The organism is Pseudomonas sp. WT-JTC, from assembly GCF_056711565.1.
This window is the reverse complement of the sequence record NZ_CM160042.1, coordinates 1,322,545-1,778,017: the sequence shown is the minus strand read 5'-3', so window position 1 is coordinate 1,778,017 and position 455,473 is coordinate 1,322,545. Positions and strand designations below refer to the sequence as shown.

Annotated in this window: 430 protein-coding genes, 4 tRNA genes, 6 pseudogenes and 1 riboswitch (2 of these 441 running past the window's edge); of the genes and pseudogenes, 182 read left to right on the top strand and 258 right to left on the bottom strand. The window is 59.3% G+C overall.

Annotated elements, in window-relative coordinates:
• From sucD to sdhC, 9 genes are all read right to left on the bottom strand, one after another.
• Positions 1 to 90 carry the 5' end (the start) of a succinate--CoA ligase subunit alpha gene (gene sucD, locus AC06G5_RS07995; protein ID WP_003223019.1) on the bottom strand. The gene continues 792 nt to the left of window position 1, outside the view, so the window shows 90 of its 882 coding nt (coding positions 1-90); the start codon lies at positions 88 to 90; its stop codon lies off the left edge, out of view.
• Positions 90 to 1,256 carry an ADP-forming succinate--CoA ligase subunit beta gene (sucC, locus tag AC06G5_RS07990; RefSeq protein ID WP_003223015.1) on the bottom strand — a complete coding sequence of 389 codons (1,167 nt, stop codon included), beginning with the start codon at positions 1,254 to 1,256 and terminating at the stop codon, positions 90 to 92. The genes sucD and sucC overlap by 1 nt, the downstream gene beginning before the upstream one ends.
• A gap of 196 nt (positions 1,257 to 1,452) precedes the next feature.
• Positions 1,453 to 2,889 carry a dihydrolipoyl dehydrogenase gene (gene lpdA / locus AC06G5_RS07985; RefSeq protein WP_077047447.1) on the bottom strand — a complete coding sequence of 479 codons (1,437 nt, stop codon included), beginning with the start codon at positions 2,887 to 2,889 and terminating at the stop codon, positions 1,453 to 1,455.
• A gap of 98 nt (positions 2,890 to 2,987) precedes the next feature.
• Entirely contained in the window at positions 2,988 to 4,208 is a 1,221-nt protein-coding gene (gene odhB / locus AC06G5_RS07980; protein WP_007977514.1) for a 2-oxoglutarate dehydrogenase complex dihydrolipoyllysine-residue succinyltransferase, read from the bottom strand.
• Positions 4,209 to 4,250: 42 nt separating this feature from the next.
• Positions 4,251 to 7,082, bottom strand: a complete 2,832-nt coding sequence (locus AC06G5_RS07975) for a 2-oxoglutarate dehydrogenase E1 component (RefSeq protein WP_413425349.1) — start codon at positions 7,080 to 7,082, stop codon at positions 4,251 to 4,253.
• 261 nt (positions 7,083 to 7,343) lie between these two features.
• Positions 7,344 to 8,048, bottom strand: a complete 705-nt coding sequence (locus tag AC06G5_RS07970; protein WP_003223007.1) for a succinate dehydrogenase iron-sulfur subunit — start codon at positions 8,046 to 8,048, stop codon at positions 7,344 to 7,346.
• An 11-nt stretch (positions 8,049 to 8,059) separates the two neighbouring features.
• Positions 8,060 to 9,832 carry a succinate dehydrogenase flavoprotein subunit gene (gene sdhA / locus AC06G5_RS07965; protein ID WP_413425351.1) on the bottom strand — a complete coding sequence of 591 codons (1,773 nt, stop codon included), beginning with the start codon at positions 9,830 to 9,832 and terminating at the stop codon, positions 8,060 to 8,062.
• Between the two features lie 3 nt (positions 9,833 to 9,835).
• Entirely contained in the window at positions 9,836 to 10,204 is a 369-nt protein-coding gene (sdhD, locus tag AC06G5_RS07960; RefSeq protein WP_008017858.1) for a succinate dehydrogenase, hydrophobic membrane anchor protein, read from the bottom strand.
• On the bottom strand, positions 10,198 to 10,572 hold the full coding sequence (sdhC, locus tag AC06G5_RS07955; protein ID WP_043302324.1) for a succinate dehydrogenase, cytochrome b556 subunit: 375 nt from the start codon (positions 10,570 to 10,572) through the stop codon (positions 10,198 to 10,200). The genes sdhD and sdhC overlap by 7 nt, the downstream gene beginning before the upstream one ends.
• A gap of 364 nt (positions 10,573 to 10,936) precedes the next feature.
• Here sdhC and gltA point away from each other — a divergent pair, with 364 nt between their 5' ends.
• Complete coding sequence (gltA, locus tag AC06G5_RS07950) at positions 10,937 to 12,226, top strand: citrate synthase (protein WP_007977501.1); 1,290 nt, start codon at positions 10,937 to 10,939, stop codon at positions 12,224 to 12,226.
• Positions 12,227 to 13,167: 941 nt separating this feature from the next.
• Here gltA and AC06G5_RS07945 read toward each other — a convergent pair.
• The 3 genes from AC06G5_RS07945 to AC06G5_RS07935 form a co-directional block, all read right to left on the bottom strand.
• Positions 13,168 to 14,826, bottom strand: coding sequence for a cation acetate symporter (locus AC06G5_RS07945; RefSeq protein ID WP_322614313.1), 1,659 nt, complete (start codon positions 14,824 to 14,826; stop codon positions 13,168 to 13,170).
• Complete coding sequence (locus AC06G5_RS07940; RefSeq protein ID WP_057398424.1) at positions 14,823 to 15,134, bottom strand: DUF485 domain-containing protein; 312 nt, start codon at positions 15,132 to 15,134, stop codon at positions 14,823 to 14,825. Before AC06G5_RS07940 ends, AC06G5_RS07945 begins: the two co-directional genes overlap by 4 nt.
• A gap of 252 nt (positions 15,135 to 15,386) precedes the next feature.
• On the bottom strand, positions 15,387 to 16,238 hold the full coding sequence (locus AC06G5_RS07935; RefSeq protein WP_413428622.1) for a glycine betaine ABC transporter substrate-binding protein: 852 nt from the start codon (positions 16,236 to 16,238) through the stop codon (positions 15,387 to 15,389).
• A 287-nt stretch (positions 16,239 to 16,525) separates the two neighbouring features.
• Here AC06G5_RS07935 and AC06G5_RS07930 point away from each other — a divergent pair, with 287 nt between their 5' ends.
• A complete protein-coding gene (locus AC06G5_RS07930; protein ID WP_413428621.1) occupies positions 16,526 to 18,121 on the top strand; it encodes a glycoside hydrolase family 17 protein in 1,596 nt (531 codons plus the stop codon).
• A gap of 125 nt (positions 18,122 to 18,246) precedes the next feature.
• Here AC06G5_RS07930 and AC06G5_RS07925 read toward each other — a convergent pair whose 3' ends face one another.
• A complete protein-coding gene (locus tag AC06G5_RS07925) occupies positions 18,247 to 18,615 on the bottom strand; it encodes a hypothetical protein (RefSeq protein WP_413705420.1) in 369 nt (122 codons plus the stop codon).
• Between the two features lie 225 nt (positions 18,616 to 18,840).
• Between AC06G5_RS07925 and AC06G5_RS07920 the strand changes: the two genes are divergently transcribed.
• On the top strand, positions 18,841 to 20,139 hold the full coding sequence (locus AC06G5_RS07920) for a serine/threonine protein kinase (protein WP_413428619.1): 1,299 nt from the start codon (positions 18,841 to 18,843) through the stop codon (positions 20,137 to 20,139).
• Positions 20,132 to 20,920: an MlaA family lipoprotein gene (locus AC06G5_RS07915; RefSeq protein ID WP_413428618.1), complete on the top strand. Its 789-nt coding sequence runs from the start codon at positions 20,132 to 20,134 to the stop codon at positions 20,918 to 20,920. Before AC06G5_RS07920 ends, AC06G5_RS07915 begins: the two co-directional genes overlap by 8 nt.
• A gap of 139 nt (positions 20,921 to 21,059) precedes the next feature.
• Here AC06G5_RS07915 and AC06G5_RS07910 read toward each other — a convergent pair whose 3' ends face one another.
• Complete coding sequence (locus AC06G5_RS07910; RefSeq protein WP_413428617.1) at positions 21,060 to 21,974, bottom strand: DUF808 domain-containing protein; 915 nt, start codon at positions 21,972 to 21,974, stop codon at positions 21,060 to 21,062.
• Between the two features lie 134 nt (positions 21,975 to 22,108).
• On the opposite strand from AC06G5_RS07910, the gene AC06G5_RS07905 reads away from it, so the two are divergent.
• Positions 22,109 to 22,717, top strand: a complete 609-nt coding sequence (locus tag AC06G5_RS07905) for a TetR/AcrR family transcriptional regulator (RefSeq protein ID WP_322614320.1) — start codon at positions 22,109 to 22,111, stop codon at positions 22,715 to 22,717.
• Between the two features lie 111 nt (positions 22,718 to 22,828).
• Here the strand turns inward: AC06G5_RS07905 and AC06G5_RS07900 are convergent, their stop codons facing one another.
• Together AC06G5_RS07900 and AC06G5_RS07895 are read right to left on the bottom strand one after the other, a co-directional pair.
• Positions 22,829 to 23,287: an REP-associated tyrosine transposase gene (locus AC06G5_RS07900; protein WP_480459865.1), complete on the bottom strand. Its 459-nt coding sequence runs from the start codon at positions 23,285 to 23,287 to the stop codon at positions 22,829 to 22,831.
• A 196-nt stretch (positions 23,288 to 23,483) separates the two neighbouring features.
• Positions 23,484 to 23,924 carry a GlcG/HbpS family heme-binding protein gene (locus AC06G5_RS07895; protein WP_103394780.1) on the bottom strand — a complete coding sequence of 147 codons (441 nt, stop codon included), beginning with the start codon at positions 23,922 to 23,924 and terminating at the stop codon, positions 23,484 to 23,486.
• 268 nt (positions 23,925 to 24,192) lie between these two features.
• Between AC06G5_RS07895 and gcl the strand changes: the two genes are divergently transcribed.
• The 8 genes from gcl (at position 24,193) to AC06G5_RS07855 (ending at position 33,882) form a co-directional block, all read left to right on the top strand.
• Positions 24,193 to 25,968 (top strand): glyoxylate carboligase, encoded by a 1,776-nt coding sequence (gene gcl / locus AC06G5_RS07890; protein WP_413705423.1) that lies wholly within the window; start codon positions 24,193 to 24,195, stop codon positions 25,966 to 25,968.
• A 137-nt stretch (positions 25,969 to 26,105) separates the two neighbouring features.
• The gene (gene hyi, locus AC06G5_RS07885; protein ID WP_057398407.1) at positions 26,106 to 26,888 is read left to right on the top strand and encodes a hydroxypyruvate isomerase; all 783 of its coding nucleotides are present in this window, start codon (positions 26,106 to 26,108) and stop codon (positions 26,886 to 26,888) included.
• Between the two features lie 145 nt (positions 26,889 to 27,033).
• Positions 27,034 to 27,927 carry a 2-hydroxy-3-oxopropionate reductase gene (locus AC06G5_RS07880; protein ID WP_413705424.1) on the top strand — a complete coding sequence of 298 codons (894 nt, stop codon included), beginning with the start codon at positions 27,034 to 27,036 and terminating at the stop codon, positions 27,925 to 27,927.
• Between the two features lie 157 nt (positions 27,928 to 28,084).
• Entirely contained in the window at positions 28,085 to 29,365 is a 1,281-nt protein-coding gene (locus tag AC06G5_RS07875; RefSeq protein WP_480459225.1) for a glycerate kinase type-2 family protein, read from the top strand.
• Positions 29,355 to 30,770 carry a pyruvate kinase gene (pyk, locus tag AC06G5_RS07870; RefSeq protein ID WP_413705426.1) on the top strand — a complete coding sequence of 472 codons (1,416 nt, stop codon included), beginning with the start codon at positions 29,355 to 29,357 and terminating at the stop codon, positions 30,768 to 30,770. Before AC06G5_RS07875 ends, pyk begins: the two co-directional genes overlap by 11 nt.
• Positions 30,771 to 30,901: 131 nt before the next feature.
• Positions 30,902 to 31,816 carry an urea transporter gene (locus AC06G5_RS07865; RefSeq protein ID WP_480459224.1) on the top strand — a complete coding sequence of 305 codons (915 nt, stop codon included), beginning with the start codon at positions 30,902 to 30,904 and terminating at the stop codon, positions 31,814 to 31,816.
• Between the two features lie 21 nt (positions 31,817 to 31,837).
• On the top strand, positions 31,838 to 32,662 hold the full coding sequence (locus AC06G5_RS07860; protein WP_413428524.1) for an ion transporter: 825 nt from the start codon (positions 31,838 to 31,840) through the stop codon (positions 32,660 to 32,662).
• A gap of 221 nt (positions 32,663 to 32,883) precedes the next feature.
• A complete protein-coding gene (locus AC06G5_RS07855; protein WP_413428523.1) occupies positions 32,884 to 33,882 on the top strand; it encodes a sulfate ABC transporter substrate-binding protein in 999 nt (332 codons plus the stop codon).
• A gap of 129 nt (positions 33,883 to 34,011) precedes the next feature.
• Here the strand turns inward: AC06G5_RS07855 and AC06G5_RS07850 are convergent, their stop codons facing one another.
• A complete protein-coding gene (locus tag AC06G5_RS07850) occupies positions 34,012 to 34,455 on the bottom strand; it encodes a hypothetical protein (protein ID WP_413705428.1) in 444 nt (147 codons plus the stop codon).
• A 106-nt stretch (positions 34,456 to 34,561) separates the two neighbouring features.
• Positions 34,562 to 35,191, bottom strand: a complete 630-nt coding sequence (locus AC06G5_RS07845; RefSeq protein WP_413705429.1) for a hypothetical protein — start codon at positions 35,189 to 35,191, stop codon at positions 34,562 to 34,564.
• 235 nt (positions 35,192 to 35,426) lie between these two features.
• Here AC06G5_RS07845 and AC06G5_RS07840 point away from each other — a divergent pair, with 235 nt between their 5' ends.
• Complete coding sequence (locus AC06G5_RS07840; RefSeq protein WP_480459223.1) at positions 35,427 to 36,632, top strand: MFS transporter; 1,206 nt, start codon at positions 35,427 to 35,429, stop codon at positions 36,630 to 36,632.
• A 117-nt stretch (positions 36,633 to 36,749) separates the two neighbouring features.
• Here AC06G5_RS07840 and phnN read toward each other — a convergent pair whose 3' ends face one another.
• From phnN to ccmA, 11 genes are all read right to left on the bottom strand, one after another.
• Positions 36,750 to 37,301, bottom strand: coding sequence for a phosphonate metabolism protein/1,5-bisphosphokinase (PRPP-forming) PhnN (gene phnN, locus AC06G5_RS07835; RefSeq protein ID WP_480459222.1), 552 nt, complete (start codon positions 37,299 to 37,301; stop codon positions 36,750 to 36,752).
• A 1,206-nt stretch (positions 37,302 to 38,507) separates the two neighbouring features.
• The gene (locus AC06G5_RS07830; protein WP_008020322.1) at positions 38,508 to 38,915 is read right to left on the bottom strand and encodes a hypothetical protein; all 408 of its coding nucleotides are present in this window, start codon (positions 38,913 to 38,915) and stop codon (positions 38,508 to 38,510) included.
• A gap of 15 nt (positions 38,916 to 38,930) precedes the next feature.
• Complete coding sequence (ccmI, locus tag AC06G5_RS07825; protein WP_480459221.1) at positions 38,931 to 40,133, bottom strand: c-type cytochrome biogenesis protein CcmI; 1,203 nt, start codon at positions 40,131 to 40,133, stop codon at positions 38,931 to 38,933.
• Positions 40,126 to 40,599: a cytochrome c-type biogenesis protein gene (locus tag AC06G5_RS07820; protein WP_413428165.1), complete on the bottom strand. Its 474-nt coding sequence runs from the start codon at positions 40,597 to 40,599 to the stop codon at positions 40,126 to 40,128. The genes ccmI and AC06G5_RS07820 overlap by 8 nt, the downstream gene beginning before the upstream one ends.
• Positions 40,596 to 41,132 (bottom strand): DsbE family thiol:disulfide interchange protein, encoded by a 537-nt coding sequence (locus AC06G5_RS07815; RefSeq protein ID WP_480459220.1) that lies wholly within the window; start codon positions 41,130 to 41,132, stop codon positions 40,596 to 40,598. The genes AC06G5_RS07820 and AC06G5_RS07815 overlap by 4 nt, the downstream gene beginning before the upstream one ends.
• Positions 41,129 to 43,117, bottom strand: a complete 1,989-nt coding sequence (locus AC06G5_RS07810) for a heme lyase CcmF/NrfE family subunit (protein WP_480459219.1) — start codon at positions 43,115 to 43,117, stop codon at positions 41,129 to 41,131. Before AC06G5_RS07810 ends, AC06G5_RS07815 begins: the two co-directional genes overlap by 4 nt.
• Before the next feature lie 3 nt (positions 43,118 to 43,120).
• The gene (gene ccmE / locus AC06G5_RS07805; protein ID WP_008020317.1) at positions 43,121 to 43,576 is read right to left on the bottom strand and encodes a cytochrome c maturation protein CcmE; all 456 of its coding nucleotides are present in this window, start codon (positions 43,574 to 43,576) and stop codon (positions 43,121 to 43,123) included.
• The gene (ccmD, locus tag AC06G5_RS07800; RefSeq protein WP_007980758.1) at positions 43,573 to 43,749 is read right to left on the bottom strand and encodes a heme exporter protein CcmD; all 177 of its coding nucleotides are present in this window, start codon (positions 43,747 to 43,749) and stop codon (positions 43,573 to 43,575) included. The genes ccmE and ccmD overlap by 4 nt, the downstream gene beginning before the upstream one ends.
• Positions 43,746 to 44,501 (bottom strand): heme ABC transporter permease, encoded by a 756-nt coding sequence (locus AC06G5_RS07795; protein WP_007980756.1) that lies wholly within the window; start codon positions 44,499 to 44,501, stop codon positions 43,746 to 43,748. The genes ccmD and AC06G5_RS07795 overlap by 4 nt, the downstream gene beginning before the upstream one ends.
• A 73-nt stretch (positions 44,502 to 44,574) precedes the next feature.
• Positions 44,575 to 45,243: a heme exporter protein CcmB gene (gene ccmB, locus AC06G5_RS07790; protein WP_007980754.1), complete on the bottom strand. Its 669-nt coding sequence runs from the start codon at positions 45,241 to 45,243 to the stop codon at positions 44,575 to 44,577.
• Positions 45,240 to 45,875, bottom strand: coding sequence for a cytochrome c biogenesis heme-transporting ATPase CcmA (gene ccmA / locus AC06G5_RS07785; protein ID WP_480459218.1), 636 nt, complete (start codon positions 45,873 to 45,875; stop codon positions 45,240 to 45,242). The genes ccmB and ccmA overlap by 4 nt, the downstream gene beginning before the upstream one ends.
• Before the next feature lie 199 nt (positions 45,876 to 46,074).
• On the opposite strand from ccmA, the gene fliK reads away from it, so the two are divergent.
• The gene (fliK, locus tag AC06G5_RS07780) at positions 46,075 to 47,652 is read left to right on the top strand and encodes a flagellar hook-length control protein FliK (protein ID WP_480459217.1); all 1,578 of its coding nucleotides are present in this window, start codon (positions 46,075 to 46,077) and stop codon (positions 47,650 to 47,652) included.
• On the top strand, positions 47,649 to 47,978 hold the full coding sequence (locus tag AC06G5_RS07775; RefSeq protein WP_413428160.1) for an EscU/YscU/HrcU family type III secretion system export apparatus switch protein: 330 nt from the start codon (positions 47,649 to 47,651) through the stop codon (positions 47,976 to 47,978). Before fliK ends, AC06G5_RS07775 begins: the two co-directional genes overlap by 4 nt.
• 286 nt (positions 47,979 to 48,264) lie before the next feature.
• Here AC06G5_RS07775 and AC06G5_RS07770 read toward each other — a convergent pair whose 3' ends face one another.
• The 66 genes from AC06G5_RS07770 to AC06G5_RS07445 form a co-directional block, all read right to left on the bottom strand.
• The gene (locus AC06G5_RS07770; RefSeq protein WP_480459216.1) at positions 48,265 to 48,786 is read right to left on the bottom strand and encodes a hypothetical protein; all 522 of its coding nucleotides are present in this window, start codon (positions 48,784 to 48,786) and stop codon (positions 48,265 to 48,267) included.
• Between the two features lie 445 nt (positions 48,787 to 49,231).
• Positions 49,232 to 49,624 (bottom strand): DUF2802 domain-containing protein, encoded by a 393-nt coding sequence (locus tag AC06G5_RS07765; protein WP_413428158.1) that lies wholly within the window; start codon positions 49,622 to 49,624, stop codon positions 49,232 to 49,234.
• Entirely contained in the window at positions 49,625 to 50,110 is a 486-nt protein-coding gene (locus tag AC06G5_RS07760) for a chemotaxis protein CheW (RefSeq protein ID WP_007980742.1), read from the bottom strand.
• Positions 50,111 to 50,183: 73 nt separating this feature from the next.
• Positions 50,184 to 51,125 carry a CheW domain-containing protein gene (locus tag AC06G5_RS07755; protein WP_413428157.1) on the bottom strand — a complete coding sequence of 314 codons (942 nt, stop codon included), beginning with the start codon at positions 51,123 to 51,125 and terminating at the stop codon, positions 50,184 to 50,186.
• 126 nt (positions 51,126 to 51,251) lie between these two features.
• The gene (locus tag AC06G5_RS07750; RefSeq protein ID WP_008000390.1) at positions 51,252 to 52,040 is read right to left on the bottom strand and encodes a ParA family protein; all 789 of its coding nucleotides are present in this window, start codon (positions 52,038 to 52,040) and stop codon (positions 51,252 to 51,254) included.
• Between the two features lie 43 nt (positions 52,041 to 52,083).
• The gene (gene motD / locus AC06G5_RS07745; RefSeq protein ID WP_085716991.1) at positions 52,084 to 52,974 is read right to left on the bottom strand and encodes a flagellar motor protein MotD; all 891 of its coding nucleotides are present in this window, start codon (positions 52,972 to 52,974) and stop codon (positions 52,084 to 52,086) included.
• Between the two features lie 15 nt (positions 52,975 to 52,989).
• Complete coding sequence (locus tag AC06G5_RS07740) at positions 52,990 to 53,730, bottom strand: flagellar motor protein (protein WP_085716992.1); 741 nt, start codon at positions 53,728 to 53,730, stop codon at positions 52,990 to 52,992.
• Positions 53,730 to 54,860, bottom strand: a complete 1,131-nt coding sequence (locus AC06G5_RS07735) for a protein-glutamate methylesterase/protein-glutamine glutaminase (protein ID WP_413428154.1) — start codon at positions 54,858 to 54,860, stop codon at positions 53,730 to 53,732. The genes AC06G5_RS07740 and AC06G5_RS07735 overlap by 1 nt, the downstream gene beginning before the upstream one ends.
• A 48-nt stretch (positions 54,861 to 54,908) precedes the next feature.
• Positions 54,909 to 57,170 carry a chemotaxis protein CheA gene (locus AC06G5_RS07730; protein WP_480459215.1) on the bottom strand — a complete coding sequence of 754 codons (2,262 nt, stop codon included), beginning with the start codon at positions 57,168 to 57,170 and terminating at the stop codon, positions 54,909 to 54,911.
• Between the two features lie 51 nt (positions 57,171 to 57,221).
• Positions 57,222 to 58,010, bottom strand: a complete 789-nt coding sequence (locus tag AC06G5_RS07725; RefSeq protein WP_413425175.1) for a protein phosphatase CheZ — start codon at positions 58,008 to 58,010, stop codon at positions 57,222 to 57,224.
• A 21-nt stretch (positions 58,011 to 58,031) separates the two neighbouring features.
• Positions 58,032 to 58,403, bottom strand: coding sequence for a chemotaxis response regulator CheY (locus AC06G5_RS07720; RefSeq protein WP_003183998.1), 372 nt, complete (start codon positions 58,401 to 58,403; stop codon positions 58,032 to 58,034).
• Between the two features lie 167 nt (positions 58,404 to 58,570).
• Positions 58,571 to 59,311, bottom strand: coding sequence for an RNA polymerase sigma factor FliA (fliA, locus tag AC06G5_RS07715; protein ID WP_007894214.1), 741 nt, complete (start codon positions 59,309 to 59,311; stop codon positions 58,571 to 58,573).
• The gene (fleN, locus tag AC06G5_RS07710; RefSeq protein ID WP_008001746.1) at positions 59,308 to 60,138 is read right to left on the bottom strand and encodes a flagellar synthesis regulator FleN; all 831 of its coding nucleotides are present in this window, start codon (positions 60,136 to 60,138) and stop codon (positions 59,308 to 59,310) included. Before fleN ends, fliA begins: the two co-directional genes overlap by 4 nt.
• A gap of 116 nt (positions 60,139 to 60,254) precedes the next feature.
• The gene (gene flhF, locus AC06G5_RS07705) at positions 60,255 to 61,583 is read right to left on the bottom strand and encodes a flagellar biosynthesis GTPase FlhF (RefSeq protein ID WP_413425172.1); all 1,329 of its coding nucleotides are present in this window, start codon (positions 61,581 to 61,583) and stop codon (positions 60,255 to 60,257) included.
• Positions 61,584 to 61,594: 11 nt separating this feature from the next.
• On the bottom strand, positions 61,595 to 63,724 hold the full coding sequence (gene flhA, locus AC06G5_RS07700; protein WP_413425170.1) for a flagellar biosynthesis protein FlhA: 2,130 nt from the start codon (positions 63,722 to 63,724) through the stop codon (positions 61,595 to 61,597).
• Between the two features lie 211 nt (positions 63,725 to 63,935).
• Positions 63,936 to 65,075 (bottom strand): flagellar biosynthesis protein FlhB, encoded by a 1,140-nt coding sequence (gene flhB, locus AC06G5_RS07695; RefSeq protein ID WP_480459214.1) that lies wholly within the window; start codon positions 65,073 to 65,075, stop codon positions 63,936 to 63,938.
• A gap of 3 nt (positions 65,076 to 65,078) precedes the next feature.
• Positions 65,079 to 65,861: a flagellar biosynthetic protein FliR gene (gene fliR / locus AC06G5_RS07690; RefSeq protein WP_413705436.1), complete on the bottom strand. Its 783-nt coding sequence runs from the start codon at positions 65,859 to 65,861 to the stop codon at positions 65,079 to 65,081.
• 3 nt (positions 65,862 to 65,864) lie between these two features.
• A complete protein-coding gene (gene fliQ / locus AC06G5_RS07685) occupies positions 65,865 to 66,134 on the bottom strand; it encodes a flagellar biosynthesis protein FliQ (protein ID WP_413425164.1) in 270 nt (89 codons plus the stop codon).
• Positions 66,131 to 66,889 (bottom strand): flagellar type III secretion system pore protein FliP, encoded by a 759-nt coding sequence (gene fliP / locus AC06G5_RS07680; protein WP_413425162.1) that lies wholly within the window; start codon positions 66,887 to 66,889, stop codon positions 66,131 to 66,133. The genes fliQ and fliP overlap by 4 nt, the downstream gene beginning before the upstream one ends.
• Complete coding sequence (fliO, locus tag AC06G5_RS07675; RefSeq protein WP_413425183.1) at positions 66,889 to 67,302, bottom strand: flagellar biosynthetic protein FliO; 414 nt, start codon at positions 67,300 to 67,302, stop codon at positions 66,889 to 66,891. Before fliO ends, fliP begins: the two co-directional genes overlap by 1 nt.
• Before the next feature lie 30 nt (positions 67,303 to 67,332).
• Positions 67,333 to 67,779, bottom strand: a complete 447-nt coding sequence (gene fliN / locus AC06G5_RS07670) for a flagellar motor switch protein FliN (protein ID WP_057398370.1) — start codon at positions 67,777 to 67,779, stop codon at positions 67,333 to 67,335.
• A gap of 66 nt (positions 67,780 to 67,845) precedes the next feature.
• Positions 67,846 to 68,814, bottom strand: coding sequence for a flagellar motor switch protein FliM (fliM, locus tag AC06G5_RS07665; RefSeq protein WP_007983373.1), 969 nt, complete (start codon positions 68,812 to 68,814; stop codon positions 67,846 to 67,848).
• Positions 68,815 to 68,823: 9 nt separating this feature from the next.
• Entirely contained in the window at positions 68,824 to 69,327 is a 504-nt protein-coding gene (gene fliL, locus AC06G5_RS07660) for a flagellar basal body-associated protein FliL (protein WP_413425160.1), read from the bottom strand.
• Between the two features lie 229 nt (positions 69,328 to 69,556).
• The gene (locus AC06G5_RS07655; protein WP_480459213.1) at positions 69,557 to 70,933 is read right to left on the bottom strand and encodes a flagellar hook-length control protein FliK; all 1,377 of its coding nucleotides are present in this window, start codon (positions 70,931 to 70,933) and stop codon (positions 69,557 to 69,559) included.
• 83 nt (positions 70,934 to 71,016) lie between these two features.
• The gene (locus AC06G5_RS07650) at positions 71,017 to 71,385 is read right to left on the bottom strand and encodes an Hpt domain-containing protein (protein WP_413425156.1); all 369 of its coding nucleotides are present in this window, start codon (positions 71,383 to 71,385) and stop codon (positions 71,017 to 71,019) included.
• A 30-nt stretch (positions 71,386 to 71,415) separates the two neighbouring features.
• The gene (locus tag AC06G5_RS07645) at positions 71,416 to 73,122 is read right to left on the bottom strand and encodes an ATP-binding SpoIIE family protein phosphatase (protein WP_413425154.1); all 1,707 of its coding nucleotides are present in this window, start codon (positions 73,120 to 73,122) and stop codon (positions 71,416 to 71,418) included.
• Between the two features lie 5 nt (positions 73,123 to 73,127).
• On the bottom strand, positions 73,128 to 73,427 hold the full coding sequence (locus AC06G5_RS07640) for an STAS domain-containing protein (RefSeq protein ID WP_085717005.1): 300 nt from the start codon (positions 73,425 to 73,427) through the stop codon (positions 73,128 to 73,130).
• 199 nt (positions 73,428 to 73,626) lie between these two features.
• Positions 73,627 to 74,076 carry a flagellar export protein FliJ gene (fliJ, locus tag AC06G5_RS07635; RefSeq protein ID WP_413425152.1) on the bottom strand — a complete coding sequence of 150 codons (450 nt, stop codon included), beginning with the start codon at positions 74,074 to 74,076 and terminating at the stop codon, positions 73,627 to 73,629.
• A gap of 6 nt (positions 74,077 to 74,082) precedes the next feature.
• A complete protein-coding gene (gene fliI / locus AC06G5_RS07630; protein ID WP_413425150.1) occupies positions 74,083 to 75,441 on the bottom strand; it encodes a flagellar protein export ATPase FliI in 1,359 nt (452 codons plus the stop codon).
• The gene (gene fliH / locus AC06G5_RS07625) at positions 75,431 to 76,216 is read right to left on the bottom strand and encodes a flagellar assembly protein FliH (protein WP_413425148.1); all 786 of its coding nucleotides are present in this window, start codon (positions 76,214 to 76,216) and stop codon (positions 75,431 to 75,433) included. Before fliH ends, fliI begins: the two co-directional genes overlap by 11 nt.
• A gap of 4 nt (positions 76,217 to 76,220) precedes the next feature.
• The gene (fliG, locus tag AC06G5_RS07620; protein WP_007983391.1) at positions 76,221 to 77,240 is read right to left on the bottom strand and encodes a flagellar motor switch protein FliG; all 1,020 of its coding nucleotides are present in this window, start codon (positions 77,238 to 77,240) and stop codon (positions 76,221 to 76,223) included.
• Positions 77,233 to 79,020 (bottom strand): flagellar basal-body MS-ring/collar protein FliF, encoded by a 1,788-nt coding sequence (gene fliF, locus AC06G5_RS07615; protein WP_413425145.1) that lies wholly within the window; start codon positions 79,018 to 79,020, stop codon positions 77,233 to 77,235. The genes fliG and fliF overlap by 8 nt, the downstream gene beginning before the upstream one ends.
• Before the next feature lie 16 nt (positions 79,021 to 79,036).
• Positions 79,037 to 79,363 carry a flagellar hook-basal body complex protein FliE gene (gene fliE, locus AC06G5_RS07610; RefSeq protein ID WP_008021337.1) on the bottom strand — a complete coding sequence of 109 codons (327 nt, stop codon included), beginning with the start codon at positions 79,361 to 79,363 and terminating at the stop codon, positions 79,037 to 79,039.
• Between the two features lie 258 nt (positions 79,364 to 79,621).
• Complete coding sequence (locus tag AC06G5_RS07605) at positions 79,622 to 81,007, bottom strand: sigma-54-dependent transcriptional regulator (protein ID WP_413425143.1); 1,386 nt, start codon at positions 81,005 to 81,007, stop codon at positions 79,622 to 79,624.
• A 5-nt stretch (positions 81,008 to 81,012) separates the two neighbouring features.
• On the bottom strand, positions 81,013 to 82,206 hold the full coding sequence (locus AC06G5_RS07600) for a sensor histidine kinase (RefSeq protein WP_413425181.1): 1,194 nt from the start codon (positions 82,204 to 82,206) through the stop codon (positions 81,013 to 81,015).
• Between the two features lie 128 nt (positions 82,207 to 82,334).
• On the bottom strand, positions 82,335 to 83,810 hold the full coding sequence (locus tag AC06G5_RS07595) for a sigma-54 dependent transcriptional regulator (protein ID WP_480459212.1): 1,476 nt from the start codon (positions 83,808 to 83,810) through the stop codon (positions 82,335 to 82,337).
• 172 nt (positions 83,811 to 83,982) lie between these two features.
• A complete protein-coding gene (fliT, locus tag AC06G5_RS07590) occupies positions 83,983 to 84,279 on the bottom strand; it encodes a flagellar protein FliT (protein WP_015096255.1) in 297 nt (98 codons plus the stop codon).
• A gap of 10 nt (positions 84,280 to 84,289) precedes the next feature.
• A complete protein-coding gene (gene fliS / locus AC06G5_RS07585; protein WP_413425140.1) occupies positions 84,290 to 84,685 on the bottom strand; it encodes a flagellar export chaperone FliS in 396 nt (131 codons plus the stop codon).
• A 129-nt stretch (positions 84,686 to 84,814) separates the two neighbouring features.
• Positions 84,815 to 86,251 (bottom strand): flagellar filament capping protein FliD, encoded by a 1,437-nt coding sequence (gene fliD / locus AC06G5_RS07580; protein ID WP_413425138.1) that lies wholly within the window; start codon positions 86,249 to 86,251, stop codon positions 84,815 to 84,817.
• Positions 86,252 to 86,333: 82 nt separating this feature from the next.
• A complete protein-coding gene (locus tag AC06G5_RS07575) occupies positions 86,334 to 86,687 on the bottom strand; it encodes a flagellar protein FlaG (RefSeq protein ID WP_413425136.1) in 354 nt (117 codons plus the stop codon).
• A 72-nt stretch (positions 86,688 to 86,759) separates the two neighbouring features.
• Complete coding sequence (locus AC06G5_RS07570; protein WP_111280493.1) at positions 86,760 to 87,611, bottom strand: flagellin domain-containing protein; 852 nt, start codon at positions 87,609 to 87,611, stop codon at positions 86,760 to 86,762.
• 242 nt (positions 87,612 to 87,853) lie between these two features.
• Positions 87,854 to 88,120: a hypothetical protein gene (locus AC06G5_RS07565; protein WP_413425134.1), complete on the bottom strand. Its 267-nt coding sequence runs from the start codon at positions 88,118 to 88,120 to the stop codon at positions 87,854 to 87,856.
• On the bottom strand, positions 88,117 to 89,409 hold the full coding sequence (locus AC06G5_RS07560; RefSeq protein WP_413425132.1) for a motility associated factor glycosyltransferase family protein: 1,293 nt from the start codon (positions 89,407 to 89,409) through the stop codon (positions 88,117 to 88,119). The genes AC06G5_RS07565 and AC06G5_RS07560 overlap by 4 nt, the downstream gene beginning before the upstream one ends.
• 91 nt (positions 89,410 to 89,500) lie before the next feature.
• Positions 89,501 to 90,427, bottom strand: coding sequence for a ketoacyl-ACP synthase III (locus AC06G5_RS07555; protein WP_413425130.1), 927 nt, complete (start codon positions 90,425 to 90,427; stop codon positions 89,501 to 89,503).
• Positions 90,428 to 90,653: 226 nt separating this feature from the next.
• Entirely contained in the window at positions 90,654 to 91,706 is a 1,053-nt protein-coding gene (pseI, locus tag AC06G5_RS07550; protein WP_480459211.1) for a pseudaminic acid synthase, read from the bottom strand.
• The gene (gene pseG / locus AC06G5_RS07545; RefSeq protein ID WP_480459210.1) at positions 91,699 to 93,204 is read right to left on the bottom strand and encodes a UDP-2,4-diacetamido-2,4,6-trideoxy-beta-L-altropyranose hydrolase; all 1,506 of its coding nucleotides are present in this window, start codon (positions 93,202 to 93,204) and stop codon (positions 91,699 to 91,701) included. The genes pseI and pseG overlap by 8 nt, the downstream gene beginning before the upstream one ends.
• On the bottom strand, positions 93,201 to 93,908 hold the full coding sequence (gene pseF, locus AC06G5_RS07540; RefSeq protein WP_413425124.1) for a pseudaminic acid cytidylyltransferase: 708 nt from the start codon (positions 93,906 to 93,908) through the stop codon (positions 93,201 to 93,203). Before pseF ends, pseG begins: the two co-directional genes overlap by 4 nt.
• On the bottom strand, positions 93,905 to 94,525 hold the full coding sequence (locus tag AC06G5_RS07535; protein ID WP_111280481.1) for a pseudaminic acid biosynthesis-associated methylase: 621 nt from the start codon (positions 94,523 to 94,525) through the stop codon (positions 93,905 to 93,907). The genes pseF and AC06G5_RS07535 overlap by 4 nt, the downstream gene beginning before the upstream one ends.
• The gene (gene pseC, locus AC06G5_RS07530) at positions 94,525 to 95,715 is read right to left on the bottom strand and encodes a UDP-4-amino-4,6-dideoxy-N-acetyl-beta-L-altrosamine transaminase (protein WP_413425121.1); all 1,191 of its coding nucleotides are present in this window, start codon (positions 95,713 to 95,715) and stop codon (positions 94,525 to 94,527) included. The genes AC06G5_RS07535 and pseC overlap by 1 nt, the downstream gene beginning before the upstream one ends.
• 134 nt (positions 95,716 to 95,849) lie before the next feature.
• Positions 95,850 to 98,774, bottom strand: coding sequence for a TIGR00180 family glycosyltransferase (locus tag AC06G5_RS07525; protein WP_413425119.1), 2,925 nt, complete (start codon positions 98,772 to 98,774; stop codon positions 95,850 to 95,852).
• A 52-nt stretch (positions 98,775 to 98,826) separates the two neighbouring features.
• A complete protein-coding gene (locus tag AC06G5_RS07520; protein WP_015096269.1) occupies positions 98,827 to 99,555 on the bottom strand; it encodes a cephalosporin hydroxylase family protein in 729 nt (242 codons plus the stop codon).
• 30 nt (positions 99,556 to 99,585) lie between these two features.
• Positions 99,586 to 100,251 (bottom strand): NeuD/PglB/VioB family sugar acetyltransferase, encoded by a 666-nt coding sequence (locus AC06G5_RS07515; protein ID WP_413425117.1) that lies wholly within the window; start codon positions 100,249 to 100,251, stop codon positions 99,586 to 99,588.
• A complete protein-coding gene (locus AC06G5_RS07510) occupies positions 100,248 to 101,369 on the bottom strand; it encodes a DegT/DnrJ/EryC1/StrS family aminotransferase (RefSeq protein WP_413425115.1) in 1,122 nt (373 codons plus the stop codon). Before AC06G5_RS07510 ends, AC06G5_RS07515 begins: the two co-directional genes overlap by 4 nt.
• On the bottom strand, positions 101,366 to 102,592 hold the full coding sequence (locus AC06G5_RS07505; protein ID WP_413425113.1) for a methyltransferase domain-containing protein: 1,227 nt from the start codon (positions 102,590 to 102,592) through the stop codon (positions 101,366 to 101,368). Before AC06G5_RS07505 ends, AC06G5_RS07510 begins: the two co-directional genes overlap by 4 nt.
• Positions 102,589 to 103,149, bottom strand: coding sequence for a dTDP-4-dehydrorhamnose 3,5-epimerase family protein (locus tag AC06G5_RS07500; protein ID WP_413425111.1), 561 nt, complete (start codon positions 103,147 to 103,149; stop codon positions 102,589 to 102,591). Before AC06G5_RS07500 ends, AC06G5_RS07505 begins: the two co-directional genes overlap by 4 nt.
• Positions 103,146 to 104,228: a CDP-glucose 4,6-dehydratase gene (gene rfbG, locus AC06G5_RS07495; RefSeq protein WP_480459209.1), complete on the bottom strand. Its 1,083-nt coding sequence runs from the start codon at positions 104,226 to 104,228 to the stop codon at positions 103,146 to 103,148. Before rfbG ends, AC06G5_RS07500 begins: the two co-directional genes overlap by 4 nt.
• Entirely contained in the window at positions 104,210 to 104,983 is a 774-nt protein-coding gene (rfbF, locus tag AC06G5_RS07490) for a glucose-1-phosphate cytidylyltransferase (protein ID WP_413425107.1), read from the bottom strand. Before rfbF ends, rfbG begins: the two co-directional genes overlap by 19 nt.
• 442 nt (positions 104,984 to 105,425) lie before the next feature.
• Positions 105,426 to 109,019 (bottom strand): glycosyltransferase, encoded by a 3,594-nt coding sequence (locus AC06G5_RS07485; RefSeq protein ID WP_413705444.1) that lies wholly within the window; start codon positions 109,017 to 109,019, stop codon positions 105,426 to 105,428.
• A gap of 115 nt (positions 109,020 to 109,134) precedes the next feature.
• Complete coding sequence (locus AC06G5_RS07480) at positions 109,135 to 110,706, bottom strand: flagellar hook-associated protein 3 (RefSeq protein ID WP_413425103.1); 1,572 nt, start codon at positions 110,704 to 110,706, stop codon at positions 109,135 to 109,137.
• Between the two features lie 13 nt (positions 110,707 to 110,719).
• On the bottom strand, positions 110,720 to 112,765 hold the full coding sequence (gene flgK, locus AC06G5_RS07475) for a flagellar hook-associated protein FlgK (RefSeq protein ID WP_413705445.1): 2,046 nt from the start codon (positions 112,763 to 112,765) through the stop codon (positions 110,720 to 110,722).
• 23 nt (positions 112,766 to 112,788) lie between these two features.
• Positions 112,789 to 114,075: a flagellar assembly peptidoglycan hydrolase FlgJ gene (gene flgJ / locus AC06G5_RS07470; RefSeq protein WP_413425099.1), complete on the bottom strand. Its 1,287-nt coding sequence runs from the start codon at positions 114,073 to 114,075 to the stop codon at positions 112,789 to 112,791.
• 11 nt (positions 114,076 to 114,086) lie between these two features.
• Positions 114,087 to 115,196 (bottom strand): flagellar basal body P-ring protein FlgI, encoded by a 1,110-nt coding sequence (locus AC06G5_RS07465; RefSeq protein ID WP_413425179.1) that lies wholly within the window; start codon positions 115,194 to 115,196, stop codon positions 114,087 to 114,089.
• A gap of 18 nt (positions 115,197 to 115,214) precedes the next feature.
• Positions 115,215 to 115,910: a flagellar basal body L-ring protein FlgH gene (gene flgH, locus AC06G5_RS07460; RefSeq protein WP_413425097.1), complete on the bottom strand. Its 696-nt coding sequence runs from the start codon at positions 115,908 to 115,910 to the stop codon at positions 115,215 to 115,217.
• A 52-nt stretch (positions 115,911 to 115,962) separates the two neighbouring features.
• Positions 115,963 to 116,748: a flagellar basal-body rod protein FlgG gene (gene flgG, locus AC06G5_RS07455; protein WP_015096282.1), complete on the bottom strand. Its 786-nt coding sequence runs from the start codon at positions 116,746 to 116,748 to the stop codon at positions 115,963 to 115,965.
• Positions 116,749 to 116,793: 45 nt separating this feature from the next.
• Positions 116,794 to 117,534 (bottom strand): flagellar basal body rod protein FlgF, encoded by a 741-nt coding sequence (locus AC06G5_RS07450; RefSeq protein WP_008021361.1) that lies wholly within the window; start codon positions 117,532 to 117,534, stop codon positions 116,794 to 116,796.
• A gap of 340 nt (positions 117,535 to 117,874) precedes the next feature.
• The gene (locus AC06G5_RS07445) at positions 117,875 to 119,434 is read right to left on the bottom strand and encodes a sigma-54-dependent transcriptional regulator (RefSeq protein WP_057398327.1); all 1,560 of its coding nucleotides are present in this window, start codon (positions 119,432 to 119,434) and stop codon (positions 117,875 to 117,877) included.
• Between the two features lie 394 nt (positions 119,435 to 119,828).
• Between AC06G5_RS07445 and phhA the strand changes: the two genes are divergently transcribed.
• The 6 genes from phhA to AC06G5_RS07415 all read left to right on the top strand — a co-directional run bounded on the left by phhA (position 119,829) and on the right by AC06G5_RS07415 (position 124,220).
• Positions 119,829 to 120,614 carry a phenylalanine 4-monooxygenase gene (gene phhA, locus AC06G5_RS07440; protein WP_413425093.1) on the top strand — a complete coding sequence of 262 codons (786 nt, stop codon included), beginning with the start codon at positions 119,829 to 119,831 and terminating at the stop codon, positions 120,612 to 120,614.
• A 105-nt stretch (positions 120,615 to 120,719) separates the two neighbouring features.
• Positions 120,720 to 121,076: a 4a-hydroxytetrahydrobiopterin dehydratase gene (locus tag AC06G5_RS07435; RefSeq protein ID WP_007975310.1), complete on the top strand. Its 357-nt coding sequence runs from the start codon at positions 120,720 to 120,722 to the stop codon at positions 121,074 to 121,076.
• The gene (locus AC06G5_RS07430) at positions 121,076 to 122,269 is read left to right on the top strand and encodes an amino acid aminotransferase (RefSeq protein WP_413705447.1); all 1,194 of its coding nucleotides are present in this window, start codon (positions 121,076 to 121,078) and stop codon (positions 122,267 to 122,269) included. Before AC06G5_RS07435 ends, AC06G5_RS07430 begins: the two co-directional genes overlap by 1 nt.
• A gap of 263 nt (positions 122,270 to 122,532) precedes the next feature.
• On the top strand, positions 122,533 to 122,664 hold the full coding sequence (locus AC06G5_RS07425; protein WP_008021369.1) for a hypothetical protein: 132 nt from the start codon (positions 122,533 to 122,535) through the stop codon (positions 122,662 to 122,664).
• Positions 122,665 to 122,735: 71 nt separating this feature from the next.
• Positions 122,736 to 122,921 (top strand): hypothetical protein, encoded by a 186-nt coding sequence (locus AC06G5_RS07420; RefSeq protein WP_413427323.1) that lies wholly within the window; start codon positions 122,736 to 122,738, stop codon positions 122,919 to 122,921.
• A 99-nt stretch (positions 122,922 to 123,020) separates the two neighbouring features.
• Complete coding sequence (locus tag AC06G5_RS07415; RefSeq protein ID WP_413427322.1) at positions 123,021 to 124,220, top strand: MFS transporter; 1,200 nt, start codon at positions 123,021 to 123,023, stop codon at positions 124,218 to 124,220.
• Here AC06G5_RS07415 and arfB read toward each other — a convergent pair.
• The 7 genes from arfB to AC06G5_RS07380 form a co-directional block, all read right to left on the bottom strand.
• On the bottom strand, positions 124,217 to 124,630 hold the full coding sequence (arfB, locus tag AC06G5_RS07410; RefSeq protein ID WP_008021374.1) for an alternative ribosome rescue aminoacyl-tRNA hydrolase ArfB: 414 nt from the start codon (positions 124,628 to 124,630) through the stop codon (positions 124,217 to 124,219). The two genes, AC06G5_RS07415 and arfB, sit on opposite strands and share 4 nt — an antisense overlap.
• Positions 124,631 to 124,857: 227 nt before the next feature.
• Positions 124,858 to 126,279: an amino acid permease gene (locus AC06G5_RS07405; RefSeq protein WP_413427321.1), complete on the bottom strand. Its 1,422-nt coding sequence runs from the start codon at positions 126,277 to 126,279 to the stop codon at positions 124,858 to 124,860.
• Positions 126,280 to 127,056: 777 nt separating this feature from the next.
• Entirely contained in the window at positions 127,057 to 128,268 is a 1,212-nt protein-coding gene (gene rluB / locus AC06G5_RS07400) for a 23S rRNA pseudouridine(2605) synthase RluB (protein WP_413427320.1), read from the bottom strand.
• 292 nt (positions 128,269 to 128,560) lie between these two features.
• A complete protein-coding gene (scpB, locus tag AC06G5_RS07395) occupies positions 128,561 to 129,562 on the bottom strand; it encodes an SMC-Scp complex subunit ScpB (protein WP_480459208.1) in 1,002 nt (333 codons plus the stop codon).
• An 11-nt stretch (positions 129,563 to 129,573) separates the two neighbouring features.
• Positions 129,574 to 130,332, bottom strand: a complete 759-nt coding sequence (locus tag AC06G5_RS07390; protein ID WP_480459864.1) for a segregation and condensation protein A — start codon at positions 130,330 to 130,332, stop codon at positions 129,574 to 129,576.
• A 60-nt stretch (positions 130,333 to 130,392) separates the two neighbouring features.
• Positions 130,393 to 131,022: an L-threonylcarbamoyladenylate synthase gene (locus AC06G5_RS07385; protein WP_033047950.1), complete on the bottom strand. Its 630-nt coding sequence runs from the start codon at positions 131,020 to 131,022 to the stop codon at positions 130,393 to 130,395.
• A 13-nt stretch (positions 131,023 to 131,035) separates the two neighbouring features.
• Positions 131,036 to 131,899, bottom strand: a complete 864-nt coding sequence (locus AC06G5_RS07380) for a PHP domain-containing protein (RefSeq protein ID WP_413427318.1) — start codon at positions 131,897 to 131,899, stop codon at positions 131,036 to 131,038.
• Between the two features lie 87 nt (positions 131,900 to 131,986).
• Here AC06G5_RS07380 and AC06G5_RS07375 point away from each other — a divergent pair, with 87 nt between their 5' ends.
• The 6 genes from AC06G5_RS07375 to AC06G5_RS07350 all read left to right on the top strand — a co-directional run bounded on the left by AC06G5_RS07375 (position 131,987) and on the right by AC06G5_RS07350 (position 136,297).
• The gene (locus tag AC06G5_RS07375; protein WP_413427317.1) at positions 131,987 to 132,583 is read left to right on the top strand and encodes a septation protein A; all 597 of its coding nucleotides are present in this window, start codon (positions 131,987 to 131,989) and stop codon (positions 132,581 to 132,583) included.
• Position 132,584: 1 nt separating this feature from the next.
• Positions 132,585 to 132,884 carry a YciI family protein gene (locus AC06G5_RS07370; RefSeq protein ID WP_008021382.1) on the top strand — a complete coding sequence of 100 codons (300 nt, stop codon included), beginning with the start codon at positions 132,585 to 132,587 and terminating at the stop codon, positions 132,882 to 132,884.
• 110 nt (positions 132,885 to 132,994) lie between these two features.
• On the top strand, positions 132,995 to 133,408 hold the full coding sequence (locus tag AC06G5_RS07365) for an SH3 domain-containing protein (protein ID WP_413427316.1): 414 nt from the start codon (positions 132,995 to 132,997) through the stop codon (positions 133,406 to 133,408).
• A gap of 7 nt (positions 133,409 to 133,415) precedes the next feature.
• Positions 133,416 to 134,093 carry a response regulator transcription factor gene (locus tag AC06G5_RS07360; protein WP_007984138.1) on the top strand — a complete coding sequence of 226 codons (678 nt, stop codon included), beginning with the start codon at positions 133,416 to 133,418 and terminating at the stop codon, positions 134,091 to 134,093.
• A gap of 235 nt (positions 134,094 to 134,328) precedes the next feature.
• A complete protein-coding gene (locus AC06G5_RS07355) occupies positions 134,329 to 134,778 on the top strand; it encodes a Spy/CpxP family protein refolding chaperone (protein WP_480459207.1) in 450 nt (149 codons plus the stop codon).
• A gap of 175 nt (positions 134,779 to 134,953) precedes the next feature.
• Complete coding sequence (locus AC06G5_RS07350) at positions 134,954 to 136,297, top strand: sensor histidine kinase (RefSeq protein WP_413705451.1); 1,344 nt, start codon at positions 134,954 to 134,956, stop codon at positions 136,295 to 136,297.
• Between the two features lie 30 nt (positions 136,298 to 136,327).
• Here the strand turns inward: AC06G5_RS07350 and AC06G5_RS07345 are convergent, their stop codons facing one another.
• The gene (locus tag AC06G5_RS07345; protein ID WP_413427313.1) at positions 136,328 to 136,894 is read right to left on the bottom strand and encodes an NAD(P)H nitroreductase; all 567 of its coding nucleotides are present in this window, start codon (positions 136,892 to 136,894) and stop codon (positions 136,328 to 136,330) included.
• A 121-nt stretch (positions 136,895 to 137,015) separates the two neighbouring features.
• Here AC06G5_RS07345 and AC06G5_RS07340 point away from each other — a divergent pair, with 121 nt between their 5' ends.
• Positions 137,016 to 138,470 carry a TrkH family potassium uptake protein gene (locus tag AC06G5_RS07340; RefSeq protein ID WP_480459206.1) on the top strand — a complete coding sequence of 485 codons (1,455 nt, stop codon included), beginning with the start codon at positions 137,016 to 137,018 and terminating at the stop codon, positions 138,468 to 138,470.
• On the opposite strand, the gene AC06G5_RS07335 is transcribed toward AC06G5_RS07340, so the two are convergent.
• Positions 138,427 to 139,488: an AraC family transcriptional regulator gene (locus AC06G5_RS07335; RefSeq protein ID WP_413427311.1), complete on the bottom strand. Its 1,062-nt coding sequence runs from the start codon at positions 139,486 to 139,488 to the stop codon at positions 138,427 to 138,429. The two genes, AC06G5_RS07340 and AC06G5_RS07335, sit on opposite strands and share 44 nt — an antisense overlap.
• A gap of 160 nt (positions 139,489 to 139,648) precedes the next feature.
• Here AC06G5_RS07335 and AC06G5_RS07330 point away from each other — a divergent pair, with 160 nt between their 5' ends.
• Entirely contained in the window at positions 139,649 to 139,960 is a 312-nt protein-coding gene (locus AC06G5_RS07330; RefSeq protein ID WP_413427310.1) for an Mpo1-like protein, read from the top strand.
• 27 nt (positions 139,961 to 139,987) lie between these two features.
• On the top strand, positions 139,988 to 140,578 hold the full coding sequence (locus tag AC06G5_RS07325) for an HD domain-containing protein (RefSeq protein WP_480459205.1): 591 nt from the start codon (positions 139,988 to 139,990) through the stop codon (positions 140,576 to 140,578).
• Between the two features lie 146 nt (positions 140,579 to 140,724).
• Here the strand turns inward: AC06G5_RS07325 and AC06G5_RS07320 are convergent, their stop codons facing one another.
• Entirely contained in the window at positions 140,725 to 141,540 is an 816-nt protein-coding gene (locus tag AC06G5_RS07320; protein ID WP_413427308.1) for a UDP-2,3-diacylglucosamine diphosphatase, read from the bottom strand.
• Positions 141,541 to 141,674: 134 nt separating this feature from the next.
• Between AC06G5_RS07320 and AC06G5_RS07315 the strand changes: the two genes are divergently transcribed.
• Both AC06G5_RS07315 and AC06G5_RS07310 read left to right on the top strand, forming a co-directional pair.
• Positions 141,675 to 142,439: a helix-turn-helix transcriptional regulator gene (locus tag AC06G5_RS07315; RefSeq protein WP_057398306.1), complete on the top strand. Its 765-nt coding sequence runs from the start codon at positions 141,675 to 141,677 to the stop codon at positions 142,437 to 142,439.
• Positions 142,440 to 142,510: 71 nt separating this feature from the next.
• Positions 142,511 to 143,404, top strand: a complete 894-nt coding sequence (locus tag AC06G5_RS07310; RefSeq protein WP_413427307.1) for a DMT family transporter — start codon at positions 142,511 to 142,513, stop codon at positions 143,402 to 143,404.
• On the opposite strand, the gene AC06G5_RS07305 is transcribed toward AC06G5_RS07310, so the two are convergent.
• The 4 genes from AC06G5_RS07305 to recQ all read right to left on the bottom strand — a co-directional run bounded on the left by AC06G5_RS07305 (position 143,398) and on the right by recQ (position 147,732).
• A complete protein-coding gene (locus AC06G5_RS07305) occupies positions 143,398 to 143,685 on the bottom strand; it encodes an Rdx family protein (protein WP_085719083.1) in 288 nt (95 codons plus the stop codon). The two genes, AC06G5_RS07310 and AC06G5_RS07305, sit on opposite strands and share 7 nt — an antisense overlap.
• Positions 143,686 to 143,718: 33 nt before the next feature.
• Positions 143,719 to 144,924, bottom strand: coding sequence for a type IV pilus assembly protein FimV (locus AC06G5_RS07300; protein WP_413427306.1), 1,206 nt, complete (start codon positions 144,922 to 144,924; stop codon positions 143,719 to 143,721).
• A gap of 127 nt (positions 144,925 to 145,051) precedes the next feature.
• The gene (locus AC06G5_RS07295) at positions 145,052 to 145,486 is read right to left on the bottom strand and encodes a MarR family transcriptional regulator (protein WP_413705452.1); all 435 of its coding nucleotides are present in this window, start codon (positions 145,484 to 145,486) and stop codon (positions 145,052 to 145,054) included.
• Between the two features lie 119 nt (positions 145,487 to 145,605).
• Positions 145,606 to 147,732, bottom strand: coding sequence for a DNA helicase RecQ (gene recQ / locus AC06G5_RS07290; RefSeq protein WP_413427304.1), 2,127 nt, complete (start codon positions 147,730 to 147,732; stop codon positions 145,606 to 145,608).
• Between the two features lie 276 nt (positions 147,733 to 148,008).
• On the opposite strand from recQ, the gene AC06G5_RS07285 reads away from it, so the two are divergent.
• The 5 genes from AC06G5_RS07285 (at position 148,009) to AC06G5_RS07265 (ending at position 153,123) form a co-directional block, all read left to right on the top strand.
• A complete protein-coding gene (locus AC06G5_RS07285; RefSeq protein ID WP_008023664.1) occupies positions 148,009 to 148,596 on the top strand; it encodes a UPF0149 family protein in 588 nt (195 codons plus the stop codon).
• Between the two features lie 10 nt (positions 148,597 to 148,606).
• Positions 148,607 to 149,002: a YbaN family protein gene (locus AC06G5_RS07280; protein ID WP_413427303.1), complete on the top strand. Its 396-nt coding sequence runs from the start codon at positions 148,607 to 148,609 to the stop codon at positions 149,000 to 149,002.
• 100 nt (positions 149,003 to 149,102) lie between these two features.
• The gene (gene lapG, locus AC06G5_RS07275) at positions 149,103 to 149,810 is read left to right on the top strand and encodes a cysteine protease LapG (RefSeq protein WP_413427302.1); all 708 of its coding nucleotides are present in this window, start codon (positions 149,103 to 149,105) and stop codon (positions 149,808 to 149,810) included.
• A gap of 22 nt (positions 149,811 to 149,832) precedes the next feature.
• Positions 149,833 to 151,803, top strand: a complete 1,971-nt coding sequence (gene lapD / locus AC06G5_RS07270) for a cyclic di-GMP receptor LapD (RefSeq protein ID WP_480459204.1) — start codon at positions 149,833 to 149,835, stop codon at positions 151,801 to 151,803.
• 105 nt (positions 151,804 to 151,908) lie between these two features.
• On the top strand, positions 151,909 to 153,123 hold the full coding sequence (locus AC06G5_RS07265; protein WP_480459203.1) for a carboxypeptidase regulatory-like domain-containing protein: 1,215 nt from the start codon (positions 151,909 to 151,911) through the stop codon (positions 153,121 to 153,123).
• A 101-nt stretch (positions 153,124 to 153,224) separates the two neighbouring features.
• On the opposite strand, the gene AC06G5_RS07260 is transcribed toward AC06G5_RS07265, so the two are convergent.
• The gene (locus AC06G5_RS07260; protein WP_480459202.1) at positions 153,225 to 163,409 is read right to left on the bottom strand and encodes a retention module-containing protein; all 10,185 of its coding nucleotides are present in this window, start codon (positions 163,407 to 163,409) and stop codon (positions 153,225 to 153,227) included.
• A gap of 118 nt (positions 163,410 to 163,527) precedes the next feature.
• On the opposite strand from AC06G5_RS07260, the gene AC06G5_RS07255 reads away from it, so the two are divergent.
• Genes AC06G5_RS07255 through AC06G5_RS07240 form a run of 4 tightly spaced genes read left to right on the top strand, consistent with a single transcriptional unit; the run spans position 163,528 to position 168,896 of the window.
• Positions 163,528 to 163,941: a hypothetical protein gene (locus AC06G5_RS07255; RefSeq protein WP_413427284.1), complete on the top strand. Its 414-nt coding sequence runs from the start codon at positions 163,528 to 163,530 to the stop codon at positions 163,939 to 163,941.
• Positions 163,942 to 163,996: 55 nt separating this feature from the next.
• The gene (locus AC06G5_RS07250) at positions 163,997 to 165,355 is read left to right on the top strand and encodes a TolC family outer membrane protein (protein WP_413427285.1); all 1,359 of its coding nucleotides are present in this window, start codon (positions 163,997 to 163,999) and stop codon (positions 165,353 to 165,355) included.
• 16 nt (positions 165,356 to 165,371) lie between these two features.
• Entirely contained in the window at positions 165,372 to 167,531 is a 2,160-nt protein-coding gene (locus AC06G5_RS07245; RefSeq protein WP_480459201.1) for a type I secretion system permease/ATPase, read from the top strand.
• 9 nt (positions 167,532 to 167,540) lie between these two features.
• Entirely contained in the window at positions 167,541 to 168,896 is a 1,356-nt protein-coding gene (locus tag AC06G5_RS07240) for an HlyD family type I secretion periplasmic adaptor subunit (protein ID WP_413427287.1), read from the top strand.
• Positions 168,897 to 169,043: 147 nt separating this feature from the next.
• Here the strand turns inward: AC06G5_RS07240 and AC06G5_RS07235 are convergent, their stop codons facing one another.
• Both AC06G5_RS07235 and AC06G5_RS07230 read right to left on the bottom strand, forming a co-directional pair.
• On the bottom strand, positions 169,044 to 169,640 hold the full coding sequence (locus AC06G5_RS07235; RefSeq protein WP_413427288.1) for a tRNA-uridine aminocarboxypropyltransferase: 597 nt from the start codon (positions 169,638 to 169,640) through the stop codon (positions 169,044 to 169,046).
• Positions 169,641 to 169,644: 4 nt separating this feature from the next.
• A complete protein-coding gene (locus AC06G5_RS07230; protein ID WP_007972518.1) occupies positions 169,645 to 170,538 on the bottom strand; it encodes a LysR family transcriptional regulator in 894 nt (297 codons plus the stop codon).
• A 369-nt stretch (positions 170,539 to 170,907) separates the two neighbouring features.
• Here AC06G5_RS07230 and speB point away from each other — a divergent pair, with 369 nt between their 5' ends.
• The 6 genes from speB (at position 170,908) to AC06G5_RS07200 (ending at position 176,522) form a co-directional block, all read left to right on the top strand.
• Positions 170,908 to 171,858 carry an agmatinase gene (gene speB, locus AC06G5_RS07225; protein WP_413427289.1) on the top strand — a complete coding sequence of 317 codons (951 nt, stop codon included), beginning with the start codon at positions 170,908 to 170,910 and terminating at the stop codon, positions 171,856 to 171,858.
• Positions 171,859 to 171,867: 9 nt separating this feature from the next.
• Positions 171,868 to 172,290, top strand: coding sequence for a YybH family protein (locus tag AC06G5_RS07220; RefSeq protein ID WP_103394650.1), 423 nt, complete (start codon positions 171,868 to 171,870; stop codon positions 172,288 to 172,290).
• 55 nt (positions 172,291 to 172,345) lie between these two features.
• Positions 172,346 to 173,857, top strand: coding sequence for a purine-cytosine permease family protein (locus AC06G5_RS07215; protein WP_413427290.1), 1,512 nt, complete (start codon positions 172,346 to 172,348; stop codon positions 173,855 to 173,857).
• 156 nt (positions 173,858 to 174,013) lie between these two features.
• Positions 174,014 to 175,393, top strand: coding sequence for a sodium:solute symporter family protein (locus tag AC06G5_RS07210; RefSeq protein ID WP_413427291.1), 1,380 nt, complete (start codon positions 174,014 to 174,016; stop codon positions 175,391 to 175,393).
• Between the two features lie 85 nt (positions 175,394 to 175,478).
• Positions 175,479 to 176,204, top strand: a complete 726-nt coding sequence (locus AC06G5_RS07205) for an MBL fold metallo-hydrolase (RefSeq protein ID WP_480459200.1) — start codon at positions 175,479 to 175,481, stop codon at positions 176,202 to 176,204.
• Between the two features lie 66 nt (positions 176,205 to 176,270).
• Positions 176,271 to 176,522: an acyl carrier protein gene (locus AC06G5_RS07200; RefSeq protein WP_480459199.1), complete on the top strand. Its 252-nt coding sequence runs from the start codon at positions 176,271 to 176,273 to the stop codon at positions 176,520 to 176,522.
• 116 nt (positions 176,523 to 176,638) lie between these two features.
• On the opposite strand, the gene AC06G5_RS07195 is transcribed toward AC06G5_RS07200, so the two are convergent.
• Positions 176,639 to 176,767 carry a PA1414 family protein gene (locus AC06G5_RS07195; protein ID WP_007914492.1) on the bottom strand — a complete coding sequence of 43 codons (129 nt, stop codon included), beginning with the start codon at positions 176,765 to 176,767 and terminating at the stop codon, positions 176,639 to 176,641.
• Between the two features lie 135 nt (positions 176,768 to 176,902).
• The gene (ptrR, locus tag AC06G5_RS07190; RefSeq protein WP_413427294.1) at positions 176,903 to 177,796 is read right to left on the bottom strand and encodes a putrescine utilization regulator PtrR; all 894 of its coding nucleotides are present in this window, start codon (positions 177,794 to 177,796) and stop codon (positions 176,903 to 176,905) included.
• A gap of 104 nt (positions 177,797 to 177,900) precedes the next feature.
• Here ptrR and AC06G5_RS07185 point away from each other — a divergent pair, with 104 nt between their 5' ends.
• Positions 177,901 to 179,082, top strand: coding sequence for an MFS transporter (locus tag AC06G5_RS07185; protein WP_480459198.1), 1,182 nt, complete (start codon positions 177,901 to 177,903; stop codon positions 179,080 to 179,082).
• Here the strand turns inward: AC06G5_RS07185 and AC06G5_RS07180 are convergent.
• Entirely contained in the window at positions 179,027 to 179,959 is a 933-nt protein-coding gene (locus AC06G5_RS07180) for a DMT family transporter (RefSeq protein ID WP_429373053.1), read from the bottom strand. The genes AC06G5_RS07185 and AC06G5_RS07180 overlap by 56 nt on opposite strands.
• A gap of 195 nt (positions 179,960 to 180,154) precedes the next feature.
• Positions 180,155 to 180,991, bottom strand: coding sequence for a CvfB family protein (locus tag AC06G5_RS07175; RefSeq protein ID WP_095944601.1), 837 nt, complete (start codon positions 180,989 to 180,991; stop codon positions 180,155 to 180,157).
• A gap of 351 nt (positions 180,992 to 181,342) precedes the next feature.
• Here AC06G5_RS07175 and AC06G5_RS07170 point away from each other — a divergent pair, with 351 nt between their 5' ends.
• From AC06G5_RS07170 to AC06G5_RS07160, 3 genes are all read left to right on the top strand, one after another.
• Complete coding sequence (locus tag AC06G5_RS07170) at positions 181,343 to 181,531, top strand: hypothetical protein (protein WP_015096330.1); 189 nt, start codon at positions 181,343 to 181,345, stop codon at positions 181,529 to 181,531.
• Between the two features lie 198 nt (positions 181,532 to 181,729).
• On the top strand, positions 181,730 to 182,599 hold the full coding sequence (locus tag AC06G5_RS07165; protein WP_413427297.1) for a DUF6279 family lipoprotein: 870 nt from the start codon (positions 181,730 to 181,732) through the stop codon (positions 182,597 to 182,599).
• 150 nt (positions 182,600 to 182,749) lie between these two features.
• Complete coding sequence (locus tag AC06G5_RS07160; protein WP_413427298.1) at positions 182,750 to 183,484, top strand: DUF899 domain-containing protein; 735 nt, start codon at positions 182,750 to 182,752, stop codon at positions 183,482 to 183,484.
• Positions 183,485 to 183,543: 59 nt separating this feature from the next.
• Here AC06G5_RS07160 and AC06G5_RS07155 read toward each other — a convergent pair whose 3' ends face one another.
• Positions 183,544 to 184,884: a DEAD/DEAH box helicase gene (locus AC06G5_RS07155; RefSeq protein ID WP_008018231.1), complete on the bottom strand. Its 1,341-nt coding sequence runs from the start codon at positions 184,882 to 184,884 to the stop codon at positions 183,544 to 183,546.
• 191 nt (positions 184,885 to 185,075) lie between these two features.
• Here AC06G5_RS07155 and AC06G5_RS07150 point away from each other — a divergent pair.
• Positions 185,076 to 185,780, top strand: a pseudogene (locus AC06G5_RS07150) (mechanosensitive ion channel domain-containing protein); the annotation flags it as partial.
• Positions 185,781 to 186,171: 391 nt separating this feature from the next.
• On the opposite strand, the gene AC06G5_RS07145 reads toward AC06G5_RS07150, so the two are convergent.
• The 5 genes from AC06G5_RS07145 to AC06G5_RS07125 form a co-directional block, all read right to left on the bottom strand.
• On the bottom strand, positions 186,172 to 186,579 hold the full coding sequence (locus AC06G5_RS07145) for a hypothetical protein (protein WP_480459197.1): 408 nt from the start codon (positions 186,577 to 186,579) through the stop codon (positions 186,172 to 186,174).
• Positions 186,580 to 186,609: 30 nt separating this feature from the next.
• On the bottom strand, positions 186,610 to 188,610 hold the full coding sequence (locus tag AC06G5_RS07140) for a site-specific integrase (protein WP_480459196.1): 2,001 nt from the start codon (positions 188,608 to 188,610) through the stop codon (positions 186,610 to 186,612).
• Positions 188,607 to 190,496 carry a hypothetical protein gene (locus AC06G5_RS07135; RefSeq protein ID WP_480459195.1) on the bottom strand — a complete coding sequence of 630 codons (1,890 nt, stop codon included), beginning with the start codon at positions 190,494 to 190,496 and terminating at the stop codon, positions 188,607 to 188,609. Before AC06G5_RS07135 ends, AC06G5_RS07140 begins: the two co-directional genes overlap by 4 nt.
• Positions 190,462 to 191,913, bottom strand: coding sequence for a site-specific integrase (locus AC06G5_RS07130; protein ID WP_480459194.1), 1,452 nt, complete (start codon positions 191,911 to 191,913; stop codon positions 190,462 to 190,464). The genes AC06G5_RS07135 and AC06G5_RS07130 overlap by 35 nt, the downstream gene beginning before the upstream one ends.
• Before the next feature lie 1,172 nt (positions 191,914 to 193,085).
• The gene (locus AC06G5_RS07125) at positions 193,086 to 193,535 is read right to left on the bottom strand and encodes an antitoxin Xre-like helix-turn-helix domain-containing protein (protein WP_480459193.1); all 450 of its coding nucleotides are present in this window, start codon (positions 193,533 to 193,535) and stop codon (positions 193,086 to 193,088) included.
• Positions 193,536 to 193,627: 92 nt separating this feature from the next.
• Here AC06G5_RS07125 and AC06G5_RS07120 point away from each other — a divergent pair.
• Positions 193,628 to 193,828 (top strand): annotated as a pseudogene (locus AC06G5_RS07120) (NAD+ synthase); the annotation flags it as partial.
• Between the two features lie 76 nt (positions 193,829 to 193,904).
• Here the strand turns inward: AC06G5_RS07120 and AC06G5_RS07115 are convergent.
• The 6 genes from AC06G5_RS07115 to AC06G5_RS07090 form a co-directional block, all read right to left on the bottom strand.
• On the bottom strand, positions 193,905 to 195,599 hold the full coding sequence (locus tag AC06G5_RS07115; protein ID WP_480459192.1) for a DUF2326 domain-containing protein: 1,695 nt from the start codon (positions 195,597 to 195,599) through the stop codon (positions 193,905 to 193,907).
• Positions 195,590 to 195,763, bottom strand: a complete 174-nt coding sequence (locus AC06G5_RS07110) for an ABC-three component system middle component 6 (RefSeq protein ID WP_480459861.1) — start codon at positions 195,761 to 195,763, stop codon at positions 195,590 to 195,592. Before AC06G5_RS07110 ends, AC06G5_RS07115 begins: the two co-directional genes overlap by 10 nt.
• A gap of 59 nt (positions 195,764 to 195,822) precedes the next feature.
• Positions 195,823 to 196,413 (bottom strand): hypothetical protein, encoded by a 591-nt coding sequence (locus AC06G5_RS07105; protein ID WP_480459191.1) that lies wholly within the window; start codon positions 196,411 to 196,413, stop codon positions 195,823 to 195,825.
• Positions 196,410 to 196,706 carry a hypothetical protein gene (locus AC06G5_RS07100; protein ID WP_480459190.1) on the bottom strand — a complete coding sequence of 99 codons (297 nt, stop codon included), beginning with the start codon at positions 196,704 to 196,706 and terminating at the stop codon, positions 196,410 to 196,412. The genes AC06G5_RS07105 and AC06G5_RS07100 overlap by 4 nt, the downstream gene beginning before the upstream one ends.
• 320 nt (positions 196,707 to 197,026) lie before the next feature.
• The gene (locus tag AC06G5_RS07095) at positions 197,027 to 197,572 is read right to left on the bottom strand and encodes a hypothetical protein (protein ID WP_480459189.1); all 546 of its coding nucleotides are present in this window, start codon (positions 197,570 to 197,572) and stop codon (positions 197,027 to 197,029) included.
• Positions 197,573 to 197,584: 12 nt separating this feature from the next.
• On the bottom strand, positions 197,585 to 197,842 hold the full coding sequence (locus AC06G5_RS07090) for a hypothetical protein (protein WP_480459188.1): 258 nt from the start codon (positions 197,840 to 197,842) through the stop codon (positions 197,585 to 197,587).
• Positions 197,843 to 198,342: 500 nt separating this feature from the next.
• Here AC06G5_RS07090 and AC06G5_RS07085 point away from each other — a divergent pair, with 500 nt between their 5' ends.
• From AC06G5_RS07085 to AC06G5_RS07075, 3 genes are all read left to right on the top strand, one after another.
• On the top strand, positions 198,343 to 199,443 hold the full coding sequence (locus AC06G5_RS07085) for a DUF3800 domain-containing protein (RefSeq protein ID WP_480459187.1): 1,101 nt from the start codon (positions 198,343 to 198,345) through the stop codon (positions 199,441 to 199,443).
• Between the two features lie 298 nt (positions 199,444 to 199,741).
• Positions 199,742 to 201,283, top strand: coding sequence for an AAA family ATPase (locus tag AC06G5_RS07080; RefSeq protein WP_480459186.1), 1,542 nt, complete (start codon positions 199,742 to 199,744; stop codon positions 201,281 to 201,283).
• 190 nt (positions 201,284 to 201,473) lie between these two features.
• On the top strand, positions 201,474 to 202,022 hold the full coding sequence (locus AC06G5_RS07075; RefSeq protein WP_480459185.1) for a hypothetical protein: 549 nt from the start codon (positions 201,474 to 201,476) through the stop codon (positions 202,020 to 202,022).
• Positions 202,023 to 202,072: 50 nt separating this feature from the next.
• On the opposite strand, the gene AC06G5_RS07070 is transcribed toward AC06G5_RS07075, so the two are convergent.
• Positions 202,073 to 202,912, bottom strand: coding sequence for a hypothetical protein (locus AC06G5_RS07070; RefSeq protein ID WP_480459184.1), 840 nt, complete (start codon positions 202,910 to 202,912; stop codon positions 202,073 to 202,075).
• A gap of 378 nt (positions 202,913 to 203,290) precedes the next feature.
• On the opposite strand from AC06G5_RS07070, the gene AC06G5_RS07065 reads away from it, so the two are divergent.
• Positions 203,291 to 203,710: a hypothetical protein gene (locus AC06G5_RS07065; RefSeq protein ID WP_480459183.1), complete on the top strand. Its 420-nt coding sequence runs from the start codon at positions 203,291 to 203,293 to the stop codon at positions 203,708 to 203,710.
• Between the two features lie 421 nt (positions 203,711 to 204,131).
• On the opposite strand, the gene map is transcribed toward AC06G5_RS07065, so the two are convergent.
• The 3 genes from map to AC06G5_RS07050 all read right to left on the bottom strand — a co-directional run bounded on the left by map (position 204,132) and on the right by AC06G5_RS07050 (position 205,980).
• The gene (gene map, locus AC06G5_RS07060) at positions 204,132 to 204,926 is read right to left on the bottom strand and encodes a type I methionyl aminopeptidase (protein ID WP_480459182.1); all 795 of its coding nucleotides are present in this window, start codon (positions 204,924 to 204,926) and stop codon (positions 204,132 to 204,134) included.
• Complete coding sequence (locus AC06G5_RS07055; protein ID WP_480459181.1) at positions 204,926 to 205,189, bottom strand: ParD-like family protein; 264 nt, start codon at positions 205,187 to 205,189, stop codon at positions 204,926 to 204,928. The genes map and AC06G5_RS07055 overlap by 1 nt, the downstream gene beginning before the upstream one ends.
• Positions 205,190 to 205,380: 191 nt before the next feature.
• Positions 205,381 to 205,980, bottom strand: a complete 600-nt coding sequence (locus tag AC06G5_RS07050) for a TetR/AcrR family transcriptional regulator (protein ID WP_480459180.1) — start codon at positions 205,978 to 205,980, stop codon at positions 205,381 to 205,383.
• Between the two features lie 167 nt (positions 205,981 to 206,147).
• On the opposite strand from AC06G5_RS07050, the gene AC06G5_RS07045 reads away from it, so the two are divergent.
• From AC06G5_RS07045 to AC06G5_RS07030, 4 genes are all read left to right on the top strand, one after another.
• Positions 206,148 to 207,248 carry an alkene reductase gene (locus AC06G5_RS07045; protein ID WP_480459179.1) on the top strand — a complete coding sequence of 367 codons (1,101 nt, stop codon included), beginning with the start codon at positions 206,148 to 206,150 and terminating at the stop codon, positions 207,246 to 207,248.
• A 74-nt stretch (positions 207,249 to 207,322) separates the two neighbouring features.
• Positions 207,323 to 208,111, top strand: a complete 789-nt coding sequence (locus tag AC06G5_RS07040) for an SDR family NAD(P)-dependent oxidoreductase (RefSeq protein WP_480459178.1) — start codon at positions 207,323 to 207,325, stop codon at positions 208,109 to 208,111.
• 103 nt (positions 208,112 to 208,214) lie between these two features.
• Positions 208,215 to 209,084, top strand: a complete 870-nt coding sequence (locus AC06G5_RS07035) for an alpha/beta fold hydrolase (protein ID WP_480459177.1) — start codon at positions 208,215 to 208,217, stop codon at positions 209,082 to 209,084.
• Between the two features lie 75 nt (positions 209,085 to 209,159).
• Positions 209,160 to 210,158 carry an NADP-dependent oxidoreductase gene (locus AC06G5_RS07030; protein ID WP_480459176.1) on the top strand — a complete coding sequence of 333 codons (999 nt, stop codon included), beginning with the start codon at positions 209,160 to 209,162 and terminating at the stop codon, positions 210,156 to 210,158.
• A 386-nt stretch (positions 210,159 to 210,544) separates the two neighbouring features.
• Here the strand turns inward: AC06G5_RS07030 and AC06G5_RS07025 are convergent, their stop codons facing one another.
• From AC06G5_RS07025 to AC06G5_RS07010, 4 genes and pseudogenes are all read right to left on the bottom strand, one after another.
• A complete protein-coding gene (locus tag AC06G5_RS07025) occupies positions 210,545 to 211,408 on the bottom strand; it encodes a methyl-accepting chemotaxis protein (protein WP_480459859.1) in 864 nt (287 codons plus the stop codon).
• 21 nt (positions 211,409 to 211,429) lie between these two features.
• Positions 211,430 to 211,573, bottom strand: a pseudogene (locus tag AC06G5_RS07020) (HAMP domain-containing protein); the annotation flags it as partial.
• A 647-nt stretch (positions 211,574 to 212,220) separates the two neighbouring features.
• A complete protein-coding gene (locus tag AC06G5_RS07015) occupies positions 212,221 to 214,305 on the bottom strand; it encodes a 3-hydroxyacyl-CoA dehydrogenase NAD-binding domain-containing protein (RefSeq protein ID WP_480459175.1) in 2,085 nt (694 codons plus the stop codon).
• Between the two features lie 77 nt (positions 214,306 to 214,382).
• Positions 214,383 to 215,534, bottom strand: a complete 1,152-nt coding sequence (locus tag AC06G5_RS07010) for an OmpP1/FadL family transporter (protein WP_480459174.1) — start codon at positions 215,532 to 215,534, stop codon at positions 214,383 to 214,385.
• Positions 215,535 to 215,976: 442 nt separating this feature from the next.
• Here AC06G5_RS07010 and AC06G5_RS07005 point away from each other — a divergent pair, with 442 nt between their 5' ends.
• The 10 genes from AC06G5_RS07005 (at position 215,977) to AC06G5_RS06960 (ending at position 225,962) form a co-directional block, all read left to right on the top strand.
• On the top strand, positions 215,977 to 216,939 hold the full coding sequence (locus AC06G5_RS07005; RefSeq protein WP_480459173.1) for a helix-turn-helix transcriptional regulator: 963 nt from the start codon (positions 215,977 to 215,979) through the stop codon (positions 216,937 to 216,939).
• 602 nt (positions 216,940 to 217,541) lie between these two features.
• Positions 217,542 to 217,994 (top strand): nuclear transport factor 2 family protein, encoded by a 453-nt coding sequence (locus AC06G5_RS07000; protein WP_480459172.1) that lies wholly within the window; start codon positions 217,542 to 217,544, stop codon positions 217,992 to 217,994.
• A gap of 20 nt (positions 217,995 to 218,014) precedes the next feature.
• Positions 218,015 to 219,028 carry a DODA-type extradiol aromatic ring-opening family dioxygenase gene (locus AC06G5_RS06995; protein WP_480459171.1) on the top strand — a complete coding sequence of 338 codons (1,014 nt, stop codon included), beginning with the start codon at positions 218,015 to 218,017 and terminating at the stop codon, positions 219,026 to 219,028.
• An 84-nt stretch (positions 219,029 to 219,112) separates the two neighbouring features.
• Positions 219,113 to 220,039 carry a 3,5-dioxohexanoate:acetyl-CoA acetone transferase gene (gene kce / locus AC06G5_RS06990; protein WP_480459170.1) on the top strand — a complete coding sequence of 309 codons (927 nt, stop codon included), beginning with the start codon at positions 219,113 to 219,115 and terminating at the stop codon, positions 220,037 to 220,039.
• 42 nt (positions 220,040 to 220,081) lie between these two features.
• The gene (locus tag AC06G5_RS06985) at positions 220,082 to 221,413 is read left to right on the top strand and encodes a glycine cleavage T C-terminal barrel domain-containing protein (RefSeq protein ID WP_480459169.1); all 1,332 of its coding nucleotides are present in this window, start codon (positions 220,082 to 220,084) and stop codon (positions 221,411 to 221,413) included.
• A 66-nt stretch (positions 221,414 to 221,479) separates the two neighbouring features.
• The gene (gene purU, locus AC06G5_RS06980; RefSeq protein ID WP_480459168.1) at positions 221,480 to 222,364 is read left to right on the top strand and encodes a formyltetrahydrofolate deformylase; all 885 of its coding nucleotides are present in this window, start codon (positions 221,480 to 221,482) and stop codon (positions 222,362 to 222,364) included.
• A 112-nt stretch (positions 222,365 to 222,476) separates the two neighbouring features.
• Positions 222,477 to 223,373, top strand: a complete 897-nt coding sequence (gene folD / locus AC06G5_RS06975) for a bifunctional methylenetetrahydrofolate dehydrogenase/methenyltetrahydrofolate cyclohydrolase FolD (RefSeq protein WP_480459167.1) — start codon at positions 222,477 to 222,479, stop codon at positions 223,371 to 223,373.
• Between the two features lie 66 nt (positions 223,374 to 223,439).
• Positions 223,440 to 224,141: an alpha/beta fold hydrolase gene (locus AC06G5_RS06970; RefSeq protein ID WP_480459166.1), complete on the top strand. Its 702-nt coding sequence runs from the start codon at positions 223,440 to 223,442 to the stop codon at positions 224,139 to 224,141.
• A gap of 106 nt (positions 224,142 to 224,247) precedes the next feature.
• Entirely contained in the window at positions 224,248 to 225,030 is a 783-nt protein-coding gene (locus AC06G5_RS06965) for an HpcH/HpaI aldolase family protein (protein ID WP_480459165.1), read from the top strand.
• Positions 225,031 to 225,050: 20 nt separating this feature from the next.
• Entirely contained in the window at positions 225,051 to 225,962 is a 912-nt protein-coding gene (locus tag AC06G5_RS06960; RefSeq protein ID WP_480459164.1) for a cupin domain-containing protein, read from the top strand.
• Between the two features lie 156 nt (positions 225,963 to 226,118).
• On the opposite strand, the gene AC06G5_RS06955 is transcribed toward AC06G5_RS06960, so the two are convergent.
• Entirely contained in the window at positions 226,119 to 226,484 is a 366-nt protein-coding gene (locus AC06G5_RS06955; protein WP_480459161.1) for a histone-like nucleoid-structuring protein, MvaT/MvaU family, read from the bottom strand.
• Positions 226,485 to 226,753: 269 nt separating this feature from the next.
• Positions 226,754 to 227,269 carry a hypothetical protein gene (locus AC06G5_RS06950; protein ID WP_480459159.1) on the bottom strand — a complete coding sequence of 172 codons (516 nt, stop codon included), beginning with the start codon at positions 227,267 to 227,269 and terminating at the stop codon, positions 226,754 to 226,756.
• A gap of 206 nt (positions 227,270 to 227,475) precedes the next feature.
• Between AC06G5_RS06950 and AC06G5_RS06945 the strand changes: the two genes are divergently transcribed.
• Positions 227,476 to 228,405, top strand: a complete 930-nt coding sequence (locus tag AC06G5_RS06945) for a hypothetical protein (protein WP_480459157.1) — start codon at positions 227,476 to 227,478, stop codon at positions 228,403 to 228,405.
• Between the two features lie 247 nt (positions 228,406 to 228,652).
• Here the strand turns inward: AC06G5_RS06945 and AC06G5_RS06940 are convergent, their stop codons facing one another.
• From AC06G5_RS06940 to AC06G5_RS06915, 6 genes are all read right to left on the bottom strand, one after another.
• On the bottom strand, positions 228,653 to 229,255 hold the full coding sequence (locus AC06G5_RS06940; RefSeq protein ID WP_480459155.1) for a DUF262 domain-containing protein: 603 nt from the start codon (positions 229,253 to 229,255) through the stop codon (positions 228,653 to 228,655).
• 22 nt (positions 229,256 to 229,277) lie between these two features.
• Positions 229,278 to 229,571 carry a hypothetical protein gene (locus AC06G5_RS06935; RefSeq protein ID WP_480459154.1) on the bottom strand — a complete coding sequence of 98 codons (294 nt, stop codon included), beginning with the start codon at positions 229,569 to 229,571 and terminating at the stop codon, positions 229,278 to 229,280.
• 154 nt (positions 229,572 to 229,725) lie between these two features.
• Positions 229,726 to 229,965: an MbcA/ParS/Xre antitoxin family protein gene (locus tag AC06G5_RS06930; protein WP_480459858.1), complete on the bottom strand. Its 240-nt coding sequence runs from the start codon at positions 229,963 to 229,965 to the stop codon at positions 229,726 to 229,728.
• A gap of 648 nt (positions 229,966 to 230,613) precedes the next feature.
• A complete protein-coding gene (locus AC06G5_RS06925; protein ID WP_480459152.1) occupies positions 230,614 to 230,958 on the bottom strand; it encodes a hypothetical protein in 345 nt (114 codons plus the stop codon).
• A 9-nt stretch (positions 230,959 to 230,967) separates the two neighbouring features.
• The gene (locus tag AC06G5_RS06920; RefSeq protein WP_480459150.1) at positions 230,968 to 231,435 is read right to left on the bottom strand and encodes a hypothetical protein; all 468 of its coding nucleotides are present in this window, start codon (positions 231,433 to 231,435) and stop codon (positions 230,968 to 230,970) included.
• A gap of 42 nt (positions 231,436 to 231,477) precedes the next feature.
• Positions 231,478 to 231,810, bottom strand: coding sequence for a DUF6957 family protein (locus AC06G5_RS06915; protein ID WP_480459857.1), 333 nt, complete (start codon positions 231,808 to 231,810; stop codon positions 231,478 to 231,480).
• 220 nt (positions 231,811 to 232,030) lie between these two features.
• On the opposite strand from AC06G5_RS06915, the gene AC06G5_RS06910 reads away from it, so the two are divergent.
• A complete protein-coding gene (locus AC06G5_RS06910; protein ID WP_480459148.1) occupies positions 232,031 to 232,480 on the top strand; it encodes a helix-turn-helix domain-containing protein in 450 nt (149 codons plus the stop codon).
• A 690-nt stretch (positions 232,481 to 233,170) separates the two neighbouring features.
• A pseudogene (locus AC06G5_RS06905) lies at positions 233,171 to 233,776 on the top strand (mechanosensitive ion channel family protein); the annotation flags it as partial.
• Between the two features lie 135 nt (positions 233,777 to 233,911).
• Here AC06G5_RS06905 and AC06G5_RS06900 read toward each other — a convergent pair.
• A complete protein-coding gene (locus tag AC06G5_RS06900) occupies positions 233,912 to 234,556 on the bottom strand; it encodes a hydrolase (protein WP_008018228.1) in 645 nt (214 codons plus the stop codon).
• 159 nt (positions 234,557 to 234,715) lie between these two features.
• On the opposite strand from AC06G5_RS06900, the gene AC06G5_RS06895 reads away from it, so the two are divergent.
• The gene (locus tag AC06G5_RS06895; protein WP_480459146.1) at positions 234,716 to 235,603 is read left to right on the top strand and encodes a LysR family transcriptional regulator; all 888 of its coding nucleotides are present in this window, start codon (positions 234,716 to 234,718) and stop codon (positions 235,601 to 235,603) included.
• A 61-nt stretch (positions 235,604 to 235,664) separates the two neighbouring features.
• Here the strand turns inward: AC06G5_RS06895 and AC06G5_RS06890 are convergent, their stop codons facing one another.
• From AC06G5_RS06890 to AC06G5_RS06875, 4 genes are all read right to left on the bottom strand, one after another.
• Positions 235,665 to 237,125, bottom strand: coding sequence for a S41 family peptidase (locus tag AC06G5_RS06890; RefSeq protein WP_480459856.1), 1,461 nt, complete (start codon positions 237,123 to 237,125; stop codon positions 235,665 to 235,667).
• A 143-nt stretch (positions 237,126 to 237,268) separates the two neighbouring features.
• Positions 237,269 to 238,135, bottom strand: coding sequence for a carboxylate/amino acid/amine transporter (locus tag AC06G5_RS06885; RefSeq protein WP_413423813.1), 867 nt, complete (start codon positions 238,133 to 238,135; stop codon positions 237,269 to 237,271).
• Positions 238,136 to 238,479: 344 nt separating this feature from the next.
• Positions 238,480 to 239,079: an FMN-dependent NADH-azoreductase gene (locus AC06G5_RS06880; protein ID WP_413423815.1), complete on the bottom strand. Its 600-nt coding sequence runs from the start codon at positions 239,077 to 239,079 to the stop codon at positions 238,480 to 238,482.
• Positions 239,080 to 239,322: 243 nt separating this feature from the next.
• Positions 239,323 to 239,637, bottom strand: coding sequence for a 3-phosphoglycerate kinase (locus AC06G5_RS06875; RefSeq protein ID WP_413703395.1), 315 nt, complete (start codon positions 239,635 to 239,637; stop codon positions 239,323 to 239,325).
• Positions 239,638 to 239,686: 49 nt separating this feature from the next.
• On the opposite strand from AC06G5_RS06875, the gene AC06G5_RS06870 reads away from it, so the two are divergent.
• The 5 genes from AC06G5_RS06870 (at position 239,687) to aqpZ (ending at position 244,919) form a co-directional block, all read left to right on the top strand.
• Positions 239,687 to 240,610, top strand: a complete 924-nt coding sequence (locus tag AC06G5_RS06870; RefSeq protein WP_413423817.1) for a PA3225 family LysR-type transcriptional regulator — start codon at positions 239,687 to 239,689, stop codon at positions 240,608 to 240,610.
• A 14-nt stretch (positions 240,611 to 240,624) separates the two neighbouring features.
• A complete protein-coding gene (locus AC06G5_RS06865; protein ID WP_008018222.1) occupies positions 240,625 to 241,428 on the top strand; it encodes an alpha/beta fold hydrolase in 804 nt (267 codons plus the stop codon).
• A 3-nt stretch (positions 241,429 to 241,431) separates the two neighbouring features.
• On the top strand, positions 241,432 to 241,995 hold the full coding sequence (locus tag AC06G5_RS06860; RefSeq protein WP_413423821.1) for a peptidylprolyl isomerase: 564 nt from the start codon (positions 241,432 to 241,434) through the stop codon (positions 241,993 to 241,995).
• Positions 241,996 to 242,089: 94 nt separating this feature from the next.
• A complete protein-coding gene (locus AC06G5_RS06855; protein ID WP_413423823.1) occupies positions 242,090 to 243,922 on the top strand; it encodes an ABC transporter ATP-binding protein in 1,833 nt (610 codons plus the stop codon).
• Between the two features lie 298 nt (positions 243,923 to 244,220).
• Positions 244,221 to 244,919 (top strand): aquaporin Z, encoded by a 699-nt coding sequence (gene aqpZ / locus AC06G5_RS06850; RefSeq protein ID WP_057400663.1) that lies wholly within the window; start codon positions 244,221 to 244,223, stop codon positions 244,917 to 244,919.
• A gap of 18 nt (positions 244,920 to 244,937) precedes the next feature.
• On the opposite strand, the gene AC06G5_RS06845 is transcribed toward aqpZ, so the two are convergent.
• Positions 244,938 to 246,062 (bottom strand): GNAT family N-acetyltransferase, encoded by a 1,125-nt coding sequence (locus AC06G5_RS06845; RefSeq protein ID WP_413703396.1) that lies wholly within the window; start codon positions 246,060 to 246,062, stop codon positions 244,938 to 244,940.
• Positions 246,063 to 246,341: 279 nt separating this feature from the next.
• Here AC06G5_RS06845 and AC06G5_RS06840 point away from each other — a divergent pair, with 279 nt between their 5' ends.
• Positions 246,342 to 247,673, top strand: a complete 1,332-nt coding sequence (locus AC06G5_RS06840; protein ID WP_413703397.1) for a putative porin — start codon at positions 246,342 to 246,344, stop codon at positions 247,671 to 247,673.
• A gap of 177 nt (positions 247,674 to 247,850) precedes the next feature.
• Here the strand turns inward: AC06G5_RS06840 and AC06G5_RS06835 are convergent, their stop codons facing one another.
• From AC06G5_RS06835 to aceK, 3 genes are all read right to left on the bottom strand, one after another.
• Positions 247,851 to 248,972: a beta-ketoacyl-ACP synthase III gene (locus tag AC06G5_RS06835; protein WP_413703398.1), complete on the bottom strand. Its 1,122-nt coding sequence runs from the start codon at positions 248,970 to 248,972 to the stop codon at positions 247,851 to 247,853.
• A 322-nt stretch (positions 248,973 to 249,294) separates the two neighbouring features.
• On the bottom strand, positions 249,295 to 253,206 hold the full coding sequence (gene hrpA, locus AC06G5_RS06830; protein ID WP_480459142.1) for an ATP-dependent RNA helicase HrpA: 3,912 nt from the start codon (positions 253,204 to 253,206) through the stop codon (positions 249,295 to 249,297).
• 224 nt (positions 253,207 to 253,430) lie between these two features.
• Entirely contained in the window at positions 253,431 to 255,143 is a 1,713-nt protein-coding gene (aceK, locus tag AC06G5_RS06825; RefSeq protein WP_413423835.1) for a bifunctional isocitrate dehydrogenase kinase/phosphatase, read from the bottom strand.
• 181 nt (positions 255,144 to 255,324) lie between these two features.
• Here aceK and AC06G5_RS06820 point away from each other — a divergent pair, with 181 nt between their 5' ends.
• A complete protein-coding gene (locus AC06G5_RS06820) occupies positions 255,325 to 256,233 on the top strand; it encodes a DMT family transporter (RefSeq protein WP_413423836.1) in 909 nt (302 codons plus the stop codon).
• A 157-nt stretch (positions 256,234 to 256,390) separates the two neighbouring features.
• Here AC06G5_RS06820 and AC06G5_RS06815 read toward each other — a convergent pair whose 3' ends face one another.
• The 6 genes from AC06G5_RS06815 to AC06G5_RS06790 form a co-directional block, all read right to left on the bottom strand.
• Positions 256,391 to 257,254, bottom strand: coding sequence for a DMT family transporter (locus tag AC06G5_RS06815; RefSeq protein ID WP_413423838.1), 864 nt, complete (start codon positions 257,252 to 257,254; stop codon positions 256,391 to 256,393).
• Between the two features lie 96 nt (positions 257,255 to 257,350).
• A complete protein-coding gene (locus tag AC06G5_RS06810; RefSeq protein WP_162842363.1) occupies positions 257,351 to 257,515 on the bottom strand; it encodes a hypothetical protein in 165 nt (54 codons plus the stop codon).
• Between the two features lie 227 nt (positions 257,516 to 257,742).
• The gene (locus AC06G5_RS06805; protein WP_413423840.1) at positions 257,743 to 258,681 is read right to left on the bottom strand and encodes an aspartyl/asparaginyl beta-hydroxylase domain-containing protein; all 939 of its coding nucleotides are present in this window, start codon (positions 258,679 to 258,681) and stop codon (positions 257,743 to 257,745) included.
• 193 nt (positions 258,682 to 258,874) lie between these two features.
• Positions 258,875 to 259,849 carry a cysteine synthase A gene (cysK, locus tag AC06G5_RS06800; RefSeq protein WP_413423842.1) on the bottom strand — a complete coding sequence of 325 codons (975 nt, stop codon included), beginning with the start codon at positions 259,847 to 259,849 and terminating at the stop codon, positions 258,875 to 258,877.
• Positions 259,850 to 259,976: 127 nt separating this feature from the next.
• Entirely contained in the window at positions 259,977 to 260,477 is a 501-nt protein-coding gene (locus AC06G5_RS06795) for a DUF2442 domain-containing protein (RefSeq protein ID WP_413703400.1), read from the bottom strand.
• Entirely contained in the window at positions 260,465 to 260,695 is a 231-nt protein-coding gene (locus tag AC06G5_RS06790) for a DUF4160 domain-containing protein (protein WP_413423930.1), read from the bottom strand. Before AC06G5_RS06790 ends, AC06G5_RS06795 begins: the two co-directional genes overlap by 13 nt.
• A 205-nt stretch (positions 260,696 to 260,900) precedes the next feature.
• On the opposite strand from AC06G5_RS06790, the gene AC06G5_RS06785 reads away from it, so the two are divergent.
• Together AC06G5_RS06785 and AC06G5_RS06780 are read left to right on the top strand one after the other, a co-directional pair.
• Positions 260,901 to 261,746: an AAA family ATPase gene (locus tag AC06G5_RS06785; protein WP_008015962.1), complete on the top strand. Its 846-nt coding sequence runs from the start codon at positions 260,901 to 260,903 to the stop codon at positions 261,744 to 261,746.
• Between the two features lie 12 nt (positions 261,747 to 261,758).
• Positions 261,759 to 262,937 carry a vWA domain-containing protein gene (locus AC06G5_RS06780; protein ID WP_413423846.1) on the top strand — a complete coding sequence of 393 codons (1,179 nt, stop codon included), beginning with the start codon at positions 261,759 to 261,761 and terminating at the stop codon, positions 262,935 to 262,937.
• Between the two features lie 116 nt (positions 262,938 to 263,053).
• Here the strand turns inward: AC06G5_RS06780 and AC06G5_RS06775 are convergent, their stop codons facing one another.
• The 4 genes from AC06G5_RS06775 to AC06G5_RS06760 form a co-directional block, all read right to left on the bottom strand.
• On the bottom strand, positions 263,054 to 263,980 hold the full coding sequence (locus AC06G5_RS06775) for a 5-oxoprolinase subunit C family protein (RefSeq protein WP_413703401.1): 927 nt from the start codon (positions 263,978 to 263,980) through the stop codon (positions 263,054 to 263,056).
• Positions 263,977 to 264,681, bottom strand: a complete 705-nt coding sequence (gene pxpB / locus AC06G5_RS06770) for a 5-oxoprolinase subunit PxpB (protein WP_413703402.1) — start codon at positions 264,679 to 264,681, stop codon at positions 263,977 to 263,979. Before pxpB ends, AC06G5_RS06775 begins: the two co-directional genes overlap by 4 nt.
• Complete coding sequence (locus AC06G5_RS06765) at positions 264,678 to 265,430, bottom strand: 5-oxoprolinase subunit PxpA (RefSeq protein ID WP_413423852.1); 753 nt, start codon at positions 265,428 to 265,430, stop codon at positions 264,678 to 264,680. The genes pxpB and AC06G5_RS06765 overlap by 4 nt, the downstream gene beginning before the upstream one ends.
• Positions 265,431 to 265,503: 73 nt before the next feature.
• Positions 265,504 to 266,790: an MFS transporter gene (locus AC06G5_RS06760; RefSeq protein ID WP_057715993.1), complete on the bottom strand. Its 1,287-nt coding sequence runs from the start codon at positions 266,788 to 266,790 to the stop codon at positions 265,504 to 265,506.
• Between the two features lie 147 nt (positions 266,791 to 266,937).
• Here AC06G5_RS06760 and AC06G5_RS06755 point away from each other — a divergent pair, with 147 nt between their 5' ends.
• The 4 genes and pseudogenes from AC06G5_RS06755 to AC06G5_RS06740 all read left to right on the top strand — a co-directional run bounded on the left by AC06G5_RS06755 (position 266,938) and on the right by AC06G5_RS06740 (position 270,492).
• Positions 266,938 to 267,867 (top strand): LysR family transcriptional regulator, encoded by a 930-nt coding sequence (locus AC06G5_RS06755; RefSeq protein WP_413423855.1) that lies wholly within the window; start codon positions 266,938 to 266,940, stop codon positions 267,865 to 267,867.
• Positions 267,868 to 267,977: 110 nt separating this feature from the next.
• Positions 267,978 to 268,178, top strand: a complete 201-nt coding sequence (locus tag AC06G5_RS06750) for a hypothetical protein (protein WP_413705531.1) — start codon at positions 267,978 to 267,980, stop codon at positions 268,176 to 268,178.
• Positions 268,127 to 268,365: pseudogene (locus tag AC06G5_RS06745) on the top strand (MFS transporter); the annotation flags it as partial. The gene AC06G5_RS06750 and the pseudogene AC06G5_RS06745, both read left to right, overlap by 52 nt.
• Positions 268,366 to 268,380: 15 nt before the next feature.
• The gene (locus AC06G5_RS06740; protein WP_413703403.1) at positions 268,381 to 270,492 is read left to right on the top strand and encodes a TonB-dependent receptor; all 2,112 of its coding nucleotides are present in this window, start codon (positions 268,381 to 268,383) and stop codon (positions 270,490 to 270,492) included.
• Positions 270,493 to 270,536: 44 nt separating this feature from the next.
• Here AC06G5_RS06740 and AC06G5_RS06735 read toward each other — a convergent pair whose 3' ends face one another.
• Genes AC06G5_RS06735 through AC06G5_RS06725 form a run of 3 tightly spaced genes read right to left on the bottom strand, consistent with a single transcriptional unit; the run spans position 270,537 to position 272,397 of the window.
• Positions 270,537 to 271,079, bottom strand: a complete 543-nt coding sequence (locus AC06G5_RS06735) for a DUF2937 family protein (RefSeq protein WP_413703404.1) — start codon at positions 271,077 to 271,079, stop codon at positions 270,537 to 270,539.
• Positions 271,080 to 271,090: 11 nt separating this feature from the next.
• Entirely contained in the window at positions 271,091 to 271,867 is a 777-nt protein-coding gene (locus AC06G5_RS06730; protein WP_413423860.1) for a class II glutamine amidotransferase, read from the bottom strand.
• 32 nt (positions 271,868 to 271,899) lie between these two features.
• Complete coding sequence (locus tag AC06G5_RS06725) at positions 271,900 to 272,397, bottom strand: MFS transporter (protein ID WP_413423862.1); 498 nt, start codon at positions 272,395 to 272,397, stop codon at positions 271,900 to 271,902.
• Between the two features lie 214 nt (positions 272,398 to 272,611).
• Here AC06G5_RS06725 and AC06G5_RS06720 point away from each other — a divergent pair, with 214 nt between their 5' ends.
• Both AC06G5_RS06720 and AC06G5_RS06715 read left to right on the top strand, forming a co-directional pair.
• Entirely contained in the window at positions 272,612 to 274,666 is a 2,055-nt protein-coding gene (locus AC06G5_RS06720; protein WP_413703405.1) for a S9 family peptidase, read from the top strand.
• A gap of 232 nt (positions 274,667 to 274,898) precedes the next feature.
• Complete coding sequence (locus AC06G5_RS06715; RefSeq protein ID WP_413423865.1) at positions 274,899 to 275,372, top strand: cyclic nucleotide-binding domain-containing protein; 474 nt, start codon at positions 274,899 to 274,901, stop codon at positions 275,370 to 275,372.
• Here the strand turns inward: AC06G5_RS06715 and AC06G5_RS06710 are convergent.
• Positions 275,369 to 275,659, bottom strand: a complete 291-nt coding sequence (locus tag AC06G5_RS06710) for a hypothetical protein (RefSeq protein WP_413423867.1) — start codon at positions 275,657 to 275,659, stop codon at positions 275,369 to 275,371. The genes AC06G5_RS06715 and AC06G5_RS06710 overlap by 4 nt on opposite strands.
• 95 nt (positions 275,660 to 275,754) lie before the next feature.
• Between AC06G5_RS06710 and AC06G5_RS06705 the strand changes: the two genes are divergently transcribed.
• The 4 genes from AC06G5_RS06705 to AC06G5_RS06690 all read left to right on the top strand — a co-directional run bounded on the left by AC06G5_RS06705 (position 275,755) and on the right by AC06G5_RS06690 (position 277,974).
• The gene (locus AC06G5_RS06705) at positions 275,755 to 276,441 is read left to right on the top strand and encodes a spermidine synthase (protein WP_413703406.1); all 687 of its coding nucleotides are present in this window, start codon (positions 275,755 to 275,757) and stop codon (positions 276,439 to 276,441) included.
• Between the two features lie 49 nt (positions 276,442 to 276,490).
• Positions 276,491 to 276,862 carry a YajD family HNH nuclease gene (locus AC06G5_RS06700; RefSeq protein ID WP_007898702.1) on the top strand — a complete coding sequence of 124 codons (372 nt, stop codon included), beginning with the start codon at positions 276,491 to 276,493 and terminating at the stop codon, positions 276,860 to 276,862.
• A 198-nt stretch (positions 276,863 to 277,060) separates the two neighbouring features.
• Positions 277,061 to 277,531, top strand: a complete 471-nt coding sequence (locus AC06G5_RS06695; protein ID WP_007911337.1) for an RNA methyltransferase — start codon at positions 277,061 to 277,063, stop codon at positions 277,529 to 277,531.
• Between the two features lie 80 nt (positions 277,532 to 277,611).
• Complete coding sequence (locus tag AC06G5_RS06690; protein ID WP_413423871.1) at positions 277,612 to 277,974, top strand: YgaP family membrane protein; 363 nt, start codon at positions 277,612 to 277,614, stop codon at positions 277,972 to 277,974.
• A gap of 116 nt (positions 277,975 to 278,090) precedes the next feature.
• Here AC06G5_RS06690 and AC06G5_RS06685 read toward each other — a convergent pair whose 3' ends face one another.
• Together AC06G5_RS06685 and AC06G5_RS06680 are read right to left on the bottom strand one after the other, a co-directional pair.
• Positions 278,091 to 279,320 (bottom strand): hypothetical protein, encoded by a 1,230-nt coding sequence (locus tag AC06G5_RS06685; RefSeq protein ID WP_413423873.1) that lies wholly within the window; start codon positions 279,318 to 279,320, stop codon positions 278,091 to 278,093.
• A gap of 35 nt (positions 279,321 to 279,355) precedes the next feature.
• Positions 279,356 to 279,805, bottom strand: a complete 450-nt coding sequence (locus AC06G5_RS06680; RefSeq protein WP_008015986.1) for a YcgN family cysteine cluster protein — start codon at positions 279,803 to 279,805, stop codon at positions 279,356 to 279,358.
• Positions 279,806 to 279,969: 164 nt separating this feature from the next.
• Here AC06G5_RS06680 and AC06G5_RS06675 point away from each other — a divergent pair, with 164 nt between their 5' ends.
• Positions 279,970 to 280,563 carry a nitroreductase family protein gene (locus tag AC06G5_RS06675; RefSeq protein ID WP_007984791.1) on the top strand — a complete coding sequence of 198 codons (594 nt, stop codon included), beginning with the start codon at positions 279,970 to 279,972 and terminating at the stop codon, positions 280,561 to 280,563.
• Positions 280,564 to 280,687: 124 nt separating this feature from the next.
• On the opposite strand, the gene AC06G5_RS06670 is transcribed toward AC06G5_RS06675, so the two are convergent.
• The 6 genes from AC06G5_RS06670 to AC06G5_RS06645 form a co-directional block, all read right to left on the bottom strand.
• Positions 280,688 to 281,620 (bottom strand): D-2-hydroxyacid dehydrogenase, encoded by a 933-nt coding sequence (locus tag AC06G5_RS06670; RefSeq protein WP_413423876.1) that lies wholly within the window; start codon positions 281,618 to 281,620, stop codon positions 280,688 to 280,690.
• 119 nt (positions 281,621 to 281,739) lie between these two features.
• Positions 281,740 to 282,033 carry a YcgL domain-containing protein gene (locus AC06G5_RS06665; protein WP_008015991.1) on the bottom strand — a complete coding sequence of 98 codons (294 nt, stop codon included), beginning with the start codon at positions 282,031 to 282,033 and terminating at the stop codon, positions 281,740 to 281,742.
• A complete protein-coding gene (rnd, locus tag AC06G5_RS06660; RefSeq protein ID WP_413423878.1) occupies positions 282,030 to 283,163 on the bottom strand; it encodes a ribonuclease D in 1,134 nt (377 codons plus the stop codon). The genes AC06G5_RS06665 and rnd overlap by 4 nt, the downstream gene beginning before the upstream one ends.
• 123 nt (positions 283,164 to 283,286) lie before the next feature.
• Positions 283,287 to 283,937, bottom strand: coding sequence for a class I SAM-dependent methyltransferase (locus tag AC06G5_RS06655; RefSeq protein ID WP_413423880.1), 651 nt, complete (start codon positions 283,935 to 283,937; stop codon positions 283,287 to 283,289).
• A gap of 72 nt (positions 283,938 to 284,009) precedes the next feature.
• Complete coding sequence (locus AC06G5_RS06650) at positions 284,010 to 285,659, bottom strand: phosphoethanolamine transferase (RefSeq protein WP_413423882.1); 1,650 nt, start codon at positions 285,657 to 285,659, stop codon at positions 284,010 to 284,012.
• Positions 285,660 to 285,838: 179 nt separating this feature from the next.
• Positions 285,839 to 287,221 carry a glutamine synthetase family protein gene (locus tag AC06G5_RS06645; protein ID WP_413423884.1) on the bottom strand — a complete coding sequence of 461 codons (1,383 nt, stop codon included), beginning with the start codon at positions 287,219 to 287,221 and terminating at the stop codon, positions 285,839 to 285,841.
• 509 nt (positions 287,222 to 287,730) lie between these two features.
• Here AC06G5_RS06645 and AC06G5_RS06640 point away from each other — a divergent pair.
• The 3 genes from AC06G5_RS06640 to AC06G5_RS06630 all read left to right on the top strand — a co-directional run bounded on the left by AC06G5_RS06640 (position 287,731) and on the right by AC06G5_RS06630 (position 290,899).
• Complete coding sequence (locus AC06G5_RS06640; RefSeq protein ID WP_413423886.1) at positions 287,731 to 288,915, top strand: cyanate transporter; 1,185 nt, start codon at positions 287,731 to 287,733, stop codon at positions 288,913 to 288,915.
• Between the two features lie 13 nt (positions 288,916 to 288,928).
• On the top strand, positions 288,929 to 289,846 hold the full coding sequence (locus AC06G5_RS06635) for a DMT family transporter (protein WP_413423888.1): 918 nt from the start codon (positions 288,929 to 288,931) through the stop codon (positions 289,844 to 289,846).
• 114 nt (positions 289,847 to 289,960) lie between these two features.
• Positions 289,961 to 290,899: a LysR family transcriptional regulator gene (locus tag AC06G5_RS06630; protein ID WP_480459129.1), complete on the top strand. Its 939-nt coding sequence runs from the start codon at positions 289,961 to 289,963 to the stop codon at positions 290,897 to 290,899.
• A gap of 3 nt (positions 290,900 to 290,902) precedes the next feature.
• On the opposite strand, the gene AC06G5_RS06625 is transcribed toward AC06G5_RS06630, so the two are convergent.
• The 7 genes from AC06G5_RS06625 to dapA form a co-directional block, all read right to left on the bottom strand.
• Entirely contained in the window at positions 290,903 to 291,268 is a 366-nt protein-coding gene (locus AC06G5_RS06625; protein WP_413703408.1) for a 5-carboxymethyl-2-hydroxymuconate Delta-isomerase, read from the bottom strand.
• Between the two features lie 58 nt (positions 291,269 to 291,326).
• Complete coding sequence (locus tag AC06G5_RS06620; RefSeq protein WP_008016001.1) at positions 291,327 to 292,253, bottom strand: LysR substrate-binding domain-containing protein; 927 nt, start codon at positions 292,251 to 292,253, stop codon at positions 291,327 to 291,329.
• A gap of 339 nt (positions 292,254 to 292,592) precedes the next feature.
• Positions 292,593 to 292,682, bottom strand: a tRNA-Ser gene (locus AC06G5_RS06615).
• An 83-nt stretch (positions 292,683 to 292,765) separates the two neighbouring features.
• Positions 292,766 to 293,479 carry a phosphoribosylaminoimidazolesuccinocarboxamide synthase gene (purC, locus tag AC06G5_RS06610; RefSeq protein WP_007944067.1) on the bottom strand — a complete coding sequence of 238 codons (714 nt, stop codon included), beginning with the start codon at positions 293,477 to 293,479 and terminating at the stop codon, positions 292,766 to 292,768.
• A 28-nt stretch (positions 293,480 to 293,507) separates the two neighbouring features.
• The gene (locus AC06G5_RS06605) at positions 293,508 to 294,266 is read right to left on the bottom strand and encodes an MBL fold metallo-hydrolase (protein WP_085715396.1); all 759 of its coding nucleotides are present in this window, start codon (positions 294,264 to 294,266) and stop codon (positions 293,508 to 293,510) included.
• Between the two features lie 4 nt (positions 294,267 to 294,270).
• Positions 294,271 to 295,386, bottom strand: a complete 1,116-nt coding sequence (bamC, locus tag AC06G5_RS06600) for an outer membrane protein assembly factor BamC (RefSeq protein ID WP_413423897.1) — start codon at positions 295,384 to 295,386, stop codon at positions 294,271 to 294,273.
• 17 nt (positions 295,387 to 295,403) lie between these two features.
• Positions 295,404 to 296,282 (bottom strand): 4-hydroxy-tetrahydrodipicolinate synthase, encoded by an 879-nt coding sequence (gene dapA, locus AC06G5_RS06595; RefSeq protein WP_413423899.1) that lies wholly within the window; start codon positions 296,280 to 296,282, stop codon positions 295,404 to 295,406.
• Between the two features lie 330 nt (positions 296,283 to 296,612).
• Here dapA and AC06G5_RS06590 point away from each other — a divergent pair, with 330 nt between their 5' ends.
• The gene (locus AC06G5_RS06590; RefSeq protein ID WP_413423901.1) at positions 296,613 to 297,173 is read left to right on the top strand and encodes a glycine cleavage system transcriptional repressor; all 561 of its coding nucleotides are present in this window, start codon (positions 296,613 to 296,615) and stop codon (positions 297,171 to 297,173) included.
• 10 nt (positions 297,174 to 297,183) lie between these two features.
• The gene (locus AC06G5_RS06585; RefSeq protein WP_110658539.1) at positions 297,184 to 297,657 is read left to right on the top strand and encodes a peroxiredoxin; all 474 of its coding nucleotides are present in this window, start codon (positions 297,184 to 297,186) and stop codon (positions 297,655 to 297,657) included.
• A gap of 144 nt (positions 297,658 to 297,801) precedes the next feature.
• On the opposite strand, the gene AC06G5_RS06580 is transcribed toward AC06G5_RS06585, so the two are convergent.
• Positions 297,802 to 298,872 (bottom strand): AI-2E family transporter, encoded by a 1,071-nt coding sequence (locus AC06G5_RS06580; RefSeq protein ID WP_480459125.1) that lies wholly within the window; start codon positions 298,870 to 298,872, stop codon positions 297,802 to 297,804.
• 31 nt (positions 298,873 to 298,903) lie between these two features.
• A complete protein-coding gene (locus AC06G5_RS06575) occupies positions 298,904 to 299,143 on the bottom strand; it encodes a sulfurtransferase TusA family protein (RefSeq protein ID WP_057400713.1) in 240 nt (79 codons plus the stop codon).
• 98 nt (positions 299,144 to 299,241) lie between these two features.
• Here AC06G5_RS06575 and AC06G5_RS06570 point away from each other — a divergent pair, with 98 nt between their 5' ends.
• Positions 299,242 to 300,675: a M48 family metalloprotease gene (locus AC06G5_RS06570; protein ID WP_413703409.1), complete on the top strand. Its 1,434-nt coding sequence runs from the start codon at positions 299,242 to 299,244 to the stop codon at positions 300,673 to 300,675.
• A 77-nt stretch (positions 300,676 to 300,752) separates the two neighbouring features.
• Here AC06G5_RS06570 and AC06G5_RS06565 read toward each other — a convergent pair whose 3' ends face one another.
• The 4 genes from AC06G5_RS06565 to rpoE form a co-directional block, all read right to left on the bottom strand.
• Positions 300,753 to 302,177 (bottom strand): DegQ family serine endoprotease, encoded by a 1,425-nt coding sequence (locus AC06G5_RS06565; protein ID WP_413423908.1) that lies wholly within the window; start codon positions 302,175 to 302,177, stop codon positions 300,753 to 300,755.
• 178 nt (positions 302,178 to 302,355) lie between these two features.
• Positions 302,356 to 303,315, bottom strand: coding sequence for a MucB/RseB C-terminal domain-containing protein (locus AC06G5_RS06560; RefSeq protein ID WP_413423910.1), 960 nt, complete (start codon positions 303,313 to 303,315; stop codon positions 302,356 to 302,358).
• A gap of 8 nt (positions 303,316 to 303,323) precedes the next feature.
• A complete protein-coding gene (locus AC06G5_RS06555; protein WP_413423912.1) occupies positions 303,324 to 303,911 on the bottom strand; it encodes a sigma-E factor negative regulatory protein in 588 nt (195 codons plus the stop codon).
• 31 nt (positions 303,912 to 303,942) lie between these two features.
• Entirely contained in the window at positions 303,943 to 304,524 is a 582-nt protein-coding gene (gene rpoE, locus AC06G5_RS06550) for an RNA polymerase sigma factor RpoE/AlgU (RefSeq protein ID WP_003172477.1), read from the bottom strand.
• A 557-nt stretch (positions 304,525 to 305,081) separates the two neighbouring features.
• Here rpoE and nadB point away from each other — a divergent pair.
• Positions 305,082 to 306,698: an L-aspartate oxidase gene (nadB, locus tag AC06G5_RS06545; RefSeq protein WP_413423914.1), complete on the top strand. Its 1,617-nt coding sequence runs from the start codon at positions 305,082 to 305,084 to the stop codon at positions 306,696 to 306,698.
• Here the strand turns inward: nadB and AC06G5_RS06540 are convergent.
• Together AC06G5_RS06540 and AC06G5_RS06535 are read right to left on the bottom strand one after the other, a co-directional pair.
• Complete coding sequence (locus AC06G5_RS06540; RefSeq protein ID WP_413423916.1) at positions 306,667 to 307,119, bottom strand: protein YgfX; 453 nt, start codon at positions 307,117 to 307,119, stop codon at positions 306,667 to 306,669. The genes nadB and AC06G5_RS06540 overlap by 32 nt on opposite strands.
• Complete coding sequence (locus AC06G5_RS06535; protein WP_007979797.1) at positions 307,103 to 307,357, bottom strand: FAD assembly factor SdhE; 255 nt, start codon at positions 307,355 to 307,357, stop codon at positions 307,103 to 307,105. The genes AC06G5_RS06540 and AC06G5_RS06535 overlap by 17 nt, the downstream gene beginning before the upstream one ends.
• 148 nt (positions 307,358 to 307,505) lie before the next feature.
• On the opposite strand from AC06G5_RS06535, the gene ygfZ reads away from it, so the two are divergent.
• Positions 307,506 to 308,447 (top strand): CAF17-like 4Fe-4S cluster assembly/insertion protein YgfZ, encoded by a 942-nt coding sequence (gene ygfZ, locus AC06G5_RS06530; protein WP_413423918.1) that lies wholly within the window; start codon positions 307,506 to 307,508, stop codon positions 308,445 to 308,447.
• Between the two features lie 34 nt (positions 308,448 to 308,481).
• Complete coding sequence (locus AC06G5_RS06525) at positions 308,482 to 309,303, top strand: HDOD domain-containing protein (RefSeq protein WP_413703410.1); 822 nt, start codon at positions 308,482 to 308,484, stop codon at positions 309,301 to 309,303.
• Positions 309,304 to 309,419: 116 nt separating this feature from the next.
• Here AC06G5_RS06525 and AC06G5_RS06520 read toward each other — a convergent pair whose 3' ends face one another.
• Together AC06G5_RS06520 and AC06G5_RS06515 are read right to left on the bottom strand one after the other, a co-directional pair.
• Positions 309,420 to 310,808: a sensor histidine kinase gene (locus AC06G5_RS06520; protein WP_413423922.1), complete on the bottom strand. Its 1,389-nt coding sequence runs from the start codon at positions 310,806 to 310,808 to the stop codon at positions 309,420 to 309,422.
• Positions 310,801 to 311,472, bottom strand: a complete 672-nt coding sequence (locus tag AC06G5_RS06515; RefSeq protein ID WP_057400723.1) for a response regulator — start codon at positions 311,470 to 311,472, stop codon at positions 310,801 to 310,803. The genes AC06G5_RS06520 and AC06G5_RS06515 overlap by 8 nt, the downstream gene beginning before the upstream one ends.
• A 237-nt stretch (positions 311,473 to 311,709) precedes the next feature.
• On the opposite strand from AC06G5_RS06515, the gene AC06G5_RS06510 reads away from it, so the two are divergent.
• Genes AC06G5_RS06510 through AC06G5_RS06490 form a run of 5 tightly spaced genes read left to right on the top strand, consistent with a single transcriptional unit; the run spans position 311,710 to position 317,085 of the window.
• Complete coding sequence (locus AC06G5_RS06510) at positions 311,710 to 313,002, top strand: OprD family porin (protein ID WP_413423924.1); 1,293 nt, start codon at positions 311,710 to 311,712, stop codon at positions 313,000 to 313,002.
• Between the two features lie 39 nt (positions 313,003 to 313,041).
• Positions 313,042 to 314,019: a Bug family tripartite tricarboxylate transporter substrate binding protein gene (locus AC06G5_RS06505; protein WP_085715411.1), complete on the top strand. Its 978-nt coding sequence runs from the start codon at positions 313,042 to 313,044 to the stop codon at positions 314,017 to 314,019.
• A 58-nt stretch (positions 314,020 to 314,077) separates the two neighbouring features.
• On the top strand, positions 314,078 to 314,536 hold the full coding sequence (locus AC06G5_RS06500; protein ID WP_160108656.1) for a tripartite tricarboxylate transporter TctB family protein: 459 nt from the start codon (positions 314,078 to 314,080) through the stop codon (positions 314,534 to 314,536).
• Position 314,537: 1 nt separating this feature from the next.
• Positions 314,538 to 316,052 carry a tripartite tricarboxylate transporter permease gene (locus AC06G5_RS06495; RefSeq protein ID WP_413427580.1) on the top strand — a complete coding sequence of 505 codons (1,515 nt, stop codon included), beginning with the start codon at positions 314,538 to 314,540 and terminating at the stop codon, positions 316,050 to 316,052.
• Complete coding sequence (locus AC06G5_RS06490; protein WP_413427581.1) at positions 316,045 to 317,085, top strand: AbrB family transcriptional regulator; 1,041 nt, start codon at positions 316,045 to 316,047, stop codon at positions 317,083 to 317,085. Before AC06G5_RS06495 ends, AC06G5_RS06490 begins: the two co-directional genes overlap by 8 nt.
• Positions 317,086 to 317,181: 96 nt before the next feature.
• Here the strand turns inward: AC06G5_RS06490 and ung are convergent, their stop codons facing one another.
• Complete coding sequence (gene ung, locus AC06G5_RS06485) at positions 317,182 to 317,874, bottom strand: uracil-DNA glycosylase (protein ID WP_413427582.1); 693 nt, start codon at positions 317,872 to 317,874, stop codon at positions 317,182 to 317,184.
• A 132-nt stretch (positions 317,875 to 318,006) separates the two neighbouring features.
• On the opposite strand from ung, the gene AC06G5_RS06480 reads away from it, so the two are divergent.
• Positions 318,007 to 319,119: an enoyl-CoA hydratase/isomerase family protein gene (locus AC06G5_RS06480; RefSeq protein ID WP_413427583.1), complete on the top strand. Its 1,113-nt coding sequence runs from the start codon at positions 318,007 to 318,009 to the stop codon at positions 319,117 to 319,119.
• A gap of 57 nt (positions 319,120 to 319,176) precedes the next feature.
• Here the strand turns inward: AC06G5_RS06480 and AC06G5_RS06475 are convergent, their stop codons facing one another.
• Positions 319,177 to 319,605: a hypothetical protein gene (locus AC06G5_RS06475; RefSeq protein ID WP_413427584.1), complete on the bottom strand. Its 429-nt coding sequence runs from the start codon at positions 319,603 to 319,605 to the stop codon at positions 319,177 to 319,179.
• A 168-nt stretch (positions 319,606 to 319,773) separates the two neighbouring features.
• Positions 319,774 to 320,031: a hypothetical protein gene (locus tag AC06G5_RS06470; protein WP_413427585.1), complete on the bottom strand. Its 258-nt coding sequence runs from the start codon at positions 320,029 to 320,031 to the stop codon at positions 319,774 to 319,776.
• A gap of 283 nt (positions 320,032 to 320,314) precedes the next feature.
• Positions 320,315 to 320,415, top strand: a riboswitch (guanidine-I (ykkC/yxkD leader).
• A gap of 60 nt (positions 320,416 to 320,475) precedes the next feature.
• Between AC06G5_RS06470 and AC06G5_RS06465 the strand changes: the two genes are divergently transcribed.
• From AC06G5_RS06465 to AC06G5_RS06390, 16 genes and pseudogenes are all read left to right on the top strand, one after another.
• On the top strand, positions 320,476 to 321,543 hold the full coding sequence (locus AC06G5_RS06465) for a putative urea ABC transporter substrate-binding protein (RefSeq protein WP_413427586.1): 1,068 nt from the start codon (positions 320,476 to 320,478) through the stop codon (positions 321,541 to 321,543).
• Between the two features lie 15 nt (positions 321,544 to 321,558).
• Complete coding sequence (locus AC06G5_RS06460) at positions 321,559 to 322,374, top strand: ABC transporter permease (RefSeq protein ID WP_413703411.1); 816 nt, start codon at positions 321,559 to 321,561, stop codon at positions 322,372 to 322,374.
• A complete protein-coding gene (locus AC06G5_RS06455) occupies positions 322,371 to 323,159 on the top strand; it encodes an ABC transporter ATP-binding protein (protein WP_413427588.1) in 789 nt (262 codons plus the stop codon). Before AC06G5_RS06460 ends, AC06G5_RS06455 begins: the two co-directional genes overlap by 4 nt.
• Positions 323,160 to 323,172: 13 nt before the next feature.
• Positions 323,173 to 323,898, top strand: coding sequence for an urea amidolyase associated protein UAAP1 (locus tag AC06G5_RS06450; protein WP_413427589.1), 726 nt, complete (start codon positions 323,173 to 323,175; stop codon positions 323,896 to 323,898).
• Between the two features lie 11 nt (positions 323,899 to 323,909).
• Complete coding sequence (locus AC06G5_RS06445; protein ID WP_413427590.1) at positions 323,910 to 324,551, top strand: urea amidolyase associated protein UAAP2; 642 nt, start codon at positions 323,910 to 323,912, stop codon at positions 324,549 to 324,551.
• Between the two features lie 292 nt (positions 324,552 to 324,843).
• The gene (gene uca, locus AC06G5_RS06440) at positions 324,844 to 328,488 is read left to right on the top strand and encodes an urea carboxylase (protein WP_480459117.1); all 3,645 of its coding nucleotides are present in this window, start codon (positions 324,844 to 324,846) and stop codon (positions 328,486 to 328,488) included.
• A 25-nt stretch (positions 328,489 to 328,513) separates the two neighbouring features.
• Positions 328,514 to 330,292 carry an allophanate hydrolase gene (atzF, locus tag AC06G5_RS06435; RefSeq protein WP_480459115.1) on the top strand — a complete coding sequence of 593 codons (1,779 nt, stop codon included), beginning with the start codon at positions 328,514 to 328,516 and terminating at the stop codon, positions 330,290 to 330,292.
• 157 nt (positions 330,293 to 330,449) lie between these two features.
• Complete coding sequence (locus AC06G5_RS06430; RefSeq protein WP_413427593.1) at positions 330,450 to 331,943, top strand: sensor domain-containing diguanylate cyclase; 1,494 nt, start codon at positions 330,450 to 330,452, stop codon at positions 331,941 to 331,943.
• Positions 331,930 to 332,148: a cysteine-rich CWC family protein gene (locus AC06G5_RS06425; protein WP_413427594.1), complete on the top strand. Its 219-nt coding sequence runs from the start codon at positions 331,930 to 331,932 to the stop codon at positions 332,146 to 332,148. The genes AC06G5_RS06430 and AC06G5_RS06425 overlap by 14 nt, the downstream gene beginning before the upstream one ends.
• 33 nt (positions 332,149 to 332,181) lie before the next feature.
• Positions 332,182 to 332,874 (top strand): pseudouridine synthase, encoded by a 693-nt coding sequence (locus AC06G5_RS06420; protein ID WP_413703415.1) that lies wholly within the window; start codon positions 332,182 to 332,184, stop codon positions 332,872 to 332,874.
• Between the two features lie 313 nt (positions 332,875 to 333,187).
• Complete coding sequence (locus AC06G5_RS06415) at positions 333,188 to 334,072, top strand: alpha/beta fold hydrolase (protein WP_413703416.1); 885 nt, start codon at positions 333,188 to 333,190, stop codon at positions 334,070 to 334,072.
• A 181-nt stretch (positions 334,073 to 334,253) separates the two neighbouring features.
• Positions 334,254 to 334,327, top strand: a tRNA-Gly gene (locus AC06G5_RS06410).
• 320 nt (positions 334,328 to 334,647) lie between these two features.
• Complete coding sequence (locus AC06G5_RS06405) at positions 334,648 to 336,168, top strand: Fic family protein (RefSeq protein WP_413703452.1); 1,521 nt, start codon at positions 334,648 to 334,650, stop codon at positions 336,166 to 336,168.
• A gap of 390 nt (positions 336,169 to 336,558) precedes the next feature.
• Complete coding sequence (locus AC06G5_RS06400) at positions 336,559 to 336,828, top strand: short-chain dehydrogenase (protein WP_102699017.1); 270 nt, start codon at positions 336,559 to 336,561, stop codon at positions 336,826 to 336,828.
• Between the two features lie 77 nt (positions 336,829 to 336,905).
• Positions 336,906 to 337,160 (top strand): annotated as a pseudogene (locus AC06G5_RS06395) (type II toxin-antitoxin system HicB family antitoxin); the annotation flags it as partial.
• 28 nt (positions 337,161 to 337,188) lie between these two features.
• Positions 337,189 to 337,917, top strand: a complete 729-nt coding sequence (locus AC06G5_RS06390; protein WP_480459110.1) for a class I SAM-dependent methyltransferase — start codon at positions 337,189 to 337,191, stop codon at positions 337,915 to 337,917.
• A 304-nt stretch (positions 337,918 to 338,221) separates the two neighbouring features.
• On the opposite strand, the gene tam is transcribed toward AC06G5_RS06390, so the two are convergent.
• The 5 genes from tam to AC06G5_RS06365 form a co-directional block, all read right to left on the bottom strand.
• A complete protein-coding gene (gene tam / locus AC06G5_RS06385) occupies positions 338,222 to 338,992 on the bottom strand; it encodes a trans-aconitate 2-methyltransferase (protein WP_413703454.1) in 771 nt (256 codons plus the stop codon).
• 131 nt (positions 338,993 to 339,123) lie between these two features.
• Positions 339,124 to 339,627 carry a DUF4142 domain-containing protein gene (locus AC06G5_RS06380; protein ID WP_413427599.1) on the bottom strand — a complete coding sequence of 168 codons (504 nt, stop codon included), beginning with the start codon at positions 339,625 to 339,627 and terminating at the stop codon, positions 339,124 to 339,126.
• Positions 339,628 to 339,700: 73 nt separating this feature from the next.
• Positions 339,701 to 339,859 (bottom strand): stress protein, encoded by a 159-nt coding sequence (locus AC06G5_RS06375; protein WP_413427600.1) that lies wholly within the window; start codon positions 339,857 to 339,859, stop codon positions 339,701 to 339,703.
• A 117-nt stretch (positions 339,860 to 339,976) separates the two neighbouring features.
• A complete protein-coding gene (locus tag AC06G5_RS06370; RefSeq protein ID WP_413427601.1) occupies positions 339,977 to 341,323 on the bottom strand; it encodes a sensor domain-containing protein in 1,347 nt (448 codons plus the stop codon).
• Between the two features lie 79 nt (positions 341,324 to 341,402).
• Positions 341,403 to 342,041: a LysE family translocator gene (locus AC06G5_RS06365; RefSeq protein WP_480459108.1), complete on the bottom strand. Its 639-nt coding sequence runs from the start codon at positions 342,039 to 342,041 to the stop codon at positions 341,403 to 341,405.
• A 158-nt stretch (positions 342,042 to 342,199) separates the two neighbouring features.
• On the opposite strand from AC06G5_RS06365, the gene AC06G5_RS06360 reads away from it, so the two are divergent.
• Together AC06G5_RS06360 and AC06G5_RS06355 are read left to right on the top strand one after the other, a co-directional pair.
• A complete protein-coding gene (locus tag AC06G5_RS06360; protein ID WP_413427603.1) occupies positions 342,200 to 342,439 on the top strand; it encodes a CopG family ribbon-helix-helix protein in 240 nt (79 codons plus the stop codon).
• Positions 342,429 to 342,713 (top strand): type II toxin-antitoxin system RelE/ParE family toxin, encoded by a 285-nt coding sequence (locus AC06G5_RS06355; protein WP_413427604.1) that lies wholly within the window; start codon positions 342,429 to 342,431, stop codon positions 342,711 to 342,713. The genes AC06G5_RS06360 and AC06G5_RS06355 overlap by 11 nt, the downstream gene beginning before the upstream one ends.
• 19 nt (positions 342,714 to 342,732) lie before the next feature.
• Here AC06G5_RS06355 and AC06G5_RS06350 read toward each other — a convergent pair whose 3' ends face one another.
• Positions 342,733 to 343,641: a LysR family transcriptional regulator gene (locus tag AC06G5_RS06350; RefSeq protein ID WP_413703458.1), complete on the bottom strand. Its 909-nt coding sequence runs from the start codon at positions 343,639 to 343,641 to the stop codon at positions 342,733 to 342,735.
• Between the two features lie 77 nt (positions 343,642 to 343,718).
• Between AC06G5_RS06350 and AC06G5_RS06345 the strand changes: the two genes are divergently transcribed.
• The gene (locus tag AC06G5_RS06345) at positions 343,719 to 344,207 is read left to right on the top strand and encodes a DMT family transporter (RefSeq protein WP_480459105.1); all 489 of its coding nucleotides are present in this window, start codon (positions 343,719 to 343,721) and stop codon (positions 344,205 to 344,207) included.
• A gap of 118 nt (positions 344,208 to 344,325) precedes the next feature.
• Here AC06G5_RS06345 and AC06G5_RS06340 read toward each other — a convergent pair whose 3' ends face one another.
• The 4 genes from AC06G5_RS06340 to AC06G5_RS06325 all read right to left on the bottom strand — a co-directional run bounded on the left by AC06G5_RS06340 (position 344,326) and on the right by AC06G5_RS06325 (position 349,116).
• Complete coding sequence (locus tag AC06G5_RS06340) at positions 344,326 to 345,657, bottom strand: MFS transporter (protein ID WP_413428903.1); 1,332 nt, start codon at positions 345,655 to 345,657, stop codon at positions 344,326 to 344,328.
• A 181-nt stretch (positions 345,658 to 345,838) separates the two neighbouring features.
• Complete coding sequence (locus AC06G5_RS06335; RefSeq protein ID WP_413703459.1) at positions 345,839 to 346,765, bottom strand: hydroxymethylglutaryl-CoA lyase; 927 nt, start codon at positions 346,763 to 346,765, stop codon at positions 345,839 to 345,841.
• Entirely contained in the window at positions 346,762 to 347,955 is a 1,194-nt protein-coding gene (locus AC06G5_RS06330) for a CaiB/BaiF CoA transferase family protein (protein WP_413428464.1), read from the bottom strand. The genes AC06G5_RS06335 and AC06G5_RS06330 overlap by 4 nt, the downstream gene beginning before the upstream one ends.
• Before the next feature lie 252 nt (positions 347,956 to 348,207).
• Positions 348,208 to 349,116, bottom strand: coding sequence for a LysR family transcriptional regulator (locus tag AC06G5_RS06325; RefSeq protein WP_413428463.1), 909 nt, complete (start codon positions 349,114 to 349,116; stop codon positions 348,208 to 348,210).
• A 132-nt stretch (positions 349,117 to 349,248) separates the two neighbouring features.
• On the opposite strand from AC06G5_RS06325, the gene AC06G5_RS06320 reads away from it, so the two are divergent.
• Complete coding sequence (locus tag AC06G5_RS06320; protein WP_413428462.1) at positions 349,249 to 350,268, top strand: DUF4917 family protein; 1,020 nt, start codon at positions 349,249 to 349,251, stop codon at positions 350,266 to 350,268.
• Between the two features lie 98 nt (positions 350,269 to 350,366).
• Here AC06G5_RS06320 and AC06G5_RS06315 read toward each other — a convergent pair whose 3' ends face one another.
• Complete coding sequence (locus tag AC06G5_RS06315) at positions 350,367 to 350,909, bottom strand: helix-turn-helix domain-containing protein (protein ID WP_413428461.1); 543 nt, start codon at positions 350,907 to 350,909, stop codon at positions 350,367 to 350,369.
• A gap of 159 nt (positions 350,910 to 351,068) precedes the next feature.
• Here AC06G5_RS06315 and AC06G5_RS06310 point away from each other — a divergent pair, with 159 nt between their 5' ends.
• Positions 351,069 to 351,851 carry an aldolase gene (locus AC06G5_RS06310; protein WP_480459102.1) on the top strand — a complete coding sequence of 261 codons (783 nt, stop codon included), beginning with the start codon at positions 351,069 to 351,071 and terminating at the stop codon, positions 351,849 to 351,851.
• 26 nt (positions 351,852 to 351,877) lie between these two features.
• On the top strand, positions 351,878 to 352,765 hold the full coding sequence (locus AC06G5_RS06305; protein ID WP_480459100.1) for a dihydrodipicolinate synthase family protein: 888 nt from the start codon (positions 351,878 to 351,880) through the stop codon (positions 352,763 to 352,765).
• Positions 352,766 to 352,897: 132 nt separating this feature from the next.
• On the opposite strand, the gene AC06G5_RS06300 is transcribed toward AC06G5_RS06305, so the two are convergent.
• The 3 genes from AC06G5_RS06300 to AC06G5_RS06290 all read right to left on the bottom strand — a co-directional run bounded on the left by AC06G5_RS06300 (position 352,898) and on the right by AC06G5_RS06290 (position 354,317).
• Positions 352,898 to 353,242, bottom strand: a complete 345-nt coding sequence (locus AC06G5_RS06300; RefSeq protein ID WP_413428459.1) for a YegP family protein — start codon at positions 353,240 to 353,242, stop codon at positions 352,898 to 352,900.
• A 173-nt stretch (positions 353,243 to 353,415) separates the two neighbouring features.
• Positions 353,416 to 353,721: a ribbon-helix-helix domain-containing protein gene (locus AC06G5_RS06295; protein WP_413428467.1), complete on the bottom strand. Its 306-nt coding sequence runs from the start codon at positions 353,719 to 353,721 to the stop codon at positions 353,416 to 353,418.
• Between the two features lie 14 nt (positions 353,722 to 353,735).
• The gene (locus AC06G5_RS06290) at positions 353,736 to 354,317 is read right to left on the bottom strand and encodes a DJ-1/PfpI family protein (protein WP_413428458.1); all 582 of its coding nucleotides are present in this window, start codon (positions 354,315 to 354,317) and stop codon (positions 353,736 to 353,738) included.
• Positions 354,318 to 354,547: 230 nt separating this feature from the next.
• Here AC06G5_RS06290 and AC06G5_RS06285 point away from each other — a divergent pair, with 230 nt between their 5' ends.
• Complete coding sequence (locus AC06G5_RS06285; protein WP_413703461.1) at positions 354,548 to 355,462, top strand: DMT family transporter; 915 nt, start codon at positions 354,548 to 354,550, stop codon at positions 355,460 to 355,462.
• Here the strand turns inward: AC06G5_RS06285 and AC06G5_RS06280 are convergent.
• The 3 genes from AC06G5_RS06280 to AC06G5_RS06270 form a co-directional block, all read right to left on the bottom strand.
• On the bottom strand, positions 355,452 to 356,678 hold the full coding sequence (locus AC06G5_RS06280) for a class I SAM-dependent methyltransferase (protein WP_413703462.1): 1,227 nt from the start codon (positions 356,676 to 356,678) through the stop codon (positions 355,452 to 355,454). The genes AC06G5_RS06285 and AC06G5_RS06280 overlap by 11 nt on opposite strands.
• A 132-nt stretch (positions 356,679 to 356,810) precedes the next feature.
• Positions 356,811 to 357,173 (bottom strand): hypothetical protein, encoded by a 363-nt coding sequence (locus AC06G5_RS06275; RefSeq protein WP_413428455.1) that lies wholly within the window; start codon positions 357,171 to 357,173, stop codon positions 356,811 to 356,813.
• A 2-nt stretch (positions 357,174 to 357,175) separates the two neighbouring features.
• Positions 357,176 to 357,454, bottom strand: a complete 279-nt coding sequence (locus AC06G5_RS06270) for an Ogr/Delta-like zinc finger protein (protein ID WP_413428454.1) — start codon at positions 357,452 to 357,454, stop codon at positions 357,176 to 357,178.
• A 300-nt stretch (positions 357,455 to 357,754) separates the two neighbouring features.
• On the opposite strand from AC06G5_RS06270, the gene AC06G5_RS06265 reads away from it, so the two are divergent.
• The gene (locus AC06G5_RS06265) at positions 357,755 to 358,180 is read left to right on the top strand and encodes a helix-turn-helix domain-containing protein (protein WP_413428453.1); all 426 of its coding nucleotides are present in this window, start codon (positions 357,755 to 357,757) and stop codon (positions 358,178 to 358,180) included.
• Positions 358,181 to 358,290: 110 nt separating this feature from the next.
• Here AC06G5_RS06265 and AC06G5_RS06260 read toward each other — a convergent pair whose 3' ends face one another.
• From AC06G5_RS06260 to AC06G5_RS06240, 5 genes are all read right to left on the bottom strand, one after another.
• Positions 358,291 to 358,647: a putative holin gene (locus AC06G5_RS06260; protein WP_413428452.1), complete on the bottom strand. Its 357-nt coding sequence runs from the start codon at positions 358,645 to 358,647 to the stop codon at positions 358,291 to 358,293.
• The gene (locus AC06G5_RS06255) at positions 358,634 to 358,936 is read right to left on the bottom strand and encodes a helix-turn-helix domain-containing protein (RefSeq protein WP_413428451.1); all 303 of its coding nucleotides are present in this window, start codon (positions 358,934 to 358,936) and stop codon (positions 358,634 to 358,636) included. Before AC06G5_RS06255 ends, AC06G5_RS06260 begins: the two co-directional genes overlap by 14 nt.
• A gap of 130 nt (positions 358,937 to 359,066) precedes the next feature.
• Entirely contained in the window at positions 359,067 to 359,684 is a 618-nt protein-coding gene (locus AC06G5_RS06250; protein ID WP_413428466.1) for a TPM domain-containing protein, read from the bottom strand.
• A 28-nt stretch (positions 359,685 to 359,712) separates the two neighbouring features.
• A complete protein-coding gene (locus tag AC06G5_RS06245; RefSeq protein WP_480459096.1) occupies positions 359,713 to 360,468 on the bottom strand; it encodes a TPM domain-containing protein in 756 nt (251 codons plus the stop codon).
• Between the two features lie 37 nt (positions 360,469 to 360,505).
• On the bottom strand, positions 360,506 to 361,111 hold the full coding sequence (locus tag AC06G5_RS06240) for a LemA family protein (RefSeq protein WP_008019429.1): 606 nt from the start codon (positions 361,109 to 361,111) through the stop codon (positions 360,506 to 360,508).
• Positions 361,112 to 361,373: 262 nt separating this feature from the next.
• Between AC06G5_RS06240 and bglX the strand changes: the two genes are divergently transcribed.
• On the top strand, positions 361,374 to 363,665 hold the full coding sequence (gene bglX / locus AC06G5_RS06235; protein ID WP_413428717.1) for a beta-glucosidase BglX: 2,292 nt from the start codon (positions 361,374 to 361,376) through the stop codon (positions 363,663 to 363,665).
• 143 nt (positions 363,666 to 363,808) lie between these two features.
• Here bglX and AC06G5_RS06230 read toward each other — a convergent pair whose 3' ends face one another.
• The 5 genes from AC06G5_RS06230 to AC06G5_RS06210 form a co-directional block, all read right to left on the bottom strand.
• Positions 363,809 to 364,966: a phospholipase D-like domain-containing protein gene (locus AC06G5_RS06230; RefSeq protein WP_413428718.1), complete on the bottom strand. Its 1,158-nt coding sequence runs from the start codon at positions 364,964 to 364,966 to the stop codon at positions 363,809 to 363,811.
• A gap of 1 nt (position 364,967) precedes the next feature.
• The gene (locus AC06G5_RS06225) at positions 364,968 to 365,558 is read right to left on the bottom strand and encodes a YceI family protein (protein WP_413428719.1); all 591 of its coding nucleotides are present in this window, start codon (positions 365,556 to 365,558) and stop codon (positions 364,968 to 364,970) included.
• A gap of 129 nt (positions 365,559 to 365,687) precedes the next feature.
• A complete protein-coding gene (locus AC06G5_RS06220) occupies positions 365,688 to 366,011 on the bottom strand; it encodes an amidase (protein WP_413428720.1) in 324 nt (107 codons plus the stop codon).
• Entirely contained in the window at positions 366,008 to 367,102 is a 1,095-nt protein-coding gene (locus tag AC06G5_RS06215; RefSeq protein ID WP_480459095.1) for a serine hydrolase domain-containing protein, read from the bottom strand. The genes AC06G5_RS06220 and AC06G5_RS06215 overlap by 4 nt, the downstream gene beginning before the upstream one ends.
• A gap of 180 nt (positions 367,103 to 367,282) precedes the next feature.
• On the bottom strand, positions 367,283 to 368,170 hold the full coding sequence (locus AC06G5_RS06210; protein WP_480459094.1) for an acyl-CoA dehydrogenase middle domain-containing protein: 888 nt from the start codon (positions 368,168 to 368,170) through the stop codon (positions 367,283 to 367,285).
• Between the two features lie 155 nt (positions 368,171 to 368,325).
• Between AC06G5_RS06210 and olsB the strand changes: the two genes are divergently transcribed.
• Positions 368,326 to 369,081, top strand: a complete 756-nt coding sequence (gene olsB / locus AC06G5_RS06205) for an L-ornithine N(alpha)-acyltransferase (RefSeq protein WP_057716074.1) — start codon at positions 368,326 to 368,328, stop codon at positions 369,079 to 369,081.
• Positions 369,081 to 369,872, top strand: coding sequence for a lysophospholipid acyltransferase family protein (locus AC06G5_RS06200; RefSeq protein WP_413428488.1), 792 nt, complete (start codon positions 369,081 to 369,083; stop codon positions 369,870 to 369,872). The genes olsB and AC06G5_RS06200 overlap by 1 nt, the downstream gene beginning before the upstream one ends.
• 122 nt (positions 369,873 to 369,994) lie before the next feature.
• On the opposite strand, the gene AC06G5_RS06195 is transcribed toward AC06G5_RS06200, so the two are convergent.
• Entirely contained in the window at positions 369,995 to 370,573 is a 579-nt protein-coding gene (locus AC06G5_RS06195) for an acyl carrier protein phosphodiesterase (protein WP_008019442.1), read from the bottom strand.
• Between the two features lie 170 nt (positions 370,574 to 370,743).
• On the opposite strand from AC06G5_RS06195, the gene AC06G5_RS06190 reads away from it, so the two are divergent.
• The 3 genes from AC06G5_RS06190 to AC06G5_RS06180 are packed head-to-tail and all read left to right on the top strand — an operon-like array spanning position 370,744 to position 373,330.
• The gene (locus tag AC06G5_RS06190; RefSeq protein ID WP_007983055.1) at positions 370,744 to 371,046 is read left to right on the top strand and encodes an ArsR/SmtB family transcription factor; all 303 of its coding nucleotides are present in this window, start codon (positions 370,744 to 370,746) and stop codon (positions 371,044 to 371,046) included.
• Positions 371,047 to 371,083: 37 nt separating this feature from the next.
• Positions 371,084 to 372,250 (top strand): MFS transporter, encoded by a 1,167-nt coding sequence (locus AC06G5_RS06185; protein ID WP_413428486.1) that lies wholly within the window; start codon positions 371,084 to 371,086, stop codon positions 372,248 to 372,250.
• Between the two features lie 30 nt (positions 372,251 to 372,280).
• Positions 372,281 to 373,330, top strand: a complete 1,050-nt coding sequence (locus AC06G5_RS06180; protein WP_480459092.1) for an alkene reductase — start codon at positions 372,281 to 372,283, stop codon at positions 373,328 to 373,330.
• Between the two features lie 269 nt (positions 373,331 to 373,599).
• Here the strand turns inward: AC06G5_RS06180 and emhR are convergent, their stop codons facing one another.
• Entirely contained in the window at positions 373,600 to 374,232 is a 633-nt protein-coding gene (gene emhR / locus AC06G5_RS06175) for an efflux system transcriptional repressor EmhR (protein ID WP_413428483.1), read from the bottom strand.
• 277 nt (positions 374,233 to 374,509) lie between these two features.
• Here emhR and AC06G5_RS06170 point away from each other — a divergent pair, with 277 nt between their 5' ends.
• The 4 genes from AC06G5_RS06170 to AC06G5_RS06155 all read left to right on the top strand — a co-directional run bounded on the left by AC06G5_RS06170 (position 374,510) and on the right by AC06G5_RS06155 (position 381,981).
• Positions 374,510 to 375,667, top strand: coding sequence for an efflux RND transporter periplasmic adaptor subunit (locus tag AC06G5_RS06170; protein WP_413428482.1), 1,158 nt, complete (start codon positions 374,510 to 374,512; stop codon positions 375,665 to 375,667).
• A gap of 3 nt (positions 375,668 to 375,670) precedes the next feature.
• Entirely contained in the window at positions 375,671 to 378,832 is a 3,162-nt protein-coding gene (gene emhB / locus AC06G5_RS06165) for an efflux RND transporter permease subunit EmhB (protein ID WP_413428481.1), read from the top strand.
• Complete coding sequence (emhC, locus tag AC06G5_RS06160) at positions 378,832 to 380,292, top strand: efflux RND transporter outer membrane subunit EmhC (RefSeq protein ID WP_413428480.1); 1,461 nt, start codon at positions 378,832 to 378,834, stop codon at positions 380,290 to 380,292. The genes emhB and emhC overlap by 1 nt, the downstream gene beginning before the upstream one ends.
• 429 nt (positions 380,293 to 380,721) lie before the next feature.
• Entirely contained in the window at positions 380,722 to 381,981 is a 1,260-nt protein-coding gene (locus AC06G5_RS06155; protein WP_413703467.1) for an OprD family porin, read from the top strand.
• 137 nt (positions 381,982 to 382,118) lie between these two features.
• On the opposite strand, the gene pcaC is transcribed toward AC06G5_RS06155, so the two are convergent.
• The 11 genes from pcaC to pcaR form a co-directional block, all read right to left on the bottom strand.
• Positions 382,119 to 382,511, bottom strand: a complete 393-nt coding sequence (gene pcaC, locus AC06G5_RS06150) for a 4-carboxymuconolactone decarboxylase (protein ID WP_008016493.1) — start codon at positions 382,509 to 382,511, stop codon at positions 382,119 to 382,121.
• 10 nt (positions 382,512 to 382,521) lie between these two features.
• The gene (gene pcaD, locus AC06G5_RS06145; protein WP_413428897.1) at positions 382,522 to 383,313 is read right to left on the bottom strand and encodes a 3-oxoadipate enol-lactonase; all 792 of its coding nucleotides are present in this window, start codon (positions 383,311 to 383,313) and stop codon (positions 382,522 to 382,524) included.
• A gap of 11 nt (positions 383,314 to 383,324) precedes the next feature.
• Positions 383,325 to 384,689 (bottom strand): 3-carboxy-cis,cis-muconate cycloisomerase, encoded by a 1,365-nt coding sequence (locus AC06G5_RS06140; RefSeq protein WP_480459089.1) that lies wholly within the window; start codon positions 384,687 to 384,689, stop codon positions 383,325 to 383,327.
• Positions 384,690 to 384,734: 45 nt separating this feature from the next.
• The gene (locus tag AC06G5_RS06135) at positions 384,735 to 386,039 is read right to left on the bottom strand and encodes an MFS family transporter (protein WP_413424460.1); all 1,305 of its coding nucleotides are present in this window, start codon (positions 386,037 to 386,039) and stop codon (positions 384,735 to 384,737) included.
• A 203-nt stretch (positions 386,040 to 386,242) separates the two neighbouring features.
• A complete protein-coding gene (gene pcaG, locus AC06G5_RS06130; protein WP_057400792.1) occupies positions 386,243 to 386,809 on the bottom strand; it encodes a protocatechuate 3,4-dioxygenase subunit alpha in 567 nt (188 codons plus the stop codon).
• A gap of 1 nt (position 386,810) precedes the next feature.
• Positions 386,811 to 387,515, bottom strand: a complete 705-nt coding sequence (gene pcaH / locus AC06G5_RS06125; protein ID WP_108216752.1) for a protocatechuate 3,4-dioxygenase subunit beta — start codon at positions 387,513 to 387,515, stop codon at positions 386,811 to 386,813.
• A gap of 37 nt (positions 387,516 to 387,552) precedes the next feature.
• Complete coding sequence (pcaF, locus tag AC06G5_RS06120) at positions 387,553 to 388,758, bottom strand: 3-oxoadipyl-CoA thiolase (RefSeq protein ID WP_413424463.1); 1,206 nt, start codon at positions 388,756 to 388,758, stop codon at positions 387,553 to 387,555.
• Complete coding sequence (locus AC06G5_RS06115; protein ID WP_057400795.1) at positions 388,755 to 389,534, bottom strand: CoA-transferase subunit beta; 780 nt, start codon at positions 389,532 to 389,534, stop codon at positions 388,755 to 388,757. The genes pcaF and AC06G5_RS06115 overlap by 4 nt, the downstream gene beginning before the upstream one ends.
• Entirely contained in the window at positions 389,534 to 390,391 is an 858-nt protein-coding gene (locus AC06G5_RS06110; protein WP_008016482.1) for a CoA transferase subunit A, read from the bottom strand. The genes AC06G5_RS06115 and AC06G5_RS06110 overlap by 1 nt, the downstream gene beginning before the upstream one ends.
• A gap of 283 nt (positions 390,392 to 390,674) precedes the next feature.
• Complete coding sequence (pcaK, locus tag AC06G5_RS06105; RefSeq protein ID WP_480459087.1) at positions 390,675 to 392,021, bottom strand: 4-hydroxybenzoate transporter PcaK; 1,347 nt, start codon at positions 392,019 to 392,021, stop codon at positions 390,675 to 390,677.
• A 124-nt stretch (positions 392,022 to 392,145) separates the two neighbouring features.
• A complete protein-coding gene (gene pcaR, locus AC06G5_RS06100) occupies positions 392,146 to 392,988 on the bottom strand; it encodes a pca regulon transcriptional regulator PcaR (RefSeq protein ID WP_008016479.1) in 843 nt (280 codons plus the stop codon).
• A gap of 689 nt (positions 392,989 to 393,677) precedes the next feature.
• On the opposite strand from pcaR, the gene AC06G5_RS06095 reads away from it, so the two are divergent.
• Complete coding sequence (locus AC06G5_RS06095; protein ID WP_007986337.1) at positions 393,678 to 393,878, top strand: hypothetical protein; 201 nt, start codon at positions 393,678 to 393,680, stop codon at positions 393,876 to 393,878.
• Positions 393,879 to 394,254: 376 nt separating this feature from the next.
• Positions 394,255 to 395,730, top strand: a complete 1,476-nt coding sequence (locus AC06G5_RS06090; protein ID WP_413424468.1) for an inorganic phosphate transporter — start codon at positions 394,255 to 394,257, stop codon at positions 395,728 to 395,730.
• A gap of 275 nt (positions 395,731 to 396,005) precedes the next feature.
• Here AC06G5_RS06090 and ccoM read toward each other — a convergent pair whose 3' ends face one another.
• The 3 genes from ccoM to AC06G5_RS06075 all read right to left on the bottom strand — a co-directional run bounded on the left by ccoM (position 396,006) and on the right by AC06G5_RS06075 (position 396,865).
• Positions 396,006 to 396,116, bottom strand: coding sequence for a cytochrome c oxidase subunit CcoM (gene ccoM, locus AC06G5_RS06085; protein WP_008016477.1), 111 nt, complete (start codon positions 396,114 to 396,116; stop codon positions 396,006 to 396,008).
• 145 nt (positions 396,117 to 396,261) lie between these two features.
• Positions 396,262 to 396,423 carry a hypothetical protein gene (locus AC06G5_RS06080; RefSeq protein ID WP_008016476.1) on the bottom strand — a complete coding sequence of 54 codons (162 nt, stop codon included), beginning with the start codon at positions 396,421 to 396,423 and terminating at the stop codon, positions 396,262 to 396,264.
• Between the two features lie 100 nt (positions 396,424 to 396,523).
• Complete coding sequence (locus AC06G5_RS06075; RefSeq protein WP_413424471.1) at positions 396,524 to 396,865, bottom strand: aspartate-semialdehyde dehydrogenase; 342 nt, start codon at positions 396,863 to 396,865, stop codon at positions 396,524 to 396,526.
• 217 nt (positions 396,866 to 397,082) lie between these two features.
• Between AC06G5_RS06075 and rapA the strand changes: the two genes are divergently transcribed.
• The gene (gene rapA, locus AC06G5_RS06070) at positions 397,083 to 399,929 is read left to right on the top strand and encodes an RNA polymerase-associated protein RapA (protein WP_413424473.1); all 2,847 of its coding nucleotides are present in this window, start codon (positions 397,083 to 397,085) and stop codon (positions 399,927 to 399,929) included.
• Between the two features lie 196 nt (positions 399,930 to 400,125).
• On the opposite strand, the gene AC06G5_RS06065 is transcribed toward rapA, so the two are convergent.
• On the bottom strand, positions 400,126 to 401,475 hold the full coding sequence (locus AC06G5_RS06065) for a spinster family MFS transporter (RefSeq protein ID WP_413424475.1): 1,350 nt from the start codon (positions 401,473 to 401,475) through the stop codon (positions 400,126 to 400,128).
• Between the two features lie 268 nt (positions 401,476 to 401,743).
• Between AC06G5_RS06065 and AC06G5_RS06060 the strand changes: the two genes are divergently transcribed.
• The gene (locus tag AC06G5_RS06060) at positions 401,744 to 402,109 is read left to right on the top strand and encodes a YkgJ family cysteine cluster protein (RefSeq protein ID WP_008016472.1); all 366 of its coding nucleotides are present in this window, start codon (positions 401,744 to 401,746) and stop codon (positions 402,107 to 402,109) included.
• A 147-nt stretch (positions 402,110 to 402,256) separates the two neighbouring features.
• Entirely contained in the window at positions 402,257 to 404,473 is a 2,217-nt protein-coding gene (locus tag AC06G5_RS06055) for a putative bifunctional diguanylate cyclase/phosphodiesterase (protein WP_480459083.1), read from the top strand.
• Here AC06G5_RS06055 and AC06G5_RS06050 read toward each other — a convergent pair.
• Positions 404,430 to 405,326 carry an NAD(P)-dependent oxidoreductase gene (locus tag AC06G5_RS06050; protein WP_413424479.1) on the bottom strand — a complete coding sequence of 299 codons (897 nt, stop codon included), beginning with the start codon at positions 405,324 to 405,326 and terminating at the stop codon, positions 404,430 to 404,432. The two genes, AC06G5_RS06055 and AC06G5_RS06050, sit on opposite strands and share 44 nt — an antisense overlap.
• 196 nt (positions 405,327 to 405,522) lie before the next feature.
• Between AC06G5_RS06050 and AC06G5_RS06045 the strand changes: the two genes are divergently transcribed.
• A complete protein-coding gene (locus tag AC06G5_RS06045) occupies positions 405,523 to 407,721 on the top strand; it encodes a hypothetical protein (protein WP_413703472.1) in 2,199 nt (732 codons plus the stop codon).
• A 298-nt stretch (positions 407,722 to 408,019) separates the two neighbouring features.
• On the opposite strand, the gene AC06G5_RS06040 is transcribed toward AC06G5_RS06045, so the two are convergent.
• Complete coding sequence (locus AC06G5_RS06040; protein WP_111281502.1) at positions 408,020 to 408,325, bottom strand: DUF2288 domain-containing protein; 306 nt, start codon at positions 408,323 to 408,325, stop codon at positions 408,020 to 408,022.
• A gap of 351 nt (positions 408,326 to 408,676) precedes the next feature.
• On the opposite strand from AC06G5_RS06040, the gene AC06G5_RS06035 reads away from it, so the two are divergent.
• The 5 genes from AC06G5_RS06035 (at position 408,677) to AC06G5_RS06015 (ending at position 413,674) form a co-directional block, all read left to right on the top strand.
• On the top strand, positions 408,677 to 409,804 hold the full coding sequence (locus AC06G5_RS06035; protein WP_413424484.1) for a branched-chain amino acid ABC transporter substrate-binding protein: 1,128 nt from the start codon (positions 408,677 to 408,679) through the stop codon (positions 409,802 to 409,804).
• 227 nt (positions 409,805 to 410,031) lie between these two features.
• Entirely contained in the window at positions 410,032 to 410,955 is a 924-nt protein-coding gene (livH, locus tag AC06G5_RS06030; protein ID WP_046043982.1) for a high-affinity branched-chain amino acid ABC transporter permease LivH, read from the top strand.
• Positions 410,952 to 412,208 (top strand): high-affinity branched-chain amino acid ABC transporter permease LivM, encoded by a 1,257-nt coding sequence (locus AC06G5_RS06025; protein ID WP_413424486.1) that lies wholly within the window; start codon positions 410,952 to 410,954, stop codon positions 412,206 to 412,208. Before livH ends, AC06G5_RS06025 begins: the two co-directional genes overlap by 4 nt.
• The gene (livG, locus tag AC06G5_RS06020) at positions 412,205 to 412,972 is read left to right on the top strand and encodes a high-affinity branched-chain amino acid ABC transporter ATP-binding protein LivG (RefSeq protein WP_413424488.1); all 768 of its coding nucleotides are present in this window, start codon (positions 412,205 to 412,207) and stop codon (positions 412,970 to 412,972) included. Before AC06G5_RS06025 ends, livG begins: the two co-directional genes overlap by 4 nt.
• A complete protein-coding gene (locus tag AC06G5_RS06015; RefSeq protein ID WP_413424490.1) occupies positions 412,973 to 413,674 on the top strand; it encodes an ABC transporter ATP-binding protein in 702 nt (233 codons plus the stop codon). It begins immediately after the preceding gene.
• Between the two features lie 217 nt (positions 413,675 to 413,891).
• On the opposite strand, the gene AC06G5_RS06010 is transcribed toward AC06G5_RS06015, so the two are convergent.
• A complete protein-coding gene (locus AC06G5_RS06010; protein ID WP_008052920.1) occupies positions 413,892 to 414,800 on the bottom strand; it encodes a LysR family transcriptional regulator in 909 nt (302 codons plus the stop codon).
• 107 nt (positions 414,801 to 414,907) lie between these two features.
• On the opposite strand from AC06G5_RS06010, the gene AC06G5_RS06005 reads away from it, so the two are divergent.
• From AC06G5_RS06005 to AC06G5_RS05995, 3 genes are all read left to right on the top strand, one after another.
• Positions 414,908 to 415,507, top strand: coding sequence for a short chain dehydrogenase (locus AC06G5_RS06005; RefSeq protein WP_413703473.1), 600 nt, complete (start codon positions 414,908 to 414,910; stop codon positions 415,505 to 415,507).
• A gap of 267 nt (positions 415,508 to 415,774) precedes the next feature.
• A complete protein-coding gene (locus AC06G5_RS06000) occupies positions 415,775 to 416,443 on the top strand; it encodes a COG3650 family protein (protein ID WP_480459079.1) in 669 nt (222 codons plus the stop codon).
• Between the two features lie 107 nt (positions 416,444 to 416,550).
• On the top strand, positions 416,551 to 418,164 hold the full coding sequence (locus AC06G5_RS05995; RefSeq protein ID WP_413424497.1) for an NAD(P)/FAD-dependent oxidoreductase: 1,614 nt from the start codon (positions 416,551 to 416,553) through the stop codon (positions 418,162 to 418,164).
• A gap of 117 nt (positions 418,165 to 418,281) precedes the next feature.
• Here AC06G5_RS05995 and AC06G5_RS05990 read toward each other — a convergent pair whose 3' ends face one another.
• A complete protein-coding gene (locus AC06G5_RS05990) occupies positions 418,282 to 419,379 on the bottom strand; it encodes a PLP-dependent cysteine synthase family protein (RefSeq protein ID WP_413424554.1) in 1,098 nt (365 codons plus the stop codon).
• 247 nt (positions 419,380 to 419,626) lie between these two features.
• On the opposite strand from AC06G5_RS05990, the gene nhaA reads away from it, so the two are divergent.
• Entirely contained in the window at positions 419,627 to 420,814 is a 1,188-nt protein-coding gene (gene nhaA / locus AC06G5_RS05985; protein ID WP_057400905.1) for a Na+/H+ antiporter NhaA, read from the top strand.
• Between the two features lie 104 nt (positions 420,815 to 420,918).
• Here nhaA and AC06G5_RS05980 read toward each other — a convergent pair whose 3' ends face one another.
• Positions 420,919 to 421,383 carry an outer membrane lipoprotein gene (locus AC06G5_RS05980; RefSeq protein ID WP_008016451.1) on the bottom strand — a complete coding sequence of 155 codons (465 nt, stop codon included), beginning with the start codon at positions 421,381 to 421,383 and terminating at the stop codon, positions 420,919 to 420,921.
• A gap of 166 nt (positions 421,384 to 421,549) precedes the next feature.
• Here AC06G5_RS05980 and AC06G5_RS05975 point away from each other — a divergent pair, with 166 nt between their 5' ends.
• Positions 421,550 to 421,786 (top strand): hypothetical protein, encoded by a 237-nt coding sequence (locus AC06G5_RS05975; protein ID WP_413424501.1) that lies wholly within the window; start codon positions 421,550 to 421,552, stop codon positions 421,784 to 421,786.
• Positions 421,787 to 421,791: 5 nt separating this feature from the next.
• Here AC06G5_RS05975 and pdxH read toward each other — a convergent pair whose 3' ends face one another.
• The 5 genes from pdxH to dinG all read right to left on the bottom strand — a co-directional run bounded on the left by pdxH (position 421,792) and on the right by dinG (position 429,491).
• Positions 421,792 to 422,439 (bottom strand): pyridoxamine 5'-phosphate oxidase, encoded by a 648-nt coding sequence (gene pdxH / locus AC06G5_RS05970; protein WP_413424503.1) that lies wholly within the window; start codon positions 422,437 to 422,439, stop codon positions 421,792 to 421,794.
• A 24-nt stretch (positions 422,440 to 422,463) separates the two neighbouring features.
• Positions 422,464 to 423,471, bottom strand: coding sequence for an OmpA family protein (locus AC06G5_RS05965; RefSeq protein ID WP_413424505.1), 1,008 nt, complete (start codon positions 423,469 to 423,471; stop codon positions 422,464 to 422,466).
• Between the two features lie 112 nt (positions 423,472 to 423,583).
• Positions 423,584 to 424,729: a serine hydrolase domain-containing protein gene (locus AC06G5_RS05960; protein WP_413424507.1), complete on the bottom strand. Its 1,146-nt coding sequence runs from the start codon at positions 424,727 to 424,729 to the stop codon at positions 423,584 to 423,586.
• A gap of 118 nt (positions 424,730 to 424,847) precedes the next feature.
• The gene (locus tag AC06G5_RS05955) at positions 424,848 to 427,250 is read right to left on the bottom strand and encodes a beta-galactosidase (RefSeq protein WP_413424509.1); all 2,403 of its coding nucleotides are present in this window, start codon (positions 427,248 to 427,250) and stop codon (positions 424,848 to 424,850) included.
• 96 nt (positions 427,251 to 427,346) lie between these two features.
• Positions 427,347 to 429,491 (bottom strand): ATP-dependent DNA helicase DinG, encoded by a 2,145-nt coding sequence (dinG, locus tag AC06G5_RS05950; RefSeq protein ID WP_413424511.1) that lies wholly within the window; start codon positions 429,489 to 429,491, stop codon positions 427,347 to 427,349.
• Between the two features lie 99 nt (positions 429,492 to 429,590).
• On the opposite strand from dinG, the gene AC06G5_RS05945 reads away from it, so the two are divergent.
• A complete protein-coding gene (locus AC06G5_RS05945) occupies positions 429,591 to 430,055 on the top strand; it encodes a CopD family protein (RefSeq protein ID WP_413424513.1) in 465 nt (154 codons plus the stop codon).
• Between the two features lie 118 nt (positions 430,056 to 430,173).
• Here AC06G5_RS05945 and AC06G5_RS05940 read toward each other — a convergent pair whose 3' ends face one another.
• The 4 genes from AC06G5_RS05940 to AC06G5_RS05925 all read right to left on the bottom strand — a co-directional run bounded on the left by AC06G5_RS05940 (position 430,174) and on the right by AC06G5_RS05925 (position 432,846).
• Positions 430,174 to 430,932: a collagen-like protein gene (locus AC06G5_RS05940; RefSeq protein ID WP_480459074.1), complete on the bottom strand. Its 759-nt coding sequence runs from the start codon at positions 430,930 to 430,932 to the stop codon at positions 430,174 to 430,176.
• A complete protein-coding gene (locus AC06G5_RS05935) occupies positions 430,925 to 431,203 on the bottom strand; it encodes a DUF1145 domain-containing protein (protein WP_085715597.1) in 279 nt (92 codons plus the stop codon). Before AC06G5_RS05935 ends, AC06G5_RS05940 begins: the two co-directional genes overlap by 8 nt.
• 148 nt (positions 431,204 to 431,351) lie before the next feature.
• Positions 431,352 to 432,065 (bottom strand): PA1041 family peptidoglycan-binding anchor lipoprotein, encoded by a 714-nt coding sequence (locus AC06G5_RS05930; RefSeq protein WP_413424517.1) that lies wholly within the window; start codon positions 432,063 to 432,065, stop codon positions 431,352 to 431,354.
• A gap of 91 nt (positions 432,066 to 432,156) precedes the next feature.
• Positions 432,157 to 432,846: a PA1041 family peptidoglycan-binding anchor lipoprotein gene (locus AC06G5_RS05925; RefSeq protein ID WP_085715599.1), complete on the bottom strand. Its 690-nt coding sequence runs from the start codon at positions 432,844 to 432,846 to the stop codon at positions 432,157 to 432,159.
• 189 nt (positions 432,847 to 433,035) lie between these two features.
• On the opposite strand from AC06G5_RS05925, the gene AC06G5_RS05920 reads away from it, so the two are divergent.
• The 4 genes from AC06G5_RS05920 (at position 433,036) to AC06G5_RS05905 (ending at position 434,799) form a co-directional block, all read left to right on the top strand.
• Entirely contained in the window at positions 433,036 to 433,533 is a 498-nt protein-coding gene (locus AC06G5_RS05920) for a DUF6231 family protein (RefSeq protein WP_413424519.1), read from the top strand.
• Between the two features lie 4 nt (positions 433,534 to 433,537).
• Positions 433,538 to 434,014 (top strand): YchJ family protein, encoded by a 477-nt coding sequence (locus AC06G5_RS05915; RefSeq protein ID WP_413424521.1) that lies wholly within the window; start codon positions 433,538 to 433,540, stop codon positions 434,012 to 434,014.
• Between the two features lie 87 nt (positions 434,015 to 434,101).
• Positions 434,102 to 434,596 carry an LEA/WHy family protein gene (locus tag AC06G5_RS05910; RefSeq protein ID WP_413703476.1) on the top strand — a complete coding sequence of 165 codons (495 nt, stop codon included), beginning with the start codon at positions 434,102 to 434,104 and terminating at the stop codon, positions 434,594 to 434,596.
• Entirely contained in the window at positions 434,593 to 434,799 is a 207-nt protein-coding gene (locus tag AC06G5_RS05905; protein ID WP_008056806.1) for an SEC-C metal-binding domain-containing protein, read from the top strand. Before AC06G5_RS05910 ends, AC06G5_RS05905 begins: the two co-directional genes overlap by 4 nt.
• A 149-nt stretch (positions 434,800 to 434,948) precedes the next feature.
• Here the strand turns inward: AC06G5_RS05905 and AC06G5_RS05900 are convergent, their stop codons facing one another.
• Entirely contained in the window at positions 434,949 to 435,506 is a 558-nt protein-coding gene (locus tag AC06G5_RS05900) for a cysteine hydrolase family protein (protein ID WP_413703477.1), read from the bottom strand.
• Between the two features lie 194 nt (positions 435,507 to 435,700).
• Between AC06G5_RS05900 and AC06G5_RS05895 the strand changes: the two genes are divergently transcribed.
• The 8 genes from AC06G5_RS05895 to AC06G5_RS05860 all read left to right on the top strand — a co-directional run bounded on the left by AC06G5_RS05895 (position 435,701) and on the right by AC06G5_RS05860 (position 445,472).
• The gene (locus AC06G5_RS05895; RefSeq protein ID WP_480459071.1) at positions 435,701 to 438,151 is read left to right on the top strand and encodes a penicillin acylase family protein; all 2,451 of its coding nucleotides are present in this window, start codon (positions 435,701 to 435,703) and stop codon (positions 438,149 to 438,151) included.
• Between the two features lie 209 nt (positions 438,152 to 438,360).
• Positions 438,361 to 439,395, top strand: a complete 1,035-nt coding sequence (locus AC06G5_RS05890; protein WP_480459070.1) for a ligase-associated DNA damage response exonuclease — start codon at positions 438,361 to 438,363, stop codon at positions 439,393 to 439,395.
• Positions 439,392 to 441,062 carry an ATP-dependent DNA ligase gene (locus AC06G5_RS05885; protein ID WP_413424531.1) on the top strand — a complete coding sequence of 557 codons (1,671 nt, stop codon included), beginning with the start codon at positions 439,392 to 439,394 and terminating at the stop codon, positions 441,060 to 441,062. Before AC06G5_RS05890 ends, AC06G5_RS05885 begins: the two co-directional genes overlap by 4 nt.
• Positions 441,063 to 441,288: 226 nt before the next feature.
• On the top strand, positions 441,289 to 442,071 hold the full coding sequence (locus tag AC06G5_RS05880) for a transporter substrate-binding domain-containing protein (protein WP_413424533.1): 783 nt from the start codon (positions 441,289 to 441,291) through the stop codon (positions 442,069 to 442,071).
• A 56-nt stretch (positions 442,072 to 442,127) separates the two neighbouring features.
• A complete protein-coding gene (locus AC06G5_RS05875) occupies positions 442,128 to 442,856 on the top strand; it encodes an ABC transporter permease (protein WP_413424535.1) in 729 nt (242 codons plus the stop codon).
• Positions 442,853 to 443,563: an ABC transporter permease gene (locus AC06G5_RS05870; protein ID WP_413424537.1), complete on the top strand. Its 711-nt coding sequence runs from the start codon at positions 442,853 to 442,855 to the stop codon at positions 443,561 to 443,563. Before AC06G5_RS05875 ends, AC06G5_RS05870 begins: the two co-directional genes overlap by 4 nt.
• Positions 443,564 to 443,575: 12 nt before the next feature.
• Positions 443,576 to 444,694 carry a succinylglutamate desuccinylase/aspartoacylase family protein gene (locus AC06G5_RS05865; RefSeq protein WP_413424539.1) on the top strand — a complete coding sequence of 373 codons (1,119 nt, stop codon included), beginning with the start codon at positions 443,576 to 443,578 and terminating at the stop codon, positions 444,692 to 444,694.
• A gap of 13 nt (positions 444,695 to 444,707) precedes the next feature.
• Positions 444,708 to 445,472, top strand: a complete 765-nt coding sequence (locus AC06G5_RS05860; RefSeq protein ID WP_413424541.1) for an ABC transporter ATP-binding protein — start codon at positions 444,708 to 444,710, stop codon at positions 445,470 to 445,472.
• 71 nt (positions 445,473 to 445,543) lie between these two features.
• On the opposite strand, the gene AC06G5_RS05855 is transcribed toward AC06G5_RS05860, so the two are convergent.
• Together AC06G5_RS05855 and dcd are read right to left on the bottom strand one after the other, a co-directional pair.
• Entirely contained in the window at positions 445,544 to 445,753 is a 210-nt protein-coding gene (locus tag AC06G5_RS05855; RefSeq protein WP_043302162.1) for a hypothetical protein, read from the bottom strand.
• 107 nt (positions 445,754 to 445,860) lie between these two features.
• The gene (gene dcd, locus AC06G5_RS05850) at positions 445,861 to 446,427 is read right to left on the bottom strand and encodes a dCTP deaminase (RefSeq protein WP_007940589.1); all 567 of its coding nucleotides are present in this window, start codon (positions 446,425 to 446,427) and stop codon (positions 445,861 to 445,863) included.
• A gap of 353 nt (positions 446,428 to 446,780) precedes the next feature.
• On the opposite strand from dcd, the gene AC06G5_RS05845 reads away from it, so the two are divergent.
• Complete coding sequence (locus AC06G5_RS05845; protein WP_002554837.1) at positions 446,781 to 446,990, top strand: cold-shock protein; 210 nt, start codon at positions 446,781 to 446,783, stop codon at positions 446,988 to 446,990.
• 98 nt (positions 446,991 to 447,088) lie between these two features.
• On the opposite strand, the gene AC06G5_RS05840 is transcribed toward AC06G5_RS05845, so the two are convergent.
• A complete protein-coding gene (locus AC06G5_RS05840) occupies positions 447,089 to 448,096 on the bottom strand; it encodes a DUF481 domain-containing protein (protein WP_413424544.1) in 1,008 nt (335 codons plus the stop codon).
• 154 nt (positions 448,097 to 448,250) lie between these two features.
• On the opposite strand from AC06G5_RS05840, the gene AC06G5_RS05835 reads away from it, so the two are divergent.
• The 4 genes from AC06G5_RS05835 (at position 448,251) to AC06G5_RS05820 (ending at position 453,049) form a co-directional block, all read left to right on the top strand.
• Positions 448,251 to 448,613 carry an MGMT family protein gene (locus AC06G5_RS05835; protein ID WP_256356894.1) on the top strand — a complete coding sequence of 121 codons (363 nt, stop codon included), beginning with the start codon at positions 448,251 to 448,253 and terminating at the stop codon, positions 448,611 to 448,613.
• A gap of 44 nt (positions 448,614 to 448,657) precedes the next feature.
• Entirely contained in the window at positions 448,658 to 450,217 is a 1,560-nt protein-coding gene (locus AC06G5_RS05830) for an AmpG family muropeptide MFS transporter (RefSeq protein ID WP_480459069.1), read from the top strand.
• Positions 450,218 to 450,360: 143 nt separating this feature from the next.
• Complete coding sequence (locus tag AC06G5_RS05825; protein ID WP_413424548.1) at positions 450,361 to 452,076, top strand: proline--tRNA ligase; 1,716 nt, start codon at positions 450,361 to 450,363, stop codon at positions 452,074 to 452,076.
• A gap of 19 nt (positions 452,077 to 452,095) precedes the next feature.
• Positions 452,096 to 453,049 carry a hypothetical protein gene (locus AC06G5_RS05820; RefSeq protein WP_413424550.1) on the top strand — a complete coding sequence of 318 codons (954 nt, stop codon included), beginning with the start codon at positions 452,096 to 452,098 and terminating at the stop codon, positions 453,047 to 453,049.
• 125 nt (positions 453,050 to 453,174) lie between these two features.
• Here the strand turns inward: AC06G5_RS05820 and dinB are convergent, their stop codons facing one another.
• Positions 453,175 to 454,236, bottom strand: coding sequence for a DNA polymerase IV (dinB, locus tag AC06G5_RS05815; RefSeq protein WP_480459068.1), 1,062 nt, complete (start codon positions 454,234 to 454,236; stop codon positions 453,175 to 453,177).
• A gap of 301 nt (positions 454,237 to 454,537) precedes the next feature.
• On the opposite strand from dinB, the gene AC06G5_RS05810 reads away from it, so the two are divergent.
• The 3 genes from AC06G5_RS05810 to mprF all read left to right on the top strand — a co-directional run.
• Positions 454,538 to 454,614: transfer RNA gene (locus AC06G5_RS05810), tRNA-Met, on the top strand.
• A 231-nt stretch (positions 454,615 to 454,845) separates the two neighbouring features.
• Positions 454,846 to 454,922, top strand: a tRNA-Met gene (locus AC06G5_RS05805).
• A gap of 278 nt (positions 454,923 to 455,200) precedes the next feature.
• A protein-coding gene (gene mprF / locus AC06G5_RS05800) for a bifunctional lysylphosphatidylglycerol flippase/synthetase MprF (protein ID WP_480459067.1) crosses the window boundary here: on the top strand, positions 455,201 to 455,473 show its 5' end (the start). Its footprint extends 2,370 nt past the window's final position; only the first 273 of its 2,643 coding nucleotides appear in the window; the start codon lies at positions 455,201 to 455,203; its stop codon lies off the right edge, out of view.

Below are 455,473 nucleotides of genomic sequence, written 5' to 3'. Positions count from 1 at the left end.
CTCGATGGCTTGCTGGGTGTGGAAACTACCTTGCGAACCGGTAATACCCTGGCAGATAACTTTGGTGTCTTTATTGATCAGGACGCTCATTATTTGCCCTCCGCAGCTTTGACAACTTGTTGAGCAGCGTCGGTCAGGCTGGTAGCAGCGATGATGTTCAAACCGCTTTCTGCCAGTACTTTAGCGCCCAGCTCAGCGTTGTTGCCTTCAAGGCGAACAACAACCGGGATTTTCACGCCGACTTCTTTCACTGCACCGATGATGCCTTCGGCAATCATGTCGCAACGAACGATGCCGCCGAAGATGTTGACCAGTACTGCAGCGACGTTAGTGTCGGACAGGATGATCTTGAACGCTTCGGTAACGCGTTCTTTGGTAGCGCCGCCGCCCACGTCGAGGAAGTTGGCTGGCTTGCCGCCATGCAGGTTGACGATGTCCATGGTACCCATGGCCAGGCCAGCACCGTTGACCATGCAACCGATGTTGCCTTCCAGCGCTACGTAGTTCAGTTCGAACTTGGCAGCGTGCGCTTCGCGCGGATCGTCTTGCGACGGATCGTGGAAAGTCTTCAGCTTAGGCTGACGGTACATGGCGTTGGCGTCGATGTTGATCTTGGCGTCCAGGCAGTGCAGATCGCCGTCAGCCTTGATCACCAGCGGGTTCACTTCCAGCAGGGCCAGATCGTGATCCTGGAACAGTTTGGCCAGACCTACGAAGATCTTGGCGAACTGGGCAACTTGCTTGCCTTCCAGACCCAGCTGGAATGCCAGCTCGCGACCCTGGAATGGCTGAGCGCCAACCAGTGGGTCGATAGTGGCTTTCAGAATTTTTTCTGGAGTGTCGTGAGCGATTTTCTCGATGTCCACGCCACCTTCGGTGGAAGCCATGAACACGATACGACGGCTCGAACGGTCAACGACAGCGCCCAGGTACAGCTCTTTAGCGATATCAGTGCACGATTCAACCAGGATCTTGGTGACTGGCTGACCGTTGGCGTCAGTCTGGTAAGTCACCAGACGCTTGCCCAGCCACTGCTGTGCGAAGGCTTTGGCGTCTTCTTTGTTGCGAACCAGCTTGACGCCGCCCGCTTTACCGCGACCACCGGCGTGGACCTGGGCTTTGACAACCCACTCGCTGCCGCCGATTTTGTCGCAAGCTTCTGCTGCTGCTTCCGGGGTGTCTACCGCGTAACCGGTGGAAACTGGCAGGCCGTATTCAGCGAACAGCTGCTTACCCTGATACTCGTGAAGATTCATGCTTATTACCGTCTTCGTTAGGTACTGCGCATTCGGTGCTGCACTCATTCAAGTGCCGCACCACCTGTGACTGCTGCTTGCATAGCCTTTCCGGATACCCGGTGCAGCTATGCAAGACTGCGTCCAGCGGATATTCCGCGGTGAGTCTTGCATGCAAGGCTCACGACGGGCCATTCCGCCGTGGTTTCTTATTGTCTTAACGCTTCTTGCGGTTGGCGATGTGGATGGCGCCGCCATTCACTGCCAAAGCAGCTTCGTGCAAGGCTTCAGACAGGGTCGGATGGGAGAAAACCATCATGCCCAGGTCTTCAGCGCTGGTGCCGAACTCCATACCGATCGCGCCCTGCTGAACCAGTTCTGCAGCGCTTGGGCCAATCACGTGGACGCCCAGAACGCGGTCTGTCTTGGCATCTGCGATGACCTTGACGAAACCACCGGTGTCGTTGGCAGCCATGGCACGGCCAGAGGCTGCGAACGGGAAGGTGCCGACGTTAACTTCAACGCCTTCAGCTTTCAAGGCCTGCTCGGTTTTACCAACCCATGCGATTTCCGGGTGAGTATAAATAACCGAAGGAATAAGATCATAGTTCATCTGGGCCTTGTGGCCCTTGATGCGCTCGACGACCATGATGCCCTCTTCCGAGGCCTTGTGCGCCAGCATCATGCCGCGAACCACGTCGCCGATGGCGTAGACGCCCGGTACGGTGGTGGCGCAGTGATCGTCAACGTGCACGAAACCGCGCTCGTCCAGGGTCACGCCGCAGTCGGCAGCCAGCAGATCAGTGGTCACCGGACGGCGACCAACGGCTACGATCAGCTTGTCGAACGTGATGTTCTGTTCGCCGTTGGCATCGGTGTAGTTCACAACGACTTCGTCGCCGTTCACTTTGGAACCGGTTACGCGAGCGCCCAGCTTGATGTCCAGACCCTGCTTGGTCAGGGTTTTCAGCGCTTCCTTGGAAACAGCGGTGTCCGCTGCCATCAGGAAGGTGTCCAGGGCTTCCAGGACAGTCACTTCTGCACCCAGACGCGACCAGACCGAACCCAGTTCCAGACCGATCACGCCAGCGCCGATCACGCCCAGACGCTTGGGTACCGATTGGAATTCCAGGGCGCCGGTGGAGTCGACGATCACATTCTGGTCAACCGGAGCTGGCGGAATGTCGATCGGACGCGAACCTGGAGCCAGGATGACGTTTTCGGCTTCGATGACTTCAACCGAGCCGTCTGGCTTGGTGACTTCGACTTTCTTGCCGGCCAGCAGCTTGCCATGACCCTGGATGGAGGTCACACCGTTGGCTTTGAACAGGGTCGCAACGCCAGAGGTCAGGCCTTTGACGATGTTGGCTTTACGGCCGACCATCGCGGGCACGTCCATGGTCACGCCAGCGTGATTGATACCGTGGATCGCGAAACCGTCCTGGGCCTCGTGGAATTTCCACGAGCTGTCCAGCAGGGCCTTGGATGGAATGCAGCCGACGTTCAGGCAAGTACCGCCCAGAGCCAGTTTGCCTTCCTTGTCGGTGTACTTCTCGATGCAGGCAGTGGAGAGACCCAACTGCGCGGCCTTGATGGCAGCGACGTAACCGCCAGGGCCCGCACCAATCACTACTACGTCAAATTTCTGCGACATTCAAAAAATCCTCTTTAGCGAAAAGCTTCAAGCCGCGAGCGACAAGCCAGGCTGCGGGTTTTCCGACAGCCTGGGCTTGCAGCTCATGGCTGCTTCTATCAGATATCCAGCAACAGACGAGCCGGATCTTCCAGCAGGTTCTTGATGGTCACCAGGAAGGTCACAGCTTCTTTGCCATCGATCAGACGGTGATCGTAGGACAGTGCCAGGTACATCATCGGACGGATAACGACCTGACCGTTGATGGCCATAGGACGCTGGATGATGTTGTGCATGCCCAGGATGGCTGCTTGTGGCGGGTTGACGATCGGGGTCGACATCATCGAACCGAAAGTACCGCCGTTGGTGATGGTGAAAGTACCACCGGTCATTTCGTCCATCGACAGTTTGCCGTCGCGGGCTTTCTTGCCGAAGGTGGCGATGCCGCCTTCGATTTCAGCCAGGCTCATCAGTTCGGCGTTACGCAGGACCGGTACAACCAGGCCGCGATCGCTGGAAACTGCAACGCCGACGTCAGCGTAGCCGTGGTAAACGATGTCGCCGCCGTCGATCGAGGCGTTGACAGCCGGGAAGCGTTTCAGCGCTTCGGTGGCTGCTTTCACGAAGAACGACATGAAGCCCAGGCGTACGCCATTGTGGGACTTCTCGAACAGATCCTTGTACTTCGAACGCAGCGCCATGACTTCGGTCATGTCGACTTCGTTGAAAGTGGTCAGCATCGCCATGTTCGACTGAGCTTCAACCAGACGCTTGGCCACGGTGGCGCGAACGCGGGTCATCGGTACGCGCTTCTCGATGCGGTCGCCAGCGGCGAACACAGGAGCAGCGGCAGCCGGAGCGGCAGCCTTGGCAGGTGCTGCAGCAGGAGCGGCTTTCTTGGCTTCGACAGCGGCAACCACGTCTTCCTTGGTTACACGACCGTCTTTGCCGGTGCCTTTGACGGACGCCAGGTTGATGCCGTTTTCTTCGGCCAGCTTGCGAGCGGCTGGAGCTGCGATAGCGTCTTCGTCAGCGCCGGCAGCTGGAGCTGCGGCAGCAGCGGCCGGAGCAGCAGCGGCAGCCGGAGCGGCAGCAGCAGCGCCGCCTTCAACGATGGAGCCGAGGACTTCGTCGGACAGAACGGTGTCGCCTTCGTTCTTGACGATTGCGCCCAGCACGCCGTCAGCGGTAGCCAGCACTTCCAGCACGACTTTGTCGGTTTCGATGTCGACGATCAGTTCGTCGCGCTTGACCGCGTCGCCCGGTTGTTTGTGCCAGGTGGCAACGGTGCCATCGGCAACCGATTCCGGGAAAGTGGGGGCTTTGATCTCGATAGCCATTATCTGTGGTTCCTTAAATTCGGTTTCAGGTGCGCGAAGGCGTTAAACAGTAAAGGCGTCTTGCAGCAGTTGTTCCTGCTGCTCGGCGTGCATCGATGCGTAACCGCATGCAGGTGCAGCAGAAGCCTCACGGCCCGCGTACTCGAGTACGAGAGACTTGTTGAGGTTGGCGACGCTGCGACGCAAGTGGTGTTGGCTGCAGTACCAGGCACCCTGGTTCATCGGCTCTTCCTGGCACCAGACGGCATGCTTGGCGTTGGTGTAAGGAGCCAGGACTTCTTTCAAGTCGTCCTCAGGGAACGGGTACAGCTGCTCGATACGCACGATGGCGATGTCGTCACGGCCTTCGGCACGGCGTTTTTCCAGCAGGTCGTAGTAGACCTTGCCGCTACACAGAACAACGCGCTCGACCTTTTTCGGGTCCAGGGCATCGATTTCCGGAATAACGGTCTGGAACGAACCTTCGGCCAGATCTTCCAGCGTCGAGATGGCCAGCTTGTGGCGCAGCAGCGACTTCGGAGTCAGGACTACCAGTGGCTTGCGCAGCGGGCGAATCACCTGACGGCGCAGCAAGTGGTAGATCTGAGCCGGCGTCGTCGGCATGCACACCTGAATGTTGTGCTCGGCGCACAGCTGCAGGTAACGCTCCAGACGAGCCGAGGAGTGCTCCGGACCCTGACCTTCATAACCGTGCGGCAGCAGCATGGTCAGACCGCACAGACGGCCCCACTTGTGCTCGCCACTGGTGATGAACTGGTCGATAACTACCTGGGCGCCGTTGGCGAAGTCGCCGAACTGGGCTTCCCAGATAACCAGGGCATTCGGCGTGGTGGTCGAGTAACCGTACTCGAACGCCAATACCGCTTCTTCGGACAGGAACGAGTCGTACAGGTCAAAACGCGGCTGACCGTCGTACAGGTTCTGCAGCGGGATGTAGGTACCCGCGTCTTTCTGGTTGTGCAGGACAGCATGGCGGTGCGAGAACGTACCGCGGCCGATGTCCTGGCCAGTCATGCGGATCGGGTGACCTTCGAACGCCAGGGTCGCGTACGCCATGGTTTCGGCGTAACCCCAGTTGATCGGCAGGCCGCCGGCTTGCATCTTCTGGCGGTCTTCGTAGATCTTGGCAACCTGGCGCTGAACCACGAAGCCTTCCGGGATCTCCAGCAGCTTGGCGGACAGCTCCTGCAAGGTCTTGAGGTCGAAGCGAGTGTCGTGACGCGCGGTCCAGGCGTGGCCCAGATATGGACGCCAGTCCACGAACAACTCTTTGTTCGGCTCCTTGACCAGGCTTTTCACCACGTGCAGACCGTTGTCCAGCGCGTTGCGGTATTCGTCGACTTTCGCCTGAACACGCTCTGCGTCCAGCACACCGCCCTGGGTCAGACGATCGGCATACAGCTCACGGGTGGTGCGCTGCTTGGTGATCTGCTGATACATCAGAGGCTGGGTGCCGCTTGGCTCGTCGGCCTCGTTGTGGCCGCGACGACGGTAGCAGACCAGGTCGATCACCACGTCACGCTTGAATTGCATGCGGTAGTCGATGGCCAGCTGGGTCACGAACAATACGGCTTCCGGATCATCACCATTCACATGGAGGATCGGCGCCTGGATCATTTTCGCAACGTCGGTCGCGTACTCGGTGGAACGCGAGTCCAGCGGGTTGCTGATGGTGAAACCGACCTGGTTGTTGATCACGATGTGCACGGTACCGCCGGTCTTGAAACCGCGGGTCTGCGACATCTGGAAGGTTTCCATGACCACGCCCTGACCTGCGAATGCAGCGTCACCGTGGATGGAGATCGGCAGAACCTTCTCGCCGGTCGGGTCGTTACGACGATCCTGACGGGCGCGAACCGAACCCTCGACCACCGGGGATACGATTTCCAGGTGGGACGGGTTGAACGCCATGGCCAGGTGAACTTCACCGCCGGTGGTCATCACGTTGGACGAGAAGCCCTGGTGGTATTTCACGTCACCGGAACCCAGCTCGACCTTCTTCTTGCCTTCGAACTCGTCGAACAGCTCGCGCGGGTTCTTGCCGAAGGTGTTGACCAGCACGTTCAGACGGCCACGGTGGGCCATGCCGATGACGATTTCCTTGGTGCCGTAGGAACCGGAACGCTGGATCAGCTCGTCGAGCATCGGAATCAGGCTCTCGCCGCCTTCCAGACCGAAACGCTTGGTGCCCGGGTATTTGGTGCCCAGGTATTTTTCCAGGCCTTCGCCGGCGGTCACGCGCTCGAGCAGGTGGCTCTTGATGTCGGCGGAGTACGTCGGACGACCGCGCACGCTTTCCAGACGCTGCTGGAACCACTGGCGCTGCTCGGAATCGGTGATATGCGTGAATTCAGCGCCGATGGTGCGGCAATATGTCTGCTGCAACGCTTCGTGAATTTCGCGTAGGCTCGCTTCCTCTTTGCCGATGAACAGGTCGCCGGCACGGAAGGTCGTATCAAGATCGGCATTGGTCAAGCCGTAATGATTGATCGACAGGTCTGCAGGTGCAGGACGCTGCCACAGCCCCAGCGGGTCAAGCTGGGCTGCCTGGTGGCCACGCATACGGTAGGCCTGGATCAATCGCAGCACTTCAACTTGCTTCTTCTCGTGCTCACTGCTCACGCTGCCGGCGGAAACCGGTTGGGCGCGGCGCTGGTTCTTTGCCAGCAAGACGAAATGATCGCGAATTGTGGAGTGCGAAACATCGGTGGCAGAGTTGCCGTCGGCAGGCAACTTCTGGAAGTAGGTGCGCCACTCTTCTGGCACAGCGTTAGGGTCGTGCAGGTAGAGCTCGTAAAGCTCTTCCACATAGGCAGCGTTACTACCGGATAGGTAGGCACTGTTCCACATGCGCTGCATCACGCTTTCTTGCATGCTTGGTCACCCTCGGTTAGGGGAACACCATCGGTGTCGACACCGAGCAAACTTGCAGAAGTCCGAATGCAGCGACCAAAACAAGCCACTAGGATCACACTGATAGTCCGGGTACCAGCCCGGATGCCCCTGCTTGTCTCATTTCTTCAAAATAAGAGCCGCAGCCTTTTAAGCTGCTGCTCAGGTTAAAACTACGGCGCCGGTTGAAGCCTGCGCCGCAGCATCTACGGGTACAGCGGTTCTACGGGTACAGCAGCTGAATCACACGCCGCTCGAGAGCAACATGTTACGGATGTGACCGATGGCCTTAGTCGGGTTCAGGCCTTTCGGACATACGTTGACGCAGTTCATGATCCCGCGGCAGCGGAATACGCTGAACGGGTCATCCAGCGAAGCCAGACGCTCGGACGTCTTGGTGTCACGGCTGTCTGCCAGGAAGCGGTACGCTTGCAGCAGGGCAGCTGGGCCCAGGAATTTGTCCGGGTTCCACCAGAAGGACGGGCAGGAAGTCGAGCAGCAAGCGCACAGGATGCACTCGTACAGACCGTCCAGCTTTTCACGCTCTTCAGGGGACTGCAGACGCTCGATGGCCGGAGCCGGCGTGTCGTTCTGCAGGTATGGCTTAACCTTCTCGTATTGCTTGTAGAAGATGCTCATATCGACGACCAGGTCACGGATAACCGGCAAACCTGGCAGAGGACGAACGATCAACTTGTTACCTTTTACGACAGCAGACAGCGGCGTGATGCACGCCAGACCGTTTTTGCCGTTGATGTTCATGCCGTCGGAACCGCAAACACCTTCACGGCAAGAGCGACGATAGGAGAAACCTTCGTCCTGCTCTTTGATCAGGGCCAGCACATCCAGCACCATCAGGTCCTTACCACCGGTATCGACCTGGAATTCCTGCATGAACGGCGCTGCGTCCTGATCAGGGTTGTAGCGATAAACACTGACTTGCAACATGGCGGTCACCCTTAATAAGTCCGGACTTTAGGTTCGAAAGTCGGAACAGTCTTCGGCGAGAAGTTCACGGCACGCTTGGTGACGCGCTTGTCACCCGGGAAGTACAGGGTGTGGCACAGCCAGTTTTCGTCGTCACGGTCTTCGAAGTCTTCACGGGCGTGAGCACCACGGGACTCCTTGCGAACTTCAGCGGCGATAGCGGTAGCTTCGGCCACTTCCAGCAGGTTTTGCAGTTCCAGCGCTTCGATACGTGCAGTGTTGAACGCCTGCGACTTATCGTTGATCTTCACGTTGGCGATACGGGTACGCAGCTCAGCCAGCTGAGCGATACCTTTCTGCATGTATTCGCCGGTACGGAATACACCGAAGTAGTTCTGCATGCAGCTTTGCAGCTCGCGACGCAGGGTAGCGACGTCTTCGCCGTCGGTACGGTTGTTCAGTGCGTTCAGGCGCGACAGGGCCGCTTCGATATCGGCTTCGGTGGCGTCATCGTATTCGATGCCGTCGGTCAGAGCCTTCTCCAGGTGCAGGCCGGCAGCGCGGCCGAATACCACCAGGTCGAGCAACGAGTTGCCGCCCAGACGGTTGGCGCCGTGTACCGATACGCAAGCCACTTCACCTACCGCGAACAGACCAGGAATGATCTTGTCCACGCCTTCGGCGTCCTGGGTGATCGCCTGGCCATGAATGTTGGTGGCAACGCCGCCCATCATATAGTGGCAAGTCGGAACAACCGGAACCGGAGCGACAACCGGGTCAACGTGCGCGAAAGTCTTCGACAGTTCGCAGATGCCTGGCAGACGGCTGTGCAGCACTTCCTCGCCCAGGTGGTCGAGCTTGAGCATCACGTGGTCGCCGTTCGGACCGCAACCGTTACCGGCGATGATCTCTTTAACCATCGAACGGGCAACAACGTCACGACCAGCAAGGTCCTTGGCGTTCGGAGCATAACGCTCCATGAAACGCTCGCCGTGCTTGTTGATCAGGTATCCACCTTCACCACGGCAACCTTCTGTAACCAATACACCAGCGCCGGCGATGCCGGTCGGGTGGAACTGCCACATTTCAATGTCTTGTACCGGCACACCGGCACGCAGCGCCATGCCAACGCCGTCACCGGTGTTGATCAGGGCGTTGGTGGTCGAAGCGTAGATACGGCCTGCACCGCCGGTCGCCAGCACGGTGGCTTTCGCGCGGATGTAGGTGGTTTCACCGGTTTCGATGCAGATCGCGATCACACCGACGAACTCGCCTTCGCCGTTCTTCACCAGATCGACAGCGTAGTACTCGTTCAGGAACACGGTACCGGCTTTCAGGTTGCCCTGATAAAGGGTGTGCAGCAGCGCGTGACCGGTACGGTCGGAAGCGGCGCAAGTACGGGCAGCCTGCCCGCCTTTACCGTAATCCTTCGACTGACCGCCGAATGGACGCTGGTAGATACGACCTTGCTCGGTACGCGAGAAAGGCATGCCCATGTGGTCCAGCTCGTAAACGGCAGCCGGGCCTTCCTGACACATGTATTCGATAGCGTCCTGGTCACCGATGTAGTCGGAACCCTTGACGGTATCGTACATGTGCCAGCGCCAGTCATCGTTCGGGTCGGCAGACGCGATTGCGCAGGTGATGCCGCCTTGAGCGGACACAGTGTGCGAGCGGGTCGGGAAAACCTTGGTGATCACGGCAGTCTTGTGACCGCCCTGTGCCAGTTGCAGCGCTGCGCGCATGCCGGCACCGCCACCACCAATAATGATGGCGTCGAAAGAAATCGTTGGAATGTTAGCCATGACTCAGATACCCCAGAGAATCTGCACACCCCAGACGAAGTAAGCGAACATCGCAACGCCGCATACTGCCTGGAAAAGGAAACGCACAGCCGTCGCGGACTTGCCCAGCGCCATTGGCGTCAGGTAGTCGGTCGCGATGGTCCACATGCCGACCCAGGCGTGAGCGCCGAGGGCAACAAGGGCCAGGAGGCTGAAGATACGCATCCCGTTATGGGCGAACAGTTCATGCCACTGGGCGTACTCGAGGCCAGGATGGGCCACGATGTATCCGATCAGGAAGATGAAGTAAGCCGCGAGAACGACCGCAGAAACGCGCTGCGCCATCCAGTCATAGAGGCCCGAACGCGACAGGTTCGTGACGTTAGTTACCATATCCAAACTCCTGCCAGAACGATTACCACCACGGAAACGGCGATAACGATTTTCGAGCCCAGCTTGCCGCCTTCCAGCGTCTCACCGATGCCCATGTCCATGATCAAATGGCGCACACCGGCTACCAGGTGATACAGCAGAGCGGACAGGATGCCCCAAATCACTAGCTTGGCTAGCGGACTGGTCAGACACGCTTTCACCTGACCGAAGCCTTCCTCGGAGCTCAGCGACTTGTCCCATGCGTAAAGCATGATGGCAAGGCACACGAAGAGGATGACACCGGAAATACGGTGAAGAATGGACGTGTAAGCAGTGACTGGGAGTTTGATGGTCCTTAGGTCTAGGTTTACAGGTCGTTGGCTTTTCACGGCTTTTTTTTCACACTGAAGAGCCCCTAACAATCAGGGCAAAGTTGTTGGGGAGTGCACTGGTCAGGTAACCACCACCCAGGGATGCGACCCCCAATGAAAGCAAGCCCAAAAGCCCTTGGCGGTCGGTGGCCGAGTATAGACAGTTAGGCTACTAATGACAACGCAAACACCTAACCCAAACAGCGGATTGCGCAACTGACATAAAAGGCGTAAATGGCAGTCAATTTCGAGGAAAAAGTCCGGTTAAAGCCTTCTGGAGCAAGACTTTAGGCAAATTGACATTCGAATTTATCTCACTATAGTGGTGCGGGCCCTGCGTGGGGGGTCTGTCTGATGATTTCAAGCATAAATAGGAGGCCACATGGCTGACAAAAAAGCGCAGTTGATCATCGAGGGCGCAGCCCCCGTCGAGCTGCCCATTTTAACCGGCACCGTTGGTCCCGATGTTATCGATGTTCGGGGCCTGACGGCCACGGGCCGTTTCACCTTTGACCCAGGCTTCATGTCGACCGCCTCGTGCGAGTCGAAGATCACCTATATCGACGGCGACAACGGCATTCTGCTGCACCGCGGCTACCCGATCGAACAGCTGGCTGAAAAGTCGGACTACCTGGAAACCTGCTATCTGCTGCTCAACGGCGAACTGCCGACCGCAGAACAGAAGGCCCAGTTCGTCAGCACCGTGAAGAACCACACCATGGTTCACGAGCAGCTGAAGACCTTCTTCAACGGCTTCCGTCGCGACGCCCACCCGATGGCCGTCATGTGCGGCGTAGTCGGCGCCCTCTCGGCGTTCTACCACGACTCCCTGGACATCAATAACCCGCAGCATCGCGAAATTTCCGCGATCCGCCTGGTTGCCAAGATGCCGACCCTGGCCGCGATGGTTTACAAGTACTCCATGGGCCAACCCATGATGTACCCGCGCAACGACCTGTCGTACGCGGAAAACTTCCTGCACATGATGTTCAACACCCCGTGCGAGATCAAACCGATCAGCCCGGTGCTCGCCAAGGCCATGGACCGGATCTTCATCCTCCATGCCGACCACGAGCAGAACGCCTCGACGTCCACCGTGCGTCTGGCGGGCTCCTCGGGCGCCAACCCGTTCGCCTGTATCGCCGCCGGTATCGCTGCACTGTGGGGCCCTGCCCACGGCGGTGCAAACGAAGCCGTACTGACCATGCTCGATGAAATCGGCGATGTTTCCAACATCGACAAGTTCATCGCCAAGGCCAAGGACAAGAACGATCCGTTCAAACTGATGGGCTTCGGTCACCGCGTTTACAAAAACCGCGACCCGCGCGCCACCGTCATGAAGCAGACCTGCGACGAAGTGTTGAAGGAACTGGGCATCCAGAACGATCCGCAACTCGAACTGGCCATGCGCCTGGAAGAGATCGCCCTGACCGACCCGTACTTCATCGAGCGCTCGCTGTACCCGAACGTCGACTTCTACTCGGGGATCATCCTCAAGGCGATCGGCATTCCAACCAGCATGTTCACCGTGATCTTCGCCCTGGCGCGGACCGTCGGCTGGATCTCCCACTGGAAAGAAATGCTCTCCAGCCCGTACAAGATTGGCCGTCCGCGCCAGTTGTACACCGGCTACGAGTCGCGTGATATCACCAAGCTGGAAGACCGCAAGTAAGAGTTGTCTTGCTGTAGCGTGTTGAGTTGTACCGGGAACGGCCTCTTATATAGAGGCCGTTTTTGTTTTCCTTTTTTAATTGTGTACATATCCGTTTCTTTGGCCGCGGCCACTTACGGTTCCGCCCTTACGGCGGGTTACTTGGAAAAGCGGAGCGCCGCCCGGCCCCAAGTAACCAAGGGCTCTTGCCCCTGACGTTCGGTGCCTCGCCAAGGCTCGGCATTCCCTCGCTCCGGTCCTGCTCCGTGGGCCCGCCGCGATCGGCCATCCATGGCCGTACGCGGCTAACCCGGCATCCATGCCGGGTTGCCCACTGCGCAGAACCGGAACGAAGCCTCTCGAGGGGGCAAGAAGATCAAAAGCAAAAGCAAAAGCGAAGCGGCCTGCTGGCCGGCCTGATCTAACGTGACCGCCCCCCTGTAGGAGCGAGCTTGCTCGCGAAAAACGCCGGGACACCGCGGGGATTCAGACAGCCCTCGTCATCGTTGACGTCCATCGCGAGCAAGCTCGCTCCTACAGGGCCGAGCGTTAGCTCGCCTGCCGCTCTTGATCTTGATCCACCCGCCCCCTCGGCAGGCTGAGTGGAGGTGTTCATCCGGGGAATGGCGCGCAGCGCCGTGCGGCGCAGACGCACACATTGCAGGGAGGTGCAGCGAAGCAAACCGTAGAGCAATGCCCCCGGATGAATGCCGGAGCGAAGGAACCCCGAGCCCTGGCGAGGGGCCGGACGTTCGGGGCGAGCGCTTTTTTTGCTTACTTTTTTTAAGGCGCTTGTTAAAAAAAGTGAGTCGCCGTAAGGGCGAAACCCTAAGTCGCCGTTACCGCAGCAACGGATATACACACCAAAAAAATTCCGGTCGATTATCGCCCAACAAAAATGCCCCGATCTCTCGACCGGGGCATTGGATGTCAGTGCAACTTATATATAAAACATTGAAGCCTTAGTGCGAAACCGCCCCACTCGCCCCCAACCCGGTCTGCGAACGAACAAACTGCGGGAAGAACAACGCCCGCTCATTGTCAGCCGCAGTGGACTTGTCGGTAACCGAGAAGAACCAGATCCCGACAAAGGCAATCATCATCGAGAACAACGCCGGATACTCATACGGGAAGATGGCTTTCTCATGATGCAGGATCTGCACCCAGATGGTTGGGCCAAGGATCATCAGGCCTACCGCACTGATCAGCCCCATCCAGCCACCGATCATCGCACCGCGAGTGGTCAGCTTTTTCCAGTACATCGAAAGCAGCAGCACCGGGAAGTTGCAGCTCGCCGCGATGGAGAACGCCAGGCCCACCATGAACGCGATGTTCTGGCTTTCGAACAGAATGCCCAGAACAATGGCCAGCACACCCAGGGCAACGGTGGTGATCTTCGAAATACGAATCTCATCCTTCTCGTTGGCCTTGCCCTTCTTGATCACGCTGGCATACAGGTCGTGGGACACCGCCGAAGCACCGGCCAGGGTCAGGCCGGCAACGACCGCCAGAATGGTCGCGAACGCCACCGCCGAGATGAAGCCCAGGAAAATGCTGCCACCGACCGCATTGGCCAGGTGTACCGCCGCCATGTTGTTACCACCGAGCAACGCGCCGGCCGCGTCTTTGAAGGCCGGGTTGGTGCTGACCAGCAGGATCGCGCCGAAACCGATGATGAAGGTCAGGATGTAGAAGTAGCCAATGAAGCCGGTTGCGTACAGCACGCTCTTGCGAGCTTCCTTTGCGTCACTCACGGTGAAGAAGCGCATCAGGATATGCGGCAGACCCGCGGTACCGAACATCAGTGCCAGGCCGAGGGAGAACGCCGAAACCGGATCCTTCACCAGACCGCCCGGACTCATGATCGCCTCACCTTTAGGGTGAACCTTGATCGCCTCGGAAAACAGGATGTTGAAGTCGAAGTTGACGTGCTTCATCACCATCAGCGCCATGAAGGAAGCGCCGGACAACAGCAGGACAGCCTTGATGATTTGTACCCAGGTGGTCGCCAGCATGCCGCCGAACAACACGTAAAGGCACATCAGCACACCCACCAGGATCACCGCGACGTGATAGTCGAGGCCGAACAGCAACTGGATCAGCTTGCCGGCACCGACCATCTGGGCGATCAGGTAGAACGCCACCACCACCAGCGAACCGCAGGCGGACAGTGTGCGGATCTGGGTTTGCCCCAGGCGATAGGACGCCACGTCGGCAAAAGTGTACTTGCCCAGGTTGCGCAGGCGCTCGGCGATCAGGAACAGAATGATCGGCCAGCCCACCAGGAAGCCGATCGAATAGATCAGCCCGTCATAGCCGGAAGCGAACACCAACGCGGAAATCCCCAGGAACGAGGCGGCCGACATGTAGTCGCCGGCAATCGCCAGACCGTTCTGGAACCCGGTGATCTTGCCACCCGCCGCATAGTAGTCGGCAGCCGACTTGTTGCGCTTGGAGGCCCAGTAGGTAATGCACAGGGTGGCCCCCACGAACACAACGAACATCAGGATCGCAGCGACGTTGAGAGGTTGTTTATGCACTTCACCGGTCAGGGCGTCAGCCGCCCAGGCGCCCGGTGCAAAAGCCGCGATGCTCAATAGAGCCAGTAGACGCCGGATCATTGCTGAGCCTCCTTGAGAATCGCATTGTTCAGGTCGTCAAACTCGCCATTGGCACGTCGTACGTAGATGCCGGTCAGGACGAAGGCCGAAACAATCAGCCCGACGCCGATCGGTATGCCCCAGGTAATCGAAGACTCGGGACTGATTTTCGTCCCCAGCACTTGCGGCCCGTAAGCGATCAAAAGGATGAATGCGGAGTAAAGCCCTAGCATGACCGCCGAAAGAATCCAGGCGAATCGTTCCCTCTTGCTAACCAGCTCCTTGAAGCGCGGGCTGTTTTGAATCGAGAGGTAAATGCTGTCGTTCATTGTTTTTATCCTCGCAGCACAGATTTAGTTGGAACGGTATCCACTCTATGCGGCTGCGGGGCAGGTTCCAGACGACCTTAGTCTTAGAACCACATGGCGTTTTCGCCATTTATCAGCACGCCACAAATCAATGTGGGAGCGGGCTTGCTCGCGAAAGCCGCATGTCGGTCAACCTCTCAGTCAACTGACAGTCAGTATTCGCGAGCAAGCCCGCTCCCACAGGGAAAAGCAGCTTAGACGCTTGATCGAAGTTTATTTAGTCCAGTCAGCAACACGCTCTGGGTGTTTGGCAATCCAATCCTTCGCGGCGGCATCAGGCTTGGCACCGTCCTGAATCGCCAGCATGACCTGACCGATTTCGTCCTTGGATTCCCACTGGAAGTTCTTCAGGAACTTGGCCACTTCCGGTGCCTTGGCCTCCAGGCCTTTGCTGCCGATGCTGTTCACGGTTTCAGCCGCGCCGTACACGCCTTTCGGGTCTTCGAGGAAGCGCAGTTTCCACTTGGCGAACATCCAGTGCGGCACCCAACCGGTCACGGCGATGGATTCGTTTTTCTTCTCGGCACGGGTCAACTCGGCGATCATGCCGGCGCCGGAACTGGCTTTGTTTTGATACCCGGTCAAGTCATAGTCCTTGATGGCCTGATCGGTCTTGATCATCACACCTGAACCTGCGTCGATGCCGACGATGCGTTTCTTGAAGCTGTCGTCGGTTTTCAGGTCCTCGATGGACTTGGCCTTAACGTACTCCGGCACGATCAGGCCAATTTTCGCGTCCTTGAAGTTCGGGCCGTAATCGACGACCTGATCCTTGTTCTTCGCCCAGTATTCGCCGTGGGTCACCGGCAGCCAGGCCGACAGCATGGCGTCGAGTTTGCCGGTGGCCACGCCCTGCCACATGATCCCGGTAGCGACCGCTTGCAGCTTCACGTCGTAGCCGAGTTTCTGTCTGATCACTTCTGCCGCCACGTTGGTCGTGGCGACACTGTCCGACCAGCCGTCGACATAACCCAAAGTCACTTCCTTACCGGCGGCACTGGCCGCGGTAGCGCTGATCGCCAGCACCAAAGCGGCACCTGCGCCCAAGAGTCGTCGCATCTTCATCGTTACTTCCCCGAAAGTGCTGCGCTCGACGGATGCCGAGTCGCTTAAACGTATTGTTATGGTGCACAGCGCCCCCATCACGCCTACCGCAAACTCGTTGGAACATCAGCGGAGTACTGACGCCTTCGATAATCAACCTGACGCTCATCGCGACCTGCTCTGCCAGCGACCTCAATCCATCGAGAAACGACATCAGAAAGCCATTAACCTTTAACGCGACCTACGCACCGGAGGCTCCGCCCGAACTTTGCATGTCAAAATCATGCAGGCCACCAAGCACGCGGTAAATGCAGGTAACATGCGCCGCTTTGTTCCCACACGGCCTGACCATGTCCGCGACATCACGCTTTCCTTTTCCTGCTTATCTATTCGCCTGCCTGCTGGGGCTTTTTGCCCTCGGTGGTTTCTGGTACGGCATTGGCAAACCGGTGATCCTGCCGGATGTCGCCAGCGCGACGCACAAGCTGCAATGCGCCTCCTACACCCCGTTCGACAAAGACCAATCGCCGTTCGACGTGCCATTCAACTTGCGCCCCGAGCGCATGGATGCCGACCTCGCGCTGCTGTCCAAAAGCTTCGAATGCATCCGCACCTACTCCATGACCGGCCTCGAAGCCCTGCCGGATCTGGCGCGCAAGCATGGCTTGAAGCTGATGATCGGCGCCTGGGTCAACAGCAACCCGGTGGACACGGAAAAAGAAGTCGACCTGCTGATCGCCTCGGCCAACGCCAACGCGGATGTGGTGAGCGCGGTGATCGTCGGCAACGAAACCCTGTTGCGCAAGGAAGTCACCGGCGCGCAATTGGCGAAGCTGATCAACAAGGTCAAAAGCCACGTCAAACAGCCTGTCACCTATGCCGACGTCTGGGAGTTCTGGCTCAAGCACCCGGAAATCGCCCCCGCCGTGGACTTCCTGACCATCCATTTGCTGCCGTATTGGGAAGATGATCCATCGAACATCGACGCAGCCCTTCAACATGTGGCCGAAGTACGCCAGGTGTTCGGCAACAAGTTCGCGCCCAAGGATGTACTGATCGGCGAAACCGGCTGGCCAAGCGAAGGTCGCCAGCGTGAAACGGCCCTGCCGAGCCGGGTCAACGAAGCCAGGTTCATTCGTGGTTTTGTCGCCATGGCCGAGCAACAGGGCTGGCACTACAACCTGATCGAAGCCTTCGACCAGCCGTGGAAACGTGCCAGTGAAGGTGCGGTCGGGGGTTACTGGGGATTGTTCGATGCCGATCGCCAGGACAAGGGCGTGCTGGCCGGGCCAGTGACAAACGTACCGTACTGGTCGCAATGGCTGTCGGTTGGCGGATTGATCTTCATCGGCACGCTGCTGCTTGGCGGCCGGGTTCGCACGACGCGCTCGGCGCTGGTGCTGCCCCTGCTCGGCGCATTGGCGGGGTGCTCGATTGGCGCCTGGGGTGACCTGGCACGGGTTACCACGCGCTTTACCAGTGAGTGGTTGTGGGTCGCATTGCTGACTGCCCTGAATCTGCTCGCGCTGGCCCATGCCGCGCTGACTTTGAGCCCTCGCAGCGGTTGGCGCGGGCGGGCTTTCGACTTGCTCGAACGCCGTGCTGGCTGGCTGGTGGCAACGGCAGGTTTCGCGGCAGCCGTGATGATGCTGGAACTGGTGTTCGACCCGCGCTACCGCAGTTTCCCGAGCGTCGCGTTCATCGTGCCGGCGCTGGTTTATCTGTGCCGCCCGGTGAATGTGCCGCGCCGCGAGATCGCGTTGCTGACCTTTATCATCGGTGCCGGCATTGCGCCGCAGTTGTTCCGTGAAGGCTTGCAGAATCAGCAGGCCTGGGGCTGGGCGCTGGCGAGTGTGTTGATGGTGGCGGCGTTGTGGCGTTGCTTGCGGGTTCGCAAGGTTTGACTCTTTAGCGACTTGACCGGCCTCTTCGCGAGCAAGCCCGCTCCCACATGGCTCTTCGGCGAACATCTACTTTGTGTTCGACAACGATCAAATGTGGGAGCGGGCTTGCTCGCGAAGGCTGACGGTCAGGCGCCGCGAGACTCCCTGACCAACCGCAACCCCGCAATCACCACCGCAAACACCGCCAGCGTCGTGTTGTACAGGGCCAGTGCCGGAAACCCGAACACCAGCGCCAGCACCGCCAGCCACCAGCCTGCCCGCCCCGGCACGACAAAGCCGATGATCGCCGCGCCCAGCGCAGCCCAGCCCAGAACCCCGAAGTGGATCATCAGCCCCAGGCTGGAACGCACCTGGCACTCCCAGCGGCTTGCCTCATCCACGCAAATGCCGACCCATTGCGCATCCTCCATGAAGCCATAACGCGCGCCATAACTGGCGGCCAGCCATAGCGGCAGCAACACAAGCAGCAAAATCACGGGCAAACGGCGGGACATGTAACACTCCAAAAGGCGAAAAACGGCGGCCAGCTTAATCGCACGACAGCCTTGCGCAAGCATTAACAACTGTTAACTGGGCATTCAATCGCTGCAAAGTGTATCGTCCAGCTACTATTACGTCGAAATCAGGCCTGTTTGGTGCCGATGCGTGGCACTTTGGCGCAAATCCAGCGGTCATAGCCTGCGAAACTCATTCGGCACCTTCCTCTAAGGGATATAGTCATGCTCCGTTCCTTGCGCTTCGCCGCCCTGTTTGGCGGCCTTATATTGAGTGCGTCCGCACTGGCGGTCGACATTGACGCCGCCAGTTATGGCTACCCCCTGACCAATCCGTTCGAGGCGACCATCGCGACCACGCCGCCGGACCTGCGTCCGGAGCTGCCCCTGGACGGTGACATCGATCAGGCGGTGCGCAGCGTCACCTTGCGTCCGGAACGGGAATTCGATTTGCCGGATAATTTCTGGGCGGTCAAGAAACTCGACTACCGCATTGCCACGCAGGATCACGCCGCGCCGCTGATTTTCCTGATCGCCGGCACCGGTGCACGCTATGACAGCAGCCTGAACGAATACCTGAAGAAGCTCTATTACAAAGCCGGCTACCACGTGGTGCAGCTGTCATCGCCCACCAGCTATGACTTCATGAGTGCCGCATCGCGCTTCGCCACGCCGGGCATTTCCAAGGAAGACGCTGAAGACATGTACCGGGTGATGCAGGCCGTGCGGGCACAGAACCCGAAAGTGCCGGTCACCGATTACTACCTGACCGGGTACAGCCTGGGTGCACTGGATGCCGCTTTCGTTTCGCACCTGGATGAAACCCGCCGCAGCTTCAACTTCAAGAAAGTCCTGCTGCTCAACCCGCCGGTCAACCTCTATACCTCGATCACCAACCTCGACAAGCTGGTCCAGACCGAGGTCAAGGGCATCAACAACAGCACCACATTCTATGAGCTGGTGCTGAACAAACTGACCCGCTACTTCCAGCAAAAGGGCTACATCGACCTCAACGACGCTCTGGTCTACGACTTCCAGCAGTCCAAACAGCAGCTGAGCAACGAACAGATGGCCATGCTGATCGGCACTTCGTTCCGCTTTTCGGCGGCCGACATTGCCTTCACTTCGGACCTGATCAACCGCCGCGGCCTGATCACCCCACCCAAGTTCCCGATTACCGAGGGCACCAGCCTCACGCCATTCCTCAAGCGTGCATTGCAATGCGACTTCGACTGCTACATCACCGAACAGGTCATCCCGATGTGGCGCGCCCGTACCGACGGCGGCAGCCTGCTGCAATTGATTGACCAGGTAAGCCTGTATGCACTGAAGGACTATCTGCACGAAAGCCCGAAAATCGCCGTCATGCACAACGCCGATGACGTGATCCTCGGCCCTGGCGACCTGGGCTTCCTGCGCAGGACCTTCGGTGATCGCCTGACTGTTTACCCGCACGGTGGCCACTGCGGCAACATTAACTACCGCGTCAACAGCGACGCCATGCTGGAGTTCTTCCGTGGCTAAATATCTCCTGCTGTTCGCAGCGTTACTCTGTGCAGGCGTCGCCAATGCCGACAACAGCAAAGCCAACGCTCCCGTGGTCGTCGACAGTGACGGTTTCAAGGAACCGTTGAGCAAACTCAAGTTCAACCCGGGCCTGGATCAGCGCGAGTTCGAACGTTCGACGCTCAGCGCACTGGCTGTCTACGATCCACTGGAAGAGTGGAACCGGCGCGTGTATCACTTCAACTACCGCTTCGACCAATGGGTGTTCATGCCGGTGGTCAATGGTTACCGCTACGTCACCCCGAGTTTCCTGCGTACCGGTGTCAGCAACTTCTTCAACAACCTGGGCGACGTACCCAACTTGTTGAACAGCCTGCTGCAACTCAAGGGCCAGCGTTCACTGGAAACCACCGGGCGACTGCTGCTCAACACCACCATCGGCATCGCCGGCCTGTGGGACCCGGCCACCGCCATGGGCCTGCCGCGTCAAAGCGAAGACTTCGGCCAGACACTGGGCTTCTACGGCGTGCCGGGCGGCGCTTATTTCGTCCTGCCGATCCTCGGTCCGTCGAACCTGCGTGATACCAGTGGCCTGGTGGTGGATTACACGGCCGAGAGTGCGATCAACTTCCTCAACGTCGCCGAGGTCAGCTCCAACCATCCGGAAGTCTGGATCCTGCGCGGCATCGACAAGCGCCACCAGACCAGCTTCCGCTATGGCCAGATGAACTCGCCGTTCGAGTACGAGAAAGTGCGTTACGTATACACCGAAGCGCGCAAGTTGCAGATCGCCGAGTAACCCCCCAAAAAAAGCACTGTGGGAGCGGGCTTGCTCGCGAAGACGGAGTGTCAGTCGACATCAACATTGACTGACAGACCGCTTTCGCGAGCAAGTCGGATCGCCGCACCGCCGCTCCCACATTTGTTTGGTGTTGGCTTTAGCCTTTGAGCGTTTTCCAGATTTTGCCGGCAGCCATGACCCCAACCAGCACCACCGCACCCGCCACAATCCCCGCTACCCCATTGAGCAACGTCGGCACGATAAACCCGGCACCGCCTGCCCCTGTGCTGACACTTTCAATCCAGTGATGCACCACCGGCACGCCGTGGGTCAGGATGCCGCCGCCTACCAGGAACATCGCCGCAGTGCCAATCACCGACAGGCTTTTCATCATGTACGGCGCAGCGCGCAGAATGGCGTCACCGATGCTCCTGGCCATCTGACCAGGCTTGCGGGTCAGCCACAGCCCCAGGTCATCGAGTTTGACGATGCCCGCTACCAACCCGTAGACACCGACAGTCATGACGATGGCGATCCCCGAGAGCACGATGACTTGCTGGCTCAGCGCCGACTCGGCCACGACGCCGAGGGTGATGGCGATGATTTCGGCCGAGAGAATGAAGTCGGTACGGATCGCGCCCTTGATCTTGTCCTTTTCAAACGCCACCAGATCCACCGCCGGGTCTGCCACCGCCTCGACCAATTCGGCATGTTCAGCCTGATCTTCAGCCTTGCTGTGCAGGAACTTGTGGGCGAGTTTTTCAAACCCCTCGAAGCACAAATAAGCACCACCGAGCATCAACAGCGGCGTGACCAGCCACGGAATGAACGCACTGATGGCCAGCGCCGACGGCACCAGGATCAATTTATTGATGAACGAACCCTTGGCGACCGCCCAGACCACCGGGATTTCCCGCTCGGCCCGCACGCCGCTGACTTGCTGGGCGTTGAGTGCCAGGTCGTCACCGAGTACGCCAGCGGTTTTCTTGGCGGCCATTTTGGTCATCAATGACACGTCGTCCAGCACGGCCGCGATGTCGTCGATCAGCACCAGCAAACTGCTTCCTGCCATGAATCGGGTTTCCTTCTGCAATGAATGCGCAGCAGCATAGCGCGGCAGCGCGGGCTGCGGTGCATTCTTGAGCGCCGCGCGAGGCCGGTGATACCATGCGCAACCGCCAGAACAGGCAAGGAATCACCCGGGTTATGAGCACTATCCGCGAGCGCAACAAACAACTGATCCTGCGTGCCGCCAGTGAGGAGTTTGCCGACAAAGGCTTCGCTGCGACCAAAACCAGTGACATCGCAGCCAAGGCGGGATTGCCCAAGCCCAACGTCTACTACTACTTCAAATCCAAGGAAAACCTCTACCGCGAGGTTCTGGAAAGTATCATCGAGCCAATCCTGCAGGCTTCGACACCGTTCAATCCGGAGGGCGAACCCGGTGAAGTGCTCAGCGGCTACATTCGCTCGAAAATCCGCATCTCCCGCGACCTGCCTTTCGCCTCCAAGGTGTTCGCCAGCGAAATCATGCACGGTGCCCCCCACCTGAGCAGCGATCTGGTCGAACAGCTCAATGGCCAGGCCAAACACAACATCGAGTGCATCCAGACCTGGATCGACCGCGGACAAATCGCCCCCATCGACCCCAACCACCTGATGTTCAGCATCTGGGCCGCGACCCAGACCTACGCCGACTTCGACTGGCAGATCACCGCCATCACCGGCAAGGCCAGGCTGGATGAAGAGGATTACGAAGCGGCAGCGCAGACGATTATCCGGTTGGTGCTCAAGGGGTGTGAGCCCGAGCGGTAGACCGCGGCGCGCGCCTTCGCGAGCAAGCCCGCTCCCACAGGGGATTGGTGGGCGCTGAAGATCCGGTGTGGGAGCGGGCTTGCTCGCGAATGGCGACAACTCGGTTTTAGATCAAACCCAAATCGCATCCCACAACGGATCGTCGCCAAGCTTCTCGACCAGTCCTGCCCGCAATGGGTTAGCCACAACATATCGAGCCAGCTTCACAAGATCTTCTTCTTTTCTTAAGGCATGGTCATGGAAACCTTGCTGCCAGAGGCTACCTGTTCTGCCAGTAGCCGCATTGATTGCTCGGGCACTCAAGGATTTGGTTTGGCACATCAGCTGTCCCAATGAGCCTTTGTTCAACTGAATCAACCAATGAAAATGATCGGGCATGACTACCCAGGCCAAGGAATCGGCGAAGCCATCATTCTGTGCTTGCCTGAATTGATGGACCACCAAGCGACCCAAGGTGTAATCCCTGAAAACAGGCTCTCGCTTCAAGGTATTGGCAGTCAGTAGATAGATGCGGTTTGGCTCGGTGTACCGGCCGATGCGCAGGCGGTGTGAAGCTGACAGCTCAGGCATTCCCTTGCCCTCTCTCATGATGAAATCATCAGAAGGCTAGACCGGGGAATATGGGAGGGTGGGCCAGACTTTTAGCTGGATGTGTCTGAGAAATTGCCTTCGCGAGCAAGCCCGCTCCCACAGGGGATTGGTGGGCGCAGAAAATCCCGTGTGGGAGCGGGCTTGCTCGCGAAAGCGCTAGTTCAGCCAGTGAGATTTAAGCCGCCACCCCCGCATCCGCCACCAGCCCCAACGCCTCGATCGCATTGATCGCACACTGCTCGTCAACATCCGACAGATCCCCGCTGATCCCCACCGCTCCCAGCACATTCCCGTCCTGATCCCGAACCAGTACACCACCCGGTGCCGGCACGACGCTGCCCTGCCCCAGGCTGTTCAACGCGGCGATAAACGCCGGGCGTTGCTGGGCGTCCAGCGCCAGCAGGCGTGACCCTTTGCCCAGCGCAATGGCGCCCCAGGCTTTGCCGATGGCGACGTGCGGGCGCAACAGGCTGGCGCCGTCTTCGCGCTGCAGGGTGATCAGATGCCCCCCGGCATCCAGTACCGCAATGGTCAGGGGCGCTGCCGAGATGGCCCGCCCTGCACTGATGGCCTCGTTGACCAGGTTGACTGCGACTTTCAAGGTTAAAGCGCTCATGGTGCCGTCCTCATTTTGTTTTTCGGAAAGTCGTTGGGCTGCGCCGTTGTGCCGCAGCTCGATGCAACAAATAGAACACAATGAATTATTTTTTTGTATACAATAATTATCGAAAGGCGCCACATGCGACGAAAAGCCACAGTAGATTGGGCTTCCGACGAATGAAACGAGCGCTTGAGAAAATGGATTGACCTGCGCCGTCCGCCGTGAATACACTCTGCGCAAAGCCACTTGTATACAATTACAAAACGTAAAGAGGCACAAAACCATGAGCAAAATGAGAGCAATCGAAGCCGCCGTTCTGGTGATGCGCCGTGAAGGGGTCGATACCGCTTTTGGCATCCCGGGTGCCGCCATCAACCCGTTGTACTCCGCCCTGCAAAAGGTCGGCGGCATCGATCACGTACTCGCTCGCCACGTTGAAGGTGCCTCGCACATGGCCGAGGGCTACACCCGCACCAAGGCTGGCAACATCGGTGTGTGCATCGGCACTTCCGGCCCTGCCGGCACCGACATGGTCACCGGGCTCTACAGCGCCTCGGCCGACTCGATCCCGATCCTCTGCATTACCGGCCAGGCACCCCGCGCCCGTATGCACAAGGAAGACTTCCAGGCTGTCGACATCACCAGCATCGTCAAGCCGGTAACCAAGTGGGCAACCACCGTTCTGGAGCCGGGCCAGGTGCCTTACGCGTTCCAGAAAGCCTTCTACGAAATGCGCTCCGGCCGTCCAGGCCCGGTGCTGATCGACCTGCCGTTCGACGTGCAGATGGCTGAAATCGAATTCGACATCGACGCTTACCAGCCACTGCCGCTGGCCAAGCCGACCGCTAGCCGCGTTCAAGTCGAAAAGGCTCTGGCCTTGCTGGATCAGGCTGAACGCCCATTGCTGGTGGCCGGTGGCGGCATCATCAATGCCGACGCCAGCGATCTGTTGGTGGAGTTCGCCGAGCTGACCGGTATTCCGGTTATCCCGACCCTGATGGGCTGGGGCACCATCCCGGACGATCACCCGCTGATGGTGGGCATGGTTGGCTTGCAGACCTCGCACCGCTACGGCAACGCGACCATGCTGAAGTCGGACGTGGTGCTGGGCATCGGTAACCGTTGGGCCAACCGTCACACCGGTTCGGTCGACGTGTACACCGAAGGCCGCAAGTTCATTCACGTCGACATCGAAGGCACTCAGATCGGCCGCGTGTTCACCCCGGACCTGGGCATCGTGTCCGACGCCGCTGCCGCGCTGACCGTGTTCATCGAAGTCGCTCGCGAATGGCAAGCCGCCGGCAAACTGAAGAACCGCAGCGCCTGGCTGCAAGACTGCCAGCATCGTAAAGCCAGCCTGCAGCGCAAGACTCACTTCGACAACGTGCCGGTCAAGCCGCAACGCGTTTACGAAGAAATGAACCAGGTGTTCGGCAAAGACACCTGCTACGTCAGCACCATCGGTCTGTCGCAGATTGCCGGCGCGCAGTTCCTGCACGTCTACAAGCCGCGCCACTGGATCAACTGCGGTCAGGCAGGCCCGTTGGGCTGGACCATTCCGGCAGCGCTGGGCGTGGTCAAGGCTGATCCGAACCGTAAAGTCGTGGCCCTGTCGGGGGACTATGACTTCCAGTTCATGATCGAAGAACTGGCGGTCGGCGCTCAGTTCAAACTGCCTTACATCCACGTCGTGGTGAACAACTCGTACCTGGGCCTGATCCGTCAGGCACAACGCGGTTTCGACATGGACTACTGCGTGCAGCTGTCCTTCGACAACCTCAACGCCCCGGAGCTCAACGGTTACGGTGTCGACCACGTCGCGGTGGCCGAAGGCCTCGGCTGCAAGGCGCTGCGTGTGTTCGAACCGGCTCAGATCCAGCCTGCCCTGCGCAAGGCTCAGGAACTGATCGAAGAGTTCAAGGTTCCAGTGATCGTCGAGATCATTCTGGAGCGCGTGACCAACATTTCCATGGGTACCGAGATCAACGCCGTCAACGAATTCGAAGACCTGGCGCTGGTCGGCGACGACGCACCGACTGCGATTTCGTTGCTTGATTGATAGCTGACCGCTCCTACTGTGGGAGCGGGCTTGCTCGCGAAGAGGGACTGTCAGTCGACAACAATGCTGACTGAACCACCGCCTTCGCGAGCAAGCCCGCTCCCACAGGGGACCTCAAACACATACGGGAGACCACCATGCCGCGTTTCGCAGCCAACCTGTCCATGCTGTTCACCGAACAGGACTTTCTTGCCCGTTTCGAAGCGGCCGCCAAGGCCGGCTTCAGCGGTGTCGAATACCTGTTCCCGTACGACTTCAGCTCCGCCGAAATCAAGGCCCAGCTCGACGCCAATGGTCTGACCCAAGTGCTGTTCAATCTGCCGGCCGGTGACTGGGCCAAGGGCGAACGCGGTATCGCGTGCCTGCCGGATCGGGTTGAAGAGTTCCGTGCCGGTGTCGACCTGGCCATCGCTTACGCGAAAGTGCTGGGCAACACCCAGGTCAACTGCCTGGCCGGTATTCGTCCACAAGGCGTCGACGATGCCACTGTGGAGAAAACCTTCGTCGCCAACCTCAAGTACGCGGCCGACAAGCTGCAAGCGGCGGGTATCAAGCTGGTGATGGAAGCGATCAACACCCGTGACATTCCAGGCTTCTACCTGAACAACACGGCGCAAGCCCTGTCGATTCGCGAGCAGGTCGGCAGCGCCAACCTGTTCCTGCAATACGACATCTATCACATGCAAATCATGGAAGGCGATCTGGCCCGCACCCTGCAATCGCACCTGGGCGAGATCAACCATGTGCAGCTCGCGGACAACCCGGGGCGCAACGAACCAGGTACCGGTGAAATCAACTACCGCTTCCTGTTCGAACACCTGGACCGCATCGGTTATCAGGGCTGGGTCGGTTGCGAATACAAGCCGCTGACCACCACTGAAGCCGGTCTGGGCTGGCTCAAGACCCATAACGCAATCTAACGCAGCCCCCTGTAGGAGCGAGCATGCTCGCGATGTAGGCCCAGACAACGCGGGGCATCAGACGGCCCGCATTATCGTTAACGTCCATCGCGAGCATGCTCGCTCCTACAGATAAGCAGCAGCACAAAAACAAGAGGATTTTCTCATGGCTAAAATCGGATTTATCGGCACCGGCATCATGGGCCACCCAATGGCAGCGAACCTGCAGAAAGCCGGCCACAGCCTGTTCCTGTCGGCCCACCACGACCCTGCGCCTGCCGACCTGGTCGCCGCTGGCGCCGTTGCCCTGGCGAACCCGAAAGAAGTTGCCCAGGAAGCCGAGTTCATCATTGTCATGGTGCCGGATACCCCGCAGGTCGATGACGTGCTGTTCCGCGCCGACGGCGTTGCCGCTGGTGTTGGCAAAGGCAAAGTGGTGATCGACATGAGTTCGATCTCGCCGACCGCCACCAAGGCTTTCGCTGCAAAGATCAACGAAAAAGGCGCGCAATACCTCGACGCCCCGGTCTCCGGCGGTGAAGTCGGCGCCAAGGCTGCGACCCTGAGCATCATGGTCGGCGGCGATGCCGACGCCTTCGAACGCGCCCTGCCGCTGTTCCAGGCCATGGGCAAGAACATCACCCTGGTCGGCGCCAACGGCGACGGTCAAACCGCCAAGGTGGCCAACCAGATCATCGTGGCCCTGAACATCCAGGCCGTGGCTGAAGCCCTGTTGTTCGCTTCGAAGAACGGTGCCGATCCAGCCAAGGTGCGTGAAGCACTGATGGGCGGTTTCGCGTCCTCCAAGATCCTCGAAGTGCACGGCGAGCGCATGATCAAGGGCACTTTCGATCCAGGCTTCCGCATCAGCCTGCACCAGAAAGACCTGAACCTGGCCCTGCAAGGCGCCAAGGAGCTGAACATCAACCTGCCGAACACCGCCAACACCCAGCAAGTGTTCAGCACCTGCGCGGCCATCGGTGGCAGCAACTGGGACCACTCGGCGCTGATCAAGGGCCTGGAACACATGGCGAACTTCTCGATTCGCGACAAGAAGTAAGCCTGTCCCACCCTGCATCAAACCTGTGGGAGCGGGCTTGCTCGAGAAGAGGGAGTGTCAGTCGACATGGATACTGACTGAACCACCGCTTTCGCGAGCAAGCCCGCTCCCACAGGGTCCGCGACAAACCCAATAACAAGAATTCCGGGAGCCCGCCATGTCGGTCGATCCGCAACAATTGCTGCGCGAGCTGTTTGCCACAGCCATCGACGCGGCGCATCCGCAACAAGTCCTCGAAGCCCATTTGCCTGCCGACCGCAGCGGTCGCGTGATCGTCATTGGTGCTGGCAAAGCCGCAGCTGCCATGGCCCAGGTGGTCGAGCGCTGCTGGCAGGGTGAAGTGTCCGGCCTGGTGGTTACCCGTTACGGTCACGGCGCCCCTTGCGAAAAAATCGAAGTGGTCGAAGCCGCGCATCCGGTACCGGACGCTGCCGGCCTGGCCGTGGCCAAGCGTGTGCTGGAACTGGTCAGCAATCTCAGCGAGAACGACCGCGTGATCTTCCTGCTCTCCGGTGGCGGCTCTGCCCTGCTGGCACTGCCGGCCGAAGGCATCACCCTGGCCGACAAGCAGTCGATCAACAAAGCCCTGCTCAAGTCCGGCGCCACCATCGGCGAGATGAACTGCGTGCGCAAGCACCTCTCGGCGATCAAAGGCGGCCGCCTGGGCAAAGCCTGCTGGCCTGCCACGGTCTACACCTATGCGATTTCCGATGTACCGGGCGACCTCGCCACGGTCATCGCCTCCGGCCCTACCGTGGCCGACCCGAGCACGTCGGCCGAAGCGCTGGCAATCCTCAAACGCTACGCCATCGAGGTTCCGGCCTCGGTGCGCACCTGGCTGCAAAGCCCCGAATCGGAAACCGTCAAACCCGGTGATCCGAGCCTGGCGCGCAGTCATTTCCAGTTGATCGCCCGCCCACAGCAATCCCTTGAAGCGGCGGCGGTGAAATGCCGTCAGGCCGGATTCAGTCCGCTGATCCTCGGTGACCTCGAAGGCGAATCCCGCGAGGTGGCGAAAGTCCACGCCGGCATCGCGCGGCAGATTGTCCTGCACGGCCAGCCGCTGGCGGCGCCCTGCGTGATTCTCTCGGGCGGTGAAACCACCGTCACCGTGCGCGGCAATGGCCGTGGCGGGCGTAACGCCGAATTCCTGCTGAGCCTGACCGACAGCCTCAAGGGCCTGCCCGGCGTCTATGCGCTGGCCGGTGACACCGACGGCATCGACGGTTCGGAAGACAACGCCGGCGCGATCATGGCCCCGGACAGCTACGCCCGCGCCGCAGCAATGGGGTTGAGCGCCAGCGACGAGTTGGACAACAACAATGGCTACGGCTACTTCGAGGCACTCGACGCCCTGATCGTCACCGAGCCGACCCGTACCAACGTCAACGACTTCCGCGCCATCCTGATCCTTGAGAGCACTAAACATGACACCTGACAAAAAGGTCAAAATCCTCGCCACCCTGGGTCCGGCCATCGACGGTATCGACGACATCCGTGAGCTGGTGCTGGCCGGGGTCAACATCTTCCGTCTGAACTTCAGCCATGGCGATCACGCCGACCACGCCCAGCGTTTTCAGTGGATTCGTGAAGTCGAGCGCCAGCTGAATTATCCACTGGGCATTCTGATGGACCTGCAAGGCCCGAAACTGCGGGTCGGCAAGTTCGCCGATGGCAAGGTACAACTGGTACGCGGCCAGGCCTTGCGCCTGGACCTTGATGCCACGCCAGGCGATGAGCGCCGGGTCAACCTGCCACACCCGGAAATCATCGCCGCGCTGGAACCAGGCATGGACCTGCTGCTGGACGACGGCAAGTTGCGCCTGCGGGTAGTAACCAAGTACGCCGACGCCATCGACACCACCGTGCTCAATGGCGGCGAACTGTCGGACCGCAAAGGCGTGAACGTGCCGCAAGCAGTGCTCGACCTGAGCCCGCTGACCGCCAAGGACCGCCGCGACTTGACCTTCGGTCTGGAGCTGGGTGTGGACTGGGTGGCGCTGTCGTTCGTACAACGTCCCGATGACATCCGCGAAGCCCGTACCCTGATCGGCGACAAGGCCTTCCTGATGGCCAAGATCGAGAAGCCCTCGGCCGTCGAACAACTGCGCGAGATCGCCGAACTGAGCGATGCGATCATGGTCGCCCGCGGTGACCTGGGTGTGGAAGTGCCGGCCGAAAGCGTGCCGCAGATTCAGAAGAACATCATCAGCACCTGCCGCCAGCTCGGCAAACCGGTGGTGGTGGCGACCCAGATGCTGGAGTCGATGCGCTTCTCCCCGGCGCCCACCCGCGCCGAAGTCACCGATGTGGCCAACGCCGTGGCCGAAGGTGCGGACGCGGTGATGCTGTCGGCGGAAACCGCGTCCGGCGAATACCCGCTCGAAGCCGTGCAGATGATGAGCAAGATCATCCGCCAGGTGGAAAACGGTCCGGACTATCAGACTCAACTCGACGTCAGCCGGCCGAAAGCCGAGGCGACAGTTTCCGACGCGATCAGCTGCGCCATTCGCCGCATCAGTAACGTGTTGCCGGTGGCGGTGCTGGTGAACTATAGCGAGTCCGGCGCATCGAGCCTGCGCGCGGCGCGGGAGCGGCCGACGGTGCCGATCCTCAACCTGACACCGAACCTGCAAACCGCCCGTCGCCTGAGCGTGGCGTGGGGTGTGCACTCGGTGGTCAACGACCGCCTGCGTCAGGTCGATGAAGTCTGCTCGACGGCACTGGAGATTGCCCAGGCCCAGGGCATGGCGCAGCGTGGCGACACGTTATTGATCACCGCCGGTGTGCCCTTTGGGCAGCCGGGATCGACTAACTCTTTGCGCATTGAGACATTGATTTAGCGCCTGAACTGGCCTCTTCGCGAGCAAGCCCGCTCCCACATTGGTTTTGTGTCGTTCACAGAACCAATGTGGGAGCGGGCTTGCTCGCGAAGCAGGCGACACGATTCACCGGAAACACCACAGACTTCATCATGCCTGCCAACCATTTCAACACCCACTGCCCCGACTGGGCCGAAGCGTTGCTCAACGGCTTCAGCCAGATCTTTCTCCAGCGCAATCCGCTGTGCGGCCTGCTGTGCCTGCTGGCCATTCTGTTCACGGCGCCCGCCTTGCTCGGCGGCGCTTTGCTCGGCGGTGTCGCCGGGCTGCTCACCGCGCAACGTCGCAACTATGCCAAGGCTGATCGCCAGGCCGGGCTGTTCAGCTACAACGGCGTTCTGCTCGGTCTGTTGCTGAGCCTGTATTTCCCCTGGTCGGCGATGATGCCGCTGCTGATTCTGGCCGCCGGTGGCCTGAGCGCGATGATCACCCAGCAGTGGCTCAAACGCGTCCGGGTCAGCCAATACCTGCCGGCCTACACCGCGCCCTTCGTCGGACTCGGCTGGTTGCTGCTGTGCTTCGCCACGCCCTCGACAGAGCCGCATTTGATCGAAGTCAGCACCCTGAACATGCTCGCCGCGCCACTCAAAGGTCTTGGTCAGGTGATGTTCCTCGGTCATCCATTGGCCGGTGCGATGATTGCCGCCGGTTTGCTGATCGCCGATCGTCGCGCATTCGGCTGGGCGTTGCTGGCGTCTGTCGCTGGCATGGGCTGGAGCCTGCTGCACCACGACTTCTACAGTGCATTGCTCGGTCTCGGTGGCTATAACGCGGTACTCGCCGCCCTCGCCTTCAGCTCGCAGCGTCGCCACCCCTGGCTGCCCCTGGTTGGCATCGGCCTGGCGCTGGTGCTGACGCCGGTCTTTGCCGCCATCGGTTTGCCCACGCTGACCGCGCCGTTCATTCTTGCCTGCTGGCTGATTCGCAGCGTTGTGCAAATGCTCGGCAAAGCCACCGTCGAAAGCGCGCCTTGCGCTACCGGGGAGAATCAACCTAGGCTGCGTTGATTTGCGGCCAAGGCTATGTGCATGATCAGCAACGACACGTGGCGTAATCGCCTGTACGTGATTATTTTCCAGACCGATACCGTTGCCGGGCGACGCTTCGACACCGCCCTGCTGCTGATCATCTTCGCCAGCCTGGTGGTGGTGATTCTGGACAGCATCGATGACGTCCACCAGAACTACGCCAGCCTGCTGGCGTTCATCGAGTGGGGCTTCACGGTGATCTTCCTCGGCGAGTACATCCTGCGCCTGTACTGCTCGCCCAAGCCCCTGCGCTATGCCTTCAGTTTCTATGGCCTGGTGGACCTGCTGGCCATCGTGCCCGGCGTCCTCGCGCTGTACTACAGCGATGCCCAGTACCTGCTGATCATCCGGGTGATCCGGATGCTGCGGATCTTCCGCGTGCTCAAACTCGGTCCCTACCTCAAGCAAGCCCATTACCTGCTCGATGCCCTGCGCGGCAGCAAGCAGAAAATCCTCGTGTTCCTGCTCAGCGTCTGCACCCTGGTGACGGTGTTCGGCACCCTGATGTACGTGGTCGAAGGCCCGCAACATGGCTTCACCAGCATTCCCAAGGGCATTTACTGGGCGATCGTCACCCTTACCACCGTCGGCTACGGCGACATCGTGCCCAAGACTGCACTGGGCCAGGTCATCTCGTCGATGGTGATGATCACCGGTTACTCGATCATTGCCGTGCCCACCGGGATCTTCACCGCCGAACTGGCCACGGCCATGCGTGGCGGCCAGTTGCAGCACGACTGCCCGGTGTGTGCGAAAAACAGCCACGAACAGGAAGCGTCGTTCTGCTCCCGTTGCGGCAATGCGCTATTCAAGAAACGGGAATAAGCAAAGAGCTTTTTAATCTTTAAAGGACTATACGAGCCCGGTTATAGTCGCTGGCAAAATCGTATCGACCGCACCACTTGCAGGAGCGAGCTCTCTCGCGAAAAACGCCAGGACAACGCGGGCACTCAGACAGCCCGCGTCACCGTTAGCGTCCATCGCGAGCAGGCTCGCTCCTACAGTGTTGGTGCGGCGGCTCCTACACAAAGAACAAGGAATGCGCAGTGAAAAAACTCTTTGGCGCCTCACTTCTCGCCGCTGGCCTGGCCCTGGGCAACATCGCCCAGGCTGCACCGACCCTGCTCAACGTCTCCTATGACGTGATGCGAGATTTCTACAAGGACTACAACACTGCGTTCCAGAAACACTGGCAAGCCGAGCACAACGAAAACATCACCCTGCAAATGTCCTTCGGCGGCTCCAGCAAACAGGCGCGCTCGGTCATCGACGGTCTGCCGGCTGACGTGATCACCATGAACATGGCCACCGACATCAACGCCCTGGCCGACAACGGTAAACTGGTCCCGGACAACTGGGTCACACGCCTGCCGAACAACAGCGCGCCGTTCACCTCGGCCACCGTGTTCATCGTGCGCAAAGGCAACCCGAAAGCCCTGAAGGATTGGCCGGACCTGCTCAAGGACGGCGTTCAGGTTGTCGTGCCGAACCCGAAGACTTCCGGTAACGGTCGCTACACCTATCTCTCGGCCTGGGGCTACGTGCTGAAAAACGGCGGTGATGAGAACAAGGCGAAGGAATTCGTCGGCAAACTGTTCAAGCAAGCGCCAGTACTCGATACCGGTGGTCGTGCCGCCACCACCACCTTCATGACCAACCAGATTGGCGACGTGCTGGTGACCTTCGAGAACGAAGCGGAAATGATCGCCCGCGAGTTCGGCCGTGATCAGTTCGAAGTCATCTACCCAAGCGTTTCCGCCGAAGCCGAGCCACCGGTGTCGGTGGTCGACAAATCGGTCGACAAGAAAGGCACCCGCGCCGCCGCCGAGGAATACCTGAAGTACCTGTGGTCGCCTGAAGGCCAGGAAATCGCCGCCGCCAACTACCTGCGCCCGCGTGACCCGGCCGTGCTGGCCAAGTACACCGACCGTTTCCCGAAAGTGGACTTCCTGTCCGTCGAGAAGACCTTCGGTGACTGGCGCACTGTGCAGAAGACCCACTTCAATGACGGTGGGGTTTTCGACCAGATCTACAGCGGTCAGTGATGATCTGAACACTGCAACGCCTGTGGGAGCGGGCTTGCTCGCGAAGAGGCCATCACATTCAACATTGATGTCGACTGTTGCGCCGCCTTCGCGAGCAAGCCCGCTCCCACAGTTTTTTCACCTGTAATTTCAGCTCAGGTTGCCGCAGAAAATAGCCTGGTGACCATCGGCCGGGCTTTCACGCACCACCAGGGCATAGCCGCCGGCTCGAAGGGTCTCGACCGCGACCGGTGCGCTTTTCCAGAAATACTGGTGCGACGCCGCCGAATAGAACCGCGCATTCGGTCCGTCATTCATGTCATAGGCCGGTTTCGCCCCCAGGTTCGCGCAACTGCCCGGGTAGATGTAAGCCAGCAGACGGCCCGGTAACGCACTGCCCATAGGCTCGCCGCTGACCGCAAACCAGAACACGGTGTCATGCCCACTGGGCATCATGATCGGTCGGCCGATTTTCCCGGCATTGGCCGAGGTGCCATACAGGGGAACGTTGGTGACCTGGTTGTCAGGCACTGTCGAACATCCGCAGAGCCCGCCGACTGCTACGACAAACGCCAGCGAAGATACGATTTTCATCGTGATACTCCCGCTTGTAAGGACTCATTGAAGTGATCCCCCCTGTAGATTCTAGCTACCGGGGTTTTGCGGGTTTTTCTTCGAATGGTTGGTTGCCAAGTACCGGCTACATCGGCGGTGTCACGCCATCCTTGCCCGCCGAGATGGATTGAGCGGTGAGCGTGCCGTCAGCGCTCTGCGTCACAAAGGTCACGATCTTCACGCCCACCTTCAACAGGCTGCGATCGGCCGGCATCAGGTTGACGATGGGTACGTCTTCGGGCACCAGGATCTTCTGTTGGCCGCCCTTGTAGTTGACGGTTAGCACCCGGCCATTGCTCACCACCAGGTCGCCGACGCTGCCGTTGGTCATGCTGCTGCCCTTGACCAGGTCAAACGGCCGATGACCGTCGCCACTGCCGGCCAGTTCCGGCGGGAAAACGTGGACCTCCAGGGCCTTGAGGGTGCCATCCTCCTGAGGAATAGCGGCTGAGCCAATGTAGCTGCCGGGCTTGATGTCTTCGATGTTGGCCAGGGTCACGGCGCGGACCTTGGTGTCCTTGGTCAGATTGATCACCACGTTGTCGCCGCTGTTGGCATGGACTTTCAGAGCGTCCGGGCTGACGCCGGTGATCTCGCCACGCACACCGATGCGCGTGCCGGGTGCGTCTTCGGCCAGAACCAGGCCAGCGCTGAAGACGCTGGTCAAGGTGACGAATGAAACACAGCGAATCAGCTGACGGAACATCGCATTCATGGAGCGACCCTCTGGCTACAAGACGTGGAGAGAGAACATAAGCACGCTATCGAACAAGAAGTAAGTGAATGTATCATTCACCTCCAGTGTTCTGACGCAAGGCACTTCGGCGCACGACACACGCGTCCGCCAGTCATTCCGCAATGGAATGATTACTATCACTCCAATCCCGCTTCCGCCGTTTCAGTCAGCCCGTTAGCCTGCGCGCAATCCTTTCCGTACAGCGAGACCCGTTATGAACCCAGCGACCCAGGTGCCCCACGGCACCGCGACAATGACCCGAGGCATGGTGCTGTTGTTCGCCTTCTGCTGTGGCGCCATTGTCGCCAACATCTACTACGCCCAGCCGATCATCGGCCTGATCGCCCCGGACATCGGCCTGACCAATGCCATGGCCAGCCTGATCGTTTCCCTGACTCAGATCGGCTATGCGCTGGGCCTGTTTTTCCTGGTGCCGCTGGGGGACCTGCTGGAGAACCGCCGGTTGATGATCACCACCACGCTGGTGGCGATTGTCAGCCTGCTGGGCGCGGCGTTCACCGATCAGCCGAACGTGTTCTTGCTGATTTCGCTGTTGGTGGGGTTCAGTTCGGTCTCAGTGCAAATCCTGATTCCGCTGGCTGCGCACCTGGCGCCGGAAGAAACACGTGGCCGCGTGGTTGGCGCAATCATGGGCGGTTTGTTGCTGGGCATCCTGCTGGCCCGGCCGGTGTCCAGTGTGGTAGCCGACCACTTCGGCTGGCGGGCGATGTTTGTGATTGCCGCGGTGTTGATGGCGGCCATCAGCATCGTGCTGGCGGTGACCATTCCCAAGCGTGAACCGGATCACAGCGCGTCCTATGGCCAATTGCTGGGCTCGCTGTGGACGCTGTTGCGCAAGCAACCAGTGCTGCGCCAGCGTGCGTTTTACCAGGGCTGCATGTTTGCCACCTTCAGCCTGTTCTGGACTGCCGTGCCGCTGGAGCTGGCGCGTAATCACGGTTTGTCGCAAAGCGAGATCGCGATTTTCGCGCTGGTGGGAGCCATCGGCGCCATTGCCGCCCCGATCGCCGGACGCCTGGCCGATGCCGGACACACCCGCATCGCATCATTGCTGGCCCTGCTGTTCGCCAGCCTGAGTTTCGTGCCGGCGTTCATCCACCCGGCCTACAGCGTCATCGGCCTGGCCGTGACCGGCGTGGTGCTCGACTTCTGCGTGCAGATGAACATGGTCCTCGGCCAGCGCGCGGTCTACGCCCTCGACGGCAAAAGCCGCAGCCGCCTGAATGCGTTGTACATGACCAGCATCTTCATCGGCGGCGCCTTCGGCTCTTCGGTGGCCAGCGCGGTGTACGAACACGGCGGCTGGTTGTGGATCGTGATCGTCGGCAGTGCGTTTCCGCTGCTGGCATTGCTGCGGTTCCTGAGTGTTTCGCAGAAGGTTTCGCTGGCGACGGCATAGGCCTCAAAACCCGGTCGGATCGCCGACCGGAGCAGGCTCGCTTGTATGGCAGGACTTGAAGGGAGGAGGAAGGACTGGGTACTGCCTGACCTGGAAGGCCTGACAGGCGGATGCGCGTTACTCGTCAATGCAGACCAGCAACCGTTCGACCGTTTGCTCAAGCGGCCCGGAGTTGTCGAGCACGTGCACGGCCGGGTCCTCCGCCAGCAGCTGCTCGCTGAATCGGGCATTGCGTGCCAGCCGCTGATCGATCTCGATCGGCGATTCCCGCCCGCGCTCCAGCAAGCGCTGGCGCAGTACTGCCTGATCCACAGTCAACAACAGCACCAACGCGTTCGGATAGCGCAGGCGCGTGTTCTGCAAATGCCCGCGAGAGCCATTGACCAGTACGTCTTGCCCGGCGGCCAGCCAATCGTCGATTTCCCGTGGGATGCCATAGGACAACCCATTGGCGTGCCAGCTCAGGGCAAATGCGCCCTGGGCCTCCATATCGGCGAATTCCTCTGCACTGACGCCCAGCGCCGCTTCGCCCACAGCTTCCGCCGAACGCGTGATGACCCTTCGCACGATGCGGCAGCCGCGTTCGGCCAACCGTGTTCGCGCAGCATCCAGCAGGCTGTCCTTGCCCGAACCTGAAGGCCCGATGAGATAGATCAACCTGCCTGCCATCAAACCAACCTCTTCATTTGTCGCCCTGCTTGCCGTACCCACGGCAGACTGTCCTGATTGCTCTTGCATCAGATCAGCCCGCAGGCCCGGCGTATGATCCATCACCGACACCGGTTGCACCAGCGGGTTCTCCACTTGATCACGGTATAAGCTGAGGGTGTCCTCGCAGCGCAGGTCAATCTCGCGTCAGGGGTGTTGGGCGACGTGTTTTTTTTTACCGGTGTACATATCCGTTATTTAGGTAACGGCCACTAACGGTTCCGCTTTTACAGCGGGTTACTTGGAAGAGCCCCAAGTAACCAAGGGCTCTTGCCCCTGACGTTCGGTGCCTCGCCAAGGCTCGGCATTCCCTCGCTCCGGTCCTGCTCCGTGGGCCCGCCGCGATCGGCCATCCCTGGCCGTACGCGGCTAACCCGGCATCCATGCCGGGTTGCCCACTGCGCAGAACCTGCGCTCGGCCTCTCGAGGGGGCAAGAAGATCAAAAGCCAAAGCAAAAACAAAAGCAGAAGCGAGGCGGTCTGCTCGCCGGCCTGATCGCGAGCAGGCTCGTTCCCACCGTGGTTCAGGAGGCGTAAACGGACCTTGGCCCGGCACCAGTCAACTGTGGGAGCGGGCTTGCTCGCGAAAGCGGTGTGACAATCGACATCTTCTTCTCTGACCCACCGCATTCGCGAGCAAGCCCGCTCCCACAGAAGAGCAAGAGCAGAGCAGAGCAGAGCAGAGCAGAGCAGAGCAGAGCAAAAGCAGACCGGCGTACCCCACGCTCCTCACCACTCAACAGGCCGAGCGTTAGCTCGCCTGCCGCTTTTGATCTTGATCCACCCGCCCCCTCGGCAGGCTGAGCGGAGGTGTTCATCCGGGGATGGGCGCGCAGCGCCGTGCGGCGAAGCCGCACACATTGCAGGGAGGTGCAGCGAAGCAAACCGTAGGGCAATGCCCCCGGATGAATGCCGGAGCGAAGGAACCCCGAGCCTAAGCGAGGGGCCGTACGTAAGGGGCGAGACTTTTTGGTTCCTTTTGTGTCGTTTGACAAAAGGGACCCGCCGTAAGGGCGGAACCATAAGCCGCCGTTACCCAAAAAACGGATATGTACTCCGTCAGGCCGCCTTCGCGAGCAGGCTCGCTCCCACAGTGTTCAGCAGTGAGCCACCAATCACATTCCAGACCAGGCACAAAAAAGGTGACCCGAAAGCCGCCTTGATGCGTTACTGCCCGAACTGCCGCCCGAGCCCACCCGGCACACCGTGGATATCAGTCTCCTCCCACGGCCCCTTCGGACTGATCGACCGGCTCCAACCATTATCCCAGCGATAGTAGGTACGCTGGCGATAGAAAGTATTGGGCTGGTCATCCAGCACATACACCCCAAGCTTCGGATCCCAATGGCTGTTGCCCCCCGGTGGTGGCGCGAAGCTGGCCGAGGTACGTGGCAACGGCTTGGAGGGTTTGGCCGGGATGCTCGGCTTGCTCGGTACGGGCGACGTCGAAGGCGTGGGGCTGGGCTGCGACGGCGGGATCGGCGGTGGTGCCTCATGCTCCGCTGGTCGCTGGACCGCACAAGCGCTTAACCCCATAACGACGCTGAGCAGGGTGATACGAGCGAATGCGGTCATGATTGCGTTTTCCTGTTATTTGTCCGGGCTGTCGATGGTCAGTGTTTGCGGCGCGGTGGTGCTGCTGGCCAGAGGCTGGCTGCGACCGATCCATTCGCCAGCGGTAGGTTTGCCGGCACGGGAAATACGCGCAACCAGTTGGACTTCAGGGAAGTTCGACAGTTTCAATTGCGGCATCATCGCGTCGGCATCACCCAGTTCGACAGTCACCGGCAGGTCGGCCACGGTCATGCGCTTGACCGCCAGCGGGGCCGGAGGACCGGAGATCGCACGGGCGAAGATGAACACGCTGTCGCCAGGCTGGACCTTGGTCTTGAGGTCCGCTGCCAGATCGACGCTGACCTTGAGCAAAGCCGAGGCCCTGGCTGCCGGTGCTTGCGCAACCTTGCCGCCACTGGCCACCAGCTTCTCCGTGGCCCGGACAATCCCGCCTTGTAACGCCTCGCGGGATTTGTCGTCCGGCGGCAACTGCGCCAGCAGGCGATTCCAGTAATCAATGGCGTCCTGATAGCGCTCGCCTTCAAACGCGGCGATACCGAGCAGGCCGAGGCTGGTGACCTCCTTCGGATCAGCCTTGAGCGCTTCGTCGGTCAGGGCCTGGACCTTGTCCGACCACTTTTTGCCATCGGCGAAGTACTGGGCCTGGGCCCATTGACCGAGCAACTCGGGCTGACGCCCGGCCAGGTTCACCGTGCGCTCGAACATTTTCGCCGCATCCGCCGGGCGATCCTGAGCCATGTAGGTACGACCGAGGAAGTACGTGCCTTCAGCGGAATCCGGTTGAGCGGCGACCGCACGCTCCAGGCGCTGGGTCATCTCCTCCATCGTCTTGGGTGCCTGGGAGAATTCGCGGGTCAGTTCGACCTTGTCGCTGGCACCGTAATGCATATACAGCCCCAGACCCAGCACCGGCACCAGAATGGCCGCCAGCAACGGCAAGGGTTTGCCCAAGCGCGATACCTGCGGCGTTTCGACGCCTTCGGTGTCCGCCAGCAACTCACGGGCGGCTTCGGCGCGACCGGCATCCATTTGCGCCGCATCGAGCACGCCCTCTTCCTGCTGAGTCTGCAACTCAGCCACGCGTTCCTGATAAAGCGCCACGTTCAGGGCGGTACGATCCTCTTCACGCTGGGCGCGACGGCTGCGCAGCACCGGGATCAACAGAAAACTCAGGGCAACCAGAAGCAGCAGACCTGCAGCGAGCCAGAAATCAATCATTCTTGGTTTTATCCAACAGGTGGTCGAGGCGCGAGCGCTCCTCGGCAGAAAGCGAGCCCGGGGTGTCGGCACGTTGCACGCGACGACGGCGGACGATCACCGCGATGATCACCACACCGCCGAGCAACAAGCCGGCGGGGCCGAACCAGAGCAAGGCGGTCTTGGCATTCAGGGCCGGTTTGTAGCGGACGAAATCACCGTAGCGGTCGACCATGAAGTCGATGATCTGCTGGTTGTCCTTGCCCTCGCCGAGCATGCGGAAAATCTCTTTGCGCAGGTCGGCGGCAATGGGGGCGTTGGAATCGGCGATGTCCTGATTCTGGCACTTGGGGCAACGCAGCTCTTTGGTCAGCTCGCGAAAACGCTCACGATCGCCTTCGTTGGCGAACTCGTAGGTGTCGATGGCCGCGTGGGCCACGCCCGCCATGCTCAGGCCCAGAACGGCGGCAGCGATCCAGCGCTTCATGGCTTGGCCTCGTCGACCAGCGCCTGGTACTTGGCCGCCAGTTTTTCGCGCCAGACCTGCTCGTCGATCACACCGACGAACTTGTCACGGATGACGCCCCTGGCGTCGATGAAGAAGGTTTCCGGCGCGCCGTATACACCGAGGTTCAGGCCCAGCGAGCCTTGGTCGTCACGGATATCCAGTGCATACGGGTTATGAAAATCCGTCAGCCACTTCAAGGCATCGGCGTTGATGTCCTTGTAGTTGATGCCGTAGATCACCACGCCCTGTTGGGCCAGCTTGTTCAACACCGGGTGCTCGACCCGGCAGGAAATGCACCAGGTGCCCCAGACGTTGACCAGCGCCGGTTTGCCGAGGAGGTCAGCGCGGGTCAAGGTCTTGTCGCCCTGCACCGTCGGCAGGGAAAACTCCGGGAACGGCTTGTTGATCATGGCCGAAGGCAACTCGGCCGGATCCAGGTACAACCCACGGTAAAGAAACACGGCAACCACCAGAAAAATCGCCAGTGGCAACAACATCAACCAACGCTTCATGCAGTGGCTCCAGACATGCCCAGTGCTTCGCGCACGCGGCTTTTTACCTTGACCCGATAACGCCGATCCAGCGCCGCCAGCAACCCGCCTGCACCTGTCAGCAAACCACCGAACCAGATCCAGCGCACGAACGGCTTGACGTGCACGCGCACAGCCCAGGCACCGTTACCCAGCGGTTCACCGAGGGCGACGTAGAGGTCGCGGGTGAACCCGGCGTCGATGCCGGCTTCGGTCATCACCGAGTTCTGCACGGTGTACAGGCGTTTTTCCGGATGCAGCACGCTGACTTCCTTGCCGTTGCGGATCACCCGGACGGTGCCCTTGTCGGAAGTGAAGTTAGGGCCTTCAAAGTGTTTGGCGCCTTCGAAGATGAAGTGATAACCCGCCAGGTCCATGGACTCGCCCGGCGCCAGGCGCAGGTCACGCTCGGCACTGTTCTGGCTCGACAGCACGACACCCAGCGCACACACGGCAATGCCCAGGTGCGCGATCTGCATGCCCCAGTAGCTGCGGGTCAGGGTTGGCAGGCCTTTGATCAGGCCCTTGTGTCGGGTCTTGTCGAAGATGTCACGCACGCCGGCCAACAACACCCAGGCGGCGAGCATGAAGGTGGCGAGCACTGCCCAGTTGAAATCACCGTACGCGACGCCGGCCACCACGGCCATGGCGGCGCTGCCCAGCAACACCGGAGTCAGCATGCTCCCCAGCCATTTCACCGGGGTGTCCTTCCAGCGCACGATCACGCCGACCGCCATCACCACCATCAGCAGCGCCATCAACGGAATGAACAGCGCGTTGAAGTACGGCGGGCCGACCGACAGCTTGGCGCCAGTCATGGCGTCCAGAATCAACGGGTACAAGGTGCCGAGCAGAATCATCGATGCCGCCACCACCAGCACCAGGTTGTTGCCCAGCAACAGCGTTTCCCGGGACCAGAGGTTGAAGCCCACCTGGCTCTTGACCACCGGCGCGCGCAGGGCGAACAGCGTCAATGAACCACCGACCACGAACAGCAGGAAAATCAGGATGAACACCCCGCGTTCCGGATCGGACGCAAAGGCGTGCACCGACGTCAGCACGCCGGAACGCACAAGGAAAGTCCCCAACAGGCTCAGCGAGAACGCAGCGATGGCCAGCAACACGGTCCAGCTCTTGAACACGCCACGTTTTTCCGTGACCGCCAACGAGTGAATCAGTGCGGTGCCCACCAGCCATGGCATGAACGAGGCGTTTTCCACCGGGTCCCAGAACCACCAGCCGCCCCAGCCGAGTTCGTAGTACGCCCACCACGACCCCAAGGTAATACCGATGCCGAGGAACGCCCAGGCGACGATGGTCCACGGACGCGACCAGCGCGCCCACGCCGCATCCAGGCGACCGCCCATCAGCGCGGCGATGGCGAAGGCGAAGGCCACCGAGAAGCCGACGTAGCCCATGTACAGCATCGGCGGATGCACGATCAGGCCGATGTCCTGCAGCAACGGGTTGAGGTCGGCACCGTCGCCGGGCACTTGCGGCAGGATGCGCTTGAACGGGTTGGAGGTCATGATCAGGAACAGCAGGAAACCGGTGCTGATCATGCCCATCACCGCCAGCACGCGGGCCAGCATGACCTGCGGCAACTGCCGGGAAAACACCGACACCGCGAAGGTCCAGCCGCCGAGAATCAAGGCCCACAACAGCAAGGAGCCTTCGTGGGCGCCCCACACGGCACTGAACTTGTAGTACCACGGCAACGCGCTGTTGGAGTTGTTGGCCACATAGGCCACGGAGAAGTCATCGACCATGAAGGCGTAGGTCAGGCAGCCGAAGGCAAACACCAGAAAGGTGAACTGCCCCCACGCGGCCGGCTGGGCCAGGCTCATCCACAGGCGATCATTGCGCCACGCACCGAGCAGCGGTACCACGGCCTGGGCCAGGGCGAAGCACAGGGCCAGGATCATCGCCAGATGACCCAGTTCGGGAATAAAGATGCCGGATGTCATGGATCAACCCTCCTTCGCGGGCGTTGGAGCCGATTGACCGCTGTCTTTCAATGCCTTGGTCACTTCCGGCGGCATGTACTTCTCGTCGTGCTTGGCCAGCACTTCATCGGCCACCACCACGCCATCGGCATTGAGCTTGCCCAGGGCGACGATGCCCTGCCCTTCGCGGAACAGGTCCGGAAGGATGCCACGATAAGTGATGGTCACGGATTTGTTGAAGTCGGTGACGACGAACTTCACGTCCAGGGAATCGCTGGAACGCTCCAGCGAACCCTTCTCGACCATGCCGCCGGCGCGAATTCGTGTGTCCAGCGGGGCTTCGCCGTTGGCGATCTGGGTCGGTGTGTAAAACAGATTGATGTTCTGCTGCAGGGCGCTCAGGGCCAGGCCGACGGCAGCGCCGACCCCGACCAGGATCGCGAGAATGATGATAAGACGCTTTTTGCGCAGCGGATTCACTTGCCGTTCTCCCGGCGCAAACGACGCGCCTCTTGTTGCAGATACCGCTTGCGGGCCAGGATCGGCGCCGCCACGTTGAGGGCCAGCACCGCCAGGCAGATGCCATAGGCTGACCAGACATACAGGCCATGATGGCCCATGGCGATGAAGTCGCCGAATGAAGCAAAACTCATCGAGCGACCTCCAGGCTGTTTTCCACTTCGGCCTTGACCCAACTGGCCCGGGCTTCGCGCTTGAGTACTTCCAGACGCATGCGCAGCAGCAACACCGCGCCAAAGAAACAATAGAAGCCCAACGCCGTCAGCAGCAATGGCAGCCACATTTCAGCGGGCATCGCCGGTTTTTCGGTGAGGGTGAAGGTCGCGCCCTGGTGCAGGGTATTCCACCACTCCACCGAGTACTTGATGATCGGGATGTTGATCACGCCGACAATCGCCAGCACCGCACAGGCCTTGGCCGCGCTGTCACGATTGCTGATTGCGTTGCCCAGCGCAATGAGACCGAAGTACAGGAACAGCAGGATCAACATGGACGTAAGGCGTGCATCCCAGACCCACCACGAGCCCCAGGTCGGCTTGCCCCAGATCGCGCCGGTGACCAGCGCCACGGCGGTCATCCATGCGCCGATGGGCGCCGCACATTGCAGGGCGACGTCGGCCAGTTTCATTTTCCACACCAGCCCGACGATGCCGCACACCGCCAGCATCACGTAGATGGACTGCGCCAGCATGGCGGCCGGAACGTGGATATAGATGATGCGAAAGCTGTTGCCCTGCTGATAGTCCGGCGGCGCGAAGGCCAGGCCCCAGACCACGCCAACGCTGATCAGCAGCAACGCCGCGACGCTCAGCCAGGGCAGCATTTTGCCGCTGATGCCGTAAAACCATTTGGGCGAGCCGAGCTTGTGAAACCACGTCCAGTTCATACTGTTTCCATCACGGTTGCTCTTTACTGTGAAGAGCCAGGGTCTTTACTGGTCAAAAAACAACCAGACCTCATTATTCGCCGACGCTGATCTTCAGGCCAGCAGCTATTGCAAAAGGTGTCAGGGTTATCGCCAGGGCGGTCAGGCTACCAAGCCACAGCAGATAACCGGTCGCCGGCATGCCCTGCAAGGCCGCCTGCAAGGCGCCACTGCCAAGAATCAATACCGGGATGTACAACGGCAGAATCAGCAGTGCCAGCAACAGGCCACCACGCTTCAAACCTACTGTCAGTGCCGCACCCACCGCACCGAGCAGGCTCAGTACCGGTGTACCGAGCAGCAACGAAAGCAGCAACACTGGCAGACAGGCGGCAGGCAAACCGAGCATCAGTGCCAGCAAAGGTGCGAGCAAAACCAGTGCCAGGCCGGAAAAAGCCCAGTGTGCCAGCACTTTGGCCAAAACCAGAAGAGCCAGGGGGTGCGGCGAAAGGACCCACTGTTCAAGGGATCCGTCTTCGAAATCACTGCGGAAAAGCCCGTCCAGCGAGAGCAAAACCGATAAAAGTGCCGCGACCCAGACCAACCCCGGAGACAAGGTTTGCAACAATTGAGACTCGGGGCCGACCGCCAACGGGAACAAGGAAACCACGATGGCGAAAAACACCAGCGGATTCGCCAGCTCCGCGGGACGGCGGAACAGCAGACGGGCCTCACGGGCGACCAACAGGCCAAAAACACTCATACGGCCCAATCCCCCAGATCGATGTCGCGATAAGCGGCCGGCATCCGGCTCAGCGTGTGGTGGGTGGTCAACACCACCATGCCGCCACGTTCGCAGTGGCCGGCCAGGTGTTCTTCGAGTTGCGCCACGCCTTGCTTGTCGAGGGCGGTGAACGGCTCATCGAGAATCCACAGCGGCGGGCTGTCCAGATACAAACGCGCCAATGCGACGCGACGCCGCTGACCAGCGGACAGGGTGTGGCAAGGCACATCCTCGAATCCGCGCAGCCCGACCGCCGCCAGGGCTTGCCAGATCGCTTCATGGGAGGCCGGTTGATGCAGGGCGCAGAGCCAGCTCAGGTTCTCCTCCGGTGTCAGCAAATCCTTGATTCCCGCCGCATGGCCGATCCACAGCAGGTTGCGCGCCAGCTCAGTGCGCTGCTCATCAAGGGGCTTGCCGTTGAGCAGCACTTGACCGGCGGTCGGGTGCATCAAACCTGAAAGCAGGCGCAACAGACTGGTCTTGCCACTACCGTTGGGGCCGCTGATTTGCACCATTTCGCCACTGGCCAGTCTCAAATCGAGATTTTCGAAGAGCAGCCGAAGGTCTCGCTCACAGGCAAGGGCAACGGTTTGCAGGACTGGACTGGTCAAGGGTTTACGGGCCTTATACGGTTCAAGTCGGCACTGGCGCGGCCGTTAAAGAGATGCAGCATAGATGCAATGACGTCTTGTTCTAGAGAGCTGCGTCAAACAATTGCAAAATTTTCGCCATTTTTGGATACAACGGCGCGGCATTATACATGCCAGACCTTACTCTAAAGAGTGCATTTTCCTCAGGTTGTGACCGCGTATGACAGGCGAAATGAACATCCTCCCGCTAGCGCAAACCGTCCCGGTGACTTCACGTGCTCAGGTGGTCAGCGGTGAGTTGCTCAAGTTGCTGACGCCGGTGGAGGGCCTGATCAGCGTCGGTCAAACCGCCCAGGCCGAAGTGTTGTCGCTCAAGCAGGCGGATCAGACTTTCCAGATGCTGCTCAAGGTCACCCTCGACAACGGCCGCCAGACCACGGTCCAGACCACCGGCAATCAACCGCTGGCCCAGGGCACCACGCTGGTCGTCAGCCAACCCTCGGCCGGCAATCTGGCGGTGACGGTGCAACAGGCCATTGCCTCCAGCGTCGCCACCCTTACCCGCCTCGACACCACGCAATTGCCCGTTGGCACCCTGCTGCAGGGCAAGGTATTGACCTCGCAAGTACTACCGCAGGTGCCCGGCCAGCCCATGGTGTTTCGCTCGATGGTGAGCCTGCTCAATACCGCACTGAGCGGCAGCACCCTGAGCATCGACAGCCCGCAGCCCTTGCGCATCGGCACCTTGTTGAGCGCGCAGGTGCAGGACACCCAGACCCTGAAATTCGTGCCACTGAGCAGCCGCCAGGAACAACTGGCGGTGACCCGGCAACTGGTCGACCAGCAAATCCGCCAGGGCTCGCTGGACGGCCTGCTCAAGCTCCTGCAGAACCTTCCGGCCTCGGACCAGACATCCGTTGAATTGCGTAGCGCCGCTGCCCGGCTGCTCGCCGGCCTGCCGGATGTCCAGCAACTGAGCACCCCCAAGGGCCTGGCCCAAGCCCTGGCCAGCAGCGGTGTGTTTCTCGAAAGTAAACTGCTGACCGGGCAAAACCCGACGCTCGCACCGGACATGAAAGGCGACCTGCTCAAACTGGTTGCGCAATTGAGTCAGGGGTTGCCGGCCAACACCAGCCTCGGCGCGATCATCGCCGCCAATACCCTGGCCCAGGCCATGCCGAATTTTGTCCGCAATGCCCTGGGCATGCTCGGTCAGGTCAGCGCCAAACCGTCGCCAACCGGTTTCCCGCTGCCCGAACGCCTGTTGCAAAGCGCCGATGGAGAAAACGACGACCTCGAACACCTGCTGCGCCTGGCCGCTGCGGCAGTTTCGCGCCTGCAAAGCCATCAGCTGTCGAGCCTGGAACAAACCGGCGTCACCGCCGACGGCCGCCTGATGAGCACCTGGCAGCTGGAAATCCCGATGCGCAACATGCAGGACATCGTGCCGCTGCAGGTCAAAATCCAGCGTGAAGACGCGCCCGAAAAAGAACAGCCTAAGGAACGTCGCGAAGAACGCGAACCCAAACAACAGCTGTGGCGTGTGGAGTTGGCCTTCGCCATGGCGCCTTTGGGGCCGCTGCAAATTCAGGCGCAACTGATCAAAGGCACCCTCTCCAGCCAGCTCTGGGCAGAGCGGCCTTACACCGCCAGCCTGATCGAAAGCAATCTGAGCGGGCTGCGTGACCGCTTGCTGTCCGCCGGCCTGAACGTCGGCGACCTGGATTGCCACCTCGGCACACCGCCCCAAGGCCCGCAAACCCGCCTCGAACAACGCTGGGTGGATGACACCGCATGAACAACCCCAACACCCCACGCCAGGCCATCGCCCTCAAATACGACGGCACCCACGCCCCCACCCTCACCGCCAAGGGTGACGAAGAACTGGCCGAAGAAATCCTGCGCATCGCCCGCGACTGCGAAGTGCCGATCTACGAAAACGCCGAACTGGTGAGACTGCTGGCGCGCATGGAGCTGGGGGACAGCATTCCGCAGGAGCTCTATCTGACGATTGCCGAGATCATTGCATTTGCGTGGAATCTGAAGGGGAAATTTCCGGCGGGGATGGATCAGGAAGCGCTGCTGGCCGAGAAGGACATTACTGAACGCGGGGATGATTACTGAGGATTCGAGGATGCCATTTCATATTCCATGTCCGGCATAAAAACACTGTAGGAGCGAGCTTGCTCGCGATGGAAGCATGAGCGCCGCGTTTCTCCAGGGAGCCCGCGTCATCGTTGACGTCCATCGCGAGCAAGCTCGCTCCTACAGGTGAATACATGCTCCGTGTTCGACATGGAACCACTGTAGGAGCGAGCTTGCTCGCGATGGAGGCATGAGCGCCGCGTTTCTCCAGGAAGCCCGCGTCATCGTTAACGTCCATCGCGAGCAGGCTCGCTCCTACAGGCTTCTAGCCGCTTTTGCGCACTCTCTTCATCGATGTCTGCGCGACGCTTTCAAATTTGAAAAAACGCAAAAGCTTGAGACTGCGACCAATAATCAATCCATTGATAAGGCCAGCCCCCAGTGCCGACCATGCCGTCATCGGCAATTCATTGGCCATTTCCGGATACATCGCTGCCTGATAGCCAAGGTAGTAACGCCATGCAAAGAAGCCCCAATACACCATCAGCACCTTGACTGTACCGCCCAACTCCAACGTTTCTCCCACGCACTTCACATTCGTGTACGAGTAAAAACGCAATGCGAGTAACGATCCAGCCAATAGCCCGAGTACGTAGGCCGAGAGGGGAATGACTACACCTTGGGAGAGATTCAGCGAAGCCAGAGACAGGATCACGAATATCACCGGAGTGATCTGCAATGACCTTTTCGACACGTGATTCTTGAAACAGGCAATGACACCGTAATAAGTCAGGATCAGAAAAACCGCATAAACCCACAGCGGTGTACCACGCAAAATGTCGATCATAAGCCTCCCTGGCACTGCATATTTTGAACAAGATGATCAAACTACTGATGGCAGGTTGCAATTACAAGGCGGCGGGATCTGAGAAGGCTATAGGCAGGAGACTACGACGGCGTAATACCTGTCTGGGGATGAAGGGGGATGCGTCGGATCGCGGGGATGATAGCGGCGCATTCGCAGGCGCCTTCGCGAGCAGGCTCGCTCCCACAGGTGATCTCAGGTGAACACCTGTTCTGTGTTCGACATAGAACCACTGTAGGAGCGAGCTTGCTCGCGATGGGGGTATGAGCGCCGGGTTTCTCCAGGAAACCCGCGTCATCGTTAACGACCATCGCGAGCAAGCTCGCTCCTACAGGCGATCTTCAGTGAACACATCTTTTGTGTCCGACATAGAACGACTGTGGGAGCGAGCCTGTTCGCGAAAGCGATTTCAGCGAGTTCGCAAAACTCAGTTCTTGTGCAACTTGCTCATCAACTCCGCCTCAGCCTGGGTCAGGCCGCAGGACTGAGTCAGTTCGTCGACGCTGGCGCCCATCCCGACCAGTCGCGCAGCCTGGGCAAACGACAGGCTCGAAGGATCACGCTGTTCCAGCTGGGCGAGTTTGTCCGGCAGTGGCGCGACTATCGCGCGTAGCTCATGCAGGTCTTCACCCATGCGCACATTGCCGTTCTGGTAGTCGTCGACGCGTTTGCCCAGGTCCTTGATGCGCTGATCGCGCAGCGCATCACCTTGGGTCTGTTGCGCGGCGATCTGCTTTTGACCGCGGATGTATGCCAGGAACATTGCCAGCGTGCCTGCCCAGAACAGGAACAGGACAATGACCGCAACCTCGAGAATCAATCAGATACTCTCCAGTTCCGACCATTCTTCTTCGCTCATCATCTTGTCGAGCTCGACAAGGATCAGCAGTTCGTTGTTCTTGTTGCACACGCCTTGAATGAACTTGGCGGACTCTTCGTTACCCACGTTCGGCGCGGTTTCGATTTCCGACTGACGCAGGTAAACCACTTCGGCCACGCTGTCGACCATGATCCCGACCACTTGCTTGTCGGCTTCGATGATGACGATACGGGTGTTGTCGCTGATCTCGGCATTCATCAGGCCGAAGCGCTGACGGGTGTCGATCACGGTGACGACGTTGCCGCGCAGGTTGATGATGCCCAGCACGTAGCTCGGGGCGCCCGGGACCGGGGCGATTTCGGTGTAACGCAGGACTTCCTGAACGCGCATCACGTTGATGCCGTAGGTCTCGTTGTCCAGCTTGAAGGTGACCCATTGCAGGATCGGATCTTCGGAACCTTTTGCCGCCGTCGCCTTGTCATTCATACCCTGTCCCCTCAAGAAACCGCCCTGGCGGTGTGTGTTTCGTGCAACGCCATCGAGTGGCGTCGCCTGTTGTTTATTTAATGTTTGTCGGTGTGTGGTTCGGCTTGCTGCCGGACATGTGCTTTGCCCCGCCACTGGCGATCAACTCGGCCAGGGAGGCAACATCGAGCAAGGCGCACATGTGTTCGATCACCGTGCCGGCGAGCCATGGCCGCTGACCTCGATGACTTCTCCATTTGATTTCATTCGGGTCCAGACGCAACGAGCGGCTGACCTGATGCACGGCCAGGCCCCATTCGTAGCCCTGGACCGAAATCACGTATTGCAGGCCTTGCTTGAAATCGTCGCGGTAACGGTCGGGCATGACCCAACGCGCGGTATCGAGCACCTTGAGGTTGCCGGCCTGGCTGGGCAGGATGCCAAGGAACCATTCCGGCTGGCCGAACAACGGTGTCAACTCGTGACCGGCCAGGGAGTAAATCGACCCAAGGCACACCAGCGGCACCGCCAGGGTCAAGCCGGCGACATCGAACAGCAGGCATTCGAACGGTTCGGCGGCCCAGGACGGACGACCATCGGTGTCCACCGGTGGCGGCGTATTGCTCGGCGGCAGATGAACTTCAACGACGGGCGCCACCAGCGCTTGATGCACTTCGACAACCACTGGCTCCGGTGCTGGCTGCACCTCTGCGGCCGGCGGCACCAACGCCTGGAGCAACGGTGCGATGGTCGATACCGGCGCCATGATTGGTGCCGGGGCTTCGATCACGGGAGCCTTGAATGCTGGCGCTACCGATGCCTGCACCGGAGCGGCCGTGACAGCTGTTGCGGCGTCGCGGGCCTGCTCTTCAAGCACTGCGGCCTGGAACTCGTCCAGCACCGCTTCGGCCGCTATAGCCTCGGCCACTGCCTCTATGGGCAGCGTGAATTCTTCGGTCACTTCCTGCAGCAAGCTATCCAGGTACGACTGCAAAGCCAGTTGCGGCCGCGACGTGGTCTTCAACGGCCGGTTCATTGGCACGCACCTGTAGGAGCGAGCTTGCTCGCGATGGAGGTGTGAGCGCCGCGTATCTCCAGGAGGCCCGCGTTATCGTTGTCGTCCATCGCGAGCAAGCTCGCTCCTACAGGGGCTGGATTCATCTCAGGCCACCTGCGGAACAAGTTGTGCCGCCAGCAGATGCTTGAGCAACGCGCGGTAAGCGAGAACGCCACGGCTCTTGCCGTCGAACTGCGAAGGGGTCAGTCCGGCACGGCTGGCATCGCGCAGGCGCGTGTCCACCGGGATATAGCCCTGCCAGATTTCGTCGGGGAATTTGTCGCGTAGTACGCGCAACGTGCCGAGGGACGCCTGGGTGCGCCGGTCGAACAGCGTCGGCACGATGGTAAACGGCAGCGCCTGTTTGCGAGAGCGGTTGATCATCGCCAGGGTGTTGACCATGCGCTCAAGGCCTTTGACCGCCAGGTGTTCGGTCTGCACCGGGATCACCAGTTGCTGGCTCGCCGCCAAGGCATTGACCATCAGCACGCCGAGCAATGGCGGGCTGTCGATCACGGCGTAATCGAAGTCCTGCCACAGTTGCGCCAGGCTCTTGGCAATCACCAGGCCTAAGCCGCTCTGCCCCGGCGACTGGCGCTCAAGGGTGGCCAGTGCGGTGCTGGAGGGCAACAGGGAGATGCGTTCGTCACTGGTCGACAGCAGCAGTTGACCCGGCAGGCCTTGCGGCACGTTGCCCTTGTGCAGGAACAGGTCGTAGCTGCTGTGCTCCAGAGCGTCGGGATCGTAACCGAAGTAGCTGGTCATGGAGCCGTGGGGGTCGAGATCGACCACGACCACGCGCTTGCCCGCCTCCGCCAGTAAACCGGCTAAAGCGATGGAGGAAGTGGTTTTACCGACACCACCCTTTTGATTGGCGACTGCCCAGACTCTCATTCGGATTGTTCCTCCCGGCCGAATGGATCGACCGAGAAATAGCTCAACGTGTTAATGCGGGTGACGGAGAATTGACGGCGCTCTCTCGTACCGGCGACTTGACCGGGGTCGGTGCAGTTTGTGTGCCAGCACGCTTCAATGCGGCATCCGGTTGCGCATGGGCGGTTCCGGTGCCGGTCAGGCTGCGGCGAACATCGAGGTTGCGCGACACCACCAGCACCACCCGACGGTTGCGCGCGCGGCCTTCGGCAGTGGCGTTGTTGGCCACCGGCTGAAACTCGCCATAGCCCACCGAAGCCAGGCGACCGGGGTTCACTCCCTGCATCGCCAGCATGCGCACGATGCTTGCCGAGCGGGCCGAGGACAGTTCCCAGTTGGTTGGATATTGCGCGGTGCGGATCGGTTGATCGTCGGTGAAACCTTCGACATGAATCGGGTTATCGAACGGTTTCAGGATCGCGGCAACCTTGTCGATGATGTTGAACGCGATGTCGCTGGGCATGGCGTCGCCACTGCCGAACAACAGGCTGGAATTGAGCTCGATCTCGACCCACAACTCGTTGCCGCGCACGGTCATCTGGTTGGAGCTGATCAGGTCACCGAACGCCGCGCTGATGTCATCGGCGATACTTTTGAGTGGATCGCTGGCGCCGGCAACACCGGCATCGACCTGGTCACTGTCCTTGACCAGCGGCTTGGCCGGGGTCACGGTCTTCGGCCGCTCGTCACCGATGGGGATCGGCTTGAGCGAACGGTCGGAGTCGGTAAAGACCCCGATCAATGCCTCGGAAATGACCTTGTACTTGCCTTCATTGATCGATGAGATGGAGTACATCACCACGAAAAAGGCGAACAGCAAGGTGATGAAGTCCGCATAGGAAACCAGCCAACGTTCATGGTTTACATGCTCTTCATGCTGGCGACGGCGTGCCATAGTCCTTTACCCCCATCAATCCATGAAGCCCTGAAGCTTCAACTCAATGGAGCGAGGGTTTTCACCTTCGGCGATCGACAGGAGCCCTTCCAGCAACATCTCGCGATAGCGCGACTGGCGCAACGCGATGGATTTGAGTTTGGCGGCAATCGGCAACAGCACCAGGTTGGCACTGGCCACGCCGTAGATGGTGGCGACGAAGGCCACGGCGATGCCGTTACCCAGTTGCGATGGATCACCCAGGTTGCCCATGACGTGAATCAGGCCCATCACCGCACCGATGATGCCGATGGTCGGCGCGTAACCGCCCATGCTTTCGAAGACCTTGGCCGCTTCGACATCGCGACTTTCCTGGGTATAGAAGTCCACTTCCAGAATGCTGCGGATCGCTTCCGGCTCGGCGCCGTCGACCAGCAGCTGCAGGCCTTTGCGCGCGTAGTTGTCGGGCTCGGCGTCGGCGATACCTTCCAGGCCGAGCAGGCCTTCCTTGCGGGCGGTCAGGCTCCAGTTCACCACGCGGTCGATGCCACCGGCCAGGTCAACGCGAGGCGGGAACAGGATCCAGGCGAGGATCTGCATGGCGCGCTTGAAGGCGCTCATCGGCGATTGCAGCAGCGCGGCGCCAATGGTGCCACCGAGCACGATCAGTGCTGCCGGGCCGTTGGCCAGGGCGCCCAGATGACCGCCTTCAAGGTAGTTGCCGCCGATGATGGCGACAAAGGCCATGATGATGCCGATCAGGCTTAGGACATCCATCAGATACAGGCCTCGACCAGGTGCTTGCCAATGTCGTCGAGGCTGTACACCGCGTCGGCGAGTTCAGCTTTGACGATGGCCATCGGCATGCCGTAGATCACGCAACTGGCTTCGTCCTGCGCCCAGATCGAACTGCCGCCCTGCTTGAGCAGGCGCGCGCCTTCACGGCCGTCGGCGCCCATGCCGGTCAGGACCACCGCCAGAACTTTGTCGCCGTAGGACTTGGCCGCCGAACCGAACGTGATATCCACGCATGGCTTGTAATTCAGACGCTCGTCGCCCGGGAGGATTTTCACTGCGCCGCGGCCGTCGATCATCATCTGCTTGCCACCCGGCGCCAGCAGCGCCAGGCCCGGACGCAAGATGTCGCCATCCTCGGCTTCCTTGACGCTGATGCGGCAGAGCTTGTCCAGGCGCTCGGCAAAGGCCTTGGTGAAGGCGGCCGGCATGTGTTGAACCAGCACGATCGGGGCCGGGAAACTGGCCGGCAATTGGGTCAAGACCCGTTGCAGGGCTACCGGGCCGCCGGTCGACGTACCGATGGCCACCAGCTTGTAGGGTTTGCGTTTTGGCGCGGGCGACGACGTAGTGGCCGCATGCGTACGCGCCGGGATCGGTGCCGCTGCCGGACGCACGGGCGCGCTGCTGCCATAACTGCCCACGCTGGAAGGCGCAGGCGTCGGGGCTGGCGCAGCGACAGGCGCCGGAGCGCTGTAGGCGCTGACTCGACGATTGCTGCGCGAAATGCTGAGAATCTTCTCGCACAGCAGTTGCTTGACCTTCTCGGGGTTGCGCGAGATGTCCTCGAAATTCTTCGGCAGGAAGTCCACCGCGCCGGCATCCAGCGCATCGAGGGTGACCCGCGCGCCTTCATGGGTCAGCGAGGAAAACATCAGGACCGGGGTCGGGCAGCGTTGCATGATGTGCCGCACGGCGGTGATGCCGTCCATCATCGGCATCTCGTAGTCCATGGTGATCACGTCGGGCTTGAGGGCCAGCGCCTGATCAATCGCCTCTTTGCCGTTGGTCGCCGTGCCGACGACCTGGATATTCGAATCCGCTGAAAGAATTTCCGAGACGCGGCGGCGGAAAAACCCCGAATCGTCCACCACCAGGACTTTGACTGCCATAAACACTCCATTAGATGGAGCGGGGCCAGGCGCCCCGCTCCACCAGAATCAAATACGCCGTGTGGCGTAACGCTTGAGCATGCTCGGAACATCGAGAATCAGCGCGATGCGGCCGTCACCGGTGATGGTGGCGCCGGACATGCCTGCGGTTCCCTGGAGCATTTTGCCCAATGGCTTGATGACCACTTCTTCCTGGCCCACCAGTTGATCGACGACAAAGCCGATCCGCTGCGTGCCCACCGAAAGGATCACCACATGGCCCTCGCGCTGCTCTTCGTGAGCGGCGGAGCTGACCAGCCAGCGTTTGAGATAGAACAATGGCAGCGCCTTGTCCCGCACGATCACCACTTCCTGGCCGTCCACGACGTTGGTGGTCGACAGGTCGAGGTGGAAGATCTCGTTGACGTTCACCAGCGGGAACGCAAACGCCTGGTTGCCGAGCATGACCATCAGCGTCGGCATGATCGCCAGGGTCAGCGGCACCTTGATGACGATCTTCGAACCCTGGCCCTTGGCCGAGTAGATGTTGATCGAACCGTTGAGCTGGGAAATCTTGGTTTTCACCACGTCCATGCCCACGCCACGACCCGATACGTCGGAGATCTCGGTCTTGGTTGAGAACCCCGGGGCGAAGATCAGGTTGTAGCATTCGGTGTCGCTCAGGCGATCGGCCGCATCCTTGTCCATCACGCCGCGCTTGACCGCGATGGAACGCAGGACGTTCGGGTCCATGCCTTTGCCGTCATCGGAGATCGACAGCAGGATGTGATCGCCCTCCTGCTCGGCCGCCAGGATGACTTTGCCGCCACGGGCCTTGCCCGAGGCTTCGCGTTCTTCCGGCGATTCGATGCCGTGGTCGACTGCGTTGCGCACCAAGTGGACCAGCGGGTCGGCCAGGGCCTCGACGAGGTTCTTGTCGAGGTCGGTTTCTTCGCCGACCAACTCCAGGTTGATCTCTTTCTTGAGCTGGCGAGCCAGGTCGCGAACCAGGCGCGGGAAGCGCCCGAAGACTTTCTTGATCGGTTGCATCCGGGTCTTCATGACCGCGGTTTGCAGGTCGGCCGTGACCACGTCGAGGTTCGACACGGCCTTGGACATGGCTTCGTCGCCGCTGTTGAGGCCCAGGCGGACCAGGCGGTTACGTACCAGCACCAGCTCGCCGACCATGTTCATGATCTCGTCGAGACGCGCGGTATCGACACGTACGGTGGTCTCGGCTTCGCTCGCCGGTTTTTCCGCCGGTGGCGCAGCCGGAGTACGGGCTGCAGCAGGTGCAGCAGCGACCGGGGCCGGCGCTTCGGCTTTCGGCTCGGGTGCCTTGGCCACAGGTTTCGGCGCCGCCGCCTTGGCCACCGGTGCCGCAACGGAAGCGTTCGAACCGTTGGCCGTCGCCGCGCTGCCGACTTCGCTGAACTTTCCTTTGCCATGCAGTTCGTCGAGCAGCGATTCGAATTCGTGATCGGTGATCAGGTCGCTACCGGCCGCCGCCGCGCTTGGCACTGCGGCTGCAGGCACCGAAGCGATGGCCGACTCCAGTGCCTCGACGGCAAAGTTACCCTTGCCATGCAACTGATCGAGCAAGGCCTCGAATTCATCGTCGGTAATGTCGGAGCTGTCGCCGGCCGCTTTCGGGGCCTCTGGCGCGACGGGCGCCGGGACCACCGCATCGACGGCGAACTGGCCCTTGCCGTGCAGTTGATCGAGCAACGACTCGAACTCGGCGTCGGTGATTTCGTCGCTGGCCGCGGCATCGCCGACCGGCGCAGAAACAGCTGCCGGCGCCTCGGCCTGAGCCTTGACGGCATTCAGCGAGTCCAGCAGTTGTTCGAATTCATTGTCGGTGATATCGCCGGAATCAGCTTCAGCCACTGGCGCTTCGACCACGGCGGCGACGGGCGCAGTTACTGCCTCGTCAGCCGATTGCGGCTCGGCCAGACGGGCCAGCGCCGCGAGCAGTTCAGGTGTCGCGGCCGTGATCGGGCCGCGCTCGCGGACTTCGCTGAACATGCTGTTCACCGCGTCCAGCGCTTCGAGAACCACGTCCATCAGTTCCGCATCAACGCGACGTTCACCCTTGCGCAGGATGTCGAACACGTTCTCGGCGATGTGGCAGCACTCCACCAGCTCGTTGAGCTGGAGGAAGCCGGCGCCCCCTTTTACAGTGTGAAAACCGCGAAAAATTGCATTGAGCAAATCCGCATCATCCGGACGGCTTTCCAGCTCGACCAGTTGCTCGGACAGTTGCTCTAGAATCTCGCCGGCCTCAACCAGGAAATCCTGAAGGATCTCTTCATCGGCGCCGAAGCTCATTAAGGGTGTGCTCCTAACAGACAGGTCTAAAAACCTAAAATGCCTAAAATTCTAAAACCCCAGGCTGGATAACAAATCGTCCACATCGTCCTGACCGGACACAACGTCTTCTCTTTTATCGGCATGAATCTGCGGACCTTCACCCTGAGAGAGATGTTTTTGTGGATCTTTTTCAGCAAGCATCGCTTCACGGTCATGTTCGATGCCCGCAAAGCGGTCCACCTGACTGGCCATGAGCACGAGCTTGAGCAGGTTGCTTTCAACTTCGGTGACCAACTGGGTCACGCGCTTGATCACTTGCCCTGTGAGGTCCTGGTAATCCTGGGCGAGCAGGATGTCGTTCAGGTTGCCCGACACCGCGCGATTGTCCGTGCCGCTGCGCGCCAGGAACCCGTCGACCCGCCGGGCCAGTTCACGAAACTCCTGCGCCCCGACTTCGCGACGCATGAAACGCCCCCAGTCCGTGCTCAAGGCCTGGGCTTCATCCGCCAGGCCATTGACCAGTGGCGTGGCACTTTCCACCAGATCCATGGTGCGGTTGGCCGCAGCTTCGGTCAGCTTGACCACATACCCCAGACGCTCGGTGGCATCGGTAATCTGCGACACTTCTTCGGCTTGCGGCATGTGCGGGTCAATCTGGAAATTGACGATCGCGCTATGCAGTTCGCGAGTGAGCTTGCCCACTTCCCGATACAGGCCGCGGTCACGGGTCTGGTTGAGCTCATGGATCAATTGCACCGCGTCGCCGAACTTGCCCTTTTCAAGGCTTGCGACCAATTCGACGGCGTGTTTTTTCAGGGTCGATTCGAAATCGCCCAATGAGGTTTCGTTATTGTCCATAGCTCCCCCGTGGCGCACTCATCAACCGATGCGTTCGAAAATCTTCTCGATTTTTTCTTTCAACGCCTGGGCCGTGAAGGGTTTGACCACATAGCCGTTAACGCCGGCCTGGGCCGCTTCGATGATCTGCTCGCGCTTGGCTTCAGCGGTCACCATCAGCACCGGCAGATGCTTGAGCTTTTCATCGGCACGCACGTGGCGCAGCAGATCGATACCGGTCATGCCAGGCATGTTCCAGTCCGTTACCAGAAAGTCGATGCTTCCGCTGTTGAGCACCGGAATGGCGGTAGTGCCATCGTCGGCCTCGACGGTGTTGGTGAACCCAAGGTCACGCAGCAGGTTCTTGATGATCCGCCGCATCGTTGAGAAGTCATCAACGATGAGGATTTTCATGTTCTTGTCCAATTCGACCTCCAAGCAGTCTTAAACGCGCCCAGCACCTGGACGCGCCATTTCAATCAATCCGGCAAAGCACTCAATGACTGTCTGGAGCACAACAGATCGCGACTGGCGCAGTTCAACACCACACCAGCCTCGTTCGCAGTGTCCCCACACTGCCTTCAGCGCGCTCGCCACTCCCCCAAACGCCCCCGCAAACGGGCCGCGCACTGGCTGTGTAACTGGCTGACCCGCGATTCGCTGACCCCCAGGACCTCACCGATTTCCTTGAGGTTCAACTCTTCGTCGTAGTACAGCGCCAACACCAGTCGCTCACGCTCCGGCAAATTGGCAATCGCATCCGCCAGCGCAGCCTGGAAGCGTTCATCTTCCAGATCGCGTGACGGCTCGAGATGAGCACTCGCGCCATCCTCGTGCAGCCCTTCGTGTTCGCCGTCCTGCAACAGATCGTCGAAACTGAATAACCGGCTGCCCAGGGTGTCGTTCAAAATTCCGTAGTAATCGTCGAGACTCAATTGGAGTTCGGCCGCAACCTCGTGATCTTTAGCGTCACGGCCGGTTTTCGCTTCAATCGAGCGAATCGCGTCGCTGACCATGCGCGTATTGCGGTGAACCGAACGTGGCGCCCAGTCCCCCTTGCGCACTTCATCGAGCATGGCGCCGCGGATTCGAATGCCCGCGTACGTCTCGAAACTGGCGCCTTTGCTGGCGTCGTATTTGGTCGACACTTCAAGCAGGCCGATCATCCCGGCCTGGATCAGGTCTTCGACCTGGACACTGGCCGGCAAGCGCGCCAGCAGGTGGTAAGCAATGCGTTTAACCAGCGGCGCGTAACGCTCGATCAGCTCGTACTGCGCATCACGCGCCGATTTCTTGTAGAGGTTGTAACCGCTTGCTGTCATAACACGGGTCCTGCTGTTTGCTGCACGAGGCGCTCGACGAAAAACTCCAGGTGCCCGCGCGGGTTGGCAGGCAGCGGCCAGGTATCGACTTTCTGCGCGATGGCCTTGAACGCCAGCGAGCACTTGGAACGCGGGAAAGCCTCGTAGACGGCGCGCTGTTTCTGCACAGCCTTGCGCACGCTTTCGTCGTAGGGCACAGCGCCGACGTATTGCAGGGCGACGTCGAGGAAGCGATCCGTGACCTTGGTCAACTTGGCGAACAGGTTGCGCCCTTCCTGCGGGCTCTGGGCCATGTTGGCAAGGACGCGGAAGCGGTTCATGCCGTAGTCGCGATTGAGCAACTTGATCAAGGCGTAGGCATCGGTAATCGAGGTCGGCTCGTCACACACCACCAGCAGCACTTCCTGGGCTGCGCGAACGAAACTGACTACCGAGTCACCTATGCCCGCAGCGGTGTCGATCACCAATACGTCGAGGTTGTCACCGATATCACTGAAGGCCTGGATCAGGCCGGCGTGTTGCGCAGGACTCAGATGCACCATGCTCTGAGTGCCGGATGCGGCCGGAACGATACGGATGCCGCCTGGTCCCTGCAGCAGTACGTCGCGCAGTTCGCAGCGGCCCTCGATCACGTCGGCCAGGGTACGTTTGGGTGTCAGGCCCAGCAGAACGTCGACGTTCGCCAGTCCCAGGTCGGCGTCCAACAGCATGACGCGCCGGCCAAGCTCAGCCAGAGCCAGGGACAAGTTCACTGACACATTAGTTTTCCCGACGCCACCTTTGCCGCCGGTCACCGCAATCACCTGTACGGGATGCATGCTGCCCATGTTATTTCTTTACCTTGTCTTGCATAGACGGAGGCCACATTACTGGCTGCGCGTTCGCAATCGGAACAATGCATGGCAGACCATCGATGTAGGTACAAAAACTGTTCATTACTACCTTAGCCAACCTGCTTGGTTTGGCTGTGGTAAATATCAGCGAACATGTCAGCCATGGCTTCTTCGCTGGGTTCTTCCTGCATTTGCACGCTGACGGCGCGACTGACCAACTGATGACGGCGCGGCAGATGCAAATCATCCGGGATCCGCGGGCCATCGGTCAGGTAGGCCACGGGTAACTCATGACTGATGGCCAGGCTCAACACCTCGCCCAGGCTTGCCGTCTCATCCAGTTTAGTCAGGATGCAGCCAGCTAGCCCGCAACGCTTGTAACTGTGGTAAGCGGCCGTTAGAACCTGTTTCTGGCTGGTGGTTGCCAGAACCAGATAATTTTTTGAACGGATGCCGCGACCGGCCAGGCTTTCGAGCTGCATGCGCAGGGCCGGGTCGCTGGCCTGCAGGCCCGCGGTATCGATCAGCACTACGCGCTTGCGCAGCAAGGGTTCCAGCGCCTGCACCAGCGACTGGCCCGGGTCGACGTGGGTCACCGACACGTTGAGAATGCGCCCCAGGGTCTTGAGCTGCTCCTGGGCACCGATGCGGAAGCTGTCCATGCTCACCAGCGCAATGTTCTGCGCGCCGTACTTGAGCACGTAACGGGCAGCCAGCTTGGCCAGGGTGGTGGTCTTGCCCATGCCGGCAGGGCCGACCATGGCGATCACTCCGCCCTCTTCCAGCGGCTCGACTTCCGGGGTAACGATCATGCGCGCCAGGTGCGCCAGCAACATGCGCCACGCCTGACGAGGTTCTTCGATTTCCGTGATCATTGCCAGCAGGTCGCGCGACAGCGGGCCAGACAGGCCAATGCGTTGCAGGCGACGCCAGAGGTTGGCCTGGTCCGGACGACTGCCTTGCAGCTGATTCCAGGCCAGCGAGCCAAGCTGTACCTCCATGAGTTCGCGCAGGCTGTTGAGCTCGAAACGCATCGAGTCGAACGCGCGCGGGTCTACGCCACCGGACGCTGGCGCAGCGGCCGGTGCAGGGCGACGGGGCTCGGCGTACGTCGGCTCGATCAGCGGCTCGGCGGCGGTCAATGGCAAGCCGGCGAACAACTGGCGGTTGGTAGCATTGTCGCTCTCGCCATCGCCACGCAGGCTCAATTCGGCCTGGGCGGTGACGATCCGCGACTGAGTCTTGCGCAGCTCGTCTTCGAGCTCCATGTTCGGAACCCGCGGCGCCAGCGCCGACAACTTGTAATCCAGCGCAGCCGTCAGCTCGACACCCCCGGCGATCCGGCGGTTGCCAATAATGGCGGCATCAGCGCCCAGCTCATCGCGAACCAGCTTCATGGCCTGACGCATATCGGCGGCGAAAAAACGCTTAACTTGCATAAACCACTACCTCAGCCGTTGGGCCCTACTGTCGCAACGATGGTCACTTGCTTGTTGTCAGGAATTTCCTGGTAAGCCAACACATGCAAACCCGGGACTGCGAGTCGGCCAAATCGCGAGAGCATCGCGCGAACCGGACCGGCCACCAGCAGAATTACCGGCTGACCTTGCATCTCCTGACGCTGCGCCGCGTCGATCAACGAGCGTTGCAACTTCTCCGCCATGCTTGGCTCCAGCAGAACGCCCTCTTCCGAGCCTTGTCCTGCCTTCTGCAGACTATTGAGCAATATCTGTTCCAACCTTGGCTCCAGCGTGATGACTGGCAGCTGCGACTCAGTGCCTACAATGCTTTGGACGATTGCGCGGGATACGCCAACACGCACGGCAGCCACCAGCGCGGCGGTATCTTGACTCTTGGCGGCATTGTTGGCGATGGCCTCGGCAATGCTGCGGATATCGCGAACAGGCACTTGTTCGGCCAGCAGCGCTTGCAGCACCTTGAGCAACTGCGACAGCGAAACCACGCCCGGCACCAGCTCCTCGGCCAGTTTCGGCGAGCTTTTGCCCAGCAATTGCATGAGCTGCTGCACTTCTTCGTGACCGATCAGCTCACTGGAATGCTTGTAGAGTATCTGGTTCAAGTGGGTAGCCACTACTGTACTGGCATCGACCACCGTGTAACCGAGGGATTGCGCCTGGGCGCGTTGGCTGATTTCGATCCAGACCGCCTCCAGGCCGAAAGCCGGATCTTTGGCGGTAATGCCATTGAGCGTGCCGTAGACCTGCCCCGGGTTGATCGCCAGCTCGCGATCCGGGTAAATCTCCGCCTCGGCCAGGATCACCCCCATGAGGGTCAGGCGATAGGCGCTTGGCGCCAGGTCGAGGTTGTCGCGGATATGCACGGTCGGCATCAGGAAGCCGAGATCCTGGGACAGCTTCTTGCGCACCCCCTTGATCCGCGCGAGCAACTGGCCACCCTGGTTGCGGTCCACCAGTGGAATCAGGCGATAACCCACTTCCAGGCCGATCATGTCGATGGGCGTCACATCATCCCAGCCAAGCTCCTTGGTTTCCTGGGCGCGGGCCGGCGACGGCAGCAGCTCCTGCTGGCGCTTGACCTCTTGCAGGGCCTGCACCTTGGCGACGTTCTGCTTTTTCCAGAACAGGTAAGCGCCGCCAGCCGCCAGGGCCGCCATGCTCAGGAACGAGAAGTGCGGCATGCCGGGCACCAGGCCCATGACCGCCATCAGGCCCGCCGCCACCGCCAGCGCCTTGGGCGAGGCGAACATCTGGCGATTGATTTGCTTGCCCATGTCTTCCGAGCCGGAAGCACGGGTCACCATGATCGCTGCCGCTGTCGATAACAACAGTGATGGCAATTGCGCCACCAAACCGTCACCGATGGTCAACAACGCATACACCTTGCCGGCGTCGGCGAAGTTCATGTTGTGCTGGAAGATACCGACCGCCATACCACCGATCAGGTTGATGAACAGGATCAACAGGCCGGCAATGGCGTCACCCCGGACGAATTTGCTGGCACCGTCCATGGAGCCGTAGAACTCGGCTTCCTGGGCCACTTCCGAGCGGCGGGCCTTGGCTTGGGCCTGATCGATCAGGCCGGCATTGAGGTCGGCGTCGATCGCCATCTGCTTGCCGGGCATCGCATCGAGGGTGAAACGCGCGCTTACCTCGGAAATCCGCCCCGCACCCTTGGTCACCACGACGAAGTTGATGATCATCAAAATCGCGAAGACCACGATACCGACCACGTAGTTACCGCCGATCACCACCTCGCCGAACGCCTGGATCACCTTGCCGGCCGCCGCATGACCGTCCTGGCCGTGGAGCATCACCACCCGCGTGGAGGCCACGTTCAACGCCAGGCGCAACAGCGTCGCCACCAGCAGAATGGTCGGAAACACCGCGAAATCCAGCGGGCGCAAGGCGTAGACGCACACCAGCAGCACGACGATGGACAGCGCAATGTTGAAGGTGAAGAACACGTCCAGCAGGAACGGCGGCACCGGCAGCATCATCATCGCCAGCATGACCAGCAGCAACAGCGGCACGCCCAGATTGCCTCGACTGAGGTCGGCAATGTTGCTGCGGGCACTGTTGATTAACTGAGAGCGATCCACCGGTTTTCCCCGTTCCTTTAAAGCAAACTTTTGACGCCTGAAGCGGGCGCAGAGCGGCTACTGCAAGAAGCTTTCCAACTTTTGCAAAGGGAGAAATAGAGCGATTTTTCAGGGGGATATGTGTTGCCTGGGCAGGCCTCTTCGCGAGCAAGCCCGCTCCCACAGGACCTCGTCGAACCCGGCGATGGGGCCGTCAGCGACAGCGCGAAACTCAGGAATCGCGGCGCAAATCCGGCGGAATCGGCAGATCATCCTTGAGCGGATCCGGCCGCTTGCCTTTACCCGCCCTGTATTGGCGAATCTGATAGACGTAAGCCAGTACCTGCGCAACCGCCAGATAGAGCCCGCCGGGGATTTCCTGCTCAAGCTCGGTGGAGTAGTAGATCGAGCGCGCCAGCGCCGGGGATTCCAGCAACAGGATCTCGTTGGCCGCCGCGATTTCACGAATCTTCAGGGCCAGGAAGTCGGTCCCCTTGGCCAGCAATACCGGCGCACTACCCTTTTCCGGGTCGTACTTGAGCGCCACGGCGTAGTGCGTCGGGTTGGTGATGACCACGTCGGCCTCGGGAATGGCGGCCATCATCCGCCGCTGGGACATCTCGCGCTGCAGCTGTCGAATTCGCTGCTTGACCTCCGGCCGCCCCTCTTGATCCTTGTGCTCGTCACGCACTTCCTGCTTGGTCATCAGCAGTTTCTTGTGGCTTTCCCAGAGCTGCACCGGCACGTCCACCACAGCGATGAGGATCAGCCCGCAGGCCATCCACAAGGTGCTCCAGCCCACGACTTGCAGGCTGTGAATGATGGCCATGTCCAAGGGTTCATGGGCGATACGCAGCAGGTCATCGATGTCCGACGACAACACCGCCAGCGCCACGAACAGAATGATGATGAACTTGGCCAGGGCCTTGAGCAGTTCGACCAGCGACTTGGTCGAGAACATGCGCTTGAGCCCGGGGACGGGGTTCAAGCGGCTGAATTTGGGCGCCATGGAGCTCGCCGCGAACAGCCAGCCCCCCAGGGAAATCGGCCCGATGATGGCGGCCAGCACCAGCGTGATCATCACTGGCTGGATCGACCAAAGGGCAATTTGCCCCGAACGCATCAGGTAGGTGGCCATGGAGCGCTGATCCAGGATCACTTCCCGCGGCAGCGAGAAGTTGATGCGCATCAGCTCCATCATGTCCTGCGCCATGGCGCCGCCAAAAATCAGCAACGCCGAGGCACCGACCAGCATGATCGCCAGGGTGTTGAGCTCCTTGGACCGTGCGACCTCGCCTTTTTCACGGGAGTCCTGCTTGCGTTTCTCCGTGGGGTCTTCTGTCTTGTCCTGACCGCTTTCGCTCTCAGCCATGACTCAGCGCGCCCGTGCCATTTCGCGCAACAACTGCAAGGCCTCGGAGGCCAGCGGTTGGTACTGATTGAGAATGTCCGCCAGCCCGACCCAGACGATAAACAGCCCAAGCACCAGGATCAGCGGGAAGCCGACAGAGAAAATGTTCAGTTGCGGCGCCGCCCGGGTCATGACGCCAAACGCGATGTTGACCACCAGCAGCGCGGTAATCGCCGGCAGCACCAGCAACAACGCCGAACCGAGCACCCAGCCGAGCTTGCCGGCCAGTTCCCAGTAGTGGTTGACCATCAGGCCGCCACCCACCGGCAACGTGGTAAAGCTCTCGGTGAGGATCTCGAACACCACCAGATGACCGTTCATGGACAGGAACAGCAGCGTCACCAGCATGGTGAAAAACTGCCCGATCACCGCCGTCGATACGCCGTTGGCCGGGTCGATCATCGAGGCGAAGCCCATGCCCATTTGAATGGCGACGATCTGCCCGGCCACCACAAAGGCCTGGAAGAACAACTGCAAGGAAAAGCCCATCACCGCGCCGATGAGGATCTGCTCGGCGATCAGCAACAACCCGCTAAGGTCCAGGGGATTGACCGGAGGCATCGGTGGCAGGCCCGGCGCGATGACCACGGTAATGGCCAATGCGAAATACAGGCGGATGCGCCGAGGCAGCAAGGTCGTGCCGAACACCGGCATGACCATCAGCAAGGAGCCGACGCGAAACAGCGGCAACATGAACGTCGCCACCCAGGTGCTGATCTGCGTATCGGTCAGCGCAAGCAGTGACATGGTTTAGCCGATGACCTGAGGAATGCTGCCGTACAGCTGAATGATGTAGTCCATGAAGGTCTGCACCAGCCACGGACCACCGACGATCAGCGTCACCAGCATCACCAGCAGGCGCGGCAGGAAGCTCAGGGTCTGTTCGTTGATCTGGGTGGCGGCCTGGAACATCGCCACCAACAGCCCCACCAGCAGGCTCGGAATCACCAGCACGGCGACCATCATGGTGGTCAACCACAGGGCTTCGCGGAAAATGTCTACGGCGACTTCAGGGGTCATGGCGAGACACCACCGAAACTGCTGGCCAGGGTGCCGATGATCAACGCCCAGCCATCCACCAGCACGAACAGCATGATTTTGAACGGCAGGGAAATGATCAGCGGCGACAGCATCATCATACCCATGGCCATGAGCACACTGGCCACGACCAGGTCGATGATCAGGAACGGAATGAAGATCATGAAACCGATCTGGAACGCCGTCTTGAGCTCGGAGGTCACGAAGGCCGGCACCAGGATGGTCAGCGGCGCCTGATCCGGCGTCGCGATGTCAGTGCGCTTGGACAGGCGCATGAACAACTCCAGATCACTGGTACGGGTCTGGGCGAGCATGAAATTCTTGATCGGCACCTGCGCCTTGGCGACGGCATCCTGGGCCGTCAGCTTTTCCGCCAGATACGGCTGCAAGGCGTCCTGATTCACCCGGTCGAACACCGGCGCCATGATGAACAGGGTCAGGAACAGTGCCATGCCGGTGAGGATCTGGTTCGACGGTGTCTGCTGCAGGCCCAGGGCCTGGCGCAGGATCGAGAAGACGATGATGATCCGGGTGAAACTGGTCATCAGCATGACAAACGCCGGGATAAAACTCAGCGCGGTCATGATCAGCAGGATTTGCAGGCTGACCGAGTATTCCTGCGCACCCTGCGCATTGGTGCCCAGGGTGATGGCCGGGATCGACAGCGGATCGGCGGCGAATGCCAGCGGCGAGGCCAGCATCAGGGCCAGCGTCAAGACGATGCGTAGCGCACCCATTACTTCTTATCCTTCTGATCTTTACCCAGCATCTCCAACAGGCGCTGGGCAAATTCCGGCGTCGGCTTCTCGCTACTCGGCACTTGCACCGGCTCCTTGAGAACGTGCAGCGCAGTAATGCTGCCCGGGCTCAGGCCGAGCAGAATCTGCTCGTTGCCAACCTGCACCAGCATCAGCCGGTCGCGAGGCCCCAGTGCGCGGGAGCCGACAATGTCGATCACCTGCCCCTTGCCGGCCGGTCCGGCCTGCTGGACCCGACGCAGCAACCAGGCGAGGAGGAAGATCAGCCCCAGCACCAGCAGCAGGCCGAACACCAGTTGCGTCAGTTGGCCGCCCACACCACTGTTCACCGCTGGCGCAGCAGCCGTGGTCGCCGTTGCAACCGGTTCGGCCGCCAGCACGCTGAACGGCATGACCAGCACAGCCCCCAGAAGCTTTTTCACTCAGCGCAGCTTCTTGATGCGTTCGCTTGGGCTGATCACGTCCGTCAGGCGGATGCCGAACTTCTCGTTGACCACCACCACTTCGCCGTGGGCGATGAGCGTGCCATTGACCAGCACGTCCAGCGGCTCGCCGGCCAGGCGATCAAGCTCGATCACCGAACCCTGGTTCAGTTGCAGCAGGTTGCGGATGTTGATGTCGGTGCTGCCCACTTCCATGGAAATCGACACCGGGATATCGAGGATCACGTCCAGGTTCGGGCCTTCGAGGCTCACCGGATCGTTGTTTTTCGGCACGCTGCCGAACTCTTCCATTGGCAGGCGGTTGGAGGCGGAGCTGCCGGAATCGGCGGCCAGCAAGGCGTCGATGTCGGCCTGCCCGGCATCACCGGTTTCTTCCAGGGCCGCAGCCCACTCATCGGCCAGAGCCTGGTCGTCTTGGGTGTTCATATTGTCAGTGTCCTCGGCGAGCAAAAGTTCAGAATTCGGTTATTCGCGAATGGGTACCAGCGCCAGTCAACGGCGCTCGATCGGCTCGATCACTTGCAACGCCAGGTTGCCCTTGTGTGAGCCCATCTTGACCTTGAAGGCCGGCACGCCGTTGGCGCGCATGATCATTTCTTCCGGCATCTCGACCGGGATCACATCCCCCGGCTGCATGTGCAGGATGTCGCGCAGGCGCAACTGACGACGAGCCACCGTTGCGCCGATCGGCACGTCGACGTCCAGCACGTCCTGGCGCAGGGCATTGACCCAGCGTTCGTCCTGGTCGTCGAGGTCCGACTGGAAGCCGGCGTCGAGCATTTCGCGCACCGGCTCGATCATCGAGTACGGCATGGTCACGTGCAGGTCGCCGCCGCCGCCATCGAGTTCGATGTGGAAGGTCGACACCACGATGGCTTCGCTCGGGCCGACGATGTTGGCCATGGCCGGGTTCACTTCCGAGTTGATGTACTCGAAGTTGACTTCCATGATCGCCTGCCAGGCTTCCTTCAAATCGACGAAGGCCTGCTCCAGCACCATGCGCACCACGCGCAGCTCGGTCGGCGTGAATTCACGCCCTTCGATCTTGGCGTGCCGGCCGTCACCACCGAAGAAGTTGTCCACCAGCTTGAACACCAGTTTGGCGTCGAGGATGAACAGCGCGGTGCCACGCAGGGGTTTGATCTTGACCAGGTTGAGACTGGTCGGCACGTACAGCGAGTGCACGTATTCGCCGAACTTCATCACCTGCACGCCGCCGACCGCTACGTCTGCCGAGCGCCGCAGCATGTTGAACATGCTGATGCGGGTATAGCGGGCGAAACGCTCGTTGATCATTTCCAGGGTCGGCATGCGTCCACGGACGATGCGATCCTGGCTGGTCAGGTCATAGCTTTTGACGCTACCGGGTTCGGCAGCGTTTTCAGTCTGTACCAGACCATCGTCGACGCCATGCAGCAGCGCGTCGATCTCATCCTGGGACAGCAGGTCCTGCACGGCCATGTCGTGTTCCTACTGCAGTACGAAATTAGTGAAAAGCAACTGTTCGACCACCACTTTGCCGAGCTCTTTCTGCGCTACTTCCTGCACGCTGGCGGTGGCTTTCTGCCGCAGCATTTCCTGGCCGACCGGCGACGCCAGGGTCGCAAAGTCCTGCCCGGAGAACAGCATGACCAGGTTGTTGCGGATCACCGGCATGTGAACCTTGAGCGCATCCAGATCCGCCTGGTTGCGCGCGAGCATGGTGATGCTCACTTGCATGTAGCGCTGGCGACCGTTCTGGTTGAAGTTGGCCACGAAGGCCGGCGCCATCGACTCGAAAATCGCTGGCTGCTTGCCGACGGGAGCCGTCTCCGCCACGGCGGCGGCAGGCTTGCTCTGAGCGCTGTGCATGAAGTACCAGGTCGCCCCCACGGACACACCGATCGCCAGCAGCAGGGCCACCGCGATCACGATAATCAGCTTGAGTTTGCCTTTGGTTGCGGGGTCTTTTACTGCTGCGTCGCTCTTCGCCATGCCAATAATCCGTCACTATTCGGGTTTTCACAGTCGCACGGCAAGGCAAGAGCAAGTGTTATGCCAGAACGGTTGGGAGGGAGATGGGTGGACAGACGCCTTTTTGAAGAGCACCGCCAAACAAATGTGGGAGCGGGCTTGCTCGCGAATGCGTTGTGACAGTCAACATCAATGTTGAATGTTAAACGGTATTCGCGAGCAAGCCCGCTCCCACAGGGTTTATGTTTGATCAGGCGTAGTAGTCGACGGCGCTGGAGCCGATCACGCTGGTAGCCGTTGCGGCAACTTCTGTGATGCTCGGGGCGATTTCGTCATCCATGGTTTCAAGACGACCACCACTGGCGCTCGTTCGCCCGCTCTGGCCCTGTTGAGCCTGCTCCTGTCCCTGCTGCGAACCACGAGACTGGTCCGAAACATTGACATCGACCTGCCCCATGCCCTGCTGCGCAAACATGTCGCGCAAGCGATGGACCTGGCCGTCCAGCGCCTCGCGGACTCCCGGATGCGCACTCATGAACGTGACCTGGGTCTGCTGGTCGGGAACCATGTTCACCCGAATGTCCAGGCGTCCCAGCTCGGCGGGCTGCAACTGGATGTCCGCCGCCTTGAGATTGGCGCTGGACAGGTACATGACCCGGTTCACCACTTCTTCGGTCCACCCGCTCTGATGCATGGCGATCGGCTGGTTCACCGGCAAGGCATTGGCGGTCTTCGGAGTGGCCGCCTGGGTCAGCGCTGCCAGGCGGTTGGCGAAATCGTCGACACGGGTGTCGCTGCTGGCGGACTTGAGATCCTTCAGACCGTCATCGAGCAAGCCGCTGAAAGCCTTGTCGTCCCCCTGACCCGTGCTGCTCTTGTCGCCCTGAATATCCAGCATGGTCGCCATGCCGGCGGCAAAGTTTTGCGCTGGCGTCAGTTCACCGTCAGCCTGGGCCTGGGCTTGCGCCGGTGTCGGTGCAGACTTGGGCTGCGCCTGGCTGGACGCCGAGACATGACCGCTCTGCTCCATCGCCAGACGCACCGCCGGCAATGCGTCGAGCGGATCGGCTTCGGGATCGAAATCGCCGTCGGTGCCGGTCGGTGCCGGAGCGTTTGCAGCCGTGATCGCCGCAGCAACCGGTGCTTCAACCACTGGCTGCGCTGCTTCGGCCACGGCAGGCGTTGTCGGCACCGGCGCTGGCGCAGGCATCACTGGCTGTACGGTTTGCTGCAATGAGGGATCAAGCGCCGGATCGACCGGCGCAGCATCGACGACCAGCGCCGGGGCGGCATCCGAGGCATCATCGCCGGCTGTCTTGTCGTCAGCCTGCAGCGGCTTGTCGGCAGGCAAGGATTTGCCGCCATCGGCAACCACCGGTTCCTCGGCGGCAGACTTGTCGTCGCCAGCGTCTTTTTTTCCGGCGACATCGGAGGCTTTGTCACGACTCGTCCTGGATGAGGCATCCGCCACCGCATTGGGCTTGCCCTGTGCCTGATTGGCGTAGACATGAGCGAAGCTTGCGGCCTTGTCCCCGGGCTCAGCGGTCAGCGCCGGAGGATTGGCGGAGGCGGCTTGAGTCTTGGCCTGTACGGCAGCCTGAATAGGAATATTGGGGGTAACGGGCATTTAACGGTCTCCGCTGCACTGGGATCGTAGGTACAGTCGGGAGAGTTGAATGCAAAGGTTGCGCCAGTTTTGTTCGGTCGCGATCAATGAGGCCGAACGGTCGCGATGGCCAAGAGAGAATGCTGACGCGCCTCCTCATACAGAGGTCGGACAAGCGCGAATTCCCGGACGACTTCAGCGATTTTCGCCCCCAGGTCTGAAACGCTCTGCACTTTGGCATCTTGCTCCAGGTCATGACACAGCTCGGCCAGGCGAGTCGCCCCCATGTTGCTGCTACTGCCCTTGAAGCTATGGGCAGCCTCGATAATCTGCGTAGCGTCGACAATCATGGTCAACTGCCGCAGCCGCTCTTCGGAGTCCGCAAGGAAGGTATCGATCAAAGTCGAAAACTCGTCTTCCATGACTTCCCGCAACGCTTTCAGCACGTCCGGGTCCAGATGTATGTCAGCCACTTGCTCACTCCTTGATCAAGAATGCGCGGATTATGCCAGAGCGTCCCAGATAAACTCCACGCGTGCACTTCGACCATCGTCGGTCCAACGGGCATTACGCCCCAACTGGCGGATCAGGCTGACCCCACGTCCCGACAGGCGGATGTCATCCAGAGGCCTTTGCATCACCCGCTCGACATCGAAACCCTTGCCGCTGTCTTCGATGTGAATGGTCAGGCAACCGCCGTCGTCTGTTGGCGCCACCTGCAAATGCAGCCGTACATAGCCCTCCTGAAGCTCGTCCAGGCGCGCATTGCGCTCTTGATAATATCGCGCAAAACCCGAGGCATCGCGCTTGAGGCGCGAATCCAGCCCCAGCACGCCATGCTCCAGCGCATTGGAGTAGAGCTCCGCCAGCACGCTGTAGAGCGCACCGCTCTGAGCCCGAAGGCCATGCACCTCCAGCAGCAACTGCAACAGATAGGGCAACGGATTGAATCGCTTGAGCGTGGCGGCGCGAAATTCGAAACTCACCGACCAGTCCAGCGGACAGGACTGGCCGCTGTCGGAGTAGATCAACGCTGGCGGAGTGATCTGCGCCGGCTCCACCAGGCTGATTTCGACCATGCTGACATCGTCGCGGTTCTCTCCGCCGAAATCGCGCAGCGCCTGCTCGAGTTCTTCGAACAGCGCATCTGGCTGACGGTTGGCGGCAAACACCTGCTGCAATCGCTGCTCGCCAAACAACTGGTCATTGGCGTCGCAGGTATCGATCACCCCATCGGACAACAGGAAAACCCGATCCCCGAGCGCCATGGGAAACACATCGGTGCATTCATCGAAGGCTTCCGGGCTCAGCACCCCCAAAGGCAGGTGCCGCGCCGGAAGCGGCGTTCGCTCGCCACTGGCAATGCAATGCAGGTAACCGTCCGGCATTCCACCGTTCCACACTTCCACCGAACGGCGCTGGAAACTCAGGCACAGCAACGTGGCACAGCAGAACATGTCCACCGGCAGGATGCGCTTGAGCTTGGCATTCATCTCACGCAGGGTTTCCGCCAGGCCATAACCCTTGGCCGTCATCCCGTAAAACACTTCGGCCAGGGGCATGGCCCCCACTGCCGCCGGCAGACCGTGGCCGGTGAAGTCGCCCAGCAGTACGTGCATGTCTCCGGCCGGCGTGAACGCGGCCAGCAACAGGTCGCCGTTGAACAGCGCATAGGGCGATTGCAGATAACGGATGTTCGGCGCGGCATTCAGGCAGCCCGAGTGCGCCACCTTGTCGAAAACGGCCTTGGCCACACGCTGCTCGTTGAGCAGGTAGTCGTGGTGCCCGGCGATCTGGTCTCGCTGTTGCAGCACCGTGTCCTGCAAGCGCCGCAAGCGATCCATCGCCTTGATCTTGGCTGCGAGAATCACCTGGTTGTACGGCTTCGCCAGAAAGTCGTCACCGCCAACCTCCAGACAACGGGCCAGCGCTTCGCTTTCGGACAAGGAAGTGAGGAAGATGATCGGCACCAGGGTTTCCCCGGCCAGGGCCTTGATCTGCCGGGCCGCCTCGAAGCCGTCCATCACCGGCATCAGCGCATCCATCAACACCAGATGCGGTGGCTGCTGGCGAAACGCCTCGACCGCTTCGGCACCGTTGGCCGCCGTCAGCACTTCGTGCCCCTGGCGGCGCAGGATGCTCGACAACAGCAGGCGATCGGCGGCGCTGTCCTCGGCAATCAGGATCGTCAGCGGCTCCAGTGGCTGCATGGCAATCAACTGATGTCGAACAGCTTGTCGAAATTGGAGATGGCGAGGATCTTGCGCACGTCGGTACTGCTGTTGACGACGCGGATATCGGAATCATCGCCACCGGCGTGATCACGCAGCAGAAGCAGCATGCCCAGGGCCGAGCTGTCGAGGTAAGTGGCGTCTTTCAGGTCGACCACAACCGCCGATAGCTGTTTATCTTCGTAGGACTGGCGAAACTCCTGATGCTTGGCGAAATCGAATCGTCCCTTGACCGATATCGTCAGTTTTTGCCCATCCGGAGAGACTTCTGTAACGACTGACATTTCATGGCTTCCTTGTCATTGGTAAACCCGCTTGCACAAGGTTTAGCATTTGGTAGAGGTTGGAGCAAGGCGGGAGGTTTTGGCGACTGTCAAATCGCTATCGCTGTAGGAGCGAGCTCGCTCGCGATGGTCGTCAATATTATCGCTGTAAACCTGACACCCCCGTGCGCTCACAGGTTCATCGCGAGCGAGCTCGCTCCTACGGGTGATTTTGCCGTGGCAGGCGCTGGGACAATTCATCCAGCAATTTCTGCTCACGCCGGTCTTCAAGCGCCCGCGCCTCATCGGCATAGCGCTGAACCAGTTTGCGCAGGCCCTCGACCCGGGCAAACGCCTGCTGCCAGGTTTCCCGGGCTTTGTTGAGGTTGTTCTGATGCCAGGCCAGGCTTTGCCGCTGCTGGTCGATGGCCGTGCCCAGTTGCGCAAGAAAGCCCTGATAACCCAGCAACCATTGACCCGAGACACCGCCGCTGCCACGTACGATCCATTGTTCCTGATAGTCGAGACGGAAGGCTTCAAGGTCGGCGAGTTTGCTTTGTGCCAGGCGAACCTGCCCTTGAAAGTGCCCCAGGCGCTGGACCGCGGTTTTCTCGGCCTTTTCGGCCATTTCCACCACCGGCGCCAGCCGGCCCGCCCGACTCTGGGCCATGACCGCTTAACCGCCTGCCGCGGGCGCGAAGATCGAGGCGAGATACGCTTCGCTTTCGCCCAGGCTGATGCTGTCGTTGAGGCCCTGACGCAGGTATTTGACCAATTGCGGTTGCAGGGAAATCGCCAGATCGGTCTCCCGATCTCCGCCGGCGACATAGGCGCCAACGCTGATCAGATCGCGGCTCTGCTGATAGCGCGACCACAGCTGCTTGAAATACTGCGCACGGGTCATGTGCTCCGGCGACACCACCGCCGGCATCACCCGGCTGATGGACGCCTCGATATCAATGGCCGGGTAATGCCCTTCCTCGGCCAGGCGCCGGGACAGCACGATGTGCCCGTCGAGCACGCCCCGCGCCGAGTCGGCAATCGGGTCCTGCTGGTCGTCGCCTTCGGACAGCACGGTGTAGAACGCGGTGATCGAACCTCCGCCCTTCTCCGCGTTACCCGCCCGCTCCACCAGTTTCGGCAACTTGGCGAATACCGACGGCGGATAGCCCTTGGTCGCCGGTGGCTCGCCAATGGCCAGGGCGATTTCCCGCTGGGCCTGAGCGAATCGGGTCAGGGAATCCATCAGCAACAGAACGTTCTTGCCCTTGTCGCGGAAATACTCGGCGATGCGCGTGCAATACATGGCAGCGCGCAGGCGCATCAGCGGCGCATCGTCCGCCGGGGACGCCACCACCACTGAACGCTTGAGCCCTTCTTCACCGAGGATGTGCTCGATGAACTCTTTAACTTCACGACCCCGTTCACCGATCAGCCCGACGACGATAATGTCGGCCTCGGTAAAGCGCGTCATCATTCCCAGCAACACCGATTTACCGACACCGGTACCGGCAAACAGGCCAAGCCGCTGGCCACGACCGACGGTCAACATGCCGTTGATGCAACGGATGCCCACGTCCAGCGGTTCGCTGATCGGCTCGCGCTTGAGCGGGTTGATGGTCGGGCCATCCATGGGTACCCAGTCTTCGGCCTTCATCCCGCCCTTGCCGTCCAGGGCACGACCGGCACCGTCGAGCACCCGTCCGAGCATGCTCATGCCCATGGGCAGGCGACCGTTATCCGCCAGGGGCACCACTCGGGCACCGGGCGCAATGCCGGCGACACTGCCGACTGGCATCAGGAAGACTTTACTGCCGGAGAAGCCCATTACTTCGGCTTCGACCTGCACCGGGTGATAGCTGTCGTCATTGATGACCATGCAGCGGCTGCCCATGGCGGCGCGCAGGCCCTCGGCTTCGAGGGTCAGGCCGACCATGCGCAGCAGGCGCCCTTCGAGAATCGGTGCGCCCTCCAATTGCGTGGCCTCGGCATAACTGCCCAGGCGCTTGGCAAAACTGGTGCGTTCAAGGCGCATCGGCAATGTCCGACGCAGGCTTGCTTTCGATCGGCAGTTCCAGGCTGACGTCCGGCGCCGCCGGGTGCAAGGCCTGCTCGTGCAACTGATCGAACAGCTTGTCCATCACCCGCGCGATTCGGGTTTCCACCGTGGCGTCGATGCGGCTGTGTTCGGTCTCGACCCGGCAACCGCCAGGCAACAACGATTCGTCCTCGACGATGCGCCAGGTTTCTTCATGGCGTTCGCGCAGGGCTTTGACCTGTTCGAAATCCTGCGGATTGATGTACAGCCGCACATTGCCCACGCCCAGCGGCAGGAGCTTGAGGGCTTCGCGCATCACGTGTTCGATCTGTGACGAGTCGATCGCCAGTTCGCGCTGGATCACCTGCCTGGTGATGTGTTGCACGAGGTCGACCAGGGACTTTTCGATCTGGGTGTCCTGCTCGGCGATGGGCTCGAACAGATGGCTCATCAATTGCTCCAGCGCCCCGATCTTGGCCGTCAGGGCCACTTCGGCTTCCTGGCGGACCTTGAGCGTGGTGCTGTGGAATCCTTCTTTCTCACCCACCGCGAAGCCTTCGTTGTAGGCTTCCTGGCGAATGCTTTCGAGTTCTTCGAGGGTCAGTGGCTGGACTTCCTCCAGCGGCACTTCCTCCATTTCCGGCGGCTCGGGTTCCGGCTCCGGTTCCGGCTCGGGTTCCGGCGGGTCGAAACTGGGCAGTGCCCAGGTATCGAAGCCACTGACATCCCTGGCCCGGATCAGGTCAGTGGGTGCATCATCATTCTTGACCATGGTGTTAGATCATTTCCTCGCCGCCCTTGCCGCCGAGAACGATTTCTCCGGCTTCGGCCATACGGCGGGCGATGGTGAGGATTTCCTTCTGCGCGGTTTCCACGTCGCTGACGCGCACCGGGCCCTTGGCTTCCAGGTCGTCGCGCAACAGTTCGGCCGCACGCTTGGACATGTTCTTGAAGATCTTCTCCTTGACGCCTTCGTCCGACCCCTTGAGGGCCAGCACCAGCACATCGGAGGACACTTCGCGCAGCAGCGCCTGGATCCCGCGGTCGTCGACATCGGCCAGGTTGTTGAAGACGAACATGAGGTCTTCGATCTGACCGGACAGGTCTTCGTCGACTTCGCGAATCGAATCCATGAGCTGGCCTTCGATCGAGCTGTCGAGGAAGTTCATGATGTCCGCCGCACGCTTGATGCCACCCAGGGTGGTGCGCGAGGCATTCGAGTTGCCGGAGAACTGCTTCTCGAGAATCTGGTTGAGTTCTTTCAGGGCCGCTGGCTGTACGGTGTTCAGCGAGGAGACTCGCAGGATGATGTCCAGCCGCACCTTGTGGTCGAAGTTGCCGAGCACTTCACCGGCCTGGTCCGGATCGAGATACGCCACCACGATCGCCTGGATCTGCGGGTGCTCGTAACGGATCACGTCGGCGACGGCGCGCGGCTCCATCCACTTCAGGCTGTCGAGGCCACTGGTGTTGCCACCAAGCAGGATGCGGTCGATCAGGCCGTTGGCCTTGTCTTCACCCAGGGCCTGGGTGAGCATTTTGCGCACATAGTCGTCGGAGCCGACGCCCAGGCTGGTCTGGTCGCCGACGATATCGACGAACTCGCTCATCACCTGCTCGACCTGCTCGCGGTGCACATTTCCCATCTGGGCCATGGCCACACCCACGCGCTGAACCTCTTTGGGGCCCATGTGGCGCAGCACCTGGGCCGCGTCGGTGGAGCCCAGGGACAGCAACAGGATGGCGGCCTTGTCGACCTTGGACAGTTTGGCGGCAACGGCTCGGTTATCACTCATCTGCGTTAATCCACTCTTTCACGACCTGGGCCACACGACCCGGATCTTCTGCCACCAGACTCTTGATTGCGTTCAACTGTGCGTCATAGCCTTCGCTCGGGCTCGGCAGCAGAATGCTTTGCGGGCCGCCGAGGCTGACGCGGTCGTTGGCCAGCTCGCCGTCCAGGCCGCCCATGCCACCCAACTCGACGTCGCTGCCGATGCCGGCCAGCTGCTTGCCCTTGCCGCCACCGGTGATGTTGTTGAGCACCGGACGCAATACACCGAACACCAGCACCAGGATGAACAACACACCCAGCACTTGCTTGACGATGTCCCAGAACCACGGCTGGGAGTAGAACGGAATATCGGCAATCACTTCACCGCGCTCGGCGGAGAACGGCATGTTGATCACGCTGACACTGTCACCACGGCTGGCATCGAAGCCGACCGCATCCTGAACCAGGCGCGTGAAGCGCGCCAATTCATCGGCGCTCCATGGCGCACGGGTGGTTTCGCCGTTGGCCGGGTTGATCTTGACCTGATCGTCCACTACCACCGACACCGACAGGCGATTCAATCGGCCCTGCTGTTGCTTGGTATGGCTGATGGAACGGTCGAGTTCGAAGTTTTTGGTCGATTGCTGACGCTTGTCCGCCGGGTACGGTGCGAGCATCGGCTGACCGGTGGCCGGGTCCATGATTTGCTGGCCGTTGGCGTCGATCAGTGGCTGGCCTGGCTGCACCATGCCGGCCGACGCGGTCGCGCCACCGGTGGTTTGCGGCGCGGAGGCCGGCGACGGCGGCTGGTTGCTCAAGGCACCCGGCACGCCTTGCGGACCATTGCTGGCGGTACGTTGTTCGTTGACCGACTGCTCGCTGCGCAATGCCGGTTGATCCGGGTTGAATTGCTCGGAAGTCGACTCGACCGCACTGAAGTCCACATCGGCGGACACTTCGGCTTTATAGCGATCGTTGCCCAACACCGGCTGCAGGATGTTGTGTACGCGCTGGGTGAGCATGCTTTCCATGCGACGGCTGTAGTCGAATTGCTTGCCGGCCATGGTCAGTTCGGAGTTTTCCGCCTGATCCGACAGCAGGTTGCCTTTCTGATCGACTACGGTGATCTGCGACTTGCTGAGTTCGGGAACGCTGGTCGCCACCAGATTGATGATGGCAACGACCTGGCCTGGTTCGAGGGAGCGACCGGAATAGAGTTCAACCAGAACCGAAGCGCTCGGCTTGCGTTCATCGCGCACGAACACCGAACTTTTCGGGATCGCCAGATGCACGCGGGCACCCTTGACGTTGTTCAGGCTGGAAATGGTGCGGGCCAGTTCGCCTTCGAGGCCGCGACGATAGCGGGTCGCTTCCATGAACTGGCTGGTGCCCAGCCCCTGTTCCTTGTCGAGGATTTCAAAACCGATGTTGCCGTCGCTGGGAGTGACACCAGCGGCCGCGAGCTTGAGCCGCGCACGGGACAGGTCATCGGCCTTGACCAGCAAGGCACCGGAGTTGGGTTCGACGGTGTACGGAATATCGGCGGAGGCCAGGGTATCCATGACCTGCTTGGCGTCCATGCCGGCAAGGCTGCCGTACAGAGGCCGGTAGTCCGGCTGCTGGGACCACAACACCACGGCGAAGCCAATCGCCACGCTCGCCGCCAGGCCGACCAACAGGCCCACCTGACGCAACATGGTCATCTCGGAGAGGTTTTCCAGGAAGGACAATCCGAACAGCGGCGGCTTGCCGTCTATTGGAGTGGCCTTGGCCGGAACGTTATCGGCGACTGCTTCTGCCATGACTCAATCTCGTCCTTTAAACAGGCATCTGCATGATGTCTTGATAGGCCTGAACCAGCTTGTTGCGCACCTGGGTCAATGCCTGGAATGACACACTGGCCTTCTGCGAGGAAATCATCACGTCTGTGAGGTCGACGCCGCTTTTACCGATTTCGAAGGCGCTGGCCAACTGAGTGGAAGCCTGTTGGGTGTCGTTCACTTTATTGACGGCCTGGCCGAGCATGTCGGAAAAGCTGCTGCCCGCCACTTCAGGGACGGCCGTCGATTTCGGCGCAGACATGGCATCCATTTGCATGGCGCGCATATCCAGCATCAACCGATTGAATTCAATACCTTGGCTCATGGTTTCTCTCTTTGACGACCCGCAATTTTTTGACACTCACTCGGCGGGTAGTGAGGTGTTAGCAACAAGGGTGCCAGCTCCATGGCTGAGTCATACAAAAGCCCGTCCCGAGCTTCATTCCGATCTATGTAGGAGCGAGCCCTGCTCGCGATGGTCGTTAACGATAACGCGGGATTGCAGGAAAAACGCGGCGCTCTTGAGTCCATCGCGAGCAGAGCTCGCTCCTACAGGAACAGGTCCAGGTATTGGAACCAGGGATCAGGTGGCAAAGAGATAGGCTTCCACATCCATGCCGGCATCGCGCATCTGCGCCAGCTTGTAACGCAGGGTTCGCGGGCTGATGCCCAGGCGCTCGGCCGCCTCTTTGCGACGGCCGCGCTCGGCGCGCAAGGTGTCGATGATCATCTGGAATTCATGGCGACGCAGGTCATCTCCCAGCGCCCCGGCCGACTCGGCCTCGACTTCCACCGGACGCACCGGCACCTGCGCCAACGCCGGCAATGGAGCGCAAGCCACCGGCCCGGCCAGGCAGAAATCCTGCGGCTGGATCAAGCCACCCTGCTGCAAAATCAGCGCACGCTGAATCGCGTTGTCCAGTTCGCGCACGTTACCCGGCCACGGATAACCGATCAGGCACGCCTGAGCCTCGGGCGACAACCTGGCAGGCGAATGCTTCATTTTATTGACGTGCCTGGCCAGCAGGCGCTCGGCCAGCGGCAGGATGTCGGCGGTGCGCTCGCGCAATGGACGCCAGGCAAGAGGAAACACCGACAGGCGATAATAAAGGTCCTCGCGAAAGCGCCCCGCCGCTACCTCACCCGCCAGGTCGCGATTGGTGGTCGCGACCACACGAATATCCAGCGTGACCGGTTTGCGCGCCCCAACCCTTTCGACCTCGCGCTCTTGCAGCACGCGCAGCAATTTGGCCTGGAGCCCCAGGGGCATTTCAGAAATTTCATCGAGCAGAATGGTGCCGCCGTCGGCCTGCTCGAACTTGCCGGCTTGCGCGGCAATGGCGCCGGTGAAGGAGCCCTTCTCGTGACCGAACAAGGTCGCTTCGAGCATGTTGTCCGGGATCGCAGCGCAGTTGATCGCAATGAACGGCTGACGGGCGCGATGAGAATGCTGATGGATGTAACGCGCCAGCACTTCCTTGCCCGTGCCCGACTCACCCGAGATCAGCACCGTGGAATCGCTGCGTGCGACCCGCGCCGCCAACTCGAGCAACTGCGCGCTCGCCGGTTCGAACGCTACCGGCCCTTCACCTTCGGTAAGGCCGAGGCTGCCCAGGGCATGACGCCCCACCAGATCGAGCAACGCCTTGGGTTCGAATGGCTTGACCAGGTAGTCCGCCGCGCCCTGGCGCATCGCGTCGACCGCACGCTCGACCGCACCGTGAGCCGTCATCAGCAACACCGGCAACTGCGGCTGCCGCACTCGCAGCATGCCGAGCAACTGGTGGCCGTCCATGCCCGGCATATTGACGTCGCTGATCACCAGGCTGAAGGCCTCGTCGCCGACAGCAGCCAGCGCATCTTCAGCCGAACCCACTGCCTTGTAATCGTGCCCCGCGAGCAACAGCGTATCAGCCAGTGCCTCGCGCAACGCGCGGTCGTCCTCGACCAGCAGAACCTTGATCCCCATGTGCGTCACTCCGCCCCTTGAGCGCTGCTGAACAACGGCAGGATCACCTGCGCGCAGGTGCCGCGACCGAGCCGCGAACGCAACTGCAATTCTCCCTGATGAGCACGCGCCACTGCCTTGACCACGGTCAGACCAAGACCTGTGCCGGTGGTTTTGGTAGTGAAAAAGGGTTCGCCCAATCGCGCCAGAACGCCGGCATCGATACCGGAGCCACTGTCACTGACGCACAGGCGCAGGTTGTTGCCGCGGGTGTAGAGGTGAATCTTGAGGCGCAATTGACCGGCACTGGCCTGAATGGCGTTCTCGATCAGGTTGAGGATCGCTCCGACCAGCGTGTCGCGATTGCACAGCAACGCCCCCGAGTGACTGTCGCACTGCCAGCGGATCGGCAGATCCTGCACGTGGGTCAGCGCGGCCGCCTGCAACGACTGCATCAGTTGAGCAGGGGTCACGCGATCGGTCAGCGGCAACTCGCCCCGGGCGAACACCAGCATGTCACGCACCTGGTGCTCCAGTTCGTGCAGGCGCTCCTTGAGGCGCCCGGCAAAGCGCTGCTGGGTAGCGACCGGCAGCTCCTGCTCGGTCAAATGGCTGGCGTACAGCAACGCGGCGGACAACGGCGTGCGTATCTGATGAGCCAACGAAGCGACCATGCGCCCCAGCGACGACAGACGTTCATGTCGGGCCAGTTGATCCTGCAGGTGACGGGTTTCGGTCAGGTCATTGAGCAACACCAGCTGGCCGGGCTCGGCGTCCAGCGAGCGCGTGGCGATCGACAGGCGTCGACCATTCTTGAGGGAGACTTCATGACCATCGTCTTCGCGTGGTGCAAAACAGCGGGCAATGACGTGGCGCCACAATTCACCTTCCAGCGGCAAACCCAGCAACTCGCACGCTGCCGGATTGGCTTCGCGCACGATGCCCTGGGCGTCAATGACAATGACACCGCCGGGTAACAGATCAAGGAGGTTTTGCAGGCGGTTGGCCAGGCGTTCTTTTTCCGCCAGCTCCTGCATGCGCTGAGCACTGACCACCGCCAGTTCACCCTTGAGCTCGGTTACCCGGGCTTCAAGCATGCTGTAGGAATCGGTCAACTGACTGGACATCTGATTGAACAGCGCGAATGCCTGCTCAAGGCCCAGCCGACTCGCCTGCTCTACGGACGACGGTTGCCGCGAAGCATCAGGGACAGGAGACATCTGGGCGGCTTGGGGCATTGTGCTCTCTCGCTTGGCTGACCGTCAGTGAAACGGAACGTTGCGAGGGACGTAGCAATACCCGTGCCTAAAAAAAACTCATTGTAAATGAATGACTTGAAAAACAGGCGTCAATCATCCGCCTGTTCGTCTCCATCACGACGGCTCATGCCGTACTTGCGCATCTTTTCCACCAGCGTGGTGCGACGAATACGCAGCCGCTCGGCCGCGCGCGCCACAATGCCATTGGCATCATCCAGCGCCTGCTGAATCAACCCTTGCTCCAGACCTCCGAGGTAGTCCTTCAGGTCCAGGCCTTCGGGAGGCAACATGGCGTTGGCCGTGAAGTCCGGCGTATGACCGTTGATGGCCACGCGCTCTTCCAGATCGCTGCGCAGGCTGTCGACCATCTGCTCGTCTTCATCGTCGACGTAGCGGAATTTCTTCGGCAACTCGGCCACGCCGATCACACCGTACGGATGCATGATCGCCATGCGCTCCACCAGGTTGGCCAGTTCACGGACGTTGCCCGGCCAGCCATGCCGGCACAGCGACATGATCGCTGCCGAGTTGAAGCGGATCGAACCGCGCTTCTCGTGCTCCATGCGCGAGATCAGTTCGTTCATCAGCAGCGGAATGTCTTCGACCCGCTCGCGCAGCGGCGCCATCTCGATCGGGAACACATTCAGGCGGTAGTACAAGTCTTCGCGGAAGGTGCCGATCTCGATCATGCTTTCGAGGTTCTTGTGGGTCGCCGCAATGATGCGCACGTCGACGCTCTGGGTCTTGTTGCTGCCCACGCGCTCGAAGGTGCGCTCCTGCAACACGCGCAGCAGCTTGACCTGCATCGGCAGCGGCATGTCGCCGATTTCATCGAGGAACAGGGTGCCGCCATTGGCCAGCTCGAATCGACCGGCGCGGCTGGTGATCGCCCCGGTGAAGGCGCCCTTCTCGTGACCGAACAATTCGCTTTCCAGCAACTCGGCCGGGATCGCCCCGCAGTTGACCGGCACGAACGGCGCTTCGCGGCGCTTGGAGTGGTAATGCAGGTTGCGTGCAACCACTTCCTTGCCGGTGCCGGACTCACCGAGGATCAGCACGCTGGCATCGGTATCGGCGACTTGCTGCATCATCTGACGGACGTGTTGAATCGCCCGGCTGGTGCCGACAAGACTGCGGAAAAGATTGGGCTCGCGATGACGACCGCGCTCGCGGGCCTGGTCGTACATCTCGCGATAGACCTGGGCACGGTGCAGCGAGTCGAGCAACTTGCTGTAGCTGGGCGGCATTTCGAGGATCGAAAGCACCCGGCGACGCTGGTCTTCCGGCAGGTCAATGGAAGAATTATCGCCCATTAACAAAACCGGAAGGAACTCATCCCAGGTCGAGAGTGTCTTAAGCAAGCCCAGAAGTGCACCAGGAGCATTTACCGTCCCGATGAGGACACAGATTACTTCACGACTTGACGACAATGAGCCGACAGCCTGCTGCCAGTCATGGCTACCGCAGGGTAAATTTTCTTCGCCGAGAAAATTCAAGATCACCGCCAAGTCGCGGCGGCGGACGCTATCGTCATCGATCAGCAGAATTTTGGTTTCACGCCACATGCAATAGCAACTTCCCTAGTCAACTCAATGCCCAAAATGCTGGGGCAAGCTAGACGCTTGCAGACACGTTGTGCCTGAAGACGACTGAAATCTGGAACCAGCCACTAGTTAAGTCAAAAAAACGTGCACAGTCAAATTTATGGCGCACATGTCTGGATTAACTTGGGGTTAATTAACCAAACAGATGGTAAACCTTTGCCGCGTTCCGCGCTTGCTGGATCTGAGACATTTCATCGACTATCGCCTGCCTCTCCCCCATCGCCACCTCAAGCAGTTGCTTGTAGACATACAGCAACTCCTCAAGATTGCTGCGCAGAACTTCTTCGTCCAGCGAAGCCTCGCTCAAGACGTCTTCCATGCACGAACGGCAATCCAGGTCCAATTGACCGATAGCCTCCCAGTCGCGCTCGGCCAAGGCACCGACCAGCGCTTCACGGGTTTGTTCTATTCGCTGCAATACAAGACTCATGGCGATCTCCCTAGAACTGCGGACCTGGCTCAGCAATGCCGTCCCAGCCTTCTTTCACCGTGCGAAGCAACCCCGCGACCTCATCGAGAATCTTCAGGTCGCTGCTGATGTTCGCCTCGGCCAGGCGCTTCATCATATAGATGTAAAGACTGTCGAGCTCGCCCACGGCATCGGCGCAATTTTCAAGATCCAGGCCTTCACGCAAGCCACCGATGATGCCAATCGCCTTGCTGATCGACACACACTTGCCGGGAATGTCCTTGCGTTCCAGGGCGCCTTTGGCCTGAGCGATACGGTCCAGGCCACCTTCCATGAGCATTTGCACCAAACGATGCGGACTCGCTTCGGACGTCTGGGCGTGCGCGCCCACTTTCTGATACTGCCGAAGGGCTAACATTGGATTCATGTTCTACCTCATTACCACAATGACTCGTATGAGCAGTGTATCGTCCGCGTACCGGAAAACTTTAGAGCAAAAGACAAAAACCCGGCACACGCTAAAATGCGTAGCCGGGTTTTTGTCGTCAGCTCATGACTAGCTGTTGGACTTCTGGGCGTTCAAGGACGTGAAGAACGAGGTGATGTTAGTCGCCGTCGCTTTCATTTGCCCGACCAAAAGGTCCATTGCGTTGTATTTGGCGGTCAGCGTCTTGGTCATGTTCGCGACACGCAAGTCCAGCGCAGACTGTTGGTTTGAAAGGTTCTTGCTCACGCTCTGCAGGCTGCTATTGCGCTGGTCGAGCAAGCCACCAGCCTGCACATAAGGCTTGATTGCAGTGCCCATGCGCGCCAGCAGGCCGTTGGTCGCGTTGGTTCCGCTGAACAACTGCTGCACCTGGCCACTCATACCGCCGGTGGACATCGTCTTGTTGAACGCCGTCGTGTCGAATGCCAGGTTGCCGGTTTTCTCGTTTGTCATCACGCCGATCTGCGACAGCACCGCCAAAGGACCGCCCGCACCAGGAGCCGTCAGTACACTGCGAATATCGGAAATCAGTGAGCGCGGCATCGAGTCACCGGTAAACGCCGCCTGAACCGTCAGCTTGCCATCGGCACCCTCTGTCGCCTTGGACAGGGAGTTGATGGTGTTCATCAGGGTGTTGTAGGAATCGACGAACGACTGGATCGATGTTTGCAAACCGGTGGTGTTGGTCGCAACGGTGACGGTCGCAGCAGCCGGCGGTGTACCCGTGCTCGCGGACGCCAGGTTCAGGGTCAGGCCACTGACTGCGCCGGTAACCGTATTACTCTTGCTGGTCACTGCCAGACCATCGATGGTCAGCGATGCATCCACCGCAACTCCGTTGACAGCACCGGAACTTGCAGCCGAAGGGTTGGCGCCCATCGGTTGGGTACCGTCGATTGCAAGGCCGGCGATACCGCTGACCACAAGGTCGGAACCCGCGCCGGTCTTGCTGGAACTGATCACCAGTCGCGACGCACCGCTGCTGTCGGTCACGATGTTGGCAGAAATACCATTGCTCGCCTGCGCAGAGTTGATGGCATCCCGGGTGCTCTGCAGGGTCGCACTGGCTGGAATCGTGACATCGTAATCAGTGCCATTCTGACTGATTTTCAGAGTACCACTCGGAATGGCACTGGCGGCACCGCCGGCAAAAGAAGCACTGGCTACTTTCGAGCTGGTGGCCAGGTTATTCACAACAACGCTGTAGGTACCGGCAACTGCGGTGTTGTCGGAAGTTACACCCAGAATCGACGGGGTACCCGAAGTGGCGGTAAAGCCCGCAAACGCAGGATTGGTCTTGCTACCGAGATTGGTCAGCGCCGTCTGAAAGGCCGTCAGTGCGCTTTTCAAGGAACCGACACCGGAAATCTTCAGCGTGTTGGTTTTGGTCTGGGTATCGATCTGCGTCTGCTTGGCAGATTTGTCGGCGTTGACCAGCGCAGTGACGATATCACCGATATTCAGGCCAGAGCCTAAGCCCGAACCCGGTAAAATTGGACTTGCCATTTTGCGTCTCCCTTCAGGTTGCTGCCACTCTTTTGGCCAATACCTGCGCCCAAGAACTTACAGACACTATTCATGCCAGCTATCAAACTTTAGCGTCGAACAATACGTGGCTCGCATTGCTCAGGCTTTCCGCCAGCTTGAGGGCCTCTGCGGAAGGGATCTGTCGCACGACCTCACCCGTTTCGCTTGCAATCACCTTGACGACGACCTTTCCGGATTGCTCGTCTATCGAGAACTCCAGATTGCGCTTGATCGACTGCACAAACTTTTCGATCTGCTGCACCGCCTGCTTCAGGTGAGTGTCATCCGCATCCAGCTTCTTGTCCGCCACTGGAGTCACGCTGACGGCTTCAGGCTTTTCCGGTGCTTTATCCGAGACGCTGCTCGCTGGCTGGGGAGCCGGATAAGACACGCCAAGCTTTACGCTCATCTCCATGCCCATCACCTCTTAACGTAAAAAGCGAGAGAGCGTGACAAGCACACTCCCCCGCTCAAACTCATTCCGAAATTACTGAAGCAGCTTCAGTACAGCGGAAGGCAGTTGGTTGGCCTGGGCCAGAACCGAGGTGGAAGCCTGTTGCAGGGTTTGCTGCTTGGTCAGGTTCGCGGTTTCTGCGGCGAAGTCGGTGTCTTGTACACGGCCTTGTGCAGCAGTGGTGTTTTCCACGATGTTCTGCAGGTTGGAGATGGTGCTGGTCAGACGGTTCTGCGAAGCACCCAGGTTTGCGCGGGTGGCGTTGATCGATGCCAGAGCAGCGTCGATCGCGGTGATCGCGTTGTCGATGTTGGCAGACAGGGTAGCGGAAGTCGCACCGGTCAGAACAACAGTACCGCTGCCTACGGACAGGGAAACGGCGTCGAACTTGGAGCTCAGCACCAGGTCGATGCGGTTGGCCGAGCCAGTGTTGGCGCCAACTTGCAGTTGCATGGTACCAGCCGTACCGTCCAGCAGGTTTTTGCCGTTCAGGTTGGTGGAAGCGGAGATACGAGTGATTTCGTCAGACATCTGAGCGAATTCGGAGTTGGTAGCGGTCTGGTCAGCGGTGCTGTTGGTACCGTTACGTGCTTTAACAGCCAGTTCACGCATACGCTGCAGAATGTCGGTCGAAGCTTGCAGCGCGCCTTCAGCGGTCTGGGCAACGGAGATACCGTCGTTGGCGTTCTGGATTGCCTGGGTACCACCACGGATCTGTGCAGCCATGCGGGTTGCGATCTGCAGGCCGGCGGCGTCGTCCTTGGCGCTGTTGATTTTCAGGCCGGAAGACAGGCGCTGCATCGAGGTCGAAAGTGCATCGGTAGCACGGTTCAGGTTTTTCTGAACGCCCAGCGACGTGGTGTTGGTGTTTACAGTTAAAGCCATGACGAATTCCTCGTTGGTTGGGTACTGCGGCTTCCGGCCCTGGCAACCGCCGGGTATGGCCTAGAGAACCTTCGTAATAGTTATCGTCGGGTTGGCAGGTTGCTTGAGGGCTTTTTTGAAAAAAAATGCCATCACCCTGCCACCCCCGAGAAAACAAGGGCTTAGCGCCCCTCAACCGCAAAAAAATGACGCCATGAAACTGTCCAACCCACAAACGCCCGTGCCAAAGCTGTTGCTGCCCCTCAGGCCGGCATGTTTTCGAGCAATTCGATCAACTCATATTCCATGAAATCGGCAAGCCCCAGCCAATCCTGGCGCTCCTGGCAGGCCAGCATTTGCCTGAGCATCAAGGCCCAGGCCTGCTGAACATCCTGAGGTGCCTGTGCAAACAGCCGCTGCGCCTCATCGAACAGATCAACCATGTTCAAAGCCGCCTCGACATCACGCCCCAGGCGAAACAGTCCTGCGCACTGCCGGTACTCTTGGATGCCTTTCACTTGAGGCTTCATTGCACGAAATCCTGATTGAATTGCGTACCGGCAATCATTGCCCCAGCCCGACTGCTATTGAAGAACTGCACCTCGGGATGCCTGGCAATGTAACGTTCGAGCTCGCACAGGTAACTGCGGAAATTCAATTGCGTCTTGACCTTCTGTCCATGTCCATCGTGCACCCAGTGACGGGCCTGGTTCACTGGCGGACCCAGGTCACCATCATTCCAACCGGTATGGGTCCTGTTCATCGGGAAGGAAAAATCCGCACCGAAAAGCGTGATGCGCTGCGCGCCCATCTTCACTGCCAGATCAACTGCCGGATGGATCACGCTGCCGCTGACGTAGAGCTGCGCACGTGGGTGTTGCTCACGTAGTGCGGCATAGATCGGGCTGGCGGAATAACCGCCATAGCGTTTGCCGTTCCAGGCCTTCAGCATGTGTGGATCGCTCAAAGGCAAGTACACCAGCGGAATGCCTTCGGAGTCTTCGCCCGGCAAGTGCAGCGCACTGATGCGCTGATCGATGCTCACCACCAGGTCAGGTTTGATTCCGTGCTCGCGAAGGGGCCTGTAGGCGGTATCCACACTGATGAACAGGGGACGTGGCGTTTGATTGCGCACGGCCGCCAGGCGCTCGAAGTTGCCTTCAAGGCTGGGCCCTGTGCCGATCACATAGATTTCACGCCCGGCACAAGTGCCAAACAGCTGTGCCACATCATCATCGGCAAGCAGCACTTCGAGGGTGTCCTGCAAGCGTTGCTGAATCACGGGAGATTGCGGGTCGAATTCCCGATTGTTGAAACTCAGGTGCACTTCGCTGACCAGGCGATCACGAATCTTCGCACTGAAGTCATCCGCCAGCAGCATTTCCGCCGGCAACGCAAAAAACGGGGTGCAGATGTCCGACAGATCGCCGGCATACAGCAGTTGCACGCGCGGATCGCTCAGCCATTGGCGTTGATCGATCAGTTGCAACACCAGTGCGAAAAGCGCGCCGTTGAGAATATGGACATAGAGCTTTTCAAGCCCCGCGCGCTCCAGCAAGACCGAAGGCAAATCGCCGAAACCGGTGCCGTAAACGTGCAGTATTGGCTTGTCTGGCGCCAGGCTGGCGGCCTGCAAACGGGCCTCACCCAAGCGATCATGGCGGCTGGTGAGCTGGATGCCACCCACACACAACGTCGAGTCCCGCCCTTCGATCAGTTCGACCTCGATGGCCAGGTGGTCTTCCATTTCCAATCGCGCATACAGCGACGGCCAGCGCCGCTGGATAACCTGAGCATTGTCTTCAAAGCATTCGCTCATGCTACCTCGCATTCCTTACAAGCAAAAAAGCGCTCAAGGTTAACCCTTGAGCGCTTTTTTGTACCGGCCTTTTTTATTAAAAGACTTTCACTCAAGGGCGATAGATGATCGCCGAACCCCATGACAGCCCCACTCCGAAACCGCTGAGCGCAACGCGCCTCCATTCGGAATCGAGAATATGCTTTTCCAGCAGCAATGGGATGCTCGACGACACCGTGTTACCGGTCTCGACCATGTCCTTGATGAACTTCTGCGGGCATTCTTCGAAGCGCCGCGCGACCGCATCGACAATCGCCGCGCTGCCCTGGTGAATGCAGAACGCATCGATGTCGTCAGCACTCAGTTGCGACTCGCCCAGCAACTCATGCAAATGTGCCGGCACCTTGAGCAGCGCGAAGTTGAAGACCTGGCGGCCGTTCATGAAGAACACGCCGTCAGTGACTTTCAAATGCGGAGCGCCGGAACCATCGGTGCCGAACTTGGCCTTGCCCAGTGCCCAGGTCGGATTTTCACCCATCCAGGTCGCAGTGGCGGCATCGCCGAACAGCATGGTGGTGTTACGGTCTTCCGGGTCGACGATCTTCGAATACGGGTCGGCAGTGATCAGCAGGCCGTTCTTCAGGCCAGCGGCCTCCATGAAGCCCTTGATCGCATAGATGCCGTAGACGTAACCGGAGCAGCCCAGGGAAATATCGAACGCGGCGACGCTGGTCGGCAGGCCGAGTTTGTCCTGCACGATGGCTGCGGTATGTGGCAGGCCTTCTTCGTCACCGTTCTGGGTGACGACAATCAACGCATCGATGGATTCACGCTTCAGATCAGGGTTGCTGGCAAACAGCGCATTGGCCGCTTCAACGCACAGATCGGAGGTTTCCTGATCAACGCCTTTGCGCGGCAGGAAAGCCGAACCGATCTTGCCCAGGATGAATTCTTCATCCTTCTCGAATTTTGCACCTTGTGCGTAATTGTCCACGCCGGCTACAGGAACGTAGCTCGCAATGCTTTTTATGCCAATCATTACGGCTTCCCAATAATAAACAGCCCAATACCACCACTCGCAAGCAATCGAGGGGCGCCGACAAACCTGGATTACCGTCACCCCAGGGCGACGGCAGGGAAGCGTCAAGGACTATCACTGAACCCGATAAAGGGTCAGGCGCCATCTTCCCGGTCAATACAATACAGTGAAGATGCCCGTTATGACTCGCAGGTCACGCATTTTGCCGAATCAGCGCCGCTTGGGGTTATTCGACCAACGACCAGTCCAGCGCTGTTCCACGCTTGATGGCCTGACGGGCACGGCGTCCCAGGAGGCTTTGCGCATGCTTGGGCGCCAGCCCGAGTCCCGGACGGATGGTTCTCAGATTCGTCGCATCGAAGGGCTCTCCGGCCTCCATGTCCTGGGCGACATACAGCGACCGACGGTACACCAGGGATTGCCGTTCGGCCTCGGTGACGCCGTAATGCACTTGCCCCATGGCTTGCCAGGCGCGTTCGGTTTCAATCACCAGGCTGGCCAGTTCAGAGGGCTCCAGCGAGAAACTGGCGTCGACACCACCGGCCGCACGGTCGAGGGTGAAATGCTTTTCCATCACCGTTGCCCCCAGTGCCACCGCCGCCACGGACACACCGACGCCCATGGAGTGATCGGACAGCCCCACCTGGCAATCAAACAACTCGCGCAGATGAGGAATCGTCCTCAGGTTGCTGTTCGCCGGTGATGCCGGATAGGTGCTGGTGCATTTGAGCAGCACCAGGTCCTTGCACCCGGCCTCGCGGGCGGCGCGCACGGTTTCATCGAGTTCGGCGATGCTGGCCATGCCGGTGGAAATGATCAGCGGCTTGCCCGTCGCGGCGACCCGGCGTATCAGCGGCAGGTCGGTGTTTTCGAAACTGGCGATCTTGTAGGCAGGCACGTCGTGGCTTTCGAGGAAATCCACGGCGCTCTCATCGAAGGGCGTGGAGAATGCCAGCAGGCCCAATTCCCTGGCGCGAGCGAAAATCGGTGCGTGCCATTCCCAGGGCGTGTGGGCCTTTTCATACAAGGCGTACAGCGAAGTACCGGCCCACGGGCTTTTGGGGTCCTTGATGAAGAACTCGCCTTCGGCCAGGTCCAGGGTCATGGTGTCCGCGGTGTACGTCTGCAGCTTCAGCGCATGGGCACCGGCCCTGGCCGCGGCCTCGACGATTTGCAGCGCCATGTCCAGGGACTGGTTATGGTTGCCGCTCATCTCGGCAATGATGAATGGCGGCGCATCGGCACCGATCAGGCGCTCGCCGATCTTGAAGCTAGTCATCTGCGTGATCCTTCAATACGCGCGTGAACGCGCAGGCATTCTGGGTAAAACCGGCTTCGCGAAAGACGTTCAGCGACGGCTGGTTAGCGGGCAACACCTGGGCGGTGAGCGACTCCAGTTCTGGCCAACGGGCCATCACGAAGGCTTCTCCACGGGCCAGCAGCGCCCTGCCCCAGCCCAGGCCGAACCGGCCTTCGAACAGATAAATCGACACTTCGGCGCTAAAGCCGCGCACGTCATAACGCAACACACCGACCGGACCGTCATCAGCCTCGGCAATCAACAACAGCCGCCGGGGATTGCTCAGGCTCGCGATAAGCCAGTTCTGATGCGCAGGCCATTCGATCACGCCGGTCTCCAGCGACCAGCGGCGCACCGCCAGGGTGTTGCGCCCGTCGAACAACAACTGCGCATCCTCCAGGGTCGCCGGGCGCATCTTCAGCACCGCGCCGGCCAGCGCCGCCGCCACCCGCTGCGCACCCCGGCCATCGACAAGCTGTCGCGACCGCTGTGCCAGGCTCTGGCGCAAACCCTGGTTACCCGCGACAAAGCCGATGGCCAGGCGCAGTTGCTCGACACTGACGTGCTCGCGAGCCCCCATGAACACATGGGCGCCCGCCGCCGCCATTACCTCGCCATTGGCCTGCTGGTTGTTCGACACGGCAATGCAAATCGTCGGCAGCCCCATGGCCGCCCGCTCCCAACTGGTGCCGCCACCCGCCCCGACAAACAGGTCGGCTTCGGTCATCAATCGATAAAAGTCGCTGACAAAACTGTGCAGGCGCCAGTGCGGCCGACTCGCCGCCAACGCCTGCATCTGTGCCCAGGCCGGATTACCCGCACCGGCGACAAAATCGACTTCCAGTTCAGCAAAGTCCGCCAGCGCCAGCATTGCATGATGGGTCTGCATGGCAGCGTCGAACCCGCCGAAATTCACCAGCACGCGCCGGGCCCGGGGCTTGATTTCGATGGCCGGGCAATGGAACTCGTCGCGCAACATGGCAAACCGGGGGCCGAACAATGTCCGGCAGCCTGGCGCCAGCAACGACGCATAAGCCTCTGGAGTCCCCGAAAGATTCTGGTTCAGCAGCAAATCGGCGCTGTAGGTCCGCGTGGCGAGGTCATCCACCACGGCGATCCGTGGCGCCCAGCGCCGCGCGGCCGTCTGCCAGTGATGATCGAGGCCGTAGTGGTCGACAATGATCCAGTCAAACGCCGGCTGGTGTTCCAGCAACGGCCCGAGCGCGGCAATGTCTGCCTGCCATGGCAACATGGATTCGATGGCTTGCTGCGGGTCTTCATCACTGTAGCGTTCGGGCAGTTCGAAGGTTTCGAAACCTTCGGCCCGCAATGCCTGCAGTCGATGTCCCGGTAACAGGCGACAGGCGAACGCCACATGACTGCCCTGCCGGCGCAATACGCGGGCCAGGCACAGGCAGCGCGCGATGTGGCCGCTGCCGATGGTTGGCGAAGCGTCAGAGCGAATCAGTACTCTCATTGCAGTTCACCTCCGGCTTTCAGCGCGGCATACAGGTACTCCGCGCGTTTCCAGTCCTGCGGTGTGTCGATGTCCTGCACCAGATGACGTGGCAGGATGACCGGCAGGCTGTACGGAGAATAAAGCACCTCGCCACGCAACCAGGCATCGCTGCGGCCCCAGTAGAACTGCCCGGCGTCCTGATAGGCGATCGACAGATCCTGGGAGCGGGTATCACGATACTGCGGATACAGTGCCGTCAATGCGCCCTGATCATCAAGGGTCAGGGCTCGCTGAACCGGGAAACCAAAGTCGCACACCGAGAATGCGAAAGACTTGTCGGGATGCTGCTCCAGCAGGCTCAACCCCTGGACAAGAAATCGCGATTGCAACAACGGCGCGGTCGCGTAAATGCAGCAGGCGCGGGCAAACTCGTCGCCTTGTTCGCGCAAGGCTTGCAGGGCATGGGCGATCACCGCTGCGGTACCCGTGAAGTCGTCGGCCAGTGCCGCCGGGCGCATGAAGGGCACCTGAGCACCGCACTCCCGCGCCAGCCCGGCGATTTCCTCGTCGTCGGTACTGACCACCACCCGGGAAAACAGCCCGGACTCGAGGGCGACCTGAATCGAGCGGGCAATCATCGGCACACCGGCGAACGGCTTGAGGTTCTTGCGGGGTATGCGTTTGCTGCCACCCCGGGCCGGGATGATGGCGACGTTGTTCAACGGCGTTTTTCCAGGACAAACCAGGTGATGTCATCCACCGGGAATTGCGGATCGCGGTGGTAGCCAAAACCGTAATCGAGCAGTTGCAGGTCGTCATATCGATCAAGCATTTCACCGGCGAAGTCGCGTTTGAACAACTTGCCGCTGTTGCCGCGATACGGGACCTCGACCGGCGCCGGGTTGTAGTACTCGGCGATCAGTATGTAGCGCTGGCTCAGCTCATACAGTTGCGCGTAAGCGGCCGGCAACAACTCCGGTGCCAGATGAATCAGCACGCCTTTGCTCAGCGTCAGGTCGAAGGTGCGCTCGCGAGGAAAATCGAACAGCGAACCCTGCCAGATGTGTGCAATACCCAACGCCTGGGCAGCGGCACAGGCACTGGCATTGATTTCCACGCCGAACAACTCGCAACGGGGCAACAGCTGACGCAGTGCCTGCAGGTTGTTGCCGGCATTGGTGCCCAGTTCCACCAGGCTGTCGATACGCCCGACCCGCGTCAACGCCTTGGCAAACAACGCCAGGTTCGCGGCCACCAGCGGCTGTCCGACATTGCGATCAACGTACTGGTTGCCGAATTCGCCCTGCCAGAAAGTTTCCTGCTCGGTCAGTTCACGCATCACACATTTCCCACACGCCGCAATGGCTGGATTATTTCGATCAACTGCCGCATCTGCTCGACCACATAGTCCTGTTCCTCATCACTGAGCAACGGGTACAACGGCAGGCTGATGGCTTCGGCGTAGTAACGTTCGGCCTGCGGAAAATCACCTTCGGCAAACCCGAGATCACGATAGTAAGGCTGCAAATGCACGGGAATGTAATGCAGGTTCACCCCGATCCCGGCAGCTCGCAATCCCTCGAACACCTCACGATGAGTGAGACTGATCTGATCGAGTTGCAGGCGCACCACGTACAGATGCCATGACGACTCGGCCTCAGGCTGCGCACCGGGCAGGGTCAGCGGCAGATACGCCAGCAAGCGCTCATAACGCGCCGCCAGTTCACGCCGACGCTCGATGAACTCATCCAGTTTGTTCAACTGCGACAAACCAAGGGCCGCTTGCAGGTCGGTGATGCGGTAATTGAAACCCAGCTCCACCTGCTCATAGTACCAGGGGCCGTGGCTGGATCCGGTCATCTGCTGCGGATCCCGGGTCATGCCGTGGCTGCGCAAGCGCTGCAAACGCTCGGCGAGCTCCGGGCTGTTGGTCATCACCATGCCACCCTCGGCACTGGTGATGATCTTCACCGGATGAAAACTGAACACGGTCATCGCGGCAAACTCGCCGCAACCCACCGGGCGCCCGGCGTAGGACGCACCGGCGGCATGGGCCGCGTCTTCGATCACGGTAATACCGTATCGCCTGGCCAGCATGGCAATCCTGCGCATGTCGCAGCTCTGCCCCGAGAACGCCACGGCCACGAGCACTTTCGGCAGCCTGCCTTCACGCTCGGCGCGCTCCAGCTTGACGGCCAACGCAGCGGCGTCGAGGTTCCAGGTCAGCGGGTCGATATCGACAAAATCCACCTCGGCACCGCAATAGCGACCACAGTTTGCCGAGGCGAGAAAGGTGTTCGGCGTCGTCCACAGCCAGTCGCCCGGGCCGAGCCCCGCCGCCAGGCAAGCGATGTGCAGGGCCGCCGTGGCATTGCACACCGCCACGGCAAAGTCTGCCTCGCAGCGTTCGGCCATCGCTCGCTCAAAGCGCTCGATGGTCGGTCCCTGGGTCAGCCAGTCAGACTGCAATACACCGACCACGGCGTCGATGTCCGCCTGATCAAGGCTTTGCCGAGCGTATGGAATCATGCTGGTAACCAGGCATGGGCGCGCTTGTCCGGCAAGCGACGGACGAAATGACGCCCGAACGAAGCGGTGCCGCCTGAGATGAAAATCGATTTTCCGTTGAACATGCCTTGAATCCTTATACCTGTTCGCCGGGCCTACCCGAGCAACTGCGCCCAGTTCACCGAAGCACTTTCGCCCAGGGCAAAACCTTTGCCGCTCAAGGCCAGATTGGCGTTATAGGCCTGATCCTGCGCAAAGGCTGGCGCCCACTTGTCACGCAGCGCATCGAGGGCCTGCGGCACCTGTGGCACTTCACCCGAATGAATGACCTGCACCAGCGGCGTCCACACGGTGAGGTAACCGGCCTGACCGGCCCTGAGGCACAGATCGACATCGCTCAAGCCATCGGCGAAGGTCACGCTGTCCAGACCGTCCAGGTCGTCGAACAACGCTTTGCGCACCATCAGGCACACCTTCGATACCGCCGAGTAGTTCTGCTCCAGCGCCAACCGGTGCAGGTAACCTTCGGCGTCGCGTTTTTCACCGACAAAGGCTGACCCCACACCACCGTTCATGCCCAGAATCAGGCCGGCCTGGGTAACCTTGCCGTCGCGGTCGATCAACTTGGGACCGACCACACCGACTTCCGGACGCTGGGCGTGATTGAGCAACGACTCAAGCCAGTTCGGGTTGACCACTTCACTGTCGGCAGCCAACAGCACCAGATACTCGCCCTGCGCCTGCAGGCTGGCCGCGTTGTACAACGCCGCGTCGCTCAGGGTCTGCTCGGCACGCAGCACGCTGACTTTCGGATGCTGGTAGGTGCCCAGCCAATCGTTGACCTCGGCCGACTGATTCGGGTTGAGCGCGATCAGCACTTCGTACTGGATGTAGCGGGTACGCAGCAACACGGCTTGCAGGCACTGTTGCAGGGCCGAAAGATTATCCCCGGCCGGCACGATGATCGACACCAGCGGGCGTTCGGTGTGGCGGTAATCGATCTGCCAGGTACCTGGCACCGTCGAAGTGATCTTGGCCTTGTAGCCACGATTGCCCAGGTGGCGCAACAACGCCAGGCGCTCATCGGCGTTTTCTTCCAGTACCGGCGCCCTGGCAATCACCAGCGGCTCGTCCAGGTGGGCCAGTCCGTTGAGGCCACCCTGCTCGATGATGCGCAGCAGCAAGTCGAATTCCAGGGCCTTGCTGAAGTCAGGCTGGTAACCGCCGACTTCAATGAACACTTCCCGACGGATCAGCCAGTGACGCGCCATCAGGGCCGGCAGGCTTTGCAGCAAATCAAGATTGAAGCCCGGACGGAACACGTCCACCAGTGCGCCTTCCGGGGTGCGCTGGATTTCGTCGGTAGCAACGGCGCGGCAATCCGCAGCAGACAGCAGCTCGAGGCTGGCGCGCAACAGGCCACCGGCGGTGAATTCGTCACCGGCTTCAGCCAGCAGCAACCAATCGCAGGTCGACTGACGAGCACTCTGGTTCAGTTTATCGACATAGTTGCTTTGCGTGACCCGGACAAAGTGCAGGGTGTTCTGCGCCGTGGTCGCCGCCGGTGCTTCACCGGTGGTGAAGACCACAATCCTGAACGCCTTGCTGTGACCTTCGAGCAGGCTGTCGAGAGAGACTTGCAGCTTGTCGATATCGTTATCCAGGTCCAGCAGGAAGATCCCGAACTGTGGGCCACCGTCATTGGCCGCCAGGTGCCGGGCGATCGACTCAGCCTCATGTGCATCGGGCTGACGCGGTGCAAGCCACTTGAGCAAACGACCGGACAGCATCTTGTCGAACGTCGCGCCATTGCCCTCGACCGACACCGCCTCCAGACGTGCAGCCCAGTCACGCAGGGGCTGCGCCTCTTCGTCTTCGCCCAGCAGCTCCAGCTGTGCCGCCAGGCGCTTGACCACCACGCGGTTGAACACGTTGCTGTCGTGGGCTTGCCACAAACGGTCGACCACACTTTCCGGCGTGTCATTGTTATGCGCCAGCATCAGGCTCTGTTGACGGGTCCAGATACCTTCCAGGCCTTGCAACTGAACGCGACCGGCCGGCATGGCGTGCAACAGGAACTCGAACTGGGTCAACTCATCGAAAAATGCCTGGTTGTAGAACGGCATCTCGACGTATTGCTTGGGGCCGAAACGGCGCACAGGGCCTTTCTCGACGCTCGTCCAGGCGGACTCGATAATCAGTTCGGTGGTCAGTGCGCGACCGGTGCGCAAGCTGTCGGCCAAGGCTTCAAAGCTTTGCAGCGCGAACTGCTTGCCTTGCTCCGGGTCCTCGCCTTGAACTTGAGTCGGCAGCCCGAAGAGGAAGGCGGCAAAGGTTTCACGCTCGGCGACCGTCCTGGCATCGGTATGAGCCAGCGTGTGGAAGATCTCGGTGTTGTGATCCGAATACCCGTAGTTCATCTCACGCACGACATACGGGATTGGCAGAATCCGCGCCTTGCCCCGCGCCAGCATGTAATAGGTGTGACCGATTTCCTGCCATTGGAAGGACGTATCCTGAGGCATGACCTGATACCAGTCACGTACCAGGTCGGTGCGCTGTACGGCATAGAAAGGCGGGAGGTACTGGTGCATGTAGTCGAGCACACGCTCCTCGGCGTGCTCGGAGCAATAGTCTTCGCAGACCTTCTTGTCACGCCGGAAGTAGCTGACGCTGTTGGGTTGCGACAGGTACATCATGCTGTAACCGTGGCACAGGCCGTAATCGGGATTGTCCTGCATGAATGCCACGGCTGCGCGCAGGGCGTCGTGCACATGGAAGTCATCGTCGGCGGCGAACACCATGAACGGTGTGGTCACTTGTTCCACGCCATGAGCCAGCTTGGCGCGAACCCCCCAGTAGCCAAACTGCGGGACATGCTGGTAATCCACATTCTCGTACTGCCCGGCCAGGCCCGGCTGACCTTCAGTCGAAGAATCCAGCACCAGAATCCTGCAAGGCAAGCCGCTGTAGAAACGTGCTGCCCGACGTAAAAATGCCGGCCGCTCGTGAGACATCAGCACCACGGTCAACTGTTCGTTGAGTGCCAACCCGTGTTCAGAATTAGTCTTGCCTTGCATACATTTCCCCACAACGGCGAATCGCCGAAAAAACCCAACGATGTCTTGTCGATTACCGCACGCGGCGCAGATAGCCGTCCGGCGCGACGGTGATCAGCAGCTTGCTGTGAATGGCCTGGTCAATTTCAAAATCACGGTTTTCTTCCAGGTAAGCCCATACCGCGGTCTTCGGGTTGTCGCCCTTGCCCCACGGGCGGTCCGGGAAGGCATCTTCCGGCATGTCTTCAACCACGGTATCCATCACCACGCAGTAGCTGCCCACCGAGGTCATCGGAGCATAGGCCCGCAGCTCTTCCAGCACGTGTTCGTGGGTGTGGTTGGAGTCCAGGACCACCAGCACTTTCTTGCCTTCGACGCGCTGGCGGACCTGATCGACGATTGCAGGATCGATGCTCGAACCCTGGATCATCTGGATCCGCTTGCTCATCGGGTGCGCTTCGATTGCCTCACGGTTGTGCTGGCGGATATCGATGTCGACGCCCAGCACTTCGCCATGGCCGATCAGTTCCAGCATCGAGGCGTAAAACACCAGCGAGCCGCCGTGGGCGATGCCGGTCTCGACGATGATGTCCGGCCGCAGTGCCCAGATGATCTCCTGCATGGCGACCATGTCCTGGGGGAACTGAATGATCGGGCGGCCCATCCAGCTGAAGTTGTAGGTGTACTTGTGCCTGGCGGTCGTGCCAACCCAGTCCAGCGACGTGGCTTGCAACGCTTTGTCCTGTTGCAGGCCTTCGATGTTCTCTTTTACTTCTTCACGAAACTGCTCATGAGGATTCATTACAGACTCTCCGGAAATTGGTCGCGGGGGTTACTTGAAAACCCGACCGTCTTGAAAGGAAGCAGGATTGGTCTTGATGGTCCTGGCGGGACTTCCCACCACAACCGCATAGTCTGGAACGTCCCTGGTTACCACGGCGCCCGCACCGATGGTGACCCAACGGCCGATGCGCAATCGCGGCAGGATCGTGGCGTTGGTGCCGATGAAGGTGCCGTCCCCGATCTCGACACAACCGGCAATGCAGACACCCGGCGCCATGAACACGGAATGACCGATCTGCCCCTCATGCCCCACCACGCTGCCAGCGCTGATACTGGTGTTATCGCCCAGGCTGACTTGCGCCTGCATGATCACACCCTCTTGCAGATACGTGCCGACGCCCATCGTGATCATCGTCAGATCGATGCCCGGGTGGATGAAGTTGCCCAGGGTGCCACCGGCCTCGACGATCTCGCAGGTGGTCCGGTAACGCAGCGCCGTGGAGCCGGTGATCAAATTGACAAAGCGTGTGTCGGGCCCTTTCAGCTCGGGCACCTTGTCGGTGCCACCTACCACCGGCACGCCATAAAACAGCGTGCCTTGCTTCGCCGGATCGTTATCGAGAAAGGCGAACTGCACGTCCGGCTGGCTGCGTTGCAGGGTGAGGATCATCCGGACCGCTTCAGGATTGGCCGCCCCCAGCAGGTAAACCTTCATAGCCGGGTCCTTTTGAGTACCAGCGCGCGCAGCACCTCGATGACCCGGCGCTGATCGTCATCGGTCATGTCGTGGTAGCTCGGCAGATTGATCGCGCGCTCCGGCAGCGAATGCGCCACGGGCGAGTCGGCCGTCAGTTCGCTGAACATCGGCAAGGACGACAGCGGCCAGAAGAACACCCGCGCATCGATATCGGCGGCCTGGAAAGCGGCGATCAACATGTCCCGGGTAATCCCCAGTTCGCGGTCAAAGACGACGGTGGGCATCCAGTAACCGTTACGCGAATGGTCCGGCTCGGGGTTCATGGACAGGCCCGGCAAGGAAGCCAGGGCATCGGCATAGTGAGCGAAGATCGCTCGCTTGCGCTGGATGAGCTCATCGATCCGCTCAACCTGCGCGCAACCGACGGCGGCTTGCAGGTTGCTCATCTTGTATTTGAAACCGAGGAAATCCGGCCAGAACTGTTTGCTGCTGCCCGCCACCCGACCATGGTTGGACAGGGTCAGTACACGGTCATACAGGGCCTTGTCCGACGTCACGAAGATGCCGCCTTCACCGGTGGTCATGGTCTTGGTGCCGTGAAAGGAAAACGCGCCGAACGCGCCCAGCGAACCGGCCGCTTGACCGCGCCACTGCGAGCCAATTGCCTCGGCAGCGTCTTCGATGACCGGCAGGCCAAACTCGCGACCGATGGCCAGCAACGCATCCATGTCGCAGAGATTGCCGTAGAGGTGCACCGCCAGAATCGCTTTGGTCCTTGGGGTAATCGCCCGTCGAACCTGCTGTGGGTCAAGGCACCAACTGTCTGCCAGCACGTCGACGAACACTGGCGTCGCACCCAGATAGGTGATGGGCGCGGCCGAAGCGATCCAGTTGGTATCGGCGAGGATCACCTCATCGCCGACACCGATGCCCAGCGCCGCCATCCCCATATGCAGCGCGCCGGTGCAACTGGACGTTGCAATCGCGTACGTCGCTCCCACGTGCCCGGCAAAGGACTTTTCGAACCGCGTCAGGTACTCGTAGCAGCGCTCTCCCCAACCATGGCGCACGGCATCGAGTACATAGTCAGCTTCCAGCTCACCGACACTGGGTTTGGTGTAATGAATTCGGCTCATCGAATGATCAACTCGGGAATGGCAATGACAAAACGACCGTCCCATGCACGAATGCCGGCAAAGGCCTGGGTGATCTCATCCAGCAGGTTCCACGGCAGCACCAGCACGTAGTCCGGTTTTTCGATGTCGATCTGTGCTGGCGACACGATCGGAATGCGGCTACCGGGCAGGTATTTGCCTTGCTTGTGCGGGTTGGCATCGGCGACCCAGGCCAGCAGGTCCGCTTTGACACCGGCGTAGTTGAGCAAGGTGTTGCCCTTGGCCGCGGCGCCATAACCGACCACGCGCTTGCCGTCGGCCTTGGCCTGCAACAGGAAGCGCAGCAGGTCATGCTTGATGCGCTCGGCGGCGGGCGCCAGGGTCGCGTAGTACTCAGGGGTTTTCACACCGGCAGCAAGTTCGGCCTGTAGCTGTTGCTGAACCGCCGGCTGCATTTCGCGACGCTCGCCGTCCAGTCGCTGCACGAACACCCGCAGCGAACCACCATGGGTCGAGAGTTGGCTGACGTCGAACACTTGCAGGCCATTGCGCTCGCACAACGTCTGCACAGCAGTCAGCGACAGGTAGGAATAGTGTTCGTGGTACAGCGTGTCGAACTGCTGGCCGGCCATCAGGGTCAGCAACTGCGGGAACTCGAAAGTCGCCACGCCCGTCGGTTTGAGCAACGTCGCGAAACCGCCAAGGAAATCGTTGATATCCGGGACGTGGGCCAACACGTTGTTGGCGGCCATCAGGTCGGCGCCCCAGCCTTCGCTTTTCAACTGCGCGGCGGTATCGCGACCGAAAAACAGCTCACGAATCTCCAGGCCCTTTTCCCGCGCCGCTTGCGCGGTGCTGCGAGTCGGCTCGACGCCCAGGCAAGGGATGCCGCGCCTGGCCACGTACTGCAGCAGGTAACCGTCGTTGGCCGCGACTTCCACCACGCGACTGTCGGCAGTCAGGCCGAAGCGCTCCACCATCTCGGCCACATAACGCTCGGCATGGGCCAGCCAGGTGCTGGAGAACGAACTGAAATAGGCGTACTCGGCATCGAACAGGCTGTCGGCGCTGGTGTAATCCTCGGTTTGCACCAGCCAGCATTGCTGGCACACGGCAACCTTCAACGGCACCCATTGTTCGACCTGCTCCAGCTGGTCGACACGCACGTAGGCGTTGGACGGCGGCGAGGTGCCCAGGTCGATCAGCGGCAGGGTCAGCGCAGCGGCGCAACCACGGCAGTTCATAGACGCACTCCGGCGAAGTGTTCATCGAGCGCTGGATGGCTGGCATCGCGCACCGACAGATTATTGACAGGCAGCGGCCAGGCAATCGCCAGCCGAGGATCGAGCACCGACAACCCGCCCTCGTGTTCCGGCATGTAGTCGTTGCTGTGCAGGTAAAGCAGCTCGGCGTCGGCACTCAGGGTCTGGAAGCCATGGGCGAACCCGGCCGGAATCAACAGGCTGCGGCCATCGCCGGCACGCAGGTGTTCGGCGTGCCAGTGCAGGAAGGTCTCGGAGTCGGGACGCAAATCCACCGCGACATCCCAGACTTCACCCCGCAGGCAAGTGATCAATTTGGCTTCCGGCGCACAGGCATTCTGGTAATGCAGGCCACGCACGCTACCGCGTTCGCGGGTGCAGGAGTGATTGATCTGGTGGATATGAAACGCCTGGCCAAACGCACTGAGGCTGCCTTCGCAAAATAACCGGGAAAAGTGTCCGCGCTGGTCCTCGAAGCGTTTGTGCTGCACGCTGAACAAACCGTTCAACGGCAACGCCTTCAACAAAAATTCACTCACAGTGCGCCTCGGTACAGGTTCAATTGCGCCAGGCTGATGGCGCGCATGTCATCGCCGTTCTGCCACGCCAGATGCCAATCCAGGGTCTGGGTCAGGCACTGCTGCAACGACCAGCGCGGTTGCCAGCCGAGCAATTGACGGGCGCGGCTGCTGTCCAGGCGCAACAGGCCGGCCTCATGCATATCGCTCGGTTCGATGCGCAGCCCGCGTGCCTGCGGCCAGCGGCTGGCGAGCAGTTCGACCACTTCACCGACGCTGCACATGTCCGCTTCACCGGGACCGAAATTCCACGCCCCGGCGAATTCCGGGCCTTGCTCAAACAGGCCGGCAGCCAGTTGCAGATAGCCGGCCAGCGGTTCCAGCGCGTGTTGCCATGGGCGCACCGCCTGCGGATAGCGCAAGGTCACGGGCTCATCCGCCGACCACGCCCGCAGCACGTCGGGAATCAACCGCTCCGGGGCGAAATCGCCGCCTCCGAGCACGTTGCCGGCGCGCGCCGTGGCCAACGCCAGACCGTGCTCGGCGTGCTTTTCAGGCGCAAAGAACGAGGCGACATAGGATTGCGCGAGCAATTCGCAACAAGCCTTGCTGCTGCTGTAGGGATCGTGACCGCCCAACGCTTCGTTTTCGCGGTATGGCCACAGCCATTCCTGATTGGCGTAGACCTTGTCGGTGGTGACCAGCACGCAGGCGCGCACGCCACCCACCTGACGGATCGCTTCGAGCAGATTGAGGGTGCCCATGACGTTGCTGGAATAGGTGCCCAACGGGTCGCGGTAACCTTCGCGCACCAGCGGCTGGGCCGCCAGGTGCAGGACGATTTCCGGCTGGGTCTCGGCAATCAGTTCCAGCAAGGCCCCCAGGTCACGCAGGTCACCGCGCTGATCATTGATGCCTTCGTGAACGCGGGCCAGTTCGAACAGGCTCGGCTCGGTGGACGGATCAAGGGAAAACCCGCTGACCTCGGCGCCCAGGCTTTGCAGCCACAACGTCAGCCAGCTGCCCTTGAACCCTGTGTGCCCGGTGACCAGCACCCGCTTGCCGCGCCAGAATTGCGTGCTCAGTCCCATTGTTTCCATGGGGCCTCCCCGCTCTGCCACAACGCCTCGAGGTGGTTCTTGTCACGCAGGGTGTCCATCGGCTGCCAGAAACCGTCGTGCTGGAACGCCATGAGTTCGCCGCGCTCGGCCAGGCCATCCAGCGGGCCGGACTCCCACGAGGTGTCGTCGCCTTCGATCAACGGCAGGACCTTGGGCGAGAGGACGAAGAACCCGCCATTGATCCAGCCACCGTCGCCGCGAGGTTTTTCGGTGAAACCCAGGACCTTGTCGCCATCGCGATTGAGCGCGCCGTAGCGACCGGGTGGTTGTACCGCGGTGACGGTCGCCAGTTTTTCGTGCTTGAGATGGAAATCAACCAACGCACCGATGTTGAGGTCCGACACGCCGTCGCCATAGGTGAAGCAGAACGCCTGTTCGTCTTCGAGGTAGCGGCGGGCACGGCGCAACCGGCCGCCGGTCATGGTCTCTTCGCCGGTGTCGATCAGCGTGACGCGCCATGGCTCGCTGTAGTTCTGGTGAACATCCATGCGGTTGTTGCGCATGTCGAACGTGACATCGGAGGTGTGCAGGAAATAGTTGGCGAAGAAGTCCTTGATCGCATAGCCCTTGTAGCCAAGGCAGATCACGAAATCGTGGATTCCATGAGCGGAGTACTGTTTCATGATGTGCCAGAGAATTGGCTTGCCACCGACCTCGATCATCGGCTTGGGCTTGAGGTGCGACTCCTCGCTGATCCGCGTACCCAGGCCACCCGCCAAAATAACTGCCTTCATCCCTTTCCCTCTCGTTCGTCACAGGGCTCAGCCAAGCTGTATCAAGCTTTTGCGGGCCATCCGGGTTAAACCTGCCGCCGTTCAGGGCACGTCCGGACTCACCGGAAGTGCTCGTTTTATGGCGATATAAGGGGGACTTGCAGGAAACGCGCCAGCTCTTTCAGTTCAGTGCCTGGCGATACGAAGAGAGGTCTGCGGCGTACTGCGCCAGGGTCTTGCGGGCAAATGGCTCCTCAATAAATCCCGGGGGAACACAGACCTGTAGGAGCCAGCTTGCTGGCGAAGGTCGTTAACGATAACGCGTATGGACTGGTTAAACGCGGGGCACTTGAGTCCATCGCCGGCAAGCCGGCTCCTACAAGTATTGCGTTATCTGTGAAGGACCCAAAAAAAGGCAGGCGACTCAACGTCGCCTGCCTGGTCAGGATGGATGCGTGAACTGTCAGTCCGCCAGCCAGCCATTTTCCCAGTAGCGCAAATTGTCGCCGCGCAGCACGTAGTCGCGCAGCACGATCTCGCGCAACTCATCGCCCATGCGATAGCTGGCGTCCGGATCGGCCAGGTGCATGCGGATCGCCTGCAGCCACTCATCCGTGGAGTTGGTCTTGACCCGGGTGCACGGCAGGTAGCCGCGATAGGCCTCGGTGTCGGTGCAGATCACCGGGTAACCGCAAGCGCCATACTCCAGCAGCCGCAGATTGCTCTTGCAATCGTTGAAGATGTGGAACTCCAACGGAGCCAATGCCAGATCCAGGTTCAGGCTGGCCAGCTTGGCCGGGTACACATCCAGCCCGATCACCCCATGAAACTCGTGCATGTACGGGCGCAAATCGTCCGGGCACATGCCGAAGAATACCCAGTCGACTTCATTGGCCAATTCGCGGACCACATCGGCGATGACCGCCAGGTCACCGTGGTGGCTGGTGCCGCCGCCCCAGCCGACCCGAGGCTTCTTCGAGGTGCGGCGCTGGCCGCGCAGGTCGGTCCACAAGTGCGACGCCAACATGTTGGGCACCACGCGAATGTCGTGATGCATGTCCGACAGCGCATTGCCCAGCGGCTCGGTGGAGACCACCACGCGATCGCACATGCCGATGGCGCGCCGGACCAGCTTCTCCATTTCGTCCTTGCCCGGCATGTTGCGGATGTGCGCATTGCGGTGCGGAACGTTGATCACGAAGTCATCCAGCTCATAGATGCGTCGTGCGCTGGAGTATTTTTGCAGGCTCGGGATTTCGTTGATCGGACCTTCGGAATAGCGCCCCTGCAAGATGATCACGTCAGGCGAATGGCGCTCGACTTCGATGATGGTCGGCAGGTTGTAATGAATGCGCCCCTGTGCCCTGCCGGCCGCCTCCAGCTCAATCAACGGTTGCGTGACCCGGTAATGGCCGATGGCGGACGCGTTGACCGGCAACGCGAGAATCTTCGGCAATTGCGCCTTGGAAAACGGGCTCCAACCGGAGCGCAATCCAGGCTCCAGACTGAAGCTTGCCCCGCCCAATCCCTGCAACGCCAGGTTGGTGTTGTAGGCCGGATCACGGGCCACGATCGGCAGCCAGCGTTTGTAGAAAACTTCCTGCTCCCGTTCGCTGCGGACCTGGTCATCTTCATGCACAACCGCCGCCGGTTGCGCGCCCAACGCCAGTTGCGCGTGAGGTGTCCAGACCACCAGATAGCCTTCCTGGCCGACGCGCAAACACAGGTCCACTTCGTTGAGGGACTGTGCCAGGCCCTGCTCATCCAGGCCACCGACCGCTTCGAAGACCGCCTTGCGCACCATCAGGCAATCGCCGCCGACAGCACTGAAATCGTGGGCGACCTGCAAGCGGTACATGTAGCCCGCTGCGTGCAGCATCTCGCCATGGAACGGCACGCCGGCCGGCCCTTGCAACCCGAGAATCAGGCCGGCATGCAGCACGCGGCCATCGGGGTTGAACAACTTGGCCCCCACCACGCCAACTTCCGGACGTTGGGCATGGTTGAGCAATTCACCCAGCCATTCGGCCTGGGTAATCACCGTGTAAGGATTGAGCATCAGGACGTAATCGCCAGCCGCCTGCCGCACGGCGAAATTGCGCACCGCCGCCGCATTGCCTTGCAATTCACTGCGCAACACCCGGATCCGGTCGCTGCCCAGTTGCGCCATGCCGGCGAACCAGTCAAGCGCCTCGACGCTCTCGCTGCCGTTGTCCACCAACAGCAACTCGTATTCGCCGTAGGCCGTTTTCTCCAGCAGGCTCTCGACACAACGTTGCAACGCCAGGGTCTGATCTTTACTGACGATAACGATCGACACCAGCGGCCGCTCGGCATGGTGATAGTCGATCCGATTGAGCAGTTGCGAACTGCCCTGGCGAATGTCGTGGGCGACACCCAGGCGATGCAAGTGCGCCTCAAGCAGCCGCGGATTGGTGTCCACCACTTCCGGCAGCGACAGCCATTTGGTCAGGTCGAACGCCGACTCCAGCAGCACCTCCGAAACGTGTCCGACCACGTGCGTGCCGCTAAGCTCGACCATGCGCCACAACATATCGTGTGGCGCCAGCTCACCGTATGCCGAATCGAATCCGCCCAGCGCCAGGAACTGCTCGCGCTCGAATGCCAGCGCTCGCCCGACGTAGGGATAGCTGCGCATGAGGTCCAGGTTGAAGTCCGGCTTGAATGCAGGCTCGGCCGACTCCCCCTGATGCAGCCCGCCTTCGTCGCTGTACAGGCAGGTCAGCGTGCGCGACAGCGCAATTCGTTCAGCCATGATCAGCAAGGCCGGCGCCACCAGGCGATCACCGGCACGCAACAGATAGAACCAGCCAGCGCCTTCCAGTTGCGGCAACAGGGTGTTGATTTGCTGCTGCCAGTCGTCCTGCAACGGCAAGCGGAACACACGCTCGTCCAGCCCGGCTTGCGTACAGGATGCCGACAGCACCAGTGTCAGTTCAGGGGCGTAATCCTGATCTGCCAGCGATTGCAGGGTGAGCTCCAGCGACGAACGACTGCCATGCTCATCGATGATGACCGGAACGATTTTGGGTCTGCTCGGCCAGGCTTCGAGCGTATCCGCCAGCAGCTCGCGCTGACCGTCGGTGATCGTGCGGCACGCCAGCCACTGGGCATACAGTTGCGCGAAACTGACACTGGCGATGCCGACATGCCAGTCCTGGGTAGTCTGTTTTGTCCCCAGGGTCCGGCTCAGCGGCAATTCCTCCCAAACCCGCGGTGACTCGTCCACTTTGGTCAATGGCACATAACGCACCCAACCCTGCGCCGGCGCAGATTCGCCGCCACGGGCCTTGAGCATCTGCGACAGCCATTGCCGCTCGGTTTCGGCCGCGTCCTTCATCGCCTGCTGGCCGCTCAAACGCTCCGGGTACAGGCGCTCGACCCCGAGCACGTGATTGGACACCGCCAGATTTCCGCGCCGCATCAGGCAGACGTACAAGGCGAAATCGAGGGTCGCGACGAAGCAATGGCCGGGCTGAGTCAGTGCCGGGAACAGTTCGAGCACGTCCGCCCGACGGAACATCGCGTTGCTGAAGCCGCCGAGGATGTTGACCGGGAAGTTTTCGAAGATCGCCAGCAGGTCCTCGCCCTTGAACACCCCGCCCACCGGGGAAAGCGGGGTGTTTTCCAGGCGCGAAGGCAGCGGCATGTCGTCGGCATCCCAGAGCAGCCGCTGGGCCACGACCAGATTGACGTCGGGGCAGTCGATCAGCGCCTGGGCCTGACGCTCGATGCAGGCCGAGAACAACTGGTCATCGTCACAAAGAAACTTGATGTACTCGCCTTGCGCCTGCTCCAGGCAGGCTTGCAAGTTGCCCACCAGCCCCAGGGTTCGCGGATTTCGCACATACCGTACGGCCGCGCCCTGCTCAACCGCCGAAGCCACGATCTCTTCGATCTCATGACCGCGACTGTCATCGCAAACGATGATCTCCAGATTGCCGTAGCTCTGACTCACAGCCGTGTGCAAGGCACGACCGAAGAAGCGCGGATTGAAGGCAGGAATGACCAGGCTGACAAGCGGGAGTGAATTCACGGCGGGCTCACAGGCGGCGCGAGCCCGCCCTGAAAAGCGAGCCCTTTGTTACCGCAAAAAAGACGATAAATACTGAAGGGGCAAGACAATCGGGCGCCTGCGCGCCCGACCGCCATCAGATCTTGTTGAACAGGCCCAACTGGGAAATCTTGCTGAACGCCAGCTGCGCGGCCTGCAGCATGGTCTGCTGCAAGGTCAGGCGAGTCATGACTTCGGCCGGGTCCGAATCGCGAATCGACGACTGGCTCGCCGTGTTCGCCAGGGTCAGGCTCTCGTTGGTCGCGGTCTGGTTATCCAGCGCCTGACCACGGGCACCGATCGTGGTGATGGCCGAGCCGATCTGGTTGGCCGCACTGTCGATGTTGCCCATTCCCGACTCCATGGCGCCCAGAAACACCTGCTTGGCCACCGGGTTGCCGTCGATTGGCGTATTCAGCGCGGTAATCATCTGGCCCAGGGTATCGAGCACGTTCTGGGTCTGATGGTTGTTGGACTGAATCACGAACTGGTCGCCGGACGCCGGGGCGCCACCGCCCAAGGCAAACGTCACACCCGCCGCAGTGGCGTTGCCGCCCGCCACGGTGCCCGACGACACCGGCCTGCTGTCGGCGGTGATCGGTGCCGCATACAGGTCGAAATCGGTGGCACTGGTGAACTTGAGGATCGCCCCGCCCGATGGAAAGGCGTTGGTGTACGCCGTCTGGTTCGTCACGCTGGAACCGGTGATGACTGCGGTCGACGCGTTACCGGCACTGCGCGAAGTGTTGAAGGTATCCGTGGTGGAAGACAGATTGAAACTGTGACCGGCGATCACCGCATCCGGGTTGGTATCAGTGGATTTGAGGTTGATGTTCAGCTTCAGGTCAACGCCACGGAAACTGACCGTCTGGTTGGCACCGTTGGCGTTGCTGATGACGCCGTTCTGGCTGGCTTCGGTCGTAACGTCGTTACCCAGCGAGTCGGTGATCTTCAACTGGGTGCTGCTGAGGAAACTGACGGTGTAGGGCTGGCCGCCAGAGAACTTCGCGTTGTAGGTAGAGCTGGTGCCGACCGTACCGTTGGACAGCACCACGCGACCGTCATCCACTGCCGGAGCGGTCATGGTGGTTTGGGTGCGACCGGTATTGATGGTCTGCTGGAACGCATCCCAGCCGGTGGTGTTGGTCCCGATCGTCATGCCATCGCCAATGCCAAGGTCGACGGTGGTCTGGTCGCCGTTGTAGCTGTAGGTACCGTCCGAGTTCTGCGAATAAGGCGCAGTGTCGGTTTTCGAACCGGAGAACACGTAGTTGCCGTTCGCATCCTTGGAGTTCATCAGGCCCAACACTTGTTGCTGGATCTGACCCAACTCCGAAGCATAGGCCTTGCGGTCCGCGTCGGTGGCGATGCCGTTGCTGGCGGCGAGGGCCAGTTCCTTGGCGCGCTGCAAAGCGGTACCGATGGAGTCGAGCGTCGTTTCCTGCAGGCTCAACGCGCTCTTGGTGCTCTGGATGTTGGTGCCGTACTGATCAAGCATCGCGCTCTGCTGACCCAACTGCAGCAAACGACCGGCACCGATCGGATCATCGGCGGCGGTATTGACGCGGGTCAGGCTGCTGGCTTCGTTGCTGGTCGCGATGGCCTTGTTGAAGTTGCGCTGGTAGTTCGCAGCGGTGATTTCGTAATACTGGGCGGTGGAAATGCGCATGAATTACGACTCCTTAAAGGCTGTTGATCAGCGTGGTGAAAATTTCCTGCGCAGCCTTGATGATCTGCGAAGACGCGGTGTAGTACTGCTGGTACTTGACCAGGTTGCCGGTTTCTTCATCCAGGTCGACCCCGGAGTTCGAATCCCGCGCCCCTTTGGCGTTGGCCAGGATCGCCGTGGTGGCCTCGCTGTCGGACTTGCCCTGGGCCGCCTTGGCGCCGACGTTGGTCACCAGTTTGTTGTAGGCATCGGTCAGGCTGATGCCCTTGCTCGCCGTGCCGGTGTCTACGGTCTGCCTGGTTTGCAGTCCGACCAGCGCCTGGGCATTGCGGTTGTCCGAAGACGCCGCGCCAGCCAGGTTGATGGCGAAGCTTTCGCCGCTGGCTGGCGTGGCGCCGACCGTGGTCTGCACGGTGAACGTCTTCTGCACCGCCGGCGTGACGCTGCTGTCCATGACCGGAGCACCGCTGGCATCGACCATGCCCACTTTCAGGTTCAGTGTGTTGCTCTGGCCGGGAACGATGGTGCCGGTGCCGATCGAGTTGCCCTTGGCATCGACCATGTTGTAGTTCTGGCTACCGCCGCTGGCCGCTGCGAAAACCAGTTTGACCGGCGTCGAGTACTTGAGCGCGGTCTGCATTTCCGCCTGGGCCGCCGGGTTGTAGATATCGATGGTGCTGCTCAGCGTCGGCTGGGTGTAGGTGCCGCTGTTGTTGGCACTGGTCACGCCGGTCAACGGGGCGGCGGCGGCGATTTTTTTCGGGTCGGTGAGCACGGTCTGGATACTGGCCGCCGCGCCTCGAGTCGGCGTCACCTTGAACGAGTCGCCGGCGCTCAGCGCACCGCCGTTCAGGTTCAGGCTGAAGCCATCGATCACCGGAGCCGGAGTCGTCGTGGTACTGAACGCGCCCATGTCGGTGCCGTCCGAGCGCTTGACGGTGTAGTTGGTTGCGCTGGTGAACGTCACCTGATAGTCGCTGGTGGTCAGCTTGCCGGTGTCCTTGATGGTGACATCCAGGTTGCCGGAGCCGGCACTGTTGCCTGCCGACGCAATGCTGCGCTGACTGACCAGCGCGGCACTGTTGATGTTGTTGAAGATCGCCGCGCCGAAATCACCGTTCTTGTCGATACCTTGCGCCTGCTGGCTGTTGATCTGGTCAGCGACCACCAGTGCCACTCGCCCCAGCTCATTGAGCGAAGGGTCCAGCACTTCATTGCGATAAGTCAGCAGACCACCGATTTTACCGCCGCTGATCACCGAGGTCACATCGATGGTGCTGGAGCCACGGTTGAGCTGCAGCGCCATGCGTGATGGATCATCGTTGCCCGGCACGGTTTGCAGTGTATTGGTGGTGTTGCCGACCACCAGTGGCTGACCGCTGCCGATGTAGATGTCGTAGCTGTTGCCACGTTCGACCACCTGGGTACCGACCAGCTCGGACAGTTGGCGCACGGCTTCGTTACGCGAGTCCAGCAGGTCGTTTGGCTGGCTGCTGCCGGTGGAGAGCTCGGAAATCTTCTGGTTGAGCGTGGCGATCGTGGTGGACAGCTTGTTCACCTGATCCGCCATGTCGCCCAGGCTGCCATTGAGGTTGGTGTTCTGGTCGTTCAGCTGCTTGGCGATCGAATTGAAGCGGGCGGACAACGCCTGGGCACCGGTCAGCACCGACTGGCGGGACGTATCGTCGGTGGCCGACTTCGAAACGCCTTGCATCGAGGTGAAGAACTTTTGCAGCACACCGGTCAGCCCGGTGTTGCTATCGGAAAGCGTGGCGTCCAGCGGAGTGGCTTGAGCGTTGTACGACGCTGCTTCGCTGTCGAGCGAGGTAGCGGTACGCAGCTGCGAGTCGAGATACGAGTTATACACACGGCGCACATCGGCCAGTGTCGTGCCGGTACCGATGAACACGTTGCCGTACTGAATCGAGCTTTTGCTGCTCTGCACAGATTGCTGGCGCGAGTACCCGGCGGTGTCGACGTTGGCTATGTTGTTGCCGGTCGTCACCAACGAGTTATGGCCAGCACTCAGCCCCGACATCCCGATATTGAGCAAACTCATGATTCAGACCTTATACCTTGTGCCTATAAAGGCGTGGTGGAAACGCCCGCCGCAGCGTAGTTCTGGTAACTCGTCATCTGCTTGGCTATCTGCGAAATCTTGCTTGCGTAGTCCGGGTCGGTTGCGTAACCGGCCTTCTGCAACTCGCGTACAAACTGTTCTGGGTTATCGGCCGACTTCACGACATCTTGATAGCGATTGTTGGTCTGCAGCAAAGTCACGAGGTCATGGAAACTGTCCTTGTAGGAGTCGTAGGAACGGAACTCGGCCGTCTCCTTGACCATCTGCCCGTTTCTGAATTCGCTGGTGATCGCCCGCGCAGAATTACCCTGCCAGCTGTTGCCGGCCTTGATGCCGAACAGGTTGTGGCTGCTGCTGCCATCCTGCTGGCGCATGACCGACTTGCCCCAACCGGTTTCCAGGGCCGCCTGGGCTACCAGGTAACGTGGGTCGACACCGATCCGGGCCGCCGCTTCCCTGGCCATCGGCAACATGGTGTTGACGAAATCGTCGGCGGAGCTGAAGGCTTTCTTCGGCGGCGCCAGAGGAATCTGCGCCATGGCGCGACCGTAAATCTGCATGCCCCCAGAGGAGGATTGTTGCGCGTTCGCCAGCCAGTCGCCGTTGTACAGCGGCCCCGAGCCGGTGGCCGTTGTGCGCTCCGGCAATTGCGTTTTGTTGACCGTCGCAGCTGTGGTCGTCGCCGAAGGCACCAGCCCGGCCAACAGACGATCAGCCAGCTTCGGCGGCAATGCCAGGCGTCGCTGATTGATCAGCGCCATGTCATTGCGATGACCACCCTCACCCGCCTCCTGCGGCGCATGCACCGATCGCGAAGCCCACAATGGACGCTGACCGTTGACCCGCGACAGCGGGCCATTGATCGCCACCGTGCCTGCCGCTACTGGCGTTTGAACGGCTGCTTTCGCGGCCTCCTGTTTGGCCAGCGACGCAGCGGCGGCTTCACCCGGCGCCAGCGGTTTGTTCTTCGACATCTGGCGCATCAGCACGTCCGCCAGGCCGATACCACCACCCTCGCGAGACATGGAAACGGCCAATTGCTGGTCGTACATTTCCTGGTACTGCTTGGCCGCCGGGGTGTTGAGCGGATTGTCCTGACCCAGCGCTTCAGTGGCCGAGCGCATCGACTTGAGCATTTCCCCGAGGAACAGCGATTCGAACTCCTGCGCCACCTTGCGCAGGTTGCCGTCGCTGTTCTTGTCGCCGACCTTGAGCTGATTCAGACGATTGAGGTCCGAATAGGAGCCCGAATCGCTGCTGCTGACCAGACCGCTCTTGCGCATATCCACGATGGCCGTCCTCAGATCACGATCAGGTCGGCTTGCAGGGCGCCGGCCTGCTTCAACGCTTCAAGAATGGCCATCAAGTCACCTGGTGCCGCACCGACCTGATTCACCGCCCGCACGATCTCGTCGAGGGTGGTGCCAGGGCCGAACTTGAACATCGGCTTGGCTTCCTGCTGGGCATTGACCTTCGAACGCGGCACGACCGCCGTCGTGCCATTGGACAGAGGGCCGGGCTGGCTGACGATCGGGTCTTCGGTGATGGTCACGGTCAGGCTGCCGTGAGTCACGGCGGCCGGGGAAACCTTGACGTTCTGACCGATCACGATGGTGCCGGTACGGGAATTGATGATGACTTTCGCCACCGCCTGGCCCGGATCGATCTCAAGGTTTTCCAGGATCGACAGGTAGTCGACCCGCTGGCTCGGATCGAGCGGCGCGGTGACGCGAATCGAACCGCCGTCGATGGCCTGGGCCACGCCTGGGCCGAGCATGTCGTTGATCTTGTCGACGATGCGCTTGGCGGTGGTGAAGTCGGAACGGTTGAGGTTCAGCGTCAGGCTGTTGCCTTGGTTGAAACCACTCGGCACCGCGCGCTCCACCGACGCACCACCGGGGATGCGTCCGGCCGACGGAACGTTGACGGTAATCTTCGAGCCATCTCGTCCTTCCGCATCGAAACCACCGACCACCAGGTTGCCCTGGGCCACCGCATAGACGTTGCCGTCGATACCTTTGAGTGGCGTCAGCAGCAAGGTGCCGCCGCGCAGACTCTTGGAGTTGCCGATGGACGAAACGGTGATGTCGACCTGCTGCCCCGGCTTGGCGAACGCCGGCAGATCGGCACTGATCGACACCGCCGCGACGTTCTTCAACTGCACGTTGCCCGAGCCCGGCGGCACCTTGATGCCGAACTGCGAGAGCATGTTGTTGAAGGTCTGCAGGGTGAACGGGGTTTGCGTCGTCTGGTCGCCGGTGCCGTTAAGCCCGACCACCAGACCGTAGCCGATCAACTGGTTGGAACGCACGCCGGAAATGCTGGCGATGTCCTTCAGGCGCTCGGCTTGAGCATCGAAGGCCACGGACAGCAACAGGGCGCCCACCATAAGGTGTTTGAAGTTCAACATGCTCAACTGGAAAGCCACCTAGAAAGGGAACAGCGGGCTGAGGAAGAAACGGTCGAACCAGCCTGGCTGACTCGCATCGGCAAACGAACCGGTGCCCGAGTAGGTGATGCGCGCATCGGCGACACGGGTCGACGACACGGTGTTGTCGGTAGCGATGTCATCGGCGCGAACGAGACCTGCAATCCGTACCAGTTCGTCGCCGGTATTGAGGGTCATCCACTTCTCACCGCGCACCGCGATGATGCCGTTGGGCAACACATCGGCTACGGTTACGGTGATCGAGCCGGTCAGGGTGTTGCCCTGGGCCGCCTTGCTGTCACCCTTGGTGGCGCGGTCGCCTTCGTAGCTGGCGCTCAGGCTCAGATCGCCATCGCCGAACGGGTTGTTGGTGTTGGGCGTAGAACCGAACAGCGAGGTCAGGCCGATGCCGGTCTTGCTGTTCTTGGCCACCTGCGAGTTGGCGTTTTTACTGGCCTGGGTCCTTTCGTTCAGGGTGATGGTGATGATGTCACCGATCCGGAACGCCTTGCGGTCGCTGTAGAGGTTCTGTTCGAAACCGGCCTGATAGATCGAGCCGTTGTTCGCCGCCGCCGGCAACGGCGTGCGCGGCAACACCGGAGCGTAGTAAGGGTCATTGGGCTTGGGCGTCGCAGGAACGCAACCTGCGAGCGCGGCGATCCCACTCAGTGCCAGAACAGATACATAGCGATTCATGACCCTACCTCACGGTGTAGCAGGCAGCCTCAGGGCCGCCACATAGACTTGATTACAGATTCTGCGTTACGAACGAGAGCATCTGGTCGGCGGTGGAGATCACCTTGGAGTTCATCTCGTAGGCGCGCTGGGTGGTGATCATGTTGACCATCTCCTCAACGGTGCTGACGTTGGACGTTTCCAGGGTGTTCTGCAGTGTGGTGCCGAAACCGTTCAGGCCCGGTGTGCCGACTTGCGGCGCGCCACTGGCAGCGGTTTCCAGGAACAGGTTGTTGCCCACTGCCTGCAGGCCGGCCGGGTTGATGAAGTCGGCGGTTTGCAGGTTGCCGATCACCTGGGCAGCCGGGTTGCCGGCAATGGTGATGGACACGGTGCCGTCGCGGCCGACCGTGAAGGTCTGCGCGTCGTTCGGAATGACAATGGCCGGCTCCAGGGCAAAGCCACTGGCGTTCACGATCTGGCCGTTGGAGTCCAGGTGGAACGTACCGTCACGGGTGTAGGACGTAGTGCCGTCCGGTTGCAGGATCTGGAAGAAACCGCGACCGTCGATGGCCATGTCCAGTGGCTGCTCGGTGGTTTGCAGGCTGCCGGCGGTGAAATTTTTCTGGGTGCCGACGATGCGCACACCGGTACCCAGTTGCAGGCCCGACGGCAGTTCGCTGTCCTGGGTCGACTGGGCGCCTGGTTGACGCTTGATCTGGTAGAGCAAGTCCTGGAACTCGGCGCGGTCACGTTTGAAACCCGTGGTCGACACGTTCGCCAGGTTGTTGGAAATGGTGGTCAGGTTGGTGTCCTGGGCGGACAGACCTGTTTTGGCAACCCATAGAGCCGGAAGCATTCGATTCTCCTCGTGCGCCTGTTTTACGGCGCGACGTTCTGATAATTAGCTGATCTGCAAGACCCGAGCCATGGCCTGGTCATCGTCTTTGGCGGTGTTCATCATCTTGATGTGCAGCTCGAACTGCTTGGACAAGGCCAGTACCGAGGTCATCTCTTCCACGGCATTGACGTTGCTCGACTCGAGGAACCCGGACACCAGCTTGACGCCGGCATCAGCCTGCGCCGGCTTGCCGTCCTTGGTGTGGATCGAACCATCCAGGCCCTTGGTCATGTTCTTGAGGTCCGGGTTGACCAGCTTGATGCGGTCGACCTCAGCCATCACCCGGGGACCTTCGCCCATTGCGCGGATGCTGATGGTGCCGTCTTCACCGACTTCGATCTGCTGCTCCGGCGGCACGGCAATCGGCCCGCCATTGCCCATGACCGGCATGCCGTTGCCGGCGCGCAACACGCCCAGGGCGTCAACGTTCAGGCTGCCGGTGCGCACGTAGCTTTCAGCGCCATCGGGGTTCTGCACGGCAATCCAGCCATTGCCTTGCACGGCAACGTCGAGGTCGCGGCCGGTTTCCACCAGCGAGCCCGGGGAGAAATCGGTGGCTGGGCGTTCGGACATGGCAAACGCACGCGCCGGAAAGCTGTCACCGAACACCGGCATCGAACGGGCCTGCTCCAGGTCTTTCTGGAAGCCGTTGGTGGAGATGTTCGCGAGGTTGTTGGCATGAGCCTTTTGCGCCAGTGCATTCTGGCTGGCGCCGGTCATTGCCACATAAAGGTACTTGTCCACACTCTTTCCTCTGCCTGCCGGACGTTTGCCGTCCACTGCTGTACTGCTGAGCCATAAGCAATTTGCAGACCAACTTGTTTTTGGCGGCGCGAGGCCCGGCAAACAAAGGACTTGAAGGGATCAGAGGGGATTGGTGATTTGTATCGGAGACGAAAAACCGGCGGTGTCATGCCGGTGGGTGGCAAGAGCCGGCCTCTTGAGTGACTGAACTGTCGCCTTCGTCGGATCGCCGCCCGGAGCAAGCCCGCTCCCACAGGGAGAACGCCGTCCAAATGTGGGAGCGGGCTTGCTCCGGGCGGCGATCCGACGAAGAGGCCGGCAATTACGCCGCAGATTTCAGTCAAGACTCGGTCTTGCCCACCTCATACTCGCGCAACTTGTTGGCAATGGTGGTATGTGAAACCCCCAGGCGCTTGCCCAGTTGCCGACTGCTAGGATGCTCGGAATACAACCGCTCCAGCACGGCTTTCTCGAAACGCCCGACGATCTCGTCCAGCCCGCCTTCCAGCGAAAAATCGCCAAGCGGCTGACGCACGCCATAATCCGGCAGACGAATATGCTCGGCCTTGACCGTGCCGCCGTCGCACAGGGAAACCGCCTGGAACAGCACATTCTCCAGTTGCCGCACGTTACCCGGCCAATGGTAGTGACTGAGCCGCTCCATGGCCGCCGGGGCGAGTTTGGGTAGCGAACAGCCGATCTGCCGACTGGCCTGATCGAGGAAGTGCTCCACCAGCGGCGTCAAGCCGTCGAGGCATTCGCGCAACGGCGGGATGTGCAGCGATAACACATTCAAGCGGTGATAGAGGTCCTGGCGGAACTCGCCGCGAGCACACAATTCGGACAAGTCGACCTGGGTCGCGCAGATCACTCGCACGTCGAGGTAGACCTCTTCATCGCTGCCCACACGACGGAAGCAACCGTCCTGCAAGAAGCGCAGCAATTTCACCTGCAAGCGCGGGCTCATTTCCCCAACGCCATCGAGAAACAGCGTACCGCCCGCCGTCAGCTCCAGCAGCCCGAGCTTGCCTTCGGCCCGCGCCCCTTCAAAGGCACCAGGGCCATAACCGAACAGTTCAGTCTCGGCCATGGACTCCGGCAGACCGGCACAATTGAGCGCCATCAACGGCGACTGCCCGCGAGGACTGGCCAGATGGCAGGCTCGCGCCAGCAATTCTTTACCGGTACCGGTTTCCCCTTCGATCAAAAGCGGCGCATCCAGCGGCGCCATGCGCCGCGCTTCGCGCACTACCGCGGCCATCACTTTCGAGCTCTGAAAGATGCTGTCGAAGCCGCGCAGCTCCTGCTTGCGCACGTTATAGATGCGCTCGCCCACCCGGTCGGCGCGGTGCAGCGTCAGCACCGCACCAGCCATGGCCTCACTGTCGTCGTGCTCCGATTGCAATGGCGCGATGTCGGCCAGAAACACATCACCCTTGACCTTGACCCGCAGCCCGTTGATCCGCGACTTGTTGGCGCGCACCAGTTCCGGCAAATCGAAATCCTCGGCGTACCGCGACAGGGGAATACCCGGCACCTCGTCGACCCGCACTCCGAGCAACTGCGCCGCTGCCCGGTTGGCCGCGACGATGGAACCGCCCATGTCGATCGACAGCACCGGAAACTCCAGCGCACCGAGCAGTGCATTGAGCTCCATGTGCCGACGCTCGCTGGGCATCAGGCCTACACGCTTGACGCCAAAGACCCCGGCAATCGCTTCGAATTTCGGACGCAAGGCCTGGAACTGAATGTTGATCAGGTTCGGGCAATGCAGGTAGATGGCATTGCCATGCTCACCGCCCACCTCACCGCGGGCCACGTTGATCCCGTACTCCACCAACAGATTGAGAATGTCGCGCAGGATGCCTATGCGGTTCTGGCAGTGGACTTTGATACGCATATAAAAGGCCCGAAAATGCAGTGAGTGAGGTTGAGGTCCTGTGGGAGCGGGCTTGCTCGCGAAGGCGGTCTGTCTGATACATCAATGTTGACTATGCCGACGCTTTCGCGAGCAAGCCCGCTCCCACAGGGGTATTGCAGTGCGCGTTCGATCGCATTTTTCTTTCGAGGCACCCAGATAGTCGTCAAGATTATGTGACAGGCAAAGCGTTTTTCAAACCGGGAAATCTCAATGGCTGCGCGATCGCGACAAATTCGTAACGAAAATTTTACGTTTATCGAGGAGTTTTCCTGTGCACGACGCCCGACACCTGCTGCAACAGTGCAATTCATGGGGTATTCCTAGGTCTATAGCAGCACATAACAAGAACGAATCCCCCTAGCAGGAGAGCAGCATGAAGCAGACGCAATACGTGGCTCGCGAGCCCGATGCGCAAGGTTTTATCGACTACCCCGCCGAAGAACACGCGGTGTGGAACACGCTGATCACTCGTCAACTGAAAGTGATCGAAGGGCGTGCGTGCCAGGAATACCTGGACGGTATCGAAAAACTCGGTCTGCCCCACGACCGCATTCCTCAACTCGGCGAAATCAACAAGGTCCTCGGTGAAACTACCGGTTGGCAGGTTGCCCGGGTTCCGGCACTGATTCCCTTCCAGACCTTTTTCGAATTGCTGGCCAGCAAGCAGTTTCCAGTGGCGACCTTTATTCGCACTCGCGAAGAACTGGACTACCTGCAAGAGCCGGACATTTTCCACGAGATCTTTGGCCACTGCCCGTTGCTGACCAACCCCTGGTTCGCTGAATTCACCCACACCTACGGCAAGCTCGGCCTCAAGGCGACCAAGGAAGAGCGCGTGTACCTGGCGCGCCTGTACTGGATGACCATCGAATTCGGTCTGCTCGACACCCCGCAAGGCCAGCGCATCTACGGCGGCGGCATTCTGTCTTCGCCGAAGGAAACCGTTTACTGCCTGTCGAACGAGCCTGAACATCAAGCCTTCGACCCGCTGGAATGCATGCGCACGCCGTACCGCATCGACATCCTGCAACCCCTGTATTTCGTTCTGCCGAACCTCAAGCGCCTGTTCGACCTGGCCCACGAAGACATCATGGGCATGGTCAAGCAAGCGATGCAGATGGGTCTGCACACCCCGAAATTTCCGCCAAAGGCTGCGTGAACCGCGACTTTTGCTGACAAGTGAGTCTGTCAGTCACCGTCGCTTTGGTTTAGCGTGACGGAACTGTCGACCGATATAAAAACACTCGATTTCAGGAACCACACCATGTCCACTTTGAACCAAGCCCATTGCGAAGCCTGCCGCGCCGACGCCCCACAAGTCAGCGATGAAGAACTGCCGATCCTGATCAAGCAGATCCCGGACTGGAACATCGAAGTACGCGACAGCATCATGCAGCTGGAAAAGGTCTTCCTGTTCAAGAACTTCAAACATGCCCTGGCCTTCACCAACGCCGTCGGTGAAATCTCCGAAGCCGAAGGCCATCACCCGGGCCTGCTGACCGAGTGGGGCAAAGTGACCGTGACCTGGTGGAGCCACTCGATCAAGGGCCTGCACCGCAACGACTTCATCATGGCCGCGCGCACTGACGAAGTAGCGAAGGACGCTGAGGGGCGCAAATAATGCATTTCGACGCCATCGGTCGAGTACCTGGCGACCCGATCCTCGGCCTGATGGAGGCCTACGCGCAGGACCCGAACCCGCGCAAGTTCGATTTGGGCGTGGGCGTCTATAAAGACGCCCAGGGCCTGACGCCGATTCTTGAATCGGTGAAGCTTGCCGAGCAACGCCTGGTGGAGCGTCAATCCACCAAGACCTACATCGGTGGCCACGGCGAGCCTGCGTTCGGCAAGGCCATCAATGAACTGGTGCTGGGCGCCGATTCGAAACTGATCAGCGCACAACGCGCCGGCGCCACCCAGACGCCCGGCGGCACTGGTGCGCTACGCCTGAGCGCGGACTTCATCGCCCAATGCCTGCCAGGCCGCGGTGTGTGGTTGAGCAACCCGACCTGGCCGATCCACGAAAGCATTTTCGCGGCCGCCAAGGTCAAGGTCAGCCACTACCCCTACGTCGGCAGTGACAACCGTCTCGACGTCGAAGGCATGCTGGCAGCGCTCAATGAAGCACCCAAGGGTGACGTGGTCTTGCTGCACGCCTGTTGCCACAATCCGACCGGTTTCGACCTGTCCCACGACGACTGGCATCGGGTGCTGGAGGTAGTACGCAAGCGCGAATTGCTGCCACTGATCGACTTCGCGTACCAAGGATTCGGCGATGGCCTGGAACAGGATGCCTGGTCGACCCGGCTGTTCGCCGCCGAGTTGCCGGAACTGCTGATCACCAGTTCCTGCTCGAAGAACTTCGGCCTGTACCGCGACCGCACCGGCGCGCTGATTGTCTGCGCGAAAACCGCCGACAAGCTCACCGACATCCGCAGCCAGCTGGCCAATATCGCCCGCAACCTATGGTCGACGCCGCCGGATCACGGTGCGGCCGTGGTCGCGACCATCCTCGGCGACCCGGAGCTGAAAAACCTCTGGGCTGACGAAGTGGAAGGCATGCGCCTGCGCATCGCCCAACTGCGCAGCGGTCTGGTGGAGGCGCTGGAGCCTCACGGTTTGCGCGAGCGCTTTGCGCACATTGGCGTGCAACGCGGGATGTTCTCCTACACCGGCCTGTCGCCGGATCAGGTCAGGCAACTGCGCGAGCACCACAGCGTGTACATGGTCAACTCCGGCCGGGCCAACGTCGCAGGCATTGATGCCACGCGCCTGGATTTGCTGGCCGAAGCAATTGCCAAGGTCTGCAAATAATCCTGCCCCCTTCCTGTAGGAGCGAGCTAGCTCGCGATGGACGCCAGAACACCGCGGGGTGTCAAGCACCCCTGCGTTATCGTTGACGTTTTTCGCGAGCAAGCTCGCTCCTACAGTTGTTTCAACCTGTCTATACAATCCCATCCGTCGAAACAAATGGATATAAAAGTCTGTTTGTCATTTTTAGTGCTGTATCCTGCCAAGGCTTTTTTTAAAGCGCGGATCTACCAGATCTATCAACAGACTTAGCGAGGAGCGCAACCATGCACGAGATTCCCAATCTCCCCTTCCCAAGCCTGCACGTACCTGAGCAGACGCCCACGCAGCAAGCCGGAGCCCGACAGCCCGAGCCGAAAGAAGCCACTGACCGCCGCCAGGCTGACAGCGAAGACTGAAACACCCGCGGTACAGACCGTGTGGAAAGCGCTAACATGCGCTTTCCACACTGCCTGAAACGAGCCTGACCATGACCGATGATTTCAGCGAAGCGCAAGCCAGCGTCCTGATCGGCACTGCCGAGAAAATGATCGAGATCTGGAATCGCCTCTCCCCCGAAAAACAAGCCGCTTTGCTCGCCCGCTTCGGCAGCGAAGAAAATGCGCTGGCCGCCCTGGTCACCACGCAACTGGTCGCTCCCGTCAAACCCGAATGACACCTCCGGGCAAATAGTTTTACTTTTTCATAACCTGCGACCGTCCACACCGCTATCATAAGCAGCCTATCTATCCTGCTTTACCGTGGACCTTTACCCATGCCTGAAAACCAGCGCCCCCTGGCGGTCACGCTGCAAGTTGTTTCCATCGTCCTTTTCACCTTCATCGGCTACCTGAACATCGGCATCCCCCTGGCCGTGTTGCCCGGTTACGTCCACAGCGACCTGGGCTTCGGCGCGGTGATCGCGGGCCTGGTGATCAGCGTGCAATACCTGGCCACCCTGCTCAGCCGCCCCCATGCCGGGAAGATCATCGACAACAAGGGCAGCAAACTGGCAGTGATGTATGGCCTGGCCGGTTGCGGCTTGAGCGGCGTGTTCATGCTGATCTCGGCCTGGACCCAGAGCCTGCCGACCTTGAGCCTGATCAGCCTGTTGATCGGACGCCTGGTTCTCGGCAGCGCGGAGAGCTTGGTAGGCTCGGGCTCGATTGGCTGGGGTATCGGCCGGGTCGGTGCAGCGAACACCGCCAAAGTCATCTCCTGGAACGGTATCGCCAGCTACGGCGCACTGGCCGTCGGCGCGCCCTTGGGCGTGTTGATCGTCCATCGACTGGGCTTGTGGAGCATGGGGGTGAGTATTATGTTGCTGGCCGTGCTCGGCCTGCTGCTGGCCTGGCCGAAAACCGCCGCGCCTATCGTTGCCGGTGAGCGCCTGCCGTTCATGCACGTGCTCGGGCGGGTCTTCCCCCACGGCTGTGGCCTGGCCCTGGGCTCCATCGGTTTCGGCACCATCGCCACCTTCATCACCCTGTATTACGCCACGCAACACTGGGATAACGCCGTGCTGTGCCTGAGCCTGTTCGGTGCCAGTTTCATCGGCGCGCGCTTGCTGTTCGGCAACCTGATCAACCGCCTCGGCGGCTTTCGCGTCGCCATTGCCTGCCTGTCAGTGGAAACCCTGGGATTGCTGTTGCTGTGGCTGGCACCGGATGCGCATTGGGCGCTGGCGGGTGCGGCACTGAGCGGCTTCGGCTTTTCGCTGGTGTTTCCGGCGCTGGGGGTGGAAGCGGTCAACCTGGTACCGGCCTCCAGCCGTGGCGCAGCCGTTGGCGCCTATTCGCTGTTCATCGACCTGTCACTGGGGATCACCGGACCGGTCGCTGGCGCCATTGCCGCCGGGTTCGGTTTCGCTTCGATCTTCCTGTTCGCCGCCCTTGCTGCGGTGAGCGGATTGACGCTGAGCGTTTACCTGTACCGACAGGCACCGAAGCAACGCGAGGCGCGGGACGCCCGTTAGAAGTCGACCTTGCCGCGCCCGGCCTTGATGTTGCCGCGCTTGCTCTTGGATTCGAGGCGACGGGTCTTCGAGCCGAGGGTCGGCTTGGTCGGACGGCGCTTCTTCTCGACCTTGGTGGCACTGAGGATCAACTCGGTCAGCCGCAACAGCGCATCGGCGCGGTTCTGCTCCTGCGTCCGGTACTGCTGGGCCTTGATGATCAGCACACCGTCACTGGTGATGCGGCTGTCGCGCAGTGCCAGCAGCCGCTCCTTGTAGAACTCGGGCAAGGACGACGCCGGAATGTCGAAGCGCAGGTGCACGGCACTGGAGACCTTGTTTACGTTCTGCCCACCCGCCCCTTGCGCGCGAATGGCCGTCAACTCGATCTCTGCATCCGGCAGATGCACGTTGTTGGAAATGACCAGCATGGAAAAGCGTCCGTATTCAGAGTGTGCAGGATAAGGCATGCGAGGAAAAAATGTGGGAGCGGGCTTGCTCCGGGCGGCGTTCCGACGAATGCGTCAGGTCAGCCAACAAAGATGTCGACTGACACGCCCTTTTCGCGAGCAAGCCCGCTCCCACAAAGGGATTTATGTGGGCCATGAAAACAACAAACCCGGCACATGGCCGGGTTTGTTGTTACTGCGCTCTGCGTTTACTTCACCGAAGCACTGGCAGACTGCATTACATGTTGCGCACTGCGCTTGTTCTTGATGCCGTAGCAGCCCCACATGAACACGAGCCACACCGGAATCGCGTACACCGATTGATTGATCCCGGGAATCAACAGCATCACGCCAAGGATGAACACCACGAACGCCAGGCAGATGAAGTTGCCGTACGGATACCACAAGGCCTTGAACAGCGGCGTCTGCCGGGTCTTGTTCATGTGCTGGCGGAACTTGAAGTGCGAGAAGCTGATCATCGCCCAGTTGATCACCAGGGTGGCCACCACCAGCGACATCAACAGTTCCAGCGCGTTTTGCGGCATCAGGTAGTTCAGCAGTACTGCGATCAGGGTCACGGCCGCCGAGGCCAGGATCGAACGCACCGGCACGCCACGCTTGTCGATCTTCGCCAGGCCCTTCGGCGCATCGCCCTGCTCGGCCATGCCCAGCAGCATGCGGCTGTTGCAATAGGTGCCGCTGTTGTACACCGACAGGGCAGCGGTCAGGACCACGAAGTTGAGGATGTGCGCAGCGGTGTTGCTGCCCAGCATCGAGAACACCTGCACGAACGGACTGCCGCTGTAGGAATCACCGGAGGCGTTCAGGGTGGTCAGCAGGCTGTCCCACGGGGTCAACGACAACAGGATAACCAGTGCACCGATGTAGAAAATCAGGATCCGGTAGATCACCTGGTTGATGGCTTTCGGGATCACGGTTTTCGGCTTGTCGGCTTCGGCTGCGGTGAAACCGAGCATTTCCAGGCCGCCGAAGGAAAACATGATGAAAGCCATGGCCATTACCAGGCCGCTGATGCCGTTCGGGAAGAAGCCGCCATGGGACCACAGGTTGCTTACCGCTGCTTGCGGGCCGCCATTACCGCTGACCAGCAGGTAGCTGCCCAGGGCAATCATGCCGACGATTGCCACGACCTTGATGATCGCAAACCAGAACTCGGCTTCTCCGAACACCTTGACGTTGGCCAGGTTGATCGCATTGATCAGCACGAAGAAGGCGGCGGCAGACACCCAGGTCGGGATGTCCGGTGCCCAGTAGTGGATGTACTTGCCGACAGCCGTCAGCTCGGACATGCCTACCAGAATGTACAGAATCCAGCAGTTCCAGCCCGACAGGAAGCCGGCAAAGCCGCCCCAGTAGGTGTGCGCGAAATGGCTGAAGGAGCCGGCCACCGGGTCTTCGACGATCATTTCGCCCAGTTGGCGCATGATCAGGAACGCAATGAAGCCGCAGATGGCGTAGCCGAGGATCATCGACGGGCCGGCGGATTTCAGTACCCCGGCCGAGCCGAGGAACAAGCCGGTACCGATCGCGCCACCGAGGGCGATCAATTGAATGTGGCGATTTTTCAGGCCGCGTTTCAGCTCGCCTGATTGCGGGTGTTGTCCACTCATGAAAAGGGTCTCACGCAAGGTTTGATGATGTTCAGTAGACGTTGCTGCTCAGGAAATCCGTTAAGCGGCACCGATCAAACCCCAGCGCAAGCACCAGGAGTTCAGCGTATTTACAACGGTCATGCGTCACCTGTTTGTTTTTATCTGCGACGAAATCGAACCCGACACGCTCGTGACGCGGCGGAGTGAACAAGGCGGATAGCCTTGAGGTTTGCGCTGATGCGCAGGAGGTCACAGGTAAAACGCGGCGCATTGTACACCTGTAACCCCCTGCTGCCAGACCCGCTGGACAAGCGCGTCTATGGCCGGGATTGCCTGTGTCCGCCCCGAGAGGTTCGGGCGGCTGCAAAAAATGGGTCAGACCCTTGCGGATCATCGACGGGAAAGGCAGGAATACCGCCTCTCGCAGAGAGATGGAAACGGATTGCGGCGTTCATTGCGCCTCCTTTTTGTTATGCACCTGCACGACAGGCATGGCGCGCATAACACCCTGCATGGAGCGGTGAAACAAGCGGGCTAGACGGAGGGAAGGAGGAAGGAAGGCGCCGATGTGTAAGCGCTTTCTTACGGAATCCAGAGAGTGGCGAATCCACGGGGTTAATCTGTGGATTTCGTCATGTTTTCTTTACAACGCGTAATTCTGGCTTTCCACTTCGGACATTGCGGTGCTGCGACTTGCTCGCGAAGGCGGCCTCAAAAACGACACAGACATAAAGCCAGACGAAAAAAAACGCCAACCCGAAGGTTGGCGTTTTTCACTTGCAGCTTACCGCTGCCTCACTCCGGCTTACGCCGACCAAAGCCCGGACGCTGGCCGGAACCGGCCGGTGCGCCACGGCGCTTGCCCGATGGCGTGTCACCGTCGACCAGCTTGATCCCCGGACGCTTCGGCGCAGGCTTGGCCGGGCGCTTGGTGTCGACCGGACGATCGGCTACCGGCGTACCACGACCTTCACCACGCTCAGTACGGCCATTGGCCGGACGTGGCGTGCGTGGACCGCGTTCGCCGTCCTGACGCGCCGCAGGCTTGCGCCCTGGACGCTCGCCTTCGATCTGCGGCTCGCGGTTTTCACGCGGGGCTGCAGGTCCACCATTCGCTGGACGCAGGGTGCGTACACGTTCGGTCCTGGCCATCGGCCGCGACGACTTGCGTTGCATCCGGTCGAGCTTGTCCTTGCTCTTGGCGTTCAGTTGCGGCATGGCCACCGGGGTCAGGCCGACTTCCGCGCTGAGGACGTCGACTTCGTACTGGCTCATTTCGCGCCAGCGGCCCATCGGCAGGTCAGAGTTGAGGAACACCGGACCGAAACGCACGCGCTTCAGACGGCTGACCACCAGGCCCTGGGATTCCCACAGGCGACGTACTTCGCGGTTACGACCTTCCATCACCACGCAGTGGTACCAGTGGTTGAAACCTTCGCCGCCCGGTGCCTGCTGGATGTCGGTGAAACGCGCCGGACCGTCTTCGAGGACAACACCGGCCTTCAGGCGCTCGATCATCTCGTCATCGACTTCACCGCGTACACGCACGGCGTACTCGCGATCCATCTCGTAGGACGGGTGCATCAGGCGGTTGGCCAACTCACCGTCGGTGGTGAACATCAGCAAACCGGTGGTGTTGATGTCGAGACGGCCGATGTTGATCCAGCGGCCCTCTTTCGGACGCGGCAGCTTGTCGAACACGGTTGGGCGGCCTTCCGGGTCGACACGGGTGCAGATCTCACCGTCGGGCTTGTTGTACATGATCACGCGGCGGACCGATTCGGCGGCCTCTTCGCGCTTGATCACCTTGCCATCGATGGTGATGGCGTCGTGCATGTCGACGCGCTGGCCAAGGGTGGCGTCTTTGCCGTTGACCTTGATCCGGCCATGGCTGATCCAGGCTTCCACGTCACGGCGCGAGCCGACGCCGATACGGGCGAGGACTTTCTGCAGTTTTTCGCCTGCTGGGCCGATTGGCTGGTCGTCTTGCTGGTCTTTGATACTCATCTGGGCACCTCCCGGTGTGGTCTGAAAACTGGGTACTTTGGCGAAGGGATCGCCGAAGGGTCGCGAATCATACGCGCATGAGGGCGTTTGCGCATCAGAGACTAGCTGATCAAAGCAAGGTTATTTGTTTTTCCGCCGGCCGGTGACATTCACTTTCTGCAGACAGCAATCCCTGTGGGAGCGGGCTTGCCCGCGAAGAGGGCGTGTCAGTCGGCATATTTATTGGCTGACCCACCGCATTCGCGAGCAAGCCCGCTCCCACAATGGATTTCCACAATACTCAAGAATCGCATCAATCCTCGAATTGGCGCCGTTCTGCTTCGATGGCTTCCGCCAGGGCCTGGGCTTCGGCCTCTTCGTCCGACAGCTGCGGCTCGGGTTTCGGCTGTTCGAGGGCTGCCACGGCGGCCAGGAGTTTTTCCCGGGCTTCGGCAACGCCGAGGATGTCGTCTTCCGGCTCCGGCTCCGGCTCCGGCTCTACTTCAGGCTGCGGCTCGACTTCAGGCTCCGGCTCGATCTGCACAACGTCGGATTCCGGTTCATTCGTCTCCGGTGCCAAATCGGTGGGGAACTCGGCGCCATCACGCAGCAAGTCGTCGAAGTCGGTCTTGAGCCCCTCCTCCATGCTGTCCAGCTCCAGCAACAGCGTGTGGAAACTGGTTTCTTCCTTCGGTTCTTCCGGCTCGGCGCTGGCGTCGGCCAACTCTTGCAGACCGGCGGGTACGGGGGCGTCGTCGAAATCGAGCACCGGATCCGGCTCCAGCTCGCGCAGTTCCGCCAGCGGCGGCAGGTCGTCGAGGTTTTTCAGGTTGAAGTGATCGAGGAATGCCTTGGTGGTGGCAAACATCGCCGGTTTGCCGGGTACGTCACGGTGGCCGACGATGCGGATCCACTCGCGTTCCATCAGGGTCTTGACGATATTGCTGTTGACCGCCACGCCCCGCACGTCTTCGATTTCGCCCCGGGTGATCGGCTGGCGATAGGCGATCAGGGCCATGGTTTCCAGCATGGCACGGGAGTAGCGCTGCGGGCGCTCTTCCCACAGACGCCCGACCCACGGCGCAAACTTCTCGCGAATTTGCAGACGATAACCCGAAGCCACTTCCTTCAGTTCAAAAGCGCGGCCATCACAGGACTTCGCCAGAATCGTCAGGGCCTTCTTGAAGACCGGCGGCTCGGGGCGCTCGCCTTCTTCGAAGAGTTCGAACAGGCTTTCCAGAGATTGCGGCTTTCCCGAGGCCAACAGAAAGGCTTCAAGCAATGGCGCCAGCTCGCGGGGTTCAGTCAGATTCATGATTCAACTCGTTATTCGGCTCGGGCTCGCACGTGGATCGCGGCAAATGGCTCATTTTGCACCAGCTCGACCAGGGATTCCTTGACCAGTTCAAGGATCGCCATAAAGGTCACCACCACGCCCAAGCGCCCTTCTTCGGCGGTGAACAGCTCGACAAACGGCACGAAACCGCCGCCCTTGAGGCGTTCCAGCACATCGCTCATGCGTTCGCGGGTCGACAGTACCTCGCGGCTGACCTGATGGCTTTCGAACATGTCGCCACGGCGCAACACCTCGGCCATGGACAACAGCAACTCGGACAAGCGCACGTCCGGCAGCAGCTTGCGTGCCCGGGCTTCCGGGGCGTCTAGCTTGGGCACGACGACATCACGACCGACGCGACTCAGGCCATCGATACCTTCGGCGGCAGCCTTGAAACGCTCGTACTCCTGCAAGCGACGGATCAGCTCGGCGCGCGGGTCTTCCTCTTCGTCTTCGACGGTTTCGGCCCGTGGCAACAGCATCCGCGACTTGATCTCGGCCAGCATCGCGGCCATCACCAGGTACTCGGCGGCCAGTTCGAGGCGCACCGACTGCATCAACTCGACATAGCCCATGTACTGGCGAGTGATTTCCGCCACCGGGATGTCGAGGATATTGATGTTCTGTTTGCGGATCAGGTACAGCAGCAGGTCGAGCGGGCCTTCGAACGCCTCCAGGAAGACCTCGAGGGCATCCGGCGGGATGTACAGGTCCAGCGGCATTTCCATGACCGCCTGGCCATAGACCATGGCGAAGGGCAGTTCCTGCTGGGCTCCGGCCTGACTGTCGACGGGTTCTACTGCGGACATCTAGGCCTCGACCATGAACGGCGCAGGGTCGCCGCAACCAACGCGAATGACTTCCGGCTCGCCGTCGGCGAGGTTGATCACGGTGGACGCCTTGATCCCGCCGAAACCACCGTCGATGATCAGATCGACCTGGTGTTCGAGCAGTTGGCGCATTTCATGGGGATCATACATGGGGTCGGTTTCACCGGGCATGATCAGACTCACGCTCATCAATGGCTCGCCGAGCTGTTCCAGCAGTGCCAGGGCAATCGGATGGCTTGGCACCCGCAGGCCGATGGTGCGCTTTTTCGGGTGCAGCAACAGTCGCGGTACTTCGCGGGTGGCGTTGAGAATGAACGTGTACGGCCCCGGCAAGTGGGCCTTGAGCAAGCGGAAAGTGCCGGTATCGATCTTGGCGAACAGCCCCAGCTGCGACAGGTCGCAGCAAATCAGCGCGAAGTTGTGCTTTTCATCCAGCCCGCGCAGACGTCGCACGCGCTCCACAGCCACTTTGTCGCCGATCTGGCAACCAATGGCGTAGGAAGAGTCTGTGGGATAAATCACCACCCCGCCCTTGCGGATGATCTCGACCGCCTGTTTGATCAGGCGCGCTTGCGGGTTTTCCGGATGAATCTGGAAAAATTGACTCACATTCTCTACCTGTTCAGACGGCGGCAATAACTGGGTCATGTTTGAATCGACACCATAGCGGTGGCAGATCCTCCGGGAGTGGCCGGTATTCACCGATTTCCGACCAGCCTCCGGGGCCATGAAAATCACTGCCGGCACTGACCAGCAGACCGAATTCGCGGGCCAGAATGGCCAGGCTGCCCACTTGCTCGGCAGGCTGGTAACCATTGACCACTTCGATGGCGTGGCCCCCTGCTTGAATATAGTCGGCAATCAGGCGACGACGCTTGCTTCGGGTGAATTCGTAGTGCCAGGGGTGCGCCAGGCTGACCCAGGCCTTGGCCGCGCGCAGGGTTTCGACGGTTTCCTCCAGGGTCGGCCAGTGCTGCTTGACGTCGCCCAGCTTGCCGGCGCCCAGCCATTTGCGGAACGCCTCGGCGCGATCCTTGACGAAACCTTCACGCACCATCCAGTCGGCGAAATGCGGGCGGGCCGGCGCGTTACCGCTGTCGCCCAGCTCCTGCTGGATCTTGCGGGCGCCTTCCAGCGCCCCCGGCATGCCTTTCAACGCCAGTTTGCGGCTGATTTCCTCGGAGCGCAGCCAACGGCCATCATGCAATTTGGCGATCGCCTCGACCAACGGTACGGCGTTCACGTCAAAACCGTAGCCCAGGACATGAATGGTCGCGCCGCCCCAGGTGCAGGACAATTCGACGCCATTGATCAGTTGCATGCCCAGTGCGGTAGCCGCGTGCCGGGCCTCGTCGAGGCCTTCAAGGGTGTCGTGATCGGTCAAGGCCAGGACTTGCACGCCCTTCTCGAACGCCCGCGCCACCAGAACCGCAGGCGCCAGGGCGCCATCGGAGGCCGTGCTATGGCAGTGCAAATCAACATTCACAGGGCTTTGTAACCTCAAATCAGCTGGCGCTATCGCGCGCCCATATGTTTGTTATTATGCCGCCACATCCTGCTTCTGGCTGCCACTGTGAAACAATTCATCGATTTCATCCCGCTCCTGCTGTTTTTCATCGTCTTCAAAACCGATCCACGGGTCGTCGACATCGCCGGCCATGAGTTCACTGTAGGCGGTATTTACAGCGCCACCGCGATGTTGATCGTCAGCTCCCTGGTGGTCTACGGCACGCTGTTCATCAAGCAGCGCAAGCTGGAGAAGAGCCAGTGGCTGACCCTGATCGCCTGCCTGGTCTTCGGCAGCCTGACCCTGGCGTTCCACAGCGAGACGTTCCTGAAGTGGAAAGCTCCAGTGGTCAACTGGCTGTTCGCCCTGGCGTTCATTGGCAGCCACTTCGTCGGTGACAGCCTGCTGATCAAGCGCATCATGGGTCACGCACTGACCTTGCCGGAGCCGGTCTGGACGCGCCTGAACATCGCCTGGATCGCCTTCTTCCTGTTTTGCGGCGCCGCCAACCTGTTTGTCGCGTTCACCTTCCAGAGCTACTGGGTCGACTTCAAGGTCTTCGGCAGCCTGGGCATGACTTTGCTGTTCCTGGTCGGCCAGGGCATCTACCTGTCCCGCCATCTGCACGATGCCGACACCACTACGCCAAAAACCGAGGACTGACATGCTTTACGCAATCATTGCCACAGACGTCGCCAACTCCCTGGAAGCCCGCCTGGCCGCACGGCCTGCGCACCTCGAGCGCCTGCAAGCGCTCAAGGGCGAAGGTCGCATCGTATTGGCCGGCCCACACCCGGCCGTCGACAGCAATGATCCGGGCGCGGCGGGTTTCACCGGCAGCCTGATCGTTGCCGAATTCGACTCCCTGAGCGCAGCACAGGCCTGGGCAGACGCTGATCCGTACATCGCCGCGGGCGTCTACGCCAACGTTCTGGTGAAGCCGTTCAAACAAGTCCTGCCGTAAAACATCCCCACGCGATGAACCTTGTCGGTTCATCGCGTTCTCAATCGCTCATTATTCTCGATTGCCGGCCGACAACCTGCCCAATACTCGTATTGGAATCAGGAGTCGCGATGCGCAAGGGTCCGTTGTGTCTGATGTTGGTCACGTTGTCGGTCGTGGCACCCGCCCACGGTGAAGAAAACGCCGAGGGTGGAAACTCGACGCCGCTTTCCTTGAGCGCCGGCAGCCATATCACCGAGTTGCAGCAACGCTTGAAAGAAAGCGAACGGCAACGGGAAGAACTGAGCAAACAACTGCAAACTGCCGATGGCGAACGCGAAAGCCCGCTGCTGGCCCGGTTGCGCCAGGAAAACCAGCGTTTGAAGCTGCAACTCAAGGAAGCCCAGGCCAGCAGTCCGCTGCCGCACCTGCTGACCGAGCAGCAACAATGGTTTGTCGTTGGCGCCGGGGTAGCGCTATTGGCTCTGCTCTGCGGTATCTTCGCCAGTGGAGCAAGTCGAAAACGTCGACAATGGCTAAATTGAGTGAGTCATGAGCGAGCTGTTACTGATTGATGATGACCAGGAGCTGTGTGAACTCCTGAGCAGTTGGCTGAGCCAGGAAGGGTTTCAGGTGCGTGCCTGTCACGACGGCCAGAGCGCACGCCGCGCGCTGGCCGAAACCGCCCCCGCAGCCGTGGTGCTGGATGTGATGTTGCCCGATGGCAGCGGGCTGGAACTGCTCAAGCAGTTGCGCAGCGATCACCCGGATTTGCCGGTACTGATGCTTTCGGCACGGGGCGAGCCCCTGGACCGGATCCTCGGCCTGGAACTGGGCGCCGACGATTACCTGGCCAAGCCCTGCGATCCACGGGAACTGACCGCCCGCCTGCGCGCGGTCTTGCGTCGTAGTCACCCGGCTGCGGTGTCCAGCCAGATGGAACTGGGTGACCTGTGTTTCAGCCCGGTACGCGGGGTGGTCAGCATCGACGAGCAGGAGTTCACCCTCACCGTTTCCGAAAGCCGCCTGCTGGAAGCCCTGCTCAAGCAACCCGGCGAGCCCCTGGACAAACAGGAACTGGCGCAGATCGCCCTCGGCCGCAAGCTGACCCTGTACGACCGCAGCCTGGACATGCACGTCAGCAACCTGCGCAAGAAGATCGGCCCACACCCCGATGGCCGCCCGCGCATCGTGGCCCTGCGCAGCCGTGGTTACTACTACAGCTTGTAGGAGCGAGCTCGCTCGCGATGGAGTTCAACGATTACGCATACTATCTGGAAAAAAGCGCTGCCTGTGAGCCCATCGCGAGTGAGCTCGCTCCTACAGTCAGTCACCCGGACGTTTTGTCAGGTCGGCGCAAATTCATCTTTACCCAAGCTTTACGCTCCGCTGACCGCCGCTGACCTTGATCTGCGTAATCTGTACTCATCCGGAACGTACCGGGAACGAGACAAGGAGATACACCATGCGCAAGACTCTTATCGCTCTGATGTTCGCTGCTGCCCTGCCGACCGTCGCCATGGCCATGCCTGAAGGCACAGGCCCGATGGATGGGCCGATGGACGGTTCGCACCACGGCGGTCAGATGCACGGCATGCACGGCAAGGGCCCGTACAGTCAACTGGACCTGAGCCGCGAACAGCGCGAGCAGATCCGCAAGATCATGGGCGAGCAGATGCACGAGCGTAAGCAACTGGTCGAGAAGTACCTGGAGAAACTCTCGCCAGCCGACCAGAAAGCCATGAAAGACGAAATGGCCGCCAAGCACCAGAAAGCCGAAGCTGACGTGCGCGCCGTGCTGAAACCGGATCAACAGAAGAAATTTGACGAGATCCAGAAAAAACAGGCTGAACGTCGCGCCGAGTGGGCTGAGTTCAAAGCCTGGAAAGCGCAACAACCGCAAAAAGCGCAATAATGCGCTGACCCTGGACCCGACGGCTGAACACCGTTGGGTCTGACACCACACAATTCAATGTGGGAGCGGGCTTGCTCGCGAAGGCGGAGTATCAGTCACCATTGTTCTTGACTGACAAATCGCCTTCGCGAGCAAGCCCGCTCCTACAAGGGTTGCGCTCGTTTGAGGATTTTCCGTGCGTTCATTGTTCTGGCGTATCCTGGCCAGCTTCTGGCTGGCCATCGCTCTGGTTGCAGGGCTTTCCATCCTGCTCGGGCACATGCTCAACCAGGACGCATGGATTCTCAGCCGCCACCCAGGCCTCAACACGCTGGCCGAAGAATGGACGCAAACTTACGAAAGTCAGGGCGAAGACGCCGCCCAGGACATTCTCCAGCAACGTAAACGCCAGTATCACATCGACGTTCAGGTGCTTAACGAGAGCGGCGACCCGGTCGTGCGCGGCACCTTCCCGAAACGTGCGGCAGCCTTTGAGGCGCGACAGAACAATGAAGACCGGCGCCTGCCATGGCGGCGTCTGACCGATGAGTTCACCAGCGAAAAAACCGGCGACACCTACCTGTTCATCTACCGCATCCCACACCCGGAACTGGACGCCTGGCACCGCGAGAGCCTGCTCTGGCCACTCAGCGCACTGGGGATCGCCCTGGTGGTGCTGACCCTGTTCAGCCTGCTGGTGACCTTTTCCATCACCCGCCCGCTCAGCCGCCTGCGCGGAGCGGTGCATGACCTTGGACAGACCGCTTATCAACAGAACAGCCTGGTCAAACTGTCCAGCCGTCGCGACGAGTTTGGCGTGCTGGCCAACGACTTCAACCGCATGGGCGCGCGTCTGCAAAGCCTGATTGGCAGTCAGCGGCAATTGCTGCGGGATGTGTCCCACGAACTGCGTTCGCCCCTCGCCCGCCTGCGTATCGCGCTGGCGCTGGCCGAACGGGCCACCCCGCAAGAACGGGAACAGCTCTGGCCGCGCCTGACCCGCGAGTGCGACCGACTGGAGGCGCTGATCAGCGAAATCCTGGTACTGGCCCGGGTCGACTCCGATAACGCCAGTGCGGAAGAGGTGGATCTGAATGCCTTGCTCAATACCCTGCAAAAGGATGCGCAACTCGGTTCACCCGAGCAACTTGTCCACCTCGAAGCCGAGTCGCAACTGAATCTGAAGGGCTGGCCGACCATGATCGAGCGGGCCGTCGACAATTTGCTGCGCAATGCCCAGCGCTTCAATCCGGCGGGAGGCCTGCCGATCGAAATGCAGGCATTGCGCCAGGGTGAGCGGATCGTCGTGACTGTGCGCGACCACGGGCCTGGGGTCAGTGCCGAACATTTGAGCCAGCTCGGTGAGCCGTTCTATCGGGCACCGGGGCAGACAGCGGCCGGACACGGCCTGGGCCTGGCCATCGCCCGCCGCGCGGCGGAGCGACATGGGGGTAGCCTGGTGCTGGCCAATCACCCGGAGGGCGGGTTCATTGCCAGCCTGGAATTGCCTCTCGTCCCAGGCGCAGTTGTCCAACCCTGAAACCTGTGGGAGCGGGCTTGCCCGGGGTGTTCAGGCTTTACCTGGCCAGGCACTGACGAACTCGGCCAGGTCGACTTTCTCGGCCACGCGCGGTTCTTTCTGCGGGGTGCCCAGATACAGGAAAGCAATCACCTCTTCCCCCTCCGCCAGGCCCAACCCCTTGGCCACATGCGGCGAGTAAGCCAGGTCACCGGTACGCCACACCGCTCCAATGCCCTGTGCATACGCCGCCAGCAAAATCCCGTGGGCCGCACAGCCCGCCGCCAGCAACTGCTCGGACTTCGGATACTTGACGTGATCCTGCAACCGCGCAATCACCACCACCACCAGCGGTGCTCGTAACGGACCATTGCGCGCCTTGTCGATGGCCGCTTCGCTGACTTCGCTGTCCGAAAGCTTCGCCGCTTCGGCCAGCAACTCACCCATTTGCTCGCGCGCCGCGCCTTCCACCGTCAGGAAACGCCAAGGCTGCAAATGACCGTGGTCCGGCGCGCGCATGGCGGCGCCGAACAGCACTTCGCGCTGCTCGGCAGTGGGTGCCGGGTCAATCAGTCGTGGAACGGAAACACGGTTGAGCAAAGCGTCGAGAGCCTGCATCGGCCACCTCCTGGAAAATTTGTGCGGCTATTCTAGCTGCAACTGCCGCAGCAGTGCCGGTTTACATGCCCCGCCCCGCGGGTAGAATGGCGCCCTTTCCCCTATCAGCCGAGCGGACCTCATGGCGTTGCCGACCTTACGGATCATTGGTTTCATCATCGGCATCTTCCTGATCACGCTGGCGATCTCCATGGTCGTCCCCATGGCCACGCTGGTCATTTTCGACCACACCGGCGATCTGCCGTCGTTCCTCTGGGCCAGCATGATCACCTTTGTCGCCGGCTTGGCCCTGGTGATTCCCGGTCGCCCGGAACACATTCACCTGCGTCCCCGGGATATGTACCTGCTGACCGTCAGCAGTTGGCTGGTGGTGTGCATCTTCGCCGCGCTGCCGTTCCTGCTGACCCAGCACATCAGTTACACCGACTCGTTTTTTGAAAGCATGTCCGGCATCACCGCCACCGGTTCGACCGTGCTCAATGGCCTGGACAACATGTCGCCCGGCATCCTGATGTGGCGCTCGTTGCTGCACTGGATCGGCGGCATCGGCTTCATCGGCATGGCGGTGGCGATTCTGCCGTTGCTGCGCATCGGCGGCATGCGGCTGTTCCAGACTGAATCCTCGGATCGCTCGGAAAAGGTCATGCCGCGCTCCCACATGGTGGCGCGCCTGATCGTGGCGGCCTACGTCGGCATTACCATTCTCGGCAGCCTGGCATTCTGGTGGGCCGGAATGAGCCCATTCGATGCGATCAACCATGCGATGTCGGCGATTTCCACCGGCGGTTTCTCGACGTCTGACCAGTCTTTGGCCAAGTGGACGCAACCGGCGGTGCACTGGGTGGCGATCGTCATCATGATTCTCGGCAGCCTGCCGTTCACCCTCTACGTGGCGACGCTACGCGGCAACCACCGGGCGTTGATCAAGGACGAGCAAGTGCAGGGTCTTCTCGGCATGTTGCTGGTGACCTGGCTGGTGCTCGGCACCTGGTACTGGTGGACCACCAAGCTGCATTGGCTGGAGGCACTGCGGCATGTGGCGCTGAACGTGACGTCGGTCGTGACGACGACAGGTTTTGCACTCGGGGATTACAGCCTTTGGGGCAATTTCTCGCTGATGCTGTTCTTCTATCTGGGGTTTGTCGGCGGTTGCTCCGGCTCGACCGCGGGCGGTATCAAGATTTTCCGCTTCCAGGTGGCCTACATCCTGCTCAAGGCCAACCTTAACCAGCTGATTCACCCTCGGGCGGTGATCAAGCAGAAATACAACGGTCACCGCCTCGACGAAGAAATCGTGCGTTCGATCCTGACCTTTTCGTTCTTCTTTGCAATCACCATCTGCGTAATTGCGCTGCTGCTGTCGCTGCTCGGCGTGGACTGGATGACCGCCCTCACCGGCGCGGCCAGTACCGTGTCCGGTGTCGGCCCGGGACTCGGCGAGACCATTGGCCCGGCGGGCAATTTCGCCACCCTGCCGGATGCCGCCAAGTGGATTCTCTCGTTCGGCATGCTGCTGGGCCGACTGGAGATCATTACGGTGTTTGTGCTGTGCATTCCGGCATTCTGGCGTCATTGACCGCTTCAGATGTTTGCAGCAGCCGTATCCGGTACTCGCCGGGAGTGGCAGCGAACCAGCGGCGGAAAGCGCGGAAGAAGTTGCTCGGATCGGCGAACCCCAGCAAGTAGGCAATTTCCAGCAAGGTCATGCTCGGTTGCGCCAGGTACTGCTCGGCCAGTTCGCGCCGAGTGTCGTCGAGCAACGCCTGAAAACTCGTGCCCTCCTCCTGCAAGCGCCGCTGCAAGGTGCGCTGGGAAAGGTGCAGCGCCTGGGCCACGGTGTCGCGCTTGGGCTCGCCCTGGGGCAACAGGCGGCACAACACCTGCCGCGCCTTGTGGGTCACGCGGCTTTCGGAAAAGCGCGCCAGGTACTCGCCGGCAAAGCGGTCATGCAGCAATGCCATGGCTTCGTTGGCCGTCGGCAGCGGCGCTTCCATGTCCGCGCGTTCGAAAATCAACGCATCGTATGGCGCATTGAACACCAGCGGTGCATGGAAGGCTTGTTTATAGGGTTCCAGATCGACCGGCTCGGCGCCTTGCAACAACACTTTGCGTGGATGCAATGTACGCCCGGTCAACCAGCCGCACAGTGCCAAGGCACAGGCCATTGAAGCTTCGGCGCTTTGCCGGGTCGGCGGCAGATGGTCGCCATGTACCGTCAGAATCAGCGCGTAGCCTTCTTCCAGCAGCTTGAAACTCAGGTCGGCACTTTCGGCGATGATTCGCTGATAGCGCACCAGTCGCTGAAAGCCTTCGCCCAGGGTCTGGCTGGACATCAAGGCGTAACCCGCCACATGAAACTGCGCCGGTCGCACCACCTTGCCCATGTTCAGGCCGATGGCCGGGTTGCCGGACAGATCGACCGCGCGTTGCCACAGCCGTGTCATGGAATCCTGCGCAAAGCGTGCGTCCGGATCATCCAGTGCCGCGTAGTCGAGTCCCAGCTGTTTGAACAGAACCCGGCAATCCAGGCCGTCCATCTCCAGCGCTTTGACAATCCCCATCGCCCAGCTTGCAGAAGTCGTTCGTTCGCTCATGGCGTTTTCTTACATGGTGAGCCGCATGCTACGGCTATTGACCGAAGGATATTAAAGTGGCGCCTATTGTCACTGCCTGATGCCATTGATCACTCTAGACTCAAATATGCCACCCGCAGAACAACTTGCTGCCAGAACAATAGCCACAGAGATCGCAGTCGTGGAAAACATCAAACACTTCAACAGCTTTGCCGAGTTTTACCCTTACTACCTCAGCGAGCACAGCAACAGTACCTGCCGCCGCCTACACTTTATCGGCACGACACTGGTTATCTTGATTCTGGCGCTGACCATTGGTCGCGGGATATGGATGCTGTTGTGGGCCCTGCCTGTGGCGGGTTACAGCTTTGCCTGGGTCGGGCATTTCTTCTTCGAGAAGAACCGCCCGGCAACGTTCCAACACCCCTTCTATAGCCTGCTCGGCGATTTTGTCATGTATCGGGACATGGTTCTGGGACGCGTTCCGTTCTAGATAACATCAGTCACAAGAGAATTGCCTATGAACGCCAATGCCCGCTTCACCCACATGAAGGACGGCACGCAGGAAGACTGGGCGATCATCGCCGCTGACTTCAGTGCCTACGCGCGACAATTGCCGACAAGGATCGTGGCGCACCTGAAGCTTCTGGAGGGTGATTTTGGCGGGTTCCCGGTGGATCGCCTGACCCATTCCCTGCAAACCGCCACCCGCGCCTGGCGCGATGGCCGCGACGAAGAATACGTGGTCTGCGCCCTGCTCCATGACATCGGCGACACCCTGGGTTCCTACAACCACCCGGACATCGCGGCGGCGATCCTCAAGCCGTTCGTCAGCGCCGAGAACTTGTGGATGGTGGAAAAGCACGGGATATTCCAGGGCTACTACTTCTTCCATCACCTGGGCATGGATCGGTATCTGCGTGAACAATTCCAGGACCATCCGCAGTACCAGGCGACCGTCGAGTTCTGTGCCAGGTACGATGCGGCGGCGTTTGACCCGGCGTACGACACGCTGCCATTGAGCTTTTTCGAGCCGATGATGGAGCGGTTGTTTGCGCACCCCAGGAACTCGATTTACAAGGCGGCGATGGAAGAGCGGGCTCCGGCCTGACAGATCCAGCGGGACCGCTTTGCGGTCCATTCGCGGGCAAGCCCGCTCCCACAGGGAGCTTTGGTGGAAGCAGATTTTGTGAACACCTCGAAATCTGTGGGAGCGGGCTTGCTCGCGAAGAGGCCGGTACAAACACCGAATGCCTGTCAGGCCAACTCGGCAACCCTGGTCGCCTTCAACTGCGCCTCACGGGCTTGGGCGTCCGCCAGGCGATACAACTCGATCGAACCATCCCAGTGCTCGATCAGCGCGGTGCACGACTCCACCCAGTCGCCGCAATTGAGGTAGTCCACCTCGCCGACCTTGCGTATCTCGGCATGGTGAATGTGCCCGCACACTACGCCGTGCAGCTCGCGCTTGACGCATTCATGGGCGATGGCTTCTTCGAAGTCACTGATGAAGCTGACCGCGGTTTTCACCTTATGCTTGAGGTAGGCCGACAGCGACCAGTAGCCGTAGCCATATCGCGCGCGCCAATGATTGAGCCAGCGGTTGAGGGTCAGGGTGAATTCGTAGGCCGAGTCCCCCAGAAAGGCCAGCCAGCGATGGTAACGGGTGATCACATCGAACTGGTCGCCGTGAATCACCAGCAGATGCCGGCCGTCGGCGGTGACGTGCACGGCTTCGTCCACCAGCTGGATATTGCCCAGAATCAGCTTCGAATAGCGGCGCAGGAACTCGTCGTGGTTGCCGGTGACGTAGATCACCTCGGTGCCGCGCTTGCTCATGGTCAGCAGGCGACGGATCACGTTGGTATGCGCTTGCGGCCAATACATGCCGCCGCGCAGTTTCCAGCCGTCGATGATGTCGCCGACCAGGTAGATCTTGTCCGCGTGGTAGCTCTTGAGAAACTGCGACAGGTGTTCAGCCTGACAATCCCGGGTGCCCAAATGCACATCGGAAATCCATAAAGTCCGTACGCGTTGCTTACGGGTGGGTTTGGCGAGCTCGGCGCTGGTCATGGGCAACCCTCTGGCAAGTTTTGCCAAGTCTGCCCCGGCCCGGTTAATGGTCCATGACAGCGTCAAGTCAGTCCTGTGACAGCGCTGGCAGGCCCGCTCGGTGTAGACTGACACCCTGAACCGGGAGACCTGCGATGAGACCGATCCTCACGCTTCGCCAATACAGCCACGACCTGATCGTCCACAGCCACGACCACGCGCAATTGGTGTTCGGGCTTTCGGGCGCCCTGGATTTCGAGGTCGACGGCCATGGTAGCCAGGTGGTCCAGCAGAGTTTCGTGGTGGTGCCCTCCGGAGCGCATCACGCTTGTGGCAGCGCCAATGGCAGCCGCTGCCTGGTGCTGGATGTACCCGGCGAACAATGGGTTGCCCAGTCGTTGGGCGATCACGCCGAGTCCAGCCGGCGCTTGCTCGACAACGCCGGCCGCCTGCCCCTGGACGCCGGGCAAAGCCAATTGGTCAGTTGGCTGGCGAACAGTCCGGTCGATGATCCGCTGATCGCACAACAAGGCGCGGTGCTGCTACTGGCCAGTCTCAACAACAGCAGGCCTGACGCCATCGGCGGTCGGCGCCTGCCCTACGCCGCGCTGAATGCACACATCGATCAGTACGCGGCGTACCCCCTGCAGGTGGCCGACCTGGCCCGGGTGGCCGGCCTTTCCAGTGCCCGTTTGCATGCACGCTTCGTGGCCGAATGCGGGCAGACGCCGATGGACTACATCCGCAGCCGACGCCTGCATATCGCGGTGAGTTTGCTGCGCAACTCGGCACTGCCCATCGGCGAGATTGCCAGCCGCGTCGGCTACAGCTCCCAGAGTGCCTTCGCGGCCGCGGTGCTGCGCGAGTTCGGGGCATCGCCCGGGAAACTGCGGCGCGAGGCTGGCGACAAAAAACGCTAGTTTGCCGACAGACTTGAGGGGCGATGACGCGCTTCAATGATGCCTCTGTTCGTTTGCCGTTAAGGATCGCGATGACTCCCCGTACTGCCCTTGGCGCCTTGCATATCGGCGCATTGATGTTCGGCCTGACCGGCGTGTTCGGCAAACTGGCTGCCGCGTCACCGGCGATCATCGTTTTCGGCCGGGCTGCTTTTGCTGTCCTTGCGCTGGCGTTTTTCGCACGGTTCGCCAGCCAGACTCGCTGGCGGAAACTCGAGGTCGTGGACTGGCGTCGACTGCTGCTAAGCGGCTTGTTGCTGGCCGGGCACTGGGTGAGTTTCTTCATTGCGGTGAAAGTCGCAGGCGTGGCGATTGCAACGCTCGGTTTTGCCAGCTTCCCGGCATTTACCGTGATCCTTGAAGGGTTGATCTTCCGCGAGCGCATTCGCGCCAATGAAATTGTGCTGGTGCTGCTGGTCAGTGTCGGGCTGGTGCTGGTCACACCTGACTTTGATCTGGCCAGCGGAGCCACCACTGGCCTGCTGTGGGCCGTGGGTTCCGGGTTGCTGTTCGCCCTGCTGTCACTGACCAACCGTGCCAGCTCCGGGCGCGTCCCGCCCGTGCAGGCAGCGCTGTGTCAGAACGTGGTGGTTGCCCTGTGCCTGCTGCCGGTGGCGGCGCCTCATTTGAGCGAAGTTCGCACCATCGACTGGCTGTGGATCGGCCTGCTCGGTGTGTTCTGTACCGGTGTCGCCCACAGCCTGTTCGTCGCCAGCCTCGCGGTGATCAAGGCACGCACTGCCGCCGTGGTGTTCGCCCTGGAACCGGTCTACGGCATCACCGTCGCCTGGCTGCTGTTCAACGAAAACCCGACCCTGCGCATGTTGCTGGGGGGGGCGCTGATCATTGTGGCGATCGTGGTATCCAGCAGGTTCTCAAGTAGCTCAAGCAGGAAAGCCGTTACCGCCGAGGCCGCGTCTCACTGAGTGCGGTCGTTGTGCCCCAGGTCACGGTCGGGGTCGATCTGGTCGCGGACCCGCTGCTTGAGCACCTTGGCTTCAGGGAAGCCGCCGTCCGCCTTGCGCTCCCAGATCTGCACAGCGTCACAGTAAATATGAAAGACCCCGCCGGTGCCTGGCACCAGGGAGACTTTGCCCAGGTCATCACCAAAGGTGCTGAGCAATTCCTGGGCCAGCCAGGCCGCGCGCAACAGCCACTGGCATTGCGTGCAATAGGTGATGACGACTTCCGGTTTGCCGGTGTTCATGACGGGACTTGACTCCAGAGTTTGACGACGCCGCTATGATAGCCCGGCCGGTGGCTGCCGAGTCGGCGGAACAGGTAGCGCCTCCAACTCGAACACAGGCTCGATCATGGCCAGGGCAGCCGACTGCTTGCTCTCGTTTGGGCTGATCACCTCCCAACTCGACGCCATGGACAGATCCTCCAGGTTGAGTTGGTATACATCGTCAGCGGCGACCGGGATGGAGCGAGCGCTATCGACCCGCTCAAGCCCATCACTGGCTGGCCCCCCGTCGCGATGCGCAGTGGGCGGTTGCATGACAGGGGGCCACATCACTGGCTCGGTAATGAGCTCAGCCAACGGTTCATGCGGTGACGACAGAGCCTCTGACATTGCGATCTGATGCTGTTGGCGCCAGCGGCGAACAAACCAGCCCAGCGCCAGCAACGTCATCAGCGCTGACACGCCGGCAATCGGCAGCCAGCCAACCCCGGGGGTTTCAGCAATAGCGGAGGCTGGCGCCCCTGCATCAGAAGCCATTGGTTGCGCCTTTACCTTCCTGAGCTCCGCCAGCTGGGTTTGCAGCTCCGCCAACTGTTTTTTCTGGCCGGCGATCAGCTCATCCTGGCCTTGAAGCTTCGCGTTGAGCTCATCGACAGTGGTTTGCATCTGATGGTTTTGCAGGGTGCTGGCGGCCAGTTGTTCAACAGCTGGATCAGCCACGGGGACGTCAGTTTCTGATGTCGTGCTTGTCACGGGTAACCGCGGTACGGCCGGTTGAACACTGGGGAATGCAGGCGCCGGGGAACCGGGAAGCGGTTCATCGCTGGCGGGAACAACGCCCGGCGAGCCTGGCGGATCGATCAGTACCGTGTACTCACGCAATAACCGACCGTTGGGCCGATTGAGCTGCACGAGGAAGTTCAGGAACGGCTCACTGACGGGCTTGCTGGACGTCACCTGGATCAAGTGGCGGCTACCGCGCAGGATCGGGGTGAACCTCAGGTTGTCGAGGAACAATACCCGGTCGACCCCGGCACGACTGAACTCGCCTGCCGTTGCCAGACTCACCGACAGCTCGTTCTCCTCCAGGCCAGCCGCATCCACCAGTGCGATATCGGCGCGCAGCGGCTGATTCAGCGCCGAATGCAGGGTGATTTCACCCAGCCCCAGCGCAGGTGTCCATGCCGAGTAAGTGACCGCGGCCCCGGCCAGCAACCACTGAGAACCACCGCGCAAAACCAATCGCCAACACTTGAACATGAGCATCCTTGAGATCTATAGAAACCATCCGCACGCGTTCGTACATCCGTTACGAACACGATATTGCCGAGTAGTTCTTATAGTTCGCCCAATGCGCTATCTCAAAAACCTGGCAGCCGGTTATGCCTCAGGATTTTTCCAGGTTGCTCAGGATGTGCCCGTGAACGCGCATGCACACCTTCAAGTCCGCCTCATCGACGCCTTCGAACAGTTCGTGACGCAGTTGCGTGGCAATGGTTTCAATTTGTTCGATCAAGGGGCGCGCCGGTGCGCAGAGAACGATTTTCTTCGCCCGGCGGTCTTCCAGTACTGCCTGACGTTGGACCAGCCCCTGGCTTTCCAGGCTGTCGAGCAAACGGGCCAGGGTCGGGCCTTCGACGCCAACGCTTTGTGCCAGCTCACGCTGGGTCGGTGCTTCATCGAAACGCGCCAGGTGCAGCAGCACCAGCCAGCGTGCCTGGGACAAGCCCAAGCCCGCCAGCCGGCGGTCCAGTTCGGCACGCCAGCCGCGGGACATCTGGGCCAATTGCATGCCAAAGCGGTGTTGATCGGTTAACGGCATAAAACACTCATGATCAGACTGAAATAAATTAAAACTAATTATTAGTCAGCTAAGCATGAGCCTCGGCTTGAGGCAAGACTTGATCTGTACTGAATCGTTACATCAGCACTACAGATGTCTCAAATCTCGAATTCCGACTGTAAGGCAGCCCGAACGCAGTACAAAACCCCTTCCGGTACCCGGCCCGCGAACAGCGCCGCGATCTCGGAAACCGGTGGCAACTCGCCTTCGCCGTCGAGGAACGCGTCCTGGACCTCCCCCATCAGGTCTTCAGGCAGATCCAGCGCCTGTTCCAACGACAACTGCTGCTTGCCGATCGCCTCGGCCAGCATGGTGTAGACGTTCTTTTCCGAGCACTGCAACTGACCGGCAATCTGCACCGGCGTCATACCCGCCCGCGCCAGAGTGATCAGCTCGTGACGCACGTCGGCCACCGCTTTCGGCGCATCGACCTGGCCGCCGAGCACCTCGAGGAAGGCCTCGCCATAACGCTCCAGCTTGCGCGCACCGACGCCGCTGACCCTGGCCATTTCCGCCAGCGAGGTCGGCTGGCTGCGGAGCATTTCCAGCAAGGTCGAGTCGGGGAAGATGACGTACGGCGGCACGCCATGCTCTTCGGCAAGCTTGCGCCGCAGGGCACGCAGGGCCTCCCATTGCTCGCGCTCTTCGCCGCGGACCAGTTGGCTTGCCTGGCTCTTGCTGCTTTTCGCCACGGTTTGCGCCTTGAGATCGCGGCGCAATTCCAGGGTCACCTCGCCCTTGAGCAGCGGCCGGCAACTGTCGCTCAGGCGCAAGCCGCCGTAGCCTTCGAGGTCGATGTCGGCCAGACCACGGGCCACCAGCTGACGGAACAGCGAACGCCATTCGCCCTCCGCCATCGCCTTGCCGACACCATACACCGAGAGGTGTTGATGGCCGAAGCTGCGGACTTTTTCGTTGTCCTTGCCCAGCAACACATCCACCAGGTGTCCGACGCCGTAGCGCTGACCGGTGCGGTAGATCGCCGACAGCGCCTGACGCGCAGGCTCGGTGGCATCCCAGGTCTGCACACCGTCGACGCAGTTGTCGCAATGACCGCAAGGCTCGGGCATGTCTTCGTCGAAATAGGCCAGCAGCGTTTGCCGGCGGCAGCGGGTTTCTTCACAGAGCGAGAGCATGGCATCGAGCTTGTGTTGCTCCAGGCGCTTGTGACGCTCGTCGCCTTCGGAGTTCTGCAGCATCTGCTTGAGCATCACCACGTCTTGCAGGCCGTAGGCCATCCAGGCGTCTGCCGGCAGGCCGTCACGGCCGCCACGACCGGTTTCCTGGTAATAGGCCTCAAGGGATTTCGGCAAATCGAGGTGCGCGACAAAACGCACGTTGGGCTTGTCGATGCCCATGCCGAAGGCCACCGTCGCGACCATGATCAGGCCTTCCTCATTGAGGAAGCGTTTCTGATGGTAGGCCCGCAGATCGTTGGGCAGGCCGGCGTGGTACGGCAGCGCCGGAAAGCCTTGCTCGCTGAGGAATGTGGCGACTTCCTCGACTTTCTTGCGCGACAGGCAATACACGATGCCCGCATCGCTACGGCGTTCGGCGAGGAACGCCAGCAACTGCTTGCGCGGCTGTTCCTTGGGCACGATGCGATAAAAGATGTTCGGCCGGTCGAAGCTCGACAGGAAGCGCTCGGCATCTTGCAGGTGCAGCCGGGTGACGATTTCTTCCCGGGTGCGCTTGTCGGCCGTGGCGGTCAGGGCGATGCGCGGTACATCGGGGAACATTTCCGCCAATTGGCCCAGTTGCAGGTATTCCGGACGGAAATCGTGGCCCCATTGCGACACGCAGTGTGCTTCGTCGATGGCGAACAGAGCGATGTTCAGCCCTTGCAGAAATGACAGCATGCGCGGCTGGACCAGTCGTTCCGGTGCCAGGTAGAGCATTTTCACTTCACCGCGGCGGATGCGGGCGGCGAGGTCACGCTGCTGCTCGGCGCTGAGGGTGGAGTTCAATGCGGCGGCGGCCACGCCCAGCTCTTCGAGGGTGGCGACCTGATCGTCCATCAGCGCGATCAGCGGCGAGACCACCACCGCCAGGCCTTCGCGCAGCAGTGCCGGGACCTGGAAGCACAGGGATTTGCCGCCACCGGTAGGCATCAGGACCAGGGCATCGCCGCCACTGGCCACGCGCTCAATGATTGCACCCTGGCGGCCACGGAAACTGTCGTAGCCGAAGATGTCCTTGAGGACGCGTTGAGCCTGTTCGAGCATAAAAACTCCAAAAATCACCGAAACATCCCTGCAAGGCTGGTTCAGAACCCGCAAGGCTGCACCGACAAATCGTAAGTGCGCATTGCATGTCGCTTCACATTTCAGCCGTGACGCCAGCAGGGCATCACAAAACGCGCGAGTATACCCGAGCCCCGTCCGGCAAAGGGCACCGCTGATAAGACACTCAATTCAATCTCACATTTACCGTGCGGCTGGCCCAAGCGCTCAAGAAGGCCTAGAATTCCCGCATCGAACATTCCCCAAGGTAGTCCTTTAATGTCCTTCGCTGAGCAACTAACCCGCCTGCAAGTCTTCCTCGACGCTGATGAACTGCATGACGAGGCGCTGGACTACGTGGCCGCCCACGGCTACCTCACCGCGCTGTCGATCTGTTCCGAAGCGGTTCCCGAGCGTGAATGGATCGACGCACTGTTCGCCGAAGAGCCGCATTACAGCAGCGAGGCCCAGCGCGAAGAGATCGAAGCCACGCTGATCGGCCTCAAGGCCCACATCGCCCGCCAACTGGCCTCCGACGAAGAGTTCGAGTTGCCGTGCGACCTGGACCTGGGCGACGAACCGGACGATTCCGAACTGCGCGGCTGGTGCATCGGTTTCATGGAAGGCGTGTTCCTGCGCGAAGAAGCCTGGTTCGAAACCGCCGAAGACGAAGTCAGCGAAATGCTGCTGCCGATCATGGTCGGTTCGGGCCTGTTCGACGAGCAACCGGAGTTCTCCGACATTGCCGCCGATGCCAACCTGATGGACGACATGATCGTGCAGATCCCGGAAGCCCTGACTGCGCTGTACCTGCTGTGCAACGCTCCAGACGAAAAACCGGCGATTCTCAAACCCCGTCACCACTAAGGTTCTGCCTATGGACAACCCCATAGGCAACCGCCCCCTGATGTTGCGTTACGTGCTGCTGGCCATCGGCTGGTTGAGCGTGACGCTGGGGGTGATCGGGATTTTCCTGCCGGTATTGCCCACCACCCCTTTCCTGCTACTGGCGGCTGCCTGCTTCGCCCGCAGTTCCCCGCGCTTCTATCAATGGCTGGTTGAGCATCCACGGCTTGGCCCATGGATCCGCGACTACCTCGACGGCAACGGCATCCCGCTCAAGGGCAAGGTCTACGCCATCGGCCTGATGTGGGCGAGCATCCTGTTCTCCTGCTATCTGGTGCCGCTTCCCTGGGCACGGGGGTTCATGCTGACCAGTGCGGTGCTCGTGACGATCTACATCCTCAGGCAAAAAACCCTGCGCAATTTCTGAAGCTCCCCCGGCTATTGGTGGCGGGTCCCGTCCGACGACCTGCCCTGCCCCGGTAAAAACTCCACCTAAACTTCACCCATCTACACTCGAGCAGCCAGACATGGCCCGCAGTCTGCGTAGTCCAGGATGGCCCGCGCTCCGACTTCGGCTCGGCGAATGGTTGCTGCTGGCTGGTTTGCTACTGACCTTACTCAACGGGGTCGGGGCCGACTGGGATTTTGCGCAGATTCTGCAATCCGTTGAAAAACGCTACGGCCCGCCGGGACCGGCACGAAACCGGATCGAGGCGTGGAATCAAATGCTGCAAAGTGCACGCGGCGCGCCCGAACGTGAGCAGCTCAACGCGGTGAACCGCTTCTTCAATCAGCAGTTGAACTTCCAGGACGACACACGCATCTGGCAACAGGCCGATTACTGGGCCACCCCCGTTGAAGCCCTGATCAAGGGCGCCGCCGATTGCGAGGACTACGCGCTGGCGAAGTATTTCAGCCTGCGCCGACTCGGCATTCCCAGCGAAAAACTGCGCATCACCTACGTCAAGGCCCTGAACCAGAACCAGGCACACATGGTGCTGACGTTCTACAACTCCCCCACGGCCGACCCACTGGTGCTGGACAACCTGATCGGCGATATCCGCCCCGCGTCCCAACGCAAAGACTTGCTGCCGGTGTACGCCTTCAACGCCGAAGGCCTGTACCTGCCGGGCAAAAACGGCGGCCAGCGCAGCAGCGACTCGAAAAAGCTGTCGCGCTGGCAGGACGTGCTGAAAAAAATGCAGGCCGAAGGGTTCGACATAGGCGAGGGCTGACCGCCATGCCAAGGAGCGATGTATGACACTGCGTAAACAGTTGTTCCTGGCCATCTGCCTGTTCCTGCTGGTGGCGTTCAGCGGCAGTTTTTTTGCCAGCCTGGAAAGCTCCCGCGAGCAAACGCTCGGTCAACTGCGCGCCCACGCCCAGGACGCAGCCACTGCGCTGGGGCTGTCGCTGACAGCACAGGTCGATGACCCGGCAATGATGGAGCTGATGGTCAGTTCGATTTTCGACAGCGGCTATTTCAGCAGCATCCGCGTCATCAGGCTCAAGGATCAGCAAACCCTGGTGGAACGCAGCGCACCGACGAAAATCGACGCAGTGCCTGACTGGTTCGTCAATCTGGTCAACCTGCGCCCGGAAGGTGGCGACGCCTTGGTCATGCGCGGCTGGGAACAACTGGCACGGGTCGAAGTGCTGAGCAATCCGCAGTTCGCCCTGGCCAAGCTCTGGGACAGCACCCTCGGCAGCCTGGTCTGGTTGCTGCTGTGCGGGCTGTTCAGCGCCGTGATTGGCGGATGGATGCTGCGCCGGCAATTTCGTCCCCTCGACAGCATGGTCCGACAAGCTGAAGCCATCAGTAACCGCGAGTTTCTAAGCCTGTCGAAACTGCCACGGACACCGGAACTGAAACGGGTGGTGCTGGCCATGAACCAGATGGTCGAGAAGCTCAAGGCCCTGTTCAGCGAAGAAGCTGCGCGCAGCGAAAAACTGCGGGCCGAATCCTATCTGGACAGCCTCACCGGCCTGGCCAACCGGCGCCTGCTCGACGAGCAACTGACCGACCATTTACGCGAGTGCGAACAGAGTCGCGATGGCCATTTGCTGATGTTACGGATCAACGACCTGAACGGGCTCAACCAGCGACTGGGCGGCCAACGAACTGACGCGCTGATCAGTGCCGTAGGCGAATTGCTCAAGCGCCTGGCTCAATTGCCCGAGCGTCGCACCTGGCTGGCGGCACGCAATCGTGGTGGCGAATTCAGCCTGCTGACACCGGGTCTGGACGCTGAAAATGCCGCGCGCCTGGCCGCCGATGTCAGCGCCAGCCTGGAGAACCTGCGCCTGACCGGTGCCAGTGATTGCATGCCCGTCGCCCATCTGGGCGTTGTCGCCTACCGCCCCTGTGAGTCAATCGGCACCGTACTCCTGCGCCTGGATCAGGCACTGACTGAATCCCGGCAACATCCGGAGCGACCCTGGGTGCATTTGAGCCATCGTGACACCGCGCCGAATCACACCCAGCACGACTGGCGCACCTGGATCGACGATGCCCTGACTGAAGGTAAAATGCAGTTGTACTTCCAGCCCGTCGTGCAATGTGCCGACCCCGGTCAGGTGCTGCACCACAAAGTGCTCGCACGCCTGCTCGACCCACAGGGCGAGGCGATAGCCGCCGGGCATTTCCTGCCGTGGATCGAGCGTCTCGGCTGGTCGGCACGGTTCGACATGGCAATGCTCGAGGCCACGCTGGACGACCTGGTGGCCGACCGCAGGCCCTTGGCACTGAGCCTGTCCGGGAGCACCCTGCGCGACCCGGTGCAATGGCGAACTATCCTCGACCTGCTCGACTCCCTGCCGGAACTGGCGCCGCTCCTGACCCTGGAAATCGACGAAAGCCAGTTGCCCTCCCCCGACGAATTGCAGCGTTTGAGTCACAGCCTGCTTGTCAGCGGTTATCGAATGGGCCTGCAACACTTTGGCGGGCGCTTCAGCCAGATCGGCAACCTGACCCAATTGGGGTTGGCGTACCTGAAAATCGATGGAGCCTACATTCGCAACATCGACGAGCAGCCTGACAAGCGACTGTTCATCGACGCGATCTTTCGCGCGACCCACAGCATTGATTTGCCGCTGATTGCCGAGATGGTCGAAACGTCGGGGGAGTTGGTGGCCATCACGGAACTGGGTGTTTTCGGCGCGATGGGGCGCTTGATCGGGCCGCCAAAGCCAACCTTTCCAGGCAGCCAATGCCACTCCGATCATTGATCGAAAACCAGCTTGCACCTGTTATTTATGAGCGTAGGCAAGCTATCCAACGAGGTTTTAAATCACTCCGGCACCCAAACTTTTTCAACACCCGGAGTCATCATCATGACCGCTACCCCCCCGAACACCTCGGTACTTACGCCAAACACACCGAGTGAAGCAACAGCGAAAGTAACCTTCGATGAAGTCCGAGACAGCAGTGGTAATCTCGTTGCTGAACAAGGCGTTACTTTTGACAAAACCCTGAGTTTCAAGGGTACGGCCGGCGCAAACAAGGCGCTCGGGATTCGCGATGGCAAGAACACAATCACTGACGTGACCAGCAATGGTTCAGGAGTCTGGATCAAACAGTTCACGCTGCCGGACTTCAAGCGCTACAGCCTTGACGCTATCGAGAAATCCGTGCCTTACGATTATTCCCGTCCGCCCAAAACGTTCGTTCTGGCGACCGAGACGCCGATCATCGACAAAGTCACTGGCAAGGATGGCCCGATCGAAAATGGCGGCACCTACGACGGCGACTCGCTGGAGTTCTCCGGCTACGCACCTCCCGATATGGAAGTAGAAGCGATCAACGGCAACACCTCCACGGGCAAGAGAGCCACTGTTGACCGTGATGGGCTGTTCAAACTCACCTTCGACGGGCTGACCGCTGGCAACTACAGCATCAGGATCAGGGCGGCCAATGACAAAGAATCCAGCGCTTTCACCTTCCCCGCCGCATTGGATGTGGAATTGAGCCTGGATGACGTCCTCGAATCCGAAGGCGGCCCTTCTGTTCCTGAAGATGGCACAACCGACAAGAGTCAGTTGATCATCAAGGGGCATGCCATGCCCGGTGAGAGCATTCAACTACTCAATGGCGGCGCCCCCATGAAAGATGCCATCGCAACTGCCAATCCCGGCGATGGTGCCTGGAACATTCTGCTCGATGTGACAGACGGCACCTACAGCCTCGCCGCCAAGGCGGACTATGGCGATGAGGAAATCACAGCGCCACCCCGCACTTTTACCGTGGCATCCACCATCAAGCCGCGCAATACCCGCGTGTACGATTCGGACGGCCTGATCGAGGACAACGGTAGCACCCCATACAACCATGTAATTGTCAGGGGTGATGCGGCCCCGTCAGCGCAGATCAAGCTGAAGATCAATGGCGTCACCGATCCGAAGCTGGAACCGACCGACGATAACGGTAAATGGGCCAGACTGGTTACACGTCTGGAATACGAAACCACTTATCAATTTATCGCGCTGGCAGACTATGGTGACAACTCAGAGTCTGATCCCTGGACGATTACTACCGGAGTTCTGCGTTAAAGACTCCAGTGGCCAGGCAAAACCCTGGCTGGAAACCATTGAATGAAAAAACCGCCATCCCTTAAACAGGAATGGCGGATTTTTTCGTTCAGGTTTTCAGGTCACACCGTATCCACCTTCAACGAATGATCGTTGAGCATGCCGTTGATGATGGTCGCCGTGTCATGCCCGCCCGCGATCACCCCGCCCGCCCCCGGCGTTACACCGTAATGGCTGGCGAGGTTGACACCAGCGAGGTCGATGGTCTGGTTCGGCGCGGCGCCGGCCATGGCGCTGACATCGATGCTGGTCACCGTCGATGGGCCGCTGCCGGTGACGGTGAAGTGCAGGTAGTCATCCAGCGAAGCCGTGGTGCCGTTTTCCCCTTGCAGCAGCTGCGACAGGTCGAGCTTGTCGGTGCCGGGCGTGAAGTCGGTGATCACATCGTGGCCACTGTTGCCCTTGAGCCACTGGAACGTATCGGCCCCTGCCCCGCCGGTGAGGGTGTTGTTGCCCAGGTCACCGATCAACAAGTCATCGCCGCCCCCGCCATTGAGGATGTCGTTGCCCAGGCCGCCGTTGATCACGTTGTTATTGTTGTCACCGGTCAGGGTGTCGTTGAAGTTCGACCCGACCAGGTTTTCGATGCCGGTCAGGGTGTCCGTGCCTGCGCCGAGGGTGTTTTGCGCACCGGCCAGGCTGAGGTTGACGGTTACCCCGGCGGTGGCGTGAGAGAAACTGGCCGTGTCGATGCCTGTGCCGCCATCGAGGATGTCATTGCCCGGGCCGCTGTAGAGCCAATCATTGCCGGCGCCGCCGTGCAGCTCGTTGTTGCCGGAGCCGGCGGTGAGCACATCGTTGCCGTCGCCGGCATTGATGATGTTGTTGCCCGTGCCCGCCACCAGTATGTCATCCCCGCTGGTGCCGGTGAGGGTGTGCCCATCCTGATAGCTGATGGTCAGGTTGGCCGAGTCGCTGCCACCATGGTTGTCGTTGGCGGTGTAGGTGCCGTGGTAGTCCGGGGTGACATCGTGTGCCCCGGCGTAGTTGACGGTCATGGTCAGCTGATAGTTTTCCGCCGCATTCGTATTGCCGTTACCGGGGTCGGTGATGTTGGTCATGTGGATCTGGTAAGTGCCGTCCGCGCTTGCGGTGATGGTGCCGCCATCGGCGATGTTTACGAACGCCCCGCCGTTGAGCGAATACTCCATCGTGATGTGTCCGCTCGCCAGGTTGTGATCGAGGTTGAGCGTCTCACCTTGTTTCAGCTTGACTGTGATGAGGTCTTCATCGTTGGCATTGGAGTTGGACACCGCACCAAGATAGCCACTGACCACCAGCACCGCCGTCATCGCCGCCGTGTTAGCCGCAAAGGCATTGCGCACGTCTGACAGATTCTGGTTGGCGCTGTTGTTGTTGGTGCCGGCGAAGCTGATCGCGCCGGTACCGGTGAAGTCCGCGCCCCTCGCTATCCAGCCTGTGTTGAACGAGGTTGGTGTCGCCGAGAGTTGATCGCCGTTGGGGTCGGTGTCGTTGGCCAGCAACAGTTCACCCGGCACCACGATGGTGCCCGAAAGCACGTTGGTGATGACGTTATCATCGGCGGCCACCGGCGGCGCGTTCGGTATGACTTTGACCGTCAGGGTGGAACTGGCCAGGTCACCGTCGTTGTCGCTGGCGGTAAATCCGATGTTTTCGGTGATCAACACCGACGTGGTTTTCTGCGAAATGTAGGCGTATTCACCGGTGTCGAGATTGATCTGCAAGGTACCGCTGTTGTTGGTGGCAATGCTCAACGTGTTGTCCACGGTGTTGAAGGTGCCGTGGTTGGGCCCGCCGCTGAAGTTCAGCGAGCCCTGATTGCTGTTGCCGCTTGGATCGTAGGTGTACGTGGTGCCGTCCACCGTGATGGTTTTGATGAAGCCGCCATCGGCGCCGAATGAACCGCCCTCGCCCAGTAGCGAACCGGTCACCGGCGCGCCGATTACAGTGCCGGACAGCACCGAGTTGAGCTGGTTGAGGTCGGTCACCACCACCGCATTTGTATCGGTGTGGCTGCTGCCGTCATAGGCCAGTGGATTGAGGTTGGCGTTGGTCACGCCGCTGCCCAGGCCGATCGCGTAGTTCTTGATGTTGTTGGCATCGAGGAAGGCTTTCAGCGCGGTTTCGTCGGCGCTGCCGATTTCCTGGCCGGCGGTGGGCTTGCCGTCGGAAAAGAAGTAACCGACGTTTTGCGCACCGGTCAATTTGCCCGAGGTGTTGAACGCGGTCTGCATGGTCGCCACGGCCGCGTCGTAGTTGGTGCCGCCGTTCGCGGTGAGGCCGGCCAGCAGTGTCTTGGCGGTCGCGACATCGACCCACACCGAAGTCCTGTCGGTGGCGCTGCTGCTGAAGGTGACGAGCTGCACTTTCACATCGCCCAGGTCATCGTATTTATCCAGCAAGGCACTGATGGCCTGCTTGGCCAGATCCAGCCGCGACAGGCCCGACACGCCGGAAGGATCGGCCATGCTGCCGGAGACGTCGAGCACGATCAGCAGGTTGGAGTCGATCTCCACCGCCGCCACCGAGCGATCCGTTGCCACCGCCTTGGGCACGTCATCGACAATATTGACCACGATTGTGCTGGTGCTGCTGTTACCCAGCGCATCGGTGGCTTTGTAGGTGAAGCTTTCACTCAGGCTGTTCGGCCCGTCGTTGGCATTCGGCGAAGTTTTTGGTGCCGAGGTCAGGGTGTAGGTGTAGCTGCCGTCGGGATTGAGCAGGATCTGCCCGTAGGTGCCGGTGGCGCTGCCGACCAGGGTGTAGGTGAGCGTGCCACTGCCACCCGAGACCGAACCGACCAGTGTGCCGGACGCGGTTTCGCCGGTGTTGCCCGGGTCGCTGCCGGTAACCGTACCGGCTGCCAGGTCCTGGCCGTCCTTGCTCAGGTCGAGGGCCTTTTCGTAAACCGTCACATCGCTATCGGGGTTGGCCTTGATAGCGCTATTGGCAACGTCGATGGTGATGGTGGTAGTGCTTTCATCGCCATCGGAATCGCGCACGGTGTAGGTGAACGTATCAGTGGCCCCCGCATCGCCGACCGAATTCTGATTGCTGTGATACACCGCGTTGCCGTTGGCATCGAGGGTCAGGTAGCCATAGGTGCCGTTGATCTGGTTGCCCAGCCCGCCGATCGCCGACGTCGAGGTATTGCTTCCGGCGCGCACGCCGACCACCGTCGCCGGACCATCGGCGCCGCTGACGTCGTTGCCCAGCACACTGATGTTGACGGTGCCGCCCTCCACTACCGACGACGAGTCAGGTTTGGCGCTCGGCAGGTCATCGATGATGTTGACGTTGATCTGCCCGGTCATCGTGTCGCCATCCGTATCGGTGGCGACGACGTTGAAGCTCTCGGGGAGGCTGTTGGCGCCGTTGGCAGATGGGTGCGCTTCGTTATCGTTGAGGGTGTAGCTGTAGCTCACGACACCGGTCACGGCGTTGAAGCCGGTGATGGTCAACGTGCTGCCCAGCGGGGTGGTGACCGATTGCGGGAAGCCGGCGGCCACGCCACCGCTGACCACGGCAATGCCGCCGACGGTGAGGGTTTGCAGGCCATCGAGGGCGGTCACGGTGAAGGTGCCGTTCTGGGTCAGGGCCGACACGCTTGGGCTGCTGCCATCGCTGAGATTTTTTTCGTAGACCGTCAGCTCACCGCCATAGACGTCGAGGCCGTTGAGGACCACCGGATCATCATTGTTGTAGACATTCAGCACCAGGTTGGCGGTGCTGCTGTCGCCGTCCGAGTCGGTGAGGGTGTAGGTGAAGGTTTCACTGCCATTGCCACCGCCGTGCAACGCCTTGAAGTCGGCATCGCTGGTGTTCAGCGTATAGGTGTAGGTGCCATTGGCATTCAGCACCAGGGTGCCGTAGGTGCCGGTGAAAGTGCCGGGGGTGATCGGGCCGGCGTTAGCGCCGAGCGCAACCCGGTCGGCGCCTTGCACGTCGTTGCTCAGCACGTTGCCGCTGAGGGTCAGCAGGGTTTCCGACGCGGTACTGGCGTTGCTGTCGTACACGCCTTTGGGCAGGTCGTCGACGATGTTGACGTCCAGTGAACCGGTCGCGGTGGTGCCGTTGTCGTCGACCACGGTCACGGCGAACTGCTCAGGCAAGGTGTTGGCGCCGTTGGCCGTCGGGTGCGCTTCGTTATCGTTGAGGGTGTAGCTGTAGCTCACGACACCGGTCACGGCGTTGAACCCGGTGATGGTCAGCGTGCTGCCCAGCGGGGTGGTGACCGATTGCGGGAAACCCGCCGCCACACCGCCGCTGACCACGGCGATGCCGCCCACGCTCAGGGTGGTCACTCCGTCCAGCGCGGTCACAGTAAAGGTGCCGCTCCGGGTCAGGGCCGGTGCGTCCGGGTTGCTGCCGTCGCTGAGGTTTTTTTCGTAGACCGTCAGCTCACCGCCATACACGTCGAGGCCGTTGAGGACCACCGGATCATCGTTGTTGTAGACATTCAGCACCAGGTTGGCGGTGCTGCTGTCGCCGTCGGCATCGGTGATGGTGTAGGTGAAGGTTTCGCTGCCGTTGCCACCGCCGTGCAACGCCTTGAAGTCGGCATCGCTGGGGTTCAGCGTGTAGGTGTAGGTACCGTTGGCATTCAGCACCAAAGTGCCGTAAGTCCCGGTGAAGGTGCCGGGGGTGATCGGGCCGCTGTTTGCGCCGACCGTTACCCGGTCAGCGCCTTGCACGTCGTTGCTCAGCACGTTGCCGCTGAGGGTCAGCAGGGTTTCCGAGGCCGTGCCATTGCTGTCGTACACGCCTTTGGGCAGGTCGTCGACGATGTTGACGTCCAGTGAACCGGTCGCGGTGGTGCCGTTGTCGTCGACCACGGTCACGGCGAACTGCTCAGGCAGGCTGTTGGCGCCGTTGGCAGTCGGGTGCGCTTCGTTATCGTTGAGGGTGTAGCTGTAGCTCACCACACCGGTCACGGCGTTGAAGCCGGTGATGGTCAACGTGCTGCCCAGCGGGGTGGTGACCGATTGCGGGAAGCCGGCGGCCACGCCACCGCTGACCACGGCAATGCCGCCGACGCTCAGGGTCGTCACGCCGTCCAGCGCGGTCACGGTAAACGTGCCGCTCTGGGTCAGCGCCGGTGCATCCGGGCTGCTGCCATCGCTGAGGTTTTTTTCGTAGACCGTCAGCTCACCGCCATACACGTCGAGGCCGTTGAGGACCACCGGATCATCATTGTTGTAGACATTCAGCACCAGGTTGGCGGTGCTGCTGTCGCCGTCCGAGTCGGTGAGGGTGTAGGTGAAGGTTTCACTGCCATTGCCACCGCCGTGCAACGCCTTGAAGTCGGCATCGCTGGTGTTCAGCGTATAGGTGTAGGTGCCATTGGCATTCAGCACCAGGGTGCCGTAGGTGCCGGTGAAAGTGCCGGGGGTGATCGGGCCGGCGTTAGCGCCGAGCGCAACCCGGTCAGCGCCTTGCACGTCGTTGCTCAGCACGTTGCCGCTGAGGGCCAGCAGGGTTTCCGAGGCCGTTGAAGCATTGCTGTCGTACACGCCTTTGGGCAGGTCGTCGACGATGTTGACGTCCAGTGAACCCGTGGCGGTGGTGCCGTTGTTGTCGACCACGGTTACGGCGAACTGCTCAGGCAGGCTGTTGGCGCCGTTGGCGGTCGGGTGGGCTTCGTTGTCGTTGAGTGTATAGCTGTAGCTCACCACACCAGTCGCCGCATTGAACCCGGTGATGGTCAGCGTGCTGCCCAGCGGGGTGGTGACCGATTGCGGGAAACCCGCCGCCACACCGCCGCTGACCACGGCGATGCCGCCCACGCTCAGGGTGGTCACTCCGTCCAGCGCGGTCACAGTAAAGGTGCCGCTCCGGGTCAGGGCCGGTGCGTCCGGGTTGCTGCCGTCGCTGAGGTTTTTTTCAAAGACGGTGAGTTCGCCGCCCTCGACGTTCAAACCGTCAATCGTGATCGAGTCATCATTGTTGTGGATCTGCAGCACGAGGTTGGCCGTGCTGCTATCGCCGTCCGCATCGGTGAGGGTGTAGGTGAAGGTTTCGCTGCCGTCGCCGCCACCGTGCAGGGCTTTGAAGTCGGCATCGCTGGTGTTCAGTGTGTAGATGTAGGTGCCATTGGCATTCAGTACCAGGGTGCCGTAGGTGCCGGTGAAAGTGCCGGGGGTGATCGGGCCGCTGTTTTCGCCGAGCGTTACCCGGTCGGCGCCTTGCACATCATTGCTCAGCACGTTGCCATTGAGGGTCAGGAGGGTTTCCGAGGCGGTACTGGCGTTGCTGTCGTACACGCCTTTGGGCAGGTCGTCGATGATGTTGACGTTGATCTGCCCGGTCGAACTGTCGCCGTCCGTATCGGTGGCCACAACGTTGAAGTTCTCGGTGAGGCTGTTGGCGCCGTTAGCCGTTGGATGGGCTTCGTTATCGTTGAGGGTGTAGCTGTAGCTCACCACACCGGTCGCGGCGTTGAACCCGGTAACGGTCAGCGTGCTGCCCAATGGCGTGGTGATCGATTGCGGGAAGCCGGCGGCCACGCCACCGCTGACCACGGCGATGCCGCCGACAGTCAGGGTTTGCAGGCCATCGAGGGCGGTCACCGTGAAGGTCCCGCTCTGGGTCAGGGCTGGTGCGTCCGGGCTGCTGCCGTCGCTCAGGTTTTTCTCGTAGACCGTCAGCTCGCCGCCATACACGTTGAGGCCGTTGAGGAGCACCGGATCATCGTTGTTGTAGATGTTCAGCACCAGATTCGCGGTGCTGGTATCGCCGTCCGAATCGGTGAGGGTGTAGGTGAAGGTTTCGGTGCCGTCGCCACCGCCGTGCAAGGCTTTGAAATCCGCATCGTTGGGGTTCAGCGTGTAGGTGTAAGTGCCGTTGGCATTGAGCACCAGGGTGCCGTAGGTGCCGGTGAAGGTCCCGGGGGTGATCGGGCCGGCGTTTTCGCCGAGCGTTACCCGGTCGGCGCCTTGCACGTCGTTGCTCAGCACGTTGCCATTGAGGGTCAGCAGGCTTTCCGAGGCGGTGCTGGCGTTGCTGTCGTCCATCCCCTTCGGCAGGTCGTCGACGATGTTGACGTCCAGCGAACCGGTCGTGGTGGTGCCGTTGTCATCGACCACGGTCACGGCGAACTGCTCAGGCAAAGTGTTCGCGCCATTGGCCGTCGGATGCGCTTCGTTATCGTTGAGGGTGTAGCTGTAGCTGACCACGCCGGTTGCGGCGTTGAAGCCGGTGATGGTCAGCGTGCTGCCCAGCGGGGTGGTGATCGATTGCGGGAAGCCGGCCGCCACGCCGCCGCTGACCACGGCGATGCCGCCGACGCTCAGGGTCGTTACACCGTCCAGGGCCGTGACGGTGAAGGTGCCATTCTGGATCAGCGCCGCGGCATCCGGTGCACTGCCGTCGCTGAGGTTTTTCTCGAAGACGGTCAACTCGCCGCCCTCGACGTTCAAACCGCCAATCGTGACCGGGTCATCGTTGTTGTGGATCTGCAGCACCAGGTTGGCCGTGCTGCTGTCGCCATCGGCATCCGTCAGCGTATAGGTGAAGGTCTCCGTCGCACTGCCGCCACCGTGCAGGGCCTTGAAGTCGGCATCGCTGGTGGTGAGGGTGTAGGTGTAAGTGCCGTTGGCGTTGAGCACCAGGGTGCCGTAGGTGCCGGTGAAAGTGCCGGGGGTGATCGGGCCGGCGTTTTCGCCGAGCGTTACCCGGTCGGCGCCCTGCACGTCGTTGCTCAGCACGTTGCCATTGAGGGTCAGCAGGGTTTCCGAGGCGGTGCTGGCGTTGCTGTCGTCCACACCCTTCGGCAAGTCGTCGACGATGTTCACGTCGAGTGAACCGGTGGTGGTGGTGCCGTTGTCGTCGACCACGGTCACGGCGAACTGTTCGGGCAGGCTGTTGGCGCCGTTGGCCGTCGGGTGCGCTTCGTTATCGTTGAGGGTGTAGCTGTAGCTGACCACGCCGGTCGCGGCGTTGAAGCCGGTGATGGTCAGCGTGCTGCCCAATGGCGTGGTGATCGATTGCGGGAAGCCGGCGGCCACACCGCCAGTGACCACGGCGATGCCGCCGACGCTCAGGGTGGTCACACCGTCCAGCGCGGTGACGGTAAAGGTGCCGCTCTGGGTCAGGGCCGGTGCGTCGGGGCTGCTACCGTCGCTGAGGTTTTTCTCGAAGACGGTCAATTCGCCGCCCTCAACGTTCAAACCACCAACCGTCACCGAGTCGTCGTTGTTGTGGATCTGCAGCACCAGGTTGGCCGTGCTGCTGTCGCCGTCGGCATCCGTCAGCGTATAGGTGAAGGTCTCCGTCGCACTGCCGCCGCCGTGCAAGGCCTTGAAGTCGGCATCGCTGGTATTAAGCGTGTAGGTGTAGGTGCCATTGGCATTCAGCACCAGGGTGCCGTAGGTGCCGGTGAAAGTGCCGGGGGTGATCGGACCGGTGTTTTCGCCCACTGTCACCCGGTCCGCGCCTTGCACGTCGTTGCTCAGCACGTTGCCGTTGAGGGTCAGCAGGCTTTCCGAAGCGGTGCTGGCGTTGCTGTCGTCCACGCCTTTTGGCAGGTCGTCGACGATGCTCACGTCCAGTGAGCCGGTGGCGGTGGTGCCGTTGTCATCGACCACGGTCACGGCGAACTGCTCAGGCAGGCTGTTGGCGCCGTTGGCCGTCGGGTGCGCTTCGTTATCGTTGAGGGTGTAGCTGTAGCTGACTACGCCGGTCGCGGCGTTGAAGCCGGTGATGGTCAGCGTGCTGCCCAATGGCGTGGTGATCGATTGCGGGAAGCCCGCGGCCACACCGCCAGTGACCACGGCGATGCCGCCGACGCTCAGGGTGGTCACACCGTCCAGCGCGGTGACGGTAAAGGTGCCGCTCTGGGTCAGGGCCGGTGTATCCGGGCTGCTGCCGTCGCTGAGGTTTTTCTCGAAGACGGTCAACTCGCCACCCTCGACGTTCAATCCACCAACCGTCACCGAATCGTCGTTGTTGTGGATCTGCAGCACCAGGTTGGCCGTGCTGCTGTCGCCGTCGGCATCCGTCAGCGTATAGGTGAAGGTCTCCGTCGCACTGCCGCCGCCGTGCAGGGCCTTGAAGTCGGCATCGCTGACGTTCAGCGTGTAGGTGTAGGTACCGTTGGCGTTGAGCACCAAAGTGCCGTAAGTACCGGTGAAGGTGCCGGGGGTGATCGGGCCGCTGTTTTCGCCGAGCGTTACCCGGTCGGCGCCTTGCACGTCGTTGCTCAGCACGTTGCCATTGAGGGTCAGCAGGGTTTCCGAGGCCGTGCCATTGCTGTCGTCGACCGCTTTGGGCACGTCGTCGGTTATGTTGATATCCAGCGAACCGGTGGTGGTGTCGCCATTGCTGTCGTTGGCCACCACAGTGATGTGTTCGCCGAGACTATTGGCACCCTCGCCGCTTGCATGGGTTTCGGCACCGTTGAGGGTGTAGCTGTAACTGACCACACCGGTCGCCGGGTTGTAACCGGTGATGGTCAAGGTGCTGCCCAACGGGGTGGTGATCGACTGTGGAATACCTGCCGGCACGCCGCCGCTGATCACGTTGATGCCGCCGATGCTGAGGCTGGCCAGCCCGTCGGGCGCATTGACGGTAAAGGTGCCGCTTTGGGTCAGCGCGCCTGGGTTGCTCGCCGATCCGTCGGCCAGGTTGGCTTCATTGACGGTCAGCTCACCATTCTGCGCCGACAGACCGTCGAGGCTGACCGGATTGTTCGGAACCTCTGGCGTCACTGGCGGCACCACAGGGGCAGCGGCCTCTACAACGTTGTTGTCCGGATTAGCGTTCAGGCGTTCTTCGGGAAGTTCGGGAATGCCATTGAAACCGGCAGTGGGGAAACCAATGATTGGGTCGACTCGCCCGCCCACCTCTTCGAGCATGACGAAACTATGACCACTGCCCTGGATGCCGCCCGGTACACCGGTAGTCGTGGCAGGTCCGGCAGCGGTGGCTTCAGCGCTCTGGGTCGGGTCGTCGCCCGCCGCAATGGCTTTTTGCAGCTGTTCGACATCCGTCAGTTGCGCTTCGCTCGGCGTCGCCGCTTCATGCGAGTCCACATGGGGAATCTGATTGGCGAGCAGCTGCGGTGTCATCTGCATGCTGCTGCCGCGCCCGAGGGTCAGCTCCTGGCCATTTTGCAGGTGCACCGCCACCGCGCCTTCAGCGCCAGTGCTCAGTTGGTCGCCGGCGAACAGCCGATCCCCCTCGACCAAAGTACGCCGGGTGCCGTCGCTCGCGACCGCGAACACCTGACCGATGACCTTACTGACGATGCCGATGAGCGTAGCCATGTGCACTTCCTCCGCTGCCAACCGCTGTCGGCACCTTGTTTGCGCGAAGAACATGCTCATGGCTCAAACGGGTTGTCTGGCGAATCGTGTTCCGGGTACCGGTTTACTTGAGTAAGCCGTGGCCCTGGCAACGATCTCGCCCAGCCAGTCGCTCACGGCGCTGTTTACGATTTTGGGAAAAACCCTCTGCAATCAATGGCATCGGATCCCTGTGCGCAACAACGTTGCCTGTGAGCGATGCGTAGCGATCCTGAATCACTCAAGTGACAAAAAACCGTCGCCACCAGATCGCTCGCGTCCCTCCCCTCCAGCACTTCTCCGCCCTATGTCGATAAGTGGATTGGAATTTTCTTCAAACCCCGACAAGCGCCCTAGCGCCCATAAAACAAGGGCTTTCGCATTGAACAATGTGCTGGATTTCGCAGAGCGCATAAGTTTTTTTTTGCATAGTCGTTATGAAAAAAATTTCTTAGCTACGCTCCAGAATGTTCTTAGCTCTTTTGTTAAAGACATGAAACAACTTTACCTATAAATATCGTCAAATAATTGGCGATTGATAAGCACCATCAGCAATCAGGGAGATGTACATGCGCCTATTAACCCCCCTCTGCAGCGCGGTTCTTTTGGCCATGGCCTGCTCGTCCCAGGCTCAGGCCATGACGCTGACCGAAGCGATCCAGAGCACAATCGCGACCCATCCGGAGCTGGCATCACGGGTGGACAGCCGCCTGTCGGCGGATGAGGACGTGAAGGTCGCCAAAGGGGGCTTTTATCCATCGGTTGATCTGAATGCCGCCTACGGGCGCGCGTATAGCGATAACACCAATACCCGGGCGTTCGGCAATCACCACACCGAAACCCTCAACTACACCCAGTCGGAATTGCGCCTGCGGCAAATGCTCTTTGACGGGTTCAACACCGCCAATGAAGTCGGACGCACCCAGGGCGTGGTCAACTCGCGAGCCTATTACGCTCAGGGTACGGCTCAGGATCTGGCCCTGCGCACCACCGAGGTTTACCTCGAAGTGCTCAAGCGCCGCGAACTGGTGACACTGGCCAAAAACAACCTGCAAGCGCACTTGCGGGTCAATGACCAGATCGGCCTGCGCACCCAGCGCGGCGTGGGCAGCAACGCCGATGCCGACCAGTCCACGGCTCGCCGGGCACTGGCGGAAAACAACCTCGACACCGCCGAAGTGGATCTGGCTGACGCCGAGTCGAACTTTTACGCCGTTGTAGGGCGTATGCCCGATGAACTCGAAACCCCGCCATCGATTCGCGGCGAAGTCCCTGCCTCCTTGCCCGAAGCCCAGCAGAGCATGGTGGAAAACAACCCTTACCTGAAATCCGCCCAGGCCGACGTGCAATCGGCCGAAAGCCAGTACGAAGTCGCCAAGTCGCCGTTCTACCCGCGTCTCGACGCCGAGGCGGCAGTGGGCGCGAACAACAACGTGCAGGGCGATGAAGGCCATGACAACGAATGGCGGGTCGGCGTGGTGATGAACTACAACCTGTTCCGCGGCGGCAGCGACAAGGCACGCCTGGCCTCCGACTCACACAAGATCAACCAGGCCATGGACATCCGTAACAATGCCCTGCGCCAGCTCAACGAGAACATTCACCTGGCCTGGAATGCCATGGTCAATGCCAAGAAACAAACCCCGACCGCCCGTGAATACGCCGACACCAGCAAGCGCGTACGCATGGCCTACCAGGATCAGTTCGGCCTCGGTCAACGGACCCTGCTGGACCTGCTCGACAGTGAAAACGAACTCTACAACGCCAACCGTCGCTACACCGAAGTGCGCTACACCGAAGAGTTTTCGATGTACCGCGTGTTGGCGAACATGGGCCAGTTGTTGAGCAAACAACGCGTTGTACTGCCCGCCGACGCGATCGCCCAGACCGAAGTGAAAAACGAAGCGCGTCTGCCTGAAATGAAGTAGTGCACGGGAGGGTTCAATGACCAGCATGGAGACCGGCAACACCGGTATCGATCCGCGCCTGAGCTTCGATGACCCGCTTCTGGACGGTCTGGTGATCCTCTGCAAACTCCACGGCGCGACGGTCAGTCGCGCCAGCCTGAGTGCCGGGCTCCCCATGGCACACCAACGCCTGAGCCTGGATCTGCTGCCCCGTGCAGCGGCCCGGGCCGGTTTGCAGGCGCGCTTGCTGCGCCGTGACCTCAAGGACATCTCCGCGCTCAACCTGCCCGTGCTGCTGTTGCTCAACAACGGCCGCACGGCCGTCCTGCGCCGTTATGGCGAGGATGGCAAGGTGCTTATCCTGCCCAGCGAAGCCGACGGTGGCGAACAATGGCTCAGCCCTGAGGAACTGGCCGAACACTACAGTGGCCAGGCGCTGTTTGCCCGCCCGCGCCACGAACTCGAAGACTTGCGCTCGCCGCTGGTGCCCCGGGTGCAGGCCTGGTTTCGCGATACGCTGAAGCTGTCGAAATGGCTGTATAGCGACGCGATTCTGGCGAGTTTCCTGATCAACCTGCTGGGGCTGATGGTGCCGCTGTTCGTGATGCAGACCTACGACCGCGTAGTGCCGAACCAGGCCACGTCGACCTTGTGGGTGCTGGCGATCGGTCTGTTGATCGGCACCGCTTTCGAACTGGTGCTGCGGGTCGTGCGCGCGCACTTGCTGGATACCGCCGGCAAGAAAACCGACGTGATCCTGTCGGCCACCCTGTTTGAGCGCATCACCGGCATGGCAATGAAAGCGCGGCCGGCGACCATCGGGGGCTTTGCCCAAAGCATTCATGACTTTCAGGGCTTGCGGGAATTTCTCACCGCCGTGACCCTCACCAGCCTGATCGACCTGCCCTTCTGCCTGCTGATGCTGCTGGTGATCGGCCTGCTCGGAGGCTGGCTGGTGGTGATCCCGATACTGGCGTTCCCTATCACTATCATCTTCGCCATGGTGATCCAGGTACGCCTGCTCGACACCGTGCAGAAAAGCCTCAGCCTCGGCGCCGAACGCCAGGCATTGCTGATCGAAACCCTCAGCGGCCTGGAAACCCTCAAGGCCTGCAGCGCCGAAAGCGAGCGCCAGCACAAATGGGAAAGCACTCACGGCGCCCTCACCCGCCTCGACAGCCATGCGCGTAACTTGTCGGCCCTGGCCACCAACGGCACCTTGTTCATCCAGCAGTTGTCCGGCATGGCGACCATCGTCGCCGGGGTCTACAGCATCATCGCCGGCAACCTCAGCGTCGGCGCCCTGGTGGCCAGCTACATGCTCGGTAGCCGCGTATTGGCGCCACTGGGGCAAATCGCCGGCCTGATCACGCGCTACCAGCAAGCGCAACTGACCATGAAAAGCACCGATGCACTGATGGGCCTGCCCCAGGAGCGCGACGCCAGACAGCGGCCGCTGGAGCGCACCCAACTGCAAGGCGCGCTGGATGTTGTCAGCGTGACCTTCCACTACAACGGCCAGAGCTCTCCCGCCCTGGCCAATGTCGGCTTCAGTGTGAAAGCCGGTGAGCGCGTCGGCATCATCGGCCGCAGCGGCTCAGGCAAAAGCACCCTGGCGCGACTGGTGATGGGGTTCTATGAACCGGATCAAGGCCAGTTGCTGCTCGATGGCCTGGACCTGCGGCAACTGGATGTCGCCGACCTGCGCCATCAAATCGGTTACGTCGCCCACGACCTGCCGTTGCTGGCCGGCAGCCTGCGCGACAACCTGACCCTCGGCGCGCGCTATATCAGCGACTCACGCATGCTCGAAGTGGCGGAAATGACCGGCGTCACCGAACTGGCCCGGCAACACCCGCAAGGTTTCGACCGGCCCGTGGGCGAACGTGGGCAACTGCTGTCCGGCGGCCAGCGCCAGGCAGTGTTGATGGCCCGTTCCATGTTGCTCGACCCGCCGATCATGCTGCTCGACGAGCCCACCAGTGCCATGGACAACAGCAGCGAAGACGTCCTGAGGAAAAAACTCCACGGCTGGGTCCAGGGCAAAACCCTCCTGCTGGTGACCCACCGCACCTCGATGCTGAGCCTGGTGGATCGCCTGGTGGTGCTGGACAACGGACGGATTGTCGCCGACGGTCCGAAAGAAGCGGTCATCGATGCACTGCGCAAGGGCCGTGTCGGCTCTGCGGCGGTCTAGGAGTCGTCCATGTCTGCCGATCAGGGTTCCCGTGGCTACTTCGACAGTTTCAACAAAAGTGCCGAAACCGAGTTCATGCCGGAAACCGCCGGCGCCTCGGTGCAGGACTCACCGCGCTGGTCGCGAATCACCGTGTGGCTGGCCGCCGCGTTGTTGGCCAGCGCACTGGTCTGGGCCAGGTTCGCCGTGCTGCAGGAAGTGACCATGGGTGAAGGCAAGGCGATTCCGTCGAGCAAAGTCCAGGTGATCCAGAACCTGGAGGGCGGCATCGTCACTGAAATTTTCATTCGTGAAGGACAAATGGTGAACAAGGGCGACACCTTGCTGCGCCTGGATGACACGCGCTACCTGTCGAACAAGGGCGAAAGTGAAGCCGACCGATACGCGTTGACCGCGCAGGTCGAACGGCTTTCTGCCGAAGCCGAAGGCCGGCCGTTCAAGCTGTCGGAAGAAGTGATCGCCAAGGCTCCGCAAGTGGCTGAAGACGAGCGTTCCCTGTACGAACAGCGGCAACGCCGACTGGCCAGCGAACAGCGCACCCTGACCGAACAACTTCGGCAAAAAACCCAGGAGCTGGCAGAATTTCGCTCGAAACAGGGGCAGTTCAGTTCAAGCCTGGCGTTGTTGCAGCAAGAGATGAACATGTCCGCACCACTGGTGGGCACCGGCGCGGTATCACCGGTGGAGATCCTGCGCCTCAAACGTAGCGCGGTGGAGATTCGCGGCTCACTGAACGCCACCACCCTGGCGATTCCCCGGGCGGAATCGGCAATCAACGAGATCAAAAGCAAGATCGACGAGTCGGAACAGACCTTCCGTTCGGAAGCCGCCAAAGAGCTGAATGAGAAGCGCACCGATCTGTCGAAAATCACAGCATCGAGCATCGCCATCGACGACCGCGTGACCCGTACCACCGTGGTCTCCCCGGTTCACGGCATCATCAAGGTGTTGAAGGTCAACACCATCGGTGGCGTGGTCCAGCCCGGCAGCGACATGGTGGAAATCGTGCCGCTGGAAGACAACCTGCTGATCGAAGCCAAGGTGCGACCACAGGACGTTGCATTCCTGCATCCGGGCCAGAAAGCCATGGTCAAGTTCAGTGCCTACGACTACACGATCTACGGCGGCCTGAGCGCCAAACTGGAGTTGATCGGCGCCGACACCATCACCGACGACAAGGGCAACAGCTTCTATCTGATTCAGGTGCGTACGGACAAGAACCATTTGGGCGGGGACGTGAAACCGCTGCTGATCATCCCGGGGATGGTGGCGACGGTGGACATTATTACCGGGGAGAAGACGGTGCTCGATTACTTGCTTAAACCGGTGCTTAAAGCTCGGACCGAGGCAATGCGGGAGCGGTAGTCCTTATTCGAAGATTGCAGTGATTGAACCGGCCTCTTCGCGGGCAAGCCCGCTCCCACAGTGTTTAGTTGTGTTCACTTTATTTGTGCACGACGCAACCCTCTGTGGGAGCGGGCTTGCTCGCGAAGGGGCCGGCATTGACGACGCCTACTTCGGCCCATGATTACGCTGAAAAACCTCCTCCCCCATCGCCGCAATCTGCCCCTCGATCAACGCTTCGAACGGCCTGAGCAATGGCGCAAAGGAAGTCGGTGCCTCAAGGGTTTCAAGCGCCTGCACAATCGCCTCCACCGTCGACAATGCTCCCGGTCCCGGCGCCTTGCGCAGGCGATAACGGGACACACCGCCCTCGGCCAGCGTCACCCTCGGCAACGCCGCCAGCAGCGGATTGAGGTGCAGCAACTTGCGCGCCTTGCGCCAGGTGCCGTCCGGGACGACCAGCAACAACGGCTCGTCCGTTGCGGCACAGGCCTGCATCGGTTGCGCCTCTTCGCCGGGAAACAACAAGCGCGCCCGATACCCCGGCCGGCTCAACAAGGTCGGCAAATCCTCGAACACCTCCCCCACGATCAACTCGGCATTGTTCAGGCCCAACGCCGCCAGCCGTGCAGTATTCAGTGCATGGTTCACTTCGCTCGGATGCTGCAACAGCAACACGCGGGTGCGGCTGTCGAGGCTCGGGATCAATGGGCACAGGCAGTGGCTTTGCGGGCGCAGGCAGCGCGGGCATTGGATTCTGGACATCTTCTCAGGCCTGGTTCAGTTGGGCTTTCAGCAAGTCGCGAAACGTCTGGATCAACGGCTCGCGACTACGGCCCCGACGCACGATCATCGAGAATGGCGCCTGATAGCCGAAGGTCGCCGGCAGCAGCACCCGCAAGTCCCCCTTGTCGGCCCAAGCCTGGGCGTAGTGTTCCGGCAGGTAGCCGATGTAGGCGCCGGACAGCACCAGAATCAGCTGGGCCTCCATACTTTCCACGGTCGCGGCACTGTGCTTGAAGCCGTGACGCGCCAGTTCGGCCTGGCTCCAGTAGCCGCGACCGACCATGCGCTGCTGCGTGATGACTTGTTCGGGAATGCGCCGCTCGTTGAACAGCGGATGCCGCGTGCTGCAATACAACCAGTGTTGTTCACGGTACAGCGGCATGTACACCAGGCCGCTCATGCGCGTGGAAAACGCGCCGATGGCCAGGTCGAGACGGTTGTCTTGTACGCCGAGTTGCAATTCGTAGGGGCTCATCACCGACAGGTGCAAGTGCACGGCCGGGTGTTCCTGGCTGTAGGCACCGATGGCTTCGGCAAACGGCAGGGCCTTGTCGCTGACGGTGGAGTCGATGACCCCAAGGTTCAAGGTCCCGCGCAGTTCACCCTTGAGGGCAGCAGCGTATTGCTCGAAGCCTTCGAGCTCGCCCAACAGACGCAGGGTTTCCTGATGGAACAGTTCGCCCTTGCTGGTCAGGCTGAAACCGCCACGACCGCGATGGCAGAGCACCAGGCCGAGGGCCGCTTCGAGCTGGCTCATGTAGGTGCTGATGGCCGACGTCGAGAGATTGAGCTCCTGCTGGGCGTTGGCAAAGCCCTGGTGTCGCACCACGCTGACGAAGATGCGCAATAGTTTCAGGTCGGGTAAAGCGTTGGCCATGGGAACTCCGATCGAAAGGCGGCGCAAAGTACTACTGTGGAAACACAATCCCTGTGGGAGCGGGCTTGCTCGCGAAAGCGGTGTGCCTATTCACACTAATGCCGACTGACATGACGCCTTCGCGAGCAAGCCCGCTCCCACAATGATTGCAGTGTTCACCCCTGGACTGAAAGGCATCAGGGTGTCTGCGCATGGAGTGAAGTCTATCGCTGTCACATCCATTAGTTTAGAAAAATCTGAACTAAGTATTTGCCCGTAGCGATTCTTCCCGGCCACTACATTTCGCAGAATCGGCGCCACAAGGTTCGCCCGTACTCCCGTGAACGGCGCAACCGACATAAATAAAACAACGACGATGAGGCCCTACCCGTGGACAAGATTCTTCACCAACCACTGGGCGGCAACGAAATGCCGCGCTTCGGCGGCATCGCCACCATGATGCGACTCCCCCACCTGAAAACTGCTGCCGGCCTGGACGCTGCCTTCGTAGGCGTGCCGCTGGACATCGGTACCTCGCTGCGCCCTGGCACCCGTTTCGGGCCTCGCGACATCCGCACCGAATCGGTGATGATCCGCCCGTACAACATGGCCACCGGCGCTGCACCGTTCGACTCGCTGTCGGTTGCCGACATCGGCGACGTGGCGATCAACACCTTCAACCTGCTGGACGCCGTTCGCATCATCGAAGAAGCCTACGACGACATCCTCGAACACAACGTGATCCCCCTGACCCTGGGCGGCGACCACACCATCACCCTGCCGATCCTGCGTGCCATCCATAAAAAGCACGGCAAGGTCGGCCTGGTGCACATCGACGCTCACGCCGATGTGAACGATCACATGTTCGGCGAGAAAATCGCCCACGGCACCACCTTCCGTCGCGCCGTTGAAGAAGGCCTTCTGGATCCGGACCGGGTCGTGCAGATTGGCCTGCGCGCCCAGGGCTACACCGCTGACGACTTCAACTGGAGCCGCAACCAGGGCTTCCGTGTGGTTCAGGCCGAAGAGTGCTGGCACAAGTCGCTGGAGCCATTGATGGCTGAAGTCCGCGAGAAAGTCGGTGGCGGTCCTGTCTACCTGAGCTTTGATATCGACGGCATCGACCCGGCCTGGGCTCCTGGCACCGGCACCCCGGAAATCGGCGGTCTGACGACCATTCAGGCGATCGAGATCGTTCGTGGCTGCCAAGGCCTCGACCTGGTCGGTTGCGATCTGGTAGAAGTCTCGCCCGCTTACGACACCACTGGTAACACCTCGCTGCTGGCCGCCAACCTGCTGTACGAAATGCTCTGCGTACTGCCTGGCGTAGTCCACCGCTGAGGATGGACCATGAACGAACGTGATCAGGTTCTCAAAGCCGCCGCCGATCTGGTGTCCGCTTTTGCCCGTAACGATCGCGAAGCCTATTTCGGCGCGTTCAGCGCCGATGCCAGCTTCGTCTTCTACACCCTCGAGCAGCCCCTGCTGTCGCGCGACGCCTATCAGGCGATGTGGGACAGCTGGCGCGCCGAGGATGGCTTCGAGGTGCTCTCTTGCACCTCGAGCAACGCTTTCGTCAGCCTGCAGGGTGACGTGGCGATTTTCATCCATGACGTAGCCACCGAGCTGCGCATGCAAGGGGAGCAGCACTTTAGCCAGGAGCGCGAGACGATTGTTTTCAAGAAACAAGCGTCTGGCCAAGAACAACAAGGCCTATGGCTGGCCTGTCACGAACATTTGTCCGCGATGCCGGAAGGGCTGCCAACCCCTTAGCCAACACAGGTGACGCTCACGCACGATGAGCGCGCCTTTATGATCGGAGCTGATCATGAATAACAACAACAAAGACCAAAGCCTTACGCAAATTGAAACCCACGGGGTCGAACAGATCCCGGACAACGAACGCACCGCAGGCCCGACGGACTTGTTCCGGATGATCTTCGGTGGTTCCAACACCTTTGCAACCGCCGTCCTCGGCAGTTTCCCGGTGCTGTTCGGCCTGTCTTTCCAGGCGGGCGTCTGGGCGATTGTGCTGGGCGTACTGCTGGGTTCGCTGATCCTCGCGCCAATGGGCCTGTTCGGCCCGATCAACGGCACGAACAACGCCGTGTCTTCCGGTGCGCACTTTGGCGTGCACGGGCGGATCGTCGGTTCGTTCCTGTCGCTGTTGACCGCCATCGCCTTCTTCTCGCTCTCGGTGTGGAGTTCGGGTGATGCGCTGATCGGTGGCGCCAAACGCCTGATCGGCCTGCCGGAAACCGACCTGACCCTGGGCCTGGCCTACGGTCTGTTCGCGATTCTGGTGCTGACCGTGTGCATCTATGGTTTCCGCTTCCTGCTGTGGGTCAACAAGATCGCGGTGTGGAGTGCCAGCCTGCTGTTCCTGCTGGGCGTCTTCGCCTTTGCCGGTCCTTTCGATGCGAACTACGCTGGCACCGTCAGCATGGGCCAACCCGGTTTCTGGGCCGCCTTCATCGGTGCTGCACTGGTGGCCATGAGCAACCCGATTTCCTTCGGTGCGTTCCTCGGCGACTGGTCGCGTTACATTCCGCGTGATACGTCCAAGCGTCGCATCATGGCGGCGGTGGTGATTTCGCAGATCGCAACGTTCATTCCGTTCCTGTTCGGCCTGACCACCGCGACCATCGTGGCGATCAAGGCACCGGACTACATCGCCGCCAACAACTATGTCGGCGGCCTGCTGGCGGTATCCCCGACCTGGTTCTTCCTGCCGGTGTGCCTGATCGCAGTGATCGGCGGCATGTCCACCGGCACCACCTCGCTCTACGGCACAGGCCTGGACATGTCCAGCGTGTTCCCACGGGTGCTGTCGCGGGTCAAGGCCACGCTGCTGATCGGTGTGATGTCGATTGCCTTCATCTTCATCGGGCGCTTCGCGGCGAACCTGGTGCAGAGCGTGTCGACCTTCGCCGTGCTGATCATCACCTGCACCACCCCCTGGATGGTGATCATGATCATCGGCCTGCTGGCCCGTCGCGGCTTCTACTGCCCGGATGACCTGCAAGTGTTCACCCGTGGCGAGAAAGGCGGCCGCTACTGGTTCACCCACGGCTGGAACTGGCGTGGCATGGGGGCCTGGATCCCGAGTGCCGCGGTCGGCCTGTGCTTTGTGAACCTGCCGGGGCAATTTGTCGGCCCCCTGGGCAACCTGGCCGATGGTATCGACATCAGCCTGCCAGTGACCCTGGGCCTGGCCTCGGTGGTTTACCTGGTCCTGCTCAAAATGTTCCCGGAAGCCAGCGCCGTGTACGGCCCGAACGACCTTCGCAACAAGAGCACGGATTCGCTCGCCAAACCGGCGATGCAACAAGTCGCCTGATATACGCACTACCCCTGTGGGAGCGGGCTTGCTCGCGATGGCAGCAGCACATCCACCCTTGATGTGACTGACAGACCGCTATCGCGAGCAAGCTCGCTCCTACAAGGGGACTGATTTTCAGCCTCACATAAAAAAGACAATCGGAGACACGCCATAATGGCTTTGGATTTATTCGTTGTACTCATCTACGCCGCCGCGATGCTGCTTCTCGGTTACTACGGCATGCGCAAGGCCAAGACCAACGAAGACTTTTTGGTCGCCGGTCGTAACCTCGGCCCAAGCCTGTACATGGGCACCATGGCTGCCACCGTTCTGGGCGGCGCGTCCACCGTGGGCACCGTGCGTCTGGGCTACGTACATGGCATCTCCGGTTTCTGGCTGTGTGCCGCACTGGGTTGCGGGATCGTCGCGCTGAACCTGTTCCTCGCCAAACCTTTGCTGAAACTGAAGATCTACACCGTTACCCAGGTGCTGGAAAAGCGCTACAACCCGATGGCCCGCTCCGCGAGCGCGGTGATCATGCTGGCCTACGCGCTGATGATCGGCGTGACCTCGATCCTGGCAATCGGCACCGTTCTGCAAGTGCTGTTCGGCCTGCCGTTCTGGATCTCGGTATTGCTCGGCGGCGGCGTCGTGGTGATCTACTCGGCCATTGGCGGCATGTGGTCCCTGACCCTGACCGACATCGTCCAGTTCATCATCAAGACCGTAGGCCTGATGTTCATCCTGTTGCCAATCTGCCTGTACCGCGTCGGTGGCTGGGATGAATTGGTGATGAAACTGCCGGCGGCGAGCTTCAGCTTCACCACCATCGGCTGGGACACCATCATCACCTACTTCATGATCTACTTCTTCGGCATCCTGATCGGTCAGGACATCTGGCAACGGGTGTTCACCGTCAAGACCGCCAAGGTGGCTCAGGTTGCCGGTACCGCTGCCGGTATCTACTGCATCCTCTACGGTCTGGCCTGTGCCCTGATCGGCATGGCTGCACACGTACTGATCCCGGATCTGGACAACGTCAACAACGCCTTCGCCGCCATCGTCAAACTGTCCCTGCCGGACGGTATCCGTGGCCTGGTGATCGCTGCCGCACTGGCCGCCATGATGTCCACCGCCAGCGCCGGCCTGCTGGCCGCTGCCACCACCCTGACCGAAGACCTGCTGCCGAAACTGCGTGGCGGTAAACAGTCGAGCCTGGCGATCAACCGCCTGTTCACCCTGTTGACCGGCTGTGTGGTGCTGGCCATTGCCCTGGTCGTGAACGACGTGATCAGCGCCCTGACCCTGGCCTACAACCTGTTGGTGGGCGGCATGCTGATCCCGCTGATGGGCGCGATCTTCTGGAAACGCGCCACCACCGCCGGCGCCATCGCCAGCATGGGCATGGGGTTCGCCACTGCGCTGCTGTTCATGTTCAAGGACGGCCTGGACGCCAACACCCCGATCTACTACAGCCTCGGTGTAGGCCTGGTGAGTTTCGTGGTAGTGAGCCTGATGTCCCGCCGCCCGGTAGCAGTAGCCAGCGCGGCCTAAGCTGAACATAACGACTTGATGCTTTCTTCGACGGGTGTGGCGTCGGTTGCCACACCCGTTTTTTTTCGTCTGGAGAAAACGTTTTATGAAAATTGTTTCTCGTGACCAGTGGTTCGAAGTGAAATCGCTCAGCGACGGCATCCGCTTGATCCACGAGCCGTACATCCGCCCCTTCTACCGCTGCAACCTCTGGCACATCCAGGGCCGTGACAAGGACCTGCTGCTGGACAGTGGCTCGGGCCTGGTCAGCCTGCGCGAGCAACTGCCGTGGATCACCGAGCGGCCGCTGGTGGCCGTGGCCAGCCACTGCCATTTCGATCACATCGCCGGTCATCATGAGTTCGCTGAACGGCTGGTGCATCCGGCCGAAGCGGACATTCTGGCCGCACCGGATGGCGACAACGACTTGAGCAAGGCCTTTGTCGGCGACGACATGTTCGAAGCCCACCCGGATTGCCCGCTGTGCTACGCCGAATACCGGGTCAGAGCCGCACCAGCCACGGGGTTTATCGAAGATGGAGATGTGCTGGACCTGGGCAACCGTGTGTTGCAAGTCGTGCACACGCCGGGACACTCGCCGGGGGGCATCTGCCTGTACGAAGCCGCCACCGAGACCTTGTTCAGCGGCGACATCATCTACGACGGCCCGCTGATCGAAGACGCCTACCACTCCAACCTCGATGACTACGCGCGCAGCCTGCAACGCTTGCGTACGCTGCCGATCCGTACAGTGCATGGCGGACATTTCGGCAGTTTTTCCGGTGCGCACTTGCGTAGCATGATTGACGAATGGCAGCGCTCACACGGCTGAAGCCTGCTGTACTCAACGGCAGGAACTGTACCGGCACAAAGAGCCCCCCCTCCTGGAAGAACATTCATGAAAAAAGCTGCCGTTCGCGCTGTCGTGCATCGCTACATCAGCCGCCTGCTGGAAAGCCGGGATGACTTCGCCGACAACGCCAGCCTGGCGCAGTTGGGACTGGATAAGGAAGATATCGAAGAACTGATCTTCCATCTGGAAGATGAGCTGGGTGTAACGGCGTTTACCGCCGAGGAAGACCGGATACTGAAATCCGCCAGGACGGCGAATGATTTGAGCCGGTTTTTGCTGGAGATTGGGCGGCATTGAGGCTGGGTTGCCAAATGCGCAGTCTCTGACAATCAGGATTGAATGGCAGCATGCTGTTCTGTGGCGAGGGGGCTTGTCGGAACAAGCCCACCCTCACTAGCGATCCGGAATCTGCTTTACCGGCGACGCTGCTGGCGTCGGCGCTGTTCGTCATCAGTACGAATAGGCACGGGTTGCAGAGGCGGCTCGATCAAACCGAGAGCAACGCCCAGGTCATGCAGCCAGTTTTGGATTTTCTCTTTCATGGTGCCCCCTTCAGGGTAGTGCCGAGCGGCCAAAATTCTGAAGCTCGTTCGCACTGATAATAGTCCGAAGTCCTGCGCAATGCTCGTGCAAAGTCGCAATGATCTGTTACTGAATCCATCACAATCAGCCTGTGTTCAGGCAATTTCCTGCGCCTGCAGCGGTGTCGGCGGAAAAACCACCTGTTGCTGCTCGATCCATGCATTCAGGTTGGCTCCGACCATGCCCTTGCGCCACATCAGCCAGGTGGTTGCGCTGGCGAACGGCTCGGCCAACGGATGCACCGCCACACTCTCACGGCCCGGCAAACTGGCGAGCATCGACTCCGACATCAGCGCCACACCGGAACCGGCAATCACACACGCCAGCATGCCTGGATAGGACTCGATCTCCATCGCCCGGCCCATGGCCGCGTGGTCATGGGCGAACCAGGCTTCCAGACGCATGCGGTAGGAGCAACCCTGACGAAAGGTAAACACCGCGCGCCCTTCCACATCCAGCGCACTGCGCACCGGCGGATGATCGGCCTCGCTGATCAGCACCAGGCGCTCGTCGCACAAGGGAACGCCGTCGAGCCCGGCCAGTTCCATGGGGCCATCCACCAGCGCCGCATCGAGTCGACCGGTGAGCAGGCCTTCGAGCAATTCCCCGCTGGGGCCGGATTGCACTTGCAGGTTCACGGCCGGATACAAGCGGTGATAGCGCGCCAAAAGCCCCGGAAGGTGAATCGCGGCGGTGCTGTACATGGTGCCGAGCACGAAGTCGCCCGCCGGTTGCCCACCCTGCACCGCCGCGCTGGCTTCATCGCGCAAGGCAAACAGCTTGGCGGTGTAGTCCAGCAAGACTTTTCCCGCAGGCGACAGCTGCAAACGCTGACGTTCGCGCAGGAACAGTTCGACGCCGAGTTGCTCTTCCAGCTGTTTGAGCCGGGTCGACAGGTTCGACGGCACCCGGTGCAGCCGTTCGGCGGCTCGGGTTATCGACCCTTCTTCGGCCACCGCCTGAAAGATGCGCAATTGGCTGAACTCCACGACACTCTCCAAAACAGAACAAGTTACTCACTATTATTCATTTTTAAAGAAAGTCAATCAGTCCTAGCCTGACGGTCATTGATCCTCTGAACGGAATCCAGACCATGTCCCCCCTGATTCGCTTATCCGCCTGTTTCATTGCCCTGATGATGGCCATGGGCATCGGCCGTTTTGCCCTGACACCGCAACTGCCGCACCTGCTCAGCGAAGGTCAGGTCGACCTGACCGCCGCCGGGCTGATTGCCGCCGCCAACTACTTCGGCTACTTCATCGGCGCGGTGGACGCCATGTTTTCCCGGCGTCCCGCGCAAGTGCGCCGGCGCTTGCTCGGCGGATTGTGGCTGTGCGTGCTACTGACCCTGGCTTCGTTCTGGGCCAATGGTTTCTGGTCACACCTGCTGCTGCGCTTCGGCACCGGTGTGGCCAGCGCCTGGGTGCTGGTGATGATCACCGCCTTGAGCCAGCCGCTCGCGGCAGCGGCCGGTCGTCCTCGGCTCGGTGCCCTGGTCTTCGCCGGACCGGGCCTGGGGATTTTTCTGACCGGTTTGTTGGCCCTGGGTTCGAACCTGCTGGGCCAGACATCCGCCACCTTGTGGCTGGTGTACGCCGCTGTAGGTCTGGCGATGCTGCTGGGGATCCTGCCGTTCCTGCCACAACCGGTCGCCACCGCGACTGCTGCACCCAGCGCCAGCCCGTCGCCCACTCAAGGCATCGGTCGCCTGGGCTTGATCTATGCCTTGTACGGATTGGGCTACATCATCCCGGCGACCTTTCTGTCGCAAATGGCCAACGCGCAATTCCATGGCCAATGGCAGGCCGACCTGTTCTGGCCGTGCTTTGGCCTGGCGGCGGCAACCGGTGTGGTGCTGGTGAGTTTGCGTCGGCAGAAGCCCGACGCCACGCGTCACTGGTTGATGGCGACGTTATGGCTGCAAGCCGCTGGCGTGTTCGCCTGCCTGCTGGGCAACGGGCCAGGCCTGGCGCTGGGTGTGATCCTGTGCGGCACGCCGTTCCTGGCCTGCATGCAACTGGTGATGCAACGGTCCCGGGAACTGGCACCCCACGCGACCCAACGCAATGCCGGCCTGCTGACGGCCTGCTTCGCCGTGGGCCAGCTCAGCGGGCCATTGCTGGCGGCGCTAAGCAGTCATTTCAGTGGCGGTTTGCAGCCGGCACTGGTGGTTGCCGGCTGCGGCTTGCTGGTTGCCGGCGGCCTGTCGCTCGCGCCGCTCAGTGCTGCCCGAGGGCTTGGCGCAGACGACGGCGCAGCCACTGCTCGGCACTGACAAAGGTGATACCCGCCAATACCAGCACCGCACCGATGATGAAGTTCAGGCTCAGTGCCTCGCCCAGCAGCACCACACCGAACGTGACGCCGAACAACGGCGTCATGAACGAAAACACCGCGAGGTTCGCTGCCAGGTAACGGCGCAGCAGCCAGAACCACACCAGGTAACTGAAGAACGACACGACCACGCCCTGGAACAGCACACTGGTGACTGCCACGGTGGTCAGGCTGACATGGGTGATCTGGCCGCTGAGCAGCGCGATCAACAGCAAACCGAAGAAACCGACAATCAACTGATAGAACAGCGTCAGGGTTACCGGCGCTTCCGACAGCCGCGAGGCGCGCACCACCACGGTGGTCGCGCCCCAAGCCGCGCCCGCCAGCACACCGAGGGCATCGCCCATCAACATGCGGTAATCAAGATTGTCCCAGGACACCCCACCGGCAAACGCGATGGCAATCCCGATAAAGGCCAATACAATCCCCAGCCATTGCAAGGGCCGCAAACGCTCACTCGGCAGCAACCAGTGCACACCCAATGCGGTGAAGATCGGCGCGGTATAGAGAAACACCGACATGTGCGCCGCCGTGGTCAGTTGCAGGCCTTCGGAAATGAAGAAGAACTCCAGGCCAAACAAGGCACCGGCCAACAGGCCGCCCCGCCAGGTCGTACTCACCTGGTTCCAGCCGCCCTTCCAACAGATCAGCAACCCGACCAGCAACGCCGACATACCGGAACGCCCGGCCGCCTGCATCACCGGCGCGATATCGGCCGCCGCCCACTTGATCATCACCTGTTGAACGCCCCAGACCAGGCACAACCCGACCATCACTTGCAGGGCAAACCCGTCGGCGCTGCGCCGGGTGGCGCTCACCGGAACACCTCGAACACACAATCCATGGCAAAGACTCGGCAGTCAAAACAAAGCCCCGGCCTTCTCACTGGAAAAGAAAACACCGGGGCGCAAAATCATGTTGTCGATTATTAACCAGATGGCCAGAAAATGCCGCCTGTCAGAGACCTCTACTTCTCTGCCTGCGCCACCCTGGCTCTGTGTAGTGTCAGAACATCAACTGAGTTCGATGCGATCGGCATGAATGACGATCTGGCCATTCTTGTACAAGGCACCAATGGCCTTCTTGAAGTTGCCCTTGCTGACACCGAACAGGCTGCTGATCAACGCCGGATCGCTCTTGTCGCTGACCGCCAGGGAACCGTTGTTTTCGCGCAACTTGGCGAGGATCTTCGAGTTCAGGCTGGTGGCCGCTTCCTGACCGACCGGCTGCAGGCTCAGGCTGATCTTGCCGTCGGCGCGAACTTCCTTGATGAAGCCCTTTTCTTCTTTACCGGCGCGCATGAACTTGAAGATTTCGTTCTTGTGGATCAGGCCCCAATGCTTGTTGTTGATGATGGCCTTGAAACCCATGTCCGTGGCTTCGGCTACCAGCAAATCCACTTCCTGGCCTGCGGTGTAGTTGGCCGGGGTCTTGTCCAGGTAGCGGTCCAGGCGCGCGGTCGCGGTGATGCGACGGGTGTGCTTGTCGAGATAGACGTGCACCACCACATACTCGCCCGCGGTCATCTGGCGCTTCTCTTCGGAGAACGGCAGCAACAGGTCTTTCGGCAACCCCCAATCCAGGAATACGCCGATGCTGTTGACTTCAACAACTTTCAAACTGGCGAACTCGCCGACTTGAACTTTCGGCTTTTCAGTAGTTGCGATGAGTTTGTCATCGCTGTCCAGATAAATAAAAACGTTGAGCCAGTCTTCATCTTCGCTAGGAATATCTTTTGGGATATAACGATTAGGCAGAAGGATTTCGCCATCCGCGCCACCGTCCAGATATAAACCGAAGTTAGTGTGTTTAACCACTTGCAAACTGTTGTAACGCCCGACTAAAGCCATGTCCAATACCCTCATTGCGTGGGCGGCATTCTACTCGGTTTTGAGCGCTGCGTTCGGTACGCGGCCCGGTGGCGCGCGAAAATCCTCTGGAGGCCCTGATTTTTCCGGGTTTTCATCGCAAACCTGGCCGCTCGTCAGACCGATCCGGGCATTTACGCCATGCCATGGCAAGCGTAACGCGGTATTTTTTCAGGCAATGTTCTTAGTTAAAACAGCGGCTTAGACACCTGCTTCGAATATCGGCCAATGATTAATTACCCCGACCTCAGGATTATTGCGAGGGGATATTTGCCAAGCAATTACCCGGTGATTCCTGTACGATGCCTGGCCAAGTTAATTTTCTACAGGTTAATGGCCGCCATGCGCGTAAAAGCATCCACCAGCAAAGCAAAGCCAGCTCCAGCCGTCGAAACCAGCGAATCGATCAACAGCCAGATCGCTGCGTTCCTCAAGTCCGGCGGTGAAATCCAGCAAATTGCCAAAGGCGTCAGCGGCCAGACATTCGGCCCGTCCAAGCAGATCACCCTGGGCAAAAAGTAATCCCCCCGCTTCACCTGGTCCCAAAGCGCTTTGAACTTCGAAGCGCTTGGACTGGAACCCTCGTTTCTCCCCGCGACACTCCATCAAATCCTGTGAATATCGACGAGCGACAGCAGTTGCCCGGCTGAACTGCCAGGCTCATCCTGGGTTCACATAAGAATCAGACCCCCGAAGACTGGCTATCGCAAGGATTCGCCCATGTCCCGCTGGTTCAAACACATTGCCGTTGTGCTGACCATCGCCCTCACCCTCGGCGCGTGCAGCCGCATAGGCCTGGCCTACCGCAACCTCGACGTGATCATCCCGTGGACGCTCAGCGACTACCTGGACATGAACGGCGAGCAAAAAAGCTGGCTGAACGTACGCCTGAAGGAACACCTGAGCTGGCACTGCACCACCCAATTGCCCGGCTACCTCGACTGGCTGGACCGCCTGCAAACCATGATCGCGACCAACCAGATCACCGATGCTGCCTTGCGGGCCCGCGCCCGTGAAGCCGAACAGGCGATCGCCGAGACCGCGCGGGAAATCACCCCATCGGCCATCGAGTTGCTGCAGGGGCTGGATGACAAGCAAGTCGCCGAGATGAATGAAGCCTTCGCCAAGGACCAGCGCAAGCACCAGGAGGAATACCTCAAGCCCTCCCTCGACCTGCAGATCAAGGAGCGTGGCGAACGCATGGAAAAGCGCCTGAGCGACTGGCTCGGGCCACTCAACAGCACCCAGCAACAGCGAGTCACCAGCTGGTCGAACGCCCTGGGCGACCAGAACTCCCAGTGGATTGCCAACCGTGTGCATTGGCAGAAACAGTTCAGTGCGGCGGTCGCGCAACGCCAGAGCCCGCAATTCCCACAACGAATCGAAACGCTACTGGTCAATCGTGAGCGATTGTGGACCCCCGCCTATCGTCAGGCCTTTGCCAACACCGAGGCCCAGGCGCGCTCGCTGTTCGTGGACCTCATGGCTGAAAGCACGCCAAGCCAGCGCGAACGTCTGTTGAAGAAAATAGAGGGCGTGAGGAAGGACTTCAGCGATCTGAAGTGCTTGAAAGCAGCGAAACAAGGCTAAGTGCTACACAAATCCCATGTGGGAGCGAGCCTGTCTCAATACCTGTAGCTGGCTCTTACTCACGACCGACCGGCGGTATGTCGAATTCCACACAAGCCAAACGACTAGGCTGTGTAGGTCACCTCCCAGCCCCACGCAGGAGAACACAGCATGAACATCCAGAATCACCCCGTCGTGTCGCGGGAAGAATGGCTCGTCGCCCGTAAACAGCACCTGGTCCGCGAGAAAGCCTTCACCAGGGACCGGGACAAACTCAGCGCCGAACGCCGCGCCCTGCCCTGGGTGAAAATCGGCAAGGACTACCGCTTCCAGGGCCCCAACGGCGAACTGAAACTGGCGGACCTGTTCGGCGGCCGCAGTCAGTTGGTCATCTATCACTTCATGTTCGCCGAGGGCTGGGACGAGGGCTGCCCCGGTTGCTCGTTCCTTAGCGACCACATCGACGGCGCCAACCAGCACCTGGCCCACCACGATATTGCAGTGGTGGCGGTTTCCCACGCACCGCTCGCTGAATTCCAGGCGTTCAAGCGGCGCATGGGCTGGAGGTTCGATTGGGTGTCGTCAGCAGGATGCGATTTCAACTACGACTTTGGCGTCTGTGCCCGAGCCGAAGACGTCGCCGCCGGAAAGGCCACGTACAACTACGAAAAAACCGACGGCTCCGAGGAAGAACTCCCCGGCCTCAGCGTGTTTTATCGCAATGACGCCGGGGAAATTTTCCATACCTACTCCACCTATGCCCGGGGCCTGGACTTGCTGGTCGGCGCCTACAACTACCTCGACCTGACGCCCAAGGGCCGCAATGAGGACGAAATCATGGAGTGGGTGCGGCATCATGACAAATATGAGGAACAGGAGAAGTCGAGCTGCTGCCACGGCGGATAATCATCAGACATAAAAAACCCGGACACTGTCCGGGTTTTTCTTAAGTCACCTGCAACGACTTACTCGGCCGCCGGCGCTTCCGGCTTGCGGCGCTTGAGCGGGGCCATGCCGTCCTTGCTGACCAGGGAATCGCTCTTCGGCCGGTTGGCGCTCTTGCGCTTGGTCGGAGTCTTGGCGGCAGTTTTCTTCTTGTCGCCCTTGGCGTCGGTCTTTTTCTTCTTCACGCCGACGGCCTTGCCCGAGGCCTTGACCTTTTTCGGTCCGCCGTAGGTGCCTTTGACTTCCTTGATGGTACGACGCTCGAAGCTCTGCTTGAGGTAGCGCTCGATGCTCGACATCAGGTTCCAGTCGCCGTGGCAGATCAGCGAGATGGCCAGGCCATCGTTGCCGGCGCGGCCGGTACGACCGATGCGGTGCACGTATTCGTCGCCGCTGCGAGGCATGTCGAAGTTGATCACCAGGTCCAGACCGTCCACGTCCAGGCCACGAGCGGCGACGTCGGTGGCCACGAGAATTTTCACGCCACCCTGCTTCAGGCGGTCGATCGCCAGTTTGCGATCCTTCTGGTCTTTCTCGCCGTGCAGCACGAACGCTTTGTATTCCTGCGCCACCAGGCGGCCGTAGATGCGGTCGGCCATGGCGCGGGTGTTGGTGAAGACGATGGCCTTCTGGTAGGTCTCATTGGCCAGCAGCCAATTGACGATCTGTTCTTTGTGCTGGTTGTGGTCAGCGGTGATGATTTGCTGGCGAGTGGTGTCGTTCAGCTGGCTGACCGCGTTGAGTTGCAGGTGCTCAGGGTTGTTCAGGACCTTGGCAATCATCTCGCGCAGGCCGGAACCGCCAGTGGTGGCGGAGAACAGCATGGTCTGCTGACGATTCGGGCATTCGTCCACCAGGCGTTGCACGTCTTCGGCAAAGCCCATGTCGAGCATGCGGTCGGCTTCGTCGAGCACCAGGACTTCGACTTCCTTGAGGTCGAGGTTGCCGGCGTTCAACTGCTCGATCATCCGGCCCGGTGTACCGATCAGGATGTCCGGCACCTTGCGCAGCATCGCGGCCTGGACCTTGAAGTCTTCGCCGCCGGTGATCAGGCCGGACTTGATGAAGGTGAACTGCGAGAAGCGCTCAACTTCCTTCAGGGTCTGCTGGGCCAGTTCGCGGGTCGGCAGCAGGATCAGGGTCTTGATGCTGACGCGGATTTTCGCCGGGCCGATCAGACGGTTGAGGATGGGCAAAACGAATGCAGCGGTTTTGCCGCTACCGGTTTGCGCCGTCACCCGCAGGTCACGCCCCTGGAGCGCCAGCGGAATGGCCGCGGCTTGCACAGGCGTTGGCTCGACAAATTTCAGCTCGGCCACGGCTTTGAGCAGGCGTTCGTGCAGGGCGAATTGGGAAAACACGGGTGCTACCTCGAAGAAATGCAAAAAAACAGCTGCATAGGGTAACGGTTTCGAGCGCTCAGGCCGAGTTTCTTTATACAAATGGCGGTAAAGAGTTGGTTTTTTGTTGCCTGATTTTGCCCCAAACGTAATACAAAGCGTCTTAAATGCTCTAATCGCCCCTCGCGCTCTACAGAAGAATCGTTTCAACCATGGATATCAAACAGCTCTGGATCAACGTCCAAGACCTTTGGGGCGCCCTCGACCAGCACCCGCTCGTGCACTCCAGCCTGTCGCTGCTGTTGCTTTTGGCACTGGCGCTGTTCCTCGGACGGGTGGCGCGTTACCTCATTTTGCACGCGACCAAAATGCTCGGCCGCCAGCCGGCGTTGCACTGGGTCAATGATTTCCTGCAGAACAAGGTGTTCCATCGCCTGGCGCAGATCACGCCTTCGGTTGTGATCCAGTTCGGGCTCAATCTGGTGCCGGACCTGAGCAAAACCAGTCTGAAATTCCTGGGCAACGTGGCGCTGTCCTTCACCTTGCTGTTTCTGCTGTTGGCGGTCAGCGCCCTGCTCAATGCCCTGCTGGACATCTACGCCCGCACCGAACATGCCCGCACCCGCTCGATCAAAGGCTATGTGCAACTGGCGAAAATGGTGTTGTACGTGTTTGGCGCGATCATCATCGTCGCCACACTGATCGACCGCTCGCCGCTGTTGCTGCTGTCGGGTCTGGGTGCCATGTCGGCGGTGATTCTGTTGGTCTACAAGGACACCCTGCTGTCGTTCGTCGCCAGCGTGCAGTTGACCAGCAACGACATGCTGCGGGTCGGCGACTGGATCGAGATGCCCCAGGTGGGCGCCGATGGCGATGTGGTGGACATCACCTTGCACACGGTCAAGGTGCAAAACTACGCGTGAGCTCCCTCGGTTTAGCTGATCTCGTGAGCTCATCACAAATAGACAGACACATACTCTGGCAGTCTTATCCAACACAGGGAAGAAGCGTCCAGCGCAACAAATATCAGTAGAGAGCACAAAGGAGAGCAAGTGATGACAACAGTTTTTAGTACGACATTAAGATGCCGTTTGCAAAGTGCAGAGAAATACCGCAGCTAGTCACCAAAATTCATAAATCGGATGAGCATCCTATTCACAGTCTTTGCGCGTGGGCGGCGCGAATTTTTTTGTGGATCATGAAACTGAAACGCACGGGGCCAATGACTCGAACAGCCGATTGTGATGATGCCTAACATGCTTTTTACCTTGCTTGTAGAAAGCCGCTGCATTATCAAACTGTTGGCGATTAGCCTCCGGGGCGTGCAGGTGGCTTTATCTGTACAACCTTTTTCAATTTGCGAAGTTCCTGCATGGCTTCGTCCCAAGCAATCAGAGCCATGAACTGCCTTGCGAGAGCCTCCTTATACTTTGACTTGTAACTGTCAGCAGTAGCCCTAGCCTTTGCAGCTTTTGTCTGTGCCTGCTCAATCTTCTGGGTGCCAGGAGTGATTCGCTCCTGTTGTTCCTTGGCACGAAACTGAATCTCTTCAATGAGCGGTGCGAAGATAGGGCGGTCTTTCTTGATGCTGGTGGCACTTCTTCCAGCCTCAATAGCCACAGCTTTCATAGTAATTCTGCTGTCTTTGGCTAAAAGTCGGTTCAGCGCATCGTAATACCGCTTAAGGGTATCGGATTCTTCGTTATCGATGGCCATGGATGATCCTGTTAAAAGTTATTTATTGATTTAAGACGCCTTAGCAATAAGTCTATTTCGTAGTTCAATGAAGTCCTCAAGATTCTGCTTTTCCGCCTTATATTCCATGCTAGCCGGATCAAGCTCCGCAAGGTCGAACTCCATGATCGCAAGCGTATCGTTCAGTACAGAATCCTTTCCTATCAAGTGTCGGCAACCAGGGCAAGTAAAGAAGTTACCGTGTGCGCGTTTATCACATGGCGTTGGAGATGCACAGCCACCTAAAGGCGTTTCGGTGTGTGCAATCAGGCCTTGTGAAGCTAACGAAACTGTTTCCTCTACGGCGCGGCTCACCCAAACTGAGCTTGAGCGTTGACTCATAATTTCGGAGCCCTTAATGCCAAAAAGTTTATCCGTAGAATGAAGCACCTCGCGGATGAACATCGCTCCATCTGCTTCAAACTTAGCTTTCCTGAGCTCCTCAGCCAGTTCTGGGTTGATGAGTTTGAAGTAGTAATTGTCAGCAGAGCAACCTTTTGTGTAATAAAGACTCATCACCTTAGTCAAGTGCCCCAAAAGACGCTTCAATGATGGAAGAGTGATGAGCCCAGTTTGGGCGCAAAAAACAGCCATAGTTCGACGGAATTGATGGGAAGTTATCCTCCAAGGCATACCAATTTTGAAGCGTGGATCTGCACGCCAGTTCCTCAGTGGATCCACAGTCTCGAGCTCTTGTATATCATCCTCGGTAATGTTAATCGGCTCGAGAAGATGCTCTACACTGGTCTGCTTAATTTTGTTCCTCGATGGCTTCGTAGTAGCCACAGGATGAACGGCTGTTGAAATTAACAGATAATTTTCTGAGTTATTTATGTAGGGATTAAGAATTTCCCTTATTTTACTCAAGGCGTCGACTGGCTTCAGGATTGCGTCAGTCGTAATCCACTGCCTGGGCTTTGCTGCGCTATAGAGCTTAGTTGTGATTCCGGCGACGTAAAGCGCATCATTATTCCACCCTCTTACGGGCTCTAAGCAGTCCACTTTCAAGCTTTTCACTTCGTGATCACGCATTAATGTGAATAAGTGAATTAGATTTTTTGCACAGTGTGACACCTTGGTCAGGAATCCAAGAACGTGGGGAGCACTTCGCCAGTTATATTTGCCACTCATTTCCCTTAGCCCATTCTCCCTAATGGCATCTTGGAAGCTGATAGGGTTGTCCAAGTGTGCAGCCAACTGCGTCGCATTCGCTTTGCTTCCCCTGCACTCTGGATTTTTATGAGTATCTTTATGCTTACCGTATAGGGGGTTGTCAGCGGAGCGATCAAGAAAATCGGAAATATTATTGAAGCACATCAAAAAATCATTAATATATGACTGATACTGTTCGTACTTAAACAAAAGGATACGACTAGGAATTATCGGAAATTGCTGACCTTCGCTCCTAATTTTTTTTGCAGCTTTTTGCATGTAAGGAAAAACCAACCCATCCAACGGAAAGCCCCTCTCATCACTACTCATCCCATTCAAAGTCCTTACGAGAGCAACTAGCGCCCTATTTTTAGACTGGTGTTCAATCGAAACTTGGAAAGCTTTGAATTTATCGACCGAGCTGAACAGCTCTTCGAGCCTCCATTTACGAAGAGCGCAAAATTCTGCCATATTCAGTAGAACTTGACGAGTTACATGCATTGAAGGTATACGCAAGGCGACTCCCGTTTTCGAATTGGGAGAGAACATCTTCATAAGGAATAATTTCTTGCACACCTCTGCATTATGGGAGTTAAAGTCGCAATCCTTGTAAAAAGGTAGAAAAGAAAAGTAAGGGTTATCAGTGACGTTAAAGGCGAACGCAGGCAGGAACCATTCATCATCCACAAAGCGGGAGATTGGTTTACCCTCCTTGGAACGAGAAATGACCGTCTGGGGGCCCACGCGCGCAAATGACATGCCGTAATACACATCAGTACTAAAGTATTCACTCTTCGTGGGACACGCATTGAGCTCGTAGTCATTGAATATGAAATTTGAGTTTTGATTAACCTTTTTCATCTGATCACCTTCAACTTAAGCAAACGTCCATACAACGTCTCCCAATACGGGGAAAGCTTGAACTCACCCTCAACCTCGCTTCTAATTCTTTCTACTACCGCTGTCATCTCTGGCCGCAATTCAATAAGATCCGCCATGATGAGGTCTATCCGTTCAATCGCTTTGCCGTGCAGAGCTTGAAATTGATCGAGATCAGTACAGGATGACAAGCGTTCGGCTGTCACATAGCGCATGCTTAGCATTTTATGAACAGAAACCTCATCCGCATGCAGCCTAAACTCATTACAAAAAATGCAGCCGACGAAATTCCGGCAATTGGGTTCATACTGATCCGGAGGATCCTCAGCATTAGACGGCTGTTCACCGGAGCAACCACCACTAGGCGTTTCAACCTTCAATCTCTGCTCGAGAATTGATAACACAAAATTTAATGTAGTAGAAATTTCATCAATTGCTTGTTTCTCTTCGGCCTGCGCGTAGTGCTTCAGAACTGTATCGCCACTGTTCTGCATGACGGCAGCGACCACACCTACGGTAAAATTCTTAGAGAGCAAGTAAACCGACTTATATTTCCGCAGATCTTTGTATGTGAGCCCTACATATTTCGGATCAAGAAACCTTTTCACCTGGTCATTAAAATGGGTTATGGCGTTAGGTCTTATAGGCTTATTGTAAAGCTTGTTCTTGGTGTAGTTAACGAACAGGTAATCGGAGCGCCCGTCTCCGCACAGAAACCGTCGAAGCATAAGAAATTTCTTAAATTGCTTGAGAAAGGTCTTTTTAATCTCAAAATTTTGTTCCATTTCTCCTGCACGGTACTTGATCACTACGAACCCCACGCTTTCGCTGGTTGAAGTTTCGTAGTTCTCTGACCAGCCCATGTTCCTAAGCTGAGCTTCATTAAGGCCCGCGTTTGCTACAAATAGAGAAATGAATGCATCATGTGCAATTTTAGCTATCCAAAGACGCTTTGGATGGCGCAGATCAGCATTTGATTGCTCGAGTAGCTTATGAGCTTTGTTGAGGTGCCAGATTAGCGGTCGACTAGGGCTAATCGATTTAGCCGAGGCGTTGGCAAGAGAGCTAACCTCTCCAAGGTGGTAATCCCAAATGGTTCCGTTATTTATCTTGGGTCTGGACTGAACAATATCGGGAGTGGTTATTGCGTATGCTGCAGGCAATACGAGTGCTTCTGTTTCCATATAGGAAATTCGATGAGGAAACGGCAGCCCCTTTAGCACAAAATCGGTAAGACCATCGAACAAGTATTGACAAGGCGTCAGATGATTGACCATATCCTGTTGCGACGGAGTTGCAGTTGGTTCACTGCAGAATCCCTTATTGGAAATAATTGGCAAGTCGCTTAAAAAATTTACGGACGTTGCGGGAAAAAATAGCGAGCCACTATGTACAGCTTGGGACTGCAGACGGTTGGCAGTAAACACCGCTATGCCACCATCTTTTCCCATGGCTGCGGTGAGATGTTGAGTATATGCGTCTATGGCACGCTTGTATGTATCAGCATCCTGTAAAAAATCTATGTAGTAATTAGAATCACACCAATTGACAAAAGTTACCAGTTCAAACGCACTAACATAGATCGAGTGTGGGCTAGCGCCCAAGTAAAATCTGGAGATACTTTCAACACACCATGATCGAAGAGGCTCGCATCGCTCATGTCTGAGGGAGGATGACTGTACCGGCTTTGGGATTTTTTTAATTTCATCTCGTATGGCATAGCAAAGGCAGCCGAGATCTATTCTACGATTGTCTACAAAATGTAAAACTACACCTTCTATCGGCTGCGACGCTATCAAATCTGAGAATTGCTCAAACGTATGATTTTCCAAGCTAACTACATACGTTTCCCGCTCGCGACTCATCATGTTTCGATATTTCCGTATGAATAAGCTCTTCAAGGTGGGTTTCGAATTCGGACTGGGCCTGGGCAAGGTGCGGGTGATCCTCTCTATATCTGAGATACCCCAATGTCACATTCACGTCTTCGTGATTCAACCTGCTTCTGAGTTTTTCCAACAATTGAAGTTGATTCATTTTTCCGTCCTTTACTTGATTCATGTAATCCTCCAGAAGATTCATGCCGAAAGTAGCTCTTAAATCGTGAAACTGGTAGCTGAAGTACGCATCAGCCTCCTTGAGTTTTTCTTTTACCCTCTGAGCGAACTGTCTTATTGCCGAGCCCTTTTCGGCGCTAAAATCAAAAAGAGATTGATCAGCTTCGGCGACATAGTATGGCCATCCAGTTCTAGTTAAAAACACGTATTGGCTGGCGTCATCCGTTATCGGCGACAAGGCAGACCTGGTCTTGTGACGCTCTGAATTTACATAGACATGAAGCACACGGTGAACCCAAGCAGGCATTAATACCACTTGCGCCTTACTATTTTTGGCTTCGACTAATGTTCCTTCTCCTATTTCAATGGGATACAGGGCATATTTATTAGGATCAGCATCCGATCCAACATTACATAAAATAGAACTATGACGAAGGGTCAGAGCTGACTGTATTCTTAACCCTGTTGTGAGACTAACAATATGCACCAATAGCATCTCAACATTTTTTAGCTCGGCAAGTACACCCAGAAGTATCTTCTGATTCTCGCGGGCGATAGGATATAGCTTTCCACCATCTCGAATAAATCGCCCGGTCGAAATAGAATCTTTATTTTTAAACGACAAGTCTGTTGATTTAACCTCCCTGACTTGCATCACTCCATATTTATCGGTATATCGCCTTTGCTTTATTTGCTCTTGCCACATTTCCGCTTCAGGCCTAAAACCGCGATAGACGAGCTTCCACGTATAAAGGCCGACGCAGTTAGTAATTTTCCTATTAGCTGTCTTTCGTTTTATTTTGCCTTTGGCAATTTCTAGCTTGAGTTCTGACTTGTAGAAATAGGTCGGGCGCTCAGATTTAGGGCCGCGAAAGATGTTGTAATCTTTTTCGCCATTTCCAAGCTTGTTCATCATGTCGCATAGATCGCCAGCAGCATTGGAGGCAGTTGAGTCCTTATCCCCCTTCGTAGACCAACACCAGAAAAGATACAGGCAGCCCTCCAGCCACAAGGCTCCGTCCGGTTGAACGATCACATAAAGCCGAGGTGCTGACGGAGGTTGCAGGCGCATGGGCCTAATCGGATATCCCCTAGATTTACTATTACATCCCTCCTGATTGACAAGCCACTCGGTAGCTTCTTCTTCGCCACAGGGCTCCCACAGTTGTACATTTTTCAAAATTACCTTGTGATAGAGGCATTTTGGTACTGCCTTCACATCAGACATAGCACCCCCTCAGACTAGGCAAAATCCGATGTCATAAATAACCAAATTTGCTTAAGCGATTTGCAGCTTAGACTTAGCCACACATAATCTTGCAGCAATACGCCGTAGCCGATACATTTCTAAGCTATCTTTCCAAAGCATCACACGAGGATGCTTATGGCACTATAAGCGCCATAAGAACAAATAAGTCAAAAGTTCAAAATACTTAGCTGAATCAAAAAATCGACAAAGCCTAGTTTTCTACTTAGTCGAAAACCTACCTACCGAATAACAGCATAGATACCCTAGAATTTAGTGCAACCACTGACATATATCGAACAGGGCACTTTAAACACATTATCACTTATGTTTCTTTCTTGCCCTCTGATTGGCTTGGCACACACCTATGGATTTGCGATTAAGGCTGACTGCTAATAATTCTTGAACATCGGAACTGGTACGTCAACTGACACAGCTCACGATTTAATCGATGAAGCCTGTAAAATGGCCAAGTTATGCCGAATAGGCAATCTGTCAATATATAGATAATTCCTATCCGTTTGAAAAACCTTGGAATTTTTTTATGGGACTTTAACAGAACAACAAAAATAACATGGGAGACGAGTAATTTTTCTTCAAGTGATTCATGATCAAACAGCTCGGCGCCGGCCTTCGTTATGCTTCTCAAGCAAAAAATGCTCCAGGAGCATACATCGGTGTGGGGTGTTATCTAGTGGGCAATAGCTCTTGAAGTCGAAGCCCTCCATGGCGAGCGCCCGAAGAATTCAGATACGAATCCATTATCAAGAGCTCACTGACAGATAGCGGCGACACAAAAGTTCAGGACATTTTTCTGCTCATCATCGAAGATGTCTCTCATAATTCGAGCACTGAGAGAACGGCATGAAACGACTCTGGCGGCACGTTGGATGGTTCTGGAGAGACAAAAGCCTATGTCGGAGCAGCCCCAGGAGAGAGCATTCATCAGTGCGCTCAATGGCCTCAAAACTCTTCGCGTCACGCGTGAGGGCGGCATGTCCATAGATCCCGATGAAATACGCGAGCAAGTAATTGCGAGTCGTCATGCGCTTAAGCATTTCGTACGAAAGCCGTAGGCATCTTCCCTCTGACCATTTCCTGCTGGGTGGTCTATCACAGAGGTTCTGCAACAGGTCTACGGCACCTGGAGCAATTCACAAGGCTACGCCATGCTCCAAACGCCCCATCAAATCCAAAAAAGCTTCTGCTTCGACTCTCGTGCCGAGCATGGCTAAAGGCGGTTTAAAACCAAGTCCTCGAATAGGCATGGTCATCCAGCTGCTGACCTCTTTTTTATCTCCCTCAAAGAGATCATTGGCGGCATGGAGAACCTTGGTCAGTGAATATAGGCGATCACTCTCCGCGCTAGTGAAGCGTCCCGCCTTCGCTCTGCGTGTCAGCATGGAGGGGGATATGCCGACGCTCCTACTGAGCAGCCTCATGTCGATTTCAACCTGGTTTGCCAGCTGACTCAGGAACGTGAAAGGAAGTCCTTCACGAATACGCCCATAAAGGCCAAGGCCCCGGTCAGGTATTCCTAGACTTGACCACTTGCCAACGGGGGAAACCGCGCTGGGTAGGTACTCTTCAATGAATGGCAGCATCAGCAGTCTCCAATATCCGAGCGCGCCTTCGGAGCCAAGGTCATCACATCCATTGATTGGCGAAGAAGCAAATCGTCTCTTTCTGAGTCTTTGAGGAAATCAGGACGTACATTGAGCACGACTTGTCGGCTGATGCCATCACCGAAAAGGGCTTCGACAAGGAGGTTGTGCGGAAGGTGAGTCCCTTGGTTGACTTGAACGAGTATACGCGGCGCCACGCGGCGGTGGGCCCACGTGTGACCGAGCGTGGCTTTGGTCGTGACCGTCGCTACCCAATCACTTCAGGCCGGTGACTGATAGCTTAGCCAGTTGATTGAGTGTACTAGGGGCGCCGTTGCGCCCCTTTCTTCTTCGCCTGGTGCGGTCTGGCTAGAGCTTGAAGAACTTTACGTCCTTAGTGAGACGGAGAACGGTATTTTCTTCTAGGAACTTTTTGTCGAAGCCATCTAGTTTGTCATTTAATATGGCTACAACAGTCTGAATGTTCTTCTCGTTGGCGAAGTTGAATAGCTTGGTCAACTTGTCTTCATCGACAACCTCTAGATAGTCTTGGACGGTAAAGGCTGGTAGTTTGGATTTAAATTTATTCAAAAAATATACATAGGCCATGTCGAATGCCATGGCTGCAGCCCTGGGAACACCGTCGCCAGTATTAAGCTCTTCATTGATAATTTTAAAGTCTGCCTTGCCTTTCTGGTCGGCTGAAACCACAAGTTCGTTGTGATGAGTAACGAATAATCTTTTTGTGATTTCGGTATAGGCCTCGTTGAATACATCGAGCTTTGAATTTAGGTCTGAGTAGTGGACTGCGATACTCCGCTTCACGCCTTCGGCGGTACTTTCTAAATCCTTAATTCTCTTGCGAGAGTCCTCTACCTCGCTTATGACATAAGCAAGCCTGCCTCGAGCTTCTCGCAAATCTTGCATCTGCTTCTCAACCAAAATCAACCCGCTGACGTGGCTATCTCTGGAAAGGTCTTTTACTTTACTCTTTTCCTCAACCAGAAGTCGCCCTAAACTTAATCTTAAGCTGTCGAGCTCGTCTGCTGTCTCTGCGGACATCTCCTCAACATAAGCAGCCTTGCGGCTCATTATTGAATTATGGAATTCGATTGTTTCCTCTAGGGTTCTACTTAGATTTGGTACTAATGATTTAGCCTCGTTGTAGAGAGAGGTGATCTCCCCTACGTTTACCTCTACCAGGCTATTTTTGTATCGCTCAATTGTTTTGTTGTTGTAGTAAAGCTTTGTTTCCAAGCTGACAATACGTGATGTTAACGCGGCCACGCTTCTTCGAGACTCGCGGAGCTCTGCAATAGCATAGCTTTGAGATTCAAAGATGTCATATTCATCTTCTTTGATTTGCAAGTCGGATATTTTTGAATCGATTTCATAAAGCTCTTCCTGACGGTTGTCGAGAGGAAGGCCGCCAAGCAATGTCCTGATACGATTGTCTTCTAGTTGTATTTGGTGTTCAATTAAATTAACCTGGCGAACGGAGTCAATAAACTCAAAGTCAAAAAGATAAGCGTAGATCAGGTCGTAATCATTGTCGCTTGTGTAGGTGTGTAAGTATTCCAGTGTGTTGTTGCTGGTGGCTCTATTGGTTCGGAAAAACTTGCTTCGAATTGAGTTAAACTTAGGTTGCTCTCTCGTATATCCAAACAGGCGTGGCAATTCGCGAGTGAAAGATGCGCCGCTCTTATGTACCACACCATCGATAGTGCTAATGGCTGTGATGCTTTCGCGATTTTTTCCCATTTTTCTCGAGAGCACTCGAGTGATGGTGTGAGTGATTGAGGAAATTTTTAGAGTTAGTTCGAACTTTACATCGCCCTTCGTTAGGAACTCTTTAACTTTTTCGTTAACCTTGTTGTTGTCGGGGTCTTTCCAGAGTGGCTCAGACTTTCCACCCAAGCAAAATGCCAAGGCTCGAAGCGACGTACTTTTGCCAATCTGGTTGCCAGTCTCCCCCAGGTTCGTAACTATGTTCAGACCTTCCTTGAAGGTTATGGTACGTATTTCTTCGCTTCCATCAAACACAGATAATCTAATTAGTTGCATAAAGAAATATCACCTTGTTTCGTGAGCCCTACACATCCAGTTATGTAGAGCCAGTCGAGCGCGTACAGAATGTAAGCAAACGAAACGCGCTCAAATCTTTCTTGATACTTTTCGAAAAGTGCTAGTGGGCTCATGGCGCCGAACTCACTAGAATTTAGAACCATCAGTACCCGCCCGCCAATAATGTAAAGACTCTTGAGTGGGGAGCTGGTATTCTGAATGATCATTGAGGAGGCTCCAATATCTTGCAGTGAATGAAGCCATAGCAAACTATCAGCTGCCTGGCCCAATCAACTAGCTCAGATGGAACGCCATGGAAGCCAGTCTTAATGTCAACTATAAGCTCGGCGACTTTTAAAATAAGTTCGTCTGAGCCTATCCTGATTATATTCAATTTTTGCTCAGGACTAACCGGTCGCTCCGCCTGGCGCATGAATAACTCGCGCCTAGCGGTTTTGTATTTTTGATGTATGGCGAAAAGAAATCTTTTTTGTGCGCCAGGGTCTTCATCATCGATAGTCGAAATAAGGTTTTCAATAAGCTCCATATAACCTACGTTGTCGACGATGATTTCTGCATACACAGAGACCCCGTTGTACTCGATTTTTTCGTCGACCTCAGGGTAGTCCACCTCTAGGTCTGGGATTTCATCATACGGGGTATGAGTCGACACGATCTTAATTAGCAGCGGATTGAGCAAGGATGAGATAGCGGCAGTAGTTGCTGCTATCGTAACAGGCCCACTTCCGGTGCTGACTACTGTTAATCCGCCGTTCGATGCCGTGGCTTCAATATCTGGCGTTAAGAGGCTCATTTCTTATGTACAGTAACGTTGCCACGACCCGTGGAGACAACTGTAGTGGAGCTGTTATCTGATGATGCGGAAATTGTCGGTTTTTTGCGGAGCGCTTGCAGTGCTACTAATAAAACAAAGCAGAATACACAACTTCCAAGGGAGTATAAGAACAGCTTGTAGATGGATTCGCCTGGCAAGCCTTTGAGTAATTCAGACTTGAACCAACCGGCGTACATTGAGTAAAACATGGCAGCTCCGACGGCTGCGAATGTTCCCCCTGCGCCTACGACAACCTTCAAGAAGCCGAACATTCCTTTCTCCATGGCAGTTGGTCACTCGGCAGTGAGTGCCAGCAGCGTGATATTACAGATTTCGCATAATGCTCCACAAGGGCGCTCTGGCTGGACACCTGCGTTTTGGTGGAGTATCTGAGGCCCGAGGGGACAAGTTTTGCAAACTCATCGATAGGGAGCTAGGTGCTCGGTGCCGATGCCTTATGTAGGACTGAATCCAAAGCTCTCCAGGGACGAGGTGGCTCGCACCAAGGTCACTCGGTAGCTGCGCCAAGGGAACGGTTCCGGGGCGAGGTGGGACTCACGAGAACGCTCTGCCGAGATCCTGCAGTACTGAGTTAATTGGGTGCTAGCAATCGACGACCGGCTTTATCAAGATGGAGGACATTATTAGCCACAAAAAAATTTAGGATCACAGTAGAGACATACTTCCAGTTTTCAGCCACGTCCTCACGGAAGAAACCAGCACCATGCATTTGCCATTCTGCACTGGCCCGAGCGACTGAAATAAATTCTGTTGAGCACGTCGCAGGGAGGTGGATGTCACCGAAGTCAACGCCAGGGTTTTGATACAGCAGGCCTTGTACTAATCCGATTATCAGTCCGGCATCTGTTGCAGCCTGTTCACAAGTAAGTGAGGCAAGATACTTTGAGAGCAAACTGCTTAAGAATTGCAAAGATGAGTCGCTGAATGCGGATCCAAGCGAGGCGAAATCTACGTATGCAGGGCGGCCCAGATCTTTGGTTGAGAAGAGTGATTGGTAAATTAGCAGTTGATGCTTTGAAGGTTCACCTGTCAGATATTTTTCGTTGCACTGCAGTTGTGCCGCACCCAGAATTAATGAGGCCTGTGTCCGACTTAGTGCGTTTTTGCGGATGAACATTTTACACAACTGTCATGCAATGTCTTTGGAGGCTTCTTCGGTGAATTCCATCTCCGCATTCATAAATCCTCTAAGCGCTATGAAGTCGTCTAGGCATAGTGTAGTCGGGTCGAACCCGGTGACTGTCAGGTATGCATCATAAATTTCAAGGGTTTGATTCCATTGGTCATCTTGTTCTCCGCTACCAAGATTGGGCTCCAGGAACTCTCTGACCGAGTCTGGATTAAGAGTACAGAATCCTCGTAACTGAATTTGGCCCAAAGTAACCATGGCTGCTACCTGCGGTTTAACAAAAACTTGAGTTTAGGTTGCAGATGGTTTGCGGCCAGGAGTTCAGATTAGCTATCTAAAAGCGACGTCACTCATAATGACCCCTTTTGGGGTCATTAACCCGCGAAACGTTCGCTAATGTCCCGTTTTGGGGACATTACGGAATGTCCGTCGTTGTCGTGGATGGTTATGTCATTTCGTCGACCTTCGATCCGTGTAGGTGCGACCGTGCCAGGGAACCCGGATGTGGAAGCTGACCAGGTGGCCGTGTTTTCGCCCATAACGTGTATAGGGAACCCAACTCCGCATCATCTTCCCACCCTAAACCCGAGCCGGATCAAGCGCCACGCTACCTAGTCACCGGGCTCCGGGTAAGCAGCTTGTATGGTTGACTGCGGCTACCTTGCCGGCACGCTCTGATGCGGCTCCTCCATGGCCTTATTTCCCTTCCTCCGGCTTTGGCCTGATACTCGGCGTAGGTCATAAATCAGGGCGGCGAAATGGCGACAATCTACTTCGACGAGTCGGGCAACACCGGGCGGCAGCTGGCCGACCTTGATCAGCCATTGTTCATCCTTGGCTCATGTGATTTCAGCGCGGAAGAGTGTGAGCAGCTCCTGCGCCCGCTGCGCTCCAGGCAGGCCCCTGAAATCCACTTCAAAAAGCTTCGTAAGTCTGGGCGAGGGCAAGATCGGATCATTGAGCTATTCCAGTCTGACTTGGTGACGCCTGAGCGCTTCAAGGCACAGGTATTTCACAAGCGATTCATGCTGTTGACCAAGGTGATCGATGACCTCCTGGAGCCGCTGCTTTACTCCCACTTCGACTTCAACCTCTATGAGAACGGCCAGAACATCGCTCTGAGCAACATGCTCTTCGCTTGCCTTCCCCTCGCAGTGGGGGATGCTTGCTTCGATCAATTCCTCTCCGTCTACTACGACATGTGCGGCGAGAAGAGCGAGGAAGCAATCACGGCGTTCTACGAGCATTTGGAAGTGATGAAAGAAGCTGCCGCACAGAGCACGCTGCCGATGGAGTGGGAGCTCGAAGTGCTGTCGATGACCTCGGTGATTGTCCGGGACGCCCTCGAAGATTTGCCCAAGAGTACCTTCAACCCTGCGATCCCGGCTTTCTTTTCGCTGTGTGTTGAGTGGGGAAGGCAGCACGCCCGGTTCGACGCAATATGCGATGACTCGGAGCCACTGGAGCGGCAGGCCGATTTTTTCACGGCAATCGCCGAGCTCGAAGAACAGGCTGAAGAGCAACAAGTGATTGGTTTCGGAAACGCCCAGATTGAGTTGCCCCTGAGGCTGAATACGTTGGCCTTCAGTGCCTCACACGATTCTGATGGTATCCAGCTTACCGACGTGCTTACGAGTGCGCTCTCGTACTACTACACCAAGCGGCAGAAGGGCGAAACCAATGATGAGTTCTTCATGAAGCTGGATGGCCTGGGCTGTCTGCATGAATTCGTTAGCGGCTGTGTTTGGCCCACGACAGATGTCACCGCAGAGGCGCTTGGGAGGGCCGGTGACGAGGGTGGCCACAACCCTGCGAATGCCTTCACTGATTTTATAATGGAGCGGAACAGGCAAGTTTAAGGCACCTAGCGCCCAATGCGGCTATTGCATCTTTCTCAGCGCTGGGGCGACCTCTCGCCCTGGCACGTGGTGCAGCGTGTTAATGGCTGACTTGGAAGGCCCCGAAGCGTTAAGCCTAAAGCCACGTATCGGCCCAGCCTAATTTTGTTGTGAAGCGATCTTTTGCCCATAGCCCTAAAGATCCAGAGCGTCATGGAAAAGTCTCCTGGCTCACTCGATAGTCTCCGAGATTTGTGATAGGTATAGCAAATCGCCACGTAACCTTTTAGCCAGTACTAAGTCAATACTGGGAGAGCCGATGAAGTACAGGGAAAGTAATCTAGATAAAAAATTACGAAAGTGGTTCGGCAAGGACAATACCAAAGCCCTTCTTCGAAGCATTCAAATAACAAAGGGTGGCATTCGCGGGCTAACATCATTCAAGGTAAATCTCGACTATCCGATCACCGCGTTTGCCGGAGTCAATGGATCCGGAAAGTCAACTATGTTGGCGCTGGCGGCCTGCGCTTATCACAATAGGACGGAGGGCTTTAAACTTCCGAAGCGCACTAGAAGCTATTACACATTTTCCGATTTTTTTGTGCAGCATTCAGAAGAAATTGCTCCTCCCGGAGTAGAAATTTGGTACGGCATCGCTCATAACAATTGGAAAAGCAGGCCTGAGGGACTTGGATGGCAAGTACGAAAAAAGAAGGCCGGCGGGAAGTGGAACGACTACGACACCAGGGTTAACCGGACTGTGGTTTTTTTGGGTATCGAACGTATTGTTCCTCATGCTGAACGCAGTCAGTCACGGTCTTACTCTCGGGCCTTCAAAGATTTGAGAGTTCATGGTTGGGAGGAAAAGGTAAAGGATGCGGTTGGTTATGTCCTTGGTAAGCGATACGATGATTACAGGCAATTAGAATACAGAAAGTACGGACTCCCAATTGTTAAGGTTGGCGATGTAGTCTACTCTGGCTTTAACATGGGTGCAGGTGAAAACGCGTTATTTGATATATTTTCCACGATTTATGCATCCGGCGAAGGCGCCTTATTAGTTCTCGATGAAATTGAACTTGGCCTCCATGCAAAGGCTCAAAGACTATTTATTGAGCGCCTGAAAGAAGTTTGCATGAGTACAGGAACTCAAGTTGTATGCACAACACATTCAAAGCAAATATTTCAATGCCTTCCTGACGATGCTAGGTTTTTTATTGAGACGAATGGAGGCAAGACGAAGATAACCCCTGGAGTTTCAGCGGAGTTTGCGTTCTCAAAAATGGGTGCAATTGGCGAAAAAGAACTCGAGTTATTTGTTGAAGACCCAGTCGCAAAAGTAATGATCGAAACCGTATTGGATGGAAACACCCGCAGCAGAGTCAATGTCACTCGCATAGGCTCCGCTGCGGCAGTGGCTCGCCAGTTGGCAGCCAACTATCTAAGAAATGAGCACGCGAACATATTGGCTGTATACGACGCTGATCAGAGAAAGCTCCAAGCTAAAAACATTGAACATGCCAAAAACATGGCGGAGCGAAAAGATGATGAGATCACCAATTGGTTACTTGCACGAACAAGCTACCTCCCAGGTGATACATGGCCTGAAGCTTGGCTTTTGCAAAAGTGCAGCGAAATACCTCTGGAGCTAGGCGTTGAACTAGGTGTTGACTCTGCGCGCGCATCTGCAATTGTCGAATATGCGTTGCAAGCAGGCAAGCATGAGGAATTCACCGAAGTTGGTGAGCAAGTAAACCTAGATCCAGAACGATGCCTCATACTGGTGTGCGGTATTGTATATAAAAATTTTCCTGACGAATTCGAAGAGTTGAAAAATACGATCTCACTTATGCTGCCTTGAAATACTGAGTCCAAGATCCACCAGGTTTGGCTCTGGCAAGAGGCGATTGGAGACAGGCAGTGAAATACAGTTGATTAGCACAATCCAAGCTACCATCAGTTTACCGCTAGCCTACTGGCAAAGCGAATGTAGCAAGCCTGTGGAATAAAAAACGCAGAACGTGCGCCTACACGGCGTTAGGGAGAAAAAGATGCCGAACGCTTGGTCGAAGTCCCCCGAGATTATCGGTGCCTGGATTGTTATGGTAATCGGTTTGTTTTTTATACCAATGTTCTTCCTCCCCGTGTTCCTCTTTGGATGGATAATGTGGGGTTGGGCCTCGCCGGCAGCGATATACTCTTTTATCTACGACAGTGGCCACATGACAATTGCGGGAGTGGGCCTGCTGCTGCTCTTAATATGGACAGAGGGCTTCAAGGCCTCCCTAGAAGAAGCACCGCTTCTGGCCAAGCTCAATGCAACTGGCTCTACTACAGGATGGTTCTCGCGCTATTACCTTCACAGGAACAGGAAACTCATTGAGGCCTATCGAGATATTGATGATTTCGAGCAATATCTGATGCAGCAGAATCCAGACCTTTATCGGCATCACACTCAAATGCTGTCGTTTTTTCCTGCCTGGCTAGAGCAGCATGTTAGCGGCCACTATCGTAGCGGGCATGTTCGTCATACCCGCAATGGCCCAGTGAGCGTGAGGTCACATTATGTCAGAGACCACACTAGATCAAAGCATCATTAACCCCATGATGATGAAAAAGGTCGACCCCTTCTGAGTCGGGGAACTTTGAATTATTGTTTCTTACTTTTTTTCTTCGCAGCTTTGGCAATAATTTTAACTGCTTCTGCTGCCGCCTTTTTTAAATCTGGAAGGTTTTCGATTGATTCCAGATATCCTGGGAAAGCTTTTCTATCAGAATGATAATCAGGAGCCCCTAAGAAAGGTTTTCTAGCGGCCTTGTAACGCTTTTGCATCCAAACATATTTTTCAAGAACGCTAGGATTGGGATGCTTCAATCCGCGCTTTATCAGTCTTGATAAATTCGCTAAGTAATCTGGATAGAAGTCGAATTCCCCAACTACTGTTCCGGCCACCGTGTTCGATGAAAAATAATCGAAATACCAAAGCCCATCATCTTTATCCCGTCTGAGGAATTTTTTTATTGCTTTCAGCACATCAGCAGAAGGCTTTTTCAAAGCATGATTGAACACATCTGGATCAAGGATCACGCGAGGCGATTGAGCGATCTTTGACTCCAGTTGATGGGCGCGGATCATGGCTGGGCCTACAACAACCTTGTCCGTGTGCAGAAGATCACCGTAGGTTAGGCCGCCACGAATCAGATAGCCCTGAGCAGCGACTCTCACCACTATCAAACTAAGTTTATTTACAATTTCAAATAACGTCTCCGGCCTTTCGAATTTATAGGAAATTACCAAGCAGTCTGAAAACTGGGTTGCATGAAAGTCAGCCGCTCTACCATAACTTGCTGTCTCTGCCGTATCGGCCAGCGCATCAATTAATTTATCCAGCGATTTAGAATCCGAAACAGTGGAATTAACAATTTCACTAAAGCCCAAAAAGTCAATAAACAGTGTTAGCCGCTTTTCATATTTAGTTGTTTTTGCCATTTTTCCTCCTTGTAACATTACGGAAAGATCCGTGTTCAAAACTTATGTCTACTAACGTTCGCGAGTACTACGTGATCGAAAGTTTACCAAGCCTCGCTTTGTGGTCACGTGAACTGGCCAAGCTGCCGTTCAATTGGACGCTTGGGGGCGATCACTACACGTGGCATCTGTAAAAGCAAGTTGCTCACTCGAAGGGCACGATCCACGCAACGCTAGCTTGGCCAGGCCGAAACCCTATGACCGTGCTCACGGGGCCGTTAGCTGAGGTACCAGGCGCGACAGATCCAGTCACGCCATCTTCAACCAGTAGCCCGTCAAAGAGGCCATTTCAGGCGCAGTAGCTACAATGACGGATCTGAACCCAGCGAGCGCCAGTCAATGCCTCAGTCACCTTACGAACTGCACAAAGACATTTTGCTCGACGATACCTACTCAACAGCGCGCAGACTCCAGGATTTCGTTCTCCATCAGTATGAGAGCGAACGGTATCCGTTTGATGCCAACCAGTGTATCGGTGGCTTTGACAACCGGCACCTTCAGATTTACTCCAGCCTAGAGGAGTGGTTTCGGAGCCATGGCCCGGATCCGGTTTTCAAAGAGATCGCTGAGATCATCAGTGTGAGGCGCCTTAAAGAGGCTCTGGAAAATCTCGAAGAGCTCGACCGTCTTCGAGCGATGAAACCTGAGACATACCCCGCCGAGATTGGCGAGTCGCCAGTAGATGCCCATAAGTCTGCTGTGGAAAGGTGCGAGTGGTTTCACCGGCGATATGTCGCCCAGGGAACTCTGGAAGAGTAAAAATCCTGGCCACCTCCGTCACGGTGCGGTGGAACGATTCGAGCCGGCCATTCCAGGAGGAAAGAGCTTCGAACTGCTGCATCTGTACTTCAATACATCAGCCACAATCAGGATGCCCTACGCGCGGCTGTGTAGGAGCTCGCAAAATGGGTGGGCGAGCGTGGTGCTGTAGATGTCGTCGAGAATGTCCAAGGTGCGCTCGAAGCCCTCGATGACAACATCGTCGCGATCCAAAGTGGGATCGCTGAGTTAGTCGCAGCAAGTATTCGCCCTGGGTGAATGCAGTTGCTTAAGCGCCTTAACCAATTACACACCCATTCACACCCATTCAACCTGATTGGCTGGATGACAACATCGATACATCTTTTTGATATGCACCATGACAGCCTGATAGTGGTTTCTGATCAATGAAACAGAATGGCTACTGAACGATGGCGGGATATTCCTCGGTACTGTCAGGCCAAGGCGTCAAAATCTTAAAGCCATCGTCAGTAACTGCCACCATATGCTCCCACTGAGCAGACAGGGATTGATCCCTGGTGACCACTGTCCAGCCGTCGGCCAGGGTTTTCACATGGCGTTTACCCATGTTCAGCATGGGCTCGATGGTGAAAATCATCCCAGCTTCCAGCTTCCGGCCTTGGCCTGGATAACCGTAATGAAGGATCTGCGGCTCGTCGTGGTAGATCTTGCCGATACCGTGACCGCAGTATTCGCGTACCACACTGAATCCGTTCTTTTCTGCGACCGTCTGAATGGCATGACCAATATCGCCCAGCGTAGCGCCGGGGCGCACGACTCGAATGCCAGCGCACATGGCTTCATAGGTTGTCTTGACCAGACGCCGAGCTTGCGCGCTGGGCTCGCCAACAAAATACATGCGACTGGTATCGCCATACCAGCCATCTTTGATCACAGCAATGTCGATATTCAGAATGTCGCCATCCTTCAGAGCTGTAGCCGAAGGGATGCCATGACAGACGACATGGTTGACCGATGTACACACGGTTTTAGGGAAGCCGTGATAGCCGACATTGCCCGGAATGGCCTTTTGCACGTTGATGATGTAATCGTGACAAAGCCGATCCAGTTCGTCGGTGGTGACCCCCGCTTTCACATGGGGAGTAATCATCGCCAGCACCTCGGCAGCCAGAGTACCGGCAATAAGTGACTGGGCAATTTCTGACTGGGTATTAATAGGGACATTCGCTTTCATTATTCGGCCCTGGATGTGGCATGAGCCTGAGCGCTTTGCGGACTGTCCGCGAGTACACAGAGCTGTTTCAAATCGAGGCCTCCAGTCAATTCCGCACGAATCATCATCCGGCAGATGTCGCTGTGATCCAGGTTAGGATGCAGCTCCGCAAGCATCCCGATTCGCATCCAGTGCTCGGCCTGAGCATTGATCGAACGATTTAGCGCAGCGCTGGCGACACGCAGATGCTCATGCATGTCTTCTGAAATTTTTACGATGCCCATCGTCCTGCCTAATATGAAATGCATATGAATCGTATACTAGCCAATTCTGATGCGGTATCGCAATCCAGCATGAGAAACAGGTCGAAAGCGGCCAGTAAATATCAGCAACCAAAGCCAGAAGCAGACCTTCGGATGTCTACGAAAGTAGGGCCGATTTAGAAGGAGCCAGCGCCGTAACTGAAAGCGTTTATCTATGTGTTTCCCTGCGGCTCACTGACTGGCGACAACGGCAATGACGCAATTATCTCAGCGTGGCAAACCTCGAGTATTTCATCAGCCAGAGAAGAATCATCTGGGCAGGCGCGCGACAACATGACGGCACCGATTGCATGCGCCAGCATGTCGATCATTTTTGCCCGCACCCTATCCGGCGGCGCGTCTTGGCTCGCTTTGTACTTTTCTTCAAGCGCTGCCAGAGTGCTTTCTACACCGCTGGCAAAGGTGGCTTTCAACTCATCTGATTGACGCGCAGCGTCTCCACAAAGGGCCGCCATGGTGCAACCGATGCCCCTACCGTCTCGGTGATCCCTCGACACATACAGATCGATGAACTCAGTAACTTCGAGACCTTCGGAACTGGTCAGCGAATGCGAAAGACTGTTCGCTGCCGCTTCAGCCATCAAATCAGCCTTGGAGCCGAAGTGCTTGTAGAAACCGCCTTGCGTAAATCCGGCTGCTGCCATGAGTTCAGCCACCCCCACGCCATCGTAGCCACGCTCGCGAAACAGCTCTGAAGCCGTCTCAACGATGTGAGCTCTATTGGCGAGTGATTGCGCCTTGGTGATCTTCATTTCCTGCGCCTCTGCATCTCAAAGCAATGCCCTCATCATACTCTGATGTCGATCATAATCAAAAGCATTGACAGTTTTGAGTATGATCGACATCATAAATTCGTCAACGCGAATCTTCCCTGGCACGGCGCATGTCGCCTTCATTAATTAACGAGTATGGAAACGATATGAACGATAAGACGTTATTTGAGCCGTACACGCTCGGCTCGCTGACACTTTCCAACAGAATCGTGATGGCTCCGCTGACGCGTAACCGTGCGGGAGAAGGCTTCGTCCCGAGTGAGTTCGCTGCAACCTATTACAGCCAGAGAGCCTCTACAGGCCTGTTGATCTCCGAAGCCTCGCAGATCTCGCAGCAGGGACAGGGCTACCAGGATACGCCCGGTATCTACACGCAGGCGCAGATTGATGGCTGGCGCAAGGTCACCGATGCCGTCCACGCAAATGGCGGACGAATTTTCCTGCAACTGTGGCATGTCGGACGCGTATCGCACGTTGACCTGCAGGACAACGGTGCCTCTCCGGTAGCACCCTCCGCTCTCCGTCCCGCGACCAAGGTGTTCGTCAACAATAGCTTCGTGGACGTTTCAGAGCCGCGTGCGCTTGATATCAGCGAGCTTCCCGGGATCGTCAATGATTTTCGCCAAGCGGCGGCCAATGCCATCGCGGCGGGATTCGATGGCGTAGAGATCCACGGTGCAAACGGCTATTTGCTGGATCAGTTCGTCAAGGACGGTGCCAACATCCGCACCGATGCCTACGGTGGCTCGATTGAAAATCGCGCTCGCCTACTGCTGGAAGTGACGGCGGCGGTAGTAGCCGAGGTCGGAGCAGAACGCACAGGCATCCGTATATCGCCAGTTTCGCCAGCCAATGGTGTCTCCAGCAGCGAACCGCAGGCCCAGTTTGACTACATTGTCGACCAACTCGATGCCTTGGGCATTGTGTACCTCCATGTGGTCGAAGGCGCGACTGGCGGGCCGCGCGATATTGCACCCTTTGACTTTGGTTCTTTGCGCCAACGCTTCAAAAATACTTACATCGCGAACAATGGCTACGACGTGAATTTGGCCACTTCTCAACTCAACGATGACAAGGCTGACTTGATCGCCTTTGGACGTCCCTTCATAGGTAACCCGGACTTGGTGGAGCGCCTTAAAACCGCTGCCTCTTTGTCGGCATTCGATCCTGCGACCCTGTATGGCGGCGGTGCAGAAGGCTACATCGACTACCCAACCCTTGCTGAATCCAGTACCCGTCACGGCTGAAAATCACGTCTGCGCACGTCCTCCGGACACCACGCATGACTCGCCTATCGATATCCGAAACTGAGGATCAATTCATGAGCATCCCTACCACCGTTCTCATTACCGGCGCTTCCACTGGCATCGGCGCTACCTACGCCGAGCGCTTTGCACAACGCGGACACGACCTCGTACTGGTTGCCCGCGACAAAGGGCGGCTGGATGCTCTTGCAGCACGGCTGCGTGAGCAACACAACGTCACCATTGATGTTCTCCAGGCTGACCTGACCCAAATCAGCGATCTGACGACGGTCGAGGCTCGCCTACGCGACGACGCCAGTATTGGCATCCTGGTGAACAATGCAGGCGCCGCGCAATCCGGCAACTTTATCGAACAATCCACCGACAGCGTTGCTCAGTTGGTTACGCTCAACACTACCGCACTGGTACGACTTGCCAGCGCCATCGCCCCACGCCTGGCACAAGCAGGGGACGGCGCGATTATCAACATAGGCTCGGTTGTTGGCCTGGCACCTGAGTTCGGGATGACGGTCTACGGCGCGACCAAGGCGTTTGTACTGTTTCTTTCTCAAGGTCTGAGCCTGGAACTTTCGCCCAAAGGCGTATACGTGCAAGCCGTGCTGCCGGCAGCCACTCGCACCGAAATCTGGGAACGTGCGGGCATCGACATCAACACCTTGAGCGAAATTATGGATGTGGGCGATCTGGTCAATGCTGCGCTGGTCGGTTTTGATCGTCGCGAGCCGGTGACCATTCCACCGCTACAAGACGCCGCTCGTTGGGATGCTCTGCAGGCAGCCCGCCAAGGTTTGCTTTCTGAGATTCGCCAATCTGTAGTCGCCGAGCGCTATCAAGCCAAGGCGTGATTATCAGGCTGCAGGCGCTGATACGCATTCCTTGATGTGCAGGCGCTTGCTGCAGATTTTCTTACATTCACTCATCCACCCCTCATCAGGGCACGGTGTGCACATGATCGTTGAAGCCACAAATCGTGACCTTGGATTGCCAGCGCAGTTTGTCTCCGTCGCGAACCAGCAGGTGACTGTCGAAGGAACAGCATTTGCCTACCGGGACTTGGGGCCGAGAGACGGGTTACCGCTCGTGTTGTTGAATCATTGGGGCGCAGTCCTGGATAACTTTGACCCACGCATCCTCGACGGACTGGCCCGCACTCGGCGAATCATTGCCACTGACTATCGGGGAATCGGCGCATCTGGTGGATCCGCACCTTTGACCGTCAGTGAGATGGCGGACGATGCCATCGCCGTGATCCGCGCTCTGGGATTCAAAAAAGTCGACCTGCTGGGTTTTTCACTGGGTGGGTTCGTCGCACAGGACATTGCGCTGAGAGCCCCTGAGATAGTGCGCAAACTTATTCTGACTGGTACCGGGCCGGCGGACGGCCAAGGTATCGACAAGGTGTGGTCTGTGTCGTGGCCGTTGATGCTTAAGGGGCTTGTGACAATGCGCGATCCGAAGTTTTACCTTTTCTTCACCGGTACAGCCGATGGGCAAAAAGCTGCAAGGGATTTTTTAGATCGACTGAAGGAACGTAAGAAAGGCCGGGACAAGAATCCAACGCCTACCGCCTTCATGCGGCAGCTAAAGGCGATTCAAGCTTGGGGCCGGCAACAGCCTCAGGATCTCAGCCGGATTCAGATACCCACACTGATTGTAAACGGTGATAACGACATCATGGTTCCCACTGTTAACTCTGCCGAGTTGGCGAACCGAATACCAAATTCACAACTGATCATTTACCCCGACGCGGGTCATGGCGGGATCTTCCAATATCACTCTGATTTCGTGACGAGAGCGACGGTTTTTTTGAATGCCTGAACGCCCTCGGCTCGCCTTACAGCAGCACGCTGGGTTGTGCCTGCTGCCGTCCCATTGAACCATGAGAACCGAATCATGAAAGCCTTCCTGATCGACCGTTACGGCAAGAATCATGGACGTATTGGCGAGGTACCGGAACCGGAACCGGGAATCAACGACGTCCTTGTTAAGGTGCATGCCAGCAGCGTCAACCTACTGGACTCGAAGATCAGCAAAGGTGAATTCAAACTGATCCTGCCGTACACATTCCCGCTGATTATGGGTAACGACTTAGCCGGCGTCGTCGTTCGCGTGGGGTCAGGGGTGCGCAACTTCAAGCCCGGAGATGAGGTCTATGCCCGCCCTCCCCAGGCGCGCATCGGAGGCTTTGCCGAGCTGATCGCGATTGAGGAAAGTGCCCTCGCACTGAAACCCAAAAATACCCCCATGGAAGAAGCTGCTTCTCTTCCCTTGGTTGCGTTGACCGCCTGGCAGGTGCTGGTTGAAACAGCCCGGTTGAAAAAGGGGCAAAAAGTTTTTATCCACGCGGGTTCCGGTGGCGTCGGCACAATTGCCATCCAGCTTGCAAAACATCTGGGCGCTTTCGTCGCGACGACGACCAGCACCAGTAACGTGGATTGGGTTAAGGCGTTGGGGGCAGACGTCGTCATCGACTACAAGCAGCAAAACTTCGAAAACGTCTTGCGCGACTACGATGTTGTATTGAACAGCCTCGGCCCTGTCGAGCTGGAAAAATCACTCAGCATTCTCAAGCCTGGAGGCCAGCTCATCTCTATCTCAGGGCCACCGACGGCAGAGTTCGCACAAGAGCAAAAACTGTCCTGGGGATTGGATTGGGTTATGCGTCTGTTGAGCAGCGGCATACGCAGAAAAGCCCGCAAAAAGGACGTCAGATATTCGTTCGTTTTCATGCGCGCGAGCGGTGCTCAATTGGAAAAAATCACTGCGCTTGTCGAGTCCGGAGTTATCAAGCCTGTGATCGACCGAACCTTCCCTTTTGAATCAGTGGCTGAGGCCTTGAGGTATGTCGAACGGGGCAGAGCCAAAGGCAAGGTAATCATCAAGCACATATGAGTACAACTGACACTCGATAGTCGGAACTCGGAACTCGGGACGAGGGTTCATATCGTTTGCAGTCATACGTATGCGAACAGGTTAGGAAAATAGGGTAATGACTGTCGAGAATCTGAGAACATGCAAATCCGTGCGGTCTCCCAAATCAGATCAAGTTCAAGGACAATTGGAGGGCGCCGAGTTACTGATCAGTAACTCGGCCATCGTGCCGGATGAGACACGTGGCTCAGCCCCACATGAAGGTCACTCATCAGACGAATCTTGGATTGACTGGACTCCACCTCCAGAAAAAATCGGGTTGCAGTCCAAACCCGCACCGTCATCACCTCCAACGATAGTCTGGCGCAAATTGATGTTGGAGCAATAGTAACCGAACTTGCATTTTGCTAAAGCCGAAAGCGACTCACGGACGCCGTCAACTCAGAGCCTAATTCCGCCAAATTTCGAATCGATTTAGTGTTTCGCTCTGCCGTTGTCGCAGATGCATCTGCCAATGACCTGACGTGTTTAATACTTCGGTTTATCTCGCCTACAGCTGCGCCTTGCTGTTCCGCAGCCGCAGCAATTTGCTGATTCATCGCCTGAATCTCGGCAATAGACTGGCCGAACTCTAACAAGAGAGTCCTGACGTCCTTCGCCTTGGTCACGATTTCACGAGTACGGTCGTTCCCGCGCAATACCAGTGAGGAGGCCGCTGAGCTACCTTGCTGGAGTGCGTCTACTAGGCTTTCTATTTCTGTGGTCGATTGCTGAGTTCGCATTGCCAAAGCCCTGACTTCATCTGCGACCACTGCGAAACCACGGCCTTGCTCCCCAGCTCGCGCGGCTTCAATTGCCGCATTTAGCGCCAGTAGGTTGGTTTGCGTTGCGATAGAGTTGATGACGTCTACGATCTGACCGATCTTAGCTCCGTCCAGACGAAGCCTTTCCATTGCTAAACCAAGCTCATCCATTTCCTCCCCGAGATGTTCTATCTGGGCTACCGTATCGCGAACAACAACTTCCCCGTTTCTCGCCCTCGCGTCCGAGCTTGCGGCTGAAACTGCAGCGACCTCTGTATTGCGCGCGATCTCTTGTACGGTGAACACCAACTGATTAATCGCTACCGCAACCTGCTCAACCTGTGCGCGTTGTTGATCTATATTGATCTGAGCTTCGCTACCATCCTCGAGCAGTTCTCTGGAGGCGCTGCTGAGGTGTGCTGCGCTTTCGCCTATGCGACCAACCAAATCTCGAAGGCCCGAGCACATGGAATGAGTAGCGCGCTGTAGCTGGCCGATTTCGTCGCGGCGGCCTGAGGGGGCAATCTCCCTTAAATCCCCTTCTGCAATGCTTTGAGCAACGGAGGCCGTAATTTTGATTGGAGGAACAAGCTGGCGTGATATGACGATAACGGCGAAGGCGCTTCCTATCATAGCCAAGACGGAGGCAGATATTAAAAACCAGTAGATAACATAAATCGTTCTCTGCTGTTCCGCGTAGATCTGCGTCGCTGCTCCAGTGAGCGTTAATCCAGCACTTTTTATGGTGCTCGCTAAGGCCTCGCCAGCGGTCAGATCACTACCTGGACTCGGCGAAGAGTCAGACTTCATGGTATCGAGAGTCTTTTGGACATCAACGAGCTCAGATTCAATTTTTATTAGCGCTTTCTCGGTCGATGAGTCCACATATGTGTATCCGGTTGGATAGGAATACTGCTCACGAGGCAATACCCCCGTCGTATTGGCACCTACCTCGGGAAACTGTTGGTAAAATCTGACGTTCAGAGATAGGAGCTTCCTCTCAAGCCCTGCCACCTGCCAGTTCTCGTGAATCAATGAAGACAACTTATAGGTTCCTACAAAACCCGAAATCGTCACTCCAAGACCAATGATTATGGCAATAGAGAAGCCCAGCGCCAGCTTATACTGAACATTAATGTTTTCCATATGCCTACGCAGATTGAGCACGGCAAGATCCTCTATGGGCGGCAGTAAAAAAACGACATAGAACATTCAAAATTTTAATTATCAATAGTCGCTATATATAATTAACGACTCACGCCCTTTGAGAAAGACTCTAACTACCTGCACTCATTGATTGATTCCAATGATGAGCCAACTTCATAAAGCGGCCCCAAATGCCCTAATGACGATGCAGACCTTACAAAAACATCTGTACCGACTGTGTGGATATAGCTGAGCGGCCCTCCACGAAATCGTGGGAATCCCAGCCCCATTACGGCTGCAAGATCTCCATCTTCGGCACTGAAAATCGTATTGTCAGCAAGGCAACGAGCAGCTTCTAAACACATCGGGATCATCAGCCGATCTACAATCTCTTGATCGGAGATTTCATGTTCTGCAATCGTCCCATTGGCGTAGACTTCAGCTTTGAGTGAGGGGAGTTTTTGATTGCCACCAACGAGACCATCAATATAGTTATAAAATCCTAAGCCACTTTTTTTGCCAAAGAGGCCCGCGCTCAATAACTTTTCTGCAATTACTGGAACTTGGTGACTCATCCGCTCTGGGAAGGCATCCTGCAAGACTTTGTCTGCGTGCACCAAAATATCCAATCCGATAACATCAGCTAACGCTGCCGGCCCCATAGGCCAGCCGAAACGTTCCATAACGCAATCTATCCGATTAAATCCAACACCAGCATTTAGTAAAAGATTGAAGGCATTAAAGTAAGGAAATAAAATTCGATTTACATAAAATCCTGCTCCATCATTTACTACAATTGGCGACTTTCCAATATTGATAGCAAATGCCACTGCTCGCGAGATTGTGTCCTCAGACGTCTTCTCACCCCGCACAACCTCGACCAGTGACATCGCCGGGACGGGATTGAAGAAATGGATGCCACAGAAATTTTCAGGCCGAGAAAGACCTTCGGCCAATGTGTTGATGGAAATTGTAGAGGTGTTAGATGAAAGTAAGGCACTATCTGGAATTTTTTCCTCTAGCGCAGCCAATACAGTACTTTTTATGTCGACATTCTCCGCCACAGCTTCGATTACAACTTGGCACTGCGAAATTTCGACATCGTCCAACGTCGAGGTGATTTTAGCCAAAGCAGTCTCAGCTTCGAACGCCGTCAATTTACCACGCTTAGTTTGCTTAGAGAGATACGTCTTAATGGTGTCTATGCCTAGATCCAAAGCCGGTTGCGTAATGTCCTTCAACACGACCTTAAGACCGTTTGTCGCCATTTGGTAAGCGATACCTCCGCCCATAACTCCTGCCCCCACTACAGCCCCCACTTTTACTTTGGGTAATGCAGTGGCGCAACGCGCAGATCGCTTCTTCATCGCCTGTTCTGCGATGAACAAACTCACAAGGTTTCGAGCCTCAGGGAGTTTCGAAAGCTTTGCAAACAGTTTTCGCTCAGCTCGTAGAGCTTCATCGAAGGGTTCGGAGGCGTTTGATAGGACTAAGCGATAAATTTCCACTGGTGCCTGGAAGGACTGATCGTGAATCTCAGGGTGTCCGTCGGTGTTTTTGAATGAATAGGATTGGATGGGAGCTCGTTTCAACTCTCTTCTACCCTCCCAAAGGGAACGTGACCGAGCTCTGGACTTCAGAAGGGCCATGGACTCACTCAGAAGATCTTCACTCTTAACCGCCAAGTCAGCCAAACAAATGGAAACTGCAGCGTCAGAGTCAATGGTCTTACCTCCGGCTACATAGTTCAGAGCGGCGTCCAGGCCAATTAAGCGGGAAAGACGAACCGAACCTCCCCATCCAGGACAGAGGCCAAGCGTCACTTCCGGCAACCCCAGGCGCGAACCATTTGTGATAACCCTGTAATCTGCACTGAGCGCAAACTCCAACCCACCACCCAGCGCAAACCGCTCTATAGCAACGACAGAAGGGAAAGGTAACGTCTCTATCCTGTTGCATAGCAACTGACAATGAGCAGCCCACTGCTCAACGCTTTTCTCGCTCCCGGAAAAGATGGATGGAAAACTTTTGATATCTGCGCCCGCAATGAAACTATTTTTTCCACTGGTAATGACCAGCCCTCTAATATCGCGGGTTTGTTCGAGGACATCCAACGCCTCGGCCCATTCGCGTATGGCTTGCTGGTTTAGGATATTAACTGGGCCAGACGTATCCAAGCGCCACTCAATAAATCCTTCAGGCAGCCGAAAGAGGCTCATGGTAATTCCAGAGTACATTCAATATCCCTCAAACTTTTAGCAAAAAATACCGACTTAAAGACGCTTTAGACTTGGAATCAGAACTTCCAGCCGTACCCGACAGTTACGAAACCCATATTTGTATGTATCTTAGTGCCCTCACTCGGGCCGGTTCCCGTTGAGCTTGTACTTAGATCGTATTCATATCCAAGGGTTAACTCGCCGTTATTTTTGAAGCTGCGAGTCACTCCAATCGTTGCGGCCTTAGGATTAATACCAACCAACAAGGTGTTTTGCAGGGTATAATCTGATGGAAACTGTTTGCGAGTAGTGCTGTAACCAGCTCGAACAGTCCACTCAGGTGAAATCTCATAGGCAGCACCAAGCCTGATAATATCCTGCGAGCGCCACCCGAACAGTTCATGATAAGCATCGCTGTTCTGCCAGGATATATGCTGCCAGTCTAGCGCTACAGTTAAAGCATCAGTTGGTTTTACCGCCAGGCCAACAGCATATTGTTCTGGTATATCAATAGAGCCACTCACCGTGGAAAGGAGGTCATCTTCATAGCCGTCGTAGCTACTCATTTTGATCTTGCTTGCGTACATGGCACCTACCGAAAGCCAAGGTTTGGCTTTCCAAAGAGCACCTGCTCTCCACCCTGCGCCATAGGAATACTCAGCCCCGTGTGCAGGATTACTTGCACTCCCATCAGGCAAAGGAATTCCCTGGATTTCAAGTCGCTGTGCCGCCAATGCAAGCGAAAAGCCTAAGGAAAACTGGTCAGTTACCTTATATGCAATAGTCGGAAGCCCTATCGCTTGGATAAATGCACCTTTCGCCCGATCCACGTTTGGATTTGGAATAAGCGCGTCGTCATAACGGAAGAGCACACCGCTGGCCGCAGTAGAAAACCCCAATGAAAGCTTGTCATTGATCTGATAGTTAACCCCGAACTCTGGGATCGGCGCATAGCGCTTGCCGCTATGTTTGTTCTCACTGTTCAGAAACTCGGTATCCGTGTCGACGTACAGAATTTGGAAGTCACCATCAATGCGACTTCCCACTTCGGCCATGCCTGCCGGGTTGTTAGCCGCTGCGATAGCGTCTTGGGGAAATGCTACGCTAGCGCCCGCCATACCCGCCGCCTTGGCTCCGTAGCCGGTAAGCTGAGTTCCGTTAGCTCCGAAGCAAATACTTGGGATTTGAGACAAGAGGACAACACTTGCAAGGAAGAGGACTTTGTTCACGACTTATTCTCTTTATTTTTATTGATAGAAGCGTGTAGATCGAGGTCGCAATTCTGTCCGGTCTAGCCTTTTCCAAGTATCGGGCAAAGGCCACAGGGAAGCTCCACTCGATCAGATGTGCTACCAAGGTAGCGCCGATCCAAGGCCAGACTGCCAGAGACCTGAAATCGATGCGCGCACCTAAGTGACCTAGGAATAGGATTTCAGGGACGTGTCCAGCACGTCATCGCCAAACGTTGTCCGCCCTGTTTTCCTGGGATAGAGTGAAATAATGCGCCACGCCGTTAACGGAGCGCTGAAGCGTCCAGCTCTCCAAGGTTTTGGCTCGGGCATCGTGAAACGCGGACTAGAATTCATAATAAAAACAAGAGGCACCCGAGATGCTGAATCCAACATTTTCTGCGGAAGGTCTCGCAGAATACTCACCTAGGGAGGCCCCATTATGGTGATCACTCCCAGTGAAGCTCGAGACAAAAGGTGGTCTACGGCTGACGCCCAAAGCCTGGCACCACTGAGTGCTTTCAAAGCGGTAGTGTCTGCAGAAATCGCTGAAATGTCAGTGGAAAGCGAGTTGCAGGACACATTTCGAGCGTCTTGGACTCGCTATGGCTTAGGGCCCATAGATCTCAATTTTTTGGAATGCGACTCCCAGAAAACCTCTCGCTCCATTGAAATGGCCAAGCGGGATCAAAGACCCTTTTTCGAACTGCTTTATGCAAGAAAAGGTCGCATACAGGTCTCTCATTGTGGCGAAATCTCTGAGGTGCCCGCCGGTGCATTCGTCCTTCTATCGGATCAAAAGCCATACTCTCTAGAATTTCCCGACGGTAGCATTTGCCTCACCGCCCACATGCCAGAGGACTGGTTGAGGAAATGGGTTCCAGACCCCAATCCTCTAGTCGGAAAGCCACTCGGCGTGGGTGGCGCATGGTCGCTTCCGCTCCAAGGATTACTGACAGCGTTTGCCGATGCCGGCTTGGAAACAGCTCCACTGCCTCGATTCGTACTTGCCGACCAGTTCGGCGCCATGTGCGCTTTGGTCGCAAACGTCAAAATGCCTGACAAACATAATTCCGAGCTCGCTACCCGGATTAAAAGATTCATCCTGGAATACTATCCAAACCCAAACCTCACCCCTGCTACTATCGCGGGACATCTCGGCATCAGCACGCGCCACCTCCACCGAGTGTTGGCGGCTTTCAATGAAAGCTACAGCGGCTTGCTGCTTGAGACACGATTGAACAAAGCTGCCCAATTGCTAGCGACCCCCTCACAGGCCATCGTGTCCATCAGCGATATTGCCTGGTCGGTCGGTTTCGTCGATCAAAGTCATTTCGCTCGGCTGTTCAAATCAGCTTTTAACACCACCCCCTCTCAATACCGCTCTACTCTTCGTCAACCGTAAGAGGGCGACCTCGCGCCCCGTCTCTCTACCCCTTCGGTATAAGCGGATGGCAAACAGCTCGTCGACCTTTGTGATGGAACTATCTTCCCGGCTTGGGCCAACAGCTTCTCTCGCACCGTTGGATTGGATCATTCGGAGGAAGCAATTGACCGCCACTGACCTATCGAGTGATATCAGTTAGCACGGCATATCACTGGCCTGCTTCATCGGCATGCGGTGCAGGACGCGCTTTAGAAGAACGCACTGATCGTTCCCACTCATGCGCAAAGGATGGATCGAAATTCATCATCACTGTGGGCCGCTTCCCCGTACTTAGCGATCCGCCAGCCCAAGAGCTGACGTGGTATCTCAGCCGCTGCAATTCGCTACCTGCCCCTGCCTTATACCTCCCCTAAATCGAGATCCCCATCCTTCTACCAAGAGAGCTGGATGCTCGACACCCTCGTCTCTGGGCTCCTAATCGGATGTCCTTTACAGGCGCGCAACTCCCGTTGCTATGAGTCAATCTGAGCCCATAACGACGCATGCCCCTTGGGCAATGTCACTACAAGAATGAGCAGAGAGCTGAGGCTCATACTGCGCTAGCCGCTTCAGAGGCCAACATGATCTCTCCTGAGATGCATCTCTCTTTGCTACACCTAAATCAAACCTACTGGGCATGCGCGGATGGAAGCGCAGACAAAGCTGTTCAGCTTTTGTTTACCCCTAATGGAACCCTCCAACTGGGCGCGCTTGAGTTGGTAGGGCGAGATCAAATCGAGAAATTCTTCACGGAGCGCGCTCGCCAAAGCCAATCATCTGGCCGAATCACTCGGCACTTTTCTAGCGGTTTCGCCCCAGAGGTAACGAGTAGTGAGCGCGTACTCGTGAGATCCGTCGTGATCGTTTTTGCAGGTTCCGGATCCTTGCCGTTGCCCTCAGACACACCTTCGACCATTGCCGATGTGGAAGACGTGTTGGTGCTGTCTGCAACTGGAGAATGGCTGTTTGAAAGCCGACTAATCAAGCCAATTTTCGTCGGCGCATCAGCGGCCAAATTTGCTCAGCGAACTTAATATTTCCAGGAAGTCCTCACATGTCCAATAACAACAACACATCTGTAAACAACACCTCTGCAGGCTTTCTCGCGTGCGTACCTCATGTCCCGCTTACGAAAATCCAGGAGTCTCTTGGGGTAGAAGCAAACGCTGAGTTTTGGCAGTGCTATGAGAAACGCGTTGAGGAATTTAAAGCATTCGATCCAGAACTGGTGATCATCTTCGGCGGAAACCACATGGATGGTATCCACCTGAAGCTTATGCCCCAGTTTGTAGTAATTCATGCTGCCGAGGCTTTGGACGACTGTGGCGGATGGCCCGGGCCGCTAGACGTCCCTATGGATGTGGCGACGGCACTGACAAATCACCTGAATGATCATGAGTTTGACATTACGACTTCATACGCCATGGAAGTCGATCATGGGTTTTCGAATCCCTTGCACTATTTCATGGGTGAACTTAACTCCCGCCCAGTTCTTCCCATCAATATCAACACCATTGCAGACCCTCGACCTACTCTTAGGCGCTGCCGTCTGCTGGGCGAAGAAATTGGCCGCTTTGCTCGTTCGTTGAACAAGCGTATCGCATTTCTCGGTACTGGCGGTCTTTCTCACCAGACTGACTTTGTGTTTCCGCAGTACCACACGGCTCCAAACCTAGATGTCAGGAACTACCTTGTCCATGGCGGAGAGAAAGGGCCAATTACTCGCGAAAAATGGCGAAATGATGTTGTAGTTGGAATGGACAAGTTGAGCCAAGACTTAGTCGAAGGAACTTTTAAAGCTCCTTGGATTAACGAGGAGTGGGACAAAAAGTTCCTGTCTACTCTGGCCAGCGGCAACTTGGCGGATTTTGATAACTGGACGGACACCGAAGTCTTGGATGCCGCTGGATATGGCGGGTCGGAAGTACGACTTTGGATCGCTGCGGCTGCCGCTGCTCAAGCCTGTGATGAGCGGACAGATTTCCAGGTTGATTTCTATTCAGGCGAGACAACCTTTGCGGTCGGGGCAGGAATTGTTCATAGCGATCCCTCGTCAAGCCGAGCATGAATCCATCATTCAGCACTCCGCTTGACCGCCTGAACAAATCATAACCTCGACTTAGCTTCTGCTGAGTTTGATTAGGGTATTCTCATGAACAAGAAAGTCATTATCACGTGTGCAGTGACAGGTTCTATTCACACGCCATCAATGTCGCCGTACCTTCCTGTAACCCCGTCTGAAATTGCCACAGCCGCTATAGAGGCAGCTGAAGCCGGCGCTGCTATTGTACATTTGCACGCGCGTGATCCCTCAGATGGCAGGCCGTCTCAAGATGTAAATCTGTTTCGTAAGTTTGTATCTCAGATCAAAGAAAGTTCTGACGCAATCATAAATATAACCACCGGCGGCTCGCCCACGATGTCAGTGGAAGAGCGACTACAACCAGCTTTACAGTTAAAACCAGAAATTGCCTCTCTCAACATGGGCTCCATGAATTTCGGCCTTTATGAAATGCTTGGCCGATTCAAAGAATTCAAGCATGACTGGGAGAAGCCCTATCTCGAAGGTAGTGATGACCGAGTTTTCAAAAACACGTTCAAAGACATTGCGTACATTCTCGAATCTTGCAGCGAGAATCAAACACGGTTCGAGATTGAATGCTATGACATTGGTCATTTATACACCGCTGCGCATTTTCTTGAGCGCGGACTTCTGAAACCACCATTGTTCATTCAGTCGGTATTCGGACTACGGGGCGGCATCGGTGGTCACGCAGAAGATATCCTGCAAATGCGCCGCACTGCGGATCGTCTGTTTGGAAAAGACTATGTGTGGTCTGTTCTAGGAGCAGGCAGAGGACAAATGCCTATTGCTGCCATTTCGGCGTCTATTGGCGGAAACGTGCGGGTTGGACTAGAGGACTCTCTTTGGGAATCCCCTGGTCAACTTGCAACATCTAGCGCGGCCCAAGTAAAGCGTGTCCGTACTATTATCGAAGCTCTATCGCTTGAAGTTGCAACGCCAGAAGAAGCGCGACAAATGCTTCAATTGAAGGGGCGAAATTCAGTCGCGTTTTAATTTATACACCCTATTAAAATAAGATTAACCGGAGTTATTATCATGGCTAAAGCTTCTGATTTTCGCGCCTTCACTTCTTATGTGCCTCATTATGCATCTACTACTACCGGAAACACCCCTGAATACACCGGGTGGATGGATGAGCAGATGTCTTGGAAAACCACTTGTTACATGGGTGATTGGTCATTTGTTCCGCAAATCCGGATCAAGGGCCCCGATGCCCTGAAGCTTTTCACTGAACTCTCCACCAATAGCTTTGACAACATGCCCCTTGATCGTGCCAAACATTGCATTCAATGCAATGAGGAGGGGAAAGTTATTTCCGAAGGGGTCTTGTTTCGGCACGCAGAGGACGACTTTGAATATCAATGCGGCACGCCGCAGTGGGTTTACTACCACCTGAAATCGAAAGGCTATGACGCGGAAGCCAGTTTCCCGGTTAGCTATAAAATGCAAATTTCCGGGCCTAACGCGCTGGCACTTTGCGAAAAGCTCGCAGGTGAAAGCCTGAGAGACGTCAAGTTCATGTATACAAAAAAAGGTAAGGTTAAAAACCTAGATGTTACCTTTCTGCGCCAGGGTATGGCTGGTGAAATTGGTTTTGAATTGCAGGGCCCAATCACGGAGCGAGACGAGCTGGTTGCGGCAGTCATGGAAATTGCCCCGGAATTCGGCATGCGCCGCTTGGGCGCAAGGAACTTGATGATCAACCACCTTGAAGCTTGCTACCCCACCGGGAGCATGCATTTCTACAACGCGCTTTCCGACAAAAGCCAACAAGCTTATTTAGATTTCATGGCGGACGATAAGAATCTGCCCGACGCCTGGCGAGGCACTCCTTTTGAGACGGTTTTGCGATTCAACTTTTCAGGTGCATTTACCGGAAGTTGGGACGGCGATGATCTCACTGGCTTATACCGCAGTCCGGTTGAAATGGGCTGGGGCAAGAATATCTCCTTTGATCATGAATTCATCGGACGGAAAGCGCTTGAGATTGAATTGGAGACTCCCCGTCGCAAAGTCGTGACTCTTGAGTTCAACAGCGACGATGTCAAGGCTGTCCACGCGTCACTGTTCAGCGATGGTGAAGTCTATCGTCAGTTTGAATACCCGGATATTCCGCATCAGATGGCTTGGACTGATCTGATTCTCAAAGATGGCAAAACCGTGGGCCACGCCACCCACCCTGGTTACAGCCTCTACTTCCGCAAAGTTCTAGCACTTAGCTTCATAGATGTCGCTTATGCTGAACCAGGCACTGAAGTAGAAGTTCTGTGGGGAGATCCAGGTACGCCACAAATCAAACTTCGCGCCACTGTTGCTCGCGCTCCGTACAAGCAGGACACGCGCCGAGCCGACCTGACCAAGCTGTGATTCAAGTGTTATTGAAGTATTTCACTTAGCGTTATGTATTAATGATCATGTGTGCGGAGAATTATCATGGCTGCGCCAGATAAGCCAAAAAATGAAAAGACGTATATTTTGAATGCTACCTGCAGAGCGACTAAGGGCATTGTCGCCGCAGTTACTTCATTTCTTGCCGAGAATGATTGCTACATCTGCTCCCTTGAACAGTTCGATGATGAATCCACAGAACGATTTTTCATGCGCGCGGTTTTTAAGCCCGAGGCATCGGCGCCTAAGCTTGCAGAGCTCAAAGACGGTTTCGTAGATATCGCCGAACGGCTGGGTATGTCTTGGAACTTCTTTGATCCTAGTCTTCCAGTAAAAACCGTAATCATGGTATCGAAATTTGATCACTGTCTGGATGACCTACTATATCGCCGCCGAAAAGGCGATCTCAACATGGAGATCACTGCAGTAGTATCGAACCATCAGGAACTGCGGCCTATGGCTGAGCGGGAAGGTATTCGCTTTGTTCATCTTCCAGTGAATTCTGACAACAAGGCGCAACAGGAAGCACGGCTAATTGAGATTGTTGCCGAAACGCAATCGGAGCTGGTGATCTTGGCTCGGTATATGCAAATCCTCTCCAATGAACTGACCGCTGAGTTGGCTGGTAAATGCATTAACATTCACCACTCTTTCTTGCCTGGTTTCAAGGGTGCTATGCCTTACCATCAAGCTTTCGAGCGAGGTGTGAAGCAGATTGGCGCCACGGCACACTACGTTACGTCCGACCTTGATGAAGGGCCCATCATCGACCAAGTCGTCACGCGTGTTGATCACAGCTATAAACCTCAAGAGCTGGTTCGGGTTGGGCGTGACAATGAGTGCATGGCTCTAGCAGCAGCAGTGAAATACCACATTGAGCGCCGCGTATTTGTCGATGGCAACAAGACAATAGTGTTCCAAGGCAGTTAACGCAACCTGCTAATACCGCGACTGCACCTTGTTCTTAGGAATAAGGAGCAGATCGGGGTAGTTGCTTATCAAACATAGATGCTTGCCTGCCCGCTGTATGTTGGAGAGTAAAATGACTGCCAAAATTATCGATGGCAAAGCATTATCATCAAAGCTGCGAGTAGCTTTCAGAACTCGGGTTTCTAAATTAATCGATCAAGGAATTCGCCCCGGCTTGGCCGTGATTCTTCTAGGGGACAATGCCGCGTCTCGGGTCTACGTAAGAAATAAAATTAACGCCTGCGATGATTGTGGCCTTAAGTCATTTCCTCACCTGCTGCCTCCAGATACGACGGAAGACGAGCTGCTAGAAATTATATCCAAGCTTAATGAAGACGAGGAAGTGCATGGCATACTCGTCCAGTTGCCGTTGCCACCCCATATCGACATGCGAAAGATCCTAGAGTCAATTGCTGTTGATAAGGATGTTGATGGCTTTCATCTTTACAACGTCGGAAGTTTGGTTGTAGGTAACAGTATATTTCCACCATGTACGCCCTATGGCGTTCAACTACTGTTGGATACTACAGGTATAGATGTAGCAGGTAAAAATGTTGTTGTTGTAGGGGCTTCAAACATTGTTGGAAAACCTATGGCACTTATGCTACTGCAGAAAGAAGCCACTGTTACAGTTTGTCACGCAAAAACCCGTGATCTTGCGCAACACACCATTTTGGCAGACATCCTTATCGTAGCGGCTGGTGTGCCAGGTCTCATCACCGGCCAGTTAGTCAAGCGTGATGCAATAGTAATTGACGTCGGCATAAACAAGCTCCCTGACGGGAGCATTGTGGGCGATGTCGATTTTGCTTCCGTGAAAGAACGTGCCTCTTGGTTAACGCCTGTGCCAGGTGGTGTAGGCCCGATGACAGTCACGATGTTGATCGAAAACACGTTGCGTTCAGCTGAACGTCGTTTAGGAATTGGCCAAGGCATCGGCTCTGAAGGTTGGGACGCCGCTGCGCACTAATAGTTACGGCTTGGGGTCTGCTTCGATTTTCAGCGTTACCCCTTGATCACTTGGAGGACACGTTCCATGTCTAAATTGACTGATCGTAAATCTGTTGTGCTCATCCACGGGTGGGGGGGATCCGCGCAATCCGTCTGGGATGCCAACGGCTGGTTTGATCTACTACGTGATGCTGGATTTGATCCGGTGGGTATCGATCTGCCCGGCCACGGTAACGCGGTTCGATCACATGATCCTGCAGAATATGCTGACCTCGCGGGTGACGTCATAGCCCAACTGCCTGATCACCAAGTTTTGTACGGAATCGGCTACTCGCTAGGCTGCAAAGTGTTGCTTGAGATTCAAGCAAGGCAGCCAGGACGGTTTTCCTCCCTTGTCCTAGGTGGATTGGGAGGAAACGTGTTTGCACCAGAAGCGCTTGGTGGCGTCGTAGCCCAATGCCTCGAAGACGGAATTCCAGAGGATTCCCCGCCCGTAGCAAAATTGCTTGCCCGGTACGGCGTTGCTGCAGGTAATGACCCACTAGCCATCGCCGCATGCCTAAGACGAGAGCCTAACCCGCAATTGACACCCGAACGGCTTCGGGCGGTGGAGTGCCCAGTGCTTTTGGTCACAGGCGACGCAGACACAGTCGCGTATCCCGTAGATCTACTAGCCGACTCTATTACGCAATCATCAGTAAAAATCCTGACTGGCATTGATCATCTCCACCTTCCTGAAGACCAGGATTTTAAGACCGCTGCAATTCGTTTTTTGGCCGCGAGCTAATCCAGCACAACAGAGCGGCAATGCCGCCCTGTATAGCTGCCATCCGTAGTCCGTCAATCGGACTGATTTCCTCAAGGCAGAGGCTCAAGAATCAAGGCACCTATGTATGAACTCTATTAAGGCAAGTTTTCGGCAACGATTGAAAACAACAGATCGCGCAATGATCGGCACCTTCATTAAATCTCCTTCGCCCCAAGCGATTGAGATAGTCGGAGATCTCGGTTTTGACTTCGTAGTTATTGATGCGGAGCACGCGCCATTTGATAGAGGAACAATTGATCATCTACTGCTCGCAGCTAAAGCTAGCGGAATCGCCGCGCTAGTAAGGGTCGCCGAGACATCTACCAGCCATATCCTATCCCCTCTCGATTCTGGTGCCGCCGGAGTCATTGCCCCGCACATAGACTCACCCGAAAAAGCGCGAGCATTGGTGGCTGACAGCCGTTATAGCAGGGGGCGTGGCTTCTCAAACTCCCCTCGCGCAGGTGGCTACGGGCAAAAGCCCATATGGCAGCACGTTGATGAGGCTGATGACGAAGTCATCGTGATAGGCATGATTGAAGATCCGAAAGCAGTGTCCGACATCGATGAAATTCTCGAAGTAGAGGGCCTAGACGCGATATTTATCGGACGTGGGGATATGGCGGTTGCTCTCAATGATCGGGAGCCTGGGGCGCCAGCAGTTCAGGAGGCAACCACCAAGGTAATCAGTGCAGCCAATAAAGCTGGAAAGACTGTTTTTCTCTTGGCCTCAACCCCCCAAGAGGCGGCAGAGTTCTACGCCCAAGGAGTGGCAGCTTTCGTTGTATCTTCTGACCAAGGTTTTCTCCGCACGGCTGCCGCCCAGGCCTTGAGCGCTTACACAACTCTCAACTCAGCCAGAACCTAATTTTTCCCACAGGAGCCACCATGGGCCAGTCCACTGATCCCCGAGCTAGTCTCGCAGCATATGGTCAAGCACAAGCTGCTGAGTCCTACCCTGCTCAGTATGCTCGCTTCTATGCTACCCCCCCATCTGTCTCCCAAGACCACGTGGAAATTTGGTACGCACGTGGCCAAAACTTCGTCGTAGGCTACGTCGATGCAAAACCGGGCGGTGAGATCCAGCGACTAAATCAGGTGGACGAATATGCCGTTCTGTCCCTAGATGCCAACGTGCCTTTCGAAATCACCTGGGGAGGCGTCCAGACCCACGTGAAAGGTGGTTCTATAGCATTCGTACCGGCTGGCCCAAGTTCGATCCGTTTGCAAGACGGAGGTCGTCTCACGCTTATGATTACGACCCAAAACAACGATGTTTGCGATCTTTGCACGAACTCCGAAGCGTACGAAACTCAACACGCGAACATCCCTCCGTTTGAAAAATGGCCGGAACCACCAACCAGCCCTAAGGTAAGGCACTACGGCCTTGATGTAGCTGACGAGCCGGGGAGATTCGGTCGAATCTGGCGTTGCTCAACCTTCATGATCAATGTACTCCCCGTACAGATGGGGCCACGGGATGTTACCAAGCTGTCTCCGCATCACCACGATGACTTCGAGCAGGGATCACTTGCCCTTGAAGGCGCGTTCACTCACCACGTGCGCTGGCCTTGGAACTCCGACTTGAATACCTGGCGGGCCGACGACCACGAGTTCTGTGCCTCACCATCTCTAGCGGTTATTCCTCCTCCAGCGATTCACACATCACGAGGCATGGACGACGGGCGGAATCAACTGATCGATATTTTCTCCCCACCTCGGGTCGACTTCTCCTTGAAGGAAGGCTGGGTACTTAATGCCGACGAATACCCACTCCCTGCATCGATATCCCCCCGGTAGAGATTTACTGATGTGGCCACAGACAGAACGAATCCATATGACTGGTCGGCCCATTGAGCCTGTAACGTAATTTTCTCCACTGTAACGTTGCCTACGTTACAACGAAGAAAACTACGTTACAGAACACAATAAAAAGCCTCCCGAAGGAGGCCATGATCACTGACGCCAGGATTCTACGGCCTCGGCACCGTGCTCAGCCTTCCACGCTTTCAGCGTTGCGTGGTTACCACCCTTGGTCTCAACGACTTCGCCGTTGTGAGGGTTTTTGTAGACCTTCACTTCACGCGGCTTGCGAGTAGTTTTTTCTTGGCCGACCGGCGATTGCTGACGGACGTTGGCCTTTGGATCAAGGAGGTTAATGACGTCGCGCAAAGAGAAACCGTACTCAGCGAGCAAAGCTCGAAGTTTGTTTTCAAATTCCATTTCCGCTTGGATAGCGGTATCGCCTTTCATGGCCTCGAGCTCAGCTAGCTGTGCGGCAAGTTGTTGTTCTAGACGGCGGTATTCGGCAAGGCGCGACATGGGTGATGTTCCAAGAGTGATAAAGCTGCAAGGTTACAGCCTGTCCGCGACCGACTGCTATCCCATGTGAGTGATTGCATTGACTTGCCCTCGCTAGCATTCGACCTAACCAGCCAATTGCATCCGACTTATCCGCATGCTTCAAACCCTTGACCGGCAGAGAACGATCCAGGGCGACTTGTCGTATGCAAAACCTTCAGTGAGCTTTCACATATCTTGGACTATTTGACCGAGGCAAAACCATGAACCTAGCCTGCGGGCTGGTGGTGTCAGAGCCGTCCGTGCCGCTCCAGTATTTTCATCAGTACAGCGTTGGCGTGCGTGAAATTGTCTAGCTGACCACGAATTTGGTATGCCCACTTCGAGCCGTGGAAGAGGTTGTTTCTAAGCCGCCAGACGATCATCAGGATGCATAGCATGCTGTCGCCGGGATCGTCACTTTTGCCTTTGATGACGCGGCCTACCAACTCGGGGTAGTCCGTTCTACGAAGGTTGAGGTAATCATAATGATGAGTTGTTTCACCGTTCAGGAAGTAGCGGTTCCTGAAGTAGGCCAGTGCTTCTTCATACACCTCAGGATGAATCCTGTTTTCAGCGACCCAGCCATTGACCCGCTCTGAAATGGTTCGTGCCTGGGCACAGTTGTCCATGACCTGCGCCTCAAAAAGGCTCCAGAGAAAGGAGAAGTCGAAAATGGCCCGGCGATCTTTATCAGGCAGCTCTTTAAACCCCGGTGCATTCGCATATAGCCACTGTTCACTTGCGCTTTTTTCACAATCATCCAAGGTTCAATTTCCTGTCGTGTAAGGGCCGTGGATTTGAACTAGAACACTTAAGTCAGACGTTGTGAACATACTGCTTCATAGACCTGATCCGAGCGCTGGAGTGGTAGGGTGGCTATCTGTATTAGCTGCTATAACGAACCAGATGCCTCACACGGGTTTACCGCCGTCGTGGGCGGCGCATATGACCTACATATCTGGTGAATTTCATGGCCAAGCAGCTTTCCCCCGCAGGAGTCATGGCGCTCAAAGAAGCCCTGTGCTCGGTGTACTGGTATAAATCTGAGCTGCGCGGTTTTCTACAGCTTTGTCTCTCCACTCCAGCAATCCTCCCCCGTTTTAACTGGGAAAATTACAAACGCCAAATCGCCTCGGACGTTGTCGATTTTTTGTATGCGAATCCCGACGCCCATCTCGGCGATTTGACAAAAATTTGCTACGAGCTTTGCAAACTGACTGACTTTTCACACCTCCAGCGCTTGGAAGATGGTGCCCAGAAGGTGGTGAAAGCCAAAAATGCCGTCAACCAGCTCAAATCGCTAGTTGAGCCGCACCAAGACGTTAAAAAAGAGCAAGATGAAATCAAGCGCAGGCAGGAAGACGCCGCTAAGAAGCTTCGCGAAAACGCTGCCGTACGGCAGAAGCTCCAAACGATCAACGCCCGTTATCTGGCTCTGATTGGCTTTGATAGTGCACAGGCCCGAGGCTTCGAACTGGAGCGCGTCATGTATGAGCTGTTCGAACTTTTCGACCTTGACCCTAAAGCTTCGTTTAAGAATCTCGGTGAACAGATCGACGGGGCCTTTTCCCTGGAGGGAACGGAGTACCTGTTCGAAGCCAAGTGGCAAAAGGAACCAGTCAACAAGGCTGACCTTGCCATCTTTACCGATAAGGTGAGAACCAAGCTGGAAAACACCTTGGGGATCTTCCTCTCCATCAACGGCTTCTCTTCAGAAGGCGTTGCCGCACACCAGGCCGGAGGAGCCTCGATATTGCTGGTTGATGGAGGTGACTTGATGGCCGTCTTGGAAGAGCGGATCGACTTCGTAAGCTTGCTGCTCCGGAAAAAAAGACATGCTGCGCAGACCGGGCAAATTTACCTTAGCTACTACCAGATGGTTGCCACTGGGGCTAGTTAACCAGATCACCGTTACGAGTTTACCTCGTGCGCAAAATTCAACACTGGGTCTCAGAACCTATGTGCGGCGCGAATACAGGCAAGGCTGATTAATATGGAGAAGCTCGTTCTCCTAGGGGATCGCTCGGAGCGCGCAGGCCAAAACTTTATTGGCTTGAAGGATCGAAGCCCGAAGGAGCAAGCTGGCAAGACTTGGTTTACGACAGCCACCCCCAGGGGGCGTGCCCGAACAACTCAGTATCCGGGATCTAGCGAACCGTGCGCTGTTCGTGAGTCCGAGGCGCTAAACCGGGGGCGCAAAGATCGTACGTCTTACGCAAAGCAAGCTCGTCGTCGGAGCAGACGTCTGAATGTGCAAAAGGCGTGGACAGAAAGCGTTTGCGCTCGACAGTGCCAATCTCTGACCAGACCCTTGGCTGCCCCTGAATATCCGGAACGGCCAGACGATCCAAAAAAAACTCCTGAAGGCTGTGTAAACGTTGTTGCCCATCCAGAAGAATTTGACTGTTCTCCGCCAGGGCCTTCCCAGCTTCTGAATAGCCGCACCAAGAATTGGTGAGGTAACTCCCCAGATCTGCGCCTGCCCATACTGCGAGAATGAATCGCGACTTCTGTCCTGCATTCCACACCAGTCCCCGCTGCCAAGAAGGAACCGGGATACCCAAAACAAATCGTGCAGCCCACGGATACTGATCATGGGCATTCGTTGGATCCGCTTGGTAGTTTTCGAATCCGCGAGCCAAGACATCAATAGGGCAATGATGGACTGTGGTAGCCAGGGGGCGCCGAGGCATTTGAATGCTGAAGTCTGAGAGCTCGTCATCTGCGTTACGCGAAAATGTGGAAGACATGAGTTTCCTTAGAGGAGGATGGTTACAGGCTGGCCGGAAGGTTCGTATGAATGAAACGCCGCCACTCATCTACTGTCGCGATAATCAGTAGGTCACGCTCCGTGGACGTGGTGTCGATCTGTTCCCCGTCTACAAGGGCTTGAGCATACCCCTCGGCCCGCGCTGCGGCTTTGTCAAACTCGGCCAGGGAATCGGATGATTCGATGTAATTGATCAGCCGTTCCCAGGCTCTACGCTGACGATTACCTCGAGTCGTTTCGGAAAACGATATTGCGCCTTTCAGGCGCTGGATAAATGCGATGGTGTATGGGTTCAAGGCTGTTTGCTCATCACGTACATATAGATGACCAACGGATCGTTTTAAGAAACCTTGAGCTAATCGAAGAAATATTTTTTGTGTCACCACAGACATCGAATTCAAAGCGATGTCTAGCCGTAATGCATCGGCCTGACAGGCTTAAGCGGACGAGTTAGATGAGCGCGCGATTAGCGGCTAGATACTGAGCGACTTGCTCAAGTCCCGCGTGGGATGTGATGAGGTCACAGGGACGACCACACAGACCATTGTTATGGCTGCATAGCCAGTTCCTTGCATTTTGCTCGTTGCCTACCACTGCGAGTAGTGACTGATGCAAATGAATCAAAAGCAGGGCTCGACTCCTGGCCTCCGGCCCAAGTTGGAGTAGCTGATTTCCCTGTCGTATAAGCATTAACGTGAAAACGTGATCGTCCAAAATCGCTGATAGCTCAATGTCATCGAGCCCAAGCGCTTCGCCTGTGTGGATGAATGCTTTGATGATTACCGCGTTTTCAGCGCTCGAGGTGATAGATTTCATGTTCCACCATATGTGAAAGACTCAGCCGTCATTGCAGCAGTTTTTCGGGCCTTGCACATCGCCCTTGATACCCATGGCCATGCTGCAATCGCGTTCCTGCTATCGCATCTTCGAGCCGCAGGCCGGCAAACCCCGGTGAGTCCCAAACATGATCGAGCGCGTTGCCCATCAGCGGAGAGTTATGGCTTTCGCACGAACTGCTTAAGTGCACGCCGGGCTGCTATCACTTGCTCACGCATCTCCTCGGCATCGATGGACATACCTCCATCCGGTGTCACCTGAAGAGTCTGCAATCCATTGACTGACCTGATGAATCGGCGCTCCCTTGCTTGCTCTGACGCTGATCTCTTGTCCTGGCAAACAAAGCTGATGCATCGCCCTAAAAAACTCATGCCGCGCCCCTGATGTCGTACCCCGCTGAGTAGGTGCCAAACCAACTGTTTGACCTCCTCGCGTGAACAAGGCCATTCCGTGCCCAGGCGCTGGGGTTAAAAATCAGTGCAGCCGTTCAGGTTTGGGGATTTAGCTATGTTCCAATATGCGAAGAAAATCCCGCAGGCTATTGCGTCCGCCATCGCGCTTGAATGTCGCGACCACATATCGCGAATTCAACGTCGTTAAGACCCAAAACCGACCTTCCTTTTCGACGTACTGGATGTCGGATGTGCGAATCCGATGGCCATCCAGAAAATGGTCGTGACCGAAAACCACGCCTATTGCAGTGCATGCGGGGATGTAGACGTCTATCAGGTATGCCGTCACAGGTGCCTGATATATCTGGCGTACGGCGCGAGCGATACGGAGAAGATCGAAGTCTGAGTATCTTTTGATATGGAAGTCGACAACCACCGTATTGGGCTCTGTCATGGCCATGCCTTAAAGACCTATAACTCGATCTGCGACCGGCTCAATAGCACGGCATCGGTACAACTCTTTCAGCCCCGTAAGCGACTGGACTTTGAAATCACGGTCAAAAGAATCGGAGTAGAGGCGACCGCTCTCGACCTCCAAAACACAGACCGGCACCTCCGCTTTGTTGAAGCCCATCGACAAAACCTTAAGTTTTTCCATACGCCAACCTGACCGCTTGTTCATCCGACCAGGAGTGACCACCTGCACTTCATGGACAACAAGGTCTTCGTCCTGTGCGGTGAGCAGATGCACCAAACTCGATTCATCATTGAGAAATTCTTCGTAAGGCATGAGCCGATCTTCATGCCGTCGTTTGATGCTGACGTGATACCAGTGAGTCGGTAGCGCTCTTGATACAGAATGCCAATGTGCCAAGCCGTCGCCGAACATTCCGGTGAAGCCAGCTTGGTCATGAATACTTGTACGGAACATCGTGAGTCTCATCCGGGCAGCCTCGCTTAGCGAGACTGGCAGTTAACATAAAGCAAATATTGTCTTGAGCGATGCAGTCATTTCGCGCCCTTGGCCAACCAGCACATAAACTGTGTTCCTGGTTTCAAACAGGCAAACATCATCGAACGAAACACACAAAGTCGAACGCACCCAGCTACCGGGCGAGAACCTGCCATGCCCGTCCCAAAGAACACAGTGGGAATAGAGGAACATTGCCTGTAGGCCTTGAGCGCGCACTTTGGCTAGGGATTCAGCGGGTTCGTCGACATGAAAAATGATCCAGTCCTCTACTAGGCAATAGGCCTTGCTCGGAAATCGCTCGGTCACCATCTCTTCGATATCGGCACGAGGCAAGTACGTACCGGCAAGCGAGACTCGGCTCTCCGGTAGCGGTTCGTACTCGAGAGAATTACTTGTCAATTGCGGCCCCTTGAAAGCGCTGGAAAACGAATCGGCTTCACTCGGATATGGAAAAGCAAAAAGCCACCACCAAGCGACTCGTCTAGATGACTATATACATTTGAACGAGTCACCGCAAACACGTCATACCGTCTCCTTTTGAAAGGAGCGATGGATGTCGTTGCGAAACGCATACGCTGCCACCATGCAGTGGCTCAGGATCAGGCAGGGCCTTTCCCAAAAAGATCTCCACAACCAGGCCGCAGATCAGGCGCACATCAGCCGACTCGAGGCGGCCAAAGTGTCAGCTACGTTTGACCTCACCTGCGACCTGGCGCAGACCCTCGGAGTGAAACCTTTGTCGTTCATGGCGCTCGTTACTGCTGCGGATGAAGGGAGAACAGCCCGCAGTGTTCTGCTCGAGACTTTGACCGAACTCGAGCATTTGGGAGTGATAGATGATTCACTACCTGGCCAGCCTCGGAAACTGGAGGCGCCGCAGTCAGTAGGTGCCGCTGCGAAGCGAAAGGCTATTCAGGAATTGAAGCAAGCAGGCCTAACCCAAGCAGAGACGTCCCGACGACTGGGAATACACAAAGCAACTGTGCAACGACACTGGATCTAGAAAGAGTTCACTGACATGCGGTGACCCTAGCGCAGGTTGGAAATCCGGCTTTGAGGTCGCTCTGTTTGTCTGCGGCTCGGGCGTTACCAATTCAAAGGAGTTGTGAAGAGTCAAAAATGCCAGCGTGTTAAATCCTGCTTTTCAAGCGAAACGGCTGCTATCTACATGCCGGTAGTGTTGGTCTTTACCCAATTTACGCTTCAGCATTTTCATTGAGGACACTATCCCTACTAGCCTAGGTTCAATCTGCGCACGAACAGAAATCACCACGACAAATCTTGCAAACGGCGCTGTTAGAATTGGATGGTATAGCGTTATTGGACGAACAGCTCCCCACGAAACCCCAAAAAATTCGCTCTCGGCAGATCGATGGAGCAGAGAGAAAATGGAAGGCCGTTCAAGAGTTAAAAGCAAAAGGCCATTCCCAAGCTGAGGTCATGAGGATGCTGGAGATTCCGAGATCAACCGTGGGGCGGTATTGGTACAAATCAAAGGACGCCTGGCGGCGGCCTCAAATTATCAGCACCTCACCAATCGCAAGATTTTCAAGTTGAAGACGCTAGGAGTGGATTATGTGTAAATCGACAATCTGGCATGTCCATCACACTGAAAAAAAATAGACAAATCCACTCGTACGTAACTCATTGATTTTAAACATGTCTACTGTCTATCTCTCGCCTTAGCTCACGCGTGCACCACTTCGACAAGACCATCGTCTCGATCCCGACCTGGCGCCTGATGTCCGAGTCGTTCAAGAACTGGCGCGGCATGCAGGCTTCCGGTGGTCGCCGGATCAAACGCAGCCTGTTCATCGACGCCAGCGGCGTACGCTTTCTGCGTGACGACGAGGAACTGAAACTGTCCCAGGTGCACCTGCTCACCGACTACATCACCCGCAAACAGGCCGAACTCAAGGCCTGGAACGAAGCCCAGGGCAACGTCGCGGCCATGTCGGCCAACCGCCGGCGGATGACCAATATCGGCACGTTCCGCGCCTATGCGCTGGCCTACCTGAAGAGTCACCCGGAAATCCAGACGAACATGACCTGCATGGTCCGCCAGATGCAGACCACGGCCCAGGGTATTCCGCTGGAAATCTACTGCTTTACCCGCACCACGGCGTGGGCCGATTACGAGCGGATTCAGGGGGATATTTTCGACTACCTGCTGGCGGTGCTGCCGGAGTTCGGGTTGAGCCTGTACCAGCAGCCGAGTGGTACGGATTTACGGGCCGGGCTGCTGCCGGCGGTGTTGGGTGCGAGTCACATTCCCGAAGCCGAAAAACGCATGATGTAACCCCACAAAAAACAAATGTGGGAGCGGGCTTGCTCGCGAAAACGGAGTGTCAGTCGACATCAATGTTGAATGACCCACCGCATTCGCGAGCAAGCCCGCTCCCACAAGGGTTACATCGTTTTCAGAATTTGCGGGTTACTTGACCTGCCGCTGCGGTGCCTTGTGCACCATGGTGTAGGCATAGTCCACACCCATGCCGTACGCGCCGCTGTGTTCCAGCACCAGTTCCATGACCGCCTCGTAAGTGTCCTTGTGCGCCCAGTCACGCTGGTATTCGAGCAGCACCTGCTGCCAGGTCACCGGTACCGCGCCGGCCTGAATCATCCGTTGCACCGACATGTCGTGGGCCTCTTTGCTGGTGCCACCGGAAGCGTCGGTGACAATGTAGACCTCGTAGCCTTCAGCCAGGGCTTCCAATGCCGGGAACGTCAGGCAGACCTCAGTCCACAGTGCCGCGATGATCAGTTTTTTGCGCCCGGTGGCTTTCACCGCGTCAACCAGTGCCTTGTCTTCCCAGGAGTTCATCGAAGTGCGTTCGATCGGCTTTTGATCCGGGTGCACAGCCAACAATTCCGGCCAGATGTAACCGCTGAAACTTTCGGTTTCGACCGAGGTGTAGATGGTCGGTACATTGAAGATCTTCGCCGCCTTGGCCAGGCCCACGGTGTTGTTCTTCAGCGTCTGACGGTCGATGGACTGAACGCCGAATGCCATTTGCGGCTGGTGGTCGATCAGGATCAGGGCGGAGTTGGTTGGGTTGAGCAGTTCACGGATAGACATGGCGCGTTCCTTTTGATGTCGATACTTTCGAATGAGTTCAGGGTTAGTCGACGTTGCCGCAAGAGGCTTTGCTGTCGGCTTGGATGTCACTTTAGGGGCTGGCTATAAAAGGGACAATTACCTAAAATCGAGAATCATTGATTCCAAAATAGGGACAATATGGATCGCATCGAATGCATGCGTGCCTTCGTCGTCACGGTCGGCGAGAACGGCTTCGCCGCAGCCGCCAGGGCCATGGACGTGCCGCGCTCGAAAGTCAGTAAACAGATTCAGGCACTGGAAGAAGCCATCGGCGTGCAATTGCTGCAACGCACCACCCGCAGCCTGCACCTGACCGAGGCCGGAGCCGAGTATTTCGAAGCAGCACGGGAGGTATTGGCGGCGCTGGACGAAGCCGAGCAACGCGCCCGTGACGGCATCGGCGAGTTACGCGGTGTATTGCGGGTCAATGCGCCGATGTCGTTCGGTCTACGGCGATTGGGGCCGTTGATTCCGTTGTTTCATGAATTGCACCCGAACATCGAGTTGCAACTGGTGCTCAGCGACCAGCAAGTCGACCCGGTGCGGGGCGGGTTTGACGTAACCATCCGCATCGCCAGCATGCCGGACTCGACGATGATCGCCCGGCAACTGGCGCCCGCACCGCGCATCATGGTGGCATCCCCGGCTTATCTCGATCGCGCGGGCGTTCCGCAGACTCCGCAGGATCTGCGCGCCCATCAATGCCTGAACTACGGGTATCTACAGAGTGGAGTCAGCCTGCAACTGTGCAATGGCAAGGAAACCCAGCGGGTAAACGTCACCGGCCCGTTGCACGCCAACAACGGCGACTTGCTCGCCCAGGCCGCCGAAGCCGGCATGGGCATCGCCCTGCTGCCCGACTTCATCGTCGAGGATGCGCTGGCAGCCGGGCGACTGGTGCCGGTGCTGTGCGAATGGCAGGCCCCGGCGATCACCATCAACGCGGTGTATTCGTCGGCACGGCGAGTGCCGCAGAAGACCCGGGCGTTTATCGGGTTTCTGGTGGATCAATTGGCGCCCAAATGACTTTTGGGCATCCCACAAGGTTGGCGTGTTGCGGCGTGCTTCAGAAATGGCGCCGATCCGATCAAAAATGATCAAGAACCCATTTTTGAACTGCAGGTGTATCGTTTATATCGCCATTAAAAACAAATGGCGGATCATGACTTTGATTGTTTCCTCGCGCTCGGCCTCTCCATACCTTTAACGGCAGCCAGAACTGAGCACCACTCGGCAGAGTTTGAGAGCCTATGTCGATATACAGTGTATCGCCGCTGGTTGGTAACCCTAGATGGACAACCCCCGGAACTGCAAGAACAACGTCCGCAAAGTCTAGACAGGCACTCGCGCAAAAAGAGTCAGTAACCAGTGCAAGCTTGCCTTTAAAACCTTGGGCATTGGATTCTCTCGCTCCTTCTTGGAGGACCGAGGATGCGCTCGGCTGTCGTAACCAGTCTTTCTTCTCGTGAAGCGCGAACTCCATCGATCCGGTCAGACCAAGAACAAACTTATAAGCTTCGCTGTCTTTTCCATAATCACTCTCCATGGTAGTTAGAGCATTATTGAGCGTTGATAGTGCAAAAGGAGAAACACGCCACATCGCATACGCACGAGATGGCTCGCCCAGATTTTTTACCCTTTGCGAGCCTAACAGTGCAGAAAGTATTTCAGCACCGACCAAACTGTTACCACCGCGATTGCCTCTTGTATCAAGCACAACCAGCTTGGCATCGTTAATACGCTTGATGGCCTCAAGCATTTTATCCAGGGAAGCATTCTCGGCTGCTGACGGCATGAAATTTGATACATGTATCCAATATCGCCCTTCTCCCAAACTCTGGAGCGATTGAGGTGGCCGGGGTCGGCGCAGGAAAGCCTTCAGCTGCCCGGAATCCTCTTGCCACAGCAACGCAAAGTTTTGTCTTTCTCCATTTGGAAGAGCAACCAGACAGTTTTTTGACAAGTCTCTCGACAGTACGGGATAACTGGCATCATCGATAGTTAACTGCTGAGCCAAATGCAACCAGGTGGACTGTAGATCAAGTCTGCGATCAATATATGGAGATATTTCATTCTCAATTTTCTCGCGGACCGATTTGTTATCACACGATATAACCTCGGAGCCTATCGGCGGCAGCGGTACAGGCCAATTTTCAGCGACGTGCCTTACAACAAAACTCCGACCTCGCATATCCAGAATGAAACCTGCCCAGGACGAACTTCCTTTATCAGGTTGATTCAGCCCTACGTGTCCGTCCTTGAAGCCTGCAATGTAAAAATTTAGCACGGCCAGGGAGTCTTTCCTTGAGTTGACGCGTCTGGACAGCTGACTGGCATCCAGATAACCCCGTTCAACCCAGTCTGAAAAAGACTCATTTTCACTGTCTATAGCGCCTGGATGAGAAGTAACTACCAGTTGTCGAATGACAGAAAGATCATTAACAGTAATCTCTCTCCAGTCTTTTGCATGTGCCTCATCAGCCAACACGAAAGACGGCAGAACAATAAGCAAAAGAAGCATTAAACATAAACGTTTCAAGAGAAACACATTAGCATTACACGTCATTTCAAAAACCAGACAAATGATGCTCAGATAGATGTCATCCGAGCATTACCCACCACTAGTCCAACGCTCGCTGCTAACCGAATGCGAGCAGCTCTTCGTCAAAAAATCGCAGCCTGCGGCAACGCCTACACGAATCTGGCTGCGCGCCGGATACCCAACCGACTGATCCACACCGCCAGCAAAATCACCGAACCACCAAGCAACAACCGCCCCAGTTCTTCATGCTGGTTCCAGATCAGCAGGTTGATCAGCAAGCCCACCGGCACATGCAGGTTGTTCATCACCGCCAGGGTACCGCCGTTGACCAGGCATGCGCCTTTGTTCCACCAGTAGAGCCCCAAAGCGGTCGAAACCAGGCCGAGGAACAGCAGCACCCCCCATTGCAACGGCGCTTCGGGCAGGAAGTTCTGTTTGCCGAACAATAGAAACGCCGGCAACGCCACCGCCAGTGCGCCGAGGTAGAAGAAGCCGAAACGGCGGTAATGCGGCAAGTCGCTTGGATGGCGCGCGACCAGGTGTTTGTAGAGCACCTGCCCGGCGGCGTAGGTGAAGTTGGCCAGTTGCAGCAACAGGAAACCCATGAAGAAATCCGGGTTGATCCGGTCAAAGCGAATCACGGCCGCCCCCGCCACCGCCACCAGTGCCGCGACCAGCGCCCAGGGATTGAAGCGACGATTCAATGCATCTTCAATCAGGGTCACGTGCAGCGGCGTAAGGATGGTGAACAGCAGCACCTCCGGCACCGTCAGTACGCGAAAGCTCAAGTAAAGGCAGACGTACGTCACGCCGAACTGCAACGCGCCGATCAACAGCATGCCACGCATGAATGCCGGTTCCACCGAGCGCCAGCGGGTCAGGGGCAGGAACACCAGCCCCGCCAGCAGCACGCGTACCAGCACGGCGAAGTAACTGTCGACATGACCGGCCAGGTATTCGCCGATCAAACTGAAGGAAAACGCCTGGATCAGCGTGACAATAAGTAGATAGCCCATGCTCGCCTCATTTCGAATGGCGGCGACGATAGCGGGTTTTGCCACTTATCGCGACAGTAGCCATGACGCAAAACCTCTGTGGGAGCGGGCTTGCTCGCGAAAGCGATATGTCATCCAACATTTATGTGGACTGACAGTCCCCCTTCGCGAGCAAGCCCGCTCCCACAAGGTTTTGTAGGTGTTCGTCAAATCGCAGGCAAAAAAAAGCCCGATCTCGCTAAAGCGTTCAATCGGGCCAGAGCACTCAGGAGCAACAAGTGCGAAGGGAGGTTCGATGCGCGTACAGACTTGAAGGGTTGCGCCAGGTCACTAGACCATCCAGCGATTATCTGGCGATTAACCGGTCAGGCCACTTGCGAAAGCCTGGCGTTCGCCTGGTTCAGGCCTTTCTCCTGGAAGTCACCGCCCAGGTTCATGCCTTCGGCGTGGATGAACGTCACGTCGTGGATGCCGATGAAGCCCATGACCTGACGCAGGTACGGTTCCTGGTGATCGGCGGTGCTGCCGGCGTAGATGCCGCCGCGAGCCGTCAACACAAAGGCGCGCTTGCCGCTGAGCAGGCCTTGCGGACCGGTTTCGGTGTACTTGAAGGTCACACCGGCACGCAGTACATGGTCGAGCCAGGCTTTCAGGGTGCTGGGGATCGCAAAGTTGTACATGGGTGCGGCCATGACCAGCACATCGGCGGCGAGCAATTCGTCGGTCAACTGGTTGGAGCGCTCCAGGGACGCCTGTTCGATCTCGCTGCGCTGCTCGGCGGGTTTCATCCAGCCACCCAGCAGGTTGATGTCCAGATGCGGCACCGGCTTGACGGCCAGGTCCCGGACAGTGATCTGGTCATTCGGGTGAGCGGCTTTCCACTGGCTGATGAACGTCTGGGTCAGTTGGCGGGAAACCGAGTCTTGCTGACGGGCACTGCTTTCGATGATCAGAACGCGGGACATGGGATGTAGCCTCCATCTGAGAATGCTGTAGGTCGATGGAGTGAAGGTTAAACAGAGTCATATCGATGAAAAAGCGCAAATAACTGCTATAACCCATCAATAAATTCGTTTATAAGCTCAACATACTCTGTGGGAGCGGGCTTGCTCCGGGCGGCGTTCCGACAAATAGGCCGTGTCAGTCGACATCAACGTTGAATGACACACCGCCTTCGCGAGCAAGCCCGCTCCCACAGGAGATTGCTGTCATTTCGGGGTGCAGGTCAGCTCGATGCGCAGCTTGATGATGCTGCGGGTGAATTTGGCGGTGGCATTTTTGTGCTTGCCGGCGGGTACATCGATCTTGCGGCTACGCGGTGCTTCCGGGCCATTGATGAAAACGACCTTGCAGCTCGCATCGACGTCGCCGTAGTTGGCCACCTGGATGGAGCCGATGTCGTTATCCGTGTCGTAGGTCTGGTAATCGATCTTCATGCCGTTGAGGTCTTTTTTTACATCGATCGGGTAAGCCATCGCCGTCAGCGGCAGCAGCGCCAGCAGCACACAACAGAATTTTTTCATTCAGCAGCCTCCAGTAAGGGCTGCCAGCTTAGGACAAGAGGAGCTCAACATGAAAGCGCCCCGCGTGACCCTTGATCAATGGCGAACGCTGCAAGCCGTGGTCGATCACGGCGGTTTCGCCCAGGCCGCCGAGGCACTGCATCGCTCGCAATCGTCGGTCAGCTATACCGTGGCACGCATGCAGGATCAGCTCGGTGTACCCTTGCTGCGCATCGACGGACGCAAAGCCGTGCTGACCGAAGCCGGCGGCGTGCTGTTGCGCCGCTCCCGGCAACTGGTGAAACAGGCCAGTCAACTCGAAGACCTGGCCCATCACATGGAGCAGGGCTGGGAAGCCGAAGTGCGCCTGGTGGTCGATGCCGCTTACCCGAGTGCCCGCCTCGTCCGCGCCTTGACCGCGTTCATGCCGCAAAGCCGTGGCTGCCGGGTGCGCTTGCGTGAGGAAGTGCTGTCGGGTGTGGAGGAAGTGCTGCTCGAAGGCGTGGCCGACCTGGCCATCACCGGGTTCAGTATTCCCGGTTACCTGGGCGCAGAATTGAGCGATGTCGAGTTTGTCGCCGTTGCCCACCCGGAGCATCCCTTGCACCGTCTCAACCGCGAACTGAGCTTTCAGGACCTGGAAAGCCAGATGCAAGTGGTGATCCGCGACTCGGGCCGCCAGCAACCACGGGACGTCGGCTGGCTCGGTGCTGAACAGCGCTGGACCGTCGGCAGCCTGGCCACCGCCACAACGTTCGTCAGCAGCGGTCTGGGGTTTGCGTGGCTGCCCCGGCACATGATCGAACGAGAGCTCAAGGAGGGGACGCTCAAACTGCTACCGTTGGATCAGGGCGGCAGTCGTAACCCGAGCTTTTACCTGTATTCGAACAAGGACAAACCACTCGGGCCGGCCACGCAGATTCTTATCGAACTGCTGCGTACGTTTGACACCGCACCACTGGACGCACCGTTCGCCGCCCCCGAACAAGCCTGACACGGAGTGTATGCATGGCCTATTTCGAACACGAAGGTTGCAACCTGCACTATGAGGAATATGGTCACGGCACGCCGCTGCTGCTGGTCCACGGTCTGGGCTCCAGCACGCTGGACTGGGAAAAACAGATCCCGGCACTGGCCACCCGTTACCGGGTGATCGTCCCGGATGTGCGCGGTCACGGCCGTTCGGACAAACCCCGGGAGCGCTACAGCATTGCCGGGTTCAGCGCTGACCTGATTGCACTGGTCGAACACCTCAATCTCGGGCCGACACACTATGTCGGCCTGTCGATGGGTGGCATGATCGGCTTCCAGCTGGCTGTGGATCAGCCGCAACTGCTCAAGAGCCTGTGCATCGTCAACAGCGCGCCCGAGGTCAAACTGCGCAGCCGCGATGACTATTGGCAGTGGTTCAAGCGCTGGAGCCTGATGCGCGCCCTCAGCCTTGGCACCATCGGCAAGGCGTTGGGCGACAAGTTGTTCCCGAAGCCCGGGCAGGCCGACTTGCGACAAAAGATGGCCGAGCGCTGGGCAAAAAACGACAAACATGCTTATCTCGCCAGCTTCAATGCCATTGTGGGCTGGGGGGTTCAGGAACGACTTTCGAAGGTCACCTGTCCAACCCTCATCGTCAGTGCCGACCGTGACTACACACCCGTGGCACTGAAGGAAAACTACGTAAAACTGCTGCCCGACGCGCGGCTGGTGGTGATCGCCGATTCACGCCACGCCACGCCGCTGGACCAGCCGGAACACTTCAACCAGACGCTGCTGGAGTTTCTGACCGCAGTCGACACCACCACTCAGGATCACTGACCCATGCTGAAAAAAATCGCCCTCGCCGCAGGCTCCGTCCTGTTTGCCGCCAACCTGATGGCCGCTACGCCGGAAAAGGCCCCGCATGTGCTGCTGGACACCACCAACGGCCAGATCGAAATCGAACTGGACCCGGTCAAGGCCCCGATCAGTACCAGGAACTTTCTTGCGTACGTCGACAGCGGCTTCTACAACAACACCATTTTCCACCGGGTGATCCCGGGATTCATGGCCCAGGGCGGTGGTTTCACCCAGCAAATGCAGCAAAAACCGACCAAGGATCCGATCAAGAACGAAGCCAGCAACGGCCTGCATAACGTGCGTGGCACGCTGTCGATGGCGCGCACTTCCGATCCGGATTCGGCCACCAGCCAGTTCTTCATCAACGTCAAGGACAACGACTTCCTCGATCCGGGCCGTGATGCCGGTTATGCCGTATTCGCCAAGGTGGTCAAGGGCATGGATGTAGTGGACATCATCGTCAACTCCCAAACCACCACCAAGCAAGGCATGCAGAATGTGCCTATCGACCCGGTGCTCATCAAGTCCGCCAAGCGCATCGACTGAGACTAAGCTGGACAAGGATGTCCGAGCCGTTGCCGGTGTTTGCCGGCAACGCTCAAACCGTTAAAAGGAGAGCCCGTTCGCGGGCGAACAACCGATGCTTTATCGCCGCTTCGAAAAACTGATCGATGTTTTCCGTGAAGCACCGACGGCGTCTCCGCCGGACCGGGTCTTCCCTTTCTACACCTATTACCTCAAGCAGGTCTGGCCGAGCTTCGCCGCCCTGTTGATCGTCGGCCTGATTGGCGCATTGATCGAGGTGGCGCTGTTCAGCTACCTGAGCCGCATCATCGACCTGGCCCAAGGCACGCCGAACGCCAATCTGTTCCGCGAGCACGCCCTCGAGCTGACCTGGATGGTGGTGGTCGCGCTGGTGCTGCGCCCTATTTTCGTGGGCTTGCATGACCTGCTGGTGCACCAGACCCTGAGTCCCAGCATGACCAGCATGATCCGCTGGCAGAACCACAGCTACGTGCTCAAGCAGAGCCTGAATTTCTTCCAGAACGACTTCGCCGGGCGCATCGCCCAACGCATTATGCAAACCGGCAACTCACTGCGCGATTCCGCCGTGCAAGCCGTGGATGCATTGTGGCATGTGCTGATCTACGCCATCAGTTCGCTGGTGCTGTTCGCCGAAGCCGACTGGCGCCTGATGATTCCGCTGCTGACGTGGATCTTCGCCTTCATCGGCGCCCTCTATCACTTCGTGCCACGGGTCAAGGATCGCTCGGTGGTGGCGTCTGATGCGCGCTCCAAACTCATGGGGCGGATTGTCGACGGCTACACCAACATCACCACCCTGAAGCTGTTCGCCCACACCAACTTCGAACAGCAATACGCCCGCGAAGCGATCAAGGAGCAAACCGAAAAGGCGCAACTGGCTGGCCGCGTGGTCACCAGCATGGACGTGGTCATCACCAGCTTGAACGGCTTGCTGATCGTCTGCACCACCGGCCTGGCCCTGTGGTTGTGGACGCAGTCGCTGATCAGCGTGGGGGCGATTGCCCTGGCCACCGGCCTGGTGATCCGTATCGTCAACATGTCCGGCTGGATCATGTGGGTGGTGACCGGCATCTTCGAAAACATCGGGATGGTGCAGGACGGTCTGCAGACCATCTCGCAACCGGTCACCGTCACCGACCGCGACCAGGCCAAGCCTTTGGCGGTGGCCCGTGGCGAAGTGCGCTTCGAACAGGTGGACTTCCACTACGGCAAGCAGAGCGGGATCATCGGCGACCTCAACCTGACCATCAAGGCTGGTGAAAAAATCGGCCTGATCGGCCCGTCCGGTGCTGGTAAATCGACCTTGGTGAACCTGCTGCTGCGCCTGTACGACGTCGAAGGCGGACGCATCCTGATCGACGGCCAGAACATCGCCCACGTCAGCCAGGAAAGCCTGCGCGAACGCATCGGCATGATCACCCAGGACACGTCGCTGCTGCACCGATCGATCCGTGACAACCTGCTGTACGGCAAACCCGACGCCTCCGACGCGCAACTCTGGGAAGCGGTGCACAAGGCCCGGGCTGACGGTTTCATTCCTTCACTCTCGGACGCCGAAGGCCGCACCGGTTTCGATGCCCACGTCGGTGAACGCGGAGTGAAACTCTCCGGCGGCCAGCGCCAGCGCATCGCCATTGCCCGTGTGCTGCTCAAGGACGCGCCGATCCTGATCATGGACGAGGCCACATCGGCACTGGATTCGGAAGTCGAAGCGGCGATCCAGGAAAGCCTCGAAACCCTGATGCAGGGCAAGACCGTGATCGCCATCGCTCACCGGCTCTCGACCATCGCCCGGATGGACCGGCTGGTGGTGCTGGAAAACGGCAACATCGCCGAAACCGGAACCCACGCCGAACTGCTGGCCCACGGCGGTTTGTATGCACGGTTGTGGCAACACCAGACCGGTGGATTTGTCGGGATCGATTGATCCTGAAGATGGCCACCGAACCTGTGTAGGAGCGAGCTTGCTCGCGATGAACTGGAGAACGCCGCGGGCTGTCAGGCTCCCGGCATTATCGTTGACGACCATCGCGAGCAAGCTCGCTCCTACAGCCGAAAAATTTTAGATAACCGCCAGAGCCCGCCAACAACGGGGCCTGGCGGTTTTTTATGCCTGCTGGAATTCTGAAAAAACCGTGCTGTACTCACTTCAACCTTCTGGAGGTGGTTCTGCAGTCCATCGGCTGGATGCACAAGGCAGCATAATCTCGAAAAGGCACTCTCTCATGTCTCTGTTAAAACGTTCGGCTACTGAGTTGGTAGGTACGTTCTGGCTGGTGTTGGGTGGTTGCGGCAGTGCGGTATTGGCGGCGGCGTTTCCGCAGGTGGGAATCGGCCTGCTCGGGGTGTCCTTTGCGTTTGGCCTGACAGTGCTGACCATGGCTTTCGCCATCGGCCATATTTCCGGCTGTCATCTCAACCCTGCGGTGTCCCTCGGCTTGGTGGTGGGTGGGCGGTTTCCGGCCAATGAGTTGCCGGCCTACATCATTGCCCAGGTCATTGGCGGCGTGATTGCAGCCGCCCTGCTGTACTTCATTGCCAGCGGCAAACCCGGTTTCGAACTGGCGGGAGGCCTGGCGTCCAACGGTTACGGCGAACACTCGCCTGGCGGCTATTCGATGGCGGCAGGGTTCGTCTGTGAACTGGTGATGACCGCGATGTTCATCCTGATCATCCTCGGCGCCACCGATAAACGTGCACCGGCCGGACTGGCACCGATTGCCATCGGCCTGGGGCTGACGCTCATCCACCTGATCTCGATCCCGGTCACCAACACCTCGGTCAACCCGGCGCGCAGCACTGGCCCGGCGCTGATCGTCGGCGGCTGGGCGATTCAACAACTGTGGATGTTCTGGGTCGCGCCGCTACTCGGTGCAGTCGTCGGCGGCGTGCTGTATCGCTGGCTGGGCAAGGAAGACAACTGACACGCCATAAGGTGAAGATCAGCCTTGTCGATAAGGCAAGGCTGACTTCGCATCCTCTGCATAAGCCATCACCCCCAGCCGCTCCTGCTCCAGAAAGTCTTTCACCGCCGCTTTCAACCCCGGATGCCGCAGGTAGTGCCAGGAATGCGTAATGACTGGCTCGAATCCACGAATCAGTTTGTGCTCGCCCTGGGCCCCGGCATCGAAACGCTGGAAACCGTTGGCAATGGCATAGTCCATACCCTGGTAGAAACAGGTCTCGAAATGCAGGCGATCGAACTCCGACAGGCATCCCCAGTAACGCCCATAAAAGCTGTCGCCCCCCACCAGGCTGAACGCCATCGCCACCGGCCGTGAACCCTGTTTGGCCAGCACCACGCGAATCGACTCCGGCATGCGTTCGGCCAACAGGCTGAAAAACGCCCGCGTCAGATACGGCGCTTGCCGGCGCACCGCGTACGTATTGGCGTAGCAGGCATAGACGAAATCCCATTGCGCCTGACTCAGCTCCCGCCCCTCCAGCCATTCGAACTCAAAGCCCTGCCCTGTCACCTGCTCACGCTCCTTACGCATCTGTTTGCGCTTGCGCGAACTCAGCACGTCGAGGAAGTCCTGGAAATCCCGGTAACCGCGATTCTGCCAGTGGTATTGACAGCCAACGCGCTGCAACCAGCCGGGCTGCTCGCTCAGCGCCGCGTCGGTGAACGGATCGGTGAAGTTGATGTGGGCGCTGGAGAGTTGTTCTATCTCAAGGTAGCCCGGCAGGCTGTTCAATAATTCGAAGCCGTCTTCTACCGTGGCCGCCAACAGCCGCGGCCCGCTGACAGGGCTGAACGGCACCGCGGTCAACAGTTTGGGATAGTAATCGATGCCGGCGCGGGCACAGGCATCGGCCCAGGCGTGATCGAACACGTACTCGCCGTAGGAGTGCCACTTGCGATAACTGGGCAGCGCGGAAATCAGGCGCTCACCTTCAACGTGCAGCAAATGCTCGGGCTGCCAACCGGAATGGGGGCCGACGCTGCCGCTGTCTTCCAGTGCGCTCAAGAAAGCGTGACGCAGAAAAGGCTGACTTTCCGGAACCAGGGCGTCCCAGGTCTGCGGGGCGATTTCTGACAGTCTTTGCAGGCGTTGCAACGGCATCACCGTCCTCACTCTTCATGGCGTGAAAGCCCCGCGAGTATCGCCTATCGCTGCGCAATGCACACGGGCAAAACGACGACAGTGCTCTAACTCAATAGTTCACGGCGACTTTGTATCGTCACCGACATGACATCACATTGCCACCGCTCTGTCATAAACCATCGCGATACTGGCGCCTGTTTTTAGAGCGCCGGGTTATACCCGGCCACTGTTTTCCGCCCCTTACGGTCGGTGTGTCCCGGATGGCTCTGTCATCCCCTCTCATCTTCGGAGATTGATATGCGTCTTGCTTCCACGAAAACTGCGGCGGCCTTGTGCGGCGGCCTGTTGCTGGCCATGAGTGTTCCGGCCAGTGCCGCAGTCGACGCCAAACTGCTCGACATGCTCAAGGCTAACGGCTCGATTACCAACGCGCAGTACAGCGAACTGCAAGCCGAGCTGGCCAGGGATCAGAAAGACCAGCAGATCGCCCGTCAGGCTCAGCAAGAGACTAACGAGCAAATCGCGGCCACCGCGAAGAAAACCGACGCACTGAGCACCTTCGACCAGAAGCTGGCGTGGGCCGCCAAGACCCAGTTCAAGGGTGACGTACGTTTCCGTGAAGAAACCGTGCACAACGATGGCGTGCCAAACAACAAGGACCAGGACCGTCAGCGCATTCGTGCCCGCCTGGGTGCCTACAGCGAAATCAACCCGCAAGTCGACACCGGTATCCGCATCGCCACCGGCAGCAACGACGACGCTCGCTCGACCAACCAGGACCTGAACAACTACTTCGACAAGAAGCAGATCTGGCTGGACCAGGGTTACATCGACTACCACCCTGACGCGATCAAGAACCTGCACCTGGTTGGCGGCAAGATGCCACAACAATGGGTGAGCATGGGCGACATCATCTGGGACAGCGACATCAACCCTGAAGGTCTGGCCGTCACCTACAAATACCCGCTGAGCGGCAGCACCGAGCTGTTCGGTAGCGCCGGCCACTACACCCTCAAGGACAACGTCGACGGTGAAGGCGTGCAGTTCAAGCACGACCTGCGTCTGTACGCTGGCCAGTTGGGCGCACGCTTCGCCATCACCGACAGCATGAAAATGACGTTGGGCGGCAGTATCTACTCCTACGACAACGACAAGAACAGTGCCTGCCCTACCTCCGGCACCGTCACCGCTCCATGCGCACTGGCCGTCAACGGCAACAGCCCGAACGAAACCTTCAAACTGTACGAAGGTTTTGGTCAGCTGGACTTCACCAACCTGCCAGTACCGCTGTCGCTGTATGGTCAGTACGTCAACAACAAAGATGCCAGCAACGACCAGGACACTGGCTGGCTGGCCGGTGTGAAGTCCAAGGTCTACGGCTTCAACCTGGACTACAACTACCGCGACGTGCAGCGTAACGCTGTGGTGGGTGCCTTCACCGACTCCGACTTCGCCAACGGCTTCACCGGTTCGCGCGGCAGCAAGCTGAAAGTGAGCTACGACCTGGACAAGAACTTCGCCCTGGGCGCGACCTACTTCATGGCGACCTCGGACCAGACCAACGCCAACATCAAGAAAACCGATTCGGACATCAACACCCTGCAACTGGATGCCGAAGCGAAGTTCTGATTCACCCCGCTACACGACTCGGGCAAGGAAGCCCGGGACGCCTTTACAGCCTGTCATTGTTATCTCGGTCCCCATCATCCTCCGATATAACAACGCCAGGCTGTTTCTGTTTTCTCGTTGTACTTGCGCAAAAAAAATCGCAGCCATTGGCTGCGATTTTTTTTACCGCGAACAATTTCAGCGCTTGCGCAGCAACACGCTACCAATCGAATAACCGGCGCCGAACGAACTGAGCACGGCCAGCGAGCCGGCGGGCAGATCGTCCTGGTTCTTGTGGAACGCAATCACGGAACCGGCGGAACTGGTGTTGGCGTAGGTGTCGAGAATCACCGGGGCTTCCTGTTCGGTGGCATCGCGGCCCAGCAGTTTCTTGACGATCAGGTGGTTCATGCTGAGGTTGGCCTGGTGCAGCCAGAAGCGCTTCACGTCGCTGACGTTGAGCTGGTTTTCCTGCAGATGCTCACCGATCAGTTCGGCCACCATCGGGCAGACTTCCTTGAACACCTTGCGGCCTTCCTGCACGAACAGTTTGTCCCTGGCGCCGACACCCTCTTCCGCCGCGCGGTTGAGGAAGCCGAAGTTGTTGCGGATGTTATTGGAGAACTTGGTCAGTAGCTTGGTGCTGACGATGTCGAACTGGTATTTGGACGTCGCCAGGTCCGCACGTTCGATGATCACCGCGGTGGCGGCATCGCCGAAGATGAAGTGGCTGTCGCGGTCACGGAAGTTCAGGTGGCCGGTGCAGACTTCCGGGTTGACCATCAGGATCGCCCGGGCCTGGCCCAGTTGCACGCTGTTGGCGGCGGTCTGGATACCGAAGGTCGCCGAAGAGCACGCCACGTTCATGTCGAAACCGAACCCCTGGATGCCCAGCGCTTCCTGGACTTCGATGGCAATGGCCGGGTAGGCACGTTGCAGATTGGAGCAGGCGACGATCACGCCGTCGATGTCCGCCGCGGTCTTGCCGGCGCGCTGCAAGGCTTGTTCGGCCGCACCAATGGCCATCTGGCAAAGCACCGACCACTCGTCATTGGAACGCTCCGGCAGGCGTGGGGCCATGCGTTGCGGGTCGAGGATGCCGTCCTTGTCCATGACAAAGCGGCTCTTGATGCCGGAGGCTTTTTCGATGAATGCGGCGCTGGATTCGGTCAACGCTTCCACTTCACCGCGCGCGATGGCATCGGCGTTGTCGGCGTTGAATTGCGCGACGTAGGTATTGAAAGACTGGACCAGCTCTTCGTTGGAAATGCTGTTGGCCGGGGTGTACAGGCCGGTGCCACTGATGACGACTTTATGCATGGTCGTGTCTCTAATCTGTTCAGGCAGAAAGCATTGGCACCGTCGTACCAATACACAAAGGGTCTATTCCCATCCGGGGGACGCAAACCTGGAATCGCTTTATTCCTGCTCGCAACCGGGTCGAAGGCTCTGGGTCGCGAAACCGGCGTTTATGGTCGCGAAGTTTGCCATAAACCTTGGGTTTTCGCCCCTTTTGCGAGAGCGACGCCGCACTTGTAGGAGCGAGCTCGCTCGCGATGGATTAAAGAACGCCGCGGGGTGTCAGACACCCAGCGTTATCGTTGACGACCATCGCGAGCGCGCTCGCTCCTACAGGGGTGTGTCAGGCCTCTACCTGGCTCCACTGCTTGTTCAGCCGCTTGTCGGAGATCGGCACCTTGGTTCCCAGTTGCTGGGCAAACAGCGAAACCCGGTATTCCTCCAGCCACCAGCGATACAACTCCAGCTGCGGATCGCGCTTGCCTTCCTGGGCGTGTTTGCTGGCGCGGGTCTGGTATTGCGTCCACAGGCCGCTCAATTCGCCGCTCCAGACCCGGTCGCGCTGCACCTGGGCACCGATTTTTTCGAAGCGTTGCTCGATGGCCCTGAGGTAACGCGGCAACTCCTTGAGCCACTGCATCGGCATTTCCCGGACAAACCCCGGATAGACCAGGTGGCTGAGCTGTTGCTTGATGTCGTTCAGAGCCACGGCTTGCGCCAGATCGATCTTGCCCTTGAAGCGCTTTTGCAAGCCGTGCCAGAGCTTGAGGATTTCCAGGGTCAGCTTCGCCACGCGCTCGGCGTGCTCGGTCCAGGCGCCACGCTTGCGTTCAGCCAGGGACGCCAGACCCGCACCGTCACGAGGCAGCGGGTGTTCGCCCTCAAGAATGCAGCTGTCGAGGCTGGCCAGCAGAATGTCTTCCACCAACGCATCGACACGCCCCATATCGCGATACAACAGACCCAATTCGGTCAGGCCCGGCAACTTGCCACGCAGGAACTTCGCCGATTCGGCCAGTTGCTGCATCAGCAGGCGCTGCAGCGCACGGCGATGCTGGAACTCGGCTTCGGCCGGCGTCGAGAAACGTCCTTCCTTGACCGTGCCCGCCTCTTCCACCAGTGCCGGATACACCGTCATCGACAGCCCGGCGATCTTCTGCTGGGTTTTCTCGGCGACGGCGGCAAATACTTTCGGCTCGACGGGCTGCTGGCTTTTCGCGGATTGCGGGACGGCCAGCGCAGCCTGGCTGGCTTCGGCGAAACGCGCAGTCAGCTCGGCCAGATCGCGACCTTCACCGAGGAACTTGCCCTGGCCGTCGACGATTTCCAGGTTCATCCGCAGATGGCTTTCGACCTGCTGCGCCGCCTCGGTCCAGGCTTCATCGCTGACCCGCGCACCGGTCATGCGCAAAAGCTCGCGCCCCAGGGCCTGGGGCAGCGAACCCTCGGCAAAGCTCATGCGCTGCAAGGCCGCCTTGACGAAGTCCGGCACCGGTACGAAGTTCTTGCGCAAGGCCTTGGGCAAGTTGCGCACCAGCGCAATGCACTTGGCTTCGATGACACCCGGCACCAGCCATTCCAGGCGTTCCGGTGGCAGCATCGGCAACAGCGGTGCCGGCACGCGCAGGGTCACGCCGTCCCGTGGATGGTTGGGTTCGAAGTGGTAGCCGAGCGCCAGTTCCAGGTCGCCGATGTGCAGCGTATCCGGATAGTGCTGGGCAGTGACTTCACTGGCTTCGCGGGCCAGCACGTCCTCTTCGCGCATGATCAGCAACTGTGGGTCTTTCTGGCTGTTGATCCGATACCAGCTGTCGAAGGTCGCCGTCTGATGGATCTCCGCCGGCAGTCGCGCGTCGTAGAAGGCGAACAGGGTTTCTTCGTCGGCGAGGATGTCGCGACGACGGGCCTTGGCTTCCAGTTCGTCGAGTTGTTCCAGCAACTGTTTGTTGGCGGTCAGGCACTTGGCCTTCGACTGGATCTCGCCGCGCACCAGTGCTTCGCGGATAAACAATTCGCGAGACACCACCGGGTCCACCGGGCCGTAATGCACCGGCCGACGGCCGACCACGATCAACCCGAACAGGGTGATCTGCTCGAACGCCACGACCTGGCCGCGCTTCTTCTCCCAGTGGGGTTCGAAGTGGTTTTTCTTGATCAGGTGCCCGGCCAGCGGCTCGATCCAGTCGGCATCGATCTTCGCCACCATGCGCGCGTAGAGCTTGGTGGTCTCCACCAGTTCGGCAGTCATCAGCCACTGCGGACGCTTTTTACCGATACCCGACGACGGATGAATCCAGAACCGCCGCTGGCGTGCACCGAGGTAATCACCCTCTTCGGTTTTCTGGCCGATCTGGCTCAGCAACCCCACCAGCACCGCTTTGTGCAATTTCGGATAGTCCGCCGGCTCTTTATTGAGGCTCAACTGCATGTCGCGGCAGATCAGGCTCAGCTGACGATGGGAGTCGCGCCATTCACGCAGGCGCAGGTAATTCAGGAAGTTCTTGCGACACCAGTTGCGCAACGGGCTGGCGCTCAGTGCCTGGCGCTGCTCCTCGAAACCGCGCCACAGATTGACCAGCCCGGCGAAGTCCGAGTCGGCGTCTTTCCATTGGGCGTGGGCCTGATCCGCCGCTTGCTGACGCTCCGGCGGACGCTCGCGCGGGTCCTGGATCGACATGGCGCTGGCGACGATCAGCACTTCCTGCAAGCTGCCGAGCTTCGCCGCTTCGAGCAACATGCGCCCCATGCGCGGGTCCACCGGCAGCCGCGCCAGTTGACGACCGAGTGGCGTCAATTGGCTGTTGCGGTCCACCGCCGAGAGTTCCTGCAGCAGGTTGTAACCGTCGCTGATGGCCTTGCCATCCGGCGGCTCGATGAACGGGAACGCGCTGACCTCGCCGAGACGCAGATGCAACATCTGCAAAATGACCGCTGCGAGGTTGGTCCGCAGGATTTCCGGATCGGTGAACTCCGGGCGACCGAGGAAATCCTCTTCGCTGTACAGGCGCACGCAAATGCCCGGCTCGACCCGTCCGCAACGGCCCTTGCGCTGGTTGGCACTGGCCTGGGAAATGGCCTCGATCGGCAGACGCTGAACCTTGGCCCGGTAGCTGTAACGGCTGATGCGCGCGGTGCCGCTGTCGATCACATAACGGATGCCCGGCACGGTCAGCGAGGTTTCCGCGACGTTGGTCGCCAAGACTACGCGACGGCCTGGGTGCGACTGGAAAATTCGCTGCTGCTCGGCCGGTGACAGGCGCGCGTACAACGGCAGGATTTCGGTGTGCTTGAGCTGGGCCTTGCGCAACATGTCGGCGGCGTCGCGAATCTCGCGCTCCCCCGGCAGGAACACCAGCACGTCACCGGGGCTGCGGCGCTCGCTGCGCTCATGGGCGGCAATTTCGTCGAGAGTGGCGAGGATCGCCTGGTCCACGGTCAAGTCGTCCTCGACGCGGTTGCCCTCTTCGTCCTGCTCCAGGGTCAGCGGGCGATACCAGGTGTCCACCGGGAAAGTACGGCCGGACACTTCGACAATCGGCGCATCGTCGAAGTGCTTGGAGAAGCGCTCCAGGTCGATGGTCGCCGAGGTGATGATGACCTTCAGGTCCGGGCGACGCGGCAGCAGGGTTTTCAGGTAGCCGAGCAGGAAGTCAATGTTGAGGCTGCGTTCGTGGGCTTCGTCGACGATGATCGTGTCGTAGCGTTCCAGATAGCGGTCGTTCTGGGTTTCCGCCAGCAGGATGCCATCGGTCATCAGCTTGATCAGGGTGTTGGAGTCGCTCTGATCCTCGAAACGCACCTGATAGCCGACCAGCGCGCCCAGCGGCGTGCCGAGCTCTTCAGCCACCCGGCTGGCGACGCTGCGCGCAGCAATTCGGCGCGGCTGGGTGTGCCCGATCAGGCCGTGCTGGCCGCGACCGATTTCCAGGCAGATCTTCGGCAACTGGGTGGTTTTACCCGAACCGGTTTCGCCGGCGATGATCAGCACCTGGTGCTGTTCCAGCGCTTTCTTGATTTCGTCGCGCTTGGCGGCGATCGGCAGGCTGTCGTCGTAACGAATCACCGGCAGGCTGGCCTTGCGCGCCAGCACCTGATCACAGGACGCCTGCGTGCGAGTCACCCATTGGGCCAGCTTGGCCTCGTCGGGTTTCTTGCGCAGCTCAAGCAACTGCCGCCGCAGCCGGTGGCGGTCGGCGAGCATGGCGTGATCGAGGTTTTTCAGCAGTTTGTCGATGGAGGGCGATTCGTCGGTCATCGGGTACGCAATTCGGTCGTCTAGTGGCGCAGAAGGCAGATTGTCGCAGATTTAAAGGACAAGCGAGATCCCTTGTAGGAGCGAGCTTGCTCCGGGCGGCGTTCCGACGATGAACTCAAGAACGCCACGGGGTGTCAGGTTTCCCGCGTCACCGTTAACGACCATCGTCGGAACGCCGCCCGGAGCAAGCTCGCTCCTACAGGGGATGCGTACCGGCGCTACTCTTAATCCAGGCCCTTGCGCCGATACGGGAACACATCAATCACCTTCCCCGCCCGAATCGCTTCTTGCAGGCTCTTCCAGTAATCGGCGTTGTACAACTCGCCATGCAGTTGGTCGAACAACCGGCGCTGCCCGGAATCGGCAAACAGGAACGGCGGAAACTCTTCCGGGAACACGTCCAGCGGCCCGATCGAATACCAGGGTTCGGAAGCCATTTCGTCCTCCGGGGTGCGTGGTTGCGGGATGTGCCGGAAGTTGGCCTCGGTAAGGAAGCAAATCTCGTCATAGTCGTAGAACACCACCCGGCCATGACGGGTGACGCCGAAGTTCTTCAACAGCATGTCGCCGGGAAAGATATTGGCCGCCGCCAGTTGCTTGATCGCCAGCCCGTAGTCTTCCAGGGCCTCGCGCACCTGCGCCTCGTTGGCGTTTTCCAGGTAGAGGTTCAGCGGGGTCATGCGTCGCTCGGTCCAGCAGTGACGGATCAGCACCGTGTCGTCTTCCACCGACACCGTGGACGGCGCGACTTCCAGCAACTCCTCCAGACACGCCGGGTCGAACTTGCTCAACGGGAAACGAAAGTCGGCGAACTCCTGGGTATCGGCCATGCGCCCGACCCGGTCGACGCTCTTCACCAGACGGTACTTTTCGATCACCGTGGCGCGGTCGACGTTTTTCGACGGCGAGAAACGGTCCTTGATGATTTTGAACACGGTGTTGAAACCCGGCAGGGTGAACACGCTCATGACCATGCCGCGCACACCGGGGGCCATGATGAACTGGTCGTCGGTATTGGCCAGGTGATTGATCAGGGCCCGGTAGAACTCCGATTTGCCGTGCTTGTAGAAGCCAATCGAGGTGTACAGCTCGGCAATGTGCTTGCCCGGCAGGATACGCCGCAGGAAGCCGATAAACTCCGCCGGCACCGGCACATCCACCATGAAATACGAGCGGGTGAAGGAGAAAATGATCGACACGTCCGCCTCGTCGGTGATAAGCGCATCGATCTGGATGCCGCGCCCTTCGAGGTGCAGCAATGGAATTGCCAGCGGCCATTGCTCGTCGGCGGTGTAGATGCGCCCCACCAGGTACGCGCCTTTATTGCGGTACAGCACCGAGGAAAACAGCTCGACGCTCAACTCCGGGTCCTTGCACACCCAATCCGGCAGGTTCTCGCGCAGTTGCGCTTCGAGGCGGCGCAGGTCCCCGGGCAGGTCGGCGTATTCTTCGCTGAAGCGGTAGTCGTCAAAAATGCTGGCGAGCATTGCCGACAATTGGCCTTGCGGCTTGTAGGTGCGGGTTTGCGCAGCCCGGGCGCGACGCAGGCTCGGCCGGGTGGTGTGGATGAACATGCAGCCGTCGCTGATCAGGTCATGGCTGAACAGCCCGCAGAAGATCGAGTTGTACCAGGTCTCGGACAGCTCATCGTCGAAACGCAGGTCGATCAGGCTGATGTAGGCGCTTTTGACCAGCGGCCAGCAGCTGACGTCCAGCGTGTCGGCGTCAAACGCGGTGCGCAGCCGCTCCACCGTTTCACCGACTTTGTCTTCGTACAGATTGATTCGTGCCGCCGACGCCGATTGCGTCTCTTGCCACAGGGCCTGCTCGAAACGGGCCCGGGCGCCGTCGGTGATCTGGCGAAAATGCTCGCGGTAATCGTCAAAGCCATCGAGGATCAAGCGGGCGATGTCGGCGGCTGGCCATTGCTGCGGCATGTTGAGACCTCTGCGGGAATTCGGAAGGCTTGAGCTTAGCCAGTGAACCGGGTGCAGGAGAAGCGTAATTTTCCGGCCGCCGCGTCATCGACGCCCTGAAGAGTTCAACGTCCGGTTTTCGGTTGCCATCGATCTCACACTCAGCAACACTTTCGCCCCTCCCTCAAGGAAGGAACGCACTGTGAACCCCGTCGATATTTTCCGTTTACTGTCCCTGGCGGCCATTTGGGGTGCGAGTTTTCTGTTCATGCGCATCATCGCCCCGGTGATCGGCTCCCTGCCTACTGCGTTTTTCCGCGTGTCGATTGCCGCGGTCGGGCTGTTGGTGATTCTTGGCCTGATGCGCACCAGCTGGGATTTCAAAGGCAAACTCAAGACCGTGATGCTGCTCGGGGTGATCAACTCCGGCATCCCGGCGACCCTGTACTCCGTTGCCGCCCAAGTACTGCCCGCCGGTTATTCGTCGATTTTCAACGCCACCACGCCGCTGATGGGCGTGCTGATCGGCGGCCTGTTTTTCCATGAAAAGCTCACCGCCGCCAAGCTCGGCGGAGTTTTTCTCGGGCTGTTCGGGGTCGGCGTGCTGACCCGCGCGGGCCCGGTGGCGTTCGATATCGGGTTGTTGATGGGCGCCGTAGCCTGCCTGCTCGCCACCACGTGCTACGGTTTTGCCGGTTTCCTGGCCCGGCGCTGGCTCGATCAGGCCGGTGGTCTCGACAGCCGTTTGTCGGCACTGGGCAGCATGCTTGGCGCGACGCTGTTCCTGCTGCCGCTGTTCGGTTACAGCGTGATCAGCCAGCCACCGGCGAGCTGGGGCGGTTGGAGCGTGTGGCTGTCGTTGCTGGGCTTGGGTCTGGGCTGCACGGCGTTTGCCTACATTATTTACTTCCGGCTGCTGAGCTCGATTGGTCCGGTGAAATCGATGACCACGACCTTCCTGATTCCGCTGTTCGGGGTGTTGTGGGGGGCGATGTTTCTCGACGAGCCGCTGTCGATGGCGCATATCTATGGCGGGGTGTTGATTGCGCTGGCGTTGTGGTTGGTGTTGAAGCCGGCTGCCGTGAAACCGGGTTTGGTGACTGACCGATAGTTTTATAGTGCTGCTTATGACGCCTTCGCGAGCAAGCCCGCTCCCACAGTGATTCGAGTCGTACACAAATTTTGTGTTCAGCACTTGAACCTGTGGGAGCGGGCTTGCTCGCGAAGACGGCCGATCAGACGCCAAAAATCACAAAGTTTGTCCGCAATTAAGCGGTTTTACGGAAGACGAATACCAGACCGACGATGATCAACAGCATGCCGAACAGGCTCAACATCGCCAGGCGATTGCCAAAGATCAGATAGTCCATCACTGCCGTTACCGCCGGCACCAGGTAAAACAGGCTGGTGACGTTCACCAGATTGCCTCGAGCGATCAAGCGGTACAGCAACAACGTCGCCAGCACCGACACCACCAGCCCCATCCACAGCACCGGCAGGATGAAACCGCTGCCGTGTTCGAAGTGAAACGGCTGGAAGGGTACGAAGACCCCGCATAACAACAGCCCCGCGAGGTATTGCACCGGCAGCGTGCCGAGGGGATTGTCGGTGATGCGTTTCTGCATGATCGAACCGAACGTCATGCTCGCCAGCGCGAGCAAACCGAAAAGCATCCCGGCTAGCGACATCCCGGCCAGTCCGATGCCCTGATAAACCACCATGATCAACCCGCTCAGCCCCAGGGCCAGACCGAACATCCGGCTCCAGGAGCGCTGACGCTCCATCAGCACCACGGTGAGGATCGGCTGCACGCCCATGATGGTCGCCATCACCCCGGGCGTGACCTTGAGGTCGAGGGCCAGCAGATAGAAAATCTGATAAGCCCCCAGCAACACCACGCCCGTGGCCATCGCATACATCATCGGTTTGCCGCCCTTGGGCAGCTTCAGCTTGAGCAACGGCACCAGCAACACCAGGCCGCAGAGCGCAATGACGAAACGGAACATCAGGAAGGCGAAGGGCGACGCGTGGGCCAGGCCCCATTTGGAGAAAATCGCCCCGCTGCTCCACAGCAGAACGAACAGGCTCGTGGACGCCGCCGCGAGCGCGGACTTTTTCGAAAGGACAAGCATGAATACCACCTGTAGTCAGGCAAAAAGCCAACTCAGCCGAAGCTGAAATTCAGTCGTTTTTTTCAGGCAGGCAGGGGACCAGCAGAAAGCAGCTGATCAGCCCGAAATGCCAACGCCTGGCGGCGAGACCACCGCGCACACTGGCGTGCGACTGACAGGAGGGGGGTAATGACTGATCTGCCCGGGCTGCTGATTCCCGCACGGCACGACGCCAGCGTTGACCGCTGAATCGACTACCGCGTTGATGAGGGATGCAGGCATTGGGCTGATCTTTGCTCGAGGGATAAAAACGTGAGTCCGAACTCACCGTGCGCCGACTATAACCAGCGTTCGACATGGATTGCAACGACTTGGCCAACAGGCCAGTAACGACAGTCGGCTCAGAGTCCGCATTGTGCAGCTTTTTTTTGGGGGGGCTCTGGATTCCGTGAAGAATCATAAAAAAACCGCTCACTACGAGCGGTTTTTTTTGTTTCCAGGAGCGCCTGTCAGCCAAACAGCCAATACCCCAACAACGTCAGCACCGCCACCGCCAGTACCGGGCGTAGTACACGGTAGGCCTTGGGATTGCGCCGCTTCCATTGCTTGACCACACCACTGAATTTGTCGCTGGAGTTCTTGCTCCAGGCATAGGCCTGGTTGATCCCGCCCACACGCTCGTCGTCCAGGTTCTGAGGAGCGGTGGCGCGACCCAGCCAGGCGCTGATACTGCGATTGATGCGGGTCATGAAGCGATTGCTCAGTGGACGCTCGATATCGCAGAACAGGATGACCCGGGTCTTTTCCGTTTCATTCTTGACCCAGTGCACGTAGGTCTCGTCGAACATCACGTCCTCGCCATCGCGCCAGGCGTAAACCTGACCGTCGACAAAGATGCGGCAATCATCGGAATTGGGGGTGGACAGGCCCAAGTGATAACGCAGGGAACCGGCAAACGGATCGCGATGCGGGTTGAGATGGCTGCCGCCCGGCAGCAGCGCGAACATGGCGCCTTTGACGTTGGGAATGCTGCTGACCAATTCCACGGTTCTCGGGCACAAGGCTGCGGCCGAAGGCAGCGGTTTGTCGTACCACTTGAGATAAAACCGCTTCCAGCCCTTCTTGAAGAACGAGCCGAAACCGGCGTCGTTGTTCTTTGCCGCCGCACGGATATACCCCTCGTCGAACAAGTGCATCGCTTCGTCGCGAATCACCTCCCAGTTGTCCCTGAGCACATCCAGTTCCGGGAACTTGCTGCGATCCAGATACGGTTTCGAAGGCACACCGGAAAACAGGTACATCAAGGCGTTATAGGGAGCGAACAGCGCCGAATGGTTCACGAACTGGCGCAAAACCGGCAGACGCGCCTTGCCGCGTAAATGCACATAGAGGGTGCTGCCGAGAAACAGCAGCAACAACGAGGCCTTCGCGGCAAACGATAAGGTCATCAACAACTCCTTTGAAGATAAGCGACACGTGCGCCACGTCCATTGTCCGACATGGCTGCTGGCATGATAAACACTACCGACCCGATGAAAAACCTGCACTTTTCAACATTCAATGTTAATGAATGTGCAACAAAGCATTTCTTAACATAAAACGCCTGAACGCGGGCTGATGCAGATCAGCAATGTTCAGCACTTACTGCTGATTCTCCTGTTCGGTGAACAGATCACTGAACAGCATGCTCGACAGGTAACGCTCACCGGAGTCCGGCAGGATCACGACAATGGTCTTGCCCTGCATTTCCGGGGTTTCCGCCAATCTTACGGCCACTGCCATGGCGGCGCCGCAAGAAATCCCGGACAAAATCCCTTCTTCCTGCATCAAGCGCAAGGCCATGGCCTTGGACTCTTCGTCGCTGACCAGCTCCACCCGATCGACCATCGACAAATCGAGGTTCTTCGGCACAAAACCGGCACCGATGCCCTGGATCTTGTGCGGGCTCGGCTTGATTTCTTCACCGGCCAGGGCCTGGGTGATCACCGGCGACACCGCCGGCTCCACTGCCACCGAGAGTATCGGTTTGCCCTGGGTATTCTTGATATACCGTGAAACTCCAGTGATGGTTCCACCGGTTCCGACGCCTGCCACCAGCACGTCGACCGCACCGTCGGTATCGTTCCAGATTTCCGGGCCGGTGGTCTTTTCGTGGATGGCCGGGTTGGCCGGGTTGTCGAACTGAGCCGGCATGAAGTACTTCGACGGGTCGCCGGCAACAATTTCACCGGCTTTCTCGATGGCCCCCTTCATGCCTTTGGCCGGCTCGGTCAACACCAGTTCGGCCCCCAGTGCCTTGAGCACCTTGCGGCGCTCGATACTCATGGACGCCGGCATGGTCAGCATCAGTTTGTAGCCACGGGCGGCAGCCACGAAGGCCAGGCCGATACCGGTATTGCCGGAGGTAGGTTCGACGATGGTCATGCCCGGCTTGAGTTTGCCACTGCTCTCGGCATCCCAGATCATGTTCGCGCCGATCCGGCACTTGACCGAGTAACCGGGGTTGCGCCCTTCGATCTTGGCCAGGATGGTCACACCACGCGGCGCAATGCGATTGATCTGCACCAGCGGCGTGTTGCCGATGGAGTGGGCGTTGTCAGCGAAAATGCGGCTCATGGCTGGGTCCTTAACGACAGCATTGAAATAGGGCATCAAGGTAAGCCTCTTGCCAGCAGGCGTCCAGTCAGGTCGGACGTCCGCTTATCAGTGCGGTCTATGGCTTTGGATCGAAGCCGGATGCAGGCTAATTTTTGCGCGTGACGATGTACCGGCCAGCGCCTTCTGCCGCACGGGGCGAATTCGCTTGCAGTTGCAGGAAATCCCAGCCCAGGCAGGCCAAGGCTAACGATCGCGGCACCTTTTCGCGACCACTGCTGTATCGGGTGATGCTGCGGGTACTGACCCCCAGTGCTTCAGCCGCCTGATGAAGCGGTAACCCGGTGCGAGCACGCCAATCAATAAAGATCCGGGTGTTTTCGTCGACGGCATTTTGTGCCAAGACATCCAGGTAGAGAGTGTCCGCGCCAATCTGGATATCAAGCTCAGGCCATTCGACACTCCAGCCATCGTCACCCAGCGCAGCATGATCAAAGGCGACTCCCTGCAAAGGTTGGAGGCCTGGATAGGCATGCAGGTCGCAGCTCAAATCGAGCATCAGCTGCTGACCATTGATAAACGTCAGCGCCAAACGATAATCCGACAGCGCTTGCACTGCCGATAGCCGTGGTCGTTTCATGGGTAGCATCGTTTCCAATCCTCCAGCAATTGAGTCTGGTGGGCTCTGACCCAGTCCAGAGCTTCCCTGAGAATCAGTGGCGGCGCCTTGCCCACCATCACTTCGGCAGTTTCCAGGCTCAGCATGACGTCCAGCCCGCCACCCGTCAGATGAACGTGTGGCGGCGGATGATCCTTTTCACGCAACTGAATGCGATACGTATCTCGAAATCGGTATTTAGTAGACATGCCTGGCATGGTATCGCCAACTTGGCGATACCAACATACTGGCCAGCAGTCGAGACTGAGTCAAGATGTGACGCTCCATTCAGAGACTGAATAAGCCGTCTGCGTTCACAGTCGACCGGACACCGCGTTATAGTCGGGGCTGACTCTTTTATTGCGCCCCCGCCCTGCCGCGTTCAGGTCGGCGTTACCGTTCGAGGATTAGCAGATGAAGTTCGAAGGCACCCAGGCCTACGTCGCCACCGATGACCTGAAGCTGGCGGTCAACGCCGCCATCACCCTGGAGCGGCCGCTGCTGGTCAAGGGCGAACCGGGCACCGGCAAGACCATGCTCGCCGAGCAACTGGCCGAATCCTTTGGCGCCAAGCTGATCACCTGGCACATCAAGTCCACCACCAAGGCTCACCAGGGCCTGTACGAGTACGACGCGGTCAGCCGCCTGCGCGATTCGCAGCTGGGCACGGAAAAGGTCCACGACGTTCGAAACTACCTGAAAAAGGGCAAGCTCTGGGAAGCCTTCGAATCCGAAGAGCGGGTGATCCTGCTGATCGACGAAATCGACAAGGCCGACATCGAATTCCCCAACGACCTGCTGCAAGAACTCGACAAGATGGAGTTCTACGTCTACGAGATCGACGAGACCATCAAGGCGAAAAAACGCCCGATCATCATCATTACCTCCAACAACGAGAAAGAGCTGCCGGATGCGTTCCTGCGCCGCTGCTTCTTCCACTACATCGCGTTCCCGGATCGCACCACGATGCAGCGGATCGTCGACGTGCATTACCCGGACATCAAGAAAGACCTGGTCAGTGAAGCGCTGGACGTGTTCTTCGATGTGCGCAAGGTGCCGGGCCTGAAGAAAAAGCCTTCGACCTCCGAGCTGGTCGACTGGCTGAAACTGCTGATGGCCGACAACATCGGCGAAGCGGTGCTGCGCGAGCGCGATCCGACCAAGGCCATCCCGCCGCTGGCCGGTGCGCTGGTGAAAAACGAACAGGACGTGCAACTGCTGGAGCGTCTGGCGTTCATGAGCCGGCGCGGCACCCGCTAAGAGGCTGATGCCATGCTGCTCAACCTGTTCAATGAAATGCGCGCAGCCAAGGTACCGGTCTCGGTGCGCGAGCTGCTGGACCTGATCAATGCGCTGAAAAAGCGCGTGACCTTCGCCGATATGGACGAGTTCTATTACCTGTCCCGGACGATCCTGGTGAAGGACGAAAAGCATTTCGACAAGTTCGACCGGGCGTTCGGAGCCTACTTCAATGGCTTGGAAAAACTCGACGACCACCTGCAAGCGCTGATTCCCGAAGACTGGTTGCGCAAGGAGTTCGAGCGCTCGCTGACCGATGAAGAGCGGGCGGCGATCCAGTCCCTCGGCGGCCTGGACAAGCTGATCGAAGAGTTCAAGAAACGCCTGGAAGAACAGAAGGAACGCCACGCCGGTGGCAACAAGTGGATCGGCACCGGTGGTACCAGCCCGTTCGGCTCCGGGGGGTTCAACCCGGAAGGCATTCGGGTCGGCGACGCCGGCAAGCGCCAGGGCAAGGCGGCCAAGGTCTGGGACCAGCGCGAATACAAGAACCTCGACGACTCAGTCGAGCTGGGCACCCGCAACATCAAGGTCGCCCTGCGCCGCCTGCGCAAGTTCGCCCGTCAGGGCGCGGCGGAAGAGCTGGACATCGATGGCACCATCGATCACACCGCCAAGGATGCGGGGTTGCTGAACATCCAGATGCGGCCGGAGCGGCGTAACACCGTCAAGCTGTTGCTGCTGTTCGACATCGGCGGCTCGATGGATGCCCACGTGAAGATTTGCGAGGAGTTGTTCTCGGCCTGCAAGACCGAGTTCAAGCATCTGGAGTACTTCTACTTCCACAACTTCATTTATGAATCGGTGTGGAAGAACAACATGCGCCGCACCTCCGAGCGCACGTCGACCATGGACCTGCTGCACAAGTACGGTGCCGACTACAAAGTGATCTTCATCGGCGACGCCGCCATGGCGCCCTACGAAATCACCCAGCCGGGCGGCAGCGTCGAGCACTGGAACGAAGAAGCCGGTTACGTGTGGATGCAGCGGTTCAAGGAGAAGTACAAGAAGCTCATCTGGATCAACCCGTATCCGAAGGACACCTGGGGCTACACCTCTTCGACCAATATCGTGCGGGACTTGATCGAGGACCAGATGTATCCGCTGACATTGCGCGGGCTTGAGGAAGGGATGCGGTTTCTTTCCAAATAATCTCTGCTGTCTGTTCAGACGCCTTCGCGAGCAAGCCCGCTCCCACATTGGATCTTTGTTGTACACAAGACTCCTGTGGGAGCGGGCTTGCTCCGGGCGGCGTTCCGACGAAGCTTTTAGCCGTTCAAAAAGCGCCGCAAATACTCGACCTGTTCGCGATGCGCCACTTCCTGCACCACCGGCCGCAACCGCACCCGCGCGCCCGGCAAACATTGCGCCAAGCGCGCCAGCGCCAGCGGCGTCAATGCTCCCAGACGCGGATAACCGCCAATGGTCTGCCGATCATTGAGCAGCACGATCGGCTGCCCGTCCGGCGGTACCTGCACCGCGCCCAACGGGATGCCTTCGGAAATCATCGGCTTGCCCTGGTACTGCAACGCCGGGCCCAACAGGCGAATACCCATTCGGTCGGCACGGCTGTCGAGGCTCCACGCGCTGTTGAACGCATCGAACAGGCTCTGCCCGCTGAACTCGCCAATCTGTGCACCGAGGACCAGGTCCAACGGAGTATCAAGGTTCAGGTCCGGCCGCTGGTCTGCGGTCATTTCGCGCAGCAACATCACCGAATTGCCCGAGTAGCTCAAACACGCACCTTTACCCAGCGCATGACCCATTCCGTCCAGGCCGCCAAGCTCCTCACGGACTACCGTCGCGATGCTGCCCAGTACTTTCGGTGCATCAAACCCACCCGGCGCCGCCAGATAGGCTCGGGCGCCGAGCAACGGTTGAGTGAATTGCAGACGCTGACCTTTATGCAGCCTGAAACTGCGCCACGGTGCCAGCGCCTCGCCGTCCACCTGCGCGCCAAGATCCGCTCCGGCCAAGGCCAGCACGCATTCTTCCTCGGCAACGACGGTAAACCCGCCGAGGGTGATTTCGATCACCGGCGCATCCAGTCCGTTGCCCAACAGCCAGTTGGCCCAGGACATCGAACGCCAATCGGCCGCGCCACCCTGGGTCACGCCCAGATGCCGCACGCCGAATCGACCAGCGTCTTGCAACAGGCACAGCGGCGTACTTGTTTCAATCGTCAGACGGCTCATGCCTGCGCCTCCAATGGCGTGTCGTCACCGCCCAGGTTAATGAACTCGGCATGGCCGACTGCTTCGAACCGGACGGTGTCGCCGGGTTGCATCAGGCTGTAGCCGTCGCGGTTGCGATCGAACAATCTGGCCGGCGTGCGGCCAATCAGATTCCAGCCGCCTGGCGACACCACCGGGTAAGCCGCCGTTTGCCGTTCGGCGATGCCGACACTTCCGGCGGCGACTTTCTTGCGTGGCGTGCTCAGACGCGGCGCAGCGAGCACCTCTTCCACCAGCCCCATGAAGGCGAAGCCCGGCGCAAAACCCAGGGCGAACACCTGATATTCGTGCTCGCTGTGACGACGGATCACCTCCTCCACCGCCAATCCGCTGCGTTGCGCCAACAGGCTCAACTCCGGTCCGACGCTCAAGTCATACCACACCGGCAACACATGACAGGTACCGCGAGTACGCGCATTGGGCGACAGATCGATCAGCGCCATGGCAATCAACTCCCGGGCCTGGGCAGGACTCAGTGCGGTCAAGTCGTAATGCACCATCAGTGTGGTGTAGGACGGCACCAGGTCGATCAGATGCGCACCGAATGCCGTACGCAGACTTTCACTGGCCGCCAGCATCCACGGCATGTTGGCTTCGGCAATTTCATCGAACAGGCGCACCATCAGGCAATCCAGCGCCACCACCTCCACCCGCAGCTTCATGACGCACTCTGCCGGTTCAAGGCTTCACGGATGCGTTGCACGGCAGCGACCGAACTGGCGTTGTCGCCGTGCACGCAAAGGGTGTTGGCCTGCAAAAGCAGGGCGCTGCCATCGCTGGCGGTGAGCTGATCGCCACGGGCAATGGTCAGCGCCTGCTCGATAATCTTTTCCGGGTCGTGATGCACCGCTCCCGGCAGTTGGCGCGAGACCAGCCTGCCCGCGCTGTCGTAAGCCCGATCGGCGAAGGCCTCGAACCACAGCGTGATGCCGTATTCATCGCCCACTTGTTGGGCGGCGCTGTTGTCTTTGGTCGCCATCAACATCAATGGCAGATTGCGGTCGTAGGACGCCACCGCTTGCAAGACGGCGCGCAACTGCACCGGGTTGGCCATCATGTCGTTGTACATCGCGCCATGGGGTTTGACATAACTGACCCGGCCGCCCTGGGCCCGGCAGATGCCGTCGAGGGCGCCGATCTGGTAATGCAGAATGTCTTGAAGTTCCTGGGTGGCATACGCCATGGAGCGGCGGCCAAACCCCACCAGATCCTGATAGGCCGGATGCGCGCCAACTTGCACACCGTGGCTGAGGGCCAGGCTGACGGTCTTGCGCATGACGCTCGGGTCGCCGGCGTGAAAACCGCAGGCGATGTTGGCGCAATCGATGAAGGGCATGATTTCTGCGTCCAGACCCATGGTCCAGCTGCCGAAACTCTCGCCGATGTCGCAGTTCAATAGCAGGCGGCTCACGCTGAACACTCCTGTAGGCTTTATTCTTTTTTGCTGCGGGACATATCTATAAGACACGCCCGCAGGTTATCAGTTACTGAGCGTCGAGTTGCTTGCCACGGGTTTCCGGCAGGCTCAAGGCCGCGAGGATCACCACGCCATAGGAAACCGCCGCAAAGGCACCGATGCCCACGCTCAGCGGCACAGTCTGGCTGAGCAAGCCGATCAGCAGCGGGAACAACGCCGCCAGCGCGCGGCCGATGTTGTAGCAAAAACCCTGGCCGGAACCACGAATGCGTGTAGGGAACAACTCGGTCAGGAATGCGCCCATGCCACTGAAAATCCCCGAGGCGAAGAAACCCAGCGGAAAGCCCAGCCACAACATCACGCCGTTGCTGACCGGAAGTTGCGTGTACAGCAACACAATGGTGAACGAGCCGACGGCGAACAGGATGAAGTTCTTTTTGCGTCCCAGAATGTCGGTCAAATAGGCGCTGATGACATAACCGACGTAGGACCCGACAATCACCATCGCCAGATAACCGCTGGTATTGAGTACGCTCAAACCGCGTTCATTCTTCAGGAAAGTCGGCAACCAGGAAGTGATGGCGTAGTAGCCACCCAGCGCGCCAGTGGTCAGCAACGAAGCGCGAATCGTGGTGAACAGCATGCCGGGGGCGAAGATCTCGTAGAACTTCGACGGATTGCTCGGTTCCTGTCTGGCCTTGGCTTCACGATAGATTTCCGGGTCCTTGACCAGACGGCGGACGAATATCACGAAGATTGCCGGCACGATGCCGAGGATGAACAGCGCACGCCAGGCGTCTTCCGGTGGTAATACCGAGAACAGCAGCGCATACAGAATCGCGGTAAGCCCCCAACCCAGCGCCCAGCCGGACTGCACCATGCCAACGGCCTTGCCACGGTCCTTGGCACGAATGACTTCACCGATCAGCACCGCCCCGGCCGTCCACTCGCCACCGAAACCGAAGCCCATCAGGGTTCGTGCGATCAGCAGTTGCTCGTAGCTCTGGGCAAAGCCGCAGAGAAAGGTGAAGAACGCAAACCACAACACCGTCAGTTGCAGCGTGCGTACACGACCGATGCGGTCGGACAGAATCCCTGCCACCCAACCACCGATGGCCGAAGCGATCAGCGTACTGGTATGAATCAGCCCGGCTTGACCGGTGGTGATGCCCCACATGGCAATCAGGGTCGGCACCACGAAGCTGAGCATCTGCGTGTCCATGCCGTCCAGGCCATAGCCGATCTTGCAGCTCCAGAAGGTGCGGCGTTCCTGCTGATTGATGTTGCGATACCAGTCGAAAGGTCCCGGGCGGGCCGAGGCTTTCGGAATGGCGGTGGTGTCGGGCGCACTCATGGCAAATCTCCGCGCTGATTTTATTGGTATTGTTCTGAGCCCCGACGACGCCTATCGTTGGGAACCGGATGCGTCGATTCTTGGATGCGCGCCCCTGCTGCGTCCAACTAATAAAAACCCGCCCTAGACATAAGAAATCCTTATCCCATGAACCTGAAGTTTCTCGAGACCTTTGTCTGGGTCGCCCGACTCAAGAGTTTCCGCCTGACCGCCGACAAGCTCTTCACCACTCAGGCCTCGATCTCCAGCCGCATCGCCGTGCTTGAAGGTGAGCTCGGGGTAAAACTATTTCTGCGGGACTCGCGCGGCGTGAGCCTGACGCCCGAAGGTCTCAAAGTGCTTGATTACGCCGAGCAGATGATGGACACCATGCAGGCGCTCAAGCAGTCGATCGAGACCCGTTCGAGCAAGGCCGGACGGGTGCGCATCGGCGTGATGGACACGGTGATCCATACCTGGCTCAGCCCGTTGGTGGCGCAGATGACCGATCACTACCCGCTGGTGGAAATCGAGCTGGTGGCCGATACCTCGCTCAACCTCTGCGATCAGCTGCAAAAAGGCTTTCTCGATGTGATCCTGCAAACCGACCTGCTGCGCCATGAAAGCGTGCGCAGCCTGGAACTGGCCAGCCACCCCATGGGCTGGATCGTCGCCAGCAATTCCCTGTACAACCGCGAGTATTCAGGCGTCGCCGATCTGGCGAACGAGCGAATCATCACCTACTCGAAAAACTCCCATCCGCATCAGGAAGTGCTCGCCCTGATGCAGGCCAATGGCGTGATGGCGCCACGGTTGAACTGCGTGAATTCGGTGTCGGCGATTACCCGTTTGTTGCGCGACGGTTTCGGCATCGGCGCATTGCCACCGGTGCTGGTGGCCGAGGAACTGGAGCGAGGGGAATTGACCTTGCTGGACATTGAGCAACGCCCGCCCAACCTGCAAGTGGTGGTGTCATGGCGGGTCGGCGCAGAGTGGGTCGAAGAGATCGTGACGTTGTGTCAGCACGTAGTGGAGCACTATGCGCAGAAGGTGGGCGAGCACTACATGGTCTTGAGCAAACCCCTGGCCAGCCTCTGAAAAGGCCCCTCACTGCACAAGTAGCAATCACTATCATTTGCATTAATATTTTGAAAATGTATTCTCTGCGCGCATTCAGCTAAACCACTGTCCAGAAGGAATCGGACTTGATGCGCGCTTACACGCAAAAACAGCAGCAATTGCTCTCGCACTGGAGCGAAGCCCTCGGCACTCCTGCCTTCCAGTCCCACCGCATCACCCTCGACCCTTTGAGCAATGCCCTGGAGCCCGCCGCCCAGCGCTGCTTCCAACGCCTGATCCGGCTTACACCTTGCGTCTCATCGAGGGCGTTGCCTGGCTCTGCCCCCTGACGCTGGCAGCCACGGCACGGGCTAACGAATAGTTGGGTTTTCTCATCAGCCGGTTGCTCTGGGCATCTGGCAAGGCGCACTGCTCCCTGTCGCTTACGCACTGGCCGCCGCCGGGATCCGCCGGGTGCGCTCGTTCACCACCACACCCCGCCCGGCAATCGTATCTACCCACACTTATCACGACTAAAAAAAAGACCAACTCATGACCCGAACCAAACTTTCCTTGCTGATTCCGCTGCTCGGCTCCGTCAGCGTCCAGGCCTGGGCCGAGGACACCGACCAGCAGCCCGGAACATTGAACATGCAAGCCACCGTCGTTTCCGCGACTCGTAGCGAAGCGACCATTGCCTCGATCCCAGGTTCGGTCCAGGTGATCGACGAACAACAGATCCGCCAACAGAGTGGCGCGGGACGTCGGGTCTCCGACATCCTGGGACAACTGGTTCCTGGCCTGGCGCCGTCCAGCGGCGGGATGAGCAACTTCGGCCAGACCCTGCGCGGGCGCAACATGCTGGTGTTGATCGACGGCGTGTCGCAGAACGCCACGCGTGACAACTTCCGCCAGCTCAACAGCATCGCACCGGCCAGTATCGAACGCATCGAGGTGGTTTCCGGCGCCAGCAGCATTTATGGTGCCGGTGCTTCGGGCGGCATCATCAACATCATCACCAAGCGCAATCAGGGTCAGGACCTTGCCTACAGCAGCAAACTGGGCCTGACCAGCGGCAACAACCTCAACAGCAAGGGTTTCGCCTACGAGGCCTTTCAGAGTGCGACCGGGCGCAAGGATGCCCTGGACTGGTACGTGTCCGCCGACCTGACCCAGCGCAACGATCAGTTCGACGGCAATGGCAATCGCATCCCTCAGGACACCTCCCAGGGCAGCAACATGGACACCGAAACCTATGACCTGCAAGGTCGTTTCGGTTACGAACTGGATGCCGACAAAAAACTCAGCCTGTCGCTGCAGGACTACAAGGACCAGCAGGACACCGGCTACACAAAAGACCCGAAAAACCTGCAACAGGCCGTGGCGGTCAAGGGACTGAAACTCGACGACCAGCCCTACACCCATAACCAGGCGGCCAACCTCAACTACACCGATAACGACTTCTACGGCCAGGGCCTGCAACTGGAAAGCTACTGGCGCCGGGCCGACGCGCTGTTCTTCCCGGACCTTTCGCGGGGCAAGGCCGGGATCGCCGACAACAACAGCGTGCAGGATGTCTATGGGTTGCGTGCGGCCATCGACACGCCGTTGCCGGCCATCGGCAGTGCCACAGGCAACCTGGTCTGGGGCGCCGACTATGATCACGAACGCTCCCGCCAACGCGGTGACCAATACACCCTCAAAGGGCTGACCTACACCAAGACCGGCACCACTTACGAGATGGGCCCGGATATCGAGACCACCACCAAGGCGCTGTTCGGGCAGATGTCCTGGGACATCGCAGACTGGACCTTGCGTGGCGGCGTGCGCCGTGAATGGATCGAAAGCGAGGTCTCCGACAGCATCGCTTACGGTCAGATCGTGCAGACCGGCGTACGCGCCATCCTGCCCGGGGACACCCTCAAATACGACGCGACGCTCTATAACCTGGGCGCGGTCTATCACCTGAGTGAACATCAGGACGTCTTCGCCAATTACAGCCAGGGCTTTTCGCTGCCGGACATCCAGCGCTTCTTGCGTGACGTGAGCAGCACCTTCGACATCCAGAGCCTCAACGCCCAGGCCATCAAGGTCGACAGCTACGAGCTGGGCTGGCGCGGTGACTGGGACAAATGGCAGGCCGACGTCACCGTCTATGAAAACACCTCGGACGTGACCCAGTTCTACGATGCCAATAGCCGTGTCTTGCGTCTGATCAATCAGAAGGAGCGGGTTCGCGGCATCGAAAACAGCCTGACCTACCGCGCGACCGATCACTGGTCGGTGGGTGGCACCTATGCCTGGGCCAAGGGCGAGACCCAGCAGAACGGGAAATGGATCGATCTGCCGGCGACACGCATTTCACCGGCCAAAACCACGCTGTTCGTCGGCTACACCGAAGACGACTACAGCCTGCGCCTGCAAGGCATGCACCTGGCCAGTTACGACGCTGCCGCCAAGGACAACAACGGGCGTGACATTGAAGGCTATACGCTGGTGGACCTGCTCGGCTCCGTGTACTTGCCTGTCGGTCGCCTGGAAGGCGGGGTGTACAACCTGACCAACCGAACGTACGTCAACCTGTTCGCCCAGGCCAACGCCAAAGCGCCATTCCCCAACGCCGAAGGCCGTACCTTGAGCCTGACCTATTCGATAGATTGGTAATCAAGCAAGGAGCCGGCTTGCCGGCTCCTTGACGTTCGACGGTGTTACAACCCCCGCAAATCCCGCTCTTCGATCGGCCGACTCTGACGCAGACGCTTGCCGCCCAGCACCACCCAGTCAATCAGGCGGAACAGGCACTCCAGGCCAAACGACAGCAGCAAGGCGCCGCTCATGCCCCAAGCCATCGCTTCGGGCGTCAACAGGATCTGGTAGCTGTAGCCATTCCAGGTTTCCTTGCGGATGTCCGGATCAGCGGCCAGCACCACTTGCAGGAAGCGGATGTACCACGGTCCTTGCATCGCCTGGAATTGCTTGTCCAGCGCCAGTTGGCGGGTCAGCAGGTTGCTCAGGCTGTCGGCGTCGCTGCGAAAGATCGGGTCTTCGCTGGCACGGTAATGGGCCACCAGGGCCTGCATGTCACCTTTGAAGAACTGATTGGCGGTGCTCTGAAAGCCGCTCAATCCGGCTTGCGCCTCGATCAGATGGGCTTCGACCCGCTTGGCGTAATCGCTGATGAAGCCCGGCACCTGGACACCGATCAACAGGCCCGCCGCAAACAACACCAGCCGTAGATAACTGAGCAACATGCAAGGAGTCCTTATTCGGTCGTGCCCTGACTGACGCATTCGCCGCGTCGCCACAGGCTCCATTGACCCGGTTCGTAACGGGTCCAGGTTTCGTTTTCGGTCAGGGGTTCGGTGGCGATGACGGTGACCACATCGTTAGGCGTGGTTTCGGCCTGAAAGTCGACGATCACGTCGACATCTTTCAAGCGTGCCGGGCCAAACGGTGCACGACGGGTGATCTGCGCCAATTTGGTCGAGCAATAGCAGAACAGCCAGTCGCCGTCGCTGAGCAGACAGTTGAACACACCTTTGCTGCGGTACTCGGCGCAGGCGGCGACCAGGTCCGGCAACAGTGCTTCGACCTCGACCGGCTCGGGGAATGCCCCACGCACGCGGTTGAGCAAATCGCAGAACGCCGCTTCACTGTCGGTGTCACCCACGGGGCGATAGAAACTGGCCGCGGGCTGAAAGTCCGCCAACTGGCCGTTATGGGCGAAACACCAGTTGCGTCCCCACAACTCACGGACGAACGGATGTGTGTTGGACAGGCAGACCTTGCCGACGTTGGCCTGGCGGATGTGCCCGATCACCACTTCGCTCTTGATCGGATAACGCTGCACCAGGTTCGCGACTTCCGACTCGCAGCTTGCCGCCGGGTCCTGGAACAACCGCAGCCCACGGCCTTCATAGAAGGCAATGCCCCAACCATCGCGGTGTGGGCCGGTGCGTCCGCCGCGCTGCATCAGCCCGGTAAAGCTGAACACGATATCGGTCGGGACATTGGCACTCATGCCCAATAACTCACACATGCTCGGACTCTCGCTCAATCGCAGGGGCAAGGTTACAAACGGGGTTCGACTCGCATCCGCTGAGGATTGCTCGGCACGGGTGGACGACCGTAACGATCATCGCCGGCACCGCCGAACGGTTGATCATGCTCAGGCTCGTCGGCACGGACGGCGGCTTTGGTGGCAGCCTCGCGCTCCTTGCGGGCATTGGAGGCACGTTCGATGGGGAAACGGATCGCCACCAGCACCAGATAGAGGCCGAACGCGATCATGCCGTACATGAACAGATCGGAAATCGCCCGCCAGGCGTTATTGCCGACCTTGAACAGCAGGTCGAGCGCAGTAATGGCGACGGCCGGTGCGATTTTATCCTTGACCGGATCGATGATGGTCGGGCTGAACAGCAACACTGCCATCGCCAGCCGCAGCGGCTCACGCAGCCAACGCCACATCCAGCGGGTCAAGCGCATCCACACCAACAGGCAGCCCAAAGCGGCAAAGGCGTAGAGGCCCCAAGCGATCAGATAGTCGTTCTCGGTCATGGTGTCCATGGCAAGGCAGGCAAAGAGGCGCTTATGATAACGGCTTTTCGCCCATCAGGCTGCATCAATGCCTGACAGTTAAGCGCGGCCCTGTGGGAGCGGGCTTGCTCGCGAATGCGGCTTATCATTCAACAATGATATTGACTGACCCGACGCCTTCGCGAGCAAGCCTGCTCCCACAGGTTGCCAAGCCCCTATTCCGTACACTGCTCGAGAGCCCTTCATGCCCCTATCCGCCAACACTTGCGACGCTCCGATTGCCCACAAGGCTGATGGCTCCGACCCGTATGCCTGGCTGCAAGAGCGCGACACCGATGCAGTGCTCGACTACCTGAAAGCCGAAAACCGCTATCAGGAAGCGCAGACCGCCGACCAGGCCGGGCTGCGCGAAACCCTGTTCGAGGAGATCAAGGGGCGGATTCTCGAGACCGATTTGTCCCTGCCCTCGCCATGGGGACCGTATCTGTACTACACCCGCACCATGGCGGGCGATGAATACGCCCGGCACTACCGCTGCCCGCGTCCGGCCGATGACAGCCTGACCCTCGACGAAAGCCGCGAACAACTGCTGCTGGACCCGAACGAACTGGCCAACGGCGGCTTCTTTTCCCTGGGGGCGTTCAGCATCAGCCCGGATCATCAGCGCCTGGCCTACAGCGTCGACTCCAGTGGCGACGAAATTTACACGCTGTTCGTGAAGGAACTGTCCGACGGCCGCGTCAGCGAGCTGGAATTCCAGGACTGTGACGGCAGCATGACCTGGGCCAACGACAGCCTGACGCTGTTCTTTGGCGAACTGGACGACACCCATCGCCCGCACAAGCTGTATCGCTATCGACTGGACGGCACGGCGGCCGAAGAAGTGTTCCATGAACCGGACGGTCGCTTCTTCATGCATTGCTACCGCTCAAGCTCCGAGCAGCAATTGCTGCTGTCCGTGGGCAGCAAGACCACCAGCGAAGTCTGGGTCCTCGATGCCGCCCAGCCCCAGCAGGCGTTCACCTGCCTGGCACCACGGGTCGAGGATCATGAGTACGACGTCGACCACGGTGCACTCGACGGTCAATCGACCTGGTTCATTCGCAGCAACCGTGACGGTATCAATTTCGCCTTGTACACGGCCGTCGATACCGGCGCCGCGCCGACCGTAGCCAATTGGCAGAACCTGATCCCCCACAGCGACACGGTGATGATCGACGGCATCAGCCTGAACACCGGGGCCATGACCCTGAGCCTGCGGGTCGGCGGCTTGCCGGTCATCGAGGTTCATCCGCAAGGCCTGGCGCCTTATCGCGTGCAACTGCCGGATGCGGCCTATAGCCTGCATGTGCAAAACAGCCTGGAATTCGAAAGCCAGCGGATTCGCCTGCGCTACGAAGCGTTGAACCGTCCGGCGCAAATCCGCCAACTGGACCTGGCTTCCGGCGAGCAGAAAGTTCTCAAGCAAACCCCGGTGCTCGGCCCGTTCGATGCCGACGACTACGTCAGCCAGCGTCTGTGGGCCACCGCCCCGGACGGTACGCAAGTGCCCATCAGCCTGGTGATCAAGCGCACAGACCTGGGCAAACCCGTGCCGCTGTACCTCTACGGCTATGGCGCCTATGGCGAAAGCCTCGACCCATGGTTTTCCCATGCGCGCCTGAGCCTGCTGGATCGCGGCATGGCGTTCGCCATTGCCCACGTGCGTGGCGGTGGCGAACTGGGGGAAGCCTGGTATCGCGCCGGCAAGCAGGAGCACAAGCACAACACCTTCAGTGACTTTATCGCCTGCGCCGAGCACCTGATCGCCCAAGGCTTTACCACTGCAGCGCAGTTGGCGATCAGCGGCGGCAGCGCCGGTGGCTTGCTGATCGGCGCAGTGCTCAATCAACGGCCGGAGCTGTTTGGCGCCGCCATCGCCGAAGTGCCGTTCGTCGACGTACTCAACACCATGCTCGACCCTGACCTGCCATTGACCGTTACGGAATACGACGAATGGGGCAACCCTGAAGAGCCGGACGTCCATGACCGGATCAAGGCCTATGCCCCTTACGAAAACGTCACCGCACAAGCTTATCCGGCGACCCTGGTGATCGCCGGTTACAACGACAGCCGTGTGCAGTATTGGGAAGCCGCCAAGTGGGTGGCGAAACTGCGCGCGACCAAAACCGACAGCCATCCACTACTGCTCAAGACAGAACTGGGTGCCGGGCATGGCGGGATGAGCGGTCGATATCAGGGATTGCGTGACGTAGCACTCGAATATGCATTTTTGTTCAAGGTTTTGGGCATTGCCTGAGGAACCTGGCGCGGTGTGCCGGTCTTAATTGCGTACACCGGCGGCCGATATAACACAAAACCCATGTGGGAGCGGGCTTGCTCGCGAAGGCGGTGTGTCAGTCAACATCTCTGCTGAATGTTACTGCCCCTTCGCGAGCAAGTCGGATCGCCGCACCGCCGCTCCCACAGGGGATTTGCGGTGACTTCAAATTCGAGCCAGTAACAGACACAACAATAAAGACCGTGACGACATGTCTGAACCAACTTTTCTGAACAACGAAATTCGCGACTGGCTGATGGATTGCGGCCTGTTCAATCAACTGCTGCCGGCGGACCTTGCCGCGGCTTCGGGCTACTTCAGTATCAGCAGCATTGCCCAGGGCGAGGAGATCTTCCAGGAGGGCGATGCCGGCAGTTTCATGTGCATCATCCATACCGGTCAGGTGGCTGTGCAGAAAACCACCGCTGACGGGCAGCGAGTCACCATCGCCACGTTGCGCAGCGGCCGCTCGTTCGGCGAAATGGCCGTGCTCGACGGCGAACGGCGCTCGGCCAGTTGCGTGGCCGCAAGCAATTGCCAGTTGCTCAACCTGGGCAAGGACTCGCTGGAAAAAATGCTCAACGACGCACCGAAAATCGCCGCCAAGATCATCCGCGCCCTCGCCGTGTCCCTTTCCAAACGCCTGCGCATGGCCGACGGCCAACTGCTTTCGCAGCAGGTCTAGCCACCCGGCGACTTGATTTTCGGCGGATTGGGCTCCAGGCCCGGTATCGGCTGGTCCTTGGCCGGCGGGCTCGGCATTTCAATCGGCACCAACGGCGGACCGCTACTGCCAGGGCCGACTTTAGGCAAAGGCACCGGGCTGATTTGCGGGTACGGCGTGGGTGTCGCAGTGCCGGGTGAACCGGGTACCGGTGCGGGGCTTACGGGAATCGATTGCAACTGTTGAGCCTGCACTGCAGTTATCGAGAGCGCAGCCAGGGCAATGGCCGTTAGAATAGTGCGCTTCATCAATGGCTCCGTTGGCCTTGTCGTCATGAACAGGCTACTCCCAACTGCGTCTGTTTGCCCTCCCCTGTGCAGCCAATTTTCTTCAAGTGAGCCCCATGAAACGTTTCGTTCTGCTGGACACCACTCCCATTCCTGAAAACGGCGGTGCCCTGTGCCTGTTCGAATACGGCGAGGATTTCGTCATCAAGATCCAGGGTGGCGATGGCGGACAATTGATGAACACGCGCATGCATGGCTCCGAAGATGCCCTGGCCGAGATCCCGTGTCGCAAAGTCGCCGGTCGACCAAACTCACGGGTGCTCATCGGCGGCCTGGGCATGGGGTTCACCCTCGCTTCGGCGCTCAAGCACCTGGGCAAGACCGCTGAAGTGGTGGTCGCCGAACTGGTCCCCGGTGTCGTGGAGTGGAACCGTGGACCGCTGGGCGAGAAGGCTGGCAATCCGCTGCTCGACCCGCGGACGGTGATTCGCATGGAAGACGTGGCCAAAGTCCTGCAAGCCGAACCCCAGGGCTTCGATGCCATCATGCTCGACGTCGACAACGGCCCCGAAGGCCTGACCCAGAGAGCCAACAGCTGGCTGTACTCCGCCGGTGGCCTCAGTGCCTGCGCCAAGGCCCTGAGACCAAAAGGTGTACTGGCGGTCTGGTCGGCCAGCGCTGACCGGCAATTTTCCGACAAACTGAAGAAAGCCGGCTTCAAGGCTGACGAAGTGCAGGTCTTCGCCCATGGCAACAAGGGCACCCGCCACACCATCTGGATTGCCGAGAAGCTCAAGGGCTGAGCTAAACTTCGCTTAATACCGTCATTAGTCTTTCTGCAAAGGTGAACCCATGAGTTCGTCCACCCCGACCAACACGTCCAAGCTGGATCGCATCCTCGCCGACAACCAGCGCGACAAGGAAATGGGCTACCGCGACAAGGCCCTGAAGATGTACCCGCACGTCTGTGGCCGCTGCGCCCGTGAGTTCTCCGGCAAGCGCCTGAGCGAACTGACGGTGCACCATCGCGACCACAACCACGACAACAACCCGCAGGACGGCTCGAACTGGGAGTTGTTGTGCCTGTACTGCCACGATAACGAACACTCGCGGTATACCGACCAGCAGTATTTCGACGAAGGCTCCCTCAGCACGCCGAAAATCGCCAAGGCCACGCATAATCCATTTGCGGCGCTCGCCGGGTTGATGAAAAAGGAAGACTGAAACTCTTCAGCGCCTGAACTGGCCTCTTCGCGGGCAAGCCCGCTCCCACATTGATCCGCGTCCGTATGGGCTCCTCGGTCAACTGTGGGAGCGGGCTTGCTCGCGAAAACAATCGCCTCGACACCGCCAATCTCAAACCGAACACCCCCGCCCCAATCCCCGTATAATCGCGCTTTTTTCCCGAAAGGCACCCCGCTCGTGGCAGACAAACGGTACAGCTGCATTGGTTTGTATAACCCCAAATCACCGGAAAACGTAGGTTCGGTGATGCGAGCCGCTGGCTGTTATGGCGTGGCATCGGTGTTCTACACCGGCAAGCGCTATGAGCGCGCCGCCGACTTCGTCACCGATACCAAGCGCGTGCACTACGACATCCCGCTGATCGGCATCGACGACCTGAAGAAAATCCTGCCCCTCAATTGTGTGCCCGTCGCCGTGGAACTGGTCGAAGGCGCTCGCCCGTTGCCGGAATACACCCACCCGGATCGCGCGCTATACATCTTCGGCCCGGAAGACGGATCGCTGGACAAAGAGATTCGCGACTGGTGTGAAGACGTGGTCTACATTCCGACCACCGGTTGCATGAACCTGGCCGCCACGGTCAACGTCGTGCTCTACGACCGCATGGCCAAGGGGCTCAATACCCGCTCCGGGCCAAAATTCCGCTGAATCGCCGCACATCCGATTGAACGAGCTGCCTGCCCGGGCAGTCAGCTTGTCTATCGATCACTGAAGCCTGGAGACAGACCATGAGCGAACTCAAACCCGTCGAGCGTATCGAATCCACCCCGTTCCAGGGCCCCTCCGGGCAAAACGTGCAGGGCTGGGAACGCATCGGCTCCCTGGCCGGCGGCGTGGTGATGGTGGGCAAGGGCCTGCGTCGTGGCGGGATCTTTGGCCTGATCCAGGTGGCCATCGGCGGCGTCGCCCTGGCGCGCGGCGTTACCGGCCACAGTTCGGCGAAAAGCCTGCTGGAGAAAGGCCGCCAGGACATGAACAACGTGCGGGCGAAAATCCAGCGGGCGGGTGAAGAACTGAGCCAGTTGAAGGCCAATGCCGAGGCGGCGACCAAAACCGCCAACGTTACCGGCAAGCCGAAAGCCGGGGTTTGAATCCGGATTTGCGCTGAGGCAACCGGCCTCTTCGTCGGAACGCCGCCCGGAGCAAGCCCGCTCCCACAGGTTCAGCGCAATCCATGTGGGAGCGGGCTTGCTCGCGAATGGCGGTGTTACTGAATCAACTCGGTACTGAGCACTTTTGAAGAACCACCGATCACGCTCTCGCTGAGCTGAACAAACGCCTTGGTATCGATATCCCCCTGCCGCATCGCCCCGCGCAACACATCGTCCAGCGAACGCTTGTTATGGGTTTTCAGGCGAATTTCGCGATCCAGCTCCTGCAGCAACACCACTGCCCTGGCCAGCTGCGCCGGGTTGATCCACTCGCCGCGCAGCGTGGTGACTTTCTGGCTGATCATGACCAGCTTGCCGTGCAGACTCTCGTAGCGTTCATCGCTCATGCCGCCGGCCCGGCGTACCAGTTCTATAGCGTAATACTCGGCAAAGCCTTCACTGATCCAGTCGCTGCGCTGCGTGCCGTTGATCCGCCCGAACATCTGGGCCAACTCACGGACCAGGGCACTGCTGCCACTTTCGCTGACCAGCGGCAGGTGACTGTTGAGATAGATCGACTCGTGCGCCGACTGACTGCCGCGCCACATTGGATCATTGGCCCCGACGATCAGCAGTTTGCCAGGGTGACGCGGATACAGCGCCTGCACTTGCGGCCAGACGAAGGTCAGCAGCGTCAGCACATCCATTCGCCGCATACCCTGCCCCAGTGGCGAGGCGACGGTGACTTCCGTCTCGCCCAGACGCGTACGGCGGCTGCCAAGCTGGCCGGCGAGCATCCAGCCCGTGGGCCGATCGAACAGTCGGGAGGGGTTATCGATACGGAATTTGTTCTGACCAATGCGCGGCCACGCGGTTTCAACGCTTTTCCAGCCACCGGGCAGCTCGAACTCAAGGCGTGAAACCAGTTCGATGCCATCCTGTTGATCGAGTTTGGCCGCCGGCACCAGATCTTCGCCGCGCATCAACGCCCAGTCTGGCGTCATGCGCGTGTCGAAGCTGCCGCTCTTGCGCCCGTGGCTGATATTCACGCGGTAGGTCAGGCTGGCCTTGTCAGCAGTCGGACGCCAGACTCCTCGCGCCGCTTTGCCGGGGGTCAGTTGCCATTGGCCGTCAGCCTTGAAATCGCTGTAGCGGCTGCCATCGCCGAGGTCAAAATCCAGGCTGCGCACCGCCGAACCCTGGGCGAGCGTCAGGCGCACTTCGGCCTGATCGCTCTGCGGCAACAGGTGCACGTGATAATCCAGATTGACCTTGTTCGCTGCCCATACGGGCGAACTCACGGTCAGTAATCCAATGAACCACGCCTGCCGCCATCCCACAGCCATACACACTCCTTCGTGAAACGTTAACCGTCAGGCTGTCAGCCGGCGCGGAAAATCAGGTGATCTTCCCAATCGTCTTCCGGCACGCTGCCTTCGGCGAGCATGCGCCCGGACTGGGAAATCCGCTCGTGATGTACGGCATCGCGATCACCGCACACCAGGTGATGCCACAACGGCAGGTCCTTGCCTTCACTGACCAGGCGATAGCCGCAGGTCGGCGGGAGCCATTTGAATTCGTCGGCCTTTCCCGGCGTGAGCTGGATACAGTCCGGCACAGAGTCACGACGGTTAGGATAGTCCGTGCACTGGCAGGTTTTCAGGTCCAGCAATTTGCAGGCGATGCGCGTGTAATAAACGCTGTTGTCGTCTTCGTCTTCAAGCTTTTGCAGGCAGCACAATCCACAGCCGTCGCACAGCGACTCCCATTCCTCCTGATCGAGTTGATCGAGGGTTTTGCGTATCCAGAACGGTTCTACTTTGGCGGCCATGGTTCGAGCATCGACATCAGGTGGTGAAAAGGCCGCCAGTCTAGTGCCCGAAGCCCCTTGGGCCAAGCATTGGCGACTGTCGGTAGAACGGGCTTGTCAGTTTTCGCGCTGCCAAGTAGGGTTTTGCGTCGCTCCCACTTTCAAACGTAGCAAGGAATCTCTTGATGAGTGCCAACCCACGCGTTGCCGATTACGCCATTCACCCTCAGTTCACCGATCGCTGGTCGCCCCGTGCCTTCACTGGCGAAACGATTCCGGAGGAAACCCTGCTGAGCTTCTTCGAAGCCGCCCGCTGGGCACCCTCGGCCTACAACTCGCAGCCGTGGCGCTTCCTCTACGCACGTCGCGACACGCCGAACTGGGAGCGTTACCTGGGCCTGCTGAACGAGTTCAACCGCAGCTGGGCGCAACACGCTTCGGCCCTGGTGATCGTGATTTCGAAAACCACCTTCGCCGTGCCTGGCGCCACCGAAGAAACCCCGGCCCTGTGGCACACCTTCGACACCGGTTCCGCCTGGGGCCACCTGGCCTTGCAAGCGAGCCTGAGCGGCTGGCACACCCACGGGATGGCCGGTTTCGACCAGGAACTGACCCGCAAGGAGCTGAACATTCCTGAAGGCTACGCCCTGCACGCCGCCGTCGCGGTGGGCAAGCTGGGGGACAAGGCAAGCCTGGCGGACTACCTGCAAGCCCGTGAAGAACCCAGCCCGCGTCGTCCATTGAGCGAGTTGGCGGCTGAAGGCGACTTCACCCTCTAAGCCACACTGCAAAACCAATGTGGGAGCGGGCTTGCTCGCGAAAAGGCCGTGTCAGACAAAGATATGTTGAATGACACAACGCTTTCGCGAGCAAGCCCGCTCCCACATTTTTGATTGCGGCGAATCAATACCCGCGATCGAAATCCACTTCCCCGCGCAACGCCTCTCCCGCCTGATACGCCCGCAGGTTTTCGACAAACAGCTTCACCATCATCGACGGCGAAGTCGGTGCCGAACTGTGGCCGGTCAGCAGCAGGCCCCAGGCCGTCCAGAATGGATGACGCTGGGGCAATGGTTCCTGACGGCATACATCGATCACCGCACCCGCCAGATGCCCTTCCTTCAAGGCATCCACCAGTTCCGCATCGACCACCGCCACACCGCGCCCGGCATTGATGAACAACCCGGTCGGCTTGAATTGCCTGAACAGCGCCGCATCGTAGATATCGTGGGTGTCCGGCGTGTTCGGCAGCAGATTGACCACGTAATCGACCTCACCGACCAGCCGCGGCAGGTCCGCCAGTGAACCGACTTCGATAAACGGTGCCTGCTGACGCGCGCTGCTGGCAACGCCATACAACTCGACGCCAAACGGCACGAGGAACTGCGCGACACTTTGACCGATGTCACCCGTGCCGACGATCAACACCTTGCGCCCCGCCAGGCTCTGGCCATGGCGGCTGTCCCATTTGCGCTCGACCTGGCTGACCAGTCGCGCCAGCACTTCACGCTCGTGACCGAGCATATACGTGAGCACGTACTCGGCCATGACCTGGCCGAAGATGCCGACTGCACGGGTCAGCCGATAGTGCCGCGGCAAACCATCGGCCAGCAGCGGCGTAATGCCGGCCCAGGTCGATTGCAGCCATTGCGGCTGATGGCCCTGGCGTAACAGGGTCGCCAGTAAATCAGGCTGGCCGAGCCACACCGGACAATCGGCGGCCTGGCTGGCCAGTTCGGCGGAGTCACCGCTGGTCAGCACCTCCAGATCCGGTGCCGCCTCGCGCAACAGTCGGGCGTACACAGGGTGGTCGTGTTCAGCAATCAGGACGCGCATGCTTCAAACCTTTCAAAAACGGTGCAGACGGCCGCCGACAGAGCTGTGCTCCATCGATGCTGCCATCGCTAAAATCAATCAGTGTTTCATAACCACTCTGAACAGAGCCTGTCTGCCGCTCACACCGGATCGTTGCGACGCAACAACTCTTCCGGCAAGTGCTCGATGTACTCGTCTTCGGCAGGCGGCATTTGCAGGTGATAACCCTGTTTTTCGAGGTTTTCCAGTACGACCGCGATGTCCTCACGCGACAGCTTGCGCTCGGGGGTCAGCACCATGTCGAACGCGTGGATGGCCTTGCCGAAGGCTGCCATCAGGGCATCCGGCACGCGCTCCAGAGCATCGCTCTTGAGCACATACAGGTACATTTCGTTTTTCTTCGAGCTGCGGTAGATGGAGCAAATACGTTTCAAGGCTGTTCTCCGGCGGTGGCCAGGCTGTCGAGCAGCGCCTGGCCCATCAATTCGCGGCGCCAGCCACGCAGCGAATCAGGCAATTGGTAGGGACCATTGGGGAAGCCGCTCTTGAGCAGCGCTTCCAGGGTTTTCTTGCGCAGCATCAGTTCCGGCGCAATGCTCAGGCGCTCGGCTTCGGCCTGGCCGATGGCTTTGAGCTGCTTGAGTAGCACGGCAGCGTCAACCGGTAATGGCTCTGGCACGGCTGGCGGCCATTGATCAGGCGACACACTGCCAGAGCGCTTGATCAGATCAAGCAGAAACTGGCCGTCCTGACGCACGGTACGCGGGTGCATGTCTTCGATTTTCGCCAGGGCACCGAGGTTGTCCGGTTGCGTGCGAGCCAATGGCCACAGCGAATGCTCGCGGATAATCCGGTTGCGAGGCAGGTCACGGGCGCGAGCTTCCTTTTCGCGCCAGGCGCAGAGCTCACGCAAAACGGCGAGCTGGGCGCGGGACAGCTTCCAGGCCAGCTTGGCATCGCGATAGACCTCGTTAGGGTCGATCTCGCGGCGCAGGTTGGCCACCAGTTCGGCACCGTCTTCCAGGACCCAGACGTATTTGTCGTCAGACAGCTTTGGACGCAGCTTTACGAAGACTTCAGCCAAATGCACGGCGTCTTCGGCCGCATAGCTGATCTGGGTTTCGGAAAGCGGGCGTTGCAGCCAGTCGGAGCGGGTTTCACCCTTGGGCAGGTCGATGCCGAGCACTTCCTGCACCAGTCGCGAATAGCCCATGGAAAAACCGAGGTTCAGGTAAGCGGCAGCCAGCTGCGTATCGAACAGTGGCGCCGGCAGGCTGCCGGTCAGGCGTAGCAGGACTTCGAGGTCTTCGCTGCACGCGTGGACAACTTTGACCACGGCCGGGTTTTCCAGCAACGCGGCCAAGGGTTGCCAGTTGTCGATGGTCAGCGGATCAATCAGGTAGGCGCGTTCGCCATCACCGACCTGCAGCAGGCCGGCGATCGGGTAGAAGGTGTCGACCCGCATGAATTCGGTGTCGAGGGCAACGAATGGCAACTGCTGCCACTCGGCACACAACCGTCCGAGGCTATCGTTGTCGCGAATCCAGTGAATATCGATGGCCACACGGCTCTCCCTTGAAGAATGGCGCGCAGTATATATCGCCCCCGGCGATTTCCGCGCATCCACTGAACAAGAGCATTAGCGAAAATTACTGCGTGACATGAAGAATAGTCCGACAACGTCGGGCTAGCTGGTCTTACCCAGCACGTAGATCCGCATCCGCGCACAGCCGGGCAAAAAGTCCTGATGGCTGAGCAAACGGAAACCCGCCTGCCTGAACTCGCTTTCCACCTCGGCCTTGCTCGGGAACGGCCCCTCCACGCCTGAACGCGCGCCCTTGAAACGACTGTCGAGGCGCACCGCGACAATCACCGTATCGCGACTGACCCGGTAAAATTCGCCAAGCATCGCCAGTCGATGTTCCGGATTGGCAAGGTACTGAAACAGTTGCATGCAAAAAATGCTGTCAACCGCGTTCTCCGACAAGCCAATCGAGAACGCGGAACTTTGAAAGGTCTTGATCCGCTTCAACAGACTCTGCGGGTGATGTGTGCGGGCATGATCGAGGATGTCCTGGGACGGATCCGTCGCGAGAATCACCCGATTGGCATGTTCGGCCAGCACCGCCCAGAAACGCCCCACACCGCAGGCCACGTCGAGGATCAACCCCGGCTCGCCGGCGACCTTGAGTGCATTGCGCACCAAACGCTCCTCACGCCAGAGCGCCAGACGCCCGGCCAGGCCCGGCGCTTGCGGCTGAAGGCAGACGCGCGCGTGCTCCTGATCGTAGCGTCGGGCAATCTCAAGCTCGATGGCGGATGGGGGTTGAGCGGACATGTGCAATGGCTCTTGATAAAAGTTCTACAGGCCGCAGGTCCGCGGCCGCCGCGTGAAACAAAACCGGAGCACTCAATCTTTGGCCAACACACCGTCGGCCACTGGACCACGACATCCGGCAAACATGTCCAGATCCTGGTTGTAGACCTTGCTGTTGACCTCCAGCAGCCCGAGCATCGAATGGAACAGGTTGTCCTGGCTCAAGGGCTTTTCACGACTCTGTTGCAGGCAGTGGGTATCTACCGCAAACGACTTCTTAAAGCTGTCGGAGAACCACGCAAACATGGCTACATGCTTTTGCTGCTCCGGTGCCAGCATGTAAGGCGTGCCGTGGAGGAACAAGTTGTATTCGCCCAGAGACTCGCCGTGGTCCGACAGATACAGCATCGCGGTATCCACTTTGTCCTGGTTACTGCGCAACAGATCGATCAGGGTAGACAGCACATGGTCGGTATATACCAGGGTGTTGTCGTAGCCATTGACGATACTTTCGCGACTGCAATTGTTCAGGGCATTGCTCTCGCAAACCGGGGTGAAGCGCTCGAACTCTTTCGGATAACGCTTGAAGTACTCCGGACCGTGGCTGCCCATCTGGTGCAGTACCAATACCGTGTCCTTGTCGAGGGTATCGATGAAATGTTGCAGTCCTTGCAGCAGGATTTCGTCGCGGCATTCACTGTTGGCACACAGCGCCGGATCTTTCAGATTGCTGACGTCTTCAACGGTGACGCGATCGCACGTACCCTTGCAGCCTGACTGGTTGTCACGCCAGATCACGTCGATACCCGCATGCTTGAGCACGTCCAGCAGGCCTTCTTCGTTCTTTGCCTTGCTGGCGTTGTAGTCCTTGCGTCCCATGTTGGAGAACATGCAAGGCACCGATACAGCAGTTTCAGTACCGCAGGAGTGCACATCGGTGAAGGCGATCAGGCCGTCTTCCTTACTCAGTTTCGGCGTGGTGTCACGGCTATAGCCAAGGATACCGAAGTTCTCTGCCCGGGCACTTTCACCCACGACAAGAACAGTCAGGGATTTGCGCCCGTGGGTTTGCCAGGCCAGATTGCGCTGGGCATCTTCCCCAATTTTGACAAAGGGCTGTCGTGCAGTGGCTACTTTTTCACGCAAGAAACCGGCCGAGGCACCAATGTAGTTGCTTGGCACCACCATCAGGCGCAATTCGTGGTGATTGCGAAACAGCGAGGACAGGCCCTGGTAGTTAACCAGTGCAACACCACCAATGACCGCTGCCGAGGCAAAAGCCACCAGGACTTTACTCAGTAGCTCACGGTGCCAACGACGGTAATCAATCGGTGTCTTCCACAACAGCCAAGTCGGTAAAACACCAAGTAGCACGATATAAACAAACAACTTGAGCGACAGTAAGTCGCGCACTTCCGTAGCATTGGTTTCCGCAAAGTTACGCAACATGCCGGTGTCGATCAGGACACCATACTGGCTCATGAAATACGCCACGCCCGCGCTGATCATGAACAGCAGGGTCAGGACCGGCTTGAGCACCGGCCGGAAGGCCAGCAGGGTCAGCACAATGTTGAAGGCCGCGAAGATCATCACCCCGAAGGCCACGCGCATGACGATGCCTTTACCATCGGATGCGGTGATTTCGAACAGGTGTTGCCAGAGTACAAAATTGAAGCCAACTAACAAAAATGCGCTGGCAATCAGTGTCACCCATTCGGGGCGCACGGCTTTAATCTTGAGCATGAGGTTCGGCGGGTCCTGAAAAGAAGTGCCTTCGGTAAATGTGAAAATTTCATTTACCGAGGCAGCTCTAATTTTAGGTAGCCAACCATCAATTTTTTGTGAAAAAGAAGCCAACAATTAGTTGGCTTATAAAACCAGCCTGAAACTTTCAGACTGTTTGAGAATGGTTCAGCTTCGACTCAAGCCTGGTGCAAGTACCAGCGCCAGTCCTGCTCACCGACCTCTCCCATGAATTGGCGATATTCGGCGCGTTTCACCGCCAGGTAGACTCCGAGGAACTCCCCGCCGAACGCTTCCCGGGCCCAACCGGAACCTTCCAGCGAGCGCAATGTGGTCAGCCAGTCTGTCGGCAACAGTTTCGCAGCCTGGGCGTAGCCATTGCCTTCCACCGGCGCACCAGGGTCGAGTTGTTCGCGGATACCGCGATGAATACCGGCCAGTATCGCCGCAGCCGCCAGATAGGGATTGGCATCTGCGCCACAAATACGATGCTCGATGTGCCGGGAATACGCCGGCCCGCCGGGTACGCGCAGGCTCACGGTGCGATTGTCCACGCCCCAGGTGGCCGCCAGAGGCGCATAGCTGTTGGCCTGGAATCGACGATAGGAATTGGCGTTGGGGCAGAACAGCAACAGCGAATCGAGCAAGGTACCGAGCATGCCGGCGACAGCCTGCTTGAGCAGTGGCGTTCCATCCGGGGCTTCGCTGGCAAAGAGGTTGTTGCCGTCCTTGTCCGCCAGGCTCACGTGCATGTGCATCCCGGTACCGGCCAGGTCATCGAAAGGCTTGGCCATGAAGCAGGCTGTCATGCCGTGCTTGTGCGCCACACCCTTGACCAGACGCTTGTAGCGCACGGCTTCGTCCATCGCCAGCAACGCATCGGTGCGGTGCTCCAGGGTGATTTCCACTTGCCCCGGTGCGTATTCGGAAATGGCCGTGCGTGCAGGAATCCCCTGGAGCTTGCAGGCGCTATAAAGATCGGCCAGGAACGGTTCGATCTGTTCAAGCTCGCGCAAACCATAGACCTGAGTGCCGCGCGGACGTCCGCCATCGACATCCCGTGCCGGTTGAGGCCGGCCATTGCCGTCGCGTTGCTGATCCAGCAGGTAGAACTCCAGTTCCGCCGCCATGACCGGGTAATAGCCGTCAGCCTGCAAACCTTCGATGACTTTCGCCAACAAATGACGGGGATCGGCAATGGTGGCGGGCATTCCTTGCGTCGGGTGCATGCTCACCTGCACGGCCGCAGTCGGTATCAGACGCCACGGCATACGCGTGAGGCTGCCGCTGATCGGGTAGGCCCGGCAGTCGATATCACCGACGTCCCAGACCAGCCCTGAGTTTTCCACGTCATCACCGTTGATGGTCAGCCCGAGGATGGTACTCGGCAAAGGCCGCCCGCTTTCATACACCGCCAGCAACTCGTCACGGTGCAGCAACTTGCCCCGCGGCACCCCGTTGTTGTCGAGGATGAACAGCTCGAACATTTCGATATCCGGGTTCTGTTCCAGAAAGGTCAGGGCTTCAAGCCTGGTGGCAAACGAGGGGGTGGCACTGCTCATGGGAGTTCTCTTTTTCCGTGTCAGACGGGTACGCAAAAGCACCCGATCGTCAATCCCGGCATCAACCGGAACAGGTAGGGACAATCAGCGGAAAAAGCAGGAATCCGGCGGGCGCGCATGGCGGCAATGCCACAGCGCCCAGAAGGCCAGTTCAGAAGGAAGTGCAGAGAGGTTGGGGGCGATGGCGGGCGTGAATCGACGACCAAGGCTCGACGCTCGAGCGTCGGTGGATGCCTTGAAGTGGATTGCGACTGGCCAACCGTCCATAGGGAGAACCGCAGAAAACAGATGACCCGCAGCCTCACACGATGGATCAAGTCGTTAAATCAGGATTTGAAGAACCTTGGATGTAGTCTGGCTAAACATTTGGCTGTTCAGTGATGCCCCCCGTGTGGGGGGCTGCATTGCAGTGACTTGTATTTAATTTCTAAATACCACACCAGACTTTCTGATTTGCGGCCTCCAGGACTCGCGCGCCTAATCGGACCCCTACTGTTCAAGGTCCGATCATGGAAAACACTCGCGCCACCGCCCGCCCTGCCCTGTGGCTGATGTTCAGCATTGTCCTGGTTGCCCTGAACCTGCGCCCCTCCATGGCCGCTGTCGGGCCTCTGCTCTCGGCAATTCGCGTCGAAATCCCCCTGAGCTTCAGCCTGGCTTCACTGCTGACCCTGTTGCCGGTCATGGCCATGGGACTGGCGATGTTTGTCGGCCTGCGCATCAGCCAGCGACTTGGAGATCAGCGCACGGTGATGTTCTCGCTGCTGATCATCGGCCTCGCCACGGTTTCCCGGCTGTTCCTTGATTCAGCAGCGCAGTTGCTCCTCAGCGCAGTGCTGGCAGGTATCGGGATTGCCCTGATCCAGGCCCTGATGCCAACGCTGATCAAATCCCGCTTCAGCGACCACGTTGCCTTGTGCATGGGGCTCTACGTCACGTCGATCATGGGCGGTGCCGCCATGGGTGCTTCCTTTGCGCCGCTGGTGATGGAGCAAACCGGCAGCTGGCGTATGGGCCTGGCGATCTGGGCGGTACTCGCCGTGCTGGCATTGCTGTGCTGGAGCAGCCAACGGGCAGAGATGCCGACACTGGATTCAAAGGCTTCAAATAGAGGTTCGTTCTTCGCCAATTCCCGTGCCTGGCTACTGGCGATTTTCTTTGGCCTGGGCACTGCGTCCTACACCTGCGTTCTGGCCTGGCTGGCGCCGTACTACGTGGAAAAGGGCTGGAGCGAACAGCACGCCGGATTGCTGCTGGGATTTCTGACTGCCATGGAAGTGCTGTCGGGGCTGCTGACTCCGCTCATCGCCAATCGCAGCCGCGACCGCCGCATCGTACTGATGGTATTGCTTGCACTGATCATCGCCGGTTTCTGCGGACTGATCCTGACCCCGCAGCATTTGAGCCTGATGTGGCCATGCCTGCTGGGGCTGGGCATTGGCGGCCTGTTTCCGATGAGCCTGATCGTATCGCTGGATCACCTGGACAATCCCTTGCGCGCCGGTGGCCTGACCGCGTTCGTTCAAGGCATCGGCTACCTGATCGCCGGCCTGTCGCCGCTGCTGGCCGGGATAATTCGCGACCGGCTCGGCAGCTTTGAATGGGCCTGGTGGTCGCTGACGGCGGTCATGGCGCTGATGATGTTGATGGTTTTGCGCTTCAACCCAAGGCACTACAGCCGCCACATCCATTGACCCGGAGCCCGCCATGAAAACCACCGGAATCGCCGCCGCTCACGCCAGTATGCTGCTTTGGGCCTTGCTGATCGCTGCATCGTTTTCCGCAGCGGCACAAGTCAGCCAGGCCATCGACCCGATCCTGCTGACCGGTTTGCGCCTGTTGTTTTGCGCCGTGGTGTTTCTGCCGCTGTTGCTGCTCAAAGGCGATGCCGTCATGACCGCCCGCGCATTGCTCGGTCACGCCGTGCTCGGCCTGCTGCTGGCGCTGTACTTCGGCTCACTGTTCGAAGCATTGCGCTACACCTCGGCCGTCAACACCGGGACGATGTTCACCCTGGTGCCGCTGATGACCCTGGTTTTCGAAGCCGTGCTGACACCTGACGACAGCCTGAAGAAACGGATTGTACCGATGCTGCTCGCCGCTGCCGGCGCAGTGTTGCTGATCATGAAAGGCGGCGGCCCCGGCGAATTGCCATCACCCTATGCATTGACCGTGTACGGCATCGGCTGCCTGGCCATGGCACTCTACGCCCCCCTCAGCCAACGCCTGAAAGCCAATAGCCTCAAGGGCCGCGGGCCGGTGTCCATGACATTCTGGAACATGCTGTTCGGTGCGCTGTTTCTGCTGGCGTTCTGTGGCTTCAGCGGCGGTTGGCGCTCGGCATCATTACTGACGCTCAACGATTTTTATTGGCTGATGTACCTGGCGGTGTTTGCCACCCTGGCGACGTTTTGGCTGCTGCATCGGGCCATCGGTGTGATCGCACCGTCCTCGGTGATTTCCTACATCTACCTGAGCACGCTGTTCATCACCATGTTCCACTGGCTTTGGGGGCGCCAGATGCCGCTGCCGCTGGAGCTGGCCGGCGCGGTACTGGTGGGTGTCGGCATGTTCGCGCTGTTGATGTCCAGCCGCCGCGCCGTGTCGGCGATGGTCCGGGGCTGAAAGGGCCTTGGGCGAAACTTCCGGCGAGGCATTCTCCCTGCTCCCTCATTCCGCTAGGATCACTCGCTCATCCTTGCACACGGTCAGCGCAAGGGACGCAGCGAGACGCAATGGATGCTGAACAGTAATTCGCTTAGAAAACTCGACATGCAGGACCTCATGGTGTTCGTCGCCGTGTACGAGCAAAACAGCGTCACCGAGGTGTCCGAGACGCTTTGCGTCAGCCAGTCCACGGTGAGTTACTGCCTGAAAAAACTGCGCACCGGCTTCGAGGACGAGCTGTTCATCAATACCCGTACCGGCGGCATGCAGCCCACCCGCAAGGCCGGCGCGATGTACCCTCACGTGCTGAAAATCCTCGAAAGCATCAACCTGTGTCACACCGGCTCACCCACGTTCGACCCTGGACTGCAGCCCGTGACCTTCAACATCTGCGCACCGGAATACTTCGAGCAACTGATCCTGCCGCGCCTGTTGAAAACCTTCGACCTTGCCGATCTCCCGGTGATGATCAACGTGGTCAAACTCGAAGCCGATATTCCTGCCAGAGCGTTGCGCGAAGGCAGCCTCGACCTGGTGATGTGCTTCGGTCCGAACTTTCATCGCAGTCACGTCGATTTCAGATCGCAGACGCTGCTCGAAGATGATCTGGTGTGTGTTTTCGACAAACGCGCCACGCCGGCGGAACCACGCTTGAGCCTGCAAACCTATGTCGAACGTCGACACGTGTTCCCGACACCCTGGACGTCCGCCACCAACATGGTCGACGGCTGGCTCGCGCGGCAGTCTCGACAGCGCCAGATCGTCGCACGTGCCAACAGCTACAGCGCAGCGCTGAAGCTGATTACCGGCACCGACTATGCCTTGACCCTGCCCCGACGCATCCAGCGACTGCTGGCCGGTGCGGACACCTTCGATCACTGTGAAGCGCCCGAGGGCTTGCCGGGGTTCACCCTAGACATGCAGTGGAACCAGGGTGTCGATCAGGACAGCGCCAACATTTGGTTGCGAGAGCAAGTGATCCAGGCCTGTGTCGAACAGCAAAGCGCCTGATACTCAGTGGCTGATGGCGGTCTTGCTGTAGGAATCGCGATCGATGTCGAGAATCTCCACGCACAGCTGGACTTCAATGTCGCTCGGCCATTCACACAGGTCCTGAACCACCGCCAGCAGGCTTTCAGACAGTTGTTGCTTGATCTGTGCGGAACGACCGCTCAACAGCGCCAGCTTCACATGCACGAACGCCCGCTCAGCCAATGCCGTGCCAACCTTGAACGTCTCGACTTTGATCGCGCGGCTCTTGATGTCGAATTCGGCAGCAAACTGACCGGAACCCACCAGCGTATTGTTCAACCGCATCAATGCCACATCGGCATTCAGATCAGTCAGGTTGGCGGTGTATTCCATGTGCAGGTGAGGCATGAGTTGCTTCCTTCAAGTGGGGTGGAAAGGTCGTACATATAACACAGCGCCACCCTGTTCATTCGGGCAGCGGCAATACGGCACGCTCACTCATGAACGCCTCCAGGCGCGAACGCAGCCAGCGCTCGGCAGGGTCGCTATCGACATGGCTGAGCCAGACCATGGACAGGTCCAGGGTCGGTGTCTTGAAGGGAAAGGGCTCCTTGAACAGCACTCCCGACGCGGCCATCGCCTCGGCTGTGTAATCCGGCAGGCTGGCAATCAGGTCGGTGCCGGCAAGCAGGGCCGGCAGTGCACTGTACTGCGGCACCGAAAGCACTACCTGGCGCGTGCGACCGATATCCGCCAGCCACTCGTCGGCATAGCCACTGACATTGGCGGTATGGGACACCAGCACGTGCGGTCGCGCGCAATATTCATCGAGGGTCAACGGCGTATCCGAGGCATCGGCGCGCAAAATGCTGGGCTGGATGTGCCGCAGCAACTTGCGTTTGGCATTGGCCGGCAGGCCGCGGGTCTGGCTGATACCCACCGTGATATCGCCGGATGCCAGCAAGTCGGGAATTCGCCAGTAATCGACATGCTGCACCACAAACACCACGTTGGGTGCCTCCTGGCGCAGAGCCCGCAGCAATGGCGGCAACAGCCCGAATTCGACATCGTCGGACAACCCGATGCGGAACGACATCGTGCTGCTGGCCGGGTCAAAATCATGGGTCAGGCTCAAGGCCACGGACAAGGAATCCAGCGCCGGCGACAGGTGCTTGATGATCTCCTCTGCCCGCGCCGTCGGCTCCATGCGATGGCCAACACGTATGAACAGCGGATCATTGAACATCGCACGCAAGCGGTTAAGCGCGGAGCTGATGGTTGGTTGACCGAGAAACAGCTTTTCCGCCACCCGAGTGACATTGCGCTCGAGCATCAGTGTTTCGAATACCACCATCAGGTTGATATCGGCCTTGCGAAGTTCGTTGCGATTCATCCACTGTCCCCGATCCCCAAATCTGCTGACAGTTTAGGTAGCTGGCGCGACTGCCGTCTATCCAACTCAAGTTCAACAGATTGAGGCCGTTTACTGACGTCCAGGAACTGATCAAGGGAAAACCGGGCCATACCCAGCCGTAAGGCGGGTTGCAACAAAGCCGCTCTGAGCGAGCAGTTTTCCTGGAAACAGGCTTATGTTTTCCCACTTGGATGCGGTGCCTGGTTCGACAAAGTTTCCAGTACCGGGGCGGGATGCCGGCAGCGAGAGACCACTGAAAAAGGCCTCAGAAACGAAAAAGCCCCGTAGCTTTTCAGCTACGGGGCTTTTTCCATGTAATGGCGGAGAGATAGGGATTCGAACCCTAGGTACCGGTGAAGGTACAACGGATTTCGAATCCGTCCCATTCGGCCACTCTGGCATCTCTCCAACGGCGCGCATCATAACAACACTTTCGCAGGAAGCGAACCCCCCAAGCGAAATATTTCTGTGCTTTCAGATGCTTGCGTCGGTTAAAGCGGTACGCCCAGACGATTGGCGACTTCTTCGTAAGCTTCGATGACATCACCGAGGCCCTGACGGAAGCGGTCCTTGTCCATTTTCTTGCCGGTCGCCTTGTCCCACAGACGGCAGCCGTCCGGGCTGAATTCGTCGCCCAGAACGATGGAACCATCGTGGAACACACCGAATTCCAGCTTGAAGTCGACCAGCAGCAGGCCGGCGTCGTCGAACAGTTTGCTCAGGACTTCATTGACCTTGAGCGACAGCTCTTTCATGCGAACCAGTTGCTCGGCGGTGCCCCAGCCAAATGCCACGACGTGGGATTCGTTGATGAACGGGTCGCCCTTGGCGTCGTCCTTCAGGAACAGCTCGAAGGTGTAAGGGTTGAGCTTCATGCCCTCTTCGACACCCAGGCGCTTGACCAGGCTGCCAGCGGCGTAGTTACGCACGACGCACTCGACCGGAATCATGTCGAGCTTCTTCACCAGGCATTCGTTGTCGCCCAGCAATTTGTCGAATTGGGTCGGCACGCCAGCAGCTTCGAGCTTCTGCATGATGAAGGCGTTGAACTTGTTGTTCACCATGCCTTTGCGGTCGAGCTGTTCGATACGCTTGCCGTCGAACGCCGAGGTGTCGTTACGAAACAGCAGGATCAGGCGGTTAGCGTCGTCGGTCTTGTAAACCGACTTGGCTTTGCCGCGGTAGAGTTCTTCACGTTTTTCCATGATGGGCTCCGCTTGCTAAGTAGATGGGCTAGGCGATGTGGCGCCAGTCGAGCCCTGAATCTTGATCGGCCAGTTGCAGCCAGTCCGGGTCGCACCCGAGGGTGTCGACAAAACATTGCCGGGCCAGCTGCGGCAGGTTGTTCTTGCTGCTCAGATGGGCCAGGACCAGGTGTTGCAGGTCTTTCCAGCCCAACTCGGCCACCAGGAATGCCGCCTGATGGTTATTCAAATGCCCCAGCTCACCGCCCACCCGTTGCTTGAGAAAGTACGGGTAATGACCGCGGGCCAGCATGTCACGACAGTGATTGGACTCGATCATCAACGCATCGAGGTCCCGATAACCGTCCAGCACCTTGTCACAATACGAACCCAGGTCGGTCAACAGCCCAAAGCGCCGCTCACCGTCACTGAATACATATTGCGTCGGTTCCTGTGCATCGTGGGCCACGGCAATGACACCGATGCTCAAGTCGCCGATTTGCAGCTGCTCGCCGCCGGCCAGAAAGCCTGCGGGTTCAATCGGTTTGCGCATCCCGCGCAAGGTCCCGCGACTGAGGTAGACAGGCAGATTGTAGCGCCGAGACAGCAAACCCACGCCATGCACGTGGTCGGCATGTTCGTGGGTCACGAGTATCGCGCTCAGCTGCGCAGGGTTCACACCCAGGCGCAGCAGGCGTTTTTCGGTTTCCCGCAGGGAAAAACCACAATCGACCAAGACGTACGTATCAGCGCTGGCTACCAGCGTGCCGTTCCCTTGACTACCGCTGCCGAGAACGGCAAAACGCATAGGATCAGCCCAGGTTGTCTTGAATCTTGCTCAACACTTTACGCGCCACATCTGCCGGCGCCACGGTGTTGATGTTTTTCTCGACGGTGACCTGGACGTTCTCGCCAACCTTGCTCAGGCGAACCTGATAACGCTCGGCGCGGGCGTCAAGCTCTTCCTTGCTCGGCGCACTGCCGAACAGGCTGCTGAAGAAGCCTGGCTTGTCGTCTTTCTTCTCGGCTTTTTCTGCCAGGTTGATGTAGTACAGGCCCAGGCTGCGGTTGATGTCTTCAACGCGCCATTCGCCTTGTTCCAGCGCACGACCGACGCTCGCCCAGGCACGATCCAGGTCGGTACCGACGTTCAGCACAGGGTTGCCGCTGCCGTCTTCGCTCAGGCTGACACGGCTGGGTGCGTCGAAATCACGCGAAGCCAGCATCGACACCGAACCGCCCTTCTCCGAGATACGGCTCATGCTCGCGAGCATGTCGTCGACCAGCGCCGCGTCCAGGCCAGTGTTGACCGAACGGTTGGTGAATGCCACGTCAGCGGTGCTGCCGGCAGGACGCTCGGCGCTGACCACATAGACTTCACTGGTGTTGCGCTGCACGCCCGGCTCGATGCGCACCCGCACGCGGGTTTCGCTGTCGGTGCCGACGCCGGCCGCGCTCAGGCGTTTGCCCACGGCCGCGGACAGTTCGTCGGAATGTTGCCAGGTCGTGGTGAATTCGCCGGTTTGCGGACGCTGTTCATCCAGACGGAAGCCGTTGTCCTGGAAGAACTGAACAGCCACAGGCCAGACTTCGGCCGGCGGGTTCTGGGCCAGGATGGAGCTGGAACCGCCGCTCTTCTGCAGGGAGTAGGCGCTGGCGTCGGCAGCGGCGGTCAGCGGCTGCGGCCGAGGAACGACGTACTCGCCCTTGGCGGTGTCATCAGCCACGTTGCGCGGGATCGGCAACAGCGGATCCAGACGCTTGGCAGCACGGACATCCGGTGGCATTTGCATCGGTGCAGTCTGTTGCGCTTCCAGGTAATCGCTACCGCGGTCACGGAAATAACCTTCCGGGCCCCAGATCCATCCGCAGCCGCTGGTGCTGGAGATAATCAAGGCAAGTGCGGAAAGTCCGGCCATTCGCTTCATGCGTTGTACTTCCTCAATTAAACCAGGACGCTGCACTGGCGCAGGGCCGTGCGCAGCGTTTCGTGACAAGGTGCGCTCAGCCAGGTCAGCGGCAGGCGGATGCCTTCGTGCATCAGGCCCATTTCAACCAAAGCCCACTTCACCGGAATCGGGTTGGCTTCGATGAACAGGTCCTTGTGCAGCGGCATCAGTTTTTCGTTGATGGCCCGCGCAGTCTCGGCGTCACCCCTGAGGGCGGCCTCGCACAGATCGGCCATTTCACGCGGAGCGACGTTGGCGGTAACGGAGATGTTGCCCTTGCCACCCATCAGGATCAGCTCGACTGCGGTCGGATCATCGCCGGAAAGAACGATGAAGTCCTTGCTGACGCCATCGAGGATGGCTTTGGCACGCTTGAGGTCGCCGGTCGCTTCCTTGATGCCGATGATGTTCGGCACGGTGGACAGGCGGATCACGGTCTCGGCCTGCATGTCGCAGGAGGTGCGGCCGGGAACGTTATAGAGAATCTGCGGGATGTCGACCGCTTCGGCGATGTGCTTGAAGTGCAGGTACAGGCCTTCCTGGGTCGGCTTGTTGTAGTACGGCACGACCAGCAGGCAGGCATCGGCGCCGGCTTCCTTGGCGTTGCGGGTCAGCTCGACGGCTTCGCGGGTCGAGTTGGCGCCGGTGCCGGCGATGACCGGAATGCGACCGTTGACCTGCTTGACCACGGCCTTGATGACGGCGATGTGTTCGTCTACATCAAGCGTTGCCGACTCGCCGGTGGTGCCGACGGCGACAATGGCATGGGTGCCGTTTTCAAGGTGGAAGTCCACGAGTTTGCTGAGGCTGTCCCAGTCAAGACGCCCCTGTGCATCCATGGGTGTGACCAGTGCCACCATACTGCCCGCAATCATGAAACCGCTCCTGCCGGAAAAAGAGAGCCGTAATGGTACTGGCGCCAAGATGCTTGCACAAGCGAAGTACTGTGCTGCCGCCATTCCCCTTGGCGCCGGTTTTCGCTACCCTTCAGACTTTGATCGGTACTGATCAGCTTGTACGCCGGGTTCCAGCCTCCCTTTTCGGCCTCCCAGGCCCCGTTCCAGCATCGCCGCTGCGCGCTCCAGCTATATTATGGAGCGAGTTGCGAGCCGCAGCCCGGGGTTTTCTGAATGGGCACGCGCAGGCGCACCCCGACGGCCAACGCCTGTCAACCTACCGACCGCTCATCGCTTTAGGAATGCTGCATGTCCACCCCCACAGTCCGCGAACAATTCCTTGTCATCAGTGCGCTCGGCGCCAACCCCATGGAGCTGACCAACGTCCTGTGCCGCGCCAGCCATGAAAACCGCTGCGCGGTGGTCACCTCCCGCCTGACCCGTCATGGCGAATGCAGTGCGCTGGTCCTCGAAATCTCCGGTAGCTGGGATGCCCTGGCACGCCTGGAAGGCAGCCTGCCAGTGTTGGCCAAGCGGCATGCGTTCACGGTCAACGTGGTGCGCAGCGCCGCCCTGGAAAACCGCCCCCAGGCCCTGCCGTACGTCGCTTATGTGAGCTCGGCCTACCGCTCGGACATCATCAACGAGCTATGCCAGTTCTTCACGGACCACAACGTCGAACTGGAAAACCTGACCTGCGACACCTATCAGGCTCCGCAGACCGGCGGCACCATGCTCAATGCCACGTTTACCGTGACCTTGCCGCCCGGCGTGCAGATCAGCTGGCTGCGCGATCAGTTCCTGGATTTTGCCGACGCGCTGAACCTGGACGCCCTGATCGAACCCTGGCGCCCTCAGAACCCAATGTAAGGAAGCTTTCATGGCCGTTGCCATCGACCAACCGGTTGCCGATTTCGAAGCCCCCGCCACCAGCGGCCAGACCGTCAGCCTCGCCGGCCTGAAAGGCAAGCAGGTGGTGATCTACTTCTACCCCAAGGACAGCACGCCGGGCTGCACGACCGAGGGGCAGGGCTTTCGTGATCAATACGCGGCGTTCAAGGCCGCCAATACCGAAGTGTTCGGCGTGTCTCGCGACAGCCTGAAATCCCACGAGAACTTCAAGTGCAAGCAGGAGTTCCCCTTTGAGCTGATCAGCGACAAGGACGAAGCCATCTGCCAGCTGTTCGACGTGATCAAGCTGAAAAAGCTCTACGGCAAGGAATACATGGGCGTGGATCGCAGCACGTTCCTGATCGACGCCAAAGGCGTGTTGCGCCAGGAATGGCGCGGCGTGAAAGTGCCGGGGCATGTTGATGCCGTTTTGGCTGCCGCTCAGGCCCTGAATAAAGCCTGATTCCTCTAGCGCCTATCCGGACGCTTTCGCGAGCAAGCCCGCTCCCACATTGGACCGTGTTTTTCTGAACAACTCGGTTAACTGTGGGAGCGGGCTTGCTCGCGAAGGGGCCATCAGCCTCACTGAAAAAATCAAAGCTGACAGTTAAAGCAGCGGCGCCACCACCGGCTCCTTGCGCGGCCAGGCGTCCAGCACAGCCTTGAACAGCGTCGCCAGGGGAATCGCAAAGAACACCCCCCAGAAGCCCCACAACCCGCCAAACAGCAGCACCGCGCAAATGATCGCCACCGGGTGCAGGTTGACCGCCTCCGAGAACAGCAAAGGCACCAGCACGTTGCCATCCAGCGTCTGGATGATCCCGTAAACCGCCATCAGGTAAATGAACTGATCGCTCCAGCCCCACTGGAACAGCGCAATCAGAAACACCGGCACAGTCACCACCACGGCGCCGACATAAGGCACCACCACCGAAATCCCCACCAGCAGTGCCAGCAACGCCGCGTAGTTGAGCTCGAGAACAACAAAGGCGATATAGGTCACGCCACCGCAAATGAAGATTTCGATGACCTTGCCGCGAATGTAGTTGGCGATCTGCCGGTTCATGACATGCGCGACCCGGGTGATCAACGCCCGCTCACGGGGCAGGTAACCGCGCACCCACTGGCCGATCATGGCCCGATCCTTGAGGAAGAAAAACACCAGGATCGGCACCAGCACCAGGTAGATCATGATGTTCACAAGCAAGGGCAGGCTCGACAGCGAGAACGTCAGTGCCCACTGACCAAACTTGCCGATTTCGCCCCGCGCCACTTCGATGGCCCGCAACACTTGCTCATCGGATACCAGGTGCGGATAGCGTTCGGGCAGCAGCAGCAACAGCGACTGCCACTTGGCCAGCATGCCGGGCAACTCATTGAACAACGTAATCAACTGGTGCCACAGCAACGGCACGACAACCACGATGAATACCAGTAACACCCCCATGAATAACGCAAAGACCAGCCCCACCGCGGCCCAACCCGGCACGCGCAAGCGCTCGAGAGCCACCACCAGCCCCTGCATCAGGTACGCCAGCACCATCCCGGCGAGCACCGGCGCCAGCATACCGCCCAGGGTCAGCACGGCGGTGAACGCCAGAAACAGCAGGACAGCCAGCACCACCGCTTCTTCATCGGAGAAATAGCGCTGAATCCAGTCGCGTAACACTTTGAACATCAATAATCCTTAGGAGTAAACGCAGCCGATTTCAGGCTTTTTTCAACCAATAGCGGTAAACACCCGCGTCATCTTCTTCACGAAGCAGGGTATGACCGGCCAATCGGGCAAAGGTGCGAAAGTCGCGCTGCGAACCTGCATCGGTGGCGATGACCTTGAGGACCGCACCACTGACCATCCGGTTGAGTTCCATCTTGGCCTTGAGCAACGGCAACGGGCAATTCAGGCCACTGGCGTCCAGTTCAACGTCATGGGCTACAGCGTCGGTCATTGCATCACTCCGGGTCAGGTGGTTGAGTTGCCTAGAATATCTGGTCGCAACGCCGGTGTCCGGCTACAGTAAGGTCTTTGTCGACTAAGGCTTTGTGCATGACATTTTTGCGCCCTACCCTGCTGACGCTCGCTTGCCTGCTCGCCTCACCGGGCTTCGCCGACGACCTGCCGTCACTCGGCGACGCCAGTTCTGCCATTGTCTCACCGCAACAGGAATACCAGCTTGGCCGGGCCTGGCTGGCAATGCTGCGCAGCCAGGTCTCGCAGCTAAACGATCCGCAACTCAAGGATTACGTGGAATCCAGCGTTTACCGACTGGTGGAGACCAGCCAGGTCACCGACCGGCGCCTGGAGTTCATCCTGATCAACAGCCCGCAGCTCAACGCTTTTGCCGCGCCGGGCGGGATCGTCGGGGTCAACGGTGGCCTGTTCCTCAATGCCCAGACCGAAGGCGAGTATGCCTCGGTACTGGCGCACGAACTGGCTCACTTGTCGCAGCGCCACTTTGCCCGGGGCGTCGAAGCGCAACAACGCATGCAAGTACCGATGATGGCCGCATTGCTGGCCGGTATCGTGATTGCAGCCGCGGGCGGCGGTAACGCCGGGATCGCGACCATTGCTGGTACACAGGCCGCGGCCATTCAGGAACAACGGCGATTCTCCCGCCAGAACGAACAGGAAGCCGATCGCATCGGTATTCTCAATCTGGAAAAGGCCGGTTATGACCCCCGGTCGATGCCCACCATGTTCGAACGCTTGATGCGTCAGTACCGCTACGATGCCAAGCCACCGGAATTCCTGCTGACTCACCCGGTCACCGAATCGCGTATCGCCGACACCCGCAACCGTGCCGAACAGGCGCCAAAAGGCGGCGTCGAAGACAGCATGCGCTATCAACTGATCCGCGCACGCGTCCAGCTGATCTATGAAGAAACCCCGGGGCTCGGCGCCAAGCGCTTCCGCGCCCAGCTCGACGAGAACCCGAAAAACGACGTCGCGCGCTACGGCCTGGCAATCGCCCAGATCAAGGGCGGTCAACTGAACGAAGCGCGGGAAAACCTCAAGCAGCTGCTGGCCAGGTCACCCAACGAAATCATCTATAACCTGGCTCAGGTAGATCTGGACATCACCAACAATCGCCTGCCCGATGCCCAGTCCCGGGTTGACCGATTGATAACCCAGTTCCCCGGCAACTACCCGCTGAATCAGGTGCGCGTCGACTTGCTGCTGAAGCAGAACCGCGCCGGCGAAGCGGAGAAAGCCCTTGAAGGCCTGCTCAAGTCGCGTCCGGACGACCCGGACGTGTGGTATCAGGTTGCCGAGACGCGCGGCCTGTCGGGCAATATCATCGGCCTGCATCAGGCTCGCGCCGAGTATTTTGCGTTGGTCGGAGACTACAAACAGGCCATCCAGCAACTGGACTTCGCCAAGCGCAAGGCCGGCAGCAACTTCCCGCTGTCTTCGCGGATCGACGCGCGGCAACGCGAACTGATGGAACAGGAGCGCATGATCAAGGACATGATGGGCTGACGCCTTCGGAGACAATAAGTCCGGACATAAAAAAACCGCCTCTTTCGAGGCGGTTTTTTATTCAACCGACAACCGGGTCATTCAGCCAGTTTGAAGGTGATGAAGCTAGCACGACCCTGACGCAGTACCCGCATCGACACCGAGCGGTTCTTCGGCAGCGCCTTGGCGATGTCCGCGAACTCCTTGGTGGAACCGATGGCCTGGTTGTTCAGGTGGGTGATCACATCACCCGGCTGCAAGCCGATCATGGCGGCAGGACCGTCCTGTACTTCCTTGATCAGCACGCCACCTTTGAGGTCGTAGGTTTTCTTTTGCTCGTCAGTCAGCTCGACCACGGAAACACCGAGACGATTGCTGCTGCGCTCGATGCTGGATTTTGGCAGCGCATCCAGCTCCTTGCCTTCTTCCGGAATCGCGCCGACCGTCAGTTCGACATTCTTGCGCTTGCCGTCACGAATCACTTCCAGATTGGCCTTGGAGCCAGCCTTCAATGCGCCAACGAGATGCGGCAGGTCGGCCGACATGACGATTGGCTGACCGTTCATGCTCAGGATCACGTCGCCAACTTGCAGGCCACCCTTGGCAGCCGGGCCATCATCCTGGATCTGGGCAACCAGCGCACCCGCAGGTTTCTCCAGACCGAACGACTCGGCCAGGTCCTTGCTCACTTCCTGAATCACGACACCCAGCCAGCCACGGCTGACCTTGCCACCGGATTTCAGCTGATTGGAAACATCCATTGCCACGTCGATCGGGATTGCAAACGACACCCCCATGAAGCCACCGGAGCGGGTATAGATCTGCGAGTTGATCCCGACCACCTCACCGTTCAGGTTGAACAGCGGGCCGCCCGAGTTGCCGGGGTTGATCGGCACGTCGGTCTGGATGAACGGCACATAGTTTTCGTTCGGCAGGCTGCGACCGACGGCGCTGACGATACCTTGGGTCACCGTGTGGTCAAAGCCGAATGGCGAACCGATCGCGACAACCCATTGGCCGGCCTTCAGGTCCTGGGATTTGCCGAGCTTGAGCACGGGCAGATCCTTGCCTTCGATTTTCAGCAGCGCCACGTCGGAACGTGGATCGGTACCGATCAGCTTGGCTTTCATTTCGCTGCGATCAGCCAGACGAACGAGGATTTCGTCAGCATCGGCGATCACGTGGTTGTTGGTCAGGATGTAGCCATCAGTAGAGATGATGAAACCCGAGCCCAGGGAAGTGGCCTCACGCTGACGGTCGCGAGGTGAACGCGATTGCGGCGGCATGCCCCGCTCGAAGAATTCGCGCAGCATTGGCGGCAAGCCTTCGAGGTCGGGCATTTGCTGGCTGACTTTGCGATCCGGCAGCTTTTGCGTGGTACTGATGTTCACGACCGCAGGCGAGGCCTGTTCGACCAGTTGCGTAAAGTCAGGCAATTCGACCGCTTGGGCGGTGACCGCCTGACCGAGCACCAGCACGGTGGCAATTATGGAAAGGTAGGACTTCAAGCGTGGTATCGACATACGGCTCCCGTTACGACGAGCATGGTTAAGCGATATGGAGCAAGGAACACCGGGAACAATACGCCGGTATTTTTGTTCCGGGAACAACAAACAAGGCCAGAGCCGAGGGGCTCTGACCTATAAGAAATTTATGGGAAATTTGCAAATTGAAATGCTCACGAAACATTTCGAATTTAGCTCACTGCTTGGTTGCAGCAGCGTCGGTACGCATCGAAAGCGCTATCCGCTCAGCAGTACCGACCGGTATCTCGCCGACGACGGTCACCATCATCTCACCCTGTGCCGTGGTCAAGCGCCGGGAAACCGCAACGGTCGGCCCCAACTGAGTACGGGTGTCGGTGACTGTTGCGCCATTCAACGGCTCGAGGAATACCGAAAAGCGCGCCAGACCATCGTCATACAACAGGCTATTGACCTGGGTTTTGGTCTCCGGATCCTTGCGAGCGGTGCTGCTGGTCAGCTCGAAGCCCGGCGGCAACCAGTCGGATCGCCAGACCTGGGCAGTCTTGACGGCAGAAGCCTTGTCACTTTCGAGGTTGACCGGCTTGCAATCGGTACTGGCCTGCAGGTCGCCTTCGGAAGGATCGTCTTTGGTATCCAGTTGCGTGAACTGGAAGCGCTCCAGCAACCGCCCCTTGTCGTCCAATAGCAAAGACTTCAGAGGCAGGCCGGTTTCCTTGTCCAGATGCAGTTCAAAACCATAGCGGTGTTGATCGCGGGGTGTCAGCGAGACGATCACTGCAGGACGCCCGGCGACACGCGACTTGCCGACGACAGCGAGGTCATACCAATTCTTGAGCTTTTGAGGATCGAGTGCACGGGCAGCGGAGTTGGGGGAGTCCCCAAGCCCTGCTATCAGTGTGCCGCTGACGCATTGAGTATGCCCATCAATGCGCACGACTTCCTGAGCGGAACCGTCGAGCTGGATCAATCGCTCGCGGACCTTTCCATCCTGGACACGGTGCCAGATGTTATGGGTAGAAAAACTACCGTTACGCTCGTAGACGAAAGTACCCTGAAAGCTCTGCTGTTGCTCTGCCTGGCCCAGGCGTGTCAACCAGTCCTGGGCATCATCGGCTTGGGCTGGAACGATGAACCAGCCACTGAGCAGAAGCGAAAATAGAGGTATGGCGCGCATGATCCTCCTTAACGGTTTTCCAGGCTTGCGGCACGAGCGTAAGGCAGAGCGCTCTCAGTACCTTTCAGTGCAGCCTGTTGTGCATGTTGGCGCAAGTAACCTGGCAGACGCTGATCGTGCCAGCCTGGCTGACCTTGCAAAACGCCGTTGGCCATTGGGCCGGTGGCTTCCGAACTCTCATTGTAGCCTGCCAGGACAGCAGGGCCTTTTACTTGAGGAACGGCCAATGCGGGTTGACTGGATTGCTGGGCCAGTTCGACACCGGCGATCTCATCCTGGTTGTACAGACGCACACCGGCCAGCACCGCCAGGGTCACGGAAGCTGCGACCGCCAGACGACCCAGGCTGCGCCATGGACCGCGGGAAGGTTTTGCCGGTACGGCTTCGTCAGCCAGGGCAGCAGAAACAGCCGCAGCGATGTCCAGACGTGGAAGCAGCAGATCCTTGTGCATCACTGCCCGAGCGATCTGATAACGAGCCCAGGTATCACGGGTTTCAACATCGTCACAGGCATTCAATACCCGACGCAATTCCAATTCGTCCGCTTCGTTATCCATCACTGCGGACAGCGATTCCTGCAGGGCTTCACGACTCATGGCGTTCCTCTCTTGGCTGTCGCCGCTGTCTTTAGTTTTCCTGCAACAACGGCTGCAGGGCTTTGTCGATGGCCTCCCGGGCGCGGAAGATCCGGGAGCGCACGGTGCCTACCGGACATTGCATGACGCTCGCAATGTCCTCGTAACTCAGACCATCAAACTCACGTAAAGTTAGAGCCGTACGCAAATCTTCCGGCAGTTGCTGAATGGTTCGATGGACGGTGCCTTCGATCTCATCCCGCAGCAAAGCCCGTTCTGGCGACTCGAGATCCTTGAGGCCATGATCGCCATCGTAGAACTCTGCATCCTCGGAACTGACATCGCTATCCGGCGGCCGACGGCCGCGTGAAACCAGATAGTTTTTCGCCGTGTTGATGGCGATGCGGTAAAGCCACGTATAAAACGCGCTGTCTCCGCGAAAATTTCCAAGTGCACGGTATGCCTTGATAAAGGCTTCTTGTGCCACATCCTGGGCTTCATGGGTGTCGTGCACGAAACGCACGATCAACCCGAGAATTTTGTGCTGGTATTTCAGCACTAGCAGATCGAAAGCACGCTTGTCGCCGCGCTGAACGCGTTCGACCAGTTGCTGATCCTCTTCCTGGGTTAGCATGAACACTCCTCGATGAGCTCGGAGGAGGCTTGCAGAACCAAACGACCAGACTTGCAAACATAGACTCGGGCTTTTCGCAAAAGTTCTCCCCCTCCAGGCAAGTTTCCTGCGGGCTCTGATTTGGCACGCACGAAAAGCGCAGCGCGAGTTGACCCGGCTGCGCGAATAATCTTGTCATCGGATTCTTCGACAAGGATCGAACCGCAATCCTTGACTGAAGCCGACGCTGTCCCTTGTTTCAGGCAACCGTCTATTGATCTTGGCCCTTTGGCAAAAGTTCCAAATATTTATAGCTGTGCCGAACCAACATTGTGCAACCGTGAAGCGAAAATGACTGTTAAATCGGCGATACAGTCATTCTCGCGCCCAACGGGCAGAAAAACATCCGACGAACCGACCGTTGTTTTACGTCACAGTAGTTTCACAATGCCATGCTGGCTCGGGTATTGTGCCGCTCCCCCCCTCTATATACTAGTGGGCTGTACGGCCGACTCGACTCGACTCGCCAGTCCGGCTGCGCCACCCCCGACCCGGGTCGCTTTGAGCGGAATCCTGAAATGAGCCAACAGTTTCAACACGATGTTCTGGTAATTGGCAGCGGTGCTGCCGGCTTGAGCCTTGCGCTGACCTTGCCCGGTCATTTGCGCATCGCCGTTCTGAGCAAGGGCAACCTCGCCAATGGCTCGACGTTCTGGGCCCAGGGCGGCGTTGCGGCCGTGCTGGATGACACCGATACCGTTGAATCCCATGTCGATGACACCCTCAATGCCGGCGGCGGCCTGTGCCATGAGGACGCCGTGCGCTTTACCGTCGAGCACAGCAAGGAAGCGATTCAATGGCTGATCGACCAAGGCGTGCCCTTTACCCGCGATGAACACTCGAGCAACGAAGATGGCGGGTTCGAGTTCCACCTGACCCGCGAGGGCGGTCACAGCCACCGGCGCATCATCCACGCCGCCGATGCCACCGGCGCTGCCATTTTTACAACCCTGCTCGACCAGGCCAGGAAAAGACCGAACATCGAACTGCTGGAACAGCGGGTTGCGGTTGACCTGATCACGGAGAAACGCCTGGGACTTGAAGGTGATCGCTGCCTCGGCGCTTATGTGCTCAATCGCGGCACCGGCGAAGTCGACACCTATGGTGCCCGTTTTGTGATCCTCGCCTCTGGTGGAGCGGCCAAGGTTTACCTGTACACCAGCAACCCTGACGGCGCCTGCGGCGATGGCATCGCCATGGCCTGGCGCTCGGGCTGCCGGGTGGCGAACCTGGAATTCAATCAGTTCCACCCCACTTGCCTGTATCACCCGCAAGCCAAGAGCTTCCTGATCACCGAAGCCCTGCGAGGCGAAGGTGCCCACCTGAAGCTGCCCAACGGCGAGCGCTTCATGCCGCGTTTCGATCCACGGGCAGAGTTGGCGCCACGGGACATCGTCGCCCGGGCCATCGACCATGAGATGAAGCGCCTGGGCGTCGACTGCGTCTATCTGGACATCAGCCACAAGCCCGAAGCGTTCATCAAGACGCACTTCCCGACGGTGTACGAACGCTGCCTGGAATTTTCCATCGACATCACCAGACAACCGATTCCGGTGGTCCCGGCGGCGCACTACACCTGCGGCGGTGTGATGGTCGATCAACAGGGCCGCACCGATGTGCCGGGACTGTACGCCATTGGCGAAACCAGTTTCACCGGCCTGCACGGCGCCAACCGCATGGCCAGCAACTCGCTGCTGGAATGTTTCGTTTATGCCCGTTCGGCGGCCGCGGACATTATCGAACAGTTGCCCACGATTTCGATGCCAGCCCCCCTTCCCGCCTGGGACGCGAGCCAGGTCACCGATTCCGATGAAGACGTGATCATTGCGCACAACTGGGATGAACTGCGGCGGTTCATGTGGGACTACGTCGGCATCGTGCGCACCAACAAGCGCCTGCAACGGGCGCAACACCGTGTGCAATTGTTGCTGGATGAAATCGACGAGTTCTACAGCAACTACAAGGTCAGCCGGGACCTGATCGAGCTGCGCAACCTTGCCCAGGTTGCCGAGCTGATGATTCTGTCAGCCATGGAGCGCAAGGAAAGCCGCGGCCTGCATTACACCCTCGACTACCCGGACATGTTGCCGGTCGCGCTGGACACTATTCTGGTGCCGCCCACCTACGTCGGCTGAATTTGAGCCGCACCCGCAGGCGTCGGTGCACATCCGCCGCCTGCGCATCCCGGGGCACGCAAATGGCCCTGACCCGGCGCTCGCCACGCAGACGGAAACGCAGTACCACCACCAACGGCAGCGCCAGGCTGTCCGGCCTTAATTGGACGGGCTGCCAACCCTTGGCCCGACTCCACAACTGCCAGCCATCGGCGTCGCGTCGCAAGCCGCAAAATGCCTGCGGGTGCGTCAGCAGGATCTGCCGGGGCAACAGCCAGGCTCCGTGAGCCACGCACAGCGCGACGCCGAGCGAGCTGGCCCAGACCGGAATCGACAGTAGACACAACGAACCCAACGCGAACAGCTGGGCCAAGAGATACGCCGCCAGCAACTGCCGTGAGGCATGCCAGCGGCATTCGAACCCGTTACTTGGGCTGGACACGATCCAGGATCATGCGAACCATGCGCTGCAGTTCAGGATCCTCGGATTCGCTGCGTTCCATGAACCAGCCGAACATGTCCTGATCCTCACACGTCAGCAGTCGGACGTACAACGCGCGATCTACCTCGTTGAGCGTTGCGTAAACCTCTTTCGTGAACGGCACCAGCAACACGTCAAGCTCAAGCATGCCGCGGCGGCTGTGCCAAAAGAGGCGGTTCAGTTCAACATCTTCGACCATGGAGCGCTCCTCAAATAGGCCGCAAGTATACAGGCCCGCGCCCCGTCGAACAGTCGGCTTTGGTCGGCACCGGCGATCCTTTGTGAACTACCCATTTCGAAGGCGCCACCTTATGATGTCCGCCAGACTCTTTACCCTGCGATGACTCATGGCCGATTCTGCTTTTTTCTGCACGCTTTCTCATGAAGGTGTTCTCGCGGTCCGCGGCGCGGACGCCAGCAAATTCCTGCAAGGCCAACTGACCTGCAATCTCAACTACCTGAGCGATTCCCGGGCCAGCCTCGGTGCGCGCTGCACGCAAAAAGGCCGGATGCAATCGAGTTTCCGCATCCTGCTCGAAGGTGACGGCGTGGTCCTGGCCATGGCCACCGAATTGCTCGAACCGCAACTGGCGGACCTGAAAAAATACGCGGTGTTCTCCAAATCGAAACTGACCGACGAAAGTGCCGCCTGGGTGCGCTTGGGCGTTGACCATGGCGATGCTGCACTGGCCAGCCTCGGTCTGGACCTGCCGGCAGAAACCGACAGCGTCGTGCGCGGCGATGGACTGATCGCCATCCGTGTCTCGCCGGAACGCGCCGAGTTGTGGGTCGCCGCCGGTCAAGCCGATGCGGTCAAAGGCAAGCTGTCGGCCGTGCTGAGCGAAGGCGACCTGAACCAGTGGCTGCTGGGTCAGGTCCGCGCAGGGATCGGTCAGGTCATGCCCGGCACCCGCGAGTTGTTCATCCCGCAGATGCTCAACCTGCAAGCGGTCGGCGGCGTGAGTTTCAAGAAAGGCTGCTACACCGGGCAGGAAATCGTTGCGCGGATGCAGTACCTGGGCAAACTCAAGCGCCGCCTGTATCGCCTGCAACTGGCTGCCAGCGAGCTGCCTGAACCGGGTATCGCGCTGTTTTCCCCGACCCACGGCAGTTCCATCGGCGAAGTGGTGCTGGCTGCCCGCGCCGGGCAGAACATCGAACTCCTGGCGGTGTTGCAAGCCGAAGCAGCAGAGAGTGGAGACATCCACCTGGGCGCGCTCGAAGGACCGTCCCTGCAACTGCTCGACCTGCCTTATGAACTGGACCGCGATCGCGAAATCCAGCAATAACGGCAGCACTTGGCGCGACACCTAGAGAGACTAAATGAGCGAGCTGGCGGAAAAGGTCCAAAAGGATTTGGTTGAGGCCATCAATAACGATGACCTGGTTCTGCCAACGTTACCGGAAGTGGCCCTGCAAATTCGCAGGGCTGCAGAAAACCCGGAAATCAGCATCAGCACCCTGAGCAAAGTGATCGGCCGCGATGCCGCGTTGTCGGCGCGCCTGATCAAGGTGGTCAATAGCCCGTTGCTGCGCGCGACCCAGGAAGTCACCGATTTGCACACGGCGATCACCCGCCTGGGCATCAACTACAGCAGCAATCTGGCGATCGGCCTGGTCATGGAGCAGATTTTCCATGCCCGGTCCGACGTGGTGGAACAGAAGATGCGCGATGTCTGGCGTAAAAGCCTGGAAATCGCCGGTGTCAGCTATGCGTTGTGCCGCAGCTACACCCAGCTCAAGCCCGATCAGGCGGCCCTTGGGGGGCTGGTGCATCAGATCGGCGTGCTGCCGATCCTGACCTACGCCGAAGATCACTATGAGCTGCTGTCCGACCCGGTCAGCCTCAACCATGTAATCGACCAGATTCATCCGCTGATCGGCGAAAAACTGCTCAGTGTCTGGGAATTTCCCGACATGCTGGTGCAAGTGCCGCGGCTATACCTGAACTTCAAACGCCAGTCTGCGCAGGTCGACTATGTGGATCTGGTGCAGGTGGCCAGCCTGTATTGCTTCCAGGACACCGATCATCCGCTTGCCCGTACCGATGCGCTGAATGTGCCTGCCTACAGGGTGCTCGGAATCGACTTCGACGACGCGGCGATGTGCGCCGATCTGGAAGAAACTCGCACGATGTTTTACTGATCAAAGACCGCGTCGCCCCCTTCGCGAGCAAGCCCGCTCCCACAGGGATTTGTGGTGCTGCATAGATCCAGTGTGGGAGCGGGCTTGCTCGCGAAGAGGTCCGAACAGGCGCTGCATCACTCCCCCGCAATAAAACTCACCCGCACCTTCAACCCTGCGTGCTCTCCATCGTGCAGGCTGATCTGTGCCAGGTGCGCACGACAGATCTCGCCGACAATCGCCAACCCCAATCCGGAACCGGCCACTTGCTGATTGCGTCGGTAAAAGCGCTCGAATACCCGATCGCGCTCTTCAAGAGGGATGCCGGGGCCATCATCTTCGACTTCCAGCACGGCGGGCGCCGAGACGCGCAGAATCACGTTGCCACCGGGCGGCGTGTGAGCCAGGGCGTTATCCACCAGATTGCTCAGCAGTTCGTTCAGTAGCGTCGGCTCGCCCCGCAACCAGACGGATTCATCCGCTTCCAGCGCCAGCGCAATGCCGCGCTTGTGGGCCAACGGCGCCATGGCCATGCCCAGCTCCCGAGCCAACTGACTCAGGTCGAGTAACTGCGCGCCGCCTTCGGCAATCGCCCGGGCGCCATTTTCGACCCGTGCCAGGGACAGCAACTGATTGGCCAGATGGGTCAAGCGATCGGTGCCCTGGGCAGCGGTTTCCAGCGTGCTGCGCCAGGTATCGGGCTCAGCCGAGCGCATGCCCAGCTCCAGTCGCGCCTTGAGCGCTGCCAATGGCGTGCGCAGTTCATGGGCGGCATCGGCAATGAATTGCGCCTGTTTCTCGAACTGGCCGCGCAAGCGCTCGGTAAAGTGATTGAGTGCGCGCACCAGCGGCCACAATTCGCGCTGCACTTCCACCAACGGTAAAGGACGCAGATCGTCCGGCTGGCGCTCTTCCACCGCCGTGCGCAAGCGCTCCAGCGGGCGCAACGCGGCACTCACCGCAAACCACACCAGCATCAACGCACCGATTGCCAGCATGCCCAGGCGTAGCAACGTATCCGCCGCCAGGCTGCGGGCCATGCTGACGCGCGCTTCATCGGTTTCCGCCACGCGGATTTCCGCCATGCCATTCATGTTCGGGTCGCTCACGGGCTTGAGCAGGCTCACCACGCGTACGTTCTGCCCGCGGTACTGGGCGTTGTAGAAACGCGCCAGCGCTGGATAGTCATCGGTGCGCGGCGTTCCCGGCGGTGGCGCGGGCAGGTTTTCGTAACCGGAAATCAGCTTCTGATTGATGTCGTTGACCAGGTAGAAAATTCGCCCGGCACTGTCGTAGGCAAACGTATCGAGGGCCACGTAGGGCACGTCGGCACTCAGGCTGCCGTCGCGCTGGGAGACACCGGCGGCGATGGTCCGCGCCGAGGCCAGCAAGGTCCGGTCATAGGCCGTGTCGGCGGCTTCGCGACCGTACCAGTAGGCGCTCAACCCGCTGGCCAGCATCAAAACCACCAGCAACAGCGCGAGGTTCCACAGCAACCGCCAGCGCAGGCTGCTGGGCTTATGCATCGCGGCTTTCCAGCAAGTAACCGAGGCCCCGGAACGTCACGATGGCGACCGGCTGGCCATCGAGTTTCTTGCGCAGGCGGTGCACATAGATTTCGATCGCATCGGGGCTGGCCTCCTCATCGAGACCAAACACTTGCGACGCCAATTGCTCCTTGCTCATCACCCGACCGGGGCGTGCGATCAGGGCTTCGAGTACGGCTTGCTCGCGGGAAGTCAGGGTCAGCAATTCTTCGCCGAGGGTGAAGCGCCGGGTTTCCAGGTCATAGGCCAGCACACCGCAACGCTGAATGCGTTCACCGCCCAGCACACTGCGGCGCAACAGGGCTTTGACCCGGGCTTCGAGTTCGGTCAGTTCGAACGGCTTGGCCAGGTAATCGTCGGCGCCAAGGTTGAGGCCGTGGACCCGATCCTTGACGTCGCTGCGCGCGGTCAGCATCAACACCGGCAGATTCTTGCCCCGTGCCCGCAGGCGCGCCAGCACTTCGAAGCCGTCCATGCGCGGCAAGCCGACGTCGAGGATCGCCATGGCGTATTCCTCACTGCCCAGCGCCAGGTCGGCCGCCACGCCATCGTGCAGGACGTCCACGGTCAGCCCGGTGCCCTTGAGCGCCTGGGCGACACTTTCGGCGAGCTGCAGATGGTCTTCGACGAGCAGGACACGCATGGATCTTTACCTCATTCAGGGATGGTCGACGCCATTCTCTGGCGCGGAGTTTACAGCCGCAACCGCCGCTGTGAAGCCCGAAAACCGTGAAAGTCAGCTGAAAGCTTAGCGAAAGGTTAGCCCGTTACAGTCCAGCCACGGACAGTTTCGACTGCCGTCGCTGCGGCCATACAGCGATACGAAAAACGCCTCGAAGCGTTTTCGACAAATAAGAACAATAAACGGAGTAAGTCATCCATGCAGTCCTTGCAGACCCAGGCTATCGCGCCTGCCCGCCTCTCCCGTTTCAGCCACACTGCGCTTGCCAGCGCTGCCGCCCTTGCCGGTTTTTCACCTTTGAGCCACGCCGCATTCTTCGAAGACAGCTCGGCCACTTTCGAAACCCGCAACATGTACTTCAATCGCGATTTTCGCGACGGTACCAGTGCCCAGCAATCCAAGCGTGACGAGTGGGCCCAGGGGTTCATGCTCAATCTGAAATCAGGCTACACCGACGGCACCGTGGGGTTCGGTGTCGATGCGCTGGGCATGCTGGGGGTCAAGCTCGATTCGAGCCCGGACCGCACCGGTACCGGGCTGCTGCCAACCCATGACGACGGGCGCGCGGCTGACGAATATTCCAAGCTCGGCCTGACCGGCAAAGTGAAAATCTCCGCCAGCGAGCTGAAAATCGGCAGCCTGATCCCGGAGCTGCCGATCCTCAAGCCCAACGACGGGCGCATCCTGCCGCAGACCTTTGAAGGCGGCATGCTGACCTCCAAAGAGATCAAGAACCTGACCTTCACCGGCGGGCGCCTGGACAAGGCCAAGGATCGCGACAGCACCGACTTCGAGGACGTTGCCCTCAACAACAAGAACAGCCGCTTCGCCGGAACGGTGGCCGGCGAACACTTCGACTTTGGCGGCGTGGACTACAAGTTCACCGACAAGATCACCGGCAGCTACCACTTCGCGCAACTCGATGAAGTCTACAACCAGCACTATCTCGGGCTGGTTGCCTCGCAGCCGTTCGGCCCCGGCACCTTCGCCAGCGACCTGCGGTTTGCCATCAGTGATGACCAGGGCGAGGCCCGTGGCGGCAAGATCGACAACAAGTCCCTCAACGGTCTGGTGAGCTACGCCCTGAGCGGGCACAAGTTCAGCGCGGGCTACCAGCACATGTCCGGCGACAGCGCGTTCCCGTATGTGGATGGCACCGACCCGTACCTGGTGAACTTCGTGCAGATCAACGACTTTGCCGGTGCCGAAGAGCGCTCCTGGCAAGCGCGTTATGACTTCGACTTCGTCACCCTCGGCGTCCCGGGTCTGAGCTTCATGAGCCGTTACGTGAGCGGTGACAACATCAAGCTCAAGAACGGTGACGAAGGCAAGGAATGGGAACGCAACAGCGAGATCAAATATGTAGTACAAAGCGGCGCGCTCAAGGATGTCGCCGTGCGTCTGCGCAATGCCACCTACCGTTCCAACTACTCCGCTCGCGATGCCGATGAAGTGCGTCTGCTGGTGAGCTATAGCGTTGCCCTTTGGTAATTCAGTACGTCCATAACAACAACTCCCAAGGAGACTTGAATGAACCTGTCAATGCGTAAAATCGCTCTCGCCGCCAGCGTCCTGCTGTTCACCGGCCAGGCGCTCGCCGAACCCAAACGCCCGGAATGCATCGCCCCGGCCTCGCCCGGCGGTGGCTTCGACCTGACCTGCAAACTGGCGCAAAGCGCGCTGATCAACGAAAAACTGCTGACCAAACCTATGCGCGTGACCTACATGCCCGGCGGTGTCGGTGCGGTGGCGTATAACGCGGTGGTTGCCCAGCGTCCGGCCGATGCTGGCACCCTGGTGGCCTGGTCCAGCGGCTCGCTGTTGAACCTAGCCCAAGGCAAGTTCGGCCGTTTCGATGAAAGCAACGTGCGCTGGCTGGCCGCCGTTGGCACCAGCTATGGCGCCATTGCGGTTAAAAGCGACTCGCCCTACAAGACCCTCGACGATCTGGTTAAGGCACTGAAGAAAGATCCGAGCAAAGTGGTGATCGGTTCCGGCGGCACCGTCGGCAGCCAGGACTGGATGCAAACCGCACTGATCGCCAAGGCCGCGGGGATCAACCCACGCGACCTGCGCTACGTTGCCCTCGAAGGCGGCGGTGAAATTGCCACCGCCCTGCTCGGCGGTCACATCCAGGTCGGCAGCACCGACATCTCCGACTCCATGCCGCACATCCTCAGCGGTGACATGCGCCTGCTGGCGGTGTTCTCCGACAAGCGTCTGGACGAGCCGGAAATGAAAGACATCCCGACGGCCCGCGAGCAAGGCTACGACATCGTCTGGCCGGTGGTGCGCGGTTTCTACCTCGGGCCAAAAGTCAGCGACGAAGACTACGCCTGGTGGAAAGCTGCGTTCGACAAACTGCTGGCCTCCGAAGACTTCGCCAAGCTGCGCGATCAGCGCGAGCTTTTCCCGTTCGCCATGACCGGCCCGGAGCTGGACACCTACGTGAAGAAGCAGGTCGCGGACTACAAAGTGCTGGCCAAAGAGTTCGGCCTGATCCAGTGATCGTCTCTGTCTAGCGGCTGCGACTCCGTTCGGCGGGGTCGCAGCACAGGAGTTCCTCATGCTCTTACAACGCATTTTTGCTTCGGTGCTGTTGCTGGCCTGCCTCAGCCTGGTGGCGATGGCCTGGCCCTACCAGGCACCTTTTTCCTACGAACCGATCGGCCCGCGAGCCTTCCCCCTGCTGATGCTGGGGCTGATGGGCCTGGCGCTGGTGTACATGGTGTATCGCCCCTCGCCGATCAAACACACCGATGAAGATCCGCCAATGGATCGCGAAACCCTGAACAAGATCGGTGTTTGCGTGCTGTTGCTGCTGGTCTTCGCCGGGCTGTTCGAACCGCTGGGCTTCATCCTCAGCAGCATGCTGATTGGCATACCCATGGCGCGCCTGTACGGCGGGCGCTGGTTGCCGGGCGCGGTGATCATCAGCCTGATGAGCGTCGGCCTGTACCTGCTGTTCGACAAAGTCATGGACGTGCCACTGCCTCTGGGCCTGCTCGACGTTCTGGAGAACTGATATGGATACGCTTGGTTATTTGAGTCATGGCTTCGGCGTCGCACTGACCCCTTACAACCTGGTGACCGCACTCAGCGGCACGCTGATCGGTACGGTCGTCGGCCTGCTGCCGGGACTGGGCCCGATCAATGGCGTGGCGTTGCTGATCCCGATCGCCTTCGCGCTGGGCCTGCCGCCGGAGTCGGCACTGATCCTGTTGGCGGCGGTTTACCTGGGCTGCGAATACGGCGGCCGGATCAGTTCGATCCTGCTGAACATCCCGGGCGAAGCCTCCACCGTCATGACCACCCTCGACGGCTACCCGATGGCCCGCCAAGGTTTGGCAGGTGTTGCACTGTCGCTGTCGGCCTGGAGTTCATTCATCGGCGCCTTCATTGCGACCTGCGGCATGGTGGTGTTCGCGCCGATGCTGGCGAAATGGGCGATTGCCTTCGGTCCGGCGGAATACTTCGTGCTGATGGTGTTTGCGATTGTCTGCCTCGGCGGCATGGCCGGGGATCGACCGCTGAAGACATTCATCGCGGCATTGATCGGGCTGTTCCTGTCGACCGTCGGCATCGATGCCAACAGCGGCGTGTACCGCTTCACCGGCGACAACATCCACCTCACCGACGGCATTCAATTCGTGGTGCTGGTGCTGGGCCTGTTCTCCATCAGCGAAATTCTGTTGCTGCTGGAAAAAACCCACCGTGGCCAGGAAGCCTTCCAGGCTACCGGGCGGATGTTGTTCAACTTCAAGGAAGCCGCCTCGGTGTTCTGGGTGAACATGCGCTGCGGTGTGCTCGGCTTCATCATGGGCGTGCTGCCGGGTGCCGGCGCGACACTGGCCAGCGCCGTGGCCTACATGACCGAGAAACGCATTGCCGGCCCAAGCGGAAAATTCGGACAAGGCGACAAGCGTGGCCTGGCTGCACCGGAAACCGCCATTGGCGCAGAAGCCTGTGGCGCGCTGGTGCCGATGCTGACCCTCGGCGTTCCTGGTTCAGGCACCACGGCCGTGATGATCGGCGCACTGTCGCTGTACAACATCACGCCGGGCCCACTGCTGTTCCAGCAGCAGCCGGACATCGTCTGGGGCCTGATCGCATCGTTGTTCATCGCCAACATCATGCTGGTGATCCTCAACATCCCGATGATCCGCATCTTCACCAAGATCCTCGCGGTACCGAACTGGGCACTGGTGCCGATGATCGCGATCATCACCGCTATCGGCGTGTACGCGGTGCATGCCACCACGTTCGACCTGTTCCTGATGATCGGTATCGGCATCTTCGGCTACATCCTGCGCAAGCTGGATTTCCCGTTGTCGCCGGTACTGCTGGGGTTCATCCTCGGCGGCTTGATGGAGCAGAACCTGCGTCGGGCGCTGTCGATCTCCAACGGTTCGCTGGACATCCTCTGGTCGAGCGGCATCACTGTCGGTGTCTGGGGCTTGATCGTGGTCATGCTTCTGGTGCCGATCGTGCGCATCTGGCGTAAACGTTCGGTTGCACGGCGCGTTATTGCCGATGTCTGATCGAACACCGTTCAAAGCCTGGTGGGGAACCCCGCTGGTCGGCCTGCTTGGCGGTTACCTCGCCAGCCAGGTCGGCTGGCCTTTGCCGTGGATGGTCGGCTCGTTGCTGGCGATCATCCTCGTGCGCTGCCTGACACCCTGGCAATTGGCCGAAATCCCTGGCGGCCGCAAGTGCGGCCAGTGGATCGTCGGTATCGGCATTGGCCTGCACTTCACCCCGCTGGTGATGGAGCAGGTGCTGAGTCATTTCGGTCTGATCTTCTTTGGTGCGTTGATCACCAGCCTGTCTGCGGTCGTCGGCGTATGGCTGATGCGCCGCACAGGTGAAGATCGCGCCACGGCGTTCTTTTCCAGCATGCCCGGCGGTTCCGGTGAGATGGTCAACCTCGGTGCACGCAATGGCGCGGTGCTCAGCCGTGTGGCGGCGGGGCAGAGTTTGCGGGTGCTGGTGGTAGTACTCTGCGTGCCGGCGGCCTTCAAATATTTACTGGGCGATGGTGACCCGGTTTTACATGCCACCGCGGTGGACTGGCGCTGGCTGGCCCTGCTGTTCCCGGCAGGCGCATTGGCGGCCTGGATCTGGGAACGCCTGCGTCAACCCAACCCCTGGCTGTTCGGGCCGTTGCTGGTCAGTGCGGCAGTCAGCATCGGCTGGGACCTGCACATCGGCCTGCCCAATGGCGGTAGCCAGATCGGCCAATGGTTGATCGGCAGCGGTCTGGGCTGTCACTTCAACCGGCAGTTTTTCCGCCGTGCGCCATCGTTCATGGGGCGCACCTTGATCGGCACGGTATTGACCATGTTGATTGCAACGGCGGCGGCGCTGGGTCTGAGTGCGCTGACCCACCTGGATCTGCGCTCGCTGACCCTGGGCATGATGCCCGGCGGCATTGCCGAGATGAGCCTGACGGCGGAAAACCTGCAACTGTCGGTACCGCTGGTGACGGCGATGCAGGTGATGCGGTTGTTGTTTGTGCTGTTTCTGGCGGAGCCATTGTTCAAGTACTGGAACCGGGGCCCGGATTCTGTCTGAAAGACCGAGTTGCCCGATTCGCGAGCAAGCCCGCTCCCACATGGGTTTTGTGAACACCGAAAATCCAGTGTGGGAGCGGGCTTGCTCGCGAAGCTTTTAGATTGGCGGCAACCGCCACTCGATCGGCGTCTCGCCATTCTGTTCCAGAAACTTGTTGGTCCGGCTGAAGTGCCCGCAACCGAGGAAGCCACGATAGGCGGACAGCGGTGACGGGTGCACCGAAGTCAGCACCAGATGCTTGGTCGCATCGATCAGCTTCTGCTTGCTCTGGGCATGGGCGCCCCACAGCATGAACACCAGGTGCGGCTGCTGTTGGCTGACCACTTCAATGATGCGATCGGTGAAAAACTGCCAGCCCTTGTCCTTGTGTGCATTGGCATTGGCGCGCTCGACGGTCATGGTGGTGTTGAGCATCAGCACGCCCTGATCGGCCCAGCTCTGCAGGTAACCGTGGTTGGGGATGTCGATGTTCAGGTCGCGCTTGAGCTCTTTGTAGATGTTCACCAGCGACGGTGGCGCCGGCACGCCGGGTTGCACCGAGAAGCACAAACCATGGGCCTGGCCCGGGCCGTGATAGGGATCCTGACCGAGGATCACCACTTTGACCTTGTTCAGCGGCGTGGAATTGAGCGCGTTGAAGATCATCGGCCCCGGCGGATAGATCTCCTTACCGGCCGCCCGCTCCTGTTGCAGGAAATTGCGCAACTCTGCCATGTAGGGCTGGTCGAATTCGGCACGCAGTGCCTCCTTCCAGCCCGGTTCGAGTTTGATACGGTCGTCAGCAGTCATGGTTACACCCGGCAAAAACAATGGGGCGAACCCTAAGAAGGCCCATCGCGCTTGTCAATTGATCTGACGCAGATCCAGCACTTTCCCACACAGCGATCATACTTAACCCTCAATTTCCCGATCGAGGTCATGATGAACCTGCACTTCGAAGAACTCACCGGCACCGACGGCGCCCGCATCGGCGTCGCCAGCCTGGATGCCGAAAAATCCCTGAACGCCCTGTCCCTGCCGATGATCAACGCCCTGCGCGACCGCATGGAGGCCTGGGCCAAGGACCCGCAGATCGTCTGCGTGCTCTTGCGCGGCAATGGCGCCAAGGCTTTTTGCGCCGGTGGCGAAGTGCGCAGCCTGGTGGAAGCCAGTCGCGCCCATCCGGGTGAAGTACCGCCACTGGCCGCGCTGTTTTTTGCGGCGGAATATCGCTTGGACTTCAAACTGCACACCTACCCCAAACCGTTGATCTGTTGGGGCCACGGCTATGTGCTCGGCGGTGGCATGGGGCTGTTGCAAGGTGCGGGCATTCGCATCGTTACGCCGAGCAGCCGGTTGGCCATGCCGGAGATCAGCATCGGCCTGTACCCGGATGTTGGCGGCAGTTGGTTCCTGTCGCGCCTGCCCGGCAAGCTCGGGTTGTTCCTGGGCCTGACCGGCGCGCACATGAACGGCCGCGATGCCATCGATCTGGACCTGGCCGACCGCTTCCTGCTCGACGATCAACAGCCGGCACTGATCGACGGACTGCTGCAATTGAACTGGCAGGAACAGACGCCCATGCAGCTCAACAGCCTGCTCAAGGCCTTGCAGCAGGAAGCCGTGGCACAGATGCCCGAAGCCCAGTGGCTGCCGCGTCGTCAGCAGATCGACGAGTTGCTGGATGTGAGCGACGTGCGTTGCGCCTGGAAGGCCATCAGCGCCTTGCGCGATCACCGCGACCTGCTGCTGAGCCGTGCAGCCAGGACCCTGAGCGAAGGCTCACCGCTGACCGCGCACCTGGTATGGGAGCAGATCGCCCGTGCCCGGCACCTGTCGCTGGCCGAAGTCTTCCAGATGGAATACACCCTGAGCCTCAACTGCTGTCGTCATCCGGAGTTCAGCGAAGGCGTACGCGCCCGGTTGATCGACAAGGATCAGAAGCCGCACTGGCACTGGCCGGACATCAACAATGTGCCGGACGCGGTGGTAGAGGCGCATTTCCACAAGGCCTGGGAAGGTCGGCATCCGCTGGCGGATCTATCCGAGTACTGAACGAACTGTGGGAGCGGGCTTGCCCGCTCCCACATCAGATCTGTGTTCTATAAAAATCTATCGGTGGCCGCCCCGCCAGTTGTGATCGCCACGCCCGTCGCGATGGTCGCGCCCGTCGTGATCGCGAAAGTCATTGTTCCAGCCCCTGTGGTTACGGCCGTCCCAGCCATGGTTCTGATGCATCCGGTAATCGCCCCGGTATGGCTGGTAGTAACGCGGAGCGGGCTGGTAATAGCGCGGCTGATACATCCGCGGCTGCGAGTAATAACGCGGTGTCGGCTGGTAATACCGCGCTGGCGGCACGTAATACCGGGGCGGCGGCGTGTAGTAACCGTTGGAATAGTAGGAACTCCCCCCGGCGTAATGGCTTGGCGCAGGCGAGGTGTAGACTTCGGAACTGTAGTAACTGCCTCCTTCGTCGTAGTAAGGCTCGCACCCACCTAGGGACAATCCCAACACAGCAAGCAGAAGAATTTGGCGATGCATGGCGGCCTCCTGGACCGCGGGTGAACCACACCAGCGACGCTGGCAGGCGACAGTCAAATGTTCAGTGAACTGTCGATAGATCAGACATCGAATTCAGAATCTGGTGCGTCTCTGAAACAAGTAGAAACATCTGGCCGATGAAAGGTTTTTCATCCATTCACACCACGATTAACGGTGGCCACCGTGAAATCCACCGCCATGATGCCCACCTCCGTGAAAGTCGTGTCCACGGTAATAACCATGCCCACCGTAGTAATAGGAGCGATAGCCACCGTAATAACGTGGGCCGTAGTAACCGTAGTAGTAAGGCGAGTAGTAACCGGGATAGTAATAAGGTGCCGCGTAGACATCGGCAGGACCGTCGTAGTAGTAGCAGCCAGACAATCCCACACCGAGCAGTGCACCGAACAACAATCGACGTAACATGACGGCCTCCGTAAAGACCTGTGACAGCAGCCAGCACAGACCGGCTGACATCTGTTTTGACTGGCAAATCCCTGCCAAGTGCAACGTCGCACCCACCTTCTGATCAGCGGTGGATACGTTCCAATGAGGTGCGCCTGCGCACCATCACAAGGCAGTCCGCCTTGCCAATCAAACCCTTCGCCCTCCCTGTCCCCCGCGCCAGAGCGCTCGGACCAACTTGGCACGCCTCTCGCTTTAACAAAACCGTGCAGGAGTCACTACAGGTTCGCGGCACCACAATTTGCAAATGGCTGACTAGGGTTCCGGCTCGCAATCGCGAGTGACTGGTCCGAGAGTTGGCGACCTCCAGTTGAGGTTACACGGCGGGATAAAAGCCCGGGAGACAAGCCACCGCTAACGGTGCCGCTGCCGTCCTGTCCGTCCTTGATCAACTGGAGAACCACCATGTCCCAGCTTCGTTTACCCGCCCTCTTCGCCGCTGCGTTTGCAGCCCTCGTGAGCGTCTCGTCCCAGGCTGCCCAGAAAGATCACTTCAACGTGTGCTGGACGATCTATGCCGGCTGGATGCCATGGGAATATGCCGGCAGCCAGGGCATCGTCGACAAATGGGCGAAGAAGTACGGCATCAAGATCGACGTGGTACAGCTCAATGACTATGTCGAATCGATCAACCAGTACACCGCCGGCCAGTTCGATGGCTGCACCATGACCAACATGGACGCACTGACCATTCCGGCCGCCGGTGGCGTCGACAGCACTGCACTGATCGTCAGCGATTTCTCCAATGGCAACGACGGCATCGTGCTCAAGGGCGAAGGCAAGAAAGTCATCGACCTCAAGGGCATGGACGTCAATCTGGTGGAGCTGTCGGTCTCCCATTACCTGCTGGCCCGGGCGCTGGATTCGGTGGACCTCACCGAGAAAGACCTGAAAGTGGTCAACACCTCCGACGCCGATATCTCGGCGGCCTTCAACACCGATCAGGTCAACGCCGTCACCACCTGGAACCCGATGCTCTCGGACATCAAGGCCAAGCCCGGGGTGAGCGAAGTGTTCAACTCCAGCCAGATCCCCGGCGAAATCATGGACATGATGGTGGTCAACAGCGCCACCCTCAAAGACAACCCGGCCCTGGGCAAAGCGCTGACCGGTGCCTGGTTCGAAGTCGTCGAGTTGATGAACCAGAAAAACGCGGCCAGCAAGGCCGCGCTGGAACACATGGCCAAAGCCTCCGGTACTGACCTGGCGGGTTTCCAGGCGCAACTGGACACCACCCGACTTTTCGCCACGCCCAAGGAAGCCCTGGCGTTCAGCACCAGCAAACAACTGCCGGAGACCATGCGCAAGGTCGCCGAGTTCTCCTTCCAGCACGGCTTGCTGGGTGAAGGCGCCAAGGACACCAGCGCGGTCGGCATGGCCTTCGCCAACGGCGTGACCAGCGGCGACAAAGGCAACCTCAAGCTGCGCTTCGACCCGAGCTACGTGCAGATGGCCGCCGACGCCAAGCTGTAATCAGGAGAACTGGCCATGCGCCTGATCAACCGTCACCCGGACCGCCCGAGTCGCCTGCTGTTGGTGATCCTGCCGTTCGCCCTGGTGCTGTTCGCCTACTTCACGGGCTCGGCCGAGCGACTGACGGACAACCCCAACGACAAGTTGCTGCCCAGCGCCGTGCAGATGACCGACGCGGTGAAACGCCTGGCGTTCGTGGCCGACACCCGTACCGGCGAATACCTGCTCTGGCAGGACACGGCGTCCAGCCTGCAACGCCTGGCTATCGGCCTGGGAATCAGCGCCTTGGCCGGGCTGTGCCTGGGCATCGCCGCCGGTACCCTGCCGCTGTTCGGTGCGCCGTTGTCCCCCTTGCTGACAGTGCTGTCGATGGTGCCGCCACTGGCGATCCTGCCGATCCTGTTCATCGTCTTCGGCCTGGGGGAATTGTCGAAAGTGATGCTGATCGTCATCGGTATCACTCCGGCCCTGGCCCGGGACCTGGAACAGCGCGCCCGGGAAATCCCCGTGGAGCTGTTGATCAAGGCCCAGACCCTTGGCGCTTCCACCTGGACCCTGATGCTGCGGGTGGTGCTGCCGCAATTGTTGCCACGCTTGTTGATCTCGCTGCGGCTGATGCTCGGCTCGGCGTGGCTGTTCCTGATCGCCGCCGAGGCCATCGCTTCTACCGACGGCCTTGGCTACCGGATTTTCCTGGTGCGCCGCTACCTGGCAATGGATGTGATCCTGCCGTACGTGGTGTGGATCACCCTGCTCGCCTGGCTGATGGATTGGGGCCTCAAACACCTCACCCGGCGTGCGTTCCCCTGGCACCAGGGGGTCGCCAAATGAGCTTCATCACCGTTAGAAACGTCTGGCAGCGATACGCCGATCAAGTGGTGCTCGAAGGCCTGAACCTGAATGTCGACGAGGGTGAGTTTTGCACGCTCGTGGGGGCATCCGGTTGTGGCAAATCGACCTTCCTGCGCCTGCTGCTCGGCCAGGAACGCGCCAGTCGCGGCGAGATCCTGCTCGACGGTCAGCCCTTGGCCGGTGAGCCGGATGCCAGCCGTGGCGTGGTGTTCCAGCGCTACTCGGTGTTCCCGCACCTGAGCGTGCTGGACAACGTTGCCCTCGGCCTCGAACTGCCGCGCTCGCCGTTGCTCGGACGCCTGTTCGGCAGTGCCAAAAAAGAGGCCCGCGAACAGGCATCGCAGTTGCTGCGAAAAGTCGGCCTTGGGCACTCGCTGGACAAGTACCCGGCGCAACTCTCCGGAGGCATGCAACAACGGCTGGCCATTGCCCAGGCGCTGATCATGAAGCCGCGCGTGCTGCTGCTCGACGAACCGTTCGGCGCCCTTGATCCGGGCATCCGCAAAGACATGCACGCCCTGCTGCTGGAGCTGTGGCGCGAGACCCGACTGACGGTGTTCATGGTCACCCATGACCTGTCCGAAGGTTTCAGCCTTGGCACGCGGCTGCTGGTGTTCGACAAGGTCCGCCTCGACCCGCACGCCCCCGGTGCCTATGGCGCACGCATCACCTACGACATCCCTTTGAACAGCGACCGCCGCACCCGCCGTGCCGCCGTCGACGCCTTGCCAGTGCAACTGGCGGGCTCACTTCGAACCGCTTGAGAGGGTTTTGCCCATGACTGATTCGCCCCGACTGTTCCCGCCCTTCGCCGAAGAAATGCTCCCTGGCGGCGGCCATCGTTCCTTCGTGCTCAAGCGCGGCCAATTGCTGCGCCTGACCGACCTGCGCGGCGGCGCCAACGTCAGCCTGACGTTGCTCAACGCCAATGAAAAAACCGAACGCCTGAACCTGCCCGACAGCCTCAAGTGCCAACACACCGCCAGGCTAACCGCCGGCCATTGCCTGTATTCGGACATGGGCCGCGTGCTGGCCGCCATCACCGCCGACACCTGCGGCTGGAGCGACAGCCTGGGCGGTGTGCTCTGCGCTGAAGAAGTGGCGCAAAAGTACGGCGCGGGCCGCTACCAGGAACTGCGCAACGGCTTCTTTCGCAACGGCACCGACAACCTGTTGGTGGAACTGGGCAAGTGGGGACTGGGCCTGTCCGACCTGCTGATGACCCTCAACCTGTTCAGCCGCGTGAACGTCGACGATGCCGGGCGCTTCCATTTCGTCGCGGGCAATTCCAGGGCCGGCGACTACATCGAGTTGTATGCGCCGATGGACACGCTGGTAGTGCTCACCGCCCTGCAGCACCCGATGGACCCGGCGCCTGAATACGCGCCGAAACCCTTGAAGCTGAGCTGGATGAACGCCGACCCCAGCGTCGCCGAACACTGCCGCACCTCGCGTCCGGAAAACGAGCGCGGCTTCATCAACACCGACCGTTTGTTCGCCTGAGGATCGCTGCCATGTCACTCGCCATCGCCACTGTTCAAAAACTGCCAGAAACAGCGGTCTACCGCGCCACCATCCCCGCCGGCGAACCCTGGCTGATGGAGGTCAAGGCTGGCCAGACCCTGCGCATCCTCGATCTGGAAGGCAATCAGGCTGTCGACACCTTGTTCTACAGCGTCGCCAACCCCAAGGAACGCTACGACGTGCAGCGCACCCTGCGCCGGCAGAACAGCGTGTACCTGAGCACCGGCAGCGTGCTGTTTTCCAACCTCGGCAAGCCGATGCTGACCATCGTCGCCGACACTTGCGGGCGCCACGACACCCTCGGCGGCGCCTGTGCGCAAGAGAGCAACACCGTGCGCTACGCCCTGGAAAAACGCTACATGCACAGCTGCCGCGACAACTACCTGCGCGCTTGCGTTCACGATGGCCGCCTGGGCAAGGGTGACATCGGGCCGAACATCAACTTCTTCATGAACGTGCCGGTCACCGCCGACGGCGGCCTGACCTTCGAAGACGGCATCTCGGCACCGGGCAAGTACGTCGACCTGCGGGCCGAGATGGACGTGATCGTGCTGATCTCCAACTGCCCGCAACTGAACAACCCGTGCAATGCCTACAACCCCACCCCTGCGGAGCTGCTGGTATGGAACTGAAATTCCCGGGATTGCGCCGCTGGTTGTTTGCCTTGTGCCAGGCCCGTTCAGGCCAGTGCCTCAAACCTCAGGAACATCACCACCCCCTGTAGGAGCGAGCTCGCTCGCGAAAAACCCGAAGCCACCGCTGGGCATCTGGTTTTACGCGTAATCGTTCACGACCATCGCGAGCAGGCTCGCTCCTACAGGGGGGCGGCGGTGATTTGAAGAAATCTGATTCTGCCGCCGGGGACGACCCCGGCTCTCATCGAAAAACTGCGGGACGGCCCGCATCCCCTCCAGGGGTTATGCCATGTTCGAAAAAGTCCTGATTGCCAACCGCGGCGCCATTGCCTGCCGCATCCTGCGGACCTTGCGCGAGCTGCAAGTGCAGGGTGTTGCCGTGTATTCCGAAGCCGATGCCGCCAGCCTGCACATCCTGCAAGCCGATGAGGCCCACAGCCTCGGCGAAGGCGCGGCCGCCGGCACTTACCTGGCGGTCGATAAAATCCTCGCCATCGCCAAAAACAATGGCGCCACCGCGATCCATCCCGGCTACGGCTTTCTCTCGGAAAACGCCGCGTTCGCCGAAGCCTGCGAGGCCGCCAACATCGCCTTCATCGGCCCGACGCCCGAACAATTGCGCGTGTTCGGCCTCAAGCACACTGCACGCGCCCTGGCCAAACAACACGGCGTGCCCATGCTCGAAGGCACCGAGCTGCTCGACAGCCTCGATGCCGCACTGCAGGCCGCTGAACAGATCGGCTACCCGGTGATGCTCAAGAGCACCGCCGGCGGTGGTGGCATCGGCATGCGCGTGTGCCGCAGTGCGGCCGAGTTGAGCGAGTCCTTCGAAACGGTCAAGCGCCTGGGTCAGAACAATTTCAGCGACGCCGGGGTGTTCATCGAAAAGTACATCCAGCGCGCCCGTCATCTGGAAGTGCAGGTATTCGGTGACGGTCACGGTCAAGTGATCGCCCTCGGCGTGCGTGACTGCTCGGTACAGCGGCGCAACCAGAAAGTCCTCGAGGAAACCCCGGCGCCGAACCTGCCCGACGGCATGGCCAATGAACTGTGCGCGGCGGCGATCAAACTGGCCAAAGCGGTGAATTACCGCAGCGCCGGCACCGTGGAGTTCGTCTTCGACAGCGATGCCCGGCGTTTCTACTTTCTGGAAGTGAACACCCGTTTGCAGGTGGAGCACGGCGTCACAGAACAGGTGTGGGGCGTCGACCTGGTGCGCTGGATGGTGCAACTGGCGGCCGGCGACCTGCCGCCGCTGAGCGATCTGGTACAGGCTCTGAAACCTGTGGGGCATGCGATTCAGGCGCGGTTGTATGCCGAGGATCCGGGGCGCGACTTTCAACCCAGCCCGGGCTTGCTCACCGCCGTGGATTTCCCGGTGACCGATGGCATTCGGCTGCGCATCGACACCTGGGTCGAGGCGGGCTGCGAGATCCCGCCGTACTTCGATCCGATGATCGCCAAGGTCATCAGTTGGGCGCCGACCCGCGAAGAAGCTGCTGCGGACCTGCATCAGGCGCTGGGCGCCAGCCTGCTCTACGGCGTGGAAACCAACCGCGATTACCTGCGGCAGATTCTGCTGGATGGGCCTTTCGCCAGCGGTCAACCCTGGACCCGTTGCCTGGAAGGCCTGGTCTATCAGGCCAACACCTTCGAGGTGCTCAGCGCTGGCACCCAAACCAGCGTTCAGGACTATCCCGGCCGCCTCGGATACTGGGCAGTCGGCGTGCCGCCCTCGGGCCCGATGGACAGTCGCGCGCTGCGTTTGGGCAATCGTTTACTGGGCAATGACGAAGGCGCGGCGGCGCTGGAAATCACCATGAGCGGGCCATTGCTGCGCTTCAATTGCGAGGCGGTGGTAGCGGTGACCGGCGCGCAGATTCCATTGCTGCTCAACGGTGAAAGCGTACCGATGAACACCGCGCTGAGGGTTCCGGCAGGCGCCACCTTGAGCCTCGGCACGATTGCCGGTGCAGGCGCCCGCAGCTATTTGTGCCTGCGCGGCGGCCTGCAGGTGCCGGAATATCTGGGCAGTAAAAGCACCTTCACCCTCGGCCAGTTTGGTGGCCACGGCGGTCGCGCCTTGCGGGCCGGCGACGTGTTGCACGTGCCTGCGCTCAATGACCGCAGCGCCGGTCAACAACTGGCTGAAGAACAGCTCGCCGAGTTGCCCGCGGTTCGGCAGATTCGTGTGATCTACGGCCCGCACGGCGCCCCGGAATACTTCACGGAAAACTACATCGGCACCTTCTTCACCACGCAGTGGGAAGTGCATTTCAACTCGAGCCGTACCGGCGTGCGCCTGATCGGGCCGAAGCCGGAATGGGTGCGCGCCGACGGTGGTGAAGCCGGTTTGCATCCGTCGAACATCCACGACAATCCCTATGCGATCGGTGCGGTGGACTTTACCGGAGACATGCCGGTGATCCTCGGCCCGGATGGACCGAGCCTCGGCGGCTTCGTGTGCCCCGTGACAGTGATCGAGGCGGATCTTTGGCAACTGGGGCAGCTCAAGGCCGGGGACAAGGTGCAGTTCATTCCTGTCGACCTCAAGACAGCGCGAAACCTTGCCTTGAAATGGGATCACTGTGGGAGCGGGCTTGCTCGCGAAGAAGGCGTGTCAGTCAACATTGATGTGTCTGAAGCACCGCTTTCGCGAGCACGCCCGCTCCCACAGGGGATGGTGTCGCCCGTGGTGTTGGATTTGGGGCAGGACGACACCCGGCTGGTCGCAAGACTGTCCGGCGACACCAACCTGCTCCTCGAAATCGGCGCCCCGGAACTGGACCTGGTCCTGCGCTTCCGAGCCCACGCCCTGATGCAGGCCCTGGAAAGCAAACACCTGCACGGCGTGATCGACCTCACCCCCGGCATTCGTTCGCTGCAAATCCACTATCAACCCGAGCAACTGCCACTGGCCGACCTGCTCGGCATCGTCGCCGGGGAATGGGACGCCGTGTGCGCCGCCAAAGACCTGCAAGTGCCCTCGCGCATCGTCCATCTGCCGCTGTCCTGGGACGACCCGGCGTGCCAGTTGGCCATCGAGAAATACATGACCACCGTGCGCAAGGACGCGCCGTGGTGCCCGAGCAACCTGGAGTTCATCCGCCGCATCAACGACCTGCCGAACCTCGATGAAGTCCAACGCACGGTGTTCGATGCCAGTTATCTGGTGATGGGTTTGGGTGACGTCTACCTCGGCGCACCGGTCGCCACCCCGCTCGACCCGCGCCATCGCCTGGTGACCACCAAGTACAACCCGGCGCGCACCTGGACCGCGGAAAACTCGGTGGGCATCGGTGGCGCCTACATGTGCGTCTACGGCATGGAAGGCCCCGGTGGCTATCAGTTTGTCGGGCGTACGTTGCAGATGTGGAACCGCTACCGCGAAGTCGCCGCGTTCGACGGCAAACCGTGGCTGCTGCGGTTTTTCGACCAGATCCGTTTCTACCCGGTCAGCGCCGATGAACTGCTGCGCATCCGCCGGGATTTCCCCCTCGGGCGCTTCGACCTGAACATCGAGCACAGCCAGTTGAATCTGGCGGATTACCAGGCGTTCCTGGCACAGCAAGCCCAGACCATTGGCGCATTTCGCGATCAGCAAAAAGGCGCATTCAATGCAGAACGCGAACGCTGGATCGCCAGTGGCCAGGCCCATTTCGACAGTGAAGAACCGGCCCCGGAAGCGACCGAAGAGGCGCCATTGACCTGCGCTCAACAGAGCGTCGACAGCCACATCGCCGGCAACCTCTGGCAGGTCCGGGTCGAGGCCGGCAACCGCGTCGAGGCCGGTGATGTGCTGGTGATCCTGGAGTCGATGAAGATGGAAATCCCCCTGCTTGCGCCAATGGCCGGCGTGGTGCGCGAGATTCGCGTGCAACCGGGTTCGGCGGTGCGCGCCGGACAGCGCGTCGTGGTGCTGGAACTCGACTGAACCCATTTTGCCAAGGACTCATGCCATGAACATCAACCTGCAACTCGACGCCCTGCGCAGCGCCTACCGCGACGGCAGCCTCACCCCCCGGCAACTGCTGCCGGTCCTGCGGGACAAAGCCGCCGCGCTGAACCCGGACTATCACCTGTTCATCCACTTGCTCAGCGCCGAAGAACTGGAGCCTTACCTCGCCGCCCTCGACGGTCGCGACCTCGACAGCCTGCCCCTGTATGGCGTGCCGTTCGCGATCAAGGACAATATCGACCTGGCAGGCATTGCGACCACGGCGGCGTGCCCGGCATTTGCCTACGTGCCAGAGCGTTCGGCAACCATCGTCGAACAACTGCTGGCCCTCGGTGCGATTCCGCTGGGCAAGACCAACCTCGACCAGTTCGCCACAGGACTCAACGGCAGCCGCTCACCTTATGGCGCGTGCCCCAACAGCGTGTTGCCGGAGTACCCGTCGGGCGGTTCCAGCGCCGGTTCGTCGCTGGCGGTAGCGCTCGGGGTCGCGAGTTTTGCGCTGGGCACCGACACCGCTGGCTCCGGGCGCGTGCCCGCGGCGTTGAACAATCTGGTCGGCATGAAAGCCACCAAGGGCCTGATTTCGACAGCCGGCGTGGTACCGGCCTGCCGAACGCTGGATTGCGTCACCACGTTCACCGCCACGGCGCGGGAGGCCAGCCAGTTGCTGGCGCTCACCGCGCGCCTCGACCCTCGGGACGAATACAGCCGCAGCAATCCGTTGTGGAACGACGGCTCGGCGTTCGGCACACCACGGCCGTTCCGTTTCGGCGTACCGCGCGCGCAGGACCTGCAATTCTTCGGCTGCCCTGAAGGCCCGCTGTTGTTCGGTGATGCCATCGACCGCCTCAAGGCCTTGGGCGGCGAAGCGGTGGAACTGGACCTGTCACCGTTTCTGGAGGCCGCACGTTTGCTCTATGAAGGGCCGTGGGTGGCCGAGCGCTACAGCGTGGCCGGGGAGTTGATGGCGCAAAACCCCGAGGCCGTGTTGCCAGTGATTCGCGCCGTATTGGCCAAGGCAACCGCCGTCGACGGCGTGCAAACCTTCCGCGCCCAATACCGGCTACAAGCGCTCAAGGCCCAGTGTGATACGGCGCTGGAGGGCCTTGATTGCGTCGTCACGCCGACCATCGGCCGCCCGATTACGCTGGCGGAGCTCGAGGCTGAACCGGTGCTGCGCAATTCGGAACTGGGCTACTACACCAACTTCATGAACCTGCTCGATTACGCCGCCGTCGCCGTGCCCAGCGCGTTCATGGACAACGGCCTGCCATGGGGCGTGACGCTGTTTGGCCGGGCCTTTACCGATCAGTATCTGTTGAGCGTGGCCGATGCCCTGCAGCGTCAGCAAGGCTTGGCCGCACCTGCACCGGTGACGGTTGCACGCCATGATCGGGCACGGCTGGTGGTCTGCGGCGCGCATCTGGACGGGCTGGCGTTGAACTGGCAACTCAGGCAGCGCGGTGCCCGGTGGGTGGAAACGACCTTCAGCTCGCCGGACTATCAACTCTATGCCCTGGCCGGTGGCCCGCCGTTTCGCCCGGGCATGGTCCGCGTGAAGGATGGCGGCGTGGCGATTGCGGTGGAAGTCTGGGAATTGCCCAGCCGTGAACTGGGTTCGTTCCTGACCGCAATTGCGGCACCGCTGGGGCTGGGCAAGGTGCAACTGGCGGACGGTCGCTGGGAGAGCGGGTTTATCTGCGAGGCGCATGGGCTGGAGGGCGCGGTGAACATCAGCCATTTTGGCGGGTGGCGGATGTATCTGAAATCACTGGCTTGAACACCCCCCCTGTGGGAGCGGGCTTGCTCGCTCCCACAAGGACCACGCGCAACCTCTGTGGAACGCAGGAACGACCATTCGCGGCGCACATAGGGCAGTTATTTCCCCGCCGCGCAATTAGAATGCTCGCCATCGGATTGCTGCCAATGGAACTGCCATGCCGCTTCGCTCGCCGCTGTATTCTCAACGTTCGTTGGTTCTCACGCTGGTCGCGTTGCTGGGCGCAGGCTTCCTCGCCACTTCCTTTCTCAGCTACTACGCCTCCCGGGCATCGATCCGCGACAACATCGTCAACACCGAGCTGCCGCTGACCTCGGACACCGTCTACTCGGAAATCCAGAAAGACCTCGTCAGGCCGATCCTGATTTCCTCGATGATGGCCCGCGACACCTTCATGCGCGACTGGGTGGTCAACGGTGAAAAAGACTCCGACCAGATGACCCGCTACCTCAACGAGGTCATGACCCACTACGGCGCGTACACCGCGTTCTTCGTCTCCAACACCAGCCTGACCTACTACCACGCCAAGGGTGTGCTCAAACAGGTCAAGGCCACCGAACCCCGCGACGCCTGGTACTTCCGCGTGCGGGACATGAAGGATCCGTACGAAATCAACGTCGACCCGGACCTCGCCAACAAGGACAACCTGACCTTTTTCATCAACTACAAGGTCTACGACTACAACGACCGATTCATCGGCGCGGCCGGGGTTGGCCTGACCGTCGACGCGGTGATCAAGCTGATCGACAAGTACCAGCAGCGTTATCAGCGCAGCGTGTATTTCGTCGACAACTTCGGACGCCTGGTGCTTACCGGCGCCGAAGGGGGCCCGCAGGGTGCGCGCATCGGGCAGAAACTCGGCGAACTCGACAGCATGAAAGACCTGGTCAGTCGGCTGCCCAAACCCCACAGCGGCAGCTATGAATATTCCGTGCAGGGCCAGGGACATTTCCTCAACGTACGCTTTATCCCGGAACTGAACTGGTACCTGTTCGTCGACAAACGCGAAGACAGCGCCCTTGGTGAAATCCGCCAGTCGCTGTACCTCAACCTGCTGATCTGCCTGCTGGTCACGCTGACCGTGCTGGCGCTGCTCAACCGGGTGATCAAACGCTTTCAGGACAGGATCCAGGCCCAGGCCACCCTCGACAGCCTGACCGAACTGCCCAACCGTCGCGGCTTCGACCTGCTGGCCGCACAGGCCATGCTGGAAGCCCGGCGCGAGCCCAAAGCGCTGACCGCCCTGCTGCTGGACCTCGACCACTTCAAGGCGCTGAACGACACCTACGGCCACCTGGCCGGCGACCAGGTACTGATCGGTTTCGCCCGGGATCTGGAAAGTTGCCTGCGGCACTCCGACATCGTCTGCCGCTGGGGCGGTGAAGAGTTCATCGTGCTGCTCAAGGACACCGACGGCAAGACAGGCCTGATGATTGCCGAGAAAATTCGCCAGCACGTGGAACAACAGCGCTACGCCTACAACGACAAGGCCTTGCAATTGACCGTGAGCATCGGCCTCACCACCCTGCAACCCGATGACACCTTGCACAGCCTGCTGTCACGGGCGGATCATGCGATGTACCGGGCCAAGCAAAGTGGCCGTAACCGAACCTGCGTGGAAATGTCTCACTCCGTCCATGAACCAGCCTGACCTCTGCGCCGCCTGCGGCGCCCCCAACGACTGCACCCTGGCCGACCCGCGAACCGCCGACCGCGCCTGCTGGTGCTACGGTGTCAGCATCGACCCGGCAGTGCTCCAGGCGCTGCCGGCGGAACTGCGCGACGCCTCGTGCCTGTGCCCGCGTTGCGCCGAGGTCGAGGCGCAGTTGCAAGCAACGTCCGGATCGATCAAGTAAGATGCGCCCCCCTTTCTGCACTGATCCCTAGTCATGCGTGTCGACCGATTCCTCAGCAACCTGCCGTGCTTCAACCGTAAGCAGGTACGCCTGTTGCTAGTGGAAAAACGCGTCAGGGTCGACGGAAAAGTCGTCAGTGACCCCCACAGCGAAGTCCGCGAATTCAGCCGCGTCGAAGTGGACGACGACGTGCTGCAAGTCGGCAAACCGCTGCGCCATTTCATGTTGCACAAGCCCGCCGGATGCGTCAGCGCCACGCGGGATCCGCAGCACCCGACCGTGCTCGATCTGATCCATGAACCGGGCAAGGACGAACTGCACATCGCCGGCCGCCTGGACTTCAATACCACCGGCCTGATGCTGATCACCAACGACGGCAGTTGGTCGCGCCGCCTGACTCAACCGCAGACCAAACTGCCCAAGGTCTATTACGTCGAAACCGAGCAGGACATCGGCCCCGAATACGCGATCAAATTCAGTGAAGGGCTGTACTTCGCCTTCGAAGACCTCACCACGCAACCGGCCGGGCTAGAGCGGCTCGGGCCAAAATCGGCACGGCTGAGCATTGTCGAAGGCCGCTATCACCAAGTGAAGCGCATGTTCGGCCACTTCGATAACAAGGTACTGCGCCTGCACCGCGAACGCATGGGGCCGCTGGTGCTCGACGACGCGTTGAAACCGGGCGAATACCGGCCGCTGACCGACGAAGAGATCCGATCGATCTAAGCGCACGACCGCTCAGCAGAAAGTTGTCGAACAATTTACCAACGGCACTTGCGCAATGATGTGACCCCTGCTTGAATCAGGACGTCGGCCGAAATGTGACCGATGAGTCACCACATACTTCCAAGAAACTTTTTGCCGGTAGGAACCCATGGGTTCCGGCCTCACCCGGCAGACTGCCCGCCAATAACAATACCCGTCGACCGGACTGCATTGGATCGACATGGGCCAGCAAATTCCAAGGCATATGCCTACCTGTCACAAAGCTCGTGCAATCTCATTTGCGCGCATACCCGCTTGCCAGGAGTCTTATGACATGAGGCCAGAAATCGCTGTGCTGGATATACAGGGTCAGTATCGGGTTTACACGGAGTTCTATCGCGCAGACGCCGCAGAGAAGACCATTATCTTGGTCAACGGCTCGATGGCCACGACTGCGTCGTTTGCACAAACCGTGAAAAACCTCCATCCGCAATTCAACGTCGTTTGCTACGACCAGCCCTACGCGGGCCGGTCAAAAGCCCACAACCTGCATGAAAAAATGCTCACCAAGGAAATCGAAGGGCAGATCCTGCTGGAACTGATCGACCACTTCGCCGCCGAGCACGTGTTGTCGTTTTCCTGGGGCGGCGCCGCGACCATGATGGCGTTGTCGCAACGGCCACGGCGCATCGAAAAAGCCGTGATCAGCTCGTTTTCCCCGGTGATCAACGCGCACATGCTCGACTACCTCGAGCGCGGCGTCGAACACCTCGGCAACCTGGATCGCGACCGGGTCGGGCACCTGGTCAACGACACCATCGGCAAACACCTGCCATCGCTGTTCAAACGCTTCAACTATCGCCACGTCAGCTCCCTGGCCGAGCATGAGTACGGGCAGATGCACTTCCACATCAACGAGGTGCTGCACAGCGACCGCCAGTGCTACCTGCATGCGGCGAAAAAAATTGATGTGCCGGTGCTGTTCCTCAACGGCGAATGGGACGAATACACCGCCGCCGACGACGCCCGGTTATTCGCCGGCCACGTGCAACACAGCACGTTCAACACCATTCAGGCCACCGGCCACTTTCTCGACATGGAGCACAAAGCCGCCTGCCGGGACAGCCGCAACGCACTGATGGGTTTCCTGAAATCGTCGCAACACGAAAGCCGACCGCGTTACCAGTACGTCCAGGACCAACATGCATTGGCAAGCTGAAGTAACGTCATCGCGAGCAAGCCCCGCCCTGCTGCGTTAAACGTATTGCACAGGCGCGAGGCTTGCCCGCGATCGACCGTCACGGGCTCCATGCATTGTTGATACATCCGGGTTAAACCCGCCCCACGTAAAGAAAAACTTCAAATCGCCGGCCGTATCTGGTACAAAGTCACCGCTCTGAGCGGGTGTCGTATAATGGCATTACTCCAGCTTCCCAAGCTGATAACGAGGGTTCGATTCCCTTCACCCGCTCCAATCGAATTTTGATCTCACGTCAGATGGTTTCGACGGGGGATGTAGAGACAGAAAAAACCGGCCTTGATGGCCGGTTTTTTTATGCCCGGGATTTGGTGGATTTTGCTTCTTCAGCCATTCCGCCATTTTCCCTGATCGATTCGCAAGTGCCCCAGGGCGATAGCGTCTATCCTAAGACCTGTTAGCGTTTTTTTCGAAAAATACGGATTTGTTATCAAATTCAATCCGACATTAGTGTTTCCACCGTTTCGAAATTAGCGTTTTCGCATAAGATCAAGGTTCTGTTAGCGTTTTTCTTGTCCCAGTAAAGGATTTCGTCAATGCAAGTCGGTTTCAAGACCCTCGCGACCCGTTACGACATCGCACTGGCACAGCCTCTGCGCGTCGAATCCATGATCGGCACGGTACGTGTCAATCGCGAAACCGACGGCAATGTGGAAAACCGATACCCGACAAGCTATCGGCCCGCAGACGATTTCGCAGGACATTTCGAATTCGGCCTCAAGTACGAAGAGATCCACCTCGAGTTCTTCGCCCGTCTGTTCGCAGCCATAGGCCCGCAGCCTGTCGAAGAGTGGTGTCGACGGGAGCCTTTCGGCCAATACGCCCGCCGCACGGGGTTCCTCTACGAATGGCTGACAGGCGAACGCCTGGATGTGCCTGACGTGACCAATGGCGGCTATGTCGATGTACTTTCGCCCCAGGACTATCTGACTCGTCGCGAAGCTCTGCGAACTCGTCGTTGGCGCATCAACAACAACCTGCCGGGGACGGCTGAGTTCTGCCCCTTGGTTCGCCGTACGGTGCCAGTGCAGGAAGCTCTGCAATTCAATCTGCGCGAAGCATTGGGTGAATTGGATCAGGCCTTTGGTGCCGACATCCTGATGCGTACGGCCAGTTGGCTGACATTCAAGGAATCGCGCGCGAGCTTTCTCATCGAAAAGGAAGCCGACCAGGCGGATCGCATCCAGCGGTTTGCCCATGTCATTGCCCAGTACTGCGGTCATATCAAAGACCCGTTGAGCAACGACAGCCTGCATTCCCTGCAAGCTGGCATTCTTGGACATGACGCCATCGGACTGGGCTTGCGGCGCTCTCCCGTATTTGTTGGCCAAGCAACAATGCGCGAGGACATCGTGCATTACATTGCCCCCGATTTCGCAGACCTCGCTCAGCTCTTGGCAGGCCTCAACGAGTTTGAGGTTGCAACCCGTGGCGCTGAGTCAGTGGCACGTGCCGCAGTGTTGGCATTTGGCTTCGTGTACATCCATCCCATGCGCGACGGGAATGGCCGGATTCACCGCTTCCTGATCAACGACACCCTGGTTCGGGACAAGGCAGTGCCCGACGGCGTGATATTGCCGGTGTCTGCCACAATCACAAGCTCGATCGACTTCAGGGCCGGCTACGATCGTACGCTGGAAGTATTCTCGCGACCGTTCATGCGACGTTACGCGACGGCCCATCGGTTCGGCGAACTCGTGACCTACGAGGACGGTACTCGCAGCAACTTCATCTTCGATGAATATGAGGACGCGCGCTTTGCCTGGCGCTATCCCGATCTGACCGAACACGTCCTGTACACCGCACGCGTTATCGAGCACACGATTAAAAAGGAAATGGCGGATGAAGCCAGAGTACTGGTGATCTTTCAGCGGGCTCAGGAACAGTTGAAAGAGGTATTGGAAATGCCAGACCAGGATGCGAACCGCATCATTCGCTCTATCAAGGAGAATGGCTGGACGGTGTCGGGCAAGCTGAAGAAAGGGTATCCGCAACTTGAAGATGAGCGCGTGGCAGAGCGCGTTGTGGAGGCTGTGCGTTCTGCGTTTGAGGATTGAGAGATGGGAGCTGTTGATGGGTTTGCCGAAGTCGGGCAACGGCCTGTTTTTTATGGATCAACAGAGCGCAACACTCGAAAAAGCAACGTCCTACACGACACTGGGAAATGTCCGTACACTTGCGCATTGCTGTGCTTTTGCCACGAGGCCTATAGTCCGAGCGCGCCAAAAATGGCGTTTCGGGTTTGGCGACCTGAAGTGGAATGCAAAAGCGCACTGGCTTGCTTGCAGGCGTTTTTGCATCTGTAGAGTTGTCGTTTTTTGGCAGCTGTGCGCGGGAGATCTTCGGATCTGCCGGCTTCCACTCCGGTTCGCCAACCTGCGTACAGTTGCCACCCTTTCGTTTGGCGACGATCGGCTGGTAGACCTCAACTAAGTGGAGCAATACTCATGAAAGAGTTCATGGCTTTAACCAGCAACGCCGACGATCTCCCCTCTCTATACGTCAACACCACCCAACCCCTGCACTCCCTGCTCAGCACCGCCAGTTACCGAATTCGAGCAGTCACTCAGCTCCTTGAAAACCTCGCGATGCGTGGCGACCTGACCTCCGACACAGTGGTCCTGAGCGACTTCGCATTGCTCTGCTGCGTGCCATTGCGCGATGGATGCGATGTGCTGGACGTCATCGCTCGACGCATGGATGCAGAACCTTCCTGACAGTCCACCTGGCGCCTTTCGGGGGCGCCCTTTGGGATTCATAACCCCACCCGCTGTGTTCACGGAGGGCCATGAACATGTTTTACCCGATTGCGATTTCCATGGGCGACGACGAACATGCGTGGGGCGTGGAAGTCCCGGATGTGCCAGGTTGTTTTAGCGCCGGTGAAGATCTGGAAGATGCGATAACCATGGTTCAACAAGCCATCGAGGGGCATTTCGAGATGCTCATCGAGGACGGTGCGCCCTTCCCCTCAGCCAGCAGCGTTACCCTGCATTCAGCCAATCCAAAGTACGCAGGTTGTACGTGGGCATTGGTGGAAGTCGACGTGATCGAGTGAACAGACTGGAGCCCCTGACATGACCCAGAACATCTACGACGACCCTGAGTTTTTCCAAGGCTACAGCCAGATGGCCCGCTCCATCGGCGGTCTCGATGCAGCGCCGGAATGGCCTGCATTGAAAGCCATGCTGCCACCAATGCAGGGGCTGAAGGTGGTGGATCTCGGGTGCGGCTATGGCTGGTTTTGCCGTTGGGCCAGTGAGCAAGGCGCTGACAGCGTGCTCGGCCTGGATGTTTCGCAAAAGATGCTGGAACAGGCACGCAAAACCACATCCGCATCCAACATCCGTTACGAGCGCGCCGACCTGGAAGCCCTCGACCTGCCGGCCAGCGGTTTCGATCTGGCCTACTGCTCCCTGGCGCTGCACTACATCAAGGACTTGCCGGGTTTGTTCGCCCATGTCCACGCGGCGCTCAAACCCGGTTCGCATTTCGTGTTTTCCATCGAACACCCGATCTTCATGGCGCCGCGTAATCCTGGCTGGATCATCGATGCCGAGGGTCGCAAGAGTTGGCCGGTGGATGGTTATCAGATGGAAGGCGAGCGCGTGACCAACTGGCTGGCCGAGGGCGTGATCAAGCAGCACCGCACCATTGGCACGCTGCTCAACATGCTGATAGGCGCTGGCTTCAGCATCCGGCATGTCAACGAATGGGGGCCGAGTGATGCCGAGGTGACGGCGCAACCGGCGCTGGCGGAGGAACGGGAGCGGCCAATGATGATGTTGATCGGAGTCCAGCGCTGAGCCCACCGCCTGGGCGCTCGTATCTTTTGCGTATGGATCCCGGTACGCGAATAAAGAAACCGTAGAGCGGCGTTGAGCCCGGCAATTGATCCCTTATTCTCCCGGCTCACCCTTCGCCCCCGAGATCAACATGCACAATTCAGAGTTGGGAATCATGATCATTTCAATGATCGGGTTGTTCGGCTTTGCCTCGTTTGCCTTTGAATACTTGAGCGCCCGACGCTCGAAAAAAAACAAGCCTCAGTGATGTTTCCAAGCGGCAAAAAAAGGACAGATGACGCTCATCAACTGTCCCTTTTTTGCATCAACGGGTCGCGACGATAAACAGTCGCGGAAACGGCAACAGCACCGAACCATCGGCCAAGGCCGGATACGCCCGCTCGATAGCCGCCTGATACTGCTTCAGGTACTGCGCCCGCTCCGCCTCGTCCAGCGGATCGAGGAACGGCCGCAAACCGCTGCCCTTGAACCACTCCACCACACCAGACGCACCGCCCGCGAGGGGATGATGGTAGGTGGTGCGCCACACATCGACGCGGGTGCAGCAGGCTTTGAGTATCGAGTAGTAACCGCTGGCACTGTCCATCTCCGTGCGCTGCCCGGCAGCGCCTGCCAGTTTGCCCACCCATGGACCGTCCGCGGCCACTTCGCGCATCAAGCGGTGTGAAGGCTCATTGAGGTTGTCGGGCATCTGGATGGCCAGGCTGCCATCCGGTGCCAATTTATTCACCAGTGAAGGCAGCAACGCTGCGTGATCGGGCACCCACTGCAACACCGCGTTGGCAAAAATCACGTCGAACGGGCCGCTGTCGTTCCAGGTGTCGATGTCGGCAACATCGAACTGCACATTCGGCAGGCGTTTGCGCGCGGCCTCGATCATGTTGGTCGAACTGTCCAGTCCGCGCACCGTGGCGTTGGCAAAACGCTCGACCAGCAGCTCGGTGGAGTTACCGGGGCCACAACCGATATCGATGGCCGAACGCACGTCCCCGGCGGGGATGGCCGCCAGCAGGTCACGGGCGGGACGGGTGCGCTCATCTTCAAAAGCGACGTACTGCTTGGCGGACCAACTCATTGCGTTCTCCTGTCGGTGTGTCGTCCTGGCCGAGGCCAGCAACCGGATCGCTACGATACCTCGACTGGAAGCAATTGCCCTATCCCGACCTTTGGTGGAGTGCGTTGAGATTGCCCTTGACCTGCTGACGCTCAACTCCTCGCCTGCAACGCCTTGGCCATTTGCAGATGACTTTGCAATTTAGGCAGGGTTTCTTCGGCGAATGCCTTGATCTGTGGCACGTCGGTGGTCTGCGCTTCCTGCTGCAACTGATCGATGGCTTCCTGCGTGGTCTTCACTTGACTGGCTGTATAGGCCGCATCGTATGTCGCCCCATCCATGACTTGTGGCATCAGGGCTTTGGCCTTTTCGACAATTTCTTCGCGCGGGGCCACCGGCAAATCCAGTTGTTTGGCGATTTTCGCCAGGTGCTGGTTCGCAGTGGTACGGTCGTTGATGACGATGATGGTGTAGTCCTTGACTTCCCTGGACTCGGATTTCTGGTGCGCCAGGCGACTCGCTTCAATATCGGCGATCCCTTGTGCCGAAGCCTCGTCGATAAATTCGGCGGGCGACTGGGCAAAGACGCTGCTGGATAAAAAGCCCAGTAACATGGCAAAACTGGCACTGCATAATCGGGTGGCCATGCGGTTCATGGTCGCGCCCTCCTTTTTCCAATTCAAACGGGAGCTTTCGCCCCCGCCTCTCAATCAAAACCACCTGCATCCTTTAGCGGGATTTCTGACCGCCCTTGCGGCCCATGTCGGGCTTCGCCGGGTCTTTATCGACGGTCGTGGTGGTGGTTTTCCCACCCTTGCGACCGGTTTCAGAAGCCTTCGTTCGGTCGTTGGGGAAGTTTCCCGAGTTCGAGTTTCTTGAGTTAGGCATGATTCTCTTCCTCTTGATGATGATCGCGGCGAGCCGTAGCCCGCATAGAATCTGAATTTGCGCGTCGCAAAAGGTTTAGAAAATTGCGTGGATACCACGACGAACGGTGTCCGGCTTTCAGACCATTCGCAGGTGATGTTCGCGTTTGGCGCAATACATCGCCTCGTCGGCATGCCGGAACAACTGCTTCTCTTCCGTGCCGTGATCAGGGTATCGGGCGACGCCGATACTTGGCTGGATGCTCAGGTTATGCCCGTCCAGACGCAGGGGCTGGGCCAGGACCTGACGGACTTTTTCGACCACGATATCGGTGTCTTTCGAGGCGTGAATGCTGTGTAGCAGCACCACGAACTCATCGCCGCCAATGCGGGCCACGGTGTCGGTTTCCCGCACGCAGCCCTTGAGCCGGTTGGCCACCGCTTGCAGCAGCATGTCGCCAACCGCGTGGCCATGGGTGTCATTGACTTGCTTGAAGCGGTCGAGGTCGACGTACAACAGCGCCATGTACCCGCCGTCTTCACGGGCCAATCGCAGTGACGCCTTGAGCCGGTCGCGCAGCAGCTCACGATTGGGTAGCTGGGTCAGTTGGTCGTACTGGGCCATGTGTTGCAGGCGGGCGTGCAATTGCTTGCGCTCGATGGCGGTCGCGACTTGGGCGCAGACGTACTGCAGCAGTTCCATGTCCTGCTCGGTGTAGCGTTCACCGCCCGGAATGCTTTTGACGATCAACGCGCCGATGGTGCCGTTTTGCGAGTTCAGCGGCACACCCAGCCAACACGGTGCGTTCTGCCCGGTTTCCAGCACTTCGAAGCCGGCAGGCGGTGTGTTCTGGTCCGGGGTCAGCAGGATCGGCTGCCCCGTGCGGATCACTTCGGTGCACAGGCGTCCGGTCATGGTTCCGGGTTGTTCGGGCTGTGGCTCGTGGTCATCGACGTGATAAGGGAAATTCAGTTGCGCGCAGTGCTCGTCGTACAGCGCCACGGAAAAATTCAGTGCCGGCAGCCATTCGCCGATGATCAAGTGGATGCGCTTGAACAACGCCAGCAGATCCTCTGCCGCATGGGCCGCCTCGGAAATCGCATACAACGCGGCCTGCCGGGATTCGGCCTGCTTGCGTTCGGTGATGTCGCGAGCCACTGCGATGCGCAACTGGTCGACCTCGGACCAACGTGCCGACCAGAGGATGTGCACCACGCGGCCATCCTTGCGCAGGTAGCGGTTTTCGAAGTTGAGCTTGGGCTCGCCACCCATGATTTCCCGGGCAGCGTCGAGGGTGCGCTGGCGATCGGCCGGGTGCACCATGTCGATCATCGGCTGGCCGATCATCTCATCGGCGCTGTAGCCGAATATGCGCTCGCACGCCGCACTGACAAAGACGAAGCGGCCCTGTTTATCCACCGCACAGACGGCGTCCAGCAACAGATCGATATAGCTCGCCAGCGGCGCGGAATTTCGGTTTTCCATGGTTCAGCGTGGGTGCCCCGATAATGCAGCGCTCTTCAATCATCCCTGCCCCTTCAGCCTTGCATCCCTGTGATTATCTTCAAGCCTTGTCCGGCATCAGCCCCGGCAACGCGTGGACCAGCGCATTGATGGCGAAACCGATGAACATTACCCCGCACAACCGGGTGATTGCCAGTTCATGACGCTGGTACAAGCTGCGCACCCGCCGTGCACCGACGATGCCGATGAGAATAGCGTAGGCGAGCAACCCGCCGACGAAGCTCAGGCCGATCAGTGTCGGCAGCATTGACCAGTGGAGCAGTTCCGCGCGGCTCGACAACAGCGCCGTGAACGTCGCCACCGCCACCGGATAGGCCTTGGGATTGGTCAGGCCAAACAGGATACCGTGCCAGAACGGCTGCCGCGCCGGGCCCTGCGGCGCATCACCGCTACTGCGCCGGGCGCGCACCGCACGCCAGCCGAGCCAGAACAGGTACAGGCCGCTGAGCACACCGAGCACGTCGAACGCCGTACTGCCGATCTCCCGCGCACCGACAATCGCGATCAGCGCCGTGCTGCACCAGACCACATCACCGAGCAAATGCCCGCACAGAAACCCCGCCCCGGCCCGCCGCCCATGAGCCGCGCCAATGCCGAACACCGCCAGCACACCCGGCCCCGGGGTGATGCCGTAGATAAAACCCGAGGCAAGCACGGCCATTAGCAACGATGGGGTCATGGGGAGTCCTTTTGAACTGCTTGGTGAATGGTGGCCAGTCTATATCAGGTCATTGCCTGTCGACTGAAACATCTCGACAGACGAACGGGCTGGTCCCGCCCCACCGATGACGGTGTAGTATGTTGTATTACAAACCACTACATCGATCGAGACACACCATGTCAGTCATGTCCCTGCGTGTACCAGACGAAATCGCCGATACCCTAGCGAGTCTTGCCAAAGCAACGGGTCGCAGCAAATCATTTCTGGCCGTGGATGCGCTGCGTGAATACCTGGCCCGTGAAGCGTGGCAAATCGAGGAAATTCAGAAAGCCTTGAAGGAAGCCGATGAAGGTGACTTCGCGACACAAGAAGAAGTGAACGCAGTTGCTGACAAGTGGGCGGCGAATGCGCGTTGAGTGGTTGCGTACGGCGTTAAAGAATCTGGATGACGAAGCCGCGTACATCGCCATCGAGAATCCAGAAGCTGCAGCAGATTTTGTCCAGGCAATTCTCGCCAGTGTCGATCACCTTGCCCGATTTCCATCGACAGGTCGTGAGGGGCGCTTACCCGGTACCCGGGAATGGGTCATGCCTGACCGCCCCTATTTGATTCCCTACCGGGTTCGCCAAGGTCGGCTTCAGGTACTACGGGTTTTTCATACGCGTCGTCTGCCACCTTCCAATTGGTAAAGGCCATTTGGAAAAGCCCCTAGCGTTCGATCCCCTCCCCAATCCTCCGATTCAACCAGTTCAACGCCTGATCCCCGCCTCGCCGCTTGTGCCAGACCAGTACGAAGGTGAACGAAGGGATGTGAAACGGCGGCGGGACGACAATCAGTGATTGCTCATCGATATCGCGCAAGCCTCGGGACGCGACCGTGAGGATCAGGTCGGTGCCGCTGATGAGTTCCGGGGCCACGCTCCAGTGCGGCAGGCTGATGGCGACGCGGCGGCGTTCACGCAGGGCGGTCAGGGCCCGCTCGATTTCCGGGGTGCCGCTGCCGCGCATCTCCAGCAGGACGTGAGGCCGTGCCAGGTAGGTGGGCAAGTCGAGCACACCGTCGGCGGGCAAGCTTTTGCGATCCACCAGGCAGGCGTAGTGCTCTTCGAACAGCGGGGTGCTGCGCAAGTCATTGGGCATTTCCGGGAACACACCGACGGCGATATCAATGTCACCGTTGAGCACCCCGTCGAGCATGCTTTCGCGGCTGCCGTGGCTGATTTGCAGATCGATGCCCGGCGCTTCGTGGCGCAACGTACGGATCAGTCCCGGCAGAACAATGGCGGCGCCGTAGTCGGACATCGCCAGGCGCAAGGTACGCTGGGTGGTCGCGGGATCGAAGGCATTGGGCGCCAGCAGCGCTTGCACCTGGGCCAGGGCTTCGGCCAGCGGCGCCACCAGTTCCAGCGCTCGCGGAGTCGGCACAAGCCCGGCCCCGGCGCGCACCAGCAGCGGATCGCCAAGCAGGTCGCGCAACCGCGCCAGCGCATGACTGACCGCTGGCTGGCTCAAGTGCAGACGCTCAGCCGCCCGGGTCACGTGTTGCTCACTGAGCAAGGCGTCGAGGATCACCAACAGGTTGAGGTCGATACGTCGAAGATCATTCATCTGCTGCATGTTCTGGATAACAAAACGGAATTTAAATCTGCGCGACGAATACTCTAGAGTCCAGCAAAACCTGTTGGAGATCGATCATGAGTACGTTGCATTGGGCGGGTTGGTTGCTGCTGGCCGCCTTCGCCGGGGCGGTGGTGCCGTTTCAGAGCGCAATCAACGTCAACCTCGGACGCGGCCTGGGTCATCCGTTGTGGGCGACGCTCGCCTCGTTGCTGGTGAGCGTTGTGGTGTTGTTGCCGATCATCGTTGCGATGCGTTTACCGTTGCCGTCTCTGGCATTCATCAACAAGGCGCCACTCTGGATGTGGGCAGGTGGCGCTTTTGGCGTGTGCTTCATTTCGTTGGCATTGGTGCTGCTGCCCAAACTCGGTGCCGCGGGGTTCATGGCATTGGCGCTGGCGGGGCAAGTGGTGGCGTCGTTGTTGCTGGATCACTTCGGCTGGTTCGGGTTGGCGGAGCGGCCAATCAGCTTGCCCAAAGTGTTCGGGGTGGTGCTTTTGATGGCCGGGGTGGTGTTGATTCAATTTTTTGATGCACCGGCCAAAGGGTTGGTGACGGCGGGTTGATGGGGCAACCGACGATGCCAGGGTGTTCTCCTGGCCGCCTTCGCGAGCAAGCCCGCTCCCACAGGGAGGCACGCGGTTCCTGTGGGAGCGGGCTTGCTCGCGAAGGCGGTCTATGGCATCAGGCCTTGTCGAGTGTGCGCAACTTCTGCGGCAACCCCCACAGCAACAGCGCAACCGCGATCAGCGCACAAACACCGATGACATACAGCGCCGGCGTGGTACTGCCGGTCAGGTCCTTGATCCGGCCGACCATCACCGGGCTGACGATGCCGCCGAACTGGCCCAGGGTGTTGATCACCGCGATCCCGCCGGCAGCACCTGCACCGGCCCCGGCCAGCAGTTTCGGCGGCAGGGTCCAGAAACTCGGGATGGAGGCGATGATCCCGGCACCGAGCAGGCCCAACGCGACAATCAGGAAGGTCGTGTGGCTGGCGAAGATCCCCGCGCAGAAGAACCCGACCGCACCGACTGCCACCAGACCGGCGACATACTTGCGCCGCTCGCCAGAAGCATCGGACAGGCGTCCGATCACCACCATGCTGATGGCGCCGCAGATGTACGGGATGGCCGTCAGCAAGCCGATCATCACCGGACTTTCGGTGCCGGCGCTGCGGATCAGTTGCGGCGCCCAGAAATTCAAGCCGTAGGACGCCACCTGAATCAGGAAATAGATCAGCCCCAATGTCAGGAAACCCGGGATCCGCAGGGCGGCGAGCAGCGAGCCACCGCTCTTGTGCGGCTCATGCTGAGCGATGCGGCTGGCCAACAAGGTCTTCTCCGAAGCCGTCAGCCAATGGGCGTCTTCGATACGGTCCTTGAGCAGGGTCAACACCAGCAGACCGAGGCCGATGCATGGCACGCCACCGAGCAGGAACAGCCAGTGCCAGCCACGCATTTGCAGCACGCCGTCGAGGTGTTGCAGCACCAGGCCCGAGAACGGCGCGCCCACCAGGCCGGCGAACGCCGACGACAGGAACAGCATCGAGGTGATGCGCCCGCGATAGTGCTGCGGGAACCACAGGGTCAGGTAATACAACACGCCCGGGGCGAAACCCGCCTCCATCGCGCCGATCACGAAGCGCAGCACGTAGAACTGCCATTCGCTGTTGACGAACACCATGGCTGCCGTGGCCAGCCCCCAGGACATCATGATCCGGGCGATCCAGCGCCGGGCACCGACCTTGTACAGCATCATGTTGCTCGGCACTTCGAAGATCACATAGCCGACCACGAACAACCCGGCACCGAGGCCGTAAGCGGTGTCGCTCAGGCTCAGGTCGGCTTGCAGCTGAAACTTGGCGAAGCTGATGTTGATGCGGTCGAAAAAGGCGAACAGGTAGCAAACCATGATCAGCGGCATCAGGCGCCAGGCGACTTTGCTGACCAGGGCTTTTTCGGTGTCGTGGCTAACGGACGGGCTCACGCCCGCCTCCAGTGCATTGAGGCTCATTGTGGTTCTCCAGGCGGACTTCCCGTGGGTGTCCGATTGTTTTTGTTGTCTGGTAAATGTTCGATTTCACTGTAGGAGCGAGCTCGCTCGCGATGAACCTGAGATCGCCGCGGGGTATCTGGCATCCAGAGTTATCGTTGACGTCCATCGCGAGCATGCTCGCTCCTACAGGGGATTGGTGTCAGGTAGGGATCGGGTGCAGGTCGCAATTGCGCCCGGCCTTGGCCAGTTGGCCGGGCACTTCGTGACCGAGCAGCGCCGGCAGTCCTCGCGACAGTTTCAGCAGCAGCGGCAAATCGATGCCGGTGTGAATGCCGACTTCATCGCACAGGTTCACCAGATCCTCGGTGCAGATGTTTCCCGACGCTCCCGGTGCGAACGGGCAGCCGCCGAGGCCGCCGAGGGCCGCGTCGAAGCGCCGGGCACCGGCCTCGTAAGCGGCCAGCACGTTGCACAGGCCAAGGCCGCGAGTGTTGTGAAAATGCAGGGTCAGGTCTGATGAGGAGACCCTTTGCAGCACCCGGCGCACCAGCCGGTCGACCTGACGCGGGTTGGCCATGCCCGTCGTGTCGGCCAGGGTAATGCCCTGGATGCCGAGTTCCTGATAGGCCTCGACGATTTGCAGTACGCGGTCCTCATCGATCTTGCCTTCGAACGGACAGCCGAAGGTGGTGGCGATGCTGGCGTTGAGTCGCACAGGGCTGTCGCCAACGAAGTGCACAATCTCACCGAACGCCGCCAATGAATCCTCACAACGCATGCGCATGTTCGCCAGGTTGTGGGTCTGGCTGGCGGACATCACCAGGTTCAGCTCATCGGCCCTGCACGCCAGTGCCCGTTGCGCGCCCTTGAGGTTGGGGATCAGCGCGACGTAGATCACCCCCGGTTGCCGGGTGATGCCCTTGAACACCAGCTCGCCATCGCGCAGTGCCGGAATGGCCTTGGGCGACACGAACGAACCGGCTTCGATACGGCTGAATCCGGCCAACGACAGTTGGTCAATCAAGGCTACCTTGTCGTGGGTTTCAACCCAGGTCGGCTCGATTTGCAAACCGTCGCGCGGGGACACTTCCTGCACGATCAGGTGGTCGGAATAATCGCTGATCATTGCACCACTCCTTCGACTTTCAGGCGTTCGATGTCTGTTGCAGTCAGGCCCAGTTGCGCGAGGATGCCGTCGGTGTGCTGGCCCAGCCCGGGGCCGGACCAGTTCACACCGCCGGGGGTCTCGGAGAGTTTCGGCACGATGCCCGGCATCTTCACCGTGGCGCCACCGGGCAGCTCGGCATTGAGCAGCATGTCCCGCGCCCGATAGTGCGGGTCGGCGACGATGTCGGCCACCGAGTAGATGCGTCCGGCCGGGACTTCGGCAGCTTCCAGCGCGGCCAGCACCTCGTCAATGGGCAGGCTACTGGTCCAGTGGGTGATGGCGGCGTCGAGCAGGTTGCTTTTGGCTGCGCGTCCGTCGTTGTGGGCGAACTCCGGCGCTTCGGCCAGATCGGCGCGGCCGATGGTTTGCATCAGGCGCCGGTAGATCGGGTCGCTGTTGCCGGCAATCACCACGTAGGCGCCGTCGGCGGTCAGATAGGTGTTGGATGGTGCAATCCCCGGCAAGGCGCCACCGCTGCGTTCACGCACATGGCCCAGCATGTCGTATTCCGGCACCAGGCTTTCCATCACGTTGAACACGCTTTCGGCCAGTGACACATCAACGACTTGCCCGCCGCCCTGCCCGGTCTTGACCCTTAGCAGCGACATCAGCGCACCGATCACCGCATGCAGCGAAGCCAGGGAATCGCCAAGGCTCACGCCGACCCGCGCCGGCGGCGAACCGGGCGTGCCGGTGGTGTAGCGGATCCCGCCCATGGCTTCGCCTATGGCACCGAAACCCGGACGATCGCGATACGGGCCGGTCTGGCCGTATCCGGAAATCCGTACCAGCGTCAGGTTGGGGTTGAGCGCGTGCAACACGTCCCAACCGAGGCCGAGTTTCTCCAGGGCGCCGGGGCGCAGGTTCTCGATCAGCACATCGGCACTGGTCGCCAGTTGCTTGACCAGTTCGATGCCTTCCGGGGATTTGAGGTTCAGCGCCAGGGACTTCTTGTTGCGTGATTGCAGGTACCACCACAACGAGGTGCCTTCGTGCAGCTTGCGCCATTTGCGCAGGGGATCGCCCTGGCCCATGGCTTCGATCTTGATCACTTCGGCGCCGAACTCGGCCAGCATGCGCGCCGCAAACGGCGCGGCGATCAGCGTGCCGATCTCGATCACTTTGATCGCACTCAAGGGGGCAGTCATCGCGGGGTACCTCTTGTTCTTGGAATATGAGCCAAGGCTAGAGGACAGGGGACTCGGGAATCCAACCTTCAGTTAGCAACGGGCGTTCGCGAAATGCGAACGCTCTGGAAGATTGTCGCGACCTCAGGGCCGCCTTCGCGGGCAAGCCCGCTCCCACAGGGATCTTCGGTGTTCGCACAATTTGTGCTTCACATTGCCCACTGTGGGAGCGGGCTTGCCCGCGATAGGGCCGGTGCAATCAACCGGGACCTGTCAGGCTGAACCCCGCAAATGCTCAAACAACATCCGGCTCACCGGCGACAACAACGCCTCATCCCGCACCACCAGAATCAACGCCCGGTCAGACCATTCGTCCGTCAACGGCACCGCGTGCAAACCCAGCGCCCGGCCAAACAACTCATAGGCCCGCTGCGGAAGGATGCCGATCCCCATGTTGGCCTGGATCATGCGGCACATGGCGTCGAACCCTGGCACATGAATGCGCACCCGCAACACCTTGCCGGCCTGGCGGGCGGCGGCGTGGGTGCGCATGTTGATCGAACTGGCGGCATGAAGGCCGACGTAATCGCTGTCCAGCGTATCGGCGAAAGCCACGCTCGGGCGGCTCGCCAATGGATGGTGTGGCGGCATCAACACCACCAGCTTGTCCTGGCGATACAGCACGCTGTGCAGGCCCTTGATGTCGCTGTCGATGGAACAGATGCCGAGGTCGGCCACCCCGTCGAGCACACCCTGGATCACCCCGGCGCTGGGGCGTTCTTCGAGGTCGGTCTTGACCTGTGGGTGACGCTCGGAAAAGTCCCGCAGGTCCTCGGGCAAAAACTGAATGATCGCCGACAGGTTGGCGAGCATCCGCACATAGCCGCGCACACCGTGGCTGTGCTCGCCCAGTTCAAGGCCCATTTTCTCGACGTTGAACAGCATCTGCCGGGCATGGTGCAGCAGCGTTTCACCGGCCGGCGTCAGGGACATGCCCTTGGCCTGGCGCACGAACAGGCTGATGCCCAACGCCTCCTCCAGTTCCATCAAACGCTTGCTCGCCGCCGAGACGGCAATCGCTTCGCGCGACGCCGCACGGGTCAGCGTGCCCTCTTCATGGACGGCGACGAACAGTTGCAGAGTGATCAGGTCGAGACGGCGGATCAGGCTTTTTTGCAGCATCGGGTACTCGGCGAAGTCGGCTCGGGCGAAGTTGCAGCATAACGTTCTTCACCCAAGTCGTGCCGTGGTCCAGGCACCCGCTCGTGATAAAGTCGCCGCCCATAGACCTTTTGCCGTGAGACGAAGACCGCAATGACCGATTTCCAGGATGTCGATGCCCAACTTGAAGACTGGAACGCCTTGCGCAGCAGCACTTCGTTCAGTGGTTTGCTGGTGGGCAACGGTGCCAGTCGCGCGGTGTGGGACGATTTCGGCTACGAGTCGCTGTTCGAAAACGCGCGCACCGTTGAAGAAAAACCCCTGAGCCCGTCCGAACTCAGCGTGTTCGATGCGATGCAGACCCGCAGTTTCGAGCAGGTACTGAGCGCGTTGAAAACCACCAGCCGGGTCAACAAGGCCCTGGCCGTCAGCTCCGCCGCCCCGCGCAATCGCTACTACGCGATCAAGGAAGCGCTGATCAACACCGTGCACGCGGTGCATATTCCGTGGCGGCTGGTAGTGCCTTCGACGCTGGTTACCATCAATCAGGAACTGGCCAGCTACCGCACGGTGTTCACCACCAATTACGACCTGCTCAACTACTGGGCGGTGCAACACCAGCCTGAGGCGATCACCGATCTGTTCCAGGGTGCCGAACCCGCTTTCGACCTGAGCGACACGGCCACCGACAAGACCCGCTTGCTGTACCTGCACGGCGGTCTGCACCTGGTGCGCAACCAGGACGGTACGGCGCGCAAGCTGATGTCGACCGAGGGCACGTTGCTGGGCAATTTCGCCATCAACAACACGATCAAGACCCTCGACGACGTGCCGCTGTTCGTCAATGAAGGCCCGAGTGCGGACAAGCTCAAGACCATTCGCAGTTCGGACTATCTGTCGTTCTGCTACGAGCAGTTACTCGGTCACGGCCAGGCGCTGTGCATCTTCGGCCATGCGCTGGGGGAGCAGGACAGCCACATCATCCACGCCTTGCGCCTGGCGAAACCGCAGGTGGTGGCGATCTCGATTTACCCGCGCAGCAAGGCGTTCATCCAGCACCAGAAGCGGCATTACGCGAAAGTGTTCGAGGGGACGGGGGTTGAGTTGCGGTTTTTTGATTCGAAGAGCCACGCGTTGGGTGGCCCGAAGCTCACGGTTCCGGTTGAAGTCTAGCGGCGACACGATTAGCGCCTTCGCGAGCAAGCCCGCTCCCACAGGTTCAGCGTGATCCATGTAGGAGCGAGCTTGCTCGCGATGCTTTTGCAGTCAACTCATTCTTCAGAGCTGTGCACCACCACCAGCAACTGCGCCTGCACCTCACCCACCGAACGAATCCGGTGCGGCTTCTGCGCATTGAAGTGCAACGCATCACCACGATCGAGCAGCACGCGCTCGTTCATGAAGTCCACCTCCACCCGCCCTTCGTGGACGAACAGAAACTCCTCGCCCAAATGCTCCTTGAAGGTCTTGTCGGTGAACTCGGCCGGCGGATAAATGATGAACGGCAACAGGCTGCGTTCGCTGACCTGATGGGCCAGCACCGCGTAACCCGAATTGTTGTCACTGACACCCAAGGGTTGCCGTTCGTGGCTGCGCACCAGGCTGTAGCTGTCGAGGCTGACGTTGTCTTCAGAGAACAGTTCCTCGACCTTCACATTCAGCGCCTTGGCCAGTTTCAGGGCCGCAGCAATCGACGGCGTGTTCAACCCGCGTTCGACTTTCGACAGGTAACTCTTGGTCATGCCCGATTGTTCAGCCAGGGTTTCCAATGTCACGCCAAGTTTTTTTCTGAGTAATTTCAAACGGATAGACATGTAGAGCGATTTATCCATCAAGGAGGCAACGATTTGTCCTTGCCAATGACACAAGGTGTCATATAGCCTCTTTAGTGTCATTTGCACTCACCGACGACTTTGCGAGGAACCGGTGAAGGGCAAACCCGACGTCCATTGAATCACCCAAAGGACACCGATATGGCCAAGACATTAGCACTGCCCAAAGAGCAACTGGTCAAGCACGCGCTGAGCCAAATGCAAAATACCCTGGCGGATAATACGTGGACCGCCCGGCAAAAGCTGGCCCTGACCTGCCGCATCCTGTTCGAACACGGTCACGATTCCGGCCTTGCCGGACAAATCACCGCCCGTGGTCCGCAACCCGGCACTTACTACACTCAACAACTGGGCCTGGGTTTCGACGAAATCACTGCGGGCAACCTGCTGCTGGTCAACGAGGACCTGGAGGTGCTCGAAGGCCACGACATGCCCAACCCGGCCAATCGTTTTCACAGTTGGGTGTACCGCGCCCGAGCGGATGTGAACTGCATCATTCACACCCATCCGACCCACGTTGCAGCCTTGTCGATGCTGGAAGTGCCGTTGCAGATTTCCCACATGGACCTCTGCCCGCTCTATGACGACTGCGCGTTTCTCGAAGGCTGGCCGGGCGTGCCGGTGGGCAACGAGGAAGGCGAGCTGATTGCCGGGGCACTGGGCGACAAACGGGCGATCCTGCTTTCGCACCATGGCCAATTGTCCACCGGCGGCACCATCGAAGAAGCCTGCGTCATCGCGCAACTGATCGAACGCGCAGCGAAACTGCAACTGCTGGCCATGAGCGCCGGGACCATCAAGCCGATCATTCCCGAACTGGGCCGTGAAGCCCACGACTGGATTGCCCGGCCCAAGCGGCATGCCGCCGCTTTCAACTACTACGCCCGGCAGATCCTGCGCCAACACGCCGATTGCCTGAACTGAACCCATCGACCGAACGGAGAGACACCATGTCCACCGCAAACATTCACGGCATCATCGGCTACACCATCACCCCTTTCACCCCCCACGGCGAAGGCGTTGACCTGGATGCCCTCGGGCGCTCCATCGACCGCCTGATCGAGGGCGGCGTACACGCCATCGCACCGCTGGGCAGCACCGGTGAAGGCGCCTACCTGAGCGACGCAGAGTGGGATCAGGTCAGCGAGTTCAGCATCAGGCACGTGGCCAGGCGCGTGCCGACCGTTGTCAGCGTGTCCGACCTGACTACCGCTAAAGCGGTGCGCCGCGCGCGTTTCGCCGAAGCTCACGGCGCCGATGTGGTGATGGTGCTGCCCGCGTCCTACTGGAAACTCAGCGAAGCGGAAATCCTCGCCCATTACCGTGCCATCGGCGACAGCATCGGCGTGCCGATCATGCTGTACAACAACCCGGCCACCAGCGGCACCGACATGTCGGTGGACCTGATCCTGCGTATCGTCAACGCCGTGGAAAACGTGACAATGGTCAAGGAGAGCACCGGCGACATCCAGCGCATGCATCAACTGCAACGTCTCGGCGAAGGCCAGGTGCCGTTCTACAACGGTTGCAATCCGTTGGCCCTGGAGGCCTTCGCCGCTGGCGCAAAAGGCTGGTGCACCGCTGCGCCAAACCTGATCCCGCAGCTCAACCTGGATTTGTACGAAGCGGTGTTGGCAAACGATCTGCACAAGGCCCGCGAACTGTTCTATCACCAGTTGCCGCTGCTGGATTTCATCCTCAAGGGTGGCTTGCCGGCGACGATCAAGGCGGGCTTGCGGGCGACAGGCCTGGAGGTCGGGGATCCGCGGTTGCCGGTGTTCCCGTTGAGTGAGGCGGGTTGTGGTCAGTTGCAAAAGCTGCTGAACGCCTTGCGCTGACTTCTTGCCATACACAAAACCAAAATGTGGGAGCGGGCTTGCTCGCGAAGACGGTGGAACATTCAATAGACAGGTTGAATGTGACGGCCTCTTCGCGAGCAAGCCCGCTCCCACAGGGGATGAGTGTTGATCTCAAAGCACCGGCAACGTCTTGTCCTTTACCACTTTGCTCGGGCCATTGGCCTTCACGCTGGCGATGCCTTTCTCCATGGCGGCATCGGAGGAATAGGCCTCGCTGCTGCCGATGATCTCGTGGTTAGCCGCCTTGAGATTAAAATACGGATGGCCATCCTTGGTGGTTTTCTTCTCGTAACGCTCATCCAGCGGGCTGTTGGCCTGGACCGAGGCGATGCCTTTGTCGGCGGCGGCGTGGGTGGTGTACAGCTCGCTGGTCAGAATGGTCTCGGCGTTGGCCGCCTTGAGGACAAACCTGAACTGGCCATTGCTGCTTTTGCTCACTTCATACCATCCGGACATGTTGATTCTCCTTGGCGATTGAGAGGTTGTGCGCTTCAGAGTAAAGACTAGCCTCAGGCATCTGTCGCCTGTGCCGGCCCCTTCGCGAGCAAGCCCGCTCCCACAGGTATCACATTGAACCTGTGGGAGCGGGCTTGCTCGCGAAGAGGCCGATTGCGGCGCTAAAAATGTATCTACTTCGCCGTCGCCCGCACCACCGACAACTCCGGCGCCGAACTCCGACGCTGACTCAAATACCGTGTACAACTCACCCGCAAGAACGAGGCGAAATTGACCACTTCGCCGCGATAGTCCATCACCTCTTCATACAGCTTGGCGATCAACTGATTGGTGGTCATGCCGTCGACCTCGGCGATTTCACTGAGGATGTCCCAGAACTGATTTTCCAGCCGCAGGGTGGTGACCACCCCGCAGATGCGCAGCGAGCGGGAGCGCGATTCGTAAAGAATCGGGTCGGCTTTGACGTACAGCTCGCACATGGACATGTCCCTCGTTACAGCGTGATTTTTGTACCCAGCAACCCCAGGAAACCGGCCAGCCAGTTCGGATGCGCAGGCCAGGCCGGAGCCGTGGCCAGATTGCCCTGAACATGGCCGTCCGTCACCGGAATATCGATATACGTACCGCCCGCCAGCCGCACTTCCGGAGCGCAGGCCGGATAAGCGCTGCATTCGCGACCTTCGAGAACACCCGCTGCCGCCAGCAACTGCGCGCCATGGCACACGGCGGCGATCGGTTTGCCGGCCTTGTCGAAAGCGCGCACCAGCTCCAGGACCTTTTCGTTCAGGCGCAGGTATTCCGGCGCACGGCCGCCCGGAATCAGCACGGCGTCATAATCGGCGGCGCTGACCTTGGCGAAATCGAAGTTGAGGGCAAACAGGTGACCGGGTTTTTCACTGTAGGTCTGGTCGCCTTCAAAGTCATGGATCGCCGTGCGCACGGTCTGGCCGGCGGTTTTGTCCGGGCAAACGGCGTGTACCGTATGGCCGACCATCAGCAGCGCCTGGAACGGCACCATCACTTCATAGTCTTCGACGTAATCACCAACCAGCATCAGAATTTTTTTCGCAGCCATGGGGAGGACTCCTCTGGAAGTGGGCGTGCAGGAGTATTCAAGGTAGTCCTTATCCTTGGGGGCGGGTAATAACCTGCTACTACGGCGTTATCGTTCTTCGCGAGCAAGCCCGCTCCCACAGGGGCCCGCAAACTGTACGGATAAGTCTGTGCCTAGCTGTAACAGCGGTTTACCCCGGGTTTATGGCTAGATAAAGGCCTCTTCCACCCCCCAAGATTCTGGTTGCCATCATGTCCTCGCGCGAAAACACCGGCATGGCCCTGGGCCTGCTCGGCGTTGTGATCTTCAGCCTCACCCTGCCCTTCACGCGGATTGTCGTGCAGGAACTCCACCCGTTGCTCAACGGCCTGGGCCGGGCACTGTTTGCGGCGGTTCCGGCGGCGTTGCTGTTGCTGTGGCAGCGGGAAAAATGGCCAACCTGGAAACAGGTCAAAGGCCTGACGCTGGTGATGGCCGGGGTGATCCTGGGTTTCCCGGTGTTGTCGGCCTGGGCCATGCAAACCTTGCCGGCGTCCCACGGTGCGCTGGTCAACGGTCTACAGCCGCTGTGCGTGGCACTGTACGCCGCGTGGTTGTCCCATGAACGACCCTCGAAAGCGTTCTGGGCCTGTGCCGCATTGGGCAGTGCGTTGGTGCTCGGTTATGCACTAATCAGCGGTGCCGGCAGCATTCAGGCCGGTGACTTGCTGATGCTTGGCGCCATTGCTGTGGGCGGGCTGGGGTACGCCGAGGGAGGCCGACTGGCCAGGGAGATGGGCGGCTGGCAGGTGATCTGCTGGGCGCTGGTGCTGTCGACGCCGCTGCTGATCGGCCCGGTGGTGTACCTGGCGCTGCAACATCAGGGCGAGATTTCCGCCAGGACCTGGTGGGCCTTCGGCTACGTCTCGCTGTTTTCGCAGTTCATCGGCTTCTTCGCCTGGTACGCCGGGCTGGCCATGGGCGGCATTGCCCGGGTCAGTCAGATCCAGTTGCTGCAGATCTTCTTCACCATCGCCTTCTCGGCGCTGTTCTTCGGTGAACATGTGGAGCCGATTACCTGGCTGTTTGCTGGCGGGGTGATCGTGACGGTGATGCTGGGACGCAAGACTGCAGTGCGCCCGGCGCAACCGGGCACATTACCGGCCGCAATTCAGGTCAAACCTTAGCCGCGAGGTAACCGTCAGCGCGCAGCAACGTTTCCAGGCAGTGCTCGGTGATGTGGTAGAAATCCTTCAGCTCCTGGATTTTTTCCAAGAGTTGAGCCGGATCGACCGGCTCGGCGCGCTTGACCGCCAGGATCATCTTGTTCTTGTTGGTGTGGTCCAGTGAGATGAACTCGAACACCTTGGTCTCGTAGCCGCAGGCCTCAAGGAATAACGCGCGCAAACTGTCGGTGACCATTTCTGCCTGCTGGCCCAGGTGCAAGCCGTATTGCAGCATCGGCTTGAGCAGCGCCGGGCTCTGGATCTGCAGGCGGATCTGTTTATGGCAGCACGGTGAACACATGATGATCGCCGCACCGGAGCGGATGCCCGTGTGGATCGCATAGTCGGTGGCGATATCGCAGGCATGCAGGGCGATCATCACGTCCAGTTCGCTCGGTGCCACGCTGCGCACGTCACCGCACTTGAACACCAGGCCCGGATGTTCAAGCCTGGCGGCCGCAGTGTTGCACAGGGTGACCATGTCTTCACGCAGCTCGACGCCGGTCACTTCGCCTTCGGCCTTCAAGGTGTTGCGCAGGTAATCGTGGATGGCGAAGGTCAGGTACCCCTTGCCCGAACCGAAGTCCGCCACACGCACCGGTTTGTCCAGCGCCAGGGGTGACGAGGTCAGCGCATGGCTGAACACTTCGATGAACTTGTTGATCTGCTTCCACTTGCGCGACATCGCCGGGATCAGCTCATGCTGCTTGTTGGTCACCCCCAGGTCGGTGAGAAACGGCCGGCTCAGGTCAAGAAAACGGTTTTTCTCACGGTTGTGCTCGGTCGATGGCACTTCGCGCAATTGCTGAGGCTTGCTCTTGAACAGCGATGACTTGCCCTTTTTGCTGTATTCGAGCTGGGCTTCGTCGGTCAACGACAACAAATGCGCATTTTTGAACGACGCCGGCAGCAGCCCGGCAATGCTCGCCACGCCTTCGGCCAGCGGCAGGTTCCTGGTGATATCGCGAGTCTTGTAGCGGTAGACAAAAGACAGGCAAGGCTGCGCCTTGACCGTCACCGGTTTGATGATGATCCGCTGCAGGTCCGTTTCATCGCCCGCGTACTTGGCCAGCACCAGTTTGATGAACGCATTGTGCTCGATGCTGGTTCGCAGCAGGTCGATGAACTGGGCGTGATGATCCGGCGCGAGGCTGGCGGGAGTGGCGGTGACGGACATGAAAAAACGGCCTCAGGCGATGCAAATCGAATAATGCCGGTATTTTAAGGGGGACGAGGACTTTGGGCACGGGGTTATTTTGTGGCAGGTCCCAGTCATGCGGCCCAGGACCTCGATACAACCATCGAAACCTCAGGGTTCCACCAGTCGAAGCCTGCGGCTGTTCGGCGAGTTGATGATGTGTTTGACGATAAGCCCCACTGGTACTGCCCAGGTCAGGCCATTGGCGGGGTCGGTCACCACGGCAACCGTTTCGGAACTTGCATCGATGTCCAGGCGACGACGGTCGTTGCACGATTTGAGTACGCCGTAGGCACGACTAACCAGCCTTTCCGCCAGGTACACCGGTACATCCATATTCTGCAAATGCTTCACCGCACGACAAAACAGGACTTGATCGTCGATCCCCCCTTCACTTTCATGACGCCCCAGAAACGCCTGGGCCATAGCCAATAGTTCCTCATTCAGATCTGCATCTTGATCGATGACCTTCATGCTCACCCCTCCTGCGCCACTTCTGTCGTGCCAGGACTGACTGCAACAGGCCCGGCGGCACGGCGCAAATCGGGTCCGGCGCACGGCAGGCGTACAGCCGGATTGGGCATGCCACTGGGCGAAAGTTCATGGGTCATTTCAAATTCGGCACGTACCGACCAACCACACGCTTCCGACGTACATTGCAGATAGGCCACCCGCAGGAAAATATGTCGGCCCTCACTAGTGCGGATGCGCATCCTGTTCAAGCAGTGCGGACACACCATTTTATAAGTACTCATGCTTGATTCCCGACGGTCATTGGGTGGCAATCAACCTGATCAAACGCAATACTGCTTGAGAGGTTCTTTGTGGTGTTCCGGCCTTGTGAACAGTGTCTGCCAGACATAAGGAAGTGCATCGGGCAGACCTGTAATGGGTTCGAGCCAAGCTCGTAGGAAATCACCCTGATACCATTAGGAAGTTTCGACATCGTATTCTTCTGACTCATCTTTAGTGATTGATTACTTACAAGAAAAAAAGTACTCATTACGCATAAATTAGGCACTCAAAAAGCATATGTCAAAAGGAAGAGGCTCAAATTGCGTAGCAAAAAATCACAAGCTGTTCTGGCTCGCCTGAAGCAAGTTACCGGTACAAAAACCGATGCTTCTTTATCCTCCGCGCTACAGATCAGCCCGCAAACCCTTAGTAGCTGGCGAGGCCGCGACAGCACACCATACTCATTATGCGTAGAAATCGCTCAAGCCCGGGGAATCTCCCTTGACTGGCTGCTGCTGGGTGAAGGGCCGATTCTGAGACAAAGAGTTACTGATTCCTCGGAAGCCAATCAGGAAAGCACAACACGGGAAAACACCATTCTCGCGCTCTGGCGGTTGCTCGACGAAGATGATCGCTGCGCCATACAAAACGCACTCGAGGAAAAACAACGACTGCGTGACATGGAACTCAGACTTTCCGAAATGGCCTCTATCCTGGCAACACTTAAACTTTCGAATGAAACTTGATGGCCTGCCGGTAATGAAGTTATTCATCGCACTGATAACCCGTCAGCCTGAACACACGGTTCTAGCGAGCAACGCCTGTCACCCAGCCAAAGCAACCCTTTCACGACCTGTCATCTTCGCCCTCTCAGATGTCGAATGATTTCGCCGATACCCGCGCTATCGATCCATTGCATGAGCTTGATGCTGATGGGAATAACGATTAGCGCACAAAAAAAGGCTGTTACGCCGGCTGTCAGAAAAGGCGCCAGCGGATGCGCGACAGGCGTAAAGAGGTAACCGACACCTGCAGACAACAACCAGGAACCGATGCGCTGCCAGGCCTTGAAGTCAGTACGAGTGGTAGTGACCAGCCACGCGCCAAGCATTGCACCGAACAGCGCCTCGCCATCAACAACCGGCAGAGTGGCAATCCCCATTCCCAACATGAGCCCGCTGATACCGTTGTAGGTCGAATCAGTCAGGCTCATGTGCACCTCGCGCAATGACCGAGTCCACCAGGATCGCCCCCGACTCGATCGCCTTGAGCAATGCACAAGTGCGAGAGCTGACGTCGAACTTTCGGCGAATATTGGCGAAGTGAAAGTTGACGGTGGATTCCGCGCAATTCTCGATCCTGGCGATTTCCCAGGAAGTCTTGCCCTTGAAACACCACATCAGGATTTGTGTTTCTTTCGCCGTCAGCTTCGCCGTTGGCGTACTTCCCTCTCTGCCACGAGCTACCCGTGCCAAAGAGTCATTCGATTGTTGGGTTGGCATAAGAATCCCTCTACGCGGGAACACCCGTCACTGGGCGTCCACTGTCAGAGAGAAATACTGACGACAAGGCCGACCCCGGACAATTGACGGGAGTTGTAGCGGCGAGCGCTACACAACGCCATGCCAGGACCTAGCCAAGCACCACCAACCGGTTCGGCAACTCATTGCGCACGTGGGTCACTGGCACATGCACCTTGAGCAGCTCGCCGCAGGCTTCGATGCAACTGACAAACCCTTGCAGCGTCTGCCCCTGCTTCACCTGCTGGGTGAACGTGGCGACGATGGCGTCCCAGTTCTTGTTGTCCAGGCGACTGGATATCCCTTCATCCACCAGGATTTCCACATAACGCTCGGCCTCGGAAACGAAAATCAGCACGCCGGTGCGGCCTTCGGTGTGGTGCAGGTTCTGCTCCAGAAACTGCCGGCGCGCCAGGTTCGAGGCGCGCCAGTGGCGCACCGAGCGCGGGATCAGACGGGTGGTGACTTTCGGCAGGCGGAACACCAGGCACAGGATGATGAAGATGGCCCATTGCACCATCAGCAGGCTGTGCATGGTCAGCCAACCAGTGAGGTAGTGCACGATGCCCGGCACCAGCAGCGCCAGCAGACTGGCCCACAGCAACGGGATGTACGCATAGTCGTCGGCGCGGGCCGCGAGCACGGTCACCAGCTCTGCATCGGTATCGCGCTCGACCCGGGCAATTGCCTCGGCGACCTTGCGTTGTTCGTGTTCAGTCAGTAGTGCCATGTCGTGAATTGCCTGCTCGTTTTTATTATCACCAGCCGCCGGACGAACCACCCCCGCCGAAACTGCCCCCGCCGCCGCTGAAGCCTCCCCCTCCACCGCCGCCGCCAAATCCACCACCGCCAAAACCGCCCCCGGATCCACCGGAGCCGCCCCGGCCGGCGGGAAGGATACCGAGCATCTGGCACACAAAAACAGTCAGGATGAACAACATCACCAAAAACACGAACAACCCGGGATGCCGCGAGACAAAATCGTCCCCAGGATCGCCTCTGGATTCATACGCCGTGGAGGGTTCGTCCAAGGGGTTGCCGCCCAGCACCACCAGCATCGCCGCCACGCCGTCACTGATGCCCTTGCTGAAGTTGCCGGCCTTGAACGCCGGGGTGATGACCCGGTTGATGATCACCGAACTCTGGGCGTCCGTCAGTCGGTCCTCCAGGCCGTAGCCGACTTCGATGCGAAGTTTGCGCTCGTTGCGGGCGACGATCAGCAAGGCACCATTGTTCTTGTCCTTCTGCCCGATACCCCAGTGGCGACCCAGTTGGTAACCGAAGTCGGCGATGTCGGCGCCTTGCAAATCCGCCAAAGTCACTACCACAAGCTGTTCGCCGGTGGCTTGCTCATGGGCCTGGAGTTGCCGGGCAAGTTGCTCGCGCACAGATGGCTCGATCATCTGCGCGTTGTCGACCACCCGCCCCGTCAGCGCCGGGAAGCTCAGCTCGGCCCGGGCCGTGATCGTCACCACCCACAACAACAGCAACAGGCCTGTTTTCAGGACGCGCATTGGCAACCTCTTGCGTGGTGACGCCGATCAGCGCTTTTCAGAATTTGACCTCGGGGGCCTTTTCCGCCCCCGGTGTGGCTTCGAAGGTCTCGCGAACCGGTAGATTGCTGTACATCACGCTGTGCCACAGGCGTCCAGGGAACGTGCGGATCTCGGTGTTGTACTTCTGCACCGCGAGGATGAAATCACGCCGGGCCACACTGATCCGGTTCTCGGTGCCTTCAAGCTGCGATTGCAAGGCGAGGAAGTTCTGGTTGGCCTTCAGGTCCGGATAACGCTCGGAAACCACCATCAAACGGCTCAAGGCGCCACTCAGTTGATCCTGGGCTTGCTGGTACTGCTTGAGTTTTTCCGGGTTGTCGAGGGTCGAGGCATCCACCTGGATCGACGTGGCCTTGGCCCTGGCCTCAATGACCGCCGTCAGTGTCTCTTCTTCATGCCTGGCATAGCCCTTGACGGTTTCCACCAGGTTGGGAATCAGGTCGGCGCGCCGCTGATACTGGTTCTGCACCTGGCCCCAGGCGGCCTTGGCCTGTTCGTCGAGGGTCGGAATATTGTTGATGCCACAGGCGGTCAGCAACGTGGCCAGCACCAGCAGCGTGACGACCTGCAAACGCGAACGGTAGGTTGGACTTACATTCATCACAATGACGCTCCCTTGTACATTTCATGAAAAAACCGACCGTGAAACCTTCTGAGCCGGGTCTTGGGGCATAATCGCCCGCGCCTCTGGATTGCAACGGGCCGATGGGCTAAAAAGAGGCCCTGCACAAAAACGCATCCGCCCTCTGGCTGTCGTTTTTGGCTCTGGTTTGTTGAGCCGGCACCCGAACAACAATAGACGCTCCCTAAATTTTGGCTGGCCGGCGTGTACATCGCCGTTTGGGCCCTAGAGAAAACTATTCATGAAGAAGCTGTGTTTGCTGGGCCTGTTCGTCAGCCTGGCCAGTCATAACGTATTGGCCGCCACGACGCCCGCACCCCTGGAGAACAAGGAAGCCTTCGTCAGCAACCTGATGAAGCAAATGACCCTCGATGAAAAAATCGGCCAACTGCGCCTGATCAGCATCGGCCCGGAAATGCCGCGCGAAATGATCCGCAAGGAAATCGCGGCAGGCAACATCGGCGGTACGTTCAATTCCATTACCCGCCCGGAAAACCGGCCGATGCAGGACGCGGCCATGCGCAGCCGCCTGAAGATCCCGATGTTCTTCGCCTACGACGTGATCCACGGCCACCGCACCATTTTCCCGATCCCGCTGGCCCTGGCCTCGAGCTGGGACATGGACGCCATTGGCCTGTCCGGGCGCATCGCCGCCAAGGAAGCCGCGGCTGACAGCCTCGACATCACCTTCGCGCCGATGGTCGACATCTCCCGCGACCCGCGCTGGGGCCGTACTTCCGAAGGCTTCGGCGAAGACACCTACCTGGTGTCGCGCATTGCCGGCGTGATGGTCAAGGCGTTCCAGGGCACCGGCGCCAACGCCGCCGACAGCATCATGGCCAGCGTCAAGCACTTCGCCCTGTACGGCGCGGTCGAGGGCGGTCGCGACTACAACGTGGTCGACATGAGCCCGGTCAAGATGTACCAGGACTACCTGCCGCCGTACCGCGCCGCCATCGATGCCGGCGCTGGCGGGGTCATGGTCGCGCTGAACTCGATCAACGGCGTGCCGGCCACGGCCAACACCTGGCTGATGAACGACCTGTTGCGCAAGGAGTGGGGCTTCAAGGGCCTGGCTGTCAGCGACCACGGAGCGATTTTCGAGCTGATCAAGCACGGCGTTGCCGCCGACGGTCGCGAAGCGGCGAAGCTGGCGATCAAGGCCGGCATCCATATGAGCATGAACGACACCCTGTACGGCAAAGAGCTGCCAGGGCTGCTGAAGTCCGGCGAGATCCAGCAGAGCGATATCGATAACGCCGTGCGTGCGGTACTGGACGCCAAGTACGACATGGGCCTGTTCAAGGACCCGTACCTGCGCATCGGCAAGGCCGAGGATGACCCGGTCGACACCTACGCCGACAGCCGCCTGCACCGCGCCGAGGCCCGTGATGTGGCGCGCCGCAGCCAGGTACTGTTGAAGAACCAGAACGAAACCCTGCCGCTGAAGAAAACCGCGAAAATCGCGCTGGTCGGTCCGCTGGCCAAGGCGCCAATCGACATGATGGGCAGCTGGGCCGCCGCTGGTAAGCCGGCGCAATCGGTGACCCTGTTCGACGGCATGACCAACGCCTTGGGCGACAAGTCGACACTGATCTACGCCCGTGGCGCCAACATCACCAGCGACCCGAAAATCCTCGGCTACCTGAACTTCCTCAACTTCGACGCCCCGGAAGTGGTGGATGACCCGCGTCCGGCGAACGTGCTGATCGACGAAGCGGTGAAAGCGGCCAAGGAGGCTGACGTCGTTGTCGCCGCCGTCGGCGAATCCCGTGGCATGTCCCACGAATCGTCGAGCCGTACCGACCTGAACATCCCGGAAAACCAGCGCGAGCTGATCCGTGCCCTGAAAGCCACCGGCAAACCGCTGGTGCTGGTGTTGATGAACGGCCGCCCGCTGACGATTCTCGAAGAGAAAGAACAGGCTGACGCGATCCTGGAAACCTGGTTCACCGGCACCGAGGGCGGCAACGCCATCGCCGACGTGCTGTTCGGCGACTACAACCCGTCGGGCAAACTGCCGATCAGCATCCCGCGTTCGGTGGGCCAGATTCCGACCTACTACAACCACCTGACCATTGGCCGGCCGTTCACCCCGGGCAAACCGGGCAACTACACCTCGCAGTATTTCGATGACACCACCGGCCCCCTGTACCCGTTCGGCTATGGCCTTAGCTACACCGACTTCAGCCTGAGCGACATGGCGCTGTCGTCGACCACCCTGAACAAGACCGGCAAGCTCGACGCCAGTGTCACGGTGAAAAACACCGGCAAGCGCGATGGCGAAACCGTGGTGCAGTTGTACATCCAGGACGTGGCAGGCTCGATGATCCGCCCGATCAAGGAACTGAAGAACTTCCAGAAAGTGATGATCAAGGCCGGCGAACAGAAGGTCGTGCACTTCACCATCACCGAGGACGACCTGAAGTTCTACAACACCCAGCTCAAGTACGCGGCAGAGCCGGGCAAGTTCAATGTGCAGATCGGCCTGGATTCAGCGGACGTGACGCAGCAGAGTTTTGAGTTGCTGTAATCCCTGAAGCAACACAAAACAAATGTGGGAGCGGGCTTGCTCGCGAAAGCGGTCTGTCAGTCGACATCTTCGTTGTCTGACACTCCGTCTTCGCGAGCAAGCCCGCTCCCACATTGGATCTCAGTGTTTACGGAAATCGGGCACTAGCCCCTCCGATCCAGCAGATTCACCACCACCCGATCCACCCATCCCCACACCCGCTGCTTGACTCGCCGCCACAGTGGCCGCCGCTTCCATTCTTCCAGGCTGACTTGCTGGCTCAAGGCGAAGTCGTGCTCGAAGCTCGCGGCTACCGCTCGGGTCAATCCGGGGTCCAGTGCTTCCAGGTTGGCTTCCAGGTTGAAGCGCAGATTCCAGTGATCGAAGTTGCACGAACCGATGCTCACCCAGTCATCGATCAGGACCATTTTCAGGTGCAGGAAACACGGCTGGTATTCGTAGATCTTCACTCCGGCCCTGAGCAGTCGCGGGTAATAGCGATGGCCGGCATAACGCACGGACGGGTGATCGGTACGCGGGCCGGTCAGCAGCAAGCGCACATCGACGCCCCGGGCAGCCGCCCGGCGCAGGGAACGGCGGACTTTCCAGGTCGGCAAAAAGTACGGCGTGGCCAGCCAGATCCGTCGATGGCCGCTGTTCAGGGCGCGCACCAGCGATTGCAGAATGTCCCGGTGTTGACGGGCGTCGGCATACGCCACCCGGCCCATGCCCTCGCCCTGGGAAGGCACGCGGGGTAACCGCGGCAAGCCGAAATGCGAGGCCGGTCGCCAGGCGCGTCGATGGCGGTTGGCAATCCACTGCCGATCGAACAGCAGCTGCCAGTCGAGTACCAGCGGGCCAGTGATTTCCACCATCACTTCGTGCCATTCGCTGACGTCTTCGCCCGGCGTCCAGAACTCATCTGTGACACCTGTGCCGCCAACCACGGCCAGGCTCTGGTCCACCAGCAGCAGCTTGCGGTGATCGCGGTAAAAGTTGCCGACCCAACGTCGCCAGCTCAGGCGATTGTAAAAGCGCAGCTCCACACCGGCGGACATCAGTCGCTGACGCAAGGCCAGGGTAAAGGCGAGGCTGCCGTAATCATCGAACAGACAGCGCACCCGTACACCGCGTTCGGCGGCCTGCACCAAGGCTTGAACCATGGCTTCGGCGCAGGCGCCCGCCTCCACCAGATACAGCTCCAGCTCGACTTGTTCTTCCGCCCGGGCAATCGCCACCAGCATGCGCGGAAAAAATTGTGGGCCGTCGACCAGCAGTTCGAAATGGTTGCCTTCGCGCCAGGGAAAAATCGCACCGGCCATGTCAGCGCGCCGTGAAAATCAGTACCGCACCCACCGGTACCGACAGGCTGATCGCCGACAGGTCGGCCATTTTGCGCAATGCTTCCAGGCCGGGAACCAAATCGAAATCTTCGGCGTTGATCACCAGCGGTTCGAGGGTCACCACCTGAAAGCGCCGGTCATCCAGACGGGTCGCCAGCAGTTGGGCCTGGTACTCGTGTTGTTTGCCATGCAGGTCGACCGTCAGCGGCAGGCGCAACTCCAGCTGTGCGCCGGGAGCGAGGTCGTTGATCGGGCGCAGATCGATTTTCGTGGTGATCAAGGCCTCGGGAAACCGGTCGATCTGGAACAGCGCCTTGCGCATGCGCTCATCGCGCAACGGAACGCCGCTATTGATCGACTCCAGCTCGACCTCCACCTGCGCCAGCCCCTCGGGATCGACCTTGCCGTGCAGCACCAGAAAGCGCTGCACTTCAGAGACATTGGCGTTTTTGGTACTGACAAACGACAGGCGCGAAGACTCGCCATCGAGGTACCAATCGGCACGGGCCGATAAAGCGGCGCCTGCCAGCAGTAGGAAAGCGAGGGGTTGGAGGGTGGAGCGCATCAACATAAAGACTCGTGGGGCAGATAAACCTGTGCTGAACCTTAACCGGCCTTCAGCGCATTGCAAGCCGTCTGCTGCTCCAAACCCGCTTTTGTGGCGAGGGAGCTGTCGCCCCACCTCAAGACTTCAGCGCCGTCAGGGTTGCAAGCGGCAGCCCTGGCGCTCGCCGATCCACACGGCGCTGTTGCTGCGGCCCATGCCGCTGACCGCGACACGCTTGCCGGCCGGTTCATCGGTAAAGCTGCTGGCAGGCAGCCACTGTTTCACATAACGGTGGCAGTACTCGGCGTCGTTGTTCATCACGTAGCGACACGAACAGTATTCCTTGGCCGTGTATGCGCTGATGATGTTGGGGAACGCCCATAGCGCCACCCGTTCGTGCCAGATCCAGCCGAGCAAGGCGATCAGCAGGATCAGCAACAGGGAAGCGATCGGTCGACGGCGAATGAAACCGGTCACGGCTGCACCTTCCCGGCAACGGCGTTGAGCGCGAGCTTGAGCAATTGGTTGTGCCGGTAACTGCCGTCGCGGTCATCGCCGTAGCGGACGATCACCAGGTGTTCACTGGGGATCACATACAACGCCTGCCCCCAATGGCCCAGCGCCGCGAAGGTATCGGCGGGGGCATCGGGCCAGGGTCGCGCCGCGCCTTCAACGGCTCTATTGAGCCACCATTGGCCGCCGGGGACGGTATCGTCTTGATGGGCGTGATAGTGAGCGAACGGCTCGCGGTTGAACGCCACCCAGTCCCTGGGCAGCAGTTGCTTGTCTCCCCAGCGGCCCTCGCGATCCATCAACAGACCGACCCGGGCCAGATCCCGTGCAGTGAGGTAGGCATAGGACGAAGCGACGAAGGTGCCCGTGGCATCGGTTTCCCAGACCGCGTGGCGAATGCCCAGCGGTTCGAACAATGCAGTCCACGGGTAGTCGGGATAGCGGCTGGGGCCGACGATGGTTTTCAGCGCGGCGGACAACAGATTGCTGTCACCGCTGGAGTAGCGAAATGCCTGGCCCGGCGCCGTGTACGCAGCATGGGCTGCGGTGAACGCGGCCATGTCGTGGTGACCGCGGGTGTAGAGCATGGCCACCACCGAAGACTTCAGCGGTGCGTATTCATAGTCCTCCTGCCAATCCAGGCCCGAGGCCCAGTGCAGCAGGTCGGCCATGGTCATGTCGGGGTGTTTTTGCAGGGGCGGATAAAACTTCGCCACCGGGTCGTCGAGCTTGAACAAGCCTTCGCCATAGGCCACACCGAGGACCGTGGCCATCAGGCTCTTGCTGATCGACCAGGTCAGGTGCGGCGTCTCGGCCTTCGTCGGACCGGCGTAGCGCTCGTAGAGCAACTGGCCGTCGCGGATCACCAGCAAGGCATCGGTGCGAATGCCCTGGCGTGTGGTGTCATCGCGGGATGGGAAGGCGTAGGCCTCCAGGGCTTGAAGCGCCGGGCCGGTCGGCGTCGGGGCGGTCGGCCATTGCTCGGCAGGCCAATATTCGGCCTGGGCCGTGAAGCTGAGCAACAGCATGAAAATCAGGGACAAGCCTTTGGGCATGGCAGGGGCTCAGAGATTGAACTTGCTGAGCCTAGTCGAGGTTGATGACAGTTCAGAAACTCATGCTGCCAATCAGTCCGTCTTCGCGAGCAAGCCCGCTCCCACAGGTTCTGTGCCCTGCTTGATTTTGTGTGCGCCTGAGATCCCCTGTGGGAGCGAGCTTGCTCGCGATGAGGCCAGTCAGGGTAACGCAGATTCCGCCAACGCCCTGGCCAACCGCTTGCCCCGCGCGCCCGCCGCCAACTCCATCACCGCTCGGTCGCGCTGCCACATCGCCTCCCACTCCGCCGGCCCTCCAGCCAGTGCCTCGTTCACTTCAGCCTTGAGCCCTTCGAACTGTGCAAACAACCCGCCAAGCAGCACATGTCCGGCCAGGCTGGTCGGTGGCTGACGGCTGCTTTCCGCGCACCCGGCCAACAATCCCAGCAGACGCAATTGCAAGGATTGCGGCCAATCGCATTCCTGGCCGACGCCATACAACCACGCCGTCATGGCGCTCATTACATAGATGTCTTCCAGCGTGCGGAACGGTTTGACGTAGGCATCCCAACCATCCCCCGCGAGCAACTCGCACAGGGCGTTATCGAGAAACAACCGGCCATGGCTGATGTCCGGCATCAATGGAATCGGCGCCAGTTTTTCCACGCGCACACCCGGTTCATCGCGATAGATCACCGCCAGGCTCAAGCGCGGATCGGCGCCGGGCGCCTCGCTGCGCGCCGCCACCAGCAGCCAGTCGGCGGCATCCCCGGCGGTGACGAAATCCTTGCGTCCGCTCAGACGCAAACCGCTCAGCCGGGTTTGCATGTCGGCCGGGCGCAGGCTGCGCCGTTCGGTGGCACACAACGCGCCGAGGCTCAGTGGCGCACTCGGCCAGAGCATGCGCAAGGCCGCTTGATACCCCACCAGAAATGCCAGCCCCGGTGTCGCCATCAACCGCCCGCCGAGCACTGCCAGTTCAAACGGCGTGACCGTTCCCAACTGCTGCAACAAGGTCGCGAAACCCTCGGCAAGATCCGGGTTGGCGGGCAAGCGATCGCGGCGGTTCAACAGGGATTGCCAGGGCATAAGAGGCTCCTTGAGGGCTGTCATATAAGCATCACCAAAGCTTAATGGCGATGACACCGGGGCTACATAGCCTGACTTTGCACAACACGGCTAGACAAAGAAAGTCGATTCGCTGTAGCCCAAAGACGGGTGAGCAGCCCGCACGGAGATTCGCCATGACTCAGATCGCCCGCATCAGCGACACCGGCAACGAACGCCGCCTGCAAGCCGAACGCCTGCTGGGCGCCGAGGCGTTGCAGGAAGCCCAGGCCTTGCGCTTCAACGTGTTCAGCGGCGAATTCAACGCCAAACTCAAGGGCGCTGAACTGGGTCTGGACATGGATGACTACGACGTTCATTGCGCCCACATCGGCGTGCGTGACTTGAACACCGGGCGTCTGGTGGCGACTACCCGATTGCTCGACCACACGGCTGCCAGCAGCCTGGGCAAGTTTTACAGCGAAGAAGAATTCAGCCTCCACGGCCTGGTGCACCTGCAAGGCCCGATCCTGGAAATCGGTCGCACCTGCGTCGACCCGGCCTACCGCAACGGCGGCACCATCGCCGTGCTCTGGGGTGAACTGGCCGAAGTCCTGAACCAGGGCGGTTATAGCTACCTGATGGGTTGCGCGAGCATTCCGATGCAGGATGGCGGCGTGCAGGCCCACGCGATCATGCAGCGTCTGCGCGAACGTTACCTGTGCACCGAACACCTGCGCGCCGAGCCGAAAAATCCGCTGCCAAGCCTGGACATCCCGTCGAACGTGATTGCCGAAATGCCACCGCTGCTCAAGGCCTACATGCGCCTGGGCGCGAAGATCTGCGGCGAGCCATGCTGGGACGAAGACTTCCAGGTCGCCGACGTGTTCATCCTGCTCAAGCGCGACGAACTCTGCCCGCGCTACGCCAAACACTTCAAGGCGGCTGTGTAATGAGCCGGTTACGGGTGTACGCGCGAATCGCGCGAGTGCTGATGGTGGTGACGCTGGGCCTGGGCATGGCCAGCGTGTTCGGAATATTCGAGCGCCTGGGCATGGCCCATTCGATGGCGCGTCGTCAGCGCTGGTCGCGGTTTTTCATGGCCCGCCTGAGCAACGCCCTGCCCTTTGACGTGACCGTCCACGGCGAGCTGCCGAAGGCACCGATGCTCTGGGTCAGCAACCACGTGTCCTGGACCGACATCCCGCTGCTGGGCATGCTCACGCCGCTGTCGTTCCTGTCCAAGGCCGAAGTGCGCACCTGGCCAGTGGCCGGCTGGTTGGCGGCCAAGGCCGGCAGCCTGTTTATCCGCCGTGGCTCGGGTGACAGCCAGTTGATCCGCAAGCAGATGACCCGCCACCTGGAACAAGCCTATCCACTGCTGATGTTCCCGGAAGGCACCACCACTGATGGCCGTTCGCTGCGTACCTTCCATGGTCGCCTGCTGTCCGCCGCCATCGACTCCGAAGTGGCGATGCAGCCGGTGGCAATTCGTTACGTGCGTGATGGTAAGCCTTGCGCGCTGGCACCGTTCATTGGCGACGATGATCTGCTCTCGCACCTGATGCGTCTGTTCGCCAGTGACCGTGGCGGCGTGGAGATTCATCTGCTCAAGCCAATCGAGTGCCAGGGCCGGGAACGCGCGGCACTGGCGTTCGAAGCGCAGCAGGCGGTGCAGAAAGCGTTGTTCGGGGCGATCCCGGAAAAACAGCAAGCCCCGATGCGCCCAGCTATCGCAGCCTGAACGAATATCCCCTGTGGGGGCGGGCTTGCTCCGGGCGGCGTTCCGACGAAAGCGGTGTGTCATTAAGCATCTATGTCGGCTGACACACCGCCTTCGCGAGCAAGCCCGCTCCCACAGGGGGTTTATGTCGTTGGATAGTTCCGGGCGAAATCCTGCAACTGCGGATAGAACAACCGAAAGTCCTCGCTCAACGGTTCATACAACCGCCGCAACTCCTGCATCGCCGCTGCCAGTTCCTCCGGCCGGGTCAGGCGACGCGAGATCCCGCGCAATACCTGCTCCAGCACTTCGAACTCCCGATAAGAACCCAACCAGTCATTGGCCACCATGTGCGGTGCAATCTGCGCCAGCCGCCCCGGCAATTGCCGTTCGCTGGACAGCACCCGGTAAACGTCCGAGGTGAACAGCGCCAGGGGCCGGTCGGCATACAGCGCCCAGTCCCGGGCCAGGCAATGGTCGAAAAACACGTCGAGCACGATCCCCGCGTAGCGACGACGGGTCAGAGAAAAACGCGACAACGCGACATCCACCAGCGGATGGCGATCGGTGAACACGTCGATGCTGCGGTGCAACTGGATAGCCCCCTCGATTTCCGGAGCGAACTGCCCTTGCAGCCGTCCCTTGACGAAATCGCCATACAGGCTGCCGAGCAATTGACCAGGACGCTGGCCACCGAGGTGAAGATGTGCGAGATAGTTCATGGGCGCAGCTTAGCACTGCCCCATTGCCTTGTTACACTCAACATATCGTTATAACTCGATATATCGAAATGTGAGCTGGTCAGAGCCAAATCATATTTGTATATCGCGAAATACCGATTTAAAGTTCGCCTCATCGCGATATAGCGTTTTAAACATCACGAGCCCACATCATGACCATCAATCTCGACGAAATAATAAAAGCCCTGGCACACCCAGTCCGGCGAGAAATCCTGCACTGGCTCAAGGACCCGACCGTCGAATTTCCCGACCAGTCCCACAGTAACGAACACGGCGTTTGCGCCGGGCAGATCGATCAGCGTTGCGGCCTGTCGCAATCCACGGTGTCCGCACACCTGGCGACCCTGCAACGCGCCGGCCTGATCAGCAGCCGCAAAGTCGGCCAGTGGCACTTTTTCAAACGCAACGAGGAAACCATCCAGGAATTCCTCAAAACATTCAGTAAAGAGCTCTGACCCTTAACGTCAGTCAGCTTAAAAAAGGAATTACCCCATGCCCCTCTCGCTACTCATCCTGGCCTTGAGCGCCTTCGCCATCGGCACCACCGAGTTCGTCATCATGGGCCTGCTGCCCAACGTGGCGGCTGACCTCGGTGTGTCGATTCCCGGTGCCGGCTGGCTGGTGACCGGTTACGCCCTGGGCGTGGCCATCGGCGCGCCGTTCATGGCGCTGGCCACCTCCAGGCTGCCGCGCAAGGCTGCGCTGGTGGCGTTGATGGGCATTTTCATTATCGGCAACCTGCTCTGTGCAGTGGCCAGTGACTACAACGTGCTGATGTTTGCCCGTGTGGTGACGGCCCTTTGTCATGGCGCCTTCTTCGGTATCGGTTCGGTGGTGGCTGCCGGCCTGGTTCCTGCCAACAAACGCGCTTCGGCCGTGGCCTTGATGTTCACCGGCCTGACCCTGGCCAACGTCCTCGGCGTACCGCTGGGCACTGCCCTCGGTCAGGAAGCCGGCTGGCGTTCGACTTTCTGGGCCGTGACCGTGATCGGTGTGATCGCGCTCATCGGCTTGATCCGCTTCCTGCCAGCCAAGCGTGATGAAGAAAAACTCGACATGCGCGCCGAACTGGCCGCGCTCAAGGGCGGTGGCATCTGGCTGTCCCTGAGCATGACGGCACTGTTCGCCGCCTCGGTGTTCACCCTGTTCACCTATGTCGCGCCGCTGCTGGGCGAAGTCACCGGCGTCTCGCCCCGTGGCGTGACCTGGACCCTGATGCTCATCGGCCTGGGCCTGACGGTCGGCAACATCATCGGCGGCAAGATGGCCGACAAAGGCCTGGCCGCCACGCTGATCGGCGTGTTCATCACCATGGCCGTGGTGTCCACCGTGCTGACCTGGACCAGCGTCGCGCTGATCCCGACCGAAATCACCCTGTTCCTCTGGGCCACCGCGTGCTTTGCCGCCGTACCGGCCTTGCAGGTGAACGTGGTGACCTTCGGCAAAGACGCACCGAACCTGGTGTCGACCCTGAACATCGGCGCTTTCAACATCGGCAACGCACTCGGTGCCTGGGTCGGCGGCAGCGTGATCGCCCACGGCTTCGGCCTGACCAGCGTCCCCCTCGCCGCAGCGGCCCTGGCGGTACTCGCCCTGCTGGTCACCCTGATTACCTTCCGTCAGAGCGGCAATCCCGATCTGGCCCCTGCTACCAACTGACAGACCATTACCTCACGAGGGTTGCATTAAATGACGACTATTTTCGATCCGATCAAACTGGGCGACCTCGAGTTGGCCAACCGCATCATCATGGCGCCACTGACCCGCTGCCGCGCCGACGAAGGTCGCGTGCCGAACGCGCTGATGGCCGAGTACTACGTACAGCGCGCTTCCGCCGGCCTGATCCTCAGTGAAGCCACGTCGGTTACCCCGATGGGCGTCGGCTACCCGGACACCCCGGGCATCTGGTCCAACGATCAGGTGCGCGGCTGGTCCAACGTGACCAAGGCTATCCATGGCGCGGGTGGCAAGATCTTCCTGCAGTTGTGGCATGTGGGCCGCATTTCCCACGGTTTGTACCTGAACGGTGAAGCCCCGGTCGCGCCGAGCGCCATCCAGCCAAAGGGCCACGTCAGCCTGGTTCGCCCGTTGGCCGACTTCCCTGTCCCGCGCGCCCTGGAAATCGCTGAAATCGCCGACATTGTCGACGCTTACCGCGTCGGAGCCGAGAACGCCAAGGCCGCCGGTTTCGATGGTGTGGAAATCCATGCCGCCAACGGTTACCTGCTCGACCAGTTCCTGCAAAGCGGCACCAACCAGCGCACCGACAACTACGGCGGCTCCCTGGAAAACCGTGCGCGCCTGCTGCTGGAAGTGACTGACGCCGCCATCGAAATCTGGGGTGCCGGCCGCGTGGGGGTGCACCTGTCGCCACGCGCCGACTTGCATGACATGGGCGACGACAACCTGGCCGAAACCTTCACCTACGTCGCAAGCGAACTGGGCAAGCGTGGCATTGCCTTCATCTGCTCGCGCGAGAAAGAAGGTGCCGACAGCCTCGGCGCACAACTCAAGGAAGCCTTCGGTGGCCCCTACATTGCCAACGAGCGCTTCACCAAGGACAGCGCCAACGCATTGCTCGCCAGCGGCAAGGCCGATGCAGTGGCCTTCGGCGTACCCTTCATTGCCAACCCTGACCTGCCGGCACGCTTGCAGGCTGACGCGCCGCTGAACGAAGCGCGTCCGGAACTGTTCTACGCCAAGGGCCCGGTCGGATACATCGACTACCCGGCGCTGTAACCGGCAACTGTAGTAACGCAAAAGCCCCGACTCGAAAGAGCCGGGGCTTTTTAATATTTGACGGTTTAACACTATCCACTGTGGGAGCGGGCCCGCTCCCACAAGGTCTATATGGATTTCTCACAGACTCGACACAATTTCCCTACAAAATACTGAGCTTGCTACCTGTCATCCCGACGAGGGTGCGTATATAAAAGCACCCCATTACGGCGCATCGAGTGACAAAAAGCCCCCGGCTGACACACGCGGAGCCAATTACGTATTTTGTTTCATTTGCGCAGGCTGGGGCTCAAGCGCAGCATATCCAGTCCGGTATCAACCCAACGCTCGGCTTCGGTGTGCAATTGAAAACTGTCGGGGGCCAGCAACCACTGGTACAGGATGCCGTCTATATAAGCATGCAAGCTGATCGCGGCGCGGGCGGTGTCGAGGTTTTCCGGCAACTGACCGCGGTTCACGGCATTACTCAGGGCCAAGCCGATCCGCACATTGCATTCGAGGCTGGCCGACACGCGTTGTTGGCGCAGGTCGCACATTTCATCGGTGAATTCGCACTTATGAAAAAGAATCTCATTGATGCGTCGGGTTTTCGGGTCCAGCGCAATTTGATGAAACAAATGAATCAACAGTTTGCGCATGCAACCCAGGGGATCGAGTTCGTCTTCGCTTTCGCTGGCCTTGGCCATTTCTTCCAGTGGCTCATGCAAGGTGTCGAGCATGGCCTGCACCAGATCCGCCTTGTTGCTGAAATGCCAGTAAATGGCCCCTCGAGTGACGCCGGCCAGGGTCGCGATGTCCGCCAGGGTCGTGCGCGCCACGCCTCGCTCGAAAAAGGCCTTTTCGGCCGCCACGAGAATTTGCGCGCGGGTTTCCTGAGCTTCCTCTTTGGTACGACGGACCATGGCAGTACAACCTCAATCAGGGTGCTTCAGCGATGTCTGAATATCAGCTGAATAAAAGTGGGGCGAACGTTCTGGGGGTTCGTCCCCGGCCTACAATTCCAACCTTTCAACGGTTTGTGTAACGGCTGGTGTAACGGTGTTGATACGCAGCCTGGGTATTTACAAACAGCCATGTACGTAAGTATATTCCTTAGCAAGCTACTTATCCACTCGGCATACACTTTTCAACCTTCCACCTTTCTAGTGCGCTCCTTGCGCGCCTGACCCGAGGATTTTCATGCAATTCAAGCCAGCTGTTACCGCTCTGGTCGCCGCCGTCGCCCTGGCATCGCTGCTCAGCGGATGCAAAAAGGAAGAGGCAGCACCGGCCGCCCCACCGCCTCAGGTCGGCGTCGTGACTCTGCAACCTCAAGCTTTCACCCTGACGTCCGATCTGCCAGGCCGCACCAGCGCATTCCGCATTGCCGAAGTCCGTCCTCAGGTCAACGGCATCATTCTCAAGCGCATGTTCAAGGAGGGCAGCGACGTCAAGGCCGGTCAGCAGCTCTATCAGATCGATCCATCGATCTATGAAGCAACGCTCGCCAGCGCCGAAGCGAACCTGCGTTCGACCAAGTCGATTTCCGACCGCTACAAGCAATTGGTCGACGAACAAGCCGTAAGCCGTCAGGAATACGACACCGCAGTAGCCAACCGCCTGCAATCGGAAGCCGCGCTGCAAACCGCGCAGATCAATGTGCGCTACACCAAGGTCAACGCCCCGCTGACCGGCCGTATCGGCCGTTCCTCGGTGACCGAAGGCGCACTGGTCAGCAACGCCCAGGCCGATGCGATGGCGGTGATTCAGCAAATCGACCCGATCTACGTCGACGTGACGCAGTCCTCGGTCGAGCTGCTGCAACTGCGCCGTGAGCTGGAAAGCGGTCGCCTGCAGAAAGCCGGCGACAATGCGGCCTCGGTCAAGCTGACCCTCGAAGACGGCAGCGACTACAAGCTGGACGGCAAGCTGGAGTTCTCCGAAATCTCGGTTGACCAGACCACCGGCTCCGTCACCCTGCGCGCCATTTTCCCGAACCCTGACCACACCCTTCTGCCAGGCATGTTCGTGCACGCCAAATTGCTGGCCGGTGTGAACAGCGCGGCGATCCTGGCCCCGCAGCAAGGCGTGACCCGCGACCTCAAAGGTACGCCGACCGCACTGGTTGTCGGCCCGGACAACAAGGTCGAACTGCGTCAACTCAAGGCCAACCGCACCGTCGGTAACCAATGGCTGATCGAAGACGGCCTGAAGGCCGGCGATCGCCTGATCACCGAAGGTCTGCAATTCGTCAAACCTGGCATCGAAGTCAAGGCCAGTGAAGCGACCAACGTAGCCGTAAAGAACCCGGCCCCCGCCCAGGTAGCTGACAAAGCCTCTGGCGGCCAAGGGGAGTAAACCATGTCGAAATTTTTTATCGACCGTCCGATTTTCGCCTGGGTAATTGCCCTGGTGATCATGCTGGTCGGGGCACTATCGATCCTCCGGTTGCCGATCAACCAGTACCCGAGCATTGCGCCTCCAGCGATCGCCATCTCCGTGGCCTACCCGGGTGCTTCGGCACAAACGGTTCAGGACACCGTGGTTCAGGTGATCGAGCAACAGCTCAACGGTATCGATCACCTGCGTTATGTCTCGTCGGAAAGTAACTCCGACGGCACCATGACCATTACCGCGACCTTCGAGCAAGGCACCAACTCCGACACCGCGCAGGTTCAGGTCCAGAACAAGCTGAACCTGGCGACCCCGCTGCTGCCGCAGGAAGTGCAACAGCAAGGTATCCGCGTCACCAAGGCCGTGAAGAACTTCCTGTTGGTGATCGGCGTGGTGTCGCGTGACGGCAGCATGACCAAGGACGACCTGTCCAACTACATCGTGTCGAACATGCAGGACCCGATCTCGCGGACCGCCGGTGTCGGCGACTTCCAGGTGTTCGGTTCCCAGTACGCCATGCGCATCTGGCTCGACCCGGCCAGGCTGAACAACTACAACCTGACCCCGATCGACGTCAAAACCGCCATCGCCGCGCAGAACGTCCAGGTGTCGTCCGGCCAGCTCGGCGGCCTGCCTGCCCTGCCCGGCACCCAGTTGAACGCGACGATCATCGGCAAGACCCGCCTGCAGACCGCGGAAGAGTTCGACAAGATCCTGCTCAAGGTCAACAAGGATGGTTCCCAGGTTCGCTTGAGGGATGTTGCCGAAGTCGGTCTGGGGGGCGAGAACTACAGCATCAACGCCCAGTTCAACGGTGCCCCGGCTTCCGGCCTGGCCGTGAAACTGGCCACCGGTGCCAACGCTCTCGATACCGCCAAGGCCCTGCGCGCGACCATCGACAGCCTCAAGCCGTTCTTCCCGCAAGGGATGGAAGTGGTGTTCCCGTATGACACCACTCCGGTCGTAACCGAATCGATCAAGGGCGTGGTTCACACCCTGGTCGAAGCGGTCGCCCTGGTGTTCCTGGTGATGTTCCTGTTCCTGCAGAACTTCCGTGCCACCATCATCACCACGATGACCGTGCCGGTGGTATTGCTCGGTACATTCGGCATCCTCGCGGCCGCCGGTTTCAGCATCAACACCCTGACCATGTTCGGCATGGTGCTGGCCATCGGCTTGCTGGTGGACGACGCCATCGTCGTGGTGGAAAACGTCGAACGGGTGATGAGCGAGGAAGGCCTGTCCCCGAAAGAAGCCACCAAGAAGTCCATGGGCCAGATCCAGGGCGCACTGGTCGGTATCGCCCTGGTGCTGTCGGCGGTTCTGCTGCCAATGGCGTTCTTCAGCGGTTCCACCGGTGTGATCTACAAACAGTTCTCGATCACCATCGTCTCGGCCATGGCCCTGTCGGTACTGGTCGCGCTGATCTTCACCCCGGCACTTTGCGCCACCATGCTCAAGCCGATCCCGAAAGGCGAGCACGGCGTACCCAAGCGTGGCTTCTTTGGCTGGTTCAACCGCAATTTCGACCGCGGCGTTCGCAGCTACGAACGCGGTGTCGGCAATATCCTGCAGCGCAAGATCCCGTATCTGCTGGCGTACCTGCTGATCGTGGTTGGCATGATCTGGCTGTTCACCCGCATTCCAACGGCGTTCCTGCCTGAGGAAGACCAGGGTGTACTGTTCGCCCAAGTGCAAACCCCGGCCGGCTCCACAGCCCAGCGTACCCAGGTGGTCGTCGATGAAATGCGTGAATTCCTGCTGCGCCCGGGCAAGGATGGCGGCGAGGGCGATGCGGTGAACTCGGTGTTTACCGTGACCGGCTTCAACTTCGCCGGCCGTGGCCAGAGTTCGGGTATGGCGTTCATCATGCTCAGACCCTGGGACGAACGTAACGCCGAGAACAACGTGTTCAAGGTGGCGGCCCGTGCCCAGCAGCACTTCTTCACCTTCCGCGATGCCATGGTATTCGCCTTCGCGCCACCGGCGGTACTGGAACTGGGTAACGCCACCGGTTTCGACGTGTTCCTGCAGGACCGCGCCGGTATCGGCCACGAAAAACTGATGCAAGCGCGCAACCAGTTCCTCGGTATGGCCGCACAAAGCAAGATTCTCACTCAGGTGCGTCCGAACGGCCTGAACGACGAACCGCAATACCAGCTGGAAATCGATGACGAGAAGGCCAGTGCCCTGGGCATTACCATCGCCGACATCAACAACACCCTGTCGATTGCCCTGGGCAGTAGCTACGTCAACGACTTCATCGACCGCGGTCGGGTGAAGAAGGTTTACGTGCAAGGCAAGCCAGGCGCTCGAATGGGCCCTGAAGACCTGCAAAAGTGGTACGTGCGCAACGCCAGCGGCACCATGGTTCCGTTCTCGGCGTTCGCCAAGGGCGAGTGGATTTACGGTTCGCCGAAACTGGCTCGCTACAACGGCGTGGAAGCGATGGAAATCCTCGGCGCCCCGGCACCGGGTTACTCCACCGGTGAAGCCATGCTCGAGGTCGAAGCCATTGCCAAGAAACTGCCGGCGGGCGTCGGTATTTCCTGGACCGGCCTGTCGTACGAAGAACGTCTGTCCGGTTCGCAAGCGCCGGCGCTGTACGCCCTGTCGCTGCTGATGGTGTTCCTGTGCCTGGCGGCGTTGTATGAAAGCTGGTCGATTCCGATCGCGGTGATGTTGGTGGTACCGCTGGGGATCATCGGTGCACTGATGGCCACCAGCCTGCGCGGTCTGTCCAACGACGTGTACTTCCAGGTAGGTCTGTTGACGACTATCGGTCTGGCGGCGAAAAACGCCATTCTGATTGTCGAATTTGCCAAGGAACTGCACGAACAAGGGCGTAGCCTGCGCGATGCCGCAATCGAAGCCTGCCGCATGCGTCTGCGACCGATCATCATGACCTCGCTCGCCTTCGTGCTGGGTGTGGTACCACTGGCGATATCCACGGGCGCAGGTTCCGGTAGCCAGCATGCAATCGGTACGGGCGTGATCGGCGGTATGATCACGGCCACTGTGCTGGCGATCTTCTGGGTCCCGCTGTTCTTCGTCACCGTGTCGTCCATTGGCCAGCGTAAAATCGCCGACCAGGATGACGCTATTGAAACTTCTAAAGAGGCTGGCTAATGAGCAAGTCGCTACTCTCCCTGACAGTCGCCGCCTTCGTGCTCGGTGGTTGCTCGCTGATACCTGATTATCAGCAGCCCGAAGCACCGGTGGCGGGGCAATACCCGCAGGGCCCGGCGTACTCGCCGGCCCAGGCACCGGCGCAAGCTGCTGCCGAGCAGGGCTGGAAGCAGTTTTTCCATGACCCGGCGCTGCAACAGCTGATCCAGGTTGCCCTGGAAAACAACCGGGACCTGCGTGTCGCGGCCCTGAACATCGACGCGTTTGCGGCTCAGTACCGCATCTCCCGCGCTGATCTGTTCCCGGCCGTCTCGGCCAACGGCACCGGCAGCCGTCAGCGCGTTCCGGCTGACGCTTCGCAGACCGGCAAAGCCGGCATCACCAGTTCCTACTCGGCCACGGTCGGGGTCAGCGCCTATGAACTCGACCTGTTCGGTCGGGTTCGCAGCCTGAACGAAGAAGCGTTGCAAAAGTACTTCGCCACTGAAGAAGGCCGTCGCAGCACGCAGATCAGCCTGGTGGCCAGCGTGGCCAACGCCTACCTGACCTGGCAGGCCGACAAGGAACTGTACAAGCTGACCCAGGACACCCTGGCCACCTTCGAGGAGAGCTACAAGCTCACCGCCCGCAGCAACGAAGTCGGCGTCGCTTCGGCCCTGGACCTGGCGCAGTCGCGCACCTCGGTGGAAAACGCCCGTGCGCAACTGGCCAAGTACACTCGTCAGGTCGCCCAGGACGAGAACAGCCTGGTGCTGCTGCTCGGCACTGGAGTCCCGGCCAACCTGCAAGCGGCCAAACCGCTTGACGACGACCTGCTGAGCGACGTTCCGCCCGGCTTGCCGTCGGACCTGCTGCAGCGTCGTCCGGACATCCTTCAAGCCGAGTACAACCTGAAGGCCGCCAACGCCAACATCGGCGCGGCACGGGCTGCGTTCTTCCCGAGCATCAGCCTCACGGCCAATGCCGGCACCCTGAGCCCGGACCTGTCCGGCCTGTTCAAGGGTGGTTCGGGCACCTGGCTGTTCCAGCCGCAGATCAACCTGCCGATCTTCAACGCCGGCGCCCTGAGCGCCAGCCTGGATTACTCGAAAATCCAGAAAGACATCAGCGTGGCGAATTACGAGAAGTCCATTCAAACGGCCTTCCAGGAAGTCGCCGACGGCCTGGCCGCCCGCCAGACCTACGTCCAGCAGTTGCAGGCACAGAAAGATTTCGTCAGTGCCAACCAGGCGTACTACGGCCTGGCCGAGCGTCGTTACCGCATCGGTGTCGACAGCAACCTGACCTTCCTCGATGCCCAGCGTCAGCTGTTCAGTGCGCAACAGGTGTTGATCACCGACCGTCTGGCGCAACTGGTCAGCCAGGTCAACCTGTACAAGGCCCTGGGTGGTGGCTGGAACGAACAGACGGCGAAGAACGAGCCGTTGAAAGAAGAAGCGCCGAAGATGAAGTATTTCTGATAGCGCTGTGAAAACGAGAAGCCCACCTTTTGGTGGGCTTTTTGTTGGCTGCGAGAAAACTGTGGTGCCCGGACTGGCCTCTTCGCGAGCAAGTCCGCTCCCACATTCAACCGCGTTTCTTTCTGGAAGAACCCGGTTAAATGTGGGAGCGGGCTTGCTCGCGAAAGGGCCAGTACAAACAACACAAATCCCCGGCCAATGTTGCGTTCGATAATCGCCCAAAACCTGCTTTTAACAATTGAACCATCTAGTACATTCCATTCACCATCCGACCCACAAAACCAATAACAACAGGTTCGACACCATGCCCCCGCGCCCCGCCCTCTCCGGCTGATCCACTTCGTTTGTGCTGAATTCCAATGTTCGTCTGCAACCCCGGGTTGCGGCATCACCCCGCTTCATCCCCAAGAATTAGAGAGACCCGAGTCCATGACGCCTTCCACCGCGCAATATTTCGTTCCCGGCCTGATCGCCGCCGCCCTGGCCAGTACCGCCCTGCCCGCCTGCGCCGAAGAGCCGGGCTTTGTCGAAGGCGCCAAGGTCAACCTGAACCTGCGCAACTTCTACATCAACCGCAACTTCACCAACCCGACCAAGGCCCAGGGCAAGGCTGAAGAATGGACACAGAGTTTCATCCTCGACGCCAAGTCCGGGTTCACCCAGGGCACCGTCGGGTTCGGCATGGATGTGCTCGGTTTGTATTCGGTGAAGCTCGACGGCGGCAAAGGCACCGGTGGTACGCAATTGCTGCCGCTGGACCACGACGGCCGCCCGGCGGACAACTTCGGCCGCACCAACGTGGCGTTCAAGGCGAAGCTGTCACAGACCGAAATCAAAGTTGGCGAATGGATGCCCGTGCTGCCGATCCTGCGTTCGGACGACGGTCGCTCGTTGCCGCAAACTTTCCGTGGCGGCCAGATCACCTCAAAGGAAATCAACGGCCTGACGCTCTACGGCGGCCAGTTCCGCCAGAACAGCCCACGCGACGACAGCAGCATGAGCGACATGTCGATGACCGGCAAAGCCGCGTTCACCTCCGACCGTTTCAACTTCCAGGGCGGTGAATACCTGTTCAACGACAAACGTACCCAGATCGGTCTGTGGAACGCCGAGCTCAAGGACATCTACAGCCAGCAATTCATCAATCTGATCCACAGCCAACCGCTTGGCGACTGGACCCTGGGCGCCAACCTCGGTTTCTTCTACGGCAAGGATGACGGCAGCGCCCGGGCCAGTGAGCTGGACAACAAGACCATGTACGGCTTGTTCTCGGCCAAATACGGCGGCAACACGTTCTACGTCGGCCTGCAGAAACTCACCGGCGACAACGCCTGGATGCGGGTCAACGGCACCAGCGGCGGCACACTGGCCAACGACAGCTACAACTCCAGCTACGACAATGCCCGGGAAAAGTCCTGGCAAGTGCGCCACGACTACAACTTCGTCGCCCTCGGCGTACCGGGCCTGACCCTGATGAACCGCTACATCAGTGGCGATAACGTGCACACCGGCAGCATCACCGATGGCAAGGAATGGGGACGTGAATCAGAACTGGGTTACACCGTGCAGAGCGGTGCGCTGAAAGACCTGAACGTGAAATGGCGCAACTCGACCATGCGTCGCGACTACAGCAACAACGAGTTCGATGAGAACCGCGTCATCATCAGCTACCCGATCAGCCTGTTGTAAACACTGAACAAATGTGGGAGCGGGCTTGCTCGCGAAGGCGGTCTGTCAGCCAACAAAAACTTCGACTGACAGACCGCCTTCGCGAGCAAGCCCGCTCCCACACTGGTTCTTCGGTGTATTTGAAATCTGCGCGCGAATCACTCCCGCGACTCAACCCCCAACTCATCCCACACCGACTCGGCCAGGTGGAACGTCGCATTGGCTGCCGGAATCCCGCAATAGATCGCACTCTGCATGATCACTTCCTTGATCTCTCCACGGCTGACACCGTTGTTTGCGGCAGCGCGCAGGTGCAGTTTGAGTTCACCCTCGCGGTTCATGCCGATCAGCATGGCGATGGTGATCAGGCTGCGGGTGTGGCGCGGCAGGCCCTCGCGGGTCCAGATGTCGCCCCAGGCGTGGCGGGTGATCATCTCCTGAAACTCCGAGTTGAACTCGGTCAGGGTGGTCAGGCTGCGGTCGACATGAGCGTCTCCCAGTACCGCGCGACGGACTTTCATGCCTTCGTCGTAACGTTGTTTCTCGTCCACGGAATTTCCCTCAACGAGCCTTCAAAAAGGCCAGAACGCGTTCGCTGAAATCAGCGCCGGCCTGCACGTTGGACAGGTGCGCGGCATAGAACTCGGCGTACTCGGCGCCCGGCACGTGCTCCTGAATGAAACGCCCACCCGACGGCGGCGTGACCGCATCCTGAGTGCCGGCGATCACCAGCAGCGGCGCCTTGATCGAGGACAACTGATCGCGGAAATCGGCATCGCGCACAGCTGCGCAATTGGCCGCATAACCTTCAGGCGAAGTCGCCGCCAGCATGTCGGTAATCTGCTTGGCCGCCGCCGGGTTGGCTGCCGAGAAGTCCGGGGTGAACCAGCGGGCAATCGACGCATCGCGCAGGGCGACCATGGCCGCCTGACCGTCACGCAGCACCATTTCGATACGCGGGTTCCATACCGATGGATCGCCGATTTTCGCTGCGGTGTTGCACACCACCAGCTTGTTCAGGCGCTCGCCGGCATTGATCCCCAGCCACTGGCCGATCAGCCCGCCCATGGACAGACCGCAGAAATGCGCGCGCTCAATGTGCAAGGCATCCAGCAACGCCAGCACGTCGCGGCCCAGTTGCTCGATGCTGTATGGCCCAGGTGTCACCAAGGATTTGCCGTGACCACGGGTGTCGAAACGCAGCACGCGAAAATGCTCGGTGAACGCTGCAATTTGCGCATCCCACATGTGCAGGTCCGTGCCCAGGGAGTTGGACAGCACCAGCACCGGCGCATCGACCGGTCCTTCAATTTGATAATGCAGTTCGCCCTCGGCGAGTTGTACAAAAGCCACAGCAGTCTCCTTCAGGCAGTCAATGCAGAATGTTCAGCCACCGCCCGCTCGACCCAGGTTTTGGCCTGACCGAGGTAATGGGCGGGGTCCAGCAGATGATCGAGTTCTTTCGCCGACAGTTCGGCGGTTACTTGCGGCTCGTCGCCGAGTACCGCACGCAGGTGACGTTGTTCGGCCACGGCGCGTTTGCAGCATTGCTCCAGCAGATGGTGTGCGGTGTCGCGCCCAACCCGTTGCGCCAGGACGATACTCACTGCTTCGGCGAGTACCAGCCCCTGGGTCAGGTCGAGGTTGCGAGCCATGCGCCCGGCATCCACTTCCAGGCCTTGAGCGATCAACAACGCCTGCTGCAGGCTGCCCGACACCAGGCAGCAGATTTCCGGGAGGGTTTCCCACTCGGCATGCCACAGGCCGAGGCTGCGCTCGTGTTCCTGGGGCATGGCGCTGAACAGCGTCGAAAGCAAACCGGGTACGCGAGTCGCCGCGCCGATCAGCACCGCCGCGCCCACCGGATTGCGTTTGTGCGGCATGGTCGAGGAACCGCCCTTGCCCGGTGCCGAGGGTTCGAACACTTCGGCGGCCTCGGTTTGCATCAGCAGGCTGATGTCGCGACCGAGCTTGCCGAGACTGCCGGCGATCAGTCCGAGTGCCGCCCCAAACTCCACCACGCGGTCACGCTGGGTGTGCCATGGCTGATCGGGCAAGGTCAGTTGCAGCTCTTCGGCCAGCGCCCGGGCAATCGGCATGGCCTGTTCACCAAGGGCCGCCAGGGTCCCGGATGCACCACCGAATTGCAGTACCAGCAGTCGTGGCTTGAGTTCCGCCAGGCGTTGGCGACTGCGCGTCACCGCCCCCAGCCAGCCTGCGATCTTCATGCCGAGGGTAACGGGCGTTGCGTGTTGCAACCAGGTGCGCCCGGCCAGCGGCGTGGCCGTATAGCGTTGGGCCTGCGTCGCAAGGGTCTGGCCCAGTTGCGCCAGATCGCTTTCGATCAGTTCCAGTGCACGGCGCAGTTGCAACACCAGGCCGCTGTCCATCACATCCTGACTGGTCGCGCCCAGATGCACATAACGTTCGGCTTCGACATCGGTGGCCGCGATCTGCTTGCCCAGCGCCTTGACCAACGGAATCGCCGAGTTACCCGCCGTGGCAATCGCCTCGCCCAACGCCGCAAAATCGTAAAGTCCGGCGCTGCAAGCCGCTTCAATCGGCGCAACAGCACTCGACGGAATCAACCCGACCCGCGCTTCGGCCCGGGCCAGTGCCGCTTCGAAATCGAGCATGGCCTGGACCCGACCCTGATCGCAAAACACGTCGCGCATATCGCGGGCAGTGAAATAGGCATCGAACAATTGATTGCCCGGTCGCTGGTTCATAAACAATTCCTGGAGGCGCGGGCCGCTACGGCCCGCGCGAAAAGATCAAAGGTCGTGATGCAGGTACGCGGCTTGTTTCGGCAGGCGCAGGCTGAACAGGAACGCCACCGCCATCATCACCGTGACGTACCAGTAGAAGGAGTTTTCCATCCCCCCGGCCTTGAGGCTCAAGGCCACGTATTCCGCCGAACCGCCGAAGATCGCATTCGCCACCGCATACGCCAGGCCGACACCGAGTGCACGCACCTCTGGCGGGAACATCTCGGCTTTCACCAGGCCACTGATGGAGGTGTAGAAACTGACGATCGCCAGTGCCAGGGTAATCAATACAAAGGCCAGGAACGGGCTGCTGACACTTTTCAGGCTCAACAGGATCGGTACGGTGAACAGCGTGCCGAGGGCGCCGAACCAGAGCATCGAGTTACGCCGGCCGATCTTGTCGGCGAGCATGCCGAAAACCGGTTGCATACACATATAGAGGAACAGCGCGCCGGTCATGATGTAGCTGGCGGTCTTGGCCGGCATGCCGGCGGTGTTCACCAGGTACTTCTGCATGTACGTGGTGAAGGTGTAGAAAATCAGCGAACCACCGGCGGTGTAACCCAGTACGGTGATGAACGCGGCTTTATGGTCGCGGAACAGTGCGCTGATGCTGCCGGCGTCCTTGTTCTCGCGCATTTCCTTGCTGGTGGTTTCTTTCAGCGAACGACGCAGATAAAGCGACACGAGCGCCGCCATGGCCCCCACCACGAAGGGAATCCGCCAACCGTAGGCACGCAACTCGTCTTCACTGAGGAACTGTTGCAGGATCACTACGACCAATACCGCCAGCAGTTGCCCGCCAATCAGCGTCACGTACTGGAACGAAGCGAAGAAACCGCGCTGCCCCTTGAGGGCGACTTCACTCATGTAGGTGGCGGTGGTGCCGTACTCGCCACCTACCGACAGGCCCTGGAGCAAACGCGCAAACAGCAACAGGATCGGTGCCCAGATCCCGATGCTGCTATAGGTCGGCAGGCAAGCGATCAGCAACGAGCCGAAGCACATCATCAGAATCGAGATCAACATCGAATTCTTGCGCCCGTGCCTGTCTGCCAACCGACCGAAAATCCAGCCGCCAATCGGTCGCATCAGGAACCCGGCGGCAAACACGCCCGCGGTATTGACCAACTGCACCGTGGGGTTGTCGGAGGGGAAAAAGGCCGGCGCGAAATACAGCGCACTGAAGGCATAGACATAGAAGTCGAACCATTCGACCAGGTTGCCGGACGAGGCGCCGACAATGGCGAAGATCCGTTTTCTGCGCTCTTCGCCGGTATATAACGCGGGTGTAGCGGTTGGCGTTGTCATTGTTTTTCACTCAATGGGGACAGTGAGAGTCTAGACACACTTTGCAACAGCCCCGTTCCACAGATGGATCGGTAACGCGATCCCTTGTAGGAGCGAGCTTGCTCGCGATGGACGTCAGCGATAACGCGGGCTGCCTGAATGCCCGCGTTGCCCAGACCTTTTTCGCGAGCAAGCTCGCTCCTACAGGGATTTATGGTGTTCACTCAATAATCAAAGAACACCGTCTCGGCATCGGTACCCTGCAGAATCACATTCCACTGGTACACACCGCTTGCATCCTTCTTCGCCAGCAAAGTACCCCGACGCTCGGCCGGCACGCACTCCAGCAGCGGATCGTTCACATTCGCCGCTTCGCCATCGAAGTAAATCCGTGTCAGCAAGTGCTTCACCAGGCCACGGGCAAACACCAGCACCACCAGGTGCGGCGCCTGAGTCGTGCCTTTGAGTCCCTCGACAGTACCCGGCTTGATGGTGGTGAAACGAAAACGTCCTTCGGCATCCACCGGCACCCGACCAAAGCCTTCGAAGTTCGGGTCCAGGGGTTTGTCCTGGTCGTCTTCGGGGTGGTCATACTTGCCGGCGGCGTTGGCCTGCCAGACTTCCAGCATCGCGTCGTTGACGATGTCGCCATTGCCGTCGACCACTTGCCCGGTGATCGCCACGCGCTCGCCCAGGGTTTGTTCGACGGTCAGGTTTTCGCGGTTCAGCCAGGTCAGGCCGATGTGGTAGTACGGCCCGACGGTGTGGGACGTGGTCGCAGTCAGCGTCATCTTATTTCTCCATCGGCGTGGCATCGCGGCCGCGCAATACGATGTCCCAGCGATAACCGAGGGCATAGGAAGGGATGGTTTTTTCCAGATCGAACGTGGCGATCAAACGCTCTTTGGCGCTGGTATCGGGCACGCAGTTGTAGATCGGGTCGTACGCCAGCAGCGGGTCACCCGGGAAATACATCTGCGTCACCAGGCGCGTCAGAATACTCGGCCCGAACAGCGAGAAATGGATATGCGCCGGGCGCCACGCGTTGTGGTGGTTACCCCATGGATAAGCGCCAGGCTTGATGGTCTGGAACTGATACCAGCCATCGGCGTCGGTCACGGTGCGGCCGGTGCCAGTGAAATTCGGGTCCAGCGGTGCGTCGTGCAGGTCGCGAGCATGGGCGTAGCGGCCGGCGGCGTTGGCCTGCCAGATCTCTACCAGAATCCCCGGCACCGGTAGACCGTTTTCATCCAGGACACGGCCGTGAATGATGATGCGCTCACCCTGTGGCTGCCCCTCATGCTGAGCGGTCAGGTCGTTATCCTTCTCGTTGACGCGCTCGGCGCCGATGGTCGGTCCGGTGATTTCCGACAACGAATGGGGCAGAAACACCAACGGCTTGGACGGCGAGCGCAAGTTGGTGGATTGATAGGTCGGGTGCAGGTACTCCGGCTGAGTGCCCGCCTGCGGGCGACGGTATCCAGGCTTGTCAGTCATTACACTTTCCTCAGTTCTTGTTAGTCGACGGGACGTGTCAGACACGTTCGATCGCCAAGGCCAGACCCTGGCCGACGCCGACGCACATGGTCGCCAGACCTTTCTTGCCCCCGGTTTTTTCCAGCTGATGCAACGCGGTCAACACCAGTCGCGCGCCGCTCATGCCCAACGGATGACCCAAGGCAATCGCACCACCGTTCGGATTGACCTGGGCCGCGTCGTCCGCGATCCCCAGTTCACGCAACACCGCCAAGCCCTGGCTGGCGAACGCTTCGTTGAGTTCGATGACGTCGAAATCGCTGACCGCCACACCGAGGCGTTCGGTCAGTTTACGCACCGCCGGCACCGGGCCGATCCCCATCACCCGCGGCGCGACACCGGCGCTGGCCATGCCCAGCACTTTGGCGCGGGCGGTCAGGCCGTGTTTCTTCACGGCTTCGGCCGAGGCCAGGATCAGCGCCGCTGCGCCATCGTTCACTCCGGAGGCGTTGCCGGCGGTGACGGTTTTGTCGGGGCCGTTGACCGGTTTGAGTCTGGTCAGGGCTTCCAGGGTGGTGTCGGCGCGAGGATGCTCGTCCTGACTGACCACGGTTTCACCCTTCTTGTGGGCAATCCGTACTTCGACAATTTCTTCGGCGAAGAACCCGGCGGATTGCGCGGCGGCGGTGCGTTGTTGACTGCGCAAGGCAAAGGCGTCCTGATCTTCACGGGACACTTTGTAGTCGTCGGCCACGTTGTCAGCGGTCTGCGGCATCGCGTCCACGCCGTACTGCGCTTTCATCAGCGGGTTGATGAAGCGCCAGCCGATGGTGGTGTCTTCGAGCTTCATGTTGCGCGAAAACGCTGCGTCGGCCTTGCCCATCACGAACGGCGCACGGGACATCGACTCGACGCCGCCGGCAATCGCCAGCTCCATCTCGCCACTGGCGATTGCGCGGAACGCGGTACCGATGGCATCCATGCCCGAAGCGCAGAGACGATTGAGGGTCACGCCGGGAATGGTTTCCGGCAACCCCGCCAACAACAGCGCCATGCGCGCGACGTTACGGTTGTCTTCACCGGCCTGGTTGGCGCAGCCGAGGAACACCTCGTCCACCGCGTTCCAGTCCACCGATGGGTTGCGCTCGATCAAGGCCTTGATCGGCACGGCGGCCAGGTCGTCGGCACGCACCGTCGACAGGCCACCGCCGAAACGGCCGATGGGGGTACGAATCGCGTCGCAGATATAAACGTCACGCATCACGCTTCTCCCGGGGCTTGGCCGTGTGCCGCAGCGGTACGGGCTTCGAGATCACGCAGCGCGGTCAGTTCGACCTCGGTCGGCTCGGCGGTTTGCTCAACGTTGTCGGCAAAACGGATTGCCCAACCGGTGGCGGCGACCACTTGCTCGCGGGTCACGCCCGGGTGCAGCGCGGTGACCACGAATTCGTGGGTACCCTCCTCCGGCTCCATGATGCACAAGTCGGTGATGATCCCGACCGGGCCGGCGCCCGGCAGGCCGAGACGCTTGCGCGAATCGCCGCCTTCGCCGTGGCCGACCGAGGTAATGAAGTCGAGTTTATCGACGAACGAACGCGCCGACTGCTTGAGGATGATCAACACGCTCTTGGCGGAACCGGCGATCTCCGGCGCGCCACCGGCGCCTGGCAGGCGCACTTTCGGCGCGTGATAATCGCCGACCACGGTGGTGTTGATGTTGCCGAAACGGTCGACCTGCGCCGCGCCGAGGAAACCGACGTCGATGCGTCCGCCCTGCAGCCAGTAACGGAAAATCTCGCCAGTCGGTACCACGGTGTCGGCGGTTTCCGCCAACTCACCGTCACCGATCGACAATGGCAGTACGCTTGGTTTGGCACCGATCGGACCCGATTCATAGATCAGTACTACATCAGGAGAGGATGTCAGGCGCGCCAGGTTGGCCGCTTTCGACGGCAGGCCGATACCGACGAAGCACACCGAACCATTCTTCAAACGGCGAGCGGCGGCGACAGTCATCATTTCATTGGTGGTGTAAGTCATTACTTCGCCTCCGAAGCGGCGGCCAGTTTGGCCTGGAACTCGCTGAAGTCAGCGCTGCCGTGGATGTATTCGTTGATCCACGCGGTGAAGGTTTCACGATCGCGGGCAATCGGGTCCCAGGCCTGGTAGAAACGGTTGTCGCGTTCGGTGTAACCGTGGGCGTAGGACGGGTGCGCGCCGCCAGGTACGTGGCAAACCGCGCTCAAGGCCCAGGTGGGCAGCACACAGGCGTTCATCGGCGCATTGAGGTCGTCGACGATCTCTTCAACGGTGACGATGCAGCGCTTGGCGGCCAGTGCGGCCTCTTTCTGCACGCCGAGGATGCCCCAGAGCAGCACGTTGCCCTTGCGGTCGGCTTTCTGCGCGTGAATCACGGTAATGTCCGGGCGCACCGAAGGCACGGCGGCCAGTACTTCACCAGTGAACGGGCAAGTCACCGACTTGATCAGCGGGTTGACCTTCGGCAAGTCGGAACCGGCGTAGGCACGCAGGACCGCGAACGGCAGGCCGGAAGCGCCGGCGACGTAGGCATTGGCCAGGTCGGCATGGCTGTGTTCTTCGATCTCCAGCGCATGCGGCCACTGTTTCTCCACCGCGTCACGCAGGCGATGCAGGGAGCCGACACCCGGGTTGCCGCCCCAGGAGAAAATCAGCTTGCGGGCACAACCAGCACCGATCAACTGGTCGTAGATCAAGTCAGGGGTCATCCGCACCAGGGTCAGGTCTTTCTTGCCCTGGCGAATGATTTCGTGACCCGCCGCCGTCGGGATCAGGTGGGTAAAGCCTTCGAGCGCGACCGTATCGCCGTCGTTTACGAATTGCTTCACCGCGTCGTGCAGCGAAAGGATTTCAGCCATTGGGGCAGGCTCCCGTTTATTGTTAACCGACAGTGGAAGAAGGCGCCGATGCGCAGCGCCGGAATGACTGAAGGTTAAGCTTCTGAAAAAGGCCAAACAATCCGATAATCGACTGAGCGTTCGATTATCGAACACATTGTTGTCTGGCTACCTATCCCCAAAAAGCTTCGTCGGATCGCCGCCCGGAGCAAGCCCGCTCCCACAAGGATCACACTTATCCCTGTGGGAGCGGGCTTGCTCGCGAAGAGGCCTTCAAATACACACGAGATTCCGGATCAGGCTGTCAGGTCGCATCCGCATGACTGACCATGCCCTTGATCACCACCGCCGTGGTCGCCAGCGCCGCCGGAATCACCAGCGCCGTCAGCACTTGCTCGAAGTTCCAGCCCAGCCCCAGCAGCGTCGCGCCCATCCACGCCCCGAGGATGGCGCCGAAGCGACCGATCCCGAGCATCCACGACACCCCGGTGGCCCGCCCCTGAGTCGGATAAAAACGCGCAGCCAGCGACGGCATTGCCGATTGCGCTCCGTTGACACACATCCCGGCCACCAGCACCAGCGTTGCCAGCAGCGCGATGTCGCCCAGGCTCTGCCCTACCGCGTAGGCAAACACCCCGGCCAGCAGGTAGAAAGTGCCAATGACCTTGTGCGGATTGAACCGGTCCATCGCCCAGCCCACACCCACCGCACTCAACACGCCACCGAACTGGAACAGCGCACCGATGAAGGCGGCCTGCTCCATGCTTGCGCCACTGTCACGCATCAGCGTCGGCAGCCAACTGGTCAGCAGGTAAACGATCACCAGGCCCATGAAGTAGGTCAGCCACAACAGCAAGGTGCCGACGCTGAAGGTGCCGGAGAAAATCACCGCGAACACGTTGCGCGCCTTCACGGTTTTCTGTTCCGGCACGCTGAAACTGGACGCCTGGGCCACCACTGTCGGATCAATCGGCGCCAGTGCCTTGCGCACTTTGTCCGTACCGCGGTTACGCACCACCAGGTAACGCGCCGACTCCGGCAGCCAAAGCAGCAAAACGACGGCGAGGATCAGCGGCAGAACTCCGCCGATCAGCAGCAGGCTGTGCCAGCCAAAGGCCGGAATGAGCTTGGCCGAGATAAATCCGCCGCCGGCCATGCCGAGGTTGAAACCGCAGAACATGCTGGTCACCAGCAAGGACTTCTTGCGCTCCGGGGTGTATTCCGACAGCAGGGTCGTGGCATTCGGCATGCCTGCGCCCAACCCCAGGCCGGTCAGGAAGCGCAATACCAGCAACTGATCGACATTGCTGCTGTAGGCCGAGGCCAGGCTGAAGGCGCCGAATAGAAACACCGCCCCGACCAGTACGACTTTTCGCCCGAAGCGGTCAGCCAAAGGACCGGAGCCCAGTGCACCGAAGACCATGCCGATCAAGGCTGCGCTCATTACCGGGCCAAGGCTGGCACGATCGATCCCCCAATCCTGAGACAGCGCCGGCGCGATGAAGCCCATGGCCGCGGTATCGAGGCCGTCGAGAAAGACAATCAGAAAACACAGGATCACCACCCGCCACTGGTAGCGCGAAATGGGTTGAGCGTTGATGAAGGACTGCACGTCGAGGCAGTTACCTACAGCAGACTGAGGCTGGTTCATTATTTTTATTCCGTGGATCACAGTCGAAAAGGGGCCAGCCGGGGCTGACGCAGTCGCGACAGTAATGATCCACAGGAAACAGCGTCAATTCGCTGAACGCGACTCTGTGCGTTTATCGAACAGCTTAGGAGAACAACTGGGTACTCAGGTCGCGACTGGCACTCAGCAGGCCGGGCAGAAAACGCTGTTCCAGTTCATTGCGGCTGACTCGTCCGGCGTGGGTGCTGACATTGAGGGCCGCGACCACCTGGCCAGAGGCGTCATACACCGGGACGGCAATCGAACGCAGCCCTTGCTCGAGCTCCTGGTCGACGATGCACCAGCCTTGCTGCCGCACCTCTTGCAGGCATTCGAGCAGTGCCTCGGGGGTGTGAATCGTACGGCTGGTCTTGGCCTGCAATTCAGCGTGATCGAGGTATTCGCCCAGCGAAGTGTCATCCAGCGCGGCCAGCAGAATCCGCCCCATCGACGTGCAATAGGCCGGCAAGCGCCCGCCCACCGACAGGTCCACCGAAATCAGGCGTTGGGTGGTCGCAGAGCGGGCGATGTACAGAATGTCATCACCTTCCAGCGTGGCCATGTTGCAGGCCTCGTGCAGTTGCTCGCTCATGCGGTCCAGGTAAGGCTGGGCGGAAACCGCCAGCGGCGTCGATGACACATAGGCATGGCCGAGGGTCAGCACTTTGGGCAGCAACGAATAGGTGCGGCCGTCGGTGGTGGCGTAGCCGAGTTTGATCAAGGTGTGTAGGCAACGTCGCACGGCGGCGCGGGGAATTTCCGTGCGGTGACTGATCTGGGCGATGGTCAGGTGCCGTTTGCGCTCCTGAAACGCTTGCACCACGGCCAGGCCACGGGCAAGGGACGTCATGAAGTCCGGGTCGCCGGTCAGCGCCTGGATCCGTTTGGCCGGTGAGGCAACGATGGGGGGAGCCACTGAAGCGAAGGAATTGCGCATTTGATCGTTCATACAAGGTCCTTTTACCCACTCGGATCAGCGACTATTACAAAGGGCTACCGCCTGGCACTCAAGCCCGGCCCGCCATCTCCGGGCGATTATCGAACGCTCGACCGATAATCGCAATCCACCCTGTCAATCACCCGATCCGCTGATACCCGGTTTTCCGCTGACTCACGAACCGCTGTTTACATCGACTTGACACAGGACTTAATGAAGCAATCCAAATACCGAAACTTGTTCGGCTTAACGGCGTCAGAAAGGCATCTCGGCGATGTGGTATCAGTCGACGTTCCAGTTAATCGCAAGTTTTGAGCAACAAAACGGTCACACACCAAGATTCACTTTTAACTCTTTGGAGATAGTGTTCTTCAAATCGGCCGCTATAATACAATTCAGTAGCACTTCGGTTTTTTACTTGCCGAACCCGCTGCCCGGCAATGCGATGTTCCATCGCCGTTGCCCGTAGCAAGCGCCAGATACGCATTGCACAGCCTTGCCATTGCGCTTGCTGAAACAGGAGACTGAAGCTACGTCAGCTATTTATCTCTGGTGTCGTAGCCGCCTGTGACATGGAAGTATTGATCACGCCGTTGCCAAAACGATGCCTTGAGGGGCATTGCCCATTCGATGAACGTGATCAGTCGATTTGATACAGCGCGTTTTCACCAGAATTTATCCAAACTCAATCAGGTAGCACTGTGACGAAAGACGAACTGCGCGCGGAACTAGAGCGCCAGGAACAACGTTACAAGGAAGTTTACGGCGGAGAAGTCACCACTTACGCCGCTCAACCCGAACCGGAACGCAAACCCTGGCGTAAACGCGCCACCGTTCAGGATCAGGTTTTCCAGCAAGAACTTCAAAAAATGGAAAAGGAACTCAAAGCCGAAGAGCCGTGACTGCTTTGGCCTGATCCTTACAAGGGCCTGCCTCTGCACCTGTTAAAAGCGGGATGTATTGATGTTGCCTTTCGCGCCCGCTACAAGCGGGCAGCGGCCATCACCATCGTAGAATCAGGCGGATTTCTGATATCTGACCTATTTCTCAGATTTTTCGTACAACCATTCAAGCCCCTCTTCCCGGGTCGTGAAGGTTTTGTTACGGCGTATTTTTTCAACGAAATCAACCACTTAAAAAACACAGCAAAACCCTGGGGTTTTAGGTGCTGCGGCAAAAAAATTCGTTGAAGAATGTTACCGATGAGCAGCTAGTGCATTGATTAGCAGTCTTTTCTGGCATAATCGCGCCCCCTTATGACCGGGTCAGAAAACCTTCATGATCGATTTATTCAGCGGACTGGATGCTTGGGTGCTTGTGAGCCTCTTGCTCGCCCTGGCCTTTGTCCTCGCCTTCGAGTTCATCAACGGCTTTCATGACACCGCTAACGCGGTGGCCACCGTTATCTACACCAAAGCCATGCCGCCTCACCTGGCGGTGTTTTTCTCCGGTGTGTTCAACTTCCTCGGCGTGCTGCTGGGCGGGGTCGGCGTGGCGTATGCCATCGTCCACCTGCTGCCGGTAGAACTGCTGATCAATGTGAACACCGGCCATGGCCTGGCGATGGTGTTCTCGTTGCTCGCCGCAGCCATCACCTGGAACCTGGGCACCTGGTACTTCGGTATCCCCGCCTCCAGCTCCCACACGCTGATCGGTTCGATCCTCGGCGTGGGCCTGGCCAACGCCCTGATCAACGAAATTCCGTTGGCCGACGGGGTGAACTGGCAAAAGGCGATCGATATCGGCATGTCGCTGGTGTTCTCGCCAATGGCCGGCTTCCTGATCGCCGCGCTGATCCTGATCGGTCTTAAATGGTGGCGTCCGCTGTCGAAGATGCACAAGACGCCGGAACAGCGCCGCAAGATCGACGACAAAAAACACCCGCCGTTCTGGAATCGCCTGGTACTGGTGATCTCGGCCATGGCCGTGAGCTTCGTACACGGTTCCAACGATGGCCAGAAAGGTATCGGCCTGATCATGCTGGTCCTGATCGGTATCGTGCCGGCGCAGTTCGTCCTCGACCTGAACAGCACGACCTATCAGATCGAGCGGACTCGCGACGCGACCCTGCACCTGAGCCAGTTCTACCAGCGCAATTCCGAAACCCTGGGCGAGTTCCTGGCCCTGGGCAAGAGCCTGGACGGCGACCTGCCGGAGAAATTCCGTTGCAACCCGCAACAGACCGAACCGACCATTACCGCCCTGCTCGACACCCTCAAGGGTGTAGCCGACTACCATTCGCTGTCGGCGGAAAGCCGCATCGAAGTACGTCGTTACCTGCTCTGCCTGGACGACACCGCGAAGAAAGTCAGCAAGTTGCCAACTCTCGGGGCGCGTGAAAAGGCTGACCTGGACAAGCTGCGCAAAGACCTGACCACTACTACCGAATACGCCCCGTTCTGGGTGATTCTGGCGGTAGCACTGGCCTTGGGCCTGGGCACCATGGTCGGTTGGAAACGCGTGGTACTGACCATTGGCGAAAAGATCGGCAAGCAAGGCATGACTTACTCCCAGGGCATGTCGGCGCAGATCACCACCGCCAGCCTGATCGGCATGGCGAACATCTTCAGCCTGCCGGTTTCCACCACCCACGTGCTGTCCTCCGGCGTAGCGGGCACCATGGTCGCCAACAAAAGCGGCCTGCAAGGCGGCACCGTCAGAACCATCCTGCTGGCCTGGGTGTTGACCCTGCCAGCCACCGTGGCCCTGTCGGCCGGGTTGTTCTGGCTGGCCTCGAAGGCACTGGGTAGCTGATACAGCCGCATCGAAAAAGGCGCGCTCCGCAAGGACCGCGCCTTTTTTATATCCGCCAATCACAAAAAATCACTGTAGGAGCGAGCTCTGCTCGCGATGGACGCCAACGATGACGCGGGCTGCCTGAATGTACGCGTTGTTCTTGCAGTCATCCCGAGCAGAGCTCGCTCCTACAGGGTTACGTGTTTACCGATAGTTTTTCGCAGGCAAAAAAAAGGGCAACCGAAGTTGCCCAAAATGCCTTGCGTGCTCATTACATCCAGAAAGACCTGCGGTTACTTCCGCTTATGCGAATCCTTCCAGATAAAAAATCCGAATCCTGCAAAAAAAACCAACATGAGGCTGACAGTCAGCACCCCGGCGATCACCACGTTGTCGAAAAACATGACGCGTCTCCTGAACTTGCCCTGTTGCGATGGGGCTAAGTTAACCAAACGGGCAGGACAGAATATTGACCGGGATCAATGTCGCCCGAGACCGGGCAAGAGGAAGGGAAAAGTTTGACCCGCATCAATGAATGCGGGGTGGGGATCAGCGTTTTTTCGGTTTGTTTTTCGGCTTTTTTTTGGCCTTGCCCAATGGCATGGCTTGCTCGAACGCCTGGCGAACTTCATTGAGCCGCTTGTCATTGAGGTCATGAACACGCTTGGCGCGTTCAGCATTGAGGTCAATCAGTTTGTCGTCTTGGCTCATGGCGGTCAGTGCATCGCTTGAAATGAGTTTCAGCCGCCGTAGCGTTCGGCAACCCTGCCGCCAATAATGCGGCCTGACGGCCGCGCTGACCAGCCTGCACTCAAATCTCGATATCGACCCACAGTCCCTGCCGCGGCTGATCTTCCATCAGCGGTGCGACCGGTACGGTGTTGTCGGCATTGAGTTCATCGCCGGGAATCGCCAGGTGAGCCTCGGGGTCATTATCGGCTTCACGACGGCGCCGCTCCTGCTCCTGCCTGCGGCGCTGCTCCTCGCGCAGCACTGCCCCGTCCTCTTCAGGATTGCGCTTTTGCAGGTCAATGGTGCTTTCACTGGAGCTTTCCTGCACCGACACCACCGGTGGAATATCCGGACGCTGGCGGATCGGGTCGGTTTGTGAAGTGATCGGCACGGCACTCAGGGGGAGCATCGGTGGCAGCATGATTTTCGGTCTCCTGTCAGCAGGCTGTCGGCTGCGGGGATGGCGACTTGAGCCATCGGTCGCAAACTGTGACCCAATTGGCACTCATTAGTGCACCGAGCGGCGCGTCATGCATACGTGGGCTAACGTAAGACTGTGAGTTTTTCTGAGAGTCCTTTGGCCCTGAAGCCCTCATTCCGTTAAGATAGCCCGCTTTTTCAGGTGGGAGTCAGGCAGCATGGCGCAGCAGTATCAACCGGGGCAACGCTGGATCAGTGACAGCGAAGCCGAGCTGGGATTAGGCACCGTTCTGGCACAGGACGGCCGCTTGTTGACCGTGCTCTACCCGGCCACTGGCGACACTCGCCAGTACGCGCTACGGAATGCGCCTCTTACCCGCGTGCGCTTTTCGCCGGGTGACACCATCACTCACTTCGAAGGCTGGAAACTGACCGTCCGCGAAGTCGACGACATTGATGGCCTGCTGGTTTACCACGGCCTCAACGGGCAGAGCGAAGTGGTCACCCTGCCGGAAACCCAACTGTCGAACTTCATCCAGTTCCGTCTGGCCAGTGACCGTCTGTTCGCCGGCCAGATCGACCCGTTGGCCTGGTTCTCCCTGCGTTATCACACCCTGGAACATACCAGCCGCCAGTTGCAGTCCTCCCTTTGGGGCTTGGGCGGCGTGCGTGCGCAACCGATCGCGCACCAGTTGCACATTGCCCGCGAAGTCGCCGACCGAATCGCGCCACGGGTTCTGCTGGCCGACGAAGTGGGCCTGGGCAAAACCATCGAAGCCGGCCTGGTGATCCATCGCCAATTGCTCTCGGGCCGCGCCAGCCGTGTGCTGATCCTGGTTCCGGAGAACCTGCAGCACCAGTGGCTGGTAGAGATGCGCCGTCGCTTCAACCTGCAGGTTGCACTGTTCGACGAAGAGCGCTTCATCGAAAGCGATGCCAGCAACCCGTTCGAAGACACCCAACTCGCGCTGGTCGCCCTTGAGTGGCTGGTGGACGACGAGAAAGCCCAGGACGCGCTGTTCGCGGCAGGCTGGGACTTGCTGGTGGTCGACGAGGCTCACCACCTGGTGTGGCACGAAGATCAGGTCAGCCCTGAATACTCGCTGGTCGAGCAACTCGCCGAAACCATTCCTGGCGTGCTGCTGTTGACCGCCACCCCGGAACAACTGGGCCAGGACAGTCACTTCGCTCGTCTGCGCCTGCTCGACCCGAACCGTTTCCACGACCTGCAAGCCTTCCGCGCCGAAAGCGAAAACTATCGCCCGGTGGCTGAAGCCGTTCAGGAGTTGCTGGACAAGGGGCGTCTTTCGCCGCAAGCACACGAGACCATCCACGGTTTCCTCGGCAACGAAGGCGAAGCCCTGTTGGCCGCCGTCAACGATGGCGACACCGAAGCCAGCGCCCGCCTCGTGCGCGAATTGCTCGACCGTCACGGCACCGGCCGCGTGCTGTTCCGTAACACCCGCGCCGCCGTGCAGGGTTTCCCGGAGCGCAAGCTGCACCCGTACCCGCTGCCATGCCCGGACGAATACCTCGAACTACCGTTGGGCGATCACGCCGAGCTGTACCCGGAAGTCAGCTTCCAGGCCCAACCGGATGCCAGCGAAGAAGAACGCTGGTGGAAATTCGACCCGCGTGTCGAATGGCTGATCGATCAGCTGAAGATGCTCAAGCGCACCAAAGTGCTGGTGATCTGCGCGCACGCCGAAACCGCCATGGACCTGGAAGACGCCCTGCGCGTGCGTTCCGGCATCCCGGCCACGGTGTTCCACGAAGGCATGAACATCCTCGAGCGTGACCGCGCCGCCGCCTACTTCGCCGACGAAGAGTTTGGCGCGCAAGTGCTGATCTGTTCGGAAATCGGCAGTGAAGGCCGCAACTTCCAGTTCTCCCATCACCTGGTGCTGTTCGACCTGCCGTCCCACCCGGACCTGCTGGAACAACGTATCGGTCGACTGGACCGGATCGGCCAGAAACACGTCATCGAACTGCATGTGCCGTACCTGGAAACCAGCCCGCAAGAACGTCTGTTCCAGTGGTACCACGAAGCTCTGAACGCCTTCCTCAACACCTGCCCGACCGGCAACGCCTTGCAGCACCAGTACGGCCCGCGCCTGCTGCCGCTGCTCGAAGAAGCAGACGATGTCGAATGGCAAGCGCTGATCGACGAAGCCCGCACCGAGCGTGAGCGCCTGGAAGCCGAGTTGCACACCGGCCGCGACCGTTTGCTGGAGCTGAACTCCGGTGGCGCGGGCGAAGGCGATGCACTGGTGGAAGATATCCTTGAGCAGGACGATCAATTCGCGCTGCCGATCTACATGGAAACACTGTTTGACGCCTTTGGCATCGACAGCGAAGACCATTCGGAAAACGCACTGATCCTCAAGCCGAGCGAAAAAATGCTCGACGCCAGCTTCCCGCTGGGCGACGACGAAGGCGTGACCATCACTTACGACCGTAACCAGGCGCTGTCTCGCGAAGACATGCAGTTCATCACCTGGGAGCACCCGATGGTTCAGGGCGGCATGGATCTGGTGCTGTCCGGCTCCATGGGCAACACCGCCGTGGCACTGATCAAGAACAAGGCACTCAAGCCGGGCACCGTGTTGCTGGAACTGTTGTATGTCAGCGAAGTGGTCGCCCCGCGCTCGCTGCAACTGGGCCGCTACCTGCCGCCGGCCGCCCTGCGCTGCCTGCTCGATCCCAATGGCAACGACCTGTCGGCCCGCGTCTCGTTCGAAACCCTGAACGATCAACTCGAAAGCGTGCCGCGTGCCAGCGCCAACAAGTTCATCCAGGCCCAGCGCGACCAGCTGACGCCACGGATAAATGCCGGCGAAGCGAAGATCCTGCCTCGCCACACCGAGCGTGTCGCCGAGGCGCAGCGTCGCCTGGCCGCCGATACCGAAGAAGAACTGGCGCGCCTGACCGCGTTGCAAGCAGTCAACCCGACCGTGCGCGACAGCGAACTGGTTGCCCTGCGCAAACAACGCGAGCAAGGCCTGGCCATGCTCGACAAGGCTGCGCTGCGACTGGAAGCGATTCGGGTGTTGGTGGCGGGTTAAGTCCCCTACTCCACCTTGCTGAAAAAAAGGCCCGCAGTGATGCGGGCCTTTTTATTCATTTGAACTTTGTAGCGCTGGTGATGGCCTCTTCGCGGGCAAGCCCGCTCCCACAGTGTCCGCGTCGTACACAGAATCTGTGAACACCACAGAACCTATGGGAGCGGGCTTGCTCCGGGCGGCGTTCCGACGAAAGCGATCAGGCAGTCACCACTGAACCTTCAGGCTCAACCACCGCCACCAACCCCGCCTTCATCCGCTTGGCATCGCGCACAAAACACCGCGAAGCCATGAACAGAAACACCACGGTGAAAAACAGCGCCACCGGAATCAGGTACATCGCATCGTGCAGGCCGACCGCCTTGAAGGCTTCGGTCATCTGCGCGGCACCGTCCGCCAGCATCGCCGAGTGGGCAAAGTGATCTGACAAGGCGCCGACCACCACCGGCCCCAAGCCACCGCCCAACAGGTACAACCCGGCAAAGAACAACGCCATTGCCGTCGCCCGCAAACGCGGCTCCACCACATCCTGTATCGCCGTGTACACGCAGGTGTAGAAGTTGTAGGCGAACAGCCAGCCGACGCTGAATACGGCGACAAACACCCCAATCTCGATGCGCCCGGAATGCAGCGCCCACGCGGTGCAGACCGTCGAAATCATCAGGCTGAACGCCGCAAACAACAGCCGCCCATTGGCAATCCGCTGGTGAATCTTGTCTGCGATCCAGCCACCGAGGGTCAGGCCGAACAACCCGGTCACGCCGACAATGACTCCGGTGGCGACCGCGGCCTCCTGCAACGGCATGAGGAAATACCGTTGCAGCATCGGCACCAGAAACGAGTTGCAGGCATAGGTGGCGAAGTTGAAACACAGGCCGGCCATCACCAGCCACAGGAATGTCGGCACAGCCAATACCCGACGGATCGGCCGATCGATCTTTTCCTGCGATACCTGAACACTCTCGGCGGCGCCGCGTTTCGGTTCCTTGATGAAAAACATGAAGATCGCGAGGATCAGCCCGGGCACCGCCGCGATAAAGAACGGCGCGCGCCAGCTATCGAACGCCTTGACCATTGCGCCGATGGTGAAGAACGCCAGCAACAGCCCCAACGGCAACCCGAGCATGAAGATGCCCATGGCCCGCGCCCGGCGGTGCGCCGGAAACAAGTCGCCGATCAGTGAGTTGGCGGCTGGCGCGTAACTGGCCTCGCCGATGCCGATGCCCATGCGCACGATCAGGAAGCTCCAGAAGCTGCCCACCATACCGTTGACGGCGGTCAATCCGCTCCACACCGCCAGCCCCCAGCCCATCAGCTTGCTGCGCGAACCGGTATCGGCCATGCGCCCCAACGGCAAGCCGGCAATGGCGTAGACGATGGTGAAAGCCGTACCGATGATCCCCAACTGGAAATCACTGAGGTGCCATTCCATGCGAATGGGCTCGATGATGATGGCCGGGATGGTACGGTCGAAAAAATTGAACAGGTTGGCCAGGAACAACAGGAACAGGATGCGCCAGGCATTGGCCGCTTGGGTCGAGTTCTGCATGGGTCCGTCTCTTTTATTGTTTTTGGGGCGTCACTGCCCCCGGACTTTGCAATCTAGACAGGCCGGCCACACCTGTCTTTCATTATTCGCCAGGCTGATACCAACCCATGGAACGCAACCTGTAGGAGCTTTCGCAGGATGGGTATTTCGCAGTCCGTCCGCTCGTTGAAAAATACCTTTCCACCCCCCTTCCCAAGCCGTTGGCGAAGCCTAGAATAGCGGCCTTGCTCCCCCCCTGTGTCTCCACTCCTCCTTACGATAATCGCCCATGTCCGAAGCCAGTCCGTGTCTGAATTGCGGTGCCTGCTGTTCTCATTTTCGCGTGTCATTTTTCTGGGGTGAATGCGCTTCTGCCGGGGGGACGGTACCCGATGAGCTCGTCGAGCAGATCAGCCCCAGCCGGGTCGCGATGATCGGCACCGGCTGTAAACCCGTGCGCTGCACAAGCCTTGTGGGCGACGTGGGCAGTACGGTGCAGTGCTCGATTTACGAAAAACGCTCCAGCACCTGCCGGGAGTTCGACGCCTCATGGGTCGATGGCCTGGTCAATCCCGATTGCGACGCGGCCCGTGCCGCATTCGGCTTGCCGGCCCTGCAACCCGCGTTCGAGACGCCTCAGAAGCAAATCGCCTGAGTATTAGCACCAATCGCTATTAGGTTAATATCAAAATCATTGGTGCCAATGTGCCACTATCGCTTGCACTCTATACATGCCCTCTATACTCCAAGGCATTCGCCGGCGCTCCTTGCGCCGGCCTGAGGGATAACGATGGGGCATGCTATGGAGTGGCTTGGTTTGCATTTCATTACCGAGCTACCAGAGAGTGGGCAGGTCATACTCAATTGCGCACATGACCCTTTTCTGGTGCTACTGGCTTATCTGGTCGCCTGTGTCGGTTGTTTCGCGACACTGGACATGGCCGAACGGGTTGCTCACGCTGAAAAATCCGCCTCCAAAACACGATGGCGCTGGGTGGGCAGCGGATGCCTGGCCGGCGGCATCTGGGCCATGCATTTTGTCGGGATGCTGGCATTCCAGGCGCCTATCGGCCTTTACTACCAACTGCCTGTCACGGTGTTCTCGCTAACCATCGCGCTGCTCGCCGCGTGGCTGGCAATGCATACCCTCAGCCTCCCTGATTTGAATTTGCAACAGTGCCTCAAGGCATCGATCGGGATTGGCCTGGGTATCGCGACCATGCATTACGTGGGCATGACGGCCATGCACTCCAGTGCCTCGGTCTATTACCATCCGGGTCTGTTTGCCCTTTCCATCGCGCTCGCGATCGGTGCCGCGCTGGCAGCCTTGTTGCTGGCATGGTATCTGCGCAATGGCGCCGGCTTGCTGCATCAGCTCTTCAAATGCTGCGCCAGCCTGCTGCTCGGGGCGGGCATCCTCAGTATGCACCTCACTGCCATGGCCGCCTTCAACCTGGTACTGCCCAACGGCAGCCTGCCAGCGCAATCCGGCGAACAAAGCCATCTGCAACTGGCGCTGACCGTGACGGTCATGACCCTGCTGATCATCGGCAGCAGCATCAGTGCGGCACTGGCGGACAAGAAACTGCAACACAAGGACCACGACCTGCAACGGGTCAACTCCCTGCTCAGCCAGCTGGACCAGGCCCGCATGTCGCTGCAGCAGGTGGCGCACTACGACCCGCTGACCAACTTGATCAATCGCCGCGGGTTCAACCAGGTCTTCGCCGAAAAGCTCATCGAGAAAACCAATGAGACCGGGATGCTGGCGGTCCTGTTCCTGGACATCGATCATTTCAAGCGGATCAACGACAGTCTTGGCCACGATGCCGGTGACGAACTGCTCAAAGTGCTTGCCGGGCACATCAAGAGCTCGATTCGCAGTCACGAGGATGTGGTCGCACGCTTCGGTGGCGACGAATTCTGCCTGCTCATTGACCTGCATGACCGTGACGAAGCGCGGCAGTTGGCCCAACGCATCATGCTGAAAATGAAGGAACCCATCGAGCTGGCCGGCCGGCGCATGGTCATGACCACCAGCATCGGCATCAGCATGTTTCCGGAAGACGGCAAGACATGTGAGGAACTGCTGAAGAACGCCGACCTGGCGCTGTATCAGTCCAAGGGCAGCGGCCGCAACAGCCTGAATTTTTTCAGCGCCAACCTGAAAACCCGCGCCACGCTGGAGCTGCAACTGGAAGAAGAGTTGCGCCACGCCCTGCGTGAAGACACCGGCCTGATGCTCTATTACCAACCGATCTATGACCTCAAGACGGGTCAGGTCAGCAAGCTCGAAGCCTTGATCCGCTGGCAACACCCGGTCCACGGTTTACTCGTACCGGATCGTTTTATCGCCATCGCCGAGGCCAACGGACTGATCGCCGAGCTGGACAACTGGGTGCTGCGCAAGGCCTGCGAGGATCTGGGCAAGTTGTCGCGCCAGGGCTGTGAAGAGCTCAAGATCGCCGTGAATTGCTCGCCCCTGAACCTGGCGCGCGAAGAACTGGCCGATGAAATCGAGTACGCATTGCGGGCCACCGGTGTGGAACCCCACCGCCTGGAACTGGAGGTCACGGAAAACGCCTTGATGGGCAATATCGCCAATACCCTGGTGCTGCTGCGGCAGATACGCGCCCTTGGCGTGTCGCTGTCGATCGATGACTTCGGCACCGGCTATTCATCCCTGGCCTACCTCAAGCGCCTGCCCCTCAACACGCTGAAAATCGACCGCTCGTTCATCCAGGACATCCCCAAGGCCACCCAGGACATGGAAATTGTCCAGGCGATTATCGTCATGGCCCATACCCTGCACCTGCAAGTGGTTACCGAAGGGGTCGAAACCTTCGAGCAATACCAGTTCCTGGAAAACCATGGCTGTGACTTCGTCCAGGGATATTTGCTCAGTCGGCCGGTGCCACTGGCCGAGCTGCATCCGGTGCTGAACGAAATCAACCAGCGCAAACACGCCTATACCGTCACGACGCTGAGTCTGGCTCACGGTACATCTGCACTAACGTAGACGGGTCTTTTTCAAGGAAACCCTGACTTCCATGCAGGCGCATCAACTGCGCGGCCAGACCGCTTATCGGTGTAGCCGAGCCTTGCTCACGGGAAAACTTCACCGCTGTGTCCAGATCCTTGAGCAACGTGCGCACGTGCCACTTGACCGGTTCGAAACGGTTTCCAGCCATCTGCGGGGCCAGGATCTGCAACGGTTTCGAATCGGCAAAGCCGCCGGCCAGCGCTTCGGCGATCAGGCTTGCATCCACCCCGGAACGTTCGGCCAGCGCGACCACTTCGGCAATCACCAATGCATTGCAGGCGACGATCATCTGATTGCACGCCTTGGTCACCTGCCCTGCCCCGACGCCGCCCATGTGCGTCACCCGCTGCCCCAGGTTCAGCAGAACAGGACGAACCCGTTCCAGATCCCGTGACTCGCCACCCACCATGATCGCCAGGCTTCCAGCCTCGGCACCGACCACGCCACCGGACACCGGCGAGTCGAGCCAGCCCATGCCGGTTCTACTGGCGAGCTCCGCGGCCATTTCCCGCGTGGCATTGGGTTCCAGACTGGAAAAATCCACCAGCAACCGGCCTTTTCCTGCCCCCTCGACAATGCCTGCCGGACCAAACACTACCTCGCGTACGACCGACGTATCCGCCAGGCACAACATCACCACGTCGGCGTGCTGGCACAGTTCGGCCGGGCTGGCGACCTGGCGTGCGCCTGCCTCCACCAGCGGCCTGCACTTGTCCGGATTGCGATTCCATACCGCCAGCGGATAGCCCGCGGCCAGCAGGCGCCGGCACATCGGCAGCCCCATCAGGCCGATCCCGGCAAACCCCAGCGAAGGTAGCGTTGACATCATTTAGCCTCCTTTTGATTAAAGATCGCCAAATATTGGCCGATCCATCATGACTTAGGAAAGGATTCACTCCGAGTGACGCTCAGGCTAAAGACCAAGGCATGGTCCAAGTACGCGCTGAAAAAAGACGCGATTCTATTCCGTGACGGTTCGACGACAGTGAGTCGGCCAACCAATCAGCCCAGGTAGATGGCGAACAATGACTTCTAAAAACACCCCGGCCACTGCGGTAACCGATCTGACGTTGAGCCCCGCGGCCAACAGCCCGTCATCACCGAAGCCATTGATTCAATCCCGCCCGTTGGCGACCCAGCAATACCTGTACTTCACCGAAACCAACACCGACCGCATCCTCGATAACCTCGACGGCCTGCGCGACATGGTGTTCCCGCGCGCGCCGCATCTGGAAGGCGACAGCGAACAGCACAACGACCAGGAATTCCCGTCGGTGTGCCTGATCGGCCTGGGCCGCTGCGGCTCGAACATTGCGCTGGACGTGGCGGAGCTGGTGTACAACGCCCGCAAGTTCTACCTCAACGAATTCAACAACGAAGATCGCCTGTCGCCGGACAAGCGATTTGCCGAAAAGGGCTACAGCCCGGCCCAGTGGATCCGCAACAACCTGCGCCTGGGCCAGAACAAAAACACCAAGCCGGTGTTTCTGGTCGAGCCGCTGGTGATGCTCGGCGACCTGGACAAGGACATCGCCGGACGCATCCGTTTCTCGCGCAAGGGCGAAAAAAGCGGTTTCCTGCGTGACTACAGCAAGATGAAAATCATGGACTTGTCGGAAGTCCACGCCGGCGGCGCCGGTAACGCGCCGATCCTCGGCCAGTACCTGGCCAAGATCATCCTGAACAAGGACACCCAGCGTTTCTCCAGCCCTGACTGGAAAATGATTCACTCGTACCTGATCGACAGCTGCGGTATCAAGGCCAACCAGTCGCGCCTGTACTTCTCGATCTTCAGTGCCGGCGGCGGTACCGGCTCGGGCATGGCCTCGGAATTCGGCCTGGCCCAGCAACACTCGTACATGAACAAGACGTTCGACACCAAACCGATGGACGAGCACGACAGCAAGAGCGGCCACTCCTTCGTCTTCGAACCGATCTTCACCAGTGGCATCTGTGTACTGCCGAACATTTCCGATCACCGCAGTGAAATGTCCGAGGCGCTGCACATCAACGCCGGTCGCCTGCTGTGCAAGTACCTGTCGGAAGAGTGGGACTTCTCCTACAACTTCGCCAACGAAGACAGCAGCGAAGCCAGCGTCATGGGCCGCATCCGCCCGTGGAACGCGATGATGCTGATTTCCAACGACATCATGCGTTACGCCGAAGAGAACGATGACGGCAATATCCAGAACATTGATGTCAATGCCATGGAAAAGCACGCCAACCAATACATCTCGCAGCAGATCTTCAACATTCTGACGGCCCAGGCGGTAACCACCGACTACGACCAGAACTATTTCCGTCGTGCCGGCATCGACATCGGCGAAACCATCCGCCTGGACGCCAACGACCTGTTCATGAGCCTGGCCGGCCCGGTGGCGATTGCCTATGCCGAGTCCGTGGTGCCGGAAACCCCGCCGCCGAGCAGCGACAAATTCAAGGTGTTCGAGAAAGAGCCGCAGCGCCTGAACATCGATGACCTGTTCTTCCGTTCGATCGACTTGCCGCACTTCAACAAGGTCACCCAGGCCATCGAAGGCATCAGCCTGTTGCCGATCGAGTCCAAGCGCTATCGCGCGTCGCTGGAGCAGTACAAGAACTCGGGTTATGACGCGGCGGCCCTGCATGACCTGCACTTCTTCAAGAATTGCTCGTCGGTGGTGTCGATCGTTTCCCTGCCGAAGGACTACAAGCTGTCCTACATGGACCTGAACCGGTTGAAGACTCACCTCAACAGCCTGTTCCCCAACACCACGCTCAAGCGCTACGCGCTGGTGATCGGTGCATCGGCCAACCTGTCGCTGACCACCCTGATCGCCAAGAGCCCGTGCCTGTCGGACGACTTCCTGACGCTGATCGTGGCCTTCATCAAGCGCTGCTTTGCGAAGTCTGCCTACCGTTTCGACGAAACCCTGGACAACTCGATCCTGGACTTCATCGTCCAGGAAGAATTCGACGAAGGCCGCATCGACGACTTGCTCAACGAATTCGAGAACCCGGCAAAGATCCTCGATACCAACTGGTACGCGATCAAGCCGATGTACGAGAAGAAGTACCGCGAACTGATCAACGACAAGGAAAAATTCGTCTCGATCAACGACATCCGCCTGTCGCGCGACTGTGTGAAGAAAGCGATCAAGTACCTGCGCGAGATCTACCGTCACCGCATCGGCAAGACCAAGGTCATTTCGTTGAACAACCATACGGGCAAGACGGCTTACTAAGCGTCGCCCCCATTCGCGAGCAAGCCCGCTCCCACATTCGACTGCATTCCTTCTGGAGGAACACGGTTAAATGTGGGAGCGGGCTTGCTCCGGGCGGCGTTCCGACGAAGGCGACCTCAAAGTCACCGCAATTCAACGTCCAGAAACAATTGAGCAGCCGTTCAGTTGCCCTCTCAACTGTTCCCGTTACGTTTACGTCACCGTGAGGCTGTGGCCTTTCTCTACGGCAACGTGCCATCACGCTACTCGGCTACACACTTTTCCCTCTGAAAGCAGTGCACCATTCAGGTGCAGCTTATTAAGCCTGCGCCCTTTCCTGGACCAGAATCCACGGCGAAACAACCACGGCCCACAACTGCGGATCACGTTCAAAAAGATCCAGCGCCCGTGTTTCAGACAGCTTGGCGAGTTTGTCAGCAGCCAGCCAGGCAGCCACTTTCTCCCCTTCATCCTGGGCCACCGCCTCGGCGGCGGCGATCAAATCCAGGCCAGGATCGACCCACAATAGGGCACCCTTGGCAAAGAACGGCTCCAGCTCTTTCCAGGAAATAGATGCGGTTTCACCAAGCAGCTTGGCATAGAGGGTGCTAGGTTCTTGATTCATGGGACTGTCCGGAAAAGAAATCGACGCGAATGATAACGTCGGTTGTCTGGCAGAAAAACCCGGATGCAATTGAGTGACCGAAATGAAAAGCGCAGGAAAGCCAGGGAATGCACGGAATACGGCTATAAGCCTCTCAACACCCCCGCCGCAATTCTGTCTTTTTCTTTCAATAAAGCGACATCTGCAGGTTTTGTCCCCCGGCGCCGCCTTCCCAGGCCGACAATCGGCGCTCTACACTGTACCGGTACAGTTGCCGAGGGACTTTTCCGGGGAATGTCGCAGATATCTGACCCGGTTCTGCTGCTTTCGGCGCCAGGACTATAAAAACTACAACAGTAAGAGTGGAGCACTATGACTAAGGCTACTAAGCAGATTTCCAAACTGTTTGCCGCTATGGTTCTGGCCGGGGTTGCCAGCCATTCGTTCGCAGCTGACACCATCAAGATCGGCATCGCCGGCCCTAAAACCGGCCCGGTCACTCAGTACGGCGACATGCAGTTCATCGGCGCCAAGATGGCCATCGAGCAGATCAACGCCAAGGGCGGCGTCGACGGCAAGATGCTCGAAGCCAAGGAATACGACGACGCGTGCGACCCTAAACAAGCCGTGGCCGTCGCCAACAAAGTGGTCAACGATGGTGTGAAATTCGTTGTCGGTCACCTCTGCTCCAGCTCCACTCAACCGGCTTCGGACATCTACGAAGACGAAGGCGTGATCATGATCACCCCGGCTGCCACCAGCCCGGACATCACCGCACGTGGTTACAAAATGGTGTTCCGCACCATCGGCCTGGACAGCGCCCAGGGCCCTGCCGCCGGTAACTACATCGCCAACCACGTAAAACCGAAAATCGTTGCTGTGCTGCACGACAAACAGCAATACGGTGAAGGCATCGCCACTTCCGTGAAGAAAACCCTCGAAGGCAAAGGCGTCAAGGTTGCCGTGTTCGAAGGTCTCAACGCGGGTGACAAGGACTTCTCCTCGATCATTCAGAAGCTCAAGCAAGCCAACGTCGACTTCGTCTACTACGGCGGCTACCACCCGGAACTGGGCCTGATCCTGCGTCAATCCAAGGAAAAGGGCCTGAACGCCAAGTTCATGGGGCCTGAAGGTGTGGGCAACGACTCCATCTCGCAAATCGCCCAGGACGCTTCCGAAGGCCTGTTGGTGACCCTGCCGAAATCTTTCGACCAAGACCCGTCCAACAAGGCGCTGGTTGAGGCGTTCGCCGCCAAGAAACAGGACCCGACCGGCCCGTTCGTGTTCCCGGCCTACTCGGCCGTCGAAGTGATCGCCGAAGGTATCAAGACCGCCAAGAGCGAAGACACTGCCAAGGTGGCTGAAGCCATTCACAAAGGCACCTTCAAGACTCCGACCGGCGACCTGTCGTTCGACGACAAGGGCGACCTGAAGGACTTCAAGTTCGTGGTTTATCAGTGGCATTTCGGTAAACCAAAGACCGAAGTTTCGCCTCAGTAAACTGGCTCCATGAGTAATAGAGCCCACTGCGCAAGCAGTGGGCTTTGTTTTACGAGGTTAATAGGTCAGAGTCCCGCGATCCGGGAGCTGATTTACCTGAAAATCTTAAAACCGTCACCAGCGGTTCGCTGGCAAACGCTCGTGCGAAGGTGGCTACAGACCACACAGCCCGGGCCGGAACATGACTCCACCAGTGAAATGCGTATCAGGTTTTTAGGAGCGTTGTAATGCCTGAGATCTATCACTTCTTCCAACAGCTGGTTAATGGGCTGACCATTGGCAGCACCTATGCCCTGATTGCCATTGGCTACACAATGGTTTACGGCATTATTGGAATGATCAACTTCGCCCATGGCGAGGTCTACATGATCGGTTCCTACGTGGCCTTCATCGTCCTTGCCGGACTGGCCATGCTGGGTATCCATTCTCTGCCACTGTTGATGACCGCCGCATTCCTGGCGACCATCGTTGTAACCAGTGCCTACGGCTACAGCATCGAACGGATCGCCTACCGCCCTCTGCGGGGCAGTAACCGTCTGATCCCGCTGATCTCGGCCATCGGCATGTCGATCTTCCTGCAAAACTCCGTACTGCTCTCGCAGGACTCCAAGGACAAATCGATCCCCAACCTGATTCCGGGCAGCTTCAGTTTCGGTCCGGGCGGCGCACAGGAAGTGCTGATCTCCTACATGCAGATCCTGGTGTTCGTGGTGACCCTGGTGGTGATGCTCTGCCTCACCCAGTTCATCTCGCGTTCACGCCTGGGACGCGCCTGCCGGGCCTGTGCCGAAGACATCAAGATGGCCAACCTGCTGGGCATCAACACCAACAACATCATCGCCCTGACCTTCGTCATCGGTGCCGCCCTGGCGGCCGTGGCGGCTGTACTGCTGAGCATGCAGTACGGCGTGATCAACCCCAACGCCGGATTCCTGGTGGGCCTCAAGGCCTTTACCGCGGCGGTACTGGGTGGCATCGGCAGCATTCCGGGCGCCATGCTCGGTGGGCTGGTGCTGGGGGTGGCGGAAGCATTCGGTGCCGATATATTCGGTGACCAGTACAAGGACGTGGTGGCTTTCGGCCTTCTGGTTCTGGTGTTGTTATTCCGGCCAACCGGCCTGTTGGGGCGTCCGGAGATTGAGAAAGTATGACTAGGAATCTTAAACAAGCGCTGTTCAGCGCCCTGCTGGTCTGGGCCGTGGCCTATCCGGTACTCGGTCTGAAACTGTCCATCGCCGGCATCAACCTCGAAGTACTGGGTGCCAGTACCTCCACGCTGTTCATCATCACCGCCAGCTCGGTGCTGATGTTCCTGCGGGTGCTGTTCGACAAGCAGTGGAGCACCATGATGAAGTCAGCGCCGAAAGGCTCGCTGGTTTCGCCGAAGGTCAGCCACTTCATGACCCTGCCCAGCACCCAACGCTGGATCATCATGGGGTTGATCGTGGTCGCTCTGGTGTGGCCGTTCTTCGGCTCGCGCGGTGCGGTGGATATCGCCACGCTGATTCTGATCTATGTACTGCTCGGTCTGGGCCTGAACATCGTGGTCGGTCTGGCGGGGTTGCTCGACCTGGGCTACGTCGGTTTCTACGCGGTGGGCGCCTACAGCTATGCGCTGCTGTCGCACTACTACGGCCTGAGCTTCTGGATCTGCCTGCCCATCGCCGGACTGATGGCTGCGACGTTCGGCTTCCTGCTGGGCTTCCCGGTACTTCGTCTGCGCGGTGACTACCTGGCGATCGTGACCCTGGGCTTCGGTGAGATTATCCGTCTGTTCCTGCGTAACCTGACGGACCTCACGGGCGGACCGAACGGCATCAGCAACATCCCCAAACCGTCGCTGTTCGGCCTGAGCTTCGATAGAACGGCCGCCGAAGGCATGCAGACCTTCCACGAGTACTTCGGCCTGACTTACAACCCGGTCAGCAAGGTGGTATTCCTCTACCTCGTTGCGTTGTTGCTGGCGCTGTTCGCGCTGTTCGTGATCAACCGCCTGCTGCGCATGCCAATCGGCCGTGCCTGGGAAGCTTTGCGCGAAGACGAAATCGCCTGCCGTGCCCTGGGCCTGAACCCGACCGTGATCAAGCTGTCGGCCTTCACCCTGGGTGCCTGCTTCGCCGGTTTCGCCGGTAGCTTCTTCGCCGCGCGTCAAGGGCTGGTCACGCCGGAGTCGTTCACCTTCATCGAGTCGGCCACCATCCTCGCCATCGTGGTGCTGGGCGGCATGGGCTCGCAGTTGGGCGTGGTCCTCGCAGCTGTCGTGATGATCCTGTTGCCCGAGCTGATGCGTGACTTCAGCGAATACCGCATGTTGATGTTCGGCGCCTTGATGGTGCTGATGATGATCTGGCGTCCTCAAGGTCTGCTGCCTATGCAACGTCCTCACATGGAGCTGCGTAAATGAGCCGCGAGATCCTTAAAGTAGAAAATCTGAGCATGCGCTTCGGCGGTTTGCTGGCGGTCAACGGCGTAGCCCTGAGCGTGAAGGAAAAGCAGGTCGTGGCTCTGATCGGCCCCAACGGCGCCGGCAAGACCACCGTGTTCAACTGCCTGACCGGCTTCTACAAGCCGAGCGGCGGCAGCATCCTGCTGGACGGCGAGCCGATCGAGGGCCTGCCCGGCCACAAGATCGCCCTCAAGGGCGTGGTGCGCACCTTCCAGAACGTGCGGTTGTTCAAGGACATGACGGCGGTCGAAAACCTCCTGATCGCCCAGCACCGTCACCTGAACACCAACTTCCTGTCCGGCCTGTTCAAGACCCCGTCGTTCCGCAAAAGCGAGCGCGAGGCCATGGAGTACGCCGAGTACTGGCTGGAAAAGGTTCACCTCAAGGAGTTCGCCAACCGCCCGGCCGGCACCCTGGCCTATGGACAGCAACGTCGCCTGGAAATCGCCCGCTGCATGATGACCCGTCCGCGGATCCTCATGCTCGACGAACCGGCCGCCGGCCTGAACCCGAAGGAAACCGAAGACCTCAAGGCGCTGATCAGCGTGCTGCGTGAAGAGCACAACGTCACCGTGCTGCTGATCGAACACGACATGAAACTGGTCATGAGCATTTCCGACCACATCGTCGTGATCAACCAGGGCACGCCCCTGGCCGACGGCACACCGGAACAGATCCGCGACAATCCTGAAGTGATCAAAGCCTACCTGGGGGAAGCGTAAATGCTGCAGTTCGAAAACGTTTCCACCTTCTACGGCAAGATCCAGGCCCTGCACAGCGTCAACGTCGAAGTCCGTCAGGGCGAGATCGTGACCCTGATCGGCGCCAACGGTGCCGGCAAGTCGACCCTGCTGATGACGCTCTGCGGTTCGCCGCAGGCCCACAGCGGCAGCATCCGCTACATGGGTGAGGAACTGGTCGGCCAGGACTCCTCGCAGATCATGCGCAAGAGCATTGCCGTGGTGCCGGAAGGTCGTCGGGTGTTTTCCCGCCTGACCGTGGAAGAAAACCTCTCCATGGGTGGTTTCTTCACCGACAAGGGCGATTATCAGGAACAGATGGACAAGGTCCTCGGACTTTTCCCACGCCTGAAAGAACGCTTCAGCCAGCGTGGCGGCACCATGTCCGGCGGCGAACAGCAAATGCTCGCCATCGGCCGTGCGCTGATGAGCAAGCCCAAGCTGTTGCTGCTCGACGAGCCGTCGTTGGGCCTGGCACCGATCATCATCCAGCAGATCTTCGACATCATCGAACAGCTGCGCAAGGACGGTGTGACCGTGTTCCTGGTCGAGCAGAACGCCAACCAGGCACTGAAAATCGCTGACCGTGCCTACGTTCTGGAGAACGGCCGGGTAGTGATGACAGGCACCGGTGAAGCGCTGTTGACCGATCCGAAAGTGCGTGACGCGTACCTCGGTGGCTAAGCCTTTGCGGTAAACAAAAAACGGCCTTTGCGGGCCGTTTTTTTTATGCCTGCCAACCTCCCTGACTACGCAAACCCTCTTCTGTAGGAGCGAGCTTGCTCGCGAAGAACTGGAGGGCGCCGCGTTCATTCAGACAACCCTCGTCATCGTTAACGTCCATCGTCGGAACGCCCCCCGGAGCAGGCTCGCTCCTACAGGACGACGTGCGTGTGAAGATTTACAACCGATCCAACGCCTCCCCACTGCGCTTGAACCACCCGATCAAATAGTCCGCCAGCACTTGCGTGCGCTTGGGCAATCCACCCTGATACGGATGCACCAGATACATTGGCATGCTGCGGGTCTGATAATCGCGCAGGAGCCATCGCAAGCGCCCGTCGGCCAGTTCTGTTGGCAAGCAGTAGGATGGCAGGCGCGCAATACCGGCGCCGACCAGTGCGGCTTTCTTCAAGAGGTTGTAGTGGTTGCTGGCGAACGGCCCAGACACCCGCACCCGCAACAACTCATGCTGCTGGTGATAAAGCCATTCTTCGCGGCCGCTGTAATGGCTGTTGAGCAGGCAACGATGCTCGGCCAACGCCTGGGGCGTTTGCGGTTCACCGTATTGTTCCAGATAAGCCGGGCTGGCACAGGTCAGCTCTTGCCACGCCAGCAGCGGGCGCGCCACCAGTCGCTGGTCAATGGCCACGTCAGAGCGAATCGCCAGGTCGAAGCCGTCACGGGACAGGTCGCGGTAGCTGTTGTTGAGCTCCAGTTCGATCTGCACCTGAGGGTATTTGGCGGAGAACTCCAGCAGCAGGCCATCGAAGAAGGTTTCCCCGAGTGATACCGGCACCGTCATCCGCACCGGGCCGGCCATGTCGTCCTTCAGACGCGCCAGGGCCTGGCGCGCCCGCTCGACTTGCACCACCAGCGCCTGTGCCTGGGGCAACAACGCAGCACCGGCAGCGGTCAGGCTCAGGCGGCGGGTGGTGCGTTGCAACAGCACCACGGAGAACTGCGCCTCCAACTGGCTGATGCGTTTGGACAACTGGCCTTTGCTGCAACCGAGCTGCTGCGCCGCCAGGGTGAAACTTCCCGCTTCGATCAACACGGCGAACGCGGCCAGGTCATCCATCTCGCTCATGGATTGTTTCCATTTGAAAACCAAAGGTTGCCTATTAGCGCGCTTATCTGCAGAAAAAACCACCCTAAACTGATACCTCGTTCAATCCACAACGAGGATCAACATCCATGAAAATTCTATTGATCGGCGCAGGCGGCACCATCGGTTCGGCCATCGACAAAGAACTGTCGCCACGCCACGAAATCATCCGCATCGGTCGCACCAGCGGCGACTTTCATGTCGACATCAGCGACAGCGCCTCGATTCGCAAACTGTTCGAGCAGACCGGCAAATTCGACGCACTGGTGTGCGCCGCGGGCAACGTGACCTTTGCCCCGCTCAATGAGATGACCGAAGAGAGCTTTGCCCTGGGCCTGCAAGACAAACTCATGGGCCAGGTCAACCTGCTGTTGATCGGACGCGAGTTCGCCAACGACGGCGCTTCGTTCACCTTCACCACTGGCGTGCTCAGCCACGATCCGATTTACAGCGGTGCCTCAGCGGCGCTGGTCAACGGTGCACTGGACAGCTTCGTCCGGGCCGCCGCCATCGAACTGCCGCGCGGCCTGCGTGTGAACTCGATCAGCCCGAACGTCCTGGTCGAAGCCATGGGCAAATACGCGCCGTACTTCCGCGGCTTCAAGCCGGTTCCTGCGGTAGATGTGGCGTTGGCCTACGCCAAGAGCGTGGAAGGCCTGCAAACAGGTCAGACCTTTCACGTCGGCTGACCGTCCTTTCTGACAGACGCGTTACTGGCGAACGATCACGCCGTTCGCCAGACGCCCGTGCCCGAACTGTCGCAGCCACTGTTGCATCGGCCGTTCAAACCATCGATGACAGATCAGGCTGGCACCGATCAGTACCAAAAAAAACAGCAGCAATGTCCATGGTTGATGAAAGACGCTACGCCTCCGGCAACTCAATCCCCGACACACAAGCCTTGTGATCACAGGCTTGCCTGAGTAACGTGGCGGCACCTGTCAGGAGACCCCAAGATGCGTGTTGCCCGTTCCCTAGTCCTCGTCGCCTTGCTTCCGCTGTTCGCCGCTTGCCAGTTGTTCGAGGGTGAACGGCAGAGCGCTTCCCATGTCGGCCAGACACGCATGCAAGGCCAGTTGACCGCAGCGGATGGCAAACTGGTGTTCCAGCCGTGCAACCAGGCAAACCGCTATGTAGTCAACGACACGGGCGGTACCAGTGTCCTGCAGCAGGCCGCCAGCCTGGCGGACAAACAGGGCAAGCTGTTTGCCGACGTGCGCGGACGGGTTGTGGCCGGCAGCGGTGGTGACGGCCAGTTCGATCTGGAGCAGTTGTACCGCGTCGAGCGCTCGGGCACGGCGTGCGATGATCCGAACTTCAAACAGCTGATTCTGCGCGCCGCCGGGCACACCCCGGAGTGGAGCGTGAAAGTCAGCGGCAAAGGCATGGTCGTCGACCGCGCCGGCCAGCCGCCGCTGGCCGTGCCCTACGTCGAGGAGCAACTGGGCGATGGCCGTTTCAACCTCAGCACCGAAGCCAACAACCAGCACATCGAACTCTGGGTTGCACCGCAACGTTGCGTCGACAGCAGCACCGGCAGCATCCAGCACATGAGCGCCGAGCTGCGAATTGACGGCCAGGTTCAGCGCGGATGCGGTTATTTCGGAGGATCGCGCGACGACTGATTCGACGAGAGGCGGTTTTTGCCTCACTGGACGCTGCCTTTGGGGCTTATAATTGCCGGCTTCAAACGCCCTGGCGCAGTTGTGCGCCCCGCGAACCGGATCCCGCCATGTTACGAATCACCGAACTCAAGTTGCCGATCGACCATCCCGATGAAGACCTGCGCCCTGCCATCGTGCAGCGCTTAGGGCTTGCCAGCGATGACCTGCTCGATTTCACCTTGTTCAAGCGCAGCTACGATGCGCGTAAAAAGTCCTCGGAACTGTGTTTCATCTACACCATCGACCTTCAAGTTCGCGACGAGGCGGCGGTGCTGCACAAGTTCGCCGACGACCGTAACGTCAACGTGGCACCGGATGTCAGCTACAAAGCGGTAGGCCAGGCTCCGGCCGACCTGAATGCGCGTCCGATCGTCGTCGGCTTCGGTCCGTGCGGGATTTTCGCCGGGCTGCTGCTGGCGCAAATGGGCTTCAAGCCGATCATCCTCGAACGCGGAACCGAAGTACGCCAGCGCACCAAGGACACCTGGGGCCTGTGGCGCAAAAGCGTGCTCAACCCGGAATCCAACGTGCAATTCGGCGAAGGCGGCGCGGGGACATTCTCCGACGGCAAGCTGTACAGCCAGATCAAGGATCCGAAGTTCCTCGGTCGCAAGGTCCTGCACGAATTCGTCAAGGCCGGCGCGCCGGAAGAAATCCTCTACGTCAGCAAACCGCACATTGGTACGTTCCGTCTGACCGGTGTGGTGGAAAACATGCGTGAGCAGATTCGCGCCCTTGGCGGCGAAGTGCGCTTCCAGCAGCGTGTCACCGACGTGTTGATCGATGACGGCCAACTGGTCGGCGTCGAGCTCAACGGCGGCGAACAGATCCATTCGAAACATGTGATCCTGGCCCTCGGCCACAGCGCCCGCGATACATTCCGCATGCTCCACGGCCGTGGCGTGTACATGGAAGCCAAGCCGTTCTCGGTGGGTTTCCGCATCGAGCACCCGCAGTCGCTGATCGACCGCGCGCGCCTGGGCAAGTACGCAGGCCACCCGAAACTGGGCGCCGCCGACTACAAACTGGTGCACCACGCCAGGAACGGTCGTTCGGTCTACAGCTTCTGCATGTGCCCGGGCGGTACGGTCGTGGCGGCGACGTCCGAACCGAACCGCGTCGTGACCAATGGCATGAGCCAGTACTCGCGTAACGAGCGCAATGCCAACTCCGGCATCGTCGTCGGCATTACCCCGGAAGTCGATTATCCGGGCGGTCCGCTGGCCGGTATCGAGCTGCAGGAACGCCTGGAATCCCACGCCTTTGTGCTGGGTGGCAGCAACTACGAAGCCCCGGCGCAACTGGTCGGCGATTTTATCGCAGGCAAAGCGTCCACCGAATTGGGCAGCGTCGAGCCGTCCTATAAGCCGGGCGTTGCCCTGGGTGATCTGGCGCTGGCCTTGCCGGCGTTCGCCATCGAAGCGATTCGCGAAGCCTTGCCGGCGTTCGAGAAGCAGATTCGCGGTTACTCGCTGCACGATGCGGTGTTGACCGGAATCGAGACGCGTACGTCGTCGCCACTGCGCATTACCCGCAACGAGTCGATGCAGAGCCTGAACGTGAAAGGCTTGTTCCCGGCCGGTGAAGGTGCCGGTTACGCGGGCGGGATTCTCTCGGCGGGTGTCGACGGGATTCGCATTGCCGAAGCGGTGGCCCGGGACATCCTCGGTCTCGAGGCCTGATACCACTCTAATGTGGGAGCGGGCTTGCTCGCGAAAGCGGTGGATCAGCCAATACATATGTTGGATGTGAAACCGTCTTCGCGAGCAAGCCCGCTCCCACATTCGATCTTCGGTGTGTCAGATATTGGCGCGCAGCACCGAGGCCGGCAATGGCTCACCGCGCTCAACGGTCGCCGCTACCGCAGCCATCAAGCCACTCAATTCATACCCCTGGGCCTTGAGCCACTTCGGATCGTAATAGGTCGTGGCGTAGCGCTCGCCGCCGTCACACAGAATCGCCACCATCGACCCCGTCTCCCCCGCCGCCTTCATCTGCTGAGCGGCCATCAGTGCGCCGATCAGGTTGGTCCCGCTCGACCCGCCCACATGGCGTCCCAGACGCTCTGCAAGGTAGTGCATGGCCGCCAGTGACAAGGCATCCGGCACCTTGACCATCGCGTCGATCACCTTGGGCAGAAACGACGCTTCCACACGCGGCCGGCCGATGCCTTCGATACGCGAGCCGTGATCCAGACGCAGGCTGGCATCGCCCGTCTGGTAGTAATCAAAGAACACCGAACGCTCGGCATCGGCACACAGCACGCGAGTGCAATGCTGGCGATAACGCACGTAGCGGCCCAGGGTGGCCGTGGTGCCCCCGGTGCCGGGGCTGGAAATCAGCCAGCTCGGCTCGGGATGCTGCTCGAAACGCATCTGATGAAAGATCGACTCGGCTATGTTGTTGTTCGCCCGCCAGTCGGTGGCTCGCTCGGCGTAGGTGAACTGGTCGATGAAATGCCCGTCGTGTTCGCGAGCCAGACGCTCGGACTCGGCGTAGATCTGGGTCGGGTCGTCCACCAGGTGGCTTTGGCCACCGTAGAAGGCAATTTGCGCGATCTTTTCCCTGGACGTGGTCGCCGGCATCACCGCAATGAACGGCAAGCCCAGCATGCGTGCGAAATACGCTTCGGAAATCGCCGTCGAACCGCTGGAAGCTTCAATGACCGGCGCACCGGGTTTGAGCCAGCCGTTACACAGCGCATACAGAAACAGCGAGCGGGCAAGGCGGTGCTTGAGGCTGCCCGTGGGGTGGCTGGATTCATCCTTGAAGTACAACTCGATGCCTGGAAAACCCGGTAGCGGCAAGGGAATCAGGTGTGTGTCGGCGCTGCGCTGGAAGTCGGCTTCGATGATCCGGATCGCTTCGCGGGACCACTGTCGGTTGTCGCTCATGATGGTTTTCTCGTTGAATCAGGCAAGAGTGGGCCTTGTCACAGGGCTCAACTATCAAGCTTAGGAAAAAACCTACATACAGCACAGGTACAGCTGAGATCCAATACGCCCGGCAACTGCTAGGCTCAGGTCCTTGCCGGCAGATTACGTTGTAACGACATATAACAAAAAAGAATATAACTTTTGTTTTAACAACTAACAGTACTTGTTAGGGTGTAACACCTTTTGAATTCACGGATGGAGAGCGACCTTGCCTCTGCGTAGCACTTTCACGCGTTTCTTTCAGTTGGAAGCTGCCAGCGGTCTGCTACTGATTGCCGCTGCCGTTCTGGCTCTGATCATCAACAATTCGCCGCTGTCGTGGCTGTACAACGGCCTGCTGGACACCCCCGTGGTGGCCCAGATCGGCGCGCTGAAAATCGCCAAGCCCTTGCTGCTGTGGATCAACGACGGCCTGATGGCACTGTTCTTCCTGCTGATCGGCCTGGAAGTGAAGCGCGAAGTCCTCGACGGCCAGTTGTCCAGACCGTCGCAAATCGTCCTGCCCGGCGCGGCGGCGATTGGCGGCATGGTGGTGCCGGCGCTGATCTACTGGTACCTCAATCGCGACACGCCACCAGCCCTCAACGGCTGGGCAATCCCGACCGCTACCGACATCGCCTTCGCCCTTGGCGTGCTGGCATTGCTGGGCAAACGCGTTCCTGTCTCGCTGAAGCTGTTCCTGATGACCCTGGCGATCATCGACGACCTTGGCGCGATCATCATCATTGCGATCTTCTATTCCGGCGCGCTGTCGACCTTGTCCCTGGCACTGGCTGCGGCCTGTATTGCGGCGCTGATCGGGATGAACCGGCTTGGGGTGGTCAAGCTCGGACCGTACATGATCATTGGCTTGATCCTCTGGGTCTGCGTACTCAAGAGCGGTGTCCACGCCACGCTGGCCGGCGTGACCCTGGCTTTCTGCATTCCGCTGCGCACGAAAAATGCCGAGCCTTCGCCGCTACTGACCCTGGAACACGCCCTGCACCCGTGGGTCGCCTACGGCATCCTGCCGCTGTTCGCCTTCGCTAACGCCGGCCTGTCCCTGAGCGGCGTCACCGTCGAAAGCTTCACTCACCATGTGCCCATGGGCATCGCCATCGGGCTGCTCCTGGGCAAGACCGTCGGTGTCTTCGGCCTGACCTGGCTGGCCGTGAAAACCGGTATCGCCGCCCTGCCCCAAGGCGCCAATTGGGGCCAGGTGCTGGGTGTGGCGATTCTCTGCGGCATTGGTTTCACGATGAGCCTGTTTGTCGGCTCGCTGGCCTTTGAGCCGGGCGTGAGTGATTTCGCCGGGATGGACCGCATGGGGATCCTGACCGGTTCGATACTGGCCGCGCTGATCGGTTATGCAGTGACGGCGATGGCGAGCCGCAAGAGCACCGCGCTGGCCTCCTGATAAACAGCGATAACGCCTGGCGCCAATCAAGACGCCCCTCAGCTGAAAAACAAAAAACCCGATCAGTCACCTGATCGGGTTTTTTGTTTATCCGGTGTTTGCGCTTAGTGCGAAACGCGGCTGGTGCCATTCACACTGGCGATGCGCACACGCTCGCCAACGCGGAACACTTCGTTCGGTTGAACTTCCTGAACGTAGGCGCGCATGCTGCCATCGTCTTCGCGCACGGTGATTTCCACGCCCTGGGTGCGGGTCAGGCCTTCTTCAGCGGCCGAACCGAGCAGGCCACCAGCGACTGCGCCGATGACCGCAGCAACAACACTGCCTTTGCCGCCACCGACGGAGCTGCCGCCAACGCCGCCGACCACTGCGCCCGCAGCGCCGCCGATCGGGGTTTTGGTGCCTTCGATTTTCACCGGACGCAGCGCTTCGATGGTACCCATGCGAACGGTCTGCACACGACGCGCCTCGTCACGGGAGTAGGAGTCACCGGTCAGGCTCGATTGGCAACCAGTGAGCAACATCGCCATCGTGGAAAAGGAAGCAACCAGCAGAACAGACTTACGCATAGCATCAACTCCAAAGAAACAGATGTTCATTAGACCCCGCGGCTTGACGCCTGTCACGGCATCACCCGGGTAAAATTGCTTTAATTCAGGCCCCGTTAAGGCGCCCCCCACGAACTCACACAGTAGCGGCAAAATCGGAAAACCGCCCCGCCGACCAAGGATTTTCATGGACTACTTTATCATCGTCGTCACGACTGTTGCCGGTTTGTACTTCCATTGGTGGCTGTACGTGCGGATCAAACGCTGGATGGACCGCGACCTGGCACTGGCGCTGGCAGGAAAGGACGAGCAGAAAAAAGCCTTCATGCTCGAGCGGTTGGCAAGTGCCCGGGCGCAGAAGATCAAGCGTCGAGACCTGCCGAAGTGGCTGGAGGCCGCTGCGGCAGACTATCCCGGTCGGTAGGCGGCTCAGGGTGCCAGGCGTTCAAGAATCCAGTCGGCGCCCTGCTGGCGGTAGTTGAGGCGGTCGTGCAGGCGGCTTGGGCGGCCCTGCCAGAATTCGATACGCTCCGGCAGCAGGCGATAACCGCCCCAGTGTTCCGGGCAATGTGGCTGGGTGTCGCTGAAACGTTGCTCGGTGTCCTTGAGCAGCGCTTCGAGCTCGCCACGATCGGCGATCACGCAACTCTGCGGCGACGCCCAGGCCCCCAGACGACTGCCGAGCGGACGAACCTGATAATAGGCGTCGGACTCCTCGGGTGTCACCTTCACCACCCGCCCTTCGATGCGCACCTGGCGCTCCAGCGCCGGCCAGAAAAACGTCATGGCCGCGAACGGATTCGCGGCCAGTTGCTGGCCCTTGGCGCTATCGTAGTTGGTGAAAAAGGTGAAGCCCTGCTCGTCCAGGCCCTTGAGCAATAGAATGCGACAATGCGGTCGACCGTCCTGGTCAACGGTGGCCAGGGTCATGGCGTTGGCTTCCACCGGCGCCTGTTCGGTTTTCACCGCGTCGGCAAACCACCGGTGGAACAACGCAAACGGCTCGGCCGGGGCTTGCGCCTCGGTCAGGCCATCCCGGGTGTAGTCACGACGCATATCAGCCAGGCCCTGGGTCATGGCGCATTCCTTTTGGTTAACGAATCACTGCTTTGCAGTATCGGTGGTGGCGCCTTTCTTGTCAGCCGCGGAGGCTTTGGCTGGCGTGGTTTTCTTCGCCGGCGTTGCAGTTTTCGCAGGTGCTTTCTTGGCCGGAGCTTTTTTCGCCGGGGCTTTTTTCGCCGCTGGAACAGCCGCTTTTTTAGACGCCGGGGCCGGTGTCACAGGCTTGGCGACCGGCTTGACGTCAGCGGCAGTGACCCTGGTCACAGGGGCCGGCGCCGGCATGTTGTACTTGCTCAGCAGTGCGGCCATGGTGTTTTGCGGGGTCACCAGCAGCTCCACGCGGCGGTTCAACGCACGCCCTTCCACGCTGTCGTTGGCGGCGCGCGGCGCATCACCGCCCATGCCACGCAGCATCAGGCGATCACGCTGCAAACCACTGAGACGGAAAATTGCCGCGACGGCCTGGGCACGCTCCTGGCTCAGCTTGACGTTGGCAGGCGCAGCGCCGGACGTATCACTGTGGCCGAGGATCAGGACAGCAGTCTTTGGATCGGCTTCAAGGATTTTGGCAATGCGGGTAAACGGACCGAGTGTGACCGGCAGCAACATGGCCGGACGATCAGGGTTGAACGAGCCTTCGACCGGCGCAGTCACCACCAGCACGTTTTCGCGACGCTCGAGTTGCAGGTTGCTGCCCTTGACCGCCTCGCGCAGGCGCGGTTCATAGTCGTCAAGCCAGGCCTGGGTGACTTTCGGGTCAGGCATCGGTACAGCCTTGGCGGCGCTCTGCTCGCTACCGCCAAACGGCCACCACCACTTGCTGCCGCTATCGGTTCCGGCCTTGGCCACCGCAACGGGTTTGACTTCAGGTTTCACCTCCGGCTTGACCGCAGGCTTGCCAGCGCTGTCGTCGGAACCGAACGGCCAGTACCAGTGGCTGCCGCTTTCAGTCTTGGCGACCGGTGCCGTGGCGTCTTTCTGTGGAGTCTGTGCGCAACCGGTGATAGCGAAGCACAGGGCCAAGGCGAGGGTTTTATTGGATGACATTGGATATCCACAAAAATGAAGTCAAAAAATCAGGCCGCATGGGCCCGTATAAGCAGACGCTTTGAAACTGAAAAGACAATCGGGTTCCAGTCCCGGAACCCGATAGCCGCTTTTACAGACAAGTGGCCAGAACCCGCGCCAGCTTTTGCGCACGCGGGTCCATCAAGACGTACGGCCCCAGGGTATTTGTCACAAACCCGAAGGCCACATCGTACTCCGGGTCGGCAAAACCGATGGAGCCGCCGGCGCCCGGATGACCAAACGCCCGCGGGCCAAGGCCGAAGGTGGCGTTGGCAACGTCCGGTTGATCGAGCATGCAACCCAGGCCGAAACGGGTCCGGGTCAGTAAAGTCTTGTCCTCGCCGAGGCTGTGCTCACGAGTCAATTCATCGAGCATTTCGCTTTCCAGCAGGCTGCCGTCAAGCAGGCCGGCGTAAAACCCGGCCAGGCTGCGGGCATTGCCATGGCCATTGGCGGCTGGCTGCTGCATGCGTCGCCACTCGGGTTTGTTGGTGCTGGTCATGATCGACGGCGGGTTGGTGAACGCCCGGGTGGTCATGGCCGTTGGCTCACGCATGGTCACTTGCAACAGGCGCTGGGCGGCGGCATCGCCGACATTGCCCTTGCCCCGCGCAATGTGGGCCACGCGATAGAACTCTTCGTCGGCCAGACCCACATGGAAGTCCAGGCCCAACGGCCTGGCGACCCGCGCAACGATGGACTCACCCGGCCCACGGCCGTCGGCACGGCGCAGCAACTCGCCGACCAGCCAGCCATAGGTGATCGCCGCGTAACCGTGACCTTCGCCCGGCGTCCACCACGGCGCTTCGGCGGCCAGGGCGCCGACCATGGTTTGCCAGTCGTAAAGGGCTTCGGGGGCCAGTAATTCGCGCAATGCCGGAAGGCCGGCCTGATGGCAGAGCAGTTGACGAAGGGTGACAGACTCTTTGCCGGCAGCGGCAAATTCGGGCCAGTAGCGCGCAACCGGGGCATCCAGTTGCAGCTTGCCTTCGGCCACCAATTGCAGCGCGGTGACTGCGGTAAAGGTCTTGGTGCAGGAGAACAGGTTGGCGATGGTGTCGCTGTGCCAGGCCTCGGCCCCGTCCTTGTCGGCAGTGCCGGCCCACAGATCGAGGACGGTTTCGCCACCGATCTGAATGCACAACGCGGCGCCACGCTCCTGGGGATCGTCGAACAACGCCGCGAAAGCCTCACGCACCGCCTCGAACTTAAGCTCGTAATGACCCTGAATCTGCACCCGCAACTCCCCGGATTAACGCTCTACAAAGTGGCGGGCATTGTTCCAGCCCTTGAGGGTTTTGGGAACAGGGTTGGGCCGGGCGGTTATTGCGCCGCCAAGCTTTTGCGGCGAGGACTCAGTGACCTTTCCCGGAATGCCCACCAGCGCCCTTCCCCGGTCCCTTGCCGGCCTCGGCCTTGCGGCCGCCCTCGGCGTCGTGGCTGGCTTTGTCGGCGGCGGCCGCTGACTTCTCGGCCTCTTTGCCCAGTTGCTCGACTGTCGCCAGATTGCTCTTGCGCACGCTGTCGACAAAGCCCTGGAACGGCAGATCAGTGATGCCCACCAACCCGAAGTGACCGTTTTCACCGTCAAGCAGGCGCCCGGTGACCGGTTGGTCGAGGTACTGGAACCAATGCACGCCGACAATCGACGGCTCGCTCAAGGCCTGTTTGAGGAAGTTGGCATACGCCGCACCACGGTCCTCCTCCTTCACCAACGGCGTGACGCCACCCCAGAACGGGCCGCGATCAGTCGAGCCGAAATTGAACTCGGTGACCAGCACCGGTTTGTCGAGGCTGCGCAGCCTGGCGAAGTCGTAACCATCCTGGGGTTGCAGGGTGTACATGTTGAAGCTCAACACGTCGCAATACTGGGCGCAGGACTCCACGGCTTCCGGCGTGCTGATGGCGAAACGGCCGCCGAGCAGCAGCTGGTTAGGCGCGTGCCACTGGAGTGAGTCGGAGATGGTCTTGAAGTAAGTGTCAGCAAAGACCTTCTGGAAGTATTTGAAGTCAGCTTCGATTTCCGGGTGTTCGGCGCTCGGGAGCGGCGGTACGAACCCCGGATCTTCCATCAGTTCCCAGGCCGGCAGATCAATGCCCCAGGCTTTCGACAGGCCATCCTGATTGCGGTACTTGTCGCGCAGTTGCTTGAGGAACGCGCGCTTGGCCGGCACGTCGGTGGTCATTTTCAAGGTGCCGTAGGCCAGCGCATAACGGGCTTTCGGGTCATCGCCGGGACCGGCCCAGGCCAGCTCATTGTCGGCGTAGTAACCGATCAGCCATGGATCGTCACGATGGTCGCGAGCGGCAATCGCCACGGCGCGTTCGGTGGCCATGGCAAAACGCGGGTCGAACGGGTCGGGCATGCCGCCCCACCAATCGGTGCCGGTGCTGATGCTGGCGTAGTCGCCGACAATCGACAGCGGCAAGGTGTACGGCACGCGATCAGCGTTACCCAATACCGGAGCGCTCCAGTTGCCGATGGTGTTGAAACCCCAGGCCTGCAAGCGATCAAGGGTGTGACCGGCCCAGCGCTGCTCGTCGAACTTCGCTTTGCACGGTTCGACAGCTTTTGCCTCAGCAGCTTTCGCTTCCGTCGTTTCGGACTTGGCCGCCTCGGCGACGCCAGCTTTGGTTTCGCTGCCCGGGCCACAAGGATCGCCATACAAGCGCTGCAGGTTGGCAGCGTAGAAGTCATACCAGCGACCGGCATTGTAGCCGCGCCCTTGATCGGCCCCGTTGCCGCCACGGTTGTCGCCTTCACCATAGTGGCTGGCCAGCGCCTCGTCAGCCTTGGGCAGGGATTCGAACATCCACTCGCGGCCGGCAACATAGGTCTGGTTGACATCCGGGGCCACGGTATTGACCCCGAGGGAATAGAACGGGTGGCCTTCAGGCGTCACCAGATACCAGCGACCGTCACGCTTTTCTGTGCGGAAAAAACCGCTGGCCTTGAAGGATGGGCCTTTGGTCAAACCACCGAATTTGTCCAGGGAGGACTTTTCACGCTCGGCCAGCCAGGTTTTCAGTTGTTGTTGCTCCTTGCTCGCGGCGCCTTTGAGTTGTTCGTCGCTGCCGATCTTTTCCGGCCATTTGCCCCGGGTCGACTGGCCGTAAGCGTCCACCAACCCGCCGTACACGGCTTGGGTGACCGACTCACCGTCCTGCACACCAAAGCGCTCCAGCAGGATGCTCTGCGCGGCTTTCGGCTGGTCCATCGACAAACTCACCGACACCACTTCTCTGCGATCCAGTTCACCGGCGCTACTGGCCAGCAACACACGTTGGCCATCGACGGTCATCGGCATCGGCGGGCCAGCCTTCATGCCCTGGCTCAACGGTGATGTCGCTTGCAGTGGCACCAACAGGGTTTGCGCAGGCCCCGCCGGCAGATCGACACGGCTGACCAGCGTCTTGCCGTCGTTGCTCTGGATGGTCACGTACAGGGTCAAGGCCCAGTTCATCGCACTCTGGATCCGCAGGCTCATGACGCCCGACTGCGACCAGTCCCAGGCGCCGGTTTGCGGGGTCAGGCGCAAAGTCGGCCGGGCGACCGGGTTAAATGTCACCCGGCGCAGCACTTCGCCCTCGGGGGTTTGCTCGGCGTTGGATTGCGGCAGGCTGGCATCCTGAGTCGCCACCTGGACCACGTCGGCGGGGCGCACAAAGTTGAACAGCGTCTGCTGGCCGGCGGGAGCGGCCAGCAGAGGTGTTGCGAACAGCAGGGCAAAAACGGCAGGCAACGAACGGCAAATCATGAGAACGAAATTCTCCCTAACGACCTTCAATGGGCCAGTGGAAAAGCGATGGCAGAGAGATAGACAACGCGGTGGGCAAAATTGCCCACCGGTGCGTCAGGAAATTTCTCGACGGAACGGCGGCAACGCGTTGAGGATGGCTTTGCCATAGCGCTGGGTCACCAGGCGCCGGTCGAGCAAGGTGATGGTGCCGCGGTCTTCTTCGGTACGCAGCAAGCGGCCGCAGGCCTGGACCAGCTTCAGCGAGGCGTCCGGTACGGAGATTTCCATGAACGGATTGCCGCCCCGGGCCTCGATCCATTCGGACAAGGCTGCTTCGACGGGATCATCGGGCACCGAGAAAGGAATCTTGGCAATGACCACGTGCTCGCAATAGGCACCGGGCAAGTCGACCCCTTCAGCGAAGCTCGCCAGGCCGAACAACACGCTGGAATCCCCGCCATCGACTCGCGCCTTGTGCTTGTTCAGGGTTTCCTGTTTCGACAGGTTGCCCTGAATGAACACTTGCTTGCGCCAGTCACGGTCAAGGCCATCGAACACGTCCTGCATCTGTTTACGCGAGGAAAACAGCACCAGGGTGCCCCGCGAGCCTTCGACCAACTCAGGCAGATCACGAATGATCGCGGCGGTATGCGCCGCTGCATCACGGGGGTCGGCGTTCAGGTTCGGCACCCGCAACACACCGGCGTCGGCATGATGGAACGGGCTTGGCACCACCGCCGTCACGGCTTTTTTCGGCAGGCCGGCGCGCATGCGGAAGCGGTCGAAGGTACCCAGGGCGGTCAGGGTCGCCGAGGTCACCAGACAGCCATAGGCCACGTTCCACAAATTGCGCCGGAGCATTTCCGCCGCCAGGATGGGACTTGCGTTGACCTCGATGTCGAACAGCGAACCACTTTCGGCCAGAGTCAGCCAGCGGGCCATGGGCGGGTTGTCCTCCGGGTCTTCGACGGTGAAGGCGGTCCACAACTCCCAGTTGCCGGAAGAGCGGGACAACAGGCTGCCGAACAACGGATACCACTCTTCGGCCTGGTTGCTGGCGATACCGATGTTGACCTCGCCGTCCATGCCTTCCTTGAGCAGGTCGGTCAGGCGGGTGAACACGTCGGTCAACCGTGCGAAGCCTTTCTTCAGTTCGATGCCCATTTCGCGCATGTGCTCGGGAATCACCCCGCCGACGAATCGATGACGCGGGCGCTCGCGGCCTTCAACGTCTTCGCCGGGTTTGAAATCGGCAACCTGCTCACACGCGGTGAACATGAACTGCTGCTGGGTCTTGATCTCCCGCGCCAGCTCCGGCACCTGCTCGATCAACTTACCCAGGTCGCCCGGCAACGGATGCTGGGCCAGCAGTTTGGTGAGGTTCTTGGCCGTGGTTTCCAGCCAGTCGGCGGTGGAGCGCAGGCGCGTGTAATGGGCGAAATGGCCGATGGCCTTGTCCGGCAGGTGATGGCCTTCGTCGAACACGTAGATGGTGTCGCGCGGGTCCGGCAGCACGGCGCCGCCGCCAAGGGCCAGGTCGGCCAGGACCATGTCGTGGTTGGTGACGATCACATCGACCTTGCCCATGCCTTCGCGGGCCTTGTAGAAGGCGCACTGGCCGAAGTTCGGGCAATGACGGTTGGTGCACTGGCTGTGATCGGTGGTCAGACGCGCCCAGTCGGCGTCTTCCAGGGCGGTGGACCAGCTGTCGCGGTCGCCGTCCCATTTATTGCCGGCGAGTTTTTCGATCATGCTGGTGAACAGTTTCTGACTGGCCTCGTCGACCTCGATCTTGAAGCCTTCTTCCTCGAACAACTGCGCCGTGGCGGTCTGCGCGTGGCCTTCCTGGAGCAACATGTCGAGCTTGGACAGGCACATGTAGCGCCCGCGCCCCTTGGCCAGGGCGAAGCTGAAGTTCAGCCCGCTGTTGCGCATCAGGTCGGGCAAGTCCTTGTAGACGATCTGCTCTTGCAGGGCCACGGTGGCCGTGGCGATCACCAGGCGCTTGCCGGCGGCCTTCGCCGTGGGAATCGCTGCCAGGCTGTAGGCCACGGTCTTGCCGGTACCGGTGCCGGCTTCCACCGCGACTATCGCGGGGTCGCCACTGCGCCGGCCTTCGTCGTCGGTGTCGATGTCACCCAGGACCTTGGCGACTTCGGCGATCATCAGGCGTTGGCCGTAGCGCGGTTTGAGGCTCTTGGCTTCGAGAAAACGCGAGTAGGCGCCCTGGATCGTGGTTTTGAGTTCGGTGCTGATCATGGATTGTCGGGCGCAAAAAACGCTGGATAAATTTTCAGTGGTTCGGTTCGGCGGCTATCATACCCCGCTAATGAATCCCGCGCAGAACGGAGTAACCCAATGACACCTTTTAGCCTCATTTATAGCCTGCATGTACTGGCGGCCCTGGTCTGGGTCGGCGGCATGTTTTTCGCCTGGATGGTCCTGCGCCCCGCCGCGATCAAGGCACTTGAAGGCCATGCCCGGCTGAAGTTATGGGTAGAAGTGTTTCAAGGTTTTTTCCGCTGGGTCTGGGTGGCGGTGGTGCTGTTGCCGGTCAGCGGCGTGCTCATGCTGAATCTGCACTTCACCGGTTTTGAAAACGCGCCGCGCTATGTGCAGGTAATGATGGGCTTGTATGTGGTGATGACCGCGCTGTTTATCAGGATTCAGGCGCTGATGCTGCCGGAACTGCGCACCGCCGTGGCCGAGCAGGATTGGCCGGCGGGGGCGGCGGTGCTGGGGCGGATTCGCCGCTTGGTGGGGATAAATCTGCTGGTGGGGTTGGCTGTGGTGGCGATTGCGTCGGTTCGGCCGACGCTTTAAACGCTTCGTCGGAACGCCGTCCGGACCAAGCCCGCTCCCACAGGGTTCCGTAATCCAATGTGGGAGCGGGCTTGCCCGCAAAGACAATCGACTGGACGACACACATTTCGGCGATTGCTTACAACCGCTGAACCGTCACCGAACCCACCGCGCCTTCAGGCCCCGGTTGCCCGTCGGCGCCAGGTTTACCGCTCTTGCCACCATCGGCCTTGTAGATCAGGCAGCCCTTGGCCTTGCCACCCGCGCCCGGCTTGCCGCCCGGGCCGGCCAGGCCACCGGCACCGCCAGCCACCTGAACCTTGATTCGGTCTGCCGGGAAGTCGTGCGGCACCGCCAGTTTAACCAGCGCTCCCGGCGCCCCCGGCTGTCCATTGCTGCCATCACTGCCATCGGCACCACGACCGGCCTGACCCCAGGTGCACCCCGGTTCCTCACCGTTTGCCCCATCGAGACCGACAAACCCCGGTGCGCCCGCGCCACCACGGGCATCAACGATCAATTGCGGTGCATTCAGTGCCTTGATCTGCAAATCAAGATTGCGTCCGGATCGAGCGGCCTTCTGATAGGTCCCGGGTGCGCCACGGGCGGTGATCTGGCTGCCTTCTGACAAATCGGCGCGACGGACCTTCAGCGCCAGCGCCTGCTCCCCCGGCACGATGGCGATGCGCGCTTCACGCCCCAGATGCAATTCACCCACGGTGACTTCGGTGACGTTCGATGGAATCAGCAAGGTGCCGTAATCGGCCACTTCCAGGCGTTCCAGTTGCAGGGTACTGGCGGTGTTGGGCAAGCGCATCAACGAGTTGGGTTCGACACTCACCACCTGTGCGCAGGCCAATGGGCTGATGAGTGCGGCGAGCAGGCAGAGTTTACGCATGGGAAGCCTTCGAAGCGGTAGGGGCTGGAATGGTTTGCAGGTGGAATACGCCGAAAATGACGATCTTCAGGCGGTCAAGCCAGGGATGGGCACGACCCCGCAGGCTGCGATAGCACAGCAACGCTTCCAGTAGATGGATGAATCCCAACAGGCCGCCGGCCAGATTGACCAACGGGTGCAGCGGAAAGACGAACGGCGTGAGCAGGTTGACCAGCACCACCGACCAGAACACCAGGGTCAATAACCGCCCCAGCCCCCATATGACTTTCATACGCCCCCCCGATGAGAATTATTGTTTGCGCGCACAGTAACGGCTTCCACGCGGGTTAAGCCAGAGGGCAACGGAAAATTCTTCATGCAGGCCGCCGAACGGCCGTCGTTGCGCTCACAACTGTCGCTCGACGGCTCTATCTCTTGGCTCAGCGGTTTATATGCAGATCCACGCGACGGTTTTTCGCACGCCCTGCTTCCGTGTCGTTGTCGGCAATCGGCTGACTCTTGCCCTTGCCTTCGCTGGTGACTTTGTTCGGCGCCACACCCTGGCTCAGCAAGTATTCCGCCACGCTGCTGGCGCGTCGCTCCGACAAGGCCTGGTTATAAGTATCCGAACCGACGCTGTCGGTATGGCCGACCACCTTGATGCTGACCACATCGGCATCCTCGAACTTGCTCATCAACGCATCCAGTCGACTCTTGGCCGTCGGGGTCAGGTCGGATTGATTGAAGGCAAACAGCACGTCATCGCTCAGGGTGATGACTTCGGATTGCGCGGGCTCGGGTTTGACGCTGGCGGCCGGATACTGCGGCATCGGGCAACCGTGATGATCGACCGGGGTATTGGCGGGAGTGTCAGGACAACGGTCGCGTCGGTCGAAAACGCCGTCGCCGTCTTCGTCGCCATCCTGGGCATAGCAGATCAAACCGCCGGACAAGATACCCAGCGCCGCCCCACCCGCGGCCCAACTACCGCTCTCGATGGCGCCCAGACCACCACCAACCAGACCACCGATGAGGCTGCAAATTGGCCAGGTTCGTTGATTGAGGGGGGCAGTGCCATCACTGTGGGTCGCGCAGCCGGTCAAGAGGCTGCCAAGTAGCAGAACCGACAAGACGGTCCTTGTGAGAACGATCATGTTGAAAGCTCCTGTGTCCCCGGCCAATACCGGTTACACAGGAGTAAAGACCCGCATCCGCGACTGCACAAGGCGCGGATGCGAGGGGGGCTTAACGCTCGATTTTGATTTCCGTACGACGGTTCTGTGCACGACCGTCAGCGGTTTTGTTGTCAGCAACCGGCTGGCTTTCACCGGCACCGACAACCGACACGAAGTTACTGCGAGGTACGCCTTGCGAGATGAGGTATTCAACCACCGAGTGGGCGCGTTTATCCGACAGTTTCTGGTTGTAGACATCACTGCCCACGCTGTCGGTATGACCGGTGACGGTCAGTTTGGCAGTCGGGGCTTCGGCTTTCAGGCGAGTGGCAATCTTGTCGAGTACCAGTTTGTCGGACGAGGTAAGCGTGGCTTTATCAAACTGGAAGTGAACATCGCGGATGACGATGGTTTCTTCCTTGACCACAACCGCTTCTTCGACCACAGGTGCTGGTGGTGGGCAACCGTTGGCATCGACCTGAACGCCTTTTGGCGTGCCTGGGCACTTGTCACGGCTGTCCGGCACACCATCACCGTCTTCGTCGCCATCCCCGTGAACCCAGCAATAAGCCGCTGCCGTGCCGCCGACGAGCAGAGCACCATACCCTGCCCATGCCGAGCTTTCGGTCGCACCGAGGCCCGCGCCCACGACACCACCAACCGCCGCGCAGGTCGGCCAATCGGTTTTCTGCAAACCTGCGCAACCAGTCAAGACACTGGTTAGCAGAACCAAGGGTAATGCTGTCCGAACTATGCTCATCTAGTTTTCTCCTGAAGGATCGGCTTAGAACCGATTCAGGTAGTAAAGACCCGAGTTTTAAACTCCGCCAGCAATAGGCCATGCTGTTTATTCACGCATTGGCGACAAGTTCGTGCTTTTGTCGCCAAGCCGCTCTAGGCCCGAACGTTCGGGCAGGCTAGTCTTGGCAGATCTGATTGAGGATCTTCGATGACTGCAGATATTTCTTCACGCACGCCGCAACAGGCACTGGCCGCTTTACTTGACCGATATGCCCCCGCACGCCTGTTGTTGATCGGCGCCAGCGAGTTCCCGGCACTGGAAGCGTTCAAACTCGCGCACCCGGAAAGCAGCGTCGCTTGCGCTGCCCCCGGGCCGTTGCCCGCCGAGTTGGCAGCCCGCCGATTCGACCTGGCGCTGGTGGTCGATTGCCTGGAGCACTTGCCCAAGCGCGACGGCCTGAACCTGCTGGGTGGCATCCGCAACCTCAACGCCAGCCGCATCGCAGTGCTAGCGGATTTGCCGGCCTGTGGCTGGCAGGAAACCGACTTTTTCTCCCTGGCCCTGCAAGCCAGCGAACGCTTCCAACGGGACGAACAGGTCCTGACCCTGTTTACCTACGATCTGCTTGAATACAAACAAGTCCCCGACTGGCTGAATTCGCGCTTTTGGGCCAATCCGGAAAACTTCGGGAAATACTGGTGGTAATGCCATGAGTACATCCATTTGCCCTTGCGGCAGCGGCACCCCACTCGACGCCTGCTGCGGTCACTACCATGCCGGGCACCCGGCGCCGTGCGCGGAAGCCTTGATGCGCTCGCGCTACAGCGCCTATGTGTTGGGGCTGGTCGATTATCTGGTAGCCACCACCCTGCCTGCCCAGCAGGCCGGTCTGGACCGTCAATCGATCAGCGACTGGAGCGCGCAAAGTACCTGGTTGGGCCTTGAGGTGGAAAGCTCCGAAGTACTGGGCGGCCAGCCTGAACACGCCTTCGTGACCTTCACCGCGCGGTGGCACGACAGCGGTGGCGAGCACAGCCACCGCGAGCGCTCGTCATTTGTGCAAAACACCGGGCGCTGGTATTTCATCGACCCCACCGTGCCGCTCAAGGCCGGACGCAATGACGCCTGCCCGTGTGCGAGTGGGCAGAAGTTCAAGAAGTGTTGCTCGGGGTATTTCAGCAGCTAGGACATGGAATGCCTGTCCACCCCGCAGGAGTAGCCGAAGGCTGCGATCTTTTGGGTCTAGACTGGGGCTCAAGGGAGAAACAGCACGATGATCATCCACCGCGGCGCACGCTATCTGCTCACGTTGTTCCTGGCACTGGGACTCGGCGGCTGCGTATCGTGGTTCGGCGACGATTTGCCGGACCCCGAAGTCCATCTGGTGAAGATAGAGGTGGTCCGGGCCAAATTGCTGGAACAGAAACTCCTCCTGCATTTTCGCATCGACAATCCCAACGACAGCGACCTGACGGTGCGCAGTCTGGAGTACCGCATTCACTTGGGTGACATTCTGCTGGCCGAAGGCGAGCACGAACACTGGTTCACCGTCGGCCCCAAACACAGCGCCTACTTCAAGGTGCCGATCCGCACCAACCTGTGGTCAAAGGTGCGTGACCTGGCCAAACTGCTGAAAAAATCCGATCAACCCATTCCCTATCGTCTGGAAGGTGAACTGGAAACCGGTATATTCATCGCCCACTACGTGCACCTGGCGCGCAATGGCGTGATAATCCCCGCCGATTTAATTCCGGAGCAACACCGATGACCCAGCAACCCCACGTCCACGGCCCTGACTGCAACCACGATCATGACCATCACCAGCATGATCACGACCACGGTCATGTCCACGGTCCGAACTGCGGCCACGCTCACCAGGAACCGGTGCGCAACGCCCTGAAAGACGTCGGCCGCAACGATCCGTGCCCGTGCGGCAACGGCAAGAAATTCAAGAAGTGCCACGGCGCTTGATGCTTCGGGCGAAGATTTGCTTCGCCTGTTGAATCGTCTTCGCGAGCAGACCTGTGGTGTGAATGCAGATCCCTTGCTCGCGATGGACTGTCAGTCGACACCTGTGTAGCTGACACACCATCGCGAGCAAGCTCGCTCCTACAGGTTTTTCAGTCAGCGTTTAACAGGTAGGCACTGCTGACCACCGTCGCATACTCACCGTGCAAATTCCCCAGCGACATCGCATGCACCTCCTCGGCGCCATGGGCATTGCCGAAAAAGTCAGCCTTGTCGAAGGTAAAGCACGCATCCTCGGCCACCCACGTATCAAACCCCAGGTTACCCGCGGTGCGCGCCGTGGATTCCACCGAGTTGTGGGTCGCGACACCGACGATGATCAACTGCCCGATCCCCGCCTCGCGCAACTCAATCTCCAGCCCCGTCGAACAAAACGCATCCGGCACCTGTTTCTGGATGAGGCGTTCGCCGGCCCTTGGTGCAAAGCGCTCCTGAAACTCCACCCCCGACTGCTGCGGCCAGAATACTGAGTCCTCTGAGCGGGACAGGTGCTGCACATGGATCACCGGCCGAGCGGTGCGCCGCCAATGGTCGAGCATTTCCAGCATGCGCACTTCGGCCTGCGGGTTGTTCCTGCGGCCGAGTCTGGGGTGAAGGATGCCTTTTTGTTGATCGATGATGATCAGTGCCGCGTTTGCCTTGAGCTCCATGCCGACTGTTCTCCAGGATTGTTGAGCGAGTCGCACTTCAACATCACCCATGGCGACTGGCAAGGCTGCGATCTTTCAGGTTTATCAGACAAATCCTGAAATAACCTTGCACCCCGCTTGCGCGGCCACCTCCCGCTCACTAACGTAGCGCCTTTATTGCGCACCGCCGCCTCTACCCCCGCAGGAGCTTTGCCATGGCCTCGCCAGCCCTTACTCACTTTCTACCCCGGTTCGGCGTTGCCGCAGCAGTGGCCGGTGTCTTGAGCCTGACCGGTTGTCAGAACTTCAACGCCCAGGACACCCTCCCGCCGACCTCCGGCGTACAACCGCTCAAGGGCCTGGCGCAGAACGTTTCGGTGCGCCGCAATGCCATGGGCATGCCGCTGATCGAAAGCAACAGCTTCCACGACGCGCTGTTCACCCTCGGTTACGTGCATGCCAGCGAACGCATCACGCAAATGGTCACCCTGCGCCTGCTGGCCCAGGGCCGCTTGGCCGAGATGCAGGGTGCGGACCTGCTGGATGCCGACCGTTACATGCGGGCGGTCAACCTGAAGAAAAGTGCTGGCGAGTTGTACAAGGCCTCGTCGCCGCGCCTCAAGCGTTTCTTCGAGGTCTATGCGCGGGGTGTCAACGCCTACCTGTTCCGCTACCGCGACAAACTGCCGGCGGACCTGGCGGCCAGCGGCTACAAGCCTGAATACTGGCAGCCGGAAGATTCGGCGCTGATTTTCTGCCTGTTGAACTTCAGCCAGTCGACCAACCTGCCGGAAGAAATTTCCTCGCTGGTACTGGCCCAGACCGTCACCACCGACAAACTCGCGTGGCTGACGCCGTCGGCACCCGATGAAAAACTGCCGGTCGCCGAAAGTGAAAAACTGCAAGGACTCAAGCTCAACGGGCAAGTCCCGGGGCTGGCCGAACTCAGTAAAGCCACCGGGCAACTGTCGGACCTCAATTTGTTGGGTGCCACCTCGTCGAACAACTGGGCCATCGCGCCGCAACGCAGCCGTAGCGGCAAGAGTCTGTTGGCCAGTGACAGTCACGGCCCGCTGGGCGTGCCTTCGCTGTTCAGTTACGTGCAGATTCGTGCGCCGAAATATCAGGCGTCCGGCGTGACCATCGCCGGCCTGCCGATGGTGCTCGGTGGTTTCAACGGCAAAGTGGCGTGGAGCATGACGTCCGTGATGGGCGACAACCAGGACCTGTTCCTGGAGAAGATCAAGCGCCAGGGCAACGGGCTCACCTACGAAAACGCCGGGAAATGGCAACCGGCGATCGTGCGCAACGAAACCTATTTCGTCAAAGGCCAGCGGCCGATTCGCGAAGCCGTGTACGAAACCCGCCACGGCCCGCTGCTCAATAGCGCACAGGGCACCACCCTGGCCAACGGTTTCGGCCTGGCCTTGCAGATGCCGAACTTCACCGACGACAAGAGCCTGGACGCGTTCTTCGACCTGTCCCGCACCCAGAGCGTTGAGAAAGCCTCGGATGCCAGCCGCGAAATCCGCGCCATCGCGCTGAACCTGGTATTTGCCGATGCCAGCCACATCGGCTGGCAAGTCACCGGTCGTTACCCGAACCGCCGCGAAGGCGAAGGCCTGCTGCCCTCGCCGGGCTGGGAAGGCCGCTACGATTGGGACGGTTATGCCGACCCGATGCTGCACCCGTACGACCAGGACCCAGCCCAAGGCTGGCTTGGCACTGCCAACCAGCGGGTCATTCCCCATGGCTACGGCATGCAATTGTCCAATTCGTGGGCGGCACCGGAGCGCGGCGAGCGCCTGGCCGAACTGGCCGGCGCAGGCAAACATGACAGCCGCAGCCTGATTGCCATGCAATACGACCAGACCACGACCTTCGCTGCCAAGCTGAAGAAGATGTTTGAAGCGCCGGGCATGTCCCAGCCACTCAAGCAAGCCATCGACGCCTTGCCGGCGACCGATCGCGCCAAGGCACACGAGGCCTACAGCCGCTTGATGGCGTTCGACGGCAAGCTCGGCCCGACCTCCACCGATGCGGCAATCTACGAACTGTTCCTGCAGGAAAGCATCCGGCAGATCTTCCTCGATGAACTGGGCCCGGAAAGCAGCCCGGCGTGGAAGGCCTTTATCGCCGACGGCAAGTTGTCTTACTCGGCCCAGGCCGATCATTTGCTCGGGCGTGAGGACAGTCCGTTCTGGGATGACGTGCGCACCGCGCAGAAAGAAGACAAACCGGCCATCCTCGCTCGCAGCCTCGCCGCGGCGATCAGCGCAGGCGACAGCCAGTTGGGCAGCGATCACAAAGCCTGGCAGTGGGGCAAATTGCATCGCTATGAATGGAAGAACACCAGCGGCCAGACCGTACGCGGACCGCTGCCGGCCGGCGGCGATCACACCACGCTCAACACCGCCGCCTTCGCCTGGGGCCAGGACTTCAACACCACGCTGGCGCCAGCCATGCGCTTTATCGTCGACTTCGGCCAGTCCGAACCGCTGATGGCGCAGAACGGCACCGGCCAGTCCGGCAACCCGGCCAGCCCGAATTACCTCAACAGCATCGAACCGTGGCTCAAGGGTCAATACATGAGCCTGCCGATGCAGCCGCAGAACTTCGACAACGCCTATGGCAAGGCGCGGTTGACGCTGACCCCCGGCAAGTAACACAGGGCAAAGGATTGACACTGATCCCTTGTGGGAGCGGGCTTGCTCGCGAAGGCGATTGAACATTCAACCATTACTTTGAATGTCAGACCGCTTTCGCGAGCAAGCCCGCTCCCACATTGGTATTTCATCCGCCCACAGAGTCCCGATAGAACTTCACGCCCCATATCAGACTCTTAGCTAACAAATTCCTCCATTCCGGCAATGCCATGGACCTTGTTGTCTCGCGTCCCGAAGGTTTGTACTGCCCAGCCGGGGACTTTTATATCGACCCGTGGCGGCCGGTCGAACGCGCCGTGATCACCCACGCCCACGGCGACCATGCCCGCTCCGGCAATCAGCATTACCTGGCGGCAGCGCCCGACGAGGCCATTCTGCGCATGCGACTGGGCCAGGCCATCGACCTGCAAACCCTGGGCTATGGCGAACGCCTGCAGCATCATGGTGTGTTCCTCAGTTTTCATCCCGCTGGCCACGTGCTCGGCTCGGCACAAGTACGACTGGAATACGCTGGAGAAGTCTGGGTGGCTTCCGGGGACTACAAGATCGAACCCGACGGCACTTGCGCACCGTTTGAACCCGTACGCTGCGACACCTTCATCACCGAATCGACCTTTGGCCTGCCGATCTACCGCTGGCAACCCCAGGCCCAGGTGTTTGCCGAAATCAATCAATGGTGGCAAGCCAATGCCGCTGTCGAAAAAACCAGCGTGCTGTTCTGTTGCTCCCTCGGCAAGGCCCAGCGCATTCTCCATGGCATCGATGCACGACTCGGTCCCGTCCTGGTACATAGCGAAGTGGAACCGATCAACGGGATCTACCGCGAAGCGGGGATTTATCTGCCGCCCACGATTCATGCCGCCGAAATCAAAAAGAGCGACCCGATGATGCGCAAGGCGTTGGTGCTGGCACCGCCTTCGGCGGCGAACAGCAACTGGATGCGCCGCTTCGGCGATTACAGCGATGGATTCGCCAGTGGCTGGATGCGTTTGCGCGGCACACGCCGACGGCGCGGTGTGGACCGAGGCTTCGTGCTGTCCGACCACGCCGACTGGCCCGGTCTGCTGTGGGCTATCGAACAGACCGGCGCCGAACGGGTCATGGTGAGTCATGGATCGGCCGGTGCATTGGTACGCCAGCTGCGCGAGCAGGGTCTTGATGCCACAGCGTTCGACACCGAATACGGTGATGACGAAGAAGACGCGATCATTGCCCAGGCCGGGCCTGCCGAGGTGCTGCCATGAAGGCGTTCGCCGAGCTGTATGCCGAACTGGACGCCTCCACCTCGAACAACGCCAAACTGGCGGCAATGCAAAACTACTTCACCCAGGCCGCGCCGGAAGATGCCGCATGGGCGGTGTACTTTCTGTCGGGGGGACGCCCCCGGCAATTGGTGCCGGTGCGGGTATTGCGCGAACTGGCCGTGGCGGTTTCCGGTTTGCCGGAATGGCTGTTCGAAGAGAGTTACCAGGCCGTCGGTGATCTCGCGGAAACCATTTCGCTGGTTTTACCGCAGGTGTCACACAGTTCAACCGACGGGCTGGCCACGTGGGTCGAGGACAAACTGCTGCCACTGCGCGGCGAACCAGCGCAGTCCCTCGCGCATCGGTTACCGATTCTGTGGGCGCAACTGGACAGCCTGAGCCTGATGGTCTGCATCAAACTGATCACCGGCAGCTTGCGCGTCGGGGTGTCCAGGTTACTGGTCACCCGCGCCCTGGCAGCCATGGCCCACCTCGACAGCAAACGCGTGGCGCAGCGGCTGGTGGGTTACACCGAGCAGTCCCATCGCCCCAGCGCCACCAGCTTTCTGAAACTGATCGCCGCCGAATCGCTCGATGAACACGCCCAGCGTGGCGGCCAGCCCTACCCGTTTTTTCTCGCCCATGCCTTGTCGCCGCCGGTGGAACAATTCGAAACGCTGCTCGGTCCCGTCCAGCATTGGCAGGCGGAATGGAAATGGGATGGCATCCGCGCCCAGGTGATCAAGCGCGACGGACGTCTGTGGATCTGGTCGCGGGGTGAGGAACTGGTGACCGAGCGCTTCCCGGAACTGGACAGTTTGATTCTGGGCCTTCCCGACGGGACGGTGATCGACGCAGAGATCGTCGCCTGGAAATCTGCGCCAACCGCCGTCGAAACGGATTTCGAACCAGCGGCGCAACCCTACGCCCACCTGCAACAACGCATCGGTCGCAAGACCCTGGACCGGAAAACCCTCGAAGAAGTACCGGTGGTACTGCTCGCCTTCGATTTGCTCGAGTGGCAGGGTGAGGACTGGCGCAACCGGAGCCAGGCCGAGCGACGCGCGCAACTGGAATGGGTAGCCAGTGATTGCGCCAATCCGCGGTTGCGCCTCTCGCCATTGTTGACCGGCGACACCTGGCTCGACCTCGCCCGCCAGCGCGAGGCATCCCGCGCCCTCGGTGTCGAGGGCCTGATGCTCAAGGCACGTGATGCCTTGTACGGCATCGGCCGGACCAAGAACATGGGCGTGTGGTGGAAATGGAAAGTCGACCCGTTCAGCGTTGACGCCGTGCTGATCCATGCGCAACAAGGGCAAGGACGCCGGGCCAGCCTATACAGCAATTACACATTCGCCGTCTGGGACGGCCCGCCAGATGCCAGCGAACGCTCCCTTGTGCCGTTCGCCAAAGCTTATTCCGGGCTGAGCGATGACGAAATCCGCCAGATCGACAGCATCGTGCGCAAGACCACGGTGGAAAAGTTCGGGCCCGTGACCAGCATTCAGCCAAGCCTGGTGTTTGAATTAGGTTTTGAGGGCATCGCCCTCTCCCGCCGTCACAAAAGTGGCATTGCCGTGCGCTTCCCGCGGATGTTGCGCTGGCGCAAGGACAAGTCGATCGACGAAGCCGACACTTTGGCGACCCTGCAAAATCTGCTCGGCTAGGCCCTCTTTTCATCCTCAATATTTTTTCTTTTTGAACCGAACGGGTGCGCCCATTTCCCTGCGCCCGTTTTCGTGCATAAATCTGTATCCGGCCATTTCCAAGCGCCTTTTTAAACGCTTGTTCGGCACTCTGGTTCGGAAATTGCTACTTTCAATAGGTCTTACGCTTTCCAGTAACAACAATTCTGCGCCACGAGCGCTCATATTGGTATTTAGGGATTGAATAATGAAAAAAGCATTGCTGACCCTTTCTGCACTGGCGTTGTGCGTGGCTGCTGGCTCCGCCATGGCGAAGGAGTACAAAGAACTGCGTTTCGGCGTTGACCCTTCCTACGCACCGTTCGAGTCGAAAGCGGCCGATGGCAGCCTGGTTGGCTTTGACATCGATCTGGGGAACGCGATCTGCGCCGAATTGAAGGTCAAGTGCAAGTGGGTCGAAAGTGACTTCGACGGCATGATCCCTGGCCTTAAGGCCAACAAATTCGACGGCGTGATCTCGTCGATGACCGTTACCCCGGCCCGCGAAAAAGTGATCGACTTCTCCAGCGAGCTGTTCTCCGGCCCGACCGCATACGTGTTCAAGAAAGGTTCTGGCGTGACTGAAGACGTTGCCTCGCTCAAGGGCAAAACCGTCGGCTACGAACAAGGCACCATTCAGGAAGCCTATGCCAAAGCCGTTCTGGACAAGGCCGGCGTAAAAACCCAGGCGTACGCCAACCAGGATCAGGTCTACGCCGACTTGACTTCCGGTCGTCTCGATGCAGGGATCCAGGACATGCTGCAAGCCGAACTGGGCTTCCTGAAGTCCCCACAGGGTGCCGATTACGATGTCAGCAAGCCGGTCGACAACGCTTTGCTGCCAGCCAAAACAGCCGTTGGCATTAAGAAAGGTAACACCGAGCTGAAAGCGCTTTTGGATAAAGGTATCAAAGCGTTACACGATGATGGCACCTACGCCACCATTCAGAAGAAACACTTTGGCGATCTGAATCTGTACAGCGGCAAATAATGCCCGGCGCCCATCTCTTGATGGGCGCTTTTTTCATCCGATCAGGTTGCTGATTTATGTTCGAAAACCTCCTGCAAAATCTGGGGCTCTCTGCCTTCAGCCTCAAGGGCTTCGGTCCGCTGCTGATGCAAGGTACCTGGATGACCATCAAATTATCGGCGATGTCGCTGCTGGTGGCCGTGTTGCTCGGCCTGCTCGGCGCCAGTGCCAAGCTGTCGAAAGTAAAACTGCTGCGCCTGCCTGCCCAGTGCTACACCACGCTGATTCGCGGGGTGCCGGATCTGGTGCTGATGCTGCTGATCTTCTACAGCCTGCAAACCTGGCTGACGTCGCTCACCGACTACATGGAATGGGAATACATCGAGATTGACCCGTTCAGCGCCGGGGTTCTGACCCTGGGCTTCATCTACGGCGCGTACTTCACCGAAACTTTCCGCGGCGCCATCCTCGCCGTGCCGCGCGGTCAGGTCGAAGCGGCCACCGCCTACGGTCTCAAACGCGGCCAGCGCTTCTGGATCGTGGTGTTCCCCCAAATGATGCGCTTTGCCCTGCCGGGTATCGGCAACAACTGGATGGTGATGCTCAAGGCTACCGCACTGGTGTCGATCATCGGCCTGGCCGACCTGGTCAAGGCTGCCCAGGATGCGGGTAAAAGCAGCTATCAACTGTTTTACTTCCTGGTACTCGCCGCCTTGATCTACCTGTTGATCACCAGTGCCTCCAACTTCGTTCTGCGTTGGCTCGAACGCCGCTACGCTGCCGGCACCCGGGAGGCCGTACGATGATCGAACTCCTGCAGGAATACTGGAAAGCCTTCCTCTACACCGACGGACAGAACATCACCGGCCTGGCCATGACCATGTGGCTGCTCAGCGCTTCGATTTTCATCGGTTTCATCGTGTCGATCCCGCTGTCCATCGCCCGGGTTTCTCCACACTTCTACATTCGCTGGCCGGTGCAGTTCTACACTTATCTGTTTCGGGGTACGCCACTCTATATTCAGCTGCTGATCTGTTACACGGGGATCTACAGCCTGGCCGCCGTGCGTGCGCAACCGCTGCTCGACAGCTTCTTTCGCGATGCGATGAACTGCACCATCCTGGCGTTCGCCCTGAACACCTGCGCCTACACCACGGAGATCTTCGCCGGGGCGATTCGCAGCATGGCCCACGGTGAAGTCGAAGCGGCCAAGGCCTATGGCCTCACTGGCTGGAAGCTGTATGCCTACGTGATCATGCCGTCCGCCCTGCGTCGCTCGTTGCCTTACTACAGCAACGAAGTGATTCTGATGCTGCACTCGACCACCGTGGCCTTCACCGCGACCATCCCGGACATTCTGAAAGTCGCGCGGGACGCCAACTCGGCGACCTTCCTGACTTTCCAGTCGTTCGGCATCGCCGCGCTGATCTACCTGACCGTCACTTTTGCGCTGGTCGGCCTGTTTCGCCTTGCCGAACGTCGATGGCTGGCCTTCCTCGGGCCGACCCACTAGGACTTAACGTACATGCGCCACCAGAAACATGACCTGCTGTCCCCAATGCCGGGGACCGCGAGACAGATCCACAGTTTTCACTTCGGCCCACAACCGGCCAACGGCAAGATATACATCCAGGCCTCCCTGCACGCCGACGAAATGCCCGGCATGCTGGTGGCCTGGCACCTCAAGCAACGACTGGCGGAGCTGGAGGCTGCCGGTCGCCTGCGTAGCGAAATCGTGCTGGTGCCCATCGCCAATCCGGTGGGCCTGGAACAGGTGCTGATGGATGTGCCGCTGGGCCGCTATGAGCTGGAAAGCGGCCAGAACTTCAACCGCTGGTTCGTCGACCTCAGTGAGGAAGTCGGCAACGCGATCGAAGGCAAGCTCGGTGACGATCCGCAGCACAATCAGCAATTGGTCCGCAGCAGCCTGCGCGATGCGCTGGCCCGGCAGACCGCCAGCACCCAACTGCAATCCCAGCGCCTGACCCTGCAGCGACTGGCCTGCGACGCCGACATGGTGCTCGACCTGCATTGCGATTTCGAAGCGGTCGCACACCTCTACACCACACCTGAAGCCTGGCCGCAGGTCGAGCCGCTGGCCCGCTACATCGGTGCCGAAGCCAGCCTGCTGGCAACCGATTCCGGTGGCCAGTCGTTCGACGAATGCTTCACCCTGCTCTGGTGGCAGTTGAAGGAACGCTTCGGCGAACACTTCGACATTCCGCCGGGCAGTTTTTCCGTGACCGTCGAATTGCGCGGCCAGGGCGACGTCAATCACCCGCTGGCCAGCCTCGACTGTCAGGCGTTGATCGACTACCTGATCCATTTCGGCGCGATCGCCGGCGAACCCGCGCCCCTGCCCGAGCTGCCCTATCCGGCGACACCTCTGGCCGGCGTAGAACCGGTGGCTACGCCCGTCGGCGGGCTGCTGGTGTTCACCGCGCTACCGGGACAGTACCTGGAAGCAGGGCAACTGATCGCCGAGATCATTGATCCGGTCAACGATCACGTCACCCCCGTTCATTGCTCCGCCGCCGGGTTGATGTACGCCCGTTCGCTGCGTCGCATGGCCACTGCCGGCATGGTGATCGCCCACGTCGCGGGCACCGAAGCCTATCGCAGCGGCTATCTACTTTCGCCTTGAGGATGCATGCCCCATGTACAAATTGACCATCGAAGGCCTGCATAAAAGCTATGGCGACCATGAAGTCCTCAAAGGTGTTTCACTCAAGGCCAAAACCGGTGACGTCATCAGCCTGATCGGCGCCAGTGGCTCGGGTAAAAGTACTTTTCTGCGTTGCATCAACTTTCTTGAACAACCCAACGACGGCGCCATGAGCCTCGACGGGCAGAACGTCCGCATGATCAAGGATCGCCACGGCATGCACGTGGCCGACGCCAATGAACTGCAGCGCATTCGCACCCGCCTGGCCATGGTGTTCCAGCACTTCAACCTGTGGAGCCATATGACAGTGCTGGAAAACATCACCATGGCTCCGCGCCGGGTGCTGGGGTGCGACAGGAAAGAAGCCGAGGACCGCGCCCGGCGCTACCTCGACAAGGTGGGGCTGGCCTCCCGTGTGGCGGACCAGTACCCGGCATTCCTGTCCGGCGGTCAGCAACAACGGGTTGCGATTGCCCGGGCACTGGCCATGGAACCGGAAGTCATGCTGTTCGACGAACCAACTTCGGCGCTGGACCCGGAACTGGTGGGTGAAGTACTGAAAGTGATCCAGGGCCTGGCCGAAGAAGGCCGGACCATGATCATGGTGACCCACGAAATGAGCTTCGCCCGCAAAGTGTCGAGCCAGGTGTTGTTTCTGCACCAGGGCCTGGTTGAGGAAGAAGGCACGCCGGAAGACGTGCTGGGCAATCCGAAAAGCGAGCGATTGAAGCAGTTCCTGAGTGGCAACCTGAAGTAACGGCTGAAAAAATAACCTGTGGGAGCGCCGCACCGCCGCTCCCACTTTTTTGATCGGTAGCGTCTGGCCTGTCAGACAACAGGCGCAGGCGGTGGCTCATCCGGCAAAGTGGGTTCGCCAGGTTCCATCGGCTCTTCGTTCGGGGTATCAGGGTCAGGCTGACCAGGGATGCCCCCCGCCATGCTGACGGGTGGATGTGCCATCAAGTACCAGGCCAGAACGCCAACCTGATTGGGTTCAAGCCTTGCCAGTTCGGCACTGATTCGTGGATCGATCTTCATTCGGCACTCCTGAGCGATGGCCCGACCCGCCTTGCGCGGATCGGAGCAGTACACTCCATAGAGTGTACGCCCGCTCAGGAATTCCAGATATTTGCCGGACGGTTGACTCAGGTGCGAGGCAGGGTCACGCCACGCTGGCCCTGATACTTGCCGCCACGGTCCTTGTAGGACACTTCACACTCTTCGTCAGACTCGAGGAACAGCATCTGCGCCACGCCTTCGTTCGCGTAGATTTTCGCCGGCAGATTGGTGGTGTTGGAGAACTCCAGGGTCACGTGACCTTCCCACTCAGGCTCGAGCGGCGTGACGTTGACGATGATGCCGCAGCGCGCGTAGGTGCTTTTACCCAGGCAAATGGTCAATACATTACGCGGAATGCGGAAGTATTCGACGGTGCTGGCCAGGGCGAAGGAGTTCGGAGGAATGATGCATACGTCGCTGTGGATGTCGACGAAGCTGCCGGCATCGAAGTTTTTCGGGTCGACGATAGCCGAATTGATGTTGGTGAACACCTTGAAATGATTGGTGCAACGTACATCGTAGCCATAGCTCGACACGCCATAGGAAATCACACGGCTATCGTCGCTGCCGCGCATCTGGCGCTCGACGAAAGGCTCGATCATGCCGTGCTCTTGCGCCATGCGGCGAATCCACTTGTCCGATTTGATGCTCATGGCGGGTGTCCTGAATAGCGAGGTCGAAAAATTCTGTCCGGCATCTTACCGGGCGCGCCGCCGGGTTCAAAGTCCGCGGTGCAATTCTCGCCGAACATGCAGGAATTACCTGCGCTGGCGACGAACCGTCACACCGCCGATCCTTAAAACAGAGAAACCTGCGCAAGAAGCATTGGCACGTCCCGGAAAAAGGGTTAAGGTGACGTCACTGTGCTGCTTGTGTCACTGAGAATCTCTACACGATATGTTGAATTTCGATCCAACCATCTACAAGAATTTTTCCTGCTCTTTGCACTCAGTCTCGGCCAGGGTTCTTCCTGAGTCGCAGTTATCTTTGTTCAAGGAGTTACACCATGTCTAATCGCCAAACCGGTACCGTTAAGTGGTTCAACGATGAAAAAGGCTTCGGCTTCATCACTCCACAATCCGGTGACGACCTGTTCGTTCACTTCAAAGCTATCCAGTCCGACGGCTTCAAAAGCCTGAAAGAAGGCCAACAGGTTTCTTTCATCGCTACCCGCGGTCAGAAAGGCATGCAAGCTGAAGAAGTTCAAGTTATCTAACTTGTACTTGCTTTAGTAAAAAGCCCCGCTCTCAACAGCGGGGCTTTTTTGTGGGCGGACGTTTTTTGTCCACACAAGGCGGCGATCTTTTGATGTCCTTACCAGGTCACGCCAAACCCTGCGGTGTAGCGTGTCTTGTCCAGATCCGCATCGTCGGTGCCGCTGATGATGTCCCGCTCCGCCTTCAGGTTCAGCGAAGCCCAGTCAGTCACCTTGTAGCGCAACCCCATCTCGGCATCGAGTGCGTAGTCGGCCACGCCCGACAGCGGCTTGCCGACCTCACCATTGGTGAAAAACTCGACACGCTTGCCGATCAGGTAGCGGTTGTAGTCCCACTTCATGGCCAGGGCGTAGAAATTGTCCTTGCTGCCATCAGAGAACTCAAAGTCCGTGTGGTTGATCAACGACCCCAGGGAGAAGGCCCCGAGCTCGTCATCCCAGAACTGATAGCCGGGACCGGTACCGACGGTGCGCTGACGGGAAAGGTCTTCGACCTTGTCGCGCTTGTACACCAGGCGCCCCTGCCAGAACCATTGCTCGGTCAGGAACCGGTCGATGGAGTACTCGGCCCGCCAATTGTCGGTGGTCACCACGCTGTCCTGGAACTCACGGTTGTATTCGCCTTCGGCGGTATGCCGCCAGCGACCGTGACGCGCACTGGTCTTGAAATCGATGCCGTAGTCATCGGTATCGTTTTCCGCCCGCTGATAATCCAGCGCGATATCGACGTTGCCTTTCCACACCAGATCCTCGACCACCGGTTTTGGCTTGAGGATCTGCTGAATGCTCGCCAGCTCGACCGTCTTCGGTGCTTCACCATTGGCCAGCGTGACCTTGCCGGCATCCGCCGCTTTCAGCGCCTTGGCTTTCTCGCCACTGTAGGCATCCTGCTTGACCAGCAATTCCTGATCGCTGTCCAGGGTCTTGACCTGTTTCCAGTCGATCGTCACCGCACCGGCGTACTCGGTCTGGATCAGCAGCTTGCCGCCATCGAACAGCGTGATCTTGCCACTCAGCTTGTCACCGTTCTTCAACCACACGGTATCGGCCAGCAAGGGAGTGGAAGCACTGAGGACAGCGAGACACAGCAGGGATCTGGACAACATATGCAAAATACAGGCTCGGGCTTGCAAGAAAAGTCGGCATTATCCGTTGGAACAAGGCCCTGACAAGGACTGACCCGACTATTTCTGTTGAGTTCATTTCTCAACTTCCTGCACAGGAATTACTCTAACGACGGTAAAGCAGACTTTTTCAGGAATGACGGACGTGACCGATCCAACCGATGAACCCGAGAGTGCGGCGCAAATCCGACGCACGGCGCTGTACCTGACACTGGCGCAAGTTCCCGAGGGCAAGGTCGTCAGCTACGGTCAATTGGCCGAGCTTGCAGGACTGGGTCGCGCCGCCCGCTGGGTCGGCCGCACCCTCAGCCAATTGCCGAGCGACAGCAAGTTGCCCTGGCATCGCGTTCTGGGCGCAAACGGACGTATCAGCCTGCCGGTCGGCAGCCCTTCGGGGGATGAGCAGCGCGCACGATTGCGCATGGAGGGCATCAGTGTCCTGAATAATCGTGTTGATATTCAGCGCCATGGCTGGCGTCCGGTAGAGCACAGCGGTTAGAGTGCGCCCTTTGTTTCCGTATTTCTTGAGGCAGACTCCAGCCCATGCCCCGTAAAACCTGGCGCGCCGCGCTCGCCGCTTATGCCAGCCCCTCGACACTCGTGCTGTTGCTGCTTGGTTTCGCCGCCGGCCTGCCTTACATGCTGGTGTTTTCGACGCTTTCGGTCTGGCTGCGTGAAGCCGGCGTGGCTCGCGAAACCATTGGCTATGCAAGCCTGATCGGCCTGGCATATGCCTTCAAATGGGTCTGGTCACCGCTGCTCGACCAATGGCGACTGCCATTGCTCGGCAAACTCGGTCGACGACGTTCCTGGCTCGTATTGTCCCAGGCACTGGTCATCCTTGGCCTGATCGGGATGGGATTCTGCGACCCGCAAAAGCATCTCTCCTGGCTCATCGCTATCGCGGTGATCGTCGCCTTCGCCTCGGCGACGCAGGACATTGCGGTAGACGCCTATCGCCTGGAGATCGCCGAGGACAATCGCCAGGCCGCCCTGGCCGCCAGCTACATGTCCGGTTACCGGGTCGCCGCACTGCTGGCGACTGCAGGCGCGCTGTATTTCGCCGAAGGCTTTGGCTCCACCGGCTTCAACTACAAGCATTCGGCCTGGGCCGGCACTTACATCCTGTTCGGGGCGCTGATGGTCCCGGCACTGCTGACTTCACTGTTCATGCGCGAACCACCCGTGCCGTTACGCACGCAACTGCAGGCCGGGCGCTACAGTTTCGTGCATCAACTGGCCTCGGTATTCGTGCTGATCATATTGCTGGTGTCCGTGCCGGCCATGTTCACCCAGCTCTACAACACCGACTTTGCCAGCGTACTGTTCGAAGGCGTGAGCCTGCTCGACCTGTTGCTCGAAGACCGCGCGTTCCTGCGGGCCATCCTCTACATCACGCTCACCGCCCTGTGCCTCTCGGCCATGGGCCGACGCGGCCTGGCGCCGGTATTGACGCCAGTCAACGACTTCATCCTGCGATACCGCTGGCAAGCGCTGCTGCTGCTCGGCTTGATCGCCACCTATCGGATGTCCGATACGGTCATGGGGGTGATGGCCAACGTGTTCTATATCGACCAGGGCTTCACCAAGGACCAGATCGCCAGCGTCAGCAAAATCTTCGGCCTGATCATGACCCTGTTCGGCGCCGGCATGGGCGGCCTGCTGATTGTGCGTTTCGGCATCCTGCCGATCCTGTTCATCGGCGGAGTCGCCTCCGCGGCGACCAACATCCTGTTCCTGATGCTCGCCGACATGGGCCCCAACCTGAACATGCTGGTGCTGACCATCTCCCTGGACAACTTCAGCTCAGGCCTGGCCACCTCAGCCTTCGTCGCCTACCTGTCGAGCCTGACCAACCTCAAGTTCTCCGCTACCCAGTACGCCCTGCTCAGCTCGATCATGCTGCTACTGCCACGCCTGATCGGCGGCTACTCCGGGGTCATGGTGGAGAAGTTCGGTTATCACGACTTCTTCCTGATTACCGCCCTGCTGGGCGTCCCGACCCTGCTGTTGATCGCCTTGCACTGGTTCCAGGAAAACCGCCGCGCAGGCCCGACACCTACACCGGAACCGGTGCAGACCCCGGTCGCCGAAGAATCGTAGGTTCTTTACCCAGGAAAAGTCGCGGAGGGCCGAGTGAATCGCGCCCTCCTGCCACACCACCGACCGCACGCCTGTACGCCAGCGGAACTGCCCCGTACAATGCTCCGTCATTTCTCGTCATCAGCAATCGATAACGGCCAACCATGCGCACCAGTCAATTTTTGCTCGCCACACAAAAAGAAACGCCTTCCGACGCGGTCGTGATCAGCCACCAGCTGATGCTGCGCGCCGGCATGATCCGCAAACTCGCCTCGGGCCTGTACACCTGGCTGCCGATGGGCTTGCGGGTAATGCGCAAGGTCGAAGCCGTCGTTCGTGAAGAAATGAACGCCGCCGGCTCGCTCGAAGTGTTGATGCCGAGCACGCAACCGGCTGAGCTGTGGCAGGAATCCGGGCGCTGGGAAGAGTACGGCCCTGAATTGCTGCGCTTCAAGGATCGCCACGGTCGCGATTTCTGCGCAGGTCCCACCCATGAAGAAGTCATCACCGATCTGATGCGCAACGAGTTGAGCAGCTACAAGCAGCTGCCGATCAACCTGTACCAGATCCAGACCAAATTCCGTGATGAGATCCGCCCACGCTTCGGCTTGATGCGCGGCCGCGAATTCATCATGAAGGACGCCTATTCGTTCCACGCCGACCAGCCTTCGCTGCAGGTCACCTACGACCGCATGCACCAGGCCTACTGCAACGTATTCACCCGTCTGGGCCTGAAGTTCCGCCCTGTTGAAGCCGACAACGGTTCCATCGGCGGTGCCGGTTCCCACGAGTTCCACGTGCTGGCCGAGTCCGGTGAAGACGACATCGTTTTCAGCAACGGCTCCGACTACGCCGCGAACATCGAGAAAGCCGAAGCCGTGCCACGGGAAACCTCGCGCGCCGCTCCGAGCGAAGAACTGCGCCTGGTCGACACGCCGAACGCAAAAACAATTGCGCAACTGGTCGAAGGCTTCAACCTGCCGATCGAGAAAACCATCAAGACCCTCGTGGTGCACGCTGAAGAAAAAGGCAAGCTGATTGCCCTGATCATCCGTGGCGACCATGAGCTGAACGAAATCAAGGCGGCCAACCAGCCAGGCGTTGCCAGCCCGCTGGTCATGGCCTCGGAAAGCGAACTGCGCGACGCCATTGGCGCCGGCGCCGGTTCCCTCGGCCCGCTGAACCTGCCGCTGCCGATCATCATCGACCGCTCTGTCGAACTGATGAGCGACTTTGGCATCGGTGCCAACATCGACGACAAACACTACTTCGGCGTGAACTGGGAGCGCGACCTGCCTGTTCCGACCGTTGCCGACCTGCGTAACGTCGTGACCGGCGACCCGAGCCCGGACGGCAAAGGCACCCTGGAAATCAAGCGCGGCATCGAAGTCGGGCACATCTTCCAGCTGGGCAACAAGTACAGCAAAGCGATGAAATGCGAAGTGCTGGGCGAGAACGGCAAGCCGGTCACCCTGGAAATGGGCTGCTATGGCATCGGCGTGTCCCGCGTGGTGGCGGCTGCCATCGAGCAGAACAACGACGAAAACGGGATCATCTGGAGCGACACTCTCGCGCCGTTCCAGATTGCCCTGGTGCCGCTGCGCTACGAAACCGAGCAGGTTCGCGAAGCCACCGACAAGCTGTACGCGGAACTGACCGCTGCCGGCTTCGAAGTGCTGCTGGACGACCGTGACAAGAAAACCAGCCCGGGCATCAAGTTCGCGGACATGGAGCTGATCGGCATTCCACACCGGATCGTGGTCAGTGACCGCGGCCTGGCCGAAGGCAACCTGGAATACAAGAGCCGTACCGAGGCCGACGCACAAGCGCTACCGGTCGCCGAGGTGCTGTCCTTCCTTCAGGCCCGCATCCGCCGCTGATACCAGATATAGAGGCGTCATGTTCAAGCGAAACACCTTAGGCCTCGGTGGTGCTGCCTTGTGCGGCACCCTGCTGGTCAGCGGCTGTGCCAACCACATGTCACAACGCAGCGAGCAAGAGGAACGTGTCGAGCGCAAATTGCTCGATCACAGCCTGCAGATCGATGTCGGTGAGCCCAAGGTGCTTGAGCTGCCGCAACGGCGGGTGAAAATTCACGAACAGAAGACTTTCGAAGTCACCGAATACGAAGTCACGCGTCACTACGACCGCTATACGCCGTACCAACCCTGGCGGGAGATTTACGAAATCCCGCTGGGCGCGGTGGCCGTGGTGGCGGGTATCGGTGCCAACGTGGTCAATGTGTTCACCCTCGGCAATCTGCCGGACAGCGTGACCAAGGACTGGCTGAGCTACGGTTTTGCCGGGCTCAACCCGTTCATGAACGTGCAGTCCCACGGCCGCGCGCAGCAAAACCTGGCCGGCATTGGTGAAGTCCAGCGCGACAAACGCACGGAGTACTCAAGCCTGCCCTGGAGCGAGCGCCCGGTCGAGGTCAAGGCCGGCAAGGAAACCTTCGAGCTGACCACCGACAAAAACGGCGTGCTGCGCCTGAATCTGCTGGACAGCCCGTTCGCCGAACATGACATCAATCATCTGAGCCGGTTGCTGATCCGTGTCGAGGATGCCCAGGGCAACGTGCACAGCGATTCCACCCTGGCCATCAGCAGCAACCTGCGCAGCAAGCTCTATGAGGCCCACGGCCTGATTTACGACGACCTCGAAGGCGATGAGGTGAGCCAGTGGGTACATCGGGTCAAGCGCCTGTCGGAACTGGGCCTTGAAGAAGAAGCCAGTGAGCTGGAACAGAGCCTGATCGAACTGACACGCAATGATCCCGAATTGCAGAGCGAATTCCTCAAGTCGCTGGCCCGCAATGGCGAACGACTGGTGGCGAATCCGGGGCTGAACTAAAAAGCCAAAAGCTTCGTCGGATCGCCGCCCGGAGCAAGCCCGCTCCCACACTGGATTTGTGAACACCTCAAATCCAATGTGGGAGCGGGCTTGCTCGCGAAGGGGCCCGCAGATTCACCTCCGAACTACCGCTCAAACAACTCCATCTGCTCGAACCCGCCCCGCAAGTCCTCCAGCCGCACGCCGACACCCAACAACCGCACCGGTTTACCGCCGCGATTGAAGGCCTGGGTCAGCATCAACTGATAACTCCCCAGATCCCGCCCTGCCCCGGCCTGCTCCAATGTTGTCTGGGTGAAGTCGTGGAACTTCACTTTGACGAATGGCTTGCCCGGACGATAACTGCTGTCGATTCGTGCCATGCGACCGGCCAGGGTCTCCAGCAGCTCGGGCAACTTGTCCAGGCAACTCTTCAGGTCTGGCAGGTCAACGTCGTAGGTGTTTTCAACAGAGATCGACTGACGACGGCTGTCGTTGTGCACCACGCGGTCATCGATCCCACGGGCCAGGCTCCAGAGCCGCTCGCCAAAGCTGCCGAACTCACGCACCAGTGCCAACTTGTCCCACTCGCGCAATTGCAGGCAATCGGAAATGCCCAGCTTGCCGAGCTTGTCGGCGGTGACTTTACCGACCCCGTGCAATTTGCTCACCGGCAAGCCACTGACAAAGTCCTCGACCTGGTCCGGAGTAATGACGAACAGGCCGTTGGGCTTTTTCCAGTCACTGGCGATCTTGGCCAGAAACTTGTTCGGCGCCACACCCGCCGACACGGTGATATGCAGTTGGTTGGAGACCCGGCGCCGGATGTCCTGGGCGATTCGCGTCGCACTGCCCGCGAAATGCGCACTGTCCGACACATCGAGGTACGCTTCGTCGAGCGAAAGTGGCTCGATGATCTCGGTGTAATCGCGAAAGATCGTGTGGATTTCCCTGGACGCCTCTCTATAGGCATCCATGCGCGGCTTGACGATGATCAGGTCCGGGCACAGTTTCAAGGCATGCCCGGAGGACATTGCCGAACGCACCCCATACGCTCGCGCCTCATAATTGCAGGTGGCGATCACCCCGCGCCGATCCGCCGACCCGCCCACCGCCAATGGCTTGCCGGCCAGGCGCGGGTCGTCACGCATCTCAATGGCGGCGTAGAAACAATCACAGTCGACGTGGATGATCTTTCGCTGAGTCATGGCAAAGCAGTTTTCATGGCAAGGAAAAGGCATCTGGGTATGCCGGATATGCAGTATCTCACCGACACCTGTATATAGCACCAGTAGTCTGAATGTTCTTTTCGACTCGTGGGAAATGTCGTTGATAAATTTATTTTTTCAATCGAAAAAACATTCTCAATAGAGCCGCAGGCCTTGCCCCGCCTGCCTCACAGGCTGGCCAACCCACCTGTCGACAAGCTAACCGATTGAAGCGGAACAGGTTTTATCTGAATTGAAGGTTGACACCCCGGCGTTTCTCTATAGAATGCCGGCACACAGACGCGGGATGGAGCAGTCTGGTAGCTCGTCGGGCTCATAACCCGAAGGTCGTCGGTTCAAATCCGGCTCCCGCAACCAAACATCAAAAAAGGCTACTCGAAAGAGTGGCCTTTTTTGTGCGCGTCTGTTTTGCAGCACCGGGCACCGAAACCAGCCAACCTGCTGAATCTGGCAGAAAGCAGAAATCGTTCTGATTCCGAAACTTAGGCCAGGGCTGCGACCGTTTGCCGCGATTCAACGTTTATTTGACCTGCTTCAGGATTAACGGTTGACACCCCGGCATTACTCTATAGAATGCCGCCACACAGACGCGGGATGGAGCAGTCTGGTAGCTCGTCGGGCTCATAACCCGAAGGTCGTCGGTTCAAATCCGGCTCCCGCAACCAAACATCAAAAAAGGCTACTCGAAAGAGTGGCCTTTTTTGTATCTGTTGAAAAAGTCCTTTCGCAACAATGATCTGTCACTGTGCAGCAAGCCGTTTGGGGCCACCCATGCTCGGGGTTCAGACTATGCTCTATCGCAGACTGAAGCCTTCACGACTGATGACGCGCCGTCCCCGCTGCCGGGTGATAGGCGTTAATATTTGTGATTATTTTTTTCTACAGGGATTGGTAACTTGGCTGGATACCCCCATCCTGTCGCGCACAATCCAAGAGGTGATTGATGCGCGCCAACTCGTCTGATTCACAAGACACCGTCACAGCGACACAACCGATCAAGGCTGAGCGTCTGCGCCTGCTTGATCTGTTGAGCAAGTACCGTCAACCCATTGGCCTGGCGGTCACCCTGCTGCTGTTCGCAATCGCGCTGATTGCCTGTCGCCACCTGTTGAGCGAACTCGACCTTTACGCGCTGCACGATTCGATCCTCGAAGTTCCACAACCAGCCTTGATGGGCGCCCTTGCCGCAACCGTAGCGGGTTTCATCATTCTGCTC

Bases quoted from the DNA above. Each gene is read 5' to 3' on its own strand.
- sucC (WP_003223015.1), bottom strand. From the start codon at position 1,256: ATGAATCTTCACGAGTATCAGGGTAAGCAGCTGTTCGCTGAATACGGC.
- lpdA (WP_077047447.1), bottom strand. From the start codon at position 2,889: ATGTCGCAGAAATTTGACGTAGTAGTGATTGGTGCGGGCCCTGGCGGT.
- odhB (WP_007977514.1), bottom strand. From the start codon at position 4,208: ATGGCTATCGAGATCAAAGCCCCCACTTTCCCGGAATCGGTTGCCGAT.
- AC06G5_RS07975 (WP_413425349.1), bottom strand. From the start codon at position 7,082: ATGCAAGAAAGCGTGATGCAGCGCATGTGGAACAGTGCCTACCTATCC.
- AC06G5_RS07970 (WP_003223007.1), bottom strand. From the start codon at position 8,048: ATGTTGCAAGTCAGTGTTTATCGCTACAACCCTGATCAGGACGCAGCG.
- sdhA (WP_413425351.1), bottom strand. From the start codon at position 9,832: ATGGCTAACATTCCAACGATTTCTTTCGACGCCATCATTATTGGTGGT.
- sdhD (WP_008017858.1), bottom strand. From the start codon at position 10,204: ATGGTAACTAACGTCACGAACCTGTCGCGTTCGGGCCTCTATGACTGG.
- gltA (WP_007977501.1), top strand. From the start codon at position 10,937: ATGGCTGACAAAAAAGCGCAGTTGATCATCGAGGGCGCAGCCCCCGTC.
- AC06G5_RS07945 (WP_322614313.1), bottom strand. From the start codon at position 14,826: ATGATCCGGCGTCTACTGGCTCTATTGAGCATCGCGGCTTTTGCACCG.
- AC06G5_RS07940 (WP_057398424.1), bottom strand. From the start codon at position 15,134: ATGAACGACAGCATTTACCTCTCGATTCAAAACAGCCCGCGCTTCAAG.
- AC06G5_RS07935 (WP_413428622.1), bottom strand. From the start codon at position 16,238: ATGAAGATGCGACGACTCTTGGGCGCAGGTGCCGCTTTGGTGCTGGCG.
- AC06G5_RS07930 (WP_413428621.1), top strand. From the start codon at position 16,526: ATGCAGGTAACATGCGCCGCTTTGTTCCCACACGGCCTGACCATGTCC.
- AC06G5_RS07925 (WP_413705420.1), bottom strand. From the start codon at position 18,615: ATGTCCCGCCGTTTGCCCGTGATTTTGCTGCTTGTGTTGCTGCCGCTA.
- AC06G5_RS07920 (WP_413428619.1), top strand. From the start codon at position 18,841: ATGCTCCGTTCCTTGCGCTTCGCCGCCCTGTTTGGCGGCCTTATATTG.
- AC06G5_RS07910 (WP_413428617.1), bottom strand. From the start codon at position 21,974: ATGGCAGGAAGCAGTTTGCTGGTGCTGATCGACGACATCGCGGCCGTG.
- AC06G5_RS07905 (WP_322614320.1), top strand. From the start codon at position 22,109: ATGAGCACTATCCGCGAGCGCAACAAACAACTGATCCTGCGTGCCGCC.
- AC06G5_RS07900 (WP_480459865.1), bottom strand. From the start codon at position 23,287: ATGCCTGAGCTGTCAGCTTCACACCGCCTGCGCATCGGCCGGTACACC.
- AC06G5_RS07895 (WP_103394780.1), bottom strand. From the start codon at position 23,924: ATGAGCGCTTTAACCTTGAAAGTCGCAGTCAACCTGGTCAACGAGGCC.
- gcl (WP_413705423.1), top strand. From the start codon at position 24,193: ATGAGCAAAATGAGAGCAATCGAAGCCGCCGTTCTGGTGATGCGCCGT.
- hyi (WP_057398407.1), top strand. From the start codon at position 26,106: ATGCCGCGTTTCGCAGCCAACCTGTCCATGCTGTTCACCGAACAGGAC.
- AC06G5_RS07880 (WP_413705424.1), top strand. From the start codon at position 27,034: ATGGCTAAAATCGGATTTATCGGCACCGGCATCATGGGCCACCCAATG.
- AC06G5_RS07875 (WP_480459225.1), top strand. From the start codon at position 28,085: ATGTCGGTCGATCCGCAACAATTGCTGCGCGAGCTGTTTGCCACAGCC.
- pyk (WP_413705426.1), top strand. From the start codon at position 29,355: ATGACACCTGACAAAAAGGTCAAAATCCTCGCCACCCTGGGTCCGGCC.
- AC06G5_RS07865 (WP_480459224.1), top strand. From the start codon at position 30,902: ATGCCTGCCAACCATTTCAACACCCACTGCCCCGACTGGGCCGAAGCG.
- AC06G5_RS07860 (WP_413428524.1), top strand. From the start codon at position 31,838: ATGATCAGCAACGACACGTGGCGTAATCGCCTGTACGTGATTATTTTC.
- AC06G5_RS07850 (WP_413705428.1), bottom strand. From the start codon at position 34,455: ATGAAAATCGTATCTTCGCTGGCGTTTGTCGTAGCAGTCGGCGGGCTC.
- AC06G5_RS07845 (WP_413705429.1), bottom strand. From the start codon at position 35,191: ATGAATGCGATGTTCCGTCAGCTGATTCGCTGTGTTTCATTCGTCACC.
- AC06G5_RS07840 (WP_480459223.1), top strand. From the start codon at position 35,427: ATGAACCCAGCGACCCAGGTGCCCCACGGCACCGCGACAATGACCCGA.
- phnN (WP_480459222.1), bottom strand. From the start codon at position 37,301: ATGGCAGGCAGGTTGATCTATCTCATCGGGCCTTCAGGTTCGGGCAAG.
- AC06G5_RS07830 (WP_008020322.1), bottom strand. From the start codon at position 38,915: ATGACCGCATTCGCTCGTATCACCCTGCTCAGCGTCGTTATGGGGTTA.
- ccmI (WP_480459221.1), bottom strand. From the start codon at position 40,133: ATGATTGATTTCTGGCTCGCTGCAGGTCTGCTGCTTCTGGTTGCCCTG.
- AC06G5_RS07820 (WP_413428165.1), bottom strand. From the start codon at position 40,599: ATGAAGCGCTGGATCGCTGCCGCCGTTCTGGGCCTGAGCATGGCGGGC.
- AC06G5_RS07815 (WP_480459220.1), bottom strand. From the start codon at position 41,132: ATGAAGCGTTGGTTGATGTTGTTGCCACTGGCGATTTTTCTGGTGGTT.
- AC06G5_RS07810 (WP_480459219.1), bottom strand. From the start codon at position 43,117: ATGACATCCGGCATCTTTATTCCCGAACTGGGTCATCTGGCGATGATC.
- ccmD (WP_007980758.1), bottom strand. From the start codon at position 43,749: ATGAGTTTTGCTTCATTCGGCGACTTCATCGCCATGGGCCATCATGGC.
- AC06G5_RS07795 (WP_007980756.1), bottom strand. From the start codon at position 44,501: ATGAACTGGACGTGGTTTCACAAGCTCGGCTCGCCCAAATGGTTTTAC.
- ccmB (WP_007980754.1), bottom strand. From the start codon at position 45,243: ATGAGTGTTTTTGGCCTGTTGGTCGCCCGTGAGGCCCGTCTGCTGTTC.
- fliK (WP_480459217.1), top strand. From the start codon at position 46,075: ATGACAGGCGAAATGAACATCCTCCCGCTAGCGCAAACCGTCCCGGTG.
- AC06G5_RS07775 (WP_413428160.1), top strand. From the start codon at position 47,649: ATGAACAACCCCAACACCCCACGCCAGGCCATCGCCCTCAAATACGAC.
- AC06G5_RS07770 (WP_480459216.1), bottom strand. From the start codon at position 48,786: ATGATCGACATTTTGCGTGGTACACCGCTGTGGGTTTATGCGGTTTTT.
- AC06G5_RS07760 (WP_007980742.1), bottom strand. From the start codon at position 50,110: ATGAATGACAAGGCGACGGCGGCAAAAGGTTCCGAAGATCCGATCCTG.
- AC06G5_RS07755 (WP_413428157.1), bottom strand. From the start codon at position 51,125: ATGAACCGGCCGTTGAAGACCACGTCGCGGCCGCAACTGGCTTTGCAG.
- AC06G5_RS07750 (WP_008000390.1), bottom strand. From the start codon at position 52,040: ATGAGAGTCTGGGCAGTCGCCAATCAAAAGGGTGGTGTCGGTAAAACC.
- motD (WP_085716991.1), bottom strand. From the start codon at position 52,974: ATGGCACGCCGTCGCCAGCATGAAGAGCATGTAAACCATGAACGTTGG.
- AC06G5_RS07740 (WP_085716992.1), bottom strand. From the start codon at position 53,730: ATGGATGTCCTAAGCCTGATCGGCATCATCATGGCCTTTGTCGCCATC.
- AC06G5_RS07735 (WP_413428154.1), bottom strand. From the start codon at position 54,860: ATGGCAGTCAAAGTCCTGGTGGTGGACGATTCGGGGTTTTTCCGCCGC.
- AC06G5_RS07730 (WP_480459215.1), bottom strand. From the start codon at position 57,170: ATGAGCTTCGGCGCCGATGAAGAGATCCTTCAGGATTTCCTGGTTGAG.
- AC06G5_RS07725 (WP_413425175.1), bottom strand. From the start codon at position 58,010: ATGGACAATAACGAAACCTCATTGGGCGATTTCGAATCGACCCTGAAA.
- AC06G5_RS07720 (WP_003183998.1), bottom strand. From the start codon at position 58,403: ATGAAAATCCTCATCGTTGATGACTTCTCAACGATGCGGCGGATCATC.
- fliA (WP_007894214.1), bottom strand. From the start codon at position 59,311: ATGACAGCAAGCGGTTACAACCTCTACAAGAAATCGGCGCGTGATGCG.
- fleN (WP_008001746.1), bottom strand. From the start codon at position 60,138: ATGGGCAGCATGCATCCCGTACAGGTGATTGCGGTGACCGGCGGCAAA.
- flhF (WP_413425172.1), bottom strand. From the start codon at position 61,583: ATGCAAGTTAAGCGTTTTTTCGCCGCCGATATGCGTCAGGCCATGAAG.
- flhB (WP_480459214.1), bottom strand. From the start codon at position 65,075: ATGGCTGAGAGCGAAAGCGGTCAGGACAAGACAGAAGACCCCACGGAG.
- fliR (WP_413705436.1), bottom strand. From the start codon at position 65,861: ATGTCACTGCTTGCGCTGACCGATACGCAGATCAGCACCTGGGTGGCG.
- fliQ (WP_413425164.1), bottom strand. From the start codon at position 66,134: ATGACCCCTGAAGTCGCCGTAGACATTTTCCGCGAAGCCCTGTGGTTG.
- fliP (WP_413425162.1), bottom strand. From the start codon at position 66,889: ATGGGTGCGCTACGCATCGTCTTGACGCTGGCCCTGATGCTGGCCTCG.
- fliO (WP_413425183.1), bottom strand. From the start codon at position 67,302: ATGCCGTTCAGCGTGCTGGCGGCCGAACCGGTTGCAACGGCGACCACG.
- fliN (WP_057398370.1), bottom strand. From the start codon at position 67,779: ATGAACACCCAAGACGACCAGGCTCTGGCCGATGAGTGGGCTGCGGCC.
- fliM (WP_007983373.1), bottom strand. From the start codon at position 68,814: ATGGCCGTGCAGGACCTGCTGTCCCAGGATGAGATCGACGCGCTGCTG.
- fliL (WP_413425160.1), bottom strand. From the start codon at position 69,327: ATGGCGAAGAGCGACGCAGCAGTAAAAGACCCCGCAACCAAAGGCAAA.
- AC06G5_RS07655 (WP_480459213.1), bottom strand. From the start codon at position 70,933: ATGCCCGTTACCCCCAATATTCCTATTCAGGCTGCCGTACAGGCCAAG.
- AC06G5_RS07645 (WP_413425154.1), bottom strand. From the start codon at position 73,122: ATGCAGCCACTGGAGCCGCTGACGATCCTGATTGCCGAGGACAGCGCC.
- AC06G5_RS07640 (WP_085717005.1), bottom strand. From the start codon at position 73,427: ATGTCAGTCGTTACAGAAGTCTCTCCGGATGGGCAAAAACTGACGATA.
- fliJ (WP_413425152.1), bottom strand. From the start codon at position 74,076: ATGGCCCAGAGTCGGGCGGGCCGGCTGGCGCCGGTGGTGGAAATGGCC.
- fliI (WP_413425150.1), bottom strand. From the start codon at position 75,441: ATGCGCCTTGAACGCACCAGTTTTGCCAAGCGCCTGGGCAGTTATGCC.
- fliH (WP_413425148.1), bottom strand. From the start codon at position 76,216: ATGGTCAAGAATGATGATGCACCCACTGACCTGATCCGGGCCAGGGAT.
- fliG (WP_007983391.1), bottom strand. From the start codon at position 77,240: ATGAGTGATAACCGAGCCGTTGCCGCCAAACTGTCCAAGGTCGACAAG.
- fliF (WP_413425145.1), bottom strand. From the start codon at position 79,020: ATGGCAGAAGCAGTCGCCGATAACGTTCCGGCCAAGGCCACTCCAATA.
- fliE (WP_008021337.1), bottom strand. From the start codon at position 79,363: ATGAGCCAAGGTATTGAATTCAATCGGTTGATGCTGGATATGCGCGCC.
- AC06G5_RS07605 (WP_413425143.1), bottom strand. From the start codon at position 81,007: ATGGGGATCAAGGTTCTGCTGGTCGAGGACGACCGCGCGTTGCGCGAG.
- AC06G5_RS07600 (WP_413425181.1), bottom strand. From the start codon at position 82,206: ATGTCTCCTGTCCCTGATGCTTCGCGGCAACCGTCGTCCGTAGAGCAG.
- AC06G5_RS07595 (WP_480459212.1), bottom strand. From the start codon at position 83,810: ATGTGGCGTGAAACCAAAATTCTGCTGATCGATGACGATAGCGTCCGC.
- fliT (WP_015096255.1), bottom strand. From the start codon at position 84,279: ATGAGTCTTGTATTGCAGCGAATAGAACAAACCCGTGAAGCGCTGGTC.
- fliS (WP_413425140.1), bottom strand. From the start codon at position 84,685: ATGAATCCAATGTTAGCCCTTCGGCAGTATCAGAAAGTGGGCGCGCAC.
- fliD (WP_413425138.1), bottom strand. From the start codon at position 86,251: ATGGCAAGTCCAATTTTACCGGGTTCGGGCTTAGGCTCTGGCCTGAAT.
- AC06G5_RS07575 (WP_413425136.1), bottom strand. From the start codon at position 86,687: ATGGAGATGAGCGTAAAGCTTGGCGTGTCTTATCCGGCTCCCCAGCCA.
- AC06G5_RS07570 (WP_111280493.1), bottom strand. From the start codon at position 87,611: ATGGCTTTAACTGTAAACACCAACACCACGTCGCTGGGCGTTCAGAAA.
- AC06G5_RS07565 (WP_413425134.1), bottom strand. From the start codon at position 88,120: ATGAAGCCTCAAGTGAAAGGCATCCAAGAGTACCGGCAGTGCGCAGGA.
- AC06G5_RS07560 (WP_413425132.1), bottom strand. From the start codon at position 89,409: ATGAGCGAATGCTTTGAAGACAATGCTCAGGTTATCCAGCGGCGCTGG.
- AC06G5_RS07555 (WP_413425130.1), bottom strand. From the start codon at position 90,427: ATGATTGGCATAAAAAGCATTGCGAGCTACGTTCCTGTAGCCGGCGTG.
- pseI (WP_480459211.1), bottom strand. From the start codon at position 91,706: ATGACTAGCTTCAAGATCGGCGAGCGCCTGATCGGTGCCGATGCGCCG.
- pseG (WP_480459210.1), bottom strand. From the start codon at position 93,204: ATGAGAGTACTGATTCGCTCTGACGCTTCGCCAACCATCGGCAGCGGC.
- AC06G5_RS07535 (WP_111280481.1), bottom strand. From the start codon at position 94,525: ATGCGTGAACTGACCGAGCAGGAAACTTTCTGGCAGGGCGAATTCGGC.
- pseC (WP_413425121.1), bottom strand. From the start codon at position 95,715: ATGATTCCATACGCTCGGCAAAGCCTTGATCAGGCGGACATCGACGCC.
- AC06G5_RS07525 (WP_413425119.1), bottom strand. From the start codon at position 98,774: ATGCAAGGCAAGACTAATTCTGAACACGGGTTGGCACTCAACGAACAG.
- AC06G5_RS07520 (WP_015096269.1), bottom strand. From the start codon at position 99,555: ATGAATCCTCATGAGCAGTTTCGTGAAGAAGTAAAAGAGAACATCGAA.
- AC06G5_RS07515 (WP_413425117.1), bottom strand. From the start codon at position 100,251: ATGAAGGTTTACCTGCTGGGGGCGGCCAATCCTGAAGCGGTCCGGATG.
- AC06G5_RS07510 (WP_413425115.1), bottom strand. From the start codon at position 101,369: ATGAGCCGAATTCATTACACCAAACCCAGTGTCGGTGAGCTGGAAGCT.
- AC06G5_RS07505 (WP_413425113.1), bottom strand. From the start codon at position 102,592: ATGAACTGCCGTGGTTGCGCCGCTGCGCTGACCCTGCCGCTGATCGAC.
- rfbG (WP_480459209.1), bottom strand. From the start codon at position 104,228: ATGGAAACAATGGGACTGAGCACGCAATTCTGGCGCGGCAAGCGGGTG.
- rfbF (WP_413425107.1), bottom strand. From the start codon at position 104,983: ATGAAGGCAGTTATTTTGGCGGGTGGCCTGGGTACGCGGATCAGCGAG.
- AC06G5_RS07480 (WP_413425103.1), bottom strand. From the start codon at position 110,706: ATGCGCATTTCCACCGCCCAGTATTACGAAATCACCGCTGCGAACTAC.
- flgK (WP_413705445.1), bottom strand. From the start codon at position 112,765: ATGAGTTTGCTCAATATCGGGATGTCGGGGCTGAGTGCTGGCCATAAC.
- AC06G5_RS07465 (WP_413425179.1), bottom strand. From the start codon at position 115,196: ATGTTGAACTTCAAACACCTTATGGTGGGCGCCCTGTTGCTGTCCGTG.
- flgH (WP_413425097.1), bottom strand. From the start codon at position 115,910: ATGAATCGCTATGTATCTGTTCTGGCACTGAGTGGGATCGCCGCGCTC.
- flgG (WP_015096282.1), bottom strand. From the start codon at position 116,748: ATGCTTCCGGCTCTATGGGTTGCCAAAACAGGTCTGTCCGCCCAGGAC.
- AC06G5_RS07445 (WP_057398327.1), bottom strand. From the start codon at position 119,434: ATGCGTATCAAAGTCCACTGCCAGAACCGCATAGGCATCCTGCGCGAC.
- phhA (WP_413425093.1), top strand. From the start codon at position 119,829: ATGAAGCAGACGCAATACGTGGCTCGCGAGCCCGATGCGCAAGGTTTT.
- AC06G5_RS07435 (WP_007975310.1), top strand. From the start codon at position 120,720: ATGTCCACTTTGAACCAAGCCCATTGCGAAGCCTGCCGCGCCGACGCC.
- AC06G5_RS07430 (WP_413705447.1), top strand. From the start codon at position 121,076: ATGCATTTCGACGCCATCGGTCGAGTACCTGGCGACCCGATCCTCGGC.
- AC06G5_RS07425 (WP_008021369.1), top strand. From the start codon at position 122,533: ATGCACGAGATTCCCAATCTCCCCTTCCCAAGCCTGCACGTACCTGAG.
- AC06G5_RS07420 (WP_413427323.1), top strand. From the start codon at position 122,736: ATGACCGATGATTTCAGCGAAGCGCAAGCCAGCGTCCTGATCGGCACT.
- AC06G5_RS07415 (WP_413427322.1), top strand. From the start codon at position 123,021: ATGCCTGAAAACCAGCGCCCCCTGGCGGTCACGCTGCAAGTTGTTTCC.
- arfB (WP_008021374.1), bottom strand. From the start codon at position 124,630: ATGCTGGTCATTTCCAACAACGTGCATCTGCCGGATGCAGAGATCGAG.
- AC06G5_RS07405 (WP_413427321.1), bottom strand. From the start codon at position 126,279: ATGAGTGGACAACACCCGCAATCAGGCGAGCTGAAACGCGGCCTGAAA.
- rluB (WP_413427320.1), bottom strand. From the start codon at position 128,268: ATGAGTATCAAAGACCAGCAAGACGACCAGCCAATCGGCCCAGCAGGC.
- scpB (WP_480459208.1), bottom strand. From the start codon at position 129,562: ATGAATCTGACTGAACCCCGCGAGCTGGCGCCATTGCTTGAAGCCTTT.
- AC06G5_RS07390 (WP_480459864.1), bottom strand. From the start codon at position 130,332: ATGGTCTATGGCCAGGCGGTCATGGAAATGCCGCTGGACCTGTACATC.
- AC06G5_RS07370 (WP_008021382.1), top strand. From the start codon at position 132,585: ATGCTTTACGCAATCATTGCCACAGACGTCGCCAACTCCCTGGAAGCC.
- AC06G5_RS07365 (WP_413427316.1), top strand. From the start codon at position 132,995: ATGCGCAAGGGTCCGTTGTGTCTGATGTTGGTCACGTTGTCGGTCGTG.
- AC06G5_RS07360 (WP_007984138.1), top strand. From the start codon at position 133,416: ATGAGCGAGCTGTTACTGATTGATGATGACCAGGAGCTGTGTGAACTC.
- AC06G5_RS07355 (WP_480459207.1), top strand. From the start codon at position 134,329: ATGCGCAAGACTCTTATCGCTCTGATGTTCGCTGCTGCCCTGCCGACC.
- AC06G5_RS07345 (WP_413427313.1), bottom strand. From the start codon at position 136,894: ATGCAGGCTCTCGACGCTTTGCTCAACCGTGTTTCCGTTCCACGACTG.
- AC06G5_RS07340 (WP_480459206.1), top strand. From the start codon at position 137,016: ATGGCGTTGCCGACCTTACGGATCATTGGTTTCATCATCGGCATCTTC.
- AC06G5_RS07335 (WP_413427311.1), bottom strand. From the start codon at position 139,488: ATGAGCGAACGAACGACTTCTGCAAGCTGGGCGATGGGGATTGTCAAA.
- AC06G5_RS07325 (WP_480459205.1), top strand. From the start codon at position 139,988: ATGAACGCCAATGCCCGCTTCACCCACATGAAGGACGGCACGCAGGAA.
- AC06G5_RS07320 (WP_413427308.1), bottom strand. From the start codon at position 141,540: ATGACCAGCGCCGAGCTCGCCAAACCCACCCGTAAGCAACGCGTACGG.
- AC06G5_RS07315 (WP_057398306.1), top strand. From the start codon at position 141,675: ATGAGACCGATCCTCACGCTTCGCCAATACAGCCACGACCTGATCGTC.
- AC06G5_RS07310 (WP_413427307.1), top strand. From the start codon at position 142,511: ATGACTCCCCGTACTGCCCTTGGCGCCTTGCATATCGGCGCATTGATG.
- AC06G5_RS07305 (WP_085719083.1), bottom strand. From the start codon at position 143,685: ATGAACACCGGCAAACCGGAAGTCGTCATCACCTATTGCACGCAATGC.
- AC06G5_RS07300 (WP_413427306.1), bottom strand. From the start codon at position 144,924: ATGTTCAAGTGTTGGCGATTGGTTTTGCGCGGTGGTTCTCAGTGGTTG.
- AC06G5_RS07295 (WP_413705452.1), bottom strand. From the start codon at position 145,486: ATGCCGTTAACCGATCAACACCGCTTTGGCATGCAATTGGCCCAGATG.
- recQ (WP_413427304.1), bottom strand. From the start codon at position 147,732: ATGCTCGAACAGGCTCAACGCGTCCTCAAGGACATCTTCGGCTACGAC.
- AC06G5_RS07285 (WP_008023664.1), top strand. From the start codon at position 148,009: ATGTCCTTCGCTGAGCAACTAACCCGCCTGCAAGTCTTCCTCGACGCT.
- AC06G5_RS07280 (WP_413427303.1), top strand. From the start codon at position 148,607: ATGGACAACCCCATAGGCAACCGCCCCCTGATGTTGCGTTACGTGCTG.
- lapG (WP_413427302.1), top strand. From the start codon at position 149,103: ATGGCCCGCAGTCTGCGTAGTCCAGGATGGCCCGCGCTCCGACTTCGG.
- lapD (WP_480459204.1), top strand. From the start codon at position 149,833: ATGACACTGCGTAAACAGTTGTTCCTGGCCATCTGCCTGTTCCTGCTG.
- AC06G5_RS07265 (WP_480459203.1), top strand. From the start codon at position 151,909: ATGACCGCTACCCCCCCGAACACCTCGGTACTTACGCCAAACACACCG.
- AC06G5_RS07260 (WP_480459202.1), bottom strand. From the start codon at position 163,409: ATGGCTACGCTCATCGGCATCGTCAGTAAGGTCATCGGTCAGGTGTTC.
- AC06G5_RS07250 (WP_413427285.1), top strand. From the start codon at position 163,997: ATGCGCCTATTAACCCCCCTCTGCAGCGCGGTTCTTTTGGCCATGGCC.
- AC06G5_RS07245 (WP_480459201.1), top strand. From the start codon at position 165,372: ATGACCAGCATGGAGACCGGCAACACCGGTATCGATCCGCGCCTGAGC.
- AC06G5_RS07240 (WP_413427287.1), top strand. From the start codon at position 167,541: ATGTCTGCCGATCAGGGTTCCCGTGGCTACTTCGACAGTTTCAACAAA.
- AC06G5_RS07235 (WP_413427288.1), bottom strand. From the start codon at position 169,640: ATGTCCAGAATCCAATGCCCGCGCTGCCTGCGCCCGCAAAGCCACTGC.
- AC06G5_RS07230 (WP_007972518.1), bottom strand. From the start codon at position 170,538: ATGGCCAACGCTTTACCCGACCTGAAACTATTGCGCATCTTCGTCAGC.
- AC06G5_RS07220 (WP_103394650.1), top strand. From the start codon at position 171,868: ATGAACGAACGTGATCAGGTTCTCAAAGCCGCCGCCGATCTGGTGTCC.
- AC06G5_RS07215 (WP_413427290.1), top strand. From the start codon at position 172,346: ATGAATAACAACAACAAAGACCAAAGCCTTACGCAAATTGAAACCCAC.
- AC06G5_RS07210 (WP_413427291.1), top strand. From the start codon at position 174,014: ATGGCTTTGGATTTATTCGTTGTACTCATCTACGCCGCCGCGATGCTG.
- AC06G5_RS07205 (WP_480459200.1), top strand. From the start codon at position 175,479: ATGAAAATTGTTTCTCGTGACCAGTGGTTCGAAGTGAAATCGCTCAGC.
- AC06G5_RS07200 (WP_480459199.1), top strand. From the start codon at position 176,271: ATGAAAAAAGCTGCCGTTCGCGCTGTCGTGCATCGCTACATCAGCCGC.
- AC06G5_RS07195 (WP_007914492.1), bottom strand. From the start codon at position 176,767: ATGAAAGAGAAAATCCAAAACTGGCTGCATGACCTGGGCGTTGCTCTC.
- AC06G5_RS07185 (WP_480459198.1), top strand. From the start codon at position 177,901: ATGTCCCCCCTGATTCGCTTATCCGCCTGTTTCATTGCCCTGATGATG.
- AC06G5_RS07175 (WP_095944601.1), bottom strand. From the start codon at position 180,991: ATGGCTTTAGTCGGGCGTTACAACAGTTTGCAAGTGGTTAAACACACT.
- AC06G5_RS07170 (WP_015096330.1), top strand. From the start codon at position 181,343: ATGGCCGCCATGCGCGTAAAAGCATCCACCAGCAAAGCAAAGCCAGCT.
- AC06G5_RS07165 (WP_413427297.1), top strand. From the start codon at position 181,730: ATGTCCCGCTGGTTCAAACACATTGCCGTTGTGCTGACCATCGCCCTC.
- AC06G5_RS07160 (WP_413427298.1), top strand. From the start codon at position 182,750: ATGAACATCCAGAATCACCCCGTCGTGTCGCGGGAAGAATGGCTCGTC.
- AC06G5_RS07145 (WP_480459197.1), bottom strand. From the start codon at position 186,579: ATGGCCATCGATAACGAAGAATCCGATACCCTTAAGCGGTATTACGAT.
- AC06G5_RS07140 (WP_480459196.1), bottom strand. From the start codon at position 188,610: ATGAAAAAGGTTAATCAAAACTCAAATTTCATATTCAATGACTACGAG.
- AC06G5_RS07135 (WP_480459195.1), bottom strand. From the start codon at position 190,496: ATGATGAGTCGCGAGCGGGAAACGTATGTAGTTAGCTTGGAAAATCAT.
- AC06G5_RS07130 (WP_480459194.1), bottom strand. From the start codon at position 191,913: ATGTCTGATGTGAAGGCAGTACCAAAATGCCTCTATCACAAGGTAATT.
- AC06G5_RS07125 (WP_480459193.1), bottom strand. From the start codon at position 193,535: ATGCTGCCATTCATTGAAGAGTACCTACCCAGCGCGGTTTCCCCCGTT.
- AC06G5_RS07115 (WP_480459192.1), bottom strand. From the start codon at position 195,599: ATGCAACTAATTAGATTATCTGTGTTTGATGGAAGCGAAGAAATACGT.
- AC06G5_RS07110 (WP_480459861.1), bottom strand. From the start codon at position 195,763: ATGGTTCTAAATTCTAGTGAGTTCGGCGCCATGAGCCCACTAGCACTT.
- AC06G5_RS07105 (WP_480459191.1), bottom strand. From the start codon at position 196,413: ATGAGCCTCTTAACGCCAGATATTGAAGCCACGGCATCGAACGGCGGA.
- AC06G5_RS07100 (WP_480459190.1), bottom strand. From the start codon at position 196,706: ATGTTCGGCTTCTTGAAGGTTGTCGTAGGCGCAGGGGGAACATTCGCA.
- AC06G5_RS07095 (WP_480459189.1), bottom strand. From the start codon at position 197,572: ATGTTCATCCGCAAAAACGCACTAAGTCGGACACAGGCCTCATTAATT.
- AC06G5_RS07090 (WP_480459188.1), bottom strand. From the start codon at position 197,842: ATGGTTACTTTGGGCCAAATTCAGTTACGAGGATTCTGTACTCTTAAT.
- AC06G5_RS07085 (WP_480459187.1), top strand. From the start codon at position 198,343: ATGGCGACAATCTACTTCGACGAGTCGGGCAACACCGGGCGGCAGCTG.
- AC06G5_RS07080 (WP_480459186.1), top strand. From the start codon at position 199,742: ATGAAGTACAGGGAAAGTAATCTAGATAAAAAATTACGAAAGTGGTTC.
- AC06G5_RS07075 (WP_480459185.1), top strand. From the start codon at position 201,474: ATGCCGAACGCTTGGTCGAAGTCCCCCGAGATTATCGGTGCCTGGATT.
- AC06G5_RS07070 (WP_480459184.1), bottom strand. From the start codon at position 202,912: ATGGCAAAAACAACTAAATATGAAAAGCGGCTAACACTGTTTATTGAC.
- AC06G5_RS07065 (WP_480459183.1), top strand. From the start codon at position 203,291: ATGCCTCAGTCACCTTACGAACTGCACAAAGACATTTTGCTCGACGAT.
- map (WP_480459182.1), bottom strand. From the start codon at position 204,926: ATGAAAGCGAATGTCCCTATTAATACCCAGTCAGAAATTGCCCAGTCA.
- AC06G5_RS07055 (WP_480459181.1), bottom strand. From the start codon at position 205,189: ATGGGCATCGTAAAAATTTCAGAAGACATGCATGAGCATCTGCGTGTC.
- AC06G5_RS07050 (WP_480459180.1), bottom strand. From the start codon at position 205,980: ATGAAGATCACCAAGGCGCAATCACTCGCCAATAGAGCTCACATCGTT.
- AC06G5_RS07045 (WP_480459179.1), top strand. From the start codon at position 206,148: ATGAACGATAAGACGTTATTTGAGCCGTACACGCTCGGCTCGCTGACA.
- AC06G5_RS07040 (WP_480459178.1), top strand. From the start codon at position 207,323: ATGAGCATCCCTACCACCGTTCTCATTACCGGCGCTTCCACTGGCATC.
- AC06G5_RS07035 (WP_480459177.1), top strand. From the start codon at position 208,215: ATGATCGTTGAAGCCACAAATCGTGACCTTGGATTGCCAGCGCAGTTT.
- AC06G5_RS07030 (WP_480459176.1), top strand. From the start codon at position 209,160: ATGAAAGCCTTCCTGATCGACCGTTACGGCAAGAATCATGGACGTATT.
- AC06G5_RS07025 (WP_480459859.1), bottom strand. From the start codon at position 211,408: ATGTGCTCGGGCCTTCGAGATTTGGTTGGTCGCATAGGCGAAAGCGCA.
- AC06G5_RS07015 (WP_480459175.1), bottom strand. From the start codon at position 214,305: ATGAGCCTCTTTCGGCTGCCTGAAGGATTTATTGAGTGGCGCTTGGAT.
- AC06G5_RS07005 (WP_480459173.1), top strand. From the start codon at position 215,977: ATGGTGATCACTCCCAGTGAAGCTCGAGACAAAAGGTGGTCTACGGCT.
- AC06G5_RS07000 (WP_480459172.1), top strand. From the start codon at position 217,542: ATGATCTCTCCTGAGATGCATCTCTCTTTGCTACACCTAAATCAAACC.
- AC06G5_RS06995 (WP_480459171.1), top strand. From the start codon at position 218,015: ATGTCCAATAACAACAACACATCTGTAAACAACACCTCTGCAGGCTTT.
- kce (WP_480459170.1), top strand. From the start codon at position 219,113: ATGAACAAGAAAGTCATTATCACGTGTGCAGTGACAGGTTCTATTCAC.
- AC06G5_RS06985 (WP_480459169.1), top strand. From the start codon at position 220,082: ATGGCTAAAGCTTCTGATTTTCGCGCCTTCACTTCTTATGTGCCTCAT.
- purU (WP_480459168.1), top strand. From the start codon at position 221,480: ATGGCTGCGCCAGATAAGCCAAAAAATGAAAAGACGTATATTTTGAAT.
- folD (WP_480459167.1), top strand. From the start codon at position 222,477: ATGACTGCCAAAATTATCGATGGCAAAGCATTATCATCAAAGCTGCGA.
- AC06G5_RS06970 (WP_480459166.1), top strand. From the start codon at position 223,440: ATGTCTAAATTGACTGATCGTAAATCTGTTGTGCTCATCCACGGGTGG.
- AC06G5_RS06965 (WP_480459165.1), top strand. From the start codon at position 224,248: ATGAACTCTATTAAGGCAAGTTTTCGGCAACGATTGAAAACAACAGAT.
- AC06G5_RS06960 (WP_480459164.1), top strand. From the start codon at position 225,051: ATGGGCCAGTCCACTGATCCCCGAGCTAGTCTCGCAGCATATGGTCAA.
- AC06G5_RS06955 (WP_480459161.1), bottom strand. From the start codon at position 226,484: ATGTCGCGCCTTGCCGAATACCGCCGTCTAGAACAACAACTTGCCGCA.
- AC06G5_RS06945 (WP_480459157.1), top strand. From the start codon at position 227,476: ATGGCCAAGCAGCTTTCCCCCGCAGGAGTCATGGCGCTCAAAGAAGCC.
- AC06G5_RS06940 (WP_480459155.1), bottom strand. From the start codon at position 229,255: ATGTCTTCCACATTTTCGCGTAACGCAGATGACGAGCTCTCAGACTTC.
- AC06G5_RS06930 (WP_480459858.1), bottom strand. From the start codon at position 229,965: ATGCTTATACGACAGGGAAATCAGCTACTCCAACTTGGGCCGGAGGCC.
- AC06G5_RS06925 (WP_480459152.1), bottom strand. From the start codon at position 230,958: ATGACAGAGCCCAATACGGTGGTTGTCGACTTCCATATCAAAAGATAC.
- AC06G5_RS06920 (WP_480459150.1), bottom strand. From the start codon at position 231,435: ATGTTCCGTACAAGTATTCATGACCAAGCTGGCTTCACCGGAATGTTC.
- AC06G5_RS06910 (WP_480459148.1), top strand. From the start codon at position 232,031: ATGTCGTTGCGAAACGCATACGCTGCCACCATGCAGTGGCTCAGGATC.
- AC06G5_RS06900 (WP_008018228.1), bottom strand. From the start codon at position 234,556: ATGTCTATCCGTGAACTGCTCAACCCAACCAACTCCGCCCTGATCCTG.
- AC06G5_RS06895 (WP_480459146.1), top strand. From the start codon at position 234,716: ATGGATCGCATCGAATGCATGCGTGCCTTCGTCGTCACGGTCGGCGAG.
- AC06G5_RS06885 (WP_413423813.1), bottom strand. From the start codon at position 238,135: ATGGGCTATCTACTTATTGTCACGCTGATCCAGGCGTTTTCCTTCAGT.
- AC06G5_RS06880 (WP_413423815.1), bottom strand. From the start codon at position 239,079: ATGTCCCGCGTTCTGATCATCGAAAGCAGTGCCCGTCAGCAAGACTCG.
- AC06G5_RS06875 (WP_413703395.1), bottom strand. From the start codon at position 239,637: ATGAAAAAATTCTGTTGTGTGCTGCTGGCGCTGCTGCCGCTGACGGCG.
- AC06G5_RS06870 (WP_413423817.1), top strand. From the start codon at position 239,687: ATGAAAGCGCCCCGCGTGACCCTTGATCAATGGCGAACGCTGCAAGCC.
- AC06G5_RS06865 (WP_008018222.1), top strand. From the start codon at position 240,625: ATGGCCTATTTCGAACACGAAGGTTGCAACCTGCACTATGAGGAATAT.
- AC06G5_RS06860 (WP_413423821.1), top strand. From the start codon at position 241,432: ATGCTGAAAAAAATCGCCCTCGCCGCAGGCTCCGTCCTGTTTGCCGCC.
- AC06G5_RS06855 (WP_413423823.1), top strand. From the start codon at position 242,090: ATGCTTTATCGCCGCTTCGAAAAACTGATCGATGTTTTCCGTGAAGCA.
- aqpZ (WP_057400663.1), top strand. From the start codon at position 244,221: ATGTCTCTGTTAAAACGTTCGGCTACTGAGTTGGTAGGTACGTTCTGG.
- AC06G5_RS06845 (WP_413703396.1), bottom strand. From the start codon at position 246,062: ATGCCGTTGCAACGCCTGCAAAGACTGTCAGAAATCGCCCCGCAGACC.
- AC06G5_RS06840 (WP_413703397.1), top strand. From the start codon at position 246,342: ATGCGTCTTGCTTCCACGAAAACTGCGGCGGCCTTGTGCGGCGGCCTG.
- AC06G5_RS06835 (WP_413703398.1), bottom strand. From the start codon at position 248,972: ATGCATAAAGTCGTCATCAGTGGCACCGGCCTGTACACCCCGGCCAAC.
- hrpA (WP_480459142.1), bottom strand. From the start codon at position 253,206: ATGACCGACGAATCGCCCTCCATCGACAAACTGCTGAAAAACCTCGAT.
- aceK (WP_413423835.1), bottom strand. From the start codon at position 255,143: ATGCCGCAGCAATGGCCAGCCGCCGACATCGCCCGCTTGATCCTCGAT.
- AC06G5_RS06815 (WP_413423838.1), bottom strand. From the start codon at position 257,254: ATGCTTGTCCTTTCGAAAAAGTCCGCGCTCGCGGCGGCGTCCACGAGC.
- AC06G5_RS06810 (WP_162842363.1), bottom strand. From the start codon at position 257,515: ATGCCTGCATCCCTCATCAACGCGGTAGTCGATTCAGCGGTCAACGCT.
- AC06G5_RS06805 (WP_413423840.1), bottom strand. From the start codon at position 258,681: ATGACCTTATCGTTTGCCGCGAAGGCCTCGTTGTTGCTGCTGTTTCTC.
- cysK (WP_413423842.1), bottom strand. From the start codon at position 259,849: ATGAGCCGCATTTTCGCTGACAACGCCCACTCCATCGGCAACACGCCG.
- AC06G5_RS06795 (WP_413703400.1), bottom strand. From the start codon at position 260,477: ATGCTACCCATGAAACGACCACGGCTATCGGCAGTGCAAGCGCTGTCG.
- AC06G5_RS06790 (WP_413423930.1), bottom strand. From the start codon at position 260,695: ATGTCTACTAAATACCGATTTCGAGATACGTATCGCATTCAGTTGCGT.
- AC06G5_RS06785 (WP_008015962.1), top strand. From the start codon at position 260,901: ATGAAGTTCGAAGGCACCCAGGCCTACGTCGCCACCGATGACCTGAAG.
- AC06G5_RS06780 (WP_413423846.1), top strand. From the start codon at position 261,759: ATGCTGCTCAACCTGTTCAATGAAATGCGCGCAGCCAAGGTACCGGTC.
- AC06G5_RS06775 (WP_413703401.1), bottom strand. From the start codon at position 263,980: ATGAGCCGTCTGACGATTGAAACAAGTACGCCGCTGTGCCTGTTGCAA.
- pxpB (WP_413703402.1), bottom strand. From the start codon at position 264,681: ATGAAGCTGCGGGTGGAGGTGGTGGCGCTGGATTGCCTGATGGTGCGC.
- AC06G5_RS06760 (WP_057715993.1), bottom strand. From the start codon at position 266,790: ATGAGTGCGCCCGACACCACCGCCATTCCGAAAGCCTCGGCCCGCCCG.
- AC06G5_RS06755 (WP_413423855.1), top strand. From the start codon at position 266,938: ATGAACCTGAAGTTTCTCGAGACCTTTGTCTGGGTCGCCCGACTCAAG.
- AC06G5_RS06750 (WP_413705531.1), top strand. From the start codon at position 267,978: ATGCGCGCTTACACGCAAAAACAGCAGCAATTGCTCTCGCACTGGAGC.
- AC06G5_RS06740 (WP_413703403.1), top strand. From the start codon at position 268,381: ATGACCCGAACCAAACTTTCCTTGCTGATTCCGCTGCTCGGCTCCGTC.
- AC06G5_RS06735 (WP_413703404.1), bottom strand. From the start codon at position 271,079: ATGTTGCTCAGTTATCTACGGCTGGTGTTGTTTGCGGCGGGCCTGTTG.
- AC06G5_RS06730 (WP_413423860.1), bottom strand. From the start codon at position 271,867: ATGTGTGAGTTATTGGGCATGAGTGCCAATGTCCCGACCGATATCGTG.
- AC06G5_RS06725 (WP_413423862.1), bottom strand. From the start codon at position 272,397: ATGGACACCATGACCGAGAACGACTATCTGATCGCTTGGGGCCTCTAC.
- AC06G5_RS06720 (WP_413703405.1), top strand. From the start codon at position 272,612: ATGCCCCTATCCGCCAACACTTGCGACGCTCCGATTGCCCACAAGGCT.
- AC06G5_RS06715 (WP_413423865.1), top strand. From the start codon at position 274,899: ATGTCTGAACCAACTTTTCTGAACAACGAAATTCGCGACTGGCTGATG.
- AC06G5_RS06710 (WP_413423867.1), bottom strand. From the start codon at position 275,659: ATGAAGCGCACTATTCTAACGGCCATTGCCCTGGCTGCGCTCTCGATA.
- AC06G5_RS06705 (WP_413703406.1), top strand. From the start codon at position 275,755: ATGAAACGTTTCGTTCTGCTGGACACCACTCCCATTCCTGAAAACGGC.
- AC06G5_RS06700 (WP_007898702.1), top strand. From the start codon at position 276,491: ATGAGTTCGTCCACCCCGACCAACACGTCCAAGCTGGATCGCATCCTC.
- AC06G5_RS06690 (WP_413423871.1), top strand. From the start codon at position 277,612: ATGAGCGAACTCAAACCCGTCGAGCGTATCGAATCCACCCCGTTCCAG.
- AC06G5_RS06685 (WP_413423873.1), bottom strand. From the start codon at position 279,320: ATGGCTGTGGGATGGCGGCAGGCGTGGTTCATTGGATTACTGACCGTG.
- AC06G5_RS06680 (WP_008015986.1), bottom strand. From the start codon at position 279,805: ATGGCCGCCAAAGTAGAACCGTTCTGGATACGCAAAACCCTCGATCAA.
- AC06G5_RS06675 (WP_007984791.1), top strand. From the start codon at position 279,970: ATGAGTGCCAACCCACGCGTTGCCGATTACGCCATTCACCCTCAGTTC.
- AC06G5_RS06670 (WP_413423876.1), bottom strand. From the start codon at position 281,620: ATGCGCGTCCTGATTGCTGAACACGACCACCCTGTGTACGCCCGACTG.
- AC06G5_RS06655 (WP_413423880.1), bottom strand. From the start codon at position 283,937: ATGTCCGCTCAACCCCCATCCGCCATCGAGCTTGAGATTGCCCGACGC.
- AC06G5_RS06650 (WP_413423882.1), bottom strand. From the start codon at position 285,659: ATGCTCAAGATTAAAGCCGTGCGCCCCGAATGGGTGACACTGATTGCC.
- AC06G5_RS06645 (WP_413423884.1), bottom strand. From the start codon at position 287,221: ATGAGCAGTGCCACCCCCTCGTTTGCCACCAGGCTTGAAGCCCTGACC.
- AC06G5_RS06640 (WP_413423886.1), top strand. From the start codon at position 287,731: ATGGAAAACACTCGCGCCACCGCCCGCCCTGCCCTGTGGCTGATGTTC.
- AC06G5_RS06635 (WP_413423888.1), top strand. From the start codon at position 288,929: ATGAAAACCACCGGAATCGCCGCCGCTCACGCCAGTATGCTGCTTTGG.
- AC06G5_RS06630 (WP_480459129.1), top strand. From the start codon at position 289,961: ATGCTGAACAGTAATTCGCTTAGAAAACTCGACATGCAGGACCTCATG.
- AC06G5_RS06625 (WP_413703408.1), bottom strand. From the start codon at position 291,268: ATGCCTCACCTGCACATGGAATACACCGCCAACCTGACTGATCTGAAT.
- AC06G5_RS06620 (WP_008016001.1), bottom strand. From the start codon at position 292,253: ATGAATCGCAACGAACTTCGCAAGGCCGATATCAACCTGATGGTGGTA.
- purC (WP_007944067.1), bottom strand. From the start codon at position 293,479: ATGGAAAAACGTGAAGAACTCTACCGCGGCAAAGCCAAGTCGGTTTAC.
- AC06G5_RS06605 (WP_085715396.1), bottom strand. From the start codon at position 294,266: ATGCGTTTTGCCGTTCTCGGCAGCGGTAGTCAAGGGAACGGCACGCTG.
- bamC (WP_413423897.1), bottom strand. From the start codon at position 295,386: ATGAAGCGAATGGCCGGACTTTCCGCACTTGCCTTGATTATCTCCAGC.
- dapA (WP_413423899.1), bottom strand. From the start codon at position 296,282: ATGATTGCGGGCAGTATGGTGGCACTGGTCACACCCATGGATGCACAG.
- AC06G5_RS06590 (WP_413423901.1), top strand. From the start codon at position 296,613: ATGTCCACCCCCACAGTCCGCGAACAATTCCTTGTCATCAGTGCGCTC.
- AC06G5_RS06585 (WP_110658539.1), top strand. From the start codon at position 297,184: ATGGCCGTTGCCATCGACCAACCGGTTGCCGATTTCGAAGCCCCCGCC.
- AC06G5_RS06580 (WP_480459125.1), bottom strand. From the start codon at position 298,872: ATGTTCAAAGTGTTACGCGACTGGATTCAGCGCTATTTCTCCGATGAA.
- AC06G5_RS06575 (WP_057400713.1), bottom strand. From the start codon at position 299,143: ATGACCGACGCTGTAGCCCATGACGTTGAACTGGACGCCAGTGGCCTG.
- AC06G5_RS06570 (WP_413703409.1), top strand. From the start codon at position 299,242: ATGACATTTTTGCGCCCTACCCTGCTGACGCTCGCTTGCCTGCTCGCC.
- AC06G5_RS06565 (WP_413423908.1), bottom strand. From the start codon at position 302,177: ATGTCGATACCACGCTTGAAGTCCTACCTTTCCATAATTGCCACCGTG.
- AC06G5_RS06560 (WP_413423910.1), bottom strand. From the start codon at position 303,315: ATGCGCGCCATACCTCTATTTTCGCTTCTGCTCAGTGGCTGGTTCATC.
- AC06G5_RS06555 (WP_413423912.1), bottom strand. From the start codon at position 303,911: ATGAGTCGTGAAGCCCTGCAGGAATCGCTGTCCGCAGTGATGGATAAC.
- rpoE (WP_003172477.1), bottom strand. From the start codon at position 304,524: ATGCTAACCCAGGAAGAGGATCAGCAACTGGTCGAACGCGTTCAGCGC.
- nadB (WP_413423914.1), top strand. From the start codon at position 305,082: ATGAGCCAACAGTTTCAACACGATGTTCTGGTAATTGGCAGCGGTGCT.
- AC06G5_RS06535 (WP_007979797.1), bottom strand. From the start codon at position 307,357: ATGGTCGAAGATGTTGAACTGAACCGCCTCTTTTGGCACAGCCGCCGC.
- ygfZ (WP_413423918.1), top strand. From the start codon at position 307,506: ATGGCCGATTCTGCTTTTTTCTGCACGCTTTCTCATGAAGGTGTTCTC.
- AC06G5_RS06525 (WP_413703410.1), top strand. From the start codon at position 308,482: ATGAGCGAGCTGGCGGAAAAGGTCCAAAAGGATTTGGTTGAGGCCATC.
- AC06G5_RS06520 (WP_413423922.1), bottom strand. From the start codon at position 310,808: ATGCATAAGCCCAGCAGCCTGCGCTGGCGGTTGCTGTGGAACCTCGCG.
- AC06G5_RS06515 (WP_057400723.1), bottom strand. From the start codon at position 311,472: ATGCGTGTCCTGCTCGTCGAAGACCATCTGCAGCTCGCCGAAAGTGTC.
- AC06G5_RS06510 (WP_413423924.1), top strand. From the start codon at position 311,710: ATGCAGTCCTTGCAGACCCAGGCTATCGCGCCTGCCCGCCTCTCCCGT.
- AC06G5_RS06505 (WP_085715411.1), top strand. From the start codon at position 313,042: ATGAACCTGTCAATGCGTAAAATCGCTCTCGCCGCCAGCGTCCTGCTG.
- AC06G5_RS06500 (WP_160108656.1), top strand. From the start codon at position 314,078: ATGCTCTTACAACGCATTTTTGCTTCGGTGCTGTTGCTGGCCTGCCTC.
- AC06G5_RS06495 (WP_413427580.1), top strand. From the start codon at position 314,538: ATGGATACGCTTGGTTATTTGAGTCATGGCTTCGGCGTCGCACTGACC.
- AC06G5_RS06490 (WP_413427581.1), top strand. From the start codon at position 316,045: ATGTCTGATCGAACACCGTTCAAAGCCTGGTGGGGAACCCCGCTGGTC.
- ung (WP_413427582.1), bottom strand. From the start codon at position 317,874: ATGACTGCTGACGACCGTATCAAACTCGAACCGGGCTGGAAGGAGGCA.
- AC06G5_RS06480 (WP_413427583.1), top strand. From the start codon at position 318,007: ATGAACCTGCACTTCGAAGAACTCACCGGCACCGACGGCGCCCGCATC.
- AC06G5_RS06475 (WP_413427584.1), bottom strand. From the start codon at position 319,605: ATGCATCGCCAAATTCTTCTGCTTGCTGTGTTGGGATTGTCCCTAGGT.
- AC06G5_RS06470 (WP_413427585.1), bottom strand. From the start codon at position 320,031: ATGTTACGTCGATTGTTGTTCGGTGCACTGCTCGGTGTGGGATTGTCT.
- AC06G5_RS06465 (WP_413427586.1), top strand. From the start codon at position 320,476: ATGTCCCAGCTTCGTTTACCCGCCCTCTTCGCCGCTGCGTTTGCAGCC.
- AC06G5_RS06460 (WP_413703411.1), top strand. From the start codon at position 321,559: ATGCGCCTGATCAACCGTCACCCGGACCGCCCGAGTCGCCTGCTGTTG.
- AC06G5_RS06455 (WP_413427588.1), top strand. From the start codon at position 322,371: ATGAGCTTCATCACCGTTAGAAACGTCTGGCAGCGATACGCCGATCAA.
- AC06G5_RS06450 (WP_413427589.1), top strand. From the start codon at position 323,173: ATGACTGATTCGCCCCGACTGTTCCCGCCCTTCGCCGAAGAAATGCTC.
- AC06G5_RS06445 (WP_413427590.1), top strand. From the start codon at position 323,910: ATGTCACTCGCCATCGCCACTGTTCAAAAACTGCCAGAAACAGCGGTC.
- uca (WP_480459117.1), top strand. From the start codon at position 324,844: ATGTTCGAAAAAGTCCTGATTGCCAACCGCGGCGCCATTGCCTGCCGC.
- atzF (WP_480459115.1), top strand. From the start codon at position 328,514: ATGAACATCAACCTGCAACTCGACGCCCTGCGCAGCGCCTACCGCGAC.
- AC06G5_RS06430 (WP_413427593.1), top strand. From the start codon at position 330,450: ATGCCGCTTCGCTCGCCGCTGTATTCTCAACGTTCGTTGGTTCTCACG.
- AC06G5_RS06425 (WP_413427594.1), top strand. From the start codon at position 331,930: ATGAACCAGCCTGACCTCTGCGCCGCCTGCGGCGCCCCCAACGACTGC.
- AC06G5_RS06420 (WP_413703415.1), top strand. From the start codon at position 332,182: ATGCGTGTCGACCGATTCCTCAGCAACCTGCCGTGCTTCAACCGTAAG.
- AC06G5_RS06415 (WP_413703416.1), top strand. From the start codon at position 333,188: ATGAGGCCAGAAATCGCTGTGCTGGATATACAGGGTCAGTATCGGGTT.
- AC06G5_RS06405 (WP_413703452.1), top strand. From the start codon at position 334,648: ATGCAAGTCGGTTTCAAGACCCTCGCGACCCGTTACGACATCGCACTG.
- AC06G5_RS06400 (WP_102699017.1), top strand. From the start codon at position 336,559: ATGAAAGAGTTCATGGCTTTAACCAGCAACGCCGACGATCTCCCCTCT.
- AC06G5_RS06390 (WP_480459110.1), top strand. From the start codon at position 337,189: ATGACCCAGAACATCTACGACGACCCTGAGTTTTTCCAAGGCTACAGC.
- tam (WP_413703454.1), bottom strand. From the start codon at position 338,992: ATGAGTTGGTCCGCCAAGCAGTACGTCGCTTTTGAAGATGAGCGCACC.
- AC06G5_RS06380 (WP_413427599.1), bottom strand. From the start codon at position 339,627: ATGAACCGCATGGCCACCCGATTATGCAGTGCCAGTTTTGCCATGTTA.
- AC06G5_RS06375 (WP_413427600.1), bottom strand. From the start codon at position 339,859: ATGCCTAACTCAAGAAACTCGAACTCGGGAAACTTCCCCAACGACCGA.
- AC06G5_RS06370 (WP_413427601.1), bottom strand. From the start codon at position 341,323: ATGGAAAACCGAAATTCCGCGCCGCTGGCGAGCTATATCGATCTGTTG.
- AC06G5_RS06365 (WP_480459108.1), bottom strand. From the start codon at position 342,041: ATGACCCCATCGTTGCTAATGGCCGTGCTTGCCTCGGGTTTTATCTAC.
- AC06G5_RS06360 (WP_413427603.1), top strand. From the start codon at position 342,200: ATGTCAGTCATGTCCCTGCGTGTACCAGACGAAATCGCCGATACCCTA.
- AC06G5_RS06355 (WP_413427604.1), top strand. From the start codon at position 342,429: ATGCGCGTTGAGTGGTTGCGTACGGCGTTAAAGAATCTGGATGACGAA.
- AC06G5_RS06350 (WP_413703458.1), bottom strand. From the start codon at position 343,641: ATGCAGCAGATGAATGATCTTCGACGTATCGACCTCAACCTGTTGGTG.
- AC06G5_RS06345 (WP_480459105.1), top strand. From the start codon at position 343,719: ATGAGTACGTTGCATTGGGCGGGTTGGTTGCTGCTGGCCGCCTTCGCC.
- AC06G5_RS06340 (WP_413428903.1), bottom strand. From the start codon at position 345,657: ATGAGCCTCAATGCACTGGAGGCGGGCGTGAGCCCGTCCGTTAGCCAC.
- AC06G5_RS06335 (WP_413703459.1), bottom strand. From the start codon at position 346,765: ATGATCAGCGATTATTCCGACCACCTGATCGTGCAGGAAGTGTCCCCG.
- AC06G5_RS06330 (WP_413428464.1), bottom strand. From the start codon at position 347,955: ATGACTGCCCCCTTGAGTGCGATCAAAGTGATCGAGATCGGCACGCTG.
- AC06G5_RS06325 (WP_413428463.1), bottom strand. From the start codon at position 349,116: ATGCTGCAAAAAAGCCTGATCCGCCGTCTCGACCTGATCACTCTGCAA.
- AC06G5_RS06320 (WP_413428462.1), top strand. From the start codon at position 349,249: ATGACCGATTTCCAGGATGTCGATGCCCAACTTGAAGACTGGAACGCC.
- AC06G5_RS06315 (WP_413428461.1), bottom strand. From the start codon at position 350,909: ATGTCTATCCGTTTGAAATTACTCAGAAAAAAACTTGGCGTGACATTG.
- AC06G5_RS06310 (WP_480459102.1), top strand. From the start codon at position 351,069: ATGGCCAAGACATTAGCACTGCCCAAAGAGCAACTGGTCAAGCACGCG.
- AC06G5_RS06305 (WP_480459100.1), top strand. From the start codon at position 351,878: ATGTCCACCGCAAACATTCACGGCATCATCGGCTACACCATCACCCCT.
- AC06G5_RS06300 (WP_413428459.1), bottom strand. From the start codon at position 353,242: ATGTCCGGATGGTATGAAGTGAGCAAAAGCAGCAATGGCCAGTTCAGG.
- AC06G5_RS06295 (WP_413428467.1), bottom strand. From the start codon at position 353,721: ATGTGCGAGCTGTACGTCAAAGCCGACCCGATTCTTTACGAATCGCGC.
- AC06G5_RS06290 (WP_413428458.1), bottom strand. From the start codon at position 354,317: ATGGCTGCGAAAAAAATTCTGATGCTGGTTGGTGATTACGTCGAAGAC.
- AC06G5_RS06285 (WP_413703461.1), top strand. From the start codon at position 354,548: ATGTCCTCGCGCGAAAACACCGGCATGGCCCTGGGCCTGCTCGGCGTT.
- AC06G5_RS06280 (WP_413703462.1), bottom strand. From the start codon at position 356,678: ATGTCCGTCACCGCCACTCCCGCCAGCCTCGCGCCGGATCATCACGCC.
- AC06G5_RS06275 (WP_413428455.1), bottom strand. From the start codon at position 357,173: ATGAAGGTCATCGATCAAGATGCAGATCTGAATGAGGAACTATTGGCT.
- AC06G5_RS06270 (WP_413428454.1), bottom strand. From the start codon at position 357,454: ATGAGTACTTATAAAATGGTGTGTCCGCACTGCTTGAACAGGATGCGC.
- AC06G5_RS06260 (WP_413428452.1), bottom strand. From the start codon at position 358,647: ATGAGCCTGACTGATTCGACCTACAACGGTATCAGCGGGCTCATGTTG.
- AC06G5_RS06255 (WP_413428451.1), bottom strand. From the start codon at position 358,936: ATGCCAACCCAACAATCGAATGACTCTTTGGCACGGGTAGCTCGTGGC.
- AC06G5_RS06250 (WP_413428466.1), bottom strand. From the start codon at position 359,684: ATGGCACTACTGACTGAACACGAACAACGCAAGGTCGCCGAGGCAATT.
- AC06G5_RS06245 (WP_480459096.1), bottom strand. From the start codon at position 360,468: ATGCGCGTCCTGAAAACAGGCCTGTTGCTGTTGTTGTGGGTGGTGACG.
- AC06G5_RS06240 (WP_008019429.1), bottom strand. From the start codon at position 361,111: ATGAATGTAAGTCCAACCTACCGTTCGCGTTTGCAGGTCGTCACGCTG.
- bglX (WP_413428717.1), top strand. From the start codon at position 361,374: ATGAAGAAGCTGTGTTTGCTGGGCCTGTTCGTCAGCCTGGCCAGTCAT.
- AC06G5_RS06230 (WP_413428718.1), bottom strand. From the start codon at position 364,966: ATGGCCGGTGCGATTTTTCCCTGGCGCGAAGGCAACCATTTCGAACTG.
- AC06G5_RS06225 (WP_413428719.1), bottom strand. From the start codon at position 365,558: ATGTTGATGCGCTCCACCCTCCAACCCCTCGCTTTCCTACTGCTGGCA.
- AC06G5_RS06215 (WP_480459095.1), bottom strand. From the start codon at position 367,102: ATGCCCAAAGGCTTGTCCCTGATTTTCATGCTGTTGCTCAGCTTCACG.
- AC06G5_RS06210 (WP_480459094.1), bottom strand. From the start codon at position 368,170: ATGCCCTGGCAATCCCTGTTGAACCGCCGCGATCGCTTGCCCGCCAAC.
- olsB (WP_057716074.1), top strand. From the start codon at position 368,326: ATGACTCAGATCGCCCGCATCAGCGACACCGGCAACGAACGCCGCCTG.
- AC06G5_RS06200 (WP_413428488.1), top strand. From the start codon at position 369,081: ATGAGCCGGTTACGGGTGTACGCGCGAATCGCGCGAGTGCTGATGGTG.
- AC06G5_RS06195 (WP_008019442.1), bottom strand. From the start codon at position 370,573: ATGAACTATCTCGCACATCTTCACCTCGGTGGCCAGCGTCCTGGTCAA.
- AC06G5_RS06190 (WP_007983055.1), top strand. From the start codon at position 370,744: ATGACCATCAATCTCGACGAAATAATAAAAGCCCTGGCACACCCAGTC.
- AC06G5_RS06185 (WP_413428486.1), top strand. From the start codon at position 371,084: ATGCCCCTCTCGCTACTCATCCTGGCCTTGAGCGCCTTCGCCATCGGC.
- AC06G5_RS06180 (WP_480459092.1), top strand. From the start codon at position 372,281: ATGACGACTATTTTCGATCCGATCAAACTGGGCGACCTCGAGTTGGCC.
- emhR (WP_413428483.1), bottom strand. From the start codon at position 374,232: ATGGTCCGTCGTACCAAAGAGGAAGCTCAGGAAACCCGCGCGCAAATT.
- AC06G5_RS06170 (WP_413428482.1), top strand. From the start codon at position 374,510: ATGCAATTCAAGCCAGCTGTTACCGCTCTGGTCGCCGCCGTCGCCCTG.
- emhB (WP_413428481.1), top strand. From the start codon at position 375,671: ATGTCGAAATTTTTTATCGACCGTCCGATTTTCGCCTGGGTAATTGCC.
- emhC (WP_413428480.1), top strand. From the start codon at position 378,832: ATGAGCAAGTCGCTACTCTCCCTGACAGTCGCCGCCTTCGTGCTCGGT.
- AC06G5_RS06155 (WP_413703467.1), top strand. From the start codon at position 380,722: ATGACGCCTTCCACCGCGCAATATTTCGTTCCCGGCCTGATCGCCGCC.
- AC06G5_RS06140 (WP_480459089.1), bottom strand. From the start codon at position 384,689: ATGAACCAGCGACCGGGCAATCAATTGTTCGATGCCTATTTCACTGCC.
- AC06G5_RS06135 (WP_413424460.1), bottom strand. From the start codon at position 386,039: ATGACAACGCCAACCGCTACACCCGCGTTATATACCGGCGAAGAGCGC.
- pcaG (WP_057400792.1), bottom strand. From the start codon at position 386,809: ATGACGCTGACTGCGACCACGTCCCACACCGTCGGGCCGTACTACCAC.
- pcaH (WP_108216752.1), bottom strand. From the start codon at position 387,515: ATGACTGACAAGCCTGGATACCGTCGCCCGCAGGCGGGCACTCAGCCG.
- AC06G5_RS06115 (WP_057400795.1), bottom strand. From the start codon at position 389,534: ATGACTTACACCACCAATGAAATGATGACTGTCGCCGCCGCTCGCCGT.
- AC06G5_RS06110 (WP_008016482.1), bottom strand. From the start codon at position 390,391: ATGGCTGAAATCCTTTCGCTGCACGACGCGGTGAAGCAATTCGTAAAC.
- pcaK (WP_480459087.1), bottom strand. From the start codon at position 392,021: ATGAACCAGCCTCAGTCTGCTGTAGGTAACTGCCTCGACGTGCAGTCC.
- pcaR (WP_008016479.1), bottom strand. From the start codon at position 392,988: ATGAACGATCAAATGCGCAATTCCTTCGCTTCAGTGGCTCCCCCCATC.
- AC06G5_RS06090 (WP_413424468.1), top strand. From the start codon at position 394,255: ATGATCGATTTATTCAGCGGACTGGATGCTTGGGTGCTTGTGAGCCTC.
- ccoM (WP_008016477.1), bottom strand. From the start codon at position 396,116: ATGTTTTTCGACAACGTGGTGATCGCCGGGGTGCTGACTGTCAGCCTC.
- AC06G5_RS06080 (WP_008016476.1), bottom strand. From the start codon at position 396,423: ATGAGCCAAGACGACAAACTGATTGACCTCAATGCTGAACGCGCCAAG.
- AC06G5_RS06075 (WP_413424471.1), bottom strand. From the start codon at position 396,865: ATGCTGCCACCGATGCTCCCCCTGAGTGCCGTGCCGATCACTTCACAA.
- rapA (WP_413424473.1), top strand. From the start codon at position 397,083: ATGGCGCAGCAGTATCAACCGGGGCAACGCTGGATCAGTGACAGCGAA.
- AC06G5_RS06065 (WP_413424475.1), bottom strand. From the start codon at position 401,475: ATGCAGAACTCGACCCAAGCGGCCAATGCCTGGCGCATCCTGTTCCTG.
- AC06G5_RS06060 (WP_008016472.1), top strand. From the start codon at position 401,744: ATGTCCGAAGCCAGTCCGTGTCTGAATTGCGGTGCCTGCTGTTCTCAT.
- AC06G5_RS06055 (WP_480459083.1), top strand. From the start codon at position 402,257: ATGGAGTGGCTTGGTTTGCATTTCATTACCGAGCTACCAGAGAGTGGG.
- AC06G5_RS06050 (WP_413424479.1), bottom strand. From the start codon at position 405,326: ATGATGTCAACGCTACCTTCGCTGGGGTTTGCCGGGATCGGCCTGATG.
- AC06G5_RS06045 (WP_413703472.1), top strand. From the start codon at position 405,523: ATGACTTCTAAAAACACCCCGGCCACTGCGGTAACCGATCTGACGTTG.
- AC06G5_RS06040 (WP_111281502.1), bottom strand. From the start codon at position 408,325: ATGAATCAAGAACCTAGCACCCTCTATGCCAAGCTGCTTGGTGAAACC.
- AC06G5_RS06035 (WP_413424484.1), top strand. From the start codon at position 408,677: ATGACTAAGGCTACTAAGCAGATTTCCAAACTGTTTGCCGCTATGGTT.
- livH (WP_046043982.1), top strand. From the start codon at position 410,032: ATGCCTGAGATCTATCACTTCTTCCAACAGCTGGTTAATGGGCTGACC.
- AC06G5_RS06025 (WP_413424486.1), top strand. From the start codon at position 410,952: ATGACTAGGAATCTTAAACAAGCGCTGTTCAGCGCCCTGCTGGTCTGG.
- livG (WP_413424488.1), top strand. From the start codon at position 412,205: ATGAGCCGCGAGATCCTTAAAGTAGAAAATCTGAGCATGCGCTTCGGC.
- AC06G5_RS06015 (WP_413424490.1), top strand. From the start codon at position 412,973: ATGCTGCAGTTCGAAAACGTTTCCACCTTCTACGGCAAGATCCAGGCC.
- AC06G5_RS06010 (WP_008052920.1), bottom strand. From the start codon at position 414,800: ATGAGCGAGATGGATGACCTGGCCGCGTTCGCCGTGTTGATCGAAGCG.
- AC06G5_RS06005 (WP_413703473.1), top strand. From the start codon at position 414,908: ATGAAAATTCTATTGATCGGCGCAGGCGGCACCATCGGTTCGGCCATC.
- AC06G5_RS06000 (WP_480459079.1), top strand. From the start codon at position 415,775: ATGCGTGTTGCCCGTTCCCTAGTCCTCGTCGCCTTGCTTCCGCTGTTC.
- AC06G5_RS05995 (WP_413424497.1), top strand. From the start codon at position 416,551: ATGTTACGAATCACCGAACTCAAGTTGCCGATCGACCATCCCGATGAA.
- AC06G5_RS05980 (WP_008016451.1), bottom strand. From the start codon at position 421,383: ATGCGTAAGTCTGTTCTGCTGGTTGCTTCCTTTTCCACGATGGCGATG.
- AC06G5_RS05975 (WP_413424501.1), top strand. From the start codon at position 421,550: ATGGACTACTTTATCATCGTCGTCACGACTGTTGCCGGTTTGTACTTC.
- pdxH (WP_413424503.1), bottom strand. From the start codon at position 422,439: ATGACCCAGGGCCTGGCTGATATGCGTCGTGACTACACCCGGGATGGC.
- AC06G5_RS05965 (WP_413424505.1), bottom strand. From the start codon at position 423,471: ATGTCATCCAATAAAACCCTCGCCTTGGCCCTGTGCTTCGCTATCACC.
- AC06G5_RS05955 (WP_413424509.1), bottom strand. From the start codon at position 427,250: ATGATTTGCCGTTCGTTGCCTGCCGTTTTTGCCCTGCTGTTCGCAACA.
- dinG (WP_413424511.1), bottom strand. From the start codon at position 429,491: ATGATCAGCACCGAACTCAAAACCACGATCCAGGGCGCCTACTCGCGT.
- AC06G5_RS05945 (WP_413424513.1), top strand. From the start codon at position 429,591: ATGACACCTTTTAGCCTCATTTATAGCCTGCATGTACTGGCGGCCCTG.
- AC06G5_RS05940 (WP_480459074.1), bottom strand. From the start codon at position 430,932: ATGCGTAAACTCTGCCTGCTCGCCGCACTCATCAGCCCATTGGCCTGC.
- AC06G5_RS05935 (WP_085715597.1), bottom strand. From the start codon at position 431,203: ATGAAAGTCATATGGGGGCTGGGGCGGTTATTGACCCTGGTGTTCTGG.
- AC06G5_RS05930 (WP_413424517.1), bottom strand. From the start codon at position 432,065: ATGATCGTTCTCACAAGGACCGTCTTGTCGGTTCTGCTACTTGGCAGC.
- AC06G5_RS05925 (WP_085715599.1), bottom strand. From the start codon at position 432,846: ATGAGCATAGTTCGGACAGCATTACCCTTGGTTCTGCTAACCAGTGTC.
- AC06G5_RS05920 (WP_413424519.1), top strand. From the start codon at position 433,036: ATGACTGCAGATATTTCTTCACGCACGCCGCAACAGGCACTGGCCGCT.
- AC06G5_RS05915 (WP_413424521.1), top strand. From the start codon at position 433,538: ATGAGTACATCCATTTGCCCTTGCGGCAGCGGCACCCCACTCGACGCC.
- AC06G5_RS05910 (WP_413703476.1), top strand. From the start codon at position 434,102: ATGATCATCCACCGCGGCGCACGCTATCTGCTCACGTTGTTCCTGGCA.
- AC06G5_RS05905 (WP_008056806.1), top strand. From the start codon at position 434,593: ATGACCCAGCAACCCCACGTCCACGGCCCTGACTGCAACCACGATCAT.
- AC06G5_RS05900 (WP_413703477.1), bottom strand. From the start codon at position 435,506: ATGGAGCTCAAGGCAAACGCGGCACTGATCATCATCGATCAACAAAAA.
- AC06G5_RS05895 (WP_480459071.1), top strand. From the start codon at position 435,701: ATGGCCTCGCCAGCCCTTACTCACTTTCTACCCCGGTTCGGCGTTGCC.
- AC06G5_RS05890 (WP_480459070.1), top strand. From the start codon at position 438,361: ATGGACCTTGTTGTCTCGCGTCCCGAAGGTTTGTACTGCCCAGCCGGG.
- AC06G5_RS05885 (WP_413424531.1), top strand. From the start codon at position 439,392: ATGAAGGCGTTCGCCGAGCTGTATGCCGAACTGGACGCCTCCACCTCG.
- AC06G5_RS05880 (WP_413424533.1), top strand. From the start codon at position 441,289: ATGAAAAAAGCATTGCTGACCCTTTCTGCACTGGCGTTGTGCGTGGCT.
- AC06G5_RS05875 (WP_413424535.1), top strand. From the start codon at position 442,128: ATGTTCGAAAACCTCCTGCAAAATCTGGGGCTCTCTGCCTTCAGCCTC.
- AC06G5_RS05870 (WP_413424537.1), top strand. From the start codon at position 442,853: ATGATCGAACTCCTGCAGGAATACTGGAAAGCCTTCCTCTACACCGAC.
- AC06G5_RS05865 (WP_413424539.1), top strand. From the start codon at position 443,576: ATGCGCCACCAGAAACATGACCTGCTGTCCCCAATGCCGGGGACCGCG.
- AC06G5_RS05860 (WP_413424541.1), top strand. From the start codon at position 444,708: ATGTACAAATTGACCATCGAAGGCCTGCATAAAAGCTATGGCGACCAT.
- AC06G5_RS05855 (WP_043302162.1), bottom strand. From the start codon at position 445,753: ATGAAGATCGATCCACGAATCAGTGCCGAACTGGCAAGGCTTGAACCC.
- dcd (WP_007940589.1), bottom strand. From the start codon at position 446,427: ATGAGCATCAAATCGGACAAGTGGATTCGCCGCATGGCGCAAGAGCAC.
- AC06G5_RS05845 (WP_002554837.1), top strand. From the start codon at position 446,781: ATGTCTAATCGCCAAACCGGTACCGTTAAGTGGTTCAACGATGAAAAA.
- AC06G5_RS05840 (WP_413424544.1), bottom strand. From the start codon at position 448,096: ATGTTGTCCAGATCCCTGCTGTGTCTCGCTGTCCTCAGTGCTTCCACT.
- AC06G5_RS05835 (WP_256356894.1), top strand. From the start codon at position 448,251: ATGACGGACGTGACCGATCCAACCGATGAACCCGAGAGTGCGGCGCAA.
- AC06G5_RS05830 (WP_480459069.1), top strand. From the start codon at position 448,658: ATGCCCCGTAAAACCTGGCGCGCCGCGCTCGCCGCTTATGCCAGCCCC.
- AC06G5_RS05825 (WP_413424548.1), top strand. From the start codon at position 450,361: ATGCGCACCAGTCAATTTTTGCTCGCCACACAAAAAGAAACGCCTTCC.
- AC06G5_RS05820 (WP_413424550.1), top strand. From the start codon at position 452,096: ATGTTCAAGCGAAACACCTTAGGCCTCGGTGGTGCTGCCTTGTGCGGC.
- dinB (WP_480459068.1), bottom strand. From the start codon at position 454,236: ATGACTCAGCGAAAGATCATCCACGTCGACTGTGATTGTTTCTACGCC.